The organism is Pyrobaculum neutrophilum V24Sta (assembly GCF_000019805.1).
Lineage (GTDB): Archaea > Thermoproteota > Thermoprotei > Thermoproteales > Thermoproteaceae > Pyrobaculum > Pyrobaculum neutrophilum.
Map to the genome: position 1 here is coordinate 443,424 of NC_010525.1, position 438,277 is coordinate 881,700.

Genomic DNA, 438,277 nt, shown 5'->3' on the forward strand with positions numbered 1-438,277 from the left:
TAGATTTTCGCCTGCGCCAGCAGGCGCCGCTTGTCTTCTTCGGCTACGTTGCGCCGCCATTCCACCTCGTGGCGCATTCTCTTTATCTCCGCCGCCAACCTATCTCTCAGGGGACCGTCGCCGATTATCAGAACCCGTAACTTTTCGCCTACCGCATTTAGTACCTCTATCAACACGTCTAGCCCCTTGTATGGAACTAATCTCGCTACGTAGGCGAGGTCGTACGTCTTATTGTGTGACCTGTAAACTAGATAATGGTCTAAGTTTAACCCTACTGGTATAATTGCCGTATTTCTATTGTATCTAAATACTTGGTTTGCAACAATCTTTGTTGCTGTTATTACTAGGGGCGCTCGCTTTATAATCGCCTTTTCTCCCCACATCACCATCCTGCCTAGGATCCGGCCATAGTAGTCTTTCCACTTGTCCCCCCAGAATTCCCAGTACGTCAGTATTATTTTTTCTCGTGGAAGGAGGTAGGCCGGGAGGTAAGGCACTGTTACGTCTATTTTGTCGCATCTCAGATTTTTTGCCTTTTTTGCCGCGGCGTATGAGAATTTTACTGTGTTTATAATGTCGCGTCTTCCTTCTCTGTCGTATAGGGGTGGCGGGGGGCCTACTGTGGCGGTGGGGATGTCTGTAGGCCCCCAGTCGTAGGTTATGTAAGTCACTTTGTAGCCCATCTTCGACAGTTCCTTGGCAAATAGGTAGTGTCTAAGTTCTGCGCCTCCGTATGTGTATGGCCATAGGTTAGTGTGTATATAGCATATATGCATTGTTGCATCTTCAGATGGTTGCCGGTCCTCGGCTATGGAGTTGTGCATATCTTGCGCGTGCTTAGTCGCATTATCCTGGTTATTCTGTATTCCATGCGTTTGAGGTATAGTGCTAGGAGGGCTATTAGGATTGTGTTTATGCCGGCGGCTGTGAGGGCTGTGGCGGCTAGGGCTTTCACGTATGTTTTAACGCCAGTGAGGTACATGGCGGCTGAGTAGGCGCCTAGGGCAAGCCCCGGCGCTGTGAGGACTGCATCGTCTAGTTTTAGTTCTTTGATCTCTTTTTCTAGCTCCTGTAGGCTTCCGTCGGTGCTTCCGTTGTCTATGAGTACTAGTTTTAGGCTTTTTAGGTCGCTTAGTCTGTCGAGGGTTTTTAGGAGGAGTTTTTCGATTGGGAGTATGTGGTTTGAGTTGTAGTTGACTACTATAGCTAGGATGTCGTATTTACTTCCTGACATGCGTGGCGAGGGTTGCTGCTATCATTTGTGTAGCTATGACTGGCAGGGTTAGGGCTAGTGTTGTGTAGATTAGTCTCATGTATCTGGTTACGTTGAAGAGGTTTATTGCGTGTATTAGGAGTGCTGTGCTTGCGGTGTAGAGTGCTACTGCGGCGAGTATTGTTATTTTGGGGCTTTTTGTTATTGTGGTCCATATGATCGCCCATGCTAGGTTTAGTCCTTGTATGAGCATGTTTGCTTTACTTGATTTTTCGTGGTAGATCACCTTGCTCGTGACCTCTGTGGTTCTTAGACGTCTCAGGGCGTTGTTTATCTCTATTTCTACTCCGTAGGCTGGGTCGAATTCTCTGTCTAGGAGCTCGAGAGCTTTTCTGGTGAATGCTCTGTATCCGTTGAATGGGTCTCCCATTGGCTTTATGAGTATTGCGTGCAATAAGGCTAGGGCTTTGTAGCCTATTTTTCTTATGGTTGGCATCTTTGTATTGGTGAATCGGTTGGCTACGACGTGATCTGCCTGGCCTTGGATTAGCGGCTGTAGCATCCTGGGTATGTCGTGCGGGTTGTGTTGGCCGTCTGCGTCGATTAAGATGGCGTATTGAGCGTCGGCTTTGAGGGCGGCTTTTATTAGTGTTGCTACGGCGGCTCCCTTGCCCATGTTTCTGGGGTGTCTAATCACGAGGGCGCCGGCTTCCTGAGCCTCCCGTGCTGTATTGTCCTTTGAGCCGTCGTCTACAACTATTACTAGGTCTACGTATCTCTTTGTAGCTGTAACTACCTGTCCTATCCGGCCCTCTTCGTTGTAGGCAGGTATGAGGGCTACGGTTTTTGCTTTTGGTATGGGCGGCATCTCCGGCGGGATGTAGCTTGTCCTCGTCGATGTGTATACCGCAATTGCCGCGGACAGGAGCATGTTTGAAGCCACATAAGCTAGGAAGGCGCTTGCGGCTGTCAACGTGTCTATTATCCTTGACTCGTTAAACTTGTCAATTGTGATAAGTATCAACGCCATTGTCACAACCAACAAAACCAACCCCGGAGACGCAAGATAGACAAGGGGATACTTTCTAACCGACATAAGAAGGGGTCTCAGAAATATTAACCTAACTCACTCACCAACTCCGCCGCCGCCCTTCTCACCGTTTCGAGGCTGTTCAGCCTGGGTCTCCAGCCGGTGAGCTCCACTATCTTTTTGATGGAGAGGAGCATGTACTTCACATCCCCCGGCCAGCCCCTCCCGTCTGGGGTCGCCGGCCTCAGCTTGATCTGTGGGGAGAGGCCCATGGCCTCAGCCACGGCCCTCGCGATGTCTAAGACAGAGGCCACGTCGAAGTTGCCCACGTTTAGCGCTAGGTACGGCTCCCCCACCTCCTCGAACTTTCTCCAGGCTCTCAGCGTTGCCTCCACAGCCTCTTCGACGTGTAGGTAGCTTTTCTTCTGTGTGCCGTCTCCTAGAACCTCCAGCTCCTCTGGCTTCTTCCTCAGCTTCATGAGGAAGTCGTAAAGCGCCCCGTGTCTCAGCCTCGGCCCCACCACGTTGGCGTACCTCAGCGCCAGGCACCTAACGCCGTAAAGCCTGGCGTATGTGGCACACATCACCTCGCCAGCCGCCTTAGCCGTGCCGTAGACCGAAACCGGCTCCAGCGGGTAATCCTCCGGAGTCGGCATAACCCTAGCGTCTCCATACACCGTCGAAGAAGAGGCAAACACGACCATCCTAACGCCAGAGACGCGGGCCCACTCCAACACATTAAACGTAGCCACCACATTCTCCTCAAAATGGACACGGGGCTCCGTAGTGGAAACCCTAACCTCGGGGTTCGCGGCGAAGTGGAAGACGGCGTCCGCCCTCAGCCCAACGCCCCAGCCAGGCTCCTTCAGATCCCGCCTTATGAACTCGGCGCGGGGATTCACGTTCTCCCACCTGCCGGAGGAGAGGTTGTCCACTACGACGACCTCGTACCCCTCCTCCACAAGCCGATCCACCAGGTGGCTACCGATGAAGCCGGCTCCGCCGGTTACCAACACTCTCATGGCCACATTGGCGTGATCTTCGGCCTCCACCTCCCGGGGGTGTTCAATATCTGTAGGCCTAGCGCGAGTGCCGTTTCCTCGTCTAGCTCGACCCCCCTCTGCCTGGCCGCGGCTCTCCCCAGGGCTATTGCCTTTTGGCGGAGGGGGGTCACGAGGTTCATGACCTCGTTTATGGCCTTCTGGAGGGCGGCGAGGAGGGTCTGCGACTTTATCCTCCCGCCCCTCCTCAGGTAGTGGATGGTGGCGTCTATCAGCGCCCTGGCGGTGGGGCTTACAAAACGCCAGACGCCTAGGCGCAGCGCTCTTGCCCTCAGCGCGACGAGCCTCAGCCCCACCGCCAGCGGCATGTCGTATTGAAGGTGGGGGGTTTTTAAGTTTAACAGTGTCTGTTTTCCTGTTTGAGGTAGTAGTTGAGCTGGTCTCTTGCTATGTCTCTCAGCGTCTTGGTCGTGCGGAAGCCGAGGTCCTGTATCTTCCTGGTGTCTGCCAACAAGATGGGGACTTCGGCGGGTCTGAAGCGGGCTTGGTCGAACTCGACTGTTATCCTGCCCCTGTCTGTCTCCACTGCGATGCCTTTGTCCTGCGGCTCGTATTCGAGCTGCTCGTCTAGCATGAGCCTGTCTACCTTGGTTTTCCAGAATCGGATTCCGAAGGCCGGCGATTCGTCGGGCTGGGTGGGGTCGTCCACCTTCTTGCCGCCTGCCAGCGCCTCTATCCTTCTGACCTTCCAGCCGGCCTCCTCTAGGGCGATTAGGATGTACGTGAGCACGGAGTTTGTCCTCATGGAGCCTTGGTTGTAGACCTCGCCGGGGGTTCCCCTCTCCGCCAGTAGCATGTAGCCGGCGACGATGTCCTCTACGTGGGACCAGTCTCTGAAGGCGTTGACGTTGCCTATCTTTATCCTGTCTGTCTCGCCCATCTTGAGCTTCATGACTTGGCACGCCACCTGGGCTGTGACGAACATTATGCCCCTCCCCGCCCCCTCGTGGTTGAAGGCTCTGCTGACGATTGTCCTCAGGCCGTATACGGCGTGGTATGTCCTCATGAGGTAGTCGCCGTGTACCTTGGAGGCGGCGTAGGGGGACATGGGCCTGAGGGGGTTGGTCTCGGCTATGGGGAGCTCTGGTATCTTGGCGGGGGGCGGGTAGACGGCGCCGTACTTCTCCAGGGCTCTCTTGTACTGCCTCTCGCTGGATATGACGAGGCCGTACTCCTCGCTGGATCCCGCGAACACTATGACGGGGTTTGTCTTGTCTCTCATCCTGACGGCCTCTAGGAGGTTCGCCGTGCCTATGGTGTTTATCTCAAGGGTCTCCAGTGGGTGTGTGAAGGAGCGGGGTACGAAGGACTGGGCGGCGAGGTGGAATATGACGTCTGGCTGTGCTCTGTCTATGGCCATGGCGAGGCTTGTGATGTCTCTCAGGTCCCCCTCTATCAGCTTGACGCCGCCTGCGACTCCTCTGTCGACGAGGTTTTTGGGGAGTGTGCCGTCCGCCCTCCTCTTGACTAGGCCGTAGACTTCGGCGCCTGCGTCTATCAGGGCTTTTGCTAGGTAGGAGCCTGCGAAGCCCCCGACTCCCGTGATCAGCACCCTCTTTCCCTGCCAGGTCATGGCCCGCCTCCCGGCCCGGTTTTTAACATTTTTTCTACCTCCTCTAGGTCTTTGTGTGTGTCTATGGAGCGCCAGAAGGCGTCTTTGTAGACTACGGCTCTGAGCCTGCCCTGTTGGGCCAGCTTGGGGAAGAGGGTCTCCTCTATGTTGCCTCTGTCGGGGAGGTCCCTTAGCGCCTCCTTCCTGATGGCGTAGACGCCGGCGTTGATGTAGTGCTCCAGCACGGGCTTCTCTCTGAAGGCCATCACGCGGCCTTCGCCGTCTACCTCCACTACGCCGTAGGGGCTTCTGAGGGGGACGAGGGCTATGGCGGCGTCTGCCTTTTCTAGGGCGGCGGCCAGCGGCCTTGTGTCTATGTCTGTGATTATGTCGCCGTTTAGCGCGATGAACACGTCGTCGGATATATACGGAGCGGCGTTTTTTATGGCGCCTCCGGTGCCGAGGGGCTCCTCCTCGACGCTGTAGAAGAGGCGGACGCCGTATTTCCGCCCGTCGCCCAGCGCCTCGAAGATCTTGTGGCGTAGGTACCCCACGGCGAGGACTATGTCTGTGACGCCCTGCCTCTTCAGCCACTCGATCTGCCACACGAGGATGGGCTTCCCGGCCACGGGCACGAGGGGCTTGGGCACCTCGTTGGTGAGGGGGGCGAGCCTCCTGCCGAACCCGCCCGCCAGAATCACAGCCCTCATGTCGTTAAAAACTCTCCGGTTTTTATCTATTCCTCCGGCACAAGCCCCGGCTCAGAACACCGCGAGTGCCCCTCGGCGCTTCCCCATGGGCGCGCTGGCATGTCGCCTCCTTTGTTGACGGTGATAGACCCGCTGGTGGTCTCCACACCCGGCCCGCGGTGGGGGGCCGCTGAGTGTGCATGTTTCTGCGGCTGGGGGGTTCTGGGGGTTTCGGCGGTGGTCTTGGGGGTCCTCTGCCTAATCGACCGGCGTGGCGCCTCGTCAGCCAGGCCAAAAGCGCCAAACAGACCGCCGATAAGTCTATGGCAATGTGAATCAACGCCAGCGCTATGCTGATCACTAGCGTAATATCGACATTGACGCTTATGTTAATAATATAGGAGCATTGTGCTGTTGTGTCTTGTGCTGTAGGTATCAGACCAAACATATTTGATCTCTTAGTTTAAAAACCTGGAGCTCGCCGTTCTTTTGAGCTGTCCTGGCGGGTCGGGAGCTGGTGGTAGGTCGGCCAAAGTGGACTCCTCCCGCCGATTCTTCGCTGGGAGAAATCGATGGAGAAAAACGGCGAATTTCTCCATCGTTTTCTCCCGGCATTCAATTGTTCTGTGGGATATCTATGTTGAATTTGGGTGGCTTGTCGGGTCATTTCGCCTTTGGCTTCCGCTGTTGTGGATTTCTGGGGGTTGGCCGTTGGGGGTGCGTTCTGGTCGTTGAGGCGCTTTTGCAACTGTGTGAGCGTGTGTCTATTATGGTGGCCGTGGTCAAGGGGCTGTTGAGCCCCGCGGGCTGGGGCGCAGGGAAATAGAAAGCTTTCTATTGTTCTGTATCAGAGACTCTGGTACAGGATAGTAGAAAGCTGTTTGACGTTGGGAGTTTGTCGTTTGTGTGGGGCTGTTTGCGTTTGGGCGTCGCTAGACGTGGTGGCGAGTACAGTCTCCCGGCGCCGGGTGGCGGTTGCGGGTGGGCGGCCTTGGGCTTTGGATTTTCCGTGTGTGTGTGGCTTGTGTTGTGGGGGCCTGGGGTTAAGCGTGTTGGCGGGGGCAGTTTCTTGGCGGTCATTGAGAAAAATTCCGTATTTCTGGCGCAGGCGGAAGGCTTAAATGCGTGTCTATCTACAGCTGTGAGGGGCGGTGTCTCATGAGGGGCTGTGCCCCGATCGTGTCTGGAGAAGGGCCGCGTGCCGTTCGGTCTCATGCCCGATGACCCCGCGTCCGAGACGGCCGGGCTGTCAGTGAAGGCGCGGGCGAGGAGGAAGTCCCTAGGCGCGATTAATCAAGTTGCCAACAGTGGCCGCCTAAGGACAAGCGGTTAGGCTTATTTATTTTTGCAAAATATGGACACATGGGAGGGCACGAGGTTGCTGTTGGGGGCCTTGGGCTTGTGGAGAAGATGGTGCTCTATGTGGTTCACAGGTTGGGCGGGGCGTCGCTTGAGGAGATAAACGCCGCTGTGGCCTATGCCGTGTTGGTTGACGGCGGGGAGTTTAGGCCGGTGGAGGACAGGGCTCTGCTCAAGAGCCTCGTCATCACCGGCGCCGGCTGGATCATAAGGGGGGTCAAAAAGAGACTGCGCTTGCTGTCGTCCCTCGGCCTGGTGGCGCTGGAGGGGAGATACGTGAGGCCCCGCGCCGCTGTGGAGGGGCTTGAGGCAGACCTGGCCGGCGTGCTTGACCGGCTGAACGGGGCGCTTGAGGTGCTGAGGGCCGGCGGGGTTGGGCGGCTCGTGGAGGCGCTGGACGAGCTGACCGGCACCGCCATCGCTAAGTATTCCTTTGTCGGCTGGAGTGCCGCCAGGTACATGAAGGCGCTTAGGGTGCTCGACGAAATCGCGAAGGAGTATGGAGATAGGTTTGCGTCGGTGCCGACCAGCCACGAGTTCGAGAAGCTGAGGCGCAGGATCAAGGAGCCCTCCATCTCCTAGGCGTGCCTCTGCCGCATCCGGTGGTGAGGGGAGTTAGACCCTTGACTCGGCCGCAAAAGGGCTGTTGAATGTAGATAATTATCTGTTTGATACAGCCGGGTGGCGTGGATGAGGGGGGGCGTAGCGTGCCGGCCCGTCTGGCGGTGGGGGCCGCCGGGGGGTGCTCGGTGGGGGCGCCTTTGTGGGGGGTGCGGCGGCCGTCGAGGCGTGTCAGATGTGGGGGAAGCTGTCGGGGGCCGCCGGCTTTCATGAGTCTCTGTCCTGACCGGCTTGTTCTACTATGTCAAGTAGCTCCCGTGGGGTTATGGGCTTGATCTCCTGCGCTACTTTTTCTGCGGCGTGTAGCAGGCGCGTGTCTGCTGTCACCAGGAATATGTGATGTGCACCGTGGGTTGCCAAGGCAGCGATTGCCAGTACTTCTTTGTCATCGTCGTCCATTAGGCTGTCTATCCTGCCCCAGAGCTGTGGGTGGCTTTGTTTGATGCGTTCCGCGGCTGTTCGTGCGATTACACACAATTTATCTTTACCCCTTCCAGCGGCTTCTGTTTGCAGTGCCACGCTTTGGTGTCGGCCGCCTGTAGTAGTTCTTTTGCCGCTCTTTTTATGGAGGATTGTAGTTTCGGCAACGGCTCGTGTAGTGTTCTTCCAAGGACAGTGTAGGCTGTCTTTATGTACTTTTTTGACATGTGCCACACCACGTCGAGGTGTGGAAGAGTGTCTCCGAGTTTCCGTATTGCGTTTTTCTTCAGGCTTGTCGCCGCAGGGTGTGAGCGCAGAGTGGTCTAGCACCAAGTGTTTAGTACAGCACCGAGACTACTCGTTCGACGTCTGGTAGCTCCTCTATTGTCCCGTCTTCGTAGATGCGCAGCTCTCTGACTCTCGTCCATGGGTTTTCGGCGCTTCTCTCAAAGTAGTACACTGCCACGTGTTGCGTCTCGAGGCTTTTGTCCTCTACGGCCTTGAGGAGGGCTTTTATGGTGATGTCGCTGTGTGTGGTCATCACAACTGTTAGCTTCTTCTCCACCGCTCTGGCCGCGATGTGTTTAACTAGGTTTATGGTGGTGATGGGGTTCTTGTGTATCTCGGGCTCTTCGATGACTAGGAGGCTGTCCTCGCGTGCCGCGTCGACGAACTGTTCGATTATGGCGGAGTCTGCGAAGCCGTCTGGCGCCAGGTCGAGGGGTAGCTGGAGCTTCGTGATGAAGGGATCCACGTAGCTGTAGGCGATGAGGCTGAGCAGGGGCATCACCTCCTCGACTAAGGTGCCTATGCCCATCTCGCGGCGCCTTACGAAGCCTCTGCCAAGGTAGAGCTTTGTCAAGTCTTCGAGGAAGAAGTACAGCGGCGGCATTACGGGGATTGTCTTCAAGGTCTCGAAGAGGCTTGACGCGAGCGCGAGAAACGGCCGACCGGGTGTTTGCTCACAGCTTCTCGTATCTTGGGGATCAGCTGCGACATCCTCGAGAAGCTGAGCCTCTGCGAGGGTAGTAGATAGTGGTCTCTCCACGGCTTGGCGTTTGGCGCCGCCGCGTTGTCTGGGCTCTGCGCCTCGAAGCGCGCTCCACCGGCCTCGACCGGGTAGAATCTCCTCGCTCCGTCGCTTCTAACAACGCCGTCTAAGCTAACGCCGTATAGCTGGGCCAGAACCTTGTTGACGCCTCTCCACTCCGGCTCTGAGACCTTTGCCAGGAAGTAAGCTGCGTAGGCTAGGCTGGACTTCCCGGTGGAGTTCCCCCCGATGAAAACCGTCACCGGCCTCAGGGAGACTCTGGCCTCCTCTATACAGCGCCAGTTTTTGACGTACAGCTCCACATCCATGAATATGCCTTAAATCTATATCTCTATATGGGCTCGCCGCCGTCTGCGCTCCGCCCGTCGACGTGGCGCTGTCGGCGAGGTGGGTGTAGCAGGCGCCGGAGGCGGCGCCTTAAACAAGCCGCCGCTGGTTGCTGGGCGTAGGCTTGTAGATCTGCGGAGGGCCTATTGCGTCGGCAACCCCGGCCCTAGCGTTGGGCTGTGGCGGGGCGTGCGCGTGGGAGGCGGGTGGGGGGTGGGGAGGCCGCCTTGGGGGGCTTTGGGTTTAGGTTTAAAAACGATTGTGTGGTGTCGGTTGTGGCCTTGATCGTTGAAAGCCCTGTGAGGAGGGGCTATGTGATGAGGGGCGGCCTTTCGCAGATGTTTCTGGAGGTTGACAGTAAGTACCTCAGCGAGCAGTATAGCATTGGGTTGTTTGTCGAGGCGTGGGCTGAGGGCGAGGTTTTGGGCGTTAGGAGGGTTGGCGGCGTTCTCTCGGCTGAGGAGGAGGGGGCCTTTAGGGAGCACGTCGTTGGGAGGAGGGTTAGGCTTTACGTAATTCCTGGCGTTTTCTCTGGCGTAGACCAGCTGTATTTCGACGAGAGCTCGTGGTCTATCTTTCGGGACGCTGGGGTTTTTCCCGACGAATATCAGGTCGTGGTTAGGCTGGAGAAAGTGGTTGTGAAACCTGACGGCGCGGTGAGGGAGCTGGCTCTGTACCCCTATAGGGATGTAGTTGCTAAGCGGTGAACGCCGTTCTTCAGGAGGTTGAGAGGAGGCTGGCGCTTGTGGAGAAGTATTATGAAAACTACCGGAGTTATCTGGCGCGTGGAGCCTACAGTAAGGCGTCGGAGCACCTGTGGGGCATAGCGAATAACTTGGCTTCGTTGTTGTCTCTGCTGAAGGGGGGTAGGCCGATCACTAGACACAGCGACTTGAGGCGTTTTCTAGACGTCTTAGTCCGCGAGCTGGCGGCTAGAGAGGGGGGCGGGGAGGTTGTTGAGGCGTTTAAAGAGGGCGTCTTGGCGCTGGAGATCCTCCACGCCAACTTTTTCCACGACTTTCTAGAGGAGCGCCAGTTTGAGGAGCTTAGGATAAAGGCCGAGCGGTTGCTCAAAATTCTCGAGGAGGAGCTCTACAGACTTCTCCAAGCGCAGTTCGGCGGCAGCGGAGGGACGCGCTGACGCCTGGCGGAGTCCGCCGCAGCCGGCCGGAGTGCAGGCGGGCGTCGTAACGGGGCTAAAGATAATCGTTCGTTTTTAGCGTGGCTCTACGGCAGAGTGGAATAGGGCCGCGGCGGTTGTTTACAAGCCGCGTCCCCACGCCGACCTGGCCGTCTAGTTTGTCTCGGGGCGGCCGCCGCAGGTGCGCTTTTTAAGCTTCCCCGTGGTGGGGGGAAGCGCCCGGTTTGCCCGGTTGGCGTTTCTGGGTGTGGGGGCCGTCGGAGGGCTGGTGCTGGCGTCTGCTAGGCCGCTGTGAGCTTGTCTAGTTGCTCTACTATGTTTTTCAGCGCCTGCCTCAGCGCGGTTTCGTCTGCGTTTTTGAGTAGGCGCTTTACGGCTTTGTAGAGTTTTCTTATCCCAGGTCTGCGGTTGAGGAGGGCGAGGTAGAGCAGTAGCTTCTGTTTGTTGTCCAGCGCCCCGTGGGCCTCCTCCAGCCTAGCCGCGGCCTGTGTAAGGTCTGGGTGGACAAGTTCGACAAGCTTGAGTAGGTCGTCTTCTATCTGGCCGGTGGCTGTGTCTTCTCGGCCTCCCTGCTCTATCACGTGGATTGGCAACCCGAGCGGGGGTATGACAGTAGTGCCGCCGCTCTCGGCGGGGGTATAGCCCAGCGATTGCAACATGTCCTTAATGGCCTGTGCGGGCCTCTCGTCTCTGTCGGCGGCGATTACAATATGTATAGCGGTGTCTCTGAGCGCCTCGGCTAGTTCGCGTCTCTTGAGTAGGAGCTTTAGCGTTTCTTTGATGTTTTCTACGCCGCTGCAGTTGCACATCGCCACATACACCTGCCTCACCTTCAGGCATTTCCTCCTGCCTAGAGGTTCAAGCAGGTCTCTAAGCTTCTCTGGGGTCTCGGCGCAGTTTGCCTCCTGTGCCTTGTATACCCTCTTCAGTAGGGTGTAGTAGAGGATCTCCTCCGTCTGTCCCTCTAGCAGAAGCACTACGGCTCTCATTTTCTTAGGTCCCACCCCAATTTCTCCAGCGCCCTCCATGCCTCGTCGAGCGTGTACTCTTCGGCGTGGAGTGCCCCGCGGTCCAGGGCGAGTCTGAATACCTTTAGGTTTTTAAGCCCCATCCCCCTGGCCTCCTCTGTTATCATCTTGATGAGCTCTAGGCTGTGTGTTGTGACGAAAATCTGGTTGCCGCGGTCGATGTGGGATCTCAAGATGGCGTTTGCGACGATCTTCATGAGGCTGGGGTGGGTGTGGAGCTCAGGCTCTTCCAACATCACGGCGGCTCCGCTTGGCGTTAAGGCTTGGATCAGGAGCATGAGCGCGTATCTTACGCCGTCGCCTACGGCGTAGAAGGGCACCGAGATGTTTTCGAAGACCAGGTGGAGCACCCACCTGCCGCGGACGTAGAGCGGCATGACGTCGCTGAGGTCCTTGTACTGGGAGCGCAACGCTTTGACCACCGACTCCTTGGCCGCCGCGCCCGCTTTGGCCACCATCCTGGAGTAGGCCTCCTCGGGCGAGCCATATTGATAGACGCTGTTCCAGTCGACAAATACCGCCTCATAAATCGGCCTAGACCATTCTTTAAGGAAGATGTAGTGAAGCTTGCCGTCTTCGTCCATATAGAGTTGTGCCGCCTTTACTCCTCCTACGGTCTCCAGGTCAAGAGCTAAGAGTTCTTCCACGTTTAACCCTCTTTCTCTAAGCACCGGGATTGTATCCGCGCTAGGCATGCCTGGCTTGATTTTGAGCTCTGTCTTCTTTCCCTCTTTTAGCGTTGCAGATATGTGTATCTCTTTCTGCCCGTGGTAAAACAGCGCCTCTGCCGAGGCCAGGCCGAACCAGCCGCGCCTCCTCACGACGTAGGCCAGTCCATCATCTGGCTTGAGAGCTATGTAGAGCGCCTCTAAAATCGAGGATTTTCCAGTGCCGTTTCTGCCAACGAAGATGTTGACCGCGGCGAAGTCTTTTATGCTGCCCTCCCTAACGCCGCGGAAGTTCTTCACCTCCAGCTCTCTCACAACGCCAAAGGCGGACTCGCCCATGATGTTATATGGCCCGGCCTTTATTAACTTTGGGCCATTGACGGCACAAGCCCGCCCGCCTCTGTGGAGCAACATGTGACGCCGCGGCGGGGGCCTGGGCCCGCTCTATGTCTCTCCTCTGGCCATGGTTTTGTGCGTGTGGCGGTGCGGCGGGTTGACCGGCGGCTGAGGCGCTGGTGTCTATGTGGCGCGTCTACCACTCCTCTCCGACGGCCTCCACAGCGTCTATGGGCTCCTGTGTGATTAGGAGTAGGCCCATTTTCGCCAGCGCCTCTCCAGGTGTGTGCCGAGCTCCTCGGGGGTTACGTCTATCTGGCCTGTCCAGTCGACGAATATGGGGATGTTTATTCCGCATACCCTCAGCCGGTCTGATATATCCAGCCAGCTTTTCAGAGCCTCTCGTGCGCTGTGCTCTAGGACTACGGCGATGTACATGCCTATTCTGCGTCGGAAATGCCTCTAATGCTACGGACGGGGATTCTCATGGCCGTTAACACGCGCCTTACTACCTCTACTACGGTGACTTCTGAGGCCGTCGGCGTCTCTGTCTTTGCTTCACAGCTAGACGGCGCTAGAGACGGTGGGGATGTGGTGGGTACACACGCCGCTGTATGCGTCGGCGCCGGTTGCACAGCGGATTGCACTAGGGCGCTGTATATCATCTAGCCGGCTTGTCCCAGCTTTTGTGGGTTTTTGCGCCTCTCCCCCTCTTCTCTACGTGACCCCCTCCCCGCCCTGAAGGGCGGGGCTATCGGCTGTAAAGGCTTAGCTATGTGCGGCTTGAACAGCCGCAGAGACTGGAGACCGGCCCTCCCGACGGTCTCAACCTGCACTGTTAAGACTAGCCTTTGACATATAAACATGTTCATGGAGAGATTCGGCGTGTTGAAGCTGTATGCGGGTTGCCGTTATTTGATTTCTGGCTCTATGAGGTTTAGGATTTGGCTGAGGTCTGGCCTTTTTTTGAGGCTGTCTAGTTTGAGCCCTGCCGTGTGGTAGAGGTCGTGGATGCATGTCCAGTAGTCGCCTTCGTGGGTGAGCTCATGCCTGTGTTTCCACGCTAGGTACATGGCGAGGTAGGCCTTTGCTCTGCTGTCTGTCTCCTGTAGGGCCAGCTGGCGTTCTGCGTCGGTGGGGTTGATGCTTTTGAGGAGCTCGCTGTAGACCAACTCGTCTATGTTCTTCTCGTCTTATAGATGTTGAAGGGGCCTCCGCAGTTGGTGCCTCTTGCGTCTCCGTCGAGGAGGATGTGTATCTCGGCGTCGCCGGCCTCCTCGTGTAGCTCCTGGGCGAGCTGGCATATTCTGTCCTTGCCTCCGCCCTCACATACTAGTGTTGCATCCTCTTGTAGTGTAGCATCTTGTTTTTCTTATGTTTTGACATCTGTGTTTTCTGTTTTATGCCGAGGATGCCTATGTGTTTTAGGCCGCTTCTGTCTTGCACTATTGGGTCACAGGCAGTTGCCTCTGGGGTCTTGTTCTAGCTTTTCTATCCTGTGTAGTGCCTCGTCGCCGGGGTACGTCCTCACGAGGCCTCTCTTGCTTATCTCCACTATGTTTGCCTCTTTGCTGGCGTGTGTTAGTATTATGTTTATGGCTTCTAGGCTTTGGGTTGTGACGATCCACTGGGTGGTTCCGGCCTCTGTCATTAGGGTGGCCACCCTGTCTACGAGCCAGGGGTGGAGGTGGTTTTCTGTCGTAGAGGACTATGTCGCGGGTTGCGGCGAGGGTTAGGAGGAGGACGGCGGCGTAGCCGCTGCCTAGGTATTGGATTGGTAGATCTCTGTCTTTGACGCTTATGTAGAGCTGGGACCTGTTCAGCTCGTCGTGTTTTATGGTGATGGTTTTGAAGCCCTCCTCGCCGTATAGCCTCTGGAGGAGCTCTACCGCCTTTGCCAGATTGCTTATCTTCATTAGGTTGTATACGAAGTTCTGGGCGATTGGGTTGGGGGTGGCGAATGCCACGAATCTTGCGGGTCTCTCCGGCGGAGGGCGCTGGGGGTTGGGGTTTATGGAGGTGTTGTACTGTATCGCCGCCCCCCACGGCGTTGGTATCTGCATGACCGATATCGCCACTTCTAGGGCGGGTCCTTCGCCGTCTTCGATTCTGCCTCCGTAGCCCCCGGGGTAGGCGAGGGGGGTGCCTCTATAGCGCGTGCCGTCTATGGAGATTTCGAACCCGTCTCTCAGCAGGCCGTAGAGCCAGAAGTCGTCCATTCTCATGGTTGAGGCTAGGGCGGCAAGGGCGTACATCTCGCCTCTGTCTGCGCGCGTGAGGAGGGCCGCGGCTACCGCCTCCAGGAGGGTGGTCTTGTAGGCGCCGTTGCAACCCGTTATTATGTTGATGCGGGCCGCCTCGAAGGCCCCCTTTCTGAACGTCAGCCCTCTGAGGCTTCTCACCTCTACCTCCTTTATCACGTAGAGGCGTGGAAGCCCGTTTTTAAGGTTGTTAGGGGGCTAGACCTCGGCCAGCTCGTTGGGTGGGATGAACCTTCTGTACCACCTCTGGAACTGCTGGGGGGTCGTCACGTGCACCTCCACCGGCGCTTCCGTCCTTCTGTAGACCTCCGTCATGATGTCGTATTTCCTCTCGACGGCGTTGGTCACGACGAGGATGTCTATGTCGCTGGCTGCGGTGTAGTCGCCTCTGACGGCCGACCCGAAGACGTACACCCTCGCCTCTGGGTCGTACCACCTGGCCACCTCCTTCACCAGCTCCGCCACCGCCCTGTAGTTTCTTAAGTAGCTTAGGGGATCCCCCACGGCTGTGCCGGAGGTCTGGCTTAAAAATGTGGCGCGCAGAGCTGAACGCCACCGGCGGCTGTCGAGGCGGGAAGGGGGCGTGGATAAGGTAGCTTCACCATTTTTGCGTAGGCCGAACACTCTTGCGTGTATTCGGCAGTGAGGGGCGGCGTATCCTAGTGGGTCTTGAGGGGGCCGCGCGCCGTTGCCCCCACGCTCTGTCAACCAGCGCCCAAGGCAGTTGTGCCGGCGAAGGGGAGGCCCAGGCACCGCCTCGGCGGTGGACAGCGGCGGAAGCCCAGGGGCAGACGGTTGGCTTTGTCAGCCTTCGACTTTCTAAACACCCTACAAACCTCGCCAGGTCCTTGACAACACAAACAACAAGTCTCGCCCTTTAGGGCAGGGAGCACGGTCGTCTCAGCCTCTTCGTATATTACGGGCAGATATCGGGAGGCTATGTAGGCCTCCTCGAGCCTTGCTACGTAGTGAAGGTAGGCGATGTTGTTTACCAGCTCCAGCGCTTGGGGCTCCACCTCGCCGAGCTCCCTAATGAGCCTCCTCAGCGAGTGCGTCCTTGGGTAGCCGCCCTTCTTCAGCAGGAGCTTGTACTTGAGGATGAGCTGGCAGTACTGCTCTAGGCTGAAGGCGGGGCGTATTCGCCCTCCTCGATCAGTCTCTGGGCGTTTTTCAAAAAGGCGTGCTTCTGAGGAGCTCCGCCTCCTCGAAGGACATGTGGGAGGAGTTTTTATGTAAAAAAGTCTCGTCGACTGTGTGGCCGTCCCGGGCTGTATAAGAGGGTTGTGGGCTGTGGACTGCCGCGCGACGGCTAGGTCTGCCTAGTCTTCAGCAGCTCCATTAAGAGGCGCTGTATCTCCAGCAGGGTCTTCTGCACGTCGTCTAAGCGGGCGCTTGGGGCGTCAATCCTCCTAGACAGCTCAGCCGCCACCGCGTCAATCCGCTTGTTTGTCTCATCAATTCTCTTGTTTGTCTCGTCGATTCTCTTGTTGGTTTCGTCGATTCTTCTGCTTAGGCTCTCCGCCACCGTGTCTATACGCTTGTTTGTTTCGTCGATTCTCTTGTTCATTTCCTCCATCCTCTGCTCCAGCCGCGCTATTTCGCCTCTTATCCCTCCCAGCTCGTTTACGATGGTGCCGAGGTATAGGAGGGAGATGTCCTTCGTGGTGAGCTTTTTGCCTTCCTTGAGCTTCTCCACTACCTTGTCCACAGCTATCCTGAGAGCCTCCTGAGCAACAGGCGCCATGGAGTCCATAGTACACCCCCCACGGCCACATATAAACATAACGCAGAGGAGGCCGGCGAAGAGGAGGAAGAGACGGGAGGCCGCCTTTATAAGCCGCTGTAGGACCGGGCTGAGGCGGCTCCTGCGGCGGCCGGGGACTATGGGCGCTGGGGGACGCGCCGCGGCTAGCATATTTCGGCTTTTGCGTCGATGAACCTGCTGTACCACTCTGCGTATTGTCTTGGCGTTGCGTAGTGGAATTCGAAGGGGGCCGCGTAGTCGCCTATGGCTTCTCTGAGGGCTGTGTTTATCTTGGCTCTCTCCGTAGGGTCTTGGGGAGCCTTCTCGCTGATGATTAAGATGTCTATGTCGCTGTCTGGCGTCCAGTCGCCTCTTACGACGCTGCCGAACACCACGACTCGGGCGTCGCCTAGGTGTCTGCGCGCCTCTCTACATATCTCCGCGGCGTAGGTCCTCCAGTTCTCTAGGTACTTCCTCCTCCGCATGGCCGCCTCTAGCCACGGGGGCCGGCGGGGCTCCTCTAGCCGCATGCCCTCTTCACCAGCTCTTTCGCAACTTCTAGAAGTCCCTCGGCGACGTCTCTGGCGTATCTGCGCGGTAGATACCGGGCGCCTATGTAGGCGTCTTCCATCACCTCGAAGGCGTATCTGTGCTCCACGTAGAGGTCCCACAGATCCGGCCTCACCTCTCTAGCCTCTTCAAAGAGCCTCCTCAGCGAGTGCGTATGTGGGAAGTAGCCCGCCTCCCTCGCCAGCACGTACTTGAGCGCCAGCTGTACCGCCTGCTCGCAGTGGAAGGCGGCGATGTCCACCCTTCCGGCTCTAAGGTCATCTTCGGCGGCTTCTAAAAAGGCGAAGGCCCTCTCTCTGAGAATCTCCACCTCCTCTCTACCCACGCCTCAGCCGGGAGTCGGCTATTTATAACTACAGTAGCCTTGGACGGCGCGCGGCCCGCACGCGCCTCCTCTGCGCAACGGGCGGCATCGCAGCGCTTAACGGCTCGGAGCCCGGGCCCTCGGGAAGCGCCGGCCGCGGCCAGTCCGCGGGGGTTTTGTGCAAGGCCTCCCCCGGCCGCCGGCGGCCGTTTGGCTTAACGTCTCTGGGGCCGGCGGAGGCGTGGAGATTTGGGGGGCCGCGGTTGGGTGCCTTAGGCGAGCTGTCTCTTCACCTCGCCCAGCGCCTTTTCCAGCTCCTCTGTCCACTTGGCTCTTGTCTTTATGGCGTCGACAAGCCCGACCAGCTCGCGTATCAACGTGACGACGTCTCTCGCCGCCTCCTCCCTAGAAGAGTACTTGGAGTACTCGCCGGCGGGGTCCGGCCCGTGGTGCTGGTAGTCGTGGAGGTGAAGCGCTCTGTCTGTCCAGAGAGAAAGACCCACGTGGCCTACCTCCTCCAGCATCTGCGAAAGCCCCTTCATCCTCCCCGTCGGCACCCCGGGCACAGCCCTCGACACAAGCCAGCGCCTCTCCTCTTCGCTCTTGGCGGCGGCCTTTAGCTTCTCGAGCTCAAGCCTTAGGAGGGCTGCCATGTACGCCCTCCACGCCTGGAAGGCCTTCCCCGCCGCATTTCTCACGAGGCCGCGTTGTAGGAAGTCAAGGGCTAGCTTGGCCTCGACGAGAGCCTCAAGAAGACGCGCCGCGACGTACCCCTCCTCCGTGGGCCTAGGAAGGGGTCTCTCCAAAAACTTCGGCTGACACCGTTTAAAATTACGAGTGTTTTTATAACTTCGTCGATTTCTAGCTTCTGGTTCGGGTTCCGTCTAAGCGGCGCCGGCTGGGCTTTGGGCGCGCTTCCGTGGCCGCGGGGGGACGGCCACCCGCGCTACCGGGCGCGGGCCGAGGCAACGCCTCTGTGGTGCCGCTTGGCTGTTGGGGGCTCAGCCGTAGGTCTTTACGCCTGTCTCCGCCAGTGCTCTGTCTACCTCGGCGGGGTTTCTGTCCCACCTCTCTACCTCTACGTCGATCCCCCATATGCCGTGGTCGTCGGCGTATATGACGAAGGTGCCGCGGCCTACGAGGACTCGCCGCGGCTCGCCGGTCCTAAGCCTCAGCCCCAGCGCCTCCGCCCGCCTGTCGTGCCACACGTCTGCTACACAGGCGGGGGTCTGTCCGCCTGCGGGCTCCGTGGGGGGCGGCGGGGCGTTCGTCACGGTGGTGTAGACCCTCGGCTCGGGCGTGGCCACGGGGGACATGCCTATGGCTACTTGAATTTTTATAAATCTATCCGACTGGCTGTTGCTACTGAGGGCGGCCGGGGGTTCCAGTGGTTGATCTTCACGTTCTCATTATGGTTTTAGTGCCTTGATTATTGTGTATATCCCCACTGCGGCTAGGACTGCGGCGTAGGCTATTGCGATTTTTTCGCGGGGGGTTTTGGCAGCTACTGCCACGCCTGCTGCTCCTCCTGCCACTCCTCCCGCGAGGTATGCTAGGGAGATGAGGGGGTCTAGGTAGCCGCTTGTGGCGTATTCGGCGGCGGTGGTTAAGCCGAAGGCGGCGACCGCGGCTAGGGAGGTGCCGACTGCCCTCTTGACGTCTAGGCCTGCCCACATGAGTGCCGGCGCCACTAGGAAGCCTCCGCCGATTCCGAGGAAGCCGGAGAGGAAGCCGACGGCCGCGCCTCCCGCCCCGGCCTTAGCGAGGTTTAGCTGCCGGCCTCCGGCGGCTCTGCGTTTTAGGACCCAGATGGAGAGGGCTACCATGGCGGCGCCGAGGGCGGCGAGGAGGACCTCGCCGCGGGTGGCTTTGCCGAGCCACGCGCCTGCCCAGGCCGCTGGGACGCCGGCGGCGGAGAAGACGGCGGCTCCCCTCGGCGATACGTTGCCTCTGCGCCAGTGCATGAGGAAGTTGGCTAGGGCGTTGGCGCCCACAGCAAGCGCCGTGGAGCCGACGGCGAGGTGGACGGCTGTGTTGAGGTCGGTCAACGTGGCCAGCCCCGCGAAGTAGAGGAGGAGGGGTATGGCCAGGATGGAGCCGCCGCCCCCGATGACCCCCAGGACGAAGCCCACTGCCGCCCCCGAGATCGCTGAGGCGGCGTATAGCCAGGCCGGCCACATGGGGGGCGCCTCCTCCCCTACATAAATATTTTTAATGGCGGCCTCGGCCTCGGCCATGTTCCGCGGGTTGTCGGCCACCGCCAGGTCGATGGGGCTGGGCGCCGTGTTTAGGGAGGCGGCCCGGAGGGCCTTGGGCGTGTCCTACACGTGGCGTGGGGTTAGGGTGGACTCCACTGCTCTATTTCGTCTGCTGAGGCGGCTGGCCTCGGCTGGCCACGTGGTGTGGGGGGAGGGGGGCTATGTCTACGTGCGGCCTAGGTGGACGAGGTACGTCCTGAGGGTGCCGCGGGGGGACGCCGGCCTGCTGACGGTCCTCCTCGAGGATCTGGAGGGGATGTACCGGGCGTCGGCGAGGCGTGTGCTCGACGTGGGGGCCTACATCGGCGAGACGGCCCTCCTCTTCGCAGAGAGGGGGGCCGAGAGGGTCTACGCCTACGAGCCCGTGCCCAAGTTCTTCTCTGTCCTCAGAGACGTGGTGGAGTACAACGGCCTCGGGGGCGTCGTCGAGATGTACAACCTGGGCGTGGGAGGGGGCGGGCGCATACGCGTGGGGCTGGAGGGGCCTGGCACGGGGCTCCGCGAGGGGGATCTGGAGATCGCCACCATGCCCTGGGGGGAGGTGCTGAGGCGGCACGGCGTCGACCTGGCTAAGGTGGACTGCGAGGGCTGCGAGTGGTGGCTCATGGCCCAGCCCTGTGAGGTGCTGAGGTCCGTCCCCCAGTGGCTTGTGGAGATCCACGGCCCGGCGGCGCCCCTCATCGAGAAGTTCTCGGGTTGCGGGTTTTCTGGGGTGAAGGTGGCGGATTTGGCTTATTTGATTTCTCTCTACCGCCTCTCCCTATGAGGGGGCGGCGCCGTACATCTTCCTGAGGCTTCTCTCGGCGAGTCTGCGGCGGCCTACTATTGGGGCTATGGCTATCCCCGCTATTGTCCGCCAGCTCACTGGGTGGGCTTTTGTGGCTTTTGCAACGATTAGCCTCGCCAGGAGTTTGGCCGTCGATACTTTGTACGCTTTGTCGCATTTATAGAGGGCGTTGTATATGTAGACGTATTTGGCGTGGTCTACGTAGTTCCTGAGGACGGCCTTCCTCACGTTTTTGTCCTTTACCGCGTGGAGGAGGGTTTCGGCGTCTATCGCGTCTTTGTTTCGGGTGCAGACCACCTTTGGGAGGTCGCCTACGCCCTGCATGTGGGAGGCGCCTCCTCCGACGCGGTAGTAGGTGAGCTTGTTGGGTATGTGTAGCGCCGTGCCGTAGGCGGCTGCCAGCGCCAGTAGGGAGAAGTCGAGCATGATCTCCAGCCTGCTGAGCACGTGGATTACCTCCTGTAGCAGGTCTCTGTGGGCGGCCCAGGAGGAGAGGTTGTGGTGTAGGAGGGGGTACCTCTCCACCAGCGTGAAGATGTTTTCTCTCCCTACCTCCACCTCGGCGGGCGGCTGCCCCGCGGCGTAGCTCCTCGCGGCTGGGTGCTGATCCGCCGGGTTTCCCCCCTCGTCTATGTAGTGTTGCATGTGGTGGAGGGCGGCCGGCCTCCTCCTCGTGAAGATCCTCTCCACCGTCTGTAGCTTCTCTGGGTGGAAGAGGTCGTCGTCTTCTAGGAAGGCGACGACGTCTCCCTCGGCCGCCTTGATCCCCGCCGCTACGGCCTCGCCCAGCTTGTCCGTCTTTGTCTCAAGCGCGTAGACGGGGTAGCCCCTTAGCTTGTCGACGTCGTCGGCCACTACAACAACGGCGTCTGGCCTTCTGGTCTGCCTTAGGGCGGACTCAACCGCTTGGGGAAGGTAGCTGTAGCGCCTGTATGCCCTGACGACAACGGCGATCTTTATCTTCACGCCCATCGGGAGCGGGCGGCTTTTAGGCTTTACTGAGCCCGTCAACTTTTTAATGGGGGTCGGCAGTCGCCTGCGTGGGCTGGCCGCGGGTGTCTATCCTCTGGCTTAACTACAACAGCGGCAGATTCTTGGACGTCGTTCTCGACTCTCTCAGGGGGGTGGCGGAGCTCGACTACCCGGACTACGAGCTGGTTGTCGTGGACAACGGCTCCACCGACGGGAGCAACAGGGCGGTTAGGGAGTTCGTAGAGAGGTGGAGGGGGAGGGGCGGCAGGGCTAAGTTCATCCAGCTGGATAGGAACCTGGGCTTTACGGGCGGCAACAACGTCGCCTTTAGGGCGAGGGACAGGGAGAGCAAATACGTCGTTCTGCTGAACAACGACGCGGTTCCCGAGCCCGGGAGCTTGAGGACCCTGGTCGAGTACCTGGAGAGGGACGGGAGGCTGGGGGCGTGTCAGGGGGTGGTGGTGAAGTACGGCGACCCCTCCGTGGTAGACACCGCGGGTGATTTCCTCGACGAGTTGCTCCGCCCCATGGCTCTTTTCGAGGGGAGGAGGGGGCAGCCCCTCTCCAGGCCCATCTACATCACCTACCCCGACGGCTCCTACTCTATCTACCGGGTGGAGGCCGTGAGGAGGGCGGTGGGTGGAGAGAGGCTTTTTGACGACTGGGCTTTTGCCTATTTTGACGACAACGTGCTTGGGCTTAGGCTCTGGAACGCCGGCTACAGGGTCATCTCCGTCCCCGTGGTGGCCGGGAGACACAGGAGGAGCGCCACCTTCGGCTGGGCTAGCCCCTTCCAGCTGTACCACGCCTTCAAGGGGAAGATAGCCCTCCTCAGAATCACCAACCTCCGGCGTAGGCGGCTGGTGTGGGCGTTCTACGCCAAGGTGTTGGCTAGGCACACGCTGGTGCCTCAGTACGCCAGGCTGGCGTGGAAGGCCTACATAGACGGGTGGCGCCTGGGCGGCAGACTGGCAAAGGCCGGCGCGGTGCTTGACATCTACAAGGCCCCTGTGGTGAAGCTCGACGCTGGCGACATCTACATGGCGCTGTTTAGGCGGGCGAGCCTCCTCCGCGTGTTGGGGGAGGAGAGGCTTCTAAGGCTTATTAGAGGTGGCGTGTTGACCTACGTGGGTTGACCACCGCCAACACTTTTAAGGCCGGCCCCTGGGGTTGCCGTGGTGGTGGTCGCCATGATTACGAAGAATTCTCTGAGCCGGCTTGGGGACCGGCTTGGCGTTGTGCTGGAGTCCACTCTGCAGATCCCCTATAGGACCTTCGTGTTGGTGGACGATTCGACGGATGACACGGCGAAGTACGTGGAGGGGAGGTTGGGGGGCCTGAGGGAGGTGGTGGTGTTGAGGAGCCGGGCGGCCAGGCCCACTAGAGCCACGGCGCGTCAAGCCGCGGTGGACTACTTCCTCCAATATACCAGCGACGAGTGGCTTATGTTTATAGACGACGACGTTGTCCTACGCAGCGGGTGGTGGGAGGAGGCGCAGAGGTATATGGCGGAGCCTAGGGTTGGGCTCATATGGGGCGTCGATTTTACGACGTATTGGGGGAGCAGGCTCGCCTACCTGAGGGCTAGGGGGGTGGACGTTGTGGAGTACGCAATTAAGAGGTTCAACGTGAGGGGGGGTCTACACGACACGTTGCTGAGGCGCGGGGCTATAGAGGGTCTTAGGCTACCTCCGTGGCTGAACGTGTACGAAGACGCGTGGGTGAAGAAGTACGTGGAGTGTAGGGGGTTCGAGGCGAGGGTTGTAAGAACGGGGGCCGATCATCTAAGGGCCGAGGGGGGTTCTGGGTACAGCGCCAAGGATTTCCTCTTGGCGTCGTATGTCGACGGGATACTGAGGCTGGAGGGGGTGACGTATCTATCTCTTCTGAAGTCCCTCCTGGGTCTCCCCGCCTATCTCTACTACGGCTGGAGGAGCGGCTACGGCGGGCTGGAGCAGTGGAGGGCCCGCGTTGTATATAAATACAACGCGCTGAGGGCGCGTAGGAGGTGTAGATGGGAGACATGCCGGCTTCTGCTAGACCCTGACCTACATGAGGAGCTGGCGCGTTGCCTCCCCCGGGAGGTCACGGCTTGAAGACTGTGAGGATGGAGTAGTAGAGGGAGGTGACGAGGTATCTGGCGGCGGGCGGCGCGTAGCCTGTGGATTTGAAGAGCCGCCAGAGGGCTTTGGCTCTGAGCTCGCCGTAGAGCTTCGGAGATGTGGAAGCCGGGTCGCTTCTGTGTCTATCGTGCTTCGCCGCCACTACGAAGGGGACCTCCCGGATGCCGGCTTTGTCGTAGACTATGCCTAGGGTCGTCTCGTCTGCTAGGGGGGCGGCGTAGAGGGGGTCCATGGCCTCTATGGTCTTGAGGACCGGCTCCACGTCTAGGTTGAGCCTTTCCCTGTATCTAATGGCTTGTTTTGGGCCGGCGAACACCTGCATGGTCCTCGCCCAGAGGGCTCTTACCCTCCAGTAGCAGACCTCCAGCTGGCCTCTCTTTTCGCACCGGACGCGGGGGCCGCCCCAGGGCCCCTCGGCGATGTGGTAGAAGGGGAGGTCGAGGGCCTTGTCCAGCTGGTGGAAGTTGGGGATGTAGACGTCTGAGTCCACTATTAGGCCGTCTCCGCCTCTCCTCTGGATGTAGTCCACTAGGCGGAGTAGGCACGACGTTCTGTTTCTCCAGTTTCCGAGGATGAGGTGTGGGCTGTAGCGCGAGGTGTACATCTCGACGATGGGCATCTGCCTCTCGGTGTGGTAGTAGTCCACGCATATCGCCACCTCGTCCGGCTTTATCTCTCGGTGGTTTCTGTCAAATATCTCCAGCTCGTGTATCCTGAAGAGGGGGAGGTATGTGGCCAGTATCATATGTACCTCCGGAGGGCGCTGGCGAAGTTCTGGAAGACCAGCTCCCGGGCCCTCTCCTGGGGGGCGTAGCTGGCCTTCTGGGTGAGGAGCTTCGCCAGCGCCTCTACGGCCTCTTCGGCGGTTGTGTAGCCTAGGCCGTATCTGCCCTCCATGACGAGGTCTGTCCAGGCGCCTCCGGACCTGTGGACCGCCGGCGTGAGGCCTCGGGCCATGGCCTCCGCCACCGCTATGCCCCAGTGTTCGTTTATGGTGGCGTGGAGGAAGGCCCTGGCCTTGTCCATGGCGTCGTTTATGACGCGGCGGGGGGCGTTGGCTATTAGGTAGATGTGGGCGTGGGCGTCTAGCGTCTCTGCCGTCTTTAGGCCGGCGTCCTCCGCCATCTTCCTCACCCTGTCTCTGTAGGCCTGTAGGGTGGGGGTGGCGGCGCCGCCGAAGATTATGATCTTGGCGCCGGGGACCTCCTTCAACAGCCTGGGCGCGACCTCTGTGACGACCCAGTGGTAGCGCTTCTCCTGGGAGAAGCGGCCTAGCATCACGACGGTGGGCTCCCTCTCCTCGAAGGGCCTCGGCTTCTCGACCACCTCTACGTTTGGGGGCAGGGGCGGGTTGAGGACCTGGGGCTCCTGGCCGTACACCATCTTGGCCACCTGGGCGGTCCAGCGGGAGTTGACCAACACGGCGTCGGCGTAGTGGAAGGGGTTTTCTCTGGCGTATCTCTTGAGCCCCCAGACGAAGGCCCTCCAGTAGAGGCTCATGGGGAATCTGCCGTACCGCTCCATGATGTAGGGGTCCTCCCCGTAGGCGAGGCCGGTCCCCCTGTACCTTGGGTCCACCACAACCTCGAAGGGGAAGTGGATGTACTCCACTAGCCTGAACCTCCTCCCCCTGGCGAGGGGCTTGTAGGCGACTTCGTCGATGAAGAGGAGCTCCGGCTTGTACCTCTCGGCGGCTTTCTTGGCGGGGAGCCAGACGTAGAGCCTGCTCCAGAGGCCGAAGGCCCTGGGGGCTATGGGGAGGGTTTCGACGGGGTACCTAGATATGTCTATGCCGTACCACTCGACGTATCTCCGGGGGTCGAATTTGAAGGTGCCGGCTAGGGCCGGCCTGTAGCCCGCCTCCTCCAGCGCCTTGGCGGCGGCGGCGCAGACGAGCTGGCCCCCTCCTGGGGTGCCCCAGTAGTGGTGGGCGACGACGGCGTAGCGCTCCATGGCGTAGCTCACCGGCTGGCATATATCTTTTAATAGGGGGGCGCCCCGCCGCATGTGTCGTCTAGGCTTCTGGCCGTCGGCTCGGGGGTCTTTTCCCTAGTTGCGTCGCTGGTCTTCATGGTGGCCGTCACCCGGCGTCTGCCCGAGGGGGAGCTGGCACAGTTGGCTAGGTTCAACGCGGCCTTCGCCATAGCCTCGGCGGCGCTTGGCTATATAACGACGTGGTACCCCCGGATTCTGGCTAGAGATAGGGGGGCCCTCCCGGACCTCCTGGGGCTGGGCCTGATCTTCTCCGCGGCCGCGGCGTCGGCGGCGGCCCTCTACCTGGCTCTGTCGGGGGTGTGGGACCCCGCCCTCTACCTCTTCCTCTTCGTCCTCACCGCTCTGGCGGGCCTCCCCACGGGGGCCTACCTCTCGGTGTACCGGCAGACCCTTCTGGCGTCGCTGAGCTATCTCTCGCAGGCGGCGAAGGTCGTGGGGGCTTTCGTGGTTAGGCTCTTCCCAACCGCCGACACAGCGCTGGCGGTGAACGTCTTTATGTCGCTCCCCACGGCGGCCGCCTCGCTGAGGAGGCCGAGGCTTAGGCGGGCGGCGGAGCTTTTGAGGGAGGCGGCGCGGGGGGCGTCCTACCAGACGCTGGCCCTCGCGGCGGCCTACGCGGGGGGTCTCTACGTCTACGTCTACGGGGCGGTGGGGGGAGACAGGCTCCTGTCGTATAGCTACGTCCTCTTCCAGGCGAGCAAGGCGGTCTACCCCGCGCTGGCTATCGTGCCGCTTATGTACGGCTCCCTCCTCAGGGCGGGGGACAAGGCGAGGAGGGCTCTGCTCGACGGCGCCGCCGTGCTGTACCTCTATCTCGCCGTGGCGGCGGTGATGGCCTCCGCCCCCGACTGGCTGGTGGCCTTTCTGAGGCCTGGGGAGCTCTCGGGCGAGCTTGTGGAGGCCATGCGGGCGAACGCAGTCGCCCTCCTCCTCTCGGGCTTCCACCTCCACCTCAGCAACTTCCTCCTGGGGGTGGAGGAGAAGGCCGTATTCACGGCGCGGGACAAGCCGGGGCTGGCCCTGTTGGGGGATCTGGCCTTGACGCCGGTTGGGCTGGCGCTGGCCTACTACGCCGCCTCGGCCTTTGGGGCGGTGGGGATGGTGGCGGCGTCTGCCGCCACAACGGCGGCGGCCGTGGCGGTGAGGGCGCTTCTGCTGGGCGCGGCGGCGCGTCCGCTGGTGGCGAGGCTTTACCTCCCGGCGCTGGGGACCCTGGCGCTGTTCTACCTACTGCCCATGCCCCGCTGGTATAAATTCGGCGACGCCGCCACGACGCTCCTCTCTTTTATACCCAACGGCCTTCTAATCGCCGCCTTGGCGCTCGCCGTCTTCGCGGCGCTTTCGCCGGCTACACGCGAGGCGCTTGTCCTCCTCTACAGGCGCCTTAGGTAGAGCCCGCTGGGGCCACCGAAAGAGATATGTAAATTGTTGAGGGGCCACCCGTGGCTTTTGAAGAGTTTTCTAGGGCTCTGGGGGGTCAGGCCAGGCTGGCTTTGAGGTGGAGCGCGTGGTATGCGGCGAAGTGGTGGCGGGAGGCGCGGGAGGCCGCGGGGGGGACTTGGCTCGGGCGCATCCTCTATCTCTCCCTGAGGTTGAGGGGCGCCGTGGATGAAAGGGGCGACCCGGCGCCTGTTTATAAGATAAGGGGGATAATGGGGGAGGAGTTGCTTGTGTTTGAAGAAAGGCCTGAATACCCCACCAACCTCTACGCGGCGGAGTTCGTCGATTTTCACAGCTCTTTCGATAGGCTGAACGTGGTAAACGTGGCGCAGAACAACGTCGATGAAAACACGGTGGCTATGCTCCACTCGGCTCTCCAGATCTCAGGCTGGTATAGGCTCGTCAGAAGGGCGTTTGTCAAACTGGTGGGGAGGGGCGGCGTGGTGCTGGAGGCTTTCGTGAAGGAGGGGCACACGGCGCTTTCGCTTCTGGAGGAGGCCGCCCCCCGGCTGTACATAGGCTTTGACTCGAGGCGAGACCACCTGGAGCTCGCCTCCTCCCTCCTCGGGGCTGAGGTAGGAGGGTGTAGAGGGGGCGTATGTCTCTACCCGGCGTACTCCACCTGCGACGTCTTAGACGTGGTTAAGTCGCTCGCGCCGCAGGGGGTAGACGCGGTGTTGCTTTTTGACGCAGTGAGCTGGATGGTTGACCCAGTGAGAGACCTGTCGTGTGTTGGCAAAATGCTGGCGGCCGGCGGGAAGATCTACGTGGCGCAGCACGTGGCCGACACGGCGCCGGGCCTAGCCGTCATCTCCGCTACGGCCGGCGCGAAGCACGTCTTCAACTGGCGGGGGGTGGAGCAGATGCTGAAGACGGCCGGCCTAAGCCTATTGAGGCGGTACGCCAAGGACGCCCCCCTCTACACAGCCGTGTGGGGGCGCGGCGGGCCGCTACTGGAGCGGCTGGAGCCCTGGTAGCCGCCGGGCGGCGGGAAGACGACGAGTGGGACGTCCGCCGGCCCCCCTCCGCCGTGCCGAGCCGTTTTGACGTATCTAGAGGCCCGCCTGTGGGCCTCCTCCACCTCCTCCGGGGCCGGCCTCCTCCAGGGCGTGCCGGGGATGGGGATCAGCGGGTCGATTATCAACACGGCGTCGGGGCCGGCCACCTCGCCTATGTACCTCGCGATCTCCTCCACGTCTTCTACGTCGTTTAGCCCGGGGATCAGCACCGTCTCGAACTTCACGGCGACGCCGGCCTCGACCAGCCTCTTGACGTTGGCCAACACAGGCCCGAGGGGCTTCCCCGTGTACGCGAGGTGGCGCGCCGGGTCGAGGGTCTTCACGCTGACCACCACCTCGCAGGCGGGGCAGCTCCTCAGTACCCCGAGGAGCTCCTCGGAAATGCTGAAGCCGTTGGTCAAAATCCTCACCCGGAGCCCGGCGAGCGTCTTCACCACCTGGGGAAGCTCCGGGTCCACCGTCGGCTCGCCGCCGCCTAGGACGGCCTCCACAGCGCCGCGCTCTCTCAAGCCAGAGACCACCTCCACCAGCTCGCCCAGCGTTAGATGCCGCCTCGTCTTGAGCCCACCGGCGTCGGGAAGGTGGTGGTCCCAGGGCGTAAGTCTCCTAATACACCAGGGGCAGACGTAGTTGCAACCGTCGAACTGGAGATACGCAGACCTCAGCCGCGGGTAGTACGTGATGTGGTAGATCAACGTCATATGCCGGCGGCCACAGCTCGGCGGCTCTCCCCTCTAGACGCCCTTCTCCCCAACCACACAACCCCTAGCCCCAATTGCAAACCCAACACCACATCCCCTAATACGTCCATTTCACCTGCCCGATGTTATGCATCTCAAGAACGGCCGGTGTCGGTCTTCAGCAGCTCCATTAAGAGGCGCTGGATCTCCAGCAGGGTCTTCTGCACGTCGTCTATGCGGGCGCTTAGGGCGTCAATCCGCTTGTTTGTCTCGTCGATTCTCCTGCTTAGGCTGTCTGCCAGCGCGTCAATCCTCTGGTTTGTGGCGTCGATCCTATTGTTTGTCTCGTCGATTCTCCTGTTCATTTCCTCCATCCTCTGTTCTAGGCGCGCTATTTCTCCTCTTATCCCTCCCAGCTTGTTTACTATGGTGCCGAGGTATAGGAGGGAGATGTCTTCTGTGGAGAGCTTCTTGCCCCCTTGAGCTTCTCCACTACCTTGTCCACGGCTGTTCTGAGAGCCTCCTGCGCAACGGCGCCATGGAGTCCATAGCACACCCCCCACGACCACATATAAACATAACGCAGAGGAGGAGGCGGGAGGCCGCCTCTATAGGGTGTCGCCGGGGGTAGAGGCGGTCGTTGATGTTAGACACATAATGTATTTATTTGGCTTGGGTGGGGGTGCTGGGTGAGGGTTTTGTTGGTGTCGCCTGGTGGGCCGGGGAGGTTGGGGGGTGTGGAGTATGTGGTGTATAGCCTAGCTAGGGCTTTGGCTGGGGTTGGCCATCGGGTGGTGGTGTTGGCGGGGGAGCCCGGCGTGGGGGGGCTTAGGGTGTTGGACTTGGGCGGCGTGGAGGTGCACCTCTGGCCGGTGTGGTCGCCTGGGGGGGCCTACCACATTCCTAGGCGTCTGGGGGAGCTTAGGAGGTACGTGGCACGTCTGGCGGCAGAGGCCGACGTTGTCCATGTCCACAGCGTCCACGCGGTCTTTTCCGTGGAGGCCGGCGTGGCGGCGGGTGAGGCGGGGGCTCCCGTGGTGCTGTCTCCGCACTACCACGGGGGCGGCCACACGCCTCTGAGGGAGGCTCTGTGGACCGTCTGGAGGCGGAGGGTTGCTGGGCTTGCGGGGGCCGTGGGGGCTGTGGTGGCGGCCAGCAGGCCCGAGGCGGAGAGGTGGGAGGAGGACTTCGGGGTTGGGGCTGTGGTGGTGCCGCACGGCGTGGGGGACGACGTCTTTTTGTACAGGTGGCGGGGCGCGTCTAGCGACTACGCAGTATACGCGGGCCGTCTGGAGAGGTACAAGAGGGTTGACAAGGCGTATGAGGTGGCGGCGGCGCTGGGGCTTAGGCTGTTGGTTGTAGGGGACGGGCCGCACCTCCGGGCGCTGAGGAGGAGGCTGAGGGGCGCGCTCTTCCTCCCGCCGCAGCCCAGGGAGAGGTATCTCGACCTCCTGTCGGGGGCTAGATATGCCATAAACATGAGCGCTAGGGAGGTCTACTCCATCTTTGTGGCTGAGGCTCTGGCGATGGGCGTGCCGGCCCTCCTCTCTAGGGAGGTGGCCGAGATATATATGCCGGGCGCCTCCGGCGAGGTAAACGAGGTGACCAGGGCCGAGGTGAGGCCGTGGAGCCAGGTGGTTCCAGAGGTGCTGGCGGTCTACCGCGGCATTGAGAAGCCTTGAAAACAACCCCTCTCCAACCCCGGCGATCACCCCGTGGCACTTCGCCCATGGGCCAGCCGGCCTTGGGGATCCGGCCGTCTGTTGCCTCTGCCGAGCCCATCTGCCCGGAGGCGGCCGGGCCACCTCGCTCCGCATCCGCGGGCGCGCTTGGGGGGAGGCCGGCAGAGGGCCCTAGTCGAAGAGCTCGTCGAAGAACTCGAAGAACCTCTTCTTCTTCTCTCTCCTCACCTCGACGTCTTCGTACTCAGAGTAGTCGCCGAGCTCCTTTACGGCGGCTATGAGCTTGTTGAGCTCGCCTCCGTCGAGCCACACCCCGCCGCACTTGGGGCACTGGTCGATCTCGATGCCGTAGACGACCCTGGGCTTGAGCTCAACTCCACAGACCGGGCAGAACTTCATGTAGGTGAGAAAGTATGTAAATAAAAAAGTATCTTATACACACGGCGACTGAGGGGTGGGCATATGGGGCGTGTACTGCCGGGGTTTGTGTGGGTAGTGTTTTGTAGTCTAAGCGGCGTTTACGGCGGCGGCTTTTCTTGTTTTTGCCATATGAGTTCCTTGTTCCATATGTTTCTCAGGGCGGCTGCCATTAGGTATATCTGGCCCGCCGCCCAGGCTCTGTAGGGCTTGTACAGCAACGCGGCGGCGCCTGCGGCGAGGAGGGCCAGGCCGGGGGGTCCGGAGGCGGCGGCTAGGGCGGCGGCGGCTGGGAGGAGCCATGGGTTAAACAGGTGTAGGTAGGCCTCGGCGGCGAGGATTACTCTGTAGGGCGGCGGGGCCTTGGCGACGTTTGGAAGCGCCCGCGCGAAGGCTTGTATCAGGTGTTGCGCCCGCCTTAGGCGCCACGTGGGGTAGCCCCTCTGGGGCACCGCCTCTATGCACCACACGTCCGGCGGCGTGACGGCGCGTCCCCCCGCTGCGGCTATCCTAATGGCGGCGTAGCTGTCGTCTGCGCCGACGTCTTCCGGGAACCCCCCGGCGATGGCCTCCCGTCTAAAGGCGGCGAGTTCGCCGTGGAAGACCGGGGTGGAGTGGACTAGGCTCTCGGCGAGTCTCAGCCTGTTGTACCACGTGCGGTAGGCCTCCTCCGTGGGGCCTCCCCCCGCCGGCCTTTTTAGGCAGGAGACCGCGTCGGCGGCGGCGAGGTAGGCCACGGCCCTCCTCAGCGTGTCTCGGTCTAGCCAGCGGGAGTCGGCGTCGGTGATCACCACCACCTCCTCGTCGGCGAGGTGGGCAAGGGCCGTGTTTAAGGCGTGGGCCTTCCCCCGCCTCTTGGGCTCCCTCAGCACCACGACTCTGACGTCTCTCCTGCCGGCGGCCCACCGCTCCGCCGCCTCGGCTGTGCCGTCGGTGGAGGCCGAGTCGACGACGTATATAGACATCCTATCTCTGGGGTAGCTCTGGCTGTATACGTCCTCGAGCTTAGCCTCTATGTTCCGCGCCTCGTTGTAGGTGGGCACGACCACCGCCACCTTGGGGTATATAGCCGCCGTCTGGAGGGGCTTCTTCGGGGCGGCGCGTAGGTATAGCAGGTAGAGGGCCGGCGCGCCGAAGTGTACAGCCGCCAGAGCAGCCGCAAGCACAAGCACATACAGCTGGGGGAGGGGGTATTTAAGGCCGGCGGATCCGCCTTACAAACATTTCTCTAGAGGCGCCACATTGTCTACACATCCGGAAAAAAACTTTGTATAGTTGGGCATCGAGAAACTTCAACTACGCATAGATTTTGTACTGGGAAACCGCCGATGTAGCTATCTTTTGTTTATATTTCTCCGTCTGAGGTGGGCATATTGTCCTCCATACAGCTCTTTCTTTTGTATTTTTTCCCAGAAAGTGAATTAGTTTAAACTCTTCGTGGGGCTATGCAGGTGGATGTGGCGGCTACGGTCTGGACGGCTCTGGGTGGAATACTTGTTTTTCTAATGATCCCCGCCGTGGGCTTCCTCGAGGCGGGGCTCGTCAGGAGGTCGAACGTAATTAACGCGATGATGAAGGGTCTTCTGGCGGTTATGGTGTTCTTCCCCATATGGTTCGTGGTGTTTCCCTACTACTACGGCGGCGTTTTACAAGACGGGTTCTACCCAACGTCGCAAGACGCGGGCGTCCCAGCCTACGTCTACGGCTTCTTCATGGGGGCGTTCGGGTCGGTGACTCTGGCTATACTCTTCTCCGGCGCTCCCGAGAGGCTTAAATTCGGCGGCTGGCTGGCGTTCGCAGTGTTTTTCTCCGCCGTGCAGTGGCCTCTCGTCACGTCCTGGGTCTGGGCCAACGGCTTTCTGGCGAACTTGGGCAACTACTTCGGCCTCGAGGGGCTGGGCGTTAGAGATTTCGCCGGGGGGACCGTGGTGCACGCCTACGCGGCTCTGGCGGGGGCCGTGGCCACCGCCCTCCTCGGGCCTACGGCGCTGAGGGCGGTTAGGAAAAACGGGGGAGACAGCGTGGTGGCTTATAAGGAGGCTGTTGAGTATAAAAAAGCCGAGCTTCCATATGCCATCGTGGGCACCACCCTTCTCTTCTTCGGGTGGTTCGGCTTCAACGGCGGGTCGACTATCGTGGTCAGCCCCCAGACCGGCTACGCGATAGCGAACACCGCCGTGGCTGGCTCGCTCGGTGGGCTCATCGCGGCGCTTCTGGCGAGGCTGGGGGAGGGCGTGTGGAGCCCGGTTATGGCCATCAGCGGCGTCTTGGCGGGGCTTGTGGCGATTACGCCTCTCGCCGGCTATGTGGAGCTGTGGGCGGCGCTTCTCGTCGGCGCGTTGTCGGGCGCGGTGGCCTTCTACGGGACTAAGCTGGTGGAGAGGTACATACCGGTGGACGACCCCGTCGGCAGTCTGCCGGTGCACGGCTTCAACGGCGTTTTGGGCAGCGCGCTTGTGCCTGTGCTGGCGTCGCCGGACGTGTCGGGCGGGCTCAAGGGGCTGATCTACGGCGGACCGGCGGGGTGGGTGCTTGTGCAGTGGCTTGGGATGGCCATCGCGCTTGTGTTCGTGGTGGCCACCACAGCGGCGTTCTTCTACGCCTTGGTCAAGCTGGGCTTTAGGGTGAAGCCGGAGGAGGAGCTGGTGGGGCTGGACATGGTTGACCACGGGGTGGCGAGGGTATGAAGCTGGTTAGAGCGGTAATTAGGGAGGACAAGCTGGTGGATGTGCTAGATGCGCTTGTGAGGGCCGGATACACCGGCGCGACGGTGTTTAGAGATGTCGGCGGGATGGGCGGCGAAAGCGGCGTGGTGAAGATCAGGGGGAGGACCTACGAGGCGCTTCTGCCTAGGGCGGTGGTGGAGGTGGCCGTGGAGGACGGGGAGGTGGAGAAGGTGGTGAAGACGATCATGGAGGCGGCGAGGACGGGACACGTTGGCGACGGCAGAATCTTCGTGCTGGGGGTGGAGGGGGCATGGCGGATAAGAAGCGGGGAAAAGTTGGGCTGATCACTATCCAAGACGTCGTCGAGGCGGTGGACTACAGCTCGGCGAAGTCCGAAATCACGGCCTTTATCCACGACTACGTGTCGGCCTCGGGGGCCAAGGGCGTTGTCGTCGGCCTCAGCGGTGGGGTCGACTCCTCAACTGCCTTGGCCCTCGCCGTGGAGGCGCTGGGGGCGGATAGGGTGGTTGCGCTTGTCCTCCCCAGCAGATATACGCCTCAGCAAGATGTGGAAGACGCCGTATCTCTAGCGAGGCAACTCGGCGTGAGGCACTTCGTTGTTCAGATCGACCAGATCGCGTCGGCCTACTCCTCCCTGCCCTTCTACGACGAGGGGGATCAGGTGGCTAGGGGGAACCTCATGGCGAGGGTGCGCATGTCTATACTCTACTACTACGCCAACAGGTACGATATGTTGGTGCTCGGGACTGGGGACAAGAGCGAGCTTATGCTCGGCTACTTCACCAAATACGGCGACGGCGGCGTGGACCTCCTCCCCATCGGCGACCTCTACAAGACCCAGGTGAGGCGTATGGCTAAGCACCTGGGCGTGCCGGACCGCATCGCCGAGAAGCCGTCGGCCCCCCGCCTCTGGGCCGGCCACACTGCGGAGGGGGAGCTGGGCATAAGCTACAGGGAGGTAGACCTCGTCCTCTACGCCCACGAGCTAGGCCTCTCCAAAGATGTAATCCCAGACGCCACCGGCGTCTCTAGGCCAAAGGTGGAGAGGGTGCTGGCCCTGGTAGCTGAAAACGCCCACAAGAGGGCGCCGCCCGTGGCTAAGCTCGCCAGGAGCAGGAAATACACTAAGGATTTAAGATAGTTTAACCCAACGTGGAGGTTGTCACCTTGGAGAGCCCCGAGGTAGATCGTCGTCTAGACGCCCTCCTCGACCTCGTGTGTACAACCTGAAGACCCTCCTCGTGGCTAGAGACGGGGTTGTAGTGCTCCCCGAGGCCTACAGGGGGGTTAGGCTTGAGGAGGCGGTGGGGGAGGTGTGCGGCGTCTGTCTCGTCTTGAGGGGGGCTGGGAGGGCCTACGTCTTTTCCTCATTCACTATTAAGATGGGGGTGGGCAACTTGGCCAAGCTTGTGGCTGAGGTCTGCGGCGGGTCTGTTCAACCGCCGCCGTAGTAGCCGCACATTTTGCAGTACCTCTTGTCGTCTAGCTCGGCGCCGCATCTTGGGCAGGGGTTCCTCCGCGCCTTTGGGTAGGTGAGGCCGGCCCTCCTGTAGATGTGGTAGAGGTAGCGGGCTGGGCCGTCGAGGTGGAGGTCCACCTCCGCCCTTCTGCCCAGCTCCTCCAGCGCCTTGTAGAGGGCGCGGAAGCCGGAGCCCACCTCGGCGGGGTCCTTCCGCCTTTGTCCAAGGTCGCCCAGCTCCTGCCTCAGCAGGCATTTGCCGAGGCCGCACTTTGTCTTCTCCTCTATGGGTATAGAGAGGAGGTGTTGGGCCGCCTCTAGGAAGGGTGCTTTAACCTCTACGCCAAGCGCCTTGGCTAGGTCGAAGGAACAGAAGTACCACCGGGAGGGGTCCATATATCTCGCGAGCTCCTCCCTAGGCTTCGCCAGCATGAAGCTGTAGCCTACGCAGATCTCGTCTCCGGCGTCTCCCGTGCAGACGGTCCCCGCACCGAGGTCTCTGGCGAGCTTGAGGGCGATGTATTGGACGGAGCAGTTCACCACCTCCATGGGGTTGAAGAGCTTTATCGCCTTCACCACCTCCTCCACGGCGGCCAGCGCCTCCCACATCGGGACGTACCTAACGACGAGGGGAAGGCCGAGCCTCCTCGCGGCCTCGACGGCGTGTGGGGCGTCCGTGCCGGGGGACTCAGCCAGCTGGACGTTCACCAGGAGGGGTCTGTGCCCGAGTTTGACGTGGGCGAGGGCCACCGCGGTGGAGTCCAGCCCTCCTGAGAAGGCGATGGCGTCGCAGGGCCTCCTCGCCACGGACTCGGCCAGCCTTTCCACAATCATACCAGCCGGGCTATGTAGTAGTCGCCGTGTTTCTCCACGGCGCCGCACTGCACATCCAGCGCGACGGCGCCCACCCTGGTGACCAGGGTGTGGTACTCCCCCCTCTCGCCTATTGGGTCCATGCCGAGTTTTTTGAGGTCGGCGAGGAAGTCGGCGACGTTCTCCCTCCCAACCCGCCTGCAGACTATGGACCTGTCTAGCGCCCCGATGACTATGAACTCCATCTTCTCCGCCTCCTCGTAGAGGATCTGCGCGGGGTCTCTGCCCCACAGGGGCTCCCTCAGCTCGGCGCCTGCCTCCCTGGCGAGTTGCTCCATGTAGCGGAGGTGCTCCTCCACCGCCTGGTCCCCCGCCACCAGGACCCTTGCGCCGAGCCGCCGGAGCAGATCCGCCTTTGTCCTCCGCTCGGCGCCCTTGGGCAGATTCACCACCAGCGTCGGCACCCCGAGCTTCACCGCAAGCTCCACGGTCTTGTGTAGGTTCACGAGGTGGGGAGAGGGGCGTGGGAAGCTGTAGACGGAGATGAAGAACATGTCCACGGGCCACTCCAGCAACGCCGCATAGACGGAGTCTTTACCGCCGGAGAAGAAAGCCACCTTCATAGGCCCGGGATCCCACCGATTTATATTGGTTTCTGCTCCTATATATATTGCCCATGTGGAAAACCTTTTTATATGGAATCGATCAGCTGTTTATGGCAAAGACGTTAATTCAGCAGGCCAGGGAGGGCAGAGCGCCTCCCGAGCTTGAGAGGGTGGCTAAGGCGGAGGACGTAAGCGTGGCTAAGCTCCGGGACCGCCTGGCTCGGGGGCAGGCGGTGGTTTTGACCAACGCCAAGTCGCCGCCTAGGAGGCTCACCGGCGTGGGGAAGGGGCTACACACGAAGGTCAACGTCAACCTGGGGACCTCCTCGGAGGTGGTGGACCTCGGGGCGGAGCTGAAGAAGGTGGAGGTGGCGAATAGGTGGGGCGACACGTTGATGGATCTAAGCGTCGGCGGCGATCTAGACGCGGTGAGGAGGGCCGTGTTGAGCAAGGCGGAGATCCCCGTGGGCACCGTCCCCATATACCAAGCCTTTATCGAGGCCTTCGAGAAGAGGGGCGGCGGGGCTTACATGACGGAGGACCACCTGTTTGAGGTGGTGGAGAGGCAGTTGAAAGACGGCGTGTCGTTTATGACGATACACGCCGCGGTCACGAGGGACCTGGCCTTGAAGGTGCTGAAGAGCGATAGGGTGATCCCCGTCGTGTCGCGCGGCGGCGACATGGTCATCGGCTGGATGCTCTACAACGAGTCCGAGAACCCCTACCTCAAGAACTGGGACTACCTCCTGGAGCTCTTCGCCGAGTACGACGCCACCATCTCCATAGGCGACGCCCTGAGGCCGGGCGCCATCGCAGACGCCCACGACGAGTTCCAGATAGCCGAGCTCGTCGAGGCGGCTAGGCTGGCCAAGAGGGCTATCAAGGCGGGGGTCCAGGTGATGCTTGAGGGGCCGGGGCACGTGCCGCTGAACGAGATCGTCTGGTCTATAAAGCTGGAGAAGAAGCTCACGGGGGGCGTCCCCTACTACGTCCTGGGGCCTCTGCCGACTGACGTGGCCGCGCCCTACGACCACATCGCCTCTGCGGTGGGCGCCGCCCTCGCCGCCGCCGCGGGGGCCGACCTTCTGTGCTACATCACGCCGGCGGAGCACCTCTCCCTGCCCACCGTCAAGCAGGTGGAGGAGGGGGTGAAGGCCTACAGGGTCGCGGCCCACATAGGAGACATCGTGAAGCTTGGGCCAAAGGCCTCGGGGTGGGATAGGGAGGTGAGCGTGTACAGGGGCAGGCTCGACTGGGCCAACATGATAAACAAGCTCCTCGACCCGGAGGCCGCGTGGGCGGTGTATAGGCAGTTCGGGGAGCCCAAGGTGAAGGGCTGCACCATGTGCGGCAAGTACTGCCCCATGATGTGGGTGAAGGAGCAAGCGAGGAAAACCTCTTGACATACATCTATACAATTTCTTTCCACCTCCGCCTCTTTCCCCCGTTAGCAGGCGGAAAAATTTATCATAGTAAAGCTGATAAAGGGAGGTGGGGAGGCCGCCGTGGATTACGCGGCGGAGGTGAGGAGGCTTAAGTCGGAGAAGAACGCAGTGGTGCTGGCCCACAACTATCAGCGGCCGGAGGTCCAAGATGTGGCGGACTTCGTCGGCGATTCCCTAAACCTCTCCCTAGCGGCTAGGGAGACAGGGGCCTCCCTCGTGGTTTTCGCGGGGGTCTACTTCATGGCTGAGACGGCGGCTATATTGAACCCGAACAAGAGGGTGCTTATCCCTGATCCAAACGCCGGCTGTAGCCTGGCCGACGCCGTCGACGTGGAGGCGGTTAGGAGGTGGAGGGAGAGGCACCCGGGCGGGGTGGTGGTGGCCTACATAAACACGAGGGCTGAGGTGAAGGCTCTGGCCGACTACGTCTGCACCTCGGCCAACTGTCTAAAGGTCGTCGAGGCGATCCCCCGGGACAAGCCCCTGTTGTTTCTGCCGGATAAATACCTCGGGATGTACATCGCGGCGAAGACGGGGCGCCCGATGGACATCTGGGACGGGGCGTGCCACGTGCACGAGAGGCTGACGGCGCCTCAGATACTTACCAAGGTGAAGCTCTATAGAGACGCGGAGGTGTTGATCCACCCGGAGTGCGGATGCGGCACCGCCTGCCTCGTGGAGCTGCCTAGGCTGGGGGTGGAGCCGAGGTTTCTCTCCACCGAGGGGATGGTGAAGTACGTGAGGCAGTCTCCGGCGAGGCGGTTCATAGTCGCCACGGAGACGGGCATCATTTACAGGATGGCGAAGGAGGCGCCTGGGAAGGAGTTCATCCCGGCGTCTGAGGAGGCGGTCTGCGAATACATGAAGCTCACCACCATAGAGAAGGTGTATAGGTCCCTCCGGGACGAGGTCTACAGGGTGGCGGTGCCCGAGGAGGTGGCGAAGAGGGCGAGGGCGGCGATAGAGAGGATGTTCCAGTTCGCATGATCGAGGCTAGGCTCTTCGCGTATCAGCTTTTGGAGGAGCTGAGGCGGGACCTTCCCTTTGTGGACTTCGCCGCCGCGGCGGCGCCGAGGCGGGAGGTGGAGGCGTGTGTCACAGCTAAGCAGGGCGGCGTGGCAGCCGGCCTTGAGGAGGCCGTGGAGTTTCTAAAGCTCCTGGGCTTCCGGGTGACGCACGCGTTGCCGGACGGCTCCCCCTTCGCCGCCGGCTCTAGGCTTCTCTGCTTCAGGGGGGAGGCGCCCGAGGTGTTGAAGGTGGAGAGGACCCTGCTCAACCTCGTGGCCCACGCCTCCGGCGTGGCTACATACACAAGGCGATTGGTGGAGAGGGCGAGGGCCGCCAACCCAAGGGTGGTGGTGGCGGCGACGAGGAAGACCCTGCCGTTTCTCCGGTATATAGAGAAGAAGGCCGTTTGGCTAGGCGGCGGGGACCCCCACAGGTACTCCCTAAGCGACGCCGTGATGTTTAAGGACAACCACAGGGCGCTGGCTCCGCTGGAGGCGCTTATGTCGGCTAGGCGGCCCTTCATCCAGAGGGTGGAGGTGGAGGTCTCCTCGGCGGAGGAGGCGGTTAAGGCGGCGGAGCTGGGCGCCGAAGTCGTCATGTTGGACAACGTCTCCCCCGATGAGGCGAGGAGAGCCCACGAGGAGCTGGCGAGGAGGGGCCTGAGGGGGCGGGTGGTGTTGGAGGTCTCCGGGGGGATAAACGAGGAGAACATCGCCTTGTACGCCCCCTACGTAGACGTGATCTCGGTGGGTAGGCTGACGCACAGCGCCCCGGCGGTGGACATATCGCTGGAGCTCGTCAACGCCAGGACCCCGGTGGGGCTTATCGGGGTGGGGAGGCTTGGGGGCGCCATATTGGAGATGGCCAGGGGCGACGAGGAGATCGAGATCGCCGCCGTATACGACGTGGATGGGGAGAGGTGTGTGAGAGCGGCCGGCGATAGGTGTGTATCTACGGTGGACGAGCTTATCGCCAGGAGCGAGTTCGTGGTGGAGGCGGCGAGCGCCGAGGCTCTGCTCCACTACGCCTGCAAGATCCTGTCGGCCGGGAGGCACCTGGTGGCGGCCTCCGTAGGCGCCGCGTTGAAGTTGCCGAGGTGCGGGCCGGGCGTGTTGTTTATCCCAAGCGGCGCCGTGGGCGGGTTAGACGTCGTGGCCGCGGCTGGGGGGCGGGTGACGCATAGAGTACATAAACACGGCCTTGGGGCGGACCGGGGGCCAGCCGGCGAGATGTTTGAAAAGTACCCCCGGAACCTGAACTCCTCGGTTGCCCTATCTCTCGCCGCTGGGTCGGAGGCCTACGTGGAGATAGACGGCGAGGCTCCCCCAGGCGTAAATATACACGAGATCGCGGTGGAGCATAGATGGGGGAGGGCCTACGTTAGGCTGGAGAACAAGGCCGAGGGCCCCACCAGCGCCCTCGCCGCGGCCTCCATCTACACAACGCTGAAAAGCGCTGTGAGGCTACTCAAGGGCCGGGGGGCCGTGGTGGTGGGGACCTTCAAGGTGCTTTAGGCCATCATCCTGTATATATCTCCTAGGTCGTAGGCCGCCGCCCCCTCTCTCTTCCTGAAGCTCCTGGCTACCACCACGGGTACTACGCGGCCGGGTAGGCCCAGCTCCTCGACCTTCTCCCTGAGCTCCTGGGCCACCTCCGCCGCGTCTACCCCGTCTCTCCACCTCGCCTCCACGGCCACCACGACGCCGTCGCCGACGCCGAGGAGGTCAATCTCCCTCGCCTCCCCCCTCTTGGTCCACCACTGGGGGCCCAGCTTCGTCACCCTAGGCAGGCGGCCGGCGGCGATCTCCCTAACTACGACCTCCCTGGCGATTTCTTCAAAGGTCCTGCCGAGGTACTGGCTGTACTCCCTCCGTATGTCCTCCGCGCCGTAGAGGCCCTGCTCTATTAGCCAGAGGTTCGGCCCTATGAAGCGGTGCCAGAAGCGGAGGAAGCCGTCGGCCAGCTCGTATCTATACCTCCCCCTGCCCAGCACGGGCTTCACCTTTCTCACTATGCCCACGATCTCCAGGTTGCGGAGATACGGCGTTATGTCCGTGGATCTAAGCCCTGCGTGGTCTCTTATCTCCCCAAGGGTGTTTTTCCCCGCCGCGATCGCCTCAAGTATCTGCCTGTAGGTGGAGACGTCTTCGAACTCGTAGCGGAGGAGGAAGTCCCCCTCGTCTAGGAGGAAGGTCCTCTCCCTCAGCTCCCGCCCCAGGAAGTCCCAGAAGGGCTCCCTCACCTTCACCATGTAGTACGGTATCCCGCCGGCGAAGCCGTGGATCTCCACCAGCTCATGAGGCGGCCTGTCGGGGAAGAACTGCCTGTATTTGAGGAAGGGTATGGGGTCCACCCTCAGCGACGCCGTCCTCCGCCCGTAGAGGGGGCTCTTGTAGGAGAGGACTTTTGACGTCATGGTGGAGATGGAGGAGCCGGCCAGCACGAGCTTTAGGTTTGAGTGGGCGAGGACTTCGTCCACCACCGCCTGTAGGGTCGACAGGATGGACCTGTCCTCCTCTATTAGGTTTGGGAATTCGTCTATGATGACGACGTCGACTCTATCTCTCAGGTATGTGAAGACGGCCTCCCAGTCGTCGGCGGTCGTCAACACGCCGGGGTCGACCCGCGCCGCCGCTTGTTTAAACCTCCGCAGGTTGCCCCTCCCCACCGCGAGGTAGTAGACCCTCCGCATGTCCTCAGTGGCCTTTAGGACGAGGGAAGTCTTCCCTATCCGCCTCCTGCCGTATACCACAACTAGTCTGAAGCCCTCTCCCCGGAGGGCCCTCCTGAGCTTTTCCAGCTCCTCCTCCCTGTCTAAAAATATAACCACAGTTATATAATCAAGGTTATATTTAAAACATAACTCTGCGCCGTGGGGCCGGTCTTGAGGATCCTGGCGGCGGCGTTTCTCTGGTCCACGATAGGGGTCGCCGCTTCGCTGGGGAGGGAGTACCTCTGGATAGCCTTCTTCAGGTCGCTCACCGCGTCTCTGGCGGCTCTCGCGGCGGAGGCTAGGCCCGGGAGGGGGGCGCTTCTGCCGGGCCTCCTCCTCGGCGGCCTCTTCACGGTTTATCCGGCGGCGGCTATATACGCGGGGATTGGAAACGCCGCGTACCTCCTCTACACGGCCCCCCTCTGGACAGCCCTAGCCCTCGCCCTGTGGGGGGAAAGGCCGTCTAGACGCGACGGCGTGGGGGTCGCCCTCGTCTTCGCGGCCGTGGCGCTTATGGCCTCCTCGGGCGGGATCTCGGGGGTCGGCTTCGCCGCCGGCTTAGCCTCGGGCCTCTTCTACGGCTTGTACATCGCCGCCGCCAGGAGGCTCGCGGCGGGCGGCCGCGCGGTGGACGCGTCGCTTGGGGCTATGCCCTATACGCTGGCCGTCACCGCACCGGCCCTTCTGCTGAAGCCCAGCCCCCCCACCCTGGAGGCCGCCGCCGCTGGGGTGTACCTCGGCGTGTTTGGGACCGTGTTGCCCTACAGGCTCTTCGCGTCGGCTGTCTCCAGGGTGGGGGGCGCCAAGGCCTCTGTCTTGGCCTCCCTAGAGCCGGTGCTCGCCGCCCTCTGGGGGGCCTTGTTTTTCGGCCAGAGGCCCACAGCCCCGGAGGCCGCCGCCTACGTCTTAATCACGGCGGCCGCCGTGGCGGCGGCGCGTAAGTGATAAATATGGGCCGGTGGGTTGCCACGTGATCAAGGTGGCCCATTCTCCAGACGCGGACGACGCCTACATGTTCTACGGGATCGCGTCGGGGGCTGTTAAGATGCCGGCGCCCCACGTGGAGTTTCTGGCCGATATAGAGACTTTGAACAGGCTGGCGGTGGAGGAGCTACTCGACGTATCCGCAGTCAGCGTACACGCCTACGCATACGTCTGCGGTAGGTACTACGTGATGAGGGTGGGCGCCTCCATGGGGGAGGGGTACGGCCCCGTGGTGGTGGCCAGGCCGGAGGCGGATAGGCCGAGGCACGTGGCAGTGCCCGGGCGCTACACCACCGCCGCCCTCCTCCTCAAGCTGGCCATGCCGGGGGTGAAGGCCGTGGAGGTGCCCTTCGATAGAGTGCTGGAGGCGGTGGCGGCGGGCGTCGTGGACGCGGGGGTGCTTATCCACGAGGGGCAGATCACCTATGGGAGATACGGCTTGAGGAAGCTGCTGGACCTAGGCGAGTGGTGGCTGAGGGAGACGGGGCTCCCCACGCCGCTTGGGATAGACGTGGTTAGGAAGGAGTTGGGGAGGGGGCTCGCCGAGGCCCTTGCAGAGGCCCTCCGCAGCTCCATCAGATACGCCGATGAGCACAGGGAGGAGGCCCTTAGATATGCCCAGAGGTTCTCAAGGGGGCTCAGCCTGGAGGACACCGCCCGCTTTGTCGACATGTACGTCAACGCCTACACGAGGGACCTAGGCTCCAGGGGGGAGAAGGCCATCGAGGAGCTCCTGGCCCGGGCTTCGGAGGGGGGGCTGGCGCCCGCGTGCAGGCCTGAGTACGTGTGAAGGCCACAACTTTATTTAGCCTTAGTAGGTGCCCATGTGCTTTTCGACTTAGCTAAGGCCGAGGTGGAGAAGGCGGCGGCCGCCCGCCACAGGAGGCTCTTCGTACTGGTGGGCACTGACGACCGGCGTTTGGCCGAGGCGGCGGCGGAGGTGCTCAGGGGGTTTGAGGCGGCGGGGGGCGGCGGCTCTGGGCTCTACATGTTTCAGCCGGAGTTCGCCGACGCCAACAAGCGTATGAACTACTTCAGAGACGCCATGGAGGGGTCCTCGCTGGAGGTGGACTTCAGGCCGTATAAAGACACGCCGAAGATCCTGGGGACAACCCAAGACTTCGCCGTCTTGGACCTCGTCAACGACCTTAAGCCAAACGACGTGGGGCGCCTCGGCGGCGTCGTCAAAGGCGGCGGCGTCTACGTCTTCCTCGTGCCGCCGCTGGAGACGTGGAAGAGGCACATAACCAAGTTCCAATCCACGTTGCTCGTCCCGCAGTTTACCCCCAACGACGTGAGGCAGAGGCTGAAGGAGAGGTTCTGGAGGACACTCCACGGCCACAGAGGCGTGGTGATCTACGACGTAGATAGGGGGGCGCTCCTCAAGGCCTCTGGGGTGGAGGAGGTGGAGAGGTACGAGCCTAAGAAGCCGGAGCCGCCGGAGAAGGCGGTTCTGCCGCTGAAGATATACCGCCTGGCGGCTACCCAAGACCAGGTCGAGGTGCTGAAGCTCTTCGAGGCGCTGTACGAGAGGCCGAGGCGTAAGCAGGCCGTGGTGGTTATCGCGGACCGGGGGAGGGGGAAGAGCGCGGCGCTGGGCCTGGGGCTAGCCGGCGTAGGCCACAAGCTTAGGAAGGCCAAATCCCGCGTCCAGATCGTCGTCAGCGCCATGGAGTACACAAACCTGGAGACCCTCCTCGAGTTCGCGGTGAGGGGGCTCGAGGCGCTGGGCTACAAGCCGGGCGTGGAGAAGGAGGGGGGAGAGATCAGATCTATCAAGGCCAGGGGGATCTTCATAGACGTCGTCACCCCCTACATGCTGTTGAAGAGGGAGAACGCAGACGTCGTCGCTGTGGACGAGGCGGCCGCCGTCCCGCTCCCGGTGCTCTACGCCGTACATAAGAAGTTCGATAGGGTGGTCTTCGCCACCACGATCCACGGCTACGAGGGGGCGGGCCGCGGCTTCTCTATCCGCTTCCTCAAGTACCTAAGGGAGTCGAAGGACACAGACGTGCACCTCTACGAGATGGAGGAGCCCATAAGATACGGCAGGGGGGACCCGGTGGAGCAGTGGCTTTTCGACGCCTTCCTCCTAAACGCCGAGCCGGCCAAGGCGGAGCCGCAGGATCTCGACTACGTGAGGAGGAGGGAGGTGGTGTACCTAGGGGAGGAGGACATCATGAGGGAGGAGGTGCTTAGGCAGTTCTTCGGCATATACGTGCAGGCCCACTACCGGAACGAGCCCGACGACCTGGGGATGCTCCTAGACGCGCCGCATCACACCGCGCGGGCCCTCGCCCTTCCAAACGGGAAGGTGGTGGTCTCGGTTGAGCTCGCCTTTGAGGGGGCGCTCGACGACCTCTCCATAGACCAAGCGCTTAGAGGCCTTAAGCTCCCGGGCAACATCATCCCAGACCGCTTCCTCAAGTACTGGCGGTTGCCCGAGTTCGCCAAGCTAAGGGGCTGGCGTATCGTGAGGATAGCGACCCACCCAGAGCTACAAGACATGGGCCTCGGCACGCTTATGCTCCAAAAGCTTGAGGAGGAGGCGAGGCGGCGGGGCATGGACTGGATAGGCGTGGGCTTCGGCGTATACGACAGGTTGCTTAAGTTCTGGGTGAGAAACGGCTACGTCCCAATCCACCTCTCCCCCGAGAGGAACCCCTCCTCCGGCGAATACAGCGTACTCCTCGTAAAGCCGTTGAACGATAAGGCGGAGGCCTACGTGAGGTACGCCAACGTGGAGTTTAGGAGGAGGCTGATCCACTCGCTTATGGGGCCCTACGGCGATCTGCTACCCGCCGAGGTGCTCCTCCTGCTGGAGGACTGGGGCTGGGGGATAGAGGGGGCCCCCGTCCTTTCAAAAAACCAGCTGGATAGAGCCATCGCCTACGCCTACGGCCCCATGACCTACGAAAACGTCACAGACGCAGTATATATGCTCGCCACTCAGTACTTCTACAGCCCCAAGGCGAGGAGGCCGGCGCTCCCCGAGCCCGCCCTTAAAATACTCGTCAGCAAGGTGCTACAGGCAAAGCCGTGGAAGGAGGCCGCCGAGGCCGCCGGCGTGAGGAGGGGAGACCTCATGCTCATACTGAGGGAGGTGGCGAAGGTCCTCCTCTTCTACTACTACGGAGGTGAGTTCGAGGTGCCCCTCTTCGTTGTAGGCACAGTCCGGGGCAAAGACTAGCGGCCCTATGCCCCTCTGAGCCTCAGGGCGTTATGGCCCCCTCCCCTGAGGCGGGGTTTCCCAGGGTCTCGGCCGTTGCCCGGGGTTAGTGGGCCGCGTCGGGGCGGGTATCGCGGCGGGGGTGTCCCCCCCTCCGCCGGGGCCATCCTGCGCTTGAGTTTGCCTCCCGCGCGGCGCCCGCCCCTCCCTCTCGTTTATTGCACCGTCTAGCGCCGTCTCTTCGGCGCTTGGTCTAACCTCTGAGCGCTAGATATATGGCGAGGAAGATGGAGAGGGCTCCCGCCGTTTGCCTAAGGCCGATCCTCTCGGCGCCTGTGGCTCTCGCGTAGAGCTGGGTTATCAGGGGTGAGGTGGACACGAGTATTGTGGCTACTGCGAGCCCCGCCGCGCCGACGGCGTAGGCGAATAAGGCCGAGCCCAGGCCTAGGTCTAGGAGGGATGCCGCGGCGAAAAGAGGCGATTTCACCAGGGCGACGCGGCGCCTCGCGGCGAGGTATATCCCGAGGGCGGCGCAAGCCGCGGCGGCTCTGATGTAGGCGATGACGAGGGGGTGCGCCTGGCCCATGGCGGCTAGCTTCACCGCGGCCATCCCGAGGGACCACATTAGCGCTGCGGCTAGGGCCGCCGCTACGCCGAGGGGCTCCAGGCGGGCGGAGCCGCCTTTCGCCAAGAGTGCGGCCCCCACTACGGTGAGGACCGCCGAGGCGGCTAGCCAGTGGGACACCACCTCGCCCAGCAACGTCGCGAGGTACTGGGCGATTACGACGTAGGTGTACGCCAGAGGCGCCGCCGTAGATCCGCCGATTCTCTGTATGGCGTAGAAGTACAGGCTGTCCCCCACCACGAGGGTGATGAGGCCGCTGGCGGCGGCGGCCCACAGCCCCGGCGTGGGGGCGCCCAGCAACAGCACGGGCCACATCAACACTGCGACGTACAGCAGCCTTGAGAAGTTCACCGCGGCCGCCCCCGCTGTCTCCATCTCGCGCTTGTATAGAAATATGACGAGGGCCCAGATAAGCGCCGCCGTGAGGGCGGCCGCCGCGCCTGAGAGGTCCATTACAGCGGTTTAACCGGCGTGGAGGCTCCGCAGGCTAGGCACCTCATCACGTAGATCCTCCCCTCCCTCCGTAGCTCCGTGTCGATGGAGTTGCAGACTGGGCAGACCACGTAGTACCTGATAAACCTCTCGTACACCGCCTCGACGACCTTCGGCGATTTCTCCCCGTGTAGAGTGAACACGTCCCCCTCCACAGTGCCGGGCACCGCCAGCTCCCTCTGGAAGAACTTCGCCATGAAGTATATATCTCTGTTTAGCCTCTTCGCTATCTGGCCAAAGTTCGGTATCACCGTCTTGCGCGGCATGTTCTGAACCTCTATCTTGGGTATCTCAGCCCTCCTCTGGGCCTTGGGCGCCACGAGCTTATACGCCCTGTCTAGCAGGGCGATGTATTCCTCATCCATAGGGGGTAGAAAGGTTGGGCTATTTAAAACTCTAGGCGCCGCCGGGCGGCGTCCCCCTCTCCTGCAGAAGTCTAACCAGCTGCCGGTAAGCCGCCAGCTTCTGGACGTTGTTGGCCCCCTCGTATATCTGGGTGATCTTCACATCTCTATACAGCCGCTCCAGCCCCGTCTCTCTTACGACGCCGGCTCCTCCGAAGACGTCAACGGCGTCGGAGATCACCTCTTCGGCTGCTTCGGTGGCGTAGTATTTGGCGAGCGACGCCACGAAGACGAACTCCCGCCTGCCCTCGTCCGCGAGCTTGGCGGCCATGTATGTCAAGAGCCGGGCCGTCATGATCTTGGCCAACATCTCCACTAGGCTGAACTGGATCGCCTGGAAGCTCGCTATCTTTACGCCGAAGGCCTCCCTCCTGTGGGCGTAGTCGAAGGCTTTCTCGAAGGCGGCCTGGGCCATCCCCACCGCCTGGGCCGCGATGCCGATTCTGGATCTGTTAAAGGCCTCCATGGCGTAGTAGAAGCCCATCCCCTCCCTCCCCACCAAGCTCTCCTCAGGCACCTCCACATCGGTGAGCGAGATCTCGCAGGCGTGGTTCCCGCGGAGGCCCAGCTTGCTGTAGCACTGCTCCACCTTCACGCCGGGCGCGTCCCTCTCCACCACAAACATGGAGAGGCCCACGTGTCTTCTGCCGGCGTCCGGCGGGTCGGAGGTCCTCGCGAGGACGAGGATGTAGTGGGCCACGTCCGAGCTACTTATGAAGGCCTTCCTGCCGTTGATCACCCACCTGCCCCCCACCCGCCGCGCTCTAGTCCTTACGCCGGCTACGTCCGAGCCGCAGCAGGGCTCCGTGGAGGCGAAAGCCGCCAGCTTCTCCCCCCTGGCTATCTGGGGGAGATACCTCCGCCTCTGCTCCTCTGTCCCGTAGAGGAGAATAGGGGCGGAGAAGAGCCTCGCCGAGTTGAAGTACACGCTTAAGCCCGGCGAGGCGCGGGACACCTCCTCAGATAGTATCGCCGCCATCCTGTAGTCGCCGCCTTGGCCGCCGTACTGCTCCGGGATCTCTAGACCGAAGAAGCCCTGCTCCCCCATCTTCCTAAGGAGGTCGAGCGGCGCCTCGTCTCTCTCGTCGATCTCCAGAGCCCTCGGTGCGATCTCCCTCTCCACGAACTCCCTCACAGCCCTCCTAAACAGCTCGTGTTCCTGAGTCAACACCACGGAAAAATCTACGAGGCTTTCGAAGGGAAACACCATGGGGACCTCCTGGTAAGCCATATAAATCGTTTTCGGGGACACGCCGTGAGAATAGGCGTGTTTGAGGTGGGGAGAATCGGAGTCGGCGCTTGGCAGGCCGGGGGAGGGTCTTGGAGGGTGAACTTCGCCGAGCTGAGGAGGGCCTACGAGTACGTGTTAGACAACGGCGTCAGCTTCATCGATACGGCGGAGATATACGGTTGGGGGAGGAGCGAGGAGTTCGTCGGCGAGTTGATCAAGGGGAGGCCCCATGTGGTGGTTGCGACCAAGGTAGCCGGCTTCAACTGGGGGCGCGTCGTCAAAAGCGCCGAGCGGAGCAGGAGACGCCTCGGAAGAATCGATCTGCTCCAGCTCCACTGGCCTCCCCCCATCTACGTCCCGGTGTGCCGCGCGGTGAGGGAGCTGGAGAGGGCGGCCCAGCTCGGCCTAACGGCGGAGATCGGCGTAAGCAACTTCGACGCCGGGATGATGGAGAAGGCCATCTACTGCGCCAAGAGGTACAACCTCGCGTCTGACCAGGTGGTCTACAACCCTCTACAGAGGGCCGCCGAGGCGCTTATAGAGATGGGGAGGAGGGCGGGCTTCGCGGTTATCGCCTGGAGCCCCCTGGCCAAGGGGGCGGCCGTCAAGGAGAAGGTGGGGGCCGACGGGGGGAGGAGGTTCGACCCAGCCGTTAGAAAAGCCGCAACCCCCCAGGGCAGGAGGGTGGTTGAGGCGGTGAGGGGGATAGCCGCGAGGCGAGGGGCGAGCCCAGCCGCGGTGGTTCTCGCCTGGCACGCCGCCAGGGGGTCCTTCCCCATCCCCGGGGTGAAGACGCTGACGCAGGCCAAAGAGGTAGTGGAGGCGCTGAGGCTGGAGCTCTCCGAGGCGGAGGTGGCCGAGATAGACGCGGCGTCTGCGGTTTTCCGCGGCGGCGCCGTCTGGCCGAAGGCTCTGAGGCTTATACCCGGCCCCCTCCAGAGGCTGGCCTTCCGCTTGGTCAAAGTGTAATTTTAATTGTGGACCTTGTTTTAAAAACTCCGCCGTTTGCCACCACATGGGTAAGGTGGCGGTGATCGGCGCGGGGACGATGGGGCACGGGATCGCAGAGCTCTTCGCGATCGCGGGTTACGAAGTGGCGCTTGTGGATGTGGCAGAGGAGTACCTCAAGAGGGCCCTCCAGAACATCGAGTGGTCTCTGAGGAAGCTCGTGGAGAAGGGCCAGGTGAGGGAGGACGTCCAGACGGTCATGTCGAGGATAAAGACCGTCGTCAACGACGTGTGTAAGGCCGTGGAGGGGGCCGAGCTCATGGTGGAGGCGGTGGTGGAGAACCTGGAGATCAAGAGGAAGGTCTTCGCCGAGGCCGACAGATGCGCCCCGCCAGACGCGGTGCTCGCCACGAACACCTCCTCTCTGCCCATCACGGAAATCGCCGAGGCTGTGAAACCCGAGAGGAGGGGGCGGGTGGTGGGGATGCACTTCTTCAACCCACCGCCCCTCATGCCACTTGTGGAAATCGTGAGGGGGGCCCACACCAGCGACGACACCGTTAAAAAAGTCGCCGACTACGCGGCTAAGCTCGGGAAGCAGACCGTGGTGGTAAACAAGGACGTGCCCGGCTTCATCGTAAACAGGATATTCATGAGGGTAAACGAGGCGGCGTGTTGGACGGCGGCGCGCGGCGAAGCCACTATCCAGGAGGTAGACGCGGCGCTTATCTACAAGGCGGGTCTCCCAATGGGGGCCTTCGTCCTAATGGACTACACCGGGCTAGACGTCGTCTGCTTCATAGCCGACTCCATGGCTAAACGCGGCTACAGATCAAGGCCCTGCCCCCTCCTCCAGGAGCTGTGCCAGGGAAAGAAATACGGCGTAAAAACCGGCGAGGGGTTCTACAGGTACCCAGCCCCCGGCAAGTACGAAAAGCCCGCCCTGCCCAAGGAGGCGGCGGAGAGGGTCGACCCGGTGGACCTCCTGGCGCCCGCCATAAACGAGGCGGCTTACCTCCTCCGGGAGGGCATAGCGACGAGGGAGGACATAGACAAGGCTGTGAGGCTTGGCTTAAACTGGCCGAAGGGACCGCTGGAGTACGCGGACGAGGTGGGGATCGACGCCGTCGTAAAAGCCCTCGAGCGGTGGAGGCAGAGGGGCTTCGAGGAGTATGCCCCAGACCCTCTACTCGCAGAGCTAGCCGCCGGGGGGAAGCTGGGCAAGAAGACGGGGGAGGGGTTCTACAAGTACGTCAAGGCTGAGGAGAGGCGGCTCGAGACAATTGTGGTCCGCTTCGAGCCCGGCGTGGCCTGGATTGTGCTAAATAGGCCGGACCGCCTAAACGCCATAAGCCCCAAGATGGTGGAGGAGCTCTGGCGGACTCTCGACGAGATAGAGCAGATGGACTACGACAAGGTAAGGGTGGTCGTGATCACGGGCTCCGGGAGGGCCTTCTCCGCGGGGGCCGACGTGTCCGGTTTCGCCGGCGCGAGCCCAATCGCCATGTTTAAGCTCTCCCGGAGGCTACAGATGCTGGCGGACAGGATCGAGCTCCTCGACCGGCCGGTGATATGCGGCATAAACGGCTACGCGCTGGGCGGCGGGCTGGAGCTCGCCATGGCATGCGACATAAGGATAGCCGCCGAGACCGCGGAGCTGGGGCAACCCGAGGTGAACCTCGGCTTTATACCCGGCGCCGGGGGGACCCAGCGTTTGGCGAGGCTCATAGGCAGAGATAGAGCTAAGGAGCTCATCATGACCGGCGAGAGGATACCTGCGAGGGAGGCGGAGAGGCTGGGGCTTGTAAACAGGGTGGTGCCCCCGGATAGGCTGGAGCAGGAGCTAAGGGCGGTGGCCAACAAGCTGGCCGAGAAGCCGCCTCTGGCGTTGGCGATGGCCAAATACGCGGTGAACTTCGGCGTAGAGATCCCTCTGTGGGCCGCCGAGGTGCTTGAGGCGGCGGAGTTCGGGCTACTCTTCAGCACGAAAGACGTGGCCGAGGGGGTAGCCGCCTTCCTACAGAAGAGGAAGCCGCAGTTTAGAGGACACTGATTTTTATACACCTCCTTTTAGACGCATCCGTGGAGGACTTCGTCGCTCTCCTAAAGACCCTATCCGAGGCGAGAGGCCCCTCCGGCTTCGAGGACGAGGTGAGGGAGATCGTGATAAAGGAGATGGAGCCGTACGTAGACGAGGTGTTGGTGGACAGGTGGGGGAACGTAATAGGGGTCAAGAGGGGGGCCTCCGAGGTCCGGGCCATGGTGGCGGCCCACATGGACGAGATCGGGCTGGTTGTAGACCACGTCGAGAAGGAGGGCTTTCTAAGGTTTAGGCCGATCGGCGGCTGGAACGAGGTGACGCTGCTCGGCCAGCGGGTGTGGGTGAGGACTCAAGATGGGAGGTGGGTCAGGGGGGTCGTAGGCGTTACGCCGCCGCATGTGACCCCCTCCGGCCACGAGAGGGAGGCCCCGGAGATGAAAGACCTCTACATAGACGTGGGGGCTAGAAGCAGGGAGGAGGCCGAGAAGATGGGCATCTCCGTCGGCTCCGTGGCCGTCCTCGAGAGGGAGCTGGCCGTCTTAAACGGGAGGGTTGCGACGGGCAAGGCCTTCGACGACAGGGTGGGCCTCGCCGTTATGTTGTACACCCTGCGGCAACTTGGCGACCTCCCCGTGACCCTATACGCCGTCGCCACGGTGCAGGAGGAGGTGGGCCTCCGGGGGGCCCAGATAGCGGCGGATCGGATAGCCCCCCACTACGCGGTGGCCCTAGACACCACCATAGCCGCCGACGTGCCGGGTGTAGGCGAGAGGCTACACGTGACTAAGCTGGGCGCGGGGCCCGCCATAAAGGTAATCGACGGCGGCCGCGGCGGCCTCTTCATAGCGCACCCCGGGCTGAGGGACCACATCGTGAAAATCGCCAGGGAGGCCGGCATCCCCCACCAGCTTGAGGTGCTATACGGCGGCACCACAGACGCCATGGCCATAGCCTTTAGGCGGGAGGGCGTGCCCGCCGCCGCCATCTCCATACCCACGCGCTACGTCCACTCGCCGGTGGAGCTGGTGGATCTGTCAGACGCGTTGAACGCGTCGCGGCTACTCAAGCAGGTGCTTGAGAAAACGACGCCGGCGGCGGTGGAGAAGTTCCTGGAGAGGAGGGTGAAGTGAGGGGGAAGAGAGTTGCCGCAATAGCCCTATCTAAGCTGGTACTAATCGCGATCGTAGCAGTAAACATATACTACGGCGCCAAGGTAATCCTCCCCATCGTCGGACTCGGGCTAAGCCAGGAGCAGCTGGACCTACTGAAGTCCGCCATTTTGATAGTCGCGGGGGGACTCGGCGTAAACGTCTTGGGCAACGCCGTAGTTCTATACCTCAGGGATAACCTCAGGGAGAAGGCGTTCGCCGTCGGCAACGTCATAAAGATCGTCGGCATAATAGCCGTAGTGCTATACGCGGTATCGATCTCAAAACTAGGCGCCGAGCTGGCTCTACTGGGCGGCACAGTCACGGGCCTGGTGCTGGGTCTCGCCCTACAGCCCATCCTTGGAAACGTCTTCGCAGGGATTTTGATACTCACCACGAGGTTTGTGGAGGTGGGGGACACGGTGAGGATAGTGACCTCCCAGCTACCATACAAGGTGTCGGATCTGCCGCCCTACAAATACTTCTCGCCAGACTACGTGGTGCCGGGCTTCAAGGGCAAGGTCGCGGAGATAGGGCTTCTCTACTCGACGCTGCTCCTCGACATGGGCCACGAGCTGAAGGTGCCCAACATGGTTCTCCTCAGCTCAGCCGTCGTCGATTACACCCCGCGGTGGACGGAGAAGCAGGTGGTGTACATCAGGGTGGAGCTCCCCATCTCCGTGATAGACCTCGACAGGTTAGAGGAGGAGATTAGGTCTGTGCTCAAGGGCTTCAACGTCGTGGCGGTGGACTACACAGAACAGAGCGACAAGGACCACGTCATAGTGAGAGTTAAGCTCGAGGTTCCACACGGCGAGAACTGGAGGAGGGCTAAGAGCGAGGCCCTCAAGCTCCTCCTCCGCTATAGAAACGAGAGGATCGAGGCGAATCTGCCGCGGTACCTCTGCCTCACCAGGGGCATCCTCTGCGATAGATACGCCCAGGGCAGGCCCTAGCTCCTCCTCGTCTGCCCCGTCAACAGGTAGTAGGCGTGGTTGGCGATGTAGACCGCGTGGTCGGAGGCCCTCTCCAGAAGCCTCAGTATGACCATCTCCACTACTCTACACCTCTCGGAACCCCTCAGCACCTCCATCAAGGCCTCCTCGTAGCTCTTGTCCACCACCTCGTCGTCTAGCCTCTCCACCTCCCCAAGCCTGGAGATGTCCCTAGAGAGGAACATCTCAACGGAGGCGGCCACCATCTCCATCACCACGCCGCCGACCTTCCTCAGCCTCTCCGAGGCGCAGCCGCCCCCCAGCTTCTCAAACACGACAGCTATGTCGTAGGCGTAGCGCGCAACCCTGTAGAGGTCGTAGGAGACGAAAAGCGCCCCCTTTAGGAAACGCAGATCCGTCGCCACGGGGCTGTAGCGGGCCACCGCCTCCATCACCAGGTCGGAGACCTCGTGGTGGATCTCGTGGAGCTTCGAGGCGATCTCCCTCACAGAGCTCGAAGGTGCGTCCCCCCTCAGCGCCATCGACAGAGCCTCCATCGCCAGCTTTGCCCCCTCCCTCAGCCTCTCGGAGATCTCCGCCTCGGCGAGGTCCAAAAGCCTACGCACGCCCCCGCCGCGGGGGGGCTATAAATACTTTACCGGGGGCCGCTAGACGCCTAGGTATATCCGCCGGACGCCGTCGTCTCTGCCGAGCTCCTCAGGCGTGCCGCTCGCCGCGACTCTCCCGCCTTCTATCACGTAGACGTAGTCGCTGATCTCAAACGCCGCCGCCACGTTCTGCTCCACAAGCACCACAGACATCTCATCCCTCAGGCGGGCTATGGTCTGGAACAGTTCGCCGGCCACCTTCGGCGCAAGCCCCGCGCTCGGCTCGTCTATCATGAGGACCCTTGGCCTAGACATCAAGGCGCGGCCTATGGCGAGCATCTGTTGCTCCCCTCCGCTCATCGTACCCGCCTTCTGGCGCCTGCGCTCCCTCAGCCTGGGGAACAGAGAGTAGACCAGCTCCAGGCTGTCGTGCATACTCGCCCTCGCCCTCCTGGAGTAGGCCCCCATTAGAAGGTTCTCCTCCACCGTCATATCGGTAAACAGCCGCCGCCCTTCGGGCACAAGGGCTAGGCCAAGCTCGACCTTCTCATGAGGAGGCGCCTTGGTCACGTCCCTCCCCTCCAGCGCCACCACGCCGCCCCACGGCTTCACCACCCCCATCACAGTCAGCAGAGTTGTGGTTTTGCCAGCCCCGTTGGGGCCGACGATGGAAACCACAGACCTCCTCGGCACCTCCACGCTGACTCCAAACAGCACCTGGAGCTTGCCGTACCCCGAGACCAACTGGGATACGGTCAACGCCATGGCTTCCCCAGATAGACCTCTACAACCACCGGATCGCTAAGCGCCTTCTCAGGGGGGCCGTCCGCAATCACCCTCCCCTGGTGCATCACCACTACCCTGTGGGCGAGCTTGGCCACAGCCCTCAGGCGGTGCTCCACCAGCGATATAGCCGCAACCCCCCTCTCTTCAGCCAGCTTTTTAACCAGGTGCGCAATGGCGTCTATCTCGCCGGGGTTAAGCCCCGCCATAACTTCGTCGAGGAGGAGGAGCTTGGGGTTGGCGGCGAGCGCCCTGGCGAGCTCCAAAAGCCTAAGCTCGTTGAAGGTAAGTCTCCCAGCCAGCGACTCCCTCTTCTCGTAGAGACCCACATATCTGAGAACCTCCTCAGCAACCTCCACGGCCTTCGATCTATCGTGGCCCCCGGCGAATATGGCCCCCACAACTACGTTCTCAAGCACCGTGAGCTCTGGAAACGGCCTAGGCACCTGAAACGCCCTCGCTATGCCCAGCCTAGCCCTCATGTAGGGCGGCATGTTCGTTATATCTCTACCCTCGAAATAGATCTTCCCCCCGTCGGGCTTGTACACCCCGTTGATGAGGTTTAGGAGGGTGGTCTTCCCAGACCCGTTAGGCCCGACGACGGCCAGAAACTCCCCCCTCTCCAGGGCGAGGGTGACGCCGTCTACGGCTCGGAGCCCCCCGAACCGCTTCACCACGTTCTCGATCTTCAGCAGGGTCATGGCAACCACTCCCTAAGCCTAGGCGGCATGTACATCCTCAGCGTGCCCACGATCCCGCGCGGCATCGCAACCACGACTATAAACACGAGAAGCGCCGTCGCCAGCGCTTGGTAGCCGGGGAGAAACGCGCCAACGACGCTCCTAAGGTAGAAGTAGATCAAGCCGCCCACTATAGGCCCCGTGACTGTGCCGGCCCCTCCTAGGAACATCACCGCTAGGCCGTCTAGGATGTACTCCACATAGAACACGTTTTCGGGGAACACCTGCATATTGCCAAGCGGGTAGTAGGCAGCCCCCAGCAGACCCGACAGCGACGCGCTCGTTGTAAACGCAAGTAGCTTGTACCTAGTCGGGTTTATCCCCATGGCCTTAGCGGCGTCCTCATCCTGTCTAACAGCCGCAAGGGCGTACCCGGACTTCCCAGCCTGGATGAGGTAGGTGGCTACCACGGCCAGGAAGCCCGTGGCCACAATGAGGAGGGGCGACCCCACGTTAGCCAGCGTCAGAGCTAGGTCGCGGCCGAAGGCGCTGAACATCTTCGTGCCCAGGATCAAGCCGGCGCCGCCGCCCCAGATGTTAGCCCCAATTATCAAGTGCTTAACCCCCTCGTTGACGCCTATAGTCGCTATGGCGAAGTAGGCCCCCCTCAGCCTCAGCGCGATGGCCCCCACCGCGGCCGCCAGCAGAGCCGCCATCGCCACCCCCAAGGCGAGGCCCACCGGCAACGCCGAAAGGCCCAGCTCCGGCCAGTAGTAGATCGTGACGCCTAGGCCGTAGGCCCCCATGGCTAGAAAAGCCACGTAGCCGAAGTCCACATACCCAGTCAGCCCAACGAAGACGTTCACCGCCTGGCCCAGAGCCATGAAAAACGCCACAGAGGCGATGGTCTTGGCGTATTCCGGGTTTAGAAACGCCGCCGCGGCCAACAAGGCGTATATCCCGAGGGGTAGGTAGGGCTTCATAGCCTAAAGAGGCCGGTGGGCCTGAAGAGGAGGAGCAGGAGCAACGCCACAAACGCCGAGAACAAGGCCATCTGCGAAGGCTCGGCGAAGCCGGCGAGGGAGAAGAGGTAGTAACCCACAGACTCGATGACGCCGAATACCAACCCGGCCACATAGGCCCCCATGACCGAGCCCAAGCCCCCCATCACAGCTACCACGAAGCCTATAAGCGTGTAGGGCCCGCCCATATAGGGGTTTATGCCCACCGGGATGAAGAGGGTCAGCAGAACCCCGCCCATTGTCGTGATCCCTATCCCCAAGGCCGCTGTGATGGCGTACACGCTTTCAACCCTAACGCCGACAAGCTGCGCCCCCAAGGGATCCTGCACCACCGCCCTAACGGCTCTGCCGAAGAAGGTTCTCTGCAACCAGAGATCCAGAGCCACAGCGGTGGCCAACGCCACGAAGGCGCCCATCAGCTTGCCGATCTCCACCTCCAGCCCCCACAGCGAGATTGAGCCTAGGCGCCAGGTGTACCCCACGAAGTCGGGCCCCCAGAGCAACCTCGCCACCTCCGCGAGGGCTGCCCCAAGGGCGAACAGCGCAACCAGCGTATGGAGCTCCCCAGCTTTCTTAAGCGGCTTGATCGCAACTAGGTAGACCAGGTACCCCAGCCCCATCCCCACAGCCGCGGCCACCGCCGCGGTGGCGAGGGGAGGCCACCCCCAGAGCGTAAAGGCGAAAAACGCCATGTAGGCCCCTATCATGATGAAGGAGCCGTGTGCCACGTTCGCCACCCGCAACACGCCGAAGATTAGGCTGAGGCCCAACGTCGTTAAGCCGTAGATAGACCCAATTATGAGGCCGGTGATGAAAAAGGGGGCGATATCCATTACCTACAGAGCTGTCCAGCGGCTTTCTGATCCCACGTCAGAGAGGGGTAGACCAGCTTCCCCTCGGCTACGTCGGCAGGCCAGACGACCAACCTCTGGCCGCCCTGCCACTGGACGACGACCATCGTGTGGGCCACGTTCAAGTTCGTAGCCGGGTCGAGCTTAAACTCGCCGAAGAAGGTCATAAACCTGGAGCCCCTCAACGCGTTGAGCACCTTGTCCGAATCCGCCGAGGCGGCCTTCTGCACCCCATATAGTATGGCCAGTACCCCCTCGGCGGCCCAAGCGGCGTGGTAGCCCGGCTCCACCTCTCTGCCGCCCATCTCCTTAGCCACCTTCTTGAAATACGTTATGAACTCCTCCTTCGTGGGTCCAAACCAGTCCTCGCCTCTCTGCTTGGCGAGCTGCGGGCTGTAGGTGACGCCGGGCTCCCAGTGCGAGGGGCCGACGACGCACTCGGCCTTTGTCCCCAGCGCCTTGTAGAAGTCCGGCACCAGAGGCGCCACAGACAAAGCGATGAGCTTGGCGTCGACCTTCTGCTCGGCCAGTTGCCTAACCACGAGCTGGCCGTCGGCGAAGTGAGAGGCCACTATTATGACGTCTGGCGCCGCCTGCTTAACCTTCAGAATTTGTGGCGTTAGATCCTTGGGAGAGGCGGGGTAGGCCTCGTACAGCACCACCTGGAGACCCAGCTTCTCCGCATAGGCCTTTGCCCCCTCTGCCACCTGTCTGTTAAACTCGCTGTCTCTGTATAAGATGGCCACCCTCTTCGCCGTGGGGTCACGCTTCACCACCATGTCTAACACGGGGACCATGTATTGACTCGCCGGCGCGGCCACGCCAACGACGTACTTAAAGCCCTGCTGGAAGATGCGGTCTGAGGAGGCGCCGACCACAGCCATCAACACGCCGTATTTCTCGGCGATAGACGAGACGCCTAGGGCTAGGTCGGAGCCGTAGGGGCTGAGCAGGAAGTTGACCTTATCCTGCGTCACCAGCGACTCGGTTATGCTCTGGGCCAGCTCCAGCTTAGATTCGCTGTCTCTATACACCAGACGCACCTTCACCTTCTTGCCGCCGCAGTCGACTCCGCCTCTGTCGTTGACCCAGTTCACCACAGCCAGCGCGCCCCAGAGGGAGTATTGCCCCTCGGCTGCGTATCTCCCCGACAGCGGCATCGCTGTGCCGATGGTTATTTCGTCTGGGCATGCGGCGGCGGTTGTCTGCGGCGCCGTGGTAGTTGAGGTGTATTGCGGGGGAGCGACGGCCGGCGGGGGGCTCTTCGGCGCGAAAAGAGCTATTCCCACCAAGAGGGCCGCCGCCACCAACCCGACTACCGCCAAAGCGGTTTTCGAGGCCATGGCCGCGCAAGCGGCATCTTATAAATATAATTTGTCTATTATCGTTAATCTATGAAAATTATAATTATGTTAATACAACCGGCCGGTTACGTACCTCTCGGTTAGCTCGTGCTTCGGGTTCGTGAAGATGTCTCTGGTGGCGCCCCACTCCACGATCTGCCCCCTGTACAAAAAGGCCACGTAGTCGCTGATTCTCGCCGCCTGTTGCGGGAAGTGGGTCACCATGACGATGGCCATGTCCTTCTTCAGCTCTAGAAAGAGCGCCTCTATCTTCGCAGTGTTCTCCGGGTCCAGATTCGCGGTGGGCTCGTCGGCGAGGAGTACCTCGGGCTGGAACGCAAGCGCCCGCGCCATGCAGAGCCTCTGCTGCTGGCCGCCCGAGAGCTTGCCCGCGGGGGCGCCCAGCCTGTCCTTCACCTCGTCCCACAGCTGGGCTTTCTCCAGAGCCCACCTAACCCTCTCCTGGAGCTCCCTCCTGCTCTTCGCCAGCCGGTTGAGCTTAAGGCCCAGGGCCACGTTTTCAAAGATGGAGAGGTTGGGGATGGGGTTGGGGATCTGGAAGACCATCTGGACCCTCCTCCTGAGCTCCACCACGTCCATCTTGAATATGTCCCTCCCGTCTAGATACGCCTCCCCCGCCACTCTAGCCTCGGGGTACAGCTCGATCAGCCGGTTGAACACCCTCAGAAGAGTCGACTTGCCGCTCCCCGACGGGCCCATAAGCGCTGTGATGCTCCTGTCCGGGATAGAGAGGTCGACCCCCGCGATGACCTGCGTCTGGCCGAAGGACACCCTCAGCCCCCTCGCCTCTATCTTCGACATAGCGTCACCTCCAGACCCTAGCCAATATAAATATAACTAGTACTATTGTGAGCAACACCGCGGCCGCCCCATATGCGGACAGTATCTGCACCTCGTAGGGGCTCTGGGCGGCGTACCAGATCCAGAGCGACACCGCGCCGGTGGGGCCTGTGAAGGGGCCGTAGTAGGTGTTTCCAAAGGCCGTGAAGAGGAGCGGCGCCGTCTCCCCCGCCGCCTTCGCCGTGCCGATGAGAGCCGCCGTAAGCACAGCCCTAGACACCACCTTCCTCAGCACGATAAACACGGCGTTGAACTCCCGGCCCCCCACGCCGTAGGCGGCCTCCCGCAGAGGCCTCTCCACGGAGGCGTAGGCGCTCGCCGTGGCGAGGGCCACATAGGGGATCATGACTATGGCCAAGGCGGCCGCCCCCGCGTAGGCGTTGAACCCCTCCAGCGGCCCCAAAAACCAACCCCCGGGCAATTTACTAAGGTATCTATTTAAGTCGTCCACCGCCAGGCTCATGACGGCGTAGACGAAGAGGCCCACCGCCACGGTGGGGAACTCCACGAGGATGTTCACGCCGGCTCTCGTCACCTGGGCGAGGCGCTCCCTCCCCATCTCGCCTATGTACACGCCTAGGGGAAACCCAACGGCGAAGCCGGCGAGGGCCCCAAGAGCCGTCATATACAGCGTCCCCACGAGCATTGGCCCAACCCCGCCCTCCTTGTCGAAGGGGGTAGGCGGGGGGCACAGGAGGAAGGTCCAGAGGCCCCCCAGCTTGGCGATGGCGGCGGCGCCCTTGACGTAGACGTCTACGATAAGCCAGAAGAGGGGAGCCACCGCCAGCGCTGCTAGGGCCACGAAGAGGGCCATCCCCAGCTTGTCCAGAGCCCTCCTCAGCCTCATTGCCACCTCCTGATGAGGTACAGGGCGGCGGCGTTTATCGCTATGCCCAACACCGCCAGCGCAAGCGCCCCGGCGAAGAGCGCCGCCGTCATGTACTTATAGGCGGCGGCGTTGGGGAACTGGAGGGCGATCAGCGAGGAGATGGTGATCCCCCCGTCGAACAGGCCGGCGGGGAGAGAGCCGAGCTTGCCCCCAACCACCATGGCCACCGCCACGGTCTCCCCCATGGCCCGCCCAAGCGCCAGGAAGATGCCCCCCACCACGTAGTTCCTTATGTGCCTAAGCTTGACGAGTACGGTCTCCAGCCTGGTGGCCCCCAGGGAGTAGACGGCCTCCTCGACGGGCCTAGGCACAGCGGCGTAGCCCTCCCTAATCACGGCCGCGGCGTAGGGCGTCACCATGACGGCCAGGAGAACCCCAGCCGTGAGGAGGGAATACTGCGACGGCATAGCGCCGGGCCCAAAGACCGCGTTTACAGCCGACTGGAGGAGAGGCCCCAGGGCGAAGATCCCCCAGAGGCCGTAGAGGACGGTGGGCATAGTCGCCGTGAGGTCCACAAGAGAGGCGAAGAGGGGCCTAAGCCTAGGCGGCAGAACCTCGTTAATCGTCACGGCCACCCCCACCGCCATGGGGAAGGCAAGCGAGATGGCCACGGCCGACGTGACGAGGGTCCCCACCAGGGCGGGCAACACGCCGTACTCCTCCCGCGCCGGGTCCCAAACGGCCGAGGTGAACACGGCGAGGCCCTCCCGCTCCAAGATGGGATATGCGTAGGCGAGAAACATGGCGATGAGGAGGGCCACAGCCACCAGCGCGAAGACTCCGAAGGCCCTAAGCCCCCACCTCATCTTGAGGAAGAGGAGGGCGAAGGCGGCCGCCAGATAGGGGAACACCAACACAGCCAAGACGAAGCCCAGCATAGGCCACACTACTCACACTATTAATGCCTTTCTCCCCTACGGCCTCACCCCTTCCACAGCCCTAAGCCCCACCTCGGCCACCTCCCTGGGGAGGGGGATGTACCCCTCCACCAGGCTCCCCTGCCCCTCCGTGAGAACCCACCTGAAGAAGGCCTTGAGGAGGCGCGTCTTCACACCAGCGCCGCTGTACCCCTCGGCGGAGTAGTCCCTCCACACCACGGCGTAGGTGAAAGTCACCAGGGGGTAGCCCCGCGGCGGGTTGGAAAACTCCACAGAAACGGGGTTCCAGTCGTCGCCGGGGCCAGGCGGGGCGCCGTGTTTCGCCAAATACCTCTCAAGGCCGGCCGACACGGCCTCCGAAACGGACTCGGCAGTGGGGAAGTAGAACCTGCCGTCGTTGTCGTTCCGCACATACGCCACGCCCCCCACCTCGTCGAACCTCCCCCGGTTCTTCACCCAGTAGGCGTACTCCACATAGCCGATGGAGTAGGCGTTCTGCAGTACCGCCTGCGCAACCCCCTCGTTCCCCTTCGCCCCCACCCCCCTCCCCACCGCGTCCACAGGCCACCTCACCACCAGCCCCCACCCCACCGTGCTGTTCCACGGCGGGTAGGCCTTGGAGAGGAAGAGGGTAAACGCCGCAGTTGTCCCAGACCCGTCGCTCCTGTGCACCACCACGATATCTCTACACGGCAGCCTATCCGCAAGCCCCGGGTTGAGCTCCCTAATCCTAACGTCACACCACTGCCTAACAACCCCCATGTAGATCAACGCCAGAACCTCAGCCGTCAGGTTCAGATACCTCCCCGTCACCCCATACGCCACCTCCGGGACGTTGTAGGCAACCACGATAGAGCCCACAGCCACGGGAAACTGGAAAACCCGACCCCCCACGGCGGCGTACCTATCCCGCGGCAGAGGCACGTCAGAGGCGGCGAAGTCAAGCCTCCTCTCCAGAAGCTGCGCAACCCCAGCCCCAGACCCCACAGACTGGTAGTTAACCACCGCCGCCCCCCCGCTCAGCCTATAGAACTCCCTAGACCAGGCAAACATCTGCGGAGCCACAAAAGACGAGCCACCCCCCACCAAAGTCCCCCTAACCCCCAGCGCAACCCCCCCGCCGCCAGACGCCGCCAGACACTTCGGCGGAAAAAACACAGCCCCCACCGCCAGCAACGCCGCCACCGCCCCCACCACCGCCGCCAAAACCACCCTCACGCCGCCCCCAAAACACAGATACAAAAACCTTCAAGAGAAAAACATATAAACAGAGAAAAACAAGAAACCGACGGCCCGTAGCTCAGCGGTCGAGAGCGCCCGGCTGTAGACAGCCCCTGGGGGGACACCCACACAAAACCCCCCAGGCCTATAACGGGCGGTCCCGGGTTCGAATCCCGGCGGGCCGATAGTCCTTTACCCCCCGAGCCAACGTGTCAAAAACAGCGCTCATCACAGGCGCCTCCTAGGTAGAGCACTCGCCGAGGAGCTCGCCGTGAGGAGGTACAGCCTCATAGGTTCAGGAGGGCAGACGCCATGGAGATCCTCGCCCGCGGCGAGATATGGGGTAGAGGCCGTGTATTACGTAAGAGACACCTCCCAGAGGAGATAGACGCCCTGGCGCGCGACGTAAGACAGGGGCTCTACACCCTAGTGAGTGGGGGCAGGTGTCTACGGCCCCCTCCACGAGTTAGACGATAGTTTACCCAGTCTACGACCAGACATATTTCCACAAAAGGCTAAAGACTGGGTAAGAGCCGGGGGAAGTGGGAATTATCTTCTTTTCGCAAGCGCAACCGCCCCAACTATCCCTAGGACAACTCCGACTCCCAACACGACGTAACTGATGGGGTCGACGTACGGCACGTAGACCGTCTGCGCGACAGTCGCCGTGGTCGTGACGTATTGTGTCGCCGTCTTAGTGACTGTGGACGTCTCCGTCTTGGTCACTGTCAACGTCTCTGTCCTAAGTTACCGTGATAGGCCTCGTAACGGTCGTTGTGACAGTCACGGTCTCCGTGACGGTGGCCACGGTGGGCATAGTCGTGGTGGCTGTAGCCAGCGCCCCCTCTATTGAAAGCTTTGTGTCTTGGCACGACGTCAAATTGGCAATCTCATACCCATCTATATACACTTTGTAGACGCCGCAAGTGAGCACTACTTGTGTCGCATTGTCAAATTTGAAGATTCGGCTAGTCGCGACCGACGTAGTATTTAAGACAACTAATTTGACGGGGCGGTCGAAGGCGACAGTGAAGCGCTTGAGCCAGTGCCATTATGGGTGCTCATCCGGCGGGACGTGGAGCGTCCTCTTCACGAGGTCAGGCCTAACGAGCAGAAAAGCCTTCTGTACAGAGGCATACGCCGTATAATAGATGCCGCCGACCTCAAAGGCGCGGTCGCACCAGAGGTAGCCAAATATACGCCCATATCTATCTCTCGGCTCTAGGTCATCTACGTCTAAGTAATCTGTGCCGCCGCAAAAGCCGCTGAGGAAATATCTGGCCTCTGGGCCGCGCGGCTCGTCCCACTCCCAAGCGTCGTAGCCCACAAGCCTAACTCTGCCCACGGACGTTTCCACAGTATCGCCGTCGGTGACTCTAAATACGACAACTTTTTGCACGTCTACGTCCGGCACCTCGACAACGACGACGGTTGCGCTGATCGCCAGAGCCGCAAGCGCCAACAACGCCAACGTGGCTCTCCCTACCATGGAAAAATAGGAGTGAAAAAGCGTCTATTTTTCGCGAGATTTTATCTCCCAAAGGATTGTATTTAGTCTCTCTTGGCTGTATGGGCCAGAGCTGTTGATGTAGGCCTCAACTCTCATTTCTGAGAGCTCGCCTGAGGCGGATTTCACCACAGTCTTTTCGTACAACTCGAAATCTGCTAGACACATCAACGAATTCTCGTATATCGGCCCCTTCTCGCCGTATAGAAGTTCAGCATAGCGCCCCTCTATCTCCACCTCTCTTTCATAAAGCTTGCCTTTTCTACCCGCATATTCACAATCGCCCAACTCCTTCACTGTGGCTTTAAAGCCCGGCACTTCTTTCTTCAAGATCTGTCTAGTAATTGGATGTACCGGGAGCTCGTCTACCCTTGTCTTCTCCACTTGACACTCATCGTTCATACAACTTATCTTGTAGTAGATGCCGTCTTTTACGACCTCGGCCCCGGTGAGTCTAAATTTAAGGAATAGGTACTCTACCTCAAACCTGTAAACCGCATACCCCTCGTCGCCTTTAACGCCGACGATCATCCATCCACTCAACGGGATCTTGTCTTTGCCATATACTGCATAGCCGGAGACCGTGTAGTTAGCTTCATAGGATAAAGAGCCGCCGCGGACGCCGCCGGTGTTGAAAAACAGAATGAACACTACGGCGACCACCGCGCCGACCGCCAGAGCCGACAGTGCTACAACCTTCCTCATGTAGAAATCGTTGTTCAAGATAAAAAACGTTACCACGGCTTCTCCGGGAGCAAGCCTGTACCTCCCCGCCCTGTCTAAGAGTCTACTCTAGGGGGACGCCCCTGTAAGGCTCTGTGAGAGTTGAGACCAACACCTCCGCGTCTGGAGACCCCTAGTCTAGACACTCAGCCAACTAGGCGATCAGCAAGCGTCCTCAGCCGCGCCATCTCCCCAACAGAATCTCGTGGATCTGGAGCTTCCTCGCGTCGATTTCCCAGTCCTGGCAGACGTTGAAAAACCTAAACACCAGATCCCAATCCTCCACGTAGAGGGGGACCCCCCGGAGCGCCTCAAGCACGATGGGACAGGGCGCCTCCTCCCAAATCTCCACAAGGTCGAGGAAGTCCTCATTGACGTCGAGCCAAACCGCTAGATCCCCCAGCAGCTCCGAATACCTCTCCAAGTCAAGCCTCGGGATGGCTATGTCCAGATCCCCCGCCGGCCCCCCAGACGCCGCCGACCCAAACAAAAAGGCAAACTTGACGTAGCGCCCCCACGGAAACGCCTTAAGCCTATCCAGCGACACCCTATAGCACCTCCCCACCAAGATCTCCACAAAAACCGACACTTCCCACCTTATAAACCAACCCGCCGTTAAAACACGGCGGAAAACAGCGATGATCCAACTCTGCCACGTAAACGAACTCAGAGACAATAGAAATCTAGCTTATAAGCCGTCTAGAGATCAGTCCCCCTTCTATGGGCTTTCCATATCGTGTTGGCCGCCTCTTTCGCGGCCAAATCTATCGTGACAGATTGCCGTATGTACGCGGCTAGTTTTTCCCAGTTCGGCTCTATTAGAAAAACGCCGCGAGGACGGAGGCGTCAATCGCGATCACGATCCTCCTTGATGGAGGTCTGGGAAAACCCAGCTGGGACTTCTACGTCGAGGCTCTCCAGCTCCTCGACAACTTTCCCCATATTCTCCTCGGCTTCAAGCTCTCTAATCTTCTCCTCTACAAATTTTCTCAACTCCTCTCCCCAATTCACCTTGTCTTTAATACTTCTCCATCTTCTCTTTCAACTCGCGCCCAACTTTGAAACTCACGGCTTAAGAGGCATACCTATCTATAACCCTTTTGGTCTACCCTCACCGCGCTTCCAACCCCAGACTTTGGTCTGCGCCCTCGAGCCGCCGTCTGCGCTTGGCCGCTACAACGCATCCGCGTCGCTGTAACGCCTGCGCGCTCATGCGGACGAGGTCGTCTAACCGGCGGCTTTGTGGTGGAGGTGCCGCCATAGCCCGCGAAGTCGGCCAAGACGTGCGGCAGGCCACGTCTGTCCTACAGCCGTCTGGCGGAAAGATCGGCGTTTGCCTGTGTTTTTCCCCAGGCGGGAATATGCGAAGCCGTGGAGGAAAGCCGCGTAGAGATCCACAGGGGCAAAACTGTGAGCCACATACGCGCCAACGGCGCCGCATCTACTACCGCTTTATACCGCCTCTGACGAACCACACTCACCTGGCATTGGACTAAGCCCTGACGATGCCAACATGGAAGAGGCTAGACACACCGCCGAGAGGCAAGCGCCATACGCTAAATCACCTGGTCTATACTATTCCGCGGTGATGCCCCCAGCCGCCCTGGAAACTATTTAAAACACCGACACGGGTAGCTGACATGGAGTTTTTGACATACGACGAGAGGAACATCCTCACCATGTTGGTGACTGAGAGCTGGGCCAGCTCCATTGCGAAGAGGCTCGGCGAGCCCCAGCAACCGGCCTGGTACACGCCTAGCAGGCTGAAGGAGGCGGGAGCCGCCGGCGAGCCCATGCACTACGTCAGGCCAGACCACGCCGGGCTTCACTACGCCTCTTTCCAAAGCCCCACAGAGCCGGGCGACGGCGCGTTCGAGACACTAGAGGGGACACACATCTTCGCCATGCCGTTTAGAACTGAGGAGGAATGAGCCCGCTTTCTTTATTTGTTTTATTTCTTTCCCTTGGTTATTCTTCTCCCTTTATTGCTTCGGGCAATCTGATGTTTGCGTGGCGGATCTGCGGTGGACGAGGCGACTTGGTCAGGGGGCACCTCCTCTTCGGCGTTCTCACCCTAGTGGTAAACTATGAATTCGCTCTTATACTTATGTCTATTGGCATCTTCCTAGGGTATTCCATCGGGTATTCCATCCCCTACATCATGGTATATCTCGTTCCGTTGTCTCTCGCGCTTCTGGAGTCGGCAATTTCTATCGCCAGCTGGATATACGCCAGCAAATGTATGGAGAAAGCCAGGCGATACGCCTATATAGCTTTAACCATCGCCAACATACCTGCAGTCTTAATTTACTACATAGCACTCTCCAACTCTATATGAACTACTCGCCGTTTTCTGAAAGAGGCACTGTTAGGTGCTACCGCGCGAGGCACAGCTGTATAACAGTTGCCGTGCCTATAGCGTTGAAACTCGCCAGCGCCGTGTTCTGGACGTCTACGTAGAGGCTGATTAGCAACCAGCTGAAAGAGCTGAACACCAACATCACCTCTACATATGAACTAACCTCAAAAGTTGCCAGTGTTGATAGCCAAGGGCCTTCCGGCGGCGCCGTAGTTACGGTTTTAACACACGGCAGGTTCACGCCGATGTTTCTACTCTCCCGCGTTAGCGCTCCACGAGACAGTTGAAATACTCTCTGTTAACGTCGCATTTCAACACACGCCGGGGATCCCCGCGGTGTTAGCTGGCACAAGCTAACACGCTCTACAAACACAAAAACACCCCCAGACAAATAAAAAACCACAAAAAACACACCCCACAACAACACAACACACAACCCACAAAAACCCAAAAACCAATAATACACAAAAAACACAAAACAACGACAAGGAAAAACATACACAATACAGACAAAACAAACCAAAAAACACAGCAAAAACACTGACACAAAAACAAGAAACTCCAATTACACACCAAGAAAAACTCCTTAGCCGTCGTCTAGTATCTTTTTGGCGGCGCTTGGCCAGTACATTGCCAGCGCAGAGGCGGCGTATTCTATGGCCATGGCCGCCTCCCAGGCGCGTATCTTCCAGCGGGGGGAGTCGCGGCACCGGCTCGCCACGTAGTAGGCCTTTTTGAGGGCGTCGACGAGGGCAGCCACGAGCTGCCTAACGGGGAGGGGCCTTGGGACGAGCCGCCTAACCCTCACAGCCACCCCCAGCAGGTCGTCCACAGAGCCCAGGTAGACAGTGTCACGAGGGCGCCAACTACGCTTCAGATACAGCCGACGGCCCAAAAGCCACAGATAGCCAACGAGAGGGCCAACTCTCACACGGCCGAAATAGAGATACATGCCGATTACAACACCACCCCATTAAAACATTCCAATATATGTCAGTAAAGGATGCAATCGACATTTGGAAAACGCACTTAGGATAACAGGCGAAGAACGGCGCTGGGTTCTTCCTTCGGCTAGGCGTAGTTATGATCGTAAAGGCGAAGAATGGCGCACGCCGTCTCTCAGACAGGAGAATGTGTGAATGTAAAGGGCGGTGGGAAAGCGACCCCCGAGCCAACAAAAAACCACGAAAAAACTTAAAAACCCAAAAGATCCGAAAATACAAGCCCCAGAAATCAAAAGATAGTAGAAACATCATATGATCTAACCATAAGACCGAGAGCCTGCCCAGCAGGCTCCAGAAATCAAAAGATAGTAGAAACAGCGACACAGTCACAGCTGTGGTGCCGCCGTTGCTCACGGAGACCTCCAGAAATCAAAAGATAGTAGAAACCTGTAGCTTCTCCCACTCTGCTGCGAGTATATGTCTTACAGTAGCCAGAAATCAAAAGATAGTAGAAACAATTGCCCGTCCACCTCCTGCACCCTGTCAAGCCACGCGGTGACCAGAAATCAAAAGATAGTAGAAACTGCTGTCCTAGTGGTTGAAGTACAGCGAGGAACAGCTGCGCCACTATCCAGAAATCAAAAGATAGTAGAAACAACGTCGATGCCGACCTTAGCGGCCGCCGTCGCTAGACTTGCCACCAGAAATCAAAAGATAGTAGAAACGTATTTGAACGCCCAGGACGCCTTATACGCTACAATCAACGGCCAGAAATCAAAAGATAGTAGAAACATTGCCTCCTGCAAGATCACGGCCTCGGCCTCCTCGTCTTCGGCTCCAGAAATCAAAAGATAGTAGAAACGAGAGTATGTTGCGCTTGGCGTACTCAAGCGCATACTCGGCGACCAGAAATCAAAAGATAGTAGAAACTCAGACAGAAGCTCAAGGAGCTCCCCGCCGACGACGTATTTCCAGAAATCAAAAGATAGTAGAAACATCTGCCTCAATGAATTCTCTTTCAGTGAGCTCTACGTCGTACATGCCCAGAAATCAAAAGATAGTAGAAACGCATGGCGCCTCTCCCGCGCAGACTTATAAGTCTGCGCTGTGGGCCAGAAATCAAAAGATAGTAGAAACCAATCGATTTTGGACAGCACATTGACAGGTGGCACATTAAGACGGCTTCCAGAAATCAAAAGATAGTAGAAACCAAATACAAAAGCTCAAAGTTGACGAGCAAACAGAGGTAATCAACCAGAAATCAAAAGATAGTAGAAACTTCGTCGACGGTCCGCGCGTCTTCACGCTCTTGGAGCCCGAGCCAGAAATCAAAAGATAGTAGAAACTATAGCATGTTAAAGGGCGCCGTTCCAGAGGAGGTGTACAAAGCCAGAAATCAAAAGATAGTAGAAACCCCTAATGACCTTTTTGGCCTTTTCGGTTACGTTCAAAGAGTAACCCAGAAATCAAAAGATAGTAGAAACTGGCTAGGAAGTCGCATACGCCGTATGCGGCGCTCACTGTGTAGTCCAGAAATCAAAAGATAGTAGAAACTACACCTTCCTCTTCAACGTCGCCCTCGGCCTCATCCCCCTCGCCAGAAATCAAAAGATAGTAGAAACAGCCATAAGCCTGCCAAATGGCGGATAAGAAGCACTGATCCTATTTCCAGAAATCAAAAGATAGTAGAAACGTGCGGTACTTTATATCCGCGGGCGCACAGCTCCCGTGCCCAGAAATCAAAAGATAGTAGAAACTAAAACAGGGGGAGCTACGCCCCCTGCGCTGTTTTAAAACCCAGAAATCAAAAGATAGTAGAAACCTGCTTCGACAGGAGCTCCTCGGCGATTTCGGGCGACACGGGCACCCCAGAAATCAAAAGATAGTAGAAACATTATGCTCTCCTTCACCTCGTTTACAACCGACTTGACTATGGCCAGAAATCAAAAGATAGTAGAAACCTTATGACTTCTCTGTCCGCAACATCGAAGATTCGAGCCTTTCCAGAAATCAAAAGATAGTAGAAACGTACTGAGGCGCCGTGGGCGGCGCCTTGACGGCGATGTGGCCCGCCAGAAATCAAAAGTATAGTAAAAACCTATATCGTAATATTCGAATTGGGCTTTCGTCTCTTTTTCCAGAAATCAAAAGATACATGAAATTGAGGCCTATAGAAGTCGCGATCTACTGCAATGATTATATCGGGGGGCTGTAGATTGGTTGTGGATATTGCGTTGAGGTTATGTTGTTAGCTTGTCCATTAGTTGTATTATAAGTGGAAAGCCTTTTTGATGTTTCAGGGTTTGTTTTTCTGGTCTTTGCAGAGGACGCTTCCGTAGCCTCTCTCTTTGTGTAACCCGACGTTGGTCGCCGCGGTTTTTAGCTTGAGGGCGGTTCCCGGCGGTAGCGCTTGGTATACGGCGCGTCTCCTGCCCTCGGCCATGTTGTAGCCCAGCCCGACGTACGTCGACTTGACCTTGGGGCCCTTTTCGCCGCAGACTCCGTACACTTCCTCGACCTCCTCCAGGCCCTTGGCCCCTCCAACCTCCGCCGTGGGGCCCTCTGAGTAAAACAGCAGGGGGGACAGGAGGACGCCCTCGCTACACTGCTTGGGCCCGCCGGGGTCTTGGTCCACCTCGACTAGGGCCGCTCTGCCCTCTCCGCCGAGTCTAGCCACCGTCTTTATGGGCTTTGCCCTCTCGCAGTCGATGTAGTAGAGGAACGCCACTTCGCCGGGGCTTGCGCCGTTGATGTAGGTGAACAGCGCGTGGTAGAGGTTCTCCACGGCCTTCTCGGGGCCTAGCCTCACGCCGGGCTTCTCGTAGGCCCTCACGCCGCCCTCGGCCCTCGGGCTCTGCCCCTCTCCCTTGGCGCAACTTAGGTACTCGCCCAGCTGCTCCACCCTGTAGAGCCTGCCCTCTGCGTAGAAGTACCGCCTCCCGCCGATCTCGACGAGGGGCCCCCACACCGCCCTGCAACCGAGGATCTGGAGGGCGTCTGTCCCCCCGCCTGCGGCGCCGGCCTCTCTGTATATGTAGGCGAGGGCCCCCAGCGCCGTGCTGGGCGTGGGGAGGTGGGCCACTAGGTCCCCCCCTATGTCCTCTACGCCAGCCACCTGCTTCGCCCCGAGGTGGAGGGGGCCCAGGGGCTTGAACCTAGCCGCCATCATAGCACCCCCTTCAACACGGCGAGTGCGCCGAAGAACTCCCTTATATACCTCGGGGACGCCCCGCGGAGCCATGAGGCTATCTGCGCGGCGGCTCCGCCGTCTTTGGCGTTCCTCCTGAGGACGTGCTCGGCCACTCTGTAGGTGGCGTCTGCGTCGAGGTCCCCGTTAAGCCTCCTCTCGGCGTCGTGGGGGGCGTTTTTGCTGATGGCGTCTTTGAGCATGTAGAGCCACGCGAGCTTCAGTCTGTCCACTGTGGAGACGTCTCTAAGGGGGAGGACGGCGGCGTGCTGGGTCCTCGAGGAGGCCACGGCTACGGAGTCCTTCCTGTGCCTCTCCCACGCGGCGTCTTTTGCGCGTTCTAGGTCCTCGTGGGATTTCCTCAGCTCGATGGACATTATGTCCATCACATGTACGAACCTCACGGCGTAGCTCCTCCCGTAGGCCGCCAGCTGTGGTATGTGGTAGCCGCCGACGCTGTGGAAGCCGCCCCCCCAGAAGTTCTGCCTGGTCTGCGCCACCACGTCCAGCGCCTTTTCCACAGGCGCGAGGGCCACCACGTCGTCGCCTCCTGCGTATATCAACATTCCGGAGGCCCCCTCCACGGCCGCCCAGTCTCTAAGCGACGTCACAACCAGCGATCTGTTTATGGCGACGCGGTAGAGGGGAGTTATGGGCACTGTCTGCTCCGCATCCTCCCCCACGTGGCGCTTAAGGTAGCTCTTCACGGCCTTGAAGTACTCCTCCACGCCGGCCAGCCCCCCGCCGAGCGCCCTCTCGTATTCTTCATACCACCTAGCCGGCAGCCTCCCGTCGAGGAGCTCGCCCATGCTGTCGCCGTCTCCCCTGACGACTGCGTAGAAGAGCCTGGGCCCCAGCGCGGCGCTGTGCGGCCACCCCGCGAGTCCGGCCCCCGCCGCCAACCCGCCGAGGTCCACCTCCGCCTTTTCAAGGGCCTTGATACACTCCTCCCACTCCCTCTTCATGTCCTCGGCGGTTCCCCACACCATCTCCAGGTCGCGCCCCCCGCCCTTCGTTAGATAGTCCGCGACCTTGAGACACGCCCCACTCCTCCCGTCTTTAATCTTCTGGGCCTCCCTCTCCAACGCCTCTCCCACCTTGGCCACCACAGCCACGGCCACGTCCTCCGTGCTTTCAAACCTCTGGAGCTTCTCCTCAGGCAACGGCTCCTCGCCTGGTTGCTTGGAGGGCTTCGCCCTGAGGTATATCAGCCTTTTGGCGAGGCACCTGGGCCCCAGGAACTCCCCGGGGCGTATGACCCTCCTTAGATGCCTCTCGAAGTCTTCGCAGTTGGCCCCCAGCGCGTTTATAAAGGCCTCTAGATCGTCTGGGTTGTAGTCCTCCTTCCCCGTGGGGGTTCTCACCTTCCTAAGCCCAACGACCGCCGGCTCGGAGCCGCAGACTGTACAGACGCGCCACGTCTTCTCGTTGAAAAACACGTGTGTAGAGGCGGCGGGCCCCGGCGTCTTGAAGGCCGGCTTCACCTCGTCGAAGGCGGCGGGGTGGAAGTAGGGCCCGGCCGTGGGCACCCTCCTCCGCTGCCTCTCTAGAGACATCTGAAAGCCTACGGCTGCGTGCGAGTTCCGTAGTAGCTCGTCGAAAAAGGCGATTTTTAGAACGGGGCAGTGGTCGGCGCCGGCGCAGTACTTATCCCTAAGCTCCCGGTAGTACTCCCCTATGTCAATGACTGTGACCCTAAGCGGGAGCCTCACCTCTGCGTAGTCCCCAAGCCTATACAGGGCGTCAAAGCAGCCGCCGCTCGGAATTACGTCTATGTGGCCCCTCAGCAGGTCGCAGACGTGCCCCCTCGCGAGGCCGGTGAGGCAGTCCAGCGCCTTTTTAAACCCCTCCACGACCTCCCTCACCACCTCCTCCTCGCTACTCCACCTGCGGGGGAGCACTAGCTGGATCTTCTCGCCGATGAGGGGCTGCATTATCCACGCCGGCTCTGGGGGCGTGAAGCCGACCTCGCGCATGACGTCTCTGAGATGCTTGTCGAGCTTCTGGGAGCTCCCGCGGATGAAGTAGAAGTAGTACGGGTTGAGCCTCGCGGTTGGCCTCAGCAGTACGTCGGGGCCGTACTTCTCGACGAAAGGCCAGGCGGTCAGCCAGACGGCAATGGAGAGGGCCCAGCTGCCGGCCCAGAAGTCGCCGGCCTTCCTCCCGGCCCCCACGAAGTCCTGGACCCCCGGCACGTCGGCGTTTACGAAGTACCCCGAGGGCTCTCCGCCGTCGGAAAACCAGTTGGCGAGCGTGGCCATGGCGTAGGCCTCGTCGAAGGCGTCGTAGAAGGGCGCCAGGGGGTTGGCCACCCTTGCCGACAGCCCCCTCTTGATCCAAAGCGCCTCGTAGGCGGCGTAGAAGACGTGGTATTTACCGCCGGCGCCCTCGACAACCTCGGCGAGATCCCTCCAGTACGCCCTGACCTCCTCCGCCGGCGGCTTCCTCAGCTCCCTCTTCAGCGTGGGGGAGAAGACGTTGTGTATGTAGCCGTATGGAGCGCCGCCTCTCGGCATGCCGCCCCACACGTACTCCCTAATCCTCTCGACGAGGTCCCCGCCGGCGTCGGCCCCCAGGGCCCTGCGCACCCTCTCGACGAGCTCTCTTACCTGGCCGTCCTCCTCCCAGTGCGGGGGGCTCGACAGCAGGAGAGCCGCCTTTTTTGAAAAGTCCATAAGAGACAAAAAACTAATTAATATAACTTTATTTCTAGTTATGGAAGGGGGTAGAGCCGCAGTGGGCGGGGTCTTGCTTCTACAGGCGGTAACCCCTCTACACGCGGGGGTGGGCAGGTCCGAGGCCGCTCACGTCGATCTGCTGGTGCAGAGGGACGAGTTCGGCCTGCCGGCGATATGGGCGTCGTCTCTCAAAGGCGCGTTGAAGAGCCACGCCAAGATGAAGAAGGACCCCCTTGTCCACTGCGTCTTTGGCAGAGACGCGGTTGGGCAGGCTCCCGAGGGGATCTCCGGCGTAACTCTATTCGACGCGAGGCTCCTCCTCATCCCCGCGAGGAGCCTAAGGGGCGTGTGGATCTACGTAACAACGCCGCATATGCTCCGCGCCTTTATCGTCTACCTGGAGTCTCTTGTCCCCCTCGGCGTAGAGGGCGCGAAGACGCTCCTCGACGTGGCTAAGAAGGCGCTTGACATATCTAGAGACGCGCCTGTCGTCTCTTCGCAGAGCTACCTCTGGGACGGCTCCCTCGTCATAAACGAGCTGGCTATAAAACAGGCGAAGGTAAACGGCGACTTGGCCAAGTTCACAGAGCAGCTGGCGAAACACCTCTCGCTCCCCAAGACGGACCTCGCCGTTGTGGGCGACGACATAGCCAAGACGCTCGTCGACCGCTCCATGTTGATACAGTACAGAGTGAGGCTCACCGAGCGGAAGACTGTGGCAGAGGGCGCCCTCTGGAGCGAGGAGTATCTGCCCCAGTTCTCAGTCCTCCACTCCGCAGTCGTGTGCAGAGCGGCAAAGTGCAGAGAGGGAAACGAAGAAAGGCAGCTCAAGGCGGAGGAGGTGTGTGTAAAGTTCAGAGAGCTTGCGGCGGGCGGCGGGAGGGGCTACGTCTGGGTCGGCGGCAAGGAGACAATCGGCAGGGGGCTGGTGGAGGTGGCGCTGGTATGAGCGAGGAGGTAAAGCTGGCGGTGGAGTGCACCAAGGCCGTGGAGGGCTATAGAGACGACGACGCCAAGAGGCGGTACGCCCAGAGGACTAGGCACTTTCTCTCAGACATAACGACGCTTGGGGTGGCACACGTTGTGGCCATCGCGTCGGCGAGGGCCGGCAAAGACGCCGTCGAGACCGGGCTGAGGGCTCAGACGTGTAGAGAGGCCGTCGAGAGGATATCGCAGATGAAGCTCACAGTCGAGGAGGCCTCCTACGGCCTCTACGGCGCTGTGTTGCTCTACGGCCTCAAGGCCCTGGGCGTCGTCAAAGCCGCCTCCCTCGCAGACGCGCTTCTGGAGCTGGACAGCCCCATGGCGTCCTCCGCGGCGTATCAATACGCCCTGTGGCTTAAGACTCTGGCGGAGGCCTACTTCAAATAATGGAGGCCGCCTTCAGAGTCAGAGTCTCGACGCCGCTGTCCGTCGGCTGGTACGACCCAACGCTCGTCGACCCGGAGAACCCCCTCAGGCCCGCCTCGCTCAAGGGGGTCTGGCGCTGGTGGGCGAGGGCCTTCGTAGGAGGGGTCCTCTACGAGAGGGGGTGTCTAAGGGGGGAGCCCGGCCGCGTGGAGGTGCTCCGGCCGAGCAGGAGGGAGGCCGAGGCGGTGTCGAGGGCGGTCGGCATTACGCTGGGCCTCGGCTACGCCGGGAGCAGAGAGGCGGCCTCGTCGAAGTTTAGAATTACCACACGCGTCGTGAGGGGGCCCCGGGTGGAGAGGGCCAGAGGCGGCCCCATCTACCTCGGCGGGAGGCCCGTGGAGCTCCAGAGGTTCAAGCTCCTCACGCTGGGGAAGCCCCCCAAGACCGTCGAGTACGTCTCAGACGGCGAGTTCGAGATCAAGATATCTGCCGAGGGCATCCCGCGGGAGGTCTTCACAGCCGCCGTGGGCATATTAGCCGTGGCCCTCACGCTGGGGGGCGTGGGGAAGGGGTCGCGGAAGGGCCTCGGCTCTCTTGACGTGGTCTACGCCAGCGAGCCCCGGCACGTCAAACTCGCCGAGCTGGTCAGAGACGTGAAGAGGGCAGTGGAGAGGCTGGTCAGAGACGACTGCGGGGGGAAGCCCAGGGGCCTCCCCCCGATGCCCGTCGTGGCGGACGCGGCGGTGGAGGGCGTGAAGGTGGCGCAGATATATGCGGTGCAGAAGGCCCAGTTCCCAGACCTCCACAACTTCTTCCTAAGGCCCCAGAGGACGCGGGTCCTCCACGGCGACTACCGGGCGGAGGACGACCTCAGGAAGACCCTGTCTGCCTGGGCACTGGGCCTCCCCCGTTCGCAGAGGGGCACCGGCTACGAAAGCGACGTGGAGAGGAGGGCCTCCACCATAATGCTCTCGTACCACGGCAGTGGGCACATCTACGGCGACGGGGCTTTCCTCACGGCGCTCATCTCGGGCGACTGGCCCAGGAGGATAACCTGGAGCTCCGAATACGCAGAGGAGGAGGTTGAGGTAGACGAGAAGAAGATCATAGAAGCGCACGCCGCAGCCCTAGCCGAGTTCCAGGAGTACGTCAAAAAGATAGGCGGCGAAGTCGCGAAGGTATGGCCGTGAAGAGGCCGAAGAAGAGGGAGGAAAGGGAGGTAGACTACGGCAAGTACTTCTCAAGCTGCGCAGGCGACTACAACGTGGTGTCCTGCGTCAACCTGGCGTTTCTAGAGGCTTCTAGAGACCTGGCGAGGCAGAACATCAGGCTCAGGATCCCCGAGTTCTCGCGGTGGGCCGTCTTAACGCTCCACCAGAGGCCGCCGCAGATGTGGGACCAGGTCAAGCGCTACCTCGAGCTGGTCTACGCGGCGGCCAGAGGGGCGTTTCAAAACGTCTTCAAGTTCGAGTTCTCCCTAGAGACCCCGCTCACTATACACACCAGATGGCCCTACCTCCCCCTGGAGATAGGCATAGCGTGGCACCCCATCCTCAACGTGCCCTACATCCCGGCGAGCTCCCTCAAGGGAGCCCTCAGGGCGGCCGCGCCCGAGCCCGTCTGCGACTTCACCAAGGCGGAGCTCTTCGGCACCGCCCAGGAGGAGGGGCTGTTGGTGGTCTTCGACGCGTACCCCACCGGCGGCAAGGCGGTGAGGCCAGACGTGGTGACGCCCCACTACAGAGAGGTGGAGGGCGAGATAGCGGAGACTCAGGCGAGCCCCGTCCCCCTCGTCTTCCCCACCGTCCCCCCGGGCACAAAGTTCCAGTTCATGGTGGGAATTCTGCCGAGAGACGAAAAGAGGGAGGTTGACTATAAGAAGTGCGAGATGGAGTTGTTCGACGCAGTGAAGAAGACGCTGGTGAGGGGACTGGGCGCGAAGACCGCAGTAGGGTACGGCGTCTTCAAAATTTAAAAATCGTTTCTTGACAATTTATGGATATGTTCTTGATAGATTTGCGTAAGGTCATCGCCAAAAACTTCCGAAAGATCGAGGGGGCTGAGGCCTCCTTGCGGCACGGCAAACTCCCCTTGATAGGCCCCCATCGGCGGCGGCAAAAACAACTTCATTTGCGCGCCCCCTATATCAGTTGCCTTATGGAGGGAAATCGGACGGTGGAAATCTACGAAGAAGTAGACCGCGACTACTGTGGGGTGTGCTCATGGTGCTCCTAGTCGTCCTTCCCTGCGGCCGCCTCGCTGAGCTTGAGAGGCTACTCAACTGCGGCTCAGTGAGGGAGGTGGGAGACGTCGCCAGATGCGAGGGGCCCTACAGCATCTATCTGAACTACGTGGAGAGGTGCGACAGAGGCCTCCCAATAGCGGGGACCCCCGCCGGAAGCGCCGGAGAGGGCGAGCTGTGCTACGTCGGCATAGTCCTCACGAAGTACTGGGCAAGCGACTGGGAGTACATGTCGGACAAGGCGGAGAGCGAGGTGGCGCAACACGCGGAGGAGCTCCTGCCCAAGGTCGCCCAGCTGGCGTATATGGCAGTCGCCACGAGGGCCCCCAGCGTGCGCCGGGAGACAGACGACGTGGTCTACAGACACATGCTCTGGGTCTGGGTGAGGAGGGGCTGGGAGGCGTGCGGAAAGGCGTGGAAGATAGCCGCCTTCGCGGCGCTGGACTCCCCCTGGGACCAGGCTTTGGCGTATGAAGACTCCATGCTCCGCGGCGAGGAGAAATACGGCGGCGTATTTATAAAGCTGTAGCCAGTTTTCCCAGTGATTTCGCGCCTTTACATAAGCGGCGTGAGGCAGATAGAGGAGACCTCCCTAGAGCTTAGGGAGAAGGTGCTCCTCGTGGGGCCAAACGGCGGGGGGAAGTCCAGCGTAATATACTCGGCCCTCGCCCTCCTCTACTCCATATCCTCCACCCGCTCTCCTGCTTGGGCGGTGGAGAACAGCTTCGGGGAGTTGCGAAACCTCGTGCGGGGCGATAGGGCTGTGGTGGAGGGTGTCGTGGGCGGCGAGACGCACAAGCTGGTGGTCGACAGGGAGGGGAGGGCTGAGGTTGACGGCGCGCCGGCCCCAGCCGCTCTGCGCCGGATCGAGGTGGGGTACTTCAACACGCACGTGTCCGTGGGGAGGTGGGGGGCCCAGGCGTTTACAGAGGGCGTCGAGGTGAGGGCCGCCGAGGTCGCCGCCTGGGTCGAGGAGCAGCTGAGGCGCCTGGGCATAGCGTCGAGGTTCCACTTCGATTCCTACTACAGCGGCGCCTGGATCCACACAGCCCGCGCCGCCTATGGGGTCAAGAGGGCCCTCGGCATCCTCCTGGCCTCCTACGGCGCAGAGGCTGTGTTTGGAGAGGTGTACGAGGCCGGGCTACACTACGACCTAGGGGCGAAGATCATCGGGAGGGTGCTGGCCCAGCTAGACGCCTTCGTGATGCTGGAGACGCACGTCCCGCTGTACGTCAAAGAGGCGCTGGACAGAGGGTGGCAGGTCCTCTACATGAGGGACGGCAGAGCCTTCGAGATAGCCGACGTGGCGGACCTAAAGGCCATAGACGAAGAGGCGGCGTGGGCATATGCCTACGTTTAAGCTAGACCCAGTCCAGGGACGTTGCACGTCACAGCTCAACTTCCCGTGCGACGGCTACTGCATATGTGCCCCCGACCCCAACAACGCCAAATGCGGCGGCAACCTCCTGTGCGCCACCCCGGGCCAGCTCGACTGGTGTATAGCCCAGGCGGACAGGCCCAAGGTGAAGATAGCGGTTGAGTGCATGTGCGACCTGACGAGCTTCAGAGCCACCCACAAGATCGCGGAGAAGGTCATCAGACAGATAGGTAGCTACGCCTCAATCTGCACTCCAGTGGAGAAGTGGGCCGCATTCCCGCCGGACTGGCCGGAGGAGCTTGAGGAAACGCTGAGGCAGAGCGGGATCAAGATCGTGGACTGCGGCGACGTCCCCTGCGACCTCTGTAGATGCTAGTCGTCCTCCCCTGCGAGAAACTCGCCGAGCTGGCCGCGAGGCTCGGTTGCCCAGAGGCGCCGAAGCACGTCGACGACACGACAAAATGCGGCAGATACGCCCTCTACCTAAACTACGTAGAGGAGAAATGCGCCGGCTGGAGCTCCAAGGCGGCGGGAGAGGCTGGGGAAGGCCGAATGTGCTACGTGGGGATAACCCTATCCGACCTGTGGATAGAGGACTGGGGCTACCGCTCGTACGAAGCCGCCCCCTACGCGGCCGAAGAGGCCGAGAAACTACTGGAAAAAGTAGCAGACATAGCCAACATGGCAGTCGCCACGAGGGCCCCCAGCGTGAGAGCAGACACGGGAGACCTAGTCTATAGGCACATGCTCTGGGTCTGGGTGAGGAGGGGCTGGGAGACGTGTGGAAAGGCGAGAGAGATAGCGGCATACGTAGCCCTAAAGACTCCACAAGACACCTACTGGCTCTACAGCGACAGCATGCTCCACGGCGAGGAGAAATACGGCGGAACGCTTATAAAACTTAGATAGTTGCACAGTATGGGTTCGTCTGAAGTTAAGATATTCGCCATCGCGACCCTGGGCCTAATGAGGAGGTACGATGAGGTCGTATACAAGGTGTACGTCCCGGCAGGCGGCCGGCAGAGTAGAAAGCCGTACTACATCCGCACCTACTTTAGCCCCCTCGCCCTAATTCTGGCGCATGCAATAGAGCACAAAGCAAGCTCGGCCACATTAACAGTGGCGGCCCCCATAACTCTGTACACCGAGTGGGAGAGCCAGATAGAGAAGAGCCAGATAGACTTGGAAGCCGTCGCGAACAGTATACTGAAAAAAGAAATCTTAAGAGAAGAAACCTCAAAAAAGGAAGACACGCAGAAACAATACCTCATAGACGAGGAGGTGAGTAGTGAGTTACAAGAAGCGAAAGAGATCTACAGGATCACAAAACTGGAGTTCCCAGACTCCGCAGGCGGTGGGCGCAGCTCCGACAAACTCCCCTATATATTCACAAGAAAAGCCACCATTCAATACATAGCAGAGAAAAGCGGTGAGGGCTCAAACAAGCTCTCACTAGACTTCTACATGGCGCTACTCCCACTTACGGGAAGCTTCCAGCACGACGAGGAGAAAGTCTGGAAGGGGAAAGTCTGGATATTCAGAGAGAAGTCGGAGGGCGACATAGAGATGTTCGGGAGGTCTTTGGCGTCTTCCTTTACCTACGCCATAAGGGAGTCCCTCAGACGGGTGGAGGGAAAGGGCGGCGCCATAATCCTCGTGGACACAACCCACGGCCTCAACATAGCGGCCGCCCACCTAATGGCCAGCGTAGTGCAGAACTACGGCCTCATAAACTACGAGCTCGAGAGGCGCGGCATAGAGCTCCTCGACATATACTTCTACAACAGCGACCCGTACGACCCAAAAAGAAGAGACAAACTGCAGCTGCTAAGCCACTACTACCAGAAGGTGGTAGGCGCGTCGATCGCGGAAATAGCTCACAGAGCCCCAGAGGTGTGCCAAAGCGAGAAGGGCGGAGGAAGTCCCGGGGGCAGAGAGCCAAGCCAAGAGTTCTGCAACCTGCTCAAAAGGGTTATAACCATGCTCAGGTCAAACCTACTGCTCTGGTCCCTCTACGACATTGAGACACTTAACTACACACCCGACGAGATCAGAATCAGCGAGATCAGAATCGGGTTGAAATATAAGGATAAGGATAAGAAAAAGAGTGAGATCAGCGAGATAAATTACGACATAGAGGGGGCCGTCGACAGCGGCGTGGTGTGGCTGTGGGAAATCCTAAAAGAGGCGGCCCAGAGGGCCATAACAGAGCTAAAGGACAAAGACGTGATGAGCCACATCGAGAGGACAAGAAGAAAGAAGGCGGTGTGCTTCAACGTAGAGAGGCTGGCCAAGGCCGTGAAGGAGTCGACAGACTGGCACTGGAACCTCCTGCGCGAGATAATGGGCCCCACAGCGGAGCTGATACTACAACACGAGCTAGAAGAGTGGGAGAGCTCAAAAAACCTCAAGTACCTCTACCCCAAAGGGCTGGGAGACTGCATAAAATGCGACATCCTCCCCAGAGAGTCCGTCGGAGGCATCACATACCGCATCGCCAAGCCGCAACTTGAGCAGGAGAAGGCGAGGAACATAGTGGCGCACGCCGGCATAACAAAGGTGGTTGAAGACATGTACTTTCTCTTCACAGAACAACAAAACGACTGCAGACTGACGGTGCTATGCATAGCGGAGAAATTCCCAGACAACATCCTGCAAGCCATCATAAAGAGGGGGCAATCCTCCTACGACACCTCTTGACAGCCAACCCAACTAACCGCTTCCCACAGCCCTTCCAGAGCTAATCGTCAGCGAAACCCCCTCCCTAGGAAGGCGACGCCCGCTAAAGACACGCCGGGCGGCAACCGCCGCCAACCGCATAAGCAAGCAGAAGAGAACCCCGCTATAGAGGCCGCAATACACAGAGACGGCAAAGTTGACAATTACAACGCGGTCTGGCGCCGGCAAGCTCTGCAGAAACGCCACTCTGGAGCCAAGGCGGGAGATCTACGCCAATATAGACGGCGCTAGCACCTGCTAACCAAGAGCCTAAAAAACCAAGGCTCTACAAAACGAGCCTTCACCACATCCACACCTCCAAACTCTTCACAACACACTTGTTAGTAAAAGATGTAATATACTCCAGACAAGGGACTAGATAACTAAACGCGAAGAACGGCGTACGCCGGAACTATCGCTCGCCTTCCCCCGCGTCCACACCTCCTTCGGAGAGGGAAACAAGAGGGTGCACGAGTTCAAGACGGGGCTTGCGTACCTGCTCCTCACGAGGGCAGTGGTGGAGGGCGAGGTGCCTGAGGAGTGCGGCAGGGCGGATCCTCTGGCGTTGCTCCCAGTACACGCCGGGGCGACCAGGTTCGCCTACGCGTGGGCTAGGATAGCCGCGTCTACCCATAAATACCTGCGAGACAGGGGGGCTGGCGTGCTGGCGTTTACCACCGCCCTCATTGCGGAGTACGTCGAGTGGTTGGACGAACTCATGCCGGAGCTGAGAGAGGCCGTGAAGCACCTCGACGCGGAGCTCAGCTCGGCCATCTGGCTTCAAGAGGGGGGTGCCGGAAACACGTGCAGGTGGTTCTTTGGGGGCGTACGACGAGGCATGCAAGAGCCTAAGCCGCTACCCCGACGTCGACAGCTGTGAAGACCTCAAGAGGAAGGGGTTTAAGCTAGACGGTTGCCTGGTGCTGGTGGCCACCGAGACGTTCTCCCCGTATCTGTTCGGCGCGATCCCAGCCGACGAGTACCTGGTGGCGTACACCCCCAACTTCTACAGACAGGTGAAGTTCGCCCTAGACATATACAGGGCCTTCGGCGACGGCAAGGCAGTAAGACGCGCCTTAGTCAGCAGAGACAACCCATACATAAGCTACCTATCGCTCAGGAAGGCCCTAGAAGAGAGGGGAGGCCAAGGCCACTGCTACTACATACCAAAGCTCTCCGGGACAGGCGCCACATACCTAGCACTGAAAAAGCTAGAACGCGAAGGCCTACTCAAAAAACCCTAAAACCCCCAAGCCGAGTTAGATATCGATCATGTTTTTACTATCTCTTGATTTCTGGGTGGAGAGATCATCAGGCAAGCCATATATGAGTTAATAGAGTTTCTACTATCTTTTGATTTCTGGAAAGCGTCCAGCGCAATAAGGAATCTTCTGCTAGACATAATATTGTTTCTACTATCTTTTGATTTCTGGGAGCGGGATCCTCATGTTAACGCCGAGTCGGGACGGCGAATAGTTTCTACTATCTTTTGATTTCTGGGCCGCGAGTGCGGCACCGGGCCCACGCTAAGAACTTCGCAAGCGTGTTTCTACTATCTTTTGATTTCTGGATAAGAAGTGCAACAAATGCGCTTTGAAGAGAGACTTTATTCCGTTTCTACTATCTTTTGATTTCTGGGGCTTGTGTTTTTAGATCTTTTGGGTTTTTAAGTTTTTTCGTGGTTTTTTGTTGGTTCGGCGGTCGCTTTCCAGCCCCTCTTTACATTCACACATTCTCCTGTCTGGGTGTAGGCGTACGCCATTCTTCGCCTTTACCATCATACACGCGCCCTAGAGAAGGCGGCCACCCAGCGCCATTCTTCGCGTTTGGCCTTCTAAACCCTTGTCTAAAGTATATTACATCCTTTACTGACATATAGAGTAATGTTTTAATGCTTGTGGGATATCGTAGGCATGTATCTCTACTTTGGCCGTGTGAGAGTTGGCCCTCTCGTTGGCTATCTCTGGCTTTTGGGCCGTCGGCTGTATCTGAGGGTGGGGTGGCGTCCTCGTGATACCGTCTACCTCGGCTCTGTGGACGACCTGCTGGGGGTGGCTGTGAGGGTTAGGCGGCTCGTCCCAAGGCCCCTCCCCGTTAGGCACCTCGTGGCTGCCCTCGTCGACGCCCTCAAAAAGGCCTACTACGTCGCCAGCCGCTACCGCGACTCCCCCCGCTGGAAGATACGCGCCTGGGAGGCGGCAATGGCCATAGAATACGCCGCCTCTGCGCTGGCGATGTACTGGCCAAGCGCCGCCAAGAAGATACTAGACGACGGCTAGGGGGTTGTGTTGGCCGCGTTGAGCTCGGCTTTTTCGACTGCCGGTTCGATGAGTCGCGCGTCGGCTCTGTTTATTTTGGCCCCCGACGCGGCGTATATGCTGTGCCTACCATGAGCTTGTCCCGTCTTGGGGCTGTCACCTGGCGGCGGCCTGCTCTACGTCTCTACGGCCCTTTGACGTCGCCGTATGATCGTGCTTGAAGCCGGCGAGCCTCATCTCGGCCTCGTGTCAGTCGGCTGGAGCGCCGCCGTGTCTGCTGAGGCTTGGCGTCACTAAGTCGGCTCTTCGCCGACTGCGTTTCTCAGCCTCTGTTTGATTCCGGGGCCGGCTTTCGCCTCACTGCGGTGGGTTATCCACCGCGCCTCCTCAGCCGTATCGCCGGGACCTCAGTGCGGTCTGCTAATGGGGGGGGGGGCCAGGCCGGCTTGGGGGCCAACCTTTCCTCAGCTCCACGGCGCCTCCGGCTGCCGGCTTGGTGAAGTGCGGCCTGCCTGGCGTAAGGCGGCTAAGCCTGTGTGCGTCGAACGGCGGGGGTGCGCCGTGTACTGCGTTTTGTTGGGGGTGTGTTCCTAGGGAAGGCGGTTTGTGGCGCCGCTGCAGATTGGCCGGTATTGGCAGTAGGCGCACTTCGGGGTTTTTCTGGGGGGCGGGGGCGGCCCCTCTACTACCTCTGCCGCCTTTATGAGCAGGGCCTCTGCTACCTTGAGCTCCGCTGGGGTTATCTGTAGCCTGGCCAGCCTCTCGCCGTAGGCTATGACGCCGAGGCTTACCGAGTGCCCCTGGGCTTTCACTAGGTAGGCCTCTGCATATAGTTGCCACTTGTGTTCTCTCCGGGGGACTCCCGTCTTTATCTCCACGGGCACCGCCGAGTGCCTCCGCGCCACCATGTCCACAACGCCGTGTGTCCACCCGGCGTCTATATAGACCGGCTTGGGCTCTGCCCCCAGGGCGGCCGCGAGCTTCTTCCTCAGCGCCTGCTCCTCCTGTCTGCCCTTGGCCATGGAGGGAGTCGTGGGGACGCCGTGTCTTTTGGAGAGCCAGAGGTAGCGCGGGCACCACTCCAGCTCCAGCACGTCCCAGGGGGTGGGCCTATATGACGTAGGCTTGGGCATATCTAGGCGGCTTGAGGGGGGCGTAGGGGGGCTTGCCTAGCTCGAGCGCGGCCTCCAGCTGCTCTCTCGACACGGGTATCAAGGCTATGTGCCCCCTTTTTACATATCTAGAGAGGATGTGGAGCAGGTCCTTGGCCCTCCCCCTCTCCAGCCTCCCCACGTAGAAGCTCCTCTGCACTCTGACAAACCCCCACTCCTGTAGCACCGCGGCGGCTTTGGCCCTCTCTCCGTCGTCTTCGATGTCGTAGACGGCCAGCCAGATCATAGCTTATGCGGCGTGTATACCCCCCTGCCCTCTAGGTGGGCCACCGCCAGCCCCACCTGCCTCGCTATGGTGGGCTCGAGCCTCATCTCGAGCCACTTCTCCACCAGCGCCGCCCTGGCCTCCCGCTTCAAGACCCCGCCCTCTAGCCAGTCTGCGGAGGGCTTGGCCTTGAGCACCATGAGGTCTATGTGGGGTCTGAACTCCTCCATTAGGTCCAGCACTAGGGAGGGCCTCCCCGACTTATCCACGTGAAGGTAGCCGGCGTAGGGGTCGAGGCCGTGGATAACTGCCTGTCTCCACACGGCGTAGCGGAGTATCCCATAGCCGTAGTTAAGCGCGAGGTTGAAGGGGTCGGAGGCGTTTGGATCTCTCGTGGGGGTCCCAAAGGCCTTTGAGAGGGCGGCCCAGTACTCAGCCGCGGCGCGCCCCTCGTGGCCGAGGACGCACTGTGGGTCTCCGCACCGGGGGACCGCGGCCGCCGCCTCTGCCACCCTAGACGCAGCCCCCGCGAGCTCTTGGTACAGCTCCCTCCTCCACAAGCCGGCTCTCCTAAGCGCCGCCGCTTGGTTCACGATCTTTCCATACACCACCAGCTTGGCCAGCTCGAGCCCCCTGCCGTTTAGGTAGGCCTCGTACTGAGCCCGCCGGTGTGCAACCGTGCCGTTTGCCTCAGGCGGAAACAGCCTAGCCGCGGGGTTGCCTCTGCCGTCGAAAAACACCACATCTACGAAGCTCCTCGCCAGGGCCCTCACTAGCCTAGACGAGATGGAGACGCCCCCAGTGAGGATCCACAGCCTGTCCACTTGGTGTATGGGGATCCTCTCGGCGGCCCCGCCCCTCCTCCTCACCACCAGGGCCCACCTGCTGTAGCCCAGCGACACCCCGTGCTCCTTAACTACCACCTCCATGGCAGTACCTGTAGAAGACACATCTGTCGTCGCACCTAGGGGAGAGACCCGGGTCGGCCCCCGAGTGTAGAAACTCCATAAGTCTGTCTCTCTCCTCGAGGAACTGCCGCCGCAGCCCCTCGCCGATAGCCACAGGCCTAGCCCTCACCTTCACCCCTCCGTTGAAGGAGATGTATATCAACAGCCCCGCGTCGACGGGGACCTCCTCGTCTGCCTCAACGGCAAGCGCGTAGCCGGCGAGGGCCAAGGCGTGTCTATCGTCCTCAGGCCCCACCTTCACCTCGACGACGACGTTGTGGAAAAGGGCGTCTGCCCTAACCAGGGTGAGCCCCAGCGGCCTTCCGTCGATCACGTATTCAGCCAGCAGAGGCACCGCCCGCGCCGCGAGCATGTAGGGGTCGAAGCTCCCCCGCGCCGCCACCTCGTCTACCCTAGCCGCCACCTGCACCGCCAGAAACCTCGCCAACTCGACCCCCCGCTGATCTGCCTCGTGGCCAACCGCCGCAGCGGCCTCAGCCGCCACCTCCTCAGGCTTAAACGCGGAGATGAGATCCCACCCCCTCAGCCCCTCCTCCACCAGCCTCCTCAGCCTAACGAGACTACGTCTAAACACCTCGTGTATATACCCGCCGAACTTCAGCGAGCCGTTGGCCTCCACCCTCACCTTGGCGACCCTCCGCAGGTACAGGTCACGCCTAGATTCACAAACTCCGCCGACGATTTCAGAAACCGAAAGCCTCACCCCAAGCGGCGGAGGCGCCACAGGAGGCTCCCCCCATCTCCAACCCCTCAACTCCTCCCCAACCTCAACCCTAAGCCCCCTCACAAGTCTAAACTCCCTAAACATACCCACCCCAACATGTATCTTTTAATGCATTCACATATATGTATGTAAAGAGGACGAAAACAGAAATATATGAACATAAAACAGAAACTCAAAATTAGTAAAACGCCGACAGAAGAGACAGAAACGCACACGCGAAGAATGGCGCTGGGTTGCGCCTTCTCTAAGGCGTGTGTATGATGGTAAAGGCGAAGAATGGCGTACGCCTACACCCAGACAGGAGAATGTGTGAATGTAAAGAGGGGCTGGAAAGCGACCGCCGAACCAACAAAAAACCACGAAAAAACTTAAAAACCCAAAAGATCTGAAAATACAAGCCCCAGAAATCAAAAGATAGTAGAAACCGGTTTTCTCACTACACGTCGGCCTTCGCCACTGTCGAGAGCCAGAAATCAAAAGATAGTAGAAACACAGCCCAGGCCGCCCTCACGCCGCTGTGCTTCCGCGCCAGGCCAGAAATCAAAAGATAGTAGAAACATGCCAGTGGGGAGGAGCTCCAGCACCAGGCCGTTGCGCACAGACGCCCAGAAATCAAAAGATAGTAGAAACACAGTATCGGGAATCCCAGCGCCATCGATTGTCTTCACAATCCCAGAAATCAAAAGATAGTAGAAACTGGCTATCGCGTCCATAACCGCACGCCAGTCCTCGTCGCACCAGAAATCAAAAGATAGTAGAAACAATACGTCCTCGGCCTTGCCGGTGTGCATAAGCCGCTCGGCACCAGAAATCAAAAGATAGTAGAAACCGGTGGAGGTTACGCGCCACGCCGTCGTGGTAGTGATGCAGTAGAGCCAGAAATCAAAAGATAGTAGAAACAGAATATTTCTTCTCGACGTAGGCTCTCAGCACGGCGGTCCAGAAATCAAAAGATAGTAGAAACAGTCTTGCACCGCCCAAGAATTCTCCGGTCTCAGCGGACCAGAAATCAAAAGATAGTGAAGACTTTCCATTCTCTTTGTGTTTATGTTTATATTTCTGCTTTTTATTTTGCCTGTGGATATATATTTGGTGGTTATGTGCGGCGTTGGATGTATTTTAGGAGTGTTTTTCCTGCTTCTGTGAGTTTGTCGTTGTTTAGGAGTCCGTGTTTTGTGAATTCTTTTAGGATTTTTTTGTCGTATCGTCCGAGGTCTTCTAGGGGGCCTTCGGCCAGCTCTTCTAGGATTCTTCTTCTGGCGTTTGCGTTGGAGCGTGTGAGTTCGTTGACGTAGAGTATTGGCATTAGGTCTATCTGGACTATCCTCTCGGCGTGTTCTGCCATGGTGTAGACCGCCTCTATTTTGGTGTTCCACAGTCTGACTGCCAGCAACGCGGCGGTGTAGAGGCAGAGGGAGAGGGCCCTCACCCCTCCGCCTATGTCGAGACAGTACTCGCTGCCTCTTTCGCTGAACAGCTCGGCGGCGTCGCCGACGCACTTCCAGAAGTCCTCGGGGTTTAGGGAGGCCTCCTCCAGCGCCGCCCTCCTCGCGTAGAGCCGCACCTCCTCCACGGCGTTTTTTGTCCTGTAGTATCCTGTCCAATGACCAGGACGATTTGTTTGTGATGCTGGCTAACGCGTTTGCGATGCTTGCTAGGGAGCGTGTGGGAGGATGTGTCCGCCGGTGGTGGGGTTTGTCGGGAATCTTCTTTCTTCGCAACGCTCTGGGCGGGCCTGGCCGGCGGCCGTGCCGCCTCACGGCGCCTCCTGCGCTTGTGAAAATTTATTGTATTGTAAGTTATTATAACTGTGGATCAATTTTTTGATCGGGAGAGGGAGCTGGAGTGGCTTGAGGGGCTGTACCGTAGGCCGGGGGCTCAGCTGGTTGTTGTATATGGGAGGCGGAGGATTGGGAAGACTGAGCTTTTGAGGCGGTTTGCGGCTGGGAAGAGGGCGGTGTATTTCTACTGCGAGAGGATGTCTGTGCGGGAGCCTGGCTGAGGGATGCCTTGGCGGCGGGGCTGGGGGCGCCTTATCTGCGGGGGGCGGCTTTTGAGGGGGGCGCTTTTTAGGGCTGTGGAGCCGCTTCTGAGGGGGGAGCGGACGGTGCTGATCTTCGACGAGTTTCCCTACCTGGTTGACGTGGATCCGTCCGTGTTGAGCAGGTTTCAGCGTCTGTGGGACGAGGTTCTTTCTAGGACCGAGGTCTTTCTAGTGCTCTGCGGCTCCAGCGTGTCTGTGATGGAGGGGGAGGTGCTGGGGTACAGGTCGCCTCTGTATGGGAGGAGGACGGCCAGCTGGAAGCTGGGGGAGCTTCCCCTCTCCGCTGTGAAGTTCTTCTACCCGCGGCCGTTTGAGGAGAGGCTCTACGGCGTGGCGGGGGGCGTGCCGATGTATCTCAGGAGGTTCGACGCCTCTCTGCCTTTCTGGGAGAACGTCAGGAGGGAGTTCTTCACCAAGGGGGGCTTCCTCTACGAGGAGGCGGAGTTTCTCCTGCGGCAGGTGCTTAGCCGCGGAACTACTCCCTGGTCTTGAGGGCTATCGCGGACGGGAGGAGGAGGCTGGGGGAGATAGCCAACGAGGCGGGGCTCGACAAGGGGGCTGCCTCCCGGTATCTGGCCGCCCTGGAGCTCCTGGATCTTGTGGGGCACGAGGTTCCTGTGTTGGAGCCGCCCAAGGCGGGGAGGAGGCTCTACTTTATCCGGGATAACTACCTTGCCTTCTGGTTTGCCCACGTCCAGCCGCGTAGGGGGAGCAGGGGGCGGGCGAGGCGGCGCTTGAGGAGGCCAGGGGGCGGTTCCACCTCTACATGTCGCGGGTGTATGAGGAGGTGGCGCGGCGGGTGGTGCAGGCGCTTCACCCGGGCCGGCGGGTGGGGCGGCAGTGGGGGAGGGTGGGCAGGAGGACGTACGAGATCGATATATTGGCCGTGGGGGAGGGGGGCGCCTTCTACGGCGAGGTGAAGTGGTCTGACGGCGTGGACTGCCCCGGCGTCAAGAGGGAGCTGAGGGAGAGGGAGCTGGAGGGGGTCAGGGCAGAGGGGTTCTACGTCTTCGCGTTCGCGAGGAAGGAGGCCGGCTGCTTTGACCTGGGGGATGTGGAGCGCCTCGTGGAGATGTACAGCATCTAGGCCAGCTCCGGCGTTAGATACCATCTTATCCTCCAGGGCGGCCCGGCGAGGCAGAGGGCGGCTGAGTGGCGGAACTCTACGACGTCGGCCCCTAGGAGGGAGGCGGCGAGGCGGGCTAGGTGGGGGAGGTGGCCCACTATCATTGCGTCTTCGGCTATGGCGTTTATACGCTGCGCCCAGGGGGCCGGGTCGTCGTTGGGGTTTAGGCCCTGTGCCTCCTCCAGCCTGGCGGGCTTGAGGGCCTCTGCGAAGATCTCGGCCGTCTGCTTCGCCCTCTTCTTCCCGCTGTGGTATATCGCGGCGATTTTCACGCCGGCTTTCGCCAGCGCCGCGGCCACTCTCCTCGTCTCGTCGGCCCCCTCGGGCGTCAAGCTCCTCTCGGGGTCGACGCTCTCGGGGTAGGCCTTGCCGTGTTGGACTAGGCAGAGGAGGGGCATATCGTCCCCCACTCCCCCTTTTTAATCCCTTTTCGCCGTTTCGCCTGGGGGGCGGATGGTAGACGCAACGGCCATGTACTGCAAGGGCCGTGGGCTGAGGCCCCGCGTCTGTGTAGGCCCGGCGGCGTTTCTCGCGGGCTAGGCGGGGCGTGTCTCAGCTATGTGCGCCTCTATGAGGCATATGTGGTCTAGGGGGGTTGATGTGCAGGCTTTTATCCTTGGGGCGAGGCCGTGTTGGGCTAGTATTTTGGCGGCCTGCTTCACGTCGGTGAGGGTTGAGGCTGTGATGTAGAGCGTACCCCCCGGCTTGAGTACGTGGGTTGCCTGGGCTGTGATTTCTCTTATGGCCTCTAGGCGGCGGCCGGCGCACCAGCTTCTGTCTTTTTCGTCTCTTGGGGAGGTAGGGCGGATTCGCCGTAACTACGTCGTAGGGGGCCGCGGCTAGTAGGGCTTTTCTTGTTGGGCAGATTGCGACTTTGTGAGCCGCTCTGTTTATCTCTGCGTTGACTCTTGCCGTGGCGAGGGCTGGGGGGCTTATGTCGTAGGCGCACACCGTCTCTACCTGGGGGCTTTTGGCTATGGCTATGGCGCCTGAGCCTGTGCCTAAGTCGGATGCTCTGCCTCTGGCGTCTATGTGGCTTATGGCGAGGGCTGTTGATACGGCGTTGAAGACGCCGCGTGGGATGTAGAGCGCCATGTCTCTAAACCTATACACTGCGGCTGGCAATGCGGCGTGTAAAATGCGGAGCTGGCCGCCTCTGCGCGTAGCATATATATCAGCCGCCTCTTGTATTTGTGGCTTGTGGCGAGGCGGAGGTGGTCAACACGCTGAGGGTTAGGCTCGGCTGCTCCGGGGGGCGCCCCATCGACCTGGGGTTTGCGAGGGTGGTGCCCGACTTGGTGTGTGGGGGTGTGCCGGTGGAGGTGGAGTGCCTCTCTACCTTCTACTGTGGGGTGGGGCAGGCCCTGGCGTATCTCTACGGGGTGGGGAGGGCGGCTCTTGTCCTCGTCGCAGACGGCCCGCGGCCTGGCCTTGGGGATTTCCTGAGGTGACTTTCGCAACTCTTGGACGTGTATCTCTACGTGGGGGGCGAGCTTATTCCACTTGGTAGGCGGCGTTGGCCTTTATGAAGTCCATTAGACTTTCGATGTACGCCGTGAACTGGGCCTTTATCGCCTTGTCGTTGCTTCTCAGGGGGTGTCCGCTCTTTTGGTACTCCTCGGCGCCTAGGTCGTTTCTGAGCTTGAAGCCGTAGAAGGGCGTTGGGGTTTTTCCGTAGTAGTGGTCTGCTTTGTCGTTGCGTATTACCGTGATGCCGGGGTACCTCTCGGTGAGGGTTTTGTGGAGGGTTTTCCACTCCCGTTCTATGTCGGCTACGTCGGTTGTCCTTATCTGGTTTAGGAGCACGGCGGCGTACTTCTCCGGCTCTGGGATGGAGAAGTGGCGTTTGAGCATGGCGAATATCCTGTCTAGGAGGAGGACCGTCTTCTCCCTCTCGGGCTGTCCAGGCCTCGTGAGGGCTATGTAGAAGGGGGCGAACATCACGACCATGGGGAAGTGTGAGTAGAGCCAGTTGGGGGAGTCCACGATTATATAGTCGAAGTCCTCCTTTACGGGGGCGACCAGCTCCTCTAGTAGCCACTCCCACCTGGGCGTTCTGAATATCTCCATGGCTAGGTCGTCTAGGTTGCCTCCCGGCAGCACGTAGAAGACGGCGTCTAGCCCCCTCTCTGCTTACCACCTCTATCACCTCGACGGCGTTGGCGATGTATGCGACATCTTCACACCTCCCCCGCCACATGCGCGAAAAAGCCAGGAACATTCTTTCAACTATTTCGATACATCTGCCTGACGGCACCGTCAGGCAGATGAGCCGAGGAAGTGGAAATTGTGAAGAGACCGTGTTAGAGGTGCGGGTGGGTTGGATGGTTTACAGCGGTTATCGCCGCGGTTGGCATCTCGAAGGCGTGGGGCTGCGTATAACGCCGGCGAGACAAGACGGCCCCGCGGCGGAGACCGCCGGCGCTGGCTACGTATGCGGCTGTAAAACTTTTGGCCTGCCCCCGTCTATCCTCCATAACTAGTGGAGAATTCAACCCCACCACGTATACGCACATGTACGCATACAGAACGCTGAGGGTGGAGATCCCCTGGCGTCTCGTCGAGGAGCGGCCGGACGTCCTTGATCTCGTCACGAGGATGCGCCTTGCGGCGGAGGAGTACGTCAGAAGGCTGTTGAAGGAGGTTACGGGGCAGGAGGAGTCCGGACTCACGGCGGAGGAGCTCGACAGACTCCTCACGCCAGACAGGCGGGAGCTGGCTGTCAAGATAATTGAGGAGGTGTTCCCCAAATACGACCTCAAGAAGTATTTTGTAAACCAGGGAAAGGTGTTCTGGCGCGATGTCGTGTTCCACAGGGCGGTTCCGCTTGACGCCCAGCTTAGGATCGAGAACGAGAGAGATGTTGGCAGAGCGGTCTTCGTCGACCTCAGAAGCGAGGTCCTCAAAGTGCGGAGACTAAATGAGACCTTCGTCGTTAGACTGAGACGCAACGACATCGCTTGGATCAGAGAAAGATTAGAAGAGGGCGCCAAATTGAAACTGGCGTTCCTCGGCGTAGAGAGGCGGAGGGGCAGGGAGCCGACTTACGGAAAGCTCTACATAGCGCTCGTCTTTGCCCGCGAGACGGCGCCTGTGGAGCCTAAAGCTGTTGTCGCTGTCGATGTGAACCGTCTCGACCACGGCATAATGGTGGGTCTCCTTGTAGACGGCAAGATCGTAAGGCGGATGAGACTACTAGACGAGGGTGCGGTAAGGGAGCTGAGGAGACTCCACGAGGAGATAAGCCGCCTTGACGAGCGAGCCGCTAGGGAGGCGGACCCCGCCAGAAAGAGACGTCTCGAAGACAGAGCCCGCCACCTCGCATCGAAACGGTTTAGGAAGATGAGAGATGTAGTGATACGAATCGCCGGCGAGATAATTAAGTTGGCGAGAGAGCACCAAGCCGTGATCGTGTTGGACACGATGGAGGACGAGAGTTATCGGGAGCTGAAGGAGGGCGACGGGAGCGGAGTGAGGAAACACTTTCTAGACGGTTTGGGACAACTGAGGAGACGCCTACAGACGCTCGCCGAGTGGTACGGATTGCCTTACCTTGAGGAACGGCTGTATTCGACCATCTGCCCCCGTTGTGGCGCGAAGATGGAGGGGCTGAGCAACAGGCGGATGCATTGCCCCTCATGCGGCTTCTCAGACCACAGAGACAACGTGCCACTGATATGGGCTAAAAAGCGCTACTGGGAGCTACTCCAGAAACAACCCGCTTTTTCGGCGACCATCTTACTTTTAACCTCGTAATTTTCTTCTCCCATGAACCCACCGGCCTTGGGGCACCGGCCGACTGCAGAAGCCGGCGAGCCCGAACGCACGGGCGCGGCCGGGCCCCCGCGCCCGCGGCCGCCCTCTGGGCGTCTCCGCGGGCGAGCCCCGAGCCCCCGGGGAAGGCCGGCGTTGTGAAAGGGGCACATGCATATTGCTATTTTCGGCTATATTTTTAACTTACTCTCTCACCCACCCGGCCTTGGTTCTTTTTAGGCGGCGGCGTAGGCCGCCGCGGCGGCGCGGGCTCTCTCGAGGGCGGCGGGGTCTCCGCAGAGTAGCTTGGCGTCGGCGAGGGCGTCCAGCAGTATGGTGGATCTCTCCAGCGCCTCCTCCAGCCTGTCGAGGGGGGCCCAGACGATCTGCCCCACGGGGGTGTTCTCCACTCTGTACTCCCCCTCGGCGGCCACGGCCAGCATGTCCCAGTCGCTTAGGGGGGTGTGGTCTCCCCTTGCTCTGGAGCCGAAGAGGGCCACGGCGGTTGCCCTTCTGCAGAGCTGTTCGAGTATCTGCCTGAAGCGGGCTTCCCTCTCGGCCTCGACCTCTCTAACCAGTGAGATTATGTCTCTCGGCATATCTCCAGATCGTCTCCACGCACTCCACTGCCCCCTCCGCCTCCCAGTCGTTGACCCTGGCGTCTGGGTACCGCGCCTGGACGTAGTGCTCCTCTGCGCACCGGGGGCGCCCGCGGCCTTCTCCAGTAGCGATAGGAGCTCCGAGGTGGAGTGCGTGATCGGCTTGAAGCCGGTCAGCCTTATCAAGATCCCCTTTAGGAGGAGCTCGGCTGATTGTTGCGAGTAGAAGGCGGCTGAGTCGTACCTCCTCTAGGTCTTGTCTTGCGTATTGTCTGAACCTCTCGGCGCGCTGTATCCACGGCCTCCAGGCCACTGTCTGTGTTGGGTGTGGATTTAAAGGTGGCGGGCCCGATGGGATTCGAACCCACGACCTACGGCTTAGAAGGCTCGGCGGACCGGCGGTCCTCCGCCGCTCTATCCAGGCTGAGCTACGGGCCCTGTCTTTTGTGATTTCTCCGCTTTATAAGCTTTAAGGGGGGTTGCGCCGCCGCCGGTGCACCCCGCTGTGTCCACCGTATATCTTTAAATACTGGCTTTTTCCCCAGGCCTATGGCTGAGAAGGAGAACGAGAAGAGGGAGGAGAACAAGGGGATGAAGGTGATTAAGACCTACGAAACGACGAGGGTAGTGGTCAAGATGGGTATTTTGTGATCCCGTCTGGGCGGTAACTCGACAGTTCTTTTAACCACGCCCAGGTTCTTTCTCCTCGCCTGCGCCTTTGCCGGCGCCTCGGGCGTGGGGTCGCGGGGCCGGAGGGCGCGTGGCCCTCCTCCAGGCCTGGTCGGGGCGCCTCGCCGCTGTAGACACGCGCAGCCGCCTGTGCCGAAACGCAGATTTTTTCAGCGGCTTGGGCCCTCTCAGGTGGTCTCGACGGTGTAGTCTATTTCCTCTCCCGCTATTATCACCTTTATGTGTCTCTTCCTGGTTTTGACTTCGCTTCTGGGCTTGAGGACGGCTGTGTAGCTTCCGTCGGGGTTCTGTCTGTACGACTCGACTGTCCAGTCCTCTCCGGCGCATTCGCTGTACATGGCGGCGAAGTCTTCGAAGTAGTCGACGGTTCCGCAGGTGTAGCACATGTTGCCGTGGAACCTGGCCGTTATGGCTCTCGGCTCGGCCTGTAGGATATCTACGAGGGCCTCGGCGCCGAAGACCGTCCTGAACTTCTCTATGGTTTGTCTTAGGCAGTCCATGGCCTCACTGTGTGACGTGTGGCAGTAGGCACTCGACTAGTTTTCTGCCTTTGTCGGTGATTCTGACGTATGTCTTTATGTCGAGGCGCCTCCTCTCCACGAGGCCTAGCTTCTCCAGCCTTATGGCCGCCGTGTAGAAGGTGGGGCCTAGGTAGCCGTAGTCGAGGGTGTCTATGAAGTCTGCCCACTTTACCCTCTGGTTTACGAAGTAGAGGACGAAGAGGGTGCGGAAGCCGTCGTACCTCACCGCGTGTAGGAACTTGTCCAGTTTTTCGATGACGGCGCGTTCGTCCATGTCCGTGTCTACGCCTCCCTTTTATAGTTACCACCTGTGGGGCTCCGCCTCGCCGGCGGCCGCGATCCTTAGCCTCTCGGCGCCGCCTATTGCCTTTATTATCTCTGCGACGGATCTGGGGACGAGCTCCTCCCACTGGGGGTCGCCCCTCATTAGGAGCTCCCTGACTCTTGTGGAGCTGTACCTCTCCCGCTGGTACATGGGCTGCTGCCTCACCTCGTACCCCGCCTCTCTGAAGAGGAGCGCGACGTATGGGTTTCCGGTGTACACCACCTGGAAGGGGGGCGCGTACGATTTCACCCTCCCCAGCCACTCCAGGTTGTTTTCGACGTTTGGTATGGGGATTGTGCAGACGCGGGATAGGTCCACGCCGGCTTCCCTGAGGGCTTCCCTGAGCATCCATATCCTCTCGCCGGCTGTGAAGGGGTCCTTCGCTATGTAGTTGAACTGGGCTGAGCCGACGGCCACCACCAGCTCGTCTACCTCCTTCAGCACCTCCCGTATGGCGTATACGTGGCCCCAGTGGGGGGGCTGGAATCTGCCGGGGAAGAGGGCCCGCTTCACAGGGTGTACCTCCCTCCGGCGGCCGCGGCGGATCTCCTGTATCTAGCCCAGCGGCTGTAGTACTCCCGTAGCCTCTCGGGGTCCTTGGTGAAGAGCTCCCTGATGTCGTCTATGCCGAGGATTATCATGGCTATCCTGTCTAGCCCCCAGCCCCAGGCCAGCACCCTGCTCTTCCTCACGCCGAGGGGCTCGGTGACCTCGGGCCTAAATATGCCGGCCCCGCCGAACTCCACCCAGCCCAGCTTGGGGTGCTCCGCGTATACCTCCACAGAGGGGGAGGTGAAGGGGAAGTAGGCCGGCCTGAACTTGACCTTGGCCATGCCCAGGGCCTTGGCTATCTGCTCCAGCTGCCCCAGGAGGTGTTTGAAGGTGAGGCCCGGCCCCACCACTATGCCGTCTAGCTGGTGGAACTCCATGCTGTGTTTGGGGTCCAGCTTCTCCGGGCGGAAGACCCTGCCTATTGTAAAGACCTTGTACTCCCCGTCGCCTCTCTCCGCCAGCGCCCTTATGGTGGTGGCGGTGGTCTGGGTCCTGAGGACGGGGTTCAGCGCCTTGTTGGGGTCCCATCTGTAGCGCCACCTCTCCTCGTGGATCTTCCCAACGGCGTCCATGAGCTCGGGGGGCGGCCGCTCCAGGGGGCCCTCCCACCTCACGTAGAAGGTGTCGTGGACCTCCCTGGCGGGGTGGTCCTGCGCTTGAAACAGCGCGTCGAAGTTCCAGAACTCCACCTCCAGTACGGGCCCCCTCGCCTCCTCGAACCCCAGCCCCACCATCACCTCCCTGACGTAGTCCAGGAACTCGTTGAAGAAGTGTGGGACGGGGCCGGGGTGCTCTGGGGGCTCTATGGAGAGGTCGAAGGGCTTTAGGGTGTAGCTCCTCCACCTGCCGCTGGCTATGTCCTCCGCCGTGAGGGCCGTCTTGACCTCCGCGGGCTTGACCGCCTCGGGGGGGACCGCGGCTTTTACATACACCGCCGTCTTCTCCACCTTCTTCACCAGCTTCCTCCGGGCGAACTCCTGGAGCACCTCGGGCGGCGCCTTGTCTATGGAGGCGAGGAGGCGTTGCCTCTCCTCCACCGCGGCCAGCAACCTCCTGTAGGTCTCCTCGTCTAGCTCCAGGCGGCGGCCCCTCGGCCTTACCCCCAGCTTGGCTAGGTTGGCCAGGGCGAGGTCGGCCTCGGGCTGGGCGAGGTCGGCTACGCACAAGCCGCCTTCGCAGCGGGCGGCCTTGAGGAGCTTGTACTCGGGGAGGCCCTCCTCGGCGCGGCGCCTGCCCTCCTCGGTGAGCTCGTAGCTCTCGGCGGTCCGCCTCTCCACCTGGAGCAGGCCCCTGGCCCTGGCCTCCTCCACGTATCTCATGAGGCTCTCCGGCGCTACGCCCATCTCCCTCGCCACCTCCTCCAGCGGCCTCCAGGCCGGGGCTCTCCTGAGGATTTCGTATATCTGTTGCGGGACTAGGGCCACGGGGGTCTGCAAAAGCACGTTATTAACTGTTTCCCGGGGGGCGGGCCGGGGTCTAGCGGCCTCTTATGAAGGCCGCCGGGATGTCCTCCTCCTTCTCCTCCTCCCTTGGCGGCTTTGCCTTGAAGACCTCTCTGTATAGGAGGTCGCGGAGGGCGGCTCTGATGGCCTCGCTACGGTTGGGGAAGATCCCCCTTCTGACGAGGTCGTCGAGCTCCTCGAGCATCTTCTTGGGCACGTGCACCGAGATGAGGGACATCTTGTCCTGGCTCTTGCTCCGCGGCATGGCCTATTTTATCTCCTGCCTTAATAAAGGTCTTCGCCAGGTATTACGGCTGTTATACCTCCGCCGTGGCCTTGGCGGAGGAGAGGGCCTTTATCAACAGGTCGAGGACGTGGTATCTGGGGAGGGTGGAGAGCCTCTTGGCGAGCTTCCTGAGCTTCTCCGCCTCCTCTGGCGTGATCTCCTTTGGCCTCCCCTCGCCGTCGTAGGCCTGCCAGCCTCCCTTCTCGTATATATAGCCCACGTCGTCCATATATACCTCGGCGTAGAGCCCCCTCCTCTTGGCCTCTGCGAAGACCACCACGTTCTTCAGCTCCAGCTCCATGTAGCTGTTTCTGAGGACGAGCCTTAGGAACGGGGCTCTAAGCCTCACGGCCTACCCCACTGCCCTGGTTAAAAATGTATCCATTACGACGCGGCGGGGGGCTGGCCCACCCCCACGGTGTTTCCAACGCCTATCAGCAGGACCGCCTCGCCAGGCTGGACTTGGCTGGTGATGAACTCCAGCACCCGCTTGGTGGTGTACTGCACCGCGTTGTATATCTCGGCGGTCATGGCGGTAAGCGCCTCCGACTGCCGCATCTTTATCAAGAAGGCGTACAGGGGTACGCCGTATTTCGTCGCGTAGGACTCTATGTTGAACTTCTCCACCCCCACCCCGCCCATTGCAACGCCTATGCCCTCAGCCACCTCGCCCGTCTTCTCCCCCTCAAGCCTCAAGGCGGCGTCTACAGTGACGATGTATTTAGGCTTTGCCTTCAGCTCGCCGAAGACGTACTCCACAGCCTCGTCTAGCCTCCCCACGGTGCTGCCGGGCCCCTCGGCCTTTATCACGTAGAGCTTCCTCCCCTCGTATTCGCACTCAGCCACCACCGTGTCTTTCACCGCCTTGTGGTAGACGAGGGAGCCGCAGCGGCTGAGGACGTTGTACGCCACCTGGGGGCCGGCGCTGTCGCCGATGGGGGAGCCTCTTATGAAGGAGGAGACCGCCTCGTTTACCGTCTCCGTCAGCTCCTTAAGCAGGGGGAGCAACATGGTGAGCTGGATGACTAGGTAGAAGGCCTTGTACTTCCTGGCGGTCTTGTAGTAGTGGTCCACCACCTTGTAGATGAGGTTCATGTACCGCAGCGCCTCCACCGCCGTGGCCATGTTCTTCACGGCAACGCCGTCTTCCACCAGCCTCCCGATCTCCCGCTCGTAGGTCTCCACGTAGGTGTTCAGTATGTGTTTATACTTGGGCACTATGCCGCTTGGGTCTAGAGAGGTGGGCTCGATGACTGCGAAGTCCACCATCCTCTTGAGCGTCGCCTCGAGCTCCTGCCTCTGCACCTCCCTCCTCTTGGCCTTCTCCAGCGCCGCCAGGACGTTGGCGGAGGCCGTGTTCAGGAGCTGGCCTAGGTAGGAGAGGAAGCCGCTGACCTGGCTCAGGTACCTCCACATCTGGAGGTCCTGCAACATGAATATCAGGGCGAACCATATGAGCATGGAGATTAGGTACCACATCGAGTCGTAGCCGCCCGTCTGCGTGTACATTACACCGACGTCTGTTTTGACTTAAAAAGGTTTTGACAGACTCAGCGATCGAGGACCAGCTCACACGTCGCAGAGAATCCCCTCATCACGTGCCTCCCCCCGCCCCAGGGTTAAAAACCTACACCTCCACCAGGTCCCCCCGCGGCCTCGGCCCCTCCTCCCCCCTCTTCCTCGCGATGAAGGCCGCTGCGGCTCCCACCGTCGCCGCCGCGGCGGCGATCTTTAGAAAGCTGTGGGGGGTCAAGGTGGGTATCTTGACCTCGGTCTGTAGCTGGACTAGGTAGGCCACGCCGTTTACCTCCACCGCCGCTCTGCTGTCTAGTGGTATCACCCTGGCCACGCCGTCGCGGCCGGCGAACTTCAGCCCGCCCACCGCCACCGTGAAGGCCGGGATGGGGGTGCCCAAGGCGTCCACCACCCTTATGGTGCGGAAGAGGGATGAGGCGTTTACGGCTATCACGGGAGCCGCCCTCCTAACGAACTCGGCCACCTGGGTCCCGTTGTAGAAGAGCTTGACCGTCACGTTCTGCCCCATCTTTGCCACCTCCGGCTGGACCACCGCTGTGAAGCCCGGCGCGTCCAACACCGCCTTGGGCTTCACCAGGTCTGTGTAGGCCTCCACCACGCCGCCTGACGCCTCGGCGGGGTACCTATACACGGACTCCCCCGCCTTTACATATACAGCGTAGGAGGCGCCGGAGACCACACACATCGAGACGGGGGTTCCGTCGTCTGTGGCCACCATATACACAGGCAGATCCTGGCCGTCTGCGGTTTTGGCCTGCGCCCCGCGGAGCCTCCACGTGGTGATGTTCTTGGGGAGGTAGTAGAAGGAGAGGGCGTACTCCTCGCCGGTCTCCAGCTTTACGTATACGCGGAGGGGCCTCTCGGTGGGGTTGACCACGGTGGCTGTGCCTCTGCACTCCCCCACCACGGGTACCGCTATCTGCTCAACAACGATCCGCGGCTTGCCCACCACGGCCCTCTGGCCGGGGGCGAAGTACAGCTGGAAGTCGGGGGTCCACCCTCTAACGCCGTCGACCTTCACCCCCTCTGTGGGGACCTCCACGTAGTAGTCCGGCTTGTCGTCGCTGAGGCTGATGTACGTCACGTTGGCTATGCCGTAGGCGTAGATCTGGGCGCCGCCGTATACCACGTACTCCTCGGCGTATACGCCGAAGGCCGAGGCCGAGTACACCCTGTATACGTACCTCCCCTCCACCTGGGGCGGGGTGAAGGACTTGATCCTAACTATGGCCGTCCCGTTTACCACGTAGGGCACGCCCTGGAGTAGATAGGCCGAGTCCTCGCCTTTGACCGAGACGGGTATGAGGGGGCCGAGGCTCCTCCACCGGTCTACCCTCACCGTTATGTAGTCGCCGCACAGGCGCCCCCTTAGGTATTTGGGGGTGGGGTAGGGGTCGAGGGCGGGCGGGACGAGGGAGCCGCTGCTTGATACGCCGTATACCGACGCTATCCCCCAGGGCGCGAGGGGGTCCACATACGCCGTGAAGTTGGCGCAGCCGCCAAGCGGCGCCGTGTAGATAAACGGCATGGCGGTTATGGGCACTGCGGCGGCCGTGGCGTTGATCAGCAGATACAGGAAGCCGAGCATGGATGTAGGCGGCCCCGCGGATATATAGCTAGTGGGCAAAACCCGGATTTCTGGTGCACAACTCTTAAATACCGCCGTCTTGTGGACGCCGTGAAGTGGACACTCTATGCGATCCTCTACCTCATAGGCGTTTTGACCCTCGGCCTGCTCCTCATGGGGGCGGAGAAGATGGCCGCGGCCGCGCTCGACCTCGTCTTTCTGGTGATCGCGGTGGTCCTCTTCCGGCTGGCGCTTAAGGACGTGTCCGCCGCCTTGGACATAGCCTCGGAGGACAGGGAGAGGGCTGAGTATAGGATGATGCAGGTGATCCTCATCGCGACGTTTCTAATCGCGGCGGGCGTCCTGGGGTACGGCTTCTTGAAGGCCCTATTTCCCTTTATCCCCTAGGCGGCTTCTGCACTCCTCCAGCTGGGCCTTGAGCTGGGCCAACATGGCCTCCCTCAGCAGGAGGCTTCTGTAGAAGGCCAGCGTCTCCCGCTCCTGCTCCAGGAGGCGGCGTTGCCACTCGTTGAGCTTCTGCTCCTCCTCGATCAACCTCTTGGCGAATCTCCCCAGGTTGTCCAGCAGCTCCGTCTCCTTGGCCCTCACCGCCTCCTCAAGACGCTTGAGCTCCTCCTCCTTCTTCGCCACGGCGTTTTCAAAGGTCTTGTACTTCGCCGCCATCTCCTCCAGCTCCTGCCTCTTCCTCTCCAGCGCCGCTTGGACCTCGGCGAGCTCCCTCTCCCTCTGGGCAAGCTCGGCGAGTCTCTTCTCCACCTCGGAGGCTTGGGCCACCAGCGCCTTAGCCCTCTCCTCCTGCTCCGCCAGCTGCCTCTGCCTCACGGCGAGCTCCTGCTCGGCCTTCTTGAGCTCGAACTCCTTGCGCAACAGCTCCTCCCTCAGCCTCCTCAGCTCCTCCTCCTTCTGGGCAAGCTCCTGGCTTCTCGTTGCCAGCAGGGCCAGGGCTTTGCGGGTTTCCTCCAGGGCGTTCTTCGTCGGGTCGGCCAGCTCGGACATCTTCCTCGCGTTTTCCAGCGCCAGGGCGAGCTCCCCCTCCCTCTTCCTCAGCGCCTCCTCCCTCGTCTTCAGCTCCGCCTCTTTGTAGGCGAGTTGCCTTATCTTGGCCTCGTACTCCTGCATCTTCGCGCCGAAGTCCTTCATCATCTCCAGCATGGCTGACGCCACGGTTCTGATCTGCTCGCTCTGGCTCTTGATGGCGTTTAGCTGCTCGGCGAGGCTTTCAACTCTGCCCGCTACGCCGTCCAGCTTTTCGGCCACCGAAATGAACTGGTTCGTCGCGTCTACCACCGCCTTTGCAGACGCCGAGAGCCTCTCCGCCACGGCCGTCAGCTCGGAGGCTCTGTCCGCCGAGGCGTTGAGCTGGGTTATGGCCTTGTTGAGCTGGGCGGCGCCCTCGACCAGGTCCTTGGAGATCCTGCTCAACAGGGAGGCGAGGCCCTCCACCGACTTCTTGAGGTCGAGCGAGTTGGCCTTGACCTCGGCCACCACCTCGTTTCTCACCTCCTCGATGCGGGTGGAGAGGGTGGTGATGTCTGTGGAGAGCTTCGCCAGCACCTCGTCCACCTTCTTTCCCGCGTCTTCACGCCTAAACACAGTGTTAGATATGCCAAGATATATATCTGTTTACTTTAAGATTTTGTTGAGGGCCTCCTGGAGGGCGAGCATCTTCTCGAGCACCGCCGTGCACGCCTCGTCTCTCCTCAGCCGGTCCTCGGCTACGGCGGCTCTTATGAGGCTGGCGTTTTCCACAACGGCGGCCGCCGCGGCGTTGAGCTTCTCCGCCGCCTCCCGGAGGGCGTTTAACGCCACGTCTGCGTCTGTGGAGCGCGCCTGGGGCTCCGCGAGTTTTTTAGACAGCTCCGCCACCTCCCTCCTCAGGTTCGCCACGTCTTGCCTAAGCTGCCTCAGCTCGGCCAGGATCTCAACGGCGTACTCCGGTATGCCGAAGTCCTCGGCCATGCGGCTACCTCCCCCTGGAAATTTATAAGTAACGCCTCTCCCAGCCACATGGGCCTCATCTCGACCAAGGCCAAGGTCTACGCGAGGTACATATCGCCAGACGCCTACATCTACGGCCCAACCGTAGTCGGCAGAGACAGCTTCATAGACGCGGCGGTGATAGGGTACCCCACGCGGCAGAAGATACTCCAGGGTTTCTCCTCGCCGGATGAGGTGAGCGACGGGGCTAGGCTGGGGGAGTCCGTGGTGGTGCGTAGCGGCGTGGTGATATACGAAGACGTGGAGGTGGGCGACGGCGCTGAGTTCGGACACAACGTGCTGGTGAGGGAGTTCACGAAGATCGGGCGCGGAGTCAGGGTGGGCACCCAAGCCGTCATTGAGAGGGAGGTGAAGATAGGGGATAGGGCTTGGATCCAGTCCATGGTGTATATACCAAACGGGACCGTGATCGAGGAAGACGTCTTCATAGGCCCAAACGCCGTGATCACCAACGACAAGTACCCGCCCAGCAGAAGACTAGCCCCCGTGGTGATAAGAAGGGGGGCGGTCATAGGGGCAAACTCGACCATTGTGGCGGGAATCGAGGTGGGGGAGGGGGCGGTGGTGGCGGCAGGCGCGGTGGTGACCAAGGACGTACCCCCGGGAGTCGTAGTGGCGGGGGTCCCAGCCAGAGTGGTCGGAAAAGCCGAGGAATACCTAAGGAAGAGGGCGGTCTACGAGGGCGGTTGAAAAACCGCCGCGATCTTCACACCACCTCGGGGTTGTCCCGCCACGCCCCACCCCCGCGAGTCGGCAAAAACAAAGGGGTTACAGCTGGGCGACCTCCCTCAGAAACTGGGCTAGGTGGGGCGCCTTGGCCTCCAGCTTCTTCACGGCTGTTTCCACGTCGTCGTGGGGGTCTACGCCGTATCTCGCGAGCGTATACGCGTGGACCCCAACACGTGGACCACCGCCACCACGAACGCCGCACACATCCACTTTAAAAAACCCTCCGTAGCGGCGTCTGAAGCAGACACAGCGCCGGAGAGCCGCTTGCTCGTCAGCGCGCCGGACGGCGCGTTGGAGGCGGGCCTCCTCAGGGCTGAATCTACCGGGCCAGACGCGCGTCCGGGGGTAGAGGGCGGAGGGCGTCGTCGGCATGGCGAGCGGGGCGCCAGCTAGGGGCTATGCCACCCCCTTGGCCGCCGACGTCGGGGGCACTTGCGGAGGGCAGGACGCGGTCCGACGCCACGAACTTGCGCCCTGTATGCCGGCGGGTGTCTTCAGCGTAGGTCCTCGGATATTGCCACGAGGAGCTCCACGGCGTGTTTGAGGTCGTCTTTGTGAACCATTTCTACGGGCGAGTGGGAGTACTTGCTGAGTATCCCGATGGCGACCGCTGGTATGCCTGAGACGAAAAACGCGGCTGCGTCTGTCCCCCCTCCGCCTCCGCTTATCTGGATCGGTATACCCCGCCTCTTGGCTATCTCGAGTATCCTCTTCGCCAGCTTGTTGTTGTAGGCGCCGTAGTTGTCGAAGATCCTCAGCACGGGCCCCTGTCCGGGCTTGGCGGAGCCTGTGAAGTTGGGGTGGCAACAGGAGGTCGTGTCTACCACGACGGCGTACTTCCCTTCCAGCCTCTTCGAGAGGGCGCGCGCGCCGAGGAGGCCCAGCTCTTCTTGGACGCTCCATACGTATGTCGCCTGGGCTCCCCTCCGGTAGGCCTCCAGCAAGGCCCAGCACCCCACTCTGTCGTCTAACGCCGTTGCCGATATATACCTGCCCACCTCGGCGTACCGCCTGGAGAAGGCGGCGGGGGTCATGGGGCCGATCCCCATGGACTCCACCTCCGCCCTCCCGGCGGCTCCCACGTCTATATACAGGTCCTGCCAGGAGATCTGGCTCTGTTGTTGCTGGAAGTGGGGGGGCGCGATGCCTATAACCCCCTCCACCTTGAAGCCATCTCCGTATAGGACCACCGAGGAGCCGGGTAGGATCCTGTCGTCAACGCCTCCCACCTTCCTAAACCTCATCCTCCCGTCTTCCTCTATGGACGTCACGAGGAGCCCCACCTCGTCCATGTGCGCCACGAAGGCAACCCTGGACTTGTCCACGGCTAGGAGGTTTCCGAAGTCGTCCGCCTCGGCGTTGGGGACGGCGGAGAGTATCCTACGGCGCACCTCCTCCTCAAAGCCGGAGACCCCCAGGGCGTTGGTCAGCTCCTCTAGGCTCATGCCTATTCTAAAAAGGCCTAATATAATACGTTTTCGTTATATACTCCGGGGTATACAGCTATGTGCCGTACCACATCTGGGCTAGGCCTGGGGAGGTGGCGCCCGTCGTGGTGGGCGTGGGGGACCCGGCTAGGGCTAGGCTGTTTGCCTCCCTGTTGGAGGAGGCGAAGCTCGTGAACGAGAACCGCTACCCCGTCTACACCGGTAGGGCCGGGGGGAGGGCCGTTTCCGTTGTGGCGCACGGCATTGGAGGCCCATCGGCGGCTATCGCCCTGGAGGAGCTCAGGACGCTGGGCATGGAGGTCTTCGTGAGGATCGGGACTGCGGGGTCTTTCGGCGATTTAAAGGTGGGGGATGTCCTAGTCGCGGCAGCCGCCGCGGCTCCACAGGGGGGGCTCCTAAACTCCTACTTCCCGGGGTTCTCCCCGCCGCTCTCGGCGGACCCCAGGCTGACGGTGAGGTTGGCCGAGGCGCTTGGCGCGCCGGTGGGGTACGTGGTGTCGAGCGACGCCTTCTACGCGGAGGATCCGCAGTTTGTTGAGTTCTGGCGGAGGCGGGGGGCCCTCGCCGTGGAGATGGAGTGCGCAACTGCTATGGCGCTTGGGTGGCTCCGCGGCTTTAGGACGGGTTGCGTCTTGGTGGTGTCAAACGTGGTGGGGCGGCACGAGGTGGTCGACCTCCGGGAGAGGTTCGTGGAGGTCTTCCGCCGCGTCGTCGAGGCTGTGGCTTAGTCATCACCCGTCAGCAGCGACGGCCGCCTTCACCACCTCGGAGACGTACTCCACGTAGTCTCTTAAACATTGGCCGCATAGGGCCAGCTCTACCGCCTGGCCGATTCTGATGTACCCCGCGTTGGTGGGGGTAAGCCGGGCTCCGCATAGGTGGCACCGCGGTCTGTAGACGGCGAGGATTACTTTCAGCTCGGTTTCGGGAATTTCGCTGTATGTCCAGGCCCCCATTTTGAAAAAGCGTTTTTTCCTTGTTTTCAAAACTTTCAGTGAACCCTCTCTCAGACCTCTCACGTATATACACAAGACTTTTTAAGATACTGTAGGAGGCGGAGGCCGTGTTCGACGTCGTTAAGTACATGTTGCCTCTGGCCGTGGGCTACGCGGTGGGGAAAGCCGCGCGTGTCCGGCCACCCAGCTGGCTCTTCACGGCGCTTGTGGCCGTTCTCGTCTTCGCCGTATCTGCCAACGCCTCAGGAGCCGTGTTGAGCAACCCCGGCCTCTATCTCGCTGTTTCTCTCGTCTACTCCCTCGCCCTCGTCTTAACCTCGGCCGTGCTCGGCTCGGTCTTTGACAGGCGGAGGGAAGGAAGGGGGGCTGGGAAGCCTCTGGTGTCTCTATACGCCGCCGCCTCGCTCGCGGCGGGCTTCGCCGTAGGCGCCTTCGCCAAGGCGGATTACGCATCCGCCGTGGAGCCCCTCCTCATCGTGTTGCTGTTCGCAGCTGGCGTAGATATGGCAAACGCCGGCGTTAGGCTGGAGAGGGCCGCCTTGCTGGCGCCCGCCGTGGCGCTTGCCGCCTCGGCGCTGGTCGGCGTTTTTTTCAAGGCGGCTCTGGGGATCACGCCCGCGGTGGCCTTCGGCCTGGGTTGGTACACCTTCACGGGGCCCTACCTGGCGAGGGCGGGTGACGCCGCAGGCGGCGCCTACGGCCTTCTGGTTAACTTCTTTAGGGAGCAGCTCACCTACCTCCTGGGGCCCCACCTGGCGAGGAGGTTCGGCAGAGTGGGCGTTTTGGCGGCTGGAGGCGCCACCACTATGGACAACACGCTCCCCCTCTACACAGCTCTATACGGCTCCTCCTTCTCACTATATGCGTTTACAAACGGAGTTATTCTAACCTTTATAGTTCCCCTCCTAGTTCCGGCGGTTCATCAAACGTTTGGTTGAGGTACTTAGAGGGGGCTACACCGCTATTCAGTTAAATATCCGTTATAGTTGTTATAATGCCCAGCGTGAGGGACGTCCTGGGCGTCTCCGCCGTTTCCCTTATGAGATACGGCGTGAGGCCCGAGGACGACGTCTACACGGCCATCAGCCTCCTGGAGAGGCGGGCCCCCCATCTCGCAAAGTTGCTGAAGGCGGTGGCGGGCGTCGGCGGCGCGTCTTAGGCCCTCGCTTGCCCTCCCCACCTCGGGGTGAAGCTGTGTTTTATCCCGAGGGCGTCTAGGACGCGGCCGGCGAAGGTCGTGACCAGCTCGTCTATGTCTCTAGGCCTCGTGTAGAAGCCCGGCGCCGCCGGCATCACTATCGCCCCCGCGAGGGTCGCCAGCTCCATGTTTCTGATGTGTACAAGAGATAGGGGGCTCTCTCTGACGACCAAGACCACCCGCCTCCTCTCCTTCAGCCCCACCTCGGCGGCTCTGGTGATCAAGTTTGTGGTGAAGCCGTTGGCTATGGCGGCCAGGGTCTTGGTGGAGCACGGGACTACAGCCACCGCGTCTATGCCGAAGCTACCTGAAGCGGGCGGGGCCGCCATATCGCCCTCGTCCCAGAAGTGGTGTGCCAGCGATTTGACATACGCCGGGTCGTAGTCCGTCTCCAGCCTTAGGACCCTCTCCGCGGTCTTGGTGATGGAGAGGTGTATCTCGACGCCGGCTCTCCTCAGCAGCTCGAGCACCTTCACTCCATATATCACGCCGGAGGCGCCAGTGATCCCGACGAAGACCTTCATCACACGTAGATATACACCTCGTTGTCGAGGACTACACCGTCGTCCTCCTGCCTTCCGCCGTGGAGCAGGTAGAGCTCCTTCTTCTCCACCTTCACCGCCTTCTTCTCCACGGGGGGCAACGCGGCCGCCGTGTTCAACATCTGCGCCACGTGTCTTAGATAGAGCTCGAAGTCCTGCGGCGCCGGCGGGATCTTGAACACGAGGGCGTGGCTGTATTTAAGCGTCGCCGCCCCCTCCGGCGTGTGCGGGGACGGAACTATCTTTCTCACCGCCAACATCTGGGCGGCGGCGTCCGTAGTGGCGGCTACCTCGAACTCCCTACCCCCCAGAAACACGGCCACAACCCTGGGCCTAGCCCTGTGGTAGAAGGCCGTGATCTCCCTAGCCTCCCAACTCCTAAGCCACAGGAAGTCGAAGTACAGCTCTGCACCGCCGTAGGGGACGCCTCTGAAAGCCCTCTCGTTTACCACGGGCGCCGCCGCGGTGGGAGGAAGCTCCACCTCGCCCCTCCTCCACCGGTAGAGGAGGAGGGTCAGAAGGTTGACGGCTGGCGCGTCCTCCTGGCGGAAGCCGGACAAAGCCAACACGGGCACATCCCCCTTCCCAAAGACGAGGGGGCCGCCACCTAGGTACTGCGCCAGGAGGCTCTTGACGTATTTTACACATGTCGAGTTTGACGCCAGAGCTTGGTTGGGGTGGAGATAGTACATAGGCCTCACGATCTACGCCACTTTAATAGTTATATTCCCCTGCCTGTGTTGAACCATGGGAAGGCGGAGGAGCAAGGTGCCCCTGGAGAGGATAGCCATACGGTTCCCCTCCGAGCTCCTCATGAGGATGGACAAGCTTGTGGAGAGAGGCGTCTTTAAAAACAGGTCTCACCTCGTAAAGGCGGCCATAGAGGAGCTCCTCCGCGACCCCAAGTACCAGGAGGCGTTGAGGGATAAAGACGAGGACTTCCCGGCAATGAGGGGGAGGTAAGCTTTAAAGCCGGCTTCCGGGTTAAAGCGCTGATGACGGCAGGTGTGTGGCGAAGCGGTGAGCGCTGGTGACAAGGCTGATTAAGGCACCTCGATGTTTGCGTGTCTCTTGGCGAGGTCGCTCTCGTTTTTGCCAAGTCTCTTCATCAGCTCCGCAATTACGGCGTCTAGAACCACCATAGAGGTGTCCTCAAACAACGTGCCTAGGGGGGATAGCGGCTCATGTATACCCAGGATCTGCCGCGCGAAGTAGTCGTCCATAGACGCCAGCTTTGTCCTACCTGGGACGTAGAGGACGAGATCCGCCGTCTTCGCCAGAGGCGAGTCGTAGTAGGACGTCACGGCGGCTACCTTAGCCCTCATCTTCTTCGCGGCTTCCGCGGCGGCCACCACCACCTGGGTGGTACCGCTCCCGGAGATCGCGACTAGGAGATCGCCCTCCTCCACCGAGGGGGTTATGGTCTCGCCCAACACGTAGGAGCGGGCGCCGAGGTGCCTCAGCCTCATGGCGAAGGCCCTCCCCACCAAGCCGCTTCTGCCGACGCCGACGACTAGAATTTTCTTGTTCTGGCGGTATATATCTTCTATAGTTTTAACGAAGGCCTCTACTTCCTCAATTTTTAACTTATCTAGCGCATGTATTATAAAATTTGCAATTTCTAGGTATGCCTGTTTGAAGTATGTCACCACGCCTTTCGAAAAACTTCTATTTAAAAATTTATTCCCTATACATCGATCTATCCCCAAAGAACGCCTCGACCTTCCTAGGCTTTAGCTTCGACACTATGTAGTCAAAAGCGGCTTTGGGGTCCGTATGATCGCCGCAGGTATAGACGTCCACCGTCGCAAAGCCGTGCTCCGGCCAAGTGTGGATAGATATGTGGCTCTCCGCCACGACGGCGAACACAGTCAAGCCGCCCTCGGGGCCGAACCTGTACGACCCGATCGAGAGGAGGATGGCGTTTGCCACCTTCGCCGCCTCCTTCACAATGGTGATGAGCGCCGCCTCGTCCTTCAGGATCTGTTGCTCGCAACCGTAGAGGTTGCCGTAGATGTGCCTACCCACTATCTGAGCCCCCACGCCCCCCGCCATGTCATCAGCCCAATTTCGCAGTTTAAAAACTTAACCCCCAAAAACCCTTATACTACTCCGATGTACCTGCATATACCCCACTGGTAGTGTATAGATAAAGAGTTTGAAAAATTTAAAGGGCTAAAAGGGGATGCCTTTGAAGAAGTTACCACTCCTCTTCCTCCTCCCACTCCTCCTCGAACTCTTCCCACAGCTCCTCCTCCTCTTCCCACTCCTCCTCTTCGCGGTAGTACCAAATCGGCATAGAGCCCCCGAAATGCGCAATTTATAAATGTTGATAAAGGCGGCAGAGGTGAGAGAGGCCTACGTGCAGGGCCTTGTGCAGAGGCGCGTGAAGTACCGGATCGACCTAGATAGGGAGATGCCCATCGAGGCGTGGGTTGCCCGGTACGGGAGCGAGGTGGCGAAAACGCTGGAGGAGAGGTGGGGGGCCACCTTCTGCCCCTCCGGCGTTCTGCCCACACTCGGCCTCCTCCTTGTCCACTGGCGCGGGGGGCACCTCCTTGCCGACGTCTCCCTGTGCGCCCCCGTTTCCCACCCCAGCCCTCCGCCCGCCGCGTTGCGCGCCCCAGTGAGGAGAATCGACATATGTGTAGAGCCGGTTGCTCCGCTTGTCCCGCCGGCTGGATATGTAACACTCCATACTCCCGGCGTGAAGATGTTGGGGCGGATCACCCTTAGGAGGAACTACGCGGTGGTGAAACACAGGGGGTTGCTCTTCGTGACGGCGGCTAGCTACAGCCCCGAGGAGAGAGGCGGGGTCGCGTTGAGGCTGGCTTGGTACCTCTGCCACAGCTACGACGTGGGGAAGGCCTTTAGAAAAATAAGGGCGGTGCTCAGGTCTAGGGCGTGGTGAGGTACGCCGCGGTGGTCTGTCCAAGGTGCGCTAGGGCAAGCGCGGCGCGGGCAGACGCCAGGAGGCACCAGTGCCCCTACTGCGGCACTGTGTTTCAGATAGATCAGGCGGCGGTTATAGCGGTGGGCTCCGCCAGAGAGGTGAGGGAGGCCGTGGTGAGGTACAACTCTAACTTTTTAAAGCCGGGTTGGGAGCCGCGGCGATGAGGCTAGACGCCATAGAGGTGGGGGGTAAGGCCTTCCGCTTCTACAGCCTGAGGTCCCTCCGAGGCGAGGGGTACGACGTTGATAGGTTGCCCTACTCCATAAGGGTCCTCGTGGAAAACGTCATGCGGAACCTCGACGGGAGGAGCATAACTGAGGAGCATCTGGAGCGCCTCCTTAGGTGGAGCCCCAAGGCGCCCAGCGGGGAGGTGGCCATAAAGATCTCCCGCGTTGTTATGCAGGACTACACCGGGGTGCCCGCCGTCGTCGACCTCGCCACCATGCGAGATATAGCTGTGAAGATGGGTATGGACCCCAGCGTTGTCAATCCGCGGGTGCCCGTAGACCTAATCATAGACCACTCAGTCCAGGTGGACTTCTGGGGCTCCCGCGAGGCGCTTAGGAAAAACCTCGAGCTTGAGATCCAGAGAAACAGGGAGCGGTACCGCTTCCTCAAGTGGGCGCAGCAGGCCTTCAAAAACCTGAGGGTCTTCCCCCCCGGCACCGGCATAATACACCAGGTTAACCTGGAGCACTTGGCGAAGGTGGTGGTGGCGGATGGGGATCTGGCCTACTTCGAGACGCTGGTCGGCATGGACAGCCACACCACGATGATAAACGGGCTTGGGGTAGTGGGCTGGGGCGTCGGCGGGGTGGAGGCCGAGGCGGCCATGCTGGGGGAGCCCATAACGATCAAGGTGCCGAGGGTAGTCGGCGTGTACCTATACGGCGAGCCTAGGCCCGGCGTAACATCGACCGACATCGTTTTGGCCATCACAGAGACCCTCCGCAAGGTCGACGTGGTTGACGCCTTTGTGGAGTTCTACGGCGAGGGGGTGCGGAGGCTGTCGGTGCCGGACCGCGCCACCGTCGCCAACATGGCGCCGGAGTACGGCTCAACCATGGGCTTGTTCCCCGTCGACGAGAACACGCTCTCATACCTCAGAGCCACGGGGCGACCTGAGGAACACGTGGCGCTGGTTAGGCGGTACTACGAGTCCCAGGGGGTCTTCGGAGGCGTGGAGGGGGCCGAGTACAGCCAGGTGGTTGAGTTTGACCTATCCGCCGTGGATCGCAACGTGGCCGGCCCTACGCTTCCCTGGCAGAGGCGTCCGCTTTCAGAGGTGCCGGCGAGCTTCGCCCTATTTCTACAGGAGAGGAAGAAGAGGACTAGGAAGGCCGTCGAGATAGAGATAGATGGGAGGCGTGTACAGTTTGGAGACGGGGACGTGGTCATCGCGGCGATCACCAGCTGCACAAACACCAGCAACCCCTACCTCCTCGCCGCGGCTGGGCTCGTGGCGAAGAGGGCTGTGGAGCTCGGCATAAGACCTCCGCCGTATGTCAAAACCAGCTTCGCCCCAGGGTCTAGAGCCGCCGCGGAGATGCTGGAGAGAAGCGGCCTCCAGAGGTACCTAGACGAGCTGGGCTTCCACGTCGTAGCCTACGGCTGCACTACGTGTATCGGGAACTCCGGCCCTCTGCCGCCTCCTGTGGCAAAGGCGATAAGGGAGCACGACATAGTCGCCGCCGCCGTTCTATCGGGCAACAGAAACTTCGAAGGTAGGGTCCACCCCGACGTCAAGGCGGCGTACCTAGCCTCGCCTCCCCTAGTGGTGGCCTACGCCCTAGCTGGCACAGTGCTCCGCGATCTAGAGCGGGAGCCGCTGGCGTATACGCCCGAGGGGAGGCCCGTATACCTACGGGACCTCTGGCCTAGGCCGGAGGAGGTGAACCGCGTTGTAGAGGAGGGGATGGACCCCAGCGCATACGTAGAGAAGTACAGCAAGATAGGCGAGCTCGTGCCGGAGTGGAGCGCCCTGGAGGCCCCCTCCGGCTTGCTCTACCGGTGGCGCGCCGACGACACCTACATCCAGCCCTCCCCCCTGTTTGAGGGCGAGGCGGGCGTCTCCGACATCCTCGGCGCTAGAGCCCTGTTGATATTGGGGGACAACATAACCACCGACCATATATCGCCGGCCGGCGGCATATCGGCGGATAACCCAGCCGGCCAGTACCTGCTCTCCCTAGGCGTTAAACCCGCCGAGTTTAACACCTTTGGTGCTCGTAGGGGCAACTGGCAGGTCATGGTCCGCGGCGCCTTTTCCAGCAAAGGCTACCGCAACAAAATCGGTAACCTGGAGGGCGGTCTCACCGTGAAGCAACCTGAGGGCAGAGTGATGAGCGTGTTCGAGGCGGCGGAGGCCTACAGGAAGGAGGGCACCCCCGTGATCGTGATCGCCGGCAAGAACTACGGCGCAGGGTCCAGCAGAGACTGGGCGGCCAAAGGCCCCAAGCTCCTCGGCGTTAAGGCCGTCGTCGCTGAGAGCTTCGAGAGGATACACAGGTCGAACCTCGCCATGGTCGGCATACTCCCGATACAGCTACCGCCGGGCGTCACAGTGGACAGCCTCCGCCTAGACGGCACCGAAACCTTCGACATTTTAGGCATCTCCGACGGCCTAGCGCCTGGAAAGGAAGTCACGCTCAGAATACGCAGAAGGGACGGGAGTGCCGAGGAGGTGAGGGCGAAACTGGCGATATACACATGGGCCGAGGCGGAGTACATAAAACACGGCGGGATACTCCCCTACGTGCTGAAGAGGATCCTCGGCGCAGAGCTTAAAAACCGATAGGCGCCAAAGGCCATGGATAAAACCTTAGCCGCCCTCCTAGCCCCCCTCGTCCTTGGCTACATCGGAATAAACTTCGTGGGGTTGCCCCCCGCCCTTGTAGCTGAAAACCTGACGCTCGCCGCCATATACGCCGCCTTCGCCGCGTTGATGATCCGTAGGCCAGACCGGCTGACCTACACGGCGCTGGCGCTGGTGGCGGCTTTCAACGCCGGCAGAGTCTCACGCACGGTCTGGTCGCCCGTGGAGGGCTTCGGTAGGCTAGCCGAGGAGCACATCCCCCTCCTCCTCTACCTACTGTTGGTGGCCGCCTTTGCGTTTGCGAGATCTGTAAAGAGATGAGGCTCCCCATCTTGATCATAAACTTCAAGGCCTACGCCGAGGCCGCCGGCAGGCGGGCTCTGGAGATAGCAAAGGCCGCGGAGAGAGCCGCCAGAGAGCTGGGGGTAAACATAGCGGTTGCCCCCAACCACCTGGAGCTAGCGCTGGTGGCCCAGTCCGTCGACATCCCGGTATATGCCCAAGGCGCCGATGTCGAGACGCCGGGGGCGCACACGGCGCATGTGGCCGTGGACAACGTTAAAGAGGCTGGGGCGGCGGGCCTCATCTTGAACCACAGCGAGGCCCCCCTCGCCCTCAGCCAGCTGTCTAGGCTAGCGGCTAGGGCAAAAGCCGTGGGTCTAGACCTGGTGATATGTGCCCCGGACCCCGACACGTCCCTCGCCGCGGCCGCCCTAAAGCCGCACGCCGTCGCCGTAGAGCCCCCCGAGCTCATAGGCACGGGGAGGGCGGTCTCTAGGTACAAGCCCGAGGCCGTGGTGCAGACCGTGGAAAAGGTGTCGAGGCACTTCCCAGATGTGGCTGTTATAACGGGCGCCGGCATAGAGTCCGGCGAGGACGTTGCCGCGGCCCTCAAGCTAGGCACCAGAGGCGTACTGCTCGCCAGCGCCGCCGTCAAGGCCAAGGACCACTACCAGAAGATCCTCGAGCTGGCGAAGCCTCTGGCCGATTAAATCGCGGCGGAGCCGCCTGCGGTGTCCGCCGCTCATATGCCCCCGATACGGGGGATTTACAATACACCCAGATTTAAGACTTTTCACACCCCGAGACCCCGTAGAAACGCCCCACGAACTCCTCAAGCGCCCTCTTGAGCTCCCCCAGCAGTGGGAGGAGCTCGGGCGCCGCCTGGGCAAGGAGGAAGGCCCCCGCCAGCGTCCTAATCCCGGCGGAGGCAACCCTGACGCCCCCCCACTCCACAACCACACTTCCGACGGCCATGACCCTGGCCTTGTTTTCGGCGTGCACAACCGCGTCTGGAAAAGGAAATGCGACGTAGCTAAGCGTGAGGGAGTGGCCGGAGTACGGCATATACACCCGCCTTAGGAACCTCCTGACGGAGAAGGGGCCTACCCCGTCTATAGCCCTGCCCCATCTGGCCCCAGCGACGTCTACGAACTCCACGTGGCTCCTAAGCCAGCTAAACAGATCCCTCCCGCCCCTCGCGTATTCAACCCCCAGCGCTCTGCCTACCTCGGAGCCGAGCCAGTCATACAGCTCAAGATAAGGCTTGAGCAGGTCTGAGACCTCTTCCGGGGCCACAGCCCTCTCGTCGTACCCCTCCCTCGTCTTGCCCACAGCCACCACCCGTCCTTCCCTAGCGATGAAGGTGACCTCCTGGAAGTCTCTCCACGGCCCGCAGAGGGGGACTATAAGCTCCACTGGCTTACAGAGAAACATTTTTAAAACCGTTTCTCCACAGCGCCTCATGCCTACTTTTAAGCTGGTGCTCTCTGACCCCATGTCCGGCAAGGCGAGGCAGTTCGAGGTAAAGGACCCGCTCGCGCAACGCTTCATCGGCTTAAAAATAGGCGATGAGCTTGACGGCCAGGTGCTGAAGGAGCTCATAGAGCTCCCAAAAGGCGCGAAGGTCAAGATAACCGGGGGTAGCGGCATCGAGGGGGCCCCCATGCACCCCGGCATCCCGGGCCCAGTGAAGAGGTACGTCCTAGCCGACTCCAGACCCGGCTACCACCCGCCTAAGAGGGGCATGAAAAAGAAGAAGCTCATGAGGGGAAACACGATATCTGACACGATAGTTCAGATAAACGCGGTGGTGGTTTACCCGGAGGGCTACGCCGGCCCTCCCGCCATCCCGCTTGGGGCAAAGGAGCTACAGAAGGAAAAGAAAACCGAGGAGGCCCCAGCCCAGTAGCACTACTTTACTATAGACTTCGCTATTATTAACGTGGTTGTGCTCTTTATCTTAGACATCTTCCTAATCTTTTCGGTAATCAACTTCCTCAGGTTCTCGGCGGTGTCCGTAGAAATCCTCACCACCAGGTCGTAGGGCCCGTAGACTATCATCGCCTCCTTAACCTCTGGGATTTTAACCAACGCCTCCATCACCTCGTCCTCCGCCCCAATTTCGGTGTTGACGAACACAAACGCCTCAACCATGTGAAAAAATAGCCCCTCCTTTATAAATATTGCCGACTGCCGTAGCTGAGGAGTCATAATGAGGTGGTGCCCCGGCCGGGATTTGAACCCGGGTCACGGGCTCGAGAGGCCCGCATCCTTGTCCGGGGTGGAGGCCACCCGACCGGGCTAGACTACCGGGTGGGGTAGCCGGCTGGCTACGGCCCCCGGGTCGCCAGGGCGTGCCTACGTAGTGGCTAGTTTATAAGCTTTTCTTGCTGTATCTTTTGCATCTTGGGCTAAAGATTTTTTAACTCCATGGCAATATCTGTTTTATGGAAGTAGGAGCGTTGGTCCGGAAAAACCCAATAGTTCTCAAACACGACGGGACTATCCTCGAGGCCGTCCAGCTTATGGCGAAGCACAACGTGGGGGTTGTGCCCATAGTTGACGCAGAGGGGAGGCCGCTCGGCGTGATCTCAGAGCGGCACGTGCTTAGGGCGCTTGCCGCCGGGGTGCCTTTGGATAGGCCGGCTCTGGAGGCGGCCAGGAGGGAGCTGGTGACGGTTACGCCCGACGCCAACGTCTACGACGCCCTGCTTGAGATGAGGCGGCGCGGCGTCCGCCATGTGTTGGTGGTCGACCGCGACGGTCGGCTGATCGGCGTGCTATCTATCAGGGACTTCATGAGGGAGGACGTGCTGGCCTACATAGGCTTCCAGGCGTGGCAACCGCCAGACGTGGGAGGCCCAGAGATTATGTCTCTGTAGCGCGCCGGGGTAAAACGTTTTTACCACCTCATCATTACACCTATGGTAGGGGGGAGCGAGTCATGGGAGATCTATCTCCGACGTGATGCGGCACGTGTCGGCGCCTGCCTGCCAGCCGGCTTGTCTTACATCTGTGAGGGGGCCATATGGAGAGAGTGGTGAGGTTTCTAGGGGGCGAGCCCATAGTGGCCACGTACGTATTTGAGGTGGGGGGGATGCGGATAGCGGTTGACCCCGGCCCAGCCTCCACCTTAGGCTCTCTCGAGGTGGACGCAGTATTATGCACACACATCCATCTCGACCACTGCGGGTCGGCGGGGCATCTGGGGAAGCCCGCCTACGTCCACGAAAGGTACGTGAGACATCTCGTGGATCCCGCCAGGCTGTACGAGGCCAGTTTAGCCACGCTGGGGGTCTACGCGGAGGTGTTCGGCCGCCCTCTGCCGGCGCGTGAGGCGGTGGGGGTACCCGACGGCGCAAGGCTGTTCGATGCCGTTGACGTGTTTCACACCCCTGGGCACGCGCCGCACCACGTTATGTACTACTACAGAGATGAGAAGGTGCTTTTCGTGGGAGACGGCGCGGGCGTGTATATACCTGAGCTCGACGTCGTCATACCCACCACGCCGCCGCCGTTTAGGCTTCAGCAGTATCTGGAGTCGCTTAGCAGAGTGAGGGGGCTTGACGTAGATCTCCTCTGTTTTCCGCATTTCGCGTGCACCAGGAGGGTTGAGATACTTGACGTGCATAGGGAGCAGATCGTGGGTTGGGTCGAGGCGCTGAGGGATCTCGTAGGCGGCTCCGTCGACGACGCGGTGAGGGCTGTGGCTAAGGTGGACGAAAACGCGGCTAAGGTACTGCAGACCGGCGGCTTGTATGCCGACTTCTTCTTGAGATACAGCGTCGCTGGCCTTCTCGACTACCTAAGAAGCGCCTCCTCCTCGTAGGCCGACGCGATGGAGAGGAGCACCTCCTCGTCCGCCGCAGCGATCTGGAGACCTACCGGCAGTCCAGAGACGGGAGCGGGGACGGAAATGGCTGGGTGACCCGTTAAGTTGAAGAGCTCTGTGTATGCCAGTAGCTTGGGTCTAACGGCCACGTTTTCCACCTCCTCTATACGGGGGGCCTCGGTGGCGGTAGTCGGCGTTACGACCACGTCGTATTTCTTAAACAGCGAGTTGAAGTAGGCGGTGGCCTCCTCTTTGACGCGGCGGGCTACGATGTAGGCAACTGCGGGGAGGGCGGCGCCGGCGCTCAACAACGTCGCTACGTCGCGGCCCATCTGGCTTCCCATGCTTCTGAGATATCCGTAGTAATTCGCCGCGGCCTCTGAGAGCAAGAGGGCGGCTCTGGCGGCTGAATACCTCGCCGCGTTTAAAAATTCCTCGTCTCTCTCGCCCCCTATCGACTCCAGCGCGGCCACCGCCCTCCAGAAGGCCTTCTCGACGTAGCGCGTCGGCTCCGAGATCCCCAGCAACACGGCGAATCTGAACCTCTTGGGTCTCTGTAGCCCGCGGGGCGCCCACCCCACCGCCGATAGAACGTCCACAAGCTCCTTGACGGTTCTGGCGAGGAAGCCGACGTGGTCTAGGCTCTGGGCTAGCGGGAGGACGCCCTCGGTTGGGATCTTCCCATACGGCGGCTTGTAGCCAACCACGCCGCAGAGCGCGGCGGGGATCCTCACGGAGCCCCCCGTGTCAGTCCCTATCCCGAGGTCCGCAGCGCCTACGGCCACCGCGCCGGCGCTCCCCCCGCTTGAGCCCCCGGTTATGCGGCCAGGGTCGTGGGGGTTCTTGGCCGGTCCAAAGTGTGGATTTACGTTTGTGGCGCCTAGGGCAAGCTCGTGCATGTTTGTCTTTCCCACCACCACAGCCCCCTCGGAGAGAAGCGTTTTCACCACGGGGGCTGTTCTATCCGACATCTTCTTCATGTAGGGGGCGCCGTTTGTCGTAGGCATCCCGGCCACCTCTATGTTGTCCTTCACGGCGAGGGCGACTCCGCACAGTGCGCCGCAACGCCCGGACCTCCGTAGCAACTCCAGCTCGTCTACAGCCCTCTCGTTGATGTACAGGTAGTGGTTCAGATCGGCGCGTCTCTTGGCCTCCTCCAACGCCTTCTCCACCCCCCTCATGTCAGCCCGAGCTCCCTCAGTATCCGCTCCACCTGCCTCCTCACCTCTTCGCTGTCTGGAGCATGTATTTTGAGCGTCCTCAGTATGGCTTCTACGTACTCCATCACTCGGGGCTCTGCCGGCAGGTTGTTGCGTAGAAGAGCTTTTCAGAGATCCAGTTGGCTTGCGAACCCACGTAGTCTACCTTCTTCCTGAGCTCGTAGTCCCTCGGCTCGAGCGCTAGTAGGTCTAGGTAGAGGCTCTCCACAGCATCTTTGAGGCGCCTAGCCGCCTCCACGTTTTTCTTAAGCAGCTCCTCGGTGGCGCTTCTCCCAAGCTCTCCCGCAATGTCGGCTATCCCCATGAGGTAGGTGTAGACGTCTACCCCCAGCTCCTCCTTCGTCGGGAGTCTGCCCTCCTTTATATATAAATACAGCGCGGTCGCCTCGACGTACTCCTGCAGCCCCGTGGTCGCGTTTCCGTAGAACATTGGCCACTCCTGGATCAGCCTCTTCAGCTTCGCCACAACCTCCTCCATTTCCCTAAGCGCTTTCTCAGCCGAGGAGAAGTCCTTCCTTATCGTGGAGTATACAACGGCTTTAGATAGGCGGGCCACCTTGATGGAGGTCTGGATCACCTCGTCCTTCGCCTGCTCATACCTCCTAAGCTCCCCGTGTAGCTCCTCTGCCTTAATCACACCGGATCTCACGCCGCATTATTTAAACTATTCTAAGAGAGCTAAGGCTAGGAGCGGCGAGAGCAGAAGCATCGGTATCGGCAACGCCGGTCCGTACCCCCACCTCTTTACGAAAACCGCCACGGTGAGCCTCAGCCCCAGGTAGATAAGCGCGGCGCCGACCCCCACGGAGAGAAGCGCGGCGAGCCGACTCTGGTGTATAATCCGCGCGGCGATGAAGGTGAGCGCCGCCGCATATACGACGAAGTCCCCCGTGCCCAACGACAGCGACTTCATCCTCACCACGAAGCCGAAGAGGGGCGAGTCGGCTGATGCGCCGCCTCCTTTTGAGCCGGGAGTAGCGGCCTCTCTAGACCTCTTGATGAGTTTGCCCAGCAGGCCCCTGCTGACCATGAAGTAGTCGTATATGGGCAGAGCCGCCAACAGAGCCGCCACGGTTGCCTCTGGCAGTAGCCAGGCGAACATCGCGCCGGCGAGAGAGCTGAGGAACCCCAGAACTACATCGCCTCTCCTCTTCTTGACCATGTACAAAACCGCAACGCCGAAGGGGAAGGACAGCCAGAGGAGCAGGAGAGCCGCCGTGTCGCCTATGAGGCCGCTCCAGTAGTACAACACGGCGTAGAACTGGACAACTCCAACGGATAGGAGGAACCACGTGAGAGATACGAAGAGGCTCATGAGCCTTCTCCTGGAGAAGATGACGTATATCAACACGGTGGCTCCCACGAGGAGGCCGAAGAAGACGGCTAGGTTGTACACCGTGGCCGCGGCGTCCTCCGCTCTCACATAGGGCGTCGAGGCCACGGGCGGAGGCCCCGCCTCTCCGGCTAGGAGAAGCGGCGCTACGGCCAAGAGTGTTGCCGCAACCACAACCGCCACCGCCACCAGCACCTGCCTCTGCTCCACTGATGTATATAAGCATGACGGCGCTACGTAAAAGTTTTTAAACGGGACTCTCGGCGTGGCATGCGGACGGTGGAGAAGCTCGGACCCCTCTCAAAACTCCTGATAGAGATCGGCGTCGACCCCAGGCTACCGATACAGCTACTTGTAGCCAGGCTGTACACGGTGGCGCCTAAGCTGGTCTCCAGACTCGCCGACGCCTCGTAAAGATTTAAACTAAACAGGCAACCACAGGCGGTGATGAGGAACCTGGGTCTGCGGAGTTTGAAGAGGACATAGGCCGCTGAGGCTACTTGAGCAGAGCGGCTATGAGCTTTACGCCGTATCTAGGCCGCTTCGCCGCCGCCGTAAATAGGGTCTTCGCCGTGAGGTTCTCCTCTATGTAGTCCCTCAACACGGCGTCATCCGCGAGCTCGAGCAACGCCTCTCCCCTATTGAGCAACCTCTCGGCGAGCTTCAAAAGCCTCTTCTGGAACTCTATCTGCTCCACTATCTTCTTCACGGCCCGTCTGTAGCTATCCAGGGGGCGTTTTGTGGACAAGGCCTCGGCGAGGGCGATCGCCGAGAGCACCCCTGGGCGGATGCCCTCGCCGGTTAGAGGATACACGAGGCCCGCCGCCTCCCCCACCCTATAACCTCTGCCGTCGTGGAGAACCACCTTGGGGAACGCGGTGAATGGGGCGCCTCTGACATCCAGTATTTGGCCTCCCCCGAGCCACCTCTCGACAAAGGCGTAGAGACGGGGGAGGGGGTTGTCTACGCCTAGGAAGCCGCCGCCCACGTTGTAAACACCGCCGTGGGGAAACGCCCAGTAGAAGCCGACGGCGTCTGGAGGGAATATAAAGTAGGCCGTCTCGTCTTCGAGCCTAGGGCCTTTGACGTATGCCCTAGCTATGTATATCTTGTCGCCTAGGCTCTGGTAGGGACCCCCCGCGTTTACAACCACCTCGGGAGGGTCCTGGACCTGCGGCGCGGCCCTCATGGACTCCACCCACGCCCTCTTGTCGACTATGTACCACCTGGGCTTCGCGTACGCCACCTCCCCCACCTCCCTCTCCCAGTGGTAGAACTTGAACCGCTTGACCTTGTCCACGACATATCTCCCATCTACGAGGGGGGTCTCCACGGGCACCGCCTCGCCGCATGCCTTGAAGTAGCGGGGGCTGAGCTCCACGGCGGCGGCTCTGCCGTAGCTCTTTAAAAAGGCGGAGCCGGAGGGCCCCAGCCCCACCACCTTCGCTACCGGCTTCATCAAGCCGACATGCCGGGCTCAAATGTCCAGTCGTAGTAGCTGGCTATTTCCCTAAGCGCCGAGTCCTCCCTGAGGATATCCCTTATGGACAACACGCCGTAGAGCCGCCCCTCCCTGGTCACCACGACGTGTCTAATGCCGTACCTCCTGAAGGCCTCAGCTGCTTTAGCAACGCTCTCTCTATAGTCCAGGGCAACGACGTTTTTCGTGGCTATCACCTCGCAGGGCTCCTCTAGGCTGACCCCCTGCGCCACGGCTCTAACTATGTCCCGCTCCGACACAACCCCCACCACCCTGTGGGGGTTGCCAGGTTCTACCAACACCACGAGACCCACCCTCCTCTCCGCCATCAGCCTAGCCACCTCTCTGATGGGGGTGGAGGGGTAGGCCTTCACCACGTCCACCTTGGCAAAATCGCCTAACATGTGGATACCCCCATCTGGAGTTAATATACGATTCGGCTATGGGGGGAGGCGCATTATCGCCTTCCTCACCGTCCTCCCGTCGGGGAGCTTAAACAGCGCTATGACCACCCCCGGCTTGCCGGGCGGCTGGAGGACCCAGGCCTTGCTGGGCCTAAGCCAGTACCTCTTCCCGCCGTACTCCACCTCGTACTCCCTGTTTAAGATCTCCTCTGCCATGTACAACGATGCTCCCCCAGCTTATAAACTATCGCCCACCTTTATCACGACGTCGGCCTCGGCGTCGGCCGGCTGGAATATGGAGTCGATGAGCTCGCCCAGGGGGCCCTCCACCCTCGCGATCACCATCTTGTGCACATACCGCCGCGCTCCAAGCAACGGCGCTCCTGAACAAGCAATGCCTACGTCGAAGGGGCCGAACTCCTTGAAGACGTCTTCCGCGGTCCAGCCCCCCTCCAACATCACCAAAGCCACCCTATCTGGCAGGGCGGCGACGCCGTCGACGACGGCTGTGTTTTCGAAGGGGCCTACGGCTACCACATACGGCGCTATGAACAACACATCGCCGTGCCAGCCGCAGGGGTATGTGAACACGAGAGCTCTGGCGGGGGATAGGCGGGCGATCTCCTCCAGTATCAAGGCCCTCTGCCTCTGTAGAAGCACCGTGAGGGCTCTGTAGAGCTTGAGGGTCCTCTCGTCGCGCCACTCCCTCGAGTATACCACGAGCCTCCTCACGTCTTTCCACACACGCGGCTTTTTATAGCCGGCGGCAAAGATTTATAACTAGCCGCGGCGGTTTGGCCATGGCCGTTAGATCGCCCTTTGTCGTCGTCATGGGCCACGTAGACGTGGGCAAGACCCTTCTGCTCGACAAAATAAGGGGCACCTCGGTGGCCTACAGAGAGCCGGGGATGATAACACAGCACATAGGCATGAGCTTCGTCCCGTGGCAGGCGGTGGAGAAGTACGCGGGTCCTCTAGTGGATAGGCTGAAGCTGAGGGGGAAGATCTGGATACCGGGCTTCCTGTTTATTGATACGCCGGGGCACGCCGCCTTCTCAAACCTCCGCAAACGCGGCGGATCTGTCGCAGACCTCGCCATTTTGGTCGTGGACATAACCTCGGGCCTTGAGGACCAGGGGGTGGAGTCGCTTAAGCTCATCCAGAGCCGCGGCGTCCCCTTCGTCATAGCTGCTAACAAGCTGGACAGGGTATACGGGTGGAAGTCCGTGGAGAACAGGCCGTTTCTAACCGCGGTGGAGGACCAAGAGTGGCACGCCATAGCTACCCTCGAGGAATCCATTGGAAAGCTCGTGGAGCAGCTATCCAAGCTGGGGGTCGAGGCAGATAGGTACGACAGAGTGAGAGACTTCGGCAGGCAGGTGCCTATAGTTCCAACAAGCGCCGTAACCGGCGAGGGCATAGCCGACCTCCTGCTGGTGCTGGCGGGGGTAAGCCAGAGGTTCATCCCCAGGGACAAGCTCACCGTTAGGCCAGGCCCCGCACGCGGCGTCGTTATGGAGGTGAAGGAGGAGAGGGGGTTGGGCGTCGTCGCAGATGCCATATTGTACGACGGCGTGTTGAAAAAGGGCGACACTGTCGTCACGGCTGGTATAGACGGGCCGAGGGTAGCCAAGGTGAGGATGTTGGTAATGCCGAAGCCGCTGGAGGAGATGCGGGACCCGGAGGACCGCTATATGGCTGTGGAGGAGGTTAAGGCCGCCGCCGGCGTCCGCATCGTAGCCGACGGCCTAGAGGGCGTCGTGGCGGGCGCCCCCCTGATGGCGGTGAGAGACCCAGGCGAGGTGCAGGAGGCCGTCAAGGTGGTTGGGGAAGAGATCTCGGAGATAAAGATAGAGACCGATAGAGAGGGCGTAATAGTGAGAGCCGACACCTTCGGCACGCTGGAGAGCACCGTGCTATTCCTCAGACAACAGGGGGTGCCCATTAGGAAAGCGGACGTGGGCCCCCCCACGCACAAAGACGTAGTGGAGGCGGTCTTAAGCAGGAGGAAGAACCCGGCGTACGGCGTGATCCTGGCCTTCAACGTCAAAACGCCGCCGGAGGTTGAGAAGGAGGCTATGTCCTCCGGCGTGAAGATAATAAGGGGGGAGATACTCTACCGGATATTCGACGAATACATCAAGTGGTCCCAGGAGGTCAAGACTAAGACGGTGGAGCAGATCCTGTCTCAGATGACTAGGCCTGGGAAGATCCAGATACTGCCGGGGTACGTCTTCAGGAGGAGCAACCCCGCCATAGTGGGGGTGAAGGTGCTGGCCGGCACGATAAAGCCGGGGGTCACCCTCGTGAAAGACGGAAAGGAGGTGGGGCGCGTCATGCAGATCCAGAAGTCGGGCAAGCCCGTGGGGGAAGCCGCCGCCGGAGACGAGGTGGCGGTCTCTATCCAGGGGGATGTGATGGTGGGGAGGCAGATAAAGGAGGGCGACGTCTTGTACGTCTATGTGCCAGACGAGCAGGCCCGCCAGTGGCTATTCCAGTACAAGCAGTACCTAAGGGAGGACGAGCTGAAGGCCCTCGAGGAGTTCCTAAAGGCGGGGAGAAGGAGGTGACGGGGTGGTGCGGGGGGTGGGATTTGAACCCACGCAGGCCTACGCCACAGGGTCTTGAGCCCTGCCCCTTTGGCCTGGCTCGGGCACCCCCGCCACTTCCGCCTTATCTAGAGACTTTTAAGTTTAACTCCCTCAAGCCCGCGCGGATCGGCTCCACTACCTTGTCGTAGCTATCCCTTAAAGCGGATATGTAAAACACGCCCACCGCCTCTACAGCCCGCGCCACCTCCTCGCCTCTGACCAGCGGCCCCGCCAGATCCACCTTATTGCCCACGACCACGGACCTCCTATACGGCTTCACCAGCCGCCCCCTAAGGTGGCTGTTGATCTCCAGCAACGCGTGGAGGGTGTTGACGTCGGTCACATCATACATAAAAACCGCTAGGTCGAAGTAGAAAGGCCAAGCCCTGGCGAGCGCGTCGGCCACCTCCAGGGCCTTGTCCCCCGGGATGTCCACTATACAGAGGGGAATCCCCTCCAGAGACCACCGGTAGATCCCAGGCCTCAACGTGGTTTTAGGCTGTACAGGAACCCCCACAAGCCTGTATATATAGGTGGTCTTGCCGACCCCTCCAACGCCGAGCACAACCGCCAGCAGACATCTCATGTACCTTGGCCACAGCGGCCGCGGGACGCCGCCTCCACCTCCAGAATTGCGTAGTACTGGAGCTCTGTGATTGCGATGGCTGGGTTCACCGCCTCCACTCTTCTTATCGCATCGTCTGCGCCCATGCACCTCTTCGCCGCTAGATACGCCGCTAGAGCGGTGGGCGTCCTCCCCATCCCCCCTACGCAGTGCACCACCACAGGCCCCCTCCTCAGCTCCTCATCTATCAGCTCCACAAGCGCCAGGAGGTCCCTAGGCGGATAGCCGTCGGGAGTAGGCCAGTGGATCCAATCTACGCCTTGCCGGCGGAGTACGTCGCGGAACTCCGGGAGCGACCAGCCGCCGTAGTACTCAATTTCCCAAGCCTCTGCAAGCGTGACGACGGATTTTACACCGAGGGAGATCCACCTCTCTACGTCGCTCCGCCTCGGCATACACGAGCCGCCGAGGTTCTCCACCACCCAGTAGGGACACTCCACTCTCCCCACGGCATTAGATGGCAACTCCTTTATAGGCTATAGCTTGAAAAGTGCGGAAAATGTCCCAAGCCCGGCCGCCTCCCCTATGAGGAGCGCGCCGAGGGCTATCGAGGCTATGCCAACGGCGTATTCAAGCCTTCTGCCCCACGCCGCCCACTTCATGCTCCTAGACGCCCGGCCCGCGCCCCTCTTCAGAGCCCCCACCAGGAGGTGGATAACGACGGCGAGGCCCGCGGCGTAGGCCAAAGTCGAGACGAAAAGCGCTATGTAGTTACCGCTTAGTGCTGAAGCCACGAAGTTCGCCACAACGACGGCTCCGAAAAACGGAGCTATACAGGGGGTCCACACCGCGCCGAGGGAGGCGCCTAGGAGCACGTCGCCGGCTCTGCCCACGGCGCGTTTTGACGCCTTGTAGGCCGACGTCTGGAACCTAGAGGCCCACAAGACGAAGGATCTGTTCAACCTCTCCACCACCAGCACAAGGCCCATGGCAATTAACACGGCTCCTCCCACGAGGTACAGCGCCGTGTTGACCGCCTGCCCCACCCACGAGGCTAGCGCGGTAACCGCGGTGGCTAGAGCCGCAAAGGAGGCGGCCATGCCGGCAAGAACCAGAGGCAGACTCCGCCTAGCTAGATACGTAGTAGCGGCGATCGTAAGCACAGGTAGAACACAAGGCGAGAAGACGCTGGCTGCTCCCGCCGCAAAAGATGCGGCAAGTTGAACCGCGACGTTGGGCGTAGGTTGAGGCGCCTGCTGGGGCGCTTGCTGGGGGGTCTTCTGCGCCGCGCCGTAGGCCATCTTCACGAATTCTAGAAAGGTGGGCACATCGGCGGCCCCGATCATGACAAAGGTCACGTGTAGCTTGCCGTCTTTCACATATCCCATAACCAGCGTGGGGGTTCCCACCACCGGGATCCTCTGGGGGCCCGAGGCCCGCTGTACAGAAAGCGACCTTTCGTAGTAGATGTAGACCTGGCCGTCTGCCACCACGTCGAGGCTCCGGAGTAGGTACTTGGAAAGGTCGATGGAGATAAGCCTAACTCCCTTGAGAGCCGCGGCGACTTGGCCGTTTGGGAAGACTTGGGTCTTCATATATATACAGCCTGGGCAGTCGGGCTGGTGGATAAATATCAAGACGGGGCCCTCCCCCAGGGCGTTGGCGAGGTCCTGCGCAGAGTTGACGTCTATAAACTGGAGCTGTCCTATCTGCAACGCCAACACAAGAGCTGACGCTATCAGCAGAGCCGTCAACGCCCTCATCGTTTATGTGCCCGAACTTCCTATAAAAACATGGAAGTCGAGGTGGTCACCGCCGGGCCCCTTGAGACCAACACATATCTCGTCTGTAGAGGTGACGAGTGTCTAGTGATAGACCCAGCCGAGGCCGCGCCGGTCGTTAAAGCGCTTGGGCGTAGAGGCGTCGCCGCGGTTGTGGCTACCCACCTCCACTTCGACCACGTCTCAGGCGTGGGGGAGCTGGTTAAGCTCTACAACGCGCCGTTTTACGCGCACCCCGCCGACTGGGCCGTGTATAGAGAGTTGAACGAGGTGGCGGTCCGCTGGGGATTCGGCGTGCCTGATATCCCTGAGCCCAAGCCCACGCCGCGGAGGCTCTGGGATCTCGACGTGTTACATACGCCGGGTCACACGCCGGGCTCGATTTCGCTAGTGGCAGAGGGCTTCGTCTTCACAGGCGACACCCTCTTCAGAAGGTCCGTTGGTAGGACAGATCTACCGCTAGGCGACTGGAGAGCGCTCACAGCGTCGGTCTGCGCGCTGTATCAACTGCCCAAACACTACCTGGCGTATCCGGGACACGGCCCCGCCACGACCATAGGCGAGGAGGCCTCAGGCAACCCCTTCATTAGGCACAGCCAATGCAACACGTTGAACAGTACGGCATAGGCCCAGAGGCGCTCCGGAGGCCCGCTCTCCGGCCTCTCAAACGGGGCCCCGCCTTCGCGCCCTACGGCGTTTCTCTCAGAGAAGCCCGCGGTCTACGCCGGTTAACAAATATTAACGCGTGCCGCAACTCTAGTGATGCAGACGGCCGTCAGAGCTAAGCTCCTCCAGTACCCCCCTCCGCCGGTCTTAACTCCTCAGCTGATCACCACGGTGTCTCTGATCTCCACAAGGCTCTACGGCCTCTTCGACCTCGGCGTCTTCCTCGCTAGGCTCGTAGAAGCCGGCGTGCAGAAGTTCGGCGACAGGCTCGACCCCTGCTGGCTCTACGTGGTTCTCCCCAACGGCTATAAACACTTCGCCTACTTCTCAAACGACGTGCCGGAGGCGTCGACGTATGCAACGCTGTACCCCGACCCCTATCTGGGGGCGTTGTTCATAGCTGGGTCGGGCCGTCGTGCGGCCTTTAGACCGCTGGGCAACGACTACCTAGACGGCCTTTTCGAGACGCTGGCGCAGAGCGAGGGGTGGAACATCCACGTGTCTAACTACGTTGAGTACGAGAGCCACCAGAACAAACACGTCGTAGATAAGGAGTGTATCGTAGAGCGGCTAAAGTCCGTTTTGCCGAGGGAAGCCACCTACGAAAAAGACGCGTTGCTGAGCGTCCTCGTCCCCACCATGCCCCAGGCCTTCCTCACCGACCCCCAGCTGATGAAGCTGATCTCGCTGGGGCTGATGGAGTACCGCGAAACCACCATCGTGCCTACCCAACTGTTGGTGTCTCTACTCGGGATGCTGTTTTAAACACACCACTGGCGTGCGGCTATGAAGGCAGTGGTGGTGGGAGGCGGGATAGCCGGCGTATTCACCGCCTACTTCCTCAGGCAGGCTGGATTCGAGGTGGTGGGCGTCGGCGGCGAGGTGGCCTACCCGCTGGTGTCCCTGGTGCTTACTCTCTCGATGCCAAATCGGGAGGACGTGGAGCTGGCGGGGAGAAGCCTCGAAATATATAGGAGGTTTGTACAGCCGCGGGAGATAACCTCCGTGGACATACTCCCCAGGTGGGTAGATCTGTCGCGGCTGGCCACGCCCCACAGGGTGGCGGACTCGGTGGAGGGCATACGCCTGGAGGAGGGGGAGATGGCGGTCATCACGAGGGACTACCTGATACCGGTTAGAAAGGTGGTGAAGATGCTTAGGGAAGAGCTGGGCTTCAGAGACTCGTACGCGTTGCTGAAGGTGGAAGACGGCAGAGCATATGTCGTGGCCGACGGGAGGAGGCTGGAGGGAGATGTCGTGGTGCTGGCGGCGGGGTACAGAAACAGCATACTGGCGAGGGAGGCCGGCATATCCCTGCCCCTTGCCCCCTACGAGTGCTACGCAGTGGTTTACATAGCCAGTAGGAAGATCTGGAGATACAGCGTAGGCGACTACGTCCTCGGTTGGTACGGGAGGCCGCTTGCGCCCCCCCTCTACGCGGCCGGAGACGGCTGCGGCCGCTACGGGCAGGGGCCTCCCCCCAACTACGTCCAGAGGATAACTAACCTGATAAGGCAGAGGGTCGGCAGAGTGGTGCCGCTCTATCTGAAGACCGGCTACTGCGAGGTGGCCCCCCACGGGGGGCCTCTATACGGGAGGCATCCAGAGGTCCAGAACCTCTATGTGATAGGCGGCTTCAACGGCTACGGCGCCATGGTTGGGCCAGCTCTCGCGGAGCGGCTCGCCGACCTCATAGCCGGGCAGGGGAGAGATGATCCCTACCGGCTTGAGAGATACATGGGTACAACAAGCTTTGACCCCTGCGCCGTTTCCGAGCGCCACGACTGGGGCGCCGTCTTGCTACGCAATGCTTAAAAGACAGTCAAAATAGCTACGCCGTGGAGAAAAGCCGAGAGAAGATGGTGTTGATATCCTTCCACGTGCCCCAGTCCTACGTCGACGTTTTAGACGAGCTGGTTAAGATGGGGCTTTATCCAAGCAGAAGCGAGGCCATAAGAGCCGCTCTAAGGGAGCTTCTGAGCAAGTATAAACTAGACGGCTAGATTTATAGACCTCGGCCCCCCACCCCCCGATGTTTGGACTCGCCTTCGCCGTAGCGGCTGCTGTGGCTTTCTCCATCAACGCACCTCTTGCATATGCAGCGACCAGGAGGGGGGCAAGCCCCACCGCCTTAGTTGCGGTGAGAAACGTCGTAGCCGCCGCAGTTCTGGCGCCTTTTGCGGACTTCAAGATTTCACAAGGAGCCCTCCTAGCGGTGGTTCTCTCGTCTATCTTCGGGCCAGGCCTAGGCGACTACTTCTACTTCAAGGCCATGAAAAACAGCGGCGTAGCTACCGCGGTAACAATCGGCTACACCTACATATTTACAGCGCAACTCTTTTCTGCGGCTATAGAGGGGGAGAGGATAAAAGCCGGAGCTCTCCTAGGCTCTGCGCTGGCCTTTGCCGGCGTAGCAACCGCGCTGGGGGGAAGACCCACCGGGAGGGGGGTCCTCTACGGCGTAGCCACGTCGCTGTCGTGGGGGATGGCCTCGGCGCTCCTTGGCGCCGCGGCGAGAGAAGCCACGCCATATACAATTGCCGCGGTTAGAGCAGCCGTCTTGATACCGCCATTTCTGGCACTAGCTAGAGGCATCGGCAGGCCAGGCCTCGTTTACGCGGCTCTGTCGGGTGTTGTGGGGCTGGCGGCGGGCACGCTGGCGTTTGTCAACGCGATAGCCCAGATCGGGGTGGCCCCCACCGTGATAACCACATCCCTCACCCCTCTGCTCTCCCAGGTCTTTGACAGGGCTATAAACAAGTCGCCAATATCGCCAAAATATATAATGGGGGCGCTACTAGTGAGCCTAGGCATAGCCTCGGCCGTGATGATTAACTAGACGGCGGAGGTTTGAAGAGCTGACGACGGGCTGACCGAGAGAGCTACGCCCCTCAGTTACATATAGAGAGACAAGAGGTTAGGAGGCCTTCTTCAGCTCAGCCAGCTTCTTATTTATCTCATCCAACAGCTGCTCCTTTGTCTTGCCCTCGGTCTGTATACCCAACGACTTGGCCATCTCCACTATCTTCTGGTCTATCTCCTCCTTCTTCTCCGTCCTACGCGGCTCCTCCTCTATGCCGGAGGCGGCCTTTCTAAACTCCCTGATGGCCTCCCCCATCCCCCTGGCTAGGGAGGGCAACTTAGAGGGGCCCCAGATCAAGATTATGACAATCGCGATGAGAACTATCAGCCATTCCTGACCTGCTAGTATCAGATACATAGAGACACAGTGAGGACAGCTTTATTAATTTTCTCCCTCCTAGGCGGACGCCTTGTGACTTTAAAGGCTTTTCAGAATCGAGTTGACGAAGTTATCAACAAGGCTAGGGCGGCGTCATGATTTGAAACACCAGAAAGTGGCTAACGAGGTTAACTGTTGTGGCGCCCGTCCTGTGGAGCTACCATCAAAGAATTTAATATCCCATGTGGGGCTGTCTGTGGAATCTAAGCCGCCGCGCGACAAGGAGATGCCTTTGTGGGAGCATCTCGCCGAGCTTGGCAGAAGGTTAAAACGGGTGTTGATAGCCTTCGTCGTCGTTTTTATCGTAATGTGGATGCCTGCCCCCAATCTAAGTGGAGGGAGCTTGCTGAGTGTTGTCACATCCTTCTTCGTCTCCGGCGAGTACAACCCTCTCGCCTATTGGATGTTTATGCAGTCGATTAACCCTCTCTTGGCTGACTTGAACAAGACGGGGAACGTCAAAATCGCCCTAATTGCAGGTGAGGTGTGGAACCCTCTTGCGGCTGTTATGTACGCCTCCCTCTACCTAACAGCGCTTGTCGTATTTCCGTATTTCGTATACCAGATGTGGCTGTATGTACAGCCGGCTCTGTATCCCCACGAGGAGCGGGCTGTTAAGAAGTACCTCTGGGTTGCCCTGCTTCTGTTCTACGCCGGGAACCTATTCGGGATTTTAATCATCTACCCCTCCCTCTTTAGGTTCGTCGTCGGTCTTTCCCACGTCATTAAGGTGGAGCAGATATTCAGCGTGGCCTCAGTGGTGAGCACGTGGATCCAGATAGCCTTCTGGACCGGGTTGATCTTCGAGACGCCTATTGTGATGGCTATACTGTCCGAAATATGTCTTCTAAACCCGTGGACGTTGGCAGAGTACAGGCCGTTGGTCTACGCCGTGGCGTTGATCTTAATCGCCGTGGTCACGCCCGACACGACTCTTATATCTACCTTCCTCACGTTTATACCCTTCGCCATATTGTTCGAGGTTGGGCTAGTGTGGAGCAGGAGGATTGTGAGGAGGTGCCCCGACGTTCAGCCGCGGCGGTAGAGGCCGTAGAGGTAGAGGAACTTGGGGGTTGCGCCCCAGCCGCCGGGGAGCTGCCTCACCAGGCCCCATTTGGCTAGGTACCCCAGCTGCAACGGCGTAAGCAGGTCCAACACATAGCTGTGGCTGAGGACGCTCTGGGCGGCGAGGTCCTCTAAAACGCCTTCTCCCACGCCGAGGATCTCCGCTATCTTCGCCAAGGCGTCTGTGAAGCGTGGTTTTTCGCATTCGGCGTGGGTGGTGGCCTGCGGCCTCCACTCCCTCAGCTCCACTGGGCCCCTCTGCACGGAGACGTCCCCAGCCGCCCTTATGTACCTCTCGCGGAGGTGCGGCGGGACTGAGGAGTGGAAGACCAGGTCGCCGTGTAGGCGTAGGGGCACCGCCACGATCAGTTGGACCTCTGCGCCGAGCTCCGCTGCGTGTTGCGCCACCAAAACGCCGTATCTCTCGAACCCTCCCCGTAGATCTACGGCGATTTTCCCAACTCCGTGGGACATCAACGATAGCGCAGCCGTGACGGGGTCCGGCCTCGGCGCGGCGCAGCTTGCGGCCACGCTACAGTGGGGGAGGGCTTTAGCTATCCAGGCATGCTCAAGGGGGAGCTGGCCGTATAGGAGCACCGGGTCCAGCCGCTCAAGACCCAGGTCGGCTTGGTCCTCCAGCGCCGGACGTATATCTACGCCGTATATGGAGCGGACGGCCTTAGCCACCGCTGTGAACGATATACGGCGGGGAGCCGGCGGGGGGCTTCCGCATGCGGGGGAGATCAGCGCGTCTATTTCCCCGAGCGTGTGAACGCCGGTTGTGTGATCCACGATCTGGATCACGTTTATATAGCCGCGGTTGTTTAAAGCCATGAGCGTAGCCGGGATAAGGTTTGACTATATACACGCGGAGAGGCTCGGCGTGCCGCCCCCGGGCGCTCAGCTACAGATGAACGTCCAGATAATGATAGAGGGCGAGAGGGCTGTGAAAAGGGGGGGAGTAACCGAGATCCCCTTCACAGTGAGCATATCGTCGAGCCCCGGCGTTGTGACCGTGACGATACGGGGGGTGGCCGCCGTTCAAGGCGACGTAGATGTGAAGAACCCCCCGCCCCAGGTGGCGGGGCCCATCATGCAAGCCGCGCTGTTTGAGGCGGCGCTGGTGATGCGGGAGCTCGGCTTCCCGCCGCCTCTCCCGGTGCAGACCCAGACTCAGCAGACGCCGCACTACGCGTGATGAGCCAACCCCGGCACCGAGGCGTGAGGTAGTACTCGAATGCTGAACTTATTTCTCCTCGTGCTACTGTCTAGGGGAGTGTATGCGTTGATGTGGTTCTACATAGCGCCTCTCCTCCCAGCCATGTTGAGGGACTACGGCGTTGATCCAGCCTATGCGGGGCTCCTCCCCGCCGCCTTCGTCGTGGGGGCCGCCTTGATGCAACTACCGGCGAGCTACTTAGGGGCTAGGTACGGCCACAACAAGGTAGCCGGCTTTGGCATGGTGCTGTTCGGCGTCTCTTCCGTGCTCATGGCCCTCGCCCCCAGCTGGGGCTGGGCTCTGGCCTTCAGAGCGCTGGGGGGAGTCGGCGCCGGCCTCTTCTTCTCCACCGCGGGCGCCGTCTTGGTGGCTCTAAGTCCAAGCTCGGTAGGCTCCGCCCTGGGTTGGTACGGCGCCTCCTTTAACCTGGGCGGCTTCGTAGGCTTCTACTGGGGGGCCGTCGCAAGCGTTCTTGGCTGGCGCCCCGCTCTTGCGCTTCCTGGGCTACTCTCAGCGGCGTTGGGCGTGGCACTTGTTAGACACGGCGCTGTTAAAAGCAGACCATCTCTCGAATGGAGGGCGGCGGCCTACGGCTTGGCGTCTTTCCCCTTCTGGGGGGCGGTCTACGCCGCGAACAACCTCGCCGCCACGTGGCTCCACCTCTACCGCGGCGTTGGGGAGTGGGCGGCGGGGGCAGTCTCCTCGGCCTCAATGCTGTCGGGGCTCCTGGGCGGGTTGACGGGCAGGCTCTACGACGCCGGCGGCAGAGGCCGGTCGGCCCTACTTGCGGCGGCTTCTACTGCGTCTATCGCGTTTCTGGCCATGCCCTGGGCTCCGCTGGAGGCGGTTCCGTTGCTCGCCTTCCTCTACGGCTTGTCCTTCTCGACGTATATGACCGGGGTCTATGCGGCGTCGTCTAGGGCTGCGCAGAACCCCGCTTCGGCTCTTGCGGTTATAAACGTCACAAACATGGCGCTTGGGCTCCACGTGAGCTACCTATTCAGCTGGCTTATGGCGCAGTCCCCGGACTACCCGTGGCTTTTCCTCGCCTCTCTCGCCCTGGCCTCGGCCGTTGCCACATACGCCGTGGTGGTAAGGGCTATATAGACTTGACATACTGGACGTATGCTCGTCGTTGTGGCACTTGGCGGCAACGCCTTCAGCAGGCCGGGGGAGCCGGTGAGCCAGGAGGGACACATGAGAAACGTGGCGACTGCGGCGCAGGTAGTGGCGAGGATAGTGAAGGAGGGACACAGGGCGGTGGTTACACACGGCAACGGCCCCCAGGTGGGGTACTTCGCGGAGCTTCAGAAGGGGCGGGAGGCCTTTGGGCTAGATGCTCTAAATGCTGTAACGCAGGGCCTCCTCGGCTACCTCATAGCGCAAGCTATAGACAAGCTCCTGGGCGCCGGCATGACGGCGGCCTTGGTAACCAGGGTGGAGGTGGACTGCCGAGACCCCTCCGCCGCAACGCCGACAAAGCCGATCGGCCCCCTCTACCCAGAGGAGGCCGCTAGGGAGCTGGAGGCTAGGTTCGGGTGGCGGTTCGCCGCAGATCCAAGAGGGGGGTGGCGCCGCGTGGTGCCCTCGCCCACGCCGGTGAAGGTGGTCGAGGTAGACGCCATAAGGAGGCTTGTGGACGCCGGGTTCGTGGTCGTCGCCGCCGGCGGGGGCGGCGTCCCTATCTGCGGCGGGGCTGGAGTTGAGGGGGTGGTGGACAAGGATCTCACCTCTTCCCTCCTCGCCGTTGAGCTGGGCGCCGATTTGTTCATGGTGCTTACTGACGTAGATGGTATATACCTCAACTACAGGAGGCCCGGCCAGAGGCGGCTTGGGGTGGTGGCCGCAGACGAGCTGGAGCGCTACATGTCCGAGGGCCACTTCCCGCCAGGCTCCATGGGGCCTAAGGTGAGGGCCGTGGTGGACTTCGTGAAAAGGACCGGAAAGAGGGCGGCTGTGGGGGCTCTGGAGGAGGGGTACGAGGTGTTTAAAGGCCTTAGGGGGACGCAGGTGGTGCCCTAGAACTCTGCCAGCGGCTTCTCGAACTCCTCGCGCCTCTGTAGATCGCGTATCTTCACGACCCCCCGCTCAAGCTCCCTCCTCCCCATGATGATGAGGTACTTGGTCCCGACCTTCAGGATGTACTCAAACGCGTCTTTTAGGTTCTTCTCGCCGAGCTCTATGGCTACGCTGTGGCCAGCCGCGCGGAGCTTTTTCGCCAACGCAACGGCGTGGGGATATGCGCCGTCGTCGAAGATATATATGTAGTAGTCCAGCGGCTTCTCGACCCGCTCGAGGCCCACCGCCTCCATAAGCCTCTCTACGCCGATTGCGAAGCCAAGAGCTGGCATCTTGACGCCGCTGTAGAGCTCCAGTAGGTCGTCGTAGCGGCCGCCGCCGCCTACCGCCAGGCGGTATTTTCCGACGTAGGCCTCGAAAACCACCCCCGTGTAGTAGTCTAGGCCTCTGACAATCGACATGTCGAACCTCAGCCTATCAACAGGAACAGCGGTTGCGAGGTAGCCCACCAACTTTTGGTAGAACGACCCCAAGCCGGCGTCTAGCCTCAATACGGCGTCTACGGCCTCCTCAAGCGTCATCTCCTCAGAGGCGTCGTATATCCTCTCGGCCTTGTCGATGGGGACGCCGCCGTTTGTCATAATGTCTACGACCTGCTCCCTGGGGAGCTTGTACTTCTTGTCCAACGCCCTGTATATGACGTCTCTGTGTTGCAGAACCCCGAGGCTCTCCAACAACTTGTCCACAGCTCGTCTGTCGTTTATCTTAACCACGTAGTCCCTCGCGCCCGCCGCCTCCAGGGCCTCTATAAACACCTGTATAACCTCAGCGTCTGCCCTGGGGCTCGCCGACCCCACCAGCTCAATGCCAAACTGGTGGAACTCCCTGTATCTGCCGTGTTGAGGCTCGTCGTAGCGGAAGACCTTGGTGAAGTAGTACCACCTGACGGGGCGCGGTAGATCGAGGTTATACGATATGACGCGGGCCACGGGCACCGTCATATCGAACCTCAAGCCGACGTCTCTCCCAGCCTTGTCTTTGAAGTAGTAGATCTCGTTGACCACCTCCTGCCCGGCCTTCTTTGCGAGCACCTCGAAATGTTCAACCACCGGCGTCTCCACGCGCCTGTAGCCGAACGACTCGGCCACCTTTGACAGCCTCTCCTCCATCTCAATTAAGGCGTACAGCTGGGGCGGTAGCCAGTCCCGCATCCCCCGGGGCGGCCGCCTCAGGTGCTCCGGCAGACCGCTCATAGCTCCGCCCTCTCTACGACCTCCTGGACCGCCGTGACGCCCTCCTGCTTGATATAAGCTAGAAGCCTTGGAAAGAGCTTGTTAGACATGCCGATGTGCTCCGGCGGCGTCACCCCCGGCTCCAGCTCCTTTATTACGTAGGTCGTTGCGACCGCCACGCCGCCGGCGGCTATCTGCATCGCGGACCAACCGCCTCTCGGCCTTACCAACACCTCGTACTGAACTCTCCTCGCTCCTTTTGCCCCAACCACCTTCATGTACACGACGTCTGGAACGTTGAACCTAAGCCGCGACAGCAACCTCGCCGTGATTAAGCGCGGGGGCGGCTCCCCAGCCTCGTCTAGGAAGCCGAGCTCCTTGAGGAGGCGTATCTTCTCCACGTGGCCGGGCCACCTTAGCGTTTTTTCGTACATGAGCGAGGCCCTGTCGGCAAGCGTCCTCAGGAGCGTGCGGAGGCCGTCTGTGTAGAAGGCCTCGAGGGGGCCCATGGGCGACTCCACGCGCTCCACTTCCCTAAGAGGATCCACAGTCTCAACTCTCCCACCTCGTATGACGCGCGCCGGCCTAACGTACTCCTCTATGAGGTCGGTGGGGCTCCACGTTATAGAGTAGCCTAGGGGCCCCACCGGCTTCTCCGGGATGCCGCCGACGTATATCCCCAGCTCGTCTAAATACCCCAGCTCTGCGACTAGCCTGCCCGCCAACATGTTGCTTAACCCTGGCGCAACCCCCGCGTCTGGCACATACCGGGCTCCAGACTTGGCCGCCACATCTTGAAGCGTGAAGGGGTCTTCCCCATAGTACGAAACGTCTATGGTATCGATACCCGCCTCCACGGCTCTCCGGGAGGCCTTGTAAGCAACGCCGCCGGGCAACGCGTTAACTACGAGGTCGTACGACCCCAGCGGGATCTCCAACGCGTCTTGTGGAACCGCCGCCGGGCAAGCCTTCGCCTTGTCCACCGCCACGACCTCGTGTCTCGCAGACAGCTTCTCGTAGATGTATCTCCCTATGTTGCCACAGCCCAGCAACAGCACCCTCACGCACTTGGGCTACGCCCTTCTATTTATACTTGAAGACTACTACCTCAGAAAGCGCGTAGTTGGCGGCGAAGCCCAGCGTGACGCCGGCTAGATACGCGACGTAGAGGGGAGCGCCCAGCATGTGGAGCGCCAGCGTCGTTATATAGTTCGTGGCGTTTCCAACCGCCGTGGCCGCGTGGTACCTCAGCCAGCCTGTTAACGCCGGCGTCTTCCTCCCCGCGAAAGTCCAGAGGCGGTTCAGTATGTAGTTTGAGGTGAGGGACGTCTCTATGGCCGCGGCCACTGAGAGGTGGGGCGGCAGTGGTAAGGCGTAGAGGACCGCCCAAGCCACAAAGACGCCGCTTGCCCCCACGGCGGCGAACTTAAGGGGGCGCCACCTGCTCAGCCTAAACAGCTGCCTTAGGAAGTCCAGCACGTGTCTAGTGCCCAGCTTCGACCGGCCGCGCGTCCTTAGGCCGAAGACGTAGGGCACCTCCACGACGCACCTCGGCCTGCACTGGACGAGGACGTCCAGCAAGATCTTGTAGAGGCCGGTGGGCTTTATCTGGGCTAGACACTCTCTGCTGTAGGCGAAGAAGCCGGAAACCGGGTCGTGGACCGCCCTAGCCTCGGGCAGTAGAAGCCTCGCCAGGAAGACGGCGCCTCTAGACACGACACGTCTATGGAGAGGCCAGCCTCTGACCCCGCCGCCTTTCACATACCGCGACGCCACCGCCAGACAGCCCCTCTCGGCGATCTCCGCCAGCTTAGGCACTAGCTCGGGCGGATGCTGGAGGTCCGCGTCCATGACGACAACGACGTCGCCGCCCGCGCGCCTAGCCCCCTCCACCACCGCGGAGGACAGCCCCAGGCGGCCTTCCCTCGTGATGACTACCACTGGGTAGCTGTGTGCCAGGCTTGCCGCTATCTGGGCCGTGCCGTCTGGGCTCCCGTCGTCCACCACGACCACCTCGTAGTTGTTCTGTAGCGCCTTGTGCAACCTCTCCACAAGCTCTCTTATGTTTTCCGCCTCGTTGTACGTTGGAACAACGACAGATATCATAACGCTTTTGGGCCCACCTCCATCTTGCGTGGGTTTTCCAACGCTTTTAAAATGTGCTAACCGCAAAACTTTAATAAACTCTGCCCAGCACCCGTGTGGACTTGAGGAGAGTTTTTGCCGAGAGGGTATCCTTTGTCTACGGCGCAAGCGGCTCCGGGAAGACGGTGCTTGTCTCGAAGGTAGCTTTCGACTTCGCTAAGGAGGGGAGGAGGGTTGTCTGGGTTACCTTCAACGAGGGGAAGGACACCCTGTATGAGACCTGGAAGAGCTTTGGGTGGAGGGCGGAGGACGTGGTGGTGTTTGACTACCCCTTCGTCCCCCAGTACAGGGAGACCCTTTTTAACCAGGTGGTAGATCTGGCCTACAAGGAGAGGGCAGACGTCTTCGTCGTAGACGGGATAGAGGCTATAGTGTTCGACAGAGCCTCCGCAGACGCCTTGACCAAGATAGGGCTTTACAGCGTGATAGGTATCGAGGCCAAGTACAACCCCCTGGCCGACATAGCCGACGTGATAGTAAAAATGGAGGCGAGGTACACGGACCACGGCACCATAAGGCGCATCAAGATCGAGAAGGCGAGGGGGATAGAGGTGCTGAAGCCCATCTACTACCTGGCCATACTCCCCACAGGTCCTGTGGTTCTCACCAACGAGTTCACGCCTACCGCCGAGGTCAGAACCGTGCCCCCGCCTGGCCTCCTGGGTCATCTAGTGAGGGAGATCCCCCTTGGGGCCCAGATCGCCGTATATGGGCCGCATCAGAGGCTCACCGCGGCTGTGGTAGATAGCTTAAACGCCGTGGCGTACGTCCACAAGCCTCACCAGCTCGGGTATTTCAAGAAGGCGAGGCCGCGCCTCGTCTCACTTGCTGAACATAGGAGGCTGGAGCACTACGCCCAGAAGGTTGTCTCCACCTACGTGATTACTCTAGACGCCGAGGAGGTCCCGCGGTGGTTTAGGAAGTTTAGAGAGCCTAGACACGTGTGGATAGACGTGTACACGTCTGTACCCGACCTAACGGGCTACGACTACGTATTTTATGTAGATGTTGAGAAGATCAGAGTAGAGCGCTCCCCCGACCCTGTCACACAACAGGAGATCCGCCTACAGTAGCTCAATACAAAACACGGTGAACCATATATAAGCTTTATCAGCCTGCTGGGTTCCCCGCGCAAACCTAATTCTACGGCGAAAAAGACGCGGTGAACCAGCTTTAGCCCTTAAAACGGGCGCTTATGGGCCAGAACGATGGAATATATAGCCCTCACCCGGGGGCCTGCGCGTGGGCTCTACTACATTGCGGCGGGCGCCCCCCGTTGCGGTCAGATAAGAGTGAGGTTGGCGGAGTTGCCTACAGACGCTGAGCCGCCTTTCAAGGCCAGGCCAATGAAATACGGCGTGGTAGTGGAAAAAACAGACCTCGAGTCGTACCTCCTACAACACATCGATCAACTGATAGAGGGGGAGATACGCGGAGGGGTTTTAGACGGCGTTGTGTGCAACAGGAGGGTAGCGATTAGGGTGCTGGACCCAACAATCTCCGGCCCAGTTCTGGCGGCCATTCCAGTGACTAGGATTGGTAGGTTTCCGCCTAAGGCCGCTCTCACGTTGCTGGCCTACAAGCTACAGCTAGTCTAGGATCTCCTCTTCCCTAAACCAGAACTTTATCTCCCGCTCCGCCTCGGCGGGGCTGTCCGAGGCGTGAACTAGGTTATAGACAACTCTGTCCTCCTCTGCGGCGAGGTCAGGAGAGTCTATCGAGTAGTCGCCTCTTATTGTGCCAGGCGGCGCCGCATGGGGGGAGGTCGGCCCAACGAGCTTCCTCACGACCTCCACAGCTCTATTCCCCTTCAGCACTAGAACAACTATGGGCCCCGACGTCATGTACTTCACGAGTCTTCCCTTTATGAGTCTGCCGGCCTCGGCTGGGTCATCGGTTCCAATCCTCAGCCTTGGGTCGACGCCTATCTCCTGATAGGCCTTAAGGAGCTTAGAGCCCGCCGATCTGTACCAATCCTCGCTGGAGGGGTAGAACCTCTCCATCTGTTCTGGGGTAGCCCTAACCATCTTCATCGCGACGATCTTGAGACCCGCCTTTTCGAACCTCGTAATTATCTCGCCCACGAGGCCTCTAGACACCGCGTCTGGCTTGAGTATAACCAGTGTTTTCTCCACAGGCATGCCCCCCAGCCCTCAACAGGATAAAAAGCTATTAGACAACGAAGAGCCAAGCCGCTACGGGGGCCGCCAGGCCTAGTGCTATGGATAGCGCCGCCGTGTAAGTCGATGTGGCGTTTTCCGCAGGGGGGCCCGGCGTGTCGAGCATTATCTTAACCGCTCTGAAGTAGTACGGCGTCGCCAACACGCTGTTTATAACCACCCAGAGGGCCACTGCAAGCGCCTGGGGAGTGCCGTAGGTCAGCGCCAAGAGGATTAGCAGTAGCTTTGGCCAAAAGCCGAGGAGCGGCGGCGCCCCCAGTAGAGATAGGGCGTTCACAACGTTTAGTAGGCTTTTCCTCGGGGGCGCCACGTCCGCAGTGGGGGACCCCATATGGCCAAATATGCCGGCCTTAGCCAGGCCCGAGGCCAGGGCCTCCAACACGACCACTAGGGCGGCCAGCTGCGCCGTGTCTCTAGCCCCAAAGACCTCGGCGTTTTTCGGCCCCAGCCACCAGACCATGGCCACCGCCGTGAGGGCGTACGACATATGGGCAATAGAGGAGTAGGCCATTAGGCGGCCTATCGTCCTTGCGGTGAGGCCTGCGACGTTGGCGACAAACATGGAGAGGAGCGAGATCGCCAAAAGCATTTCCCCCACCGCGGTAGGGCCTCCAACGCGGTTGAAAACTGAAAGGAGGAGGTAGAGGGCGGCCACCTTGCTGAAGGCGGTCAACGCGGCTAATCCCCGAGGAGAGCCGGTGGCGTAGGCGTCTACCACCCATGCGTGGAATGGGAAGATACCCAGCTCAAACATGAACCCCAGGGTGGCCAAGTAGAGGCCCCAGTCGGTGGGATAGAGGAGTCCGAGGACTATTAATAACTTCCCCACGCCGGAGAAGACTAGGTATTTCACGGCCCCCTCGACGTTTTCCCTCGTCTTCTCCATGGCCAAAAGACCGTAGACAGCCGCGGTTGTTAGAAATAGGCCGAGCAACGCATAGAGGGGAGATGCCGAGCTGTAGTAGGCATACATCGCAAGCGCCGCACCAACAGCAGACATCGCAAGCGCTACGCCCAACGTCCCCCACCGCCAATCTAGGGCCAGGGTTAGCGCCACCGCTACTATGACCAAAGCCGCCGTTGCACCGCCGTAGGCAGACAGGGCGAGAAGCGCCAGAGATATGGCCGCCGCTATGTGCCTACCTCCGCCCCGTAGCGCAAGCGGCGAGAGAAGTATGGCGGCAACCGCTAGATACGTCAGCTCCATCATAGCGCGGCCAGCAGAACCAACGTCAGAAGTATTCCAACTACGGCGTATAGGACGTAGGTGCTTATGTTGCCCGTCGCAAGCCTCCTCAGACCTCCCGAGGCGGCCTTGAACAAGCCTGGCAAAACGACGTGGTAAATCCCGTCAAACAGCGCTTTATCGAACACAACGTAGACGGCCTTCGCGGCGGCTGTGTAGACATATGGGAATACTCCGTCGTAGAGAATGGGCAGGTAGAACCTCCTATATGCAACCTCCCAGAGCGGCCTCAGCGCTTCAGATCTAACGCCGGGCGCCACCACGTAGAGCGCAACGCCAACGACAAAGCCCGCCAATGTGGCAAAGAGGGCGGCAGATAGAGGCGGGAACTTACCAACGGCGGCGAAGTAGCCCCCCAGCGCCGCCGTGGCCGCCGCCAGCGCGGCGTATGGGATCCACATAAGCGCTGGGGCTTCGTGGACCTCCTCGGCCTCTCTGCCATGGAGGAAGGTTAGGCCAAACAGGCGTAGTCCGTAGATAGGCGTGAGGAAGAGCAGTAGGTAGAGCGCCGGCGCCAATGCAACTAGGCCTAGCTCGAATACGTTTTCTAGGGCGAGCTCTTTCGTGACGTAGCCTAGGAGGGGCGGAATTCCAACGAGGCTCAAGGTGGAGAGGGCCATCGCGGCGGCTGTTATCCTCATATGGCGCCCAAGCCTTCCAACTTCGCCTATGAATCTGGTTCCAGCTTCGTGTATAACTGCGCCGAATCCCATGAAGAGGGATGCCTTAGATACGGCGTGTCCTACTATGTGGAGGAAGGCGTAGGTAAGCAGGAGCTCGAGCTCGTGTCCCCCGTGGTGCGCCAGAAGGCCGGCGGCCCCCGCGGCCGCCGCTATGACGCCTAGGTTGGCAGCTGTGGAGCCGGCGAGCACCAGCTTAAACTCTACCGAGGTCAACGCGATGAGTGTAGCCACAAGGGCCGTGGCCACCCCGAGTGCCGTCAGAACCCAGAAGTAGAGGGAGGAGCCGGCCACGTGGAGGAAGATGGGCGTTGTTATAATCAACACGTAGACCCCCGCCTTGACCATGGTGGCGGCGTGTATAAGGGCTGACACGCTGGTGGGTCCCGTCATAGCCGTGAGCAACCACTCGTGGAAGGGGAACTGTGCGCTTTTGGTCAACGGCCCCATGGCGAAGAATATCAGCGGGATAACCCCCAGCGCCTTTAGGCCTTCTGCGGAGAGCAGGCCTGTCAACGAGGCGGTGCCTGTGGCGACGTAGAATATGGCCATGGCCGTGAGGAAGAAGGAGTCGCCTAGGCGGACGGTCAATATGGCGCGGAGGCCCGCCTTGCTCGGCGTCCACCAGTAGGGCACCCCCAGCACCCTCTCCTCTTTTCCAACCCACTTGTCCTGCTCGTCGCGGTACCAGTGGCCTATCAACGCCCAGGAGGCGAGCCCAACCCCCTCCCAGCCCGCCAGGAGGAGCCACAGATTGTCTGCATATACCACTACCAACATCGACGTGGCGAAGAAGCCGAAGAAGAACCAGTACCACCCCGGCCTGTAGTCTCCCTCCATGTATTTGACAGAGTAGAGAGAGATGGCGGCTATGAGCCAGGTCACGAGGAGGCCCATGGGGAGGCTGAAGCCGTCTAGCCTAACCTCTATCCTCGCCCCGACCGCCTCTATCCAGTTCACTCCATATGTGCCATGGGGGGCTGAGAAGAAGAGGTGGGTCGCCAAAAGCGCCGATACGAAGGCGCTTAGAGTCACGATCCACGATTTGAACTTCTCCGAGGAGCTAAACAGCGAAATTACCGACGCAAGCAACGGGATGAAAATCGTAAGTAGCACTACCTCCATAGCCCCAACTCCCTGGCCGTGTTATATATGTTGTCGGCTAGAGCGCTTGAGAAAGGCGGTAGTAGAAAAAGCACTGAGATGAAGGCCACCGCTGTGATCGACGCCAGCGCGATGTCTATGGGTCCTTTCCCCTCGTACCTATGCGGCCCGAAGAACACGAGACGAGTCGTGTTAAAGGCGTAGACGCCGGTTACGACCAACATCAGCGCATAGGGGATGTAGTATACGTAGTTGCTTCTGAAGTAGCTGGCGTAGGCCACCGTCAGGAGGATCTCCGAGATCATGCCGATGGTCAAAACGCCGGCTAGATTTAGGAACCCCACCACGGAGGCCCCCGCCAACTCCGGCCGCCAGCCGTAGAGACCGCCCATCTTCTCCAGGTCACGGGTATGGAGGTGCATTATGAGGTACCCCGCCGTCATGAAGAGGACGGCTTTGCCTAGGCCGTGGCTTAGGTAGAGCAGTGCTACTGCGGTGTAGCCGTACGCATTCTTTAGGGATACCCCGAGGAGCATGTAGCCCATCTGCGACACCGTCGAGTAGGCGAACAGCCTCTTGAGGTCTTTCTGGAGGTACGCCATGAGGCCGCCGTATACGGCGGTGGCCAACGCGTAGTATACAACCCACCTTTCCCACCCAGGAGGCACGAGGTACATGCCCACTGCCGCTATTATGTACCCGCCGACGCCCACTAAGACGGGAGACAGCAAGGCGGATAGGGGAGTCGGCGCCTCAGCGTGGACGTAGGGCAACCACATGTGGACTCCCAGGGCCGCCATCTTTATCAGAGATCCAACTAGTATCAGTAGAAACGCGGCTTGGTCTACCCCTGGGGCTACGCCGCTGAGGAGCGGCACGTAGTAGACCCCTCTCAGGTAGAGGAGGAGGAAGCCTGCGAGCATAAGCAGCGCCCCAACGTGCGACCACACCAGATACATAACAGATATCCTCACCCTGTCTCCATACCCGTAGTACAAGATCTGGAAAAGCGAGGCAACAAGCGCCACCTCTATAAATATATACACGGTTATTAGGTTAGCCGCGGCAAACGCCCCGGCGAGCCCGCCGAGGAAGAACCCGTAGGTTAGGTAGAAGATGGAGGTGTCTCTCCCCAGCTCGTGGCCTCTGTGTTCCATATACGGCGGAGAATACAGCGCCACGAAGACCCCGACAAGCGCCACAGTTAGTAGGAAAACGCCGTTAAACGGCGTGACTTTAAACGACAACAGGTTGAACCCATCCATAGCCCCCTCGGCCACCGTCCCTCCTCCAAAAGCCACGGCAGATGAAATAGCTAAGAGGGGCAATAGAGCGGCGGCTGATATATAGCCCGCTATATACGGTGACCTTTTAGCCGCCACGTAGGCCGCCAGCGACAGCGCCATCGGCAGTAGCAGAGACGCCAGGATCGTCATACCTCCCGCCCGCTCGTTATCGAAGACACATCTGTGTCCTTCGTAAGGCTGTAGTTACGGTATATCAGAGCCGCCAGTATGGCTGCCTCTGACACAGACGCCATAACTAGGAACAAAACGCCGTATAGGGCCGATGCGGGGTCTTTGACGGCTACGGGCGCCAGCGCGGCGAACGCCCCTACTGTGGCCAACTCAAGAGATATCAAGATCCTCACGAGGTTTCTAGTGACCGCTATTCCGTACAAGCCGAGGAGTATCAGGACGAGCCCTACAGCTGTGGCCACCGTCATGACCTCCTGGCGATCTCAACGCCCACTATCAGCGAGAGGGCCGCCACGCTGAATAGTAGAACGGCCACCTCGGCGAGGTTTACGCCCTGAAGAACGCCGACGGCTTCGCGGTGCCCCATCTGGAGGAACAACGCGGCTAAAGCCGTGGCCGCCAGAAGCACGGTAGAAGCCGCGATTCTTCTGGCTCCCCACCTATGGACTCCCCCGTACATCGCCGCTGTGACGATCACCAAGAGCATCACTGCGCCGATGTATATGACGAAGATGAGAAGGGCAGGCGCGAACTGACCGAGGTACGCGTAGTAGGCCCCCACCGCTCCGGCTGATACAGCTAAGGATGACGCCGAATATACATTATCTCGCGAAAAAACAGCTACAATACCGAAGAGGAGAGCCGCCAAGAGAAGCAAGTCGCCTAACATATCGCCGGTTTGGAGTAGCATTTTAAAATATTGTTACTAGTGTATGTGCTACTGAACTCTGACCTTCCTAGGGAGACCCCCGACGTATTTTATAGCTACTTTTACAGCCTTGTAGGGCGAGTGTATCTTCGGCGGTTCCCTCTCCATGTCCGGCGTATAGATCATCTCCTTGTAGTCGTACCAAGCCAGCTCCTTAATGTCCGTGGGGTATAGAGCGTCAGTTGGACATACGTCTATACAGAAGTGGCACATTATACAGCGTCCGTAGTCTATGCCGGGGTAGCGTTTTCCGTTTGGCTCCATATACATCTTAATAGCGTTGGTGGGGCATATACGGGCGCACAACATACACGAAGTGCACTTCTCTGTCCAGAGCCCTATCCAGCCTCTCATCCGCCCATATTCAAGCTTCTCGTATGGGTAGAAGACCGTGATGCGCTCCGGCTTTGCGAAGTTCCTCGCCGCTACGGCGAGCGCGTCCAACGTCGCTTTCACAATATAGCCGAGCTTCCCGCTCATGGTATACCCAGAAGTCTCAGCACTGCTGACCAAGCCACGGCGGCTAGGCCCAGCGCAAACAGGCCCCTCCACCCCAACACAAGCGTATGGTCTAGCCTAAGCACCGGCATCGCGGCTCTCAAGAAGGCGTAGAAGAACATGACAAGCCCGGTCTTGGCCAAAACCCAAGCCGCAAGCAACAGGTGGCCGAACATGTCTTGAGGCCAGGGCCCGGCGCTATACCCAGGTATTGCCCAGCCTCCGAGGAACACAAGCGACGCCAGGAGGGAGTAGGAGAAGGTGGCGTAGTAGGTACCTCCGGCGAAGGAGAGCACTAGGTAGACGCCGCCGTAGTCGCTGTAGGGCCCCGTGGCCACATCGCCTTCGTAGTCCGCTATCTCGAAGGGAAAGCGGGCGGTGGCCATGGCTACCGCTATTATGAAGACTAGGAAGGCCAGGGGGTTGAGCAACGCCCCTACGACAAAGGTCTGCTTCTCTACGATCTGTATGGGGTCTAGCGTCCCGTAGAGTATGGCCATCGCCAGGATGGAGAGGAGGAGGGGGAGCTCGTATGCGGCAACCAGCAACGCCTCGCGGGCCGCTCCCACGTATGCGAACTTGTTGTTAGCGGCCCACCCTATGACGACAACCGCTATGGAGACTAGCAGAAGGATGACAATGGAAAAGAGGAGGCCGTACTGGAGGAGGCTATTGTCCTTTATCAGCTTAAGCGAAGGCGTGAGAGGTAGGAGGAGGGAAGCGCCGAAGGCCAGCGTGGTGAATATGGCTGGGCCCAGTGTAAATAACGTCTTGTGGGCGCCTCTCGGCACTATGGGCTCGCTGGAGAGGAACTTCAGCGCGTCAGCTAGCAACTGCAGATAGCCGCCCAGTTGCGGCGACACGTGGTACGGCCCGACGCGCATCTGCACCCTGGCTGCGGCCTTACGTTCGAACCACACCACGGTGAGCAGTATGCCTCCCGAGGCCGCTAACATCAGTACGAAAAACCAGAGGCGAGGCGAGAGGAGGAGGCCCCCTAGATCCATAGCCCAATCCATGTTCTCCATTTTTAACCTTACCTATCTTGCTCGGGCGGGAAGTAGCCGAAGGATCCGTATATGGCTGGGAGATCCATCAGCCTAGATCCCACGAAGGCCTTCACCATCGCCCGGACGTTTTGCCAAGAGGGGGTGGATATCCTCACCCTATACGGCTTCTCTGTGCCGTCTCCAAAGACGTGGAAGAAGTAGCGGCCGCGCCCCCCCTCGCTCACGCCGAGGCCCTCCGCCTGAGGAAGCGTCGTTGTGAAGAAGGCGCCTAGCTTGATGTGCTCGTTCGCCCTCTCCTTGTGCTTAGGCGGTAGCCTGTGGAGAACGGCGTCCCCTACTAGGGGGCCTTCCCTGGGGACGCGGTCTAGGGCCTGCCTTATTATCTTGACGCTTTCGCGGATCTCGCAGATCCTAACCATCGCCCTAGCCAGGGAGTCCCCCCCGTCTTCAACGCAGACGTTCCACTCCAACTCGTCGTAGACGCCGTATTTGTAGACCCGGCGGGCGTCCCACTCTATCCCGGAGGCCCTAGCCGCCGGCCCCGTCGCCATGAGCCTAGCGGCGTCTTCTCTACTGAGGTACCCCACGTCCTTAAGTCTATAGTACCCCACCGGGTTTTTCACGACAACTCTGACGAACTCGTCCACCTTCTTCTCGAGGTACTCCAGGAAGCCTCTGGTCTGTTCGTAGAAGGCGTCCGGCGGCGCCGTCCTCACGCCCCCGGGCACGACCCAGCTGGGCGTTGTTCTCGACCCCGTTGCCATGGCCCACAGCTGTACCAGGAGCTCCCTTAGCCCAAACCCCCACATAAAGCCTGTGGAGGAGCCGATCATTATGGCGTGTAGCCCCAGGTCGTAGAGGTGTGTAGATATGCGGCTCAGCTCCCCCATTATGACGCGCAGATACTGAGCCCTAGGCGACACGTCCAGCTTGGCCAGCTTCTCGACGGCCATGGAGTATGCCCAGGTGACGTTTATCGCATCTGGCAGAGAAAGCCTCTCGAAGAGGGGTATGTTCTGTATCCAGTGGCGCGTCTCGCCAAGCTTCTCCATAGTTCGGTGGACGTATCCGGGGTCAGGCGTCACGTTTACAACTATGTCTCCGTCTACCTCCACAATAAAGCGGGTGTGCCCCGAGGAGGGGTGTTGCGGACCCCAGAATATGTCTAAAACGCGGCGGCCGCCCCCCAGCCTCTCCTCCCTCAAAACAAGGCCATAGTCCTCCTGCCTAATCATGTAGACCCCAGGTTTTGGAATATTTATCTGTGAATACCTGGAGACCGTGGTGCTTCCGCTCATAGCCGCCATCGCTATATACGACTTTATACATCTACTTACAGAAATTCGGATACGTCCAGGCCGGCTTGCGCCATGTCGCTCCGTGGTGGTCATGGCCACGAGGGGGGTAAAGGGATGGGGTCGGTATCGGGACTTCGTCGACTATGTCGTTGTTGACGATAGGCGCACAGCCGAGGAGGCGGAGGCCGCAGGTCTAAGGGCTCTCCTGAATAAATACGGCGGAAAATCGGGGGCTTTGGCCACAGCCTTGGAGGAGTTGGAGGCAGAACTTTACATCTTCGTAGACGACGACGCCGTGCCTGGCCCCTGGCTGGACCTCTTGAGGAGGTCGTGTGGTAGGTTCGCAACGGCGTATAGATGGGTGCTAGACCGTTTTCAAAACGCCTTTTCGCTGGGGGGGTTCGACTGGATGGTGTGGAAAAAGACGAGGTTTATGTACGGCGGCGCGATGGCCATACCTGGCCATCGGCGGAGGGAGGTCGCCGAGGCGCTTAAGGTATGCCCCGTGGACGACATGGCGGTCACCGCCGTCGCGGAGGACATAGAGGTCCTGCCGTATCTGGTGCCCATGGAGCCCGCCGACGGCGCTTGGGAGTTTTTCATAAGGCAGGCGACTGCGGCTAAAATAGGCAACGCGGCGCTGTGGGCCATGGAGCTGGTCTACTACGGTCTGTGGACGGCGGCGGCTGTATTATTCCCTCCGCTTTTCCTGCTACAAGCGGCGAGAACAGCCTTGAGGTCGCGGAGGGCCTTGGGTAGGGTCGACTGGGTGCAGGTGCTCCTCTCGCCCATAGAGCGCCCTCTGCAGTTCGCCGTATTCCTCGCCACTATCCCACGGAGGTGCTTCCGGTGGAGGGGCCGGATTGTGTGCGGTTGCAGTAGGCAATCCAGGCTGCCGTCTTAACATATTTTTAAATTGACAGTTCGGAGTCGTGTCCGTGGTTTTGGAGAAGAGAGGCGTGGTAAAGCCCGAGGAGGGGGTCAGGGCGCTTCTGGAACACCTCGGTGAGGATGTGACAAGGCCTGGGGTTGTCGATACGCCTAAGAGGTTCGTGAAGGCTCTTGGGGAGCTCACCAGGGGGCTGAGGGAGCCTCCCCCCGAGGTGGTATTTTTCCCTCTTGAGTACGACGCGGAGCCCGGCCCCGTCGTGATTGAGAACATAAGCGCCGTCTCCCTCTGCGAGCACCACCTCCTCCCAATACTCTTGAGCGTTTCTGTGGCGTATATCCCAGGGGATGGGGTGCCGGGGCTGAGCAAGGTGATCAGGTTGGTGAAGTGGGCGGCCGCCAGGCCCATAATGCAGGAGAGGTTTACGGAGTGGCTGGCTGATCTGCTTATGGAGAAGCTGAGGGCTAGAGCCGTAGCCGTTGAGGTCTGCGGCGTGCATATGTGCTCGTTTATCCGCGGCGTACGTGATGAACACCACAACATGGTCACGAGGGCGAAGAGGGGGGACATCGACGTGAAGCTGAGGTGCAGGAGGCCCCCCCTCTGTAGATGAGGATTGTCGTAACTGGGGCAAGCGGGGGGATAGGGGGCACCCTCGTCAGATTGGCTAAAAGCCGCGGCGACTATGTGGTTGGGATCTCCAGGGAGAGGTCAGACGCCGACGTCCACTACAGATGCGATGTGCTTGACGTGGCGTGCCTGAGGGGGGTGGCGGAGGAAGTGGGGAGGGTAGACGGCTTGGCTCTGGCCCACGGCCACGGGGAGGAGGGACTGTGGAAGAGAGATGTCGCGTCGTTGTCGGCCGAGGATCTCCTCGACGTCTTTAGAGTCGACGTCGTGGGGAGCTTCAACGCCGTTAAGGCCTTCCTCCCGGCTCTGGGCCCCTCCGCCTCCGTTGTCCTCGTCGCCTCTACGCCAGGTATAGTCGGCGATAGATACGGCATACCCTACGCCGTGGCTAAGGGAGCCCTCATCGCCTTAGCCAGGAGCTTGGCCAAGGCCCTGGCGCCAATTAGGGTAAACGCGGTGGCCCTCGGCCCAATAGAGACCAGGTGGACCAGCTGGGTTACGCCGGAGGAGCTCGACGAGTTCAGATCTAGAACAGTGCTAAGAAGGCTGGGGCGGCCTGAGGAGGCCGCCGAGGCGATATACTGGCTTCTCTCGCCCGCCTCTAGCTACGTCACCGGCCACGTCCTTGTCGTTGACGGCGGCGAATCCCTATAGCGACGGCCACCAATGCGGCCAGCGCCATCGCTGAAACTACCCCGGCAAAGGCGTAGGACGTTGGGGCCTCCGTCTGCTCTTGTCCCCTCCCCTGCTTCGCCGGAGTTATGGTCAGCTGTACAGTCTCCCCAGGCCTCAGAGTGACTATGTATGTAGAATTTCTGCCTCCCGCCTCCACGTAGACCTTGTATGTGCCGGGGGGTAGCTCAACCCGGCGCGGTATCTGCGCCACCGTCGTGTAGTTCCCAACTATGTACACCTTGTCGACCGGCTGCTGGTAGTTGAAAATGAGGTAGGCGTTTTCAACCTCCACAGTTAGCACCTCTGTTGGGTTAGACGCCGCCACTGTCAAGTTTCTTCTGGCGAAGCCGGCGTCTACCGCCACCGTGTAGATATCATGCGGCAGAATCCACAGCTCCGCCTGACCTTTATACGCCCGCCCGGCGACGTAGATAGTCCAGTCGGTTCTAGTAACGCCGAACGAGTCCACAGCCCGTATCACCAGCCTCGACGCGTTCACCACGATAGTCCGGCCGCAGTAGAGCAACGGGTTGAACTCCGCCCTGTAGAAATCGCCGTTTGGCAGAAGAACGCGGGTCTCAGCTACGCCGAGGTAGGACGCGCCTCTGGGTAGGTATGCTGTGACGTTTGCCGCCCCCGACGCGACTGTTGTGTTGCCCTGCAAAATGGCGATCCTCGTCACCGGGGACAGAGACGCTATTGTGCACCTCTCCACTAGGCCTAGGGCCAACAGATCCGCACCCATGTTCCAGAGGTCTCTTCTAACAACCGTCGCGTTTCTCAGCCTCACTCCGCCCACCTCCGTGAGGTAGATCTCCACGGGGTAATCCACCCCGCCCACGGGGATGGCGCGCTCCAGCTTGTTGTTGGAGAACGGTATCTTCAACTCGCCGTATGTCCCGTTTAGAAACTTCACAATCTTAAGCACCACGTAGCCGCTTGCGTTCACGGGCGAGATGCTGACATGGTCTATGTCGCTAACCGTAACCACGTCGTGTCCGGAGGAGTAGGTCTTCCACGTCAGTAAACCTCCGACGTAGATCTCCACCTCCGCCCCCAAAGGCACGACGGCGACCCCCGAGGCGTTGGTGCTGACGCAACGCCCTTGGAAGCAAACGGTGGCGTTAGGTATGGGGAAGCCTAAGCCGTTGCGCACCTCCACCACAGCCCCCAACGCGACAGCCGTGAGAAGGAGCGCGAAAGCCAACCTCATGGCCTACCCACATCAGCCTTGGTTTTCACGCTGGGGGATTTTCCGCAGGATTTAAAGCTTACCGTCCGGATAGCCCGCAAGCTTCTTGCTGTATTTGCCAAAGGATTTGTCTGGAGTAGTTTCCGTCTTCTATATCTTTCGATACGCCTGCCTTACTGCGTTAGGAGATCTAGAAAAAGTTTTTATATGTACAGATGTTTGGAAGGCGCCGTCTGGGATGCGCTTTTCTACAGCGTTATTCTTAACTAAATAAATACAGAAGCCTATGCCTTTCAATTTAGCGATACATTTAAATATCTCTAATTCACTCGATTAATATGACCGAGGAGGTAAAGCTAACAGACCGGCAGTACCAACTGCTGAACCACCTATTGCAGAGGGCTCAGCCTATGAGGGTGTACACCGTCTACGGCGACCAAGACGAAATAGCGAGAGAGCTCGGCATGACTCGGCAAGCCCTAGCTATACACCTCAAGCGGCTTAAGGAGCTTGGCCTCGTGAGGACTGGCAGGGAGTTCGTGGACATCACCGAGAAGGCCGTTAAGCTTCTGAAGGGCCAATCCAGCGATGTGATAATCCTCGTCAAGATAGAGCCTAAGTATAGGGAGAAGGTCTACGAGGCCACGAAGAAGCTGCCTATCGAGAAGGCCATGAGGCTAGCTGGCGACTACGACTTAGCCGTCATCACGCAGGAGACGGTGCTAGACAAGGTGCTCGACGCCGTGAACAACATGGAGGGCGTGAAGGAGACGAAGACCTTTATCTCCATCGGCGCGATTAAGGAGTAGCTACAGGTTTTCAACCGGAGTGTTTAATATAGCGAAAAACGCCGGCGTTACATATTTCAACTGTTTTAGCCTTGCCACGTCCTGGGGAAGCTCTACATCGCGTGCCACAAGTTTACCCTCCTCGGTGAGCACGTACCTATTGCCGTCTCTCATGACGTAGCCCTTCTTCTCCATTTCGGCGAGGACTCCAAGGATTACGGCGTTGTCTAGGACTTTTTCAAGCGGGGGCAGTAGTCTGGTTCTTGTTGCCATAATATGCCACGTGGATGCGAGAAGCTCAGGCGACGTCTCCCCGAGCGCTTTGATGATGCCGGCAAGCGTGGGCACGAGGCTGTCTATATCTATCTTGTTTGTGAAAACCGCAATCTCGGTAGGCATTACGCCCCTCTCGACGTAGTTCACCACTGTAGTGAGGCGGTGGTCCCCTCTTTCAACGTCGTAAAGCGCGAGGCTTAGGATAAACGCGGCTTCCCCCTGGCGTAGGTACTTGGCTATGTCGTAGCTGTAGAGTCTCATAAACGCCGCTTCGCAGAACTTCCTGTCTTTTTTGCTACACCACTTAGCCGCCATGGCTTTTGCATACAGCTCCTTCAACGCGGGAAGTCTCTTGTGGCTTCTCACGCCGATGGTGTAGAGTAGCCACGCTATCTGGTACTCTATCTTCGTCTTTAGCTCCGCCAAGAGTAGCTCCATCTCCGCCTTCCTGTGAGGTTGAGGCTTTAAGTTTTACGGTTTCGGCTCAACACTTTTAAAGGGAGGTCTCGGCCCACGCGATGAAGTACCTAGTGGGGAGGGACTTCGCCTTTCCCGAGTACACGCCGAGGTTCCCCCCGTTTTACGAGTTCGAGGTTCTCCACATGCGGCTAGATGTGTCAATAGACGTGGCCAACAGATCAGTCGACGGCCTCGTAAAATACAGGCTGAGACCTAGGAAAGACGGCGCTAGAGTTGTGCTAGACGCCGTTGAGATGGACGTGTTAAGCGTAAGCCACGACTTCTACTACGACGGGGAGAAGATAGAGATTAAGCCGCAGTGGAAAGCCGGCGAGGTTGTTGAAGTGGCGGTGAAATACAGAGCTAGGCCTCGGGCTGGGATATACTTCGTCACCCCCCACGGCCAGAGGAGGGGCGTCTACGTGTGGACCCAGGGGGAGAGCGAGTACAACCGCTACTGGGTCCCGTTGCCCGACTCCCCCAACATAAAGTTTCCTTGGACCGTGGCGGTGACGGTGCCTAAGCCCCTCGTCGCTGGGAGCAACGGGCTGTTGGTTGAGGTCAAGGAGGGGGAGGACAGCCGGACCTACGTCTGGGAGATGAGACACCCCATGTCTCCATATCTCTTGGCCATAGCCGCCGGCGACTTCGAGATATATAGCGAGAAGTGCGGCGAGGTTTTGCTGGAGTACTACATCCCGAGGTACGTCGGCGGCGAGTGGCGCCACAGCTTCTACAACACCTGCGAGATAATGCGGTTCTTCTCTGAGTACCTCGGCGTTCCCTACCCCTACGAGCGATATGCCCAGGTGGTGGTGCCGGAGTTCATATACGGAGGGATGGAGAACACGACGTTTACCATACTGACGGACTGGACTATACACGACAAACACGCCCACTGCCCCTACGGCGAGTTCCCCTGCCCCGGCCAGGAGGACTTCTCCTCCGATCCGCTGGTTGCCCACGAGATGGCCCACATGTGGTTTGGCGATTTAGTCACGGCAAAAGACTGGGGGCACATAGCGATAAACGAGTCCTTCGCGACCTTCATAGAGGCGCTGTGGACCGAGAGGTCCAAGGGCCGGGAGGAGTACCTCTACGAGATCTACACAAACTTCAGGACGTATCTGGGCGAGTACTCCCGCCGCTATTCGAGACCCATCGTCACCAACGTCTACAAGATCCCCGACGAGGTGTTCGATAGACATGCCTACGAGAAGGGGTCCGTCGTCCTCCACATGCTGAGGAGCCTCCTCGGCGACGACGACTTTAGGAGGGGGCTGAAGGTGTTTCTAGAGCGGAATAGGTATAGGGCTGTCGATATTGAGGATCTTCGGAAGGCCCTGGAGGAGGCGTCGGGGAGAGATCTGGAGTGGTTCTGGAGGCAGTTCTTCTACGCAGCGGGCCACCCGGTGTTGAAGATCTCGTGGAGCTATTCAGACGGCGTTCTGAGGTTGCAGATCAAGCAGAGCCAGGGAGAGGATAGCTACCCCGTGTACACCATCCCGCTTGAGGTTAAGGTCGTGTATGAAGACGGGAGGAGGGAGGTGAGGGAGCTTCAGCTGGGCGAGAGGGAGGTGGCTTTACAGATCCCGGGGGGCAAGCCCAGGTACGTATGTGTGGACCCCGCCTTCAAGGTCATGAAGGCGCTTGACCTACAGTATCCTCTGGAGTCCGCTATAGCTATGTTAAACGACGAGGATCTCTACTGCAGGTTGCAGGCCGTAGAGGCGCTTAAGAGAAACGGGAGCCCTAAGGCTGTGGAGGCGCTGGCGAAGGCGCTTGGCGATGGGTTCTGGGGGGTGGCTGCTGAGGCCGCGCGGGCTCTGGGCGAGATAGGCACGGGGGAGGCCGTGTATAAGCTCATTGAGGGGTACTGGAGGGCGCGGCACCCCAGGGTTAGGCGCGCCATTGTGGAGGCTCTTGGCAATGCCAGACGGAAGGAGGCCGCCGAGTTCCTCGACAAAGTTCTCCACAGCGCCGAGGAGAGCTACTACGTGAGGGCTGAGGCCGCGCGGGCGCTTGGCAGAATCAGGTGGGAGTACGCCGAACACAGCCTAAGGAAGGCGCTGGAGTACAGTAGCCATCTAGATGTGATAAAGAGGGGGGCGCTGGAGGGGTTGGCCGAGCTCGGCTCTGACGACGCGCTAAGGGTGGTCCTTAGGCATACCGAGTCCGACATGCCGACGTATGTGAGAGCCTCCGCCGTGCAGTCTCTCGCAAAGTTCGGCCCACGTAGGGAGGTTCTCGACGCCGTTAAGGCCGCCCTCCGCGACGAGAACTTCAGGGTGAGATACGCGGCTGTGACCGCGGCTCTTGAGCTCCTGGACCACCGCCTCATACCTGACCTCCAGGAGCGCATGGAGAGAGACGTAGACGGCAGGATTAGGCGCGTAGCCAGGGAGGTGGTCGAGAGGATTAGGAGGGCAATGGAGAGGGGCGCCGAATACCAGAAGCTTAGGGAGGAGGTGGAGAAGCTACGGGAGGAGTACAGGAAGCTGCTCGACCGCGTAGGGAAATCCTATGCCGGTTAAGGTAATCGACCACGTCTACGCACAGTACATCCTCACCCAGCTGAGGAACAGACACACGTCCGGCACAGACTTTAGGAAGGGACTTGTGAGACTTGGGCGGATCGTTGGGTACGAAATCGTGAAGACTTTTCCAACTAGGGAGGTGGAGGTGGAGACTCCCCTCGGCAAAGCCATTGGGATAGACATCGTGGGCCTTGACAGAGTTGTCATTGTACAAATCCTCAGGGCCGCGATGCCCTTCGTAGAGGGGCTACTAAAGGCGTTTCCCCAGGCGAGACTCGGCGTGGTTGCCGCAAGGAGGAGGGAGGAGGGCGGCTCGGTAGACGTGGAGATCTTCTACTCCAAGATCCCCCACATCGACGGGGACTCCGTCTTGGTGGCCGACCCCATGTTGGCGACTGGGATAACGATGAGTAAAGCGATAGAGGAGGTGTACCGCGCCGGGAGGCCGGGGAGGCTGATCGTCGTCTCTGTGATAGCCACACCTGTCGGCATAGAGCGCGTCTTGTCTAAATACCCCGAGGCTGAGGTGTTCGTGGTAGCCATAGACCCCGGCCTCAACGACAAGGCCTTTATCGTGCCCGGTCTGGGAGACGCCGGCGACCGCGCCTTCTTAACCTAGCGCCCGCGCTACCAAGTAGACCCAGTACCCCACGGCTAGGTAGACCAGGTAGGGGAGGCCGTATTTAGCCTTTATCCACTGCCCCTCCACCCTAGCCGCAGTCGGGTCGTATTTTTCCATGTCTTTAACCTCCCCCACGATGTATTTAAGCGGGTTTTTTGCAAACTCCTCGCGGGTTACGCAGATGTGCGTTATCTTCTCAAGCGCCGACATGCGGCAGGGCCTCCTCCTGTTGTTTAGAAAAAGCCAGAGCATCGTGGCCGGTAGCAGCGCGGAGCCGGCCATAACTACCACAAAGGGGGTTGGTAGAAAGAATATGGGCGGCGCAGCGCTGATAAGCGCCAGCGCTATGGAGTCGGCGTATCCAGACCCAAGTGCCCTCATTAGCAGAGCTAGGGAGGCTCCCACGGCGAGTGAGAAGAGGTATAGGGGGTTTCCCCAGTTTAGGTATATCAACGCGGCGGCGGGAGCCGCGGCCGCTAGGAAGATCCGAGGGTCTATCTCCCTCGTCTTGACGTCTTGGAGCGCAGCCAGCGTTATGAAGACGCCTAGGGCCGCCTCCGCTATCATCGCTGAAGTCTTCTCTTTAGTGCGTCTATCCGGGGGGTAGCAAGCGGGTCGACTCCTCTGGACTCAGCCAACTTAATAGACGCGACTCCTACCTCTCTAAGGAAGGCGAGTATCCCCCTTGGGCGCATCTCCACCGTGTACTTCACCCCGCCTACTATCTCCAGCGTTGCCTCTACTCTTTCTCTGTGCTCGGGGGGTATGTGGGGGCTTGTCAACGCCACGACGGGCCTTTCGGCCCCCTCGATCCAGTTGTGGTGAGCCTCGGGGAGGATCTCCACGGATGGCTCTATCTTGCTGTTTTCGTTGAACTCGTTTTTCACGCGGTATGCCACGCCCCTCATGCTCTCAGGCGCCACGACGGTCGGTCTGCTCTGGAAATCCCTCGCCAGGTTTTCCACAAGGGTTTGGTCTACCGGGCCCAGCGAGCTTGGGACGTCGACGTCTACGCCGTAGATGTGCCGTATAACGTGCAAAGCGGCTGTGAACAGCTGAGGTAGCGCCGCGCGAGGCGCCGAGGCTTTAGGCACTATTATCGCGGGCACGCCGGCTTGCGCCAGCCGGCCCCCCGTAGTTATCGCGATGGTCGGCATCCGCCTCTTCTTGGCGTATTCCACGGTGTGGAGGGTCTCTACGGTGTTTCCGGAGTAGGATACGGCGATGAGGAGGCCGTCTCTAGCTCTTAGGAAGTAGTCCTTCACAACCACCACCTCGAAGTCCCAGTTCCATACGAGGGATAGGTCTCTGAGGAGGTCCCCCACAACGCCGGAGCCCCCCATGCCGCTGATGTATAGCCGAGGCGCCGGCTGTATCTCCACCTCTGCCCCGTCCACCGTGTACCTCCTGGGGACATCGACCTCTGTAAGTAGGTAGCGCTCCCAGTTCAAGTAGTCCTCAAGCACGTACAGAGCAGAGGCGACTTTTTTAAAACATGCGGAGGTGATGATGTGCCGCGTTTCAGCGTTGTGGTCAACGGCGTTGAGGTTGTTAGAGAGTGGGGGTGGGACCGCATTTCTAGCGTGAAGGAGGAGCTGAAGAGGTTGGGCTTTAGGTGGGACGGCGCCAGCTGGAGGGGGAGGACCAGAGACCTCGGCGTTTTAGCGAGGCTGAGACAACTGCTTGAGCTAAGCCAAGAAGAGTACGTGTCGATTCTTTCAACAGTCGCCTACGACGTCTCCGGCGGCGCCGTGCTTGTGGTGGGCGCGCTTCCGGAGGAGCTAAAAAGCCATGTGATCTCCAGCGAGGGCGACGTCCATCTGGTGTCTCTCTCTGGGTTCCTCCGTAGGTTTATAGCCGAGGGCAGAGGCGTGGGCCGCGTCTCCACCTTCGAAGAATTTGTGGAAGAGGGCGGCGAGAGGCTTAGGGCCGTACTTAGGGGGGTGCAGACGCTTGGGGACGTAGACGCCGCGTTGAAAAGCGCGAAGGAGCTTGTACTTTCGTCGGATAAACTACGCGAGCTGTTTATCCGACGGAGGAGGTGGTGGACCGCCTCAGTTGGCCTAAACTACGCCAGGGTTAACTTCCTCGCCTCAGGTCTCTTGAAAAAGTTGGGAGAGGTCAAGCTCAGATACAACGTAGTCAACAAAGAGGGCGAGTTGGAGGAGCGGGATATAAAGCTCGTTAAAGTAGCTCGAGAGGGGAGCTCCCACCTGTTGAAGTTCCCCGTCTTCGTTAGAGGTAGAGTTGCCGAAATTCTGGAGGAGTTTGGCTACGCGGTTGAATACGTAGGCGTTGAGCACCCGCGTGTGGCATACAAGAGGTCCTTTTCCCTATATCCCTTCCAACAAGAGGCCGTGGAAAGGTGGGTTTCAAGCGGCATGAGGGGTACCGTGGTCATTCCCACGGGAGGCGGCAAAACCTTTATCGGTCTAGATGCGATGTATAGAGCCGGCGTATCCGCCCTAGTCCTGGTGGTCACGCGGGAGCTCGCTCTGCAGTGGGTTGAGCGTATCAGACGCCACTTAGGCATATCGCCGGGTATGCTTGGAGGCGGCGCTAGAGAGGTGAGGGAGGTCACCGTCGCTATATACAACTCCGCGGTTAAGTACATAGAGGATCTCGTGGGGAGGTTTGGGTTGGTTATTTTCGACGAGGCCCACCACGTCCCAGCCGAGACCTTTAAAGAGGTGGCGCTTGGCCTAGATTCGCCCTATAGGCTCGCCCTCTCGGCGACGCCGGAGAGGGAGGACAAGAACGAACACCTTATCTTTGAGTCGGTGGGACCTATCGTATACAGAGCCTCCTACCGCTCCATGGTGGAGGCCGGCCTCGTCGTGCCTGTGGAGCACTATAGAGTCTATATTAGGCTGTCCGAAGAGGAGGAGGCGGCTTACCGTACTCTGCCGAACGACAACGTCATAGTTCTGAGGAACACGGCCGCGAAAAGCGCCAGGAAGATAGAGGCGGCTTTGCGCATTATAGCTAGGGAGGTCTCCCTTGGGTCTAAGGTGTTGGTGTTTACCCAGTTTATCGACCAGGCCGAGGAGCTCCATAGGAGGATAAGGGAGTTGGGCATTTCTGCCGAGCTTATAACTTCAGAGGAGGGGAACCGGGAGATCTCGCTTAGGCGGTTCAGCTCCGGCGTCAGCAGAGTTGTTGTTACTACGACGGTTCTTGACGAGGGCGTCGACGTGCCAGACGCAGAGGTCGCGGTGGTTGTGAGCGGCACTGGATCGAAGAGGCAGATGATCCAACGCGTCGGCCGCGTGGTCAGAGCCGCCCCCGGCAAAAAAGTTGCTAGGGTCTACGAGCTCGTTGCAAGGGGGACCGTAGAGGAGGCTCTATCGGAGATGCGCCACTTCGACGATGTAATAGAGGAGACCATCTGCAGAAGGGTCACAGAGCAGGACCTAGACGCGATTCTGAGGAAGGTCGCCCCCCTAACTACATGGCTTAGGAGAAGCTAGCCTCTTAACAGCGCAGGCCCTCCCCCGGGAGCTCGGGGCACGTCTGTAAAAACCCAGGAGCAGGGGGCACGTCTTCAACCGCCTGGGGGACAGCCCCCTTTTCTCCTCTACGTAACATACGTCCATGAGCCAAACGCGCAGGCAAAAGGCTTTAGATATGTGTGCACGTCCTTACAGCTGTGAGGGGCGGCGTCTCATGAGGGGCCGCGCCCCGACCGGGCCTGCGCCCAGAGAGGGGCCGCGTGCCGTCTGGCCCCTCGACCCCGCGCCCGAGGTAGCCTGGCTACCCATGACGGCGTGGGCGAGGAGAAACTCCACCCTATAAGGCGGCGAATAGACGGTTAGGCTGTCTGCTCGTATGTCTCGTATTTCTTGACGAGCTCCGGCGAGTCCCGCTCCTCTGGTAGAAGGATTATGAACTCCACGTCTCCCTCGGCATATCTGTAGCTCCTCCAGTACCTGAACTTGAGGTCTTTGGGCAGGTAGAGCATAGCCAGCTTCCTTTCTCCGAAGGCGTGGCGCATTTTACATTCGCAACCCTCTATAGGCTGGTCTGTAACTATGCTGTAGCCTACGCCGCAGTCGCACAACCAGTACTCCCTGTTCTTTACGTGTGTAAATATGAAGGCGTCTACTCTGTCCTGCACCCTTCTATATATGGGCTCGATGACTCCCTCGATGTATAGCACAGGCTCTATCGATAGATGGAGCGGCGCCACGGCTACGTAGCCTGTCGCTAATCTCCAGTAGTACTTTCTGTTTTTCTTCACGGGCTCCACCGCGCCCTCGAAGTAGAGCTTATTGAGCACCTTAAGCACTCTGTGCCTCGGCTGCTTAAGTGCGTTAACTATCTCGGTGGTGGTGACCTCACCTCTCTCGCGCAATAGACGCAACACCTCCTCCTTCAAATCCATATTTTTGCTACTCGTCTGAACATATAAATTTTTAACGCCTAGCTGGGGCAGCCCCTGTAATATCTAGGTTCTATCCTGCTCCCGGCCGTCACCCTTTAAGCTCCTGTTTAGCCTTAGTTGTGGCCGCCGCCCTACAGCGCTCGATTACGTTTCCCCCCATAAGAATACAAAAGTTGGACAGCTACGTTATACATGTCGCTAAAAACGCCGTCTCTCTCAAGGAGCTGAGAGAGGCGGGTCTTGAATTCGGGAGGGGTAGAGGCGACATCACCCGCTTCCTGGAGAGACTTGGGGTCGTGGAGGTGGCCGACGGCGTTGTACGTCTGACCGGCCTAGGGATGCGGCTCGTCTCGCTGAGGGAGCTCATCGGCGTCTCGGTATACTACGCCCTGTTTTATCAAAGAGTGCCCCAGTTCAAGCTTCTTATGGAGGTCTTGAGGGAACGCAGCGCCGTGGAGAGGGAGGAGTTGTACAAGTTGGTGAACGGCAAGCTTTCCGAGTTGTCGCCTACAGCCTGGTTAAACAAGGTGGCTTTTAGGACGTTGTTGCAGTTGGCGGAGGAGCTCGGGGCGGTTGATAGAGACGGCGGAAGCTATCGCTACCTGGGGGATCCCGTGGAGAGGGCCGTCGCTACTTACTACGGGAGACACGGCGTTAAAATCGGCCAGTCCCTCTATGTGCCACCCGATAAGGTGTTGACTAGGGAGTGCGGCAGGGAGAAGCCGCCTCAGGGCCTTTACGAGGTGGATCTCAGGTGTACGGTCTGGAGCTTATATAGCATCTTTGCCACTACATGACATGAAGAAGAGGGAGGAGAGGCGCGGGCCAACCCTCTTCGACTTTGTGGAAAAGAGGGAGGAGCCGGCGCGGAGGAATGTCCAGCAACAGAGAGACGTAGCAGACGAATTCTACAAACTGCTGACGAGCAGAGAGGCGGTTACTAAGGAGGAGGCGTTGCGTTGGGCAAAAGAGAGGGGTATAACAACGGCCGAACTTATTAGAGCCGTGGAGAAGCTCGTGTCGGAGGGCAAGATAAGGAAGCGGCTTGATGAAGAGGGCAATCTTGTCTATACACTTAGTTAACCGTGATATTGTAGGGAATTACTTCGAAGGTCCCGTTGAAGCCCAACTTGAGACAAGTGGCCACCACTAGGGAACCTGTGGAGTTGGCGGCGGCTTTGCACTGGGCGTGGCGCGTAGCTTCAAAGACGTACTTCTCATATGCCAGCGCTGTAGTGAGGGTGCCTATATATATCTCAAGTATTACGCATAGGGCGAAGAGCAACGAGGCGAGGGCGATTTCCAGCGCATTCATGGCCAGAAGACCTCCCTCAGCGTCGCCACTTGGTGGAAGGCTAGTACGGCGATATATAGCGTAGCTACTGCCAGTATTGTGAGCAAGAGGTGGTACAGGAGCCTCATAGCGTAGATATGAAAGTCCTCATGTGTTCTATGTCGATAAACGCGGCTTTTAATACGGCGGCAAGATCGCCGAGTGGAAACAAGGAGGCGAGGGCTAGCAGAAGTGCCGTCACCACCGCCGATACCACTGCGTTGTATAGGGACTCCTCTACCGTTTTCACGTCACTACTCTGGGTTTAAAAGCTAATTATTAAAAACTTAAATTCAGCCGCCATCTCATGTCCCGTGGGGATTTTAAGCTACAGCCTACCTACGTCCCATACGAGGTTGAGAGACGTGTCCTAGAGTACTGGCGGACAAACGGGATATTCCAGAAGTGGAAGAGCTGGCGCGGAGGCCCCATCTTCGCCTTCCTTGAGGGCCCGCCTACCACCAACGGGATGCCGCACGTAGGCCACGTCAGAGGACGGACTTACAAAGATGTGGTGCTTAGGTTCCACAGGCTTCTGGGCTACGACGTCTGGCCGCAGGGTGGTTGGGACATGCAGGGCATGCCGGTTGAGTGGGAGGTGGAGAAGAGGCTTAAGCTAAGGAGCAAGAAGGAGGTTGAGCGATATGGGCTTGAGCAGTTCGCCAAAAAGTGCAACGAGCTTGTGGAGGAGTATCTCACATACTGGAGGGAGTGGGGGACCGAGAGGCTGGGGCTCTGGCTTGACGTAGAAAACGCGTACGAAACCAGGCAGCCTACATACATTGAATACGCTTGGCGCGTGATCAAGAAGGCGTATGAACGCGGTTTGTTGGTAGAGGACTACAGAGTGTTGTGGTTCTGCCCCCGGTGTGAGACCTCGCTCAGCGACCACGAGGTGGCCCTTGGCTACGAGGAGAGGAGAGACCCCTCGATATACGTCAAGTTTAGGGTTGAGGGCCGCGGGGACGAGTACCTCGTCATCTGGACCACGACCCCCTGGACCCTAGTCGACAACGAGGCCGTGGCGGTTCACCCGGAGTACGCCTACGCCAAGGTCGAGGTTGAGAACGGGGAGAAGTGGTGGGTCGCGGAGCAGCTAGCGCCAAGGCTGATGGAGCTGTTTGGGATAAGGAGGTGGCGCATCGTAGAGGTGAAGAGGGGCTCCGAGCTCTTCGGCCTCCGCTACACGCACCCACTTGCTGAAGAGGTGCCGGAGAGGGCGGGGAGGACATACACGGTGGTCACCGCCGATTTTGTGACTCTAGACCAAGGCACGGGACTTGTACACATGGCGCCCGGCCACGGCCCCGAGGACTTCGAAGTCGCGAAGAAGTACGGTCTCAGGGTTACTAACAGCGTGGAGATCAACGGCATATACAACGAAATGGGCGGCAAATACGCTGGGAAGTATGTACACGACGTAGATAAAGAAATCATCGAAGACCTCCGAAAGAAGGGACTCCTAGTCAAGGCGGAGGAGATAAAGCATGAGTACCCCCACTGCTGGAGGTGCGGCACCAAGCTCATACTTAGGGCAGATAGGCAGTGGTTCATCGCTATATCTAAGATCAGGGAGCACATGTACAAAGAACTAAGGGGGGTAAACGTGGTCCCCCAGAAGCTCAGGGATAGATTCGACATCTTTGTCCAAAACGCCCGCGACTGGAACATCTCAAGGAGCAGGGTGTGGGGCACCCCGCTCCCGATATGGCGCTGTAGAAAAGACGGGAGGATCCTCGTCGTGGGGTCTCTGGAGGAGCTGAAGAGGCTGGCTAAGGAGCTCCCGCCAGTAGACGACTTCTGGCTTGTGCACAGGCCCTGGATAGATAGAGTAGTGCTGAAGACCGAGGACTGCGACGAGTGGGTTAGAGAGCCCTATGTGATGGACGTGTGGCTAGACAGCGGAGTTGCTTGGATCGCAGCCGTAGACGGAGAGAGAAACGGAGAACTCTGGTCTAGGCTGTTCCCATACGACTTCGTAACAGAGGGCATAGACCAGACCAGAGGGTGGTTCTATTCGCTACTGGCCTCCGCGATGGTTTACGTCGGAAAGGCCCCATACAAAACCGTATTGATCCAGGGCCTCATCCTAGACAAACACGGCCAGAAGATGTCTAAGAGCAAGGGCAACGTCATATGGGCGAGGGACCTCTTTGAGAAATACGGCGCGGACCCGGTCCGGCTCTACATCCTATCGAAGGCGGCCCCCTGGGAGGACCTTGCCTTTGACCCCGACGAGGTGAAGACCACAATAAGCGATTTAAACATCCTATGGAACGTCGTAAAATTCGCAGACACCTACATGGCGCTAGACGGCTTCACAGCCGAGAAGTACCCACTCGAGAAGTGGCTCAGTAAGGCGCTAGAGGAGGATAGATGGCTGCTCTCCGAATTCAACCAGCTTGTGGAGGCGTTTACACAATACATGAAAAACTACGAGTTCCACAAGGCCGCCAACCTCTGGAGAGAGTTCGTTGTCGAGACGCTCAGCCACCGCTACATAAGACTACTACGTAGGCGCGTCTGGAGCGAAGAACCAAGCGACGACAAATACGCAGCATACGCCGTCTTACACCACGTGCTGAAAAACGTGATAGTACTCGGCTCTATATTTACGCCCTTTGTGGCGGAGTACCTATGGCAGGCCTACGTGAAAAAGTACGAAGGTGGAGCCGCCGAGTCGGTGCACCTCGCGAGCTACCCAACCGCGGGCCCCATCGAGAGAGAGCTGGTGGACGCCTTCCGCGAACTGTTCACGGCTTTTTCAGCCCTAGCCGAAGCCAGAAACAGAGCCGGTATAAAACTCCGCTGGCCGATAAGAGAGGTCTACATAAACGGCGGAAGATATCTCGATAGATACAGGGAGCTTCTGAAATACCTCGGCAACGTGAAAGAGGTGAAGACGGGGAGTTGCCCCAGTGGATATGTAAAAGCCTCTGAAGACGCCGTCGAGGCTTGTATACCCCCCAAGCTTGAGCCAGAGCTTTACTACGAGGCGTTGGCTAGGGAGATCGTCCGCAGGATCCAGGTGATGCGTAAGGAGGCTGGGCTAGAGATAAACGACATGATCAAGGTCGCCGTTGGCACCAAGTCGGAAGACGTCAGAAAGGCTGTGGAGACGCTTAAGGACTACATACAGCGGGAGACCCGTGCAGTGGAGCTGACTATTGGAGAGGAAGTAGACGGCAAGGTGTGGGAGATATCAGGCGAAAAGGTGGCCATAGCGATAAGGAAGGCCTAGCTCAGTTGGGTAGGGGCACGCTCACGTCAATCGCAGTAGAACCACGTCATCACAATTATATTTACACGCTACATTAAAAACCGTGATGACTTCGACCGCTCTGGAACGATGACGAAGGTATGCAGCGCTGATTCTGCACCAAAACACGCAGATCTTTGACAGGTAGGCGGAAATCCTCAGAGACTTTAGGACAACGACGTGAACAAGCGGTTATCCAAGCCACATTAGGAAATCCTCCAGAAACTACCCGCTTTTCCTTCCCTGAATCATCAAACTTTTAACCTGATACCATTCCTCGTACATGAGCGGCGGCTGGCCTCTGGAGCGGCTGATGAGGGCGCTCAGACGGCGAATGCCGACCATTCGGCGCCGCGTCCCCCATATGACACGCCCTCTTCTCACGGCGCGCTGTGGGCAAGCCCCTGGGGGCCCCGGAGAGGGGCCAAGAGGGGGATAGGGGCGTTGTGAAGGTCTATCTTGCCTTGGCCGTGGTGGTTGGCGTCTTCCTCTACTTCGCCTATTCGGTGGCTACTCTGCCCGGGTCTGATGGTCTGCCGGGAGACGGCGGCTATATAAGCGACGAGGTTTGGTACGTCACGTCGGCGAGAAACATCTTGCACGACTTCTTTAAAACTCCGGCGAACTCGCCGTATTACACCACCACGTTGGACTGTCTCACCAACGGGAGCAAGATCGTGAAGGAGTACTCCAACTTAAACGCCGTCACAGTCACGGGCGAGGTTAAATGCTATATAAGGAGGGGGTTCCCATATCCAGACAAGGAGGGGATACTCAGCTACTACAACTTTGAACATCCCCCGCTAGCGAAATACGTGATTGGGCTTATGGAGGCCATCCGCGACGAGCCGCTCTTCTGGAGGATCCCCTCTATGGCGCTTGGGGCGGCCACTCTCGTGCTCGTGTTCCTCTCAGCAAGACGTGTGGCAGGCGAGACGTGGGCGCTCGTGGGCACGGGGCTTATGGTTTTAGACAACACCTTTAGGGCAATGTCGGGCATTGCTATGCTGGACATATACCTCTCGTTTTTCACAGCCCTCCTCGTCTACCTCCACCTCTCCGGGAGACCGCTGGGCGTTGGAGCGGCGCTGGGCCTCGCCGCCTCTGTGAAATACTCCGGCGCCTTCCCCCTCTTCGGGCTCGCCTACATATACGGGAGGAGGAGCCTCTGGAGCTTCGCCGCAGTTTTCCTCATGGCCACCTCGACGTTTATATTAGCGAATATGCCTATAGCGGGCCAGTTGGGGGTCCAGAGGTGGATACATGAGGTCCTCGCGGCGTTATCTTGGCACACAACCTCTAGACCCCCAGGCCCCGTGGCGTCCAACCCCCTAGACTGGCTCTACATGCACAACAGCTTTGCGCTATATATCAACCCCGACATCTACGCGTCAGGTACCCCCGCGTATCTCGTCGCGCTTGTCTACTCCCTCTACAGGAGAGACGACGTATCGCTACTCTACCTATCCACCTACGGCGGCTACTGGCTTGTGTACCTACTCGGCAACCACACCCTCTACAGCTTCTACACAACGCAGTTCTCGCCGCTTGCCCATATACTCGTCGCAGAGCTCTTAGCAGAGGTGGCTAGGAGGGGGCGGGCGTCCTCCGCCGGAGATGCGCAAGGCGTTGCAGCTGTAGAAAACTAGGATTTGCGGCCGTTGATCCTCAGCGGCACTAGGTAGCGGCGTGCCGTCTGCTTGACTCGGACTGGACTCGGCTTAGCCTCTCGTATATGTCAAGAAGCAACGACATAGAACGCAAGTGGTCCACCATCTCAGATGCGGAAAGCTTCTCAAGCTCTCTACCAAGTTGAAGTATTTTGTCGAAGACTATCCTTCTCACCTCCCTAAGCTGTATTACCTCAAGCTTCTCCTGGGCCTCCTCCTCGGTTTTCACCAACACCACCGTCTTTTCGCAGTTGGCGCAGTAGAGCTCCCCAGTTTTCAATCTAACGAGGACCGTGCCGCAGGCTGGGCAGGTGTACGGAGTAAGCGCCGCGCCCGCCCTAACCAATTGCGCTATCTTCTTCACGACATCGCTCCTCTCCACGGCCTCTCGCGGAGGAGAGACATATAAACACTTGCGCCGCAGTAAAACCACCGCTACTTTTCCCAGCCCTAGAGGGTCTCTGCTGTAGGAGCTAGGCAGAGCGAAGGGGGACGCAGCGACGTCTGCAAGGCGCGCCTTATCGGCTTCTCATTTCCCCGCCTGCTAAATGGTTTTATTTTTGTACATTGAACGCCGGATATGGCGCTCCCCTCTAGCCTCAGGTGGCTATGGCGGTTGTAGAGACGCTTCTGCTTGCTCTGGGGGGCGGCGTGGAGCACGCCCTAGGCGTGTATAAACAACTCAGGGAGCTCCAGCTGGAGCTAGAGGTGGGGGGTACGGTGTTGGTAAACGGGGTGTGGGCCGTTGGGAAGGGCACAAACAGCGTTGTTTTTAGGTGTAGGCCTGCGGTTGGCGCGTTGGAGCTGGCGTGTAAGCTGAGGAGGGGGGACTCCTCAAGGGCTTCTCTAGCCTTGGAGGGCCAGTTTCTACATCTGGCAAACACGGCGGGCGTGGGCCCCAAGGTCTATACCTATTCTAGAGATGTTGTGGCGTATCTCTTCGTGAGGGGGGTCCACCTCGATGCGTGGTGGAGCTCCGCGCCTCGGGAGAAGAGGCGGGCATTCGTCGAGGAGCTACTGTGGCAGACCTATAGGCTGGACCTCGCTCGTATATCCCACAACGAGCTTTCTAGGCTGGAGAGGCACGTGTTGGTTGAGGGCGACAGGCCTGTCATCATCGATTTCGAATCGGCAACGTTGGGAGGTGGAAACAACCTAACCCAGGCGGCGAATGGGCTAATGCGCCTAGGCCTTAGACCGCCTGTCGACGCCTTGAGGAGGTACAAGAGGTGCTTGTGTGAGGACGCCTATAGGGAGGTGCTAAGGCTTTTCCTTGACCAGCTTTAGGGAGAGGTCCCAGATCTTGTCGCCGAGGTGGTGGACGTTTAGGAGCACCTTGCCCTTCTGCATCTGCTCCATCTCTGCCCGCGGGTACAGCGCTACCGATATGGCTATAACCCTGCCCTTGCCGTCTGCGACAAGTACAACGTCGCCTTTGTTAAAATCGCCTATAAACTGCTGAATTCCAGGCCGCATGACGTCTGCGCCGTTGACAATACGCGCAACAGCCCCTGGGTCTACAACCGCCCTTGGGTAGTTGGGGAGTAGCCTCCCCCTTTGCGACTTGTGTATTAGGTACAGGGTTGGGACGATGAAAGCCCCCAGCTCCCCCGCCGTCGCCTTTAGGAGGAGGGGTTCCCCGTCGACTAAATACAGCGCGCTGTTTTCCGATATCTGAACAACCTCCACCACGTCGGCGCTCTCTAACACAGGCGCCAGCTGGCTGTATGTCTCCTTGAGCGTCTTGACTTCCTTATTGCTCAGCCGGACGCGCTTCATTGAAAATCCAACCCTCTCCGTTTTAATGTTTTGGCTTTATGTGGCAGTCAGCGCATAAATACGTCGTCATCTATAGGCCTTGCCAGGTTTCGTCACCGTGGTATTACGGCGCTTTAATTTTTTAAATGTTTAACCAACTACCATTTAGTGGAGAAGTTGCTCGAGGCTACCCTCAACATTGTTAGGAACATGGGAGAGGAGCTGTTTATTGACACATCGAGACCTTATGCCTACACCCTTGTCGCTAAGTTCGGTAGCAAGAAGTACATAATGAGGGTAGCCTCAGACGCTGATCAGATACCTACCAGCGCCGTAAGAGACTTGAAGATCCTCAGCGCACATACAGACGCCACCAGCGTCTGCCTTGTCTCTGGAGTGAGGGGGCAGATCCTCCAGAGGGGGGTGGTCTACGTTAAGGATAACGTCGTATTTCTCTCCCTATCTACCTTTACAGACGCTCTGGGAGGGAGACTACCCGCGTTCAAGCTAGGCCGCGGCTCTGTGACAGCGGTAATAAACGGTGAAGAGCTGAGGAGGAGGAGAGAGGGGGCCGGCTTAAGCCTCGGCGCTTTAGCCGCCGAGCTTGGGGTAACGCGGGAGACGGTGTATAGGTATGAAAGAGGCGAAATCGAGGCCCCTCTGAGAGTTGCGCAGAAGCTGATAAGCATGTTCGGGGAAGAGGTGGTTAAGAAGTTCGATGTTGAGGGAAAGCCCAAGATAGAGCCGGAGGAGCTGAAAAGCAGGGAGGAGGGTAGGGGGACCTACAAGCTGTTAGAGAGCCACCCAGACGCTGTAAAAGTCGAGGATGGTGTGGTGTTTATTTCGAGAGACCGCGAGAGGTACAGGAAAACAGTAGAGCTGGCGTACGCTCTAGGCGCGGATGTTGAGACGGCGTGAACCTGGTTCTTAGGCGCGAGGGGGCTGTCCAGTTCTACGCCCCCGATCCGCAGAGGTACGGAAGTATATACTCAGCGCCTGTGTTTTACAACCCCGCGATGGAGAAAAACAGGACCTTGTCTGTGCTCCTCCTGAGGACCTTGGGAGGTGGACTCACCGTATGTGAACCTCTAAGCGGTACAGGCGTAAGGGGAATTAGGTATGCCGTCGAAAGCAAGGCCGTGGCAAGGCTTGTGCTTAACGACATCTCTAGGGACGCCGCAGAGCTGATAAAGAAGAACCTCGAGCTAAATGGGGTAGACGGCGAAGTGTACAACGACGACGCAAACGTCCTGCTACATAGGCTGAAAAACGTGTGCGACGTCGTCGATATAGACCCCTTCGGATCTCCAGCGCCCTATATACACGCGGCTTTTAGAGCGCTTAGAGACGAGGGGCTTCTCTGCGCCACAGCCACAGACACGGCTGTTCTCGTGGGGCGGTATCCCAGGAAGTGTCTACGCCGGTACTGGTCTACGGTTAGGAAAACCCCGTTCTACATCGAGCTCGGGCTACGGAACCTCGTCGGGTTTATCGCTAGGGTCGCCGCCTCTGAGGATTTCTCGATACGCCCCCTCATGTCCTACTGGGAGGGCCACTACTTTAGGACATGTGTCGCAGTTGCAAGAGGGGCCAGAGACGCCGACGACGCCCTACAAAACGTGGGCTACGTGGTGTACCGCAGAGGCATGAGGCAGACAACACAGCTACCCGACGAGAGTTCGTCCGGGCCGCTTTGGCTGGGGCCCCTGGGAGATCCGCTTATCATGCACCAGATGGCTCAACACGGCGTATACAGCGATTTCTTAGGCGTCTTGGAGCAAGAGTACTCCATAGAGGCGCCTTGGCACTACAGGTTGCCTGAGTTCGCGGTAGAGGGCGTCAGCCCTACCTTAGCCGAGGCGCTGGATCTGCTGAGGCGTAGCGGCATATATGCCACGGCGACGCACATGGCCAAAGACGGCTTTAAAGCCGACGCCGGCTACGGCGAGGTAAAGAGAGCCCTATTTTAATAAACGGTTTCCAGTGGTGGACATGGCGAAGATCTTCGCAGTTGCCGGTCTACCAGGCTCAGGCAAGACAACGGTTGCTAAACTAATAGAGAGGAGGGGGTATGCCTACTACAGCCTTGGAGATGTGGTCCGCATGGAGGCGCAGAGGGCGGCCACGGCCCCCGACCGCGCGGCGGTCGTGTTGAGAATCGAGGAGGGAAGGAGGGCAATAGTGCGGCGTCTAGTAGACATCATGAAGAGGGGTACAAACGCCGTTGTAGACGGCGTGAGGGGCATCGAGGAGGTTGAGGCGCTTGAGGAGCACCTAGGCCCCGTGACTTTGATATATGTAGTTGCGTCTAGGGAGACCCGCTTTAGGAGGCTTGCCGGGAGAGGCAGAAGCGACGACCCCTCTACCTACTCTCAATTCCTAATGCGAGACATAAGAGAGCTTAAGTTCGGGCTTGCCGATCTCCTAGCTAGAGCGGATTACATACTGGTAAACGAGGGCAAGGACATAGAGGCACTAGAGGCCGAGGTTGCGCGGCTGTTATGAAGGTGGAGGCCGTTGTGGAGGTTAGATATACGGAAGACAAGGCGAAGGTCTTGAAGGCCTTGGAAAACGTCTTCACCCCAAAGAGGGTTGAGGAGAGAGAAAGCGATTCGGGGATGTTGCTAGTGGCCAGTTGCGAAGGCGCAGGATGTCTAGAGAAGCTAAGAAGCGCGATATGGCGCCAGGGGATCCAAGACGCCGCTAGGAGCGTTTTGTCGAAAGGCGTAGTTGGCGAAGACACGGTCGTCTTCTCCGTGAATAAGCAGGCGGCGTACGTCGGCGTTGTATCCTTCGTCACAGAACCCGGCGAGTCGCCCCTGGGACCCATCACCTTTACTGTGAAAACAAACAACGTGAGGCAGTTCTTGGATTGGCTAGCGCCTAGGACGTATAGAGGCAGGGTGTACTACGAGGCCCCGCCTCCCGACTAAGCCCTTTCGATGTAGATGACCCTATAGAGGCCGCCGTGTAGATACATGGCACAACTTCTGAGAAGAGGCATGTCTATGTAGACAGGCGACGCGAACACTAAGTAGCCGCCTTTTTCCACATGCGACCGCGCCACCTCCAAAAAGACGTTGAGCAACGGCCTTACGTCCATAGCGGACGCCGTGAGGCGGCCATATGGGGGATCGCCCACCACTGCGTCGAACTTCGAAACTGGTGGTAGGAGGACGTCGCTAAGCACCACGTCACCCCGTATGTTCAACTTGGCTATCTTAAGCGCTTTCTCATCCACGTCTCCGCCAACGACGTAGCCCCCCGCCCTCTCCACCTCATACGCTATAGCGCCGGTGCCTACGAAGGGCTCCCATACCCTGTGGCCCGGTTTAACCCTGGCCAGGTTTACCATCAGTCTAGCGGTTATGTGGTCGAGGGTTTTCACGGATCTGCGAATGGCGGGAGCTTCCCTCTTGACCTTGATCCCGTTTACCGACTTTATTAGAGCCCCCCTGGCGAAGATCTCGCAACTTCCGCAGATGAAGGTCGCCGACCCGTCTCTAAGCTCTACAGGTGTACAACCGCCGAGTTCGCCTAGCGCCAGCGCTTCTTCTCTGGCGAGACATGGATATCTACGGCTCAACTCCACTCTACAGATCACCTCCTCGACAGAGCCCTCACCATGTAAACAACGACAACCGCGACGAAGGTAGACGCGGTGAACAAGGCAACCGCTATAAACGTCTCCACGATATCTCTAGGCGGTTTGACCAAAACAGGGAGGAGGAAGTAGAAAAAGGATACCGTTGCAACGCCTGCGATAACCCCCCCATATCTTATCTTGCCCGTCGTGATATACGCCTCTGCGAGATATGAAACGTAGGGCAACGCCGCCGCTAACAAAGCCGCGTAGTCAGGTATCCAAGAGACGTGAAGCACTATCGATACCAAGTATATAACAATGACGAATAGAGATACCAGCGTTATAATAAACGTTATTTCAAACCTCCTTAATACATCCCTCAAAAAGTCGTATATCCCGAACCCGTAGAGAGTTGCGAAAAAAGCTACAAATAGAAATACTGCGTTGATAGCGCCTTTGACCACTTCCAGGTTGAAAAAAGCCCCGAGGAGAGCCATAAATACCAACAGGGCGGGCACCCCTACGGTGTATCGCCTATACTCCGGCTCTCTTACCGCCTTGTTTAGGTAGTACTTAAACAGAGTCACCGTCTCCTCCACGCCCCTCGCCTGTTTAACGACAACCCGTTGGACAGATATCACAGGCCTCTTGCTCTGTATCGCCGGCAGAGCCGCCTCGTCGCTAGGCCCGTCTGATACAAAATATATGGCGTCGGCCTCAAAGGAGGCCAACACCTGCTCCAGCTCCCTAAGCACAACCACATCCGCGACCGCAGGATCCGGCGATCCGCTTACCACCGCCACATTTACGTTTTCAACGCCGTACTCAGACGCCAACCTGTCGTGGATCTTCACGGCTGCAAATATGGCGTTTGCGTCTGAGTCGTCGGGGTTCTGGAGGATGTACCTAATGCCCAACCTCAAAACGTCGTCTCTCCCTAAGACAGGAGTCTCTATGCCCTGGCTTTTCAGATCTCCATCACGATCAACATAGAGGACGAGGACGCGCACTACTCCTCAGGCAGATACCCCGCCTCTATCAATATCTTTATCTCGTCGTGGGTCAACCGCTCGCCGTTGAGTAGCTTGTTGAACAGGTGATCGGCCCTCTCCTTGAGGCTCTGGGTAGCCGCCGCTTTAGCCTGAGCCCTAGCTTTGTTCTTCTCCGCCAGCTCCAGCGCCTTAAGTAAAATGTTGTACTTGTCCAACTCCTCTTGTATAGCCCTTCTCCTCTCCCTAAGCTCCTTGCGCCTTAGGGCAAGCTGGAGAATTGCGGCTTTCACCTCCTCACGTTGCTTCTTCAGCTCCTCTCTCTTCTCTTTAAGCTTGGCCAGCTCCTTATATATCTCCTGCCTACTCGCCTTCAGTTGCGCTAGCTCCTGTTTTACCGTGGTGAGGTCCTGGACAAGTCTCGCAATTTCGTTACGTATAGACTCACGCTTGTTCTTATACTCGTCAGCCTGCTTCTTCAGCTCGGCGATATGGGCCTTCACCTTCTCCATAGAATCGACGAGGTTCAGCTCCTTCTCTATCTGGCTGACGTATTTTATGAACTGGCGCTCCCACTCGGGGTTTGTCGGCGAGGTCTCGAAGAAGTACTCCAGCTGTTCAATGATGCGTTTGAGCTTTTCCTTCTCCAGAGTCTTACCCCCGGCGTACTCGTTGAGCGTCGATAGCAGGTTCCTATAAACCACCAGCTTCTCCCTGTATTTCTGCAACGTGATGTTTATCTGTATAAGCTCGTTACGTAAGCCACGTATCTGGTTTATTATCTGGCTTTTCTTCTCCACAAGGGACCCAATCAGCTCCCTGGTCTTCTGAAGCTGATTTCTCTTTCCCTCTATGAGCGATCTAACCTCCGCAAGCTGTTTACGGATCTCCGCGAGGAGGTTCTTCTTCGCGTTTATCTCGTTAGTGATGTCGTCAATCTGTCTCTGGATCTCGTCCAGACGAGAATTCACCTCACGAATCTTCTCAAGCAACTCTTCCCTACTATACACGCCTCTGGGAAAGCTCTTTTAAATAAATTTTAACACTAAGGCACGCCCCTCCGGGAATCGGCAAATTTTTTAAAAACTTCTCATAACGCAACGATGAGCTACCAACACATTGGAGTTTATATAGCAGGCGACATAATTATGTCGGACAACCCAGGGGAGGCTATTAAAAAGTGGCGTTTAATCTTCGGCTTGACGCAAACCGCCGTTGCCTCACGGCTTAACACCTCGCCCAGCGTAATAAGCGACTATGAGTCGGGTAGGAGGAAGTTCCCCGGATCTAGGTTTGTGAAGAAGTTTGTCCAAGCGTTGATAGACAGCGATCTCGAGCGTGGGGGGCTTGTGCTCAGCCTACTAGAGAGGCAACTACTGAGGGAGAAGTTCTGGGTTGCCGTGCTCGACATGAGGGAGTTCAGCGAGCCTGTTCCCATCTCGACGTTTCTACAAGCCATAGAGGCGGAGGTGTTGGTAAGACCCGCACAGGATTCAGACATCCACGGATACACTGTCGTAGACAGCGTTAAGCTTGCCCTGGAGGTGCCCCCAGTGGAGTACGTCAGGCTCTACGGGAGTACGTCGCAGAGGGCGGCGGTGTTTACAAAGGTTTCCACAGGTAGATCGCCGATGATAGCGATTAAGTCCATGTCCTCTGTGCTAAGCATAAGGCCGTCCATCGTCGTGCTACACGGAATTAAGCCGGAGGCTGTAGACCCGCTCGCCGTAGAGATAGCGAAAAGGAGCTATATACCGCTGGCGGTTACAACAATGCCCATTGAGAAGCTAATTGAAAACCTTAGACAGCTGAAATAGCTACTTCTTTAGTATTCTTGATATTCTCAACAGGTTGCCGAGACCCTTGGTAGCCTCGTGCCTCTTCTTCAGCCGTCTCTCCCTCGCCTTCTTGTGGTACTTGTAGTTGTGCGTCTCTCTGAACTTCGTGGTCATCAAGCCGCGGGATCTCCGCCCAGCTGCTGTGAGCCCTCTGAAGGCGCGGCCTCTCTTTTGCTTCACTACCTCGACTCTGGAGATGGAAGGCGGCTGGGTTCTGCCCTCCAGCAGATCTACAAGCCATTTACGTAGTGCTTCGACGTTCTGCGGCCACGTCGAGTCTCTTCTTTCGTCTACGGGTAGGCCGAGTAGGCGGGCTTGCTCCACGTTTAGCCCTACCGCCTTCAGCTCGCCTAGGGAGAACCCTCTGCCGGTTTTCCACCTGGTAATTCCACCGCTACTTATCTTGGCAGGCGCCTTAACAAGCGGCTTAGGCACCTCAGCCATATGCCGCTACATAGCCCCTCTTTATAAACTTTCCACATGCGGGCGGCTCTAAACTTATTACTGCCTACCAACTTTCCCAAGATGCACAGGGCTTTAGCCACCGTAGCCGTGTTTAAGCTCATCATAGCCCTAGTGATTTTCATAGCTACGGTAAACCTAGACGCGGTCCTGTTGGTGAGCTGTATCCTCATGGCCGTGGCCGCTGCGATAATCAGAAGTGTACAAGAGGGGGAGGTCGCGCTTGTGTTAGTCAGCCTAATTCTCTTGATAGACGCCATTGGGTTTTTCCTCTCTATGGCCTCGGCGGCTGTGCTCCAGATAGTGGCGTATACGTTCCTCCTCGCTTGGGATGTACAGATAATAATGCTTTTCCGCCAGCTGGAGACCTAGGCGACCACCTTCACCACTCTCCGGACTCTATAGAAGTCTAGGTACCCCCACGCCTCGAGGTTTATCACCACCTCGCCTGTCCCCGCCACGATCCTCACCATGTGGTTTTTCACCTCAACTTCAACCGTGCCTCTCGTCTCTATCCTGTAGCTGAAGTTTTGGACAAATATGTACAGCTTCTCTAGATCTATAATGCCGCCGCTTTTGGCAACCGCTGGGAGGGGATACCTTTTGAATATTGCCACGAGTTTGTAGTCGTGGAGAATACGTTGCGTCAATAACATTCCCAGGGCGACCACCGCCAAGATGGAGAGGGAATCCAGCGTCAGATTCATACCTCCCGGGCCAGCCTCTCCAGATCCTCCCTTGACTGCGGAATGACCTTCATCCCTCCGAAAAAAGCCACGTTTACATCGCCGCACCAACGCGGTATTATGTGTATCTCGCTATCCGAGATATATATGTTGAAACCCTCTGGCCTCAGCTCACGCTTCTCCGCCTGTATCACCGAGTCTATCTTTTTCTTTAAAGTGGCTAGCTCTTCAAACCTCATCTCGTATATCGGCTTGGAGAGCTTAACCACTAGGTGCCCCCCGTTGAAAGGCCTGAGGGGGACCTCGACTGAGGAAACCGGATCCACTTGGCATAGAAAAACCCGTGATTAAAACTATTTGACTGGGACCTTTATGTTTAAGGCCTTTGCAAGCTCCTTGTACCTGTTTCTCACCGTGACCTCGGTGACTCCAGCGGCCACTGCGAAGTCCTTCTGTGTCCTGTTGTCGCCGTGCATAAGAGAGGCTATATACACGGCAGCGGCCGCTAAACCTGCCGGGTCTTTGCCCGCGGTGATGCCGGCTTTTTTGGCCTTCTGCAATATGTCTATGGCCGTCTTCACCACCTCCCCGCTTAGTTTAAGCTGCTCTGCTATCCTGGAGATGTAGAGCGTGGGATCGCTTATTGGCACTTTTACGTTGAGCTCGCGTAGGAGTAGGCGGTAGCATCGCGCAACCTCCCTCCTGGAGGCCTTTGTGTACCTCACCAGCTCGTCAAGCGGCCTTGGCATCTTCATCATGCGGCATGCCATGTATAGAGCGGCGGCGGCCATGGCCTCCACGGACCTCCCTCTGACGAGCTCTTTCTCAAGCGCTTGTCTGTATATCTCTAGGGCTTGCTCTATACATGGCCTCGGTATACCCATGGAGCTCCTTAGCCTCTCCAGCTCTTGAGCCGCCTGTATGAAGTTCCTCTCGTAGGAGGTCTGGACGCGAGCCCTCGTCTGCCACTTCCTTAGCCTAATGACCTCCAGCTTGCGTTTTATGTCTAGCTCTTTGCCGGAGACGTCTTTATCTCTCCAGTCTATCACCGTGGTAAGAGCCTCCGAGATAAGCCTAGTTAGAGGGGCGCCGGTGCGGGCCCTCTGGCCTCTCTCCTCTGAGGTGAAGGCCCTCCACTCGGGCCCTAGGTCTAGCAACTGCTCCTGTACCACGGCGCCGCATACGATACAGACCACCTCCCCTCTCTCGTAGTTGTAGATGAACTTGTCGTTTCCACATATGGGACACCGGTATACCTCTCCGGTGTCCGTGACAAGGCTTAAATAGCCCTCGCTATCTCTGTTTATACGTAGCTTAAGGGGTTTCCCAGAGGATGGCGGGTTGGGGGACGTCATGGCGAGTTTATAAGCTTTTTCTACTATATAAATCTTTCGTTTAGCTTAAAAACAACTATACGGCGTGTTTCAGAAGTCTCCTCACCTTCGCAAGAGCCCCGTATATCTGCGCCAGCCCACGCGCCCCCCTCAGCGTTGCGTAGTGAGCCTCGGCTACTATATATGCAAGATCTGGCTTTACATATTCTGGCACATCTAGCCTCAGCACCTCCCTGTGTATCTGCTTTAGTATCTCCAACTCGCCGACTCCTCCATCTACTACAAAGCCGTAGATCTGCGTCATCGCCTTGCTAAAGCTACCTCTCACGGCCTCGTGTAGGGTCTCCCTCAACAACTTAGGCGACACCAAGCCGAGCGCCTTCGCCACAGTCTCCTCGGTGATTTCGCGACTCGTGGCAGCGGCGATCTGGAGAGCGTTGATGGCCTTCCTCATATCTCCCTGCGTGAACTCAAATATCGTCTCCAACGCGTCGTCCGACGCCTTTATACCCTCGTTCTCCGCTATGTATCTAAGTCTTGCGATCACGGCATCTTTCGGGAGCGGGTTGAACCTCACCATCACTACTCTCGACTGTATGGGCTCGATGATCCCGCTTACGTAGTTTGCCAGTAGTATGAATCTTGTGTTTTGTGCGTATATTTCCATTATTCTTCTGAGGGCTTGTTGGGCGTCGCTTGTCATGTTGTCTGCCTCGTCTAGTATGACTAGTTTGAAGGGGGCTTTGATTGGGGCTGTGCGGGCGAATTCCTTCACCCTCTCCCGTATCACGTTTATACCTCTCTCGTCTGAGGCGTTGAGCTCCAGCGTATTCTCACGCCAGTACTCGCCGTAGAGCTCCCTCGCCAAGACAAGAGCCATGGTGGTCTTCCCAGTCCCAGGAGGGCCGTAAAACAAGAGATGCGGCATATTACCACTCCTCACAAACTCCCTAAGCCGACTCTTAACCTCCTCCAAATCCACCACCTCATCAAACGAACGAGGACGATACTTCTCAAACCAAAACAGCTCGCTCATATATAGAACTCCTCCGCCAAGTCGGTTTTTATGTATTGGCCGCCCTTCAGAAGCACGTAGCCCAGGCGGTTGAGGATCTGGAGGAGTTCATAGTCGCGGCTCGGCAACTTTTCCGAGTCTTTGACGGAGATTGGGAGCTTGTCAAGTAGGGCACGTGCCGCTTCCTTTAACACGACCACGTCTCTGTTTGCCCCCTCGTCTCGCAGAACTAGTACAAGCCCCCTTTCCATCGCCTCCCTGAGAGCTTGACGCGATTTCACCTCGGAAACAGGCATGAACTTTTTCTCTCTGAGCACCTCGACGAGTCCTCGCGGAGCTTGGACGGCCCTCCCCCTCTTCAGTTCTCTGACCTCTTCGAGGAGATTTCGTATCAAGATCTCTATTTCATCCAGCCTCTCTAGTATCTTCTTCGTGTCTTCACACTCCACGTATTCTACCCCGCCGTCATTTAAAGCTACGCATGTATCTCCACAACGTCGTTATCCGACAGCGCGTAATCTCGCCCAACTCTCTTAGGTCTCTGCGGAAAGCTCTCCCTCTTCCACACCACGGCGTATTTAAACGTCTGAAGAAGGGAGGAGTGTATCAGCGCCGCCACTTCTCCGACGGTCGCCCCAGCCTTTACTATAATAGGCTTCTCTACGTAGGTTTTTGAATGCACAGGCTTTGTAAACACCCTAATTCTGCCCGTCGCCTTTAGGATATCCTCCAGGAGCCTCCTTCTATCAATTACACAACGCCTTAAATCTGTTATGTGGTAGACGATCCCTCTCTTGGCGAAGTAGCCAGCGAGCTCCTCCGCCGGGTATAGATCAGACATTGTGACTACGGCGATGGTCGGCTTGTACTGTCTCTCAAGGTACAAGGCCTCCTCTACGTCGTCTAGAGTTACGGAGCCTTGTATGTACACAACCGCGTGGTATATGCCGTACTCGTTAAGTAGCCTCTTGACGTCGTTTGAAGTGCCGCCGATTATCTGGCCCGACCCTATGATCTGCACGCCTCCGAGCCCCCTCCTCTCAATTCTTACGTAGTTCTTAGGCGGGTAGAGGTACACCCCCTCGTCTTCAAAAAATCGGAATATCTTCTCGACCGCCTCAAGCGAGGCGTTTGCGCCGACAGTCAGCAGAACCGCGTCCGCGTTTCTGACGGTTGCGAGAGCTATCGTGTTTAAGTCGCTTTGTTGGTCGAGGACTATGCTGGGGGTCTTCACCAGCTGGACGTAGACGCCGTCTTCGATGAACATAGACGGCACCGGCTCCACCGTTGAAAAGGGGAGGTCGTCGGGCCTCATAGGCGTGTTTGTTAGACAGGTGAGTAGCGCCGTTTTGCCGGAGCTGGGGGGTCCAACCACCGCCACCTGTAGATCGCCCTCTTTAGCCACATAGATGCGCGCCCCCCCGCTCCGTATGCTTCGCGCTTTCTCCCGCCGCTCTTGCACTTCCCTCTTCAGCTCCGCCATCCTCCGCCTGATGTGTTTAATGAGCTTCTCCGTCCCCTTGTGTTTTGGCACATACGACAGGAACTCCTCCATCGCTCTGATCTTCTCCTCGGGGGTCTTCGCCTCCATAACCTTCAGCCAAGCCGCCTTAGCCTCGGCAGGAAGGTTAGCGGGCACTCGCCCCTCGGCGTCTCAATTTTTTAGCTTTGCCGCCGTCACTGTATTAAAATAGGCTGAAATGACTTCCCATGGCTGTAAACATCGAAAAGGTCAAAAGCGAGATCTCCAACGTCGTGCCCTTTAGCGGGAAGTATATAGATCCCCCGGAGGGGGAGTACGTAACCTACTTGGGGCCCGGCCAGCTTAAGGTGCCTGAGAAGGTCGTGATTGGATACATTGAGGGAGACGGGATAGGGCCCGAGGTCGCCTACGCCGCCATCAAGGTAGCCAACGCCGCTGTGGAAAAGGCCTACGGAGGGTCTAGAAAGGTCATATGGTACGAGGTCGTGGTTGGGGAGAAGGGCGAGAAGATATTCGGCACCAGGCTACCTAGCCAGAGTGTAGACGTCTTGAAAAAGGTCAGGGTTTTCCTAAAAGCGCCGTTGGAGACCCCCGTGGGGGGAGGCTTCAGGAGCATCAACGTAACGCTACGCCAATTGTTCGACCTCTATGCGAACATACGGCCGGTTAAGTACTTCCCCGGCCTCCCCTCCCCGCTGAAGAAGCCAGAGGTGGACTTGGTGATATTTAGGGAGAACACGGAAGATGTCTACGCCGGCATCGAGTGGCCGTACGACAGCCCAGAGGCGGCAAAGGTGAGGGAGTTCCTCCGGAGGGAATTTGGGATTAACCTGAGGGACGACGCCGGCATAGGCATAAAGCCCATAAGCAAATTCGGGACTCAACGCATCGCAAGGCTTGCTCTCAAGTTCGCGGTGGAGAACAAGAGGAGGGTGGTGACGGTTATGCACAAGGGGAACATACAGAAGTACACGGAGGGCGCCTTCAAGGAGTGGGCCTTTGAAGTCGCCAGGACCGAGTTTAGGCAACATGTCGTGTTCGAGGAGGAGCTTGGCCAATACGGCGGCCAGGTGCCTCCTGGAAAGATACTGGTAAACGACAGAATAGCCGACAACATGCTACAGCAGCTACTGACCAGGACAGGCGAATACGACGTCATACTGGCCCCCAACCTAAACGGCGACTACGTCTCAGACGAGGCCGCAGGCCTCGTGGGAGGCCTCGGCGTGGCTCCAGGCATAGATGTTGGAGACTGGGGGATGATGGCCGAGCCCGTCCACGGCACCGCGCCCAAGTACAGGGGTAAAAACTACGTGAATCCCACCGCCACGATCCTAGCCGTGGAGCTTCTATTTAGATTCATGGGGTGGATAGAGGCCGCCTCCTACATATCGAAGGGCGTAGAGGCTACGTATAGGTCGGGCTACTACACCGCGGACTTGGTAAGACAGATGGACGAGGAGGAGAAGAGACGTGTAAAAGAGGTGTTGGGCACGCAGGAGTTCGCAGACAAAGTTGTGGAGCTGATAAAGGCCCTATAGGTGGCCTAGATACACCACCTCTTTGGTGAAGATATCTTCGATCGGTATTCTCTCTACCTCCTTCGTCTCCCTGTTCTGCAGGTGGACGTATTTACTGTCTACGTCGACGACTACCATATCTCTACCTCTCAACTTCACCGCGTCGCCGGGCTTATACGTGGCTATGCGTATGAGGTAGGTCATGTGGTATATCCTCCTCCCGTCTTTAACGCCGACGGCTTTCGCGGTCTCGACCACGTGGCTTGGGAAGGACCTGTGTATAACATAGGCCAGATGGCGAGCTAGATTGGTAGATGTTGTATATATGTCTAAACCTGTCCTTATATATTTTATATTGCTTATAAAACCAATCTTTTTATCTTTTAGCTTAAAGAGCTCCTGCTCTATTATGCTCAGTATCTTTTTCCTCATGTCGTCGGTTAGCTCGCCTGGCGCTGCCCTGATCTGTAACAGCGCAACCTCACGCCTACTTAACATCTCTCTACAGCTTATACATAGGTCGTAGATAAGCTCCAGCTTGAGCTTGTACGTATAGACACGCGGTTGTATTGATGGATGCGGTGACCCCCTCACGGTTACCTCCAGCTCAACTCCGCCGTCCCCCTCTCTGACGGCTAGATCCTCCACTACGCCGCTAAGGGAGGCCTTCTCGGCCAGAACCTTCGCCATAAGCTCCTTCTCACCGCCTTTCCCAGGTCTTAGCCATCTACCTCTGAGAAACACGGCCCCGCAGTATTTACACCTCAGAACTCTGGCTTCCCTGAGAGTCACCAGAGGATGTCTCTCGAAGTAGCAGTCTTCGCACATCCCCTCGACAAGTCTATCCACTAGACGTCCGCAGTAGGGGCAAGGCACTTTAGCCACAGCCCCAACCAACCCTCTGTATTAATCCTTTACCGCTGAAGACCGTTCAAGCCGGCGCTCCCGTTAGCTGCTTCTTCACCTCCAACGCTATGGCGTAAGCCAGCGGCGGGGGGACGCTTTCGCCCACCTGGTTGTACTGCGCGTCCTTCGAGCCGTAGAAGATGTACCAGTCTGGATAGCCCATAAGCCTTGCCTGCTCGCGTACTGTCAAAAGCCGGTGCTCCTCGGGGTGGACAAAACGCCTAGACCCCATGACGGTTGGAGCTACGTCGTCCCATACAAGCCTTATGTAGTTCTCATAGAAGCCGCCCGCGCCTCTGTACTTCATCAAGGCCTCTCCGGGCTTGAGCTTGGCTATCCGCATCTGCTTCTTGGGGCTTAGAGTTGGGGTTTCGTGGTTCGGCAGAAGTCCGCCGTCTGGAGGCGGCATCTCGCCTATGGCCTCTCTCACTGTGCGTAGACGGAGCTTCGGCGGTTTGATCTCTATGTTTGAGACAAACACCCTTCGTCTCCTGCTAGGCACGCCGTAGTCCTCGGCATGTAGCACGTTGAAGTACACGTCGTATCCCACCCGCTTGAACTCCCTCTCTATGTAGGACCTAAGCGGCTCCTCGGCCAACGCCGCCACGTTTTCCATCACGAACACCTCGGGGCCTAGCTCCCCCACCAGCCTAATGAACTCGAGGGTTAGCTGGCCGGCTGGATCAACGTAAAGCCTGTCGGCCGGGTCCTCCATCCGGTTGGGGTTGGCGGCGGTGAATGGCTCACAAGGAGGACTCCCAATCACCACCCTTGGATTTTTTACAAACTTTGTAACATCTGTATAGCCTATGTTCCGTATGTCCTCCTCCAACACGATGGTGCTCCGGTGGTTGGCGCTGTAGGTACGCGCGGCGTCTCTATCTATCTCGATGGCGACCTTTATCCTAAAGCCGGCTTGGCTGAAGCCCAGTCCGAACCCCCCACCCCCTGCGAACAGATCCACCACCTCGGCGTTATACACGGACATGTGATGAGTAAACTATTTAAATTCACAGCGCCCGCTTTCGTATGGATTTCGCTAAGAGGCTAAAGGTTCGCCTTAGCGATTTGATAAAACTTGAGAGACCTGACGCGTTGAGTTCGCGTTATGGCAAAGCGTTTGAGAAGGCCGTGCTCGCTTTAATAAAGGCCAGAGATTCCGTGGCGGCTATAAGGACGTTTATAGAGAACTACGGCGAGCCTCACAGCGGGGCCATAAGCAAGCTGATGAAGTTGGCCCCTTGGACTAAGAAGATAGTCGAGGCCGAGCCGGCTCCTCCCGTGGTTTTTCAGATCGACGGGGTGACTATCACAGCCCAGGCCGACTTCATAGTTAAGTACGCAGACGGCAGAAAGGAGCTCGTGGAGCTGAAATCCCACATACTAAAGAGAGACGAGTGGAAAACCAAGGCCGAGTGGTCCCTCGCCACGAAGATCATGCGTATGCTGTATAGGAAGGCCGGCTACGACTACCCGCTAAGGCTGATATACTTCGTAGAGCGGGAGGGAGCTGTTACGCCGGAGGAGGAGGTGTTTATCTACCCCAAAGACGAGAAAGACGACGAGACTCTTCTAAATGTCCTCAAGGAGAGAGTTAGGAAGACTGTAGGCAAGTAAACCTCTTCCTCGCCAGCTCGTCTGCCGTTTTAATTATCGACAGCGCCTTCTCCAGGTGTGGGATATATTTGGGCTGTATCACCGCGTTTTCGTCGCCAACCATGTACTCGATGGCGCAGTCTTCGTCGGACCAGGAGAAGATTATAAACACGTAGAGCCCCTCCTGTAGCTGTATCTGGGCCAAGGCCTCGTACTGTCTCCACTCGACCGTGAAAGCCTCTATGTCCTTGTCTATCTGCGCCTCGAGATCTTTAAAGTACTGCTCCACCTTCTGTCTCATGCAGTTCTCTGGAACTCTCTTTAAATAGATTTGATTTCCACACCATGTGCCCATCATCGAGGTTGTAAAAAGCGACCTGGAGAGACTAGTCGGGCTGAGGTTTGAGGAGATAACAAGGCTTCTGGAACACGTAAAGTGCGAAGTGGAGGAAGACGCCGGCGACTCCATAAAGCTTGAGGTTACGCACGATAGGCCGGACCACTTCTCTGCGGAGGGTCTGGCGAGAACTCTAAAGGGGGTGGCCGAGGTGGAGGTGGGACTGCCGCCGATCGAGATAACCACGTCCTCTGTAGAGCTTAAGGCCGACCACATAGAGGAGAGACCCTACATCTCTATGGCGGTTGTACGCGGCGTGAGACTCGACGAAGATGCCATTAAGCAGATCATACAGCTACAGGAGAAGCTACATGAGACCTACGGTAGAGGGAGGCGGAGGTTCGCGATAGGCTTCTACGACGTCTCTAGGATACGGCCGCCTATATACTACCGGAGAGTAAGCCAAGACGATGAATATACGCCGCTGGGCTTTGACAGACCTGTGAAAATAGCCGATATGTACAAAGTCACTGAGCAGGGGCAGAAATATTCAAGTCTCATAGATAGGGAGCGGCCGCCGGCGCTCGTAGATAGCTCTGGGCAGATCATGGTGGTAATCCCCGTTTTAGGGTCAGAGTGTTGCAAGATAACAACCAAGACCCGGGACATCTTGATAGACGTCACGGGGACTGACCTCCGCTCTGTAAACAACGTGATGTCGATACTCATATATGCGCTCTTAGAGCGTAGCGGCGAGAAAAAAGTCGAAGTGGTGAAGGGCGGAAACCCCTACGTCCACAGCTACACCCGCGTAGGCGTAGACCCCGCCCGCGTGGGCGAACTACTCGGCGTAGATCTAGACCTCCAAAGGCTTAAGAGACTCGCCGAGAAGGCCAGACTGGGGTACGAAAACGGCGAGGTCGTAGTACCGCCGTATAGGATAAACGTGTTGTCGTGGGTAGACGTCGCAGAAGATATCGCGCTTATGATAGGCTACAACGCGCTACCCCGCGAGACGGCTAAGGTGTTGACGGGGGGGAGGCGCCACGCGGTGGAGGTTGCGACGCAACAGATCCGCATAGCACTCCTCTCGATGGGATTCGCCGAGGTCAACAACTACGTGTTGACCGACTCCACCGCCTACGACCTATGCACGCCGGCCGCCGTGGCGAACCCCATCTCTGAGCTATACGAGGTGGTTAGATGTTCCATAGTGCCGCAGTTGATCGCCACAGCGGCCACGCTCAAGAGGCGCGAGATCAAGATCTTCGAAGTTGGGGAGGTCGTCAGAGGCGGAAAGACTCTGAGGTCCGTAGCCTCCGTCATTAGCAGAGATGGCGCCACCTTGACAGACGGCCTCTCCGTCGTCAAGGCGCTGTGTAAGCGCCTAGGCCTCAGATGCCAAATGACACACACGTCTCTCAACTGGGCGTTGCCCAACAGAGCCGCCGCCGTCGAAGGAGATGTAAGCGGCTACATAGCCGAGGTGCATCCAGACATCTTGGCAAAACACAACCTCCTTGTCCCAACCGTCGCCTTCGAGCTCTTCTTGAAGGTTTAATACCGGAGATTTTCACATAAACGTGGCAGACGACATAGATGCCCTCCTTAGGAAAAAGGCCCTCGAGCTTGCGAAACACAGGTTGATGGAGTCCGCCCAACCTCAGAAAAGGGAGCTCACCGAGGCGGAGGCGGTTGAAATCGTGAAGAGGATAACAAAGGGGGATAGGGCGAGCGAGATTATAGAAAACGCCCTAGCGCTGTATAGACCACACGTCATTCCGCTTTTTAAGAAGCTGGCTGAGTTACATACCCAAGGCGTGATAAAGGAGCTCGCAGACCACGAGCTCTACCAAATCTTGGCTAGAGCAGGCTTCAGAGTACCTGTGAAGACTGAGGTGAAGATAGTGAGACACGGTAGAGAGTACAAAATAGGAGAGAGCTAGGTGCCTAGGTACAGCCTATAGAGCTCGGCCATCATACCGCTCCAGTTGAAGCTCCTACTTCTGTAGTCCACAAACCTCTTCACGAAATCCCTTTTACCCCTCTTCACGTACCTCATACATCTCCTACACCCAAACCAGAGGAAGACCCCATCCTCCACCAGCTCCAGGGGACCGCCGCAAGATGGGCAGACACTCGCCGTTTCCACCGAAATTAAACCCATACCTCCACGCGGTCCTCTGTTAATATAGCCGGCACACAATTTACACCCCGGGTTTATAACCAAATGACGTAGCTACGTCATGTTTAAGCTCCTGTTGAAGCTCATTGGAGGAGATAGGAAGAAGCTGTTGGAGCAGTTGAAAGAGGATCTCGAGGTTATCTAGACGTCTACAGGAGTTGCAAGGCCTCTCTCCACAAGGCTAGAGGGCTTGAACTTTAGTAGGCTACGCTCGTTGCCTCCGCCGCCGTATACATATTCGACCTCTAGAAGCTGTCTATCTATATACACAGGTATGTTTAACACAGGCGGCACAGCGCCGACGGGGTAGCCTGTAATAGACAGCACCTCTTCTGGCGTAGCTAGGCGACAGCCCAGCTTTTTCAGATCTAGCCTCTTGTCGCCCCGTATCACATAAGCCCTATACCCTCCTCCGCAGTATACCACAAGCGTTTTCACTATCCTGCTCTCGTCGGTTCCGACGGCTTGAGCTGCTTCTCGTACTGTTCTAACCGTGGCGTTTAGCCTAATCACCTCGCCGAATTCCTCAAGACCCATGTCTAGATATCTACGACGTACTGCACCATCCAGTAGTCCCCGATCTGCCGTATCTCCATCATGTGGAAGGTCATGGCTTTCACGATCAAGCCGGTGAATCCGTGTTTTTCCTGGCTGTAGATGTCGCCGTAGAGAACTGCCTTTATCCTATAGCCACCGTCTTTTTCAAGTTTCAGATCTATCTTGCGGCTTATCGCGAACTTCTCGGCGTCGAAGAGGTAGAGCAGTTCGTCTATCCACTTGAAGAGGAGGCCCTCTAGGTCGTCGTACTCCACCTCCACCTCTCTCGAGTGCTTAGGCTCGACTTTGGAGGTGCTGTATGTCACTTCCGCGAGGGCTACGGCGGCGTTTACAAACGCCTCCTCCAGAGTGCACCCATAGGCCTGGATCAACACGTCTGCGGTGTGTTCGCCGTATCTATAGTCGGCGGGCTTACCGCATGTCACGTAGGCTGGCTATACATAGCTTTAAAACCGTTAATACCAAGGCCACGATGAGGCTTCAAGTGGCGTTGGACCTGGTGGACTTAAGGAGGGCTGTGGAGTTGACGAGAGAGCTCTGCAACGCCGGGCTGGAGGTCGTGGAAGCCGGCACCCCCCTCATCAAGCTGTATGGCCTACCCGCCGTCAGCGCTATAAAAGCCGCTTGTCCCAGGGCCGAGGTCGTGGCAGACATAAAGACCGCAGATGTGGGAAGGCTGGAGGCCCAGCTGGCTAGGGAGTTCGGCGCAGACTGGGCCACGGTCCTCGGCGCCACAAACATAGAGACCATCGAGGATTTCGTCAACGGCGGTAGGTCGATGGGGCTTAAAACCGCGGTCGACCTAATCGGAGTTTCGAACCCGCTAGAGAGAGCTAGGGAGATCCTCAGGTCCGTCGCCCCGGACCTCTTCATCTTCCACCTCGGCATAGACGCCCAGAGGCGGACCGGGCTTAGGTTCGAGGAGCTTCTAGCCGCCGCCTCTAGGCTTAGGGAGGAGACAGGCATCTCTGTAGGGGTCGCGGGAGGAATTACGGAGCGCGAAATAGAGATTGTAACTAGGAGCGGCAAGAGAGTTGACGTCATCATAGTCGGAAGAGCGATCACCGGCGATGCGTCTCCTGCTTCAAGATTTATAATTATGAACAATATTTTAAAACAAGTTAGATCGCCATCTTCATGAAAATCGTACTTGTAGCTCTGTCGGGAAGCGGAAAATCGACGATTATGAACCTTGTCAAGCAGAAGTTGGGAGATGTGCAGATAGTTAACTATGGCGACGTGATGCTAGAAATCGCTAAACAGAAATTCGGCATACAGCATAGGGATGAGATGAGGAAGAAGATCCCGATCGCCGAATATAGGAAGATCCAGGAGGAGGCCGCCGAGTATATAGCGTCTCTCCCCGGCGACGTCATAGTAGACACACATGCCTCAATTAAAATTGCGGGCGGGTACTACCCAGGTCTACCCGATAGAGTTATATCTAAGCTCAAGCCAGACGTCATACTTCTCATCGAGTACGACCCGAAGGATATAATAGAACGACGTAAGAAGGATCCCCAGAGGTTTAGAGACCAAGAGACCGAGGAAGAGATAGAGATGCACCAACAAGCCAACAGGTACTACGCCTTTGCCGCAGCCAACGCTGGAGAAAGCGCCGTACACATCCTCAACTTCAGAGGTAAGCCGCAGAGTAGGCCTTTTGAACACGCCGAGATGGCCGCCGAGTATATAGTAAATCTCATACTTAAGGCAAGGCAGCAGAAGCCTTAAATAGGCTTTTTGTCGGGTTGGCCATGCCTACTGCGCTGATATACGTAATTGACATGGCGAAGAGAGATGAATACCCCACGCTTAAGAACTTCATAGCTAAGGCCGGTTACGATGTGAGAACCGCCGTCGGCTCCCGAGACGTCAACGTAAACTACCAGGTAGACTTGGAGACCGCTGGAGATGAGGAGGTTGAGAAACTTGCAGCCGAGTACGACCTACTCGCCTTGGCGGGCGGCTACAAGATGTACTACCACGTGCTGAAGAAGAAGCCTCCGCTGAAGAACTGGGACTTAAACATAAACATAGAAAGGCTAAACGCCCTGGTAACCCGTTTCTCCAAAAACGACCGGTTGGTCGTCGCGCCCCTAGCCGTGCCGGGCTATCTAGCCCAGCTGGGTTTGCTCCGCGGTAAAAACGCCACTGTTTACCCGATTACAGAGCTGATACGCATACTTAGGGAAAACGGGGCCAACTTCGTAAATCAACACGTAGTTAAAGATAGGGGGGTGGTAACCGTTGACGATATCACCACCGTCGGCGAAAAGGAATTCCTAGCCGCTTTCCGTGAAACAGCTTGAGAGCTTCGAGATCCCCCGCACCGTTGTATTCGGGCCAGGGGCTATACTAAAAATACCGGACATAGTATCGGGGCTAAGGGTCGGGAAAGTCCTGATAATATCCGGCAAATCGGCTACACAACAGTACGCGAAAACAGTGGCAAGCCTCCTCTCCGGCTACTCGGCCGAGATATTGAAATATGACGAGGTTGAGCTTGAGAAATCGGGTTTCGACCTCATCATCGGCGTGGGAGGCGGCAGACCGCTGGACATGGCTAAGGTGTACTCCTACGTCCACAAGAGGCCGCTTATTGTCGTGCCGACTTCTGCAAGCCACGACGGCATAGCCTCGCCCTACATCTCCTACATCTTGGCCGAGAAGGTGAAGAGGTATGGGAAGGTGGTGGCCTCCCCTATCGCCATAGTAGCCGATACGTCTATCATATTGAGCGCGCCGCGGCGCCTGCTTAGGGCAGGCGTTGGCGATCTGTTGGGCAAGGTCGTGGCTGTACGAGATTGGCAGCTGGCCCACAGGCTGAAGGGGGAGGAATACAGCGAATATGCCGCATTGCTCTCCCTCAGCAGTTATCGGATTGTCGTTGCAAACGCCGGCAAAATTGGGAACTTCGTACGTGAAGAGGATGTCAGAGCTCTGGTCAAAGCGCTTATAGGATGCGGCGTAGCCATGGGCATCGCGGGCTCCTCAAGACCCTGTAGCGGCTCTGAACACCTCTTCGCACATGCTATAGAGAGAAGGCTGGAGGGCGCCGAGGGGGAGGCAATACACGGCGAGCTCGTCGCGTTGGGCGCCATAGTGATGGCTTACCTCCACGGTATAAACTGGCGCCGTATTAAGAAAGCCGCAGGAGCTGTGGGCTTACCCACCACCTTAAAACAGGCAGGTATAGACCTCGACTTAGCCATAGAGGCGTTGACCACGGCGCACACGTTGCGCCCAGATCGATACACCATCCTCGGAGACGGGCTAAGCGCCAGCGCAGCAAGGAAAGCCCTGGAGGACACAGAGCTTATCTAGAAAGAGATATAAGTACCCGATCTAGTACTGGCGGTGATAGAGAGGTTTCCGGAGCGACCGATGAGCGGGCCGTTGTAGCTGACCATTGCGAACAGTTTGACGACAGTGGCCAAGACCGCCTGCTTAGCGACGCCGACCCCCTCTACTTTACAACTGAAAGCCTCGCCCTTTAGGGCGGGGAGCGCGGTCATATATCCACCTCCTCGCGTGTATGAGAAGACTGCCAAGGTAAGTCACGGGGCAGGCGGAGCATCGCGGCAGGGAGCTACATCGACGTCGGACAAGGCGGGAGTAGGGGCAAGACAGACCTTTTGGCCTCTAACAGCTCTCCTCCCATGAACGACATCTACTTACACCTTGGGGCGTGTAGACGGAGATAAAATCGATGTGACCGCCACGTCCCCCGTATGAGTTGCCCTCCACCCCGGTGTACCCGCGGCGGGTCCTTGAGCCCCCAGAGGGGGCCGGGGAGACGCTCTAGTAGAAGTCTATAGTTCTGACGCCTAGCAACCGCGGCGGTTTTCCCCCTATTGGCAGAAAGTACGGCTCCCTAGATGGTATGCTCGACGCGGCTAACACGCCCCATGACCCTAGGAAGACTACGCCTATGGCCAAACGGTGGCTTGGGAAGTAGAGCCAGCCGCTACCCGAGATCTCTTCCCGTATCTTCACCCTGCCCGGTTCCACCCTCTCGATCCTCACCCGCATCCAGCTCTTTTTCAAACTCTCGACGTATTTCCCCGCCCTCCTACTTGGTATCGACTTTATAAGCGATATATTATATTTATCGTTTTTTAAGACTATATATTTCCTATTTTTATCGAACTTGTTTTTGTATATTTTTATCACAATTTTTATTTTCTCACGGCCCACGGAACTGATAGCCGTCCCCAATTTAAGCTCTTTCGTTAATCGGTACGTACTTAAGGTCGTGCGGACCCACGTAGCACGCCCTTGGCCTAAATATCCTGTTGTTATCCCAGTACTCTAGTATGTGTGCGACCCAACCTACGACTCTTGAGACGGCGAAAAGTGGCGTGTAGTACTCATATGGTATCCCCAGGTAGTAGAGGACTATGCCGGACCAGAAATCGACGTTTGGGTATAGTCTCCTCTGTCTGAAGTATGGCAGGCTGAGGACCTCCTGTTCTATCGCGACCGCGATCGCGAACAGATTATCGCGATCTCCGTACTTGGTCATGTAGTCTCTAGCGAAATCTTTCAATATCCTGGCTCTGGGGTCGTACGCCTTATATACCCTGTGTCCGACGCCCATGAGCTTCGGCCCTCCTGGCTTCGTAGCAGCCTCTACTATGGACTTCGCTCTTGATGGATCGCCGATCTCGAGGTAGGTCCTCACCACTGCTTCGTTCGCTCCGCCATGTAGAGGTCCCTTGAGCGCGGCGACAGCCGCCGCTATGGATGAATACAGATCACTCAGCGTAGACGCGACCACCTGCGCCGCCAGTGTACTAGCGGGGACCTCGTGATCGGCGTGGAGTATGAGGTAGAGATCCAGGCCTCTTACCGCTAGACGCTCCGGCATTTTCCCGAACATGAGATAGAGGAAGTTCGCCGCGTGGGGGAGGTCCTCCCTAGGTCTCACCGGTTCTAGACCGCGCGACAGTCTGTAGTGATACGCCACGATGGTTGCCATTTTCGCCACAAGCTTCTCGGCGATCCTATAAGCGAGCGCCTTTTCCTCGTCTCCATATTTCCCAGTCCTGAGGCTTTCAGAGAGCTTCCTATTGTCGTCATCGAAGGCGCCCTCTGTAGCAATGGCGGCCTCAGCCGCAAACATCGGATGCGCATAGGCCAGGTTTTTCAAAACCTCGACAGTCGCCGGGTTGAGATCCCTATTTTTCGCCAAACGGCTTGTGAACTCGTCTAACTCGCCCCGCGTTGGGAGTTTCCCATAGAGCAGTAGATATGCGACCTCCTCATATGTGGAGTTTCTCGCAAGATCTTCGATCCTGTATCCTCTGTACCACAGGATCCCCCTTTCTCCGTCTATATCGCTTATCGACGTTGTCTTTATTAAAACGTCCTCTAGCCCATGTGCTATTTCTCCACATGGAGAGCTCATCTTTCTCTTAGAGGCTCTTTGCATAGATGTGCTGAAATCAAGCAGAGCTTTATAACAATGGCCTTGTGTGGATTCAGACGCCGGATCCCCCATATGGCTCCCTACGCGTCGTCTATTATAACCGAAAGCCTCGCCCTTTAGGGCGGGGAGGGTGTCATATCTAAAACCACATCTGAGCCGCCGTTTTGGGCAACCGCGTTTGACTTCGAATAGGTCTCTCGTCAGATAGGATGCCGACTGTCACAACTCCACCGGGTTCTAATCATCACGTTATGAAGTTAAACCCCACGGTTAATATAGTTACCCGCTATTGTTTCGCCACAAGCTGGGAGCACCTTAGCGCTATTAGGCCTAGCGCATCTGAGAAAGTATCTCCACATGCTATTACGACGCTACCGCCGTCTTCCACGTAAGGCTTTAGCGTTTCCGCCAGCCTTTTGTCGTACTTCTCCAGTGGATCGTCAAGGGGGGGCAGGGCGAGCTTGCCCTCTCTTGGAACCGCTATTAAGGCGCCGCATGCGCCGAGTCTAACAAGGCTGTCGCGGAGACCTATGACGTCTTTTACCCCCTCCATCGTTATGAAGCCCATGCACCTCCTACCGCAGAGTATCTTTTTCGCGTCGTCTAGCGGCAACATCTTAGTTATCCCACAGAGGGCTAGCGCCTCCCTTAGAAACTCCGAGCCGGCTTCGGTTATTTTAACACCTCCCTTGAGCACGGCCACGTGTCCAAGATCCCTCCCGCCCTCGAGAAGGGTTCTCACCACGCCTTCGCCGATTTTCAGCTCCTCCGCCAGGTTTTTCCTGCCCCGCGGCGTGTTGGAGATGGCTAGTACCGCGAGCATCTGGAGGTATGCGATTTCTCTGCTTTTCACAGGCTTTATAATTCTACAAGCTTAAAAAATTTTTTAAATGGATGCTTCTGGCCTATCTATGTCATCTATAAAGATAGAGGAGGTTAGGCCACATGCCGAGAGGTTCGCCGCCCACAGCCACATCAGAGGGCTGGGGATTAGAAACGGAAAGGTGGAGTTTTCAGCAGATGGCTTCGTCGGTCAGACCGAGGCTAGGGAGGCCGCGTACATAGTCGTTAAGATGATAAAGGAGGGGAAGTTCGCTGGGAAAGGCGTCTTGATAGTGGGTCCTCCTGGCACCGGGAAAACCGCTCTGGCGTTGGGCATAGCCCGCGAGCTAGGCCCCGAGACCCCCTTCGTGGCGCTGTCAGGCGGCGAGATATACTCGCTCGAGGTGAAAAAGTCGGAGTTTCTAATGCGCGCCCTCAGGAGGGCCATCGGGATAAAGATACGGGAGTGGAGGAGGGTTTACGAGGGAGAGGTGAGAAGCGTCGAGTTTAGATACGGCCGGCATCCCTATAACCCCTACCTCCAGAGGGTGCTAGGCGCCACCATTAAGCTGAGGACAAAAGACGATGAAAAAACGCTTCGCGTACCCGCCGAGATCGCCCAACAGCTCATAGAGCTTGGGGTCGAGGAGGGTGACGTGATTATGATAGACGAGGAGACGGGGACTGTGTCTGTAGCTGGCAGGGGTGAGGGGGGCGAGCAGTACGACGTGCCGGCGAGGAGGAGGGTCGAAATACCTAAGGGTCCTGTGTACAAAGAGAAGGAGGTAGTCCGCTTCTTTACCCTACATGAGGTAGATATGTCTCTCGCGAGACAGAGAGGCTTGATCTCGGCCATGATCTTCGGCTTTGCGGAGGAGACCAAGGAGATACCGGACGAGGTAAGAAGGCAGGCTGACGAGATCGTTAAAAAGACCGTGGAGGAGGGCAAGGCAGAGCTGGTCCCAGGGGTCCTGTTTATAGACGATGCCCATCTGCTGGACATAGAGACGTTTGCCTTTCTCACTAGGGCTATGGAGACGGAGTTCGCCCCAATTATCATAATGGCCACAAATAGAGGGTTTGCCAAGGTTAGGGGAACCGACATAGAGGCGCCGCACGGGATACCGCAGGACGTGTTAGACCGGCTTGTGATTATAAAGACCAGGCCGTACACCGCGGAGGAGATTAGAGAAATCGTGAGTATAAAGGCGCGGGAGCAAAACATAGCGCTCGGCGAAGACGCGCTTAAGCTCCTCACGTCTATCGGCGTAGAGCACTCTCTAAGGTACGCGCTACAGTTGCTGGTGCCGGCCTATATTATAGCCAAGGAGAGGGGCAGATCCAGCGTCGCCGCAGAGGACGTAGAGTATGTGAGGGGGCACTTCATTTCCACGAAGGAGTCGGTTGAATACGTCAAGTCCCTAGAGGGGAAGTTCCTAAGATAGCTTATTAGCCAGATACACGTTGTAGACGGCGTATAGGATCAGCACTTGTCCGATGTCGAGATATACTTGGGTGACGCCTTTTACAGATATCGTGTAAAACAGCGGATATATAGCTATGCCGTAGCCGGGAGGCGACGACGTAAACAGCAACGTGAGGTAGTGGAAGACGGCGATTGAGACCGAAAGCGCCGCTAAAGTCCAGCGGACTCTGGCGTTTGAACGGGTGAAAAACGTGGCCACAATCGCCGCGAAGAGGAGAGCCGTGAGCGTTATAGTGACCCTCCAGAAGTATAGCCAGAGGGGGGCGTCCACAACGGCGATCCCGGAGGGGGTAACCACTTTGTTGGGGGGTGGCCTGTAGGCGTCTGAAACCAGGTTTTCAACTGGCAACATAGCTGAGACCGCGGCCACGGCAACTATGGCAAGTATCAGCAACTTCGTCATTTTATCGACTGCAGTATTTTGTACTGCTCCCCCAACACGCCCAAGGCCGCGTTGAACACCAACATCGCTGCGAGAACCCAGGTGACAGCCGTCACCAGCGCCTTGCCGTTTTTCTCCCCCAACTTCCGCTGTGCTACCGCGGCGAGTAGTTGGCCGCCGTCCAGCGGATATATGGGCAAGGCGTTTAACATAGCTAGGCCGTAGTTAACCACTATCATCCAGAAGATCAGCTTGGCGAAGTCCGTGTTGTAGAGCTGGCTCCTCCTAATGGGACCTTCGTCGTAGCCCCACAGGGGGAGACTGCCGGGCCCAAGCCCGAAGAATATTGAGCCTCCCTTCTCCACGAGAGTGATGTTGAACGTCGCAAGTGTGCCGTTTCTCTCCACGTCCACAGATATGACGTCGCCGGGTTTACACCTCTGCTTCATTAGCTGGAGCGCCGATATGAGCTGGCCGCTGGTGTTGACCTCCGCCTCCACGCCGCATCCAACCACCCTCTTTATAACATCTCCCGCCCTCACGCCGCCTTTATACAGGGAGCCTTCTACGTAGAGCCAGTTGACCCTGGGGGGCGTCGTGAAGTTGACGTAATCCACCTCAACGCTGTATCTTCCAAGCCAGCTCCCCGCCACCAAGGTGACCTTATCCCCAGGTCTACACGAGACAGTCTTGTTCACGCCTAGGAGCGGGCCCATGCCGGCAAGCACGTTTACCTTGGTCAAGAAGTCGTCGGGCGTGTACACCCTCTCGCTCATGCCGCATCCATGTATCTCCAGAACCCTATCTCCGGTGTTTACGCCAAGCGCCGAAACGCCGAATACAGCCCCTTGGAGTCCAGCCCACGCGCCCAGGATCCCTAACGCCATCGCCGCCACAGCCAACACCACGTTGGCCGCAACGCCGCTCGCCAGCACTGCTACCTTAGCCTCGGTGCTGGCCTTTTTGAAGCTTTCCTCGTCCGGCTCAACAAACGCCCCGCTGAATACATACAACAGCGAGAAGACGCCCACCGACTTTACAGGAATTCCGTATCTCAACGCGGCGTAGCCGTGCATGAGCTCGTGCAACACAACGGAGACGACGATGGCTACGGCCAAATACGGCAGTTGATCCCAAGGCAGAGTTACGCCGGGGACTATCGGCGTTACTCCCGCCGAATGCGCCGCCGCCTCCTCCACCGGTCTCCCCCCAGCCAGAGATTTAATTGCAGACAGCGTGCCGCCGACCAACATGTAGAGGAATCCTGAAAGGAGCTGCACTTGCCCATCGGGGCGCACCAACGGCATTGCTAAAAACACAGGCATGAGAAAAAGCACAACCACGGCGGCTAGATACGCCCTAAGAGGTATAAAGCTCAGCTTCTCCGTAAACCTAGCCACATACGCCACAAGCCTCTCGCTTTTCCAATAAATCGCGACGAAGTACCTGACGGCCCTTTTGTCTACTAGGTACACCAGCCCCACGAGGAGCACCCAGCTGGCCAGAAACACCAACGCGTTTTCCACGTCGCCTGAGAGATCTGCATATTAATTATTTAGCTCTAGATCTCCACAACAGAGCCGGCGCCGATCTTGAAGACGTTAAACTTCCTCTCCAGCTCTTTTACGAATTGGGGGGCCGTGTGCGTCACCACTAGGCATCTGGCGCCGAGCAACCGGAGCTCCGCCACGACTCTGTGTTGGACATATGGGTTAATGGCCGTGCCTCCTAACCCACCCACGACGCACCTAGCCTTTAGCCCCCTTCTCGACAGCTTGTGGTTGGGTAGGGTGTAGAGGCCGCAGGGGGTGATCAACACGTTGTCGACGTATAACACGCTCTCCCAGCGCTCCCAGAACAAGCTGTATTCAACCCCCCTAACCCTGAGCCTCAGATCCCCGCTTGGCTTGACCACCGGCACATTGAAGAGGTCGAAGCCGCCGGCGTGGTGGCTACTGCCCGGTACGCCGGCGACGCCCAGCAACGGCCTTGATGGATACCTAGACAGAAACGCGGAGGCGGCCTCTCTGCTACAGCTGTCGAACAGCAACACATCGTTTATCAGCAAGCCAAAGCCATGGCTAGGCTCAAGGGAGCCGGGAAAGTCTGAGCAGACCGCCGCGATTTTTACCACGCCTCCACCGTATTATAAGGTTTATAAACTGCGCCACTTCCCAACGCCATGAGGCGCGTTTTAATCAGCGCGGTCTCTATACTGGCGTTTGCCACGATACTCACTTTCTTCCCAAGCGATTATTTCACCGCCGTCCTGCTGTACTTCGTACTGTTCTTCGCGGTATCTATCTTCATAGGCGTAAGGACGTACAGGAGAGGCATAGCGAATGTACAAGAGATCTCTAGGGGCAAGCCGTTGATGGAGATAGACGAGAAGGAGGTCGATAAACTTCTGGAGAAGGACAAGGCGTTGATGGACGAGTACAGGAAGTTCGCAAGGGCGTCCTTCATGCCGCTACTCATACTCCCCGGCTTTATACTGCTGGCCACCTTCCTCTTCCCCACCTTGCCGCACGTGGCCGAGACATCGCTGGGCGCATCAATAGGCCCAACCGCGGCCAGGTTCATAAGCTACGTCGCGATCTTCAGCGTGTTCTCAGCCATATCTATGCTGGCGTTTAAGCCCCCCGTGGTGCCGCGCATCGTGAGAAGTCTCAAGGTCTACGAAGCCGGAGTTGTGATAGACAAAACCCTGGGTTTAAAAGCCCCGCTTGAGGTATCTGAGTACAAGATTAACGAGGAAAGGCGTTTCATAGAGTTCAAGCTAAATAACCAAGTGTTCAGGATATATCACAGAGATGTAAAAGAACTTGATGCTGTTTTATCTAGGCTACTACGCCTAAAACAGTGAGGCCAGAGAGCCGGCGATCTCCTCCTCGCTTGGGCCTTTCTTCTCCTCCTCTTCCTTTTTCTCCTCTGCCTTGGCTGCAGGCGCCGCGGCGGCCGTAGCAGTTGGAGCCGCCGCCGGGGCGGCGGCCACTGGGGCGAAAGCCGCCGACTTTATAGCCTCCTCTATGTTCACCTCCTTAAGCGCCGCCACGAGGGTCTTCACTCTCACCTCGTCTGGCGATATGCCTGCCGCTTGGAGCACCTTCGTGAGATTTTCCTCGTTTATCTCCTGTTTGGCGTAGTGGAGCAACAGGGCGCCGTATATGTACTCCATGGTTGAGAGCGAGAAGGAGACCTTTAAAAATTTTTCAGACCTCCTCGATTTTGACGTTTTTAGCCTTCAGCTCAGACAGAACCTGCTCCGCCTTTTCTGGAGGAAGCTTTATCGTGTAGAGGTAGCCTGAGAGCCTTGCCTTCAGTTTTACGTACTCCGGGTACCGCTTTACTCTCACCTCCTCAGCCTTTTCGCCATACTGTCTCCACAGCTCGAGCAAAAACACCTCCTTAGGCATAGTGGGGGGAATGGGCTATGTATATAAGTTTTAACGATATGGCCGGGGTAACCCGCCAGGCTCATACGCCCCCCTACAGGGGTGTTGCCTAGGGCAGTATTTGGTACATCTACTTATTTAAAGTTATCCGACGTCTCTGTGTCTATACTTGATATGGGGGAGGGTTCTCATGACCTCGAAGGCTAGGTTGGAGAGCTGGTTGAGGAGCTTGGCCACCGCCTGCTCGCCCAGGGCCACGGCCCTCCTCTCCGCCCACCTTATCCACACCCTAGCTTCGTCTACGGCGCTACACTCCGGCGAGGCGCAGGCGATCCAGCTCCTCAGCGGCTCCTCCGGGGCATGCGCATACGCCAACTTAAGCGCGCGTTTGTACAAGGCCGTGGCTGTGTCTAGGTACTCCGCCCTCCCCGTCGCCATGTAGAAGCCGAGCTCCATCAGCGAGAAGGCGGCCAGCCTCATGATGCGGGCCTGCGGCCTCTGGAGGACGTTCGCCGCCTTATGGGCATATGTCGTTGCCGTATCGAGGGCGCCGTACAGCTTAACGACGGGGTCGTCCTTCCTCGCCCTACGCGCCTCCCCCCTCCAATACACAAGGGTATCTCCACCGTCGCCGGGACATGAAAACCACATCAGACAGGGCTTGGCTAACACCACCAGTTTTCCAACTCCTAAATAAATACACAGTGGATAAAAATGTCGGTGATGAGGCCGCTGAGCATTGACGTCGTGAAGCGATTTCAGCCGTCTGACTACTTCTTTTCGGCACGCCAGTCCACCAAGGAGTGGAGGGGCCTCCCTTTGATCTTCATGACGTAGGCTGTGGCAGATAGGGCAGCGGCGACGCCCATGGCTGCCGAGATCACGGCTTGCTTGTAGGGATATGCCACGATGTCACCCGCTGCAAACACGCCGGGGGTCTTAGTCCTACCCTCCCAATCCGCTATTATCTCACCTCTTTCGTTGAGGTCCACAAGATGTTTAACAAAGTCGCTTTTTGTGACGTAGCCCACCTCTACGAAGACGGCAGCCACGGGCAACTCCTGGGTCTCCCCGGTTTTTCTGTTCCGCACGACGATAGACCTCACCTTTGTGTCGCCCTTTATCTCCACCACCTCGCTGTTTGGCATAAAGACGGCCTTCCCCAACCTCCTAGCCTGTTCTATGAACTCGTCGTCGTGTATGGGTTTCTCTGAGGGGTATATCCAGTAGAACTTGTTGGATACCGAGGAGAGTATCGTTACGGGCTCCCTGGCCAGATCGCCCCAACTCACCAGCGCTATGTCTTGCCCCTTGAAGAACGGGGCATCGCAGATGGTGCAGTAGGACACTCCCTTGTTTTTGAACTTAGCCTCGCCGGGTACGCCGAGCTCCTTCGGCGTTTTCCCAAACGCCAGGATGACCGCAAGCGTTTTGTACTCGTCTCCCCCCTCGGTCTTTACGATAAATACGCCCTCGCCCTTTTCCACGGTTTTCACCTCGTCGAAGATTATCTCGGCTCCAAAGGAGCGGGCTTGTTGCTCCACCCTTTTCGCCAGCTCCGGCCCCGAGATCTTTGGTATAGCTGGGTAGTTCTCAATCAACGTGGTCATGTTTAGTTGGCCCCCCAGATCTCTGCTTATCACCAGAGTCCTAAGGCGCTGGCGTGAGGCATATAGGGCTGCTGAAAGCCCCGCTATGCCTGCCCCTATGATTATAACGTCGTAGTCGGCCTCCATAAACGCGCCATCGAGGTGGAGATAAAAAGATTAAGGCGGCAAAGCTTTTAAACTATCTTGATACGCCGCGACAATGTCTTCAAAAGAGCAGGAGGCTCAGAAGGGGAAGCAGGGTTGGATAACCCCCGCCGTTATCCCGCCGGAGGAGTGGGGGACGTTTAGATACAGAGGCAAAACTCTTGAGGAGCTCCTAAACCTCCCAATGGACGAGTTTATCAAGCTGTTGCCGGCGCGCCAGAGGAGGAGCCTCAAGAGAGGGCTAAAGCCGGAGCACAGGAAGTTGCTTGAGAAAATCAGGAAGGCCAAGAGGCTCGCGGCGCAGGGGAAGAAGGTCACCATAAAAACCCACAGTAGAGACATGATAATACTGCCCGAGATGGTCGGCTTAACTATACACGTATACAACGGTATTACCTACATACCGGTCTTCATATCGCCTTGGCACATAGGCCACTACCTAGGCGAGTTCGCCCTCACCACCAAGGTTGTGCAACACGGCGAGCCAGGCCTAAAGGCGACAAGGTCCTCGCTCCACATCGCCGCTAAGTGATGCCATGACGGTCGTGAAGCTACAGTCTAGACCTCGCGCCGGCGACGTCGTAACTCTGCCCAATGGAAAGAAGGTGGAGGTGAGAGACATAGGCTTGCCGTATGTTCAACCTCCGCTGGCCGTATGCGACGACCCCCTCTGTCCTTGGCACGGGCATCTCAAGATTAGGCTGAAGCTGCTTGAGGTCACCGTTGAGAAGGTCAGGATGCACAAAGCCGCCGTGGTGACCCACGAGTGGGTCCACTACATACGTAAGTACAACCGCTACGAGCGTAGAAGGAGAAGGATCAAGGTGAGAGTCCCCGAGTGTATAGAGGTGAAGCCGGGGGACAAGGTGATCATAGCAGAGACGAGGCCGCTCTCTAAAACTATCTCCTGGGTTGTCATAGGCAAGAGGGAGGACCTAATCGCCTGGAAAGCCAAACACGAGACCTTGACCGCCTAGTGCAAAACCGTTTACCGCCTGTCCCTAGGCGTCGCCTAGCGACTTTCTCCTCGCCCATGCCTTCATTAGTAGCCAGGTTATCCCCGGCGTGAGATCATCGGACATGGGGGACAACGGCCAACCTAAGGTTGGGCTACGTCATCAGCTTCTAACCGCCGTTGATGTAGCGCCGGATTGGTTGGCCGAGGGTTGTCGCAATCCAGCTCCTATGCGTTGGCGCGTTTATCGCGGTGTCCGGCGCCTAGAGGTGGTCTTAGAGCGCCTTGCCGCAAGACATGCCCCGTCAAGCCTCGGCGGCACTCCAGATCACAGATAATTACAAAAGCTTTATCTAACGATGATGAAATTCGAGCTTGTCCCTACCGTTCTCGTAGACTCGCGCGAACAAGCTGAGGAGGTAGTACGCCACATAAAGGAGGCCGGTTGCGCCGTTGTAAAAACTAAGCTTGAGGTGGGGGACTACGTGGCTGGCGTCTTTATCTTCGAAAGGAAAAGCGCTTCGGATTTTGTAAATTCTATAATCGACGGCAGGCTTTTCGATCAAGCCGAAAGGCTTAAGAGTGCCGGACTGAGGCCGGTGATAGTTGTGGAGGGTGACCTCTGGGAGGAGCTAAAGTCGAGGAGGGTTTCCCCAAACGCCGTCTTAGGCGCCCAGTTGGCCCTCTACAAGATGGGGCTTGGTCTCATATATACGGAGGATAGGGCGCAGACGGGGGCCCTCCTCTGTCTCGCCGCCAAGAAGGAAGGTGGTGGCAAGGTGAAGGCGCCTGCCGCTAAAAAGGGAAGCGACGTCCGCGCCCTTCAGATCGCGCTTCTGGCCTCTCTGCCCGGCATAGGGCCTAAGCGTGCTGAGGAGCTGTTGAAGAGGTTCGGCACCCCCCTCAACGCCCTCCTTAACTACAGATCGTGGAACATAGACGAGAGACGACATGCCGCGATTAAGAGGATCCTAGAAACTCCGTACTCCTCCGGCTCGCAACTTGACGATTTTCTATAGCGGTTCCCAACGCCACTCTAGACCAGCGTTTCTCTCCTCGAGAGGGCACTCCGGCGGATTCTCAAGCGTCTGCCTAAACTTTTTCGCAAGTTCGGTGGGAACACGTCTCGTGCCTACTACGTCGACTAAGGCAAAAAAGGGCTGGTACCCGAGCCCCCATTCGTAGCCGTGTAGAAAGCTCCACCAGATAGCGGCCACAGGTTTCGCCCTCTTTAAGACATGAGCCATGGCGCAGAGGTAGCTGTATCTCGTCCTCTCGTCTCTTGTTGCTATGCCGAATTCCGTCACTGCAAGAGGCGTAGGGCTCTTCACCTCCAGCAAAGCCGCTGGTCTATAGATAAAACGTAACGCCAGATCTTCGTATCTCCCCACAACGTAATAGTTTAGCGATGTATAATCCATTTCTTTAAACATCTGCATATATTCTATGTGCTGTCTATTTAGGAAAAAGGATACAGCCTTGAAAACTATGTTTCTAGACTCGATTTTCGTGTACGAATGTGTAAAAGATACGGCGACGCCGTAGGATTTCACCACGTCTCTGGCCTCCAGGATGGCCCTCTTGATGTTCTCCAAAGCCCTACGCATGTGCCTAGGCGATAGGAAGCCGTAAGGCGGCAGATCGCCTCTGATATAGGCGAGAAACGTGTACATATTTGGCTCGTTAAAGAGGAGAGCTACGTCTATCAAGCCACCCAGCTCTCTAGCCACGAGCTCGACGTATTGGACAAACCGCCTAGCCACATGCCTCGATTCCCACCCGCCATGTTTCCAAACCCACCTCGGGTTGGTGAAGTGGTGCAGGGAGACCCACGTCTTGAGCCCACGTCTCTTTATGGAGGCTAGGTAGTCTGAAAACAGCCTAATAGACTCCCGGTTGTACTCCCCCTCCCTCGTCTCCACCAACGCCCACTCGACGCCTGTCCTAAACGCGTCAAGGCCTAGCCTCCTGGCGAGGTCGAGGTCCTCCTCGTAGAAGAGCAGGTGGTGGGCTCCCGGTTCGTCGGGGAGGTCGCATCTACAAAAGCCGAAGTGTTGATATGGAGAAACCGCCGCGCCTATCTGCACCTACCGCAGTATTAAGACGGAGGTGTTGGCCGCTAGCGCTACTGCGATAGATGTGCTGTTGTAGAGAAGCGCTGAAGAGCCGTAGTACCCACGCGAGTGTAGGATAACCATGTCGTAGCTGTTTTCAGAAAGCTCTTTCACGATCTCCGAGGCAACGGTTTCGCCTTCGCCGAGTTTCCTCACCTTAAAGCTGTATCTAACCCCCTTCCTAGCCATATGCTCTTCGATAGATCTCTTCAGCTGCTCCACGTCCGCATCGCCAGCGGCTACGTAGACATATACTATCTCGGCGCCGTATCTCTCCCCAAAGTCGGCCGCCACGCTCAAGATCTCCTTCAGCCTGGAGGGATTCATCGGCGAGACTGGGACAAGTATCCGTCTAAACCTATAGGCGAGCTCGTATGACGGCTCATCCACCATTGTGAAATATAGCTAGTGCAGTTTTAAAATTTGGTCCCCTCTACGGCCCCGGCCACAGCTCGCGGAGGCGCCGCGAGGGCGGCCTAGTCCAGGTTAGTCATAGGGGCTGGCTGTATCGATGCCTTGTTCTCCTCGCCTGCGCCCAGAGGCTTCGTTATGAACCAGTCTTAACCCAGCGTGGGGCAATGGTTTTTATGCAGCGCTTTCTGCTACTCCGTGAAGTGGGTTACGCACTACGTCTGGGCGGCGCTTCCGCTGATTTCGGTCTACCGCTGTTCATATCTTCTACTCATTGCGGCGTACGCAATCGCCGCCACTAAGCTCACAGACGTCTTGGCCCACGGCAGAAAGCCCGTCAAAGCGTGGCGGGGTGGCCCCTGGGCCGTGGCAAAAACAGTCCCGTACAGGACGCGTTGGCACGACCCCTGGGCCGTGGCTACGCACTCTCTGACCGCCGCGTCGGTGGCGTGGATCGCCGGCCTCCCATGGGCGTTATGGGCGGCGCTCGGGGCGTTGGGCGGCCTCACCCACGTCTTTCTGGACCGGCTGACGCCGGGGAAGAGGGCGATATCTTGGGTGTACAACGCGCCCGCACTCGTTTTAGGCCTCCTTATGGCTTATTATCTGTGCCTTCCACGCTGACACACTAAACCGGGTCCTCAGGAGGCTTGCGCGTTTCAACGCCTCGCTTGCAAGCGAAAGCCCGCCCTAGGGGTGGTATCGATATTCTGATGGCCGTAGCCCCAGCGTCTATAAACCCAGCGGACGTGCCATGGGGACAGATTCCGCAGCGGGCTAAAAACCGTCGCAAGTCTTTCTGATGTATATGGGCGAAAACGCGTCTTCAGCCGTATCTCTTCCCCTCTGTGGTGAGCTTAAGCGATTTATCGGTTTTTTCTATGGATCTCCACTTAGGCAACGTGCCGAATATGGAGCGTATCGCGTCTATGTTCTCTGGCACCACTATCGACTCCTGGTGGACGCCGTACATGAGGTAGAGCTCGTTTCCGTGGGTGGTTACCGAGTCTCTAAACACGGCCACCTCGGGGAAGTCGCCTCTCGGTCTCCCGAGATCCCTCGCGTATTCGATCACCTGCGCGAGGCTCTGGAAACCCGCCCCAACGTCTGCTAAGAAGATACGCGGCGTTTTAGCGAAAGCCTCTATGACTTGGTCTTTGGGATAGGCTGAATCTAGCTCTATATACGCCATGTGCATGTGCATTATCGTCACAGGTACTGCGACAGCCATAGTCACAATATCGACGTTTCTCAGTATTGTCTGTACGTCGGGGCCGTGGTGGCTAGGCACGGTGGCTGGGTTTGGAACCACGTCGTTGATAGGCCCCTTCTTGTGCTCCTTAGGGTCGGCGCCTCTCCTCGCTATAAATATCCTCGCCTTCTTTATGCCGACGCCGTTGAGGGTTAGCGATGTTAGCACTCTCGTGATTCCTGTGGTGTTGCAACTCACCACTCTGACGTAGCGCTTGCCCCTAGCCTCCTCGTAGTTCGCCAACGCGTTGAAGCTAACCTCTGCCACGTCGGCCTCCTCGCCGCCTTGGAATATGACTGGTTTGTCATACCTCTGGTAGTACTTCTCCTTATTTTCCCGCCCAACGTCCTCAGGCGAGGCGTCGACAACCACGTCGGATGCCTTGATTAGATCCTCTATCGTGCCCGCGGGCTCTATGCCGGCTTTTTTGAACTTCTCAACTCTGTCGGGCAGCGTGTAGACCGGGAAGCCTCGGGAAACTGCGACTTTCGCCTCGTAGTCTGGGCTTACCTTCAACACGCCGGCTATCTTCATGTCGTCTTGTGCAACAACGGCGTCTGCGATTCTTTTGCCTATTGTGCCGTAGCCGACGATGCCTACCCTTATCATAGCCCAAACTTCTTAGCCGATGTTAATAACGCTTTCACAGCAGGCATTTCCTCGCCCCCTATGGTCTGTATAAACGCGCGGCCTCCGGTGGAGACGTGGAACGCCTTGTCTAACACCCCCGCCTTCTCGGCCCCCAGTATCGTGTGGCCGCCGCCTAGTATCAGCCGTTTTTTGGAGGCCGCGCGCATGAGCTCTATCGTGCCTGCGGCGAATCTCTCATCTTCTATATAGCCCATGGGTCCGCTGAATATGACGATCTCGCTGTTTTCGATAAGCTCCTTAAACTGTATCACGGTGGATCGGCCTATGTCCAGCGGCACTTGAGGAAGCGAGTATATATCTACGTCCATTCTGCCGTTTTGATTTACGGCGAAGTCTATCGGCGTATAGATCTGCTTCCCGTACTTGTCCAACAGCGCCCGCGCCTTATCTACATATGGCATATAGCCGCCTTTTTCCACCTCCTGCCTCAGCGCGCTGTTTACAAACCCGTACTTCGCCACTGAGAACACAAATCCGACGAGGCCGCCTACTGCTACGTGCTCCGCGGTGTTGCTCTTCAACAGCTGTTCCACGGCTTTGAGAGTGTCGGAGATCTTCGCTCCGCCTGCTATCAGCAGTACGCCTTTTCCGCGTCTCTCAAAGACCACGCTAAGCGCCCTCAGTTCTCTCTCAAAAACCGGACCCATACACGACGGCAGCACCATTGGGAATCCGACGACGCTCGGCTGCGATCTATGCGCCACCGCGAAGCCGTCGAAAACGAAGTAGTCCCCCAGCGGCGCCAGCTTACGCACTAGATAGGTCTCGGCCTGGGCCTCCGGGACTTTCTCTATAACCTCCTCCGAGAGCAGTCTCACGTTTTCCAGAAGCAGTATCTCTCCCTCCCTCAGCTCTTTGATCTGTCTCCTAGCCTCGGGACCTGCGACGTCGTCTACGAACTTGATCGGTCTCTCGAGGTACTTCTCGATGTACGGCTTGTGGATTTCTAGGGAGGTGAAGTCGTCTTGGCCGGGTCTGCCCTGGTGGGCTAGAACCACGGCTTTCGCCCCCGCCTCAGAGGCCAACTTGAGGGTGGTTGCGTGAGCTCTTATCCTAAAATCGTCAACTATCTTTCCATTTACTATGGGAGAGTTTATATCAACTCTGATAAATAGAGTTTTGCCTTTTCTTAGGCATTTATTGATGTTTGGCAACTGGTCTATAACATCATTAAGTAGCATGTTGGATTGTAAAACCGAGGTTAATAAGTATTACTGATTACACTCGATATATAGATCTATATAACTACCATATCGCCCGTGGCCAAAGGTTATTAAAGGCCGGCCATCTAGATCTATGCGCCTTGACAAATACCGAGAGGCGCTGAAGTTGGTTGCCGCCAAGCTTCAAGAGAGAGATGTAGAGTTCGTACTCGTCGGCAGCGCCGTATTGCCCTTTCTCTACAAGATAGAGTACGACCCAGGCGACATCGACCTATTTATCTTGAACAAGTCCACCGTATTAGACAACGAGCTTTTCGAGGAAATAGCTAGCCAGAACGATTGGGATATGGGGACCTCCGACCACGGCACGATATACTATGAAATAATAGCCAGAGGCGAGGCGGTACGTGTAGATCTGCTGGAGAACATCCTCGACATCTATATCCCACCAGAGCTCCTATCAGACTTAAAACACGTCGACGTCAACGGTCTCAAGATCAAGTCCATAGGCCTAGAGGAGTTGCTTGTGCTTAAGGCAAAGATAGCGACTAGAGAGGCGGAGGAGTTTATTAATGAAGTAGCACGGTTAATACTTGAACGAAACATCAAGATAGATTACGATAAGATCAAAAAATATGCCAATTTATACCCAGAAGATTCTGAAGGTATTTTAAAAAGACTAAGGAGAAACGGTATCTACGTCGAATAGATATAAATAACAGACGTGTTTGAGCCATGCGCGTTTTGTACCTACATACAGAGCGTTTTAGTTGGGAGGTAAAAGAGCCTGCGCTTGATATCAGGGACGAGCCGGTGTCGGGAGGCGCCTCCAACGCCCTCGTGGTGTTTACCACGGTAGAGAGGGGGGACGTCCCCGAGGAGGGATTCCTACGCCAGATCGCCCGCGACATAGTTGAAGTAGCCGAGAAGGTCAAGGCCTCCTCCATCGTTATATACCCCTATGCACATCTCTCAAACGAGTTGGCGAGACCGTACGCCGCGAGAGAAATCGTCAACAAACTGTATGAGGTCGTTAAGTCCGAGTTCCGCGGCGAGGTCTACAAAGCGCCTTTTGGATACTACAAGGCGTTTGAGCTGAAGTGCCTCGGCCACCCCCTTTCGGAGCTGAGCAGGAGCTTCAAGCCCGGCGATTCCAGAGCCGAGAAGAAGGCGGAGGAGAGGAGGGATTTATACATCGTGATTACGCCCTCCGGCGAAGAGCACGACCCAGCTAAGTTCAACTACGACGGCTACGAGGATCTCAAGATCCTCGTCGAGAAGGAGGTGTTCAAGAGGGAGCTCGGCGGCGGTTCTGAGCCGAGGTACCTGGAGTACATGAGGAAGTTCGGCTTCGAGTGGGAGCCTATGTCGGACGTCGGCCACATGCGCTATGCGCCGGAGGCCACCTTGATGATGGAACTTGTGGAGGACTATGCGTACGCGGTCGCCAAATCTCTGGGGATCCCTGTGTTTAAGATAAGGGGGACCAACATGTTTAAGCTGTCGGAGAGAGCCATCGAGTCCCACGCCCGGCTATTCGGCGAACGGCTCTACATCGTTGAGTCGGACACAGACCTCATACTGAGATACGCCGCCTGCTTCCAGCAGTTTGCCATGGTAAAGGACTGGGTCATCAGCTATAGGCAGTTGCCGTTCGGCATGTTGGAGGTGGCCGACTCCTATAGACTTGAGCAACCTGGCGAGACGGTCCTCCTGTTTAGACTAAGGCGGTTCTACATGCCAGATCTCCACATCTTTACGAAGGATCTGGCGGAGGCCATGGAGGTGACCTTTAGACTACACGAGGCGATCTTTAGAGAAATCGGAAAGCTTGGAAGGACCTACGTCTCGCTGTACAACGTGACTGAGGATTTCTACAAGGCGCATAGGCAGTACCTGGTGGAGCTGGCGAGGCGGGAGGGGAAGCCTATACTGGTGAGGGTTCTCCCAGGCCAGAAGTACTACTGGGTTCTAAACGTCGAGTTCCATATAATTGACGAGCTGGGTAGACCCAGAGAAATAGCCACGTTCCAGATCGACGTCGGCAATGCCCAACGCTTCGGCATTAAATACGTTGACGAGAACAACCAGACCAGATATCCAGTGATAATACACACAGCCATCTTGGGAAGCGTTGAGAGGTACCTCTACGCCGTGTTTGACACCTTGGCTAGGGCGGAAAAGGAGGGCAAGGCCCCCCGTCTTCCCACGTGGCTCTCGCCCGTGCAAGTCCGTATTATACCTATCACCAGAGACAACTTGAAGTACGCGGTTGAGGTAGCCGACAAATTCGAGGCCGAGGGCATAAGGGTAGACGTCGACGATAGAGATGAGACGCTCTCTAAGAGGATTAGAGACGCGGAGGTTGCATGGGTACCCTACATATGTGTCGTGGGTTCTAAGGAGGAGGCGGAGGGAGTTGTATCCGTTAGAGAGAGGGGAGGCGGACAGTATAGGGTTAAGCCAGAGGACCTCATTAAGAAGATCAGGGAAGATGTGAGGGGCTACCCTAACAGACCGCTTTATATGCCCCGCTTCCTGAGCCAACGCCCCACGAGGAGCTAGGTCGTTTCCCGCCGTCGCTCTCCGGCAATCGATATATTTTTTCGATCGAAAAGTTTATATAGGGTGACCTACGGCGCGCACGAAATGCAGACGACAACCCAAGTCAAAACCCCGGTGGTGGGCAAACACGTCTACGGCGAGCTGTACGGGGTAGACGAAGAGCTTCTCCGAGACCAGGAAAAGCTCAGGAAGATAGTGATAGAGGCTGCGCATATCGCCAAAATGCACCTCGTCGAGGTTAACTCGTGGAAGTTCAAGGGCGGGGATAAGGAGGGCGTATCCGTAATCGCGCTTGTACTGGAGAGCCACATCGCGATACACACGTGGCCGACATACAACTACGCCACCGTAGATGTGTACACATGCGGCGAACATTCCGACCCCATGGCCGCGTTTAGATACATAGTCTCGCAACTAGCCCCCAAGAGGTTCACGGTCAACTACTCAGACCGCTCATATAGGTAATCTTTCTCTTTTTCGATGTCTAACCTCCTTTTGCTCCTCCTCTGGCAGAGCCCAGACAAGATAGGCAGAGACATCCTAGACAAGGTGGCCTTCGTCGGTACCGCCTATTCCGCAGACGCCGTGAATTTCGTCGTGAAGTCCCTGTATGAAAATCTCAACGGAGTTGACACCGTAATCGTATACGGACCCGACTTAAACGGGGCGGGCGACCTCATAATCCAGGCTCTCCGCGGTGTATGTAACGAGGCCCTGAGAGTACCATGTAAATACGTAGAAAACCTCGGCGTTAGAGTCGTGGATCTGCGCTGGAGTAGCGAGGATCGTCTGAGGAGGGCCGTAGAGGAGCTCTATAAGCCGGCGGCGTCTGAGGTAAGGCCGCGCGTCGAGATCCAGCTAGAGGTTCCAAACAAGAGAATGCCGTATCAAGGGCCGCACATCCTCTACGACAGCGACTTGGAGGCGCTTAGGTATAAAGCCGTCGATTATCTCCTCACCTACGGCCTAGACTCCGGGGACGTGATATACGGGGTGTTGATACTGCAGGTAGGCTCCACGGGGAGCTACCTGACGAGGCCTTGCGACGTTCTACAGGAGTGGCCCTGCGGCCTTGAAAAATCGGCTTTCTTGATAGCTACGCCTGCCTTTGTGCAGAAGAGGGACCTCGAGGCCTTCTACACGGCTAAGCCGGAGATATACAAGAGGGATGTGTACGACCCGCATGGCAATTTCGTAATAGCTGACAGACTGTACCACTACAGCCCTAGGGGTGTTTTGCTGAGACAGCTAGAGCTTGACGAGGCGAACCTACGGAAGGAGGCTCAGAAGTTGTTGCCGGACCACGCCTTTTACCTAGGCCAAGAGTGGGCGGCGTACAAGATCCTAAGAGATAGGTATGTCCAAGACAGGTGGAAGACCGCTGGCGCCGGGGGTGGGATTTGAACCCACGCCCCCTTGACGGGGACGGGATCTCAAGTCCCGGTCAGGCCTGCCGCGCGCAGGTCGCCTTGGGCCGCTCGGCCACCCCGGCGTTTGACTATACCTCCGGGTTTAAATAGCTTGCTTAACGACGTGGTCTATAGGCGGAGATCAGTCTAAGCACCGCGCATACGTCTTGTTCTACACACATCGGCTTGACGGCTTCGTTTGGAGTCTGGAGCACCACGTCGGCGTCGCTGGGGGGATCCGGCCCCACGTGTATCTTGAAACCGATCTTTACGTCGCGGAGACCCTCCACGACTATGTAGTCCGCGGCAACGTCGCCGCAAGACACCTCGCGGGTGTATAGCACGTAGATATCTCCGTTGTAGAACAAGACTCTATCCGCCCCCGCCCTCCTAAGGCGGTGGGTGTCCTTGTGCGGAGGCTCGGGATCGTGGTGGCTGATTTTGACGGCTACTACGGAGTAGCCTCTGCTCTTCAACTCCGAGATAAGCCTCTCGGCCAACACGGTTTTCCCCACGTCCTTCCCCCCGGTGATCTGTATCACGCAGGGGCGCCTCTCCGCCGTGTTCAAGCTCATGAAAGCCTTTTAACCAGATCCTCGAGCTCCCTCAACGCCTTCCTGAAGTTCTCCTGTGCGACATCCGTCGCTATGTAGAGCTTTTTGCCGTCTTTCTCCACCTCCTTCAATACGCCGTCTGCGACCATCCTCTTCAACAATACATAGCCGTAGACTGTGCTGACGCCGAAGCCGAGTTGCCTCAGCTCTTGGATGATCCCGTAGCCGTGTAGAGGCCCCCGCCTGTTGAGTATGCTGACTACGTAGAGCCAGAGGTTCCCCCGCCCTATACACCGCTTGAACCGCAGATAGGCTTTCATCTACTTCGCTTGCCCTCGATGAACTCCACAACCGCTCTATACGCCTCGTCGGGGCTCATGTGGACAGGCGGGTTTTTGAATCCCCACGCGGAGGCGCTTATGAGGGGGCCGCCCACTCCTCTGTCAAGCGCCAACTTGGCCAGTCTCACGGAGTCTGTTACCACCGCCGCGCTGTTCCAGGCGTCGTGGACATCTAGAGTGGCCTCTATCCTTATCGAGAGGCCTCCGAAGATCTCAGCCTCTATGAGGGTGTGGGCAATCTTCCTATCGCCTAGGAATTCGATATAGGCAACAGGCGAAATATATGCGCCGAACTCCTGCCCCCCTGCCATCATCTTCACGGCGGCGGTCTTCGTCTTCTCCTTGTCGCCGCGTCTATACATCAGGTTGACGAAGTCTGGCGTGCCGCCTACGTTTATCTGGTAGGTGTGTTTAATCCTCACGCCTCTGATGGCCAACAGCCTTACCAAGGTCTTGTGAAACACCGTAGCCCCTATCTGGTTCTGGGTGTCGTCGCCCAACAGCGGGAGGTTCCTCTCGGCGAACTTCCTCTGCCACAGCTCGCTGGTGGCAATCGGCGCCGGCATTGCGTTTACGAAAGCAACCCCCGCCCTCAGGGCGGCTTCTGCGTACGCCTCAGCGGCTTTCTTCGCGCCTGTCGGCAGATAGTTCACCAACACCTCTGTATTTGTCGAGTTAAGCTCCTTTACGACGTCATCCACAGTACCCTCTACGATTTTTGGCACTAGGCCTCCCTCCGGCACGCCGTCAAGAGCGGGGCCTGGGCGTACCGTCACCCCCAGCTTCCGCGGCTTAAAAACCACCGTGGCGTTATTAGGCGGCTGAAATATGGCATCTGCGAGGTCGAGCCCCACCTTCCTGGCGTCTATCTCAAAGGCAGATGTAAATACGATGTCGCGGGGGGTGTATTTGCCGATTTCTTTAAAGGCCACTATGGGCTCTAGATCGGGATTCTGTTTATACATCTCTATCCCCTGCACTAGGGCAGATGCACAGTTGCCCACGCCTACGATGCCGACTCTGACGGGCATATCCCTCTTAACAGACCTGTTAATAAACAATTCTGTAAAGACGCTACAACTGGAAGCCTCGCCCTACGAGGCGAGAGGTCGTTAGGTCATCTCCTCTAGGACAACCTCGGCGATATCTTTCACCTCCACGGGGCTTTCCTTAGTTCTTTTCGCGTCTGACAACATGGCGTTGCAGAACGGGCAGAGCGTTACCACAGTCGAGGCGCCCGTGGCCGCCAGTTCCTCAAACCTTATGTGGCTAATCCTCTTCTCCTCAGGCACGTCGTACCAGTAGTTGGCTCCGCCGGCGCCGCAGCAGAAGGTTTTTTCTCCACGTCTTGAGGGCTCTATTAGCTCTCCAAGTTTAACCAAGACTCTCCTCTGCGGCTGAACAACGCCGTTGTGGCGAGCTAGGTAGCATGGGTCGTGGATGGTGTACGCCTTGCCGGCGCTTTTCACCGATATTTTACCTTCTTCCAGGAGTTTCTGGATTATTTCGACGTGGTGGAACACCTCTATTTTAACGCCGAATCTGGGATATTCATTCTTAAATGTGTTATAGCCATGTGGACATATCGTTATAATTTTTTTGACTCCGTATTTCTCAAATATCCGTTTATTGTTAAGCACGATTTCTTGAAATCTGCTTTCCTCCCCCAGCCTTCTTAGAGGGTCGCCGCAACACGTTTCCTCATCGCCGAGAACTGCGACCTTCTCTATAAGGCCGGCTCTCCTCAAGATCTCAACCAAGGACCTAACGATATCCTTGGATCTAGCGTCGAAACTACCCATGCACCCAAGCCAGAGGATGTATTCGGCCTCGGTGTTCTCTCCTACATGCTTAACCCCGAGGTCCCTAAGCCAGTCGTGTCTACCCGTGTTTGGCTGCATCAACGTGTTTCCGTATTGGCCTACCGATACGAGAAGGTCGGCCTTCTTTTGGTCAACCCGCGACTCGAAAACAAGCGCGCGGCGCATATCTACTATATAGTCGATGTGGCGTATGTACACGGGACATTGGTGGACGCAGGCGCCGCAGGTGGTGCATGACCAGACTTCATCCTCTGATATGCCTTCCTGGAAGAGGTCTGAGCCGCCTCTAGCTCTCGCAATTTTTACCACAAATCCCATTGGGCTGAGCGGTCTTTTCGCAACAAATGCGGGGCACACCTCCTCGCAACGGCCGCATCTTGTACACGCGTCAAACATTATGCCGTAGAGCCCTTTCCACTCCTCCCTCCTCCTAACGCCGACCTTAACCTCGCCGCTCTCCAACACTTTCTCCAGCTCAAAGGGCGTGTTGAGCTCGCCTAGGCGTCTCTCCTCTAGGAGGAAGTTCGCATAGGCGATGTACATGTGGCGAAGCGCAACAGGCGAAAACGCCATCGTCAAAAACGCCGCGGCTATGTGTATGAAGTACGATACGACGTAGAGGTCATGTGGGATCTGGGGCAGTAGGTATGTGAGGGGGGACCAAGGCGAGGGTCCCCCTAGGTAGCTCTCGGCTCTATACCTCCTCATCACTACGCCCGTGACGCCGATTACCAAGAACCCAAGCAACGTCAGAATGTACGGCTTGATATCGTCGTGTATGGATCTTCTCGCATAGACCCTAGCTACGCCCGCCACAGACGCGTAAATGAGCAAAACCGCCGCGACGTCCAGTAAAAACCTCATCGCCAAGAAGAGCCTCCCCTCGTACGGCGCGCCGGTATACTGAGACACAGCCACCAATAAGGTACCCACCAGAGAGATTGCCAGGCCTACCACAAGAAGGAGGTGGCCCACGCCGCCCAGCGTCTCATAAGAGAGGAATCTGTAGTGGGGGAGGAACTCCAGCAGAAAACGCGCCGCTCTGCCAGGCTTTCTCACGGTGTGTACGAAAACTCTGGAAAGACCCACCTCTCTATATGTCTTAGACATGCCGTATATCCACGCCACAACAGATAGAAGGGCTAGGAGGTAGACCAGAAGCTGCGTGTACCACGGAAGCCCGAGATACTCGACGTAGCGAGCCGACATGTCACCGGGTAGCCACGTTTCTACATATCACCTCAAAGGGACATCTACCGCATCTAGCCGCGGGGGGTCTATCCGAGCTCAACACCTTTTTTATCTCCATGAGCAACTCCACCGCTCTATCGTCTCTCTCAACTCTCTCGACCTTATTTCTGTACACAAGATATCCATACCCGGCGTTTAGGAGGTAGATATATATCTGCAGTTGCTTCCTGTGCGCCTCCTTCGACGCAAGACCTGTCTTCACCTCCACAGGTATGCTACGCCCCCCCTTCCTAATTACGACGTCGATAACGCCGACGAGATCCCCCACCTCTACCTTATACTCGGTGATCACGTTATCGAAGGCTGAGACCGCCCTTTCATACCTCTCGTGGAGCAACCTCCCGCGGACCAGCGAAATGGCCGAGCTCTTCGTGAAGAGCTTAAGCCCGAGCTTATACTGAACCCACAACAGCCTAGGGCAGTACTCGAAGTCGTTGATTACGGAGGGCGAGATTCTCCTAAAGTCGTACCTGTATGCGTAGACGTCTGGAAGTAGCCTAAAGACCTCCTGCTCCTTTTTCATCTCCTCCAGCGCGCTGTCTGCGTCAATCGAATTCTCCAAATCGTCGCAGTTCACCAAGCTACAGATGGGCCTAGGAAGCAGAAGCTCCATCGCCGACCCTCAGCACCCGGCCGAAGATCCTTGTAGGCCCGTTTCTAAACACGAAGACCCCGCCGTCTATATGCCACGGCCTCGCTAACTCTATCTTGACGATGCCGCTGTCGCCAACCATAAGCTCGCCCTTGTCTATCTCCCTTATATATGCACTAGTCCTAACCGCCTTGTAGTGGAAAACCCCCGAGAAGCCTGCCCTAATAACCGTGGGATGTCGCAACACGAGGACGTCTGCGACGACCTCCCTTGCCGCCCCAAGAGGCTTGCTAGACAGCACCATGCCCTTCTCCACCTTGTCCACCCTGTCTAAGCTGACAGTTATGAAGCTTCCAGCTCCGGCGGACTCCACAGGCGTTCTGTTTATGTGTATGGATTTTATGGTGGCCGAGATCCAATTCCCATCTCCGTAGGGGCCTACCCAAACCCTATCTCCAACTCTGGCCACGCCCCTCTCCACCAGCCCTCCAACGACTACGCCGACCCCCCTAACTAGGTATATATCCGATATATACATTAGGAAGTCTCCTCCGTAGTCCCACTTCCTCCTCCTGGGCAGTATAGAAAGAAAACGCAGGAGAAGATCCAGCCCGTGCCCAGTCACGTTCGATACGAAAAATATCGGGGCTACGCGCCCCGCCGGCATGGCCTTTGCGGCCAGCACCACATCGCCTAGATCTCTAACTACGTAGGGGATCTTGCTCACGCCAGGCATCTTCACAACTTTAACCACATCCTCGAGTGTTCTCTGGAACACCTCCTGAGGCGCGATGTCGACCCTCGTGATGACTATAAACACGGGCACGCCAAGCGCAACCGCTATGCCTAAGTGCTCCTTCGTCATCTTCTGAACGCCTGAGTTGGCCGCCGCGACCAACATCACGTAGTCCGGCTGCGAGCTGAAAAGCCCCCTCAACGCGGTTCTCAGATACCTCTCGTGGCCTCCCACGTCTACTAACAGAACCAATTTGTCCGAGCGTCTATACACCTCGGCCTCGTCCAGCGGGTCGATGAGCTGGTGGTTCACCGCCGAATCCGCCCTAAACCCCAGAAGCCGCATAGACACCGCGGAGGTGCGCCCCGTCAAAACCTCATGCTTGTACCTAGAGGCGTAGGCTCTGGCTGACCCCTTCCCATCGTCAAGCTTCCCCGTGGTCAGAACCCCTACCAGCGTGGATTTCCCAGCGTCTACGTTGCCCAACACGACGACTGTGACCGTCGGAGGCGGCTCCTCCCTTGTAGCAACCCTCAGCAGAACCTCCGCCACCTTCCCCCTTATGCCCTCGGAGATGCGCAGGATATGCAACGACGCTCCCGCCCTCTTCGCCACCTCGCGCAACACGCCCAACGCCTTAACCAACTCATCGTCGGGAAGCCCTAGAGGTCTGCCGTCGTTAGAAACGCCGACTAGGTAGATCGCTTCCCCGCCTCCCTCAGAGAGGCGCCTTTTCAGCTGTCCTGCCAACCTATCTATATCTGTAGACCCGAACGTAAGCTTATACTCTACGTTCCCCTCCTCGCTTTCCGGAGGAAAACCCACTATAATACTCTGCTATTTATTCTTCTTTCTAGATACAGCCTCAGATATTATCTTCAGTGCCTCTTCCCTGCCCTTGAATTCCTTGACCTTAACCCACTTCCCCGGTTCCAGCTCTTTATAATGCTCAAAGAAGTGCTTAATCTGGCTCAACACGCTTTCAGGCAGATCTTTTACGTCTCTTACTCCGGCGAAGCGGGGGTCGACCTTTTCATGCGGCACCGCGATTATCTTCCTGTCGACTCCCTCCTCGTCCTCGGTAATTAGTACCCCAATCGGCCTGGCCCTAATAACTACGCCGGGAAGAAGCGTCTCATGAGTAACCACAAGGCAGTCGAGCGGGTCTCCGTCCTCCTCCAGAGTTTCAGGTATGTAGCCGTAGTTGAATGGGTAGAACATCGCCGTGTACAGAATCCTGTCAACGACAATCGCCCTCATCTCTTCATCGAATTCATACTTGATGTTGCTACCCTTCGGTATTTCTATAAACACGTAGATATCCTCAGGCGGGTTCTTCCCCGCTTTCATGCCGGGGTCTTTCGGCATGATTATAAAGATTTTTTCCCTTTGGAAATCGGTATACGTGTTCTACACGTATACGCAATACTTTAAAGTCTTTGAGATGCATGCGACGTGCCTCTTGAACGTGTTGTTGAATTCAAGATAGCGGGGAACGTAGACACGTTGCCTGAACTCATATACTTCATTGGCAAAGCGAGCGTTGCCATGTTCGAGGACCGCCCTGAGAGACTTCCAAGGCCCCGGGACCCTTCCGTGGCGCAGAGGCTGAAGAGGCTAGAGGAGTTGCTCAACCCACTCCTCCAATACCTCCAGCCACAGCAGGTGAAGTTGCCTCTGGAGACCCTAGAGAGGCAGCTGGAGGATGCGATAAAGAAGCTTGAGGCTCTACATAGAGATGTCTCCTATAACGTACGGCTTGCTGAAGAGTTGAGGACGAAGCTCGCGCTATCTCGCGACGTCGCCCCGATAAAGACTGCGGCGGTGCCTAAGACCGAGACCTTAGACGTATTTGTCGCACTGCCCGGCAGAGCGCTAAAGGAGGCGCTGGAGCTGGCGAGATCGCAGGGCGCAACCGTGGTACAGCAGGGAAACGCCCTCCTCATCGCTGTGGAGCGGAAAAACGTCAAGCAGCTAAAAACAGCGCTGGAGAAGCTTGGGGCTAGGGTATTGACGTTGCAGGAGGTTGCAGATATAGAGCCGCCGAGCGCCATAGAGGAGAAAATAAAGAGGGTAGAGGAAGAGCTCAACTCCACGATAGTAAAACACCAAGATCTCCTAAACTACGCATACACGCTCAGGGAAACGGCGGCCAAGGTCTTAGACGTATACTTTAGATCGGCGGTCGACGAAGGCGCCGAGATGAAACACCTCTTCGAATCGCATGAGCGCGAGATCAAGAAGCTAGAGGAGCAGCTGGCCACCCTGAGAAAAATCGGGAAAGTGCTAGAAGGCCTCCAAGCCTCCAGCTTAAAACTCCCTGAAGGCTACAAGCTGTATGTAGATCCCGAGATGCCCATAGAGGCGCCGCATATGATCCAAGAGATAAACGGGATGAAGGTGGCGCTTGTGAGAGGGGAGGCCCGTGGGGTAGAAATACCGCAGGAATACCTCCAAGACGTTAGAACAGGCATCGAGCTGGTTAAAAAGGCGGAGGAGTCGACCAACGCGGCTCTCCAGAGGATCAAAAGAGAGCTGGAGTCCCTGGAGAAGCTCTACCAAGAGTTTTCGCTATATGGAGACAAGAGGTGGGAGGAACACGCAGACACCGCCTCAGTCACCTTCTACGTCCTTGAGAAAGACGTTGGAAAACTAGACGAGGCCCTGGCCGAGTTCATCAAGCGCAACGTCGGAAAGTTGGATATAGTTAGAAGACTTCGCTACAAGTACCTAAGAGATGTCCCAGTAGAGAGAAGGCCGACCGTCGAGAGATATCCAGCTCCAATAAGGCAGTTTACGAAGATAGTCTACATGTACGGGGTGCCGAGGGCCGACGAGTTAAGCCCTGCCCCCCTCGTAGCGCTCCTATTCCCGGTATTTTTCGGCTGGATGTACGGCGATCTTGGCCACGGCTTCTTGCTGTTTCTCCTGGGGGTGCTTCTAATGACGAAGCTGTACGGGGGGAGACACAGAGACTGGGGGGTGATATGGGCTCTAACTGGGCTGTCGTCGATGTTTTTCGGCGCATTCGTCTACCAAGAGGTCTTCGGGTTTGGCTTAAAGGAGCTTGGCATAAAGATGCCCACGCTCCCGTTGCTACACCTATTCGGGGTACATACGCTGGTGGAGTCGGAGGGGGTGATAGTGGCCATGAGGGCGGCGTTTCTACTCGGCTTCCTACTTGTCCTCCTGGCCTTCCTCTCTAAGGTGGTAAACACCGTGCTACGCGGGGAGCCAGACGTCGCGGTAGGCATCGTGTTACCTCAAGCCTTAATCTTCCTCTCGCTGGGCATGGTGTTCTTCAGCCTCATAAAAGAGGCCTTCCACATGGAGTTCCTAGCCCCCTTGTTGCAGCTCCCCTGGATGTACATCTTCCTAGTCGCCTTCATCTGGAGCGCGGCCGGCATGCTCATACTTAGGGCTAGGTATAAACACCATGAGGAGGCCCCGCCCCTAACCGAGGAGTTCATCATGGGGTTCGTGGAGGGGTCTCTGGCGGCTCTTGCAAACATTCCAAGCTTCTCACGTCTAGTAATACTGATACTTATCCACGGCGTTTTGACAAAGTTAGCTAATGGCGTAGCCATAGCCCTAGGCCCCGCTGGGATACTCTTTGCAGTGTTTGCACACGCCCTAATAGCAGCGGGGGAGGGCCTCTTCTCGACGGTACAATCGCTACGTCTGACCTTCTACGAGATATTCTCCAAGTTCTACGAGGGCAGAGGCCGCCTCTTTACGCCCCTGGCGCTTCCATAATGGAGGTAATTGCGGAGATAACACCGCTTAGAGACAGAGATAAGGTACTCAGAAAGCTGGAGGCCATAAAGCCGTATGTGGAGAAGGTAGATATCCCAGAGTCGCCGGGCGGTAAACCGACAGCTCACTCCCTGGCCGTTGGCGTTTTAGCGAAGCAGCTGGGGCTGGAGCCCATAGTCCACATAAGGCTCCTCGATGTGAACAAGACCGGTTTTAAATCCCTCCTCGGCGGCGCTCACATACTCAACATAAAATACGTCGTGGTTCTACAGGGAGACCCCCCGGCGGAGGGCAAGCCGGTGGGCGAAGTCGCCACGGAAGACGCCGTGGCAGAGGCGAAGAAGATGGGGTTTGTGGCGGGGGCCCTCCTCAGCTTCAAGAGGAACTACCGGGAGCGGATAGCGCAACTAGGCGCAGACTTCTACCTAGCGCTACATCTGACGGACCCAAGGCAACTGGATGGCCTGCCGCCTGCGGTCTATCCCTACATAATGATAAAAACCGGGAACAACGCCGCGCTTCTCGAAAGGCTGAGGCAGACGGCCGTGGATCTCCAACAAGCGCTAAAGTTGGTGGAGGAGCTCGACGGGTTGGTCCCCGGCGTGGTCCTGTCGGCGCCCGGAGACTTCGAAGCACTCCTCGCGGCCCTTAGGGAGGTCAAAAGGCGCCGCAGTTAAAAAGCCTCCTGTCGCGGTAGCCCACTAAATACGTCCCCCTCACCAACAGCCCCAGATCGTAGACGTAGAACCGGCAAAGCCGCTTTGGGACAGCCACCACCCTATTGCCCACAAGTATTAGAAACGTGTTGTAGGTCTCGCCCACGACCACCCCCCTGGCCCGATATGGACAACCGTATGTGGAAACTTCCCTCCCCAGCAGATCTATGCAGCTATGCACTAGGGCGCCTCTCCTCCCTCTCAATGGTGAGGATCCTCGCTATCGCCCTCCTGATCTCCCTAATCCTCCCAGGCTTTTCCACAAAACCCCTAGCCCTCTGCGTCTCAAGTTTCACAAGCTCCGCCCTGAGCTGGTTAAGCAACTCGCGCCTCTCCTCAGGCTTCATCCCACGTATAACCTTTGCGTTAAGCTTCTTCTTCTCAGAAGACATAGGGGGTTGGGAAGAGACGGTTTTTAAAAGTTACTGCTGGCCAGCGGCCTCGGGCTTAGTAGGCGGCTTTATCTTGTATTCGTCGGAGTACTGCAGAGCCGCCGGGGCAATCCTCACCTCGATCCCGTAGATGCCGGGCTTGAGCAACACATGGACGACGGCCCTCCTAACCCTGTTCTTCGCGTCGTATCCTATCTTGTACAGCTTGCCGTACGTGTGTTTCTCAAAACGCGCCCTCTCCGTCGAGAGCTTTCCGCTCACAACGATCTCAAACCCCTTGGCGCCGGCCTCCATAAGCTGTCTCACAGCCACAAACATAACACGCCTAAACCTCACCCCCTTAGCCATGGCGTTGGCGATGCGGTAGGCAACAACCTTGGGGAACATCTCGGGAGCCTCTATCTTAGAGACGTCGATGACGTCAATCTGCGGGTTCTCCACCCCCAGCTTGTTCATCAAGATGTTGCTAATCTCCTTAACAATAGCGCCTTTTTTGCCGATAATCCTAGAAGGCCTCTCGGCATAAATAACTATGCGTGTGCCAAGCGGCGTCTTCAAGATCTCGGAGTCGATATAGCCATACTTGCTCAGCCTATACTCGAGAAACTCCTTGATCATCCACTTCTTCTTGTTCTCCTCCAAGATCTTCTTATAGACAGGCAACCTCCTCTGCACAGCAGACATCGCACCCACTATAGGCACCATATTTAAAGTTTTCCCTAACCCCGGCGGCAAACGCCCGAGACTTGAAGCACACATAGGGTGTTAACCTCCAGGGCCGTTTGAGGTTAGCCGTTTGACCCCAGGCGCGCCGCCCGTGCCCTAATTTTCGCTTGTAAGCTCAGCAAGGGGTGAACCGGTCACCGCTCTCCATAAAGGAATTTCCATCACCGGTTGAAACGATAGCCGCCTTTTATAAGGTTAGCGCTTTACAAGGTTCAGTCTGTAGCGCTTTGGTACAACCTGTTGAGGTAGCTCCGCGGCGATCACCTCGACGTTGACCGTCTGTTCGTCGAATCTGGTGGCTCTGCCGAAGGCCCTCGGCATAATGTTGTGTATCCTGTAGCCCTTGTGGGCCGCGGCGTGGACGATGACAACCCTCTCGACGTCCAACCCTCTGAACCTGGCGTTGTTCTCCAGATTCTCCAACAGATCTAGGAACCTCCTCGCCACCTTCACAGGCCACTTAGCCACAGGCCACCCGCTCCAGGGGGTGGCGTGGTGGGCCTGCTTCTTCTTGAAGGTCCTAATGGGGATAGGCCTCTTCATCTTAACCACGTCCTCAAGCCACGACTTGGCTTGCCTAAGGGTCATGCCCTCTATAAACCTGGCCACCTCAACGCTCTTTTTCCAAGACATCTTCTGCTCCGGCGCGTAGGCCTTGGCGATCTGTTCAGCCGATACCTTCACCCCGTACTTCCTAAACACCAGCTGGACCGCAGCCTCATCGCTGAGGGAATAGTTCTGGTGCCGAGGCACGAGGGCCGCGAAATAGACGTTTATAAACGTTCCCACCACAGTTTTAAAGAGGAGCTGTATAGCCCCTCCGTGTCGCTCTGGCGCCTAATAAGAGGCGAACACGGCGTCCTCGCGGCGCTTGCCTCAGCCTCCTCCTACGCCGTGGCGGGCGGTAGCGACGCCTACAAACTCGCCCTACTAGCCGCCTCAACATTCCTCGCCGAGGCCGGCCTCTTCGCCCACAACGACCTGTCCAACCTAGAGGAAGACAAGATAAACAGGCCCGACGCCCCCTTGGTCACGGGGGCGGTTTCTGTAAACGCCGCGCGGGCGGTGGCCTACGGCTCGCTGGCGGCGGGAGCCGCGTTGGCTCTGCCGCTGGGCCCCGCGCCGCTTGCCATATACGCCGCGGCCGCGGTATTCGGCGTGTTGTACAACGCCAAGCTCAAGCGCGTGCCGGTGGTGGGCAACCTAATAGTGGCCTTCCTCACGTCGATGACTTATCTATACGGCATGGCCGCGGCGGGGGGAACCTCGGCGGCTCTCCTCCTGCTATTCGCCTCGTCTCTCGTGGCTAACGTCGGGAGGGAGTTCGTCAAAACGGCGATGGACTACGAAGGCGACTTGAGGTCGGGGATAAAGACGTTGGCCGTCGCCGCCGGCCCCCACACGGCGGCTAGACTAGGGGCCGCCGTCACCCTAGCCTCCACGGCACTAGGCGCGGTTCTGGCATATACGGCGGTTATGGAGAAGCTCTACGCTCTGGCGGCAGGCGCCGCCGCCACAAGCCTCGCCTTAGTCTACCTATCGCTGGAGGCCGCAAGAGGCCGGTGGAGGAGATACAGAAACGGCACGCTGGCCGCCTTCGGAGTCACGTTGCTCGCCCTAGTGGCGGAGGCCCTATGGCGACTGTTCTCATAGATCTAGACGGCACCTTGATACCTCTAAACGCCTGGCGGCCCGTCTTCGCCGAGCTCTGCGAAGAAATCGCCAGGGAGGCCGGCGTGCGGCCGGAGGATGTGTGGAGGAGAGCAAGGCAGAGAAACCTAGAGCAGATGCGCGCCCTAGACTGGCGGGCCTTCGACTGGCAGAGGATCTTCACAGAGGTGGCTAGAGAGCTGGGGCTAAGCCGGGCGCCAGACGTCGGAGAGGCTCTACAGAGGCACCTACACGCCTTCACCCTCAACGAGGGGGCAGCCGAGGCGCTGGCCAGGCTTAGGGAGATGGGGCACCGGGTCGAGATAGCCACAAACGGCCACGCCGTATATCAGCTCCCAGTTATACGCCGCCTAGGCCTAGACCGGCTGGTAGACGGCGTGAGAACTTCCGACATGTACCAGTGCCCCAAGACGTGCCCTCAGTACTTCGAAAACGCCGACGCGATCGTTGGGGACAACCCCATATTCGACGTGTACTTCCCCAGGAGGTTTGGGCTTATCACGGTCTTCTACGGCGAGTGGGAGAGGAGCTCGGCGGTCCACGGGCAGAGGATGGCCATAGACTTGACGGAGACGGTCCCTCACGCCGTCGTGAAAGCGCTAAGGGAGGTGCCAGACGCGGTGGAGAGGTTGCTCCCCCGCAGATCTACTGCTCGGTCTCTTTAGGCCAGCACCAGACCCCCCTCTCCTTCTGGACAAACCCCCTCTTCCTCAACATTACGCTGTTTAGGTTCTTGCCGTAGTACTTCCTGATCTCGGCGAAGGTTAGACACCTATCAGGCCTCCTCAAGGCCTCCCTCACGACGGCCTCCCACCCGCCCCCGACCTCAGCCCCCCCTATCTGGACGTGGCGAAGCGCCTCTCTAACCGCCCTATCTACCGAGTGGGCGATCCGCCTATCTACGTCCCCCAAGACGCGTCCAAGAGCCTCTTCGACGGCCCGCGCCACCCGGGCATCCCAGTTGGCGGCCGCCATCACCTCCTCCACTATCTCCTTCAACCTAAGCTTACAAGGTTGCTCCAGAAGCTTAACGATGACGTCGTCAAAGGGGGCGTCCGGCCTAGGCAACAGCCGCCTCAGCCGCTCCACCAGGGAGGGATCCCTAATCTCAATATGCATGGCGGAGAGTATGTAAAACTATATAAAGGTTGTGAAAAACTAGTCCTTTACCTCCTTCGCCATCCGTTTAGCAAGCATGTACACCACAGGCGCCAGGAGGATACCCACCGCGATAGCCACCCCCCACGCCACGTTCTGCACCACCTGCGCGGTGGCGGGGAAGTTGGCAAAGATGGCGCCGAGCCCAACCATCAGGAATATCAGATACAGGAGGAACTTGGCATACGGCGCCGCGTTGGCAAACTCCGGGTGATCCTCCACGATATTCCTCACAATAGTGTGGCCAATGAAGATGCCGGCTCCAATAATGACAGTGCCTAAAATAAGCGGATACACCAGAGGCCCGGTGAACAGCATCAAGTCAAGCGCTATAGATACAACAAGCGCGATCAAGCCTATCAGAAGCAGATTCCTCAACATCTCGCCGATCTCCACAAACTGCTTCGGGAAGAGACTCACGAGCAACCTCCCGATGTAATCCGTCAAAAGAGCGACGAGAATTAAGCCGGCCGTAAGCAGGATGATGCCCCCAATGAGCCTCGGGAGATACCGCGCCACCTGAGCCACCAGAGCCCCCGCCTCTCCGCCAATCTTCAGATAGCCGAGGGCAATAACGACGCCGATCACCACCACAAAAGCCGTAATCAACATACCGATGAGGTTAGAAAGGTCGATCCCAGCCGCCCTAAAGGCCTTACCTACATCAGTCCGATCAAACGCCCTCTCCAACCCCGTCTTTTCGATCAACCTATTTACGGCGCTTCCCACAAGAGAGCCCACCGCCCAAGCCACAACAACTATCAGCACCGCAATCACGCCCTGTAGGCCATAGGTGACGAAATCCTGCCAAAGCTGGTCCCAGTTCAACACCAGGTACATAACTAATAAGTAGTTCTACATATTTAAACATGACGCGCAATTAACACTGTTAATGGCGGGGTTGCGGCGGGTTGAGTCCGCAGTGTTAGCTTGGGCAAACTAACACGGCACGAATACACACGGCGCATAGAACCCGCGGAAAACGCAGGTCATGGGCAAACGATAATGCTTGCCTTCAAGATATTTTATAGATATGATATATGTATACGATAGGTTATTTTGGTATTTAATGTAGGGTAACTACTTCTCTTCTATTTTGTCTGGCTTGAAGATTCTCCCAGTTCCATGGTAGAACTTTGTCAATGTTTCGTAGTAGACAAGGCGGAGGGATTGTATGGTTGTTAGGAAGCCTTCGCCTAAGACGACGAGGAGCTGTAGTAGGATAGTGATCGCTATGCCGCCGGGTAGCGACGCGGCTCGTAGCGTGAGGTGTGTAAGAGTGGCGTGTATGACGTGGATGATCTCCAACCGCATGAAGCTGAACAGGTTTGCCGTAGCCCCTATGAAGGTCTCTATAAACGCCAGAGGTAGCTCCCCAAGGACCTCGGAGGGCTTTGCCCTATAGCGGCGTATCGCGTACGTCATAGACGCCGCCAGCCACACAGCCGAGAAGAGGGCTATGTGGGGGGCCGCGTCAATTAGGCCGGCTAGAAGCCACGCCCCCGGCCGCCCCGAGAGGGCGTCTGCGACGTTGAAGAGCTTTAGAAAGGCGGCGCCTATTGAGACATAGAGCGCCAGCAGGCCGGCGTATGGGCCAAGAGCCATGAAGCGCTCCCCCAGGAGGAGCAGATTGAGGATCTTCAGGAGGAAAGCCACTAGAACCACCAGGAAGCCGAATACGGCTGCAGCGGCTAGCCCCTCGGCTATTGGGTGCTCCGCCCTCTCTGCCCCCCAGAGGGGGAGCCCGAAGACCTCGCCGTAGTAAAGCCCGAAGGCTATGGACGACGCGGCGGCGGCGCCCCATATGTAGGCCCAGTCGCGTTTCCCCAGCTTATGGAGGAGCAACGCCACGGCGGCTATCAACAAGCCGTGTCCAACATCGCCGAACATCCAGCCGAAAAACACCGGAAAGAGCAACGCCACGAGGGGTACGGGAGATATCTCCTCTGGCCCCGGCGGGCCCACCATGTACACCAACGTGGTGAAGGCTTGTATCGGCTTAGGCCACCTCTCCGCTCTCGGCGCCTCCGCCGTGTATATGAACTTCGTGGAGACCTCCAGCCTATATGCGAAGGAGGTCGCCGTGTAGAACCTGGCGAGCACCTTGGCGATTGCCTCGTCTACAGCCTTGAGATCCCTCTCTCTTACGTAGAACGCCACCGTCGCCGCGTCCCGTCCCCAGTTGTAGTCCCCGAACGCGGAGAACTTCTCGTACTGGCTACGCAGATAGGCAAGCCTCTCCCTAAGCTTGGCGAGAGCTCTGTCCGCGGACGCCAGCGCGTCCGCGACTAGGCGCCGCGCCAGCTGGGGGTCGAGGAGGTACTCGCGGGGGACAGCCACGCCCCCGTAGTCCTGCCCCTCCACCGTGATGTAGACGTCCAAGTCGCCGATCCTCACCCTCTCGTGCGGGGCCTCCACCCTGTGGATCGGGTTAAGTACCACCTGGTACCCCCTCGGGACCTTCAAGCCGCCGGGCGGTAGCTCAGACAGGAATTTGTATATCATCTCCAGCCTCCTACGCTCCGCCTCCTGCGCCGCCAGCTCTCTCTCAAGCGACGTGAAGTACTGCCCCGTCTCGCGCCCCTCCGAATACGCGCATCTGTTGTACATCTCGGCCGTCCAAGCGGCATGTCGGTACAGTGTCGCAACCGCATCTATGTCCCAGCCGGCGCTTTTGAGGCACTCCATCACCTCCCGTTTGGAGACGGTCTCCACGACCTGGTCTCCGCGTCTATACGCCTGGGTGCACCTCTCCACGGCCCCTAGGGCGTCGCGGAGAAGCTCATGGAGTAGCCTATCCCTCGGCACCTCTACGCCGCCGCGGCCTCCGCCAAGTAGCTCAAGCCAGCCGCCCAGTTGCCTCAGATCTTCCTCTATAGGGAGGGGAGGCGCCGGCGCGAAGACCTGCGGCCGCTCCTCGAAGACAGCGACGCCCAGCCTACCCAGGGCGTATGTGATCTCAAACAAGGCGAGGGGAGGCGCCCCGATCTTGAATAGGGCGATTTTTTCAAAAGGCACACTTAATTACTCAAAATAATGTAATATCTCTTGTGGTCCCGATCAACGCCGTGTGGACTTCTAGGAGGAGGACGCCCGACGGCTACTACGTCGTGGTCCTCGGCCTGTATGCCCAGGAGGTTTTGAGGGTTGTGGGGGCCGAGCGCGCCGGCAGGTTCTACATATACCGGACGAGGTCGTGGGCCGAGGTTCTGAGGATTGTGAGGAGGGCGGAGGCCTTGGGCCTAGACGTGAGGGCTTAGCGCCTCTTCAGCGCCCTCTCTATCAGCTTGGAGGCCTCCCTCTTTGATAGACAGTCGGCCTCTATGCCGAGTCTGCCCAGGAGCGCCCTCTGTCTCTCGGTGGCGAGCCACGCCGCGTATCTCCCTCTCAGCTCTGGGTGCGTCTTTAGGAAGTCGCAGTAGGCCTTCTTGGAGTAGTAGTCGGCTCTGGCGTTGCGCTCCCGCGGGACCCAGCCTATGGAGAACTTCGCGAAGCGCTGGGAGAGCTCCACTGCGCGTTTATACAACGGCTTGAGGTGCTCCGCCTTCACCTGATATACGCCGAGCATCTGCCTAACCACCAGCTGACTGTCTCCGTAGACGTTGACGCAGCTCTCGCCGGCGGCCAGAGCCCACTCGAGCCCCCGGATGAGGCCCATGTACTCGGCGTAGTTGTTGGTGCACCACCTCTCCCCGGCGCAGACCACCCCTCCCTCGCCGTGTATCTCCTCGCCGTTTTTAAATGCGGCGAAGCCGTAGCTACCCACGCCCCCCGGATTCACGGGCTCGCATGCGCCGTCGAAGAAAAGGTCAATGCACATGGTGGGCCCGCCGGGATTTGAACCCGGGACCACCCGCGTTCCCAGGCGAGGAGCCGCGTGAGGCGGGCATCATACCGCTAGACTACGGGCCCTGCACATCATAAAGAACACGTTTTTAAACTTTCGCGGCGCGTTACTGGACGGGGGCTTGCACCTCTACCTCCACCTCGGGAGGGCTCTGCTTGGTGTCCACCTTGGTGTACACCTCCCTGATGGGGGTGCCGAGGGTCTTCCCCTCCTTTAGAGCCCAGAAGAGGAGGGTGGCGTATGCGTTGTCTACCTTCTCGGCGCTTCCCGTGAATTTGGTGGAGGCCACCTTAGACGCCGGCAGAACCTTATCGCCGTTGGGATCCGGCGTGAAGATCTCAAACACCAGCTCCTGCCCCTCCTTGCCGTGGAATATGAAGACGGCGTTTTGCTTTAGGTCTGCGAAGAGCGCCGCCCTGTTGGTAACCCTTTTCACAACGCTGAAGCCCCTCACCTCTTGCACATCCTTGACCTCGATCTTGGCCATGCCACGGCAGAAGGCCCCCTATATTAACTTATTGCTTTTTAATGCGGCGCGAGACAGCAGTGTGTTTATGCAAAACCCGTCCGCCGAAGAGGCGGCCCGCGTGGTGAACTCGGGACGGAGGAGAGGTCTCGCGGCGGTGGTGGGCATCTGCGAGGTGGTATACAGCGGTAGGGCGGCCGCCGCGCTTAAGCCAGGTCGCCGCCTCGTCATAGTGAAGAGAGACGGCACCCTCCTCGTCCACGAGGCCGAGAAGGCCCAACCGAAGATCTGGAACCCGCCCGGCTCTTCGACAGCCGCCTACGTCGAAGGCGGCAGGCTGGTGATAAAGAGCGTGAGGTCCCGGCCCTTCGAGAGCGTCAGGGTGTACTTCTCAACCCTGGATTTCGTGGCGGCGTTTGACGTCGGGGCGTCTGAGCTGGAGCTCGTTGGGAGCGAGAGAGACGTCGTCGAGGCCCTGGTTAAGGCGCCTTGGCTGATTGAGGAGGGCTTGGAGGTTTTGGGGGTAGAGGTGCCCACCGACGTGGGCCACATCGACATCTTGGCTAGGGATAGGGAGGGGAGGTACGTGGTTGTGGAAGTGAAGAGGGACGTGGCTACACACGACGCCGTTTTCCAGCTGGCCAGGTATGTAGAGCTGTATAGAAAAAGAGGCGAGAGGGCAAGAGGGATACTTGTAGCGAGCGACATCACCGCGGCGGCGCTTGAATATCTTAGAAGATATGGCCTAGAATTTGTAAAGGTGCACCCAAGGGAGTTGATGGCTCTAATAGATAAAAAGGTGTCATAACGGCTCCACATACACCTCCTTGTCTCCTACGGAGGTAGCCCACGTTATACGTAGTATGTAATGCGTTAGCCTATAAAACTTTTATGATTTACTAGAAATCCTAGCTCTTTCTTTCTATAGTTAGCAGGATTTTTTGACGGTGCCTTATTGTAATATGTTAAAATTGTGAGGTGGTTTTTAAATACGTATACGTATACGTCCGTGTATAGGGTGTTGGCGAACAAGAGGGAGGGCAGGATCCTGGTGACTGGGAAGGAGAAGGACCTGGAGCTGTTGGCGGAGGGGTGGGACCTCCTCCTGGAGTCCCTAGACTGGGAGGAGGCTTTCGAGTACGCCCTAGAGATAGCGGGCGACGACGTCGTGGAGTGGTACTACGACGAGGCTGTGAAAAAGAAACACCTCGCCGGTCTAGTGGCCTCTTAAAACGTCGAGGATTATTTCGGCGGCTTTGAAAGCCATATCGCGCGGGATAACCAGCGGCGGGGCTATCCTGACCGTGGACAGCCCGGCCCCAATCACCGCGACGCCGCGTTTAAACGCCTTCAGTAGGACGTCCTCCAAGTACTTCGCCGGTTTTTTCCCCTCTAGTAGCTCTATGCCTATCATCAAGCCTAGGCCTCTGACGTCGTGTCTATGGCCCACCTCGTCTCTAAACAGCTTTTTCAACTCCTCGCCGAGGGTCTCCGCGTGGTTTAACAAGCCCTCCTCCTCTATGACCTCCAGCGACGCGAGCGCCGCGGCGGCCGCCACGGGGTTTCCGCCGAAGGTGTTGGCGTGGGCGCCCCGTGGGAGAGACATGACCTCCGCCCTGCCGATTATTGCGCCGAGGGGGAGGCCGGCCGCTATGGCCTTGGCCGTTGCTATGAGGTCCGGCTCAACGCCGAAGTGCTCAACGGCGAACCACCTGCCGGTTCTGCCGAAGCCCGTCTGGACTTCGTCGACGGCGAAGAGAATGCCGTGTTCATACGTCATCTTTCTAAGGCCCTGGACGAAGTTTCTGGGGGGAACCACGTAGCCCCCCTCGCCCTGGACTGGCTCCATCAGAACCAAGGCCACCTCGGAGGGGTCCACAAGCCGCCTGAAGATCCAGTCCTCCAGGAAGGCTAGGGCGTATTCGCCGCACTCCTCGGGGGTTTCTGCCTTGAAGGGGCAGTGGACGGGGTGCGGGAATGGCGCGTGTATGACGTTGGGGACCATGGGCGAGAAGTGCCTCCTGTGCACCGGCTTGGAGGCGGTTAAGCTCATGGAGCCGTAGGTTCTGCCGTGGAAGGCGCCTAGGAAGGCGATGACGTACGGCCTCTGCCCTTTGAAATAGCCACGCGCGATCTTTAGAACCCCCTCTATAGACTCAGTCCCGCTGTTTGTGAAAAAGACCTTCTTCCTCCCGGAGATAGGCGCTATGGCGATCAGCCTCTCCGCCAGCTTAACCGCCACCTCGTAGTAGAAGTCGGTTAGAGAGTAGTGGAGGAAGAGCTCCGCCTGCCTCTTTATAGCCTCTACCACCTTCGGGTGGGCGTGGCCTACGTTGGCCACAGCGATGCCCGCGTTGTAGTCTATGTACAAGTTGCCGTCTACGTCTTCAACAACGGGGCCGTAGCCCCTGGCAACCACCAGGGGGTACCACCGCGAGAACGACTGCATTATCACCTCGCCATCGCGCCTCACGACCTCAAGCGCCCTCGGCCCAGGGGGCTCCACCAAGATCCTCGGCACCGCGTCCGGATCTATAGGCCAGTGCCACTTCGGCATATTTCATTTATAACAACCAACTATTTACAGTTGTGATGAGGGCTGGGTTGTTGAGAGATGAGAAATTAGGAGCCAGCTGAGGTTTTTGCCGGCGCTTCTATAATTCCGCTCCTCTACGCATCAACGGCTTTAATAAAGCGGTTGGGAGTGCGACTACAGCGCGAGTTCTTTCTGTATCTCCTTGAAGTAGTTCTGGTAGCCCACCTCCTCTATCCTCTTTATCACCCCCTCGTCCCCCTCTAGTATTACTCTACCCTCCGCCATGACGTATACCCTGGTGGGCTTGATGAATCTGAGGACTCTTGCGTAGTGCGTCGAGAGGAGCACTCCGCTGCCCGAGGCGCTTAGCTCCATTATGGCTTTGCCCACGGCGGCGATGCCGTCGATGTCGAGGCCGCTGTCTGGCTCATCTAGGACGACTATCTTTGGCTTGAGGAGCAGCGCTTGGAGGACCTCGGCCCTTTTGAACTCGCCTCCGCTGAAGCCGGCTCCGATGCCCCTGCTGAAGACGTCCGGCCTAAGGCCTAGCTCAGCTGCTATCTTCTGGGCCTGCGCCAGCGCCTGTGGGTTGGGGTCTGTCAGCTTTTTGCCCGCCCTTATGTTCAACATCGCTTGGAGCATGAAGGCGAACCTAACCTCTGGGACCGCGACTGGCGACTGGAAGCCCACGAATACCCCCCTCGCGAAGCGGTCCTCCGGAGGCAGATCCCTTATCGACTCGCCGTCTAGCAGGATGTCGCCTCCGAGGACCTCGTACTTGGGGTTGCCGGCTATCGTCTGGAAGAGGGTGGATTTGCCGCTTCCGTTGGGCCCCATGAGGACGGCTACCTCGCCGCTGGATACGGCAAGGTTTACGCCTTTTAGAACCTCTCTTCCGCCTACGGCCACCCTGAGCTCTCTTACCTCAAGCCTAGCCATGTTTTCAACACCGATTGGCAGTTTTAAAGGCGTGTCTAGAAAGTCTTATAACCTACATTCGCGGTTTTTCCCATGCAAGAGCTTGAGTCTCTGCGGTCCACGATAAGCCACGTCGAGTCCGTGGAGGAGTTGCTCGGCGTGGAGAGGCAGTTCAACTACCAGGTGGAGCTGAAGGGCCGCATCACCAGAGATATGATAGAGGAAATTAGCCGCCTCAAGGGGGAGCCGGACTGGATGAGGAGGCTCAGGCTGAGGATGCTTGAGCTGTTTGAGAAACTGCCCACGCCGAGGTGGGTGAGGGCGGTGGAGGAGATAGACCTGGAGGCTCTCGTCCACTACGCGAAACCCCAGACCGAGGCTGTGTCGAGCTGGGACCAAGTGCCCAAGGAGATTAGGGAGTACTACGAGAAGCTTGGCCTCCCCGAGATCGAGGCCAAGGCGCTTCTCGGGCTAGGTGCGCAGTTCGACAGCGAGATAATATACTTCAACCTAAAGAAGAAGTTGCAGGAGCTCGGCGTGGTGATGTTGCCCATGGAGGAGGCCGTCAAAAGGTATCCGGAGCTTGTCCAGAGGTACTTCATGAGGGTGTTCCCCCCCGAGCACAAGTTCGCCGCTTTACACGGCGCTCTCTGGTCGGGAGGGGTCTTCATATACGTGCCCCCAGGCGTGAGGATAGAGCAGCCTCTGGAGACGTTCTTCTTCATCGGACAGTCCATGGAGAGCCAGATGGAGCACTCCATCGTGGTGGCGGACAAGGGGGCCTACGTCCACTGGATCGAGGGCTGCTCGGCGCCCCGCCTCCTGAAGTACTCCTTCCACAACGGCATGGTGGAGGGGTACGCCCACGAGGGGGCTACCCTTAAGATAACCACGGTGCAGAACTGGTCGCGTAACGTGGTAAACTTCAACAACAAGAGGGCTGTGGCGGAGGCCGGCGCCAAGGTGCACTGGGTAGAGGGCTCGATAGGGAGCAAGACCACATACACCTTCCCCTCCACTGTGCTCAAGGGGGAGGGGGCCTCCACGGAGATCGTGGGGATTACCGCGGCGAAGGGGCCGTACTGGAAAGAAAACGGGGCTAAGGTGTGGCATCTGGCGCCCCGCACCAGTAGCAGAGTTGTAAACAAGAGCATCTCCGCCGAGGGGGGCGTCGCCGTGTATAGAGGCGTTGTACACGTCCAGAGGGGGGCGAAATACGCCAGATCCCACGTCCAGTGCGACTCCCTGGTGCTCGACAAGAAGTCGGCCACGCTGACTGTGCCCCACGACCAAGTGTTCGAGGAGACGGCGGTGGTGACGCACGAGGCGACGGCCTCCACGATCTCCGAGGAGAAGATCATGTACCTCCGGGCCAGAGGCTTCACGGAGGACGACGCCAAGGCCTCCATAGTTCTAGGCTTCGTGGGAGACATACTGAAGGACCTACCCTTTGAATACGCGGTTGTGCTGAGCAGAGTAATAGAGCTGGAGTTCGGCCGCCTCTCCAAGGTTGGGTAGATTTTAAATACCGGGCCGCTAAGTAGGTGCATGCACTCCTGTGTTTCAGAGAAGTTCACCCTCTGCAACCCCGAGGTCGATAGGGAGAGGGCGCTGGCGGCTGCCCTCGAGATGGAGAAAACGCTATCTGCATCCCCCTACGACCTAATCGCCGTGGCTATAGCCTTCGGGGCTGATCCCGCAGAGGCGAAGAGGAGGTTCGCCGTCGAGATCTCCGGCTACAGGAGGAAGCCCGTGGCCACCTTCCTCGCGTACTACGGGAAAATCCACGGCTATGAGAAAGTGGAGAGCGAGTTGCTCAAGCTGTATCAAGCCCAGAGAGGCGCCTGTCTCTGCCCAGTGGGACCCATCGCGCCTTTGGAGGACGGCCGCTATATCGTCCAGAGGCCCGGCGGGATATACATATGCGGCGGCGGGGAGTGTAGAGAGGCGGCGCCGGAGCCCATCGCGGTGTATGAACACCCCAGCGGCTGCATGTTCTACACGCCGCCTCTGGTTTTGGCGGATCAGCCCATAACTGCGGTGGCGAACGCCCTGAAGCAGCTCAAGGTGGCGGAGCCGGACGTGGTGGCGAGGTACCTACTCCCAGGCCTCTGCAGAGACCTGTGGGGGGTCTATATACCCTAGCGCGCGATGGAGATAGGCATAATCCGGCCCTACGAGGTGGAGTTCAACCCTGGCGACGTGGCGGATCTAGAGGAGGCGGTGAGAAAGAGGGGGCACACGCCCGTCAGGATATATGTAGACATGTTGGAGGTGCGTATAGAGTCGGCGGGGCTGAGGATCCGGCAGTCCGTGGGGAAGAGCCCTCCCGTGGAGGTGGCGCCGCCGGGGGCCGTCTTGAGGCACCTAGGCATATTCAGAGATTTCGAACAGTTCCTCTACAGGGTGTGGGCCGCCAAGGCGCTAGAGGAGGCGGGCACCTACGTCATGAACCCCGTAGAGCGGTGGGTTGTCGCCGGGGATAAGATGGCCGCCTTGATGAAGCTCGCCAAGGCCGGCCTGCCCGTGCCTCCCACCGTGGTGACGGAGAACATGTTCGTAGGCTACAGAGCGGTGGGTGAGTTCAAGAGGGCTGTGGTTAAACAAATGAGGGGGGCCATGGGCTACGGCGCGTTTCTAGTGGAGGACCCCGACGTGGCATTCCACATATTTTCCATGTTGGCCAACATAAACAAGCCCATATATGTCCAGAGGTTCCTTGAAAAGGGGCCCGGCGACTACAGGGTGGTGGTGGTGGGGGGCCGCGCGGTAGGGGCGGAGTACAGGAGGGCAGATGGTTGGAAGACAAACGTTGCGCAGGGGGCGGCGCCTGAGCCGGCGAAGCTGACGCCTCAGTTGGAGGAGCTCGCCGTCAAAGCCGTGGAGACGCTGGGCCTAGACTACGGGGGGGTAGATATCGCGGAGACGAGGGAGGGCTACTACATACTGGAGGTGAACCCCACCATGAGCTGGCAAGGCTTCAAAGTAGCCACTGGGGTAAACCCGGCAGAACACATAGTAGACCACCTCATCGGAAAGATAAAGAGGTAATCAGTCCGTCGCGAGCCCATCACGGATCATTGCTTTGATACCCATCATCACGTCTACCTCCGACGCCCCCTTATATAAGCTAGACGCCGCTTCCCCTGCGCCTAATCGAGGCGGCAACCGCCTTGGCCCTCCGCTCCGTCCCAGCCGTCTTGACTGTGCGGCATCCGTATAACAACGCTACGATGGCTCTCACGGCGCGGAGCGCCTCCCTAGGCACCCCCACGACTAACACATCGTCGTAGATAGCCACAAGCCGAGGCTTGTGTATAAGGGCTGTGAAGCCGACCAGCTGATACCTCTCGAGCAACTGGAGATAGCACGACACAGGGTCGCCGCTTCTAACCAGGAGGTATCTGTACTTAACCATCTCTCTCGGAGATAAGTTCGGCTAAGATGCCCAGGGAGTTCAGTATCGGCCTCCTCCAGCTGGGGTCGCCGCCTACTTCCACGAGCAACGCGGCGACGTCGAGGGGGGACTTCACGTCGTCTAGCTCCTCCACAGGCGTCGAGAAGACCACCACGTCTGGCTCAAGAACCTCAAGCCACCTCGCGAGCAGAGGCACATCGGCGAGCAGAGGTTTGAGGGGCAGCTCTATATACTTTCCATACCTCGCGGCTGCTCTAACCTGGTCTCTGGTAAGCGGCGTGTGGGGATTTACGCGGATGACTTGTACATCCTCCCTGTATACATAGGCGTTAAATCTGTCGCGGCTCTCCGCCTCAGCCCACCTCACATCCACCCCCCGCACCACCGGGGCCAAAAGGACCGTTTCGACGTCCCTTCTGAGGACAGCCGCCCGCACCCCCACCTCCCAGAGCGCCTTCTCCACCTCCGGCGTGGCGGCGGCTAGATCCCACTCGACGAAACCTCGCCTAACTACAGAGGCCATCCTTTGTCCTAATCTTGAGTCTTACGACGTCGTCGTGTTCCACGGCTTTTACAGCCCCGGCGGCCAGCGCTTGTTTATCTAGGCGGAGGTAGTAGAGTCCCTCCGCCTCGCCCCTAGAGGCGGGCACAGCTCCGCCGAAAGCCGAGCAGAGCTTCTCCAACAAGGCGTCGCAGTCCTCGAGATACGACGTGACTAGGTATATGGGGTTGCCGTGGTGCCCCTCGTATATCTCAACCACCAGCGGCAACTCCCCGAAGAACCGGCGCAACGCGTTGAAGACCTTCTCCAAGCTCTCCGTGGCGTGTACGATAACGCTGATTTCTACATACCGGCAACGCACGTTTGCCCCCGGGGGGGCTTTATTAAAGCATGGCGTTGGAAAAGCTTAAAAAGACGCCATAGAGAGGTGCCGTGGCTCGGTCGGCGTATGGCTATATGGCGATGTGGTATAGGAAAATCGGCAGAGAGGTCCACGAGAGGTTGATGAGGAAGATCCTCATAGAGTGGAGAAGGGCGCCCTCCATTGTGAGAGTCGAGAGGCCGTTTAGGCTTGAGAAGGCGAGAAAGCTGGGCTACAAGGCCAAGCAGGGGGTAGTCGTCGTGAGAGTAAGGCTCATGAGAGGCCCCTTCAACAGGAGGAGGCCGGACTCCGGCAGAAGACCAAAGAGGATGGGCGTCTACGGCATAACCACCTGGAAATCCTGGCGCCAGGTGGCAGAGGAGAGAGCTGCCAGGAGGTACCCCAACCTGGAGGTCCTAAACAGCTACTGGGTAGCCGACGACGGCGTCTACCGCTACTACGAGGTGATACTCGTCGACTGCAACCAGCCCACGGTCAGAGCAGACCCGCTCTACTCCGGCATATGCGGCAGGGAGGTGCCCAGCAGGAGGATAACGCGTAGGCTGAGGGAGAGGCAGAGGAAGCTGATTGAGCATCTAAAGAAGACGCTTCTGCCAAAGCTGAAGGGGGGACAGTAAACTTTTTAAACCATCACGTCAATACAACTGCCGCGACGGGCTACGGAGACCCGCCGCAGGCGGCGCTGTGAGGTAGCCTGACGGCGTCTGGGATCACTCCTTATCGCATCTCTCTGTATAGGTGCCCCACGTAGGCCAGATTCAGGGCGCCTCTCCCCCTGAGCCCCACGTCTAGGAGGAAGGCCAGATCCGCCGATCTTGCTAGGTTGTACATCGCCAAAGCCCAGGCCGCATCCTCCGCCCTCCCCTGCATGTATACATACGTCGGCCGGCCCCCCTCCCCGTACATCCACACCTGGAGCTCGCCCAGGTTTATCTTCGACGCCTTACCCTCGGGCCTGCAGCCAAACGCGGCGTAGAACCGGTCTTTCCCAACGGCGTATTCAAGCTTGATCCTCCTCCTGGGAGCCTCCATCCCCATGATGGCGGCGTAGATATCCACGGCGGCGTATATCCTCTCCAGGGCGCGCATGGGCGTGTAGAGGCAGCCGCCCCAGGCGTCCCTTGCGCTACAGAGGCTGTAGTCGCCCCCCACGTAGGGCCTATACTTCACCGAGACCTCCACAAACTGGCCCGTCTTCTCCACGGGGATATCCACCTCCACGTCTGGCACAGGGAGGGATCTATACAGGGAGAGGGAGGCCGACAGCCACCCGTCCCCCACCACGTACACCACCTCGCCGCCGGCGAGAGCCCTCCTCACCTCATCAAAGCCGAAGACGTCGCAGGAGTCCACCACCGCGTCGTACCTCCCCTCCGGCTCTTGCACAAGCCGAACCGCCAAGACATCCCTTATAAAATCCAGCGTAAACAGCGGCTCAAAAGGCGGGACGTCCAGGAGGGGGTCCGCCGGGTTGGCGGTCAAGAGGTCTACCTCAACCCCGCTCTCCCGGAGGAGATACGCCAGGTAGGCGGAGCCCGCCTCAAGCCCCCTAATCAAAACCCTCTCAGCCATTTACCGCCAGAGCCAGCCAAGGCTTCTCCGGGAGCGGGCCGTGCTTCTCCTCGGCGTCTTTTACGGCGTATAGGCGGCAGTCCTCGCCCTTCGGCACCTTGGTGCAGAAGTCCCTGTGGAGGCTGGGCAGGTCGTCCCACACCAACTTGGCCAGATTCGGCCAGAGCCTCCAGACGTGGGCGTACATCTGCCAGCAGACGTGTCTAATCTCGGCCTGGGCGGCGTAGGCGCACCTCAGGGGGACGAAGTTCAGCAGAAGCTCCCTGGCGTTCATCTGGACGGCGAAGAGGACGGCGGTGGCGTTGGGGAGGACCATCCTGGCGTGCTCCGGCCTCCAGCCCTCCCTAAGCTTCACGTAGTCCTCGTAGGCCCTCTTGAGGAGGTCGGCGGGGAAGCCCCTGGGCACTATGAACCTGATCTCCCTCCGCGCGTAGTCGACGTAGCGTTGTGACTCAGACCAGTAGGAGGCGAGCCTGTGTCTTATGAACTGGGTGTGGCAGGCGCGGGAGCACTCCACGAGGAACTGAGCCCCCATGAACTCGAAGACAGACCAGTGGCCCTGCCTGTAGAAAGCCGAGATGCGCCTCGCCACGACGTCGCCGCCCTGTTTAAGCGCCTCCTCTAGGGGGACGCCCCGGTAGAGCACGTCGGTGAAGGAGGACACCAGCTCCTCCGACCCCCACGACCCAACCAGGGCAACCCTAGGCGTGTGGGACACCAACACCACAGCTCAACAGCCCCATGACTTAAAAACCTAGGCGTCTTTTCCACATATTACAAAGCCCCGCTCGGCGGTTGAAATCGCGGTGTTGTTGAGAGCGGGTGCGTCGCCGTCTGTGGGATGGGCGGCAAAAGCTTTTGTACCGGCTCCATCTTTCGACGTGGTTAACATCACTTTTTTGAACGTGTCTATTCCGAAAAACGTCATCAACGAGACACTCCAGGTGCTAAATAGGACTAGGGAGGGGCCTGTCACGATCTCGAACGCGCCGGAGGTCCCCATGTGGCTTCAACACGCCTTGCTTGCCATATACTTCGCCTTGCTCGCGCTGGCTATCCTGTTGATGATGCACTACATCTACTACGCGAGACACGCCAGGCCAGCCAGCGGCGACCCGCCCGACCCCCCCTCTGACGTCCCCCTCTCCATAATCATACCTGTGAAAAACGAGGCTACGGAGACCGTCGTAAACGCGGTGAGGAGGCTGGCGCAGCTGCGGTGTCCCAACGCGGAGGTGGTCGTCGTATCCGACGACCCCCCCGAGAAGGCGGCTGAGCTGGAGAAGGCGCTGGCGGGGCTCCCCGCCCGGGTGCTGAGGAGGCCGAACCCCACCGGCTACAAGGGCGCCGCCTTGAACTGGGCCGTGGAGCACGCAAGGGGGGAGATCCTCCTCTTCCTAGACGTAGACAGCGTCCCCCCGCCGGACCTCTGCGCCAGGGCCCGCGCCGTGGGCGAGAGGGAGATAGCCTTTCTGGGGTGGGACGGCTACGCCGCGGTTAAGACCCCCATCGCCGCCCTCCAGCTCTTCCTCTACAAGTACCTCCTGTACTACGTCGCGATCCTAGGCCGCTACAACACCGGGCATCCCGTCTTCGCCTTGGGCTCGGGGATCGCCGTGAGGAAGAGGTTTCTGAGGGAGGTAGGCGGCTTCTGCAACTGCACAGCCGACGACTACGACATATCCATGAAGGCGTACCTCAGCGGCGGGCGCGTCGTCTACCTCCCGGGGCCTCCCGTATACGTCGAGGTGCCCGCCGGCTACGGCGCGTTTAAGAGGCAGTACGCCAGGTGGACCTACAACTCCGCCTACCTCCTGGCGCAGTACGCCAGGCAGATCCTCAAGCTGAAGATGCCGCTGGCTCACAGGCTGAGCGTGTTTCTAAACGTGGCGACGCACCCCCTCATGATACTCACGACCTTCGCCACGATGGTCGCCACCGTCGCCATGAGCTACATGGGCATACTCCTGCCCCCCTTCCACATCTTAGCCATGCAGGGGGGCCTTCTGGCGCTGGCGCTGGCGCAGACCTTCTACGTCTACAAGCTGGCGAAGCCCGACGGCCACGGGTTCGCGGAGGTGGCCAGCATGTTGGCCAAGTCGGCGGCCCTCCTCCTCGCCCTCAGCCCCTACCTAACCTTCTACGTCCTGTTGGGCCTCCTCCGGAGGAGGATCAGGTGGTACGTAACCCCCAAGGGCCTCGCCGTGTTGAAGAGCGGAGCCCTAGGGCCCTACGAGGTGGCCACCACGTCGGCTCTCGCGGCGCTTCTAGCGCTGTCTTTCTACACGGCCAACTGGCTCTTTATAACAAACGCCGCAACCCTCCTCCTCGTCTTCCTCTACGTCTACCTACGGGTGGCCGCGGCGGCTAAGCCCTCTTGACGATTGGGTAGGGGATCACGTCTTTGATAGACTCCGCGTTTGTGATAACCATCGCCAGCCTATCTACGCCTATGCCCACCCCCCCTGTGGGAGGCATCCCAAACGACAGCTCTTCGACGAAATCCCAGTCGAGGGGGTGCGCCTCCTCCTTTGGAAACAGCTCCTCCTCTCTCACGAAGTATTCGTACTGACGCACCGGGTCGTTCAACTCCGTATAGGCGTTAGCCACCTCGTGCCCTCCCACGAAGGCCTCGAACCTCTCCACGAGGCCTCTCTTCTCCCTATGGGGTTTACAAAGCGGCGTGGACTCCTCGGGGTAGTCCAGCACAAAGGTGGGCTCCACCAGCTTCTTCTCCACCAGCTTCTCGAAGAGCTTCACCAGGGCGACGCCCCTGTTGTAGACCTTGACCGGGACCTGTAGCTCCCTGAGCTTCTCCCTTATCTGGTCGTCCGTAAGTCTATCCGGGTCGACGCCCCCGTACTCCCTAAGAGCGTCGTGGAGGGTGATCCTGCGCCAGGGCGGGGAGAAGTTTATGGTCTGGTCTCTATACTTCACAACGCCTGTGCCTAAGACGGCGGACACGGCCTCGTACACCACCTCCTCCGTCAGCCTCATCATGTCGTTGTAGTCCGCATAGGCTTGATACGCCTCGAGAGACCAGAACTCGGGGTTGTGAAGCGCGTCGATATCCTCGTTGCGGAACTGAGGCCCCACCTCGAACACCTTGGGAAAACCGGCGATGATGTAGCGCTTTAGGTACAGCTCGGGGGATATACGGAGGTACCACTCCTCATCTATAGCCCAGATCTTCGTCGTGAAGGGGCGCGCGGCGGCGCCGCCGTAGATCGGCTGGAGAACCGGCGTGGGGATCTCTATAAAGCCGCGCTTCCACATGGCCTCCCTCAGCGCCTGTATAAACCTAGCCCTCGCCGCGATCCTCCACCGGAGCTGGAGATCCAAGACCATAGCCACCGAGCGGTATCTCATGTAAAACGGCGAATCCCGGTCCACCTTCCCCCACTCCGGCAGAGGCTGAACCGCCTTAGCCAGGAGGATCAGGGAGGAGGCCTTCACCGCGTAGTCGCCCCGCTGGGTTTTAACTATGGCCCCCTCGACCCCCAAGAAGTCCCCACGCCACACGCCCTCTACCCCCGGGAGCTTGGGGTCAGCCATGACCTGGAACCTCGCCCCGTCCTCGTAGAGGTCTATAAAAACGACGTTGGGGTGCCTCCTCACGTCGGTCACCCTGCCGGCGGTCCTCACCACGAGGCCAACCCAGGGCTCCAGAAGCGCCTGCCTCCTCAGCTCGTTAAGCGCCTTAACGCTGTGTGTAATACGGAAGGAGTGGGGGTAGGGCTCCACGCCGGCCCCCCTCAGCGAATCTATAAGTCTACGCCACTCGCCGACTTTCTCAGCGCTCTGCCTCTCCGCCATCGCGGCAACAAACCCACGTCTATATAAATCAATCCACCACGACGATGCCCCAGCCGCCGAAAGACACGTCCTTGACGACGGGGATCCCAAGGCGTATGCCCAGCCCAGCCGCGCGCCGTAGCGCCCAGCGGGATGGCACATCCACAAACCGCACAACGGCGTTGCCCACCACCTCCACGAGGCGCGACACCGCCACCGCCACTCCGGAGCCCACGGAGGCCCCCTGAAGAGCTATCCTCCAGCGGGAGGGCCCCACCTCCGCCAAGCGCTCCACCGCGGCGCGGCGGGGGTCGCCCCCCACGACTTCGACCCGCCTCAACCTCGGCACCCGGCCAAGCGCCTCTACCACATAGGCCAGGGGGGCCACCTCCAGGCGGGAGGGGTCCCCCCCGTCTACATACACAAAGCGGTTTGAGGCGGCGTACTGCGCGGCGGCGTTGTCCACATAGGCCACCACGTACCTCCCCACCTCGCCCCCCGACACCACCACCCCCAGCGCCCACCGGGAGAAGGGCCCCCGCCCCCTCCGCAGAGCCCACAGAGAGAAGTCGTCTATGAGGAAGGCCTTGACCTTAATGCCCACGTGCCCCCTCGGCACCACGACAGCCGGCTCCTCCACCCTCCTCACCTCGCCCCCCTCCAGTACCAGCCTCCACATCACCGCCCCAGAAGCCTACGCACCACCTCCTCCACGCGCGCCGCCACGCCGGGGTCGGGGGCCACTTCCTCAGGCCACGGCATCCCCCCGTACTCCTCCGGGAGCTTCCTCGTCGCGTCTATCCCAAGCTTAGAGCCGTAGCCGGGGACCGGCGAGCCCGTGTCCAAGACGTCGACGTGCGCCCCCTGCACCACCACCACATCCCGCTGGGGGTCAACCCGCTGCGCTATGGCGAACACCACCTCGTTAAGGTCGTGGACGTCAACGTCGTGATCCACCACGACCACCACCTTGGTCAAAGACAGCATGTGGCCGAGCCCCCAAAGCGCAAACATGACCTTCTTCCCCTGGCCGGGATACCGCTTACGGATAGAGACGATGGCGACGCCTTGGAAAAGGCCGTACATGGGCAAGTTCAGATCCACCACCTCCGGCATGAGGAACTGGAGCACCGGGAGGAAGACCCTCTCAACCGCCTTACCCATGTACGCGTCCTCAAGAGGCGGCCGGCCCACCACCGTGCCGTAGTAGATGGGGTCCTCCCTCCTAAGCAGAGCCTTGGCCTTGAAGACGGGGTAGAGGCCCCCCCGGTCGTACACGCCGTAGTGATCCCCGAAGGGCCCCTCCCTCCTCAGATCTCCAACGTCTACACAGCCCTCCACCACGGCCTCGGCCCGCGCCGGGATGTGGAGATCCGTGGCGACGCCTTTCGTCACCTCCAGCCCGCCCCCCCTGAGCACCCCCGCGAATAGATATTCGTCGAGGGGGTAGGGCGTCGGCATCATGCCGCTGAGGAGAAAGGCGGGGTCCCCCCCGACGACAATCGCCGCGTCTACACAGCCCCGGGTAGAGCCGAAGAGGTCGGCCGCCCTCTTGTGGATCTGGGCGTGGACAACGGCCTCCCTCTCCCCCAGGATCTGAATCCGGTACACCCCCAGGTTGTACACCCCCCGGACGTCCCTCGTGACCAAGACGCCGTATGTAATGTAGCGGCCGGCGTCCCCAGGCCAGCTCTTGAAAGCCGGGATGGAGAGCAGGTTGGGCTCCTCCACCACCTCCCTCACCGGCCCCCCACGCACGACCCTAGGCGCGTAGCGCCCCAGCTCGAAAAGGCCGGCGGCGGCCTTGAACTTATCCAGGAGAGAAAGGGGAGGCGGAGCGGCGAAGGGCTCCACAAGCCGCCTACCCACATCCTCAAGCCGCTCAACGCCGAGCGCCAGCTTAACCCTGTCTAGAGACCCGAAGAGGTTCCCAGCCACCCGCCACCCGGGGAACCCCCTAACCGACTCGAACAAGACGGCGGGCCCCCCGCCGTACATAACCCTCCTCAACACCTCCGGTATCTCGAGCTCGGGGGAAAGGGGGTCGGAAACCCTCCTCAGCCACCCCCTCTCCTCCAGGGCGGACAGAAACTCCCGCAGGTCGGAAAACACAGCCCTGGGGGGGACCCGGCTAAATAACTCTAACGCCGAAGAGGCCGCCGAGCCACTCGCCCAACATGTAGGTCAAGGCGGCGGTCCCCAGCAGAAGACCCACCGTCTGCAGAAACTCGTACTTGAAATCTCTCCCCGTGTATACAGACCCCTGGAAGGTCAACATGAAGCTCAGCAGAACCCCCACGGCGATGGAGGCGGCGAAGGCGTGGTAGACGTCGTGGGTGAGGAAGTAGGGAAGCGACATGAGGGACACAGCCGCAATGTAGCCCACGCCGGTGACCAAGGCCGCCACCGCGGGGGATTTCCCAACCTCGTGGCGCGTCTGGAGGTAGGAGGCAGACGCCATGGAGATGGCGGCCCCTATCCCCACAATAAGGCCGATGACCCCCGCCACGACGGTGCTGTTGGTGGTGCCAAGAGTCCCCGCGTGGGCCCCAGTGATCTCGATCACCGCGTCCGCCAGACCCAACACCAGAGACCCCATGTACTTCACAATAGTCTCGTCGATCTGCTCCACAAGCGCCACCTCGTGCTCCTCCCCATCCCTAATAATGCGGCGGAGAGCCTCTAGATCCTCCCCCCGGACCACCCCCAGGAGGGACTTGTACCGCGCCACCGCCTCCACCTCTCCACGCTCCAGAAGCTTAGCCACGAAGGTAACCCCAAAGACAAACCGCAGGAGAACCATAAACAGGGCGTAGAGCCGCGTCCGCCACACCGGCGGCCTCACGCCGGCGATGCGGCTCCAGAACCTGAAGTGGTCCAGCTCAGCCGCCGCCAAAGCCTCCAGAACCCCCCTCCGCCTCTCGTTTCTCTCCACCCGCGCCAAGGCGCTGTACACTACATATTCCTTATACTCGTCCAGCGCCGCCTCCCGCGCGATTCTGTACAAACTAGAATCTACTTCCATCAAGAAGCGAGTTGCAATGTAGTTTATAAACCTTGGCCCCTCCTCCAGTGGTAGAGGTTCCTCGCAATAGAGAGGAGGGAAAGGCCCACCTCCCGCCTATCCTCCTCCAGCGAAAGCACCGCCTCCATAAACGGCGTACTCCCGTCGATCCCCCGCGACCTGAGATACGCCCAGAGATCCCTAAAGAAGTCGGTCATCTTAAGCGAGTTGAGGTAGGCGTCAAGGGAATCCCTCAATACGGCAATCCGCTTCCTCCCCTGAACCACCGTGAAGACAACCCCGTCCCGCTCCAGAACATAGAGGTGCCACTGCGCCGCCCCATAGGAGATGCCCAAAGCCTTAGCGATCTGGTAGACAGATGCGCTCCCCCGCTCCCTAAGGAGCTCGACGATACGCCTCCTAACCTCAGAAGGCTCCACGAAAGACACAAAACCCCGATATAAAACCTTGAACAACGGCGCGGGAGAGGGCAGAAAAACTTTTAAACACCCAAGTTCAAGAAAGAACGCGCCTTCACAAGTGAAGCCGGGCAAAAGCCCGGCAGACCCTCACCCTAATGTTCCCCGGACGTCCCCCCCTGGAAACCCCAGGCCGGGGCGCCGGGGAGAAACCCCACGCCGCCGCCAAGGAGAAGCCCGGACAAACCCACCCCCCGGGCGGCCTTGCGGCCGTCCGAAACCGGTTGATCCTGCCGGACCCGACCGCTATCGGGGTAGGGCTAAGCCATGCGAGTCGCGCGCCCGGGGGCGCCCGGGAGCGGCGCACGGCTCAGTAACACGTGCCCAACCTACCCTCGGGAGGGGGACACCCCCGGGAAACTGGGGCCAATCCCCCATAGGGGAGGGGCGCTGGAAGGCCCCCTCCCCCAAAGGGATGGCGGCCGATCCGCCGCCATCCGCCCGAGGATGGGGGCACGGCCCATCAGGTAGTTGGCGGGTTAAAGGCCCGCCAAGCCGAAGACGGGTAGGGGCGGTGAGAGCCGCGAGCCCCGAGATCGGCACTGAGACAAGGGCCGAGGCCCTACGGGGTGCAGCAGGCGCGAATACTCCGCAATGCGGGCAACCGCGACGGGGCTACCCCGAGTGCCGGGCGAAGAGCCCGGCTTTTGCCCGGTCTAAAAAGCCGGGAGAATAAGCGGGGGGCAAGTCTGGTGTCAGCCGCCGCGGTAATACCAGCTCCGCGAGTGGTCGGGGTGTTTACTGGGCTTAAAGCGCCCGTAGCCGGCCCGGCAAGTCGCTCCTGAAATCCCAGGGCCCAACCCTGGGGCGGGGGGCGATACTGCCGGGCTAGGGGGCGGGAGAGGCCGCCGGTACTCCGGGGGTAGGGGCGAAATCCGTTAATCCCCGGAGGACCACCAGTGGCGAAAGCGGGCGGCCAGAACGCGCCCGACGGTGAGGGGCGAAAGCCGGGGGAGCAAAGGGGATTAGATACCCCTGTAGTCCCGGCCGTAAACGATGCGGGCTAGCTGTCGGCCGGGCTTAGGGCCCGGCCGGTGGCGAAGGGAAACCGTTAAGCCCGCCGCCTGGGGAGTACGGCCGCAAGGCTGAAACTTAAAGGAATTGGCGGGGGGGCACCACAAGGGGTGAAGCTTGCGGCTTAATTGGAGTCAACGCCGGAAACCTCACCCGGGGCGACAGCAGGATGAAGGCCAGGCTAACGACCTTGCCGGACGAGCTGAGAGGAGGTGCATGGCCGTCGTCAGCTCGTGCCGTGAGGTGTCCGGTTAAGTCCGGCAACGAGCGAGACCCCCACCCCTAGTTGCTACCCCGTCCTACGGGACGGGGGGCACACTAGGGGGACTGCCGGCGTAAGCCGGAGGAAGGAGGGGGCCACGGCAGGTCAGTATAGGGACCATGGGGAAACGCCCAGGTCCCGCTGAAGCCCCGAAAGCCGTGGCCCCAACGGGTAAATTAACCCCATCTACAAAAGACATGGACTGGCGGCTCTACCTATGTGGTCTCATAGCTGCAGATGGCCACCTCGACTGTAGAGGAGAAATCACATTGGCACAGAAGAGGAGAGACTTCATAGATACAATCGCAACGATAATGAAGACAAACGGCATAGATATAGCGAGCATTTTCTACGATAGAAAAGCGGGTGTGTGGAAGCTCAAAACAAGAGACAAAGATTTCTACAGGTACCTAATAAACAACGGGCTAAAGTGCGGAAGAAAAAGCTCGGAGATCAACCCACCCGCCGTTGAACCAACGGCGGGACTCCCATACGTCATAGGCTTCATCGATGGAGACGGGTGGGTTGAACAAATTACAAAAAAGTACAGAAGCCGAACATACACCTATCTGAGAGTAGGCCTAAAGACGAAAAGTAAAGCGCTAAGGGACTGGATCGCAGAGGTGCTCAAGGCCAACGGCATAAGAGCCAACACCGCGGACAAAAAAGACGGATACGAAATCCACATAGATACGATAGAGGCGTGGACAGTAGCCAAAATGTTGCTCAACCCTACCCACCACGAAAGACTAAAACAAATCCGGGACTCCAGACTCTAACTCATCTTTCTCCCAACCCGTTGGGGCACGGCCGGGAGACCCCGGGGCTGCACGCGAGCTGCAATGGCGGGGACAGCGGGATCCGACCCCGAAAGGGGGAGGCAATCCCGTAAACCCCGCCCCAGTAGGGATCGAGGGCTGCAACTCGCCCTCGTGAACGTGGAATCCCTAGTAACCGCGTGTCACCAACGCGCGGTGAATACGTCCCTGCCCCTTGCACACACCGCCCGTCGCACCACCCGAGGGAGCCCTCTGCGAGGCCCCTTGCCGACGAGGTGGGGGGACGAGCAGGGGGCTCCCAAGGGGGGTGAAGTCGTAACAAGGTAGCCGTAGGGGAACCTGCGGCTGGATCACCTCCACCCGGGGGTGGGTAGTCCAAAGGGCTTCTCCTTGGCCCCGCAAGCCGCCGCTCCGCACGGCAAAGCCGTCCGGTGGATGGCTCGGCTCGGGCGCCGAAGAAGGGCGTGGCAAGCTGCGATAAGCCCGGGGGAGCCGCAGGCAGGCTTAGAACCCGGGATCCCCGAATGGGGCTTCCTGCCGGGGCCGAACAGGCCCCGGCGCCCCGTAAGGGGCGGGAACGCGGGGAACGGAAACATCTTAGTACCCGCAGGAGGAGAAGCCAAAAGGGATCCCCTGAGTAGGGGCGACCGAAAGGGGGAGAGCCCAAACCAAATCCCCACGGGACAACCGTGGGGAGATGTGGGGCTTGGGCCTGGGCAACCGCCGGCGGGCGGTAGCCGAAGTGGGCTGGAAAGCCCCGCCGTAGAGGGTGATAGCCCCGTAGGCGAAACCGCCCGTGGCGGAGTCCCGGGATCCCGGAGTACCACGGCTTAGTTTTGCCGTGGGAATACGCCGGCCACTGGCCGGCAAGGCTAAACACGTCCCGAGTCCGATAGCGCACTAGTACCGTGAGGGAAAGCTGAAAAGAACCCCGGAAGGGGGGTGAAAAGAGCCTGAAACCGGGCGGCTACAGTGGGGCGGGCCCGAAAGGACGCCCCTCCCCGAAGGAAACCCCGGTGACGGGGGAGTACGAGGGGAGGGGTCCAGGGTCCGCCCTTACGTCTAGAAACACGGGCCGGGGAGTTCACGGCCGTGGCGAGCCTAAGGGGTTCAACCCCGGAGGCGTAGGGAAACCGACAGCCCGCAGCGGGGAAACCCGCGAGGGGCGGGGTCTGAAAGGGCCCGTAGTCACGGCCGTGAGACCAGAAACCGGGCGATCTAGCCCTGGGCAGGGCGAAGCGGGGCGAAAGCCCCGTGGAGGCCCGAAGGGGTTCTGATGTGCAAATCGTTCCCATGACCTGGGGCTAGGGGCAAAAGACCAATCAAGCCCGGTGATAGCTGGTTCCCCCCGAAGCTGGTCCCAGCCAGGCCTCCCCAGAGGCGGCCGGCGGGGTAGAGTACTGATCGGGGGTGCGGGAGCCGAAAGGCTCCGGCCCCCGGTCAAACTCCGAACCTGCCGGCGCCGTAGAAGGGGGGAGGCGGGGGCGGTGGGGTAAGCCTCCGCTCCGAGACGGGAACAACCGAGACCGGGGTTAAGGCCCCCAAGTGCGGGCTTAGTGTCAATCTCAAAGGGCGTCCCCCGCCCAAGACAGCGGGGCCGTGGGCCTAACAGCAGCCATCGGCTAAGCAACGCGTAACAGCGGACCCGCCGAGGCGGGGGGCCCCGAAGATGTACAGGGACTAAGCCCGCCGCCGAGACCCCGGGCCTCCGGCCGTTGGCCGGAGTGCGGTAGGGGGGCGCGGCCGTGGGGCAGAAGCCGGGCCGTGAGGTCCGGTGGACCCGCGGCCGACGAAGATCCCGGCGGTAGTAGCAGCGAAGAGGGGTGAGAAGCCCCTCCGCCGGAAAGGACCAGGGTTTCCTGGCAACTTCAATAGGCCAGGAGTTAGCCGGTCCTAAGGCGGGGCCTAATAGGCACCCGCCGAAAGGGAAACGGGTTAATATTCCCGTGCCGCGGGGGTAGGTTCTGCGGCAACGCAGGCCCCGTCCCCGACGCCTCGGGATAGGGCGGGCGGGACTGCCGTCCCGCTTAACCGTCGAAGGCCGGGGAGTGCCGTAATGGCGAGAACCGGCCGAAGGCGGGAATAGCCGGGGGTTTCCCCGGTCCGCCCGAATCCTGGGGCCCGTGAAAAGGGGACGGGGAACGAGCCCCCGCGCCCGTACCGAGAACCGACGCAGGTGCTCCTGGGTGAGAAGCCCAAGGCGGCTCGGGTGACCCCGGGCCAGGGAACTCGGCAAATTGGCCCCGTAACTTCGGGAGAAGGGGTGCCTGCGGCCTTAGGGTACACCCCTGGGGCCGCAGGTCGCAGTGACAAGGGGGACCTGACTGTTTAACAAAAACATAGGTCCCCGCGAGCCCGTAAGGGCGGTAAGGGAGCCAAGCTTAAAAATACGGGGGTGGCAATTGTATAGTGGATATATTCCAGTATGTCAAAGCTCTCAGCGCTTTTGATGGCTATGTCGATTACAGAGTCGGCAAAAACTACGAAATCGTAATCGCCGATATGTCTAAGGAATTCCTCGAGGAGATATGCAACGAGCTAAGAAAATACGGCGTGAGTTGCGGAGTCTATGCTTCGCGAAGAGACAGAGCCTTTAGGCTTAGAATATACGGCAAGGAGTCTGTCGATAGAATCTTGAACTCCAGCCTTGCCCCCGAGGTGCTAATAGCGGCTGCAATAGATGCCGAGGGGAATGTGAAGAAATATAGAAATCAGCCTTTTAGAACCAGAATTGTTGTAAAGAGCGACATGGCTAGACGAATTGAAGATGCGCTCACTGCGCTTTCGATAAGATACGTTAAGATCACTAGGAAAGGAGGTAGATACACTGAAATCGTTGTATCTGGTAAGGAGGAGAACCAAAAGCTGTATCGGGTAGTTAAAATACGCCACCCCCAAAAATTACAGGTGGTGGGTCATTATCTTAACCTCTAGGCCGAACAAGCTGGCTCCCTTCCGCCCCGGGAGAGGGTGTGTACGGGGGCTGAATCCTGGCCACTGGCGGTACGTGAACCCCGGTTACAACCGGGCGAAGCGCCGCTGAAGGCCGGGGGTAACTCTGACCCTCTTAAGGTAGCCAAATGCCTTGCCGGGTAAGTTCCGGCGTGCATGAATGGATCAACGAGGTCCCCACTGTCCCGGCCCGGGGCCCGGCGAACCCACCTCCAGGTGCACAGTCCTGGGACCCCCGACGGGGCGAGAAGTCCCTATGGAGCTTCACAGCAGCCTGTCGTTGCGGGGGGGCGGGGGGTGCAGAGCGTAGGTGGGAGCGATGAAACGGGGCCTCCGGGTCCCGTGGATGCGGTCCTGGAACACCACCCACTCTCCGCCCCTCCGCTTACCCGCCGGAAGGCGGGGACAGCGGCAGGCGGGCTGTTCGGCTGGGGCGGCACACCCCTGAAAAGATATCGGGGGTGCCCAAAGCTCGGCTCAGGCGGGTCAGAAATCCGCCGTAGAGTGTAAGGGCAAAAGCCGGGCTGACTGGGCCCTTGAACACAAGGGGCCCAGGCGGGAAACCGGGGCCTAGAGAACGCTCGTGCCCCCACCAGTGGGGGCCGGGCATGACAGAAAAGTTACCCTAGGAATAACCGGCTCGTCGCGGGTGAGAGTCCCCATCGACCCCGCGGTTTGGTACCCAGACGTCGTCTCTTCCCATCCTGGCGGTGCAGCAGCCGCCAAGGGTGGGGCTGCCCGCCCATTAAAGGGGAACGTGAGATGGGTTCAGACCGTCGCGAGACAGGTCGGTCTCTACCTGTCGGGGGCGTTGGCCGCCTGAGGGGAAGGTGCCCTCAGTACGAGAGGAACGGGGCGCCGCGGCCTCTAGTGTACCGGTTGTCCGGCAGGGCACTGCCGGGCAGCCACGCCGTGGGGGATAACCGCTGAAAGCATCTAAGCGGGAAGCCCTCCCCGAGACGAGGCGGCCGTCGCCCTGGGGGGCAACCCCTGGGGCGCGAGGGCTCCCGTAGAAGACGGGGTTGATGGGGGGGCGGTGTAACCCCCGAGGGTTCTCCCGAGGGGGGAGCCGGCCCCTCCCAATCGCCCGAGCGTGCGGGGCGGCGGGCGAAAGGGCCTGGCGGCGGCGTGGGGGTTGCCTCTTCTGGCATTCTTCTTGTCCACTCCTTCTGCGCAGATCTTAACTCTAGAGCTCACCTCTTCTGACCTTCTTGCTGGGTTTTTGGCTTGTTGTTTGTCAGGTAGTGTTTATTGCCGTTTTTCCGTCTGGTATGCGGGTTTTATTGTTGGTGTTGGCTTTGTACAGACCCGTTAACCCGCTGAAACCTCCACTCAGCCCCACAGAAGCCCTCACCAAAACCTCCGAATACCCTAAATCCCACCAACGCTGAAGATCAAAAACCTTCAAGAAATACGCATCACGGTAGTCACCAGTATCACAAGAACAAGACCACTAGTCTCCACATTACCCAACACAACTACACCGTTCTTTACTTTGCCTGTTTTGGGAGGACTGTTCTTGGTGCGGCTCTGGGGAGCCTCCTCCTGTGAAGAACGTGGGTACGCTGTATGAGGATGAGATTTTGTGGGTTACCTACGTGGGGGGTAGGTGGGGGGTAGAGGTTTTGTGGCACCAGGGGGCTTCGGCTATCAGGTTTGTGTGAATGGATCTCTCTTCTCCGTGACTATGGCCTTTGGCGGATCCGCAGAAGGCGTATATGGAACTGCTGAGGAGGTGGCTACTGGAGGAGAGGTGGGGGGATATAAGGGTGCCGGGTTCGACGGGGCGCCCCTCTGGTTTGTCGACGCTACACGAGGGCCTCTGCAGAGCGGGATAGGCGGCTTGGCCGTTTACGTAGCCTCTTTTGCGCTGGTTGGGGCTAACTCGCGCGCCGGGCTTTCCGCCTCCGCGCCTATCTGCCGAGGCGCGCGGCGCCGTAGCTCCGGCGTGGGGGCAGTCCCGTGAGGTGCCTCGACCGGGCCTGTCCCGAGCTCTGCAGAGGGGGGCCGCGCCGCTGTCCCCCATGCCCGATGACCCCACGCCCGAGGCATCCTGGATGCCGATGAGGGCGCAGGCGAGGAGGAAGTCCCTAGGCGCGAGTCAAGAATCGTCAGTAAATTTTTATCTCGCATCTCCCTTGTTGTCGTGTTGAGGAGGGGGGATGTCTGTCCCCGGTGTGGGAGGGCTATTAGCTACTTCCACTACTGGCGTAAGGGGTCTCGGGTTTATGTCTCGGCGGTTCACTACCTAGGCAGGTCTGGGGGGAAGAAGATTATCGAGAAGTGCTACCTGGGGAGCTACTCCGCGGAGGAGGCGGAGCGCCTCTTCGGCGTGCCGCGCGGCTGAGACCGACTCCATGCCCCGCGTCTGTTTGGTTGGGGTGGGAAAGACCGGGTTTCCACGGGGGCTACCGCTATTTTCCGTAACCTGCTACTGTGGTTATCAGGGCGTCGCCGTGTTGCAACACGTCGGGTGTCTAACATCGTGTTGGTTGTTATGCCGATGGATGGGAAGTGCTGTTGGTAGTTTGGAGTAGATACGGGGGGCTGTAGGGCGTCGTCGTCTGAGGCTTGTACCAGCGGGGTAGAGGCGGGGACTTATGTCGATAGGTCCGCTTTTGTAGAGTTTGTATGACGTCGGTTCAGGTTGTCTGTTGCCCCTTTGGTAGCTCCAGCCTACTGAGTTGGCGAGGGTCGGCGATGGGGGGTGGTCGTATGTTGGGGTGGAATCGTTTTGGTCTTCCATTGGGGGGTGGGCGTCGCCGAGTTTCGCCGTAATGAGGCGTAGCGGTTGTGCATATGTTCTAGCGTTTTCTTGTGGCGGCGTAGAGGAGGTATCCGAAGGCTAGCCACAGGGCGAGGAACCATAGGTATGGTAGTTTTTCGATGGCTGTGAACGCTATTCCTGTGGCTGTGAGGGCTGTGGCGGCGATTGAGGTGGTGGGGAACCCGCGTATGCGTGGCGATCTGAAGGCGCTGTGTAGGATGCCGCGTTTTGTGACGAGTCCTAGGGAGAGGGCTATCATTAGGTAGTTTATTAGGGACCCCACGGCGTAGATGTCTACCAGTAGCTCTATCTCCCCGGGGAGGAGGAAGAGTATGGAGACTACGTAGGTGAAGGTGAGTCCGACGTAGGGGGTTCTGAATCTCCTGTGTAATTTCGCGAAGTGTGGGGGTAGGAGCTTTTCGTCCGCCAGTATGTAGATTAGGCGGGCGAAGGCCACGTATCCGGTGAGGGCGGCCATCAACATTATCATGACTATGACCGCGAAGACTGGGGTCTCCATCGGGGGGGCGACCTTTTGGGCTAGCTGTAGCATGACTAGCGCTGGGTCTTTTATCTCGGCGGGCGTTAGGGCGGACATTATCGCGGACGAGAGCAGGAGGCCGTATGTGGTGCCGACGGCCGCCGCAATGGCGGCCGCTCTGGGTATCTGTATGAGGGGGGCCGTGGCCTCGCCGGCTAGTTGCCCGATCGCGTCTATGCCAGTGTAGCCTCTGGAGGCGAGGGAGAAGGCGTAGAGGAGGTTCTGCGGCTCTACGCCGCGCCAGCTGAAGTAGGGGGGCGGCGCGCCGAATTTCGTGAAGACGGCGGCGAGTAGGGCTGTCATCACCGCGGCCTCTGCGGTAAATACGGCCAGGCCGACCCGCGACGACTCTTTTATCCCCACCAGGGCGAGGATGTAGAGCGCGGTGGAGAGGGCTATGGCAAGGGCCTGCGGAGGTATGGCCAAGCCGCTGTAGGCCAGTATGTACTTGGAGGCGTCTAGGGTTCCGTAGCCGACCATGATTATCTGGTCTATCGCGAGTAGCCAGACCGCGGTGAAGGCGCCCAGGTTGCCCAACCCGATTTTCACATGTAGATAGGAGCCGCCCGTCTCCGGGAACCTCGACCCCATCTCTCCGTAGGCCAGCGCAACCGCTATCAACAGGGCGGCGCTGTACAACATGACGAAAAGCCCGTACTGACCAGCCGCGAGGAGGATGAAGCCCGCCATTAGGTAGAAGGTGGACTGTGAGTCGTGGTGGACTAGGGCGTAGATATCCCAAGTGCCCAACCTCCTCCTCAGCCATTCGCGGAAGGCCACCTGGCCCGTCGTACCTCGGCCCTATTTAAGCATATCCGCAGGTCAACACGCCGTCTTCCAGCCCGCAGACTGGGGGCGGCGCCTCCTTGCGGTACAACCGAAAGCCTCAGGGCCGAGGGCGCGGCTATCTCCCCAGCGGCTTATCTCTTCTTATGAGACCTGCCCTGAGTAGGTGGTCGGCGAGTGCTACCGCCGTGATGGCCTCCAGCGCCACGAGGGCTTTGGGGACTATGGACACGTCGTATCTCCCCTTGAACTCTATCGTCGTAGGCTCCATCTTGGCTAGGTCCACCGTCTGCTGCGGCTTTCTGACGGAGGGGGTGGGCTTGAACCAGGCTCTGAAGTATATGGGGGTTCCCACGGTTATTCCGCCGAGGACGCCGCCGATTTTGTTGGTGGCGAGGGTTGGCCTGCCGTTGGCGACTGTTATGGGGTCGTTGGCCTCGCTTCCCCACATCTTCGCCAGCGCTCTGCCCATGCCCCAGTCGAGCGCTATGGCGCCTGGTATGGAGAAGGCGGCGGCGGCTATGTCGGCTTTTATCTTGCCGAAGTGGGGCTCCCCCAGGCCGGGCGGCACCCCCACGGCCCAGACCTCCACCCCCCCGCCTATGCTGTCTCCCCTCATGGCGGCCTCCCGGATCTTTTCCAGCATTTTGTCTAGGGCTTGTTGATCCACCACGGGGAGGGGCCGCCCCCAGCTTTTTTTGACGTCTTCGTAGGTGTAGCTGGCGTTTATCTCGACGCCGCCTAGCTCGACTATGTGGCCGGCCACCTCGGCGCCGGCTAGGGCGAGCATCTTCTTGGCGACTGCCCCCGCCGCCACCACAGCCGCGGTTGTTCTACCGGAGGCTCTGCCTCCCCCCCTGTGGTCGTAGTGTCTGCCGTATTTGAGGTAGTAGGCGAAGTCGGCGTGGCCCGGCCTGGGCTTCATCCAGAGCTCCTCGTAGTAGCTGGAGATGACGCGTCTGTTCCATATCACGACGGCTATGGGGGTGCCCTGGGTGTAGCCCTCCTTCACGCCGGATAGTATCTCCACCTCCTCCGGCTCGCACCTCGGGTTGAGGACTGGTATGTGGCAGAACATCCTCCTCTCCAGCTCCCTCTTGATGTCCTCCTCCGTCAGTTCCAGCCCAGCCGGCACGCCGTCTATCACCACGCCTATGGCCTTGCCGTGGGATTCGCCGAAGGTGGTTATCCGGAGCTCTCTTCCGAAGGTGTTCATATCCCTAGGAACTCGAGGACGGCCCTCTTCATAACTGTTCTGTCCGGCTCTACTCCGAGCCAGATCTTCTCGGCTTGAGCCCCCTGCTCCACCAGTAGGTCTACCCCGTCTACCACCTTTATCCCTAGCCTCTGGGCCTCCTCCACCATCTTTGTCCTGGGGGTTGGGATGTAGGCGAAGTCCACGTAGAGAGAGGCGCCGCTGAGGTCTGCCACCATGGCGTCGTAGACGGGGGTCGCGTTTACGACCACGTCCGCCTTGACGGGGCTCCTCACGGCTTTTACCTCCCTCTTGAACTTCTCGGCGAACTCCCTGGCTAGGGCCTCGGCCCTCTCGTAGGTCCTGTTGGCTATGTAGACGGCCCTGGCCTCGGCCTTGATCGCGGCGAAGAGGGCGGCCCTCGCGGCGCCCCCTGCGCCCACTATCAACACGTCTGCCCCCCTCATGTGGGAGCCCGCCAGCTGGTAGACCGCCGAGGCGTCTGTGTTGTAGCCGACGAGGAGGTTCCTCTCCACAAGCACAGTGTTCACAGCGCCTATGGCTCTGGCGTCTGCCGCAACGCCGTCGAGGTGCTTCACCACCTCCTCCTTGTGGGGGATAGTGACGTTGAAGCCTCTTAGGTTCAGCCTGGCGAGCTTGAGGAAGCAGGGTAGCTCCTCCCTCGGCACGTCGACGGCTATATACACGGCGTTGACCCCGAGGGCTTTGAAAGAGGCGTTGTGCATGGCGGGGCTCGCCGACTTCCCCCTCACGTGTGTGCCTATCACCGCGAAGTACATGGCGCCTGTATTAACTATTTAAATAAGTGTTTTCCCATCCATATGCGTCCCCCAGCTGACGGTTGGGGTAGTGGGCGCCGGCAAGTTGGGTAGCCAGCTGGCGCTGCGCCTAAGGGGAGACGGGGTGAGGGTAATCGCGTCGGTAAAAACGGAGAGGTCTAGGCAGAGGCTCTCTGCCCTTGGCCTAGAGGCGTATACTGACAACAGGCCCGTGGTGGAGGGCAGCGACCTCCTCCTCCTCGCCGTGAAGCCGGCTAATCTCCCGGAGCTTGACTTCCATGTGGATAAGCCGCTCGTCTCCTTCGTGGCTGGCGCGTCGACGGAGGCCCTGAGGAGGCTCTCCTCCCGGCCCTACAGGGCTATGACCAACGTTGGTCTTACGGCCATCGCCGTGGCTGGCCCCTACGACGAGGAGGTAAACTCCGTGCTCTCCCGGATAGCGCCCACCTTCTGGGTGGAGGAGCGCCTCATAGACCCCCTCACCGTGTTGCTGGGCTCGGGGCCGGCCATCGTGGCTGAGCTCGCGCTTGCCCTCGTGAGAGCCGGCGTAAACATCGGCATCCCCTGGGACCTCTCCAGGGAGGTGGTCCTATCTCTCATGGCCTCCCTCCCCCACCTCGACGAGAGGTTCACCCTGGAGAAGCTGGCGCAGTACGTGGCGACCCCCGGCGGCACTACGATAAAGGCGTTGCTCGAGCTTTACCCAGCCGAGGCTCAGCTGGGCAGAGCCGTGGAGGAGGCCTACAGGAGGATCCTAGAGATGAGGAGGTAGTCTATAACCTCCCTTGTGGTTTTCGTGAGATCCATCTCCAGCGCCTTTTCCACTGGCACGAAGGCGGCGTCCTCTGCGTCGTCTGAAGCCTTGGGCTGCGCGCCGTCGGCTACCTCGACTAGATACACCAGGATGACGAAGTGGTACTTGACGCGTCCTCCCTCCCGCTCGATGTACTCCACGGGCTTTAGGAAGCGCTTCACCACGCCCTCTAGACCAGTCTCCTCCTTGAGCTCCCGGAGGACGGCCTCCTCGAGCTTCTCCCCCAACTCCACGTGTCCCCCCGGGAGGCTCCACTTGCCGGCGCTGGGCGGGTACTTCCTCTTTATCAGGAGGATCTCGCCGCCTCTAACCGCGGCCGCGGCCACCGCTACGACGGGGCGCTCCACAGCCGGCGGCGCCTGCGTCTTTATAAATGTGGCCTCGCTTGGCCAAATCTTTATAAGGGATTCTCTACACCTCAGCCATGTTTGACAAGCTTAAGCCTATGACTATTGGCCAGGAGAGGGCTGTGAACGTGCTGAAGGACCCCGACAACGAGCTTATAGGCCTCTTCGGCCCCACCGGCACCGGCAAATCTCTTCTGAGCATCGCCTACGGGATCTGGGCGGTGGAGAGCGGGAAGGCGAAGAGGTTCATAATCGCTAGGCCGATCGTAGACGTGGCGACCGGCGAGGTGCTTACGCCGGAGAGGCTAGGCGAGATGTACTACCGAATAGCTGCCGCGTACCTTGAGGACATACTGGGGCCCTACGCCGAGAGGGAATACATAGAGAGGCTTCTGAAGGAGGAGCGGGTTATCGTAACCGACGTGTCCTACCTCAGGGGGAGGACCTTCGACGACAGCGTGATATTTCTAGACGATGCGCAGAACGTGCGCCCCGAGAGCGCCGCCGAGATGTTGATAAGGCTGGGGAGGGGTAGCAGACTTATCGTGGCGGGGGACCCCATCTTCCAAAGGCCCTCCGACGTGGAGAAAGACGGAGCGACCCTCCTGAGGGAGGCTCTGTTGGGGGAGGAGAAGGCCGAGGTGGTGGATCTGGGGGTTAAAGACATCGTGAGGCCGGGCGCGAGGAGGGGGATAAAGCTCGCCCTCGAGCTTAGGATGAGGAAGAGGCAGCTGTCCGAGGTGGAGAGGTACATATACGAGACCGCGAGGATTTTTGCCCCCGACGCCGACATAATAACCGCCGTGGAGTTCAGGACGGATAAGGACTCGCTGGGGATAAGGGGGGAGAACGTCCCAGACGCAATAGTCGTGGTCAAGGAGGGCCAGCTGGGGAGGGTGGTGGGGAAAGGCGGCGAGCGCGTCAAGACCATAGAGGGGGAGGTGGGGGCGCGGCTACGTCTGCTCGAGATGTCCCTCGACTTCAAGCAGTGGGTGAGGGCCGTCCACCCGGTGGGGTGGATCTCGAAGCACATAGTAGACGCCGACTTCGCGGGGCCGGAGCTCATGGTGCAGGTGAGAAAAAGCGAGTTCGGCGCCTTCATAGGCCAGAGGGGCGCCTATATAAGGCTAATAGACAGGGTTTTCAGGAAGTTGCTCGGCATAGGCGTTAGGGCGGTGGAGGCGGAGGAGTAGATGCGGGGGTACCTCCTGGGGAAGTTCGGAGAGCCCCCCGCCCTTGTGGAGCTGGAGAAGCCGAGGGCTGCCCCCGGCAGAGTTGTCGTGAAGGTGGCGGCGGCCGGCGTCTGCTACAGGGACTTCCTCACGTGGCGCGGCCTCCAGAGGGCTAGGTTGCCGGTGGTTCCAGGCCACGAATTCGCCGGCGTGGTGGAGGAGGTGGGGGAGGGCGTGGCGGAGTTTAAGCCGGGGGACGCCGTGGCCGGCATGATGTATGAGTACTGCGGCGTCTGTGAAAACTGCAGATCCGGTAGGGAGTACCTCTGCCGAAGTAGGAGGATATACGGCGAGGACCTCCACGGCGCCTTCGCCGAGTACATATCGGTGGACAGGAAATCCCTTGTGAAAATACCGCCGGGGGTGCCCCTGGAGGCTGCCTCCTTCGCCGCCTGCGTCCTCTCCACAGTCGTGAGGGGCGTTAGAAAAATCGGCGTGGCGCCAGGCATGCGGGTGCTGGTGACCGGGGCGGGCGGCGGCGTGGGGATCCACGCGGTTCAGATAGCCAAGGCCTACGGGGCGAAGGTCATAGCCGTGACGAGCCCCAGCAAGGCGGAGGCCGTGGGCAAATACGCCGACTACGTAATCTCCGAGAAGGCCTTCTCAGAAGAGGTGAAGAAGCTAGGGGGCGCAGACGGCGCGGTGGAAGCCGTCGGGGGGCCTACCCTGGAGCAGACCGTGAGATCCCTCAACTGGGGCGCCCGCGTGGCCTTGATTGGGAACGTCGACCCCCAGCCGGCGCCCCTCCCACTGGGCCTCCTCATACTGAAGGAGGTGGAGATACTGCCAGTGATCCAGGGAGGTAGGAGGGACCTAGAGGAGGCGTTGAGGCTCCTCGCCTCCGGCGCCGTAAAGCCGGTGTACACGGTACACAGCTTCTCGGAGCTACCCAAGCTCATCGCCGAGACCCCAAACGCCACACACATAGGCAGGAGGGTGGTCAAGATCGACATCTAGCGCCTCTCCGCCTCAGCCAGGTATACACGACGACGCCCACGAGCAGAGCCACGGCAACCGCCGTATCTAACCACATGCCAGCCAGCGAAGCTTGAGCTATTAAATAAATCCCCGGCTTCTGGCGGGAGGCCTCAGCGCTTATCTAATCGGCGCCAGGTCGCATTAGCCTGTGCCGAGCTCGCCTGGCCGGGAGTTGGCGACGGTCGCCGGGATGTTGGGAAGCCCGCCGTTTACGGGGGTCATAGTGATGAACCGCGGCGGCTCTCCAGCTCCTCCAACAGCTCCCTCACGGCCCTTCTAACGCTGTCGGCGCTGGAGAGCCTCGGCCTCCACCCGGCGAGCTTTGATATCTTCTCAACGGAGAGATACGAGCTTCTGCAGTCAGAAGACGCCCCACCGGCCTTTATAACCGGCGCCACACCCATCACCTCGGCAACCAACCCAGCTACATCCAACACCGTTAGAGAATCTACATTCCCGACGTTTAGCGCTAGGTACGGCTCCCCCACCTCCTCGAACTTTCTCCAGGCTCTCAGCGTTGCCTCCACAGCCTCTTCGACGTGTAGGTAGCTTTTCCTCTGTGTGCCGTCTCCCAGAACCTCCAGCTCCTCTGGCTTCTTCCTCAGCTTCATGAGGAAGTCGTAAAGCGCCCCGTGTCTCAGCCTCGGCCCCACCACGTTGGCATACCTCAGCGCCAGGCACCTAACGCCGTAAAGCCTGGCGTATGTGGCGCACATCACCTCGCCAGCCGCCTTAGCCGCGCCGTAGACCGAAACCGGCTCCAGCGGGTAATCCTCCGGAGTCGGCATAACCCTGGCGTCTCCATACACCGTCGAAGAAGAGGCAAACACGACCGTCTTAACGCCAGAGACGCGAGCCCACTCCAACACATTAAACGTAGCCACCACATTCTCCTCAAAATGGACGCGGGGCTCCGCCCTAACCTCGGGGTTGGCGGCGAAGTGGAAGACGACGTCTGCGGAGACGCCGACGGCCCAGTCCGGGTCTTTGAGGTCTGCCACGTGGAGCCACGCCTGTGGATTCACGTTCTCCCTCCTTCCGGTGGAGAGGTTGTCCACTACGATGACCTCATAGCCCTCCTCCACAAGCCGATCCACCAGGTGGCTGCCGATGAAGCCGGCTCCGCCGGTTACCAACACCTTCACGTCTGTCTGTTGTACGTGTTTTATATGTGGCCTTCTCGTGAAAAACCTCGCCCTTTGGGCGGGGTCACCCTTTGAAGTAGAGGACGGCCGAGGGCCAGGACTTGGCTACTGGCGTGAGGTCGTCTACGCATCCGCCCACTATCTTCGCCGCGGCTAGGGCCATGAGGCCTATCCTGTGGTCCCCGTGTGTCTGGAAGGCGACTTCCCGCCTGGTGGGAGGCCCCCTTATGTATATGGCGCCTTTGTCGTAGCGCGCCTCTACGCCGAGGCGCCTCAGAACGTCGAGGACTGTGGCAACTCTGTCGCTTTCTTTGTACCGGAGGTGCTCCACCCCCCTGATGACGCTCTCCGCTTCAACCGTGGCGGCCGCCAGAGCCACCGGCATGACGAGGTCTGGGTTTCTTCCGAGGTCCACATCTACGCCTTTTGTGAAGGCGCCGCTGGCTTTGACGACGCCGTTGTCTACGGTTACATCGGCGCCCATCTGCCTAAAAACGTCGATTGCCCACCTGTCCACCTCGGCGAGCGTCCCTAGAAGCTCGACGCGGCCTCCCGTGGCGACGCCGGCTACCACGAGAAAAGCCGCTAGGCTGAAGTCGCTGGGGACGTCGACGGCTCCGGGGCTCCTCAGCGGGCCTTCCACCTCTATAGCCTCCCCCAGCTCCACGCGGGCGCCGAACTTCCTCAAGACCTCGGCGGTGGCCTCCACAAAGCTCCAGGACTTCCTCTCGCCCACCGGCCGGACGACGCCTCTTCCCACATGGGCGGCGAGGTACATAAGCCCAGAGATGTACTGCGAGGACACGTCCGCGCGGATTTCGACGTCTAGCTCCCCCAGGCGTCTCCCCTCCACGACGATGGCGCCTGCCGTCTTCTCCACCGTGGTCAACCGCCTCAAGGCCTCCACGAGCTCGTCTATCGGCCTCCCCCTCAGTGTGCCTCCGTAGTACACGGAGGTCACCCCGGGCACCCCTGCGTATACCGCCACCGCCGTCCGTAGCGTGAAGCCGCTCTCCATGACGTTAAAAGACCTGTAGAAGTCCGGCTCCCTCCCGGAGGCCTTGACCACGCCGCCTTCGCAGTACAGCCTAGCCAGGGGCTGGACGGCTCTAAACATGGCGGTGAAGTCGTCGCTCCACTCCACCCCCCTGATGACCGTTTCGCCCTCGGCTAGGGCAGAGGCGAGGAGGAGCCTCTGGGAGTAGGGCTTGGAGGGCGGGGCGGCGAACCTCCCCTCCAGCCTACCCGCCCTGACGCAGAACATACCTGACGGCCTTCTCCACCTCCTCCACAGCTATCTTCTCCAGGATCCACCTCCCCGGCCTAACGACCAGGGGGATGTAGATGTGGCCGCCGCGTCTCTTCTTGTCGAACTTCACGAGGGCCGCCGCCTCCGCCAGCTGTTGCTCAGTCGCCTTCACGCTTGTGGGCAAGCCGAGGGAGCTGAGGACCTCAGCCGCCTCGGCCACGTGGCTCTCCCGGAGGTAGCCCAGCTCGCTGGAGAGGCGGAGCTCCGCAACCATCCCCACGGCCACCGCCTCCCCATGTAGAAGCCCTAGCACCCTCTCCACGGCGTGACCCACCGTGTGGCCCACGTTGAGAACCTGCCTAACGCCCCTCTCCTCGAACTCGTCCACCTCCACAACACCCGCCTTGAGCTGGAGGGAGCGGTACACCGCGTACTCCAGAGCCCCCCCGTCTCTGGCCAGGAGGGCCTTGGCGTTTTCCCTCACCCAGCTGTAGAAATCCCCGTCTAGCGCCAGGCCGTACTTCACCACCTCGGCGAAGGCCGAGCGGTAGACCCTCTCGGGGAGGGTCCCAAGCCAAGACAGATCGCAGAGTATAGCCGCCGGCTGGTAGAACACTCCGATTAGGTTCTTGACGGGGCCCCAGTCGACGGCGCCTTTGCCGCCCAGCGCTGCGTCTACCATGGCAAGGAGGGTGGTCGGTATGTGGACGAGGCGGATGCCCCTCATGTAGGTCCCCGCGGCGAAGGTCGCCAGATCCAGGAGAGCCCCCCCGCCGACCGCCACCAACGTGGTGGATCTATCCGCCCCCACCTCCTTCAAAAAGCCGTAGACCTTGGTCAAAACCTCAAGGCTTTTGACCTCCTCGCCTCCCCTAAGCGCGAGGGTGGGGGCGCCGGGTATGGGGGGCCTAAGCCCCTCCTCCGCCAAAACCACGGGACGCTCGACGTAGTCGCCGTACTGCAGACCGCTCCCCACCACCACCTCGGTGACCCCCCTGCTGTGTCTGTAGAAAAACCTCCTCATCTCAGCCGCACAAGCTCCTCCGCCCTCGCCGCTATGTTTTCGGGGGTGAGGCCGTAGTACTGATACAGCTCCTGGGGGTTCTTCGCGGTTCTCCCATACGACTTAAGACCCATAATCGCCATCTTCGCGGGCTTGGTCTGGGATAGGTGCTCGGCGACGGCTGAGCCGAAGCCTCCGTGCACCATGTGCTCCTCAACCGTCAAAACCGCGCCGGTGGCCGACGCGTATTTCTCAACGGCGGCGTAGTCCAAGGGCTTCACGGTGGGGAAGTGGACGACGGCGGCGGAGATCCCTCTGTCTTTCAGTAGCTGGGCGGCCTCCACCGCGAAGGGCAGCGTGATCCCTGTGGTGAATATGGCCACGTCGCCGCCCTCCACAGCCACGTAGGCCCTCCCCACCTCGAACCGGTCGTACATGCCGCATGTGGTGGGTATGTGGAAATCTCTCCCAACCCTGACGTAGACGGGGCCCTTCACGGCGGCTGACGCGGTGACAGCCCTGTAGACCTCGCAGGAGTCTGCGGGAACCAACACGGTGAAGTTGGGGAGAACTCTGAAGATGGCGATGTCCTCCAGCATTTGGTGGGAGGAGCCGTCGTAGGCGTCGGCGAATCCAGCGTGGGTGCCCACCAGCCTCACGGGGAGGTTCATCCGATCTACAGAGTTGCGGGCCTGCTCCCAAGCCCTCGCCATAAAGGCGGCGAAGGTGAGGGCGTAGGGCATGAAGCCCGCCAGGGCGAGCCCCGCCGCAATTCCGACTAGGGCCTGCTCGGCGATGCCCACGTTGAAAAACCGCTCTGGGTACCTCTCCGCGAAGAACCTAGCCCGCGTGGTCTCGCCGGTGTCCGCCACAAGGACCACCACGTCTTTTCTCAGATCCCCCAGATCTGCCAACGCCCGGCCCAGCGCCTCCCTCGGCGTCAGCCCCTCGAGGTCTAGCATATGTTCCCCGCGTATTTGAGGGCGTCGTCTCTCGAAAGCCTCTGCTTAGCTGTGTCCTCTATCGGCGGAACCCCCCTCCCCCTGACGGTCTTGGCTATTATGACGGGGGGCTTCGCGCTCCTCTCGGCCTTCTCAAGCGCCTCGATTATCTGCCCAACGTCGTGTCCGTCGACCTCAAACACCTCGAAGCCGAGGGATCTAAACCTAGCGGCTAGATCCCCCTTGCGTAGCACCTCCTCGCTGTGTCCATCCAGCTGAACGCCGTTTAGATCCACTATCGTCACCAGGTTGTTCAAGCCGTAGTGCGCCGCCACGGCGAAGGACTCCCAGCTCTGGCCCTCGTCAAGCTCGCCGTCTCCGGTTACGAGGTACACCCTGCCCGGCTCACCCCTCAGCCGGAGGCCCAAGGCGAGGCCCACGGCTATGCTTATGCCCTGCCCAAGCGAGCCGGAGTTCGGCACGTCCACGAAGGGGGTGTCCACCTCTGGGTGGTTCTGGAGGCGGCTACCGAGGCTACCCGTCTCCCTGAGCTCATCTATGCTCAAATACCCCATCGCCGCCGCCAGCGCATATATCGCATGTACCGCGTGGCCCTTAGAAAGCACGAAGTAGTTCCTATCCCGCGTGCCGTTAGCCACGTTGAACTTCACCCGACCTGTCCCATACAGCGCAGCCGCTATCTCCACGACGGAGAGAGATGAGCCGAGGTGCATCCCCGGGTCGTAGCCGGCCATCAACACGATGTATCTCCTAGCTTTACAGATAAGGCCGTTTAGTTCGGGGCGGCTCCTCTCCACCCCGACAGCAAATACCCCTGTGACATAACATGAAGCGAAAGCCGCGATATTTAAACCTTTACAGCCGCCGGGGAGGCGTCGATATGCGTGGAACGTTATATATAGCTGGTTTATTGACCCTATGGAGCACCTCTTGAGAAACGTGGAGGAGGTGGTGACTAAGGAGGAGTTCTTGAACTTGCGAGGCGGCGTGGCGTACCTCGGGTTCGAGCCTCTGTGGCCTATACACGTGGGTTGGCTCGTCTGGGCCCACAAGCTGGCGGAGCTGAGGGAGGCCGGGTTCGACGTCGTTGTGCTCGTCGCCACGTGGCACGCCTGGATAAACGACAAGGGGTCTCTGGAGGAGCTCCGTAGCCACGGCGAAAAGGTAAAGGCGGTGTTGGACAAAATCGGCAAGTTCAAGTACGTATATGGAGACGAGATCGCGAAGGACCCCCGCTACTGGGAGCTTGTGGTGAAGACGGCCAAGGAGACCTCGCTGGCGCGGGTGAGGAGGGCCACCCCGGTCATGGGGAGGCGCACGGAGGAGGTGGAGCTCGACTTCTCGAAGCTCCTCTACCCGATAATGCAGGTGGCCGACATATTCTACCTGGGCGTAGACGTGGCCGTGGGGGGCATGGACCAGAGGCGGGCCCACATGCTGGCGCGCGACGTCGCCGAGAGGCTCGGCTTCAAGAAGCCCGTCGCTATACACACACCGATTATAACCTCGCTCTCCGGCACCGGCAGGATGGAGGGCACCCACAGAGAGCTAGACGAGGTGTACGCCATGTACAAGATGAGCAAGTCGAAGCCCCAAAGCGCCATACTGGTCACAGACGCCGAGGAGGAGGTCAGAAGGAAGATCTGGGCGGCCTACTGCCCCCCCAGAGAGACGAAGTTCAACCCGGTGTTTGAAATAGCGGCGTACCTCCTCATACCCTACGGCGGACCGCTGGAGGTAGGCGGACGGCGCTACGAAGACGCCGAGGCGCTGGGGAAGGACTACAGAGAGGGGGCTGTATCTCCACAGGCGTTGAAAGAGGCGGTGGCGGCGGCGCTGGCGGCTATGCTCACGAGGTTGGGGGCCCCCAGAAGCTAGCCCCACCCACGAACTCGCCTCCAACCCCCTTTGGGGTTCCGCGTCGAGCGCTCCTGGCCGGCGCCGTAGCGGACCCCTCAAATTAATATCCCGGGTCTATAGGTCTGCCATGCTGTATATAGTTGGGGGTCCTCAACAGGGAAAGTCCCTAAAGGAGGAGATCGAGGCTAGGGGAGTGCCGGCGTGGTATGTAGAGCTGTGGGGGCACTATATAGTGGCTACGCCGCCGAACGCCAAGCTCCAGGATCTGAAAACCCCCGTCAAAGCAGCCATAGAGCTTAGGACAGACGGCCAACTGGTCTCCAGGGAGTGGAAGAGGGACCCCACGCCTGTCTACATCGGAGGTAGGGAGGTGAGGGAGGGGAAGATCTTCATAATAGCCGGCCCCTGCTCGGTGGAGACCGAGGACCAGATCATGAAGACTGCGAGGTTTGTAAAAGAGGCTGGGGCGGACGCGTTGAGGGGCGGCGCCTTCAAGCCGAGGACAAGCCCCTACACATTCCAAGGCCTAGGGGAGGAGGGGCTGAAGCTGTTGGCCAAGGCCAGGGAGGAGACGGGCCTCCCCGCCGTCACGGAGCTTATGGACCCGGAGGACATGCCGCTGGTGGTTAAATACGCAGACGCGATACAGGTGGGGGCTAGGAACATGCAGAACTTCACCCTTCTTAAGAAGCTCGGCCGGGCGGGCAAGCCGGTGCTCCTCAAGAGAGGCTTTGGAAACACCATAGAGGAGTGGCTGCTGGCGGCTGAGTACGTGGCTCTCCACGGCAACGGCGGCATTATCCTAGTGGAGAGGGGCATCAGAACCTTCGACAAAACCCTTAGGTTTACGCTCGACGTAGGCGCGATAGCCTACGCCAAACAACACACCCACCTGCCAGTGATAGGCGACCCCAGCCACCCGGCTGGAGACAGGAGATATGTCATACCGCTGGCCCTCGCCATATTAGCGGCTGGGGCAGACGGCCTAATCGTGGAGGTGCACCCCGACCCCGATAGGGCGTGGAGCGACGCAAAACAACAGCTCACCTTCGACCAGTTCAGAGAGCTTGTACAAAAGGCTAGAGAAGTGGCGAGGGCTCTAGGCAAGAGCTAAGGCTCTCCAGCTCTCCTGGGCTGTCCACGTCGATCAATACCCCTGGGTCGTCCACTGGGATATATTTCGTCGAGACGGCGTTTATTAAAGCGCGGAGGCCCACATCGCCGGTAAGACCCATCGCGAGCGGGTAGACGTCTCTACAAGACGCCACGGGATTCCCTCTGCGGCCGCCGTACGTAGGCACGGCCAAGCCGGCGCCGCATCCCCCGGCTATTTTGAGGTGCGTCTCCGGCCTCACGCAGGGCATATCGCCGAGGGCCCACAAGATGCAGGGTCTGTCGTAAAGCGCAGCGAGAGCCGACTTCACGCTCGTAGATAGGCCAAACCGCCACCAGGGGTTATACACAACGCCGTCGACGCCGCCGGCCGCCTCAGCGACCTCCCTCCTGTTTACCACGATGTATATCTCAAGGCCTGCTCTCCTGAGCGACTCGGCGGCCCACCACACAAGAGGCCGCCCGCGCCATATGTGGAGAAGCTTGTCGCCTCCGAAGCGCGTGGAGCTGCCCGCCGCGAGCAACGCCGCTACGCACCTCTGCGGCTCAAGCCGTAGATGCCGACGATAGCTATCGCCTTTTAACTCCACGGGTTAGACACGTCAGGTGGGAAAAATAGCTTACGGCGTTTATCGTCAACGTTGCTTCAGAGCATAGATGAGAAAGGCGACTATGGCGTTTACGGCTATGCTCTCCACGAGGCCGAAGATCTTCAACAGCGGTAGCGGCTCAACGCCTACAAATGAAAAGATCCAGTCTGATGTAAGCCAGAAGAGGATTGGCCCAACCACCGGAAGGAAGCCCAAGACAAGCGCCAACGTGTATACAGCCCAGCCTAAGAAGGCGCCGGCGTAAAGCGCTATGCCAACGGAGCCCGTCTTCATATAAACGCCGCCGACTGCCACCATTACAGAAACAGCCATAGATGTGCAGGCAAGCCCAGCCCCTATCGAGCTCTTTCCCACATCATATTCATCGATTAAACACACTTGTAGGGCTGTCCATCGACGCCCGTATTAAAGAGAGGCCATCTACGAGGCGCCCGGTCTCCCCCGGGGAGGGCTTAATTCAGATCTCCATCGGTGGAATGACCACCACGCTCCCCGCCCTCTAGGGCGGGGCTTTCTGTTGTAAGGGCTTCCCTTACCTCAACATCCTCCAGATGTCCTCGGGCGACACGGGGGTCTTAGATATCCTAACCCCAGGCTTGACCCTGCGTATGGCGTCTTCCACAGCCGCCACCACAGCCGGCGTGGAAGCGATCGTGGCGGCTTCCCCTATGCCTTTTGTCCCTGTGGGGTGTTTAGAGGGGTGGGGCTCCTCGGCGAAGTGCACCTCGAAACGGGGCGCCTCGGCGGCTGTGGGCACGTGGTAGAACGCCAGATTCGACGTGACGAGGTTTCCATCGCCGTCGTAGACGACCTCCTCGTATAGGGCTTGGGCGATGCCCTGGAGAGCGCCGCCCATTACCTGCCCCGCGGCTAGGAGCGGGTTGACGACGACGCCGACGTCGTCGTACGACCTGTAGAGGATGGGCTTCACGAAGCCGGTCTCGGGGTCGAGCTCCACCACGGCGACGTGGACGCCGAAGGGGAAGGTGGGCTCCGCGTGGTAGATAGACTCCACGGTCAGCTGAGCCTCGGCCTTCCCTCTGTAGACGGCCTTAACCACATCGCCGATGGAGATCTCCCTGCCGCCGCAGCGGAACTTGCCGCCGCCGTACTCCGGCCTGCAGCCCAGTAGCTTCTCCGCCGCCTTGGCCAGCTCGGCCTTCAGCTTCCTAGCCGCCTGGATAGCGGCGGAGCCGCCCGCTGTAATCGAGCGGCTGCCCATCGTTCCGATCCCATCGCCTATGTACGCGGTGTCTCCCCAGTACACCTTCACAGCCTCCGGAGACACCTCAAGCTCGTCGGCTACCACCTGGGCGAGGGCGGTGGCGAGGCCTTGGCCGTGCGGCGTCAACGCGGTGTAGAGCGTAAAACTGCCGTCTTCCTCGGCCCTCAAGATCGCCGTCTCGTAGCCGAAGGTGGTGATTTCGACATATACCGACAGCCCAACCCCCAGCAACCTGCCCCTCCGCGCCTCCTCCTCAGCCCACTTCCTGAGCTGGTGGTAGCCCAGCCTCTCCAGCCCCCTCTCGAAGGTGGCCGGGTAATCCCCTGTGTCGTAGGTGATGCCGAAGACGTTTGTGTAGGGGAGCTGCCGGACTAGGTTCCTCCTCCTGATCTCCACCCTGTCTATCCCCAGCTCGTCCGCGACGTGGTCAACTATACGCTCGATAAAGAGGGTGGCCTCCGGCCTCCCGGCCCCCCTGTAGGCGCTGAGCGGCGTCTTGTTCGTCAGAACCGCCACGGCCTTCACTCTGCCGTGCCGTATGTCGTAGGGACCCGGGAGCATCCTGGCGGCGGTGTCCGCCAAGCCCTCCCCCCAGTAGTAGGCCCCGGCGTCTTCGTACACAACCCCCTCCACCGCCAGTATCCGCCCGTCCCGCCTCGCCCCCGCTCTATATTCGAGGACGAGCCCCCGGCCGTGTGTGGTAGCTCTAAAGTCCTCCGTCCTCGTGGCCACCCACTTCACAGGCGCTCTGAGGACGTAGGCAGCCCTCGCCACCCACAGCTCCTCCGGATACACAAGGAGCTTAGACCCGAAGGCCCCCCCGACGTGGGGCTGTATCACCCTGACCTTAGCCAGAGGCAAGCCGAGGGCTTTGGCCACCTCCTTCCTAATGTCGAAGGGCACCTGGGTGGAGCTCCACACCGTGAGGGTCTCCCCGTCGTATGAGGCAACGACCCCCCGCGTCTCCATGGCAGAGGGCACGAGCCGCTGTATCGAGAACCTCCCCTCCACAACCACGTCGGCCTCGCGGAAGGCCCTCTCCACATCGCCGCCGGTGTACACCCTCTCATACACCACGTTGGATCCAAGGCTCTCGTCTACAAGCGGCGCGCCTGGCTTCAACGCCTCGTACACGTCCACCACGGCAGGCAGAGGCTCGTAGTCAACCGACGCCTTCTCCAACGCGTCGTAGAGAACGTAGCGGTCTCGCGCCACCACCATCGCCACGGCCTCCCCCTGATACCTCACCTTCCCCCCAGGCGCGAAGTCAAAGCCGCCGCCGGGGCCGAAGACAGCCACAACGCCGGGATGTCCAGCTACGTCCGACAAATCCACCTTCAAAACCCTCGCGTGGGCATAGGGAGACCTGACAAAACCCGCATACAACATGCCAGGAAGATCGACGTCGTCCACATACCGCGCCTTCCCCCTAAGAATCACGTCGTCTTCAAACCTGGGAAGCGGCTTGCCAACAAACCCCACACGCGCATCTAACGCCCCAGTTATAAACGTTAATAAAGCGGATGTGCACAGCCACGTGGATATCTTCGTCGGCCGTGTCCGGGAGCTTGGGTGGTTTAGGGAGGTTATGGGGGTGCAACATACCTACCCCTTCCTCCTCTACGGCCCTCTCGGCTGCGGCAAGACGACGCTGGCGCAGAAGGTCGCGGAGAAGGCGGAGGAGCTCTTCGGCGATGCGCTGGTTCTCTACGTAAACACTAGGGCTGAGAGGTGGGACGACGCCCTCGTCACAAACGCCGTTGACATACTGGGCGAGGTGGCGAAGGCTCTGGCGGCCCAGTTCGCCGGCAGGCCGGCGGGGGAGGTCGCGGCCAAGTTCACCACAACCGCAATACTAGAGATACTGAAGCGCCTCTCCCTGCGCAACGTGGAGAAGGTGCTCCTCGTAGTGGACGAGTTCCACCACGCCTATGGGGACGACCCAGTCGGCTGGGTCAAATACTTCATGGACAGGATGGAACACCCAACGCTTAGGGTAAAAGAGCTGAAAAACAAGATATACAACGTCGTCCTCATAACGTCTGAGTATGCCGCCGTTGAGAGGATACTTCCGAGGGGCTACGCCGATCCGTATATGGTTTGGAATCTGGCGCGGGAGGAGTTTAGAGAGCTCTACGACGCCCTCAACCCGCCTATAGATTTCGAGACGCTCTGGCGGACATGCGGAGGAAACCCAAGATGCGCAGGCGACTTGAAGAGGGTGGGCTGGGACGTGGAGAGGTATGAGGAGGAGTTGATAGAAAGAGAAAATATAAATAAAATGGTGAAAGAGGCGGCCAAGCTCGGCGTTGTTGAATTGCTCAAGCGGGCGGTGGAAGACCCGGACGTCCTCGACCAGCCGGGGGCCGAGAGGCTGGAAAGGCTACTCTACAGGTACAACAAGGTGTTGGAAATAAAGAGGACAATCGCCGGTGGGAAGCCGCCGAGGGATCCCGCGCTCGGCGTCGGCGAACGCTACGCCTGGCACTGGCCGGCGCTTAAAGACGCGGTGGCAAAAGCGCTTTAGGAGTTTGCCACCTCTTTTACGGCCTCTACTATGTTTTGGTAGCCTGTGCATCTACAGAGCACCCCCGCGAGACCCTCCGCTATCTCTTCAGCGGTTTTGGCGCCCCTCTTGACGAGGTAATAGGCTGTGAGAAGCATGCCGGAGGTGCAGAAGCCGCATTGCGCTGCGTGTTTCCTCTTAAACGCCTCTCTGAGCCTCTCCATGACCTCGTCGCTGTACTCGGCCGTGTATATCTCCGCTCCGTCTGCCTGCACGGCCAGCACGTTGCAGCTCTTGACCGGCCTCCCGTTCATCAACACTGTGCACGCGCCGCATGTGGCCGTGTCGCACCCCACGCGTACAGACCTGTAGCCGAGGTCTCTAAGGACGTGCACAAGCAGAGCCCTCGGCTCCACATCAACCTCATGCCAAACGCCGTTTACCCTCAGCCTCACCCTCATAGCCTCTCCAAAGCCCTTCTCACGGCCACGCTTAGGAGAGCCCTCCTATATTCCGCAGAGGCGCGGAAGTCCGACGGGGGGTCGGCCTCCTTAGCCGCCGCCTCGCCCGCCGCCGCGATGACGTCTCTGCCCAGGGGCGACCCCGCCAGGAGCGCCTCCACCTTCCTAAGCCTCACCGGCCTATCCCCAGCGCCTAGGGCCGCCACGCGGGCCCACACCACATGGCCCTCCTCCACCTCGGCGACGACCGCGGCCGCCGCCAGGGCGAAGTCGTTGTGCCGCCTGGAGAACTTGACGTAAGACCCCCTCTGGGGGCACCTAAATCTGACCCCCGCCACCAGCTCCCCCCTCTCCAGCGCGGTGGAGTAAGGCCCCCGGATGAAGCCGTCGGCGTCGATCTCTCTAACGCCGCCGGGCCCCACCACCTTAACCACCGCGCCGAGCGCCAGTAGCGCGGCGGGCCAATCGCCCAGCGGGTCGGCGTGGGCGAGGGAGCCCCCCACCGTGCCCAGGGATCTCACCTGGGGGTCGCCTATCCGCGACGCCACCTGCCGCAGAAAGGGACATGGAGAATCCTCAAGCTCGAAGTGCCGCGTCAGAGCCCCCACCTCCACCACGTCTCCATATCTGACGTAGCGGAGCTCCGGGATCCCACCTATGTCAACCAAGAGGCCGTAGCGAACGAGGCGCAACTTAAGCAGAGGGATCAAGCTCTGGCCTCCCGCAAGAGGCGCCGAGTCCTCCCTCCGCGAGAGGACCTCTACGGCCTCGGAGAGAGAGCCAGCCCGCAGGTACTCGAAAGCAGGCGGGTACATGGCCGAAGAGTAGGTCCCCGTTTTTAAATAAAGACAGCCCCGGCGCCCACGCCCCGAGACGCCGGCCGCCCCTCCAGCTATGTAATATCGACGGTCTTAGGGCGGGAGCGCGGCGTAGTGGGTTGCCCAGTGGGCTGAACAGCTCCACGCTGAGGGTCCCCGGCGAACGTCTACGCGGTTCAGCTGTAGAGGTCTTTCAGCGCCTCCAGCGCCCTGTAGAAGGCTTCGTATGCCGCGTTGGGGTCCAGCAGGGCCTTTGGCAAATCGCCGCGGCTGAGGGCCTTTATGAACTCCTCCAGGGGGGCCTCCTCGGCGTATCTAGGCGCGTTCGGGTCGCGCAGGAGGGAGAAGGCGTAGGCGGCTAGATATCTAAAGGAGGTGCCGCCGTATTTGAACACCTCCTCGCCCGCCTCTGCGTAGATCCTCGCCAGGGCTAGACCCACCGCGTAGCTAAGCGCGATTGTGCGCGAGACGTAGTAGTCGTGTCTGGCGAGATCCCCCCACTCCGCCGCGGCCCCCAGCTCGGACCAGAAGTGGAAGGCCTCCAGAGCCCCCGGCCTACCCGGCACCTCCATCACGAGAACCCTCTGCCCCCTTATGGAAGGAGCCCCAGGGCCAAAAAGCGGGTGGACAGACGCAACCTTCGCGTCCAGCGGAAATACGCCATACGCCTCCACCACCCCCCTCTTAAACGTGGCTATGTCCATAACCAGCCTGCCAGAGGCCAAGGGCGCCACCTCCCTAAGCACGTCCCCAGCCGCCCAAAAAGGCACAGCCACAATGACGACCTCGGCCCACCTAACCAGCTCCCCAAGCGTAGACACGTCAGACCTAGACCTATCCACGTCGTACACCAGCGTCTCGTGGAGAGCCGAGAGCTCCCGCCTAAGCCAAACCCCCATGGCCCCACCCCCCACAATCCCCACCTTCATAAACCGCTACTAACGGCGGCTTTTTAACACACGGCGCAACGTTGAATATTTAAGCTCTGGCGTGTGTGGCGCTTATGGTGAGGAGGAGGAACTATAGGCCTCTGGCGGCGGTTGCGGTGTTGGCTGTGGCTGCGCTTGTGGCTGCCACTGTTACGTTTACCAACGTCACCTACTGGCTTATCAACGCCACTAAGCCGCCTGCCATGAAGTACCCCGGCGCGGACACCGCCGTGGCCGGCGGCCAGTACGTCAAAGTCAGCTACTACTACGACAGCCAACGCGGCGTAAACATCACGAGGATCTCCATCATAGGCTTCACAGGAGACCCCACCAACTACACCTCCGTCGTGAAGGTGTGCAACTACTACGGCACCACCCCCATAACAGCCTATCTGGTGTGGGTAGGCCAGGTGGGCACCACCGGCTATGAGGGGTACATAAAGGCCTTCCTAGTCAAAGGCCCAGACGGCAAAGGCGTAGGCTTCGTAGGCACAACCACATACACCCAGGCAGGCCCCTACACCATCAACCCAGGCGCCTGCATCGACATAGGAGCCTACGTCGCAATAGACCCAGCAATACCCCTAAGCCTAGCCAACGGCCAGACAATACTCGGCACATACCAAGTAAACATACAAATGAGCCCACAGTAAACCCCCCTTTTCCCCAACCGCTCACTCCAAATCCCCCCTTTTCTCCCGTCTCAAGCCTTTTTCTGCTGTCATATTGAATCGAATTGGGTGTCGGGGTTGGAGGGCGTTGCAGGAGGCGGGTTTTGTATGTCGCAACGTTAAATATAAATGCAGTAGAGTTTTTGGGGGTCATGAGTAGCGGGAGAAGGCTGGTGGTGTTGGCTGTGTTGTTGGGCGCAGCGGCGCTGTTTGCTACAGTGTCTATTCTGAACGTTACATATTGGTATGTAAACACCACGGCGCCTCCGGTTATTAAGTACGTGGGCAACGACACCTATGTGATGAACGGCACCTTTGTAAAGGCCAACTGGTACTACGACCCGAACACCGGCCTCAACATCACTAGGGTGTACGTCACGGGCGTGCCTGGCGACATTGTAAATATCACAAACGCGTTGAGGGTGTGCAACAGGTACAACGTGCCTGTGAAGATCAGGTTAGCCAGCGTCTCTATGTTGCAGGACTACTACCCCAACAACGTCTACATTAGGTACATGGCCGTTAAGTTAGTCAGCCCCACCAACTCCACCGACAACCAGGCGGTGATTGTGAACGAAGCCGTTGTCGACCCCTCGACGGGCTATGTAACTCTGCAGCCAGGCCAGTGCGCCATCTTAGGCGTTGACCTCACCATCGACGCCAACGCTCCATACTACCAGACCCTCGCCGCCTACCAGATAAACATCGAGAAGGTGCCCCAGTGATGAGCCGCGAGGCGGCGGCTAGAACACTCCTCTTTTTCCTCCCCACGCTCGTCTTCATAATCGCCTTGACGGCCCCCGGGGGCGACTACGCCTTTAGGACGGGCCCCCTGGGGGAGGTCCAGCCGGGCTCCCTCCCCTACTATGTTGCAGTGGAGAACAAGACCCTGTATCTATACAGCTCCCCCTACGCGCCGTGGCTCTACCCCGGCGCTCTGGAGCTCAAGCTCTTCTACCCGACTAAGGTGGCGGTGTTTTCCACGTGCGGCGCTGTGGCCGCTGGGGAGCTGGGCGGGCAGCCCGGCGCCTACCCAGTAGACGTGGCTGTGCCCCCGGCGTTTCAGGGGGACTGCTGGGTCAACTTCACACACCCCTCCGGATGGCGTCAGGCGGTGCTCCTCCGGGTTAGGCTGGTGGACTGGTATCCCGGGGCCTCCGAGAGGGCCGTGGTGGAGCTAAACGGCTCCGGCTGGCAGTTTCTGCAGGTGGGGCAGGACGGTATGTTGTACATATGGGAGAGGCCGGTGGTTAGGCTGCCGGTGGCCGGCTGCGTCTCTGTGTACAACAGGTCGGTGCTCCTCACGGAGATCCTCCGCTATGTGGAGGCGGCGCCTAACGTTGTCCCGCCGGTCTACGTACCGTCTGAGGCCGGGGCCGCTAGATACGGCGCGTTTATACACCTTGAGGGGCCGGCGAAGCTCTACATATACGGCGCCCCCTGCCTCAGCCACAAGCCCTTAAACGCGACGCCGCCGCCTCCCCTGCGCGGGCGGCTGGGGGTCGTGCTCCCAACGCCGACGGGCCCGGTCTTCGACCAAGCGGAGGTTAACAACACGGCGGTTTTCAAGACGGGGCTTAGGGTTGTGAACTACAGCGTGGCGCCCGCCAGGGTGTACAAGCTCTACCTCTATACATACAGCACGCCGGTGGGCATGTGGGGCGCCGTGTTGAGGTACAACTTCGCCCTAACCGCATACCTCACCACCGAGATCTCCCTACTCTGGCCAGAGGGGGCGCGGTCTGTGGAGAAGAGGGGCGACGTCTGGGCGATACACACAGGCGGCGCGACCTACTGGGTCTACAGCAGAGCGCCGCCTCGCACAATCTGCGAGCCGCCCTGCGGAGTGCCGGCTGGCTGGGCGGACCCCATCTACGTCGTGGTGGATCCCACAGGCCGCTGGGGCGGCTGGCCAAGCGTTTTGTCGGTCAAGAGGGAGGTTCTGCAGCCGTGGAGACCGTAAAACATTTTTGGGGGGACCCCCGCAGACCTATGAATTGGGTTGCCCTCCTCGTCGGCGTGGCGGCCGGCATGGCCGTGGCCTTCGGCAGGGTATACGCCGAGAGGGCGGTGGCTAGGCACTTCGGCCTGGTGCCTCAGTTGCTTTTCAAACATAGAGACGTGCTTGTGCCCTTCTTGGTGTTGGCCACCGCCGCCAACATATACGCCGTGTGGATCACCGTGGCGTACGGCGGTATCTCCGCCTGGAGGCTCTCGGCCCTCGTCGGCATGGGGCTTCTAGTCGCGGCGCAGATGATGCAGCTCCACATTGCTCTACGCCCCAGTAGGCATGACCTGCAGCTGGCGTTGCTGTCGTGTGCGCCGTATGTATACCTCTTCGCACTTTATATAGCAGCCCTGGCCACGGGGAGGTACAGCCTCTGGCTGTTTTAGCATGAACTTCGCAGAGACGATGCTGATCTCGGCGGCGGGGGGCGCCATAGCGGCGCTGGCCCCCCTGGTGTACATCATGTACTACGGCAGGCCCACCACCTTCACCGTGTGGACCGGCGCCGTCGTGTCCTTCATAGGCGGCTTCATCTTCACGCTCCTCGCCGCCCAGTGGCCCCTCTTCTACGCCAGATTTACATACCTACTAGCCCTCGCCCTCCTCCTCACCTCCATAGCCTACACCTACTGGGGGATGTACAGGAGGAGGTGGTTCGCGTACCTCTTCGCCGCGGCGGCGTGGATATACATAATACTGCTGGCGCTGGTGGCTAAGGCCCTCGGCCTAGGCGACCCCTTCATCGCCTAACAACGTTAAATATAAATTGTGGGACGGTACGGTGGATGTGAACATCACAGTGTTCCTCGTCCTTGCGCCGCTCGCCGCCTGGATGTACCCAGTGTACGTGCCGCCTAACTCCACCGCCTATATACACGCGGATCTGCCCCCAGCGCTCTGCAACGTGACCGGCACACTCCAGATAGACAAGCCCACGACTGTGGCCTGCGTAAACACGGCGCTACAGCCGGCCCCCCTCAGGGGGAGCCTCTCCGTCGAGTACCCCACACCGCCGCCGCAGCCTCCGCCCCCAGCGCCCGAGGCGCCTATAGTGGCCGTAGCCGCCGGGGCCGCGGCGGCCGCCGGATTAAGCCACCTGGCGAGCAACAGGAGGGAGTTGCTGGCCGCCCCCGTGGTGGCCATAGCCGCGAGGGTGAAGAGGGCCGTCGCGGAGGACCCGGCGCGGAGGGAGATACTAAACGTCGTGGAGAAGATGGGCGCCGCCACCCTCTCCCAGATAGCAAAGGCCACGGGAAGGGGCTGGGGGGCTGTGCAGTGGCACCTCTACGTCCTCGAGCGGGAGGGGAGGGTTAGGTCTGTGAGGATCGGGCCCTTCACCTACTACTACGTCAACCCGAGAGCCGCCGCGGAGGTCATCCTATCCTCGGTCGACCCGGAGACCCTCTCGCCCGAGGATAGAGAAAAGCTTGATCTAATGGCCTCCTCGCTATGAGGTATGCCGCCCTCCTGGCTCTGCTGGGCGCCTTGGCGGCTTTGGCAGTCCTCTCCTTTTTAAACGTGGTGCAGACCGCCGTAAACGCCTCTCTTGCACCGGTCGCCAAGGGGCTAAACGGCTCGGTCTACCCCCTGGCGAAGGCTTGGTACAGCTACGCCGGCTTCTACAACGTGACGTACTACTACATGAGGTTTGTCCCTGGGTGGCCCGAGCTGTACACCGTAGGCCTATTCGCGCCGAGGCAGACCGGCTGGCAGAGCTGGCTGGAGGCCGTGGGGAGGTCGGGCACTGGGCAGTACGCCATAGCCCTAGGCGGCCAGGTGCAGATAACCCAGAGCCAGAACTCGGGCCCCCCCGTGGCCATAAGCCAAAACACGCCTCTCCAGTGGCAGACCCTCGCCACCCAGCGCTACTCGGTCCTAGCCCGCGCCTGGTTCAGACAAGGGGGAATAACCGCCGTCCAGCTGGTCAACTTCACAGCAGAGCCGATGTCTAAGCTCTACAGCCAGACCTTCTCATGCGGCACTACGACGTATGTGGAGCAGTTTAACTACTGTACAACGCAGACCTTCTCCTACAGCGACAGCTTCAGCTACACGACCCTGCCCCCCTACATCACCAAATACCTAAACTACGACCCCACAACCGTCACGGTACCTCCCGTCTCAATAGACACGACAAACAGCCCCACAACCCCCCCAAGCCTCAAGACGCAGGTGGACGCAAAACGGACTGGCGCGGGTGTAGTAGCCGCTGTGTACAACACGGCGGCGAGGTGGGGCTTGATACAGTCCTACGGCACCACAGTCGCCGTAAGCCTAAGGTACCAGAGGGATACCGTAGTCGCAACTGATACACAAAATAACGTTGCATACATATCTATAGCGGTGGATAGAGACGGCGATGGGAGACCAGATGTGGAGCTTATATACTACTACTACGATATAGCCGTCAGATATTCTGGTGCAATCTATTCGGTGTTTGTAAACCCGGGGGCCTACCTCGCCAGTGTGTCGTCTACCGGCGGTTTAACATATGCGGCTGGCGTGTCGAATGGCACTACTTACTACTTCTACCGCGTGGGCTCCATGTCGTCTGGCCAAACCTACAGATTTAGTAGAACGCTGGCTGTCAGCGGCTACATAGTGGCCGTAGCCTTCGTCGTAGTTGACGCCGCTTACTACGCCGATGGCTCCCCCGCCGGCGATTTCTGGGTGTGGTGGGACGACTTTGGGATAAGCGGGACGGGGACTGTCTGTAGCCTGCCGGGCAACGTCGCCGTGTACACCAGAGGCTACAACTACACCCAGGTGTATATAGCCCCCGGCGTGGGGAACCCAGCGCCTTCTCTAGTTACTGAGGTGGACGCCTACGGCGCCTCCGGCAACCCCCAGACGGATTGGGGAGCCGCCATCGCGGTCTACAGGCTGGCTCAGCCCGTCCCAGCCCTCGGCACCTCAGTCTCCGTCTGGGGGCTCTACCAGAAGGATGCCAACGACCTCTCTAACAACGTGGCGTATGTCTCCATCGGCGTCGACGCCAACGGAGATGGCCAGGTGGATAAGGAATACATCCTCTACAGAAGCGACACGGGAGGAGGCCCCGGCGCCATAGTGTCGGCCTTCTTCAAAGACGCAAGTGGAAACCCAGTCTACGTATGTACAGTAGACACCACCGGCGCCTGCGCCACCACAGACCCCCGTTTCGTCGTCGTAAACCTCGGCGCTATGACAAGCGGCAACAGCTACACCTGGAGCTACACCCTAAACGACCAAGGCGCGGTGGTGGCCATAGCCCTAGCCGTCACAGACGGCAGCTACTACGGCGAAGGATACAGCGGCGACGTCTGGGTGTACTGGGATAACCTGCAGCTTCAATACAGCGCGTGTCCTCTCCCCGCCGGCTGGAGCGTCTCGGGCGCCTACGCCTGGCAGTCGTATAGCTACCTCCTGGCCTCTGGGAGCGTTGCTGTATACATGGGGCTCGTCGCCGGTGGGCTTACCTACGTGTCTAACTTCACGGGGGTTGGGGCCTACGCGGTTTTTGACTCCTCTCTCACGCCGATTTTCGGCGTCTCCATAAGCGGTAGTAGCTTCTCAGCCCTCTGCGGCTCCTCTGCCGTCTCGCTCGGCTCTCTGCCGTCGGCTGCGTGGGTCGAGCTTAGGCCTCTCTCGGGGCTAGGCGACATAATCGTGAGAGACCAGTACGGAAACATCCTAGCTAGATACGGTTGCCCCTACACCGCGGCGCCGCAGTACATAGGGTACAAAACCACAAACACCCTCAAAATATACAACATAACAGCGCTGGGCTAACATGGGAGCAGAAAAGACGCCGCAGGTCCAGGAGATGAGGCAACAAGCCGAGGAGGTCGAGGAGAGGAGGCGGGGCGCCGTGTTGATCATACTAGGCCTGGCGGCCCTCCTGGGGGCCTTCTGGGGCGGCCTGACGTTTCTGCCCGCCGCGGCGGGTGGGGGCGCGGGCGTCGGCGGCGTTGGGCCCGAGGCTGTGGGGGTGGGCAACGTGGTGTTGGTTGGGTTCAACGGGACTCAGAGGTTTGTGCTTTGGGCTCCTCCTGGGTCCGTGGTGGTTTGGGATGTGGCTTTCTGCAACGTGGCAGATGGCGACGTGGTGGCCTCTGTGAAGCTTGTCGATCTGCCTCGGGAGTTTAGGCGTTTTAGGTTCTATGTGAACGGGAGTTGGTTTGGGTGGGATGGGGTTAATATGACTGGGTGGAGCGGCGTCTTCCGCCGGGGCTTGTGTCTGCCGGGGAGGCTGGAGGTTCTGGTGGATGGCCGGGCGGCGCCCGGCGGGGTTTACGCGGCTAGGGCTCAAGTCGAGGCGAGGCCGCTAGGCGACTAGTTGTACCGCCTTGCACATCTGCACCACCAGCTCGAAGATCTGTTTAAAGTCGCCCGCCCTCTTCAAGACCTGGGCCTCTCTGATGTCGTCGTAGATGGGGAGACCGGCGGACTTCTTTATCTTCCCCATGTCGCGGCACACCTCCAGCCTCCTCTTGAGAAGGTGCATGAGGGCGCCGTCTATCCAGTCCAGCGCCTCCCTCAGCGCCGGCAGACCCTCACCCCCGGGGGCGGCCCCCATGCCCAGGAGCGCGGCGTAGTAGGCGTCTAGGGATATCTGGCCAGGCGCCGTCGCCTCGCCCAGCGATACGTACATGATGGGGCTCCCCAGGGCCGCCGCCGCCAGCCTGGTGTAGGCCCCGGCCGGCCCCATGGCGAAGGCCACCGTCGGCTTCTCCACGGCGCCGATTAGGGAGAGAACGGCGAGGCCGTCCCGGGGCTCTCTGGCGTAGGTGACTATCTTCACCACGTCGCCCAAGGCCGCCGCCTCCCGGGCCCAGGAGAGGAGGGTTTCATACGGGGGGGTCCCGCCGAAGTCGTGTCTGCTGGCTATAAGCTTAGTCCTCCCCCTGGCGGCCGCCACCTGCCCAGCCGCCGGCGCGGCGGCCTCCACGTCTACGAAGTGGGGCGTCAGCTCCAGGAGCTTTAGGTAGAGGGCCGCCCTCTCCTCCTCGGTGCCCCGCCAGGCGCCCCCCTCCTCCCTCCTCCTAACTGTTAATATGACTGTCCTCCTCGCGACCGCCTCCTCCAACGCGGGCTTCGCCTCGGCGAGGGAGCTCTCCAGATAGTCGAGCCTTAGCTCGAGGCAGGGGGCGGGGGAGTCCAGAGCTCTATATACGTCCGCCGGCTTTCTAACCGGTACCGCGCCGCATATCAATACCCCATGTCTCGCGCTATAGACGGCCTTTAAAATATTTAGCCGTCCGCCAGCAGACGCCGCACTGGATGCACTGGGGCAAGCCGGAGAACTCCTCTGGGTCGAAGACCACCCTCCTGGCCAGCGGGCCGAGGGCGGCTCTGAGCTGTGTGCGGATGGCCCGGGGGTCGCCCCTGGGCGCGTGTTGGACGTGGTTTAGGAGAAGGAGGAGCACAGCCCCGGTGTTTTCCAGTATGTAGCGGATGGGGCCCAGGTCCTCTCCCGGCGTATATACATAGGTTATGAGGCCCCTCCTAAGCTCGCGCCACGTCTCAACGGCCTTCACGTAGTTGTGGGGGTCCGCGCTTATGTGTATGACCAGGTTCTCCGGCGTTTCAACGCGCCTTACTAGGTCCAGGGATTTGGTGTAGGTGTAGAAGATCTTGTCGGGCCGCCTCCCCGCCGCCTCTGCCCACTTCTCTAGGTAGGCCCTGCTGTAGAAGTCGCCGCTTACGTGTAGTCTAACGACGGGATGCGGGACCTCCGCCAGGTAGCTCAGCACAACGTCTACGAAGTCGTCTCTCTGCGAAAGCAGGTAGGAGGCGGCCTCCCGCACGTGGGCGCGCCAGTTGGACACCTCGTATATGGCGTAGCACCACCTGAGGCAGAAGGGCGTGTGGCCGGGGCACGTCGCCACCGGCGGCAGAGAGAAAAACGGCATCTCCCCCAGCTTCCTATTGCCTATGGTGAAGGGGCCGGCCCACCACTCCCCACGCCCACAAGCGCCGGCTCGTAGGGCGTTTTCTCTAAACAGCGGAGGTCGCCGCGGCACTTTGCCCAGGCCTCAGCCAGATCTGCCGCGAGCTCGCTTTCCACAAGCCGCTGGGCCCCCTCCACGCGCCACAGCCTCATATTTAATAAACGTGGCTATTGTTATGGATTTTTCGCTTGTTCTAAGGCGCATAGGCGAGGCGGCGCCGAGGCATAGGTTGGACATTGGGGATCCGGATCTGCCGCCGCCGCCCGAGCTGGTGGAGGCCCTTAGGGGAGGCGGGGACTTTAGATACGGGCCCTCGGAGGGCCTGCCGGAGTTTAGGGAGGCTGTCGCCGAGGTGTTCAAGGCGGACCCCGGAGAGGTCGTGGCGGTGGCCGGGGGTAGGCACGGCCTTGCCGCCTTGATGTGGATCTTTAGGAAGAGGCGCCTCTTGACCACATCCCCCTTCTACCCCGGCTACTTCGACATCGCTGGGGTCTTCGGGCTGGAGCTCGGCCTTGTGGAGGGGGGCGACGGGTGGATCCCCAACTTCGCCGAGCGGGGCGTCTACGTGGTGAACTACCCCAACAACCCCACGGGGGCCGTCCTGCCGAGGGGGAAGGTGAGGGAGCTTGTGGACGTCGCGGAGTTCGTGATCAGCGACGAGATCTATAGAGATATCGTGTTTACCGAGTTCGTGTCTCCGGCTGAGCTCTCCCCCTCCTCGGTGGCGGTGGTGTACAGCTTCTCCAAGGTCTTCTCCGTGCCTGGGCTGAGGGTTGGCGCCGTCATCGCGCCGAGGGATATCGCCAGGGAGGTGGCGAGGTTCAACAGAGCTACGGTGAACGTGGCCCCCACCCCGGCCCAGAGGGCTGTGGCGTCTGTAGTACACTTGTTGCCGCGGCGTAGCAGGGAGATCTCCCAGGCCTACCTGAGGAGGGTGGAGCTGGCGTCTGCCGAGCTGAGGCTGAGGTTCACGAGGCCGGGCGGCGCCTTCTACCTCTTCCCCTGGGTGGGCGACGACGTCAAATGTTTTGAGTCGGCTCTGGAGGCGGGGGTGTCCATCCTGCCCGGCTCCCTGTACGGCAGGGGGGGCTACGTGAGGATCGCGCTTGTGGAGCCTGAGGAGAGGCTTAGGGAGGCCTTCTCCGCCATAAACAAGGCGTGTGGAGGCGGATGATGGGTTGCGCCGTGGGTTGCGCCTACGGCGGGGGGACCGTGATAAACGCAATCGCCACGGGGCACGGGGCCGCCTTCCCCATCTCGCTGAGGGTGGCCGCCAGGGTCTGCGCCTCGGACAGGTTCGAGGTCTCCACATACGCCGATGTGGACATCTCGCCGGTGAGGCGGATCGTGGAGAGGATCGCGGAGAGGTTCGGCCTCGGGCCCCTCTCGGTGGAGATCTCAGGCGATCTCCCCACCGCGGGCGGGCTGAAGTCCAGTAGCGCGGCTGTAAACGCCGTTATCATCGCCGCGGCGAAGCTGGCCGGCGCCCGGCTTGACCTCTTTGACGTCGCGCGCCTCAACGCCGAGCTCAGCAGGTGGGCTGGGATAAGCGTCACCGGGGCCTTTGACGACGCCGTGGCCAGCGCCACCGGGCGTAGCTACCTCACGGACAACTACAAGATGCTCGTGATTAGGGATCTGGACGTGTCGGGGAGAGCCGTGGTGTTGATCCCGCCGTATGAGAAGAGGAGGCACAAGCTCGACGAGATGAGGGCGCTCGCTCCGGTTGTGAGAACCGCGGTGGCCTACGCCGGGTTGGGAATGTGGAGGGAGGCGATGTTGATAAACGCCGTGGCCTACGGCTACGCCCTGGGCTACCCCCCGGAGCCGACGCTGGAGGCTTTAAAGCTGGGCGCGGTGGGCGGCGTGTCGGGGACCGGCCCCTCCCACGTCTTTATCTCGGATGAGCCGGAGAGGCTGGCCGACGCCCTGGCGAAGTTCGGAAAAGTCTACGTCGTTGACATCCCCAACTCCCCCTGCCAGACCTAGCTCGTCTTTGACGCAACCTCTGCCGTCAGCTTCGCCGCTAGGGCCTCAAGCTGTTTTCTAACCTCTGTGATCTTCCTCCTCGCCTCCTCGCCCTGCGCCAGGTGTTCAAGCTCCTTGGAGAGGACGATCCCCACGTGCAGGTAGTGGTCTAGGCGAAGTATCGCGGCTAGGTCGACGTCTCGGTAGACCTTAGGGCTGATCTCGCGCTCCCAACACTCCCAGTGTACAGCCCCCTTGCTGTAGAAGGTGAAGAGCTGGCCCTCCACGATCTCGTCGCCGCAGATGGCGCACCTCCACCGCTTGCGCATGTGGGATTCGCGATAGCGATATTTAAACGTCGGCTTGCCGAAGCCGCTAAAGTTTATAAACGGCCTCTATGTCGCGCGCATGGGTTTGAAGATTAATAGGCCGCGCCGCGGCTCGATGGGGGTATATCCGAGGAAGCGCGCGGCGGATATTGTGCCTAGGGTGCGGACTTGGCCGGAGGTGAACCTCGGCAAGCCGGCTCTGCTGGGCTTTGCCGCGTATAAAGCCGGCATGTTGCACGCGGTGGTGGTGGAGGATAGGCCGACGAGCCCCTTGTACGGCAAGGAGGTGGTTAGGCCGGTTACTGTGTTAGACGCGCCGCCTCTCTTCATATGGGGCTTTAGGCTCTACACCCTGGACCCCACCAACGGCTACAGGAGATCCATCGCCGAGGTGTGGGCGCCCGAGCTCCCGGCGTACATCAGACGGGTTTTGACGCTCCCCGAGAAGGCGGATGTGGATAAGCAGATGAAGAAGGTGGAGGAGTTTAAAGACGTGGCGGTGGACGTGAGGGCGTTGGTGGCCACGCAGCCCCACCTCTCTGGCATCGGCAAGAAGACGCCGGAGCTTCTGGAGATACCCATCGGCGGAGTCCCCAGCGTGGACGAGAGGATAAAGTTCGCCGTTTCTCTCCTGGGCAAAACCGTGTCGCCTAAGGAGGTCTTCACGGCGGGGCAGCTCGTCGACGTAATCGCAGTCACAAAGGGCAAGGGCTACCAGGGCGTCATCAAGAGGTTCGGCGTCACCATACTCCCCCGCTGGCATAAACACAGGAAGGGCCACAGGAGGACGGGAACCATTGGGCCGCAGGCCCCCGCCCTCATGTTTACGCAGCCGAGGCCCGGCCAGATGGGCTTCCACCAGCGTACCGAGTACAACAAGAGGGTTGTAAAAATCGGGGACAACGGCGCTGAGATCACGCCCAAGTCCGGCTTCCTCCACTACGGAGTGATCAGGGGGCCCTACATACTTATACAAGGCACAGTGCCGGGCGCTAAGAAGAGGCTGGTGGTGCTGAGACACCCGGCCAGGCCGCCGAAGAAGGCGCCGCCAGCGGCGGAGCCTCAGGTGGTGTGGCTAAGCTCTCAAAGTATATAAATAGGGCCGTGTGGGCGCCGTGATGATGGATCTGCTGAAGTTTAAACAGCTGGATCTAAGCCCCTACATACAGCCGGGCGAGAAACCGCCTGAGAAGCTGAAGGTGTATGGACCAGACGGGGCGTACATCGCCGATATAGATCCGCCGCTCCACTTCATGGAGCCGGTGAGGCCTGACCTAATCCGGAGGGCCTACCTAAGCGCTCTCTCCGCGAGGTTTCAGCCCAAGGGCGTTTACGAAGGCGCCGGGAGAGAACACAGCTGTGAGTCCTTCGGCGTAGGCCTCGGCATCGCCAGAATCCCGAGGTACAAGGGCTCGCTGTGGCCGCGGGGTTGCTTCGCGCCCAATACGCGTGGCGGGAGGAGGGCCCACCCGCCGAAGGTGGAGAAGAAGCTACACGAGGAGATAAACAGGAAGGAAAAGAACCTCGCGATTAGATCGGCGATTGCGGCCACGGCATATAGGTCCTGGGTGGCGGCTAGGGGGCACGTGGTGGATAAAATCCCCGCACTTCCGCTCGTCGTTGTGGGCGACGCGGAGAAGGTGGGGCGCGCCAAGGAGGCTAGGAAGTTGCTGGAGGCGCTGGGGTTGTGGCCCGACGTGGAGAGAGCCGCCGCGGGCGTCAAGATAAGGTCCGGCAAGGGGAAGAGGAGGGGTAGGCGGTATAAGGAGCCCAAGAGCGTGCTCGTGGTGGTGTCCAGCGCCGACGTCCCCCTGGCGGCGGCGGTTAGAAACTTCCCGGGGGTAGACGTCGTGCCTGTCGACGGGTTGAACATGCTGGTCCTGGCGCCGGGCGGCGCGCCTGGCAGGCTAACCCTCTGGACTGTGCCAGCTGTAGAGAAGTTGCGTGGGCTGTACCTATGATCAAGCGGTTTGTGGTTACGGAGAAGGCGCTTCGTCTCGCCGAGAGGGAGAACAAGCTGACTGTAGTGGTGGATAGGTCGGCCACCAAGAAGCAGATCGCCGACGAGATCCAGAGGCTCTACAACGTCAAGGTGGAGAAGGTGAACACGGTGATCACGGCAGCTGGCGAAAAGAAGGCGTATGTCAAGCTGGAGCGGGAATACAACGCGATCGACCTCCTGAGCAAGCTGGGCGTCCTCTAGTCAGTTCGTGGGTTCGTCTTCACTTCTCCGAACTAAAGACCTGCATCACCCCCGCCCTCCCCGTTTCGGAGGTTTATAAACCTAGCTTTCTGAGCAACCTCAGCCAGGTGGCTATGGACTCTCCCCCCGCCACGAACTTGTTCTTTATGAGCCAGTACTGGGTGGCTAACCCCCTCTGGACGAGGTAGGCGGCGAACATGTTGACGAGCACCTTACCCTGGCCCCTCCTTATTAAGCCCTTCGCGTACTCCTCCGGGTAGTCCCTAGCCACCGGGTTGCCCCTCTCGGCGGCCTCCCTCACCCTAAGGGCTATGAGCCTCGTCCCCACCTCCCTAACCCACCGCTCGAACTTGTCCACCTCGCCGCGGTACGCCTTGGCGATGTCGGAGTTCTCGAACTGGGCCCAGTACCGCCTGAGCTCCCTCATTAGGGGCTCCATGTGTGTTACAACGCGTAGCTTTATAAGAGTTAGGCCATGTAGTGGCCCACGGCGATTTTCCTCCTAACCTCCGTGGAGCAGACGGGGCAGTAGAGCGCCGGGCCCCGCCTCTTGAGGACGGAGCCGCATTTTGGACACCGGGAAAGCACCGAGCCGTAGGTGGGGCCCCGTATAGACACCACCAGGGGGGGCCCGTAGGTTGAGACGACCCTCGCCCTTATGTAGTCCCCGACGCCTAGATCGCCGTCGGAGAAGAAATACGGGAGGACCCCCGTGTAGAGGTACTTCAGGTCGCGGATCTCTCTGTCCCTCTCCACGGCGAAACAGCGGAGCTGATAGGCCCGCCTCCCCTTGCCGGTCACTTGGCAGTACACCACAGAGCCCTGTTGAGGCATGGGCGGGTCCCTCAGAGGTTTCACAGTTGCCACGTGGCTCCTCTCGTCGTATGCGGCCATGCCTAGGACGTAGGCGTGGAGCTTGTAGTCAACGCTGTAGGCCCCCCACTTCGCCTCGTACTCCTCCGCATACGCCACCTCCTCCCCAGGCGTCACAAGCCTCCTCTTCACGTGGCCGCGTAGGCAGAGGTTTAAAAACGTGTCTAGGAGCTACGCGGTCGCGGCGGGGCAACAGTTTTTAGCTGGACTCTCCCCCCGGCCGTGTATCTCACGCTCTCGTTTAAGTTCCACAGCAGGGAGGAGGTGGAGAGGTTCCTCTCGTTTCTAGAGCGCCATCTGAAGACGACCTACCTAGTGGACACGCGGCTCACCCACGTGTATGTCCAGTTAGAGGGCGAGGGGAGGGAGCTTGAGGAGGCCGCCTCGTTGGTGAAGAGCCTGGCGGCTTTGGCCAGGGGCGGCCGAGGGAGGGCCAAGGTCCCGCTTCTCGTCGTGTTCAAAGACGCGGAGCTGGCCAGGCCTGTGCCTCCCGACGCGCTGGCCGACGCGCTGACTCTCGCGGGGGCCCCCTCCGAGGTCAGAGGCGGCTTTTTAGACACGGCGGCTAGCTACGAGGAGGTGCTCAAGACGGCCGAGGCCCTCTCGAGGCTCTACCAAGAGGCCGAGGGGTACCCGCTGACGCCCCAAGCCAAGAAGATCGCAGTGGTCTACGCCTACGTGAGCGGGAAGCCGCTGGGGCAGGCGCTAGAGGATCTGCAATCTGCCGGCCTTCTAAACAGAGGTGCGGTGTTGAGCTTGAGGGGGCCGCCCGACGAGGCGAGAAGGCGCCTCCGGGAGCTGCTGAGGAGGGCCTAGGGCGAAGGTTTAAAAGCTGGGTCGAAGGTGGCCACATGCTCCAGATGGAGGTGGTAACCCTCACCGACAAGTACCTAGAGCTTAAGGTGAAGGGCGAGACCTACACCCTCTTCTCGCCCCTCGTCGAGTATCTATCCAGCGATCCAGACGTGGAATACATCCAGTTCGACGTAGACCACCCCCTGCAGGAAAACGCCCACTTCAAGCTCAAGGTGAGGAGGGGGACCCCGCTTGAGGCGGTGGAGAGGGCTGTAAAAGCGGTGCTGGCAGATATCGAGGAGCTGGAGAGGGGGTTCTTTTCGTGATTCTCGTACTGGCGGAGTCGGCCATCGAGCTTGTGCCGAGGGAGATCTGGAGCCACCCCGCCGTGGCCTCCGACGCCAGGCGGAGGGGGAAGAGACCCGGCGAGATTCTCCTAGATAGAGCCCGCCACCACCCCGCCATGGCAGGCCTTGAGGACGGCGCAAGGCGGGGGCGCCCCGACATCGTACACCAGGTTCTGCTCGTGTTTCAATACAGCTTGTTAAACAGGAGGGGTCTGGGGAGGGTGTATATACACACCAGGGGCGACTACATAATACAAGTGAAGCCCCAGACCCGGATCCCCAAGAACTACAACAACTTCGTCTCTCTGATGGAGCAGCTCTACGCCTTAGGCAGAGCGCCGCCACACGGCGACTCCCTCATGGAGCTACATAGGGGCAGCCTCGCCGGTCTCCTGGAACAGCTGGGGGGCCGCTGGGTTGTGCTACACGAGAGGGGGGCCAGGAGGCGGTTCGCGGAGCTGGGCGCCGCCTTGTTGAACTCCGTGGTGGTCGTGGGCGGCTTTCCACATGGGGATTTCTCAAACCGCTGGGTTTTGGAAAAAGCCGAGGCGGTATATAGCGTTGGGGACGAGCCGCTTGACGCGGCCCAGGCCGTGTGTAGAGCCGTCGCCGCGGCGGAGGCATCGGCCGGGCTGATATGAGGTTCCAGGTCTACCTCAAACGGCGGGGGAAGTGGCGTAGCTACCTCAACGCGGTGGAGCGCGTAGGCGCCCCCTACGTCCTGGAGGTAGGCCACCTAGACACCTCAAGGTCGCCCCTCGCGGCGGCGCTGGAGCTAGAGGAGGCGGCGCCGGAGGCCCTCGTACTGCCGTGGATAGGCGTCGCGGAGCTGGAGTGGTACATACTCCTCGCAGACGCCCTCGGCGTTAGAAGGCTCGTGCTCCCCCCGCCCCCGACTCTGCAGGAGATCGAGGCCTACTACAGAGCCGCCGTAGAGTACGGCATAGAGGTAAACTGGATCTACGGCGTGCCCCCCATGGCCAGGATAAAAGACGTCGAGGCGGTTGCCCGGGCGCTGAGGCCAACAGCGGCGAGGATAGTGTACGACCCTGTCAAGGCGAGGGGGACCAAGGAGATATACACAACCGTGGTGGCCCTAAGCGGCTACATCAGGGAGATATATCTCTCAAACAGAAGGGGGGAGAGGGGGCCCCGGCTCCCGCCCTTCGACCCAATAGGCAGAATAAACTACGTAGAGCTACTCCAGGCTCTACAGCTGATACAGTGGGAGGGGAGAGCCACGATTAGGCAGTCGCCTCAGTTCGTAAACGAGCTGGAGCTCCAGCTCAGGCTGGGCTCCGAGGTGTTGGAGACGGCGAAAAACGCCGGCGTTTCTAAGAAAGTACAGAGGCGGATCTCGGCAGTAATAGACGAGCTTGTATCACAGTAAAAAATATAAACAACAATGATTTTTACTTTCATGGGAGGCAAAGCACTAATAATTGCGGTATTGGCGCTGGTCATATTTACACAAGCAACTAGGGTGGTTATAGGGTATGAGGACCCCTCGTCGTTGACAGATCTACAGGCGTTGAACAAAACAGGGGATATAAAGATGCTCAAACACATAAAAGAGATCAGGGCGGTCGTGGTAAACGTACCTGATCACAAGGTGGGGGTGCTTAAAGATAAGCTAAAGGGCGTAAGGTACGTTGAGGAGGACAAGATAGCTTGGGCAACAGGCTTTGCTGACTACGCAGATGTGCAGTGGAATATCAAGATGGTCAATGCCCCCCTTGTGTGGGATACGTACTTTGTGACAATACGTGACGCCGCGTTTGGCTACGGCGTAACTGTCGCCGTGTTAGACACCGGCATAGACTACGCGCACCCCGAGCTATACGGGAAGGTCGTTTATTGTATAAACACGGTGGGGATCAGTTTGTACAAAGGCACAAAGCTAAAGAACTGTGCAGATAGAAACGGCCACGGGACACATGTAGCTGGCATAATCGCCGCCTCGCTGGATAACGTAGGAGTGGCTGGCGTTGCGCCGAAGGTAAGGCTGATAGCTATGACCCCCTCCCCGCCCTAGAGGGCGGGGGCCGCACTGTGGGGGTCTCGGCCGTTGCCCCTCTTCGGGGTTAATCCGTTCGACGTGGGGTAGTACGCCTCTATCTTTTTCGGCGCCGGCGTTTTAAAGCCCAGGTTTGCGGCGATGTTTCTCGCGGCGTTTATATCGGCGTTCAGAGCGACGTTGAACCTCTTGCAGACGTAGAGGCCGCGGTGGACTCTGCCGTTTTCATGTATTTCGCCGCAGATGGAGCACGTCTTAGACGTGCTGTGTTCGTCGGCGGCGTACAGCTTTATCCCGTACTCCGCCAATACTTCTGTTAATCTCTGTACAAGTTTTTTGTAGCCCCAGACGTTAACCACATACTCGTTCTGCTGATCGTGGGCTATATCCTCGGGGTAGCCGACATAGACCTCAGAGACTCCCGATTCCCAGAGCACCTCGGCGAGCCCCCTCACGGCGGTGTTGCGGTAGTGCCTCAGCCTCTCCCTCATCCTCCAGAGAGCCCTCAGATATCTCCTATGCCAGCTCTGCCATGGGAGCCCTAGGTTCCTCCTCACGTCTCTCACGCCCTGGTAAAGGGCCTTCTGCCTCTTCCACCAGAAGTACTCCGCCTTCAGCGGAGTCCCCTTGATGAGGATAGCCCTATCGCTACCTTCAATCACCGCGGCGAAGAGGTTGTTTATGCCGATGTCGATAAAAGCTTTCTTATCGCCCTTGGGTTGCTTTATCTGTATTCTGTCGTACGTCCCCCTCACATATCCCTTGGGGTTTCCGGCTGGGGGCTGTGCGCCGACCTCTACGGTGAGGTAGGCGAACCATCTGCCGCGCTCGTATACGATCTCCAGTCTGCCCTGCTTCCCGCTCCACTTTATCCTCCCGGCGTATCTTACGCGCATGCCGAAGTCCTTGAGGACGATGTAGCCCTCTCCGCCGTTTACCGGCTCTACATAGTACCGGTCGCTCCTCACGACGAGGCGCTTAACCCTCCTCCCAAGGAGTCTGTCCTTCCAGTAGCCGGGAGGAGAGACCTTCTTCACATGCGGCGGTAGCTCGCCGGCGTTCAGCTTGGCCAGGAGGGCGAAGAAGCCCAGCCACGCCTCGTTGTTTTTGTTGAGGATCTGCTGGAGGGCGGCCGGCGCAAGAATACGCCTATACCTGTTGTATATCTCGTTATACGTGCCCCTTAGGTCTACGCCCTGCTTTGCGAAGAACTGCCGCCTCCTTAGGTAGTTCACCTCGTTCCAGGCCTTGGCCGCTGTATTCGCCAGGCGGTGTAGTTTCCTCTCCTGCGGAGTCGTGGGGAGAAGGCGCAGGCGGACCGTCCGCGTGGGGGGCATTTGGGCGGGGTGTCCCCCCGCCGGGGCCATCTTGCGCTTGAGTTCGCCCCCCGCGCGGCGTCCGCCCCTCCCTCTCCTTTCCTCGGCCCTCTTCACCAGCTCAGCCATGAAAAATATGGCTTAAATTCACCCCGCCCTGAAGAGCGGGGCTTTCGGTTGTAACTGGCGTCGTGGCGTTGATACAGGCGGTTAGGGCGGCGTACGGCCTTAGGCCTCTGACGCCGGGCGAGGTGTACCAAGTGTTGACCTCCACCGCCAGGGACATAGGCCCGCCCGGCTTCGACGTCTACAGCGGCTACGGGCTTGTCGACGCGTATGCGGCTGTCGCCGCCGCGTTGAAGATCCAGTAACCATAAATCTTTTTATATAGACTCGGGGCGTCCTCCATGCCAACGTGGACTGAGTATATATTCCAGAGGAAGTTGGGGCGTGCGCCGTCTCCTGGCGACGTGGTGGAGGTTGTGCCAGACCTCGTGGGGTTCCACGATCTGACGGGGTACCACGTGTTGGAGGTGCTGGAGAGCATGGGCAAGGTGGAGGTTTTTGACAAGGGGAGGGTGGTGGTGGCGTTTGACCACCTGTCTCCTCCGCCGACGCAGAGAGCCGCCGAGATTATGGTCTACATAAGGAAGCACGTCAAAGCGCTGGGTCTTCCCAACTTCTACGACGTGGGAGGCGGCATCCTTCACCAGATAATCCTGGAGAAGTACGCGATGCCTGAGTACGTGATATTCGCCGCGGATTCGCACACAAACACGGCGGGGGCGGTGGGGGCCTTCGCCCACGGCATGGGGGCCACCGACATAGCGGCCGCCTTGAAGCTCGGCAGAACTTGGGTGGTGGTGCCGGCGCCGTTTAGGGTAGACGTGAGGGGGGAGTTTCCGCCGGGGGTCATGGGGAAGGACGTGGCCCTCCACCTCCTTAAGCAGTTCGGGGCGGAGGGCTTCAACGGCTACTCGGTGGAGGTCTTCGTCGAAAGGCCCAAGGCCTTCCCGATGGACGACAGAGCCACCGTTGCCAACATGTCTACCGAGATGGGGGCGGACGCCCTGATGTTTATCCCAGACGAAGTGACGGCCGACTATCTACAGCGCGAGAGAGGGGTCTCCTACAAGCCGCCGAGTTTAGAGCCGGGCAGATACGTGGATAGGTACGAGGTGGAGCTCCAGAGGTTGGAGCCGCTGGTCGCGGCGCCCTACAGCGTCGACAACGTAAAAGCGGCGAGGGAGGTCGAGGGGGTCGAGGTAGACCAGGTATTCATAGGGTCGTGCACCAACGGGAGGCTGAGCGACTTTGAGGTAGCCGCCAGAGTTCTAAAGAGGGGCAGGGCGAAGGCCAGGTGTATCGCGATACCCGCGAGCTACGCCGTGTTTAGACGCGCCATGGAGCTCGGCTACATAGACGTGTTGACGAAGGCCGGTTGCGTTGTAACCTACGGCACATGTGGGCCGTGTCTAGGGGGCCACTTCGGCGTGGCGGGGCCGGGCGAGGTGGTTGTGACCACGAGCAACCGCAACTTCAAGGGCAGGGTGGGGCACCCGGACTCCAAGGTCTACCTGGCCAACCCTGCCACGGCCGCCGCCGCCGCTCTCGAGGGCAAGATAGTGGACCCCCGCCCCTACCTAGCCCCTTAGGAGGTAGGCGAAAACGGCCTTGGCGGTGTGCATCCTATTTTCGGCTTGATCCCACACGGCCGACTGAGGGCCGTCGATTACGTCGTCTGTCACCTCCTCCCCCCGGTGGGCTGGGAGGCAGTGGAGGAAGACCGCCCTCGGGCCCGCCAGCTCCATCACCGTTCTGTTTACCTGATACGGTTTGAGGAGCCGTCTCCTCTCCTCCGCCTCTTTTTCAAAGCCCATGGAGACCCAGACGTCTGTATAGACGCCGTCTACCCCCGCCACCTCTTCGATGGACTCGGCGAAGTAGATGCGGCCGCCGGTCGTAGACAGATCTTGGGAGAGCTCGTCTATTATCTTGGTGTTCCACAGCGGCCGCGGCCCGATCAGCCTAACCTCCCAGCCGAGCTTGGCGCCGATTACCGCCAGGCTGGTCGCCACGTTGTTTGAGACATCTCCCACGAAGGCGATTTTCAGACCCCGGAGTCTACCCGCCCTCTCCCAGAGGGTTAGGGCGTCCGCCAGCGCTTGAAGCGGGTGGTGTTTGTCGGAAAGGGCGTTTATCACAGGTATGGAGCTGTACCTCGCCATCTCCTCAAGGGTCTCATGCCTGTACACCCTCGCCGCCACCGCGGCGGCGTACCTAGAGACGACTCTCATGGTGTCCGCGACCGTCTCCCCCCGCCCCAGCTGTAGCTCGTTCGGCGTGACGTAGACCGCCTGCATCCCCAGCTGAGCCGCCGCGGCGGCAAGCGAAAGCCTGGTCCTGGTGCTTGGCTTCTCGAAGTAGAGAAGCACTATCCTGCCGGCGAAGGTTTGGACGTAGCCGCCGCCCCCGTAGTTCTGCGTCTTGAAGTCCCGGGAAAGCAGGAGCATCTGCTCCACCTCGTGCGGTCTATACTCAAGCAACGTGAGCAGATGTCTCATACGGCAGGTTTTACACCACGTTATAAAGTTTCGCCGGGTGGGAGACGTCCCTAAAAGGAGGGCACCGGCGAGTGCGTCGCGACTACGGCCTTATTGTGACAGAGGCGCGTTGGTGGGCAACTCCTTGAGCACTAGGCTCGTGAGGGTGGAGTGGACTCCCTTCACCTCTCTTATGCTTTCGATTACTTGGTTTAGCTCCTCCGTGTTTTCGGCCACCACCTTCACGATTATGTCGTAGTCTCCCGTGACCTCCGCCACAGACACGACGTTTTTTATCGCTGCGACTCTACGGGCTACGGAGGTTGTGTAGACGTTGTTGGCTACCTTAAGCCACACGTAGGCCTCGATGTGCCTATTTACCCTCGCCCTATATGCCGTGTTGGTGATCTTCTCCAGTATCTCCAGAAGGTCGTCGTCTCTGAGCCTCCTCGCGTTTATACGCTTTACCTCCTCCACAAGCTTATCCACCACCTCGGGCGGCACCGAGATGCCCATGCGCTCGAGTCTGTACTGTATGGCCCTCCTCCCGCTGTATTTATCCAGAGAGAAGTCCCGGGTTCTGCCGACCACCTCCGGCGGTATGGGCTCATACGTCTCCGGGTTGGCGATTACGCCGGCTTGGTGGACACCTGCCTTGTGCGTGAAGACGTTTTCGCCGACTATGGGGAAAGTCGGCATGATGGTTATGCCGCTGGCCGCCTCCACCATGGCGGTTATCTCGGGGAGCTTCTCAAGTTTGATCAACTTCACGCCCTTGTGGTAGTAGTAGGCGGCTGCGAAGGCCTGTAGCGGGGTGATCCCAGCCCTCTCCCCAAGGCCGTTTACGGTGGTGTGAACCACGTCGGCCCCTCCTTCTACAGCCGCCAAGCTGTTGGCCACGGCCATCCCGAAGTCGTTGTGGGCGTGGATGTCCAGCTTCACCCCCGGCACAGCCGCCTTTATCTTCGCGAAGACCTCCCTGGCGCGATCCGGCGTGAAGACGCCGACGGTATCCGCTATGCTCACCCGGTCGGCGCCTGCTTGGTAGGCGGTCTTGACAACCTCGACTAGGTAGTCGAGGTCGGCCCGCGAGGCGTCTTCGGCTGTGAACCTCACGGACACACCGTGGGATTTCACCAGCGACACCATCTCCGCGATTATCTGGAGGGCCTCCTCCCTGGACTTCTTGTGCTTGTACTTGAGATGTATATCACTAACGCCGTAGAACACGGCGACGCGGTCCGGCTCAAGAGAGGCGGCCGTCTCCAGGTCCTGCTTTACGGCTCTGCTGTGTACCACGATGTCGCTCTTAATCTCGCCCTGCTTCTTAAGGCCGACGATCTTCTTAATCGCGGACTTTATATCGGGGGCGACGTTGGGATCCCCAACCTCCACCATGCCGACGCCGATGTCGGACAGAGCCTTCGCGATTCTAACACGCCACTCCTCGGAGAACACGACGCCGGGCGTCTGCTCGCCTTCTCTAAGGGTTGAGTCGAGGATTATCGGGTGGCCTCTTTCCCCGAACGCATGCCTCCCGCAACAGACCCGTATATAAGCTTTTAGGCGACGTGGAGACAAAGCTTATTTCTCCACATCTCCACACAGCCGTGCGCCTCTTCTGGTGCGAAGAGCTGAATCTTCCGGTGCTGGACCCCAGGGCGGCCGCGGATAGATGCGGGAGCTTCACGCCTGTATACATCACGGAGCCGGCGGACCCAAGGCCGGCTTTCCCGCAGGATATCGAATCGATAAGGCGGGCTGTCGCGTATGAGCTGGGGGACGAGGGGCTTGGGGCTGCGCTGATACCGAGTGACGAGGTTGTGTTGTTGAACAAGATCCCCGGCTACGCAGATCAGGCAGACGAGGTCGTGGTGAGGGGGAGGGTGGTGGGGCATAGGTTCTACGACGTCTTAGAGCGCCGGTGGAGGTTCAGGCCGCTGTACGAGGCGGTCTCCACGATCTTGAAGGAGAGGCGGGGCTACTGGGCCGTAGTGGATATGTCCGAGCTACCGGAGGGCTACGACATACATCCGGAGAGGGTGGTGGAGGGCAACCTCCCCACGGAGAAGTATAGACACGTGGCTATTTCCACAAGAGACGGCAGAGTGCACGGGGTCGCCAAGCTGTTTCGGGGCCGCCGGCTACATGTGGTGAAGTCGTGGAGGGCCCGCCCCCCGTTGCCGCCCGGCAGACCGTCCAGCTTAAGAGAGGCCGCTGAGCTAAACAGGGTACATATAGAAAGGCTGGCGGAGGAGGCCGTCCGCTTCGTCCGAGAGGTGGCTGAGAGGTACGGGAAGCCCGTGGTGGTGTCTTACTCAGGCGGCAAAGACAGCCTAGTGGCTCTTGACGTAGTGGCGAAAAGCGGCGTGAAGTTCAGCGTGTTTTTCAACGACACGGGGCTGGAGCCGCCGGAGACCTATGAAAACATAAAGAAGATCGAGGAGCGCTACGGCGTAGAGGTGGTCGTGGGGTCCGCCGGCGATAGGTTCTGGAAGGCTATAAAGCTCTTCGGGCCGCCGGCCAGGGACTACAGGTGGTGTTGTAAGGTCATAAAGCTGGGCCCCACCACGGAGGCCCTCAAGAGCCGGTTTCCCCAGGGCTACGTCAGCATCGTGGGCCAGAGAGGCGCCGAGTCGTTCCAGAGAGCTAAAACGCCTAGGGTATCGCGGAGCAAGTGGGTGGCCGGCTCCATAGTGGCGGCGCCTCTGCAGAGCTGGACAGCGCTTGAGGTGTGGCTCTACATCGTCCTCAACGGCCTCCCCTACAACCGCGCCTACGAGCGCGGCTTCGACAGACTCGGTTGCGTCGTGTGTCCAGCCAACGAGCTGGCGGAGCTGGACATGGTGGCCTCCAGCTACCCTGAGATATACAGCAGGATGGAGGTGGAGCTCAAGAGCCGCTTCTCCGACGAGGAGGTGAAGATGGGCTTGTGGAGGTGGCGCGGCAAGATACCCGGGGACATGGCCAGATGGGTCAAGAGGGAGAGGGGGGCCGAGCTACCAGTTAGGGTGAAAAAGACCGAAGGCGGCGTGGCGGTGGAGATGGACGCCGAGCCCGACCCACACACCCTGCCGGAGCTTCTGAAGATGCTGGACAAGGCCGCCGGCAGGAAGAGCCCAGTGAAGGTGGAGGGGGGAGGAGGCCTCTGGAGGATCTCGGCACAGGACCCCCGGCTTGCGCTGGACGCCGCCGCCCTCGTGGTGCGGGCCGCCATATGCGGCGACTGCGACCTATGCGTCCACTGGTGCCCCACGGGGGCGCTGAGGAGGACAGGCCCGGGGAGGAGGTTCGAGGTAGACGAGAAGAGGTGCGTCGGGTGCCTCCTCTGTAGCTCCGCGTGCCCCGCCGCCCAGTACCTAGTTTACAGGGCATGAAGCCCCGCCTCTACATATACGCGCCGTCCCACATAAGGCCCGTGGATGTGCCCGAGTTCGCCGCCGTCTGGGAAACGGCCGAGGTGGAGATAGAGGAGTTCCTAGACAGGTCAAGGGGCCAGTGTAGAGCAGACGAGGCCGTTAAGAAGCTGGCGCAGAGGGGCCAGAAACCCGCGGTGTACGTCCTAGACTGCGACGGCTACTACCCCGGCTTCAACTACGTGTTTGGGCTAGCGGCTCCTGAGCTGAAGACGGCCGTGGTCTTCACGGCGAGGTTGCGCCCAGCCCTCTTCGAGAGCAGGCTGGCTAAGGAAATAACCCACGAGGCCGGCCACCTCTACGGTCTCGGCCACTGCGTCAACCCCCGTTGCGTCATGTACTTCAACAGCATATACGACACCGACGCGAAGGGGGTGCACTTCTGCGAGACCTGCAGGAGAAAACTCCGGGGCTAGGGAGGCGCTATCTGCCGGCCACCTCTACGCCCAGCCGCTGAGCTATCTTGCCGTCTAGAGACCTCAGCAGATCTCTGTTGCCGACTAGGGTGTGGAAGTAGTTCGTAACTCCGTTTGCCCCCATGAGGAGCCTCAGCTCCTTTGTCAACGCCGTGATCACGTTTTCGAACTTCACCATCCTAGACCTCAGGTCGAGGTTTCGCACCCTCTGGTGGACGTGCTCAAATATGCCGAGGGGGCACACCAGGTCGGCCCCTAGAGCGGCCAGCTTGTATATATCCCCGCCGTTGTACAGCCTCCCCACCGCAACTATGTAGGTCCTGTCTCTCGTCCCCCGCCTCCTCAGCTGGAGATCCAGCCGAGCCACGGCCTCCTCCAGCAACCCGCCGCCTTTTGTCTCATCTATCACCACGACGCCGCCGTCCACCTCCGCGGCCTCTTGAGGCGCCACCACCGTAGCGCCCTCGTTTATACATCTGAAGCCGCGGCAGTCCCCGCCGTATATAGGCGCGCCGAGGGCCGCGGCTGCGTAGACAGCGGCCTCGTCTATAGCTGGGACAACCACAGGCGTGTAGTACCTCTCGCCGCCTATCCACACGTCCACCTCCAGCTCCTCCCTGTAGGGATCCACCGACGGGTGGGTCACCTGCGCCGCCTCTATGCGGAGGAGGTCCAGAGGCCTCCTGGCGGGGCTTGTGTACCCCGGCACCACGCCCCCCATCCCTATTATCGGCGGCCTCCCCTCCTCGTAGTACTCCCTCTGCACCACCGCCCTCGCCGTCCCGTCCAGCCAAGCCACGTCCCCCGGCTGGGCTAGGTCAAGGCCGAGGGTCTCGGCCACCTTCTCGTCTACGTTGTAGACCTCCAGGAGGTCCCTCCTACCCACCAGCTCCCTGAGGCTCGACATGCCGAGGGCGTAGAGGATGGCCTTGAGGCCTTTCCCAACCGCGGTGAGGTAGTTGGCGAGGAGCCGGCTCCCCCACTCGACGTCTAGGACTTTCCCAGAGCCTATCATGTTTGTCAAAGCCGTGGGGCAGCCGCCGGTGTGGCACGCGTGGCACAGTATACACCCCATGGCCATCAACGCCGCCGTTCCCATGTTGGCCATGTCTGCCCCCATGGCCACTATCTTCGCGACGTCCATCGGGCTGTACAACATGCCGCCGGCTATCATGATCAGCCCCCCGCGAGTCCCATCTCTCCTAAGCCACATGTCTACCACGGGCACGGCGTAGTCTATCGGTATGCCCAAGTGATCCCTCGCCACGATGGGCGTCGCCCCGGTCCCCGCCCCCGCCCCGTCTATGATTATGCCCTCCGCGGTGGATCTCCCAACCCCCACCGCCACGAAGTGTATCTTGTTGACGGCGGCCACCTTCACGAGGACGGGCTTCCCCGTGAGATCCCTAAGGGCTTTAACCCTCTGGGCCAGATCCTCGATGGAGTATATGTCGTGGTGCGGCGCTGGGGAAAGCGCCTCGCTCCCAACCGGTATCTTCCTAAGCTGGGCGATGATGTCGACCACCTTCCTCCCGGGCAGATGGCCGCCGATGCCGGGCTTGGCGCCCTGGCCGATCTTGATGTTCACCGCAAGCCCCGCCCTCAGCAGGGCCATGTCCATGCCAAAGCGGGCGGAGGCCCACTGCACCACGATATTGCGGTACTTCGCGATCTCCGGGTGGAGGCCTCCCTCCCCTATGCCGGCCACGGCCCCCACCTCGGTAACCGCCTTCGCGATAGCTATGTTGGGGTTCCCGCTCAACGCGCCGAAGGACATATCGCCGACGTAGATAGGTATCTCGAGGCGGGTTCCGAAGAAGTCGATGCCCGTATCTACGTCGAGTTTATCCGCCTTCGTCAAAGCCTCCTTGAGGTCCGACGGCCTTAGGTCCTTGAAGACGGCTCTGTCGAGGATTCTTCCAACCTTAGCCGGCGTGACCCCCTCCAAGGCCGGCTGCCCCGTCTCGGCCATCCGCCTAATCAGCCTAATTTTCTCCTCTTCCCAGAACTCGGGGACTAGGTGCTTCGCCGGCTCTATATATGTCCGCACCACTATATGTTGCACTCCGGCACTCTATTTTCCGAATATAAATTTACTCCCCCCGCGCGCGGCGGGCTACTCCTTCTGGAGCTCGGCCACTTTCACAACTGTGAAGACCTCCCTCTCGATCTTAACGTCCTCGTTAAACAGGGCGTTGAAACGCTGGACGTAGGGCCTCAAGGCGTTTACCTCCTCCTCTGTGAGCTCCCGAACCTCGACGCTGTGGTACATCGAGAATATCCTCCGGAAATGCGGATCCTCAGACGCCCTTTTCACATCTATGTCGACGCCGGCGGCCTTCAAAGCCTTGATGTAGCGCTCAAGCCTCTCGTGGTCTACTCCACCCCCGATCTTGTCCCTCTCAACCTCGCCTCTTATGTATATGGCGCCGCCGACCATCCCCGCCCCGATCCGACGCCCCACCTCCTCCTGCCAGGTGTGGCGGAGGACGAGTATCACGCCGCCGCCCATGTATTCGCCGAGGTAATCCCCGGCGGACCCCCCGATGACCAACACGCCGCCTCTATGCTGGATCCCCGCTCTGTTGTTGGCGTTGCCGTATATGTAGATCTCGCCGCCCCGCTTCGCCTGCCCCACCGCGTCGCCTACGCTTCCATATACGGCGATCAACCCGCCGTTCATGGCGTCGCCTAGATCCTCCTGAGCGTCGCCGTATATGTAGAACTCCCCGCCGCTCATGACGTTTGCGGAGGCGTTGCCTACCACCCCCCACACCCGAAGAACTCCCCCCTCCATGCCGTTGCCCAGATACCTATGCCCCACCACGTTGACCACGTCCACCCTGCCGCGGGTCTGGAGCAGTCTCCTCACCTCCGGTGCTAGGTCGAGGACGCCGTATGCAGAGGCGTCTAAGACATCCGGCGGAGGCAGCGGGATCTCCGGATACACGGCCCTCTTCTTGAACCCCCCCCAGACCTCTCCCCCAGATGCTATTATGTACTCCCCGCCTCTCAACGCCCAGATCTCCACGCCGTTGCCGGCCACCGCCCTTATGGCGGCGGCCTCGCTGGCTACGTAGAGCCTATCGCCCGAGAGCCCCGCGTAGAGGGGGCGGAAGTGCTGGGTGTCCACGAAGGCGCCGAAGACGGGCTTAGGGCCTCCGATTATGAAGGCCACGGCGTAGGGACCGTCGAGCCTAGCGCCTCTGACCTCTCTCCCATACATCAGCTCCTCGACGGCCTTCTCCGGTCCGTACCTCTTCGTCAGCTCCCAGAGAAGATACGCTATGGCCTCGCTGTCGTTGCCGGTGAAGCCCCCGTAGCCGAAGCCGAACTTGAGCAGGTTTATGTTTGAGCCATAGGAGCTGAGATCTCCGTTGTGTACAATGGCCACGTCGCCGACTGAGAAGGGGTGGCTGTAGTAGGGGAAGCCCCCGGGGCTGTTCGTGGGGTACCTAGTGTGGCCTATCCAAATGGGCGAGCTCTTCCCGCCGACTCCGTAAAGCTCGTCGAGGGCCTCTGGCCAGCCGATCACCTTGTACACATCCAGCCACCTGCTCCTCATGTACACCACGCCGTCTGCGGCTACGTCTCCGTATTTCACAACGTCGTAGAGGCCGCTGGGTAGTTTATAGACCTCTGAGGCGTCGCTTGGGGGAGTGGAGGTGAAAAACTTCGTGCGGACCTGGGGTGAGGGGCTGAGGAGGGCGACCCCAGAGCCGTGTTTAGTGCCTCGCTCCCTCATGGCCGTAAGCGCCTTAATCGCCACTTTCCCCGGTATATATTCGCCGGCGAAGCTATATACCCCAAAAATGCCGCACATGTGACTCTCTATAGATCGTATTAATAAGCGTTTCCGGCGCCCTATCTACCCGCCGTCTTTAGGAAGTTAACCAGCCCGCCCGCCTTCAGAATAGCCAGTGGGAGACCCCTCAGAGGCTTCCCCTCCAGCCTCTCCCCCGTCGTCAGATTCAGTAGGTACCCTCCCTCGATGTCCACCTCAAGCTCGTCGCCCTCCCTCACCCTCTTCGTCACGTCGGGGACCTGCAGGACTGGGAGACCCACGTTAATCGCGTTTCTGAAAAATATCCGTGCGAAGCTCTCCGCCACCACGGCGAGGACGCCGGCGCCTTTTAAGGCAATCGCCGCCTGCTCCCTTGACGACCCCATTCCGAAGGCGCGGCCTGCCACCAACACCGCCCCCTTGGCCTTCTTTGGGAACTCCGGGTCAAGGGGCTCCATGGCGTGTTGGCCGAGCACAGCCGGGTCGGTGTATACTAGGTATTTAGCTGGAATTATCACGTCTGTATCTATCTTATCCCCGTACACTATCGCCTTTCCCCTGACCTTCACGGAGAGCAGCCGATCTTTGGCATATATATACGTTGAGTGAAAAGCTTAAATAGAGGGGGTAAAAAGCGGCCTATGGTATCGGGGCTCGGGTGGTGAAGATCTTCGACACCACGTTGAGAGATGGGGAGCAGATGGCGGGGGTCGCCCTAGCCCCCGAGGAGAAGTTGCAGATCGCCCTGGCCCTAGACGAAATAGGGGTGGACATAATAGAGGCCGGCTTCGCCGCCGTCTCAAACGAGGAGCGTACCGCCATTAAGAACATCGCGAAGGAGACGTCGAGGGCGTCTATAGCCAGCCTCGCCAGGTTGAACAAATCGGATGTAGACGCGGCGGCTTCGGCAGACGTCGACATGATACATGTTTTCATCGCCACCTCCGACATACACCTTAAGTACAAGTTGGGCATCACCAGAGACGAGGCGTTGCAGAAGATTGGGGAGGTCGTCTCCTATGCGAAGTCCTACGGCGTGAGAGTGCTGTTCAGCGCCGAGGACGCCACGAGGAGCGACCTTGACTTCCTAGTCAAGGCCTATAGAACAGCCGTGGACGCCGGCGCAGACGAGATAAACGTCCCCGACACAGTCGGCGTTATGACGCCCAGCAGGATGGCCTACCTAATCCGCTACATTAGGGAGAGGATCCCGCCGGTCCCCATACACGTCCACTGCCACGACGACTTCGGGATGGCCGTCGCCAACACGATATCGGCTATAGAAAACGGGGCAGAGGTGGCGCAGGTGGTGGTCAACGGCTTCGGCGAAAGGGCTGGAAACGCGGCGCTGGAGGAGGTCGTGGCGGCGGCGCACTACCTACTCGGCATGAAAACCAACATAAAGATGGAGAAGCTGTACGAGCTCTCCCAGCTGGTGTCTAAGCTCTTCGGCATACCGGTCCCGCCCAATAAGGCGGTCGTCGGCGAAAACGCCTTCAGCCACGAAGCAGGGATACATGTACACGGCGTGTTAAACAACCCATTCACCTACGAGCCCATGAGACCCGAAGACGTGGGCAACAGACGGAGGATAGTCCTGGGCAAGCACTCGGGCCGGCACGCGGTGGAGTGGGCGCTGAAGAACATAGGCGTGCAGCCGACAGAGGACCTCATAAGCCACGTCTTAAACGCGGTGAAGGAGATCTCCATAAAAAAGGTAAAAATAGATGAAAACGTACTAAGGGAAATAGTCGCGGACTGGCAGAGGAGGAGGTAGCATTTCGCGGCATAAACGTCGCTATTTTAAACCGCCCCGCAGTTGGCCCCAGCGTCGCTGGATGTGGGTTTATTGCTTATAAAGGGGGGTAGTTAGACCGCTATGCCGTATAAGGTGTTGGTTATCCCGGGCGACGGGATTGGTCCCGAGGTGGTCGAGGCGGCTCTCTACGTAATTAACGCGGCGGCGGCGAAATACGGCGTAGATCTTGAGGTTAAGACGGCGGAGGCTGGGGACGCCGCGCTTAGGAAATACGGCGTTGCCATGCCACCGGAGACTCTAAAGCTCGCCGACGCGTCCGACGTGATCTTCAAAGGGCCGATTGGGGAGTCTGCATACGACGTCACGTCGCTTATAAGGATGAGGTACGTCCTCTACGCGAACATACGCCCTGTGAAAAACCTCCCCGGGGTCCCGGCCGTTAGAGACATAGACTGCGTGTTTGTCAGGGAAAACGTGGAGGATGTGTACGTGGGGGCTGAGTACAAGGTGGGGGATGTGGCGATTGCTCTGAAGGTCATCACCGGCGTTGGGACGAGGCGGGTGGCCAGGGTGGCGAGGCGCTACGCCGAGATGAGGAAGCGCAAGGTAACCGTGGTCCACAAGGCCAACGTCCTCAGGGTGGTGGACGCCTTCTTTAGAGACGTGGCGCTGGAGGAGCTCAAGGGTCTCGAGGTTGACCAAATGTACGTAGACGCGGCTGCTATGGAGCTCGTGAGAAACCCGCTCCGCTTCGACGTAGTGCTCACCACCAACCAGTACGGGGATATCTTGACGGATCTAGCGGCTCAAGTCGCCGGGGGGCTCGGCCTAGCCCCCAGCGGCAACCTCGGCGATGGCAAAGCCATGTTTGAGCCTGTACACGGCGCCGCCTTCGACATAGCCGGCAGAGGCATAGCCAACCCCATCGCCACGATCCTCTCCGCGGCGATGATGTTTGAGTGGCTGGGGAGGAGCGACGCCGCGCAGGCAATTAGGTCGGCTGTGGAGAGGAGCATACTGCAGGGGGTTAAAACGCCAGATATCGGGGGCAACAGCAAGACAGCGGAGGTGGGGAGGTACATAGCCTCTATTTTATGACTTGGTGAATCAGGTCTGTGAGCAACTCGGCGCATCTCACGCAGATCTCCCCTTCTTGACCCCCGTAGTACTGGCGCTCTAGGGCGGAGGCGCACGACTCTGCGCCGGGGGGCAAGATCTCCACGGCGGATTTGAGCATAGAGCCGATCGTCTTCACCACGGGGCCGGGGCTGTAGGGATCTAGACCCAAGACCCCGCTGAGCAGAGTGGACACCGCTTGGTAGGAGTGGTAGCACGCGGCTTGGCTATCGCCGTCTTCCAAGGCCTCGAGGGCCAGCGCCATGTGTGAAATGTGGCGGCGGTACCACTCCAGGTGTATCCCCAGGATCCGCTCCATCACCTAAAGGCCTCCACCGCCGCCTCCAGCGCTTTTCCAACGTCGACGGAGACGCCGAGGTCCCTCAGGCTTGCGCCGACGGCGGCCAGCGCCGTGGTCACGTAGTCGAGAGATGCCTGCACGCCCATGTGGCCGATCCTCGCCAGCTGGCCCTCCAGCGGGCCCCAGCTCCCAGCTATCAACACGCCGTATTTCTCCCACGCAACTCTACGTAGCTCGGCGGGTGGGACCGGCGGTTTAAAAGCCGTCGCAGTTGGGCAGTTACACTCGGCGCACGCCGGATACAGCTCAAGCCCCATGGCGGCTAGCCCTCTACGAACGGCCTCCCTCGCCGCCCTATGCCTCTGGAAGACAGACGGCAAGCCCTCCTCGTGTATCCTCCTGAGGCTCTCCCTCAGGGCGTAGACCAGCACATCCGGCATGGTGTATGGGAAGCCCCCTCTGCCGAGCCACTCCTCCCACACCTCGTAGCTCATGTAGTAGCTCCCCCTCCCCACCTCCCTCGACCTGTCGAGAGCCGCTCTGCTGACCGCCATTATCGTGAGGCCTGGGGGCGCGTTGAGCGCCTTCTGCGACCCCCCTATCATCACGCCGACCCCCCAACCGTCGAACTCGAGCCTATCGGCCCCGATTGAGGAAACCGCGTCCACTATGAGGAGGGCCCCGCGGCTTGAGACAATTTTGGCGACCTCCTCCAAGCCGTTGTAGACTGCGGAGGGGGTGTCGCAGTGTACAAGCGTAACCACCTCCACGTCCTTCTCCCTCTCTAGTGCTCTCTCCACCGCGGCGGGGTCGGCGGCCCGCCTCCAGTCTAGCCCCATGGCCACCGGCCGGCCTCCGTACATCTTCACAAGCTCCGCGAAGCCGGAGCCGTACACCCCGTTGTCGACCACCAGAACCTTCGTGCCGGGCTTAACGGCGTTGGCGACAGCCGCCTCCAGCCCCAACATGGCCTCGCCGGCCCATATGTAGAGGGCGCCCCGCTCCGTGCCAATCAAGCGCTTAAGCATGTCCACGGCATCTTGGTACAGCTGGAAGAACTGGGGGTCCAGGTCGGGGTTTGTGGTCTCTTTGGCTAAAGCCTCTCGGACCCACTGGGGGAGGGCCGTGGGGCCGGGCGTTAGAACCCTCCTCTCTCCATATCTCCTATACACGCCTCCTACGGTCAGCTAGTATAAAAAAGATAAGTGCCAGAGCCAGCATCCCAACGCCTAGAAATGCAAGGAAGACGCTTCTGGGGTCCACCTCCCTGACGTACTCAGTGACGGTGTAGACCTGAGTCACGGTGGCGGTTTCTCTAGCCGTCACCGTCGCAGTCGCCGTGGAGGTATACGCAGTGGTGTATGTAACAGTCACGGGAGTCGTGACCGTGGCCGTCACAGTGGCTGTATGGGTCACTGTGGCGACGGGGGTGTAGTTCCCCTCGGCTCTTATACGCCAGGGCGTGCTTACGCCGTAGTAGTAGAGCTTGACGACGTAGTCGTCGCAGGGGTTTAAGCCCCTTATAGACAGCGCTCTAGCCGCGGTGAAGTTGGCCGTTTGGAAGTAGACGGCGAGGGTCCCCATCGCCGTGCTCCTCAGCGTAACAACGACGAGTGGGGGGTAGGCCGAGGTAGTCCTATTTAGGACGCGTAGATCTGGCGCCGCGGAGCAGGTGTAGTTCCCCGGCTTCACCCCCCACACCTCGATTCTATCCACCTCCCTGCCCCCCTCGTACAAGGCCAGCGCCACAGCTGAGGCGCCGTAGGGCACAGAACATATGTTGTACGCCTCCACGCCCCTCCCCACGTCGCACGGCCCCCTCCACCCCCCGTCGTACCAATACAGCTTGATATCCGCAGGCGGCCCCCACACGTGGGCGTACACGTCTAGGTAGAGCCACTGGGGCGCCATGCATAGGCACTGCCTAAGAGATATGGAGGCTCTGTCGATGTAGCCCGCGGTGGCGAGGAGAGCCGCAAGGAGGAGCAGCGCTGTTGTGCGCATCGGAAGGCCGTTGGCTAGTTTTTAAAAACTTGTAGAGCCTCCTCGATCTGGTCCTCTAGAAACCACTCCAGGACGTAGTCCAGCTTGTTGGCTATATAGAGGGCTTTCCTGTAGGCCTTCTCCCACGTCGCGTATTTCGTCACGAGGACCCACCCCTCGCCGGCTACTCTGAGCTTTGTCACGAGGACCCTCTCCTCCTTGGGGTTTATGTAGACGCGGAACATGTACGTATACGTCTACGTCTTTATAACCCCCAGGTAATACAGCTTACAACTATCCCCTAAGTATGTCAAAACTTTCTGTTAACTCCTACCGCGCCTTCTCTACGCCGGACGCCTCATACAGAGCCTCCGCAAGAGCCTCGTAAGCCGGGATAAACCGCGATAGATCCTTAGCCACGTGGGCCGCCATGGAGAACAAGCCAAGCTCTAGATAGCGCAGAAGCTCCCGCCTCAGCGGGTCCAAGCCCCCGCCCATCAGCCACTTGACCAGAGGCGGCTCCTCCCAACTGACCACGTTGTCCTCGGCGTATATGCGGCGTTTCACCACGGCGGCGCTTGCCTCTAGATCGGCGGGCTTGTTCACATTTATAAACCACGCCGGATCCACCCCGTGTCTCTCCATGGATAAAAACGCCGTTTCGCCAACCCTAAAGAGGTCGTCTATACGTCCTCTCCCAAACCGCGCCAGGAGGTCTAAGATGGGCCTCGCCGCCTTGGCCTCCGCCTTGAAAACAGCCGACTCCACCCTGCCGCTGGGGTAGACCCACACCGCAAGGGGGGACCTCGCCGCGAGTAGCCCCTCAAACGCCGCTGGCTTTAGAAAAGGCGTATCGCAGGGCGCAAACAGGAGAGGTCCCTCGTATCTATAGACCGCCGAGTCCACGGCGGCCAAAGGGCCGGAGAACCTGGGGCTGTCCTCAACCACCTCCTCCCCGGGGTACAGCGCCGCGTTGCGCCCCGCGGCGATCGCCACCCGCCCAGCCACTGGCCTACCCGCCTCGATTACGTAGTCGATGAGGCGGCGGCCCCCGTATACGTAGGTGCACTTATCCCTCCCGAATCTGCTCGAGAGGCCCCCCGCCAGCACCACCAACACGGCGCCGCCCATCACCACTCTAGGACGTACTCGAACCTGTCGGCGTACCACCGCGCGGCTCTGAAGGCGATGGCCGCGTTTTTAAACCTAGCCACTGGCTCCCACCCCTCCTCCACGAGGTCTAGATCCTCCTCAGAAACCGCGATGTAGACCCTCCCGGGCTTGACGAAGACCGTGGGCATGGCCGCGAGAGGCAGCATCTATATATCCCAAACAGGTAATTTAGCCAAAGGACATTCTAACTGGATACACGTACTCCGACTCCACCTCGGCCCGCCCCACCGCCCCCCTAAGAAGCCGCTCAACGTCCTCACGGGTCGCGTTTGGGGCCGCGATCAAGACGCCGCGGCCGGTCCTGGGGTAGTACTCCGCGGCCACGGCCAAGCCGCTCTGGAGAAGCCTCCTGGCCACCTCCCTCTCGTCTAGGTTAGGCGCGGCCTTGAAGACGAAGTGGGGGAGGACGACCTCGTACCCGAGGTCTAGAACCCTCCTCACAACCTCGGCCTCAGGCGTGGAGTCCTCCGCCTCGATTGTTAAAACATCGCCGTCTTTATACACGTTGTATACGCCGCCCAGCGAGACGAGGAAGTCGGAGAGGAGCTCCTCGTCTCCGTAGCTGGCGTGTGTGATCCTAAGAGAGATGCGTTTCACGGGGGAAAAACGCGTTTTTTCCTTAAATCTCCAGCTGGTCGAGGAACCTCAGCCTCTTGGGTATGGGCGGGTGGGTCGAGAAGACCTCCTCAAACGCCGAGTAGCCGGCCCTCTTTATGGCCTCCACGTCGCTTTTTGTGACAGTGACGAAGGGGTTGGCCACGGCGTTTACAAGGGCGTATATAAACAGCGCTCTGAACTTGTCGCTCTGGACAGCCTCCCGCACCTCCGGGTTGGCGAAGTAGTACTTGTGGATCTTAGCCAGGGCGAACTGCATAGCCTCCTTCCCCGCCGCCTTCGCCCCAGCGGTGTCGGCGTAGTACTCCCTCAGCCTGCTGAAGGCGAGCACGAGAAGCTGTACGAGGAAGGACACCACCACGGCCAGAATCCCCACGGCGGCGAGCGCGGCCGGGCTACTGTTTCTGTTGTTTGAAGACATTGCCGCTTGGACCGACGCCACGCCGAGGTAGTACAGTATCGAGGGCAGAACGCCGAATAGCAACATGAGCGCGTTGTCCCTGTGGAGGTGGTGGCCGATCTCGTGGCCGATGACGGCCTCTAGCTCCCTCCTGTCTGTCAAGGCCAGCATTCCGCTGGTCACCGCCACGTATCTCCCGGTGAGGAAGTTGCCGTAGGCGAAGGCGTTGGGCGGGCCGTCGACCACCACGGCCTTTAGCTTGAAGGGCGCCCCAAGCCTGGCCGCCACCCCGTCTACAATCTGCTGAAGCCGCTCGTCTGGCCGAGCCCCGTATGTGGCGTTTATCAGAAACGGCGAGGCGAGGTACGTCAGCACGTTCATCAACACCACGAAGAATATCATGCCGAGGAGGAAGCCCCAGCCGTAGCCTCTGAGGGCTGGAAGCGCCGTGGTGGCTATTAGGTATATCACAAACGCCGTCGTTAAAACTATGAGGACGCCGGTCAGCGCCATGGCGCCGTATAGGGTGAAGCGCCCTGAGACGGATGCGGCGAGCTTGGGGGCCACCGTCGCCGCCACTACAATCATGAGTATGTACCCCAGGACGTATAGGCCCATCGCTACCGGGTCAAACAGGGGGAACATGTCACGCCTTTGCATAGCCGTATAAAAGCTTTTCCCGGTTTCAGCCGGTACGTGAACTCCTCACCCGTCAGACACGGGGACTTTCGTCACAAATCTAGGGGGATAGCAATATATATACATGAGGAGCGTGGGGCATGGCCTGCGTAGATGTGGAAACGGCAGAGAAGGTTGCGAGGAGGAAGGCCCTCGGGGCCCTCGCCTCGCTGAGGAGATCCATAAAGGTGTTTAAGGTTAGGGTGGGGGACGACTGGCTGTTCGGCTTTGTAAAAACCAGGTTTAAAGGGGAGGGCTTCCAGATAGCCGTCAAGCTCGTGTACGTGGACTGCAGAGGCTCCCCCCTGGAGAGGTTGCCGTCTGACCTAGAGGAGAAGGTGAGGAGGTACGTCGAGGAGGGCGTGGCCTCCCTCCTGGAGAGGGAGCTGTCCAACGTGGCGAGATGAGGGTAATCTTCCACAACCTCGTCACGCTGGAGGAGGCTTCGTCTGCACTGCTCAAGTTCGCCAAGCCTCTTGGCTCTGAGGAGGTGGACATAGCTGAGGCCTACGGCCGCGTCCTCTCAAGAGATGTGGTGGCGCAGGTGGACGTGCCCCCCTTCGATAGATCCACCGTGGATGGCTATGCGGTGGTGGCCGAGTCCACCTACGGCGCCTCGGAGCTCACGCCGGTCGAGCTCAAGGTGGTGGGCCGGGTGGAGGCGGGCGGTTGGCCCAACGTCGAGGTGAGGCAGGGCGAGGCCGTCGAGGTGGCCACCGGCGCCCCGCTCCCCCGGGGCGCAAACGCGGTGGTTATGGTGGAGTATACGCAGGAGAGAGACGGCGTTGTGAAGATCTTCCGATCCGTCGCGCCGGGGGAGAACGTCATGTCCGCCGGGTCGGATATATCTGCGGGGGAGGTGGCCCTGAGGAGGTGCACCAGACTAACCGCCAGGGAGATCGGCGTATTGGCCGCCCTCGGGGTAAAGACGGTCCAGGTTTTGAGGAGACCCCGGGTGGCCATCATCTCGACTGGCAACGAGCTGGCGCCGCCGGGCGCTCCGCTGGGGGTTGGGAAGCTCTACGACGTCAACAGCTATGCGCTCGCGGCGTCTGTGGCGGAGGCCGGGGGCGTGCCGGAGCTCGTGGGAATTGTGAGAGACGACGCTGGGGAGTACAGAAGGGCCTTGGAGGCCGCCCTCTCTTCGTCAGACGTCGTGTTGATAAGCGGCGGGACATCGGCTGGGGTAGCCGATTTGACGTACAGGGTCCTAGGGGAGATGGGGGAGGTGCTGTTCCACGGCATAATGGTTAAGCCGGGGAAGCCCACCCTGGCCGCCGCGGTGGGCGGAAAGATCGTAGTCGGCCTCCCGGGCTACCCCTCCTCCGCCTTGATGATATTCCACACGGTGGTGAGGCCCTTCCTACTGAAGCTACAGTGCCTAGAGCCCGACCCCCCTGCCGCCGTGAAAGCCTCCTTGGCTGTTGGAGTCGAGGGGGCGAAGGGGCGGCGTGCCCTCTACCCCGTCGTGCTAGTGGGGAGGGGAGGGAGCTACAGGGCGTATCCCCTATACGCAGAGTCCGGCGCTATATCTGTGTTGGCGAGGGCGGACGGATACGTCGTGGTGCCGGAGAACGTGGAGTTCTTGGCCGAGGGGGAGGAGGTGGAGGTGAGGCTTTTCGAGAAATATAGGCCGGCGGAGTTCTACTTCATCGGCAGCCACGACCCCCATCTCGACGCGGCGCTGGCTAGGCGCAACATAAAGGCCGTCTACGTCGGGTCGATGGGGGGTCTCATGGCGGTTAAACGCGGCGAGGCCGATATGGCAGGGGTGCACGTGTTCGACCCGGGGAGCGGGCTCTACAACACGCCGTTTGTGGAAAAGCTCGATATAAGAGACGTCGCTGTGGTGGGGCTTTACGAGCGGGAGCAGGGGCTGATGGTGCAGAGGGGGAACCCCAAGGGCGTGAGGGGGGTTGAGGACCTCCTCAGGCCCGACGTCGTGTTCGTAAACAGGCCTAGGGGCACGGGGACCAGAGCGCTTTTGGACATGCTCCTGGGGGAGGCGGCGAGGAGGCTCGGGCTTACCCTTGAGGAGGCGGCGGCGAAGATAAGGGGCTACACCCACGAGGTTAAAACCCACACGGCCGTGGCGGCCGCGGTAGCCCAGGGGAGAGCCGACGTTGGAGTCGGCGTGAGGTACGCGGCTGAGCTGTACGGCCTTGAGTTCATACCGCTGGGCTGGGAGCAGTACGACTTGGTGGTGAAGAGGGGGGCTTTGGAGAAGGCGCTTGAGATCGCGGCTGAGCTGCTCAGCGATCTGCCGCGGGGGTACAGGAGGTACGAGTGGTCGGGGAGGGTTAAGCTTCTTCGATAGGCCCCAGGAGGGCCACCTCCACCTCCTCACCCTCGTCGTAGCCCTCCCGGCTCTCCGGCACGATCAACAGCCCGTTGCCCCTCGTCAAGGTGGAGAGCACGCCGCTCCCCGTGACGGCTAGAGGCTCTGCGTACAGCCTCCCGCCCCGCTTGTACACCCTCACGCGGACGTAGCTCCTGACGTTTATAGGCGTCGTCACCCTCCTGGTTAAGACGGCTTTGGCCACGGGCAGAGGCTCCTCCCTCCCACCCACCATCTTCAGCACGGCGGGTTTGACGAAGACCTCGAAACCCACCACAGACGCCACGGGGAAGCCGGACAGCATCACCACCGCCTTGCCGCCCACCACCGCGGCGCTGTTGGGCCTTCCGGGCCTCGCCGCTATGCCGTGGACAAAAGCCTCTGGCTTAAGCCGGGAGACGGCTTTTACGACGTAGTCGGGCTCGCCCACCGACACCCCGCCCGTCGTTATAACTAGGTCGAAGCGGCGTAGAGCCTCCGCGACGGCTCTATATATCGCCTCCTCGTCGTCGGGCACAACGCCGAGGTAGTGAACTTCGACGCCGAGCTCCCTCAACATGGCCGCGACTACGTGGCGCGTGCTGTTTACCACCTTCCCCGGCGGAGGCGGCGCCTCCTCCAGCTCCACCAGCTCGTTGCCGGTGGATATCAACGCGGCGGTGAGCCTATAGACGTATACGGCCTTCACCCCCACGGAGGCCAAGACGCCTACGTCCCAAGGCTTAATCCTCCTCCCCCGCCTAACTACCACCTCGCCGGCGGCTACGTCCTCCCCCCTCCTAGAGACGTAGTAGAACTGAGGCACGGCCTTGTAAACCTCCAGCTGTCCGCCGCGCGCCGCCGCCTCCTCATACGGCACAACCGCGTCTGCGCCCCGGGGGAGCGGGGCGCCGGTGGCGACTTCGACGGCCTCGCCTGGGCCGACCTCGCCGCCGTAGGGGGCGCCCGGCAACGCCTTCCCGACGATTCTAAGGAGGGCCGGGTTCGTCCGGGAGGCCCCGACTGTGTCGGCGGATCTTACGGCGTAGCCGTCGAAAGCCGCTCTGTCGAAGGGGGGAACGTCGACGGGAGATACCACGTCTCTAGAGGCGTAGCGCCCTACGGCCTGCGGCGTAGGCACCGCCTCCTCGCCAGGCGTGTGGGTCAAGGCGGCTAGGAAGATCCTCTGCGCCTCCGCGATGGGGGTCAGGGTTTTGAAGCCTCTCACGTATGCCGCGGGCCTCTGCATTTAAATAAGTTGCAGGGTTGTGACGTGGATCCGCAGGTGTTGGAGGCTAGGTACCACAGGGCTGTGTTTAGGGGGTCCGAGGAAACCCTAGCTAGAGACTTCATGCTGAGGTACGGCGCATCCTGGAGAGATATGTGGAAGGCCTCGGAGGGGGCGTCCGAGGCCGACGTGGAGGCGGCTGAGAAAAACGCGGATCTCCTGGCGAAGCTTGTGGAGTCAAGGATAGACGACGTAGAAACCGCAACTATATACGCCGCATATGGACGCAACCTCTCCCTAGAGAAGGAGCTGGAGCTGGGGCTCGAGCTCCTAGGCCGGCCGGGTAGCCTGGAGAGGCTTTTGAGGTGGGGCCTAGTGATACACTTCGACGACGAAGTCGCGGCGGCTCCGCCGTATTTAGCCAAGCTCCTGATAGCTCTAGCCTCGCGGGCCCCCCACGCCGGGCTGAACCTCGTCGAGGAGATGGAGGTGGGAGATGGAGCAGCTATGGCGTTTCTAGAGGGGCTACTAACCGGCGAATTCGACGAAGAGCTCCACCGCCTCTTCTACGGGGATCCGCCGGCCGAGCTGAGGGTGGGCAGATTGGCCATGTATAAAAGCGGCGTTGGGCTGGTGGTGAACCCAGCCGCCTCCCAAGACGAGCTTCTGGAGGCCCTCCTCCAGATCAAGGAGCGGAGGGCCGAGACCCTCGCCAGAGCCCTCTCCCTACACGGCGAGTATGAGTTCAGCAGGGAACACAGGTGCGGGCTTCAGTACCTATCGGTAGACGGCACCGCTGAGAAAAGCGGCGTCGTCGCCGTATGCCCCTGGCTTTCATACGCCAGGAGGCTCTGGAGGATGCACAACCTCGTGGTGGTGGTGGAGGGGAGGAGGCCGGCGGAGCCGCCTAGGGTGAGGACGGGGGTTGTCTTCGTGAAGGGCGGAGAGGCCGAGGTGGTCAAACCAACCCCCCCGCCCAAGTTTCTGGAATACGTCGTAGATGTTTTATACAGCGTGGGGTTCTCGGTGTCTGAGGTGGAGCTATAGGGTTAGATAGGTCCCGTTTTCCAGCTCTCTACCGGGCAGATCCACGTGGCGCATAAGCGTCGAGGAGACCACCGCCCTTGCGCCCCCCGCCTCCAGAAGATAGAGGGCGTAGTACTCCCTAGGCCCTCTGTAGTATGTATATACGTGGCCCCTGAGGCTTGGAAACTCCAGCACGGCCACGTTGAGAGCTGTCTTCACGTAGCGCAGGGCCTCCTCGAAGGCTTTGGCGGGTGTGCTCCACCTCTTGGCTAGGAAGAGGGCGAGGATGTGGCTGTCCGTGTAGCGCGTGGGGTCTACGCCCACCTCCCCCGCCATAGCCCACTTGTCCACAGAGCCGTTGTGTGCGACGAAAAGCGCCTCGCCGCCGTCGGCGTATACGAGGTACGGGTGGGCGTGTGCGGCGCCCCTCGGCTCGTTGGGGGAGGCGGCTCTGGCGTGCGCCAGCACTGCGTCGCGGAGGGGCACCTCGGTGGGGTCCTCCCAAGCCGGCTTAGCGGATTTGTAGAGGAGGAAGTCGGTGGGGGAGGCCGCCACGAAGCCCCAGCCGTCGCCGTGTTGCCTATCGCCTTGTTTGTACGGGTCGTGTTTAGCGGCTAGCTTAAGAGCCCTGGAAAGATCTATGGGCCCCTTCGAGATGTAGAACCTACACACTAGGCGCGGGGAGGCGCCGACTTGGTGTGGGACTTAGCCACGATTAGGGTTGTCGTCGACCTAATCCCCTCTATCTTCCTCACCCTCTCTCTCACGATGCTCCTCACCTTGTCTATGTCGGGGGCGTCGATCTTTACCACAATGTCGTAGGGGCCGTAGACGAAGTAAACTGCCTTCACCTCGGGTATAGAGGCCAGCTCCTCCATAACCCTATCCTCAGACCCTATATCTACGTTTAGAAACACGATCGCTTCCATAATCTCTAATTGCGCCTAGTTATTAAAGTTATCTGCTCTTGGACTCCAGGTACCTCCTCACCAGAACCGCAGTGGAGAGGTCAACGCGGTGTTTCTCGGTCAAGCCCGTGTCTGTGTCCGTGAACTCCACCACGTATTCTCCCCCCTCCCCCTCACCCCTGTATACCTTTATGAGGGTGTTGGGCTTACACATAGCCGTCAGGGAGGTGGCGTTTTTCTCAACCACGGAGCAGTCGACGTATTTAAACACCTTGGTCTCGACGGGGGTTCTGCTTATGGGGCCTATGGGGGTTTCCTCGTAGTAGTACATCTTGCGTCTTCTGCTCACGTGCCAACACTTAGACCCGTATAAAAATCTTGGCCTAGGGGGTCGAGGGAGGCATCACGCGTTTACGCCAGTCGTCCACGATCTCTAGCACAATAAGCGTCTCGGTGCGCTGGATGTCTGGGTTGGAGGCGAGGTACGCCACGAGGAAGGTGGAGAGCTGCTTTATGTCCCTCGCCCAGACCTTAAACAGAAGGTCGTACGGCCCGGTTATTATGTAGGCCTCTTCCACAAAGGGCATCCCCCTCTCCCCCGTGCACTCCGCCAAGATCTTCTCGGCCACCTCCTGTTGGAGGGGCTTGGATTCCCTAGCCGCGACGCCCCTCCTAACGCTCACTAGGACGAAGGCGAGGAGCTTGTACCCTATCGCGAAGGGGTTCACCACGGCTTTGTAGCCGATTATAACGCCATCGTTCTCAAGCCTTTTAACCCGCGCGGCGATGGTGGTCTTGGGCTTCCCCAACTCCTCGCTCAGCTCATGAAGCGTCTTTTTGGCGTCCTCCTGGAGGAGAACCAGCAGTCTCCTGTCTGTCTCATCCACGTCCCAGAACTATGTTGTATTTATAAACCGTCCATCTGACCGGCTCCGCCCGCCACTGGCGTGGGAGAGCGCAGGGGGCGGAAAATTTATATTGAGCCACGTGTTGGCCTCTTCAATGGCGGAGAAGCAGAAAGCGGTTGCTAAACAGGAGAAGGTCGCCATTTCCAAGAGGGATCCGTGGGCTTTGAAGAAGTGGTACACAGTGTACGCCCCGTCTTACCTCGGCGGTGTAGCTCTGGCGGAGGTGCCCGCCGCCGAGGCGCAGAAGCTCCTCTTGAGAACCATCGAGGTTTCTCTCTACGATATAACCAAGGACATCTCCCACCTCCCCATAAAGCTGAGGTTCCAGATCCATAGGGTGGACGGCCTCAAGGCCGCTACCAGGTTCAAGGGGCTGGAGCTGACGAGGGACTACGTGAGGTCGCTTGTGAGGAAGGGCACAAGCAAGGTTTCCGCCATAGTGGATGTGAAGACGAAAGACGGGTGGGTCATGAGGATCTCCATCTTGGCTGTGACTGCGCATAGGATAGGGACCGCCCAGAAGTCCGCCATTAGGAAGAGGGTTGCCGAGGCGTTATCTAGGAAGGCTTCCGACTCCGACGTAGGCCAGTTCCTGAAGGAGGTGCTGGAGGGCTCGCTGGCGGCTGAGCTGTTTGTTGCCGGGAAGAAGATAGCGCCTCTTAGGAAGGTGGAGGTGGCTAAGATAAAGGTGTTGAGGTACCCGCCCGAGGAGGAGCAGACCGCCGTGCGGGAGGTGGCGGCTGAGGAGGTAGCCGCGTCTTAACGGCCTTTCGCGTTCTGTATATACCTATACACAGTGCTGTGTTTCTTCCCCTCGATCAGCATCTCCACGGCTCTCTTGGCTATCTCCACGTCCTCTAGCTTCCCCAAGATTGCCACGTAGCTGTCGCCCACCACCATGTGCACCTCTGCCAGGTTCTCGATTGTGCGCCTCGCGCGGCCCTCCTCCCCTATTATCCTCCCCTTTATCCGTCTCAGGTGGTTTGGCTTATCTGTGTACTCCTTCAAGTCCACGACCGCTAGGGCGTAGTCGTCGTTTTCGAGGAGCAGGGCCTGCTCGGGGGTGAAGCCGAGCGCCACGGCCTTGGCCATCTCCCTAAGCTTCAACACGGCGTCTACCGTGGCGCCGGGGCCCGGCTGTATCTTGATGTAGAGGCCCCGCTCGTCCACCTCCACCCGCGCCCCCCACCTCCCGTCGGCGAGTCTGGCGAACTCCCTAGCGGCCTTCACCCTCTTCTCCTCGACGGGCTGCAGTATCTCCCCCCTGAGGTACTCCGAAGCCACGTCTCCGTTGGGCAACGGATTTAAATTCGTTGGCATGCCTAGACGTGGGCCGTTTTAGGACCGAGAAAGACAGCGACTACTACAAGGTGGTAGACGACGCCATAAACGCCTACACGTGGGCCGCAATTGTGAAGCTCCAGGAGAGGGGGGTCGTGGGGGAGGTGTTAGGCCCAGTGGGGCAGGGCAAGGAGGCTAAGATAATCCTCGCCAGGAGGGGGGACGCCTACGCCGTGCTGAAGGTCTTCTACCCCGTCCCGGTTAGATTCGTAAAAAGCAGATACGGCTACATACTGGGGGACCCGAGGTTCAGAGGCCTTAAGATTAGCGACCAGCTCCACCTGGTGGAGACGTGGTGTAGGAAGGAGTTCGGAAACCTCGCCCGCGCCCACGCGGCCGGCGTACGCGCCCCCAAGCCCTACGGCTTCTACCGCAACGTGCTGGCGATGGAGTTCATCGGCGTGGGCAAAACCCCGGCGCCGCAGCTGGTGGAGGTCGGCCTCGACGGACTCGACGACCCGGACCACGTGCTTTCCGAGGTGCTGAAAAGCCTAGAGAGGACCTACGTGGTGGCCGGCCTTGTCCACGGCGACTTAAGCCCCTTCAATATCCTCTACGACGGGAGAGATCCCTGGATCATCGACTGGGGCTCCGCCGTGAGGCGAGGCCACCCCAAGGAGCTGGAGTACCTCAGACGCGACGTGGAGAGGGTGGTGGAGTTCTTCGGGGGGCCGGCCCCGCCGGAGGAGCTCTTCAAAAGGCTTGTGGAGAGGGGCGCGTGGAGGGGGCCCCTCGACTTCGACGGGGAGGGCTGGCTGCTCATAGGCGGCAGGAGGCTCCTAGATTAAAGCCCCTCTGGAAGGCCTCTCTGTTCCGCCCGTCTAAGCCGGGGGGCTGGGGGAGGCCCAGCAACCTCGCCAGTATGCCCAACATAACGGCGTTTTCATACACGGGCGACCCCAGCTCCAAGGCCACGTCGAAGCACGGCACCACGCAGCTTCTCGCCCCCGACCGCTTGATGGCCTCCACGACCTCCTCCACGTTGAACCACCTGCCGGGGGGTTGGATAACCCTCCTGTTGACGACGAGGAGGCCGCCCTCCTTAAGATAACGGTAGGCCCTAAGCGCCTCCAGAGCCTCCAACGCCACCACGTAGTCCGCGCCGCCCTCCTCCACGACCGCGGCGTACACCTCGCCGAATCTAAGGTGCACCTCCACAGATCCTCCGCGCTGGCTTACGCCGTGGATCTCGGCGATTCTCACGTCGTATCCCGCAGAAAGCGCCGCCTCGCCCACCCACCGCGCCAGGGTGACCACGCCCTGTCCCCCCACGCCGACGAACACTACGCTTGTCGCCATATCTCAAGCCACCTCTCCCTCTCGCCCTTGATCGCCCCGGTGGGGCAGACCTCGGCGCACATGCCGCAGCCCGTGCAGAGGGCTGGGTCGATGTACGCCTTTCTGTCACCCCGCGGGGCTATTGCGCTACATCTCAACAAGCCGTAGCACAGGGAGCATCCAACGCACTTATCCACGTCAACCCAGTACTTCGGCACCTCGACGCCTGCCGCCCTGGCCCGCCTCAAGGCCACGAGGGTGCAGGGCCTTTTAGAGACCACGACTGCGGGCCTGCCCTGTTTCACCACCTCAACCGCCCTTTTAACCGCCTCCACGGACTCCTTTATACGCGCCGGGTCGATCACGAAGGTGGGGATCCCCAGCGCCTCTGTCAGCTTCTCCACGGGCGTTACGCGGCTCGGGCTCGGCTGACCCCCCGTCATGGCCGTGTATGAGTTGTCCATAACCACAACCAGGATCGGCACAGAAGAGGAGATCAGGTTCACGAGCTGCGGTAGCGACGAGTGGAAGAAGGTCGAGTCGCCGACGGTCGCCACCACGAAGCGTCTGCTCGCCACGGCGATGCCCAGGCCTAGGCCAAGGGACGAGCCCATGTGGGTGATGACGTCTTGTTGCTCCATGTTTACGCCTAGCGAGTAGCAACCTATGTCGCCTGACCAGACCGGGTTTAGGCCTGCGGTGGCTATCTTCAACACGTAGAACGTCCCCATGTGTGGGCAGCCGGGGCAGAGGGCTGGCGGCCTCGGCGGAGGCTCCATGGGGGGTCTCGGCGGAGTCGGCGGTTTGTACGCGATCCCCAGCGCTTTCGCCAAGCCGGCGGCTACCCTCCCAACGTCCAACTCGCCGTACCGTGGGAAGAAGCCGTCCAGCTTCCCGGCCGTCCTCACCCCCAAAGCCCTCAGTTGCATCTCCACCACGGGGTCCCCCTCCTCAACCACAACGGCGGATTGCCCCACTAGATCCGCCACCTTGGGCGGAACAGGCACCGACATGCCCAACTTCACCACCTTCGCCTCAGTCCTCAGCCTCCTCAAGGCCTCTTTTACATAGGTATAGGCGACCCCGGCGGCGACCACCACGACGTCGCCCTCGCCCTCCGTCCACACGTAGCCGGCGGCCGTCTCCTCCACCCTCCTCCACTTCTCCACCAGCTCGGCCCTCCTCCTCCTGGCGTTTGCCGGCACGAGGCAGAGCCTCTCTGGGTCACGCCTAAAGCTCCCCCACCTCGGGGGGGCGGGGGGCTCCACCTCCACTGGGGCTCTCACGTGGCTCACCCTAGTGACGCTGCGGAGGAGCACCGGGTGTCTAAGCCTCTCGCTCAACGAAAGGCCCTCCTTAGCCATGGTGTAGGCCTCCGCCGGGTCAGACGGCTCCAGCACGGGTATGTAGCTCTGGAGGCCGTACCATCTGCTGTCTTGCTCGTTTTGCGACGAGTGCATCCAGGGGTCGTCGGCGACGGCTATGAGGAGGCCCCCCTCCACGCCTGTGTAGGCAGAGCTGTGGAGGGGGTCGGCGGCTACGTTGAGGCCTACGTGTTTCATGGAGACCAGGGAGCGTGCCCCGGCCACCGCCGCGCCGTAGGCCAGCTCGAAGGCGGTTTTCTCGTTGGTCGCCCACGTGACGAAGCGGTCTTTAAACCGCTCCAGCGTCTCCAGTATCTCCGTAGCCGGCGTCCCCGGATAAGACGCGGCCACGGCCACGCCGGCGGCCAAAACGCCGTAGGCGATAGCCTCGTTTCCAAGAAGAAGGCTTTTCACGTATCTTTACTCTCAAGAGCTATATATAGTTCGTAGCACAACGCTTAAATAGTAGAGGTAGAGAAGATGGGAATGCGGTTCTGCCCGAGAGACGGAACCCTGTTGGTTCCGCAGAAGAAAGACGGCGCCACTGTGTTGAAGTGCCCCAAGTGCGGGTACGAGGTTAAGCTGTCGGAGAAGGCCAAGGAGGCCTACCGGCAGAGGTCAGAGGTCGCCGACGAGAAAAAGAGGGGGGTGATGGTGGCTGAGGAGAAGAAGATGGAGTACGACCAGGAGGAGATGGAGGAGCTGAGGCGCCAGCTCCTCGAGAATCTACAGGAGTCCGAGAGAGAGGCGGAGTAGGCCTCAGCCTGGTTTAGGACACGTCACCGCTCCTCAGCCGTCTCTCATCACTCGGCACTTTCATACAAAGATTTTAAAATAGGTGGGTTGTGTAGACGATGGTCAAGTACCTAAAGGCGGAGCTCGTCAGCATCCTGGAGACGGTCGACTCCCACGGCCAGCTCGTCGGCATTATGCTCATAGGGGCTGAGGAGTGGGGCGACAAGGCCGTCCCCATAATCATAGGAAGCGCCGAGACCCTCTCCATCAAGAAGGGGCTTGGGGAGGTGGACTTCCCCCGCCCCCTAAGCCACGACCTCTTCGTTGAGATAATCGAGGCGCTTGGGGCCGCCGTCGAGAAGATCACGATAGACGCCTTGGTCTCGAATACATACACAGCCACCGTCTACATAAAGGACAGAGACGGGAAGCTACACACCTTCGACGCGAGGCCCAGCGACGCCGTGGCGCTGGCCGTGAGAGTAAACGCCCCCATATACATAGCCGAGAGCTTGGGCAAATACGCCGAGGACCTCAGGAAGTACCTCCCGCCCCCCAGCGGAAAAATCACCGAGGAATAGAGCGCTCTATCAGCTGAAGCGCCCTCACCACCTCGTCCAGGGTGTTCTTAAGCGTTAACACGTCCTCCGGCTTCTCCACCACATAAGCCACCTCCACCGTCCACCGCCCCCCCGCGCAGAGGTGCCTAATCTCCATCCCCCTGGGCAGATCCACGTCGTCTGGCCTAAGCGCGTCTGCGTATCTACAGTCCAGGGGGGTCTCCAGCCTACACAAAACCCTTTTCATAGATCTTGAGGAAATCCGCGTATTTATCCCTCTCCACATACGCCACGAGGTGGGTTGGGAAGCGGAGGACCTGCCCCACCTCCCCGAGAAGTTCGGCCGCCTTCGCCAGCCTATCCCGCTCGCCCCTGGGAGGCACGAGGGCGACCACGTGCCCCCGGCCCGCGTCGTACCTAAGCGCGGCCCAGCCAGACAGCCGTAGGTAGTACGAGAGATAGGGGGGTATCTTCAAGACGTAGAAGGGGTTCTGCATCGGCACGACGCCCTCCCGCCCCCTCTTAACCACGCCGTAGAAGGCGTCGGCTAGGTTCTGCACGTACAGCTCCACGTCTCTGCCCACGAACCCCGCCAGATCCGCCTCCACCCTAGCGGCGAAGTCGGCGGGGGCGAAGGCGGGCGAGTAGAGCCTAAGGGCCTTGTCCAAGACGGCCGTGTGGAAGCCCTCGCTGTGTACAACGCCCAGCGCCCAGTCCAGAAGAGCCAGAGCCTCGTCTGGGCCCATCGCCGAGGCCAGCTTGGAGTCCTCAGCCGGCTTGCCGGTTACGCCGGGCACTATGGGCAACGTCGATAGGGAGAGGGCCCTTCTCGCCGGGAGCTTCTCCAAGAAGGGGAACGCCACTGCAAGCCTCTCGTCCCCCTTGAGGATCTCCCTCGGGGGAGGGCAGCCGTATTCGCAGTAGTCCACAGACCACGAGTAGTGCCCCGCGTAGAGGGACCGGTGTATCTGCTCCTCCAGGGGGGAGAGGGACTGGATCAACACGGAGGCGAGGTGGCTCATCGACGTAAACCCTGCGTCGAAGCGCCTGTCGTCCACCCCCACCCCCCACTCGGTTATGTACATCCCCTCGCATCTAAAGCCGACGCAGACGCCGGCTTGGGGAGGCCAGTCCACCACCGACACCTGGGCTGTCTCCCCCAACGCGGCGGCTAGGGCGTAGGCGGCTAGGTAGGCATCCACCGACCTCCTGGCGTATATCACCAGGGGGTTCTGTTTAAGGTATTCCAGAAACCTATCGACGTTGTCAATTATGAAGTTTTTCAGATCCACGTGAAAAGCGCTGTGGAGGTTTTAAAGCTAGGTGGCTAGGTGGGAGAGGGCCTCTGGGTTATATACGAAGTCCGGCGGCAGCTTCCCCACCCTCTTGTAGTACTTCACAAGCCTATGTATCTTGGACTCAACCAGTTGCAGACCCCTCCGCGAGGACATGTCCTTGGGATGCTCCTCGAGGTGCTTCCTTATCCTCAGCGCCCTCCTTATCAAGTTGAGCAGATCCTCGGGTAGCTCCTGCCTAACCCCGTGCTCAGCAAGAATCCTAGTCAGCTTCTTCCCAGTTATGGGCTTAACCAGCGGGATGCCGTATTGATCCCTCAGTATTAGGCCTATTTGAGAGGGCCGGAAGCCGCGGCGGGCGAGCTCCACCGCCAGCTGCTCAACCTCGTCGGGGGTGTACTGTATCCACGTGGGCACAGTCGGGTGTGCCGGCCTCACCGACCTCGAGCGACCTCTTTTGCTCCTAGACCTATGTGGCACGTCGCCAAGTTTTTAACAGTTTAAAAAAGTTTAGCCGATGGCCAGCGGAGACGCTCCCCCTTGGCTGTGGGACCTACCGCTTATAAATTTATATAGTACTGACGTCGTTGGCTTTATGTACGACGTGCCCTTCGTGGCGACTCCCGAGGTGGTGGTGAGGAGGATGCTCCAGCTGGCCAGGGTCCAGCCGGGCGAGGTCCTCTACGACCTGGGCTCCGGAGACGGCAGAATTGTGATCATAGCCGCTAAGGAATTCGGCGCGAGGGCCTTCGGCGTTGAGATCAGGAAGGACCTCTACGAGCAGTCCACGGCGCGCATCAAAGACCTAGGGCTTTCAGACAGAGCCTCCATCATAAACGGGAGCTTCTACGAGGTGCCGCTCGCAGACGCCGACGTGGTGACCATGTACCTACTGACAAGCGTCAACGAGCGCCTAAGGCCGAAGCTGGAGAGGGAGCTGAGGCCGGCGGCTAGGGTAGTTACACACGACTTCGAGGTCCCCGGCTGGCGGCCCGCGGTGGTGGAGGAGGTGTATGAAGACTGGCGGAGCCACAAGCTGTACCTCTACAGGATACCCGGAAAGGAGATCCCCCTGCCCGGCAAGAGCAAGCCGGTCGAGGACAGGTGGCTTAGGCAGGTGGCGGAGCTTATAGACGGCAACACGTCGCTTGAGGAGATAGCCCAGAAGCTGGGGGTAACCATCAGGAGGGTTCGGGAGGCGGTGGAGGAGCTGAGGAAGATAGGCGCCGTCGACGAGGTGAAGGTCGTTAAATGAGGGAGGTTGTCGAGCTGTTCAGGAGGATCGGGGGTTTCCAAGCACTCCACGTCGCCGAGGCCTACGACGTTTTGAAGGAGGCGGTGGAGAGGGCGGACCTCCGCTTCCTCTCCTTCACGGGGAACCTCCTCGCCACAGGCCTGCGGGAGATAATAGCGGAGGCGCTGGGGAGGAGGCTTTTCAACGTGGTAGTCACCACCGCGGGGGCGCTCGACCACGACATAGCGAAGGCCATGGGGGCCGTCTACGCCCCCGCCTCCTTCGACCTCGACGACGTGGATCTCGCCAGACGCGGCCTCCACAGGCTAGGCAACGTGGTGATTAAGAAGGAGGAGTACGGCCCCCTGGTGGAGAAGTTCGTCCTCAGGTTCTGCGAGAGGATCGGCGGGAGAGCCCTCGGCACCTATGAGCTTGCGGAGGAGCTGGGCAGAGAGATGCCGGAGAGCTCCGTCCTCGGCGCCGCCGCGAGGGCCGGGGTAAAGGTCTTCGTGCCGGGGATTGTAGACGGCGCCGTGGGGACGGCCCTCCTCACATGTAACGACCTCGCCAGGGCGAAAAGGGGCGGCCTCAGAGTCCAGATCGACCCGCTGAGGGACGAAGAGGCGCTGAGAGAGCTGGTATACGGCAGCAGGAAGCTCGCGGCTTTGATCGCGGGAGGGGGCATCAGCAAACACCACGTCATCTGGTGGGCCCAGTTCAGAGGCGGGCTAGACTACGTGGTCTACATCACAACCGCCGTCGAATACGACGGCTCTCTAAGCGGCGCGAGGCCCAGGGAGGCGGTGAGCTGGGGCAAGGTGAAGCCCGAGGCGAAGTCCGTATACATCTACGCAGACGCGACGCTGGTTCTCCCCATCCTCCTAAAGGCGCTGTAGTATGTTGGCGGAGGCGGCGCCTGCCCTAGTCGCCTTTACAGCCGGCGTGTTGTTTGGGCGGTGGTGGATCCCCTTCCAGCGCGGGAGGGGCATAACCTCCCGGGATATATACAAGGGCGTAGACGGCGTGCCGCGGGCCGGCGGGCTTATCGCGATGGTGGCGGCCGCGGCGGGCTACGCAGTTGCGGCGGCTCAGACGCGCGAGGCCGCCCTCCTGCTGGTGGCGGCGGCCGTGGTGGGGCTGCTGGGGCTTCTAGACGACCTCAGAGGCGTAAGCGAATACGTGAGAGTCCTCGTGCCGGTCCTCCTTGCCTTGGTGGTGGCGAGGGCCCTGGAGGGGGGGTTGAGGTTCACCATCCCGCTCATCGGCTTGTTCTACGGCGCCACCGGCTGGCTAGCCGCCTTAGCTATACCGGTGGTGACAAACGCCTTCAACATGCTCGACCCCGTCAACGGCTTTCTCCCCGCGGCCAACATGGCGATAGGCGCGGCGCTGGCCGCGGTAGCCCTAGTGAGGGGGCAGGCCGACGCGGCTTATCTCCTGGCGGTGCATGTGGCCGCCTCGGCCGCGCTGTATATATACAACAGATACCCGGCCAGGGCCTTCAACGGAAACGTGGGGAGCTACTTCCTGGGGGCAAACATATCGACTATAGCCGTCTTGTACGACCTAGTGGCCTACCTCATCCTGGCGGCCACCCCCTTCGTGGTAAACGGCGCTCTCATAGTCTTCTCCTCGGGGGGGATAAAAGGCCGCGAGAAGATACAGAGGCCGACCTCGCTGTCCAACGGCGTCGTTAAACAAGACTGCTCCTCGCCGATACTGTCGCTGGTGAGGCTCGTGGTGGCGGATAGGCCGATGGGGGAGTACGAGATATTCAAGGCGCTTGTCTACCTCGTGCTGTTCACCTCCGCGGCGACGGCGGCGCTGGCCGCGGCGCTCAAGGCGTTGCAGATGCCGATATGAGGAAGGCCCTAAGCCTAGTGGCGGCGTCCTACGCCGTCCTACTCCTCCTATTTGCCACAGGCGCCGCCTCCCTACCCATCCTGAGGATCAGGTTGGCCGGGGGCTTCACGGTCGGCGACGTGGTTATAATCCTCGCCGTTTTACTATACGGGATGTTTATATATATCTACGGGCAAGTCTTAATACGTGGCAGTTGCAGAGGCGGACGTAGAAACGATTAGGTGCATACTGGGGCTCTCCAGGTGGGACCTCTGCCTAAGGCTGAAGAACCTCCGTAGAGACCTCGAAGAGCTTGAGGCTAGGCTGGAGAGGCTGGCCGAGTCGCTATGAGGCGCTACTCGGTGGCCGTCCTCGGGGTAGGCGGCGTGGGCAAAACCACCTACGTCTTTAGGCTACTTGGGCTATCGCTGAAGCCGAGGGCCACGCTGAGGCCCGGCATATACCGCCTCTACCTCAGCGACAAGGAGGTGGACTTCATAGATGTGCCGGGGCAGGTGGCGGCAGACGTCGCTAGAAACTTCTCCAGGACGTGGTCCTTCTACGTGGACCTGATGATATACATGTACGACGTCACAGATCAAGCGTCGCTCTACGCCATCGCGGAGCTACACAGCGCGTTGCTGGACAGAGGCATAAACCCATACAGGAAGGTGGTGCTCGTGGGCAACAAGAGGGACCTCGCGGAGGAGGTGGGGGTCTTCATAGAGGGGGACGAGATAGCGGCGGCCGTAGGCGCGGCCAAGATATACTACATATCAGCCGTGCGCGACCCCGTAGAAGTTTTATATAGGCCGCTGGAGGAAAATATATGATCCCGCGCGACGACATCATCGCGGGGGTCGCCTCCACCCCCCTCCTATCCCTCCTCTCCGAGCTTGAGGAGGTCAAGCCCTCCCAGCGGATTAGGCCCCTCTTCGACTTTTTAGCGGAGGTGGGGCTGATGCAGAGGAAGGGGGATAAATACAGGAGGGCCTCCCTCCCAAGCCGCGGAGAGCTAAGCCCCCTGGCCGAGGCCGTCTCCACGCTCTTCCAGAACCTGGTCTTCCCCTACGTGGCGGCTGGGAGGCGGGCGGGCAGGCTCAGCCCAGAGCTACAGAGGGCGCTCTACGTCTACACCTCGGCCTTCCAAGCACTTAGGGTAACCGTGGCCCAGGAGCTGATGTCCTACGGCGGCTTAACCCTAGTGGCGGGGTGGTTCCCCTGCGGCTTCTCCTCAGAGCTGATGTCTATAGCGGGGAGAGACCTAGTCATAGTGGAGGAGAGAGAGGACGTGGTCGCCCTGGAGGTAGACAGGCTGAGCCTCCTACCCATAGCCTCGGGGCCCCTGGGCCAGGAGCTGGCCCCCGCAAGCTTCTACGCCTTCGAGACCCTCCCCCTAGCCGGCCTGGGGGAGGTGGCGGAGAAATACGGCGTCTTCGACGCCGCCGTCGTCTGCCACAGAGGCGCGGACCTGGCCCTGCTACAGAAGATAGCCCGGGAGGTGTACTACATCGTCATCCGGGACAGGCAGCTCTCCTACCTCGCCACAGCCATCGTGGAGGCCCTGGGGCTCGCCGGCAACAGGGAGGAGCCGCCGAGGAGAGCCCAGAGGGAGGAGGTGGGGCCCTTCGACGTCTACATACTAAGGGGCGCAGGCCCCACCTGACAGAATTAGGTCTACCGCCTCCTTGAACCCAAGGCCGCTCGGCCCCCTGACCACCGCCCGAGCCGCCCTCTTCGCCGCCTCTGTGGCGTTGCCGACGGCTATCCCCCACGCCGTCGCCAACATGCCGGCGTCCACATCGCTGTCTCCCACGGCCGCTACCCAGCCGCAGCTCACCCCAAGCCTCTCGCACAGCCACCTCACGGCGGCGCCCTTGTCGGCCCCCGCCGGCCTCACGTGGATGGCGTACCCGCTGGAGTCTACGACGTAGCCGGGCCTCACCGCCGCCTTAACCCTCTCTACGGCGTTTTCAACAAGCGGGACGTAGGCGAGGTCGAACCTCCTGCACTTGTTCTGGTGGCTCGGCGCCACAGCCCCCGTGGCCAGCACCGCCCTATCCACCTCCGACATATCTCCAGAACAGAGCTCGTGCGTCTCCCCATCTATGTGGACCAGGCAGCCGTTTTCAGCAATCACGTCTCTAACGCCGAGGTACCTAGCCACCGTCAGGGCGAAGTCCAGGCCGTTGGCCGTCGCCAATACCACACGTATACCCGCGTCTCTAGCCCTCCTCAGGGCGAGAAGCGCCTCCACAGAAAGCTCATAGGTGTTTCTACTAAGCGTCAGCGTCCCGTCTAGATCCACCACGAGGACTTTGCAACCCACGGCCTAGGGCCTCGGAATTAGGTGCGACACCAGAGGCACGGCGTCGTCCAAAGGCTCTCCACAGTCCGCCCGCCTCCCCTTCGCTAAACACCTGGCGAGCTTGGGGTCCCCCAGCACCCGCAGCGCGTTCGGCCCAGGGAGGCGGTCAGACGGCCTCCACCTCTCCTCCACCTCCGCGTTTACATAGCCGTTAACCACCTCCCACACCCCCGCCGGGTAGGCAAAGGCGTACAGCGGCGACAGATCACACCTATCCGACCAGCAGTTGACCATGGCGAGGTGGGGAACCGCCTCCACGAGTCCATAGGCCTCGTACATCTGAACAAGCTGGATCTCGTAAGCCCTATCGCCAGCCCTAATAATGAACTTAGGAGGCATAAGGGTGTCCTTGGCAAGGGTAACATAGTTAATCACCGCCCTCACCTTCCCCTCCGACACCAGAGGAAGCTTAGCCCTAGGCACCGGGATAGGCGGCCACACAGCCAAGGCAGGCCCCGGCTTGATGACCGCCCACCCCTCCCGGGTGACAATCCTACTCCACCCCACTGGCCCAGCTGCGGAGGAGGATTTAAAGATTGAGGCGCCGCCGCCGGGATTTGAACCCGGGACTTCCGCCTGAGACCCAGCCTACGGGTTAACAGCTTCGGCGGACCCTTTCAACTCCTCCGCCGCTCTGAACCGAGCTGAGCTACGGCGGCGGTATAGAGAAAACTAACACCTTAAAAATTTTTGTCCCACATACACAACGGCCTACGACACGATATCCTTATCTTGTCAACTCCTTCAGCCTTTCCCTCGCCTCATAGTCTCTGGCCCTCTCTATGATGTGCCTCAGTAGGGCGGCCGCCTCCTCCCTCGCCCTTGGGTCATCGGCGTGTTTTGCTATATGGGCCAGCCTCTGGGATTTACCTAGAGTAGAGATCTCACGAAAAGTTTATATATTCACCCCTTATAAAGAATGATGATTGGAAAGGTGATGCTACCCCACGCCCGCGGAGAGCTAACCGCCATTGGCGTAAAGGCCTGGCCGGCAGAAGTATGTCCGTGATCGAATTGCCAAGATCCATCGTGGACAGGCTGTTCATGGCGTATGGGGCCAACCAGTACTTGGGCATAGAGGCCATGGGTCTCCCAATACCCCCGGTAACCAGCAGATACCCTATCCTCCGGATAGGCGTAGAGCAACAAACAAAGGTATTCAAAGACCTTCGACCCAAAAATCCCCTCCAAGTAGATATATACAGAGGTACTAGTGTAAGAATATCCGGATATCCGATACCTGAGTTAAGTATTGATTCAAGAAATAATATGTACAGAGGACCAGTTACAGACCTCGGAGCAGAAAGCGGGGTAGAAAGCGGGATTTCATTTATCCGGTTACGGCTGATAAGCCGTGCCACCTACGAGGATGTCCGTGAGATAATGGGTGAGCGGCACGAGCTCAAGCTTATCCACTATCCTCTGTCGGACGGCGACCTGTACCTCTTCACACGGGCAGATGACGCGGTTACTCTCCTGTCTCTCTTTGACAACCAGGGGGCTGGGGATCTTCTGAGGGAGTGGACGCCGGAGCTGGCGCCCGTGTGGGACAGGCTGGAGGAGCTGGCAAGGGAGACCAGAGTGGAGTACTCGGAGGAGGACATGAAGTTCTTCGAAGCGGCGGGGATCAGGATAGGAAGGGGACCCGGGTTCAGGTTTGGGCCCGTCATAACGCCCAAGGGGAGGATCTCTATACCAGATAATATAATTAACGCGCTATACGAAAGGCTAAACGAAGAGAGGTTGAACCACAACGTATCCGCTGGACTTAGGTGGTGGTTAGGATGTGTAGCCGACTTGGGTTGCATAGGATTCGCTACAACGTCTCAGGTTATACATGGATGCAGGATGAGAGGTCTGAGACTCGGGGAAGAGTGGATCAATTGGCTGAGTGAGGCGTTGAGGGAAAGGAATTTGTATCTGAGCTTGTCTCTGCCTGGCTCGTACTGTCAGTGCGTGCTGATGGAGATCAATGACTTGAATAACGTCCCTAGTAATCTCACAGAGGCGGTTGAGTTCGCCGATGAGCACTACCGGCCTGGGGAGAGGAGGGGCAGGTGTGTATGCGTTGACAACTCGTGTAGGGAAACTGAACCCGACCTTAGGAGGCTGGAGGAGCTTCTCGACGTTTATCTAAGGCGCCTCCACCGCGCCATATGGAGGGGTCTGGCCGTTGTGGAGAGGGGGGTTAGGGCGTGGGAGGAGTCCAGCATGCTCAAGGCGACAACCGAGGAGCTCAAGAAGATCGTCGATGAGATATACGACAACCTCCAGTTCAGATAGCGTGGTGTGTGTCTACAGGCGACGCCGTGTGAGAAGCGGCGTTGGTGGCTGTTGGGTCGTGCGGGGTGTTCTGCGTTGGGGGCGCAAGCCATCCTCGTGAATTTTAGGTGAGTGGGCGTCTCGGCGGCCCACCCCTAGGTAAAGACAGCTTAAAAAATTTTCTAGTCGGCGAGGAGGGCTTTTGCGTATTCGGCGAGGGAGTTCCTAACGCCGGGGTCTTCCACCTGTAGCGCTATGGCCAGCACCAGCTGGGCTAGGATGGGTTTCCTATCCTCTGGGGGGAGGGCGTTTAGGAGGTTGGCGGCGGCTGTGGATATGAAGCCGATGGCCTCGTCAACCTTGAGCTCCACGTCTGACAGCAGCTCTATGACCCGGTCCTCGGTCTTGTAGAGCGTGTAGACCGTGGTTAACATGAGGAAGTCGGGTTCGGAGAGCTGTAGCCTCTCGGCCCACTCCTCCACCTTCGTGGGGTCCTCGGCCATATACGCCACGAACTTCTCCAGCTCGCTACGTGGGATTTGGAACATCTTCTCCGCGTCGTTGAGGAACTTCTCGACCCAGCTCACGTCCAACTGTTACACTATTTATATAGGGTGTAGATGAAAATGGTGTTTTCCCGCTCGGGCGTTGGGTGGATCTACGAGGGGTTCTTCGGCGTTGACGTGGCTGAGGACGCGGGGGTTGACGTGGTTCTCGTGACGCACCACCACCCCCGGCACGTGGCGGGGGCGCGTAGGGCGAAGATGGTGGTTATGAACCCGATTGAGTACAGCATGGCCTCGGACCCCGCCAGGGCGGCTAGATACGCCAGGGTTGTGATGAGGCGGGCTGGGGCGCCGTCTGTGGAGAACCCGGAGGTGCAGGCTGGGCCCTTCAGAGGGGCTGTGTACAGGTTTACGGCGGGTTGGGTCGACCTAGGCGATATATCCGTGAGGGTGATCCCCTGCGGCTCACACACCTGGGGCCACACGTGTTTCGGGGTGGAGAAGGCCGTCTTCGTAGGCGATCTAGACAGCTGGATAGTCAGCGTAGATACATTCATCCGGGTGGTGGCCTCCCTCCGGGGCCTACGGGGCTACACGGCGTATACGGGCGGCGGCGAGAGGAAGCCTCTGGAGGAGTTTCTGGAGGAGCTGGAGAGGTCCTTCAAGAGGCTCCTCGGGAGGTACCTCGAGTGCGTGGGGGAGAAGACGCCGTATGGCATAGCCCTCTGCGCGAGAGGCGGGGGGGACCCCCTCCGGCTGTCGGAGGAGGGGCTCGCCTTCGTTAAATATCTGGCGGAGAACGGCCACGTGAAGATCGTAAACACGGCGCCCTACGTGGTGAAGCCGGCGTAGCGGAGGGCCTCCGCGGCGTCGCACCGGAAGAGGTGCCCCGGGGCGCCGGGGTCGTCTGTGGAGCCGAAGCGCGCCACCGCCGTGCACCCCCCGGCCAGCCTCCTGGCGAGCTCAGCCTCGGCGAGGGGGGTGACGACGGCGTACAGCGCGTCGCACTGTAGATAGTCGACGTGCCACCTCCTGGCGGCGGGTCGGGACAGATGTCTAACCACCCGCCTTAGGCAGGAGACGCCGCAGGACCCCACGTATGCGTAGACGCCCTCCTCAAGCTTGAACCTCGCCGCGCCTGTGTCCACCTCCTGGCTTGGACATTTAAAAAAGACTAGGTAGCTGAGGCGGGGGGCAGTGGGGAGCCGATGGCTGGCGCGAGACATGGCGTTATACACGGCGGGTGCCGAGCCCCCTCCTCACCTCCTCCACCAGGGCTGGGAGGACCTCGCCCGCCTTCCCCCTTATGAAGACGTCGGCGATGGCGGTCAACGCCGACTTCTCCACGTTTACCTCCACGACCGCCGCGCCCCGCCTCTTGGCGATCTGGGGGATGGCGGCCGCGGGGTAGACCGCCCCCGACGTCCCCACCACCAACACCACGTCTGCGCTGGAGGCCAGCTGGACTGCCTCTTCCCAGGCTTCCCGGGGGAGAGGCTCGCCGAACCAGACCACGTCTGGCCTCAGGAGCCCCCTGCATCTGGGGCACCTCGGAGGCGTCTCCTCGACGGGCTTCTCCAGCTTATACACGGCGCCGCACTGGACGCACCTGGCTCTCCAGAGGGAGCCGTGTAGCTCCACCACCCTCCTGCTACCTGCCCTCTGGTGTAGGCCGTCTACGTTCTGGGTGATGACGGCCTTCACTAGGCCGGCCTCCTCCAGCTGGGCGATGGCGTAGTGCGCCGGGTTGGGCCTTGCGTTGTAGGCCAGCGTCTGCCTCCACCTGTACCACTCCCAGACCAGCTTGGGGTCTCTGGCGAAGGCCTCCGGCGTCGCGAGATCCTCCGCTCTGTACCTCTCCCAGAGTCCCCCTGCTCCTCTGAAGGTGGGGATTCCGCTTTCGGCGGAGACCCCAGCCCCTGTGAAGACGACGCAGAAGCGGGCTCTCAAGAGCGCCTCCGCCGCCTTGGGGAGGGGGGCATCCATAAAAAGCCGTGTTCATCCGTATATAAGTGATGAGCCAGGCGAGCCGGAGACGTGACGCGGCACGACCTCCTCTGATGAGCAACCTTTATATATAGCGTCCGGCGGTATGCGGCATGGTGAGGAAGGCTCTGGCGTTGATCCTCCTAGCCGCCCTGGCGCTGGCCGCGTGGCAGACCTACACGGTGAAGGTGGCCTCGGCGGAGATAAACGCGCTGGCCGTTGGGCCCTCCGGAGGCGCCGTCTTGCCCATCAAGATCACCCTCATCACGCCGGGGGACGGGAGGGCGTACGTGGCAGGGGTCCCAGAGGCTGGCCAGGGCTTCGGCCCCTCGGCGCAGATTGCGCTCTACGTCGCGTCTAGGTACTCGGGCAAGCCCTACACGAACTACACCGCCCTGCTGAGGGTGTTGGCCAGCGACGCCCAGGTGGGAGGCCCCTCGGCCAGCGGCTACATAACAGTGGCCATGTACGCCCTCATGAACGGCCTGGAGCTTAGAAACGACACAGCGATGACGGGTATAATACTGCCCGACGGGCTTATAGGGCCGGTGGGCGGGGTCTCCCAGAAGGTGTCGGCGGCCGCGGAGAGGGGGATAAAGACCGTGTTGGTCCCCATTGGCGAGAAGCCGAGCGCCGTGCGCGGCGTTAAGGTGGTGGAGGTGGGCACGGTGGAAGACGCCATCTACTACCTCACTGGGCATAGGGTCGAGACGCCGCGGCCTTCGGCGGTGGACGACACGGCGTTTAGGGAAATATCGCGGGACCTCTTCAACGCCGTCTACAGCTACTACAACGCGACGGTGGGGAGGGGGTACGTAGACGAGGCCTTGATCGATAGGCTGAAGAGCCGGGGCGACTACTACGCCGCCGCCTCGTTGATATACCAGGGGATCGTGAGGTACTACAGCGACCAAGCCTCCTCGTCTAGGAGAGCCGCCAGGGAGCTCTACGACAAGGCCCTCCAGCTGGCGAAGGAGGCCGAGGCGGAGCTCTCCAAGATCCCCACGACCGTCAACAACCTAGACCTCGTGGTGGCGGCCTACACCAGGGTATACGAGGTCTATCTCCAGGCCAACTCCACCTCGGCCAACCCAGGCGCTATGTACGCCCGGGCCGTCACCCTCAAGCCTTGGGTCGACGAGGCGAGGAGGATGGCCTACGGCCCCGCCGTAAACGAGAGCAAGCTGGCGGAGATCGCGAGGATGTACCTAGACTACGCCAAGGCCATGTACGCCTATCTGGAGACCACCTCTGACGTTCCCCTAGGCGATTACTCCACAGCAGTGCAGCTGGCGGAGGACCTCTACGGGAGAGGTCTCTACCTGGCCTCCATTGCCAACTCCATAGAGATAATCGCAGAGTCCGCCGCATCTCTAATGTCGGCTGCCCCCGAGAAGTACCTGGAGGTGGCCAGGGAGAGGGCTCTCACCAACATGGCCCGCGCCGCCCAGTGCGGCTACACGAACACGTTGCCGCTGAGCTATCTACAGTTCGGCGACTACTACAGCCAGCAGCCCGACGGCGTCAAGTACGCGTTGATGTACTACATCACAGCCTCCGTCTACTCGACGGCGATGGGCGACGCGGCTTGCTTCGCGAAAAGCGGCGTGGTCTACCAAAAGCCAAGCTTCGCCCCGCCTGAGCCGGCGGCGCCGGCGGCTCATACCGCCGCCGTTGCTAGGCAGGAGGGGGGAAAAAGCCTGTGGTTGCCGCTTGTCCTCGCACTACTGGCGGCCCTCGCCCTGGTCTACAGCGCTAGACGGTAACTATCTCGGGCCGGGTCCTCTTTTTCCTGCCTCCCTGCCTCCTCCGGGGGAGGAGCGTCAACGTGAAGAAGGCCACGGGCACAAGGTACTCCCAGTAGGGGGCGTACATGTACACAGCCGCCACCAACCTCTCCGCCGCGTCGCCGTTTACCAATACGGCGGGCACCGCCAACAGCACCAGGCCGGCCACGGCTAAGCCCGTCAGAGCTCTGTCGCGTACCCTCCTCAGGGCGAGGGCCGCCACCACGGCCACGACTGTGAGCGCCACAAGGCCAAACATAGGCGCCGCCTACGAAACCGGTTTTATCCCTATCAGTTAATATAGGGCCTGTGCTTATATAGGAGCCCGGCGTGGTCCCCGGCGAGCCCCCCGGCGGGGGGCTCGGGGGTATTGTTTAAATATGTGGATAATCGCTACGTCGTGTGGTTCATACCGCTGAGCAGGGGAGAGGCTGTGGAGGCGATAAGGAGGGCCTACGGGGTGGCGCAGGAGCACGCGAGGAAGATCGGAGGTAGGCTCGAGCCCATACAGCCGAAGCACATATACGGCCAGGAGGCGGACAAGTTCGGCTACACCCTCCAGATCGGGAGGATAGCCGTCAACATGCCCCCGGCCTCTGTGCTGGTGGTGTGGGGGTTCTACAACGCCGACGAGTACCTCGACTTCGTCAGGTTTATACAAGACGGCAGAGTCTACGAGTGGTTCGTGGAGCCCATCGCCTACTACCCGGAGCGGGTTGGGGTGTGGCTGGAGGAGCCCCTCATATTCCGCGGCTCCGTATACATAGACGTCCACACCACGTCGTCTGAGGAGAGGGATAGGACCTACGGCTGGCCCCTGGGCTACTACATTGCGCCTGTCCAGCCGCCGCAGGAGGTTAAGCCGCCGCGGCGGCCCAGGAGAGGGGGCCAGGGCGGACGCGGGTGATACCGGCTGTAACCTACGTGCGCGTCTCCACGGAGGAGCAGGACCCCGAGAACCAGCGGGTCTTCCTGGAGAGGTGGGCCGCCGAGCGGGGCCTCTACATACTTAGGCACTACGTAGACGTGGGGGTGTCCGGCGCCACGGAGCCTTGGGAGAGGCCGGCCTTTAGGCAGATGGCGGCCGAGGTGGAGAAGCTGGACCCGAGGCCCAAGGTCCTCCTCGTCTACGAGATCTCTAGGCTCGTCCGCTCCTTCCAGGAGCTCTTCGCCTTGTTGGACGTGGTGGAGAACAAGATGGGGTTGGTGGTGGTGTCGGCGTCGGAGAGGGAGCAGGCGCTCCAGAACTTAGACGGGGTCTACCGCCAGTTCCTAAGGGCCGTGCTGGCCTTCGTAGCCACCATGGAGAGGGAGTTCATCAGGCAGAGGACGAAGACGGCGTTGGAGAGGGCGAGGGCGAGGGGGAGGATCTGGAACGTGGCGGAGAGGAGGGGGGACATCGCCAAGGCCGTTGTGGATATGTACACCTCGGGCGCCTCCCTTAGGGAGACCGCCAGGGCCTTCGGCCTCTCCCTATACGAGGTACGCCGTATACTGTCCGAGGCCGGGGTGTACCGCCCAACCGCCTACAGCTGCCCCAGGTGCTTCTCTAGGCTTAAGGTCGTGGAGCGCACCGCAAAGGTGGCGGGCGGGAGATACACCGTGACCGAGAGGCTCTACTGCCCAAACTGCGGCTACGAAGAGGTGAGGGAGGCCTAGCCGGCGGCAAAATTTATTTCCATGGACATGTGTTCCCCCGGTGACGAGTTGAACCCACGCGGCACATGTGGCGAGAGCCTGCCCAGCAGTGGCGGGCGCTGACCTCTCCGCCCGGCGTGGTGTTTTTATACCCGTCGCCCCCGGTGGCTATGCTCGTGGAGGTGGGCGGCGTCAAGGTGCGTTTTGTCTCCTGGGCCGAGGGGATAGCGCTCAGCGAGGCTTTGGCGAAGAAGGTGGAGGAGTCGGGCTACAAGCCGGAGGTGATTGTGGCCATCTCCCGCGGGGGGCTTGTGCCGGCCCGCGTGATAAGCGACGTGTTGGGGGTAGACGACATAGTCACAGTCGGCGTTAAGTACTGGGGGCTCGCCCAGAGACGCGCCGAGAGGCCCCTGTTGTACCATGGCATTGAGCCGGGGGTCGTGAGGGGGAGGAGGACGCTGGTGGTGGACGAGGTGGCCGACACGGGGCACACCCTCGCCGTGGTGAAGAGCTTGCTGGACCTAATAGGCGCCGCCGAGGTTAAAACAGCCGTCGTCCACCTCAAGACAACGAGCAGGTTCGTGCCCGACTACTACGCCGAGAGGATCGAGGAGTGGGTCTGGATATCCTACCCCTGGAGCCGCTACGAGGACCTCAGGGAGTTTAGGAAGAGGGGCTACGACGTCTGGAGGTACATGGAGCGGATCTGTTAAACTTTTATAGAGGTGGGGCGGGGGACACGGTGAAGTCGCTTCACCTCGCTGAGCGGTGACGACTCCTTTAAGAACGGATGGACTTTTAAACTCGGGTCTTCCATTTAGGGTGCCCAAGCTCATAGTTATTACGGGCGGCGTGATGTCGGGCGTTGGAAAAGGCGTCGTGGTGGCGAGCATAGGGAGGATATTGAGGGCCCGCGGCGTTTCTGTAAACGCTGTCAAGATAGACCCCTACATAAACGTAGACGCGGGGACCATGAACCCCTACGCCCACGGCGAGGTGTTTGTCACATACGACGGCGGCGAGACGGATCTAGACCTCGGCCACTACGAGAGGTTCCTCGACGTCGAGCTGTCGAAGAGGAACAACATAACGTCGGGCCAGATATACCTCTCCGTCATCGAGAAGGAGAGGAGGGGCGAGTACCTCGGGCAGACGGTGCAGCTGATCCCCCACGTGACAGACGAGATCAAGAGGAGGATCGTGGAGGCGGCTGGGGGATACGACGTAACCCTCGTGGAGATCGGGGGGACCGTAGGCGACTACGAGCAGTTGCCCTTCCTCGAGGCGGCGAGGCAGCTGAGGCTTGAGCTGGGCCACGACGTGTTGTTTATACACGTGGCGCTGGTGCCCCTCCTCAAAACCACGGGGGAGTTTAAGACGAAGCCGCTTCAACACAGCGTTGCGGAGCTCAGGAGATACGGCATTCAGCCAGACGCCGTAGTTGTCAGATCTGAAAAGCCCATAGACGCAGGCTCTGTGAAGAAGATCGCGCTGTTTACCAACGTCCCCCAGTCGGCCATCTTCAACTCGTACGACGTAGACACCATCTACAGGGTCCCCCTTCTGCTTGAGGAGCAGGGCATGGGGGACTTCCTAGTCCACCGGCTCGGCCTAGCGCCTAGGCCCCCGGCGCACGAGGACTGGAGGGAGTACGTGGCCAAGCTCACGTCGCCGAGGAGGAAGGTGGCTGTGGGGATGTGTGGGAAATACGTCGAGCTCCCGGACGCCTACCTCAGCATAATTGAGGCGCTGAAGCACGCGGGCGCCGCCTTAGACACAAGGCCGGAGCTGGTCTGGATAAACTCGGTGGAGGTTGAGAAGAACCCAGACGTGTTGTACAAGCTCGGCGTAGACGCGATGGTGGTGTTGCCCGGCTTCGGCAAAAGGGGGACAGAGGGCATGATAGAGTGCGTGAGATACGCCAGGGTGGAGAAGATACCCTTCCTCGGCATCTGCTTCGGAATGCAGCTCGCCGTGGTGGAGTTCGCCCGCAACGTCCTCGGCCTTAAGGGCGCCAACTCCACCGAGCTCGACCCCGACACGCCGCATCCGGTGGTGCACCTGGCCCCGGAGCAGAGGGAGGTGGACGTGCTAGGCGGTAGCATGATCCTGGGAGATAGAGAGGTGGACATAGTGCAGGGCACCCTGGCGGCCTCCCTCTACGGCGCCCCCCACACCGTCGAGAGACACAGGCATAGGTACGAGGTGAACCTATCCTACCTCCCCAAGCTCGCCGATGCGGGCCTGAGGGTGTCCGGGTGGAGGAGGGACGTGAAGAGGGTGGAGATAATAGAGCTGCCGGGACACCCCTACTTCATAGCCACCCAGTTCCACCCCGAGTTCAAATCGAGGCCCACAAAGCCGCGGCCCGTCTTCCTAGGCCTGCTGAAGGCCGCCCTCAGGAGCTGACCCTCCAGAGCTCTATCCTCCTGGCGTAGCTGTAGGCGTAGTAGGCGGCCGCCATAGCGATAAGGCCCCCCGCCAATGAGATGTATATCACCGTGTAGACGTCGGCCCCGCCCCAAACTGCGAGGGCCAGCGGGACGGCGGCCACCGGCTCGAGCGCCACCAGCATTAGGACGTAGCCGAGGTACTGCATGGCCAGGGGGGCCTTGGCGGGGCCCGACTCAGGGTTCCCCGCCTCGTACCTCATCAGCTTCATAGGCGTGGGCCTCCTCGGGGCGATGAGCTTGGCGATATATATCGTCTCGACCATCAACGCGAACAGGACGAGGAAGGCCAGCGCCACCGCCTCGGCGTCGCCCATGGCGCAATTAAAGATATACGTATATAACAGTTACCCCCCGTGTTGATACCGGCTGTGGTCGCGGCTTTGGCTTACGGCCTAGCGCCTGTTGTATACAGGCCCGCGTTGGAGTGCACAGGCAGGATGAAGGCGCTGTCGTTCTTCTCCCTCTTCTCCATGGCCGCCGGCCTCCTCCTCCCAATGGGCCAGCTCTCCGCGGCCGGCCTGCTCTACGCCGCGTCTGCAGCCCTCCTCGGGGGCCTTGTCGGGTCTTGGCTCTACATAACCTCTGTGAAAACAGGGGGTCCCTCCGTCGGGAACGTCAGCAGCTCCCTCTACATAGTGCTGTTGCCCGTCTCAGCTGGGAGGCTCCACATCCTCCCGGCGGCCGGCCTCGCCCTACTCGGCATCGCCGTCGCCAGCTGGGGCGGAAAAGGCCATAGGCTCGGCGCCGTCTACGGCGTGGCCGCCGCCTTCGTCTGGACCGCGTCGCTTCAGCTATACGCGAGGGCTGTGGAGCTTATGGGCCCAGGCCTCGCCCTTGTCGTCAGAAGCGCCGTGGTTGCCGCGGCCGGCCTTCTCCTGGGGGCGGGGGAGAGCCACTGCAGAATAGGCAGGCTGGCCGCCGGCGGCTTCCTGGACAGCTTCGTCGGGTTCGGCTCCTACACCATGGCTATATCTAAGGGGGACTACGTCGCCGCGACGGTGGTGGTCTCCACCTACCCCCTGGTGACCTCTCTGGCCGAGAGGCCCTTCAAGGCGCGGAGAGCTCTGGGGGCGGCCATAGCCTTTGCCGGCGTCTATATGGCTTTAAACACGTCCCAGCTCTCCTCCGTATGAAGATAGTGGTCACCAACGACGACGGCCCTCACACGCCCTATCTACAGCCGCTTGTGGAGGCGCTGACATCGGCCGGCCACGCCGTGGTCGTCGTCGTGCCTGAGAGGCCGCGGTCAGCCGCCGGGCTGGCCAGGACGTACCACAAGCCGCTTAGGGTAAGGAGGCTCGGCAACTACTACGTCGTTAACGGCTACCCCGCAGACGCGGTGTTTCTTGCGCTTAGGCTGGTGGCGCCGGACGCCGATCTGGTGCTTTCAGGAGTCAACGTGGGGGAGAACATCGGGGTGGAGGCGACGTATGGAAGCGGGACCGTGGGGGCGGCGATACAGGGAGGGGTTCTGGGGGCGAGATCCATTGCCATCTCCATGGAGGCCGGCGGGGACCTCGGGCTTATGACCAAGGTCGCGGTGGAGGCCGTGGAGGCCTCCAGCCACATCCCAAGGGGGGTCCTCGCCGTGAGCCTCAACATCCCCGGCGAGTGGAGCGGCGGCGTCTACTGCGCGCGGAGGCTCGCCCGCGCCGTGTACCGGGAGAGGCTGTACGAGGGGGTTGACCCACGGGGCGAGAGGTTCTACTGGCGCTGGGGCCCCCGCGCCGAGGTTTTTGAGCCGGAGACAGACGCCTACTTCTTCTACGGCGAACGCGGCGTGACGATAGTCGGCGTGACGGAGACCGGCCTTGTCCAGCTGGACGCCTTCGGGAGAAAACTCGGCGCTGGACTTGGCGCAAAACACATATACTGCTGATCCACAGGCGGCATGGACGTCGTAAAGACCATGAGGTACAAGTTCGTGAGATACTGCGTAAACAGAGCCTACGCCTCCATGGACCTAAGCGGCGTCCCCGCAGAGGTGTTAAACGTCTTCGACGACGTCGTCAACCAGATAAGAGATCTGGAGAGGTACTTCACGTCGGTGGACGCCATAGCGCGGGCCCTAAGGGCCGACCTCCCGGAGAGGCTTAAGACGCTGAAGGAGAGAGACCCCAAGCTGGCCCAGACCTTCATGAAGAAGGTCGTCGAAAACTGCCAAGAGCTGGAGGAGGTAGCCGACTCGAAGATCATGGAGTATCTACAGGAGATCTTAAAAAGCTTATAAACCGGGTGAGGATTGTAGTCAACGCCCCTCCAGGCTACGGAAAATCACGACGCATCGCGGCGGTTGCCGCAGGCAGGAGAAAAGCCCTTGTCTTTGTGAAAAGCCACCTGGAGGGCCTCCAGATGGCGAAATACGTCGAGGAGTCCGGAGGCCGAGCCGGCCTCCTCTTCGGGCGCAGATCTCTATGCCCCCTAGGCGCCGAAAATGCCTACCAGTGCCTGAGGCTTAGAGAACAGGGCGTGTGTAAGGCACGCTCCGGCAGGGTCGAGAAGCTCATCTTCGACGTGGAGAGGCTCTACAAGATGGGGGTCTGCCCCTACGAGGCTGTACACGTGGCGGGCAGGAGGGCCAACGTCGTGGTGCTTCCGCTGGCCTACCTCTCAAAGGTCTCCAACCTGGCGGCTGTGGCGGATCTGCTAGAGGAGGCCGACCTAGTGGCTTTGGACGAGGCCCACAACCTCCTCGCCGTAATCCCAGTGAGAGACGAGGAGCTCTACTCCAGGCGCTACTGCCTACCGGGGCGGGACGCCCCCATGTGTCTCGCCCTCCCCCTGGTGGGGGAGGTGGTGAGGCGGGCTCGAGGCCTCATCGCGGCGAGCGCCTCTATACTGCGCCGGTTCTCCTCCCCCTTTACGCAGCACCTCTCGGCGCAGTTCGTGGAGGTTCGCCGCCTCCCCGGAGAGGAAAACCTGGAGGTGGATTTCAAGCCTCTGGAGTTCCGCTACAGGACGAGGATGAGGGATGCCTACGTGGAGGCGGTGGCGAAGGAGGTAAGGCGTCTATACGAGACGTACGGGAGGGTGGCTGTGTTTCTGCCGAATAAGGAGCTCGCGTCGTACTATATGAGGAGGCTGGGCGACGTACCCGCCTCCGACAAGCCGCTGGGCGACATAGACCACGTCATAGTGACGTACTACGGTAGCCCCGTCTCGGAGGGGGTCAACCTAGACGTTAAAGCGGGGGTTCTGGTGGGCTTCCCCATCCCGAACATAAAATCCAGGGAGCTCTGGCTTATGGTGGAGGCGCTCAACCGCCTGGGCTACGACGGCTACCGCTACGCCGTGTTGTTCACAGCCGTAAACCACGTGATCCAGGCGGCTGGGAGGGTGATGAGGAACCTCCAGCGCGAGCGGAAATATATACTCCTCATGGACGACCGCTTCACAGAATACAAACACCTACTGCCCAGCTACATCTCCAAGGCCTTGTGACGCCGCCCCTTCGAGGTCTGCACATAAAGGCCTGTTTATACGTGGGGGAGGCGCCTCCTGTGGAGAAGATCGTGAGGCTTCTAGGCCTTGAGATCAAAGAGCTATCTCCTTGCGATATTTATATAAACTATTTCATGAAATATATAGCAGAGTTGGAGAGGCGGATTTCACATCTCAGGGAGAAAATTGACTATCTTGAGAGAACGTGCTCTAAAAATGTAAAAGAAACAAATAAATAGGTGGTCTTTTTTTAAATATATGGCCGACATTCGAACCCTCTCGCGTGCTTACAACGACAAGACTGACTCCATCCGCATCAAGCTCATTACGCTTAGGTTCCTAAGAGACCAGGTGCAGAACGCCCGCGGCAACCTAATAACCTTCAGGCCCTCGAAGGTGGCCCAGGACCTCCACCTCTACGGCCGCCAAGACCTCAGAGCCAAGACAGTCTTAATCAGGGCTTTTCTAGACGACCTAGTCCAGAGGGGCTACATCACCATAATAAAGAGAAGCGCCAGGGGAAAGGTGTACGGCCTGTACAAGAACAACAAGTTCTGGGACATCTTAAGCGCCTACGAGCCGGACAAAATCCTTGAGCTTCTAGAGTCGGAGAAGATTCCGTAGCCAAACCTACGCGCCGGCTTTATATTTCAGACGGCGTACAGAGAGGTGGGTCTAGACCTGTTGGACTTTCTACGTAGGAGATACAGGGGCGACGCCTACAAGGCAGCTCTTGTGGGCACCTACGTAGGGGGGAGGTATGTCGACCCGCCGCCTCTCCAGGCCAACGCCTACCTCCTCATGGTGCCGCTGGCCTTGTCGCTGGTGCCGCTCCTCCTCTCGAAGAACGCGGCGCTCCAGTGGGCGGCGGGGGTGGCCATAATAGTTGGGGCCTACCTAGCCCTCTACCTCTACCTGAGGAGGAGCTGCTTTATCCCAGACGAGGTGAGGGTGGTGAGGACGAACTACGGAGACGTGGACTACCTGAGGAGGAACAAGCTAGCAATTCTGGAGGACCCCTCCGCCCTGCCTGGAGACTACGAGGTCTACCACGCCCCGGCGGGGGTCTGCGTGGCTAGAGATAGGAGGGCAAACGCCTTCACGTTGGACGGCCCCGGAGGGCCCGTCATATTCTTCACCACCGGCCTATACGCTAGGCTAGAGCCCGAGGAGCTACAGGCGGTTCTGGAACACGAGCGGGGCCACATACGGTATAGACACACCCACAAGCTCCTCGCCTTCCTCATCGCCGAGTACACCCTCAGAGTGCCGCTGGTCCACCTGGTGTATACGAAATACACGGTGGCGTTGCTCGCCGCGCATATGGTGGGCGCGGCGCTCCTCTTCACAGCCCTCCTCCACGCCTTTGAGTTCGAGGCGGATAGATACGCCGCGGCGAAACACAGAGAGCGCCTCGCCTCCGCGCTGGTTAAGCTGGACTGGAACGGGATCGTGGACTCCGTGGCGAACCCCATCGCCGCTAGGCTGTCGTTGCTGGCCCGCTCCCACCCCCTCACCATCGACAGGCTGAAGAGGCTCAATGCGCTTCCTCACTAGCCTAGCCAGGGCAGTAGAACAGCTGGAGAGGGTCGCCCAGAAGTACGACGACGAGGAGCTTAGGGCCCTAGCCGCAGACCTCTACAAGCAGCTTACCGTGGTGGTGAACCTCCTGGAGAAGATATACCTCATATACACCGAGCTGGATATGTTGGTGAAGACCGACCTCAAGCTGGAGCCTGGTCTATACATAGACGCCCCCCAGCAGCCGGAGAAACTCGCCGACTTCATAGAAAGAGCCCGCAGGGAGGGGCACGACCCGAATAAGGCGGTGGCGTATCTACTCGGCGCGGGGGTTGCGCAGCTGGAGGTGAGAGACGGAGAGCTGTATATTAGGAGGAAGTAGGGCTCTCAGCGCTATTAACCACGATCACACATCACCCAGCCTGGTCTCGTCACCTCGGCAGGAGGCCAGCAGCTCTATATATTTCTTTAGCACCCCGCCCACGTCGACGTCTGTCCTAAACCTCCTTCTGAACTCCCCCCCTACCACGGCCGCGCGACCTCCGCTCAACGTGATCTCCACGGTGGAGGTAGGCGATACGTAGGGTCTGTACCTCACCGCCTCCTCCACCACCTCGAGGGGGCCCGTGTAGGTGTAGTACCTAGACTTGAGGGCCCTCCCCACCCTATCCATCAACTTGGCGAGTAGCCAAGCCGCCCTCTTTAAATCCCCATCTTCAAACCTGCACTCGACGCCCCGCGCCACGGCCGCTATGTAGGCCGTCTTGGCGTAGAGGTGCACCGCGAGAGCTCTATCGCCCAGGGTAACAGTAACAGCTCTTACCCCAGGGCTCGCCGTTATAGACAGGAGGATGTTAGACAAGCTCAAGGGGCGTAATGGCGTCTGGGCATCTGTACTGTAGCTTCCTCGCGCAGACGTCGCAGAAGACGTAGTTCATCTTCTTGCAGACGTACCTATCCTCGAAGGCGTACAGCCTTCTGCCGCATCTAGAGCACCTCCCCACCACCAACGTCTTCGGCGGGTAGACCATGGCGGCGAAAGTTTAAACTAGGTTTTAAAACTTTCGCATGCTTATCGGGGTGGTGCACCTACTCCCCGCAGACGAACCCGCCTACCTAGACCACGCGGTAAGAAACGCGAGAAGGCTGGAGGAGGCCGGGGTAGACGCCGTGATAGTGGAGAACTTCTACGACGCCCCCTTTAAGCCGGAGGCGGATTTCAAGACGGCGGTGGCCGTCGCCATCGCGGCGAGGGAGGTGGCGCGCGCCCTATCTATCCCCATAGGCGTCAACCTGCTCAGGAACGCCTGCCGCAAGGCGGCCGTCATCGCGAAATACGCGGGGGGCCGCTTCATCCGATGCAACGCCTACACCGACGTGGTGCTCTCCGAATCCGGCATACTCCTGCCGCAGGCCCCCTACTTGAGAGGGGTTAAGGTGCTCGCGGACGTCCACGTCAAACACGGGCTGACGCTCTACCCCCCAACGCTGGCGGAGGCGGTGGAGACGGCCTCCACAAGGGCGAGGCCCGACGCCATAGTTATAACGGGCAGAAAAACCGGGGAGCCGCCCGACCCGGTGGAGATAGCCACCGCCAGAGCCTACACGGACCTCCCCGTGTTGGCCGGAAGCGGGATATGCTTCAACACCCTACACCTCCTGAAGATAGTGGACGGCGCCATCGTCGGGACGTGTTTCAAGGAGGGGAGGGAGGTGGACTTCGACAAAGCCTCTAGGCTTGTCCGCGAGGCTAAAGCCGCGTTGAGCCCCAGGAGGCGGCTATCCCTGGTGTCCTAGCCGCCCTACGGCAGAATTTCGCCGTCTTTCACGTCTTGTTCAACCTCCCTGTTGGGCCCCACGGCGGCTCCCCGCCCCACGTACACCTCGTCTTTTACATATACGCCGTCTGCCACCACCGCCTCCACCAGGCGCGTCCACCGGCCCAACACCGCCCCCTCCCCCACGATCGACCGGTGTATGTAGGCCCCCGCCTCGGCCACAACGCCGTCCATCAACACGCTTTCCCTCACCCTTACGTGGGGCCCCAGCTTCGCCCCCGCGCCCACCACAGCGTAGGGCCCGAGGACGCTGCCGGCGCCCACCGTGGCGCCCTCGCCGATGTAGACAGGCGGGATTATCTTCGCCCCCGGCACCTCGGGGCTACAGACATCGCAGCGGTCCAACGCGGCGAAGTTGGCCTTCAGGTAGTCGGCATGTGTTCCGATGTCGAACCAAAGCCCTCTGTGGACGTAGCCGTAGATGTCGAACTTCTCCATCAGCCTCGGGATTATGTGCTTGGCGATCTTGACCTCCCCCGAGTTGAGCTCGGGGAACTCCCTGACGGCCTCCGGCTCGAAGATGTAGAAGCCGGCGTTGGCCAAGTTGCTCCCCACCGGCTCCCTGGGCTTTTCCACGAACCTCCTGATGCGGCCCCCCTCGTCTAAAACGGCGATGCCGAACCTGCCCACCTCCTCCTGCGGCACCTCGATGAGGGCTATGGTGACCGCCGCACCGGCTCTCCTGTGGAACTCCCACAGCCTCTTCACCGAAAGGTCTGTGAAGACGTCGCCGTTGGCCACCACTATGGGCCCCCTCACGCCCAGGCTCCTAACCGCGTTTATAACGGCGCCGCCGTCGCCCAACGGCCTATCCTCCTCCACAACCCTCACCCTCTGGCCCCACCTGGCGTTTATGTGGCTTCTGATGACGTAGGAAAGGTACCTCGCCGACACCACGGGCTCCGCTACCTCGGCCACCTTCTCGATCACCCAGTCTAAGACGGGCTTGCCTAAGATGGGGAAGAGGGGCTTGGGCTTGGTGTAGCTGAGGGGCCTCAGCCTCGTGGCGAAGCCCCCCGCCAGTATGATCCCGCACTCTGCCATGGAGCACCTACAGCAGCTTTATAAATTCGTAGGCCACGACCTCCGCCTCGCCCACGTCCACCTCCCTCCTCTCCACCACGTTCCCGCCCTCCCCAGCGATGAAGAAAGCCCTTCTGCTCCTCGGCGAGGAGGCGTTTAGGTAGAACTTGGCAACGACGTATCTGTTCCCCCTGCTTACAAACACCTCGTAGGGCATAAGCCCCAGCCTACATGTGCAGTTTAGGCTCAGCTCCCCAGCCCTCTGGAGAACCCCAGCCGTGGCCCAGATCCTCTTGGCGAGCTCCACGTCGGACGGCACGGCGTTTATGTGGAGCAGGGAGCCTGCTCTGGAGGCGCCCACCACCACGGTGGCGCCCGACGCCGATAGGTAGACCGGCTTGTTCCAAACCTGCTCCCAAGCGCCGAACTCCCTGGCCTTGACGTTGCTCACCGCCACCGCCCTCTGGGGCAACGGCCTAAGGCCGCCGTAGTCGAGGACGTAGGCCGGCCTCCTCAGAGCCACCGCCTTCACTATGGTGGTGGCGAAGGAGGTGAAGGCCACGTGCCCAGCGAGGAAATCGCCGTCTGCCCTCGGCTCAACCGAGTCCACATCTACGCCGACGTGCTCCTCCACCCTTCTACCGCTCTCCACCTCAAGATACACCGCCCTCCCCGAGGACACCCCCACCACCACTGTACAAGGCGTGTTGAAGCTGGCCACGTCTAAAAACACAGGGTATTAATTTACATGTTCAGAGCCGCCACGGCCGCGGCGGTGCACGCCAACGCCGTCGTGAAGGCTACGCGGCGTCGAGAGACACATGTCGGCGGCGTCGGCCTTGCAACAGTCGCGCGCTGTCTGCCGGAGTCACACGCCGCTGTGGACGCCGCTCGCGTCGTTAGACCGCGGGCAAACCGCCTTCAACCCACATCCCCAAGAAGAGACGTCTACGGCATCCACGCTCCCTACGTTGGCCACGGCGTCGACGTAAGGCAAGCGCGTCGAGGTGTCTGAAGGCGGCAGACGCCTACTCAGCTAATCCCCCTAGGCGCAGGGCCGAGAGAACGCGTTGGCGGACCTCCTGTTAATTTACACGTTGCCTTGATATATTTGGATGCGGCTTCCTCCGTGGATATGAGGGTGGTGGCGAGGCTGGTGGCATCCAAGATAGGCGAGGAGCCCACCGACCTAGATAAGGTGTTGGAGTCGCTTGGCGTAGATCTGCCCTGGATAGACAAGATAATGCTGGTGCAGAACATGGAGGGCGTGGAGGCCGTATACCACGCCGTTTCGGGGAAGATCCTGGTGAGGAGGGTAAACGCCGCTAGGGCGTAATCTATATTTACCGCGGATATAGGCCGTGGATTTCAATGTCGTATACGCGCCGTGGAGGCTGAGGTATATACAGAACGTGGGAAAGGGCGAGTGCTTCCTCTGCAAGGCTGCTGGAGAAAGGGAGAGAGACGACGAAAACCTCGTGCCCGCCAGGGGGAAGCACGTCTTCGCCATATTGAACAAGTTCCCCTACACCTGGGGCCACGTCATGGTGTCCCCCTACAGACACGTGTCGCAGTTTGAGGAGCTGACCGCCGAGGAGTGGGCCGAGATGGTGGACATGGCCAGGAGGCTAATGGAGGCGCTTAAGAAGACCGTCGGGGCCGGGAGGTTCATAGTGGGGCTTAACATCGGCCGAGCCGCGGGGGCGGGTCTAGAGGGCCACCTCCACCTCCACATAATCCCAGATAGGGAGGTGGAGCCGGGCGTCGATCTACCCCAGGCGCTTGTGAAGCTCACTAGGGAGCTACGGGAGGCCCTATGATCAAGCGGATCTGCCTCGAGAGCTTCCGCGCCGTCGACAAGAGATGCGTAGAGCTGGGGCGCTACACGCTGCTCTACGGCCCCCCCAACTCGGGAAAGACCACGTTTATCGAGGCGGCGGCTTTGTTGATCCAGAGCAGGGGGGAGCAGTGGCTGGCGCTGGAGGGCCCGCTTCTGATTATCCACGAGCCCGAGGACATCCACCGCGGCGGCGACTTGGAGAAGCCCTTCGCGGTGGAGCTCGCGGTGGAGCTGGAGGGGGGCGAGGTGGTCTACGGCTATAGGTACTCAACCGCGGCCAACTACGTGGAGCAGTGGGTGGGGAGAGGCGGCGTGCTCCTCGCCAAGATGGCGAAGAGGGGGGAGAGGGGCGTCCTCCTCCACCCCGTCGAGGCGGAGCTCTGCACGGCGCCCTACGCCGTGATGAACGAAGACGTGTTGATCACGTGCAGCGCGGTGGAGGACGAGCGCCTCCGCGCGGCCGAGAGAGCTCTGCTGGACCTCAGGATCGGGCTTAAGGACAAGTTCTACCTCATCAGCGGAAGGAGGCTGGCCGCGTGGAAGTACACCTACGAGACACACGTCGACCTAATGCCGGCCACCAGCGTGGGGCCCGAGGGCCAGTTCACCCCCCACCACCTCTCCCGAATCTTAACCCAGTCCTCCTACGAGAGAGCTAGGGAGGAGCTCTACAGATACCTCCACGTGGCCGACGTGGAGGACGTACGCGTTGGGCTTGTGAAAAGCGGTAGGATAGCGATGTATGTGAAAAGGGGCGGCCTGTGGACAAACGTCTACAACGCCGGGAGCTACACCAAGGCGGTGCTCCCCATACTCCTCCAGCTTATCCTGGCAAACGAGGGGTCGTCCCTCTTCGTAGACGACGCCGATTTAGCCGTGCCTAGAGATAAGGCGGAGCTCCTCCTCGCCTCGGCCCTCGAGATCGCGGAGAGGAGGAGGCTCCAGCTCGTCGCGGCCGCCAGAGACTCCGCCTTCGCCGAGGCCGCCAGGCGGCTTGGGGTAGAGACGGCGGCTTTATGAAGCTGGTGTTGGACACGTCGGCGCTTATCTACATAGTCGAGCGGAGGGTAGACGTAGGCCAGCTCCTGGAACACGAGGTGTACATACCCACCGCCGTTAGGGAGGAGCTGGCTCTTCTCGCGGCGAGGAATAGAAAGGCTAGAGCCGCGCTGGAGCTGCTCCCCCTCCTAAGGCCGAAGATCGTGGAGAGGGGGGGCCCCGCCGACAGAGCCGTCCTCGACGCGGCGAAGGAGCTAGGCGCGGTGTTGGTGACAGGCGATAGGGCGTTGGCGGAGAGGGCGAGGGGGGAGGGGGTCCCCGTGGCTAAGTTCCACAAGGGCCAGTTGGCCGTTGTCTAAAAGTATATAAACGGCTGTATGCCATAGGCCGTGCCCTTTAGAGTGGTGGAGGCCGAGGACTACGTCAGGATACCCCCCGCCGACTTCGGCAAGCCTCTGGAGGACATAGCTTTGCAGCAGCTGAAGGCGAGGTACGAGGGGAGGGTCCTTAGGGAGGTGGGCTACGTCGTTGCGGTGCTCACGGCGAAGGTCAGCAGAGAGGGGAAGATAGTGTTCGGCGACGGGGGGACCTACCACAAGGCCCTCTTCACTATGCTGGCCTACATGCCCCTAGACGGCGAGATAGTGGAGGGGGTGGTGGAAAACGTCAGAGAGATGGGCATGTTGGTGAGGATCGGGCCGGTGCTCGGCTTCATAAACAAGATACACGTCATGGACGAGCCGAATATACTCTTCGACGCGAGCACCAAGAGCTACATCGGGGAGAGGACCAAGAGGAGGGTGGGGGTGGGGGACGTGGTGAGGGCCCGCATCACCGGCGTCAGCTTCACAACGCCGAGGGAGGGGACCGACCTCCTACTCCGCGTCACATTGACAATGCGTATGCCGGGCCTCGGCAAGCTCGAGTGGGTTAAGGAGAAGAAGCCGGCGGCGAAGAAGGCATGAGCGCCAGGAGGAGAACCCTCCCGGGGTACAAGGCCTGTAGGCAGTGCAAGCTGGTGGTCCCCGAAGACGCGAAGCAGTGCCCCAACTGCGGCTCCGAGGAGTTCGTGGGCAGATGGAGGGGCATGATAGCGGTGATAGAGCCCGCCAAGTCCTGCATAGCCAAGAGGCTCGGCATCGAGAAGCCGGGCATCTACGCCTTGGAGCTGGTGGAGGAGTAGCAACGCAGCGCCCTCTCCGCTATCGAGAAGACGTACCTCCTGTAGAGCTCCAGCTCCTTAAGCAGCAGGTCGAAGTCCACGGGCTCGGCGGGTAGATCCTCGCCGAGTATCTCCCTAGCCACAGCCCTCAGAGAACCCCTGCTGATTCTGTCGTATATCTCCAGGAGCCGCCTCAGCCTAGATTCGAAGACGTAGAAGCTGTTCAACATCTCGACGGCCTCCCGCTGAGAGATGCAGCAACCCCCCTCGAAGGCCTTCACCAACGTCTCGACGGCCTCCGCGGCGGTCGCCCCTACGGCCCTCCGGAATGATCTGCTCCCGAGCTTCTCCCTGAGGATGTCCACAGCCTCGCCCAACTCCACGGGGGACGAAACGCCACCCCATTAAAAAGATATAAATCTACAACAGAGTTGGGGGGTGCTGTCGGCGAAGATACTGCAGAGCTCGGGCTTCCACAGGAAGCAGTGCCCCCTCTGTAAATCCTACTTCTGGACGAGGAGGGCTGACCAGATCTACTGCGGAGATCAGCCCTGCGTCCCATACGGCTTCATTGGAAACCCGCCCGCCAGGGCCTCCGTCGAGTCTCTGGCCGATCTACGGGAGAGGTTCCTGAGGTTCTTCGAGAGAAACAGCCACGTGAGGATAAGGCGGTACCCCGTGGTGGCGAGGTGGCGCGACGACGTATACCTCGTGGGAGCCTCCATCTACGACTTCCAGCCCTGGGTCACCAGCGGTGCCGTCCCCCCGCCCGCCAACCCCCTCGCCATCTCCCAGCCCTCGATAAGGCTAACCGACGTGGATAAGGTGGGCCGTAGCGGGCGCCATCTGACGGGCTTCGAGATGATGGCGCACCACGCCTTCAACTACCCCGACAAATACGTCTACTGGATAGACGAGACCACCCAGTACGCCTACGAGTTCTTCACCAGGGAGCTGGGGATACCCCCCGACGAGATAACCTTCAAGGAGTCGATGTGGGAGGGGGGAGGCAACGCGGGGGAGTGCTTCGAGGTGTTGATCAGGGGGCTGGAGGTGGCCACCCTGGTCTTCATGCACTACGAGGTTAAAGACGGGCGCTACGTCGAGCTCCCCCTCAAGATCGTAGACACGGGCTACGGCCTCGAGAGGATCTACTGGCTACTGAAGGGCACGCCCACGGTCTACGACGCCGTCTTCGGCCCCTACTTGGCGAAGGCGCGGCAGAGGCTGGGCGTCCCCGAGCCGCCTGCGGAGGTGATGGGCAAGGCGTCGGTGTACTTCGGCCAGATGGACCCAGAGGTCATAGGCCTAGAGAAGGCCTACGACATCATCGCGGAGAAGATAGGCGTAGACCCCAAGTGGCTTAGGGAGGTGGTGAGGCCGCAGGAGGCGCTCTACGTCCTGGCGGACCACAGCCGGACCGTCTCCTGGATGATCGCAGACGGGGTTATCCCCTCCAACACAGGCGCCGGCTATCTGGCGAGGTTGCTGATACGGCGTATACTCAAAAACCTAAGGCTGGCGGGCGTAGACGCGCCCCTCGTGGAGCTCTTCGACATGCACCTGGCGGAGCTCAAGAGGGAGTACCCAGAGGTGTGGGAGGCCAGAGGCCTAATCCTGGAGCTCGTGGATATGGAGGAGAGGAGGTACAGGGAGGTCCTCAAGTCCGCCCCCGCGGCTGTGAAGAAGGCCCTGGAGGAGGCCAGGCGCCGCGGCCGCGCCGGGCTGGACGCAGACGACCTCGTCGCGCTTTACGACAGCCAGGGCATACCGCCTGAGGTGGCGGCCGAGGTGGCCAAGTCGCTGGGGACCGAGGTGAAGGTGCCCGACGACTTCTACGCCAAGCTCGCGGCGAGGCACGTCAAGAGGGAGAAGAAGCCGGAGTCCTCGCCGGTGGAGATGGGCAAGGTGGCCGACCTCCCCAGGACGCGGGAGCTCTTCTACGAGGACTCCTACATGAGGAGCTTCAAAGCCAGGGTGCTCCGTGTCATAGACGGGAGATACGTGGTTCTGGACCAGACGGCGTTTTACCCAGAAGGCGGCGGCCAACCGGCCGACAGAGGCGTCTTGAAGTTCCAAGGCGGCGAGGCCAAGGTAGTCGACGTGCAGAGGGTGGGCCACGTCGTTGTACACGTGGTGGAGGGGCAGCCGCCCCCCGAGGGGGCCGAGGTAGTCGGCGAGGTGGACTGGGAGAGGCGGTACAGCTTGATGAAGATGCATACGGGGACGCACGTCTTGATACAGAGCATTAGGAGGGTCCTCGGCTCCCACATATGGCAGGCGGGGGCGCAGAAGGACATACCCTCAAGCCGCATAGACGTGACCCACCACAGGTTGCCCACGGCTGAGGAGGTGGCGCGCATCGAGGAGCTCGCCAACAGGGCGGTGCAGGCGGACCTCCCCGTCTACGCCAAGATAATGCCGAGGAACGAGGCCGAGGCGAAATACGGCTTTGTCCTCTACCAAGGCGGCGTTGTGCCGGCGAGGGAGATCAGGGTGTTGCAGATAGGCCCCGACGAACAGCCGTACGACGTCCAGGCCTGCGGAGGGACGCACCTGAGGTCCACGGGGGAGATCGGCCTAATCAAGATACAGAAGGTGGAGCGCATCGCAGACGGCGTTGTGCGGTTCGTGTTTACGACGGGCATGCACGCCCTGGCCTACGTCCAGGAGCTGGAGAGGAGGGCCGCGGAGGCCGCCTCCATAGCCGGCGGTTCCCGGGACGAGCTGGTGGAGGCCGTGAGGAGGCTAGCCCAGAGGGCCGAGGAGGCGGACAGGAGGGCGAGGCGCTACGCCGAGCTCTACGCCGCGGCTCTGGCGGAAAACCTAAAGGCCGAGCAGGTGGGGCGGCACAGGTTGGCTGTGGTGGAGCTAGACGACGAGGAGCTGGCCAGGAAGATAGCGCTGGCGGCCACCAGCCGCGACAGAGACCTAGTCTTGGTCTTCGTCGGCGGGGGGCGCGCCACGGTGTACACAGGCGGCGTGGACGTAGCCCCCATCGTCAAAGCGCTGAGGGAGGTGGGCTTCCGGGGAGGCGGCTCCAAGACCTTCGCCCAGGGGCAGTACAAAGGCGACATACAGACTTTAAAGGAGGCCATAAGGAGGGCTTTGGCATGATACCCACAAACCCCCGGGAGCTGGAGAAGTTGCTGAAGCGGATGGGGATAAAGGTGGAGGAGGTAGACGTTGCGTATGTGGAGCTTAGGCTGAAAAACGGCGAGGTGGTCAGGATAAACAACCCCACGGTTGCTCTGATGAAGATGCCCAACAAGGTGTTGCTCTACCAGATACAGACCTCGGAGGCGGCGGTGGAGCGGGTCCAGCAACAACAGCAGCAGCCCCAGCAGGGCGGCTACCAGCCCAGCGAAGACGACATAGCCCTGGTGATGGAGCAGACCGGGGCGACCCGGGAGGAGGCCGTAAACGCGCTGGTGGAGGCGAAGGGCGATCTGGTGCAGGCCGCGATGAAGATCCTCTCGAAGAAACGGGGAGGGTAAGTTTATATTACACACCCATCTATGTGGCATGCCGGTTAGACCAGCGCGTTGCTACAAAAGGATAAAGGGGCCGCCCTACACGAGGGAGGAGTACATCCACGGAGCGCCCATGATCCAGATACCGAAATTCGACATGGGGACCACAAGCGCCGCCGCCAGGGCGGCCTTCCCCCTCGTGGCTAAGCTGGTGGTCCAGGAGAGGGGGCAGATCAGGATGCAGGCCCTCGAGGCCGCTAGACAGATGGCGTATAAATACCTCTCGAAGTACGTCGGCGACGCCAACTACTACCTCAGGCTAGAGGCGGTTCCCCACCACGTGCTGAGGGAAAACAGGATGTTGGCCATGGCCGGCGCGGACCGTCTACAGGAGGGGATGAGGCTCGCCTTCGGCTCCCCCGCGGGCAGAGCCGCGAGGGTCGAGGCCGGGCAGGTGATCTTCTACGCCGAGTTTAAACCCGAGCACGTAGCCCACATGAAGGAGGCGCTTAGGCGCGCGTCTACCAAGCTGCCGCTTCCAACACGTATAGTCATTGAGGCAAAGGGCGATGGAGGCGGTAAAGCAGCTACACAGGGATAGGATAGAGGCCGCGCTACATCTGCTCGAGCGGGTTCTCTCCGGCGCCGTCACATCCCGCTCGGCCCTAGTGGCTGAGCTACAGGAGCTGTACAGCCGGAGGGGGCTGGAGCCCTTCCGGGGCCTCTCCAGGGAGGGGGTGTACGACAAGGAGGTGGCCACGGTCTACCTGGTGGGGGTCTACGGAGCTGGCGTTATCGCGCCGGGGGACTTCGACAACGTGTTCTACATAGAGAACAAGTCGATGGAGGCGGTGGAGCTCATCAGATCCATAGCCGAGGTGGTGGCGCCGGAGCAGAGGGACGCCTTGAGGGGCAAGACGGAGGAGATCAAGGGCAAGTCCGTGGAGGACAGGGTGTTTAGGGTGCTCCGCCTCGTCTTCACCGGCGCCGTGTTGGGCTACTACCCCGAGATGTTCCTCGTGAAGGCCCTCAGGACCTACGAGGCGGTGTACCCCGAGCTCTCGGAGCGGTTGGTCAACTACGCGGCGTTCTACAGCGCGTACAAGATTGCGGAGGACATAGCGGCGGGCAGGATAAGGACCCCCGAGGACCTCAAGATACAGAAGTACAGCTACTGCCTGAAGCTGGGGTTCCAGAAGTGCAAGCCCTCGGACAAGCTAATCGCCGAGGTGGCCTCAGCCATCTACAGGGTAAACAAGTCGGTCTTAGCCAAGCTCTTCGCAAAAGGCGCTCTGCCGAAGCTGGAGTAGAGGTTTTTCACCGGCACCTCTCCACGAACTTCAACACCGCCGAGGCCACCCTCCCCTGTAGCTCCTCCCCCTGCGGGCTGTGGCCCATGCCGGGCACCTCCACCACCTCAAGCGGGAAGTTGAACTTGTCCGAGAGGCCCGCCAGGATATCCACGTGGGTCCTCGGCACCACCCGGTCCTCCGTCCCTCTTATGTAGAGGACGGGGGGCATCCCCGGGCCTATAAACCGCGAGGGCGAGGTCTGGTCCAGCTTGCTCCCCAGCGAGGCCAGCTCGTTGGCAAGCCTCCTCAGGTACGCGTCGCCGGACTGGAGCATGTACTGCATCTGTAGCCTCCTGTCCACCGGCGCGGCGACGGCCACGACGCATTTAACCGCCCCGGGGTTCCTCGCCGCCAGCAACAAAGCCACGGTCCCCCCCATGCTGTGTCCAGCCGCCACAGCCGCCGGCAGCTCCCTAAGTCCCGCCTCGTAGCCGTCCTCCACCTCCCTCACGTGGGGGGTCACCACGTCGAAGCCCGCGTCTGCCAGAGGGCGGGTGAGCCACTGTATATTCGACGGGGAGCTCCTATACCCGTGGAACGCCAAGGCCTTAGACATGGCGGATACGGTCTACGGCCTTAAAAATGTTTACTTTCGGCCGACCCACCCCCCGGCGCTCCTTAAGCGGTGCGGATATTGCCCAGCTCCGCAGAGGCGCCGTGTACATCATAGGGCCTCGCCCCTCCGCAGACGCCGAGCGCGTCGACCTAGTGCCCTACGTCAAAGAGGGCCTCTTCTACAGGGAAGCTCCCCTGCCCGTGTGGAGGATCGAGGGACGCGCCGCCGCGGCTAAGCTGGCGGCTAGAGGCTACAGGCTCTCCCAGTCCTACATTCCGCCCTCGGTCCGGCCCTACCTAGAGGGCCGCAGAAGCCCCCGGCTGGGCGGCAGAGTCGCCTCCTTCTACCTAGACCGAGGCGTCGTCCACTGGCGGATGGGCGGCGAGGCGTGGAAGGGGGGATGTCCACAGGCCGACTACGTGGCGTCTTGGGGCCAGCCGCCCCCCTGTCCAGGCCTCTGGGTGGACTTGAGACGTATCTACCGCCGGCACCTCTGGCTGGAGGCGGCCGAGAGGATGGGGGACGCCTGGCTTCTAAAGGCGGCGCGGAGGAGGCCGGAGGACGCCGCCGATGCTGTGCACGCCCTCGCCGCCGAGGCGGTGGCCTTCCTCGAGGCCCTCGCCGCGGCCACGGGGATAGGGGTAGACGCCATATTGGACGTTCTGGAGCGCAACTCGGTGGCCGCCGTGGCGGAGGCCGTGTTCCACTGGGAGGCGGAGAGGCGGGGGTACGTGCTGGAGGACTCGCGTAGGCTGTTCGACATGCCCTACTTCGACATGGCGCGCGGCGGGAAGCCCGGGGTGTACAGGGGGGTGGCCGAGTTCGACTTCAGATCCCTCTTCCCATCGCTGGCCGTTAAACTCGGCGTAGATCCCACCACGGCGAGGCCCTGCGCCGGGGGGTACTGCTTCGACGGAGGGCCTATAGCCGACGTGATAAAACGCTGGCTGGAGGCGAGGCTGAGGACCGGGGACAAGCGCCTGTCGGAGGCCCTCAAGTGGCTTATGAACGCCGGCATAGGGGCGTGGGGCAAGGCGGGGTGGGGGATAGTCTGCGAGGTCTGCCTCCTAGCCGTCAGAGGCGCCGCGGCATCTCTCTTCGACGAGGCTTGGAGGAGGCTCAAGCCCATCTACGGCGATACCGACTCCATCTACGTGGAGAGTAGCAGGGCGGGGGACGTGGCCCAGTGGGCCTCCGCCCTCGACGGGCTGACCCTGGAGCTACGGGGGGTTTGGGACGTCTTTATCCTGGCCCCCGCCAGAGGCGGGGGCGCGGCGGAGAAGAACTACATCAAGGCGGGGGGCGGCGTCTTCGAGGCGAAGGGAGGCCTCCTCAGGCCCCACGACCTGCCCCTAGCGGTGAGGCTGAGGTACCGGGAGGTGGTGGAGGCCGCCCTGGCGGGGAGGGACCCCGCCGACGCCGCGGCCGAGATCCTCAGAGCTGCGCCGCCTGAGCAGCTCTTCGTATATAGGGCCGTCGAGGTGCGGAGGCTCGCCGGCCTTAAGCGGCGCGGCGCCCTACACACAGCCGCGCTGTATCTCGCCAGGAGGTGCGGCGGGTGCGAGGTGGTCGACGTCTTCTACGTGCCAGACGGCGACCTCGTCTACGTCCCCTGGGCCGCCGTAGATAGGCGCCTCGCGGCGAGGCCTGCGGACGAGCGGGAGGTGAGGGCGGCCGCGGTTAGCTACATCCGCAGGCTCTGGAAGCTCAAGGCGTTGCGGCTCGCCTCGGGGGGCCAGATGAAAATAGTTATATAGCGACGCGTCGGATTCCACATGCGTCTCGAGGTCAAAATAAGCGGCCTCCCCAGAGACAAGAGGAACATACTGGTGATGGCGTGCCCCGAGCCCTCCCTCGCCGGCGTAGTCGCCGTGGAGTACCTAATCGATGCGTTGGCCATGGAGGAGATCGGGGCTATCAGGATAACCGAGATGCCTCCCGTCATCGCCGTAGTAAACGGGGCGGCTAAACTGCCCTACCGCATCTTCTACTCCCGGCAGACAGGCGTCGTCGCCATACGTCAACACGTGCCGATCCCCCCGCAGATATACGCGGAGTTTATACACAAGGTCCTCGACTGGGCCGAGGAGAACAAGGTCAAGCTGGCCGTGTGTCTCTCCGCCATGCCCGCCGCCGGCGAGAGGGAGAACGACGTCGTCTACTACGTGACCGAGGAGAGCCTAGTGGAGAAGTTTAGGCAGTACGGCTTCGAGCCGATAAAGGAGGCCACGGTCACAGGGCTGGAGGGGGCCTACCTAGACGCCGTGTTGGGCCGCGGCATAGACGGGGCTTTGCTCATCGCCGAGTCCAGGCTCCTCACGGCCATCAAGCGGCTTGTAGACAGCGGAAAGATCTCGACCCACCGCGACGTCGTCCTCATACTCAACGACCTGGTCGGCCGCGTTGGACCAGACGTGGGGGCGGCCCTCAAGCTCATAAACGCCGTTGCCAAGCTCGCGGAGACCCAGATAGACACGGCCAAGCTCCAGGAACACGCCTCGAAATACGCCTTCCTGGTGGAGAAGAACATAGAGGCCATGTTTAAGCCCGTGGAGGCGGCCGCCAGAGCGCCGGGGAAGGAGATCCCCCTGGTCTTCTAGGAGAAAATTTATTAAGCCGCCGGAGCACACCCACCAATGCCGAGCTGGAAGGAGCTGGTTTTGACAAAGGGCCACCCCATGCAGAGGATCTACATAGAGAAGGTGGTGGTGAACATAGGCGTCGGCACCGGCGGCGAGAAGCTCGAAAAGGCGGCCGACCTCCTCAAGGAGCTCACCGGCGCTGAGCCGTCGAAGAGGAGGGCTAAACGCTCCATAAAAGACTTCGGCATTAGGAAGGGCGAGCCCATCGGCGTAGCTGTAACCCTGAGGAGAGACAAAGCCGTGGAGTTCCTCACCAAGGCCCTCCAGGCAGTAAACAACAGGGTGAAGAGGACGAGCTTCGACGAGAGGGGCAACGTGTGCTTCGGCATAAAGGAGCACATCCTACTGCCCGGCGTGAAGTACGACCCAGCCGTGGGCATCTGGGGGATGGACGTCTGCGTAAAGCTCGCCAAGCCCGGCCTAAGAGTCCAGCTGAGGAGACGCAGGAGGAGCAAGGTGGGGAAGCGGCAGCTCGTCACAAGGGAGGAGGCGATCGAGTTCTTCCAGAAGATCCTCGGCGTACAAGTCGACTAGCCGCACGCGGCGGCCGGAGCAGTCCCCCCTCCCCACAGCGGCGGCCCCCGCGCTGTTGCCCGTGGCCGCGTGGGGAAACGCATATAAATGGGGGCCCCGGACCGCCGGATGCTCCTAGGCGTAATGTCCGACAGCCACGACAACGTGTGGGCCATAAGGAGGGCGGCCGAGGAGCTGAAGAGGAGGGGGGTGGGGCTGGTCCTCCACGCCGGCGACTGGGTTGCGCCCTTCTCCGCCCGCGCGCTGAGGGAGGCCCTGGGGGAGGGGATCAGGGTGGTGGGGGTTTGGGGAAACAACGAGGGGGAGAGGCCCTACTTCCTAGAGATGGCGAGGAAATACGGCGTTGAGATCGCCGGCGAGGCGGCGGAGCTGGAGGCCGGGGGGAGGAGGATAGCCCTGTACCACGGCACATCCCCGGTTCTGCTGAGGGCCCTGGTTGAGTCGGGGCTGTACGACCTGGTGGTCTACGGCCACACCCACCAAGCCGCCATAGAGAGGCGCGGCAGGACGCTGGTGGTAAACCCCGGCGAGGTCTGCGGCTGCCTCACCGGCCGCTCCACGGCGGCCGTGGTGGATCTAGCCAAGCTGGAGGCGGAGCTGCTCTTCCTAACGTGACCTGGACAGCCGACGAGCTGGCCGCCTTCATCGCCAAGGTGCTACACGAGGTTACAAAAAACGGACTCACGCTGGACTACGCCTTCCAGAAGGTGAAGCGGGGGTGGCGGAGGCTAGACAGCTTCAAGGTCTTCTACGACGCCTCCTTCGACGCGGTTAGGCACTACTTCCTCCTCCGCCACCTGGCCTCGGCGCTTCTGGGCTCCACAAGCGCGAAGGCCGTGGCGCGGACGTGGTTCGTGTACCGCGCAGACAAGCTCCTCTACAACAGAGACCTCGTGGAGAGATACAGGAGGCGGGTCCTAAAGAGGGCCAGGGCGAGGCCCGAGGAGGCGCTGGCCTCCCTAGAGGCCCTCAGGGGCGACCTCCCCCGCTACCTGTCGGTGAAATACAGCTACCACCCGGCGATAGTGAAGACTCTACTTGCCAACCTCCCCCCGGAGGAGGTCGAGAGGATACTAGACGCCGGAAACAACACCTGGATCTGGCTCAGGGTAAACACCCTAAAGACAGACGTGGACAAGGCGCTGAAGATGCTGGAGCGGGAGGCCGAGGTGGAGCCCCACCCCAGGATACCCTTCGCCCTCCTCCTCAAGAAGGCCAAGAGGCCCGTCCAGTACCTCACCGCCGTGAGGACCTTCGCCGCGGTCCCCCAGGACCTGGCCTCGATATACGCCGTGCTCTCCCTCGACCCCGCCCCCGGCGAAAAGATACTGGACCTAGCCGCCGCCCCCGGCATGAAGACCAGCCTGATAGTCCAGCTGGCGGAGGGCCGAGCCAAGGTGGTGGCGGCCGACTTCTCCGCAAAGAGGGTGGCCAGGATGAAACACCTCCTCAAGGCCCTGGGCGCCGGCGACGCCGTAGAGGTCGTACGGGCGGACTCCAGAAGGCTAAAGACGAGGAGGTTCGACAAAGCCCTCCTAGACGCGCCCTGCACCTCAAGCGGCGCCTTCACCAAGGAGCCTGCCGTCAAGATATACCCCAGGGTAGAGGAGGCCCCTAGATACGGCACACTCCAGAGAGAGCTCCTAGCCAACGCCCTCTCCTTGGCCGAACAGGTGGTATACGCCGTATGTAGCATAATGCCCCAAGAAGGCGAAGAGGTCGTGGCCAGCGCCCCAGCAAAAGCCGAAAAACCACACCCAGACCTCGCCCCAGCCTACAGAGGCGGCCCAGGAGGAAGAACCTTCCCCCACATACACAAAAGCGAAGCCTTCTACATAGCTCTGGTGCAAAAAAATTTATAAACTGTTTTTTTTGCTTTATATGAGGAAGGTCTGGCTCATCGGCGTTCTCGCCGCGGCGTTGGTAGCCACGTTTGTCATATCGTCGACGGTGGGAGATCCGCCCGGCGTGCACATTAGGCTTAAGCTGTACGACGGAGGTAAGCCCGCCGACTACCTTCTCCAGAGGGGCGACGTGTCGGTGGTGGCTCTGGTGTACGGGATCGACCCGCCCAGCCGCAACGAGTCTAGGGTGGTGTTTTTCAATGGCACCGCAAGAGGCGGCTCCATCTACATACCGGCGGCTAAGCTTAGGGAGTGGGCGAGGCGCTGGGCCGAGTGGAGGAGAGGCGACGTGAAGGACTTCAGAACCGCCCTCTTCATCACGGTAGCCGTTGTCAACAAGACCTCCCACAAGCCGATCTACCTGGTGATAGACAACATCGACATAAGTCCAGCTGACGTAGAGATGGTAAACATATACACGATACATATGGAGAGGGGGGTGCGCAACGCGGTTAAGGTGGAGAAAACGCAGAAACCTCCCCCCTTGATACCTACAGGTACAGTAGCGGCGTATGTGGCAACTCCGGAGCCCACCCTTGAGTATATTTCCGAGGTGTTAATCTACAGAGTCGCTACTGAAGACTTGGCAAAGCTGTATCCATCCACTTACTTCAAAACAGCGGATGGTAAGCTCTATATGAAGATACCCGCCGTTGTTGCATATAACAAATATACCTACAGCGGCACGATCGCGATATCGTTTCGCGCCGTTAGGACAGATGTACAATTCGGCATCTACCCAACGTTTGGATTTGGGGATAACCTCGCAGAGAAGTTGAAGAGCAACATCCTGCCAAGCGTAACAATATGGAAGGGTAGCGTATTTAGTTGGGGAGACAGAGCTGTATATAGTGCCAGTCTCGTTTTAGGTCCAGAGAGAAGGGGGTGGATATGGCTTTGGGGGAGAGTGGTCTCTGAGGGCTATCAAGTGTACTATTGTGCCGCCATTATGGGGTGTGAATATCTCGGCGATAAGATAACAAACTACGTCTCGGAGGTGCGGACGTACTATCTAGGGTCATCTAAGTACATCGATGGCGGCTTTGAATATAGTTATCCCTCCGAGATCATGTCGAGGTTTTTCGACGGAAATACGCTGGCTCTTGTTGGCACCACAAGCGGGGCTCTCGTGGATACTTTCTTATCTCCGGGCGAGACGGCAGAGTTCGCAGACATATTTAAGACATTTGACACATGTGGGGCAGATTTTGAAGTAGGGTTGCCAGTCGGCGCTATACTATCAGATGCCGCATGCGGGGCTATCACCCGCGGCGCGGCTAGCACAGCTTGCCGCGTGCTATTAAGCGGCTTCGACGTCTCGTTAAGCGCCAGCGGGCCATCCATCTATATAGACGGCTGGGTAACAAACCACGGAGACCACCCGGACGTCTCCAATGATTATAACGTCCGCGAATATGTGTACATAGCCACAAGCAAGTTCAAGTACAGCTCTGGGTTGTGTCAGTATGAGGTTCCAGCCGGTCTGTATATCGAAACCCACTAGCCTTTTTTGAGCCTTTCTACGGCCGGCGGGGCGGTTCCTCTTCTCCTGGCGAGGGGGATGTCTCCGTATTTCCCCAGGTCCATCACCACCACTCTGCCGTAGAGGCCGCCTAGGTCGTAGACGTCTCCCGGCTTCGCGCCGGGGATTGGGACAAGCCTAACTCCAAGCGCCTTGTCTAGGGCTACCGCCGCGGCCATGACGTCTGCTATCAGGGCCGCCACGGCGTCTGGCGGCGCGTCGCCGGGTATGCCTGCCATGTCTATGCCGGTGTTGCAGACGGCGAGGGTGGACTTGAGGGTGTCGAAGGTGAGGGCTCCCTCTCTGGCGGCTTCGGCCATGACGGCGTCTTCGCTCACTGGGATAAAGGCCCCGCTGAGGCCGCCTATGGTGGAGGTGGCCATGGCGCCGCCCTTCTTGACGGCGTCTACGAAGAGGGCGAGGGCGAAGAGGGTCCCAGGCGCGCCCACCCTGGGGAGGCCCACCGCCTCCAGTATGGCGGCTACGGAGTCTCCCACCTTGGGGGAGGGGGCCACGCTGAGGTCTACAGAGCCGAAGGGGACCCCCAGCTCTTTGGCCACCTCCCGCCCCACGAGCTCGCCGAGGCGCGTGATCTTGAAGGCGGCTCTCTTGATGGCGTCGTGTAGCGTTCTCACGTCGGCGTTGGGCATGTTCCGCACCACCGCCTCTATTACGCCGGGGCCGCTCACAGCTATGTTCACCACTGCGTCTGGGAGGCCGAGGCCGTGGTAGGCGCCGGGCATGAAGGGGACGTCCTCGGGCATGTTGGCGGTTGCGGCGAACCGCGCCGCGGCGTGGGGCTCCATCTTGAGGACCGCCTCGGCGGCGGCTCTAACCGCGTCCATGTTCACCCCGGTGGCGGTGGAGGCCACGTTGAGGAAGCCGGCCAGCCTCCTCGTGGAGTTCAGCGCCTCGGAGAGGGCCTCCATTAGGGCGGCGTCTCCCCTAGAGACGCCTGCGTGTACAAAGGCCGAGAAGCCCCCCACCATGTCTACGCCGTGTTTCTCCGCCAGGCCGTCTAGGTGCTTCGCGATCTCCACGGCCGCCTCCGCCTTCCCGATGGGCTCCAGCATTATGGAGACGGGCGACACGGCGAGCCGCACCGTGACGATCCTCACGCCGAGTCTAGAGGCCACCCGCTCCACCGCGGGCCTAAGCCTCTTGAGGAGGGGCTCCAGCGCCTCCTCCAGCGCCGCCAGGGTATCCCCCACCGTGGGCCGTATAGCCGGTAGCGTGTTTACGCTGAGCGTGACGGCGCGGATGTCCAGCTCGCGGAATAGGAGCATCTCGAGGACCTCGCCGATCTCCGAAGGGTCGAACCTCATATCCTCTGCATGTACCTAAACACGTCGATGTGGTAAACCCCCACCATCACCCCCAGCCTCCTCCCCTCCTCCTCGAGCTCCCTCCTGAGCTGGGCTATGTCGACGTCTGCCTTAGACATATCCACCACCATCACCATGGAGAAGATGTCTCTCACCACCGTCTGGGAGATGTCCACTATGTTGACGTTGTGGCGCGCCAGAACACCGGCGATCCCCGCCACGATGCCCACCCTGTCTGCGCCCAGCACCGAGACGACGGCTAGCTCCATGGGCGGGCCCGGGGGCGGACTTATAAACATGTCCGCCCGCACCGCCGTGTACTGCGTACGTCGAGGCCGCCGGCTTTAAGGGAATCTATAACGCCAGCCGCGGGGTTTTACTGCATCTTTGCCGCAGCACGCGGGGGCCGCCAGTACTGTGTACAAGATATTGACAAGTATGGGCTCCATCAGCGCCTTATGGACTACAAAGAGCCTAGGTACCACCCGGCGGTGGTGGAGTTCGAGAAAATGGTGGCGGACAGGGAGAGGTACAAGAAGACCGTCGAGGAGTGGCTTCGATATTCCTGGCGGTGGGCTCAGACGGATAAGTACAAGCTGGTCTTCAAGGTGCAGGCGGCTATCGTTAAGGCGATTAGGGAGTACCTAGACGGGAGGGGCTTCGTGGAGGTTCTCCCCCCCATCGTGGGCCCTGTGACAGACCCCGGCATCCGCGGCGCCAAGCAGGCGTCCATCGACTTCTACGGACATGAGTACAAGGTCATGTCCTCTGCGATCCTCTACAAGCAGTACATGGCCGCCTCCTTGGGCAAGATATACTTCGTGAGCCCCAACCTGAGGCTCGAGCCTCCCGACAGCCTCTACACGGGCCGCCACCTGGTGGAGTTCTTCCAGGTGGACATAGAGATGTACGGCGCGGACTACGGACAGGCCATGGAGGTGGCGGAGGGCCTCGTGACCCACGTGGTGAAGAGGGTTAGGGAGGAGTACGGCAGACAGCTCGAGGACGTCCTGGGCAGGAGCCTGCCCGAGTTCAAGCCGCCCTTCAAGCGGTACCCCCACAGCGAAGCGATCAAGATAGTCAACTCCTACGGCTGTAGAAACGACCCCAGGTCGGAGCTGACGTGGGAGTGCGAGAAGCTCATGTCTGGCCTACACGCCCAGCCCTTCTTCGTCTACGACTACCCCAGGGGGAGCAGGGGGTTCTACGACCGGGAGGATCCGCAGAGGCCGGGGGTGTTGAGGGACTTCGACATGTTGTACCCCGAGGGCTTCGGAGAGGCCATCAGCGGCGCCGAGAGGGAGTACGAGCCGGAGCGCGTCATGGCGAGGATCAGGGAGGGCGGGGAGGACCCCAGGAAGTACGAGTGGTTCCTCCAGATGCTCAAGGAGCTCTACCCGCTGAAGACGGCGGGCTTCGGAATAGGCGTCGAGAGGCTGACTAGGTACATATGCGGCCTTAGAGCCCTCTGGGAGGCGAGGCCGTACCCCAAGGTAGCCGGCATAGCCCCAACCCCCTAATTTTAAAAAACCTGGAGGTTCACTATGACATGAAGATAGCGGTTTTGGTAAAGATCGCCCTAGACGCCGGCCAGCTCAGGGCTAGAGACGGCGTGTCCGTCGAGGAGACCCCCCTGAAGATAAGCGACGTCGATAGAAACGCCGTGGAGGAGGCCGTCAAGCTCAAGGGACAGGGGGGCTCCGCCTACGGGGTTTCCGTGTTGAAGTGGGGGCCTCTCCCCAGGAGGATACAGGAGGCGGAGAACCTCCTGAGGGAGGCCCTCGCCATGGGTCTCGACGAGGCGTACCTGGTGGCAGACGAGCGGCTTCTCACGCCGAGCCACCTCGCCACGGCGAAGGCCATCGCCGCTGTTGTGAAGAGGGTGGGGGCGGACCTCGTCCTCGCGGGGGAGGCCTCGGTGGACAACTACACAGGTCAGATCCCGGCGAGAGTTGCGGCCGAGCTCCGATGGCCCCTCGTCTCCTACGCCAGAGAGATCAAGGTGGAGGGGGGGAGGCTACTGGCCAAGAGGGATCTCGAAGATAGGCTGGAGGTGGTGGAGGCCCCCCTCCCGGCCGTGGTTTCTGTGACGAGGGAGATAAACCAGCCTAGGATCCCCACCCTCCTCGCCATCAAAGCCGCCATGAAGAAGCCCCTCCACAAGCTGTCCCTGGGGGACTTGGGGGTGGAGACAGCCCCGAAGGCCTCCGCCGTCTACAAGCCCCTGGCGGCCCAGAGGAAGAGGATCATCATCAGGGAGGGCACGCCGGCGGAGAAGGCCGATAAGCTCCTGCAGTACCTACGCCAGGAGGGGCTGATATGAGGAGCCTAGTTGTGTTCCCAAGCAGGGAGCTCCTCTACGCCGCCTCTCTCCTGAGCGGCGAGGTGGCGGCCCTAGCCTTCAGCCAAGCCGAGGCTGAAGCCGCGGTGGGGAGGGCGCATAGGGTGTACATAGCCGAGGTGGACCCCGCGGCCCCCGAGGCAGTAGCCGAGGCTGTGTTGAAGGCCGTGGAGGGGCGGGACGTGGTGCTTCTCCCGGCTACGAAAAACGCGAGGGCGGTGGGGGGCATCGTGGCGCAGAGGATAGGCGCCGAGTTTATAACCGACGTCACTTCCCTATCTGTGGAAGGCGGCGTTGTTAAAGCCGAGAGGCCGGCCTTCGGCAACAAGGCGGTGGCCACCATAGAGGCGGGGACGCCTGTTGTTCTCTCCATATCGCCGGGGAGGTTCGCCGGGGAGGCCCCCCAGGTCCAGAGCGCCGTGGAGAAGCTGGCGGTCCAGGCGGCGCCCGCGGTGAAGGTGGTGTCTGTGCAGGAGAAGCCCAGGGGGTCGCTTAGGCTGGAGGAGGCGGAGGTGATCGTGGCCGTGGGGAGGGGCTTCAAGAGGAGGGAGGACCTCCAGCTGGCGTTTCAGCTGGCGGAGGCGCTGGGGGGTAAGGTGGGCTGTTCTCGCCCCATTGCGGCCGACCTCAAGTGGCTTCCCGAGGAGCACTGGGTGGGGCTCTCGGGGAAGAAGGTCAAGCCGAAGCTCTACATCGCCGTGGGGATCTCCGGCCAGCCTCAACACATCGCCGGCATGATAAACAGCAGGGTGGTTGTCGCCATAAACACAGACCCGTCGGCCCCCATATTTCAATACGCGGACTACGGCGTGGTGGAGGACCTCTACAAGATCCTGCCTCTCCTCGTCGAGAGGCTTAAAAAGCGCTAGATAACCACCTGCACCTTTACCTCCTCCTCCCTGGCGCCGCCGCCGTCTACCACCACCAGGTCTATCCCGCCTCCCGAGACGGGGTCTCTCTCTATCGCCGCCTTCACCGCCTGCACAGCCAGCTTCTTAGCTTCCTCCACGGTCATGTCGGGGCGGTAGGAGGCGTCTAGGAGCGACACCGCCAGCTTCGCCCCTGTGCCCAAGGCGGCGTAGTTGTCCTCGATTAAGCTACCGAGGGGGTCCATGACGATGAGGTGGGGGCCCTCCTCGTCTACGCCGCCCACGAGCACCTCGGCGTAGAAGGGCATGAAGCGCCTGCTGAACATCACCACAGACAGTAGCTTGGCCATCGCCTTGACAGTGGGCTTCTTTTTCACCTCCAGCTCGTAGGACCTGGCGTTGAGCTTCAGTATCTTGGCCAAGGCCTGCATGTCGGCTATTATGCCCGCCGAGGCTATAGCCAGCTTGTCGTTTACGATAAACACCTTCTTGCCGGCGGTGCTCAAGGTGTAGAAGCCGTAGGAGACCCTCTTCTCAGCCGCCAGCACCACGCCGTCTTTCGCCCTAATCCCCACCGCGGTGGCGCCCACCTGAAACTCCTCGCCCATGGCGGAGCCATACTTCGCCTATATAAACGTTATAAACGGGGGCGCACCCGCCCCCGTGGCGGTTAGGATAGACGGCTCCTATGGAGAGGGAGGCGGCCAGATCCTGAGGACCTCCATCGCCCTCTCCGCGCTGTTGGGCAAGCCAGTGGAGATAGTCAACATAAGGGCCAAGAGGGCGAACCCCGGCCTACAGCCGCAACACCTCACCGGCGTATCCGCCGCCGCTCTTTTGACAGACGCCGAGGTCGAGGGCGCCGCCAAGGGCTCCACGAGGCTGTTCTTCAAGCCCAAGGCCCTGAAGTGCGGCACGTTCAACATAGACATAGGGACGGCCGGCAGCATCTCCCTCGTGGTGCAGACGCTAGCCCCCATCCTCCTATACGCCCCCTGCCCCACCAAGCTGGTCATCACCGGGGGGACAGACGTGGCGTGGGCCCCGCCCATAGACTACATGAGGTTCGTCTTCGCCAGATATCTAACCCGCTTCGGGGCGAGGATAGCCATAGAGCTGGTGAAGAGGGGCCACTACCCCAGGGGCGGGGGGAAGGCCGTGGTGCAGGCCGAGCCGGCGGGTAGGTTGCGGGCGGTGGACTCGGTGGAGTTCGGCAGACCGGCGAAGATAGCCGGCGTCTCCCACGCCGTTAACCTCCCGCCGCATGTGGCCGAGAGACAGGCCAGGGCCGCGAGGGAGGCTCTGGCGAAGTTGGGCTACGCCGCCGAGGTGGAGGTGGAGGCTAGAAACGACGGGCTGGGGCCCGGCAGCGGCGTGGTGCTCTGGGCTGAGTCAGACGTGGGAAACGTGGTGGGGGGAGACGCCCTGGGGGAGAGGGGGAAGCCGGCAGAGGAGGTGGGCAGGGAGGCGGCGGAGAAGCTCGCCGCCGTGTTGAAGGCCGGCGCCTCCCTGGACCCCCACATGGCCGACATGGTCGTCCTCTACATGGCGCTGGCCCAGGGGAGGAGCAGGCTCTCCACCACCGAAGCCACCATGCATCTGCAGACCAACATCTACATAGTGGAGCAGTTCCTCCCCGTCAAGTTCAAGCTGGAGAGGGCCGGCCCTAGATACATCATCGAGGTGGAGGGGGTGGGCTACCCCTAGCTCCTCCTGGCCGCCCTCAGCCTCTCGAGGGCCGCCGGGACGTAGAACTTCGCGAGGACGTAGTTCACCACCTCCCCCGTCCCTCTGCAGTCGAGGGTGGAGACCTCGCCGATTGGCGAAAAGAGGTCCCTCGCCCGCTCCAGTTCGGCGGGGCTCGCTATGTCCACCTTGTTCACCACGGCCACAAGCGGCGCCTGGAAGCTCGCCGAGATCTCCCGGTAGAGGTTAAGTTGCATCTCCAGGGGGAAGCCGCTGTGCGGCGTGGGGTCCACGAGGAAGACTATAGCCCCGGCCAGGTGCCTAAGCGCCAAGACGGCCTGCCGCTCGATGGCGTTGCGCTCGCTCAAGGGCCTATCCAGGAGGCCGGGGGTGTCCACCACCTGCACCACGTCGCCCCTAATACGGATGTGGCCCACGTGTATCTGCTTCGTGGTGAAGGGGTAGTCCGCCACCTCCGGCCTCGCGGAGGAGACGCAACGGACGAAGCTGCTCTTCCCAACGTTGGGCGCCCCCGCCACCACGATGGTGAAGAGGTTCGGGTCGACGGCGGGTAGTCTCCGGAGGAACGCCACCACCTCCCGCAGCTTGTCCAGCTCAGGCCGCAGATCGTTGAGGAGATCCACCACCCTGCCGCGGTACATCCTACGGGCGGCGTGGATAGCCCCCTTGTCCGGCGCGGTTCTAACAGCCGCGATGGCCTCCTTCGCTATAGCCCTCACGGCCAGGTGGGCATTCCCCACCTTCGCCACGGCGTGTTTATAGCTCTGCGCCCCGAAGACCACGTCCATGAGGTCTCTGTAGAAGGGGTGAAGCCTGTCGAGGAAGGGCATGGCAAGCGCCGTCCTCCTCAACACAGAGGCGACGGCGCGGCCAGACGAAACGATCCTCTTGATCTCCAGCCTCTTCTGCTTCACAAAGGCGGGCTCCGCCACAGACCCCCTCGCCTCCTCTCTCTCATACGCCGCTAGAAACATGGAGATGAGCTCGTCGGCGGTGTAGACGTAGGGGAGCTTCGACTTATCCACGACCTCCACGGAGGGGGCGGCCCACACGTATAAAAACGTATATAGACTTGGGATGTGCCGTATGCCGCCCAAGCCATTTTCTCCGCGCCCACGCCTCCGCCGGCGCCCAAGGCGCCTCCGGCACGAGGCCGCGGCCCTAGGCCACCCGGGGCGCCTCGCGCCCCTGTGGCGCACGTATGAAGCCTACGCCGAACGGCGACGGCGTGGGTAATTACCTGAGTCCAACATCCCTAAAACCCGCCGTGGTTCTGGATTCTCAGCCGCCTAGACGGCCGCCGCTCCTTTGTGCCAATGGGGCACGAAGTATAAAACTTTACTGGAGATAACGGGGTATGGAACGGCCCCTCATAGCGCTTCTCACAGACTTCGGAAGAGACTACTTCGTGGCGGCGATGAAGGGGGTTATACTCTCCATAAACCCCCGTGCCCAGATCGTGGACATAACCCACGACGTCCCCCCACAAGACGTCCAGACGGGGGCCTTCGTCCTCAAGGCGGTCTACCGCTGGTTCCCAAGAGGCACCATCTTCGTAGCGGTTGTCGACCCAGGCGTGGGGACGGAGAGGGCGCCGCTTCTCCTCAAGACCAGGGGGTACCTCTTCGTCGGCCCAGACAACGGCCTGCTGGCCCCCGCCGCTGAGGAAGACGGCGTGTTGGAGGCCTACAGAATAGGCGTTGGGCTCCCCCAGCTCTCCAAGACCTTCCACGGCCGCGACGTCTTCGCCCCAGCCGCCGCCTACCTCTCCCTGGGGGTGGAGCCGCGCCTCCTGGGGACGCCTGTGGCGCAGTGGAGGAGGCTGGAGATCCCCGAGGCCAGGGTAGAAGACGGCGTTGTATACGGCAGGGTGGTGTACGTGGACAGATTCGGCAACGTCTACACCTCGGCCAGGTCCCTCCCCGGCGCCGCCTACGGAGACGTGCTGTGTGTAGAAACGCCGAGAGGAGTCTTGAGGGCTAGATACGTGGAGACCTACGGCAGAGCCGCCCCCGGCGACGCCGTGTTGCTCATAAACAGCGAGGGCTACCTGGAGCTCGCCGTGGTTATGGGCAACGCCGCCTCGGCCTACGGCCTGAAGACCGGGGACGAGGTTAAAATACGGAGGTGTTGACACAGGCGGCGTGATGAGCTAGCGCCGCCGCACAGAGCTGTGAAGAGGGGATCAAAACTGAAAAGCCCCCTCCCAGCACGGCGGTTTCCCGGGCCCTCTCGGAGCCCAGTACTCCCGTCCGCGGCGCCGGCCTTAACTTCCGGGTTCTGAAGAGTCCGGGTGTAGCACCGGCGCCTGTGGCCGGGTTAGGGGCAGGTGGGAGATATTCAGACATTTATAAGCTTTTCTCTCCCCCAAAGCTTATATAGGGATCGGCAGCAGATTCCGGGGGTAGAGCGGCCCGGTTGGGCCACGATGAAGGCTCCGCGTACGCCAGTGGCTAAGGCGCGTTCTCCACCTTCACGCTGGTTATGTACTCCACGGCGATTTCGTAGTTCCACGCCGTGGAGGGGGCGCCCCGTTGCACCGAAAACTTAGCCGTGGCCGCCAGGTAGCCGCCGCAGTATATAGAAACTATGTAGTCCGTGGCGGGGGCTTGGTACAGTCTGACAGAGCCGTCGGAGGCCGTGGAGGCGAAGACGTTTACCCACCTACCTCCGCTCGCCGCGTCTACCACCCTCGCGTAGCAGCCGGCGGCCGGCCGCCCCCCGGCCTCTCTAACCACCACGGTGACTGGGTAGACCCACGTCCTTATCTTGCCGCCCCCCGGCGCCCCCAGCTCGTATACGTCTCTGGCAACGGAGCTGTCGTATATCCAGATCACGCGGCCGGAGGCGGCTTCAGACGGCGTAGCGATCCCCCACGCCACCCGGAGGACGTAGCCGGGCCGCCACGGGAGCCCGTACAGAGCCTCTCCTCCGAAGACGTAGGTAAGCCCAACGAGGGAACCCCCCTCGTCGAAAACCGCCGCGGTGCCGTAGACAAGCGGCCTGTCGTTCCAGTCTCTTATGCCTAGCGCCGCGGCGGCCGCCGCCAACAGGGCAAGCGCCAGGAGAGGCCTCACGAGGCACACGGCCCGCCTTTTTAAATCTATTTCCACGTATCGACATGCGGATCTTGCTCTTCGGCGGCTTGGGCTTCATAGGGGCGAACCTAGCCGAGGCGCTGTCGGAGCACGAGCTGTACGTAGCCCACAGGCCCGGGTCGCCCCAGGCCAAGCCCCGCCTAGCCCGCTTCGTGGCCCGCTACGCCACCCTCCTGGAGTATAGGGACCCAGCGACGGCTCTGGAGAGGGCTAGCCCCCACGTCGTGATAAACCTCGTGGGGGAGTACTTCGGCGGGCCCCAAGAGCTGTGGCGGGCAAACGCCGAGTTCCCCCGCCTCCTCTGCGACGCCGCGAGGAGGGCGGGTTGGCGCGGCAAGGTGGTCCACTTCTCCGCCGCCACCGTCAGAGGGCCCGTGGGGGCGGTAATAGAGGAGGAGGAGCCCCACCTACACGGCGTGGCCCCGGACAACGACTTCGACAGGTCGAAGGCGGCCGGCGAGGAGGCCGTCGCCCGTTGCTTCGACGACTGGGTGATCATCCGCCCCGTCTTGGTATACGGCAGGTTCAACACCCACCCCGAGTGGCTGACCCTCACCCGGCTAGTTGAAAGGGGCTTCGCCCCCATGCTGAAGGCGAGGGTGTCCGCGATATCCGCCAGAGAGCTCGCCAAGGTCGTGAAGGCGTCTCTGGCCTTGACCCGGCAACACCTCTTCGCCACCGAGTGCCACCCCCGGCCCCTCTCGGACTTCGTAAAAGCCATAGCTAAGGCCCTGGGGAAGCGCCCGCTACCCATCCCCGTCCCCGTAGCCCTACTGCGCCTGGCGGCGCCCCCGGACCTCAGAAGACACCTTCCCTACCTAGACAAGGCCTTCAGTTGCGGAAAAATGAGGCGTCTACTCGGCATAGAGCCCAGACCCGACTTCGAGGCCGAGGTGAAGGAGATGGTAGAAAGCATCAAAACTTAAAACGAAGTTGGTAGTACATGTCATGGAACATCGCGTGGTCTTCATATTCAGGAAGTGTCCGCCCAGCCACCTCCTCAAGCTTAGGTGGTGGGGATACGACGTCGCCTCTCTGGAGGCGTGCCCAGACGTGGAGACGGTCTCCGACCTGGGGCGGTACATAAGGGGTAGGTTCGTGATTGTCGTGGGAGATAGGGAGCTCGCCGAGGAGTTGGGGGTGGCCTACGCCGCTGTGGAGGAGGTGGAGAGGTTCCTCGCCTGGCTCTCAAGGGAGCTCCCGCCGGCCTTTAAGCCGTATCTTCAGTAGCGCCCAAGCGGCCGACGCGTAGGCCGAACCTTTTTATAGAGGTGGGGCGTAGGAGGCGTGAGTTTTGAGAAAAACCTCCTGGAGAGGATCGCCTCCTATATACCGGGCTACGTGGGGTATAAGGAGAAGGAGGTGAGGAGGGAGACAGACGCCCTTGTTAGACGGCACGTCGCGTCTATACTGTCCGCCGCCGCGGCGCAGCTGACGCTGAGCCCCACGGAGGCTAGGGCCGTGGCGGCGAACCCAGAGGCGAGGTTCCTCTGGGACTCCGTGAAGGCGGCTCTCGACAAAGTGGCCCAGAAGATAGACAAGGCGCAACACGGCTACTCCGGCTTCTTCGACCTGGCCAAGGTGGACGAGTCCGTCCTCGAGGAGGTCTACAGACACGACCTAGCTCTCGTGGAGACGGCGAAGAGGGTGGCCGAGGCCGCCTCCTCCCTAAAGGCTCTGAGGCCGCTCTCCCAGGAGTGGCTCGACGCGCTTAGGCAGATCCTCGCCCAGCTCCAGAGCCTCGACTCGGCGGTGGACGAGCGCAGTAGGATACTCGACGCCATAAAGACGCCGCCGCAGCCCCAGTGGGAGTCCGGCGGGAGGAAGAGGGGGCTCCTCGATAGACTTCTCGGCAGGGGCTAAGTATATATACAAGCGCGCCGGACGGGGCGATGCCGCAGGTCATACAGTGGGTCAGCCCCAAGGAGGGGGAGATCATCTGGAGGTACCCCGTGGACAGGATCGAGTGGGGGGCCCAGCTCATCGTCGAGGAGTGGCAGGCGGCTGTCTTCATGCGGGACGGCAAGGTCTACGACGTGTTTAGGGCCGGGAGACACACCTTGACCACCCTCAACCTGCCCCTCCTCACCCAAGCCCTGAGTAGGATCGCCGGCTTCGACAAATCGCCTTTTGTGGCCGTCGTCATATACGTCTCGCTGAAGCAACACCAGCTCCCCTTCGGCGGGCGGGGGCAGACGGCGGAGCTCGCCCCCATACAGTTCTACGGCTCCGCGTGGTTCCGCGTCGCCGACCCGGCCCTCTTTGTGACCCAGGTGGTGGGGGGCCAGAACATATACACCACGGAGGACCTCCAGAGGTTCCTCAGAGGCTACTTCAACGAGCTTCTAATGGCCGAGCTCTCCCGCCAGTCCATATTCACCATATACGGCAACCTCGACCAGGTAAGCTTCATCGCTAAAAACGCCATAGACCCCCACTTCAGGAGGCTGGGCCTGGAGCTGGTAGACGTCAGGTTCGAAGGCCTAGACGTGACCGACCAGGTGTGGAGAGACCGCCTCTTCTTCATCAGAGCCACCGGGGTTAACCCCGCCGAGTATCTGAGGATGGAGACCGTGCAGAAGGCCGCGGCGGAGTTGGGCAAAAGCCCCGGGGCGGCCGCCGGGACGGGCATAGTCCTCATACCGCCCCTCCTCTGGCCTCAGCAACAAGCCGCGCCGCCGCCCCAGCCGGCGCAGCCCGCCGCTCAGCAGGGCGTGGTCTGCCCCCAGTGTGGATACGTCAACCCGCCGGGGGCTAAATACTGCATAAACTGCGGCTATATGCTGGGCAAGAGGTGCCCCCAGTGCGGCTTCGTGAACCCGCCCGACGCCAAGTTCTGCATGAACTGCGGAGCCAAGCTATGACCCCGGGCGAGAGGGCAGCCGCCCTCGCGGCCCTCGCCCTCGGCCTCTACCTAATAGCGGCGTCGCTCGGCGCCGCCCCCCTTTCGTTAAACGCGGCTGTGGGCATCCCCCTGGCCGTCTTCGGCGCCGCCTACGCAGCGCTTGGGGGAACTAGGGAGGCTCTGCTGTGGGGCGGCGTGTTGACCATAGCGGGCGTCTCGACAGCGGCGGGAGGCGCGGCGCCTCCCCTGCTGGTGGCCGGCGTCGCCCTGGTCTTCGTCTCACTCTTCGCCCTGCTGGCGGGCAGAAGATGACCCTCTACCTCGCCATCGGCGGCGGGGGAGACGTGGTGATGGCGGCGGCGCTTGCCGGCGACAACCCCGTCGGCCAGATACCCTGGGAGAGATACGTGGTTGACCCCACGCCGGGCCCGGTACCCCCCGAGGCGCTGAGAGGCGTGGAGGAGCTGGGCGGCGGGCTCTACCTGGCCACGGCCGGTAGCTACGTGGAGAGGGGTGGGAGAAGGTTCAAGACACAGGGCATGTGCGCCGCCGAGGTCCTGGGGAAGCCCATATACATCGTGGACCCCTACAGAAGGCCGTCGGAGCTTGCTAAAGCCCTGGCGCGGTTCGGCGGGGTGGTGGGGGTAGACGTGGGCGGGGACGTGCTGGGAATCGGCTGCGAGGAGTCGCTGGGGAGCCCGCTGGCCGACGCCTACGGCCTCGCCGTGTTGGCCAAGCTGGCAGAGGGCGGGGCCTACGCGGAGTTGCTCGTCATGTCTCCCGGCGCAGACGGCGAGTTAGACAGGCGGTACATAATGGAGAGGGCGGCCGAGGTGGCCAAGATGGGCGGCCTCCTCGGGGTGACCGGCATATCGAGGGGGCAGGCCGAGGTGCTCGCCGGGCTCGTGGAGCGGTGCGTCACGGAGGCCTCCGCCGTGGCTCTAAAGGCGCTCCGGGGGGAACACGGCCCGGCGCCGCTGAGAGGCGGCTTGAGGAGGGTGGAGGTGGACATCTGCGCCGCCGTGGGGCTCCGGCTTGAGCCGAGGGTCCTCCTCAAGCTGAACAAGGCCGCCTGGACGATATACGAGAGGGACCTCCCCATAGACAAGGCGGCGGACGTCCTCCTGGAGGAGGGCATCCCCACGGAGCTACACCTCGAGAGACTTCTGGCGGCCGGCTATGACCCCAGGAGGGCCGTGGAGGAGCTGAGGAGGCGGAAGAGGTGCCTGCCGGCGGCTAGGCCTTAGCCGGCGCGGCGGCCTTGGCCTCCGCCAGCACACGCCTGTATCTCTCCCCGTCAAACGGGCCGGCGGAGACGGCGGCGGATTCCACAGACACCGCCACAGTTAGGCGTTGCCCGTAGACTGTCACGTTTAGATAGGCCGTCCCCACGCTCTTGAGCGCCACGCCGTTGACCTCGCACCTCCTCACGGTGTATGTCCCAGTGCCGTTGCCCCCCAAGTCGCCCAACAGCTGGGCCACCTGCCCCTGGGTGAGGCGGCCGCTCTCCTCCACCTCTACGCCGGTGTACCCCAACGCGGAGCACGGCCCCAGCGACCTGGCGGAGGCCACCTCCCCCCTCAGGAGGTAGAGAGAGGAGCTGTTCGCCGGCTTCATCTCGCCTTGGCACTGCCCCCCTGCGCAGGTCACGACGTAGGCAGTGCGGCCCTCCGTGGCGGCCTTGTACTCAACCCTCAGGGGCCCCCGCGGCGGGACGGAGACGTAAAAAACGCCGAAGCTGTAGTTCCCAAGCGGGCCCGCCCCCTCCACAGACCACCCCCTCATCGACACAGACACGCCGCCGATAGACACCGTCACCGACACGGTGTAGTTCACCTCGTAGTTCCCCCCTCCGAAGGGCAACCGCGGCGTTGTGGCAGAGGCCCCGGCCGCCGCCGTCGTGGAGACGCCGGCTTCCGCGGCAGGCCCGCCTCCGCCGGGGGCGAGGCTCCGCGCGGCGCTCTGCGCGGTGTATAGGAAGTAGAGCGCCGCCCCCACTATTAGGACGGCCAACACCAGATACGCGACCTTGCCCATGGAGCTACCCCAGGCCCAATATATAAGGGTTGCCGCCCGATGCGCCGGCGCTACAGCCTCGCGCCCCCCTCGTACCTCCCCCTCCTCGCGGCGGCGAAGGCCGTAAGCCTAAGCAGAGCCCCGAGGCCCGCCAACCCCCCGCCCGCGGCCCCGCTGGAGGGCGGTAGCCCCAGCGCGAAGGCTGCCAGCGCGCCTACCGCCGCCGCCCCCAAAGCCGCGGCTACCCCCAGCGCGAGACCCTCCGCCCTCCCCCTCCTGGAGAGGGGGTACTCCAGCCTGAGGAGGGAGCCATCCGCGCCGTCTACCAAAGCGCCGTAGCTCCTACCCCCGTACTGGTAGGTCAAGGCCCAGAAGGGGTAGTACACGATCCCCTCGAAGCTCCACTCAACCTGCACCCTCGTCTTAAACACAGAGGCGTAGGTCCTCGCCTCCTCCACCACCTCCTCCAGGGATCTAAAAGCCGCCTCGGGCTCTAGATCTGGCTGGTGGAAGACGCCCACCCTCTCGAGGGACGGCTTGAAGGGGGTCCTCCACCTGGCTGGGAAGGAGTAGCCGCTGGGCAGCTCAAAAGGCGGCTTCGACATGGCGAGGGCTGCTGCGTAGGTCTCCAGCTCCGGGAGAGGCTCAAAGACGACGTGGTAGAGGTAGAGGGGGAGGAAGTGGAGCTCGGCCCCCGTCGGCGAAGCCGCGGGGAGATCCTCCGGCGCCCCCACGGGCCGGAAGCCCAGCGCGGTGCGGAAGGCCGCGGTTTTGTCCACAGACGGCTTGAAGATGTAGACCCTCTCGTAGGTCCTCCCCTCGCTCACCACCGTCCCGCAGTAGGGGCAGACGTAGAACCTCCTCCCCGGGGGGGCCTCGTACCTTGCCCCGCAGTAGGGGCACTGTACAATCATTTCTCCACCCTGCGGCTCCTGAGGAGGCCCCCAGCCGCCATGTAGGAGAGGGCGCCGCCCGCCGCCACCACGGCGGCTCCCACATAGGGGTCAACCCCCAGCGCCGCGTAGCCGAGCCCCCCGGCGAGGCCGCCTGCGGCGGCCGCCGCCAGCAGGCTCGCCGCCTTGTGCTCGGCGAAGACGGGCTCCTCAGCCAGCACAACCTCGCCGTCCCAACCCGCTATGTAGTAGCGGAAGCTGGAGCCGCGGTAGAAATACGGCATAACCCACAGCGGGAGGTAGGTCAGGGGGGAGGCCGCAAGCCTCTCCACCTCGTAGTCCACCGTCTTATCCCTTACGCGGGCCGCCGCCGTGAACACGCCGACGGCCGCCCTGGCCCTCTCCTCGGCGTCTCGGTCGACGGCGGCGAGGAGCCGGGGGATGAGGGCTCTAACCGCCTTGGCCTTAGCCCGCTCCGCCGTAAACTCGCCGGCCATGAAGGCAGAGGCCTGGCCCCCCGAGGCGACCTCTGCGAGGGGCCTGGGCTCAGGCCCAGTCTTGAAGAAGTGGCTTGTAAGTCTGTCTATGGAGAGGCCCCAGGCGGCCCTCCTCGCCAAGACGGCCACCACGTCTGCAAGAGCCACCCTGCCCCCAACCCTCACCACCCTAGTGACGGTCTCAGCCCGCGGCTGCCCCCTCACATACACCGTCTTGGTGTAGGTCACCACCACGGTCGCTTGATAAACCGCGGATAGCCTGGCGTCTACGAGGTAGAAGGGGAGGTAGTAGAGATCCGGGCTCGCGAAGTTGATCTCTGAGATCCTCCACCTGAGGCTGAGGTCGCGCCGCGTCCTCTCGACGGCCCTCTTCACCACCTCGGAGGCCGGGAGGGTGGGGACGGCCAGGACGTCCCGGGGCTCCCCGGCGAGGAAGTTGGCCCTCCCGCAGTATCTACACACCACGACGACTGAGTCGGGGGTTACGTCTAGGGGGGCCCCGCAGTAGCTACACCTCACGCCGTAGCCCAGACGCAACTTAATAAATGTACAACGCCGCGCCTCCGTGGAGATGTTCAAGTGGATTAGGGAGAGGCCCGCGGAGTACGACCTCGCCAGCAGCGGCGTGGCGAAGATAGAGGTCGAGCCGGCGGACGAGCCCCCCGTGGGGGAGATCCTCACGTCGCTCTACAGGATATCCCCCCGGGAGCTCGCCCTCACGGCGGGCGCCCAGGAGGGTCTCTTCCTCGCCTTCCACGCGGTGAGGCCGAAGGCCGTGGTCACGGTGGCCCCCGAGTACGAGCCGATATGGAGGCTACCCGGCGCCATGGGGGTGAGGCACGTGGAGGTTAGAGACGTCTGGGAGGCCCCCCTCGGGCCGGAGACAGCACTCGTCTTCTCAAACCCCAACAACCCCACGGGGAGGTTCCTTGGCCGGGGGGAGCTCCGGGAGCTCGCCGACGAGGCCAGGAGGCGGGGCGCCGTCCTCATAGTGGACATCATATTCTCCGACTTCGTCACAGACGACCTCGGAGGCCTCCCTCTGGAGAACGCCGTCTACGTCCACAGCACGGACAAGTTCTACACAAGCGACTACAGACTCGGCTGGGCCTTCGGCGACTCCCGCATCGTGGAGAAGATACGCGCCCTCAAGGACTTGGCAAACCCGGGCCCCCGCGACCTGGAGAAGAGAGCCGCGGCGGCGCTCCTGTCCAGGAGGGAGGAGGTCAAGAGGAGGAACCTCGCCGTGATAGACAAAAACGCGGCGGCGCTGCTCTCCGCGTTTCCAAACGCCATCTACAACCCCCACATGCCCATAGCCCTAGTGGAGGTGGGATGCGACGACGTCGCCTTCGCCGAGGGGCTCCTAAAACGGGGGGTCAAGGTCATGCCCGGGACCTTCATGAAGGCACCCCGCGCGGTGAGAGTGGGGCTCGGCGTAGAGCCCCCACCCCGCTTCACCCAGGCGCTGGGGATCCTAGGCGAAGCCGCTGGCAACTGCCGCACATAGCCCGCACGCGGCGCCACGCCGGCGGCCCGCCGGAGCTGGCCAAACGAGGGCCCCTCGGCGCCCCTCTGGGGCCGAGGCGGCCCCCAGACGCGCCGCCTGCCGACAGCACAGATTAAAAACCTGGAGGGGGCAACTCCGTGCGCGACATCAGGCGGTGCCCCGTGTGTGGAGCCTACGTAGAGGTGGAAGTCCACTGCGGGGCGCCGACGGCGGCTGTCTTAGACGGCGCCACACGCCTCAAGATCTCTAAACTCCTATCCCTCGCCCTACGCCACAGCCCCCGCGTCCTGGGCATAGAGCTGGACGGGGAGGGCTGGGCGGACCTGAACGCGCTGGCGGAGGGCATGCGGAGAGCCGGACTCCCCGCGAGCCCACAGGTGCTGAAGGCCGTGGCCCAACTAGACGACAAAGGCCGCTTCGAGATCAGAGGCGGCCGGGTGAGGGCGCGCTACGGCCACACCATAAAGGTACACATCAGATACGAGGTCGACTCAGACACGCCGCTCCTCTACCACGGAACCGCAATACACGTCCTGCCCTCCATCCTAAGCCAGGGCATCCTCCCCATGAGGAGGCTCTACGTCCACCTGGCCGTGGACGTGGAGACGGCTTGTCTCAACGCGAGAAGAAGACAAAACCCGGCGGTGGTGGAGGTCGACGCAGACTGCGTCCGGAAGAGCGGCAACCCCATCTACAAAGCCGCAGAAAAAATAAGGCTCACCCCCCACGTGCCACCCACCTGCGTGAGGAGGTGGACCACATGCTAACTAAGAACCTCCCACGAGCCGCCGGTTCTCCTTGGAAAAAGGAGAAGGAGTTGAAAAAGGCGTTTTGTTTATCTGCCTTTCCAGCCTCCGCTACCCTGTCCGCTTCCAGAGCCTCCGCCGGATCCTTGACCGCCGCTCCAGCCTCCGCTACCCGACCAGCTCCCCTGCCCGCTTCCGCCGCCACTGCCCTGTCCACCCATGCCGCCGCTCCAGCTTACCTGACCGCCGCCTCCGCCGGCACCGCTTCCTCTCCCTTCGCCGGAGGCGCCTCCGCCGGCAGCGCCCTTCGCCCGCGACATAATGTCATCTATTACCTTGTACCGCTCGGACCACTTGTGGGCCGCGATTGCCCTGACCGCGTCTCCCCTCATTTCGGGGGGTAGCGTCTTCAGTACTGTGAGTAGTGAGATGGTTTCGTTGATTAGATGGGCGCGGAGGGCCACGACTTGCGCCAGCTGGGCTAGCTTCAGCTTTTCGAAGTGCTCCTGTAGCTCCCTCGCCCTAGCCAGGACCCGCTCCAGGTGGTCGATGGCCTCTTCCAGGCCTCTATCTGTGAGGTTAACTCTTCCGGCCACGTATGCCGTGGCGTTGCCGTACATATATACCTCGCGGAGTAGCCTCAGCCTTTCGATGTTTCTATCCACCGCCTCCACGGCGGCGCGGGAGGCGTTTACCCGGCCCAGCAACGCCCTAACCCGCATCAGAGCCCTGAGGCCCCCCTCCGTGGCGTTTTCTATGTCGGCGGAGGCGTTTATGTTCGCATAGACCCGATCCACGGTTCTGTTCAAGTGCTTGCCCAGCTCCTTAATCGCGGCTAGCCTGATCTCCCTAATCTGTTGAAACACCGCCTTGGGGTCCGACACATTTAGCATCTTCAGCTCCCCCACGCCGATCATGGGAAGCGGCTGCGCAGTAGGCGCCGTAACTACATAAGTCTTGTTCAACTGGGCGAGCAGGGCGTCGCACTGCGGTAGCGTGAAGTTCGCCCCGGTGGTATTTATATATAGCTCTATAGCTTTACATTTCAACCATAGGTGGAAGTCCGCGGTTGCGTTTACCGAGGCCGCCTGGGCCAGGGCGGCCAGCGCCGCCAGCGCTATTACCGGGATAACCTTCCTTTCCATGGCCCACCTGGAATAGGGGGGATAAATAGTCCCGCCGCGGAACCACGTGCGGAACGTTAAAATAGACAGGCGGAACAGCCGCCGTGTTGGTGATATTGAACCTCACCGCGCCCCCGGTCCTCATACTCCTGCTCCCAGCCGCCATGTTTGGAAACTACACGCTTCCCGCTCCTCCCGCCTCCGACGTGGCGGCCTTTTCGCCAAGCGGCGCCGTCCTGCCCACCTGGGTAGTCGGCGGCAACCTGTACATACTCCAGGGCGGAGACCCCGCCGTAGCTATATACGTCCCCAGGTTTGAAAACTCCAGCGGTGTGTATAAAGTAAGCCTAGGCGGAGGCGACGTCGTAATCCAAGCGCCCCCCGGGGTAATGATACAAGACATAAACCCGCTACCTAGGCAGACGAAGCTGAACAAGACAGGCCTATACCTCTACCTCACAGGCCCCGCCACAGTCACATACTACTTCTTCAAGGTAGAGATAAAGCCGCCTCCGACCCAGCCCCCCGCCACGACGCAAACTGCGCCGAAGGCCACGGCGCCTCCCACAGCCACTCCGACGGCTACGCCGACAGCCACCCCGGCCACCACGTCCGCGCCTCAGCCGACCCCCACGGCTACTCCCACGCCGCCTTCTGGAGCCGGGGCGCAGACTCAATGGCTAGTCGGCGCGGCCGTCGCGGCTGTGGCGGCTGTGGCGGTTGCGGCGTATCTGTTGGCTAGGAGGAGGGGCGGCGGCGGGGGCGACTGCGGCGATCTACACGAGACGGATGTAGCCATCCTCAGGGAGCTTGAGAAGAGGGGCGGTTCCGCGGACAGGGGCGAGCTCCAGGAGGCCCTCGGCCTTCCGAAGACCACCCTCCACAGGCACCTCCACAAGCTCTCCAAATACGGCTTCGTGAGGCTGGTGCAGGTGGGAGGGTCCCAGAGGGTCGAGCTGGTTAGGGGCTGTAGGTGATGGATTTTTCCCCGGTGGGAGAGGAGTCCCTCGGGGTTAGGTCGATGTGTTTCTACGTCGAGACCCGCGACGTTAGGATACTCTTCGACGCGGGGGTGTCCCTAGCGCCGAGGCGCTTCGGGCTGCCGCCGCACCCCCGGGAGCTGGAGAGGGCCCGGGCTGTGAGGGCGGAGATACTGCGGCTTGCGGAGGCCGCAGACGTGGTCACAGTCAGCCACTACCACCGAGACCACTTCACCCCCTGGTACCCCAGCGTCTACATGGCCACAGACGGCGAGATGTACAAGAGGGTGTACGGGGGGAAGAGGGTCCTCCTGAAGAGCCCCCAGGACCTGAACTGGTCCCAGAGGAGGAGGCACTACGGCCTATCCAAGGCCCTACGGGAGGCGGGGGCGGAGGCGGTTTACGCAGACGGAGGCGAGTGGGCCTTCGGGGGGACGAGGGTCGCCGCCTCCCCGCCCCTCTGGCACGGCCCCGCCGGGTCGAAGACGGGGCGCGTCCTCGGCTTCGCCGTCAGCGATGGGGAGGAGAGGCTCGTGTTTCTCCCAGACGTGGAGGGGCCTCTGGAGCCGGAGCCCATCGCCTTCGCCAGGGGGGCGAGGCCCACCGTGGTCGTCGTCGGGGGACCGCCCACCTACCTCGGCTGGGATCTCGAGAAGGCGGTTAAAAACCTGGCGGAGCTCGTGGAGCTGAGGCCCCACACCCTAGTCCTCGCCCACCACCTCCTCCGGGACGTTCAGTGGAGGGAGAAGGTGGCGCCCCTTTTTGAGCTGGCCGAGAGGAGGGGGGTGGTGGTGGCCACCTACGCCAGCCTCGCCGGGAGGCCCGAGGAGCTTCTGGAGGCCAGGAGGAGGGAGCTCTACGCCGAGGAGCCCGCCGCGGTTGCGGAGGCGGGGGAGGGTGAAGAGGAGGACTAGAGTGGGGCGCGGCGGAGGTTGCCGCCGCGGCCTGAAAGGGATTCCGCGGTCTCACATCCCCCGGCGGGGGGCATATAAACCCGTGGAGAAGTTAATTCTAGAGGATCTGTGACTGGCGAGGGCGAGTCCGACCGGTGGCGACGCCGGTTGTACGCGTTAGCTCTTCCAAAACCGACGTAATGCTTAAATATGCCAAAGTTTTCGCATGGCATGTCGCTGTTGTTGCTTTTTAAAGGCGATGTGCCGCAGCATTGGAGGAGCCTAAAGGCGGATGGTCTAGAGGTTAGGGGGCTTGGGGAGGGGTTGCCGCCTCTTGAGGGGAGGTTCGTGGTGGTTGTGGGGGATAGGGAGCTCGCGGAGAGGCTGGGGGTTGCGTATATGGACGAGGCGGAGGCGGAGGACTTCTACAGGTTCCTCATCCAGAGGCTTTCCTCCTCCTCCTGAGGTAGAGGTATCCGACTGCGGCCGCGGCGGCTAGAGCCGCGGTTGCGATGTAGGCGGCCGGCGGCGTTGTCTGCCGCTGTGCGCCGGCTTGAGGGGTCCGCCCGGTGGCGTTGGCCACCGCCACGGTGACGGTGTAGGGGGCCGTGTAGAGGTTGCCGTACTGGTCGGTGTAGCTGACCAGAAGCTGTATTTCGTAGCGGCCGGGGGCCGTGGCGTTGAAGCTGAGGGGTATGGTGGCGGTCTGTTGCGGGTCTAGCTGGCCGGCGAAGTAGATAGGCGCCGTCACCGGCTTGATGCCGCGCGGCGGCTTAGCCTCGACCTGGAGGTTGGTCACCGGGGTGAAGCCTCTGTTGACCACGGTCACAGATATGTAGAAGGTCCTCTTGGCCTCCACCTCCTGGGGGACGACAGCTATGTTGGTGACGTTGACGGCCGGGGTCTGGAGGACCTGGAGGTAGAAGGTGCCCTGGGCCGCGCCGGCGGTCCCCAGCTCTGTGGTGTACACGATGCCGTAGGTGAAGGCCGCCGCTCCTACGTAGGTGGCCGGCGCTATGAAGGAGATGGGCAACTGTACGCTCTCCAGGGGGGCGAGCCTCCCGATCTGGAAGGTGTATGTCGGAGCCAGGACGGCCGACGTCGCCGGCGATATCGTCACCACGGCCTTCTCCACGGCCACGTCTCCGCTGTTGATGACCGTCACGACCACCGTCCTGTTGCCGCCGGATTTGACGAGGGAGGGGCTCGGAACGACGGTAAATATGGAGGATGAGGAGACGGGGAGGCTCACGGTGTACTGATCCACGCCCTGGCTGTGGTATATCGTGACGGCGATGGCGACGGGTTGGCTGGAGAGGGGCGTCACCACTAGGCCGGCCGCCGCCTTGTCCACCCCGCCGAAGGTGTAGGGCATGGGCTTATCCACGGCGGCGTTGGACACGGAGACGGTGGCGTTGAAGGGCCCCGGCGCCGAGACGAGGAGAGTTAGGTTGTTGGCCACGCCCGCGATTAGGCGGGTCGGCCTCACGTCTAGCCTAGAGGCGCCGCCCGCCGCCTGTTGCACGGCGGCTGAGGCCGAGACCTGCTCGGTTTTCGATACGCCTGCGATCTGGTACGTCACCTGCGCCGTGAAGGTGACCACGGGGGAGACGGGGTAGACGTCCAGCGACGCCGAGCCGCGGCCGCCCCTTATCGGGATAGACACGCTTGACTGAGGCGTCACAGCCCCCGACGCCGCCACCACCGCCGTCCCGTCGGCCGGGACGGGCAGAACCACGGTCAGGTTGACGCGGTTGTACCTACTGGCGTAGAGGGCGGCAGAGCTTACGTAGAGGAGGGGCGGCGGGGGCGGCGCGGTGGCCAGCGGCACGGCGTAGGACAGGAGCACGGGGTTCCCCAGCCAGTCCCTTGTCTGTATCGTCGCCTGTAGAAGGGCGCTGGGGCTGTCGGCCACCACGACCACCGGCACAGCCGCCCCCCTCCCGCCTACGACCACGGGGCCGGACGGCGAAACCACCCTGGCCCCCTGCCCCTGGAGCGTTAAGATGCCGGTTAGGGCGTAGGGGCTGGAGACCGTTAGGTTGATCCGGCTTGGGAGGCCCAAGTACGCCACCCCCGCGGCCGTCACGTTGGCCGTAGGGTAGGGCGGTATGTACACCTCGGCGTACTCAACCCTGTCTATCCCCGAGGCAAGGCCCGAGCCGGTTGCCCTATATGTGGCGCGTATCTCCACGTTTACGGGACACGTCACGTTGAGCGCGGAAACCGACGCCTTGAGCGCCACGGACACCACCCCCGGCCCCGCCGACGGGAGCGATGCCGACTCGAGGGGGACGAGGTAGGGGCACCTCGGCGTTAGAGAGACTGAGACGTCTACGTACTGCGCCGAGAGGTAGAAGGAGACGCTCAACACGCCCACGTCGCCGGGGAACTTCGGTAGTTGCGTCCACTTGGCGCCGAGCCAGAGGTAGTCCACAGCGGGGCCCGCCGCCGTCTGGCCCTGGGCGATGAGGGCCAGGGCGGCGGCCAGGAGGATCCTCTTGTCCATAGCCGTGGGGGATACCCCCTATATATACAAAGCTCACGGACTGGTGAGTTAACTTTATTACCTACACTGCTGTGGTGGAAGTGCTTCTGGAGATCCTTAGGCTGTCTTGGCAGGCCCTCTGGGAGAGGAAGGGGAGGACGGTGGGGGCCATCGTCGGCGTCGTCATCGCCTTCTCGGCGCTGAGCTACGCGCTGCTCCTCGGCCAGACCTTTAAGGACTACACCACGCGCTACTTCACCTCCAACTTCCAGACCAACGTGGCGTACGTCACAGGGGCGCTGTTTACAGACGCAGACGTCGGCACGCTGTCGACCATCGAGGGCGTGGAGGCGGCTATCCCCATAGCCAGCGCCAGAGGCGTCGTCAGGATCTCGGGCCAGGCCACGCCTATCCCGGTCACTGTATATGGGGTCGACCCTGCCCTCCTGCGGCTCCTCCTGCCGCCCACCGCCCTCTACGAGGGGGAGATGGTCGTCGGGTCGAGCTTGGTGCTGGCTGGGTACTACGTGGCCTTCGACAGATCCACGGGGGAGCAGAGGATCTCCGTCGGGTCGCCCCTCTCCCTATCCATAGGCAAGAGGTCGATAAACGCCATCGCCTCGGGGATACTCGCCACGGGGGCCCTGGGCTACATAGACACGGCGAGGGGGGTGGTGATGGACATCTCGGCCTTCCGCCAGGCCACCGGCGTGACGACGTACAGCGTTGTGGTGCTCGTCCTCAGAGACCCCTCCCTCGTGGAGCAGGTGGCAAACGACGTGAGAGCCGCCTTCCCCAACGTAGACGTGATATCCCCCCAGGCGGTGCTCCAGACTATAAACAGCTTCTTGACCTCCTTCCAGCTCTTCCTAGGCCTAATAGCGGGCGTGAGCACCGTCATCACAGCCCTCTGGCTCTACGACACCATGTCCATAAGCGTGGTCCAGAAGACCAAGGAGATCGGAGTTCTCAGGGCCCTCGGCTACAAGAGGAGACACGTTCTGGCCATGTTCCTCGGGGAGGCCGCCATAGTCGCCCTCATCGGCGTCGCCATCGGAGCCGCTCTGCTGCTCCCCCTCTCGCAGATGGGGCTGCCCTTCGGCGGCCAGAGCACATCAGCCGCGGCGCCCCGCACGGCCCCCCACCCCACCTTCAACATCTCACACATCGAGGTTGACCCGGCGATCGTCGCCGCCACAGCCGCCCTGGTGGTGGGCATCAACCTCCTGGGGGCCTTCCTCCCCGCCTACAGAGCCAGCAGGATAAACATCGTGGCGGCCCTCCGCTACGAGTAATGCTCTTCCTAGCCGACCTAGCCGCCGCCGCCCTGGCGCTGTATGTCGGCTTCGAGGTCTACAGGGCGTGGAGGTCGCTACGCGACCGGAGGCTCAGCCTGTACTCCCTCGGCATGGCCCTACTCGCCGCCGCCCTCGTGCTGGAGGCCCTCCTGGACATATACCTCGGCCTTTCGAGGGGGCCGGCTAGACACGTGGCTAGGGAGGCCGCCCTCCTGAGGGCCGGCGTCGACGTCCTCCTGCTGGCCGCCTTGGCGTCAATAGCCGCCGCCGTGACCCCAGCCATCTTCTACTCAGCGGCCCTCCTGCTGGGCCCCCTAGACGCCGCCCTCGCCATATACATCGCGGCTGTGATGTTTGTAAAAGCGGCTGAGCGGAGGACGCCGCCGTTTACCCCCCTGGCCTTCGTCGCACTAGCCGCATCCATCGTCCTGCCGCCGCCGGCGGCCCCGCCCCTCAGGCTACTAACCGCCCTCTTCCTCGCGCTGGGGGTATGGCTCGGAAGAGGCGCACAAGGCTTGAGATAATCGCCGACATACTGGCCGTGCTCTCCACGGGCTGCAGACCGCCTACGCGGCTGGCCACCGAGGCCAACCTGGCCTACGACCGGATGGCGAAGATCATGGAGAGCCTAGTCGAGAAGGGCCTCGTAAGAGAAGACGCGGGGGTGTACTGCATCACCCAGGAGGGGCACAGGCTGTTGGAGGCCTACCGTCAGTGGAGAAACTTCCTGGACGCAGTAGGTATCTAGACGTAGGAAAAGATTTTACGAAGCCATCCAGCTCCTCCTCGGTATGGCTCCCCTTTGCGGCTCCCGGTCTCCCCGGGGGAGCACGGGGCCCGCCCGTGGAGACGCCTAGAGTGGTGGTCGTTGAGATGGAGGAAAAAACGGGTTGTTTTGTCCGGAGTAGTTCTGGCGATGTCTAAGACGTCTGGATGCTTCTCTACCAACCGCCACGGTTTTTTCATCAGCGTTCTGTATGATTGGCCCATGTGCGTATGTGGCATGGGAAAGAAAACTAGCTAAAGAGACTCTCTTTCTACTCCCTTGACACACTTGCCTCACGTCGTCGCTGTCAGGCAGTGGCGAATGATCCTGGTCAAGACTGCAACGTATGTCTTTGCCGCGTTGGTTGCTCTATTCAAAAACGAAAGCGGTAGCCACTACCTCGTCTTCATAGACCCAGAGGGGTTAGATATCCACTTCTCCACCATCCAGACCATAGTAGAGGCCACAGGCGGCCAATGCGACCTCCTCATCCTCTTCAACACCTCGTCCATAAACAGAACCATCGGAGGCGAGAGAGAGGACTCCCTCACCAAATTCTTCGGAGGAGAGGAGTGGAGGGGACGCAACGCAGAGGAGCTCCTCGACTTATACAAGGAGAAGCTCAAGCGTCTCTACAGCGACATCCGCGACGCCAAGCCCTATGTAGAAAGCATAGAAATAGATGACCCAGACATCGGGTGGCGCTACGACATGATCCTCCTCACCCGGGAAGGCGATTACACAGACGTCTGGAAAGACCTCAAAGACAGAATAGAAAAACACCGCCCCCAAGACGTAGAAATCGCAAAAAAGACACTAGACGGCCTCCAGACCAGACTCGACAACTGGGCAGGCCCACTACTCCACTACCTAGACACTACGTGACAACTACCTGGAGGAGCCAACAGCGCGACAGGCCATGCCCGTCGTAGAGGTGCTTCCCGTCGCCGCTCTCGCCGCTCTGCTTCCTCGCAATATACGTCTCGTAGTCCATTACGTCCACCACGACGGCGGCCTGGTGCTCTCTCGCCAGCTTTACGATTTCGCTTGCGGTCTGCTCCACAATGCTCCTTATCTTTCTATAACGCTTGGATTTGAGACGGCGCGCTCTACTCTCGAGAAAACTCCTTCTGGCGGGATCCTCCTCACCTGCGGCTCGCCTTTCAAGGTCGCCTATCCTCTCGTGGAGCCTCCTCAACTTTTTAACCGCGCGTCCGTCGGGAAGCCTCATCCGCCTTACGATCTTGCCGTCTACCAGGTGACCCACCATTGTGCCGTGGTCAAGGCGGTTCACGTCGACGGCGATAATTGCTTTGGGCTCCACAGGCGCCACCTCTCTGGCGAAGACAAGGGCGACATATAGCTTACCATAAGTCAGCTCCTTCTTGCCCCTCCGCCTTTCTATGCCTAGGAACGCCAGTTTGAGTTTGGCGCCTTCTTGTAGTCTCTCTCTTATCCAAGCGACGTTGCTCTTCTTTGACTCGACGGCGAAAGGCGATATGCCCAACTTGCGCGCTCTGACTACGCCGCTCTTTAGATCGACGAAGACCGCTCTGCTCATGTCCTTCTCGTCTGACGTCCTAAGTTGGGCGTTTAACGGAACCGACCTGTGGAACACTACATCGCGCCAAAACACTTTGGCTTGATCTGCGAAATACTTCCTAAGACCGTACTTGGGGAACGCCTCCTCGATAATCCGGCGCGCCAGCTCCCTCTTGTCCGGCGTGAGGAGTCTGTCCAGCTCCTCCGCCGTGAGCCTTCATCTTGCCCCGTGATTTCCCTTAACAGTCTTTTGACGTATTCCTCTGCGGCTAAGTGCATTCTTGACACAAGGTCAAGGACGTCTGGGCGTTCCTCGACGAGACGCCATGGGATTCTGATCTTCAGTGTTCGGTAGGCTCGGTCCATATGCGTAAAGGGTGTGGGGAAGAAAAACTAAAGAGTCTCTCTTTCAACTCCAACGTTTCATCTGTCCGTCGGCGCCGACGGGAGGTGTGTGGAGGAGTTGAAATTGGCGTCTGGCGAACATGCCCCGGGCTGTCTGTAAAGCCGGCGGACACGCCCAGGCGCGGCTAGGCCACGCCTGCAACACAGCCGTAGATCAAAGCTGTAAAACTTAAAAAAGGGGATTTCTGGCCTTCATGAGGCTGAGCGTTGGCCATGTCGGCGGTCGCCGCGTCTGTCTTCGGCCAGGTGAACTACTTCATGAACTCCAGGCCGGCGGCGTTCTCACTATTCGACACGCCGCCGGACTTGCAACATAGATACGAACTTATACCCTATGTTACAGGGTTCTGTTAGAAAAAGATATTTTCTAGTGCCTATTATTCTAATTTTATTATTCTATTATATTGGTGATCTTGATATGCTCATGTTTCTGCTTCACACAGCCGTTTTCCTAGCGCTGTATTATGCAGTTCTAGCATACTGCGGACCTAACGGCACTCAGTCAGTATACATGGCTTACGGTTTTGGGAGTGTTTTTGGTGGTCGCGATATCTTCGGTGTATTGTCCATGTCTATATTTTACCTTCTCTCGCTTGGCGAAATCTACTTTTTCAGGCGCGATCTCTGTAGAGCCGCGCGTGAGGTGTAACGCCGTTGCCGCGGGGCTCAACGGAGGCGGCTCCAACGCGGCCTCTTCACAACGGCTCTCCTGACCCACCTGCCTAACAACGACGCCGTCAGGCAGGTGAACCAAGGGGGCAGAAAGGATGCTTCTGTCTTTTCCCCCTCCGCGCCACGTGTGGACATGGGCCAAACCCAATACCTCACGGTAGGACGGTTCATTAAACTGACTGAGACTCTGCGGGAGGAGGGGCTTTCAGATGACTCGCCGACTACGTTTGAGTCTCTGTCTATAGTTGGCGCGGGCGGCGTGTATACGTACTACGACGAACGCTGTGGGGAAAGTAAAGAGAGTTAAATAACCCCCCCCCTTTTCCCACTCTCGCGCTGTTGGAGGCCTACTGCCAGTGGAGAAACTTCCTGGACGCAGTCGGCATCTAGACGTAGGAAAAAAGGAATTTTACGAAGCCATCCAGCTCCTCCTGGGTAAAACAGGCATAGCCGCGTTTGGCCGCCTCCTCGCAGTCGCCGTATATGACCACCACCGCGGACCCCTCCGGTGGGATCCTATCCGAGACCCTGAAGCCGAACCTCTTCAGAGCCTCCACGTAGCGCCTCGGAATTTTGCCGACAAAAACCACGTCCACAATCTACATAAAACACTAGTACTAAAGCTTTACTGTATTTTTTATTTTACGTTTTCTCGATATGTAGAATATAGTTGCCGCAAGCGCCAGCGCAACTGCGGCGGCTACGGCGTAGGGCGCCGGCGTGGGCCTCCGGGGCGGGTTGAGGAGGGACTCCAGCTCGGCCTCCGCCCTCCGGTACCTCTCCCTAGCCGCCTCCCTCCACGCCTGGATCAGCTTATCTCTGTAGGCGGGGTCCCTGGCTACCCTGTCGTTTATCGCCGCTGCCACCTGGTAGGTGAAGGAGGTGGCCTCCCCCGTGGCCGGGTCTGTGTAGTTGAGGGGCGCCGCGATGAGGCGCCACAGCCTCTCGAACTGTTGTCTAGATATCTTGCCCTCGTGGTAGGCCTCCACTGTCTTGCCCCAGACGGAGGCGAGCTGGTCCTGGAGGTCCACCAGGGTGGCCTCGTAGTAGTAGATGAAGGAGTGGTAGTACGACGCGCTTTTCTCGGGCGGCACGGCGAGCACCCTGGAGGCCATGAGCTTCTCCAGGTGGCGCTTCAGCAGGGCGGCCTTCGTCCTGTTCACGTCTGGGGAGTCCAGGAGGGCTAGGTTTCCGGGGAGGATGTACCTATCCACAAGCCTCTTCTCCACCTCCGAGAGGAAGACCCTGGTTAGGACGGCCGCCGCAGTGGCGTTTGCGCCGCGGGGGACCGCGATGGGGTCGAAAAGCACGTCTGTGCCGTCTCTAGGAATGCAGTAGTCGAGCCCCGCGAGGAATACGTAATAATCAACCATGGGGCCGAACAGGGCCTCGCCTCTCCTCACGGCGTCTCTCACGGCGCCGCTGGAGTCGACGAACCTCGCGTGGGCGGCCATAGCCGTGAGGAGCCTCCAGCCCTCGTCCCAGCCGTAGATCTCGGTCACCAGTTGCATCATCGCGGCTGTGGAGGTGGACTTGGTGGGGCGCGCCAGCGCCACCGGCCTCGACCCGGTCTTGATGAAGTACAGGGTTAAGTTCGGCGAGGCGAGGTCCGCCCAGCTACACGCGGGCTCGACGCCGGCCTTGGCGAGAGCCTCGCCGCTGTAGCCGATGACGTACCCAAGCAGGGCGTAGACGACGTAGTACACCCTGCCGTCGGGCCCAACCCTCTTGAGGGGGACGCCCCCAGCCCTCTCGGGCATCTCCCTCAGCTCCGGGACGTCGGGCATAGGCGCTAGGTAGCCCTCCCGCAGCAGGGACTCGTAGAGGAGGGGCGCCCCGGCCCAGAGGAAGTCCACCCCTCCCCTATCTATGAGCCCCCGCCACTGGGTCGGGTCGGCGGGTATCACCCGGACGTCTGGCAGATGCCGCTGGAGAATGGGAAGGGCGGCGTCGATGGAGGCCTGGTCAGCCCTCGTCAAAACGGTTGCGGCGTGGGCCAGGGCGACGGCCGCGATGAGGAGGAGGAGCGCCCTCATGGCGACGTTTCTAATTTCAAAATTTAAATACAGACCTTTGAGTTGCGCCATGCCTCTCCCGAGGACGTTTATAACATCGGTGGTGGGCTCCTGGCCCAGGCCCACCTGGCTGATAGAGGCCTTCGAGAGGTTCGAGAAGGGCCAGATGGACCAGCAGACCTTCAACCAGTACCTCGACGACGCCGCCAAGCTGGCCATAAAGGACCAGGAGGAGGCGGGCCTAGACGTGATCACAGACGGGGAGCAGCGGAGGACCTCCTTCGTGGCCTTCGTCGGCCAGAAGATAAGGGGGTTCAAGATCGTGAGGGTGGAGGAGCTACACCCCAACGCCAAGGAGATAATGAAGAAGTACAAGGCACCCCTCACCCTCTGGAGGCCCGTCATCGCTGGCTACATAGAAGACAGCGTACTCGCCGTGGACGAGGTGCAGTACGCCAAGAAGGTCACCCAGAAGCCTCTCAAGGTCACTCTCCCCTCCCCCTACCTCATAATGTGGGAGGCGTGGCACGCCAAGATCTCCGCCCCCTACTACCCCAGGCCGGAGGACGCCGCGGAGGCCTACGTCAAAGTGCTGAGGAACGAGATAGCACGGCTTATAGACGCCGGCGTGGCCTTCATACAGCTGGACGAGCCCATGCTCGGCGACTTAGTCGAGGCGGAGCAGAACAAGCCGGATAGGTACAAGCAGGTGGCCTCCGAGCTCTACGGCCAGAGGTACAGAGGCCTAAAAGACGAGATACAGCTGGCGGTCGACCTCGTCAACGAGACAGTAAAGGGCTACACCACCTCCGTGAGGATAGGCATGCACCTAGACCGCTGGCCCACCGAGGAGTCCCCAATAGTGGGCTACGAACGCCTGGCCCCCCAGGTCTTCGACGTGAAGGTGAAGCAGTACGTGGTCGAGTACAAACACCCGAGGATGGGCAACCCCGAGGAGTTCGCCAAGATACTCCCCTCGGACAAGGAGATAGGGCTGGGCTCCATCGACGTCCGGGACCCCAAGAGGGTGGAGACCGTCGACGAGGTGGTGGCCCACGTGGAGAAGGTGGCCAAATACGTCGACCCCACCAGGATATGGCTAAACCCAGACTGCGGCTTCGCCCCCGGCATGTACCGCGCCTTCCCGCGCGCCGTCGCCATAGAAAAGCTAAAGGTGATGGTGAAAGCCGCCCAGATCCTACGCCAGCGCTACTGGTGGGCCTAAAAACGCCCTCCCAACTCCCACCGACCGCGCCTCCAACGAGCTCACTGACCCGCCGCCCATCCCCCGGCGCTCCCGTCAGCGCCGCCACCACAACACCGCCCAACGGCGCCGGGGGGACAAGCGCCTTCTAGGGAGACCCCGCCTTGTCCACCGCCGTGCCGCGGGGCGGTAGCCGCGACGCCGTTTAGGTTTTTATGTCTGGTTTGTTGAGGCGGCGTGTTGGCCCCGCTTTGGAGGTCGTTTTTCCGGTTTCTGGCGGAGAGGGGGGTGGACTCCCTTTGTCTCCCGCCGCATTTTAGGTGCTGGGGGGATGTGCCCCAGTGCGTGGCCGTGGGGGTGCTCGTGGGGAGATACGCCGTGTGTAGGGGGGAGAGGCGGGGCGGGCGGCTGGGGATGTGGGAGGGGGTGGAGGTCTTGGGGGGCCGCGGCGCGGGGGTCTGCCGTTGGGTTTTGGCGAGGCGGTGCGCGGGGGGGCGGCTGGAGGTCGATTTCTCGCCGCCGGAGAGGCCTCGGATCGTGGTCGACCTCTCGCTGTGGGGGGAACACACGCCGGGGGAGAAGCACGAGCTGGTGGAGCAGATCCTCGCCACGTTGGGCGCCGTACGCAGGGTGCTCTGGGACGGCAACCTCTGGGTGACGAACGCCCCCGGGGAGTTCCTGGAGCTGCTCGGCCTACACGCCAGGGGGCTTGTCCACCGGATGAACATCTCGGGCGGCCCCCCGCCTCTGGAGAAGCCGGTGGTTCTCGACCCCGAGGGGGACTGCCTCTTCACGGAGGAGGCGGCGCGGTCCCACTGGGAGTTCATCATCGGTGGGATCGTGGACAAGGAGAGGACGGCCAAGTCGGGCACCAGGAGGCTGGCGGAGCTACTCGGCGTGGAGAAGAGGTGCAGGATAGAGCTGAGGGGGTCCCTCGTGGGGGTGCCGGACAGGATAAACAAGATAGCCGAGATCGTGCTTTCGGCCCTAGCCGGCGTCCCCCTTGAAGAGGCCATCCTCAGGGCCCAGGCCAAGAGAGACAGGGTCTACAGGCTCATGTGGGAGATCCAGAGGAGGGCCCTCCGGCTCCCAGACGGCAGGCTGGCGATCACCAGAGACGCCCTGGCGGAGGCCAACTGGCTGGGGGCGCCCCCCGGCGAGGTGGAGCTGGCCCTCAGGAAGACCCACGCTGTGGTTCTAGGGTAGAACCTCCCTGAGGACCCCCGCGGCGTTTCGCCACATGACCGCCTCCTCACGTCTGAAGCCGGCCTCTGTCAGCGCCTCAGCCAGGCGGAAGATCTTATCCACCGGCTCCAAGCCCCTGGGCGTTATAGATATGCCGAGGTAGTCCGTGCCTATGGCTAAAACCTCCACGCCGAATTTATCCTGTACCTCGCGTGTTTCGCCAGATCTCTAGGGGTGGGGTCGCCGGATGTCGTAGACGGTATGAAGGCGAGGCCTATCACTCCGCCCACGTCGCGTAGCTTTTTGAGCACCCCGTCTCCGGCGTTTCTCCTGTGGCTGTGCACAGCGGCGGCGTGGGCGCGGCTCACCACCACCGGCCTCCTCGCCGCCTCTGGGACATCCAAGGAGGTCCTCTCCCCGGCGTGCGCCAGATCCACCAAAGGGCGGGGGCTGAGGGAGGTGTGAAAATAGTGGGCTGTCCTGTAGACTATAAAAGTCACTCCTCTAGCTCCTCGACGATGTTGCGCAGCTCGTCTAAGGCCTCCTCCGCCAGTCTGCAGTCGCCCTCGTCCACGGCGGACTCCAGGAGGTCCACCACGTCTCTCAGCCTCTTCGCCAGCTCCTTGGACATGCCCCGGCCTCCGTCCCCCCTTATTTACTTTCCCCTCGCGTTGCCCCAAGCCTCCACGTGTAGCCTCGGCGTGACGCGGAGCCTGTGTTCAACCGCGGCGTCCCAAATCCGGCGGAGGACCTCGGCGTGTTGCTCCGGCGTCTCCGCAAGCGGCATCAGGAAGACCCTATCGCGGGGTATGCCGTGTCTCTCAACGTAGCGGGCCGCCTCCTCCACGTCCTCCACGCCCCCCACCACGAACTTGAACCAGGCCTTGGGGCTCCTCGGGTAGTGGGGGTGCAGGGGGGCCTCCACCCCGGCGTTGGAGAGCTTAGGCGACACGTCGTAGAAGTCGACGCACGCGTCCAGCTGGGGGGTGGGGGGATAGACGCCGCTGGTCTCCACCTCCACTGTGCCCAGCCGCCGGAGGGGGCAGGCCAGCTCGTGGAGGTTGCGCCAGATCAGCGGCTCCCCGCCGGTGATAACCACGTGGCCCAGCGGGCCGTGCGCCGCCGCCCTCCTTACGACCTCCTCCGCGTCTAGCTCCTCGCCGCCTAGGGGGTCCCAGCTGTACTTCGTGTCGCAGTAGCGGCACCGTATTGGGCAACCCGCCAGCCTGATGAAGACGGCGGGTCTGCCGAGGTTCACCCCCTCGCCCTGGAGGGAGGCGAAGATCTCCAGCACCCTGAGCTTCACGGCGCCGCCCTCTCAAGCCTCATCTCGCCGAGGAGCTTCAGCACCTCGTCTATGTACCGCTCCGCCGAGGCCCTATCTATCGCCCTCTCGGCGTATATGTGGCGTAGCACCTCCTCGTATCTCCCAAACCGCTCGTTCAACCTCCTCCACGCCACCCCCCTCAGCCTCTCCGCAAGCCCCGGGTCCACGGGGAGCCTCCCCTCGGCCATTAGGCAGGCTATTATGGGGTACCCCACGTACCCCCTATACACAGTGCCGTTGTCGTCGCTCCTGGCCCTCCCCCCGGCCACCTCCACGCGGTATACCCTATCCCCCTCGGACGACACCACCTCGCACCTCCCCGGCCCCAGCACCTTGACTCTCCCATCCGCCACAGCCCCCAGGGCCTCGAGCACCTTTATCCTAGGCGGAGGCCTAAGCCTCACATCGCCCTCTCCGCCACCAGTTTTTCAATGTTTTCCACGTACCTCCTCGCCTGCTCCGGCAGATACCGGTGGATGTCCGTCGTCACGAACCCCCTCACGAGGATAGACACGGCCTCCTCGTAGGTGAAGCCCTTTGCCATGAGGTAGTTGATCTCCTCCTCGGCAAGCCTGCCGATGGAGGCCTCGTGGGTAAGCGCCGCGTCTCTGTGATACGCCGCCAACTGCGGAACAGTCACAGCCCTCGCGCCGTCTGAGAGAAGCAGGCCGCTACACTCCACGTGGCCCCTAGACGGCTTGTAGGCCTCCACCAGCGCCCGCATGACGACGCTGGAGCTGTCCGCCGCCAGAGCCCTCGTGGTCAGCTCAGCCGCGGCCCCGTCGCCCTCCAGCACAGCTGTGGTGCCCACGTCGATCTTCGCCCTCCCAAGCCCCAGGAGGACCGAGGTGGCGTGGGCCCTCGCCCCGTCCTTCAACACGATCCTCGGGCTTGTCTGGAGGGAATCCACCTCCTGGAGGTTGGCGTAGTACTCCACGTACTCCCCGCCCTCCTCCACCAGCACCCCCGTGCGCGGCCTCACGTGGGCCGCCCTAGCCCAGCTGTGCACCATGATGAAGCGGAGCTTAGCCCCCCTCAACACGTAGAACTCCGACACCGCGGCGTGGAGCCCCACGGCCTCCGGCGCAATAACGCAGCCCGTGTAGACCACCGCCTCCGCCCCCTCCTCCACCACAACCACGTTGTGCGGAGCCTGGAGGCCGCCGCGGACGATGGAGAGACACGCCAGCACCGGCTCCCTCACCTTAGCCCCGGCCTTAACCCTAACCACATACCCCCCGACTCCCCTGAGCGCCGCCACGGCCGTGTATTTGTCCAAGTCGGGGGGCACGAGGCGCCAGAGGTACTCCCTGGCGAGGTCCGGGTGGGCGTCGGCGAACTCCTCCACCCTATACACCTCCACCCCCGGGAGGCGGCTCAGGTACCTAAAGTAGGCGTTGTCCCCCTGTATATAGTAGGCGGGCGCCCCCGCGGACACGCCCACCCTCCCCGCCGCCTCCGCCACAGCCCCCTCCCCAGCCGGCCCGCCCCCGTCGCCGAACTGCGCCACGTCCACGTCAGGACCATAAGGGGCGGGGCGGCCAAGCGCCGCCTTAGCCCTCTCCCTAACCTCCTCAAGCCACCCCCGCGAAGCCATGGGCAAGCACCTCCTCCGCCAGCTCCCGCCCCCCGCACCTCCTCAGCCCCCCGCCGTAGAGGACGCAGACCTTGTCCGGGGGCAGGTGCCTAGCTATGTGGGCCCCGTGGGTAACCACGACGAGCGCCGCCTCCTCCGCCAGCTTCCTCAACGCGCGCGCCACCACCTGGAGGCTGTCCACGTCTACGCCGCTGTCGGGCTCGTCCACAAGCGCCGCCTTCGGCCTACGGGCCAACACCGTGGCCAGCTCCACCCTCTTCCCCTCGCCGCCGGACAGCCTCCCCACCTCCCGCTCCAGGAGGTGCTCCACCTCCACAGCCCTAGCCACCTCCCGGACGTCGCACCCCCACTTCCTACATATGTTGCCCAGGAGGGCCCCCACCCTCACCCCCTGTAGCCGCGGCGGGGTCTGGAAGGCCAGGGCGAGGCCCCTAGCCGCCCTCTCGTGGGGCCTAAGCCTGGACAGATCCTCGCAGTCTAGGAGGACCCTCCCCTCCGGCGCTTCGTAGCCCGGGATCCCCATCAACGCCTTGAGGAGGCTGGACTTCCCCACGCCGTTGGGGCCGAGGATGTACACGGCCTCCCCCCTCGCCGCGGAGAAAGAAACGCCGCGTAGCAGCTCCCTCCCCCCAACCCACACGGAGAGGCCCTCCACCACAAGCACGTGGGGAAAAAGAGTGCGGCGTTTTATATATCTCGGTGCAGAATTTACACCTTCTGAAGCACCTCGGCGATCTTCCTAATCCGCTCCCTGTGGGGCGCAACCCTCTCGGGCTCCGTGGCGGCCACGTCGGCTAGATAGAGGGCCCAGCTCTCCAGCTCCTCCACCACCTCCTCCACGCTCCTCGGCCCGCCCAGCCTCGGCCCCCTAGCCCAGGGGATCAGCTTGGCGGCCCGCCGCCCCGCCTCAGTCAGCTCGTACCGCCCGTCCTCCCTCCGCCTCGCCAGCCCCTCCGCCTCCAGTTGCCTCAGCAGGGGGTAGACCGAGCCGGGCGAGGGCCTCCAGAACCCCCACGTCACCTCCTCCACAGCCCTAATCAGCTCAGCCCCGTTCATAGGCCGGTCGGACAGCAACCACAGCGCCACCTCCCTCAGCCCCTTCCTAGATATGAACGCCCACGGGGGAGGCCCCATGTATCCACGAAACAGCCGCCTTTATAAGCTTTTTCGGATTCGATATCGAATCCGATAGTCAACGGATTTATACCCCCCGCCCCCCGCCGCCGTGAGGCTCCTCACCTTCAGAAGAGGAGAGGTCAGGAAGGTCGGCCTCCTAAGAGGCGGAAGGGTGCTGGACCTCCCCGAGGCCTACAAGGCCACCTTCGGCACCGAGGAGGCCCCCGACTTCCTCTACGACATGAGGCGCCTCATCGCCCTCGGCGACCCCGCCCTCGACGTCGTGAGGAGGCTGGAGAGGGAGGCCAAGGGCCCCCTCTACCAACCCGCCGAGGTGAGGTGGGAGCCCCCCGTCCCAAACCCCGAGAAGATACTCTGCGTAGCCGTCAACTACAGGGCACACGGCGCCGAGACCGGCCTGGAGCCCCCCGACAAGCCCTACTTCTTCCCCAAGTTCCCAAACGCGCTGGTGGGCCACGAGGGCTACGTGCTGAAGCACAGGGTGGTGCAGAAGCTGGACTGGGAGGTGGAGCTGGTGGTGGTGATGGGGCGCCCCGGCAAATACGTGGATCCCGAGAGGGCCCTCGACCACGTCTTCGGCTACACCGTCGGGCTCGACATGTCCATGCGCGACTGGCAGAACCCAGACGAGAAGACGGCCAGGCAGTACGGCAAGAACTGGATATGGGGCAAGACCATGGACACGGCGGCGCCCGTGGGCCCCCACATCGTGACGAAGGACGAGGTGCCGGACCCCAACAAGCTGGCGCTGAGGCTTTGGGTAAACGGCCAGCTGGAGCAGGAGGGCAACACCTCCCACCTCATCTTCAACGTCCAGCAGCTGATACACTGGGCCTCCCAGGGCATAACCCTACGCCCCGGCGACCTCATCTTCACCGGCACGCCCCCCGGCGTGGGGTGGGCCAAGGGGAGGTACCTCAAGGGAGGCGACGTGGTGGAGGCCGAGGTGGAGTCCATAGGCCTGCTGAGGGTCTACATCGCGGAGGAGTAGCTACAGCACCACCAACCTCCTCAGCACCTCCGCCCTATCCACCCTAACCCCCCCGAACCTAGAACCCAACACGAAGACCCTGCCCCCCACCTCAAGCCCCGACAGATCCAGCCGCCCCCCCGACGACTCCACCACAGCCACGTCCCCCTCCACCCGACCCCCCGACAGGTCCACGTCCCCCCTCACCCGCGAGAGAGACACGGCGTACGCCCGCGCCCCCGCCGCCACATCACCCCTAAAGCCGTCCACCGCCACCTCACCAGCGGCAGAGGCGCCGGAGAGGTCCAAGGCCCCAGACGAGTCCACAACGACGACGTGCCCCCCGACCCGCGCCCCCCTAGCCGAGATGCGGCCCTCGACGGAGGCGGCGAAGAAGCTGTAGGCCACGCCGCCCGAGAAGTAGACGCCCCCCGCCGCCTGGTCGATATATATGTGCCGGAAGCGGGCCCCCTCCAGGTATATATCACCCCTCACGCTGTACACGAAGAGGTCAACCCCCCGCGCCCCCCTCAGATCCACATCCCCAACCACGAACTCCACCACAAGAGGCCCGTAGATCCTAGCCCCCCTAAGCCTAGGCGCCACCTCCACAGCCTCGCCCCCAGGCAGGCTACACCCCTCGCAGTCAGCCGTAAAGACAAGCTGCCGGCGGCACGCCGGATCCCTCACACACCCCGGGTCGTGATACGGACAGAGGCCTCCCTCCCCAGCCGGCCGGCCACAGAAGCACCTCACCCCCGCCCCCCGGAGGCTGAGTTAAAAGCTTGACCCCAGCCGGGGCAGCCCTCTGGAGAAGAGGCGCATGTGGACAAGCGTGCTCCGGCGGCCGCGCCCGAGGGGCCCGGCGGGTCTGCCGGCGGCTCCGGCTGGGCTGAAGCGCTGACCTTTAAAACCCCCGGCCGCCCGCCATACGTGGCGGTCTTCCTCATGTCTATCAAGCCCCAGCTCGGCCGGCAGATCCTCGCCGGCCAGAGGAGGTGCGAGCTGAGGAGGCTCGCGGGGCCTCTGGTGCAGCCCGGAGACGCGGTCTACCTCTACTTCACCAAGCCCGCCGCCGCCGTGGCAGGCCGCTTCACGGCGGGCCTAGTCTTCATAGCCCCACCCCGTAGCCTCCCCCGCCTCCTCCAGCAGCTGGGGGACTGCGGCGTCGGCGAAGAGGACACGAGGCGCGTCCAGGGCGCCCGCTACGCCGTGTTGATAGAGGCGAGGAGCCCAGCCCCCTGCGCCGCCCCCGTCCCCCCAGCCGCCGCCGGGCTGAGGCCGCCCCCCAGCTACAGGAGGCTGGACCCCCGCTCCGCCGCCCGCCTAGAGGCCCTCTGCAGAGGCGAAAAGATATAAGGACCCCCGCCGGCGGGGGCATGAGGTACCCCGCCGCCAGGCCCCGCCGCCTAAGGACAAGCAAAATCGTTAGAGACGCGGTGGCGGAGACAGCCCTGGACCCCGGCGACTTCATCTACCCCATCTTCGTCAAGGAGGGCCCCGGCCCCGAGGCCATACCCACCATGCCCGGCCAACACCGGTGGCCCGTCGGCGAGGAGCTCGTCAAACACGTGGAGGAGGCCCTCGCCCTGGGAGTCAACAAGTTCATCCTATTCGGCGTGGTGCCCGAGGAGCAGAAAGACCCCCACGGCTCCAGGGGCTACGACCCGGAGGGCCCCGTCCCCAAGGCCCTCCGCCTCCTAAAGGAGACCTTCGGCGACAAGGCGCTCCTCTTCGCAGACGTCTGCCTCTGCGAATACACAGACCACGGACACTGCGGCGTGGTAGAGACCGCCGGCGGCAGGTGGCACGTCGACAACGACAAGACCATAAAGCTCTACGCCAAGGAGGCCCTCGTGTACGCAGACGCCGGCGCCGACTTCGTCGCCCCAAGCGGCATGATGGACGGCCAGGTGGCCGAGATCAGAAAAGCCCTAGACGCCCACGGCTTCCACCACGTGGGCATCATGGCATACAGCGCCAAATACGCCTCAGCCTTCTACGGCCCCTTCCGCACAGCCGCCGCCTCAGCCCCCAAATTCGGCGACAGGAGGACATACCAGATGGACCCCAGAAACGCCCACGAAGCCCTCAAAGAAGTCGCCATGGACCTGGAGGAGGGCGCAGACATAGTCATGGTAAAGCCAGCCCTCGCATACCTAGACGTAATCCGCCTAGTAAAACAGCACTACCCCTGGGCCCCCCTAGCCGCCTACAACGTCTCCGGAGAATACGCCATGGTAAAAGCCGCCGCAGCCGCCGGATACATAGACGAGAAGGTCACCACGCTGGAGATCCTAACCGCAATAAAAAGGGCAGGCGCAGACTTAATCCTCACCTACCACGCCCCAGAAGCCGCAAAATGGCTAAAAGACGGCACCCCCTTCTAGTCCCCACCTAAGCCGCGGCCACCCCCCGCTCCACAAGCCCGAGCGGCACCCCGCGCAGACCCCGAAGCCCACAGGCCGGAGGCCAATGGGGCACAAACCACGCCGGGCCACCGCCGCGGCATGCCGACGCCGCCACCCGCGGGCCGCCCCGACGCGCCCAACGGCCGCTACCCCACAAAGCCGAAAGACAAATAAGGACGTGGAGCAGATCAGCCGCGAGCCTTGGCGAGGTTGGAGTAGGCACCATCAAGCTCACCGACGGCGCAGTTATTAAGCTAAAGAACCTGATACTAAACGTGAAGGAGATCGGCTTCTCCCCCTTCGGCGGTGTAAACTTCGACGTGAGCGTCGTGGGCGGCATATACATTGAGGACTTGCCTGAGGAGCTGAAGAAGGCCGTGGCCGACAAGCCCTTACTCCCACCCACGCTTCCAACAGACGGTTGGGAGCTGGTTGACATAGCGGAGCAGGAGCCCGCGGTGGCCGAAACCACGGTTGAGACGTCGAGAGGAAAATTCGACGTCAGGGTCGTCGCCGAGGTGGTCATGGTTTCACGAAACATAAATTATAAAACTCCACGCAACGAGCCAGTCTACTGGGCGTACTGGGTCAGCAAAGTCTCGTGGACACAACCCAGGCGCGGGTGACCACCATGGCGGCAAACCAGGCGATTTACATCAGAGGAGACGGAAACACGCCCCACAACGAGCCGCGGAAAAAAATCTCCACCCCCCTGGGCATGGACCCTGGACCAATACTTGTGGCAATACGGAAGACGTTAAAAATCATCAACGAAAACAAGGAGGTAGAATTAGTCGACGTCGACATAGCTAAAGAGATCGACGGAAATTGGGAAACAACGGTAATAAAATACGCAATGAGGGGCGACGCCGACGCGCTCCTCAAGGTATGGGACCAACTATCAAAGACAATCCACGGCGAACTCAAAAAGCTAGGGATCGACAAGGACGTATTCGTAGTCGTGGAGCCACATGAATGACATCCCCCGGGACTTCCTAGAAATAGCCAACGCCATCGCCACCTGCACATTAAAAGAGCTAGACCGATGTTTCCTCGAAACCAACGAGGGACTCATGAGGACCGGCATCAGCAGAGCATTCCGCGTTTCTACTAGCCAGGCGGGCACTTAACCTAGACCACCACAAGAGCAGCGACGTCCACCAACACGGACAAAGAAACCAAAGACCACTCGGCCAACCCCCTTCCACACACCCGGCAACACCCCGGTCCCCCAGAAACGCCATCACAAGCCCCCACCCAGAACACCACAAAGCCAACCACCACACCCCAACCAACACAACCCCCTAGCCGTCGTCTAGTATCTTTTTGGCGGCGCTTGGCCAGTACATCGCCAGCGCAGAGGCGGCGTATTCTATGGCCATTGCCGCCTCCCAGGCGCGTATCTTCCAGCGGGGGGAGTCGCGGTAGCGGCTGGCGACGTAGTAGGCCTTTTTGAGGGCGTCGACGAGGGCAGCCACGAGGTGCCTAACGGGGAGGGGCCTTGGGACGAGCCACCTAACCCTCACAGCCACCCCCAGCAGGTCGTCCACAGAGCCGAGGTAGACGGTATCACGAGGACGCCACCCCACCCTCAGATACAGCCGACGGCCCAAAAGCCAGAGATAGCCAACGAGAGGGCCAACTCTCACACGGCCAAAGTAGAGATACATGCCTACGATATCCCACAAGCATTAAAACATTACTCTATATGTCAGTAAAGGATGTAATATACTTTAGACAAGGGTTTAGAAGGCCAAACGCGAAGAATGGCGCTGGGTGGCCGCCTTCTCTAGGGCGCGTGTATGATGGTAAAGGCGAAGAATGGCGTACGCCGGAGCTCAGACAGAGGAATATATGAATGTAAAGGGCGGTGGAAAAGCGACCCCCGAACCAACAAAAAACCACGAAAAAACTTAAAAACCCAAAAGATCTGAAAATACAAGCCCCAGAAATCAAAAGATAGTAGAAACTGAACGGCGTGACTGTTGCTGTGTCGCCACTCCACTCAAACATCCAGAAATCAAAAGATAGTAGAAACAAAGTCGAGACGCAAGGTGGGGGGTTGGTATGAGGTGCTACGCCAGAAATCAAAAGATAGTAGAAACTGGACGGTCTCACTACATGGATTTACTGAGCGCCAGACGTCCAGAAATCAAAAGATAGTAGAAACGTGATAAATGTGTTTAACGCATCTGTTTCACATTCCGCATCCAGAAATCAAAAGATAGTAGAAACGAATATACTTGATCTGTGTCCTTGTGATCTTCTCGTCGAAGTCAGAAATCAAAAGATAGTAGAAACGCTCCGCACTGTATACACACGACGCCGTCGGCGACGGTCACGAGCGCCAGAAATCAAAAGATAGTAGAAACCATCTGCATGACCATATACCTCATCAGCCCCTGCATCATGGTTCCAGAAATCAAAAGATAGTAGAAACGTTACGTGGTGGTATGGCAGGAGTGTTAAGATTATGGTGGCGCCCCAGAAATCAAAAGATAGTAGAAACATGCTCGGCATACAATCGCTGGCCCCCTCCCCGCCCTAAAGGGCGCTAGAAATCAAAAGATAGTAGAAACATGAACAAGGAAGTCGATGTCGAGGTGGTGCCTGAGGAACCCAGCCAGAAATCAAAAGATAGTAGAAACCCTAGAACACCAAAAGGCGCAGGCCATGAGCCCCAACACTATGCCAGAAATCAAAAGATAGTAGAAACAGCTTCTTCCTACGCTCCTCTGCGCTACCCTCAGAAGTCACCAGAAATCAAAAGATAGTAGAAACGCGTAGTTTATGTGGATGAGACATATACGTCAGCTACATGTCCACCAGAAATCAAAAGATAGTAGAAACTCTACATCTGTCCAGAACCTGTATGCCTCGTTGGCAACATATCCAGAAATCAAAAGATAGTAGAAACCCACCTCCAGTTGCCACCTCAACCACGGCACTGCCTATCTTCCGCCCAGAAATCAAAAGATAGTAGAAACACGGTACCAGACGCAGATATGCCGCTCTGAGATGGCGATATGTTGCCCAGAAATCAAAAGATAGTAGAAACGAAGCCGGCGTCGGGGGCCGCGTCGCCCGGCCCGCGCCAGAAATCAAAAGATAGTAGAAACAGCCAACTGGCCCTTGACACGGCCCCCGGGCCGGGGGTTGACAACCAGAAATCAAAAGATAGTAGAAACTTCGAAGTTGCATCCGCTCGACCCCTCCCTCTCCTTCCGCCCTCCAGAAATCAAAAGATAGTAGAAACCCTCTACAGAGACATCACATGTCAATAAACCCGCGCCTGCCCAGAAATCAAAAGATAGTAGAAACGCCCCCGCTGTAGCTGAAACATACTTTGACGCGTTGCTTTCCCCAGAAATCAAAAGATAGTAGAAACATTATGTCTGAAACTGGTCTTGCCGTTGGCGTGCTCCAGAAATCAAAAGATAGTAGAAACCAGGAGAGAAGCCGCAGATGGCATAACAAATTCGCCATAATCCCAGAAATCAAAAGATAGTAGAAACGAACGAGAAAGGCGCCGCGGGGGCGGCGTGGTTGGACGAGCTAGTCCCAGAAATCAAAAGATAGTAGAAACATATGGAGTATCCAGAAATGAAGCCGCAAGCCATTTCAGTTCTCCAGAAATCAAAAGATAGTAGAAACCCACTTGCCATATCGTTGTAGCCGAGCCGCACCGCGTACGGAGACCCAGAAATCAAAAGATAGTAGAAACGCTAGTCGGCGTGCCGGTGGCGATTATGACCCTCGCCATGCCGCCCCAGAAATCAAAAGATAGTAGAAACCGCTGTCTCTACCTCTCTCGTGCGCATGGTCATCGGCAACGTCCAGAAATCAAAAGATAGTAGAAACCCGTATTGCGTATGAGGTGCGCTTCAAGGAGTTTTTCCCTAAACGCCCGGAAATCTAAAGTGTGGGCTTGTTGGTGTGGTGGGGGTTGGCGGGTTGATGTTTTTATGTGCCAGTGGTTTTTTCTGGTATGGATTCTCGGTTGGTGGATGTGTTGATGGAGGTTCAGTACGATTTTCCTCTGGTGGAGCGGCCTTTTGCTGTGGTGGGTGAGAGGGTTGGGCTTGGGGAGGGGGAGGTGGTTGAGGTTCTGCGGGGGGCTGTGAGGGCTGGGGTGCTTAAGAGGATTGGGGCGATTTTGAACTACAGGGCGAGGGGGATGGAGGCGGCTTTGGTGGGGATGGCTGTGCCGGAGGACGTCGTCGAGGTGGTGGCGGCGGAGGTGAATAGGGACCCGTACGTGAGCCACAACTTCCAGCGGGATTTCAAGCCTTACAACCTGTGGTTTGTGACTAAGGCGCGTAGTAGGGAGGAGCTGGAGGGGAAGGTGGCGGCTGTGGCTGGGAAGTTCGGCCTGGACTACGTGATCCTCTACTCGCTTAGGTCCTACAAGGTGGATGTGAGGTTCGACCTGAGGAGGGGGGTGTCGTGGACGAAGGGCGAGGTCATGCCGGAGTCTCCTCCCTCCGTGGAGTCGCTTGGGGTGCCGCAGGCCTTCTTCTCCAGGGTGAAGTCTCTGCCGCTGGTGCCCGAGCCGTTTAGGGAGGCGGCCGAGGCGCTGGGCACCTCCGTGGGGGAGGCGCTGGCGAAGATCAGGGAGCTGATCAAGCTGGGGGTGCTCCGGGACCTCCACGGCACCCTGGACGGGGAGGCGGTTGGGTTTAGGGAGAACGCCATGGTGGTGGTTAGGGAGCCGGTCTGCGAGGCGGCGGCTAGGCTCAACATCACCACCCACGTGGTCCTTAGGAACACGGTGCCGGGGAAGTGGCGGTACCCCTGCTACTTCATGGTCCACGGCGTGTCTAGGCAGGTCCTCGAGGACTACATCAGAGACGCCGTCCGCAGGCTGGGGGTGTCGGAGTACCGGGTTCTATACAGCGTGAGGGACTTCCTGGGGGGGCGGGAGATGGGGAGGAGGGTGGAGCGGGTGGCGGACTAGGGGCAGACCACCTGCCCCGCGTCTCCCCGGGGGCGGCTGCCGGGGCCCAGCCTCAGGCCGGCGGCGAAGCGGGAGGCCTCGCCGCAGGCCTCCGGCCTGCAGACGAAGTCGAAGTCCTCCTCCCAGAGCCTCACGAAGTGCAGGCCGTGCCTCTCGGCGGCGGCCCGCGTCGTCACGGTGTAGTCCGCCTCGCCGGCGGCCACCCTGGCGGCGGCCTCGTCGTGGGTCTGGGCCACGTCGCCGTAGCCGGGGGCCTCCCGGGGGGAGACGCCCAGCTGGCGGAGTAGGCGGTCTATGTGCGCCCTGGTGCCGGCGCCCGGGGGCCTGTTCACCAGCCTCATGTTCGCCAGCTGCGTGAGGTCGGCGATGGGGCGCCTCGCGGCCACCCCCACCTCCCTCCTGAAGCCTCTGACTAGGCAGAGGTGGGGAGCGTAGGCGGCGACGGCCTGGAGGTTGTCGCCCAGGTGGACCCCGCCGAAGTGGGCCAGCCCCCCGGCCACCATGAGGAGGCCCTGTAGCGACCCGACGAAGTAGGCCTCGCCGCCGCGGAGGGCCTCCTCCACCGCTGGGTCGTGGCTGCCGGCGTATATTAGGGGGGAGAGGCCCAGCACGATGCCCCTCCTGGCCGCCTCGGCCATGTACAGCCGCAGGGCCCTCCGCCCCGCCTCGGTGAGCCTCGTCCCGCCTCTCCTGGAGGCCTCCACCAGCCTCGCCCCCATGGCCCTCTCGGCGCGCGCCACCAGGTTCCAGAGGGTGGTGTAGGGCATCCCCAGCGCCTGGGCGGCCCTCTTCATGGAGGCGGTCATGTCTATGGCGAGGAGGGCCTTGAAGACCTCGGCCCCCAGCTCCGCCCCCCCTACCACGGCCTTGAGCTCGGCCACGAAGCGCACAACAGTTATAAAGCCCGGATTTATAGTTTCTTATGTCCAAAATTGGATATCTGATAATTGTAGTGGCGTTGGCGGTTGCGGTTGCGCTCTTCATCGCAAGCCAGCGGCCGCAGACCGCCGCGCCGCAGCAGACGGCGCCTAGGCAACACGCCGTCCTCTACATGGCCACCACCACCAGCGTCAAGGACACGGGCCTCCTCGACGTCTTGATCCCGGACTTCGAGAGGTGGGCGGCGGAGAGGGGGTACGACGTGGAGGTTAGGTACTCAGCCGTCGGCACGGGGCAGGCCCTCCTCATGGCGGCTAGGGGGGACGTGGACGTGGTGCTTGTGCACGCCCCCGACCTCGAGAGGAGGTATCTGGAGAACGGCACCCTCAAGTGCCGAGACGTCATAGCCTACAACTTCTTCATCGTGGTTGGGCCCAGGGGGGACCCGGCCGGCGCCAGGGGGACCTCCGCGGCGGAGGCCTTCAGGAGGATAGCGGAGGCCAAGGCCCCCTTCGTGTCGAGGGGCGACAGGTCGGGCACCCACATCAAGGAGCTGTCCCTCTGGCGCGAGGCCATAGGGAGGGAGCCCGACCCCAAGGTGGACACGTGGTACATCTCGGCGGGGGCCGGCATGGGGCAGACCCTGCTGTTGGCCAACGAGAAGAGGGCCTACGCCCTAACCGACGTGGGGACGTGGCTGAGGTACAGAGATAGGCTGGATCAGCTGGAGGTGGTGGTTCCGGCGGCGCCCGACTTGATAAACATATACAGCTTCGAGATCGTCAAGCCCTCCCCCGCCGCCAAGCTCATGGCCCAGTACATGCTGACGAGGGGCCAGGAGGTCATCGGCAACCTGACCGTGGCGGGTCAGCCCCTCTTCACCCCCATCTCCAGGGCCGACCCTAGGGCCATGGAGTGGATAAAGCCGGCCGTCTTCGGCCCCAGCTGTGTCGGCTGAGCTGGCGGGCATAGTGCTCAACTCGGTCTACGTCTCCGCCGTCCCAGCCCTAGTCTCAGCCGCCGTGGGCACCCCAGCCGCCCTGTGGCTACACACGAGGGGCGGCCGCCTGGCGGAGGCCCTCAAGGCGCTCTTCAACGGCCTCGTGGGGATCCCCACGGTCCTCCTCGGCCTGCTCCTCTACCTCCTCCTGGCCAGGTCGGGGCCTCTGGGGGGCCTCGGCATCCTCTACACCCTGGAGGCGGTGGTGGTGGGCCACACCCTCCTGGTCCTCCCCCTGTACCTCTCCTACGCCATGACCGCCCTCGACGGCGTTGACCCCAGGGTGAGGGAGCTCGCCGAGATGTTCGGCCTCGGGAGAGCAGCCCTCCTGAAGATCTACGTCAGGGAGGCGGCGGGGGGCCTGGCGGCGGCCGCCGCGGCGGCCTACGGCAGAGCGCTAGGGGAGCTGGGGATAGCCCTCATGCTGGGCGGCGACATTAGATACAGGACGAGGGTCCTCACCACGGCGGTGGCCCACGAGACCATGCTCGGAAACTGGGACGCGGCCATACAGCTGGGCGCCGTCCTCCTAGCCATGGCGGTGGCGGTGAGCGCCGCCGTGACGGCGCTGGGCTTCAGATACAGGGGATGATAAGGGCCGTCCGGCTGGGGAAGAGATACGGCGGCTCGTGGGTCTTTCGGGGAGTTGACCTGGAGCTCCCAGACGCCGGCATGGCCGCCGTCGTCGGTCCAAACGGCTCAGGCAAAACCACCCTCCTGAAGACCCTCGCCGGCCTCCTGAAGCCCGACGAGGGCGAGGTGTACATAGACGGGGCCCCCCTCGCCGAGGCACTACGGCGCATGAGAAGGGCGGTGCTCTACGCCCACCAGGAGCCCCTCGTCCTCGCGGGCACAGTAGAGGACAACCTCATCTGCCACGACGGCGACGTCCTGGACGCGCTGGGCCTAACCCCCCACCTCCACAGAAAAGCGAGACACCTCTCCGGCGGCTACAAGAAGCTCCTCACCATCGCCAGAGTCCTCACATGCCGCCCCAAAGCCGCCCTACTAGACGAGCCCACAGCCTACCTAGACGCAGACAAGAGAAAAACCCTCATGGACTACCTACGGCAGTACTCAAACAAAGCCCTCGTCCTCCTGACAACACACTACCCAGGAGACATCCCACCAGACACCCCCCACTACGAACTCAGAGACGGCGCCATAAAAACCACCAAACCTACATACCCTATATAGACAGCGGCGTTTATAAATCGTCGTGCAGCAACCCCTTTTTTTTTGTAAAATCGTTCTACTCCTCCGTCGCTGTGTGTTTGTCAAGCGGAGATCCAGTTTAAAAAACGGCGGGCAGAACAACGGCGGACGGCGCCGCCGACCTCCAGCCACACGCTTTCAACTGCGGGACGCACGGGGTCAGCTCTAGAAAAACAAGCAACCCAGAAAGAGCAGTCTCAAGAACACCCCGAAATCAACACAAAACCCCACAGAGAAAAACTTAAAAACCAACAAAAACCAAAACCCAGAAGACCCAGAATCTCAAGTTGAGGATTGAAAGCGATCAGCTTGACGATCGTGGAGTGTATTACCGACTTCTGCTCCTCGGGAATCTCAAGTTGAGGATTGAAAGCGTAGTGGTAATCTCTAATCTCTCTAATGATGTCCTCATTCTCCAGAATCTCAAGTTGAGGATTGAAAGCTTCATGACCGCATTAAATATATCGGGGTCTTGCATTGCTACGAATCTCAAGTTGAGGATTGAAAGCCTCGAGGAAGGCGTGGGGATCCCTGGCCAGCAGCTCAGCCGAATCTCAAGTTGAGGATTGAAAGTTTAACCGCAGAAACTTGTCGATAACTGAAAAAACGGGGTTGGAATCTCAAGTTGAGGATTGAAAGTTGTACTCTTATAGAAACGTATTGTGGCCACCTTACGGCGGAGTGGAATCTCAAGTTGAGGATTGAAAGCAGTCTCCGCGGATGCTTGTGCATCGTTCGGCGCCGACAACTCAGAATCTCAAGTTGAGGATTGAAAGATCTTCACAGCGTAGTACACCTGCGTGTGGCTGAGGGAGAGGAATCTCAAGTTGAGGATTGAAAGCGTCTAGGACGAGGGGCACTATCATTATGCGCCTGTCCGAATCTCAAGTTGAGGATTGAAAGCTCAGCTTGTAGACGTTCTCCATGTATTCATCGATATAGTACAGAATCTCAAGTTGAGGATTGAAAGCTCCACCAACGTCCTTATCTCTTTTAGGCATATTTCCATGTATTGGGAATCTCAAAAAGAGGATTGAAAGCAAATACATGTAATACGTTGCAGTATTCTTATACAGCCTACTCTTTACGAATCTCAAAAAGAGGATTGAAAGAATTGCCCCACGACTTGGGGGAGAGAAACGGCGGCGTGGGGGTGAATCTCAAAGAGAGGATTGAAAGAGGAGAGCGGCGTCGACGACGTCCGCCCTTCCGGGGAACTTGGGAGAATCTCAAAAAGAGGATTGAAAGATAACATCCATAAGGTTTATTGGTCGTGCGAATGGCACCTCTTCATTGGGCAGAGAATCTCAAAGAGAGGATTGAAAGTCCACCACAGAGCCCGTAATTGTATACCACCGCGAATACCTGAATCTCAAAGAGAGGATTGAAAGATCTGTATATGCGCCAACCTGTCAATAAGCGGGTCTGCGTTTTGAATCTCGAAGAGAGGATTGAAAGTGCACCGGAATGCACCGGAAAACCTACACTGTGCCCCTGAGAATCTTAAGTTGAGGATTGAAAGCCTCGCGGGATTTTAAGGGGGGTTGGTTGTTTAGGTGGGTTTTGTGGTTTTGAGGTGGTTGTGTATGAGGTCGGCTAGTAGTTCGGCGCATTTTATGCAGGTTTGTGCGTCGTTGGAGAAGGCTTCGCGTTCTAGGCATTGGGCGCATTTTTCTGCGTCTGGTGGGGGGTTTCCGCCGAAGATTTCTCTGACTAGGGCTGGGAGGCGTTTTATGCTTTCCGCCTGGCCGTAGGGGTGGTACCCCAGGGCGCCTTTGGCCAGCGCCTCGGCTGAGACGTATGCGTTGTAGCAGGCGGCCGTGGCGTCTCCCTCCTCTAGGGCGGCTAGGGCCTGGTGGAGGTGTCTGAAGTGCCTCTCCAGCCACTTGGGGTGCATGTGCCTCACCCGTCAGTGGTTTATGTCTTTTTCATGGCTTGTGCGACGAGTCTGGCCGCTCTCCTGCCGACCTCGGTGGGGTCCTCTCCGTAGACCTTTACCAGGTGTTTCCGGCCGCCTTGGGCGTATCCGGCTGTGAACTCTATTCCGGCTGGGGTCTGCCTTGCTATGCCTCCGACGGCTACGTGGCAGCCGGCGCCTACCTCGGCGAGGAAGGCCCTCTCGGCCGCCGCCTCCGCCGCGGCTTTCCTGTCGCTGGCTCTCCTCAGCAGGTCGGTTAGCCAGGTGTCCTCCTCTCTGGCTACGGCCGCCACTATGCCCTGGCCGGGGGGCGGGGGGAGGTCCTCCACGGCTAGGGGGACCGCGGGGATTGGGGGGGCTCCGCCGTAGAGCCTCTGTAGGCCGGCGGCGGCCATGACGGCGGCGTCGTACTGGCCGGAGAGGATCTTGGCGACTCTCGTGTCTACGTTTCCCCGGAGGGGCTTGATCTCCAGGTCGGGCCTGGCCGCCTTTAGGAACTCGGCTCTCCTCACGCTGGAGGTGCCCACGACTGCGCCTCTGGGGAGCGTCTCGAGGGTGTAGCCGCGGGGGCTCACCAGGGCGTCGTTGGGCGGGGCTCTTCTGGAGTAGCCCGCCAGGGCGAGGCCTGGGGTGAGGTCGGAGGGTAGGTCCTTTAGGCTGTGGACGGCCATGTCCGCCTCGCCTCTCAAGACGGCGAGGTTGACCTCCTTCTCGAAGACGCCCTTGACCCCTATCTGGAAGAGGGGCTTGTCCTGTATCAAGTCGCCGGTGGTCTTCACCACCACGATTTCGAAGCGGATGTCGGGCTCCACGGCCTTTATCTGGGCGAGGAGCTCCTCGGTCTGGATTAGGCTGAGCTTGGAGCCCCTGGTGGCGACGCGGATCTTCATCTGAGGAGGTGGGGGATGGGGCAGAGCGGGTCGTCGCCGTACATGTCGCCGGTTAGGTAGTAGGCCCTGGCTCTGTCGCCGCCTTTGCAGTACTGCTTGAATCGGCAGGCGGAGCACCTGGGCCCCCTCAGGTACCTGTCGGTGTTTATAAACGGCTCCAGCTTGTCGGGGGTGAGGATCTCCCGGAGGGGCTTCTCCCTGACGTTTCCCAGCTTGTAGAAGTCTATGAACTGGCAGGGGTAGACGTCGCCGTTTGGGTATATGGATATTATCTTCCTCCCGCAGCCGCCCGTGGACTCCACGAACTTTAGATGTCTCTCGTCCCCCCCGCCCACCGTCTGGGCGATGTATATGCCGTCGTAGGGGGCTAGGGTGGTCTCTATCTCCAGCCTCCCGGCGTACTGCCTGGCCTTGGAGATGAGGGTCTCTATGAACTCCCTGTACTGCTGGGGGGTGTACCACCAGTCGGGGGGGAGCTTCTGGGCTCTGCCGGCGGCGGAGAGGTGGTAGAAGGTTATCCTCTTGACGCCCAGCGACGCGGCGAAGTCCACGTAGGCCCCCGCCTCCCGTATGTTCTTGGCGGTTACGGTGAAGCGGAGCCCCACGTCGAGGCCGGCGGCGGTGGCGTTTTTTATCCCGGCGAGCGCGGCGGCGAAGCTGCCCGGGACCCCCCTGAACTGGTCGTGGAAGGCGGGGTCTATGGAGTCTAGGCTGACTCCCACGTAGACCACCCCCACCTCCCTCAGCCTCCTGGCGACCTCGGGGGTGATCAAGGTCCCGTTTGTGGAGAGGACGAGCTTGATCCCCGCGTCTCTGGCCCTCTCGGCGATTTCGAAGAAGTCCCGCCGGACGAGGGGCTCGCCCCCGGTGAAGAGGATGAGGGGTACCCCCACCTCGGCCATCTGGTCGACGAGGGCTAGGGCCTCGGCGGTGGTGAGCTCGCGGGGGTCCTCGGCCCCGGCGTCTATGTAGCAGTGTAGGCACTTCAGGTTGCACCTCCTGGTTATGTTCCAGCTGACGATGGGCCTGAGGGGGGCCGAGAAGTCGCTTGGCTTGTCGACGCCGAATCTGCCCTTGACCTTGAAGGAGGTGGTCCCCACGCCGGCCACCATCACGCTGATGGGGATCACGGCATATGCGGCGCACCCCTTTATATCATTTCTCAACAGCGGAAGGAGTCATCAGCCCTCAGCCTTTAAAAACTGGCCGCATCTATAAAGGTGTTTAGGGCCAGGATCAGGGGGATATACGCCACGGCGCTGACGAAGCTGGCGCTGGACTGGGGCTTCAAGGTCGTGCAGCCCACCCCGCAGATAGCGGAGAGGTTCGGCCTGCGGCCCGACCCCTCCCCGCCGGACGTCACAGTGAAGGACCACGAGTCTAAAACCGGCGTGGTGGCCATCGGCGACTGCCCCGCCGTGGACCACCTCCTGGAGAGGCTTAGGGAGTACGCCGACCCCGTCGTGGCGAAGGCCTCGGCGGGTCTCCACGACGTGTTTGTGGGGCGGGTCGTGGGGGAGGGGCTGGTGGAGGGGCCCGGGGGCCTCATGGAGGTGCCCGGCAGGTACGTCCTGCAGCCGGGGGCCGCCTCGGTGTTCACGGTGGTTAAGCCCCCCGTCGGCCCCCTGAGGGGGGTGGCGGTGCCGGAGATCGTGGTGGATGGGAAGCTCCTGGAGCTCAACACCACGGGGAGGGTGGCCTACAGCAGACACATAGGCGAGGAGGAGAGGCTTAGGCTGAGGATACTGGCCGAGACGAGGCTGAAGGCCTACGCCTCCATAGGCCTACGCTTCAAGTCCTCGGCTAAATACGCGGGGGAGGAGGAGCTGGCCAGGGAGGCCGAGGAGCTCTACAGGGAGCTCCTGAGGCTGTCGCAGGGCGGGCCCCCAGGTGCTCTCCTGAGGAGGGGGAGGTGCCTCGCCGTGGTGCTCTTTGACAAACGCGCCAAGTTTAAGCTCGACGAGGCCCGGGCGGCCGTCGTGCCGACCGTGAGAGGCCACCACGCCTTGAGGGGGCAGGGCCTGGGGAGGTGCCTAGACCTCCTCGACCACGTGGGGGCCGACGTCTACGAGAGGGCGGCGGCCTTCCTCGCCAGGGGGAGGGTCGCCATATACCACGTCAAGCCCTGGGGCGAGGTGGTGAAGATGCGGGGGGAGGTGGTCAAGGCCCTGGAGGACGTCCTCGTGGTGAAGAGGACGCTGAAGCCCGGCGGCGTCCTCGACGGGATCGGCGCCAGGATCGAGCCGGGGACCTACGCCCTCACCTGCGTGCCCAGGTCCGGGGGGTACGTGGTGCACAGCTACTACAGCGCCTCCGGCGTCTACCTAGGCACCTACGTGAACGCCAACACCGAGCCCGAGTGGGGCCGCCGCGTTGTATACATCGACCTCCTGGTGGACAAGGCCTACGGCCCCGACGGCGTGGAGAGGGTGCTGGACGAGGAGGAGCTCCAGCGCTACGCCCACATGCTCCCGGAGAGGCTGCGGAGGCCGGAGGCCCCCGGCGGAAAAATATGCACCCCCGAGGGGCTCACCTCAGCTCCTCCTCGGTCCTCCTCCGCTTGACTGCCTGGTCGAAGACTATCCAGTTCCTGTACCACTGCTCGTTTGCCTTCTTGAGCTCGGCCAGTATCATCCTCGTCAGCTCTTGAGCCGTCACGTTCTCCCTCTCCATCACGGCGCACTCCACCTTCCTCGCTATCTTCCTAGCCACGTCCACCGGCGCGCCGGCCTTCAAAACGCTGACGACGATCTTCTCGGGGATGAACTCCTCCGTCCTCCCGTCTCTCTTCACCACCTTCACCATGTATCTCCCGGGGAGGGGTTATAAATCCTTCAGAGCCCCCTCCGCCGTCGACGCCACCTTCACCTCCGCCCTCAAGCCCTCCTCCGCGTAGGCCCGCTCCACGGCGGCTCTCACGGCGCCGCTGTCTCTATCCTCCACGAGGGCGATCATGGAGGGGCCCGCCCCAGATATGGCCACAGCCAGCGCCCCCGCCTCCAGGGCGTACCGCCTAACTCTGGCGTAGGCGGGCACGTGGGGGGCCCTAGCGGGCTCCACCACCTCGTCGCTCATCCCCAGCGCCACCAGCCTGGGGTCGGACCTGGCGAAGCCCGCCACCAGCGCGGAGACCCTAGCCAGCTGCGCCACGTAGGTCCTGAAGGGCACCTCCCTGGGGAGGACGCTCCTCATGACCTTGGTCTTCTCCGGCATCGGCGGGACGTCCGGCACCCCCACCACGAAGGTCAGCCTGGGGCTGAACTTCACCAACTCCAGAGGCTTAACCGACGCGATCACCACCGCCCCGCCCAGCGCCGCCGCCGCCACGTTGTCGAAGTGGGGGCTACCCGCCGCCGCGGCCTCCCCCAGGCCCGCCGCCTCCACCACCGCCGCCGGGTCGACCCTGAGGCCCGCCTCCCTTATGAAGGCCGCCAGGGCCGCCACCGCCGACGCGCCGCTGCTCCCCAGCCCCCTGGCGATGGGGATACGGTTGTCCACCTCGGCCTCCACCCCCCAGCACCTGCCCAGCCTCTCGAAGAGGTGCTGGAAGGCCCTCCTCACCGTGTTGTCCCCCCCGGGGTCGAACCCCCGGAACTTTATATCAACGCCGCATCCAGACGTCAGTTTTACATACGCCTCGGCGAAGTAGGCGTCGTGCGCCACCGCAACTACGTCGAAGCCCGAGCCCAGGTTGGCGCTGGTGGAGGGGGCCCTCATACCAATGCCACAGCTCTAACCGGCGCGCCGCTGCCGCCGGCCACCTTCAGAGGCAGAGCCACGAACTGGCCCGTCTTCCCCACCACCGCGCCGAGGTTGGCCAAGTTCTCGAAGATCAGCACCTCCCTCGCCAGGAGGATCCTGTGCACCTCGAAGGGCGGGTGGTCGGGGCTGGGGGCGTCTGTCCCAACGCCGTAGACCCCAAGCTTGGCCAGGTGCTCGGCGAGCTCCGGCGAGATGTCTGGGTGGTCGAGCCACCTCTCAACGCCGGCGTGGTAGCCCGTCCTAAACAGGACGAACCAGCCCGGCCCCAGCTCCACGCCCCTCGGCAGAGCCCGCTCGAACTCCCTAAGCCCCACCTCCCCCCTCGGCGGGAGGCCCGAGAAGTCCAGCGCCACGAATCTGCCGAAGAAGCGGCCGGCCTCTATCTGGTCCACAGTCCTGCCGCCGGGGACGAAGTGCGCCGGCGCGTCCACGTGGGTCCCCACGTGCTCGGGCATAAAAAGCACGTTGCTGTAGTAGCCGTGGACGTCGTATCTGCTCCACTGGAGAACCGCCGGCGCCGGCGAGCCGGGGTAGACGGGCGTCGCCGGTCCAACCTCCATGGTCAAGTCGACGTACATGGCACAACGGCGGCGCGCCTATATAAGCTTGGCGCCCCCGGCCCAGCAAAACAAATTTCTATAGAAATATCTCACTTGTAATACAGGAGAACTGTTAAATTTTTGAAAACCCGTAGGTACAACCCACGGCGGTTGGCCGCCCCGGGGGACCCACCCCCGGAGGCCCACCCTCCGGGGTTTGGGCGGCCGGCGGCGCTGGACGGGCCTCCCCGCCCGGCGTTGCCGGCCTACTCGGCGCCGACGGCCCGCCGCCGTGGGTCCCTCCTCTTTGTCAGATAGAGCAGCGCCAGCCCTGCCCCAAGCCACAGGGCGAGCGCCCATAGGTATCTGTACTTCTCCAGAACAGTCAGCCCTATGCCCAGCGGGAGGAGGACGAGAGCGGCGGCGGCGGACAGAGGCACGCCTGCCACCTTGGGCGTTCTAAAGGCGCTGTATAGGTCGCCGCTTCTCGACAGCTTGGCGAGGGCCGCGGCGACGAGGAGGTAGTTGAGGAGGGACCCCACGGCGTATATGGCTAGGATGATCTCTATCTCCCCGGGGGCTATCAGGAGCAGCGATATCGTGTACACCAGGAGGAGGGAGACATGCGGAGTTCTGAACCTCCTGTGTAGCCTGCCGAGGATGCCGGGGAGGTGGCCCTCCTCCGCCATCATGTAGACAAGCCTGGAGAAGGACACGTAGCCCGCCAGAGCGGCTGTGATCATCACTAGGAATAGGTTGAGGGCGACGGCGTACGCCAGCGCCGGGTTCACCTTAGCCGCGAGATACAGCGGCGCCACCGCCGGGTCCGCCAGCTCCTCCGGCCGTAGCGCCGACATCAGCGCCGCCGTGAGCCCCAGGCCGAAGAAGGCGCCCACCGCCACGACCAGCGCCGTGGCCTTCGGCACCTGGACCAGGGGCTCCCTGGCCTCGCCGGCCAGCTGCCCAATGGCGTCTACGCCGGTGAAGCCGCGGGAGAGGAGGGAGAGGGCAAACAGGAGGCTCGCCCCCTCGACGCCGGCCCAGCCGAAGTGGGGCGGCGGGGCTGGGTGGGTCGCCAGGGCCCAGATTATCAACGCCGGCATCACGGCTAGGTCGACCGCGGCCACCGCCTTGGCGAAGTTGGCGGACTCCCTTATCCCCACCACCGTCAGGGCGAAGAGCGCCGTGGTGAAGGCGGCGGCCAGAGCCGCCTCATGTATCCCAAGACCAAGCGTTTTGTTTATGGTCTTGGCGGCGTCTATCGTGCCGTATGCCACCATCACTATCTGGTCGAAGGCTATGAGCCACGCAGATATGTACGCCAGCGTGGGGCCGAAGGCCGATTTGATGTAGAGGTAGGAGCCGCCCGTCTCGGGAAACCTGGACCCCATTTCGCCGTATGTCACCGCTATAGCCGCCATCAGCAACACGCCGTATATAGCCCCAAAGAAGGCGTACTCCCCCGCGTATAGGGCGATGAAGCCGAGCAGGAAGTAGTAGGTGCTCTGGGAGTCGGAGTGCACCAGGGCGTACATGTCAAAGACCCCCAGCCTCCGCCTCAGCCAGCTCCTCGCCAGCGCCACGGCGCACGCTACGCGGTGGTTTATATACATCTTTATAAACCCGCCCCCGGGCCCGCACATGTTCGAGCTGACCTACATCGTCCTCAACGCCGTGGGAGGCATCTACCTTTTCATCCTCGCCCTCGGCGCAGCGAGGCGGCCGGGGGGCCGCCGCGCCGAGCCCGTGGACAACTACCTCGTCGTTGTGGTGACCGTGGGCGACGGGAGGGTTCTGCCGGCCCTCCGGGAGACCGTGGCCCAGCTGGAGAGGCTGGGGCTGAGGTACGTCGTGGTCTCGTCCAAGCCGGTGGGCGTGAGGAACGTCCTCGTCGTGCCGCGGGAGGAGGACGGCACCAAGTACAGGGCTATCAGGTGGTTCGTCCTCAACTACGCCAGGCCCGACACCTGGTACATCTTCCTAGACGACGACTCCTACCCCCTCGACAGGGAGTTCCTCAGAGACATCGCCTACTACGGCGCCAGGGGGTACGTCGCCGGCAACGGCGTCATCGTGCCCAGGCCCGGCCGCTCCAGGCTGGCCTACGCCCTGGACTGGGTTAGGCACTTCGACGACCTCACCCGCTACCGCTTCGCCCTAGAGGTGCTGAGGAGGCCCATCTTCGGCATGCACGGCGAGCTCCTCATCGTGAGGGGGGACGTCCTCAGGGAGATATGGCCCGCCATGGGCGACACGGTGACGGAGGACTTCCGCTTCGCCATGGAGCTCCTCAGGCGGCGCTACAAGACCTTCCAGACCAGGACAAGGGTCTCCATCAAAAGCCCCAACTCCCTGCTGGACTTCGCCAGGCAGAGGGCCAGGTGGGCCTCAGCCCTCGGCGAAGCCGTGAGATACAGAAACCCAATCCCCCCAGCCTCAGCCGCCGTCGCCGCCCTCCTCGCCGCCGCCGGCCCCCTAACCGCCCTCTACGGCCCCACCCTCGCCACAGCCGTCGCCGCCCTCTACGCCGCCGTATACATATACGGGAGCCTAAGGGCGAGGAGGTACATAGTAGACGTCCTCCTCGCCTCAACCCTCGAACTCCTAGCCATGGCCGCCGGAGTCATCCACAGACAGAGGCGCTTCTACGTCATAGACAAGACCTAGCCACCGCCCACCACCACCCCCCGAGCCACCAACAACGGCCACAGGAAGGATATAGGGGCCGCCGCCGGGATTTGAACCCGGGTCAGCGGGACCACAACCCGCCATCCTAACCGCTAGACTACGGCGGCTTGTCTCACCAACAGCGGGTGTATATAAGCTTTAGCGCCCGGCGGCCTGGTTTTCCGGCTGGAGGAGCCTCCTCACGAGGGGCTCGGCGGGGTCGGTGGGGCTGTTCTCCACGCACCTCCTCAGTCGGCCCTCCTCCATGACGCATATGACGTCGCCTATGTAGGCGGCTTCGTAGGGGTCGTGGGTTACGTAGAGGACGGGCTTGCCCAGCCTCCTCACGGCGTCGTCCACAAGCCGCTTGTTGAACCAGTCCAGGTGGGAGGTGGGCTCGTCCATGAGGAAGCCGCAGGCCCCCGCCAGGAGGCCCGCCGCGATGTTGACAAGCTGCTTCTGGCCGGTGGAGAGGCCCCTCCTGTCCAGAAGGTCCCTTATGCCCAGGAGGGCGGCCACCTCCTCCACCTCCCGCTCCCCCCGGCCCCACCTCGCCGCCACCCACCTCAGGAACCTCCTGGGGCCGCCGGGGGGGTCCACCGGCGTGGACTGTATATATACCAGCCCCCTCTCCTCCGGCGGGAGGCGCGACACCTCTCTCCCACACGCCTCCACCGACCCCTCCGCCGGTATGGCTCCGGCTATCGCGTCCAGTAGCGTCGTCTTCCCGCTGCCGTTTCTCCCGAGCACCACCGTGACGGAGTTGACGGAGAGGCGCTCCACCTCCAGCTGGAACCTCCCCCTCCTGGCCCTAAGCCCCCTCACCTCGACAGCCATAGCCTCAGTAGGTATGCCGTGGAGACCCCCAGAGCCGCGACGGCCATGGAGGCCGCCACCGTCGCGCCCAGCCCCTCCTGGAGGAAGGCCTGGTATATGTAGATGGACATGGTGGGCGGGTAGGAGGCGAAGATGAGGAGCACCCCAAGCTCCCCGAAGCCCCGGAGGAAGGACAGCAGGAAAGCGGCCGCGGCCGCCCTCCTCAGCGAGAGGAGGAGAGCCGCCAGAAGCCTAAGCCCCCCAAGCCCCAGCGACCTGAAGTAGAGCTCCGCCCTCACGTCCTTAAGCGCTCCGTCGAAAACCGCGTAGGACACCGGCAGAGCCATGACGAACATCGCCAGGAGGACCCCCGCCGCCTTGTTCACAAAAAAGCCGTAGAGCCACTCCGGCAGGAGGGGGTTCCTAAAGGCCGCCAGGAGGAGAACCCCCACTGCCGTAGGCGGCACGACGGCAGGCGCGTAGAGGATCTGCGCCACAGCCGCCCGCCAGCCCCCACGCCCCCAGACGGCCACAGCCAGCCCCGGGAGCAGACCGAGACCGGCCGCCGCGCCGCTAAACAGAGCAGTGAGGAGAAACACCTCCGCGAACCCCGGCGGAGGCGCCCCCAGGTAGGCAACCGGCAGTATAAATAGTAGAAGCGCCACAAACACGACGGCGGCCAATGCCAGAGCCACAAAAGACAACACAGCCAGGGATTTAGGCTTTACCTACACAAAAAATAAATAATGGAAAACTACATAAACTAGTTCAAATAAAAGACAAAAACAAACAATATATACATAAACAAAGTAATAAGACAAAAAATAAAAAGAAGACCATTTATATAGTACAAAAACATAAAACTTTAAAAAATTTAAACTTGATATTTCGTATGTAAGTTATCTAGATAAGCCACGGCTTTCATACAAACATGCGGTGGGTGGTCCTAATCGGGGTTGTAGCTCTAATTGTAACAATAGCATTCTTGTTGCAGATCCAACAGCCACCACAGAAGACACAAGAGACGGCGGCTACAACGGCGACTCCTCCTCTGAAGTCTCCGGAGACGGCGGCACCCGGTGCTACGGCGACTAAGGCGTGCTCGGGCTCGCCTCTGGGCTATATCCCTCCCGCTCTCGTCAAGGTGATTAAAGACGCGGCGGCGGCTGCGGGGCTTGGCACAGAGGGGATACAGTCTATGGGGTGTGTAGAAGGCGTCAGGAGGATACAGGGCGGAGCTAAGCCGGACATATTTGCATGCGTAGACATAGAGCTGAGGCCAGACGCCGAGAGGGCGGGGGCCCTCCAGACCTACTCGCTGGGGAGGTTCAAGCTGGCCCTCGTCTGCAGAAGCCCCACGGCTCTTGAGGAGCTGGCCTCCGCCAAGACGGTCTTCGCAGACCCCAACAAGGCCCCCATCGGCTATAGGGAGCTCGCCGCCGCGTGGATGCTGTCTCGGGACCTCGGCGTCAACCTCACGGCGAAGTACACCGCCCTGGGGGTGAGGTTTGTATACAACGGCACCCTCTACATCTACATACCCAGCTCCCTCCCCAACACCGAGGCGGTAGACGTGGCCCCCAACCTGGACGGCTCCTGGGCTAAGTTCGAGGCGGGGGCGGGCCGTTGCATGTTCGCCTACGTCCCCTTCCTCCTCGGCAAAGGCCTCCAGCTTAGGCCCGCCGGCGGCGGCACCAGCTACTGGGAGCCGTACACGGCCGAGGCGGGTGGGAGGACCTACTACGTGTACGTCTTCAAGCCGCCCTACGACTTTGTGGAGGATCCGCCCATCAAAGCCGTGGCCGTCCTCCTCGGCCCGCCGGCCAAAACCATCAGGGTGGGCCACTTCGAGGCCTTCGTGGCCTCCTACACGGAGCTGGGCAACTGCGTCGTAGAGTCGCTGAAGAAGATGGATTTGTCGAAGTACGGGTTTATAACCACGGCCCGGGCTACGGCCGGCGTGTCTAAGTCAGCTGTTGTGGAGGTAGTGGATGTGCTTGGGCGGCGGGTGTCTGTGAAGGCGCCTGTGTCTAGAGTTGTGGCTTTGGGGCCGGGGGCGCTTAGGCTCGTGGTATATCTCAACGCCACAGACAAACTAGCCGGGATAGAAGAGATAGAGAAGAGGCCACCCCAAGGCAGAGACTACGGCTACATCCTCTGGACAAAAAACCTCACCTCGCTTCCAGTGGTTGGGCGGGGTGGGCCTGGTAGCCCTGTTGACTACGAGAGGATACTATCTGTGAGACCGGACGTGATTATCATGTCGCCTTTTGTGGCCGACGCCCCCGACAAGATCCAGGAGAAAACTGGCATACCCGTGGTGGTTGTGTCGGCTTTTATCGACAGCGGCGAGGGCTGGGTCAACTTCACTAGTTTGTACAAGTCTCTTAGGACCGTCGGCGTTTTGTTGGGTAGAGAGGAGAGGGCTGAGGAGCTGGTTAGATACATGGAGGATTTGATCAAGGATCTCAAGAGGCGCACCGCCAACATAACCCAAAGGCCGAAGGTGTACGTAGGCGCAATCTCCGCCAGAGGCGGCCAGCCCTTTGAAGCGACTCAGTCGTACTTCCCGCCGCTGGTCTTGCTGAACACGCCGGGCGTCGCAGATAAATACGGAATAAAAGGGGTTGCTAAGATCGACTGGGAGGCGCTTCTGAAGGAGCAACCAGACGTAATCTTCATCGACTTGGGGAACTATATGTTTGTAGCGCAGGACTTTAACAAGAGCCGGGATAAGTACTGCTCTCTTAAGGCCTTTAGAGAGGGGAGGGTATACGGCATTTTGATGTACAACTGGTATGGAACCAACATCGCTACGCTTTTTGCTGATGCCTACTTTATGGGTAAGGTGCTTTATCCGGAGGCGTTTAGGGATGTGGATCCTGTGGCTAAGGCTGACGAGATCTATAGGGAGTTCCTCGGCGCGCCCCTCTACACGGCAGTAGCCAAGGATTTCAAAGGAGGATTTAGACAGCTGACGGAGTTCAAATGCGGGTCCTAAGCCCACTAGTTTTTCTGGCATGAAGAGCCGGCTGGAGGCTTGGCTTTTGGAGGATCTGGGGAGCTACGACTTGACTACTGAGGTTCTAGGCATCGGGGGTCTGAGGGGGGTTGCCCAGCTCTTCGCCAGGGAGGAGGCGGTGGTGGCTGGGTCTGAGGAGGCGGCTGAGGTGTACAAGCTGGCGGGTTGCGGGGAGGTGGAGGTGGTTAAGAGGAGCGGCCAGCTGGCGCGGAGGGGCGACGTCGTGTTGCGGGCGGTGGGGGAGGCCCGGTGTCTACACGCCGCCTGGAGGACGGCGCAGGAGGTCGTTGCTTGGGCCTCGGGGGTCGCCACGAAGACGAGGAGGCTGGTGGAGCTGGCGCGGCGGGTCAACCCAAGGGTCGTGGTGGCGGCTACGCGGAAGACGCCGCCCGGCCTAAGGGCCCTGTATCACAAGGCGGTGCTGGCGGGAGGGGGTATGGTCCACAGGTGTTGCCTCTCCGACGGCGTACTCGTCTTTAGAAACCACCTGGTCTTCCTGGGGGAGGGGGCTCTGCAGAAGGCCGCAAAGGCGGTTGCGGTTAGGCCAGCCGGCGTGGAGGTGTCCACCGTCGAGGAGGCCGTTGAGGCGGCGAAGGCGGGTTTTAGCTATATCCAGCTGGAGCGGATGACCCCGGAGGAGGTGGCGGAGGCGGCGGCGAGGGTCAGGGCGGTGAACCCCCGCGTGGTGGTGGGGGCGTCGGGGGGCATAGACGAGCACAACATCGCATCTTATGCCCCACATGTGGACGTGGTGGTTACCTCTGCCCCGTACCGCGCGCCGCCTATAGACCTGGGGACTGAGATGGCACCTTTATAAAGGGCCGCGCCGCGCCCCACGTGATTACACACGCCGCCGCCCACGTGGTGGAGCGGTTCGTGGGGAGGTTGAGCAGATCGCCAGCAGACCCCCGGAGACACGCCGCCGCGTTGAGGAGGTTCGAAGGCCGGTTTGGGCTATATATCCACATCCCCTTCTGCAGATCCCTCTGTAGGTTCTGTAGCTTCGTTAGATACCCATACGACCCCGCCCTCTACAGGAGGTACAAGGCGGCCTTGGAGAAGGAGCTGCAGTTCCTGGCGGAGGCGGCCGAGGGGGCCAAGGTCGACGTCTTATACGTGGGCGGGGGCACCCCCACCGTCGACGTCTACGCCCTGGCCGAGATCCTTGAAGTGGCGAAGAGCCACTTCGGCAGGTTGGACATAAGCGTTGAGGCCAACCCCGCCGACGTCACAGACGAGTCCATCTCCGTGCTCAAGGAGGCGGGCGTGGAGAGGCTGAGCATCGGCCTACAGAGCCTCTACGACGCCAAACTCGCCGAGCTCGGCCGCAGGTCCCACACGGCGGCGCAGGGGGCACAAGCTGCGAGGCTCGCCGCGGGGAGGTTCCCCACCGTAAACATAGACATGATCTGGGGCACGCGGCTGGACACCCCCGCCACCTTGAGGAGAGAGGCCGCGCTGGCTCTATCCCTCGGCGTCGGCCAAGTCACCTTCTACCCCCTCATGCCGGCCCCCGGCCTCAGAAAAACGCTGAGACAGAGGAGGGAGGGGCCCTGGCACCCCCAGGAGGAGGCCCTCTACGGCGCCGTCCTAGAGACAGCCTCAGAGCGGGGCTACCCCCCCCCGCCACCCCCTGGTGCTTCAGCCGAACCGCCGGCTTGATAGACGAATACGTGGTCGACCACGACGTCTACCTAGCCGCCGGGGCAAGCGCAATAGGCAGAAGCAACTGGTACATCTACGTCAACAGCTTCGACCCAGCTAAATACGTGGACTACGTCGAACGCCACGGCCACGGAGCCGCCAGAGCCATGTACATAGCCCCCTGGGAAGACGCCCTGTACTACGCCTCCACAGCGCTGTTCGGCCTCAGGTGGTGCCCCAGGGAGGTGGAGAGGCGCTACGGCCCACTCGGCCAACTCATAAACGCCTCGGTGGCCCCCTACGCGAGGCTACACGGCCAGAGGAGAGGCCCCTGCTACAGGATCACAAGCCCCAAAGCCCTGTACGAAATACACAAAATGCAGAGAGGAATATACATGGGCCTCAACGCCCTGAGGGAGTGGGGTATGAAAACCCGCGCCTAGGGCCGATCTACGTAGCCGCGGTCTCGACGCCGAGACCTGGAGGCGGTACGAGGAGGCCTATGGGAGAGCTCTGGGGGACGTGGGGGAGGACGTGGCGGTCTTCGTGGTGCTCACAGGCGGGGCCGAGCCGGAGATCATGGAGAAGGCCCCTACAACGTCCTGGTGGCGTGGCCCCACTACAACTCCCTGCCCTCGGCCCTGGAGGCTTCGGCGGCGCTCCGGGAGCGGGGCCGCTTTGCATACGTGGTAGCTCTGGAGGACCTGCCGGACGAGCCCCCAGTGGAGAGGATAATGAAGGCGGTGAGGGCCGCCCACCTCCTCAAGAACCCCCTAGGCTCGCCCTAGTGGGGAGGCCCAACCCCTGGCTGGCGGCCTCCCACTTCGCCGGGAAGCCCGACGTGGTGATAGACGAGGAGGAGGTCTACAGGGAGAGCCTGGCGCTGGAGGCGAGGGAGGAGGCGGAGCGCCTCGCCGGGGGGCCCCACGGCGCCGAGGCCCTCGAGAGGCCGGCCGCCTACGCCAAAGCCCTCCTCCGGAGGGCCGCCGGCGTGGACGGCCTCACCCTGGGCTGCTGGTGCTTCGACTTCGCCGCCGTGGAGAAGAGGGGCTGGACCCCCTGCGTATCCCTCGCCCTCCTCAACGACTGGGGGCTAACGGCGGTGTGCGAGGGGGACATGAGAGCGCTGTACTCAGCCGCAGTCCTCAGCAAGATCTCCGGCAGACCCGCCTGGGCCGCCAACGTCAACTACGCAGGCCGCGGCCTCCTGATCCTCACCCACGACGGCCTGCCCCCCTCCATGGCCAGGAGGTACAGGATAAGGCCGCGCCTAGCCACCGGCGCACCAGCCGCCATAGAGGCGGAGGTGGAGCCCGGCAGACCCATAACCCTCCTCAGGGTGTCGGGAGACCTAAGGAGAGCCCTCCTCCTAAGAGGCACCACCGCCCAGGCCCCCCGCCTCGAGGCCTGCGCCGCCCAAATCGCCGTGGAGACCCCACAGGCGGAGGCCGTCCTGGCGGCGGGGCTCGGAAACCACCTCGCCTTCGTCCTAGACGACGTCTACCACGAGACAAAGGCCTACCTACAGCACCTCGGCGTGCAGGTGGCCCCCTAGCCCCCGAGCGGCCTCTACGCCAAAGGCTCTCGGCAGGTGATACAAAGCGTTTCTCTCCCAGTGACGCATCCCGCGCTGGGTAATCCCCATCCGAACGCCTAGAAGGCACCCGTGTGTCTACAATAGGCTCCCATACCCCCCTCATAAAATCTGCGAGACGGCTTTCGTTCGGCGGCCAGCTGTGGCCGCCTCCTCAGCTCCGTAAAGCCCTCCCCCGTCACATCAAATCTCAAACAAAATAGCCGTGTACCCAGCAGGTAGTTCCAGGATTTGGGCACGGCCACCACCCCCACTGCTCAAGCGACACTATATAGCCGTCCCCAGCCAACACGCCGCCGAGGCGCCTTACAACCGCGTCTCTATACAAGTGGCGGTTAAGACAATATGAAACTCCCGCCCCGCTCTCAACGCCTGGCAAATGCCGTAGCCGCAGTCGTAGACTGTTAAACCTGGTTGGCGATGTGCTACCCCCGTCCAAATGTAGAGCCTTTCCCGGCTTCTCGTTGGTAGGGGCCCGTAGCCTTGCCAGCTATGAATCTGGCGCCGCGGCGCATGGAGGAGCGGGTGTAGATAGACGTTCGATATCTCCTCGGAACTAAAGGTTCTCCTAACGGCGTGTAGAGACGCGGTGCCTATTACTAAGGCGCACTTCTGTAGAAACACGCCGGGGCAGATCTGGACTTAGTCAATGTAACTATAGGTATTTGTCTAGGGCTTCTGTTCAACACCTGTGGTAGTTTTTCAACGCGTGTTGGGTAATATTTTTCACGGGTCGAGAAAAAGCGACACATGAAGTCGACAATAACAATAGCGGCGCTGGCGATAGTGCTGGCGGTCGCGTTCGCAATATGGCAGGAAACAGCCACGATATCAGTAAACGCACAGACAGGATACCTAGACGCCGATTTCCAGAACGTTCAAGTGGACAGATCCCCCTACGTGACGGCAGAGGCAAAGACCGCCGGCTCTGACGCTGGCAACGACGGGCCGCCCTCCCTAACTGTGACAGTTACAAATGCATACCCCGGCGCGTCTGTCACAGTGTCCTTTGATGTGTACAACGACGGCACCATCCCGCTGAGGTTCAGGTGGACAGCGTGTACAATAAGCGGCGACACCGGCTATCTAAAAGTCTCCGGCATGCCAACTTCAGACACGACATTAGACCTCGGCGCTACACAAAAGGTGACGCTAACAATTACAGCGGCCGATAACGTGGAGGAGCAAAAGACATACTCACTTACGATCCAGTGTCCCTACCAGCAGGCGGTGCCCGTAGCAAGTGGACCATCCCAGTGAAACTACCTTTTTTTCCTCCACCGTCTTGGGACTCACGTTCTTTCCCCTCTCTTCAACCAGATCAGGTGGTTCTTTTTCCCGCTGTGGCGTCGGGCCGGGGACGTGAGCTAGGCACAGGAGGCGGATCCCCGCCGTGGAGTCCCAACGTCCTACACCCAGGTACGGGTCCGAAAACAGGTTGTGGTTTTGGAAACGGCTGTTGGCTCATGTTTATACCTTAGCCCATTACAAAATTTTCTATGAAGACTTTGTTTGTATTGGCGCCACTAATGGCTCTATTGGTGGCGTACTCGCTCTGGGGCGAAGCCGCCGCTGTTAGAGCTCCGGTGTCGACGGGCTACATAGATATGGACTTTGTCGATGTCAAGATAACCCACCCCGCCACTGTCCCAGTGGGGGCCGGCCCCACCGTGGTTGAGCTAAACTACATGAAGATTACAGTCGACGTAGGGGGGTCCGCCCCGGGCAACGACGGCCCACCAGTCCTCTATATAGATGTGAAAAACATGTACCCAGGGGCTAAAGTCACCGTGAATGGATACCTCAGAAACGACGGGACTATCCCAGTACGCGTTGAAAAATGCAACTTCAGATCGATAGGCGGCGCGTTCGCGTTCAAGGATGTAGACCTAGATTTCGATATCCAAGTCGACGTTGATGCCTTTAAAGGAGGCAACGCACCTCCGTTTACGCTAATGCCGGGCCAGAGTGCCTATGTGGTGGTCTACATAAGGGCGCGGAACGATGCTAGAGAGAGCGTCTCCGTGTCTGCCCAATTCACCTGCGACTATAGGCAGGCACCCTAGCCGTGGTTAAGTTGGTTTTCCTGTTGGTCTTGGCCGTTTTTACCTGGGCTTGGAGTGTTACAGTTATTTCCTACAGGGATTTTGAGGTATACAACGGCTCTCTTCTTTTGGCGGATGGGAAGGCGTATACCGCGGCTACGCTGGTGGTCCCGGGCGGCTGGCCTCTGAGGGTTGTCTCCGGCAACTTCTCGCTTCCTCTAGACGTCGTCAGCGATGTGGTGGTGGTTTTGGGGTCGCCGTCGGGTGGGTGCGACGTCTACCACTTCTACAGCATTGCCCAAGACGCGACGGCCGTCTTGGCGGTATGTAGCGAGAGAGTTGAGGCCGTGGTGTCGGCGGATGGGGGGAGGAGAGCGGTGGTTTTCCAGACTGGGGTCAACTACATAGTTCTGCCAGGGCGTAGCTCCATCCGGGTGGAGTCTTCCACAGCCCCCGTGAGGATCAGGGAGAGGGAGATCTACACAGCGCATCTCCCCGCGGTGGCCGGCGGGTCTTCGCTCTCGGGAGGACCTCCGGCTGTCTACAACACGTCGCTTCTATACGGCAGGATCTACAACCTCGCCGGCGAGCTAGCTGCGTTGAGAGAGAGCTGCAGTAGAGATTTGACGGCGCTTAGGAAGCGGGTTGACGAACTGAGCGGGGAGGTCAACGCGCTTAAGGCCGAGAGAGATAGGCTTCTCGTGGTGGGGCCCAACGCCGTTGCTCTATACGCCGCCGTGGGGGCCGGAGTGGCGGCGGGGACGGCGGGGGTGTACCTCGCGGCGAAGAGACGTGGACGGTAGACACCTCTGGCTCGCCGTCCCGCTCCTCTCCCTCGCGCCCGCGTTTGTCAAGGTGGAGCTCTGGACCCTCGCGCCCGTCTGGGGCCTCTTGGCGCTCTACTTCTCCAGATACGTCTGGGGCGGGGGGCTGGCTTCTGGGCTGGCGCCGGCGGCCGCCTATATGGCCGTGTGGGCCGGGCTAGGCCTGGTCTTCGGGTTTGAGGCCAACCGGTATGGAGGTAGCCCCACGGCGACTCTGCTAAACGGCGTCTACTTCGGGCTGGCGGCATTGGCAAGGGAGTTCGCCAGGTACGCGGCTCTCTCTCTGAGAGCCGAGGAGCTATACCTGCTCGGGCCTCCGAAGAGGCTCCTTTGGTCCCGGGGAGATCTGTGGACTGGCTTGGTCTCCACCGCTTTAGCCGTAGACGCCAGCTGGCTGTCGCCGTCGCCCCAGTGGGTAGGGCTCTCCCTAGTCCCCAGCCTGTCCATCTCCCACGCCTGTTCCCTCCTCCAGAGGAGGTACGGGCCCTTCGCCTCGCTCCCACTGGCGACAGTCTGGGGGGCTCTGCCCTACGTGTCGCCGGCTGTCCCCAAATCGCCTTGGGTCCTCTACGGCCTAGTCCACCTTCTCCTACTGCTTGGGGTGATGGCCGAGGATGCGCCTAGGAGGGACCTCATCCCGGCGGTTGGGGCGGTGGCACTCGCGGCGTTTTTAGTAGGGGCCTTTGGGGTAAGGCCTTTTGTCGTGGCCACAGGTAGCATGTCCCCCCTGTATCAGCCCGGCGATGTGGTTTTCGTGGTGCCCATCCGACACGCGGAGGTGGGGGACGTGGTTCTCTACAGAGCAGACTTCGGCTACGTGCTTCACAGGGTAATAGACGTGAGGGAGGTGGGCGGGAGGACCTACTACATCACCAAGGGAGACGCCAACCCCACACCAGACGCGAGGCCTGTGCCGCAGGAGGCCGTTCTCGGTAAGGCGGTTTTCAAGGTGCCCTACGTGGGGACGCCGGCTCTGTGGGCCAGGGATCCATCCAGCTGGCCGCTTCTTGCCGTTCTGCTGGCGGCGGCCGCCGGCCTGGAACACCTCTTGAAGACCCTCCTCAAGAGGAGCTAGCGGCAGCTACCTATGCCTTTTGTAAAGGTCAACGTGCCGTTGTCTGTGAACACGTAGGTCTGCCACTTACCCTCGCCGGGGGACAGGCGGACCCTCGCCTTGCCCTCCACCGGCCCGTGAGGTTCAAGACAGAGCGGAACCGTGGCGCGGCTTTCGATATATACATCAACCTTTGCCTTCTTACAACCGTATATAGTTACTGTGACTTTGTCGCCAGCAACCTCCACCGTTCCTTTACATTTTTTATCTAACTCGGCTTGTGCGATGTAGAAGCTCCAGCTCCCCGTCTTCGCGGTTGCCCTAAGCTCTGCCTGTTGATAGTAGTGCGCAACCACCAGAGAAAAGGCGAGGATGTACAAGAGGAGCAACAACAGCCGCATCAGTTTATCTCCAGCTCCTTAAGCCAGCTGTGCTGGCTACTTAACACAACTATCGTCACCTGGGCGCCGGCTTTATGGATCTCCACAATCCCCTTCTGTTTAAGCTCATCTAGGTACTTGTAGAGACTCTTCGGCGTCACCCCAACGCGTCTCGCAAGCTCCCGCAACGTGTAGCCGTACCCCCTGCGCAGCTCCATAATAATCCTCCACTTCACATCGTCGCCGTAAATCCGCGCCATGAAGTTTATAAGGGCGCTACATTGATCCCGCTCCATAGATACTTATGACAACTGATTTAAAAATTTAGCCCAACACCTGTTGGCAATCCAAAGGGAAAAATAGAACTATGTAATTGACCACATTGCGGTGTACCCCGGCACTTGCACTGAAATAGATATATGAAGGGCTATTCAAGCACCAAACCGCTTCGCACAACAGGAGAACCCCAGGCGCAGACGCCGCCAAGCAGGGTAGCTACACAGCCGCCGAAACTGCCAATACGGCGATACGCACCGGGCCTCTACCACGCGCCCCGCGGATATCCCGCGGCGGGGCTTCTCCAAGGTCCCTTATCTGCAGGCGCCTACGGCTTCGCAGAGGACCTCGGCATCTCCAGCCAGGAGTACGCCGCTGGCGATCTCCTCGGCGAGCCTGGTGCCCGCCATCTTTCTGAGCTCCTCCACCGTGTAGACCCGGGGCTCTAGGTCGATGGGGAACGACGGGTCGAGGAAGTCCGGTATCCTGTCCATAGGCCTCCTCCCGTCTTCTCTCACCACTATCACCACGTCGGCGTCTGAAAACGCCGTGTAGTCCCCCCTCGCCAGAGAGCCGATAAGAACCACCGCCAGGGCCCCCCGCTCCACAGCCCACCTAGCGTACCGGGAAAGCTCCCTAAACACCCTCTCCACATCTAGTCTGAAGAGCCTCACCGACATATCTCACAATCCTCTCAGCGGCGTTGACGGCGCCCTCAGCGTCCCCCCTGGTGAAGTAGTCCATCGGAGCTCCCTCGGGGTGCGCGTTGGGGTATCTAGACGGTATGTAGAACTTGTCAAGCCCCTTCGCCTCATCGACGAGGTCGCCGGGCGGCTTGACGTGCGCCGGGAGGCCGGCCAGAAGCCTAGAGACGGAGTGGCCCCACGCCTCCACCCCCAGACATTGGTAGAGGGCCTTAACCGCCTTCTCCGCGGCTTGATGCGCGGCGAAACACGCCCACTCGTAGTCTCCAAACTCCAGAGACCTCCTGGCGTGCTCCAGGTCGCGGAGGGCCTGCCTAAACCAGTCACGCGCCCTAGACACCACACAGCTATGTGCACACCGCTATTAAAAACCTCATCGCTGTGTACAAACATCGACGAGATGCCTCCGAGTCCTCAAACAGACGGAAAGCTACTGCAACTCCTCAACGCCCTCCACCCCAGCTCCCTTCACGCGGAGCGCTTTATCCTCCCACCTCGACCAAGCCCCATCCAGAAGAGCCACTTCCCCAGCTCCACAACTCCTTAGAATTTGTAGACGTCAACCTAAACCGATGGTCGCGGTGTCAGAGGCGGCGGCCTCCGGAGCCGTCGGCGGAATGGATCTCGCCCCTAAAGGCTTATAAGGGGGGCGGCGGATTGGACGTGGCTGAGAACTTGATCGCGGCTGTTCTAGGCAAGGCCGCCGAGGAGGCCCTAGAGACCGCTGTGCAGGCCTATCTGCAGAAGAAGATCTCGAGGAAGGACTTCCAGACGGCCCTCCTCCTTGTCATCGTCAAGATGATGGGCGATATGAACAAAAAGCTGGACATCGCAAACAAAAGGCTGGATGATGTGAATAGAAAGTTGGATGACATCAAGATGGACGTCGCCGCTATAAAAGAGAACATGGCCCGGGCCAGAGAAGAGCTGCTGAGAGTCAGGGAGAACATAGCAAGTGTAGGCATCCGAATATAGGTCTCGCCGGATCGGCCGATTGTATGCGAAACACTCCACGGCAAACACCGCAGTCAACACAAAAGGCGGCTAGACATGGGCGAGGACGTTCATCCAGCAATCTCCCACCTCCCAGTCGCTGGGCAGTCGTTGATGTAGCCTTGCTTCTCTTTTTTGTTGTGTAGGAGGTAATGATCAGTTTAACGACCCTGCAGTCCGGAGGTAGGGACTGGCCTTGTATGACCCCCTCCCTGCCCTAAAGGGCGAGGCTTGTAGTTTGCGTTGTCAAATCAGAGAGGAGACACCGGCTCAGAAGTTGCTGAGAGGGCGACGTCGGTAGACCCACGTAGAGCCTGTCCCCCTTCTCTGAATGCCAAGACGCCCTAGACTGCCGCCCCGTCGCGGCGGTGGAGCGGAGGAGGCCCTGGAAACTCCCCTCGGAGCCAAAGAGCGGCTAGCCGGGCATGCCGGCGGTGGGATAAGCACACCCCCCGCCCGGCGCGGCCGGGAGGCGCCCCCTCAGCCTGACGCCGAAGGGCCGTTGTGGAGTTGGAGAGGCGTGGATTTGTTTTTGAATTTCGGCTCGCCCAGCTAGACGTGGGTCTCGACCTGAAAAGGGAGCTCCTGAGGCTATTGAGGGAAGACGAGGAGTTTAGATACGCGGTGGTGGGGTTGCTGGGCATCGCGGACCTGAGGACGTCCCTGGACAGCCTAATCAAGGCCGTGGGCGAGCTGAGAGACGTCGTGGCTAAACACAGCGAGGAGATCGACAAGCTGAGGAGCGCAGTCGAAGAGCTGAGGAAGGCCGTGGAGGCGTTGACTGAGGACGTCAAGAGGCACAGCGAGGCCATACACGCCATGCAGAACAGCATCGAGAGGCTGACGTCGTCAGTGACGGCGCTTGGCTACCGCCATGGGCTGTTCACCGAGGAGGCCTTTAGGGAGTCCATCAGGTACCTGCTTGGCGACCTGCTCAAGATCTACCAAATCAAACGCTGGACTTACTACGACAGCGAGGGCTTCGTGTTCGGCCGCCCCTCGGTCATCGACGTCGACGTTCTCATCAGAGACGGCGAGCACATCCTCGTCGGGTACAAGGCCGGCATCGACCGCGGAGACGTGGCCGAGCTATACAGAGAGGGCCTCCTCTACGAGAGAGTTAACAAGGTGAGGCCCAGGCTCCTCATCGTAGGCCCGGCGATTAGGAAGAGGGCCCTCGAGCTGGCCAGAGAGCTGGGCGTCGAGGTAAGAGCCCCCGAGGTGGTGTAGCACCCACAAGGCGGCCCCCAGCCGCGGCCCGCCGACGCGTCGACGCGTAAAACCCACCGCATGCCCACCGGGCCAACGCGGCGGAGGAGCCGCCGCCAACTGGGCCCCCCACGGCCAGGGGCGGCGCCAGCCGCCACGTCGAGCCGGCGGCGGCGGAGGGTGGGGGGACCGCCCTCTGCACTGGCGGCCCGTCGCAAGGCCAGGCCGGCCAAGCTGACGCAGGAGAACCCAGCCCGCTGGGGCACACGCAGGCGACGGGGCCCGCGGCGGAGGCGTTGAGTCGCTCCGCGGCGGCTTTTGCTAAAAGCGGCTGGGGGCCCACCGCGGCGGCCTGGAGCGCCGGGGAACAGTTAAAAGGCGGTGGGCGAAGGGTGGCGTGCGGCGGCACATGGCGGCTCTAGGCCTAGAGAGGTTCTTGAGGAGCTTGGCCACGGGCTATCTGGCGGTCGTCGTGCCCCTCCATCTGAAGAGCTTGACGGGGAGCGCCTTTGCGGCGGGGGCGGCCGTCGCGGTGGCAGGCTTCATCTCTCTGGGCTCCTCTGTGCTCTACGCCGCGTTGGGCGACGTGGTGGGCCACGCCAGGGGTCTCGCCATAAGCGAGACCGCCTTCGCCGCCGCGCTCCTCGTGTTGGGCGCCGCGAAAAACCCCTGGGCTATCGCCGTAGCTCTGGGACTCGGCGGCTTGGGCATGTTGGGCCCCGGCGCCGCCAGGGGTAGCTTCGCGCCCCTCGTCATGGCGCTGGTGAGGAGGAACGCCCGCGGCGCCCTCGAGAGGACGAGGGATCTGGGCGCCATAAACTTCCTCTCCACCTCAGGCGGGATCGCCGGCTCGCTCCTCGCGGGGTTGCTGAACCTGCGGGAGGCCGTGGCGTTTTTCGCCGGCTCAGTCTCGGCGGCCGCCCTCCTCGTGCTACTCCTGCTGGGGCGCGGCGAGGCCCTGCGGCGCGTAAACCCCCTCGCTGGAGTCGCCAGGAGGGCCGACACCGTCCGGGTCTACTCCCTCAGCCAGCTCCTGGCGGGAGTAGGTGTGGGCCTCTCCAACCCCCCTACTCTCCCCGTGGATAAACGTCTACCTGGGGGTGGGCAGGGCCGCCATCGGCGCCATCTTCGCCGCGGGCAACCTAGCCTTCTCCACCGCCTCGCTCCTCGCCCACGCCCTCGTCAGAAGGCTCGGGATGGTCAAGGCCTCGGCCGTGAGCAGATTCGCCTCAGGCGCCCTGCTGGCCGCCCTCCCCCTGGCCCCCAACGGAGCCACATTCATCGCCCTCTACATGCTCTACAACGCCATGGTCGGCATAGGCGGAACGGCGCGCTCCTCCTACATCTCGGGCGCAGCGGCGGAGGGGAGCGAGGCCACCACCCCCGCGGTGGCCAACATACCCATGAGGATAAC

At 60.4% G+C, this 438,277-nt stretch carries 511 protein-coding genes, 8 tRNA genes, 3 rRNA genes, 5 pseudogenes and 4 CRISPR repeat arrays (2 of these 531 only partly in view); of the genes and pseudogenes, 246 read left to right on the plus strand and 281 right to left on the minus strand.

Going from position 1 to position 438,277, the window contains the following annotated elements:
- The 7 genes in view from TNEU_RS02415 to TNEU_RS02445 are tightly spaced (at most 29 nt apart) and all read right to left on the minus strand, a layout consistent with a single transcriptional unit that may run on beyond the window.
- Positions 1-824, minus strand: partial view of a glycosyltransferase family 4 protein gene (locus tag TNEU_RS02415; RefSeq protein ID WP_148682286.1) — the 5' portion only. The gene continues 262 nt to the left of window position 1, outside the view; 824 of the gene's 1,086 nt are visible here — the first part of the coding sequence; its start codon is at positions 822-824; its stop codon lies off the left edge, out of view.
- Complete coding sequence (locus TNEU_RS02420) at positions 809-1,234, minus strand: glycosyltransferase family protein (protein WP_012349854.1); 426 nt, start codon at positions 1,232-1,234, stop codon at positions 809-811. The genes TNEU_RS02415 and TNEU_RS02420 overlap by 16 nt, the downstream gene beginning before the upstream one ends.
- Positions 1,221-2,309, minus strand: coding sequence for a glycosyltransferase family 2 protein (locus tag TNEU_RS02425; protein WP_012349855.1), 1,089 nt, complete (start codon positions 2,307-2,309; stop codon positions 1,221-1,223). The genes TNEU_RS02420 and TNEU_RS02425 overlap by 14 nt, the downstream gene beginning before the upstream one ends.
- Before the next feature lie 20 nt (positions 2,310-2,329).
- Positions 2,330-3,265: an NAD-dependent epimerase/dehydratase family protein gene (locus TNEU_RS02430; RefSeq protein ID WP_012349856.1), complete on the minus strand. Its 936-nt coding sequence runs from the start codon at positions 3,263-3,265 to the stop codon at positions 2,330-2,332.
- Positions 3,262-3,612, minus strand: coding sequence for a hypothetical protein (locus TNEU_RS02435; RefSeq protein WP_012349857.1), 351 nt, complete (start codon positions 3,610-3,612; stop codon positions 3,262-3,264). Before TNEU_RS02435 ends, TNEU_RS02430 begins: the two co-directional genes overlap by 4 nt.
- A gap of 29 nt (positions 3,613-3,641) precedes the next feature.
- Positions 3,642-4,877 carry a GDP-mannose 4,6-dehydratase gene (locus tag TNEU_RS02440; RefSeq protein WP_012349858.1) on the minus strand — a complete coding sequence of 412 codons (1,236 nt, stop codon included), beginning with the start codon at positions 4,875-4,877 and terminating at the stop codon, positions 3,642-3,644.
- Positions 4,874-5,566, minus strand: coding sequence for a nucleotidyltransferase family protein (locus TNEU_RS02445; RefSeq protein ID WP_012349859.1), 693 nt, complete (start codon positions 5,564-5,566; stop codon positions 4,874-4,876). Before TNEU_RS02445 ends, TNEU_RS02440 begins: the two co-directional genes overlap by 4 nt.
- A gap of 1,341 nt (positions 5,567-6,907) precedes the next feature.
- Between TNEU_RS02445 and TNEU_RS02450 the strand changes: the two genes are divergently transcribed.
- Positions 6,908-7,486 (plus strand): hypothetical protein, encoded by a 579-nt coding sequence (locus TNEU_RS02450; protein WP_012349860.1) that lies wholly within the window; start codon positions 6,908-6,910, stop codon positions 7,484-7,486.
- A 246-nt stretch (positions 7,487-7,732) separates the two neighbouring features.
- On the opposite strand, the gene TNEU_RS02455 is transcribed toward TNEU_RS02450, so the two are convergent.
- The 3 genes from TNEU_RS02455 to TNEU_RS02465 all read right to left on the minus strand — a co-directional run bounded on the left by TNEU_RS02455 (position 7,733) and on the right by TNEU_RS02465 (position 9,304).
- Complete coding sequence (locus TNEU_RS02455; RefSeq protein WP_148682287.1) at positions 7,733-7,924, minus strand: hypothetical protein; 192 nt, start codon at positions 7,922-7,924, stop codon at positions 7,733-7,735.
- A 358-nt stretch (positions 7,925-8,282) separates the two neighbouring features.
- Entirely contained in the window at positions 8,283-8,855 is a 573-nt protein-coding gene (locus tag TNEU_RS02460) for a hypothetical protein (RefSeq protein WP_148682288.1), read from the minus strand.
- Positions 8,852-9,304 (minus strand): AAA family ATPase, encoded by a 453-nt coding sequence (locus TNEU_RS02465; protein ID WP_148682289.1) that lies wholly within the window; start codon positions 9,302-9,304, stop codon positions 8,852-8,854. Before TNEU_RS02465 ends, TNEU_RS02460 begins: the two co-directional genes overlap by 4 nt.
- Before the next feature lie 294 nt (positions 9,305-9,598).
- Between TNEU_RS02465 and TNEU_RS02470 the strand changes: the two genes are divergently transcribed.
- Both TNEU_RS02470 and TNEU_RS02475 read left to right on the plus strand, forming a co-directional pair.
- Positions 9,599-10,030, plus strand: coding sequence for a hypothetical protein (locus TNEU_RS02470; protein WP_187146732.1), 432 nt, complete (start codon positions 9,599-9,601; stop codon positions 10,028-10,030).
- On the plus strand, positions 10,027-10,464 hold the full coding sequence (locus TNEU_RS02475; protein WP_012349862.1) for a PaREP1 family protein: 438 nt from the start codon (positions 10,027-10,029) through the stop codon (positions 10,462-10,464). The genes TNEU_RS02470 and TNEU_RS02475 overlap by 4 nt, the downstream gene beginning before the upstream one ends.
- 281 nt (positions 10,465-10,745) lie before the next feature.
- Here TNEU_RS02475 and TNEU_RS02480 read toward each other — a convergent pair whose 3' ends face one another.
- From TNEU_RS02480 to TNEU_RS02490, 3 genes are all read right to left on the minus strand, one after another.
- The gene (locus TNEU_RS02480) at positions 10,746-11,468 is read right to left on the minus strand and encodes a DUF3226 domain-containing protein (RefSeq protein ID WP_187146733.1); all 723 of its coding nucleotides are present in this window, start codon (positions 11,466-11,468) and stop codon (positions 10,746-10,748) included.
- On the minus strand, positions 11,450-12,499 hold the full coding sequence (locus TNEU_RS02485) for an AAA family ATPase (protein WP_012349864.1): 1,050 nt from the start codon (positions 12,497-12,499) through the stop codon (positions 11,450-11,452). The genes TNEU_RS02480 and TNEU_RS02485 overlap by 19 nt, the downstream gene beginning before the upstream one ends.
- Positions 12,500-12,742: 243 nt before the next feature.
- Positions 12,743-12,934: a hypothetical protein gene (locus tag TNEU_RS02490; protein WP_012349865.1), complete on the minus strand. Its 192-nt coding sequence runs from the start codon at positions 12,932-12,934 to the stop codon at positions 12,743-12,745.
- 84 nt (positions 12,935-13,018) lie between these two features.
- Between TNEU_RS02490 and TNEU_RS10190 the strand changes: the two genes are divergently transcribed.
- The gene (locus TNEU_RS10190) at positions 13,019-13,165 is read left to right on the plus strand and encodes a hypothetical protein (RefSeq protein ID WP_187146734.1); all 147 of its coding nucleotides are present in this window, start codon (positions 13,019-13,021) and stop codon (positions 13,163-13,165) included.
- Here TNEU_RS10190 and TNEU_RS10195 read toward each other — a convergent pair.
- The 11 genes from TNEU_RS10195 to TNEU_RS02540 form a co-directional block, all read right to left on the minus strand.
- Positions 13,162-13,332 carry a hypothetical protein gene (locus TNEU_RS10195; protein ID WP_187146735.1) on the minus strand — a complete coding sequence of 57 codons (171 nt, stop codon included), beginning with the start codon at positions 13,330-13,332 and terminating at the stop codon, positions 13,162-13,164. The genes TNEU_RS10190 and TNEU_RS10195 overlap by 4 nt on opposite strands.
- A 75-nt stretch (positions 13,333-13,407) precedes the next feature.
- Positions 13,408-13,668, minus strand: coding sequence for a hypothetical protein (locus TNEU_RS02495; protein ID WP_012349866.1), 261 nt, complete (start codon positions 13,666-13,668; stop codon positions 13,408-13,410).
- Positions 13,669-13,941: 273 nt separating this feature from the next.
- Positions 13,942-14,916, minus strand: a complete 975-nt coding sequence (locus tag TNEU_RS02500; RefSeq protein WP_148682292.1) for a hypothetical protein — start codon at positions 14,914-14,916, stop codon at positions 13,942-13,944.
- A 39-nt stretch (positions 14,917-14,955) separates the two neighbouring features.
- Entirely contained in the window at positions 14,956-15,261 is a 306-nt protein-coding gene (locus TNEU_RS02505; RefSeq protein ID WP_148682293.1) for a nucleotidyltransferase domain-containing protein, read from the minus strand.
- 200 nt (positions 15,262-15,461) lie between these two features.
- Positions 15,462-16,031 carry a HEPN domain-containing protein gene (locus TNEU_RS10365; protein WP_222702402.1) on the minus strand — a complete coding sequence of 190 codons (570 nt, stop codon included), beginning with the start codon at positions 16,029-16,031 and terminating at the stop codon, positions 15,462-15,464.
- 35 nt (positions 16,032-16,066) lie between these two features.
- Entirely contained in the window at positions 16,067-16,540 is a 474-nt protein-coding gene (locus TNEU_RS02515) for a coiled-coil domain-containing protein (protein ID WP_425357492.1), read from the minus strand.
- Positions 16,541-16,665: 125 nt separating this feature from the next.
- Entirely contained in the window at positions 16,666-17,031 is a 366-nt protein-coding gene (locus TNEU_RS02520; protein WP_012349869.1) for a nucleotidyltransferase domain-containing protein, read from the minus strand.
- Positions 17,022-17,396 carry a HEPN domain-containing protein gene (locus TNEU_RS02525; protein ID WP_012349870.1) on the minus strand — a complete coding sequence of 125 codons (375 nt, stop codon included), beginning with the start codon at positions 17,394-17,396 and terminating at the stop codon, positions 17,022-17,024. Before TNEU_RS02525 ends, TNEU_RS02520 begins: the two co-directional genes overlap by 10 nt.
- A 251-nt stretch (positions 17,397-17,647) precedes the next feature.
- The gene (locus TNEU_RS02530; protein WP_012349871.1) at positions 17,648-18,181 is read right to left on the minus strand and encodes a PaREP1 family protein; all 534 of its coding nucleotides are present in this window, start codon (positions 18,179-18,181) and stop codon (positions 17,648-17,650) included.
- Between the two features lie 195 nt (positions 18,182-18,376).
- Positions 18,377-18,691, minus strand: a complete 315-nt coding sequence (locus tag TNEU_RS02535) for a hypothetical protein (RefSeq protein ID WP_012349872.1) — start codon at positions 18,689-18,691, stop codon at positions 18,377-18,379.
- Positions 18,692-18,784: 93 nt separating this feature from the next.
- The gene (locus TNEU_RS02540; protein WP_012349873.1) at positions 18,785-19,555 is read right to left on the minus strand and encodes a sulfite exporter TauE/SafE family protein; all 771 of its coding nucleotides are present in this window, start codon (positions 19,553-19,555) and stop codon (positions 18,785-18,787) included.
- A 55-nt stretch (positions 19,556-19,610) separates the two neighbouring features.
- On the opposite strand from TNEU_RS02540, the gene TNEU_RS02545 reads away from it, so the two are divergent.
- Complete coding sequence (locus TNEU_RS02545) at positions 19,611-20,399, plus strand: FkbM family methyltransferase (protein WP_012349874.1); 789 nt, start codon at positions 19,611-19,613, stop codon at positions 20,397-20,399.
- On the opposite strand, the gene TNEU_RS02550 is transcribed toward TNEU_RS02545, so the two are convergent.
- Positions 20,394-21,386, minus strand: coding sequence for a glycosyltransferase family 2 protein (locus TNEU_RS02550; RefSeq protein ID WP_187146736.1), 993 nt, complete (start codon positions 21,384-21,386; stop codon positions 20,394-20,396). The two genes, TNEU_RS02545 and TNEU_RS02550, sit on opposite strands and share 6 nt — an antisense overlap.
- Positions 21,387-21,460: 74 nt before the next feature.
- On the opposite strand from TNEU_RS02550, the gene TNEU_RS02555 reads away from it, so the two are divergent.
- Both TNEU_RS02555 and TNEU_RS02560 read left to right on the plus strand, forming a co-directional pair.
- Positions 21,461-22,528: a glycosyltransferase gene (locus TNEU_RS02555; protein WP_012349876.1), complete on the plus strand. Its 1,068-nt coding sequence runs from the start codon at positions 21,461-21,463 to the stop codon at positions 22,526-22,528.
- A gap of 39 nt (positions 22,529-22,567) precedes the next feature.
- The gene (locus TNEU_RS02560; protein WP_012349877.1) at positions 22,568-23,488 is read left to right on the plus strand and encodes a glycosyltransferase family 2 protein; all 921 of its coding nucleotides are present in this window, start codon (positions 22,568-22,570) and stop codon (positions 23,486-23,488) included.
- On the opposite strand, the gene TNEU_RS02565 is transcribed toward TNEU_RS02560, so the two are convergent.
- The gene (locus TNEU_RS02565) at positions 23,478-24,260 is read right to left on the minus strand and encodes a hypothetical protein (protein WP_012349878.1); all 783 of its coding nucleotides are present in this window, start codon (positions 24,258-24,260) and stop codon (positions 23,478-23,480) included. The genes TNEU_RS02560 and TNEU_RS02565 overlap by 11 nt on opposite strands.
- Entirely contained in the window at positions 24,257-25,468 is a 1,212-nt protein-coding gene (locus tag TNEU_RS02570; RefSeq protein ID WP_148682295.1) for a glycosyltransferase, read from the minus strand. The genes TNEU_RS02565 and TNEU_RS02570 overlap by 4 nt, the downstream gene beginning before the upstream one ends.
- Positions 25,469-25,522: 54 nt before the next feature.
- Between TNEU_RS02570 and TNEU_RS02575 the strand changes: the two genes are divergently transcribed.
- Complete coding sequence (locus TNEU_RS02575) at positions 25,523-26,902, plus strand: hypothetical protein (protein ID WP_012349880.1); 1,380 nt, start codon at positions 25,523-25,525, stop codon at positions 26,900-26,902.
- 50 nt (positions 26,903-26,952) lie between these two features.
- Entirely contained in the window at positions 26,953-27,927 is a 975-nt protein-coding gene (locus TNEU_RS02580; protein WP_012349881.1) for a hypothetical protein, read from the plus strand.
- On the opposite strand, the gene TNEU_RS02585 is transcribed toward TNEU_RS02580, so the two are convergent.
- Both TNEU_RS02585 and TNEU_RS02590 read right to left on the minus strand, forming a co-directional pair.
- Positions 27,870-28,670 carry a radical SAM protein gene (locus TNEU_RS02585; RefSeq protein ID WP_012349882.1) on the minus strand — a complete coding sequence of 267 codons (801 nt, stop codon included), beginning with the start codon at positions 28,668-28,670 and terminating at the stop codon, positions 27,870-27,872. The genes TNEU_RS02580 and TNEU_RS02585 overlap by 58 nt on opposite strands.
- A gap of 134 nt (positions 28,671-28,804) precedes the next feature.
- Positions 28,805-29,212, minus strand: a complete 408-nt coding sequence (locus tag TNEU_RS02590) for a hypothetical protein (RefSeq protein ID WP_245521977.1) — start codon at positions 29,210-29,212, stop codon at positions 28,805-28,807.
- A gap of 126 nt (positions 29,213-29,338) precedes the next feature.
- On the opposite strand from TNEU_RS02590, the gene TNEU_RS02595 reads away from it, so the two are divergent.
- A complete protein-coding gene (locus TNEU_RS02595) occupies positions 29,339-30,331 on the plus strand; it encodes a glycosyltransferase (RefSeq protein ID WP_012349884.1) in 993 nt (330 codons plus the stop codon).
- A gap of 171 nt (positions 30,332-30,502) precedes the next feature.
- Here the strand turns inward: TNEU_RS02595 and TNEU_RS02600 are convergent, their stop codons facing one another.
- Together TNEU_RS02600 and TNEU_RS02605 are read right to left on the minus strand one after the other, a co-directional pair.
- On the minus strand, positions 30,503-30,730 hold the full coding sequence (locus TNEU_RS02600) for a TFIIB-type zinc ribbon-containing protein (protein WP_012349885.1): 228 nt from the start codon (positions 30,728-30,730) through the stop codon (positions 30,503-30,505).
- Positions 30,731-30,849: 119 nt separating this feature from the next.
- Positions 30,850-31,920 carry a glycosyltransferase gene (locus TNEU_RS02605; RefSeq protein WP_012349886.1) on the minus strand — a complete coding sequence of 357 codons (1,071 nt, stop codon included), beginning with the start codon at positions 31,918-31,920 and terminating at the stop codon, positions 30,850-30,852.
- Positions 31,921-32,193: 273 nt separating this feature from the next.
- Between TNEU_RS02605 and TNEU_RS02610 the strand changes: the two genes are divergently transcribed.
- From TNEU_RS02610 to TNEU_RS02625, 4 genes are all read left to right on the plus strand, one after another.
- Positions 32,194-33,435, plus strand: coding sequence for an ammonium transporter (locus TNEU_RS02610; RefSeq protein WP_012349887.1), 1,242 nt, complete (start codon positions 32,194-32,196; stop codon positions 33,433-33,435).
- Complete coding sequence (locus TNEU_RS02615) at positions 33,432-33,758, plus strand: P-II family nitrogen regulator (protein WP_012349888.1); 327 nt, start codon at positions 33,432-33,434, stop codon at positions 33,756-33,758. The genes TNEU_RS02610 and TNEU_RS02615 overlap by 4 nt, the downstream gene beginning before the upstream one ends.
- Positions 33,725-34,576: an NAD+ synthase gene (locus TNEU_RS02620; protein ID WP_187146737.1), complete on the plus strand. Its 852-nt coding sequence runs from the start codon at positions 33,725-33,727 to the stop codon at positions 34,574-34,576. The genes TNEU_RS02615 and TNEU_RS02620 overlap by 34 nt, the downstream gene beginning before the upstream one ends.
- Before the next feature lie 76 nt (positions 34,577-34,652).
- Positions 34,653-34,886, plus strand: a complete 234-nt coding sequence (locus TNEU_RS02625) for a hypothetical protein (RefSeq protein ID WP_012349890.1) — start codon at positions 34,653-34,655, stop codon at positions 34,884-34,886.
- Here the strand turns inward: TNEU_RS02625 and TNEU_RS02630 are convergent.
- Both TNEU_RS02630 and TNEU_RS02635 read right to left on the minus strand, forming a co-directional pair.
- Positions 34,871-35,728, minus strand: a complete 858-nt coding sequence (locus tag TNEU_RS02630) for an asparagine synthase C-terminal domain-containing protein (RefSeq protein ID WP_012349891.1) — start codon at positions 35,726-35,728, stop codon at positions 34,871-34,873. The two genes, TNEU_RS02625 and TNEU_RS02630, sit on opposite strands and share 16 nt — an antisense overlap.
- On the minus strand, positions 35,725-36,330 hold the full coding sequence (locus tag TNEU_RS02635) for a TTX_0299 family putative ATP pyrophosphatase (RefSeq protein WP_012349892.1): 606 nt from the start codon (positions 36,328-36,330) through the stop codon (positions 35,725-35,727). The genes TNEU_RS02630 and TNEU_RS02635 overlap by 4 nt, the downstream gene beginning before the upstream one ends.
- A 92-nt stretch (positions 36,331-36,422) precedes the next feature.
- On the opposite strand from TNEU_RS02635, the gene thiC reads away from it, so the two are divergent.
- From thiC to nadC, 3 genes are all read left to right on the plus strand, one after another.
- Positions 36,423-37,715: a phosphomethylpyrimidine synthase ThiC gene (gene thiC / locus TNEU_RS02640; protein WP_148682296.1), complete on the plus strand. Its 1,293-nt coding sequence runs from the start codon at positions 36,423-36,425 to the stop codon at positions 37,713-37,715.
- A gap of 102 nt (positions 37,716-37,817) precedes the next feature.
- The gene (nadA, locus tag TNEU_RS02645) at positions 37,818-38,744 is read left to right on the plus strand and encodes a quinolinate synthase NadA (protein WP_012349894.1); all 927 of its coding nucleotides are present in this window, start codon (positions 37,818-37,820) and stop codon (positions 38,742-38,744) included.
- Complete coding sequence (gene nadC / locus TNEU_RS02650; protein ID WP_012349895.1) at positions 38,741-40,279, plus strand: carboxylating nicotinate-nucleotide diphosphorylase; 1,539 nt, start codon at positions 38,741-38,743, stop codon at positions 40,277-40,279. Before nadA ends, nadC begins: the two co-directional genes overlap by 4 nt.
- Here the strand turns inward: nadC and TNEU_RS02655 are convergent.
- Entirely contained in the window at positions 40,276-41,595 is a 1,320-nt protein-coding gene (locus tag TNEU_RS02655) for an ATP-binding protein (RefSeq protein ID WP_012349896.1), read from the minus strand. The two genes, nadC and TNEU_RS02655, sit on opposite strands and share 4 nt — an antisense overlap.
- Positions 41,596-41,637: 42 nt before the next feature.
- Between TNEU_RS02655 and TNEU_RS02660 the strand changes: the two genes are divergently transcribed.
- The 3 genes from TNEU_RS02660 to TNEU_RS02670 are packed head-to-tail and all read left to right on the plus strand — an operon-like array spanning position 41,638 to position 45,652.
- Positions 41,638-42,423, plus strand: a complete 786-nt coding sequence (locus tag TNEU_RS02660; protein WP_012349897.1) for a DMT family transporter — start codon at positions 41,638-41,640, stop codon at positions 42,421-42,423.
- A gap of 25 nt (positions 42,424-42,448) precedes the next feature.
- Positions 42,449-43,252, plus strand: coding sequence for a menaquinone biosynthesis family protein (locus TNEU_RS02665; RefSeq protein ID WP_012349898.1), 804 nt, complete (start codon positions 42,449-42,451; stop codon positions 43,250-43,252).
- 36 nt (positions 43,253-43,288) lie between these two features.
- Positions 43,289-45,652 (plus strand): tRNA(Met) cytidine acetyltransferase TmcA, encoded by a 2,364-nt coding sequence (locus TNEU_RS02670; protein ID WP_012349899.1) that lies wholly within the window; start codon positions 43,289-43,291, stop codon positions 45,650-45,652.
- A 232-nt stretch (positions 45,653-45,884) separates the two neighbouring features.
- Here TNEU_RS02670 and TNEU_RS02675 read toward each other — a convergent pair whose 3' ends face one another.
- The 3 genes from TNEU_RS02675 to TNEU_RS02685 are packed head-to-tail and all read right to left on the minus strand — an operon-like array spanning position 45,885 to position 48,362.
- Positions 45,885-46,709, minus strand: coding sequence for a DMT family transporter (locus TNEU_RS02675; RefSeq protein ID WP_012349900.1), 825 nt, complete (start codon positions 46,707-46,709; stop codon positions 45,885-45,887).
- Positions 46,709-47,113 (minus strand): translation initiation factor IF-2 subunit beta, encoded by a 405-nt coding sequence (locus TNEU_RS02680; protein WP_012349901.1) that lies wholly within the window; start codon positions 47,111-47,113, stop codon positions 46,709-46,711. Before TNEU_RS02680 ends, TNEU_RS02675 begins: the two co-directional genes overlap by 1 nt.
- Positions 47,114-47,144: 31 nt before the next feature.
- Positions 47,145-48,362 carry an acyl-CoA dehydrogenase family protein gene (locus TNEU_RS02685; RefSeq protein ID WP_012349902.1) on the minus strand — a complete coding sequence of 406 codons (1,218 nt, stop codon included), beginning with the start codon at positions 48,360-48,362 and terminating at the stop codon, positions 47,145-47,147.
- Between the two features lie 45 nt (positions 48,363-48,407).
- On the opposite strand from TNEU_RS02685, the gene TNEU_RS02690 reads away from it, so the two are divergent.
- From TNEU_RS02690 to TNEU_RS02705, 4 genes are read left to right on the plus strand one after another with little or no spacing between them, the layout of a single operon-like run.
- Entirely contained in the window at positions 48,408-49,352 is a 945-nt protein-coding gene (locus tag TNEU_RS02690; RefSeq protein ID WP_012349903.1) for an aldo/keto reductase, read from the plus strand.
- Positions 49,353-49,398: 46 nt separating this feature from the next.
- Entirely contained in the window at positions 49,399-51,384 is a 1,986-nt protein-coding gene (locus TNEU_RS02695) for a 3-hydroxyacyl-CoA dehydrogenase/enoyl-CoA hydratase family protein (protein ID WP_012349904.1), read from the plus strand.
- A gap of 29 nt (positions 51,385-51,413) precedes the next feature.
- Entirely contained in the window at positions 51,414-52,502 is a 1,089-nt protein-coding gene (locus TNEU_RS02700; protein WP_012349905.1) for a M42 family metallopeptidase, read from the plus strand.
- Positions 52,499-53,476, plus strand: coding sequence for a mechanosensitive ion channel family protein (locus TNEU_RS02705; protein ID WP_012349906.1), 978 nt, complete (start codon positions 52,499-52,501; stop codon positions 53,474-53,476). Before TNEU_RS02700 ends, TNEU_RS02705 begins: the two co-directional genes overlap by 4 nt.
- Here TNEU_RS02705 and TNEU_RS02710 read toward each other — a convergent pair.
- The 10 genes from TNEU_RS02710 to pstS form a co-directional block, all read right to left on the minus strand.
- A complete protein-coding gene (locus tag TNEU_RS02710; protein WP_012349907.1) occupies positions 53,473-54,081 on the minus strand; it encodes a phosphate signaling complex PhoU family protein in 609 nt (202 codons plus the stop codon). The two genes, TNEU_RS02705 and TNEU_RS02710, sit on opposite strands and share 4 nt — an antisense overlap.
- A 42-nt stretch (positions 54,082-54,123) precedes the next feature.
- A complete protein-coding gene (locus TNEU_RS02715) occupies positions 54,124-54,828 on the minus strand; it encodes an ABC transporter ATP-binding protein (RefSeq protein ID WP_012349908.1) in 705 nt (234 codons plus the stop codon).
- Positions 54,819-55,547 (minus strand): ABC transporter ATP-binding protein, encoded by a 729-nt coding sequence (locus TNEU_RS02720; RefSeq protein ID WP_012349909.1) that lies wholly within the window; start codon positions 55,545-55,547, stop codon positions 54,819-54,821. The genes TNEU_RS02715 and TNEU_RS02720 overlap by 10 nt, the downstream gene beginning before the upstream one ends.
- Positions 55,544-56,509 carry a branched-chain amino acid ABC transporter permease gene (locus TNEU_RS02725; protein WP_012349910.1) on the minus strand — a complete coding sequence of 322 codons (966 nt, stop codon included), beginning with the start codon at positions 56,507-56,509 and terminating at the stop codon, positions 55,544-55,546. Before TNEU_RS02725 ends, TNEU_RS02720 begins: the two co-directional genes overlap by 4 nt.
- Complete coding sequence (locus tag TNEU_RS02730) at positions 56,506-57,381, minus strand: branched-chain amino acid ABC transporter permease (RefSeq protein WP_012349911.1); 876 nt, start codon at positions 57,379-57,381, stop codon at positions 56,506-56,508. The genes TNEU_RS02725 and TNEU_RS02730 overlap by 4 nt, the downstream gene beginning before the upstream one ends.
- Complete coding sequence (locus TNEU_RS02735; RefSeq protein WP_012349912.1) at positions 57,381-58,742, minus strand: amino acid ABC transporter substrate-binding protein; 1,362 nt, start codon at positions 58,740-58,742, stop codon at positions 57,381-57,383. Before TNEU_RS02735 ends, TNEU_RS02730 begins: the two co-directional genes overlap by 1 nt.
- 69 nt (positions 58,743-58,811) lie before the next feature.
- Positions 58,812-59,564 carry an ATP-binding cassette domain-containing protein gene (locus TNEU_RS02740; RefSeq protein WP_012349913.1) on the minus strand — a complete coding sequence of 251 codons (753 nt, stop codon included), beginning with the start codon at positions 59,562-59,564 and terminating at the stop codon, positions 58,812-58,814.
- Positions 59,565-59,568: 4 nt separating this feature from the next.
- Complete coding sequence (locus TNEU_RS02745) at positions 59,569-60,450, minus strand: PstA family ABC transporter permease (protein ID WP_012349914.1); 882 nt, start codon at positions 60,448-60,450, stop codon at positions 59,569-59,571.
- A complete protein-coding gene (pstC, locus tag TNEU_RS02750; RefSeq protein ID WP_012349915.1) occupies positions 60,447-61,370 on the minus strand; it encodes a phosphate ABC transporter permease subunit PstC in 924 nt (307 codons plus the stop codon). The genes TNEU_RS02745 and pstC overlap by 4 nt, the downstream gene beginning before the upstream one ends.
- 36 nt (positions 61,371-61,406) lie before the next feature.
- On the minus strand, positions 61,407-62,588 hold the full coding sequence (gene pstS / locus TNEU_RS02755) for a phosphate ABC transporter substrate-binding protein PstS (protein ID WP_012349916.1): 1,182 nt from the start codon (positions 62,586-62,588) through the stop codon (positions 61,407-61,409).
- 71 nt (positions 62,589-62,659) lie between these two features.
- Between pstS and TNEU_RS02760 the strand changes: the two genes are divergently transcribed.
- Positions 62,660-62,776: transfer RNA gene (locus TNEU_RS02760), tRNA-Tyr, on the plus strand.
- Between the two features lie 364 nt (positions 62,777-63,140).
- On the opposite strand, the gene TNEU_RS02765 is transcribed toward TNEU_RS02760, so the two are convergent.
- The 6 genes from TNEU_RS02765 to vapB all read right to left on the minus strand — a co-directional run bounded on the left by TNEU_RS02765 (position 63,141) and on the right by vapB (position 65,832).
- Positions 63,141-63,317, minus strand: coding sequence for a hypothetical protein (locus TNEU_RS02765; protein ID WP_187146738.1), 177 nt, complete (start codon positions 63,315-63,317; stop codon positions 63,141-63,143).
- 16 nt (positions 63,318-63,333) lie between these two features.
- Positions 63,334-63,471 carry a hypothetical protein gene (locus tag TNEU_RS10200; protein WP_187146739.1) on the minus strand — a complete coding sequence of 46 codons (138 nt, stop codon included), beginning with the start codon at positions 63,469-63,471 and terminating at the stop codon, positions 63,334-63,336.
- Between the two features lie 171 nt (positions 63,472-63,642).
- A complete protein-coding gene (locus tag TNEU_RS02770; RefSeq protein WP_148682297.1) occupies positions 63,643-64,080 on the minus strand; it encodes a thermonuclease family protein in 438 nt (145 codons plus the stop codon).
- Between the two features lie 24 nt (positions 64,081-64,104).
- On the minus strand, positions 64,105-64,803 hold the full coding sequence (locus tag TNEU_RS02775) for a hypothetical protein (RefSeq protein WP_148682298.1): 699 nt from the start codon (positions 64,801-64,803) through the stop codon (positions 64,105-64,107).
- Positions 64,804-64,996: 193 nt separating this feature from the next.
- The gene (locus tag TNEU_RS02780) at positions 64,997-65,398 is read right to left on the minus strand and encodes a nucleotidyltransferase domain-containing protein (protein ID WP_148682299.1); all 402 of its coding nucleotides are present in this window, start codon (positions 65,396-65,398) and stop codon (positions 64,997-64,999) included.
- A gap of 269 nt (positions 65,399-65,667) precedes the next feature.
- On the minus strand, positions 65,668-65,832 hold the full coding sequence (gene vapB / locus TNEU_RS02785) for a type II toxin-antitoxin system VapB family antitoxin (protein ID WP_012349919.1): 165 nt from the start codon (positions 65,830-65,832) through the stop codon (positions 65,668-65,670).
- Positions 65,833-66,461: 629 nt separating this feature from the next.
- Between vapB and TNEU_RS02790 the strand changes: the two genes are divergently transcribed.
- Both TNEU_RS02790 and TNEU_RS02795 read left to right on the plus strand, forming a co-directional pair.
- Positions 66,462-66,752, plus strand: a complete 291-nt coding sequence (locus TNEU_RS02790; protein WP_012349920.1) for a hypothetical protein — start codon at positions 66,462-66,464, stop codon at positions 66,750-66,752.
- Positions 66,753-66,823: 71 nt separating this feature from the next.
- The gene (locus TNEU_RS02795; protein ID WP_245521978.1) at positions 66,824-67,159 is read left to right on the plus strand and encodes a hypothetical protein; all 336 of its coding nucleotides are present in this window, start codon (positions 66,824-66,826) and stop codon (positions 67,157-67,159) included.
- Positions 67,160-67,196: 37 nt separating this feature from the next.
- On the opposite strand, the gene TNEU_RS10475 is transcribed toward TNEU_RS02795, so the two are convergent.
- From TNEU_RS10475 to cas10, 4 genes are all read right to left on the minus strand, one after another.
- The gene (locus TNEU_RS10475; protein WP_281011710.1) at positions 67,197-67,322 is read right to left on the minus strand and encodes a hypothetical protein; all 126 of its coding nucleotides are present in this window, start codon (positions 67,320-67,322) and stop codon (positions 67,197-67,199) included.
- Positions 67,323-67,766: 444 nt separating this feature from the next.
- The gene (locus TNEU_RS02805) at positions 67,767-68,132 is read right to left on the minus strand and encodes a hypothetical protein (protein ID WP_012349922.1); all 366 of its coding nucleotides are present in this window, start codon (positions 68,130-68,132) and stop codon (positions 67,767-67,769) included.
- A gap of 274 nt (positions 68,133-68,406) precedes the next feature.
- Positions 68,407-70,152: a CRISPR direct-repeat array (repeat unit 25 nt; unit sequence CCAGAAATCAAAAGATAGTAGAAAC).
- 268 nt (positions 70,153-70,420) lie between these two features.
- Positions 70,421-71,293: a hypothetical protein gene (locus tag TNEU_RS02810; RefSeq protein WP_148682301.1), complete on the minus strand. Its 873-nt coding sequence runs from the start codon at positions 71,291-71,293 to the stop codon at positions 70,421-70,423.
- Positions 71,290-73,986 carry a type III-B CRISPR-associated protein Cas10/Cmr2 gene (gene cas10 / locus TNEU_RS02815; RefSeq protein ID WP_012349925.1) on the minus strand — a complete coding sequence of 899 codons (2,697 nt, stop codon included), beginning with the start codon at positions 73,984-73,986 and terminating at the stop codon, positions 71,290-71,292. The genes TNEU_RS02810 and cas10 overlap by 4 nt, the downstream gene beginning before the upstream one ends.
- A 40-nt stretch (positions 73,987-74,026) precedes the next feature.
- Between cas10 and cmr4 the strand changes: the two genes are divergently transcribed.
- The 12 genes from cmr4 to TNEU_RS02875 all read left to right on the plus strand — a co-directional run bounded on the left by cmr4 (position 74,027) and on the right by TNEU_RS02875 (position 83,956).
- Positions 74,027-74,938, plus strand: coding sequence for a type III-B CRISPR module RAMP protein Cmr4 (gene cmr4 / locus TNEU_RS02820; RefSeq protein ID WP_148682302.1), 912 nt, complete (start codon positions 74,027-74,029; stop codon positions 74,936-74,938).
- Positions 74,935-75,360, plus strand: a complete 426-nt coding sequence (cmr5, locus tag TNEU_RS02825) for a type III-B CRISPR module-associated protein Cmr5 (protein WP_012349927.1) — start codon at positions 74,935-74,937, stop codon at positions 75,358-75,360. Before cmr4 ends, cmr5 begins: the two co-directional genes overlap by 4 nt.
- On the plus strand, positions 75,360-76,529 hold the full coding sequence (locus TNEU_RS02830; RefSeq protein ID WP_012349928.1) for an RAMP superfamily CRISPR-associated protein: 1,170 nt from the start codon (positions 75,360-75,362) through the stop codon (positions 76,527-76,529). The genes cmr5 and TNEU_RS02830 overlap by 1 nt, the downstream gene beginning before the upstream one ends.
- The gene (gene cmr6, locus TNEU_RS02835) at positions 76,520-77,314 is read left to right on the plus strand and encodes a type III-B CRISPR module RAMP protein Cmr6 (RefSeq protein ID WP_245521979.1); all 795 of its coding nucleotides are present in this window, start codon (positions 76,520-76,522) and stop codon (positions 77,312-77,314) included. The genes TNEU_RS02830 and cmr6 overlap by 10 nt, the downstream gene beginning before the upstream one ends.
- Before the next feature lie 247 nt (positions 77,315-77,561).
- Entirely contained in the window at positions 77,562-78,110 is a 549-nt protein-coding gene (locus TNEU_RS02840) for a hypothetical protein (protein WP_012349930.1), read from the plus strand.
- Positions 78,111-78,122: 12 nt separating this feature from the next.
- Entirely contained in the window at positions 78,123-78,941 is an 819-nt protein-coding gene (locus tag TNEU_RS02845; RefSeq protein ID WP_012349931.1) for an AAA family ATPase, read from the plus strand.
- Entirely contained in the window at positions 78,928-79,335 is a 408-nt protein-coding gene (locus TNEU_RS02850; RefSeq protein WP_012349932.1) for a hypothetical protein, read from the plus strand. The genes TNEU_RS02845 and TNEU_RS02850 overlap by 14 nt, the downstream gene beginning before the upstream one ends.
- Positions 79,329-79,868, plus strand: coding sequence for a hypothetical protein (locus TNEU_RS02855; RefSeq protein WP_012349933.1), 540 nt, complete (start codon positions 79,329-79,331; stop codon positions 79,866-79,868). Before TNEU_RS02850 ends, TNEU_RS02855 begins: the two co-directional genes overlap by 7 nt.
- A 9-nt stretch (positions 79,869-79,877) precedes the next feature.
- The gene (locus tag TNEU_RS02860) at positions 79,878-81,659 is read left to right on the plus strand and encodes a hypothetical protein (protein ID WP_012349934.1); all 1,782 of its coding nucleotides are present in this window, start codon (positions 79,878-79,880) and stop codon (positions 81,657-81,659) included.
- A 484-nt stretch (positions 81,660-82,143) separates the two neighbouring features.
- Complete coding sequence (locus TNEU_RS02865) at positions 82,144-82,557, plus strand: Vpr/Vpx protein (RefSeq protein WP_012349935.1); 414 nt, start codon at positions 82,144-82,146, stop codon at positions 82,555-82,557.
- A complete protein-coding gene (locus TNEU_RS02870) occupies positions 82,496-82,921 on the plus strand; it encodes a hypothetical protein (RefSeq protein ID WP_148682303.1) in 426 nt (141 codons plus the stop codon). The genes TNEU_RS02865 and TNEU_RS02870 overlap by 62 nt, the downstream gene beginning before the upstream one ends.
- A gap of 30 nt (positions 82,922-82,951) precedes the next feature.
- Positions 82,952-83,315: direct repeats of the CRISPR family, unit length 25 nt; unit sequence GTTTCTACTATCTTTTGATTTCTGG.
- 275 nt (positions 83,316-83,590) lie between these two features.
- On the plus strand, positions 83,591-83,956 hold the full coding sequence (locus TNEU_RS02875) for a hypothetical protein (RefSeq protein ID WP_012349937.1): 366 nt from the start codon (positions 83,591-83,593) through the stop codon (positions 83,954-83,956).
- A 569-nt stretch (positions 83,957-84,525) separates the two neighbouring features.
- Here the strand turns inward: TNEU_RS02875 and cas4 (TNEU_RS02880) are convergent.
- The 5 genes and pseudogenes from cas4 (TNEU_RS02880) to TNEU_RS02900 form a co-directional block, all read right to left on the minus strand.
- Complete coding sequence (gene cas4 / locus TNEU_RS02880) at positions 84,526-85,068, minus strand: CRISPR-associated protein Cas4 (RefSeq protein ID WP_012349938.1); 543 nt, start codon at positions 85,066-85,068, stop codon at positions 84,526-84,528.
- A complete protein-coding gene (gene cas2, locus TNEU_RS02885) occupies positions 85,046-85,333 on the minus strand; it encodes a CRISPR-associated endonuclease Cas2 (RefSeq protein ID WP_012349939.1) in 288 nt (95 codons plus the stop codon). The genes cas4 (TNEU_RS02880) and cas2 overlap by 23 nt, the downstream gene beginning before the upstream one ends.
- Positions 85,330-86,241, minus strand: coding sequence for a CRISPR-associated endonuclease Cas1 (gene cas1, locus TNEU_RS02890; protein ID WP_012349940.1), 912 nt, complete (start codon positions 86,239-86,241; stop codon positions 85,330-85,332). Before cas1 ends, cas2 begins: the two co-directional genes overlap by 4 nt.
- Positions 86,225-87,088 carry a type I-A CRISPR-associated protein Cas4/Csa1 gene (cas4a, locus tag TNEU_RS02895; RefSeq protein WP_012349941.1) on the minus strand — a complete coding sequence of 288 codons (864 nt, stop codon included), beginning with the start codon at positions 87,086-87,088 and terminating at the stop codon, positions 86,225-86,227. Before cas4a ends, cas1 begins: the two co-directional genes overlap by 17 nt.
- 316 nt (positions 87,089-87,404) lie before the next feature.
- A CRISPR array of direct repeats spans positions 87,405-88,031; the repeat unit is 25 nt; unit sequence CCAGAAATCAAAAGATAGTAGAAAC.
- A gap of 69 nt (positions 88,032-88,100) precedes the next feature.
- Positions 88,101-88,580, minus strand: a pseudogene (locus TNEU_RS02900) (hypothetical protein); the annotation flags it as partial.
- Positions 88,581-88,814: 234 nt separating this feature from the next.
- Between TNEU_RS02900 and TNEU_RS02905 the strand changes: the two are divergent.
- From TNEU_RS02905 to TNEU_RS10395, 4 genes and pseudogenes are all read left to right on the plus strand, one after another.
- The gene (locus TNEU_RS02905) at positions 88,815-89,006 is read left to right on the plus strand and encodes an ATP-binding protein (RefSeq protein ID WP_187146740.1); all 192 of its coding nucleotides are present in this window, start codon (positions 88,815-88,817) and stop codon (positions 89,004-89,006) included.
- A gap of 75 nt (positions 89,007-89,081) precedes the next feature.
- Complete coding sequence (locus TNEU_RS02910) at positions 89,082-89,540, plus strand: AAA family ATPase (RefSeq protein WP_187146741.1); 459 nt, start codon at positions 89,082-89,084, stop codon at positions 89,538-89,540.
- A pseudogene (locus TNEU_RS10545) lies at positions 89,537-89,596 on the plus strand (hypothetical protein); the annotation flags it as partial. The gene TNEU_RS02910 and the pseudogene TNEU_RS10545, both read left to right, overlap by 4 nt.
- A 173-nt stretch (positions 89,597-89,769) precedes the next feature.
- A pseudogene (locus tag TNEU_RS10395) lies at positions 89,770-90,135 on the plus strand (DUF234 domain-containing protein); the annotation flags it as partial.
- Here TNEU_RS10395 and sixA read toward each other — a convergent pair.
- On the minus strand, positions 90,132-90,572 hold the full coding sequence (gene sixA, locus TNEU_RS02925) for a phosphohistidine phosphatase SixA (RefSeq protein ID WP_012349943.1): 441 nt from the start codon (positions 90,570-90,572) through the stop codon (positions 90,132-90,134). The pseudogene TNEU_RS10395 and the gene sixA overlap by 4 nt on opposite strands.
- Positions 90,573-90,726: 154 nt before the next feature.
- On the minus strand, positions 90,727-91,206 hold the full coding sequence (locus tag TNEU_RS02930) for a 50S ribosomal protein L11 methyltransferase (protein WP_245521992.1): 480 nt from the start codon (positions 91,204-91,206) through the stop codon (positions 90,727-90,729).
- Between the two features lie 161 nt (positions 91,207-91,367).
- On the opposite strand from TNEU_RS02930, the gene TNEU_RS02935 reads away from it, so the two are divergent.
- The gene (locus tag TNEU_RS02935; protein ID WP_012349944.1) at positions 91,368-91,625 is read left to right on the plus strand and encodes a hypothetical protein; all 258 of its coding nucleotides are present in this window, start codon (positions 91,368-91,370) and stop codon (positions 91,623-91,625) included.
- 43 nt (positions 91,626-91,668) lie between these two features.
- Here TNEU_RS02935 and TNEU_RS02940 read toward each other — a convergent pair whose 3' ends face one another.
- Positions 91,669-92,277, minus strand: coding sequence for a ParA family protein (locus TNEU_RS02940; RefSeq protein WP_012349945.1), 609 nt, complete (start codon positions 92,275-92,277; stop codon positions 91,669-91,671).
- A gap of 411 nt (positions 92,278-92,688) precedes the next feature.
- Between TNEU_RS02940 and TNEU_RS02945 the strand changes: the two genes are divergently transcribed.
- Positions 92,689-93,930, plus strand: coding sequence for a zinc ribbon domain-containing protein (locus TNEU_RS02945; RefSeq protein ID WP_012349946.1), 1,242 nt, complete (start codon positions 92,689-92,691; stop codon positions 93,928-93,930).
- Positions 93,931-94,163: 233 nt separating this feature from the next.
- On the opposite strand, the gene TNEU_RS02950 is transcribed toward TNEU_RS02945, so the two are convergent.
- The 11 genes from TNEU_RS02950 to TNEU_RS03000 form a co-directional block, all read right to left on the minus strand.
- The gene (locus TNEU_RS02950) at positions 94,164-94,526 is read right to left on the minus strand and encodes a nucleotidyltransferase domain-containing protein (RefSeq protein WP_012349947.1); all 363 of its coding nucleotides are present in this window, start codon (positions 94,524-94,526) and stop codon (positions 94,164-94,166) included.
- Positions 94,498-94,659, minus strand: a complete 162-nt coding sequence (locus tag TNEU_RS10510; RefSeq protein WP_342606874.1) for a HEPN domain-containing protein — start codon at positions 94,657-94,659, stop codon at positions 94,498-94,500. Before TNEU_RS10510 ends, TNEU_RS02950 begins: the two co-directional genes overlap by 29 nt.
- A 207-nt stretch (positions 94,660-94,866) precedes the next feature.
- Positions 94,867-94,964: transfer RNA gene (locus tag TNEU_RS02960), tRNA-Arg, on the minus strand.
- Between the two features lie 419 nt (positions 94,965-95,383).
- Positions 95,384-95,716, minus strand: coding sequence for a hypothetical protein (locus tag TNEU_RS02965; protein ID WP_012349948.1), 333 nt, complete (start codon positions 95,714-95,716; stop codon positions 95,384-95,386).
- A gap of 4 nt (positions 95,717-95,720) precedes the next feature.
- Complete coding sequence (locus tag TNEU_RS02970; protein ID WP_012349949.1) at positions 95,721-96,011, minus strand: helix-turn-helix domain-containing protein; 291 nt, start codon at positions 96,009-96,011, stop codon at positions 95,721-95,723.
- A gap of 27 nt (positions 96,012-96,038) precedes the next feature.
- Positions 96,039-96,575 (minus strand): nicotinamide-nucleotide adenylyltransferase, encoded by a 537-nt coding sequence (locus TNEU_RS02975; protein ID WP_012349950.1) that lies wholly within the window; start codon positions 96,573-96,575, stop codon positions 96,039-96,041.
- Complete coding sequence (gene pheS, locus TNEU_RS02980) at positions 96,572-98,038, minus strand: phenylalanine--tRNA ligase subunit alpha (protein WP_148682308.1); 1,467 nt, start codon at positions 98,036-98,038, stop codon at positions 96,572-96,574. The genes TNEU_RS02975 and pheS overlap by 4 nt, the downstream gene beginning before the upstream one ends.
- 52 nt (positions 98,039-98,090) lie before the next feature.
- Positions 98,091-98,321 carry a ribbon-helix-helix domain-containing protein gene (locus tag TNEU_RS02985; protein WP_012349952.1) on the minus strand — a complete coding sequence of 77 codons (231 nt, stop codon included), beginning with the start codon at positions 98,319-98,321 and terminating at the stop codon, positions 98,091-98,093.
- 52 nt (positions 98,322-98,373) lie between these two features.
- Positions 98,374-98,691: a hypothetical protein gene (locus tag TNEU_RS02990; RefSeq protein WP_012349953.1), complete on the minus strand. Its 318-nt coding sequence runs from the start codon at positions 98,689-98,691 to the stop codon at positions 98,374-98,376.
- 35 nt (positions 98,692-98,726) lie between these two features.
- Positions 98,727-99,851 carry a DUF1512 domain-containing protein gene (locus TNEU_RS02995; protein WP_012349954.1) on the minus strand — a complete coding sequence of 375 codons (1,125 nt, stop codon included), beginning with the start codon at positions 99,849-99,851 and terminating at the stop codon, positions 98,727-98,729.
- Positions 99,852-99,969: 118 nt separating this feature from the next.
- The gene (locus TNEU_RS03000; protein WP_012349955.1) at positions 99,970-101,466 is read right to left on the minus strand and encodes a hypothetical protein; all 1,497 of its coding nucleotides are present in this window, start codon (positions 101,464-101,466) and stop codon (positions 99,970-99,972) included.
- A gap of 90 nt (positions 101,467-101,556) precedes the next feature.
- On the opposite strand from TNEU_RS03000, the gene TNEU_RS03005 reads away from it, so the two are divergent.
- Positions 101,557-101,853: a hypothetical protein gene (locus TNEU_RS03005; RefSeq protein ID WP_148682309.1), complete on the plus strand. Its 297-nt coding sequence runs from the start codon at positions 101,557-101,559 to the stop codon at positions 101,851-101,853.
- Here the strand turns inward: TNEU_RS03005 and TNEU_RS03010 are convergent.
- Together TNEU_RS03010 and TNEU_RS03015 are read right to left on the minus strand one after the other, a co-directional pair.
- Entirely contained in the window at positions 101,833-103,059 is a 1,227-nt protein-coding gene (locus TNEU_RS03010) for a coiled-coil domain-containing protein (protein WP_012349957.1), read from the minus strand. The genes TNEU_RS03005 and TNEU_RS03010 overlap by 21 nt on opposite strands.
- A gap of 30 nt (positions 103,060-103,089) precedes the next feature.
- Positions 103,090-103,425, minus strand: a complete 336-nt coding sequence (locus TNEU_RS03015) for a hypothetical protein (protein WP_012349958.1) — start codon at positions 103,423-103,425, stop codon at positions 103,090-103,092.
- Between the two features lie 48 nt (positions 103,426-103,473).
- On the opposite strand from TNEU_RS03015, the gene TNEU_RS03020 reads away from it, so the two are divergent.
- Positions 103,474-104,154 (plus strand): DapH/DapD/GlmU-related protein, encoded by a 681-nt coding sequence (locus tag TNEU_RS03020; RefSeq protein ID WP_012349959.1) that lies wholly within the window; start codon positions 103,474-103,476, stop codon positions 104,152-104,154.
- Between the two features lie 78 nt (positions 104,155-104,232).
- On the opposite strand, the gene TNEU_RS10215 is transcribed toward TNEU_RS03020, so the two are convergent.
- Entirely contained in the window at positions 104,233-104,397 is a 165-nt protein-coding gene (locus TNEU_RS10215) for a hypothetical protein (RefSeq protein ID WP_187146764.1), read from the minus strand.
- 290 nt (positions 104,398-104,687) lie between these two features.
- On the minus strand, positions 104,688-105,638 hold the full coding sequence (locus TNEU_RS03025) for a M42 family metallopeptidase (protein ID WP_012349961.1): 951 nt from the start codon (positions 105,636-105,638) through the stop codon (positions 104,688-104,690).
- Positions 105,639-105,700: 62 nt separating this feature from the next.
- Between TNEU_RS03025 and TNEU_RS03030 the strand changes: the two genes are divergently transcribed.
- Positions 105,701-106,369, plus strand: coding sequence for a phosphorylase family protein (locus TNEU_RS03030; RefSeq protein WP_012349962.1), 669 nt, complete (start codon positions 105,701-105,703; stop codon positions 106,367-106,369).
- A gap of 3 nt (positions 106,370-106,372) precedes the next feature.
- Here TNEU_RS03030 and TNEU_RS03035 read toward each other — a convergent pair whose 3' ends face one another.
- A complete protein-coding gene (locus tag TNEU_RS03035; RefSeq protein WP_012349963.1) occupies positions 106,373-106,597 on the minus strand; it encodes a hypothetical protein in 225 nt (74 codons plus the stop codon).
- A gap of 107 nt (positions 106,598-106,704) precedes the next feature.
- Here TNEU_RS03035 and TNEU_RS03040 point away from each other — a divergent pair, with 107 nt between their 5' ends.
- Both TNEU_RS03040 and TNEU_RS10220 read left to right on the plus strand, forming a co-directional pair.
- Complete coding sequence (locus TNEU_RS03040; protein WP_012349964.1) at positions 106,705-107,535, plus strand: LysO family transporter; 831 nt, start codon at positions 106,705-106,707, stop codon at positions 107,533-107,535.
- Positions 107,536-107,591: 56 nt separating this feature from the next.
- Entirely contained in the window at positions 107,592-107,756 is a 165-nt protein-coding gene (locus TNEU_RS10220) for a hypothetical protein (RefSeq protein ID WP_012349965.1), read from the plus strand.
- Here TNEU_RS10220 and TNEU_RS03045 read toward each other — a convergent pair.
- Complete coding sequence (locus tag TNEU_RS03045) at positions 107,753-108,319, minus strand: UbiX family flavin prenyltransferase (RefSeq protein ID WP_148682311.1); 567 nt, start codon at positions 108,317-108,319, stop codon at positions 107,753-107,755. The two genes, TNEU_RS10220 and TNEU_RS03045, sit on opposite strands and share 4 nt — an antisense overlap.
- Positions 108,319-109,029, minus strand: coding sequence for a hypothetical protein (locus TNEU_RS03050; RefSeq protein ID WP_012349967.1), 711 nt, complete (start codon positions 109,027-109,029; stop codon positions 108,319-108,321). The genes TNEU_RS03045 and TNEU_RS03050 overlap by 1 nt, the downstream gene beginning before the upstream one ends.
- 55 nt (positions 109,030-109,084) lie before the next feature.
- Here TNEU_RS03050 and TNEU_RS03055 point away from each other — a divergent pair, with 55 nt between their 5' ends.
- On the plus strand, positions 109,085-109,300 hold the full coding sequence (locus tag TNEU_RS03055; protein WP_012349968.1) for a ribbon-helix-helix domain-containing protein: 216 nt from the start codon (positions 109,085-109,087) through the stop codon (positions 109,298-109,300).
- Between the two features lie 80 nt (positions 109,301-109,380).
- Here the strand turns inward: TNEU_RS03055 and hxlB are convergent, their stop codons facing one another.
- On the minus strand, positions 109,381-109,989 hold the full coding sequence (gene hxlB / locus TNEU_RS03060) for a 6-phospho-3-hexuloisomerase (protein WP_012349969.1): 609 nt from the start codon (positions 109,987-109,989) through the stop codon (positions 109,381-109,383).
- Between the two features lie 28 nt (positions 109,990-110,017).
- The gene (speD, locus tag TNEU_RS03065; protein ID WP_012349970.1) at positions 110,018-110,392 is read right to left on the minus strand and encodes an adenosylmethionine decarboxylase; all 375 of its coding nucleotides are present in this window, start codon (positions 110,390-110,392) and stop codon (positions 110,018-110,020) included.
- A gap of 292 nt (positions 110,393-110,684) precedes the next feature.
- Here speD (TNEU_RS03065) and TNEU_RS03070 point away from each other — a divergent pair, with 292 nt between their 5' ends.
- From TNEU_RS03070 to tpiA, 5 genes are read left to right on the plus strand one after another with little or no spacing between them, the layout of a single operon-like run.
- Positions 110,685-111,248, plus strand: a complete 564-nt coding sequence (locus tag TNEU_RS03070; protein ID WP_245521980.1) for a hypothetical protein — start codon at positions 110,685-110,687, stop codon at positions 111,246-111,248.
- The gene (locus tag TNEU_RS03075; protein WP_012349972.1) at positions 111,245-111,454 is read left to right on the plus strand and encodes a hypothetical protein; all 210 of its coding nucleotides are present in this window, start codon (positions 111,245-111,247) and stop codon (positions 111,452-111,454) included. Before TNEU_RS03070 ends, TNEU_RS03075 begins: the two co-directional genes overlap by 4 nt.
- Entirely contained in the window at positions 111,451-114,087 is a 2,637-nt protein-coding gene (gene acnA / locus TNEU_RS03080; RefSeq protein ID WP_012349973.1) for an aconitate hydratase AcnA, read from the plus strand. The genes TNEU_RS03075 and acnA overlap by 4 nt, the downstream gene beginning before the upstream one ends.
- 12 nt (positions 114,088-114,099) lie before the next feature.
- Positions 114,100-114,426, plus strand: a complete 327-nt coding sequence (locus TNEU_RS03085) for a hypothetical protein (RefSeq protein WP_012349974.1) — start codon at positions 114,100-114,102, stop codon at positions 114,424-114,426.
- Positions 114,423-115,097, plus strand: coding sequence for a triose-phosphate isomerase (gene tpiA, locus TNEU_RS03090; protein WP_012349975.1), 675 nt, complete (start codon positions 114,423-114,425; stop codon positions 115,095-115,097). Before TNEU_RS03085 ends, tpiA begins: the two co-directional genes overlap by 4 nt.
- A gap of 73 nt (positions 115,098-115,170) precedes the next feature.
- On the opposite strand, the gene TNEU_RS03095 is transcribed toward tpiA, so the two are convergent.
- Complete coding sequence (locus tag TNEU_RS03095) at positions 115,171-115,803, minus strand: hypothetical protein (protein ID WP_148682312.1); 633 nt, start codon at positions 115,801-115,803, stop codon at positions 115,171-115,173.
- A gap of 46 nt (positions 115,804-115,849) precedes the next feature.
- Between TNEU_RS03095 and TNEU_RS03100 the strand changes: the two genes are divergently transcribed.
- Entirely contained in the window at positions 115,850-116,296 is a 447-nt protein-coding gene (locus TNEU_RS03100; protein ID WP_012349977.1) for a 30S ribosomal protein S6e, read from the plus strand.
- Positions 116,297-116,298: 2 nt separating this feature from the next.
- Here TNEU_RS03100 and TNEU_RS03105 read toward each other — a convergent pair whose 3' ends face one another.
- On the minus strand, positions 116,299-116,541 hold the full coding sequence (locus TNEU_RS03105) for an Lrp/AsnC family transcriptional regulator (protein ID WP_148682313.1): 243 nt from the start codon (positions 116,539-116,541) through the stop codon (positions 116,299-116,301).
- 64 nt (positions 116,542-116,605) lie between these two features.
- Positions 116,606-116,724: transfer RNA gene (locus TNEU_RS03110), tRNA-Glu, on the minus strand.
- 110 nt (positions 116,725-116,834) lie between these two features.
- On the opposite strand from TNEU_RS03110, the gene TNEU_RS03115 reads away from it, so the two are divergent.
- Positions 116,835-117,269: a CBS domain-containing protein gene (locus tag TNEU_RS03115; protein WP_012349979.1), complete on the plus strand. Its 435-nt coding sequence runs from the start codon at positions 116,835-116,837 to the stop codon at positions 117,267-117,269.
- A gap of 146 nt (positions 117,270-117,415) precedes the next feature.
- Entirely contained in the window at positions 117,416-118,216 is an 801-nt protein-coding gene (locus tag TNEU_RS03120; RefSeq protein WP_012349980.1) for an MBL fold metallo-hydrolase, read from the plus strand.
- Here the strand turns inward: TNEU_RS03120 and TNEU_RS03125 are convergent.
- The 3 genes from TNEU_RS03125 to TNEU_RS03135 all read right to left on the minus strand — a co-directional run bounded on the left by TNEU_RS03125 (position 118,189) and on the right by TNEU_RS03135 (position 120,982).
- A complete protein-coding gene (locus tag TNEU_RS03125; protein WP_012349981.1) occupies positions 118,189-119,400 on the minus strand; it encodes an amidase in 1,212 nt (403 codons plus the stop codon). The two genes, TNEU_RS03120 and TNEU_RS03125, sit on opposite strands and share 28 nt — an antisense overlap.
- A gap of 103 nt (positions 119,401-119,503) precedes the next feature.
- On the minus strand, positions 119,504-120,076 hold the full coding sequence (locus TNEU_RS03130) for a translin family protein (protein ID WP_012349983.1): 573 nt from the start codon (positions 120,074-120,076) through the stop codon (positions 119,504-119,506).
- Positions 120,077-120,103: 27 nt separating this feature from the next.
- Positions 120,104-120,982, minus strand: coding sequence for a hypothetical protein (locus TNEU_RS03135; RefSeq protein WP_012349984.1), 879 nt, complete (start codon positions 120,980-120,982; stop codon positions 120,104-120,106).
- Positions 120,983-121,042: 60 nt separating this feature from the next.
- Here TNEU_RS03135 and TNEU_RS10225 point away from each other — a divergent pair, with 60 nt between their 5' ends.
- Complete coding sequence (locus TNEU_RS10225; RefSeq protein ID WP_012349985.1) at positions 121,043-121,186, plus strand: hypothetical protein; 144 nt, start codon at positions 121,043-121,045, stop codon at positions 121,184-121,186.
- 82 nt (positions 121,187-121,268) lie between these two features.
- On the opposite strand, the gene TNEU_RS03140 is transcribed toward TNEU_RS10225, so the two are convergent.
- Genes TNEU_RS03140 through TNEU_RS03155 form a run of 4 tightly spaced genes read right to left on the minus strand, consistent with a single transcriptional unit; the run spans position 121,269 to position 123,388 of the window.
- Positions 121,269-122,231 (minus strand): geranylgeranyl reductase family protein, encoded by a 963-nt coding sequence (locus tag TNEU_RS03140; RefSeq protein WP_012349986.1) that lies wholly within the window; start codon positions 122,229-122,231, stop codon positions 121,269-121,271.
- A complete protein-coding gene (locus TNEU_RS03145; RefSeq protein ID WP_012349987.1) occupies positions 122,231-122,656 on the minus strand; it encodes a CBS domain-containing protein in 426 nt (141 codons plus the stop codon). The genes TNEU_RS03140 and TNEU_RS03145 overlap by 1 nt, the downstream gene beginning before the upstream one ends.
- A 36-nt stretch (positions 122,657-122,692) precedes the next feature.
- Positions 122,693-122,872 carry a chromatin protein Cren7 gene (locus TNEU_RS03150; protein WP_012349988.1) on the minus strand — a complete coding sequence of 60 codons (180 nt, stop codon included), beginning with the start codon at positions 122,870-122,872 and terminating at the stop codon, positions 122,693-122,695.
- Between the two features lie 21 nt (positions 122,873-122,893).
- Positions 122,894-123,388 carry a hypothetical protein gene (locus TNEU_RS03155; protein ID WP_148682314.1) on the minus strand — a complete coding sequence of 165 codons (495 nt, stop codon included), beginning with the start codon at positions 123,386-123,388 and terminating at the stop codon, positions 122,894-122,896.
- 68 nt (positions 123,389-123,456) lie between these two features.
- On the opposite strand from TNEU_RS03155, the gene infB reads away from it, so the two are divergent.
- Positions 123,457-125,226: a translation initiation factor IF-2 gene (infB, locus tag TNEU_RS03160; protein WP_012349990.1), complete on the plus strand. Its 1,770-nt coding sequence runs from the start codon at positions 123,457-123,459 to the stop codon at positions 125,224-125,226.
- 5 nt (positions 125,227-125,231) lie between these two features.
- Here the strand turns inward: infB and TNEU_RS03165 are convergent.
- The 4 genes from TNEU_RS03165 to TNEU_RS03180 form a co-directional block, all read right to left on the minus strand.
- Positions 125,232-125,319, minus strand: a tRNA-Leu gene (locus tag TNEU_RS03165).
- Positions 125,320-125,329: 10 nt separating this feature from the next.
- Positions 125,330-125,833 carry a Rab family GTPase gene (locus TNEU_RS03170; RefSeq protein WP_012349991.1) on the minus strand — a complete coding sequence of 168 codons (504 nt, stop codon included), beginning with the start codon at positions 125,831-125,833 and terminating at the stop codon, positions 125,330-125,332.
- Positions 125,830-126,321, minus strand: a complete 492-nt coding sequence (locus tag TNEU_RS03175) for a protein-tyrosine phosphatase family protein (protein ID WP_012349992.1) — start codon at positions 126,319-126,321, stop codon at positions 125,830-125,832. Before TNEU_RS03175 ends, TNEU_RS03170 begins: the two co-directional genes overlap by 4 nt.
- A 27-nt stretch (positions 126,322-126,348) precedes the next feature.
- Positions 126,349-127,575, minus strand: coding sequence for a cytochrome c biogenesis protein (locus TNEU_RS03180; protein ID WP_012349993.1), 1,227 nt, complete (start codon positions 127,573-127,575; stop codon positions 126,349-126,351).
- A gap of 30 nt (positions 127,576-127,605) precedes the next feature.
- Here TNEU_RS03180 and TNEU_RS03185 point away from each other — a divergent pair, with 30 nt between their 5' ends.
- From TNEU_RS03185 to TNEU_RS03205, 5 genes are all read left to right on the plus strand, one after another.
- Positions 127,606-128,220: an MBL fold metallo-hydrolase gene (locus TNEU_RS03185; protein WP_012349994.1), complete on the plus strand. Its 615-nt coding sequence runs from the start codon at positions 127,606-127,608 to the stop codon at positions 128,218-128,220.
- A gap of 135 nt (positions 128,221-128,355) precedes the next feature.
- Positions 128,356-129,024 (plus strand): hypothetical protein, encoded by a 669-nt coding sequence (locus TNEU_RS03190; RefSeq protein WP_012349995.1) that lies wholly within the window; start codon positions 128,356-128,358, stop codon positions 129,022-129,024.
- A 21-nt stretch (positions 129,025-129,045) separates the two neighbouring features.
- Positions 129,046-130,074, plus strand: a complete 1,029-nt coding sequence (locus TNEU_RS03195; protein ID WP_012349996.1) for an NAD(P)/FAD-dependent oxidoreductase — start codon at positions 129,046-129,048, stop codon at positions 130,072-130,074.
- A 23-nt stretch (positions 130,075-130,097) separates the two neighbouring features.
- A complete protein-coding gene (locus TNEU_RS03200; protein WP_012349997.1) occupies positions 130,098-130,262 on the plus strand; it encodes a ribbon-helix-helix domain-containing protein in 165 nt (54 codons plus the stop codon).
- 29 nt (positions 130,263-130,291) lie between these two features.
- Positions 130,292-131,098, plus strand: a complete 807-nt coding sequence (locus TNEU_RS03205; protein ID WP_012349998.1) for a DMT family transporter — start codon at positions 130,292-130,294, stop codon at positions 131,096-131,098.
- Positions 131,099-131,176: 78 nt separating this feature from the next.
- On the opposite strand, the gene TNEU_RS03210 is transcribed toward TNEU_RS03205, so the two are convergent.
- Positions 131,177-131,479, minus strand: coding sequence for a Sec-independent protein translocase subunit TatA/TatB (locus tag TNEU_RS03210; protein WP_012349999.1), 303 nt, complete (start codon positions 131,477-131,479; stop codon positions 131,177-131,179).
- A gap of 217 nt (positions 131,480-131,696) precedes the next feature.
- Here TNEU_RS03210 and tatC point away from each other — a divergent pair, with 217 nt between their 5' ends.
- Entirely contained in the window at positions 131,697-132,545 is an 849-nt protein-coding gene (tatC, locus tag TNEU_RS03215; protein WP_012350000.1) for a Sec-independent protein translocase TatC, read from the plus strand.
- On the opposite strand, the gene TNEU_RS03220 is transcribed toward tatC, so the two are convergent.
- Positions 132,530-133,369, minus strand: a complete 840-nt coding sequence (locus TNEU_RS03220; protein ID WP_012350001.1) for a hypothetical protein — start codon at positions 133,367-133,369, stop codon at positions 132,530-132,532. The two genes, tatC and TNEU_RS03220, sit on opposite strands and share 16 nt — an antisense overlap.
- 28 nt (positions 133,370-133,397) lie before the next feature.
- Here TNEU_RS03220 and TNEU_RS03225 point away from each other — a divergent pair, with 28 nt between their 5' ends.
- From TNEU_RS03225 to TNEU_RS03235, 3 genes are read left to right on the plus strand one after another with little or no spacing between them, the layout of a single operon-like run.
- A complete protein-coding gene (locus TNEU_RS03225; protein ID WP_012350002.1) occupies positions 133,398-133,763 on the plus strand; it encodes a hypothetical protein in 366 nt (121 codons plus the stop codon).
- 39 nt (positions 133,764-133,802) lie between these two features.
- Positions 133,803-134,891, plus strand: a complete 1,089-nt coding sequence (locus TNEU_RS03230) for an MFS transporter (protein ID WP_012350003.1) — start codon at positions 133,803-133,805, stop codon at positions 134,889-134,891.
- A gap of 18 nt (positions 134,892-134,909) precedes the next feature.
- The gene (locus TNEU_RS03235; protein ID WP_012350004.1) at positions 134,910-135,806 is read left to right on the plus strand and encodes an amino acid kinase family protein; all 897 of its coding nucleotides are present in this window, start codon (positions 134,910-134,912) and stop codon (positions 135,804-135,806) included.
- Here TNEU_RS03235 and hisS read toward each other — a convergent pair.
- The 3 genes from hisS to TNEU_RS03250 are packed head-to-tail and all read right to left on the minus strand — an operon-like array spanning position 135,803 to position 139,141.
- Entirely contained in the window at positions 135,803-137,056 is a 1,254-nt protein-coding gene (gene hisS, locus TNEU_RS03240; RefSeq protein WP_012350005.1) for a histidine--tRNA ligase, read from the minus strand. The genes TNEU_RS03235 and hisS overlap by 4 nt on opposite strands.
- A complete protein-coding gene (locus tag TNEU_RS03245) occupies positions 137,053-138,099 on the minus strand; it encodes a saccharopine dehydrogenase family protein (RefSeq protein ID WP_012350006.1) in 1,047 nt (348 codons plus the stop codon). Before TNEU_RS03245 ends, hisS begins: the two co-directional genes overlap by 4 nt.
- Positions 138,100-138,118: 19 nt before the next feature.
- Positions 138,119-139,141, minus strand: a complete 1,023-nt coding sequence (locus TNEU_RS03250) for a glycosyltransferase (protein WP_012350007.1) — start codon at positions 139,139-139,141, stop codon at positions 138,119-138,121.
- Positions 139,142-139,236: 95 nt separating this feature from the next.
- Between TNEU_RS03250 and TNEU_RS03255 the strand changes: the two genes are divergently transcribed.
- Entirely contained in the window at positions 139,237-140,253 is a 1,017-nt protein-coding gene (locus TNEU_RS03255) for an RAD55 family ATPase (RefSeq protein ID WP_012350008.1), read from the plus strand.
- A 135-nt stretch (positions 140,254-140,388) separates the two neighbouring features.
- Positions 140,389-140,778 carry a hypothetical protein gene (locus TNEU_RS03260; protein ID WP_012350009.1) on the plus strand — a complete coding sequence of 130 codons (390 nt, stop codon included), beginning with the start codon at positions 140,389-140,391 and terminating at the stop codon, positions 140,776-140,778.
- Here TNEU_RS03260 and TNEU_RS03265 read toward each other — a convergent pair.
- From TNEU_RS03265 to TNEU_RS03305, 9 genes are read right to left on the minus strand one after another with little or no spacing between them, the layout of a single operon-like run.
- Positions 140,770-141,321, minus strand: a complete 552-nt coding sequence (locus TNEU_RS03265; RefSeq protein WP_012350010.1) for a nucleoside-diphosphate kinase — start codon at positions 141,319-141,321, stop codon at positions 140,770-140,772. The two genes, TNEU_RS03260 and TNEU_RS03265, sit on opposite strands and share 9 nt — an antisense overlap.
- 31 nt (positions 141,322-141,352) lie before the next feature.
- The gene (locus TNEU_RS03270; protein ID WP_012350011.1) at positions 141,353-142,570 is read right to left on the minus strand and encodes a proton-conducting transporter transmembrane domain-containing protein; all 1,218 of its coding nucleotides are present in this window, start codon (positions 142,568-142,570) and stop codon (positions 141,353-141,355) included.
- Positions 142,567-144,411 carry an NADH-quinone oxidoreductase subunit 5 family protein gene (locus TNEU_RS03275; protein WP_148682316.1) on the minus strand — a complete coding sequence of 615 codons (1,845 nt, stop codon included), beginning with the start codon at positions 144,409-144,411 and terminating at the stop codon, positions 142,567-142,569. Before TNEU_RS03275 ends, TNEU_RS03270 begins: the two co-directional genes overlap by 4 nt.
- Positions 144,402-145,826 (minus strand): complex I subunit 5 family protein, encoded by a 1,425-nt coding sequence (locus tag TNEU_RS03280; RefSeq protein WP_012350013.1) that lies wholly within the window; start codon positions 145,824-145,826, stop codon positions 144,402-144,404. Before TNEU_RS03280 ends, TNEU_RS03275 begins: the two co-directional genes overlap by 10 nt.
- Positions 145,823-146,116, minus strand: a complete 294-nt coding sequence (locus tag TNEU_RS03285; RefSeq protein ID WP_148682317.1) for an NADH-quinone oxidoreductase subunit K — start codon at positions 146,114-146,116, stop codon at positions 145,823-145,825. The genes TNEU_RS03280 and TNEU_RS03285 overlap by 4 nt, the downstream gene beginning before the upstream one ends.
- Positions 146,113-146,538: a hypothetical protein gene (locus tag TNEU_RS03290; RefSeq protein ID WP_148682318.1), complete on the minus strand. Its 426-nt coding sequence runs from the start codon at positions 146,536-146,538 to the stop codon at positions 146,113-146,115. Before TNEU_RS03290 ends, TNEU_RS03285 begins: the two co-directional genes overlap by 4 nt.
- Before the next feature lie 48 nt (positions 146,539-146,586).
- Positions 146,587-147,057 (minus strand): NADH-quinone oxidoreductase subunit NuoI, encoded by a 471-nt coding sequence (gene nuoI / locus TNEU_RS03295; protein ID WP_012350016.1) that lies wholly within the window; start codon positions 147,055-147,057, stop codon positions 146,587-146,589.
- On the minus strand, positions 147,054-148,082 hold the full coding sequence (gene nuoH / locus TNEU_RS03300) for an NADH-quinone oxidoreductase subunit NuoH (RefSeq protein ID WP_148682319.1): 1,029 nt from the start codon (positions 148,080-148,082) through the stop codon (positions 147,054-147,056). Before nuoH ends, nuoI begins: the two co-directional genes overlap by 4 nt.
- Before the next feature lie 29 nt (positions 148,083-148,111).
- The gene (locus TNEU_RS03305; protein WP_012350018.1) at positions 148,112-149,320 is read right to left on the minus strand and encodes an NADH-quinone oxidoreductase subunit D; all 1,209 of its coding nucleotides are present in this window, start codon (positions 149,318-149,320) and stop codon (positions 148,112-148,114) included.
- Between the two features lie 49 nt (positions 149,321-149,369).
- Between TNEU_RS03305 and TNEU_RS03310 the strand changes: the two genes are divergently transcribed.
- Genes TNEU_RS03310 through TNEU_RS03320 form a run of 3 tightly spaced genes read left to right on the plus strand, consistent with a single transcriptional unit; the run spans position 149,370 to position 151,556 of the window.
- On the plus strand, positions 149,370-150,287 hold the full coding sequence (locus TNEU_RS03310) for a glycosyltransferase family protein (protein WP_012350019.1): 918 nt from the start codon (positions 149,370-149,372) through the stop codon (positions 150,285-150,287).
- A gap of 34 nt (positions 150,288-150,321) precedes the next feature.
- Complete coding sequence (gene folE / locus TNEU_RS03315) at positions 150,322-150,885, plus strand: GTP cyclohydrolase I (RefSeq protein ID WP_012350020.1); 564 nt, start codon at positions 150,322-150,324, stop codon at positions 150,883-150,885.
- Positions 150,882-151,556, plus strand: coding sequence for an SDR family NAD(P)-dependent oxidoreductase (locus tag TNEU_RS03320; RefSeq protein WP_012350021.1), 675 nt, complete (start codon positions 150,882-150,884; stop codon positions 151,554-151,556). Before folE ends, TNEU_RS03320 begins: the two co-directional genes overlap by 4 nt.
- Here TNEU_RS03320 and TNEU_RS03325 read toward each other — a convergent pair.
- Positions 151,513-152,790 carry a hypothetical protein gene (locus TNEU_RS03325; protein ID WP_012350022.1) on the minus strand — a complete coding sequence of 426 codons (1,278 nt, stop codon included), beginning with the start codon at positions 152,788-152,790 and terminating at the stop codon, positions 151,513-151,515. The genes TNEU_RS03320 and TNEU_RS03325 overlap by 44 nt on opposite strands.
- A gap of 317 nt (positions 152,791-153,107) precedes the next feature.
- Here TNEU_RS03325 and TNEU_RS03330 point away from each other — a divergent pair, with 317 nt between their 5' ends.
- The gene (locus TNEU_RS03330; RefSeq protein WP_012350023.1) at positions 153,108-153,578 is read left to right on the plus strand and encodes an Lrp/AsnC family transcriptional regulator; all 471 of its coding nucleotides are present in this window, start codon (positions 153,108-153,110) and stop codon (positions 153,576-153,578) included.
- Here TNEU_RS03330 and TNEU_RS03335 read toward each other — a convergent pair whose 3' ends face one another.
- Positions 153,579-154,271, minus strand: coding sequence for a hypothetical protein (locus tag TNEU_RS03335; protein WP_012350024.1), 693 nt, complete (start codon positions 154,269-154,271; stop codon positions 153,579-153,581).
- 80 nt (positions 154,272-154,351) lie between these two features.
- Between TNEU_RS03335 and TNEU_RS03340 the strand changes: the two genes are divergently transcribed.
- Both TNEU_RS03340 and upp read left to right on the plus strand, forming a co-directional pair.
- A complete protein-coding gene (locus tag TNEU_RS03340; protein WP_012350025.1) occupies positions 154,352-156,826 on the plus strand; it encodes a M1 family metallopeptidase in 2,475 nt (824 codons plus the stop codon).
- The gene (gene upp / locus TNEU_RS03345; RefSeq protein ID WP_012350026.1) at positions 156,816-157,448 is read left to right on the plus strand and encodes a uracil phosphoribosyltransferase; all 633 of its coding nucleotides are present in this window, start codon (positions 156,816-156,818) and stop codon (positions 157,446-157,448) included. Before TNEU_RS03340 ends, upp begins: the two co-directional genes overlap by 11 nt.
- On the opposite strand, the gene TNEU_RS03350 is transcribed toward upp, so the two are convergent.
- Positions 157,440-158,018: a peptidase A24 gene (locus tag TNEU_RS03350; RefSeq protein WP_012350027.1), complete on the minus strand. Its 579-nt coding sequence runs from the start codon at positions 158,016-158,018 to the stop codon at positions 157,440-157,442. The genes upp and TNEU_RS03350 overlap by 9 nt on opposite strands.
- Positions 158,015-158,917 (minus strand): bifunctional phosphoglucose/phosphomannose isomerase, encoded by a 903-nt coding sequence (locus tag TNEU_RS03355; protein ID WP_012350028.1) that lies wholly within the window; start codon positions 158,915-158,917, stop codon positions 158,015-158,017. The genes TNEU_RS03350 and TNEU_RS03355 overlap by 4 nt, the downstream gene beginning before the upstream one ends.
- Before the next feature lie 45 nt (positions 158,918-158,962).
- On the opposite strand from TNEU_RS03355, the gene TNEU_RS03360 reads away from it, so the two are divergent.
- The gene (locus tag TNEU_RS03360; protein WP_012350029.1) at positions 158,963-160,921 is read left to right on the plus strand and encodes a DEAD/DEAH box helicase; all 1,959 of its coding nucleotides are present in this window, start codon (positions 158,963-158,965) and stop codon (positions 160,919-160,921) included.
- Between the two features lie 341 nt (positions 160,922-161,262).
- Here TNEU_RS03360 and TNEU_RS03365 read toward each other — a convergent pair whose 3' ends face one another.
- On the minus strand, positions 161,263-161,835 hold the full coding sequence (locus TNEU_RS03365; RefSeq protein ID WP_012350030.1) for a helix-turn-helix domain-containing protein: 573 nt from the start codon (positions 161,833-161,835) through the stop codon (positions 161,263-161,265).
- A gap of 173 nt (positions 161,836-162,008) precedes the next feature.
- Here TNEU_RS03365 and TNEU_RS03370 point away from each other — a divergent pair, with 173 nt between their 5' ends.
- Both TNEU_RS03370 and TNEU_RS03375 read left to right on the plus strand, forming a co-directional pair.
- Entirely contained in the window at positions 162,009-162,632 is a 624-nt protein-coding gene (locus TNEU_RS03370; protein ID WP_245521981.1) for a hypothetical protein, read from the plus strand.
- Between the two features lies 1 nt (position 162,633).
- Positions 162,634-162,918 carry a hypothetical protein gene (locus TNEU_RS03375; protein ID WP_012350032.1) on the plus strand — a complete coding sequence of 95 codons (285 nt, stop codon included), beginning with the start codon at positions 162,634-162,636 and terminating at the stop codon, positions 162,916-162,918.
- Here the strand turns inward: TNEU_RS03375 and TNEU_RS03380 are convergent.
- Positions 162,911-163,150 carry a hypothetical protein gene (locus tag TNEU_RS03380; RefSeq protein WP_012350033.1) on the minus strand — a complete coding sequence of 80 codons (240 nt, stop codon included), beginning with the start codon at positions 163,148-163,150 and terminating at the stop codon, positions 162,911-162,913. The two genes, TNEU_RS03375 and TNEU_RS03380, sit on opposite strands and share 8 nt — an antisense overlap.
- Positions 163,151-163,253: 103 nt before the next feature.
- On the minus strand, positions 163,254-163,418 hold the full coding sequence (locus TNEU_RS10230; protein ID WP_012350035.1) for a hypothetical protein: 165 nt from the start codon (positions 163,416-163,418) through the stop codon (positions 163,254-163,256).
- Between the two features lie 57 nt (positions 163,419-163,475).
- On the opposite strand from TNEU_RS10230, the gene ileS reads away from it, so the two are divergent.
- Together ileS and TNEU_RS03390 are read left to right on the plus strand one after the other, a co-directional pair.
- Entirely contained in the window at positions 163,476-166,409 is a 2,934-nt protein-coding gene (ileS, locus tag TNEU_RS03385; RefSeq protein ID WP_012350036.1) for an isoleucine--tRNA ligase, read from the plus strand.
- A 410-nt stretch (positions 166,410-166,819) separates the two neighbouring features.
- Positions 166,820-168,076, plus strand: a complete 1,257-nt coding sequence (locus tag TNEU_RS03390) for a glycosyltransferase family 39 protein (RefSeq protein ID WP_012350037.1) — start codon at positions 166,820-166,822, stop codon at positions 168,074-168,076.
- A 28-nt stretch (positions 168,077-168,104) separates the two neighbouring features.
- Here the strand turns inward: TNEU_RS03390 and TNEU_RS03395 are convergent, their stop codons facing one another.
- On the minus strand, positions 168,105-168,479 hold the full coding sequence (locus TNEU_RS03395) for an Sjogren's syndrome/scleroderma autoantigen 1 family protein (protein WP_012350038.1): 375 nt from the start codon (positions 168,477-168,479) through the stop codon (positions 168,105-168,107).
- Positions 168,480-168,706: 227 nt separating this feature from the next.
- Between TNEU_RS03395 and TNEU_RS03400 the strand changes: the two genes are divergently transcribed.
- Complete coding sequence (locus TNEU_RS03400; RefSeq protein WP_012350039.1) at positions 168,707-169,384, plus strand: serine/threonine protein kinase; 678 nt, start codon at positions 168,707-168,709, stop codon at positions 169,382-169,384.
- On the opposite strand, the gene TNEU_RS03405 is transcribed toward TNEU_RS03400, so the two are convergent.
- On the minus strand, positions 169,358-169,876 hold the full coding sequence (locus TNEU_RS03405; RefSeq protein ID WP_012350040.1) for an RNA-binding protein: 519 nt from the start codon (positions 169,874-169,876) through the stop codon (positions 169,358-169,360). The genes TNEU_RS03400 and TNEU_RS03405 overlap by 27 nt on opposite strands.
- Positions 169,877-170,023: 147 nt before the next feature.
- On the opposite strand from TNEU_RS03405, the gene TNEU_RS03410 reads away from it, so the two are divergent.
- Genes TNEU_RS03410 through TNEU_RS03425 form a run of 4 tightly spaced genes read left to right on the plus strand, consistent with a single transcriptional unit; the run spans position 170,024 to position 172,788 of the window.
- Entirely contained in the window at positions 170,024-170,773 is a 750-nt protein-coding gene (locus TNEU_RS03410) for a helix-turn-helix domain-containing protein (RefSeq protein WP_012350041.1), read from the plus strand.
- Positions 170,770-171,825 carry a tRNA (guanine(26)-N(2))-dimethyltransferase gene (locus TNEU_RS03415; RefSeq protein ID WP_012350042.1) on the plus strand — a complete coding sequence of 352 codons (1,056 nt, stop codon included), beginning with the start codon at positions 170,770-170,772 and terminating at the stop codon, positions 171,823-171,825. The genes TNEU_RS03410 and TNEU_RS03415 overlap by 4 nt, the downstream gene beginning before the upstream one ends.
- Positions 171,826-171,847: 22 nt before the next feature.
- Positions 171,848-172,360 (plus strand): AAA family ATPase, encoded by a 513-nt coding sequence (locus TNEU_RS03420; RefSeq protein WP_012350043.1) that lies wholly within the window; start codon positions 171,848-171,850, stop codon positions 172,358-172,360.
- Positions 172,357-172,788: an RNA-binding domain-containing protein gene (locus tag TNEU_RS03425; protein ID WP_012350044.1), complete on the plus strand. Its 432-nt coding sequence runs from the start codon at positions 172,357-172,359 to the stop codon at positions 172,786-172,788. The genes TNEU_RS03420 and TNEU_RS03425 overlap by 4 nt, the downstream gene beginning before the upstream one ends.
- Here TNEU_RS03425 and TNEU_RS03430 read toward each other — a convergent pair.
- Genes TNEU_RS03430 through TNEU_RS03440 form a run of 3 tightly spaced genes read right to left on the minus strand, consistent with a single transcriptional unit; the run spans position 172,785 to position 175,440 of the window.
- A complete protein-coding gene (locus TNEU_RS03430) occupies positions 172,785-173,459 on the minus strand; it encodes a TRM11 family SAM-dependent methyltransferase (protein ID WP_012350045.1) in 675 nt (224 codons plus the stop codon). The genes TNEU_RS03425 and TNEU_RS03430 overlap by 4 nt on opposite strands.
- Positions 173,456-174,451, minus strand: a complete 996-nt coding sequence (locus TNEU_RS03435) for a DUF373 family protein (RefSeq protein ID WP_012350046.1) — start codon at positions 174,449-174,451, stop codon at positions 173,456-173,458. The genes TNEU_RS03430 and TNEU_RS03435 overlap by 4 nt, the downstream gene beginning before the upstream one ends.
- Complete coding sequence (locus TNEU_RS03440; RefSeq protein ID WP_012350047.1) at positions 174,451-175,440, minus strand: coiled-coil protein; 990 nt, start codon at positions 175,438-175,440, stop codon at positions 174,451-174,453. Before TNEU_RS03440 ends, TNEU_RS03435 begins: the two co-directional genes overlap by 1 nt.
- Before the next feature lie 93 nt (positions 175,441-175,533).
- Here TNEU_RS03440 and TNEU_RS03445 point away from each other — a divergent pair, with 93 nt between their 5' ends.
- Positions 175,534-176,247: a helix-turn-helix domain-containing protein gene (locus TNEU_RS03445; RefSeq protein WP_012350048.1), complete on the plus strand. Its 714-nt coding sequence runs from the start codon at positions 175,534-175,536 to the stop codon at positions 176,245-176,247.
- On the opposite strand, the gene TNEU_RS03450 is transcribed toward TNEU_RS03445, so the two are convergent.
- Positions 176,248-176,712, minus strand: coding sequence for a ribosomal protein L13e (locus TNEU_RS03450; RefSeq protein ID WP_012350049.1), 465 nt, complete (start codon positions 176,710-176,712; stop codon positions 176,248-176,250).
- Positions 176,713-176,793: 81 nt separating this feature from the next.
- Here TNEU_RS03450 and TNEU_RS03455 point away from each other — a divergent pair, with 81 nt between their 5' ends.
- Entirely contained in the window at positions 176,794-177,102 is a 309-nt protein-coding gene (locus TNEU_RS03455) for a hypothetical protein (RefSeq protein ID WP_148682320.1), read from the plus strand.
- On the opposite strand, the gene TNEU_RS03460 is transcribed toward TNEU_RS03455, so the two are convergent.
- Genes TNEU_RS03460 through TNEU_RS03485 form a run of 6 tightly spaced genes read right to left on the minus strand, consistent with a single transcriptional unit; the run spans position 177,099 to position 181,404 of the window.
- Positions 177,099-177,437: a hypothetical protein gene (locus TNEU_RS03460; protein WP_012350051.1), complete on the minus strand. Its 339-nt coding sequence runs from the start codon at positions 177,435-177,437 to the stop codon at positions 177,099-177,101. The two genes, TNEU_RS03455 and TNEU_RS03460, sit on opposite strands and share 4 nt — an antisense overlap.
- Positions 177,434-177,742 carry an HIT family protein gene (locus tag TNEU_RS03465; RefSeq protein WP_012350052.1) on the minus strand — a complete coding sequence of 103 codons (309 nt, stop codon included), beginning with the start codon at positions 177,740-177,742 and terminating at the stop codon, positions 177,434-177,436. Before TNEU_RS03465 ends, TNEU_RS03460 begins: the two co-directional genes overlap by 4 nt.
- A 27-nt stretch (positions 177,743-177,769) precedes the next feature.
- A complete protein-coding gene (locus TNEU_RS03470) occupies positions 177,770-178,771 on the minus strand; it encodes a transcription initiation factor IIB (protein ID WP_012350053.1) in 1,002 nt (333 codons plus the stop codon).
- A gap of 55 nt (positions 178,772-178,826) precedes the next feature.
- The gene (locus TNEU_RS03475) at positions 178,827-179,786 is read right to left on the minus strand and encodes a replication factor C small subunit (RefSeq protein WP_012350054.1); all 960 of its coding nucleotides are present in this window, start codon (positions 179,784-179,786) and stop codon (positions 178,827-178,829) included.
- On the minus strand, positions 179,783-180,214 hold the full coding sequence (locus tag TNEU_RS03480) for a hypothetical protein (protein ID WP_012350055.1): 432 nt from the start codon (positions 180,212-180,214) through the stop codon (positions 179,783-179,785). The genes TNEU_RS03475 and TNEU_RS03480 overlap by 4 nt, the downstream gene beginning before the upstream one ends.
- A 26-nt stretch (positions 180,215-180,240) precedes the next feature.
- Positions 180,241-181,404 carry a TGS domain-containing protein gene (locus TNEU_RS03485; RefSeq protein WP_012350056.1) on the minus strand — a complete coding sequence of 388 codons (1,164 nt, stop codon included), beginning with the start codon at positions 181,402-181,404 and terminating at the stop codon, positions 180,241-180,243.
- A 71-nt stretch (positions 181,405-181,475) separates the two neighbouring features.
- On the opposite strand from TNEU_RS03485, the gene TNEU_RS03490 reads away from it, so the two are divergent.
- Positions 181,476-182,789 carry an NADP-dependent isocitrate dehydrogenase gene (locus TNEU_RS03490; protein WP_012350057.1) on the plus strand — a complete coding sequence of 438 codons (1,314 nt, stop codon included), beginning with the start codon at positions 181,476-181,478 and terminating at the stop codon, positions 182,787-182,789.
- On the opposite strand, the gene TNEU_RS03495 is transcribed toward TNEU_RS03490, so the two are convergent.
- A complete protein-coding gene (locus TNEU_RS03495; RefSeq protein WP_012350058.1) occupies positions 182,784-183,653 on the minus strand; it encodes an NMD3-related protein in 870 nt (289 codons plus the stop codon). The genes TNEU_RS03490 and TNEU_RS03495 overlap by 6 nt on opposite strands.
- A 46-nt stretch (positions 183,654-183,699) precedes the next feature.
- The gene (locus tag TNEU_RS03500) at positions 183,700-184,656 is read right to left on the minus strand and encodes a DNA cytosine methyltransferase (protein ID WP_148682321.1); all 957 of its coding nucleotides are present in this window, start codon (positions 184,654-184,656) and stop codon (positions 183,700-183,702) included.
- Positions 184,657-184,703: 47 nt separating this feature from the next.
- On the opposite strand from TNEU_RS03500, the gene TNEU_RS03505 reads away from it, so the two are divergent.
- The gene (locus TNEU_RS03505; protein ID WP_012350060.1) at positions 184,704-185,291 is read left to right on the plus strand and encodes a hypothetical protein; all 588 of its coding nucleotides are present in this window, start codon (positions 184,704-184,706) and stop codon (positions 185,289-185,291) included.
- Here TNEU_RS03505 and TNEU_RS03510 read toward each other — a convergent pair.
- Complete coding sequence (locus tag TNEU_RS03510) at positions 185,269-185,571, minus strand: hypothetical protein (protein WP_012350061.1); 303 nt, start codon at positions 185,569-185,571, stop codon at positions 185,269-185,271. The genes TNEU_RS03505 and TNEU_RS03510 overlap by 23 nt on opposite strands.
- A gap of 46 nt (positions 185,572-185,617) precedes the next feature.
- Here TNEU_RS03510 and pheT point away from each other — a divergent pair, with 46 nt between their 5' ends.
- Together pheT and TNEU_RS03520 are read left to right on the plus strand one after the other, a co-directional pair.
- Positions 185,618-187,168: a phenylalanine--tRNA ligase subunit beta gene (pheT, locus tag TNEU_RS03515; protein ID WP_012350062.1), complete on the plus strand. Its 1,551-nt coding sequence runs from the start codon at positions 185,618-185,620 to the stop codon at positions 187,166-187,168.
- Between the two features lie 22 nt (positions 187,169-187,190).
- The gene (locus TNEU_RS03520) at positions 187,191-187,553 is read left to right on the plus strand and encodes a hypothetical protein (protein WP_012350063.1); all 363 of its coding nucleotides are present in this window, start codon (positions 187,191-187,193) and stop codon (positions 187,551-187,553) included.
- On the opposite strand, the gene TNEU_RS03525 is transcribed toward TNEU_RS03520, so the two are convergent.
- From TNEU_RS03525 to TNEU_RS03535, 3 genes are all read right to left on the minus strand, one after another.
- Entirely contained in the window at positions 187,550-187,774 is a 225-nt protein-coding gene (locus TNEU_RS03525; protein WP_012350064.1) for an NAD-dependent DNA ligase LigA, read from the minus strand. The two genes, TNEU_RS03520 and TNEU_RS03525, sit on opposite strands and share 4 nt — an antisense overlap.
- Before the next feature lie 159 nt (positions 187,775-187,933).
- Entirely contained in the window at positions 187,934-188,329 is a 396-nt protein-coding gene (locus TNEU_RS03530) for an aminoacyl-tRNA deacylase (RefSeq protein ID WP_012350065.1), read from the minus strand.
- A gap of 2 nt (positions 188,330-188,331) precedes the next feature.
- Positions 188,332-188,775 carry an archease gene (locus TNEU_RS03535; protein WP_012350066.1) on the minus strand — a complete coding sequence of 148 codons (444 nt, stop codon included), beginning with the start codon at positions 188,773-188,775 and terminating at the stop codon, positions 188,332-188,334.
- A gap of 47 nt (positions 188,776-188,822) precedes the next feature.
- Here TNEU_RS03535 and TNEU_RS03540 point away from each other — a divergent pair, with 47 nt between their 5' ends.
- The 4 genes from TNEU_RS03540 to TNEU_RS03555 are packed head-to-tail and all read left to right on the plus strand — an operon-like array spanning position 188,823 to position 191,677.
- Positions 188,823-189,491 (plus strand): orotidine 5'-phosphate decarboxylase / HUMPS family protein, encoded by a 669-nt coding sequence (locus TNEU_RS03540; RefSeq protein WP_012350067.1) that lies wholly within the window; start codon positions 188,823-188,825, stop codon positions 189,489-189,491.
- Complete coding sequence (locus tag TNEU_RS03545; RefSeq protein ID WP_012350068.1) at positions 189,488-190,084, plus strand: adenylate kinase; 597 nt, start codon at positions 189,488-189,490, stop codon at positions 190,082-190,084. The genes TNEU_RS03540 and TNEU_RS03545 overlap by 4 nt, the downstream gene beginning before the upstream one ends.
- Before the next feature lie 23 nt (positions 190,085-190,107).
- Positions 190,108-190,662, plus strand: coding sequence for a DJ-1/PfpI family protein (locus tag TNEU_RS03550; protein ID WP_012350069.1), 555 nt, complete (start codon positions 190,108-190,110; stop codon positions 190,660-190,662).
- On the plus strand, positions 190,649-191,677 hold the full coding sequence (locus TNEU_RS03555; RefSeq protein ID WP_012350070.1) for a sn-glycerol-1-phosphate dehydrogenase: 1,029 nt from the start codon (positions 190,649-190,651) through the stop codon (positions 191,675-191,677). Before TNEU_RS03550 ends, TNEU_RS03555 begins: the two co-directional genes overlap by 14 nt.
- 477 nt (positions 191,678-192,154) lie before the next feature.
- On the opposite strand, the gene TNEU_RS03560 is transcribed toward TNEU_RS03555, so the two are convergent.
- The 3 genes from TNEU_RS03560 to TNEU_RS03570 all read right to left on the minus strand — a co-directional run bounded on the left by TNEU_RS03560 (position 192,155) and on the right by TNEU_RS03570 (position 194,637).
- A complete protein-coding gene (locus tag TNEU_RS03560; protein ID WP_148682322.1) occupies positions 192,155-192,526 on the minus strand; it encodes a hypothetical protein in 372 nt (123 codons plus the stop codon).
- A gap of 46 nt (positions 192,527-192,572) precedes the next feature.
- Positions 192,573-193,787: a citrate synthase/methylcitrate synthase gene (locus TNEU_RS03565; protein WP_012350072.1), complete on the minus strand. Its 1,215-nt coding sequence runs from the start codon at positions 193,785-193,787 to the stop codon at positions 192,573-192,575.
- Between the two features lie 283 nt (positions 193,788-194,070).
- The gene (locus TNEU_RS03570) at positions 194,071-194,637 is read right to left on the minus strand and encodes a DUF4443 domain-containing protein (protein WP_012350073.1); all 567 of its coding nucleotides are present in this window, start codon (positions 194,635-194,637) and stop codon (positions 194,071-194,073) included.
- 58 nt (positions 194,638-194,695) lie between these two features.
- Between TNEU_RS03570 and TNEU_RS03575 the strand changes: the two genes are divergently transcribed.
- Entirely contained in the window at positions 194,696-196,051 is a 1,356-nt protein-coding gene (locus TNEU_RS03575) for a RuvB-like helicase (RefSeq protein ID WP_012350074.1), read from the plus strand.
- Here TNEU_RS03575 and TNEU_RS03580 read toward each other — a convergent pair.
- Genes TNEU_RS03580 through TNEU_RS03590 form a run of 3 tightly spaced genes read right to left on the minus strand, consistent with a single transcriptional unit; the run spans position 196,043 to position 198,608 of the window.
- Positions 196,043-196,495: a hypothetical protein gene (locus tag TNEU_RS03580; RefSeq protein WP_012350075.1), complete on the minus strand. Its 453-nt coding sequence runs from the start codon at positions 196,493-196,495 to the stop codon at positions 196,043-196,045. The genes TNEU_RS03575 and TNEU_RS03580 overlap by 9 nt on opposite strands.
- Complete coding sequence (locus tag TNEU_RS03585; RefSeq protein ID WP_148682323.1) at positions 196,492-198,000, minus strand: site-2 protease family protein; 1,509 nt, start codon at positions 197,998-198,000, stop codon at positions 196,492-196,494. Before TNEU_RS03585 ends, TNEU_RS03580 begins: the two co-directional genes overlap by 4 nt.
- A gap of 35 nt (positions 198,001-198,035) precedes the next feature.
- On the minus strand, positions 198,036-198,608 hold the full coding sequence (locus tag TNEU_RS03590; RefSeq protein WP_012350077.1) for a hypothetical protein: 573 nt from the start codon (positions 198,606-198,608) through the stop codon (positions 198,036-198,038).
- Positions 198,609-198,656: 48 nt separating this feature from the next.
- On the opposite strand from TNEU_RS03590, the gene TNEU_RS03595 reads away from it, so the two are divergent.
- Positions 198,657-199,340, plus strand: coding sequence for a DUF2208 family protein (locus TNEU_RS03595; RefSeq protein WP_012350078.1), 684 nt, complete (start codon positions 198,657-198,659; stop codon positions 199,338-199,340).
- Here TNEU_RS03595 and rpl12p read toward each other — a convergent pair.
- The 4 genes from rpl12p to TNEU_RS03615 form a co-directional block, all read right to left on the minus strand.
- On the minus strand, positions 199,329-199,652 hold the full coding sequence (rpl12p, locus tag TNEU_RS03600; protein WP_012350079.1) for a 50S ribosomal protein P1: 324 nt from the start codon (positions 199,650-199,652) through the stop codon (positions 199,329-199,331). The two genes, TNEU_RS03595 and rpl12p, sit on opposite strands and share 12 nt — an antisense overlap.
- A gap of 34 nt (positions 199,653-199,686) precedes the next feature.
- Positions 199,687-199,890, minus strand: coding sequence for a 50S ribosomal protein L38e (locus TNEU_RS03605; protein WP_012350080.1), 204 nt, complete (start codon positions 199,888-199,890; stop codon positions 199,687-199,689).
- A 123-nt stretch (positions 199,891-200,013) separates the two neighbouring features.
- Positions 200,014-200,541 (minus strand): ATP:cob(I)alamin adenosyltransferase, encoded by a 528-nt coding sequence (locus tag TNEU_RS03610; protein ID WP_148682482.1) that lies wholly within the window; start codon positions 200,539-200,541, stop codon positions 200,014-200,016.
- A gap of 98 nt (positions 200,542-200,639) precedes the next feature.
- Positions 200,640-201,605 carry an NAD(P)/FAD-dependent oxidoreductase gene (locus tag TNEU_RS03615; RefSeq protein ID WP_012350082.1) on the minus strand — a complete coding sequence of 322 codons (966 nt, stop codon included), beginning with the start codon at positions 201,603-201,605 and terminating at the stop codon, positions 200,640-200,642.
- Between the two features lie 73 nt (positions 201,606-201,678).
- Between TNEU_RS03615 and TNEU_RS03620 the strand changes: the two genes are divergently transcribed.
- From TNEU_RS03620 to TNEU_RS03630, 3 genes are all read left to right on the plus strand, one after another.
- Positions 201,679-202,155: a 30S ribosomal protein S19 gene (locus TNEU_RS03620; RefSeq protein WP_012350083.1), complete on the plus strand. Its 477-nt coding sequence runs from the start codon at positions 201,679-201,681 to the stop codon at positions 202,153-202,155.
- 4 nt (positions 202,156-202,159) lie between these two features.
- A complete protein-coding gene (locus TNEU_RS03625) occupies positions 202,160-202,600 on the plus strand; it encodes a 30S ribosomal protein S17 (protein WP_012350084.1) in 441 nt (146 codons plus the stop codon).
- A gap of 337 nt (positions 202,601-202,937) precedes the next feature.
- Entirely contained in the window at positions 202,938-203,597 is a 660-nt protein-coding gene (locus TNEU_RS03630; protein ID WP_012350085.1) for an ERCC4 domain-containing protein, read from the plus strand.
- Here the strand turns inward: TNEU_RS03630 and TNEU_RS03635 are convergent.
- A complete protein-coding gene (locus TNEU_RS03635) occupies positions 203,592-204,665 on the minus strand; it encodes a family 1 glycosylhydrolase (RefSeq protein WP_012350086.1) in 1,074 nt (357 codons plus the stop codon). The genes TNEU_RS03630 and TNEU_RS03635 overlap by 6 nt on opposite strands.
- Positions 204,666-205,085: a universal stress protein gene (locus tag TNEU_RS03640; RefSeq protein ID WP_012350087.1), complete on the minus strand. Its 420-nt coding sequence runs from the start codon at positions 205,083-205,085 to the stop codon at positions 204,666-204,668.
- Positions 205,086-205,301: 216 nt separating this feature from the next.
- Between TNEU_RS03640 and TNEU_RS03645 the strand changes: the two genes are divergently transcribed.
- Positions 205,302-205,727: a hypothetical protein gene (locus TNEU_RS03645; RefSeq protein WP_012350088.1), complete on the plus strand. Its 426-nt coding sequence runs from the start codon at positions 205,302-205,304 to the stop codon at positions 205,725-205,727.
- Positions 205,728-205,929: 202 nt separating this feature from the next.
- Here the strand turns inward: TNEU_RS03645 and TNEU_RS03650 are convergent, their stop codons facing one another.
- Together TNEU_RS03650 and TNEU_RS03655 are read right to left on the minus strand one after the other, a co-directional pair.
- Entirely contained in the window at positions 205,930-206,964 is a 1,035-nt protein-coding gene (locus TNEU_RS03650; protein WP_012350089.1) for a type II glyceraldehyde-3-phosphate dehydrogenase, read from the minus strand.
- Positions 206,961-208,187 (minus strand): phosphoglycerate kinase, encoded by a 1,227-nt coding sequence (locus tag TNEU_RS03655; protein WP_012350090.1) that lies wholly within the window; start codon positions 208,185-208,187, stop codon positions 206,961-206,963. The genes TNEU_RS03650 and TNEU_RS03655 overlap by 4 nt, the downstream gene beginning before the upstream one ends.
- 115 nt (positions 208,188-208,302) lie before the next feature.
- On the opposite strand from TNEU_RS03655, the gene TNEU_RS03660 reads away from it, so the two are divergent.
- The 4 genes from TNEU_RS03660 (at position 208,303) to TNEU_RS03675 (ending at position 212,138) form a co-directional block, all read left to right on the plus strand.
- Positions 208,303-208,878, plus strand: a complete 576-nt coding sequence (locus TNEU_RS03660) for a nucleotidyltransferase (protein WP_012350091.1) — start codon at positions 208,303-208,305, stop codon at positions 208,876-208,878.
- Between the two features lie 26 nt (positions 208,879-208,904).
- Positions 208,905-210,734: a threonine--tRNA ligase gene (locus TNEU_RS03665; RefSeq protein ID WP_012350092.1), complete on the plus strand. Its 1,830-nt coding sequence runs from the start codon at positions 208,905-208,907 to the stop codon at positions 210,732-210,734.
- A gap of 84 nt (positions 210,735-210,818) precedes the next feature.
- A complete protein-coding gene (gene speD / locus TNEU_RS03670; RefSeq protein WP_148682483.1) occupies positions 210,819-211,199 on the plus strand; it encodes an adenosylmethionine decarboxylase in 381 nt (126 codons plus the stop codon).
- Between the two features lie 15 nt (positions 211,200-211,214).
- Positions 211,215-212,138, plus strand: coding sequence for a hypothetical protein (locus TNEU_RS03675; RefSeq protein ID WP_012350094.1), 924 nt, complete (start codon positions 211,215-211,217; stop codon positions 212,136-212,138).
- Here TNEU_RS03675 and TNEU_RS03680 read toward each other — a convergent pair.
- The 8 genes from TNEU_RS03680 to ppa form a co-directional block, all read right to left on the minus strand.
- Positions 212,117-212,226: transfer RNA gene (locus TNEU_RS03680), tRNA-Ser, on the minus strand. The two genes, TNEU_RS03675 and TNEU_RS03680, sit on opposite strands and share 22 nt — an antisense overlap.
- 33 nt (positions 212,227-212,259) lie before the next feature.
- Positions 212,260-212,718: a molybdopterin-guanine dinucleotide biosynthesis protein B gene (locus TNEU_RS03685; protein WP_012350095.1), complete on the minus strand. Its 459-nt coding sequence runs from the start codon at positions 212,716-212,718 to the stop codon at positions 212,260-212,262.
- Entirely contained in the window at positions 212,715-213,017 is a 303-nt protein-coding gene (locus TNEU_RS03690) for a PadR family transcriptional regulator (protein ID WP_012350096.1), read from the minus strand. The genes TNEU_RS03685 and TNEU_RS03690 overlap by 4 nt, the downstream gene beginning before the upstream one ends.
- Positions 213,014-214,069, minus strand: coding sequence for an inositol-3-phosphate synthase (locus TNEU_RS03695; RefSeq protein ID WP_012350097.1), 1,056 nt, complete (start codon positions 214,067-214,069; stop codon positions 213,014-213,016). The genes TNEU_RS03690 and TNEU_RS03695 overlap by 4 nt, the downstream gene beginning before the upstream one ends.
- An 81-nt stretch (positions 214,070-214,150) precedes the next feature.
- Positions 214,151-216,070 (minus strand): (Fe-S)-binding protein, encoded by a 1,920-nt coding sequence (locus tag TNEU_RS03700; protein ID WP_012350098.1) that lies wholly within the window; start codon positions 216,068-216,070, stop codon positions 214,151-214,153.
- A 1-nt stretch (position 216,071) separates the two neighbouring features.
- The gene (gene cas4 / locus TNEU_RS03705) at positions 216,072-216,725 is read right to left on the minus strand and encodes a CRISPR-associated protein Cas4 (RefSeq protein ID WP_012350099.1); all 654 of its coding nucleotides are present in this window, start codon (positions 216,723-216,725) and stop codon (positions 216,072-216,074) included.
- Positions 216,706-218,265 carry a GTP-binding protein gene (locus TNEU_RS03710; protein WP_012350100.1) on the minus strand — a complete coding sequence of 520 codons (1,560 nt, stop codon included), beginning with the start codon at positions 218,263-218,265 and terminating at the stop codon, positions 216,706-216,708. The genes cas4 (TNEU_RS03705) and TNEU_RS03710 overlap by 20 nt, the downstream gene beginning before the upstream one ends.
- Before the next feature lie 12 nt (positions 218,266-218,277).
- Positions 218,278-218,790, minus strand: coding sequence for an inorganic diphosphatase (gene ppa / locus TNEU_RS03715; protein ID WP_148682325.1), 513 nt, complete (start codon positions 218,788-218,790; stop codon positions 218,278-218,280).
- A gap of 105 nt (positions 218,791-218,895) precedes the next feature.
- Here ppa and TNEU_RS03720 point away from each other — a divergent pair, with 105 nt between their 5' ends.
- Both TNEU_RS03720 and TNEU_RS03725 read left to right on the plus strand, forming a co-directional pair.
- Entirely contained in the window at positions 218,896-221,196 is a 2,301-nt protein-coding gene (locus TNEU_RS03720; RefSeq protein WP_012350102.1) for a V-type ATPase 116kDa subunit family protein, read from the plus strand.
- The gene (locus TNEU_RS03725) at positions 221,196-221,873 is read left to right on the plus strand and encodes a methylenetetrahydrofolate reductase (RefSeq protein ID WP_012350103.1); all 678 of its coding nucleotides are present in this window, start codon (positions 221,196-221,198) and stop codon (positions 221,871-221,873) included. The genes TNEU_RS03720 and TNEU_RS03725 overlap by 1 nt, the downstream gene beginning before the upstream one ends.
- Here TNEU_RS03725 and TNEU_RS03730 read toward each other — a convergent pair.
- The 4 genes from TNEU_RS03730 to TNEU_RS03745 form a co-directional block, all read right to left on the minus strand.
- On the minus strand, positions 221,854-222,093 hold the full coding sequence (locus tag TNEU_RS03730; RefSeq protein ID WP_012350104.1) for a ribonuclease P protein subunit: 240 nt from the start codon (positions 222,091-222,093) through the stop codon (positions 221,854-221,856). The two genes, TNEU_RS03725 and TNEU_RS03730, sit on opposite strands and share 20 nt — an antisense overlap.
- Positions 222,086-222,304: a 50S ribosomal protein L29 gene (gene rpmC / locus TNEU_RS03735; RefSeq protein ID WP_148682326.1), complete on the minus strand. Its 219-nt coding sequence runs from the start codon at positions 222,302-222,304 to the stop codon at positions 222,086-222,088. Before rpmC ends, TNEU_RS03730 begins: the two co-directional genes overlap by 8 nt.
- 30 nt (positions 222,305-222,334) lie before the next feature.
- Entirely contained in the window at positions 222,335-222,988 is a 654-nt protein-coding gene (locus TNEU_RS03740) for a 30S ribosomal protein S3 (RefSeq protein ID WP_148682327.1), read from the minus strand.
- A gap of 237 nt (positions 222,989-223,225) precedes the next feature.
- Entirely contained in the window at positions 223,226-223,783 is a 558-nt protein-coding gene (locus tag TNEU_RS03745) for a 50S ribosomal protein L22 (RefSeq protein ID WP_012350107.1), read from the minus strand.
- Between the two features lie 69 nt (positions 223,784-223,852).
- On the opposite strand from TNEU_RS03745, the gene TNEU_RS03750 reads away from it, so the two are divergent.
- Together TNEU_RS03750 and TNEU_RS03755 are read left to right on the plus strand one after the other, a co-directional pair.
- Positions 223,853-224,683: a UbiA family prenyltransferase gene (locus TNEU_RS03750; protein WP_012350108.1), complete on the plus strand. Its 831-nt coding sequence runs from the start codon at positions 223,853-223,855 to the stop codon at positions 224,681-224,683.
- Entirely contained in the window at positions 224,665-225,366 is a 702-nt protein-coding gene (locus TNEU_RS03755) for an HAD family hydrolase (RefSeq protein WP_012350109.1), read from the plus strand. The genes TNEU_RS03750 and TNEU_RS03755 overlap by 19 nt, the downstream gene beginning before the upstream one ends.
- Here TNEU_RS03755 and TNEU_RS03760 read toward each other — a convergent pair.
- The 3 genes from TNEU_RS03760 to TNEU_RS03770 form a co-directional block, all read right to left on the minus strand.
- Positions 225,347-225,820 (minus strand): hypothetical protein, encoded by a 474-nt coding sequence (locus TNEU_RS03760; protein ID WP_012350110.1) that lies wholly within the window; start codon positions 225,818-225,820, stop codon positions 225,347-225,349. The genes TNEU_RS03755 and TNEU_RS03760 overlap by 20 nt on opposite strands.
- Before the next feature lie 39 nt (positions 225,821-225,859).
- A complete protein-coding gene (locus TNEU_RS03765) occupies positions 225,860-226,699 on the minus strand; it encodes a mechanosensitive ion channel family protein (RefSeq protein WP_012350111.1) in 840 nt (279 codons plus the stop codon).
- A 240-nt stretch (positions 226,700-226,939) separates the two neighbouring features.
- On the minus strand, positions 226,940-228,877 hold the full coding sequence (locus tag TNEU_RS03770) for a V-type ATPase 116kDa subunit family protein (protein WP_012350112.1): 1,938 nt from the start codon (positions 228,875-228,877) through the stop codon (positions 226,940-226,942).
- Positions 228,878-228,909: 32 nt separating this feature from the next.
- On the opposite strand from TNEU_RS03770, the gene TNEU_RS03775 reads away from it, so the two are divergent.
- Positions 228,910-229,119 (plus strand): hypothetical protein, encoded by a 210-nt coding sequence (locus TNEU_RS03775; RefSeq protein WP_012350113.1) that lies wholly within the window; start codon positions 228,910-228,912, stop codon positions 229,117-229,119.
- Here TNEU_RS03775 and rnhA read toward each other — a convergent pair.
- The 3 genes from rnhA to TNEU_RS03790 all read right to left on the minus strand — a co-directional run bounded on the left by rnhA (position 229,116) and on the right by TNEU_RS03790 (position 230,193).
- Positions 229,116-229,679: a ribonuclease HI gene (rnhA, locus tag TNEU_RS03780; protein WP_012350114.1), complete on the minus strand. Its 564-nt coding sequence runs from the start codon at positions 229,677-229,679 to the stop codon at positions 229,116-229,118. The genes TNEU_RS03775 and rnhA overlap by 4 nt on opposite strands.
- Positions 229,679-229,771: transfer RNA gene (locus TNEU_RS03785), tRNA-Val, on the minus strand. Before TNEU_RS03785 ends, rnhA begins: the two co-directional genes overlap by 1 nt.
- A gap of 41 nt (positions 229,772-229,812) precedes the next feature.
- A complete protein-coding gene (locus TNEU_RS03790) occupies positions 229,813-230,193 on the minus strand; it encodes a GyrI-like domain-containing protein (protein WP_012350115.1) in 381 nt (126 codons plus the stop codon).
- 67 nt (positions 230,194-230,260) lie between these two features.
- On the opposite strand from TNEU_RS03790, the gene nucS reads away from it, so the two are divergent.
- Positions 230,261-230,980, plus strand: a complete 720-nt coding sequence (nucS, locus tag TNEU_RS03795; RefSeq protein ID WP_425357490.1) for an endonuclease NucS — start codon at positions 230,261-230,263, stop codon at positions 230,978-230,980.
- A 201-nt stretch (positions 230,981-231,181) separates the two neighbouring features.
- On the plus strand, positions 231,182-231,403 hold the full coding sequence (locus TNEU_RS03800; protein WP_012350117.1) for a hypothetical protein: 222 nt from the start codon (positions 231,182-231,184) through the stop codon (positions 231,401-231,403).
- On the opposite strand, the gene TNEU_RS03805 is transcribed toward TNEU_RS03800, so the two are convergent.
- Both TNEU_RS03805 and sufC read right to left on the minus strand, forming a co-directional pair.
- A complete protein-coding gene (locus tag TNEU_RS03805; RefSeq protein WP_012350118.1) occupies positions 231,389-232,729 on the minus strand; it encodes an acetyl ornithine aminotransferase family protein in 1,341 nt (446 codons plus the stop codon). The two genes, TNEU_RS03800 and TNEU_RS03805, sit on opposite strands and share 15 nt — an antisense overlap.
- Positions 232,730-232,882: 153 nt before the next feature.
- A complete protein-coding gene (gene sufC / locus TNEU_RS03810) occupies positions 232,883-233,647 on the minus strand; it encodes a Fe-S cluster assembly ATPase SufC (protein ID WP_012350119.1) in 765 nt (254 codons plus the stop codon).
- A 72-nt stretch (positions 233,648-233,719) separates the two neighbouring features.
- Between sufC and sufB the strand changes: the two genes are divergently transcribed.
- The 3 genes from sufB to TNEU_RS03825 are packed head-to-tail and all read left to right on the plus strand — an operon-like array spanning position 233,720 to position 236,677.
- Positions 233,720-235,144: a Fe-S cluster assembly protein SufB gene (sufB, locus tag TNEU_RS03815; protein WP_012350120.1), complete on the plus strand. Its 1,425-nt coding sequence runs from the start codon at positions 233,720-233,722 to the stop codon at positions 235,142-235,144.
- Positions 235,145-235,174: 30 nt separating this feature from the next.
- Positions 235,175-235,771, plus strand: coding sequence for a hypothetical protein (locus tag TNEU_RS03820; protein WP_012350121.1), 597 nt, complete (start codon positions 235,175-235,177; stop codon positions 235,769-235,771).
- Between the two features lie 6 nt (positions 235,772-235,777).
- Positions 235,778-236,677 (plus strand): ATP-grasp domain-containing protein, encoded by a 900-nt coding sequence (locus tag TNEU_RS03825; protein WP_012350122.1) that lies wholly within the window; start codon positions 235,778-235,780, stop codon positions 236,675-236,677.
- A gap of 79 nt (positions 236,678-236,756) precedes the next feature.
- Here the strand turns inward: TNEU_RS03825 and TNEU_RS03830 are convergent, their stop codons facing one another.
- From TNEU_RS03830 to TNEU_RS03840, 3 genes are read right to left on the minus strand one after another with little or no spacing between them, the layout of a single operon-like run.
- Positions 236,757-237,044 carry a hypothetical protein gene (locus TNEU_RS03830; RefSeq protein ID WP_012350123.1) on the minus strand — a complete coding sequence of 96 codons (288 nt, stop codon included), beginning with the start codon at positions 237,042-237,044 and terminating at the stop codon, positions 236,757-236,759.
- The gene (locus tag TNEU_RS03835) at positions 237,037-237,567 is read right to left on the minus strand and encodes a hypothetical protein (RefSeq protein WP_012350124.1); all 531 of its coding nucleotides are present in this window, start codon (positions 237,565-237,567) and stop codon (positions 237,037-237,039) included. The genes TNEU_RS03830 and TNEU_RS03835 overlap by 8 nt, the downstream gene beginning before the upstream one ends.
- Complete coding sequence (locus TNEU_RS03840) at positions 237,551-237,907, minus strand: RNA-binding domain-containing protein (protein ID WP_012350125.1); 357 nt, start codon at positions 237,905-237,907, stop codon at positions 237,551-237,553. Before TNEU_RS03840 ends, TNEU_RS03835 begins: the two co-directional genes overlap by 17 nt.
- Positions 237,908-237,978: 71 nt before the next feature.
- Between TNEU_RS03840 and TNEU_RS03845 the strand changes: the two genes are divergently transcribed.
- Positions 237,979-238,545 (plus strand): 50S ribosomal protein L15e, encoded by a 567-nt coding sequence (locus TNEU_RS03845; protein ID WP_012350126.1) that lies wholly within the window; start codon positions 237,979-237,981, stop codon positions 238,543-238,545.
- Positions 238,546-238,645: 100 nt separating this feature from the next.
- On the opposite strand, the gene TNEU_RS03850 is transcribed toward TNEU_RS03845, so the two are convergent.
- The gene (locus tag TNEU_RS03850) at positions 238,646-239,500 is read right to left on the minus strand and encodes a hypothetical protein (protein ID WP_012350127.1); all 855 of its coding nucleotides are present in this window, start codon (positions 239,498-239,500) and stop codon (positions 238,646-238,648) included.
- Positions 239,493-240,227, minus strand: coding sequence for an FAD-dependent thymidylate synthase (locus TNEU_RS03855; protein WP_012350128.1), 735 nt, complete (start codon positions 240,225-240,227; stop codon positions 239,493-239,495). Before TNEU_RS03855 ends, TNEU_RS03850 begins: the two co-directional genes overlap by 8 nt.
- Before the next feature lie 154 nt (positions 240,228-240,381).
- On the opposite strand from TNEU_RS03855, the gene TNEU_RS03860 reads away from it, so the two are divergent.
- Positions 240,382-241,881: a glycosyltransferase family 2 protein gene (locus TNEU_RS03860; RefSeq protein ID WP_012350129.1), complete on the plus strand. Its 1,500-nt coding sequence runs from the start codon at positions 240,382-240,384 to the stop codon at positions 241,879-241,881.
- On the opposite strand, the gene TNEU_RS03865 is transcribed toward TNEU_RS03860, so the two are convergent.
- The 5 genes from TNEU_RS03865 to TNEU_RS03885 are packed head-to-tail and all read right to left on the minus strand — an operon-like array spanning position 241,868 to position 246,739.
- Positions 241,868-243,316 (minus strand): lysine--tRNA ligase, encoded by a 1,449-nt coding sequence (locus TNEU_RS03865; protein WP_012350130.1) that lies wholly within the window; start codon positions 243,314-243,316, stop codon positions 241,868-241,870. The genes TNEU_RS03860 and TNEU_RS03865 overlap by 14 nt on opposite strands.
- Positions 243,317-243,344: 28 nt before the next feature.
- Positions 243,345-243,974, minus strand: coding sequence for a hypothetical protein (locus TNEU_RS03870; protein WP_012350131.1), 630 nt, complete (start codon positions 243,972-243,974; stop codon positions 243,345-243,347).
- On the minus strand, positions 243,974-245,407 hold the full coding sequence (locus tag TNEU_RS03875; protein ID WP_012350132.1) for a UbiD family decarboxylase: 1,434 nt from the start codon (positions 245,405-245,407) through the stop codon (positions 243,974-243,976). The genes TNEU_RS03870 and TNEU_RS03875 overlap by 1 nt, the downstream gene beginning before the upstream one ends.
- Positions 245,408-245,426: 19 nt before the next feature.
- Positions 245,427-246,320 carry a VIT1/CCC1 transporter family protein gene (locus TNEU_RS03880; protein ID WP_012350133.1) on the minus strand — a complete coding sequence of 298 codons (894 nt, stop codon included), beginning with the start codon at positions 246,318-246,320 and terminating at the stop codon, positions 245,427-245,429.
- Positions 246,321-246,343: 23 nt separating this feature from the next.
- Complete coding sequence (locus TNEU_RS03885; protein ID WP_148682328.1) at positions 246,344-246,739, minus strand: winged helix-turn-helix domain-containing protein; 396 nt, start codon at positions 246,737-246,739, stop codon at positions 246,344-246,346.
- A gap of 256 nt (positions 246,740-246,995) precedes the next feature.
- On the opposite strand from TNEU_RS03885, the gene TNEU_RS03890 reads away from it, so the two are divergent.
- The 3 genes from TNEU_RS03890 to TNEU_RS03900 all read left to right on the plus strand — a co-directional run bounded on the left by TNEU_RS03890 (position 246,996) and on the right by TNEU_RS03900 (position 254,132).
- Positions 246,996-249,192 (plus strand): 16S ribosomal RNA (locus tag TNEU_RS03890).
- A gap of 48 nt (positions 249,193-249,240) precedes the next feature.
- Positions 249,241-252,888 (plus strand): 23S ribosomal RNA (locus tag TNEU_RS03895).
- Positions 252,889-253,931: 1,043 nt separating this feature from the next.
- Positions 253,932-254,132: a hypothetical protein gene (locus TNEU_RS03900; protein WP_012350137.1), complete on the plus strand. Its 201-nt coding sequence runs from the start codon at positions 253,932-253,934 to the stop codon at positions 254,130-254,132.
- 457 nt (positions 254,133-254,589) lie between these two features.
- On the opposite strand, the gene TNEU_RS03905 is transcribed toward TNEU_RS03900, so the two are convergent.
- The 3 genes from TNEU_RS03905 to aroE form a co-directional block, all read right to left on the minus strand.
- Positions 254,590-255,873, minus strand: a complete 1,284-nt coding sequence (locus TNEU_RS03905; RefSeq protein ID WP_012350138.1) for an APC family permease — start codon at positions 255,871-255,873, stop codon at positions 254,590-254,592.
- Positions 255,874-255,997: 124 nt separating this feature from the next.
- Positions 255,998-257,095 (minus strand): chorismate synthase, encoded by a 1,098-nt coding sequence (gene aroC / locus TNEU_RS03910; protein WP_012350139.1) that lies wholly within the window; start codon positions 257,093-257,095, stop codon positions 255,998-256,000.
- Complete coding sequence (aroE, locus tag TNEU_RS03915) at positions 257,092-257,874, minus strand: shikimate dehydrogenase (RefSeq protein ID WP_012350140.1); 783 nt, start codon at positions 257,872-257,874, stop codon at positions 257,092-257,094. The genes aroC and aroE overlap by 4 nt, the downstream gene beginning before the upstream one ends.
- Before the next feature lie 55 nt (positions 257,875-257,929).
- Between aroE and TNEU_RS03920 the strand changes: the two genes are divergently transcribed.
- Positions 257,930-258,646 (plus strand): pyrroline-5-carboxylate reductase family protein, encoded by a 717-nt coding sequence (locus tag TNEU_RS03920; protein ID WP_148682329.1) that lies wholly within the window; start codon positions 257,930-257,932, stop codon positions 258,644-258,646.
- Here the strand turns inward: TNEU_RS03920 and TNEU_RS03925 are convergent.
- Positions 258,616-259,035 carry an NUDIX hydrolase gene (locus tag TNEU_RS03925; protein ID WP_012350142.1) on the minus strand — a complete coding sequence of 140 codons (420 nt, stop codon included), beginning with the start codon at positions 259,033-259,035 and terminating at the stop codon, positions 258,616-258,618. The genes TNEU_RS03920 and TNEU_RS03925 overlap by 31 nt on opposite strands.
- Positions 259,036-259,112: 77 nt before the next feature.
- Between TNEU_RS03925 and TNEU_RS03930 the strand changes: the two genes are divergently transcribed.
- A complete protein-coding gene (locus tag TNEU_RS03930; RefSeq protein ID WP_012350143.1) occupies positions 259,113-260,228 on the plus strand; it encodes a PhoH family protein in 1,116 nt (371 codons plus the stop codon).
- Positions 260,229-261,224, plus strand: a complete 996-nt coding sequence (locus TNEU_RS03935) for an alcohol dehydrogenase catalytic domain-containing protein (protein ID WP_012350144.1) — start codon at positions 260,229-260,231, stop codon at positions 261,222-261,224.
- A 239-nt stretch (positions 261,225-261,463) separates the two neighbouring features.
- On the opposite strand, the gene TNEU_RS03940 is transcribed toward TNEU_RS03935, so the two are convergent.
- The 5 genes from TNEU_RS03940 to TNEU_RS03960 form a co-directional block, all read right to left on the minus strand.
- Positions 261,464-262,390, minus strand: coding sequence for an NAD-dependent epimerase/dehydratase family protein (locus TNEU_RS03940; RefSeq protein WP_012350145.1), 927 nt, complete (start codon positions 262,388-262,390; stop codon positions 261,464-261,466).
- Between the two features lie 64 nt (positions 262,391-262,454).
- Complete coding sequence (locus tag TNEU_RS03945; RefSeq protein ID WP_012350146.1) at positions 262,455-263,654, minus strand: 3-phosphoshikimate 1-carboxyvinyltransferase; 1,200 nt, start codon at positions 263,652-263,654, stop codon at positions 262,455-262,457.
- Positions 263,632-264,663, minus strand: a complete 1,032-nt coding sequence (locus TNEU_RS03950) for a 3-dehydroquinate synthase (RefSeq protein WP_012350147.1) — start codon at positions 264,661-264,663, stop codon at positions 263,632-263,634. Before TNEU_RS03950 ends, TNEU_RS03945 begins: the two co-directional genes overlap by 23 nt.
- On the minus strand, positions 264,660-265,604 hold the full coding sequence (locus tag TNEU_RS03955; RefSeq protein ID WP_012350148.1) for a transketolase family protein: 945 nt from the start codon (positions 265,602-265,604) through the stop codon (positions 264,660-264,662). The genes TNEU_RS03950 and TNEU_RS03955 overlap by 4 nt, the downstream gene beginning before the upstream one ends.
- Positions 265,598-266,401 (minus strand): transketolase, encoded by an 804-nt coding sequence (locus TNEU_RS03960; RefSeq protein ID WP_012350149.1) that lies wholly within the window; start codon positions 266,399-266,401, stop codon positions 265,598-265,600. The genes TNEU_RS03955 and TNEU_RS03960 overlap by 7 nt, the downstream gene beginning before the upstream one ends.
- A 121-nt stretch (positions 266,402-266,522) precedes the next feature.
- On the opposite strand from TNEU_RS03960, the gene TNEU_RS03965 reads away from it, so the two are divergent.
- Together TNEU_RS03965 and aroF are read left to right on the plus strand one after the other, a co-directional pair.
- A complete protein-coding gene (locus tag TNEU_RS03965) occupies positions 266,523-267,482 on the plus strand; it encodes a tyrosine--tRNA ligase (protein WP_012350150.1) in 960 nt (319 codons plus the stop codon).
- Positions 267,483-267,591: 109 nt separating this feature from the next.
- Positions 267,592-268,578: a 3-deoxy-7-phosphoheptulonate synthase gene (gene aroF, locus TNEU_RS03970; protein ID WP_012350151.1), complete on the plus strand. Its 987-nt coding sequence runs from the start codon at positions 267,592-267,594 to the stop codon at positions 268,576-268,578.
- On the opposite strand, the gene TNEU_RS03975 is transcribed toward aroF, so the two are convergent.
- The 3 genes from TNEU_RS03975 to cutA all read right to left on the minus strand — a co-directional run bounded on the left by TNEU_RS03975 (position 268,544) and on the right by cutA (position 271,895).
- Entirely contained in the window at positions 268,544-269,167 is a 624-nt protein-coding gene (locus TNEU_RS03975; protein WP_012350152.1) for a nucleotidyltransferase family protein, read from the minus strand. The genes aroF and TNEU_RS03975 overlap by 35 nt on opposite strands.
- Before the next feature lie 45 nt (positions 269,168-269,212).
- Entirely contained in the window at positions 269,213-269,500 is a 288-nt protein-coding gene (locus TNEU_RS03980; RefSeq protein WP_012350153.1) for a hypothetical protein, read from the minus strand.
- A gap of 220 nt (positions 269,501-269,720) precedes the next feature.
- The gene (gene cutA, locus TNEU_RS03985) at positions 269,721-271,895 is read right to left on the minus strand and encodes a glyceraldehyde dehydrogenase subunit alpha (protein ID WP_012350154.1); all 2,175 of its coding nucleotides are present in this window, start codon (positions 271,893-271,895) and stop codon (positions 269,721-269,723) included.
- Positions 271,896-271,950: 55 nt separating this feature from the next.
- Between cutA and TNEU_RS03990 the strand changes: the two genes are divergently transcribed.
- A complete protein-coding gene (locus tag TNEU_RS03990) occupies positions 271,951-272,940 on the plus strand; it encodes an ATP-binding protein (RefSeq protein WP_148682330.1) in 990 nt (329 codons plus the stop codon).
- On the opposite strand, the gene TNEU_RS03995 is transcribed toward TNEU_RS03990, so the two are convergent.
- The 3 genes from TNEU_RS03995 to TNEU_RS04005 form a co-directional block, all read right to left on the minus strand.
- Complete coding sequence (locus TNEU_RS03995) at positions 272,937-273,380, minus strand: (2Fe-2S)-binding protein (protein ID WP_012350156.1); 444 nt, start codon at positions 273,378-273,380, stop codon at positions 272,937-272,939. The genes TNEU_RS03990 and TNEU_RS03995 overlap by 4 nt on opposite strands.
- Positions 273,377-274,195, minus strand: coding sequence for an FAD binding domain-containing protein (locus tag TNEU_RS04000; protein WP_012350157.1), 819 nt, complete (start codon positions 274,193-274,195; stop codon positions 273,377-273,379). The genes TNEU_RS03995 and TNEU_RS04000 overlap by 4 nt, the downstream gene beginning before the upstream one ends.
- A 179-nt stretch (positions 274,196-274,374) precedes the next feature.
- Positions 274,375-275,127, minus strand: coding sequence for a prephenate dehydrogenase (locus TNEU_RS04005; protein ID WP_012350158.1), 753 nt, complete (start codon positions 275,125-275,127; stop codon positions 274,375-274,377).
- A 74-nt stretch (positions 275,128-275,201) separates the two neighbouring features.
- On the opposite strand from TNEU_RS04005, the gene TNEU_RS04010 reads away from it, so the two are divergent.
- From TNEU_RS04010 to TNEU_RS04045, 8 genes are all read left to right on the plus strand, one after another.
- Positions 275,202-275,780, plus strand: a complete 579-nt coding sequence (locus tag TNEU_RS04010; RefSeq protein WP_148682331.1) for a hypothetical protein — start codon at positions 275,202-275,204, stop codon at positions 275,778-275,780.
- Between the two features lie 170 nt (positions 275,781-275,950).
- Complete coding sequence (locus TNEU_RS04015) at positions 275,951-276,523, plus strand: hypothetical protein (protein WP_012350160.1); 573 nt, start codon at positions 275,951-275,953, stop codon at positions 276,521-276,523.
- A complete protein-coding gene (locus tag TNEU_RS04020; RefSeq protein WP_012350161.1) occupies positions 276,523-277,761 on the plus strand; it encodes a hypothetical protein in 1,239 nt (412 codons plus the stop codon). The genes TNEU_RS04015 and TNEU_RS04020 overlap by 1 nt, the downstream gene beginning before the upstream one ends.
- A gap of 29 nt (positions 277,762-277,790) precedes the next feature.
- Entirely contained in the window at positions 277,791-278,192 is a 402-nt protein-coding gene (locus tag TNEU_RS04025; protein ID WP_012350162.1) for a hypothetical protein, read from the plus strand.
- Between the two features lies 1 nt (position 278,193).
- Positions 278,194-278,556 carry a hypothetical protein gene (locus tag TNEU_RS04030; protein ID WP_012350163.1) on the plus strand — a complete coding sequence of 121 codons (363 nt, stop codon included), beginning with the start codon at positions 278,194-278,196 and terminating at the stop codon, positions 278,554-278,556.
- A gap of 37 nt (positions 278,557-278,593) precedes the next feature.
- On the plus strand, positions 278,594-279,259 hold the full coding sequence (locus TNEU_RS04035; protein ID WP_148682485.1) for an ArsR/SmtB family transcription factor: 666 nt from the start codon (positions 278,594-278,596) through the stop codon (positions 279,257-279,259).
- A complete protein-coding gene (locus TNEU_RS04040; protein ID WP_012350165.1) occupies positions 279,256-281,577 on the plus strand; it encodes a hypothetical protein in 2,322 nt (773 codons plus the stop codon). The genes TNEU_RS04035 and TNEU_RS04040 overlap by 4 nt, the downstream gene beginning before the upstream one ends.
- A 1-nt stretch (position 281,578) precedes the next feature.
- Entirely contained in the window at positions 281,579-282,124 is a 546-nt protein-coding gene (locus TNEU_RS04045) for a hypothetical protein (RefSeq protein WP_012350166.1), read from the plus strand.
- Here the strand turns inward: TNEU_RS04045 and TNEU_RS04050 are convergent.
- Genes TNEU_RS04050 through TNEU_RS10405 form a run of 3 tightly spaced genes read right to left on the minus strand, consistent with a single transcriptional unit; the run spans position 282,113 to position 283,891 of the window.
- The gene (locus TNEU_RS04050; protein WP_012350167.1) at positions 282,113-283,000 is read right to left on the minus strand and encodes a chorismate mutase; all 888 of its coding nucleotides are present in this window, start codon (positions 282,998-283,000) and stop codon (positions 282,113-282,115) included. The two genes, TNEU_RS04045 and TNEU_RS04050, sit on opposite strands and share 12 nt — an antisense overlap.
- 16 nt (positions 283,001-283,016) lie before the next feature.
- On the minus strand, positions 283,017-283,700 hold the full coding sequence (locus TNEU_RS04055; protein WP_245521982.1) for a GP88 family protein: 684 nt from the start codon (positions 283,698-283,700) through the stop codon (positions 283,017-283,019).
- A 20-nt stretch (positions 283,701-283,720) separates the two neighbouring features.
- Complete coding sequence (locus TNEU_RS10405) at positions 283,721-283,891, minus strand: hypothetical protein (protein ID WP_245521983.1); 171 nt, start codon at positions 283,889-283,891, stop codon at positions 283,721-283,723.
- Between the two features lie 23 nt (positions 283,892-283,914).
- On the opposite strand from TNEU_RS10405, the gene TNEU_RS04060 reads away from it, so the two are divergent.
- Positions 283,915-284,913: a pyridoxal phosphate-dependent aminotransferase gene (locus TNEU_RS04060; protein ID WP_012350168.1), complete on the plus strand. Its 999-nt coding sequence runs from the start codon at positions 283,915-283,917 to the stop codon at positions 284,911-284,913.
- Positions 284,913-285,728, plus strand: a complete 816-nt coding sequence (locus TNEU_RS04065) for a shikimate kinase (protein ID WP_012350169.1) — start codon at positions 284,913-284,915, stop codon at positions 285,726-285,728. Before TNEU_RS04060 ends, TNEU_RS04065 begins: the two co-directional genes overlap by 1 nt.
- Here the strand turns inward: TNEU_RS04065 and TNEU_RS04070 are convergent.
- Positions 285,725-286,036: a DUF2175 domain-containing protein gene (locus TNEU_RS04070; RefSeq protein WP_012350170.1), complete on the minus strand. Its 312-nt coding sequence runs from the start codon at positions 286,034-286,036 to the stop codon at positions 285,725-285,727. The genes TNEU_RS04065 and TNEU_RS04070 overlap by 4 nt on opposite strands.
- A 79-nt stretch (positions 286,037-286,115) precedes the next feature.
- Between TNEU_RS04070 and TNEU_RS04075 the strand changes: the two genes are divergently transcribed.
- From TNEU_RS04075 to TNEU_RS04085, 3 genes are read left to right on the plus strand one after another with little or no spacing between them, the layout of a single operon-like run.
- On the plus strand, positions 286,116-287,132 hold the full coding sequence (locus TNEU_RS04075; RefSeq protein ID WP_012350171.1) for a 50S ribosomal protein L3: 1,017 nt from the start codon (positions 286,116-286,118) through the stop codon (positions 287,130-287,132).
- 22 nt (positions 287,133-287,154) lie between these two features.
- The gene (gene rpl4p, locus TNEU_RS04080) at positions 287,155-287,997 is read left to right on the plus strand and encodes a 50S ribosomal protein L4 (RefSeq protein ID WP_148682332.1); all 843 of its coding nucleotides are present in this window, start codon (positions 287,155-287,157) and stop codon (positions 287,995-287,997) included.
- Complete coding sequence (locus TNEU_RS04085) at positions 287,994-288,239, plus strand: 50S ribosomal protein L23 (protein ID WP_012350173.1); 246 nt, start codon at positions 287,994-287,996, stop codon at positions 288,237-288,239. Before rpl4p ends, TNEU_RS04085 begins: the two co-directional genes overlap by 4 nt.
- Before the next feature lie 73 nt (positions 288,240-288,312).
- Here the strand turns inward: TNEU_RS04085 and TNEU_RS04090 are convergent, their stop codons facing one another.
- Together TNEU_RS04090 and TNEU_RS04095 are read right to left on the minus strand one after the other, a co-directional pair.
- Positions 288,313-288,678, minus strand: coding sequence for a hypothetical protein (locus TNEU_RS04090; RefSeq protein WP_148682333.1), 366 nt, complete (start codon positions 288,676-288,678; stop codon positions 288,313-288,315).
- Positions 288,679-288,707: 29 nt separating this feature from the next.
- The gene (locus TNEU_RS04095; RefSeq protein ID WP_012350175.1) at positions 288,708-289,244 is read right to left on the minus strand and encodes an exosome complex RNA-binding protein Csl4; all 537 of its coding nucleotides are present in this window, start codon (positions 289,242-289,244) and stop codon (positions 288,708-288,710) included.
- Positions 289,245-289,334: 90 nt separating this feature from the next.
- Here TNEU_RS04095 and TNEU_RS04100 point away from each other — a divergent pair, with 90 nt between their 5' ends.
- The 5 genes from TNEU_RS04100 to TNEU_RS04120 are packed head-to-tail and all read left to right on the plus strand — an operon-like array spanning position 289,335 to position 292,289.
- Positions 289,335-289,928 carry a DUF2067 family protein gene (locus TNEU_RS04100; protein ID WP_012350176.1) on the plus strand — a complete coding sequence of 198 codons (594 nt, stop codon included), beginning with the start codon at positions 289,335-289,337 and terminating at the stop codon, positions 289,926-289,928.
- 35 nt (positions 289,929-289,963) lie between these two features.
- Positions 289,964-290,233 carry a DNA-directed RNA polymerase subunit L gene (locus tag TNEU_RS04105; protein ID WP_012350177.1) on the plus strand — a complete coding sequence of 90 codons (270 nt, stop codon included), beginning with the start codon at positions 289,964-289,966 and terminating at the stop codon, positions 290,231-290,233.
- On the plus strand, positions 290,230-290,895 hold the full coding sequence (locus TNEU_RS04110; RefSeq protein WP_012350178.1) for a ribosome biogenesis protein: 666 nt from the start codon (positions 290,230-290,232) through the stop codon (positions 290,893-290,895). The genes TNEU_RS04105 and TNEU_RS04110 overlap by 4 nt, the downstream gene beginning before the upstream one ends.
- On the plus strand, positions 290,892-291,644 hold the full coding sequence (locus tag TNEU_RS04115; RefSeq protein ID WP_012350179.1) for an apurinic/apyrimidinic endonuclease family protein: 753 nt from the start codon (positions 290,892-290,894) through the stop codon (positions 291,642-291,644). The genes TNEU_RS04110 and TNEU_RS04115 overlap by 4 nt, the downstream gene beginning before the upstream one ends.
- Before the next feature lie 30 nt (positions 291,645-291,674).
- Positions 291,675-292,289 carry a S8 family serine peptidase gene (locus tag TNEU_RS04120; protein ID WP_245521984.1) on the plus strand — a complete coding sequence of 205 codons (615 nt, stop codon included), beginning with the start codon at positions 291,675-291,677 and terminating at the stop codon, positions 292,287-292,289.
- On the opposite strand, the gene TNEU_RS04125 is transcribed toward TNEU_RS04120, so the two are convergent.
- Complete coding sequence (locus tag TNEU_RS04125) at positions 292,286-293,716, minus strand: RNA-guided endonuclease InsQ/TnpB family protein (RefSeq protein ID WP_245521985.1); 1,431 nt, start codon at positions 293,714-293,716, stop codon at positions 292,286-292,288. The genes TNEU_RS04120 and TNEU_RS04125 overlap by 4 nt on opposite strands.
- Positions 293,717-293,778: 62 nt before the next feature.
- Here TNEU_RS04125 and TNEU_RS04130 point away from each other — a divergent pair, with 62 nt between their 5' ends.
- Together TNEU_RS04130 and TNEU_RS04135 are read left to right on the plus strand one after the other, a co-directional pair.
- Complete coding sequence (locus TNEU_RS04130) at positions 293,779-293,958, plus strand: hypothetical protein (protein ID WP_245522003.1); 180 nt, start codon at positions 293,779-293,781, stop codon at positions 293,956-293,958.
- A gap of 36 nt (positions 293,959-293,994) precedes the next feature.
- Positions 293,995-295,242 carry a 3-isopropylmalate dehydratase large subunit gene (locus tag TNEU_RS04135; RefSeq protein WP_012350181.1) on the plus strand — a complete coding sequence of 416 codons (1,248 nt, stop codon included), beginning with the start codon at positions 293,995-293,997 and terminating at the stop codon, positions 295,240-295,242.
- Here the strand turns inward: TNEU_RS04135 and argF are convergent.
- Both argF and lysS read right to left on the minus strand, forming a co-directional pair.
- Positions 295,231-296,151 carry an ornithine carbamoyltransferase gene (gene argF / locus TNEU_RS04140; protein ID WP_012350182.1) on the minus strand — a complete coding sequence of 307 codons (921 nt, stop codon included), beginning with the start codon at positions 296,149-296,151 and terminating at the stop codon, positions 295,231-295,233. The two genes, TNEU_RS04135 and argF, sit on opposite strands and share 12 nt — an antisense overlap.
- Before the next feature lie 90 nt (positions 296,152-296,241).
- Positions 296,242-297,636, minus strand: a complete 1,395-nt coding sequence (gene lysS, locus TNEU_RS04145) for a homocitrate synthase (protein WP_148682486.1) — start codon at positions 297,634-297,636, stop codon at positions 296,242-296,244.
- A 104-nt stretch (positions 297,637-297,740) separates the two neighbouring features.
- Between lysS and TNEU_RS04150 the strand changes: the two genes are divergently transcribed.
- Positions 297,741-299,507: a phosphoadenosine phosphosulfate reductase domain-containing protein gene (locus tag TNEU_RS04150; protein WP_012350184.1), complete on the plus strand. Its 1,767-nt coding sequence runs from the start codon at positions 297,741-297,743 to the stop codon at positions 299,505-299,507.
- Positions 299,504-299,962: an archaemetzincin family Zn-dependent metalloprotease gene (locus TNEU_RS04155; protein WP_012350185.1), complete on the plus strand. Its 459-nt coding sequence runs from the start codon at positions 299,504-299,506 to the stop codon at positions 299,960-299,962. Before TNEU_RS04150 ends, TNEU_RS04155 begins: the two co-directional genes overlap by 4 nt.
- Before the next feature lie 7 nt (positions 299,963-299,969).
- On the opposite strand, the gene TNEU_RS04160 is transcribed toward TNEU_RS04155, so the two are convergent.
- From TNEU_RS04160 to TNEU_RS04170, 3 genes are read right to left on the minus strand one after another with little or no spacing between them, the layout of a single operon-like run.
- A complete protein-coding gene (locus tag TNEU_RS04160) occupies positions 299,970-302,027 on the minus strand; it encodes a glutamate synthase-related protein (RefSeq protein WP_148682335.1) in 2,058 nt (685 codons plus the stop codon).
- 51 nt (positions 302,028-302,078) lie between these two features.
- On the minus strand, positions 302,079-303,785 hold the full coding sequence (locus tag TNEU_RS04165; RefSeq protein ID WP_012350187.1) for a GltB/FmdC/FwdC-like GXGXG domain-containing protein: 1,707 nt from the start codon (positions 303,783-303,785) through the stop codon (positions 302,079-302,081).
- 41 nt (positions 303,786-303,826) lie between these two features.
- A complete protein-coding gene (locus tag TNEU_RS04170) occupies positions 303,827-304,315 on the minus strand; it encodes a 3-isopropylmalate dehydratase small subunit (protein ID WP_012350188.1) in 489 nt (162 codons plus the stop codon).
- An 89-nt stretch (positions 304,316-304,404) separates the two neighbouring features.
- Here TNEU_RS04170 and TNEU_RS04175 point away from each other — a divergent pair, with 89 nt between their 5' ends.
- A complete protein-coding gene (locus TNEU_RS04175; RefSeq protein ID WP_012350189.1) occupies positions 304,405-305,523 on the plus strand; it encodes a homocitrate synthase family protein in 1,119 nt (372 codons plus the stop codon).
- Positions 305,524-305,625: 102 nt separating this feature from the next.
- Positions 305,626-306,603: an isocitrate/isopropylmalate dehydrogenase family protein gene (locus tag TNEU_RS04180; protein WP_012350190.1), complete on the plus strand. Its 978-nt coding sequence runs from the start codon at positions 305,626-305,628 to the stop codon at positions 306,601-306,603.
- Here TNEU_RS04180 and TNEU_RS04185 read toward each other — a convergent pair.
- The 8 genes from TNEU_RS04185 to TNEU_RS04215 all read right to left on the minus strand — a co-directional run bounded on the left by TNEU_RS04185 (position 306,593) and on the right by TNEU_RS04215 (position 311,738).
- The gene (locus TNEU_RS04185; RefSeq protein ID WP_012350191.1) at positions 306,593-306,940 is read right to left on the minus strand and encodes a HEPN domain-containing protein; all 348 of its coding nucleotides are present in this window, start codon (positions 306,938-306,940) and stop codon (positions 306,593-306,595) included. The two genes, TNEU_RS04180 and TNEU_RS04185, sit on opposite strands and share 11 nt — an antisense overlap.
- Positions 306,940-308,094, minus strand: a complete 1,155-nt coding sequence (locus TNEU_RS04190; RefSeq protein WP_012350192.1) for a pyridoxal-phosphate-dependent aminotransferase family protein — start codon at positions 308,092-308,094, stop codon at positions 306,940-306,942. Before TNEU_RS04190 ends, TNEU_RS04185 begins: the two co-directional genes overlap by 1 nt.
- Positions 308,087-308,926, minus strand: coding sequence for a hypothetical protein (locus tag TNEU_RS04195; RefSeq protein ID WP_012350193.1), 840 nt, complete (start codon positions 308,924-308,926; stop codon positions 308,087-308,089). Before TNEU_RS04195 ends, TNEU_RS04190 begins: the two co-directional genes overlap by 8 nt.
- A gap of 14 nt (positions 308,927-308,940) precedes the next feature.
- On the minus strand, positions 308,941-309,150 hold the full coding sequence (locus tag TNEU_RS04200; RefSeq protein WP_012350194.1) for a hypothetical protein: 210 nt from the start codon (positions 309,148-309,150) through the stop codon (positions 308,941-308,943).
- Between the two features lie 85 nt (positions 309,151-309,235).
- Positions 309,236-310,036 carry a molybdenum cofactor guanylyltransferase gene (gene mobA, locus TNEU_RS04205; protein WP_012350195.1) on the minus strand — a complete coding sequence of 267 codons (801 nt, stop codon included), beginning with the start codon at positions 310,034-310,036 and terminating at the stop codon, positions 309,236-309,238.
- On the minus strand, positions 310,036-310,206 hold the full coding sequence (locus TNEU_RS10235; RefSeq protein WP_187146744.1) for a hypothetical protein: 171 nt from the start codon (positions 310,204-310,206) through the stop codon (positions 310,036-310,038). Before TNEU_RS10235 ends, mobA begins: the two co-directional genes overlap by 1 nt.
- 40 nt (positions 310,207-310,246) lie before the next feature.
- Entirely contained in the window at positions 310,247-310,675 is a 429-nt protein-coding gene (locus TNEU_RS04210; protein WP_012350197.1) for a hypothetical protein, read from the minus strand.
- 22 nt (positions 310,676-310,697) lie between these two features.
- The gene (locus TNEU_RS04215; protein WP_148682336.1) at positions 310,698-311,738 is read right to left on the minus strand and encodes a zinc metalloprotease HtpX; all 1,041 of its coding nucleotides are present in this window, start codon (positions 311,736-311,738) and stop codon (positions 310,698-310,700) included.
- Positions 311,739-311,872: 134 nt separating this feature from the next.
- Between TNEU_RS04215 and TNEU_RS04220 the strand changes: the two genes are divergently transcribed.
- Positions 311,873-312,178: a hypothetical protein gene (locus tag TNEU_RS04220; protein WP_012350199.1), complete on the plus strand. Its 306-nt coding sequence runs from the start codon at positions 311,873-311,875 to the stop codon at positions 312,176-312,178.
- The gene (locus TNEU_RS04225; RefSeq protein ID WP_012350200.1) at positions 312,175-314,088 is read left to right on the plus strand and encodes a molybdopterin biosynthesis protein; all 1,914 of its coding nucleotides are present in this window, start codon (positions 312,175-312,177) and stop codon (positions 314,086-314,088) included. The genes TNEU_RS04220 and TNEU_RS04225 overlap by 4 nt, the downstream gene beginning before the upstream one ends.
- Here the strand turns inward: TNEU_RS04225 and TNEU_RS04230 are convergent.
- Positions 314,072-315,316 (minus strand): molybdopterin molybdotransferase MoeA, encoded by a 1,245-nt coding sequence (locus TNEU_RS04230; RefSeq protein WP_148682337.1) that lies wholly within the window; start codon positions 315,314-315,316, stop codon positions 314,072-314,074. The two genes, TNEU_RS04225 and TNEU_RS04230, sit on opposite strands and share 17 nt — an antisense overlap.
- A 45-nt stretch (positions 315,317-315,361) precedes the next feature.
- Between TNEU_RS04230 and TNEU_RS04235 the strand changes: the two genes are divergently transcribed.
- Positions 315,362-316,363, plus strand: a complete 1,002-nt coding sequence (locus tag TNEU_RS04235; protein WP_012350202.1) for a hypothetical protein — start codon at positions 315,362-315,364, stop codon at positions 316,361-316,363.
- Here TNEU_RS04235 and TNEU_RS04240 read toward each other — a convergent pair.
- From TNEU_RS04240 to TNEU_RS04255, 4 genes are read right to left on the minus strand one after another with little or no spacing between them, the layout of a single operon-like run.
- Positions 316,358-317,014, minus strand: a complete 657-nt coding sequence (locus tag TNEU_RS04240; RefSeq protein WP_012350203.1) for a class II glutamine amidotransferase — start codon at positions 317,012-317,014, stop codon at positions 316,358-316,360. The two genes, TNEU_RS04235 and TNEU_RS04240, sit on opposite strands and share 6 nt — an antisense overlap.
- Positions 317,014-317,271: an Lrp/AsnC family transcriptional regulator gene (locus TNEU_RS04245; RefSeq protein WP_012350204.1), complete on the minus strand. Its 258-nt coding sequence runs from the start codon at positions 317,269-317,271 to the stop codon at positions 317,014-317,016. The genes TNEU_RS04240 and TNEU_RS04245 overlap by 1 nt, the downstream gene beginning before the upstream one ends.
- Positions 317,272-317,299: 28 nt before the next feature.
- A complete protein-coding gene (locus TNEU_RS04250; RefSeq protein WP_012350205.1) occupies positions 317,300-317,599 on the minus strand; it encodes a hypothetical protein in 300 nt (99 codons plus the stop codon).
- A gap of 34 nt (positions 317,600-317,633) precedes the next feature.
- On the minus strand, positions 317,634-318,137 hold the full coding sequence (locus TNEU_RS04255) for an Lrp/AsnC family transcriptional regulator (protein ID WP_012350206.1): 504 nt from the start codon (positions 318,135-318,137) through the stop codon (positions 317,634-317,636).
- Between the two features lie 115 nt (positions 318,138-318,252).
- Here TNEU_RS04255 and TNEU_RS04260 point away from each other — a divergent pair, with 115 nt between their 5' ends.
- A complete protein-coding gene (locus TNEU_RS04260) occupies positions 318,253-318,921 on the plus strand; it encodes a 30S ribosomal protein S3ae (RefSeq protein ID WP_012350207.1) in 669 nt (222 codons plus the stop codon).
- On the opposite strand, the gene TNEU_RS04265 is transcribed toward TNEU_RS04260, so the two are convergent.
- Positions 318,918-319,442 carry a KH domain-containing protein gene (locus TNEU_RS04265; protein WP_148682338.1) on the minus strand — a complete coding sequence of 175 codons (525 nt, stop codon included), beginning with the start codon at positions 319,440-319,442 and terminating at the stop codon, positions 318,918-318,920. The two genes, TNEU_RS04260 and TNEU_RS04265, sit on opposite strands and share 4 nt — an antisense overlap.
- A gap of 44 nt (positions 319,443-319,486) precedes the next feature.
- Between TNEU_RS04265 and TNEU_RS04270 the strand changes: the two genes are divergently transcribed.
- The gene (locus tag TNEU_RS04270; RefSeq protein WP_012350209.1) at positions 319,487-320,287 is read left to right on the plus strand and encodes a serine protein kinase RIO; all 801 of its coding nucleotides are present in this window, start codon (positions 319,487-319,489) and stop codon (positions 320,285-320,287) included.
- Here TNEU_RS04270 and TNEU_RS04275 read toward each other — a convergent pair.
- Both TNEU_RS04275 and TNEU_RS04280 read right to left on the minus strand, forming a co-directional pair.
- Positions 320,259-320,798 carry an indolepyruvate oxidoreductase subunit beta gene (locus TNEU_RS04275; protein WP_012350210.1) on the minus strand — a complete coding sequence of 180 codons (540 nt, stop codon included), beginning with the start codon at positions 320,796-320,798 and terminating at the stop codon, positions 320,259-320,261. The two genes, TNEU_RS04270 and TNEU_RS04275, sit on opposite strands and share 29 nt — an antisense overlap.
- The gene (locus tag TNEU_RS04280; RefSeq protein WP_012350211.1) at positions 320,783-322,555 is read right to left on the minus strand and encodes a thiamine pyrophosphate-dependent enzyme; all 1,773 of its coding nucleotides are present in this window, start codon (positions 322,553-322,555) and stop codon (positions 320,783-320,785) included. Before TNEU_RS04280 ends, TNEU_RS04275 begins: the two co-directional genes overlap by 16 nt.
- Positions 322,556-322,627: 72 nt before the next feature.
- On the opposite strand from TNEU_RS04280, the gene TNEU_RS04285 reads away from it, so the two are divergent.
- Both TNEU_RS04285 and TNEU_RS04290 read left to right on the plus strand, forming a co-directional pair.
- Positions 322,628-322,897, plus strand: a complete 270-nt coding sequence (locus tag TNEU_RS04285) for a DNA-directed RNA polymerase (RefSeq protein ID WP_148682339.1) — start codon at positions 322,628-322,630, stop codon at positions 322,895-322,897.
- 98 nt (positions 322,898-322,995) lie between these two features.
- On the plus strand, positions 322,996-323,457 hold the full coding sequence (locus TNEU_RS04290) for a bifunctional nuclease family protein (RefSeq protein ID WP_012350213.1): 462 nt from the start codon (positions 322,996-322,998) through the stop codon (positions 323,455-323,457).
- Here TNEU_RS04290 and TNEU_RS04295 read toward each other — a convergent pair.
- From TNEU_RS04295 to TNEU_RS04305, 3 genes are read right to left on the minus strand one after another with little or no spacing between them, the layout of a single operon-like run.
- Complete coding sequence (locus tag TNEU_RS04295) at positions 323,444-323,683, minus strand: KEOPS complex subunit Pcc1 (RefSeq protein ID WP_012350214.1); 240 nt, start codon at positions 323,681-323,683, stop codon at positions 323,444-323,446. The two genes, TNEU_RS04290 and TNEU_RS04295, sit on opposite strands and share 14 nt — an antisense overlap.
- Positions 323,664-324,728 carry a hypothetical protein gene (locus tag TNEU_RS04300; RefSeq protein WP_012350215.1) on the minus strand — a complete coding sequence of 355 codons (1,065 nt, stop codon included), beginning with the start codon at positions 324,726-324,728 and terminating at the stop codon, positions 323,664-323,666. Before TNEU_RS04300 ends, TNEU_RS04295 begins: the two co-directional genes overlap by 20 nt.
- A gap of 27 nt (positions 324,729-324,755) precedes the next feature.
- The gene (locus TNEU_RS04305) at positions 324,756-325,211 is read right to left on the minus strand and encodes a 30S ribosomal protein S15 (protein ID WP_012350216.1); all 456 of its coding nucleotides are present in this window, start codon (positions 325,209-325,211) and stop codon (positions 324,756-324,758) included.
- Positions 325,212-325,326: 115 nt separating this feature from the next.
- Between TNEU_RS04305 and TNEU_RS04310 the strand changes: the two genes are divergently transcribed.
- From TNEU_RS04310 to TNEU_RS04335, 7 genes are read left to right on the plus strand one after another with little or no spacing between them, the layout of a single operon-like run.
- Entirely contained in the window at positions 325,327-325,986 is a 660-nt protein-coding gene (locus TNEU_RS04310) for a class I SAM-dependent methyltransferase (protein WP_012350217.1), read from the plus strand.
- Positions 325,983-326,861 (plus strand): deoxyhypusine synthase, encoded by an 879-nt coding sequence (locus tag TNEU_RS04315; protein ID WP_012350218.1) that lies wholly within the window; start codon positions 325,983-325,985, stop codon positions 326,859-326,861. The genes TNEU_RS04310 and TNEU_RS04315 overlap by 4 nt, the downstream gene beginning before the upstream one ends.
- Before the next feature lies 1 nt (position 326,862).
- The gene (locus TNEU_RS04320; protein WP_012350219.1) at positions 326,863-327,828 is read left to right on the plus strand and encodes an MraY family glycosyltransferase; all 966 of its coding nucleotides are present in this window, start codon (positions 326,863-326,865) and stop codon (positions 327,826-327,828) included.
- Positions 327,825-328,049 (plus strand): hypothetical protein, encoded by a 225-nt coding sequence (locus TNEU_RS04325; RefSeq protein WP_012350220.1) that lies wholly within the window; start codon positions 327,825-327,827, stop codon positions 328,047-328,049. The genes TNEU_RS04320 and TNEU_RS04325 overlap by 4 nt, the downstream gene beginning before the upstream one ends.
- On the plus strand, positions 328,015-328,158 hold the full coding sequence (locus tag TNEU_RS10240; protein ID WP_187146745.1) for a hypothetical protein: 144 nt from the start codon (positions 328,015-328,017) through the stop codon (positions 328,156-328,158). Before TNEU_RS04325 ends, TNEU_RS10240 begins: the two co-directional genes overlap by 35 nt.
- A complete protein-coding gene (locus TNEU_RS04330; protein ID WP_012350221.1) occupies positions 328,155-328,640 on the plus strand; it encodes a Rab family GTPase in 486 nt (161 codons plus the stop codon). The genes TNEU_RS10240 and TNEU_RS04330 overlap by 4 nt, the downstream gene beginning before the upstream one ends.
- The gene (locus tag TNEU_RS04335; protein WP_012350222.1) at positions 328,637-329,473 is read left to right on the plus strand and encodes a hypothetical protein; all 837 of its coding nucleotides are present in this window, start codon (positions 328,637-328,639) and stop codon (positions 329,471-329,473) included. Before TNEU_RS04330 ends, TNEU_RS04335 begins: the two co-directional genes overlap by 4 nt.
- Here TNEU_RS04335 and TNEU_RS04340 read toward each other — a convergent pair.
- The 3 genes from TNEU_RS04340 to TNEU_RS04350 all read right to left on the minus strand — a co-directional run bounded on the left by TNEU_RS04340 (position 329,450) and on the right by TNEU_RS04350 (position 330,834).
- On the minus strand, positions 329,450-330,136 hold the full coding sequence (locus tag TNEU_RS04340) for a phosphoglycolate phosphatase (protein WP_012350223.1): 687 nt from the start codon (positions 330,134-330,136) through the stop codon (positions 329,450-329,452). The two genes, TNEU_RS04335 and TNEU_RS04340, sit on opposite strands and share 24 nt — an antisense overlap.
- Before the next feature lie 3 nt (positions 330,137-330,139).
- A complete protein-coding gene (locus tag TNEU_RS04345) occupies positions 330,140-330,682 on the minus strand; it encodes a hypothetical protein (RefSeq protein WP_012350224.1) in 543 nt (180 codons plus the stop codon).
- 35 nt (positions 330,683-330,717) lie between these two features.
- Positions 330,718-330,834: transfer RNA gene (locus TNEU_RS04350), tRNA-Asn, on the minus strand.
- Between the two features lie 340 nt (positions 330,835-331,174).
- On the opposite strand from TNEU_RS04350, the gene TNEU_RS04355 reads away from it, so the two are divergent.
- Positions 331,175-332,458: a hypothetical protein gene (locus tag TNEU_RS04355; RefSeq protein WP_245521986.1), complete on the plus strand. Its 1,284-nt coding sequence runs from the start codon at positions 331,175-331,177 to the stop codon at positions 332,456-332,458.
- Between the two features lie 161 nt (positions 332,459-332,619).
- Here TNEU_RS04355 and TNEU_RS04360 read toward each other — a convergent pair whose 3' ends face one another.
- Complete coding sequence (locus tag TNEU_RS04360; RefSeq protein WP_012350226.1) at positions 332,620-333,024, minus strand: hypothetical protein; 405 nt, start codon at positions 333,022-333,024, stop codon at positions 332,620-332,622.
- Positions 333,025-333,066: 42 nt separating this feature from the next.
- Between TNEU_RS04360 and TNEU_RS04365 the strand changes: the two genes are divergently transcribed.
- Positions 333,067-333,795 (plus strand): MBL fold metallo-hydrolase, encoded by a 729-nt coding sequence (locus TNEU_RS04365; protein ID WP_148682341.1) that lies wholly within the window; start codon positions 333,067-333,069, stop codon positions 333,793-333,795.
- Here the strand turns inward: TNEU_RS04365 and TNEU_RS04370 are convergent.
- Both TNEU_RS04370 and cobB read right to left on the minus strand, forming a co-directional pair.
- Positions 333,774-334,169 carry a GIY-YIG nuclease family protein gene (locus tag TNEU_RS04370; protein WP_012350228.1) on the minus strand — a complete coding sequence of 132 codons (396 nt, stop codon included), beginning with the start codon at positions 334,167-334,169 and terminating at the stop codon, positions 333,774-333,776. The two genes, TNEU_RS04365 and TNEU_RS04370, sit on opposite strands and share 22 nt — an antisense overlap.
- Positions 334,170-334,173: 4 nt before the next feature.
- The gene (gene cobB, locus TNEU_RS04375) at positions 334,174-334,929 is read right to left on the minus strand and encodes an NAD-dependent protein deacetylase (protein WP_012350229.1); all 756 of its coding nucleotides are present in this window, start codon (positions 334,927-334,929) and stop codon (positions 334,174-334,176) included.
- 113 nt (positions 334,930-335,042) lie between these two features.
- On the opposite strand from cobB, the gene TNEU_RS04380 reads away from it, so the two are divergent.
- Complete coding sequence (locus TNEU_RS04380) at positions 335,043-336,695, plus strand: S16 family serine protease (RefSeq protein WP_012350230.1); 1,653 nt, start codon at positions 335,043-335,045, stop codon at positions 336,693-336,695.
- On the opposite strand, the gene TNEU_RS04385 is transcribed toward TNEU_RS04380, so the two are convergent.
- Entirely contained in the window at positions 336,685-336,975 is a 291-nt protein-coding gene (locus tag TNEU_RS04385) for a hypothetical protein (RefSeq protein WP_012350231.1), read from the minus strand. The two genes, TNEU_RS04380 and TNEU_RS04385, sit on opposite strands and share 11 nt — an antisense overlap.
- A gap of 123 nt (positions 336,976-337,098) precedes the next feature.
- On the opposite strand from TNEU_RS04385, the gene TNEU_RS04390 reads away from it, so the two are divergent.
- From TNEU_RS04390 to TNEU_RS04405, 4 genes are all read left to right on the plus strand, one after another.
- Positions 337,099-337,623, plus strand: coding sequence for a hypothetical protein (locus TNEU_RS04390; protein WP_012350232.1), 525 nt, complete (start codon positions 337,099-337,101; stop codon positions 337,621-337,623).
- The gene (locus TNEU_RS04395; RefSeq protein ID WP_012350233.1) at positions 337,620-338,375 is read left to right on the plus strand and encodes a recombinase family protein; all 756 of its coding nucleotides are present in this window, start codon (positions 337,620-337,622) and stop codon (positions 338,373-338,375) included. Before TNEU_RS04390 ends, TNEU_RS04395 begins: the two co-directional genes overlap by 4 nt.
- A gap of 149 nt (positions 338,376-338,524) precedes the next feature.
- Positions 338,525-339,067: a phosphoribosyltransferase gene (locus tag TNEU_RS04400; RefSeq protein WP_148682342.1), complete on the plus strand. Its 543-nt coding sequence runs from the start codon at positions 338,525-338,527 to the stop codon at positions 339,065-339,067.
- Positions 339,068-339,176: 109 nt separating this feature from the next.
- Positions 339,177-340,763: a CTP synthase gene (locus TNEU_RS04405; protein ID WP_012350235.1), complete on the plus strand. Its 1,587-nt coding sequence runs from the start codon at positions 339,177-339,179 to the stop codon at positions 340,761-340,763.
- Here TNEU_RS04405 and TNEU_RS04410 read toward each other — a convergent pair.
- Positions 340,753-341,121, minus strand: coding sequence for an NADH dehydrogenase subunit 3 (locus TNEU_RS04410; RefSeq protein ID WP_012350236.1), 369 nt, complete (start codon positions 341,119-341,121; stop codon positions 340,753-340,755). The two genes, TNEU_RS04405 and TNEU_RS04410, sit on opposite strands and share 11 nt — an antisense overlap.
- 39 nt (positions 341,122-341,160) lie before the next feature.
- Between TNEU_RS04410 and TNEU_RS04415 the strand changes: the two genes are divergently transcribed.
- From TNEU_RS04415 to TNEU_RS04450, 8 genes are read left to right on the plus strand one after another with little or no spacing between them, the layout of a single operon-like run.
- On the plus strand, positions 341,161-341,940 hold the full coding sequence (locus tag TNEU_RS04415) for an EamA family transporter (protein WP_012350237.1): 780 nt from the start codon (positions 341,161-341,163) through the stop codon (positions 341,938-341,940).
- Complete coding sequence (surE, locus tag TNEU_RS04420; RefSeq protein WP_012350238.1) at positions 341,937-342,686, plus strand: 5'/3'-nucleotidase SurE; 750 nt, start codon at positions 341,937-341,939, stop codon at positions 342,684-342,686. The genes TNEU_RS04415 and surE overlap by 4 nt, the downstream gene beginning before the upstream one ends.
- Before the next feature lie 12 nt (positions 342,687-342,698).
- Entirely contained in the window at positions 342,699-343,037 is a 339-nt protein-coding gene (locus TNEU_RS04425; protein WP_012350239.1) for a hypothetical protein, read from the plus strand.
- A 5-nt stretch (positions 343,038-343,042) separates the two neighbouring features.
- Positions 343,043-344,248 carry a helicase C-terminal domain-containing protein gene (locus TNEU_RS04430; protein WP_012350240.1) on the plus strand — a complete coding sequence of 402 codons (1,206 nt, stop codon included), beginning with the start codon at positions 343,043-343,045 and terminating at the stop codon, positions 344,246-344,248.
- Positions 344,249-344,307: 59 nt separating this feature from the next.
- Positions 344,308-344,487, plus strand: a complete 180-nt coding sequence (locus TNEU_RS04435; protein ID WP_148682343.1) for a hypothetical protein — start codon at positions 344,308-344,310, stop codon at positions 344,485-344,487.
- Positions 344,488-344,506: 19 nt separating this feature from the next.
- Entirely contained in the window at positions 344,507-344,872 is a 366-nt protein-coding gene (locus TNEU_RS04440) for a hypothetical protein (protein WP_012350241.1), read from the plus strand.
- 45 nt (positions 344,873-344,917) lie between these two features.
- Entirely contained in the window at positions 344,918-345,805 is an 888-nt protein-coding gene (locus tag TNEU_RS04445) for a M48 family metallopeptidase (RefSeq protein WP_012350242.1), read from the plus strand.
- Positions 345,789-346,151: a hypothetical protein gene (locus TNEU_RS04450; RefSeq protein WP_012350243.1), complete on the plus strand. Its 363-nt coding sequence runs from the start codon at positions 345,789-345,791 to the stop codon at positions 346,149-346,151. The genes TNEU_RS04445 and TNEU_RS04450 overlap by 17 nt, the downstream gene beginning before the upstream one ends.
- Before the next feature lie 24 nt (positions 346,152-346,175).
- Here TNEU_RS04450 and TNEU_RS04455 read toward each other — a convergent pair whose 3' ends face one another.
- Positions 346,176-346,631 carry a hypothetical protein gene (locus TNEU_RS04455; protein WP_148682344.1) on the minus strand — a complete coding sequence of 152 codons (456 nt, stop codon included), beginning with the start codon at positions 346,629-346,631 and terminating at the stop codon, positions 346,176-346,178.
- Positions 346,624-346,800, minus strand: a complete 177-nt coding sequence (locus tag TNEU_RS10245; RefSeq protein ID WP_012350245.1) for a hypothetical protein — start codon at positions 346,798-346,800, stop codon at positions 346,624-346,626. The genes TNEU_RS04455 and TNEU_RS10245 overlap by 8 nt, the downstream gene beginning before the upstream one ends.
- Before the next feature lie 37 nt (positions 346,801-346,837).
- Between TNEU_RS10245 and TNEU_RS04460 the strand changes: the two genes are divergently transcribed.
- Entirely contained in the window at positions 346,838-347,566 is a 729-nt protein-coding gene (locus TNEU_RS04460; protein WP_012350246.1) for a BtpA/SgcQ family protein, read from the plus strand.
- A gap of 5 nt (positions 347,567-347,571) precedes the next feature.
- Here TNEU_RS04460 and TNEU_RS04465 read toward each other — a convergent pair whose 3' ends face one another.
- Both TNEU_RS04465 and TNEU_RS04470 read right to left on the minus strand, forming a co-directional pair.
- Positions 347,572-348,651, minus strand: coding sequence for a nucleotidyltransferase family protein (locus tag TNEU_RS04465; protein ID WP_012350247.1), 1,080 nt, complete (start codon positions 348,649-348,651; stop codon positions 347,572-347,574).
- Between the two features lie 7 nt (positions 348,652-348,658).
- Positions 348,659-349,351 carry a hypothetical protein gene (locus TNEU_RS04470; protein WP_148682345.1) on the minus strand — a complete coding sequence of 231 codons (693 nt, stop codon included), beginning with the start codon at positions 349,349-349,351 and terminating at the stop codon, positions 348,659-348,661.
- Between the two features lie 414 nt (positions 349,352-349,765).
- Between TNEU_RS04470 and TNEU_RS04475 the strand changes: the two genes are divergently transcribed.
- From TNEU_RS04475 to spt4, 6 genes are read left to right on the plus strand one after another with little or no spacing between them, the layout of a single operon-like run.
- Positions 349,766-349,966 (plus strand): hypothetical protein, encoded by a 201-nt coding sequence (locus TNEU_RS04475; protein ID WP_012350250.1) that lies wholly within the window; start codon positions 349,766-349,768, stop codon positions 349,964-349,966.
- Positions 349,967-349,991: 25 nt separating this feature from the next.
- Positions 349,992-350,450, plus strand: coding sequence for an HIT family protein (locus tag TNEU_RS04480; protein ID WP_012350251.1), 459 nt, complete (start codon positions 349,992-349,994; stop codon positions 350,448-350,450).
- On the plus strand, positions 350,447-351,490 hold the full coding sequence (locus TNEU_RS04485) for an ATP-binding protein (RefSeq protein ID WP_012350252.1): 1,044 nt from the start codon (positions 350,447-350,449) through the stop codon (positions 351,488-351,490). Before TNEU_RS04480 ends, TNEU_RS04485 begins: the two co-directional genes overlap by 4 nt.
- On the plus strand, positions 351,487-351,828 hold the full coding sequence (locus tag TNEU_RS04490) for a PIN domain-containing protein (RefSeq protein WP_012350253.1): 342 nt from the start codon (positions 351,487-351,489) through the stop codon (positions 351,826-351,828). The genes TNEU_RS04485 and TNEU_RS04490 overlap by 4 nt, the downstream gene beginning before the upstream one ends.
- Positions 351,829-351,858: 30 nt before the next feature.
- The gene (locus TNEU_RS04495; RefSeq protein ID WP_012350254.1) at positions 351,859-352,434 is read left to right on the plus strand and encodes a DNA-directed RNA polymerase; all 576 of its coding nucleotides are present in this window, start codon (positions 351,859-351,861) and stop codon (positions 352,432-352,434) included.
- On the plus strand, positions 352,431-352,652 hold the full coding sequence (spt4, locus tag TNEU_RS04500) for a transcription elongation factor subunit Spt4 (protein WP_012350255.1): 222 nt from the start codon (positions 352,431-352,433) through the stop codon (positions 352,650-352,652). The genes TNEU_RS04495 and spt4 overlap by 4 nt, the downstream gene beginning before the upstream one ends.
- Here the strand turns inward: spt4 and TNEU_RS04505 are convergent.
- Positions 352,625-353,014, minus strand: a complete 390-nt coding sequence (locus TNEU_RS04505; protein WP_012350256.1) for a hypothetical protein — start codon at positions 353,012-353,014, stop codon at positions 352,625-352,627. The genes spt4 and TNEU_RS04505 overlap by 28 nt on opposite strands.
- Positions 353,015-353,069: 55 nt before the next feature.
- On the opposite strand from TNEU_RS04505, the gene alaS reads away from it, so the two are divergent.
- Genes alaS through TNEU_RS04525 form a run of 4 tightly spaced genes read left to right on the plus strand, consistent with a single transcriptional unit; the run spans position 353,070 to position 357,414 of the window.
- Positions 353,070-355,748 carry an alanine--tRNA ligase gene (gene alaS / locus TNEU_RS04510; RefSeq protein ID WP_012350257.1) on the plus strand — a complete coding sequence of 893 codons (2,679 nt, stop codon included), beginning with the start codon at positions 353,070-353,072 and terminating at the stop codon, positions 355,746-355,748.
- Entirely contained in the window at positions 355,745-356,128 is a 384-nt protein-coding gene (locus tag TNEU_RS04515; protein ID WP_012350258.1) for a nascent polypeptide-associated complex protein, read from the plus strand. Before alaS ends, TNEU_RS04515 begins: the two co-directional genes overlap by 4 nt.
- 28 nt (positions 356,129-356,156) lie before the next feature.
- Positions 356,157-356,705, plus strand: coding sequence for a 50S ribosomal protein L16 (locus TNEU_RS04520; RefSeq protein ID WP_012350259.1), 549 nt, complete (start codon positions 356,157-356,159; stop codon positions 356,703-356,705).
- Positions 356,674-357,414: a DUF2192 domain-containing protein gene (locus TNEU_RS04525; RefSeq protein WP_012350260.1), complete on the plus strand. Its 741-nt coding sequence runs from the start codon at positions 356,674-356,676 to the stop codon at positions 357,412-357,414. The genes TNEU_RS04520 and TNEU_RS04525 overlap by 32 nt, the downstream gene beginning before the upstream one ends.
- Positions 357,415-357,421: 7 nt before the next feature.
- Here the strand turns inward: TNEU_RS04525 and TNEU_RS04530 are convergent, their stop codons facing one another.
- Positions 357,422-358,012 (minus strand): alpha/beta hydrolase, encoded by a 591-nt coding sequence (locus tag TNEU_RS04530; RefSeq protein ID WP_012350261.1) that lies wholly within the window; start codon positions 358,010-358,012, stop codon positions 357,422-357,424.
- 101 nt (positions 358,013-358,113) lie between these two features.
- Here TNEU_RS04530 and TNEU_RS04535 point away from each other — a divergent pair, with 101 nt between their 5' ends.
- The 6 genes from TNEU_RS04535 (at position 358,114) to TNEU_RS04560 (ending at position 364,596) form a co-directional block, all read left to right on the plus strand.
- A complete protein-coding gene (locus TNEU_RS04535; protein ID WP_148682347.1) occupies positions 358,114-359,769 on the plus strand; it encodes a DNA-directed DNA polymerase in 1,656 nt (551 codons plus the stop codon).
- Positions 359,770-359,787: 18 nt separating this feature from the next.
- On the plus strand, positions 359,788-360,612 hold the full coding sequence (locus tag TNEU_RS04540; RefSeq protein WP_012350263.1) for a proteasome assembly chaperone family protein: 825 nt from the start codon (positions 359,788-359,790) through the stop codon (positions 360,610-360,612).
- 36 nt (positions 360,613-360,648) lie between these two features.
- Positions 360,649-361,188 carry a 50S ribosomal protein L5 gene (locus TNEU_RS04545; RefSeq protein WP_012350264.1) on the plus strand — a complete coding sequence of 180 codons (540 nt, stop codon included), beginning with the start codon at positions 360,649-360,651 and terminating at the stop codon, positions 361,186-361,188.
- 108 nt (positions 361,189-361,296) lie between these two features.
- Positions 361,297-361,803 carry a metallophosphoesterase gene (locus TNEU_RS04550; RefSeq protein WP_148682348.1) on the plus strand — a complete coding sequence of 169 codons (507 nt, stop codon included), beginning with the start codon at positions 361,297-361,299 and terminating at the stop codon, positions 361,801-361,803.
- Positions 361,800-363,050, plus strand: a complete 1,251-nt coding sequence (locus tag TNEU_RS04555) for an RsmB/NOP family class I SAM-dependent RNA methyltransferase (RefSeq protein ID WP_012350266.1) — start codon at positions 361,800-361,802, stop codon at positions 363,048-363,050. The genes TNEU_RS04550 and TNEU_RS04555 overlap by 4 nt, the downstream gene beginning before the upstream one ends.
- A gap of 19 nt (positions 363,051-363,069) precedes the next feature.
- Entirely contained in the window at positions 363,070-364,596 is a 1,527-nt protein-coding gene (locus tag TNEU_RS04560) for a hypothetical protein (protein WP_012350267.1), read from the plus strand.
- Here TNEU_RS04560 and TNEU_RS04565 read toward each other — a convergent pair.
- Together TNEU_RS04565 and TNEU_RS04570 are read right to left on the minus strand one after the other, a co-directional pair.
- A complete protein-coding gene (locus TNEU_RS04565) occupies positions 364,593-365,939 on the minus strand; it encodes a PFL family protein (RefSeq protein WP_012350268.1) in 1,347 nt (448 codons plus the stop codon). The two genes, TNEU_RS04560 and TNEU_RS04565, sit on opposite strands and share 4 nt — an antisense overlap.
- A complete protein-coding gene (locus TNEU_RS04570) occupies positions 365,936-366,208 on the minus strand; it encodes an ACT domain-containing protein (RefSeq protein ID WP_012350269.1) in 273 nt (90 codons plus the stop codon). Before TNEU_RS04570 ends, TNEU_RS04565 begins: the two co-directional genes overlap by 4 nt.
- 189 nt (positions 366,209-366,397) lie before the next feature.
- Between TNEU_RS04570 and TNEU_RS04575 the strand changes: the two genes are divergently transcribed.
- Genes TNEU_RS04575 through TNEU_RS04585 form a run of 3 tightly spaced genes read left to right on the plus strand, consistent with a single transcriptional unit; the run spans position 366,398 to position 369,149 of the window.
- Positions 366,398-367,459 (plus strand): asparagine synthetase A, encoded by a 1,062-nt coding sequence (locus tag TNEU_RS04575; protein WP_012350270.1) that lies wholly within the window; start codon positions 366,398-366,400, stop codon positions 367,457-367,459.
- Between the two features lie 29 nt (positions 367,460-367,488).
- Positions 367,489-368,262: an electron transfer flavoprotein subunit beta/FixA family protein gene (locus TNEU_RS04580; protein WP_012350271.1), complete on the plus strand. Its 774-nt coding sequence runs from the start codon at positions 367,489-367,491 to the stop codon at positions 368,260-368,262.
- Positions 368,259-369,149, plus strand: a complete 891-nt coding sequence (locus tag TNEU_RS04585) for an electron transfer flavoprotein subunit alpha/FixB family protein (protein WP_012350272.1) — start codon at positions 368,259-368,261, stop codon at positions 369,147-369,149. Before TNEU_RS04580 ends, TNEU_RS04585 begins: the two co-directional genes overlap by 4 nt.
- Here TNEU_RS04585 and psmB read toward each other — a convergent pair.
- Entirely contained in the window at positions 369,146-369,757 is a 612-nt protein-coding gene (psmB, locus tag TNEU_RS04590) for an archaeal proteasome endopeptidase complex subunit beta (RefSeq protein ID WP_012350273.1), read from the minus strand. The genes TNEU_RS04585 and psmB overlap by 4 nt on opposite strands.
- A gap of 55 nt (positions 369,758-369,812) precedes the next feature.
- Between psmB and rtcA the strand changes: the two genes are divergently transcribed.
- Entirely contained in the window at positions 369,813-370,856 is a 1,044-nt protein-coding gene (rtcA, locus tag TNEU_RS04595; protein WP_012350274.1) for an RNA 3'-terminal phosphate cyclase, read from the plus strand.
- Here rtcA and TNEU_RS04600 read toward each other — a convergent pair.
- The gene (locus TNEU_RS04600; protein WP_148682349.1) at positions 370,853-371,890 is read right to left on the minus strand and encodes an NOG1 family protein; all 1,038 of its coding nucleotides are present in this window, start codon (positions 371,888-371,890) and stop codon (positions 370,853-370,855) included. The genes rtcA and TNEU_RS04600 overlap by 4 nt on opposite strands.
- Before the next feature lie 323 nt (positions 371,891-372,213).
- Between TNEU_RS04600 and TNEU_RS04605 the strand changes: the two genes are divergently transcribed.
- A complete protein-coding gene (locus tag TNEU_RS04605) occupies positions 372,214-372,990 on the plus strand; it encodes an SAM hydrolase/SAM-dependent halogenase family protein (protein ID WP_012350276.1) in 777 nt (258 codons plus the stop codon).
- Positions 372,991-373,057: 67 nt separating this feature from the next.
- Here TNEU_RS04605 and rrf read toward each other — a convergent pair.
- Both rrf and TNEU_RS04615 read right to left on the minus strand, forming a co-directional pair.
- Positions 373,058-373,178: ribosomal RNA gene (gene rrf / locus TNEU_RS04610) — 5S ribosomal RNA — on the minus strand.
- Positions 373,179-373,309: 131 nt separating this feature from the next.
- Complete coding sequence (locus TNEU_RS04615) at positions 373,310-373,942, minus strand: hypothetical protein (RefSeq protein ID WP_012350277.1); 633 nt, start codon at positions 373,940-373,942, stop codon at positions 373,310-373,312.
- Between the two features lie 35 nt (positions 373,943-373,977).
- Between TNEU_RS04615 and TNEU_RS04620 the strand changes: the two genes are divergently transcribed.
- Genes TNEU_RS04620 through TNEU_RS04645 form a run of 6 tightly spaced genes read left to right on the plus strand, consistent with a single transcriptional unit; the run spans position 373,978 to position 378,046 of the window.
- Complete coding sequence (locus TNEU_RS04620) at positions 373,978-374,880, plus strand: NAD-dependent epimerase/dehydratase family protein (protein ID WP_012350278.1); 903 nt, start codon at positions 373,978-373,980, stop codon at positions 374,878-374,880.
- 22 nt (positions 374,881-374,902) lie between these two features.
- Positions 374,903-375,184 carry a hypothetical protein gene (locus tag TNEU_RS04625; RefSeq protein ID WP_012350279.1) on the plus strand — a complete coding sequence of 94 codons (282 nt, stop codon included), beginning with the start codon at positions 374,903-374,905 and terminating at the stop codon, positions 375,182-375,184.
- A gap of 57 nt (positions 375,185-375,241) precedes the next feature.
- The gene (locus TNEU_RS04630) at positions 375,242-375,817 is read left to right on the plus strand and encodes a hypothetical protein (protein WP_012350280.1); all 576 of its coding nucleotides are present in this window, start codon (positions 375,242-375,244) and stop codon (positions 375,815-375,817) included.
- A gap of 29 nt (positions 375,818-375,846) precedes the next feature.
- On the plus strand, positions 375,847-376,818 hold the full coding sequence (locus TNEU_RS04635) for an SPFH domain-containing protein (RefSeq protein ID WP_012350281.1): 972 nt from the start codon (positions 375,847-375,849) through the stop codon (positions 376,816-376,818).
- Entirely contained in the window at positions 376,815-377,111 is a 297-nt protein-coding gene (locus TNEU_RS04640) for a hypothetical protein (protein WP_012350282.1), read from the plus strand. The genes TNEU_RS04635 and TNEU_RS04640 overlap by 4 nt, the downstream gene beginning before the upstream one ends.
- A complete protein-coding gene (locus TNEU_RS04645) occupies positions 377,108-378,046 on the plus strand; it encodes a DUF1152 domain-containing protein (RefSeq protein ID WP_012350283.1) in 939 nt (312 codons plus the stop codon). The genes TNEU_RS04640 and TNEU_RS04645 overlap by 4 nt, the downstream gene beginning before the upstream one ends.
- On the opposite strand, the gene TNEU_RS04650 is transcribed toward TNEU_RS04645, so the two are convergent.
- The 3 genes from TNEU_RS04650 to TNEU_RS04660 are packed head-to-tail and all read right to left on the minus strand — an operon-like array spanning position 378,036 to position 380,724.
- A complete protein-coding gene (locus TNEU_RS04650; protein WP_012350284.1) occupies positions 378,036-378,836 on the minus strand; it encodes a hypothetical protein in 801 nt (266 codons plus the stop codon). The genes TNEU_RS04645 and TNEU_RS04650 overlap by 11 nt on opposite strands.
- Positions 378,837-378,886: 50 nt before the next feature.
- Entirely contained in the window at positions 378,887-379,729 is an 843-nt protein-coding gene (locus TNEU_RS04655; protein WP_012350285.1) for a TFIIB-type zinc ribbon-containing protein, read from the minus strand.
- Positions 379,726-380,724 (minus strand): zinc ribbon domain-containing protein, encoded by a 999-nt coding sequence (locus TNEU_RS04660; RefSeq protein ID WP_012350286.1) that lies wholly within the window; start codon positions 380,722-380,724, stop codon positions 379,726-379,728. The genes TNEU_RS04655 and TNEU_RS04660 overlap by 4 nt, the downstream gene beginning before the upstream one ends.
- Before the next feature lie 52 nt (positions 380,725-380,776).
- Here TNEU_RS04660 and TNEU_RS04665 point away from each other — a divergent pair, with 52 nt between their 5' ends.
- Both TNEU_RS04665 and TNEU_RS04670 read left to right on the plus strand, forming a co-directional pair.
- On the plus strand, positions 380,777-381,715 hold the full coding sequence (locus TNEU_RS04665) for a pyridoxal phosphate-dependent aminotransferase (RefSeq protein WP_012350287.1): 939 nt from the start codon (positions 380,777-380,779) through the stop codon (positions 381,713-381,715).
- A 137-nt stretch (positions 381,716-381,852) separates the two neighbouring features.
- On the plus strand, positions 381,853-382,482 hold the full coding sequence (locus tag TNEU_RS04670; protein WP_012350288.1) for an RNA 2'-phosphotransferase: 630 nt from the start codon (positions 381,853-381,855) through the stop codon (positions 382,480-382,482).
- Positions 382,483-382,550: 68 nt separating this feature from the next.
- Here the strand turns inward: TNEU_RS04670 and TNEU_RS04675 are convergent, their stop codons facing one another.
- On the minus strand, positions 382,551-383,606 hold the full coding sequence (locus TNEU_RS04675; RefSeq protein ID WP_012350289.1) for a hypothetical protein: 1,056 nt from the start codon (positions 383,604-383,606) through the stop codon (positions 382,551-382,553).
- 83 nt (positions 383,607-383,689) lie between these two features.
- Between TNEU_RS04675 and TNEU_RS04680 the strand changes: the two genes are divergently transcribed.
- The 3 genes from TNEU_RS04680 (at position 383,690) to TNEU_RS04690 (ending at position 385,923) form a co-directional block, all read left to right on the plus strand.
- Positions 383,690-384,562 carry a helix-turn-helix transcriptional regulator gene (locus TNEU_RS04680; protein WP_012350290.1) on the plus strand — a complete coding sequence of 291 codons (873 nt, stop codon included), beginning with the start codon at positions 383,690-383,692 and terminating at the stop codon, positions 384,560-384,562.
- Positions 384,562-385,479, plus strand: coding sequence for an MBL fold metallo-hydrolase (locus tag TNEU_RS04685; RefSeq protein ID WP_012350291.1), 918 nt, complete (start codon positions 384,562-384,564; stop codon positions 385,477-385,479). Before TNEU_RS04680 ends, TNEU_RS04685 begins: the two co-directional genes overlap by 1 nt.
- A gap of 210 nt (positions 385,480-385,689) precedes the next feature.
- On the plus strand, positions 385,690-385,923 hold the full coding sequence (locus TNEU_RS04690; RefSeq protein WP_012350292.1) for a hypothetical protein: 234 nt from the start codon (positions 385,690-385,692) through the stop codon (positions 385,921-385,923).
- On the opposite strand, the gene TNEU_RS04695 is transcribed toward TNEU_RS04690, so the two are convergent.
- Complete coding sequence (locus TNEU_RS04695) at positions 385,895-387,967, minus strand: COG1361 family protein (RefSeq protein ID WP_012350293.1); 2,073 nt, start codon at positions 387,965-387,967, stop codon at positions 385,895-385,897. The genes TNEU_RS04690 and TNEU_RS04695 overlap by 29 nt on opposite strands.
- Before the next feature lie 80 nt (positions 387,968-388,047).
- Between TNEU_RS04695 and TNEU_RS04700 the strand changes: the two genes are divergently transcribed.
- The 4 genes from TNEU_RS04700 (at position 388,048) to TNEU_RS04715 (ending at position 390,895) form a co-directional block, all read left to right on the plus strand.
- Positions 388,048-389,241 (plus strand): ABC transporter permease, encoded by a 1,194-nt coding sequence (locus tag TNEU_RS04700; protein WP_148682351.1) that lies wholly within the window; start codon positions 388,048-388,050, stop codon positions 389,239-389,241.
- Positions 389,241-389,768: a hypothetical protein gene (locus TNEU_RS04705; protein ID WP_012350295.1), complete on the plus strand. Its 528-nt coding sequence runs from the start codon at positions 389,241-389,243 to the stop codon at positions 389,766-389,768. The genes TNEU_RS04700 and TNEU_RS04705 overlap by 1 nt, the downstream gene beginning before the upstream one ends.
- Entirely contained in the window at positions 389,735-389,992 is a 258-nt protein-coding gene (gene sso10a / locus TNEU_RS04710; protein ID WP_012350296.1) for an Sso10a family chromatin protein, read from the plus strand. Before TNEU_RS04705 ends, sso10a begins: the two co-directional genes overlap by 34 nt.
- 339 nt (positions 389,993-390,331) lie before the next feature.
- Positions 390,332-390,895, plus strand: coding sequence for a hypothetical protein (locus TNEU_RS04715; RefSeq protein WP_012350297.1), 564 nt, complete (start codon positions 390,332-390,334; stop codon positions 390,893-390,895).
- Positions 390,896-390,917: 22 nt separating this feature from the next.
- On the opposite strand, the pseudogene TNEU_RS04720 reads toward TNEU_RS04715, so the two are convergent.
- Positions 390,918-391,918, minus strand: a pseudogene (locus tag TNEU_RS04720) (zinc ribbon domain-containing protein); the annotation flags it as partial.
- Positions 391,919-392,170: 252 nt separating this feature from the next.
- Between TNEU_RS04720 and TNEU_RS10250 the strand changes: the two are divergent.
- Positions 392,171-392,311, plus strand: a complete 141-nt coding sequence (locus TNEU_RS10250; RefSeq protein WP_187146746.1) for a hypothetical protein — start codon at positions 392,171-392,173, stop codon at positions 392,309-392,311.
- Positions 392,312-393,015: 704 nt separating this feature from the next.
- Here TNEU_RS10250 and TNEU_RS04725 read toward each other — a convergent pair.
- Both TNEU_RS04725 and TNEU_RS04730 read right to left on the minus strand, forming a co-directional pair.
- Entirely contained in the window at positions 393,016-393,225 is a 210-nt protein-coding gene (locus TNEU_RS04725; protein WP_012350299.1) for a hypothetical protein, read from the minus strand.
- Between the two features lie 21 nt (positions 393,226-393,246).
- Positions 393,247-394,665, minus strand: coding sequence for an ABC transporter substrate-binding protein (locus TNEU_RS04730; RefSeq protein WP_012350300.1), 1,419 nt, complete (start codon positions 394,663-394,665; stop codon positions 393,247-393,249).
- Between the two features lie 49 nt (positions 394,666-394,714).
- Here TNEU_RS04730 and TNEU_RS04735 point away from each other — a divergent pair, with 49 nt between their 5' ends.
- Together TNEU_RS04735 and trm10 are read left to right on the plus strand one after the other, a co-directional pair.
- Positions 394,715-395,869, plus strand: coding sequence for a cobalamin-independent methionine synthase II family protein (locus tag TNEU_RS04735; protein ID WP_012350301.1), 1,155 nt, complete (start codon positions 394,715-394,717; stop codon positions 395,867-395,869).
- A gap of 219 nt (positions 395,870-396,088) precedes the next feature.
- Positions 396,089-397,054 (plus strand): tRNA (adenine(9)-N1)-methyltransferase Trm10, encoded by a 966-nt coding sequence (gene trm10 / locus TNEU_RS04740; RefSeq protein ID WP_148682491.1) that lies wholly within the window; start codon positions 396,089-396,091, stop codon positions 397,052-397,054.
- Here the strand turns inward: trm10 and TNEU_RS10415 are convergent.
- The 7 genes and pseudogenes from TNEU_RS10415 to TNEU_RS04770 form a co-directional block, all read right to left on the minus strand.
- Positions 397,046-397,533: pseudogene (locus TNEU_RS10415) on the minus strand (membrane dipeptidase). The gene trm10 and the pseudogene TNEU_RS10415 overlap by 9 nt on opposite strands.
- A complete protein-coding gene (locus tag TNEU_RS10480; RefSeq protein ID WP_012350303.1) occupies positions 397,530-397,664 on the minus strand; it encodes a hypothetical protein in 135 nt (44 codons plus the stop codon). Before TNEU_RS10480 ends, TNEU_RS10415 begins: the two are co-directional and overlap by 4 nt.
- 24 nt (positions 397,665-397,688) lie before the next feature.
- Complete coding sequence (locus TNEU_RS04750; RefSeq protein ID WP_012350304.1) at positions 397,689-398,339, minus strand: 7-carboxy-7-deazaguanine synthase QueE; 651 nt, start codon at positions 398,337-398,339, stop codon at positions 397,689-397,691.
- On the minus strand, positions 398,336-398,764 hold the full coding sequence (locus TNEU_RS04755) for a hypothetical protein (protein WP_012350305.1): 429 nt from the start codon (positions 398,762-398,764) through the stop codon (positions 398,336-398,338). Before TNEU_RS04755 ends, TNEU_RS04750 begins: the two co-directional genes overlap by 4 nt.
- Positions 398,761-399,957, minus strand: coding sequence for a SufD family Fe-S cluster assembly protein (locus TNEU_RS04760; RefSeq protein WP_012350306.1), 1,197 nt, complete (start codon positions 399,955-399,957; stop codon positions 398,761-398,763). Before TNEU_RS04760 ends, TNEU_RS04755 begins: the two co-directional genes overlap by 4 nt.
- Complete coding sequence (locus tag TNEU_RS04765) at positions 399,935-400,621, minus strand: ATP-binding cassette domain-containing protein (RefSeq protein WP_012350307.1); 687 nt, start codon at positions 400,619-400,621, stop codon at positions 399,935-399,937. Before TNEU_RS04765 ends, TNEU_RS04760 begins: the two co-directional genes overlap by 23 nt.
- 44 nt (positions 400,622-400,665) lie before the next feature.
- Positions 400,666-401,091 (minus strand): PadR family transcriptional regulator, encoded by a 426-nt coding sequence (locus tag TNEU_RS04770; protein ID WP_012350308.1) that lies wholly within the window; start codon positions 401,089-401,091, stop codon positions 400,666-400,668.
- 91 nt (positions 401,092-401,182) lie between these two features.
- On the opposite strand from TNEU_RS04770, the gene TNEU_RS04775 reads away from it, so the two are divergent.
- On the plus strand, positions 401,183-402,085 hold the full coding sequence (locus tag TNEU_RS04775; protein ID WP_012350309.1) for a fumarylacetoacetate hydrolase family protein: 903 nt from the start codon (positions 401,183-401,185) through the stop codon (positions 402,083-402,085).
- Here the strand turns inward: TNEU_RS04775 and TNEU_RS04780 are convergent, their stop codons facing one another.
- The gene (locus tag TNEU_RS04780) at positions 402,086-402,820 is read right to left on the minus strand and encodes a DUF4097 family beta strand repeat-containing protein (protein ID WP_012350310.1); all 735 of its coding nucleotides are present in this window, start codon (positions 402,818-402,820) and stop codon (positions 402,086-402,088) included.
- Between the two features lie 69 nt (positions 402,821-402,889).
- On the opposite strand from TNEU_RS04780, the gene TNEU_RS04785 reads away from it, so the two are divergent.
- The 4 genes from TNEU_RS04785 to TNEU_RS04800 all read left to right on the plus strand — a co-directional run bounded on the left by TNEU_RS04785 (position 402,890) and on the right by TNEU_RS04800 (position 405,454).
- Positions 402,890-403,423 (plus strand): hypothetical protein, encoded by a 534-nt coding sequence (locus TNEU_RS04785; protein WP_245521989.1) that lies wholly within the window; start codon positions 402,890-402,892, stop codon positions 403,421-403,423.
- A gap of 20 nt (positions 403,424-403,443) precedes the next feature.
- Positions 403,444-404,454 carry a porphobilinogen synthase gene (hemB, locus tag TNEU_RS04790; protein WP_012350312.1) on the plus strand — a complete coding sequence of 337 codons (1,011 nt, stop codon included), beginning with the start codon at positions 403,444-403,446 and terminating at the stop codon, positions 404,452-404,454.
- Positions 404,455-404,750: 296 nt separating this feature from the next.
- Positions 404,751-405,101: a hypothetical protein gene (locus tag TNEU_RS04795; protein ID WP_012350313.1), complete on the plus strand. Its 351-nt coding sequence runs from the start codon at positions 404,751-404,753 to the stop codon at positions 405,099-405,101.
- The gene (locus TNEU_RS04800; protein ID WP_148682353.1) at positions 405,077-405,454 is read left to right on the plus strand and encodes a hypothetical protein; all 378 of its coding nucleotides are present in this window, start codon (positions 405,077-405,079) and stop codon (positions 405,452-405,454) included. Before TNEU_RS04795 ends, TNEU_RS04800 begins: the two co-directional genes overlap by 25 nt.
- A 325-nt stretch (positions 405,455-405,779) precedes the next feature.
- On the opposite strand, the gene TNEU_RS04805 is transcribed toward TNEU_RS04800, so the two are convergent.
- Positions 405,780-406,145 (minus strand): hypothetical protein, encoded by a 366-nt coding sequence (locus TNEU_RS04805; protein ID WP_012350316.1) that lies wholly within the window; start codon positions 406,143-406,145, stop codon positions 405,780-405,782.
- Between the two features lie 275 nt (positions 406,146-406,420).
- Positions 406,421-408,336: direct repeats of the CRISPR family, unit length 25 nt; unit sequence CCAGAAATCAAAAGATAGTAGAAAC.
- Between the two features lie 127 nt (positions 408,337-408,463).
- Between TNEU_RS04805 and TNEU_RS04810 the strand changes: the two genes are divergently transcribed.
- On the plus strand, positions 408,464-409,432 hold the full coding sequence (locus TNEU_RS04810) for an Lrp/AsnC family transcriptional regulator (protein ID WP_012350317.1): 969 nt from the start codon (positions 408,464-408,466) through the stop codon (positions 409,430-409,432).
- Here TNEU_RS04810 and TNEU_RS04815 read toward each other — a convergent pair.
- Positions 409,429-410,322 (minus strand): substrate-binding domain-containing protein, encoded by an 894-nt coding sequence (locus TNEU_RS04815; RefSeq protein WP_012350318.1) that lies wholly within the window; start codon positions 410,320-410,322, stop codon positions 409,429-409,431. The genes TNEU_RS04810 and TNEU_RS04815 overlap by 4 nt on opposite strands.
- 32 nt (positions 410,323-410,354) lie before the next feature.
- On the opposite strand from TNEU_RS04815, the gene TNEU_RS04820 reads away from it, so the two are divergent.
- The 3 genes from TNEU_RS04820 to TNEU_RS04830 are packed head-to-tail and all read left to right on the plus strand — an operon-like array spanning position 410,355 to position 412,508.
- Positions 410,355-411,269: an ABC transporter substrate-binding protein gene (locus TNEU_RS04820; protein WP_012350319.1), complete on the plus strand. Its 915-nt coding sequence runs from the start codon at positions 410,355-410,357 to the stop codon at positions 411,267-411,269.
- Entirely contained in the window at positions 411,259-411,903 is a 645-nt protein-coding gene (locus tag TNEU_RS04825; RefSeq protein ID WP_012350320.1) for an ABC transporter permease, read from the plus strand. Before TNEU_RS04820 ends, TNEU_RS04825 begins: the two co-directional genes overlap by 11 nt.
- Positions 411,900-412,508, plus strand: a complete 609-nt coding sequence (locus tag TNEU_RS04830) for an ABC transporter ATP-binding protein (RefSeq protein WP_012350321.1) — start codon at positions 411,900-411,902, stop codon at positions 412,506-412,508. The genes TNEU_RS04825 and TNEU_RS04830 overlap by 4 nt, the downstream gene beginning before the upstream one ends.
- A 1,570-nt stretch (positions 412,509-414,078) precedes the next feature.
- On the opposite strand, the gene TNEU_RS04835 is transcribed toward TNEU_RS04830, so the two are convergent.
- From TNEU_RS04835 to TNEU_RS04845, 3 genes are read right to left on the minus strand one after another with little or no spacing between them, the layout of a single operon-like run.
- The gene (locus TNEU_RS04835; RefSeq protein WP_012350322.1) at positions 414,079-414,423 is read right to left on the minus strand and encodes a HEPN domain-containing protein; all 345 of its coding nucleotides are present in this window, start codon (positions 414,421-414,423) and stop codon (positions 414,079-414,081) included.
- Between the two features lie 20 nt (positions 414,424-414,443).
- The gene (gene hemC / locus TNEU_RS04840) at positions 414,444-415,334 is read right to left on the minus strand and encodes a hydroxymethylbilane synthase (RefSeq protein WP_012350323.1); all 891 of its coding nucleotides are present in this window, start codon (positions 415,332-415,334) and stop codon (positions 414,444-414,446) included.
- A complete protein-coding gene (locus TNEU_RS04845; protein WP_012350324.1) occupies positions 415,331-416,464 on the minus strand; it encodes a radical SAM/SPASM domain-containing protein in 1,134 nt (377 codons plus the stop codon). Before TNEU_RS04845 ends, hemC begins: the two co-directional genes overlap by 4 nt.
- A 90-nt stretch (positions 416,465-416,554) precedes the next feature.
- On the opposite strand from TNEU_RS04845, the gene TNEU_RS04850 reads away from it, so the two are divergent.
- Positions 416,555-417,898 (plus strand): ribonuclease FAU-1 family protein, encoded by a 1,344-nt coding sequence (locus TNEU_RS04850; protein ID WP_012350325.1) that lies wholly within the window; start codon positions 416,555-416,557, stop codon positions 417,896-417,898.
- On the opposite strand, the gene TNEU_RS04855 is transcribed toward TNEU_RS04850, so the two are convergent.
- The 4 genes from TNEU_RS04855 to TNEU_RS04870 all read right to left on the minus strand — a co-directional run bounded on the left by TNEU_RS04855 (position 417,864) and on the right by TNEU_RS04870 (position 421,218).
- Positions 417,864-418,139 (minus strand): ATP cone domain-containing protein, encoded by a 276-nt coding sequence (locus tag TNEU_RS04855; RefSeq protein WP_012350326.1) that lies wholly within the window; start codon positions 418,137-418,139, stop codon positions 417,864-417,866. The genes TNEU_RS04850 and TNEU_RS04855 overlap by 35 nt on opposite strands.
- An 18-nt stretch (positions 418,140-418,157) precedes the next feature.
- Complete coding sequence (locus TNEU_RS04860) at positions 418,158-419,051, minus strand: homoserine kinase (protein WP_012350327.1); 894 nt, start codon at positions 419,049-419,051, stop codon at positions 418,158-418,160.
- The gene (locus TNEU_RS04865) at positions 419,048-419,674 is read right to left on the minus strand and encodes a cyclase family protein (RefSeq protein ID WP_012350328.1); all 627 of its coding nucleotides are present in this window, start codon (positions 419,672-419,674) and stop codon (positions 419,048-419,050) included. The genes TNEU_RS04860 and TNEU_RS04865 overlap by 4 nt, the downstream gene beginning before the upstream one ends.
- A gap of 227 nt (positions 419,675-419,901) precedes the next feature.
- A complete protein-coding gene (locus TNEU_RS04870) occupies positions 419,902-421,218 on the minus strand; it encodes an APC family permease (protein WP_012350329.1) in 1,317 nt (438 codons plus the stop codon).
- Between the two features lie 58 nt (positions 421,219-421,276).
- On the opposite strand from TNEU_RS04870, the gene TNEU_RS04875 reads away from it, so the two are divergent.
- A complete protein-coding gene (locus TNEU_RS04875; RefSeq protein WP_012350330.1) occupies positions 421,277-422,302 on the plus strand; it encodes a glycosyltransferase family 2 protein in 1,026 nt (341 codons plus the stop codon).
- A gap of 56 nt (positions 422,303-422,358) precedes the next feature.
- On the opposite strand, the gene TNEU_RS04880 is transcribed toward TNEU_RS04875, so the two are convergent.
- From TNEU_RS04880 to TNEU_RS04890, 3 genes are all read right to left on the minus strand, one after another.
- A tRNA-His gene (locus TNEU_RS04880) sits at positions 422,359-422,430 on the minus strand.
- A 31-nt stretch (positions 422,431-422,461) separates the two neighbouring features.
- Positions 422,462-423,139 (minus strand): ATP-binding cassette domain-containing protein, encoded by a 678-nt coding sequence (locus tag TNEU_RS04885; protein ID WP_012350331.1) that lies wholly within the window; start codon positions 423,137-423,139, stop codon positions 422,462-422,464.
- Entirely contained in the window at positions 423,124-423,825 is a 702-nt protein-coding gene (locus tag TNEU_RS04890) for an ABC transporter permease family protein (protein WP_012350332.1), read from the minus strand. The genes TNEU_RS04885 and TNEU_RS04890 overlap by 16 nt, the downstream gene beginning before the upstream one ends.
- A gap of 224 nt (positions 423,826-424,049) precedes the next feature.
- Here TNEU_RS04890 and TNEU_RS04895 point away from each other — a divergent pair, with 224 nt between their 5' ends.
- From TNEU_RS04895 to TNEU_RS04940, 10 genes are all read left to right on the plus strand, one after another.
- The gene (locus TNEU_RS04895) at positions 424,050-426,119 is read left to right on the plus strand and encodes an ABC transporter substrate-binding protein (protein ID WP_012350333.1); all 2,070 of its coding nucleotides are present in this window, start codon (positions 424,050-424,052) and stop codon (positions 426,117-426,119) included.
- Positions 426,120-426,138: 19 nt separating this feature from the next.
- Positions 426,139-426,957 (plus strand): ModD protein, encoded by an 819-nt coding sequence (gene modD / locus TNEU_RS04900; protein WP_012350334.1) that lies wholly within the window; start codon positions 426,139-426,141, stop codon positions 426,955-426,957.
- Between the two features lie 20 nt (positions 426,958-426,977).
- Complete coding sequence (locus TNEU_RS04905) at positions 426,978-427,802, plus strand: radical SAM protein (protein ID WP_187146747.1); 825 nt, start codon at positions 426,978-426,980, stop codon at positions 427,800-427,802.
- Positions 427,799-428,227, plus strand: coding sequence for a hypothetical protein (locus tag TNEU_RS04910; RefSeq protein WP_148682355.1), 429 nt, complete (start codon positions 427,799-427,801; stop codon positions 428,225-428,227). Before TNEU_RS04905 ends, TNEU_RS04910 begins: the two co-directional genes overlap by 4 nt.
- Positions 428,228-428,389: 162 nt before the next feature.
- On the plus strand, positions 428,390-428,572 hold the full coding sequence (locus TNEU_RS04915) for a hypothetical protein (protein WP_148682356.1): 183 nt from the start codon (positions 428,390-428,392) through the stop codon (positions 428,570-428,572).
- Positions 428,572-429,339 carry a hypothetical protein gene (locus tag TNEU_RS04920; RefSeq protein WP_148682357.1) on the plus strand — a complete coding sequence of 256 codons (768 nt, stop codon included), beginning with the start codon at positions 428,572-428,574 and terminating at the stop codon, positions 429,337-429,339. Before TNEU_RS04915 ends, TNEU_RS04920 begins: the two co-directional genes overlap by 1 nt.
- A gap of 789 nt (positions 429,340-430,128) precedes the next feature.
- A complete protein-coding gene (locus TNEU_RS04925) occupies positions 430,129-430,638 on the plus strand; it encodes a hypothetical protein (protein WP_012350335.1) in 510 nt (169 codons plus the stop codon).
- Positions 430,639-430,907: 269 nt separating this feature from the next.
- Positions 430,908-431,444, plus strand: a complete 537-nt coding sequence (locus TNEU_RS04930) for a hypothetical protein (protein WP_148682358.1) — start codon at positions 430,908-430,910, stop codon at positions 431,442-431,444.
- A gap of 2 nt (positions 431,445-431,446) precedes the next feature.
- Positions 431,447-432,226 carry a hypothetical protein gene (locus TNEU_RS04935; RefSeq protein ID WP_012350337.1) on the plus strand — a complete coding sequence of 260 codons (780 nt, stop codon included), beginning with the start codon at positions 431,447-431,449 and terminating at the stop codon, positions 432,224-432,226.
- A complete protein-coding gene (locus TNEU_RS04940) occupies positions 432,216-433,322 on the plus strand; it encodes a signal peptidase I (protein ID WP_012350338.1) in 1,107 nt (368 codons plus the stop codon). The genes TNEU_RS04935 and TNEU_RS04940 overlap by 11 nt, the downstream gene beginning before the upstream one ends.
- On the opposite strand, the gene TNEU_RS04945 is transcribed toward TNEU_RS04940, so the two are convergent.
- The 4 genes from TNEU_RS04945 to TNEU_RS04960 form a co-directional block, all read right to left on the minus strand.
- Entirely contained in the window at positions 433,319-433,702 is a 384-nt protein-coding gene (locus TNEU_RS04945) for a hypothetical protein (RefSeq protein ID WP_012350339.1), read from the minus strand. The two genes, TNEU_RS04940 and TNEU_RS04945, sit on opposite strands and share 4 nt — an antisense overlap.
- The gene (locus TNEU_RS04950) at positions 433,702-433,977 is read right to left on the minus strand and encodes a winged helix-turn-helix domain-containing protein (protein WP_012350340.1); all 276 of its coding nucleotides are present in this window, start codon (positions 433,975-433,977) and stop codon (positions 433,702-433,704) included. The genes TNEU_RS04945 and TNEU_RS04950 overlap by 1 nt, the downstream gene beginning before the upstream one ends.
- A 294-nt stretch (positions 433,978-434,271) precedes the next feature.
- Positions 434,272-434,637, minus strand: a complete 366-nt coding sequence (locus tag TNEU_RS04955) for a nucleotidyltransferase domain-containing protein (RefSeq protein WP_148682359.1) — start codon at positions 434,635-434,637, stop codon at positions 434,272-434,274.
- The gene (locus tag TNEU_RS04960; protein WP_012350342.1) at positions 434,594-435,004 is read right to left on the minus strand and encodes a HEPN domain-containing protein; all 411 of its coding nucleotides are present in this window, start codon (positions 435,002-435,004) and stop codon (positions 434,594-434,596) included. Before TNEU_RS04960 ends, TNEU_RS04955 begins: the two co-directional genes overlap by 44 nt.
- A 320-nt stretch (positions 435,005-435,324) precedes the next feature.
- Here TNEU_RS04960 and TNEU_RS04965 point away from each other — a divergent pair, with 320 nt between their 5' ends.
- Both TNEU_RS04965 and TNEU_RS04970 read left to right on the plus strand, forming a co-directional pair.
- Complete coding sequence (locus tag TNEU_RS04965; protein WP_012350343.1) at positions 435,325-435,636, plus strand: hypothetical protein; 312 nt, start codon at positions 435,325-435,327, stop codon at positions 435,634-435,636.
- A 576-nt stretch (positions 435,637-436,212) separates the two neighbouring features.
- On the plus strand, positions 436,213-436,884 hold the full coding sequence (locus TNEU_RS04970) for a PD-(D/E)XK nuclease family protein (protein WP_148682361.1): 672 nt from the start codon (positions 436,213-436,215) through the stop codon (positions 436,882-436,884).
- Between the two features lie 546 nt (positions 436,885-437,430).
- On the opposite strand, the gene TNEU_RS10420 is transcribed toward TNEU_RS04970, so the two are convergent.
- Entirely contained in the window at positions 437,431-437,868 is a 438-nt protein-coding gene (locus tag TNEU_RS10420; RefSeq protein ID WP_245521990.1) for a hypothetical protein, read from the minus strand.
- Between the two features lie 41 nt (positions 437,869-437,909).
- Here TNEU_RS10420 and TNEU_RS10425 point away from each other — a divergent pair, with 41 nt between their 5' ends.
- A protein-coding gene (locus tag TNEU_RS10425) for a hypothetical protein (protein ID WP_245521991.1) crosses the window boundary here: on the plus strand, positions 437,910-438,277 show its 5' portion. 133 nt of this gene lie beyond the right edge of the window; only the first 368 of its 501 coding nucleotides appear in the window; the start codon lies at positions 437,910-437,912; its stop codon lies off the right edge, out of view.

Bases quoted from the DNA above. Each gene is read 5' to 3' on its own strand.
- TNEU_RS02420 (WP_012349854.1), bottom strand. From the start codon at position 1,234: ATGTCAGGAAGTAAATACGACATCCTAGCTATAGTAGTCAACTACAAC.
- TNEU_RS02425 (WP_012349855.1), bottom strand. From the start codon at position 2,309: ATGTCGGTTAGAAAGTATCCCCTTGTCTATCTTGCGTCTCCGGGGTTG.
- TNEU_RS02430 (WP_012349856.1), bottom strand. From the start codon at position 3,265: ATGAGAGTGTTGGTAACCGGCGGAGCCGGCTTCATCGGTAGCCACCTG.
- TNEU_RS02435 (WP_012349857.1), bottom strand. From the start codon at position 3,612: ATGCCGCTGGCGGTGGGGCTGAGGCTCGTCGCGCTGAGGGCAAGAGCG.
- TNEU_RS02440 (WP_012349858.1), bottom strand. From the start codon at position 4,877: ATGACCTGGCAGGGAAAGAGGGTGCTGATCACGGGAGTCGGGGGCTTC.
- TNEU_RS02445 (WP_012349859.1), bottom strand. From the start codon at position 5,566: ATGAGGGCTGTGATTCTGGCGGGCGGGTTCGGCAGGAGGCTCGCCCCC.
- TNEU_RS02450 (WP_012349860.1), top strand. From the start codon at position 6,908: ATGGGAGGGCACGAGGTTGCTGTTGGGGGCCTTGGGCTTGTGGAGAAG.
- TNEU_RS02455 (WP_148682287.1), bottom strand. From the start codon at position 7,924: ATGGACGACGATGACAAAGAAGTACTGGCAATCGCTGCCTTGGCAACC.
- TNEU_RS02465 (WP_148682289.1), bottom strand. From the start codon at position 9,304: ATGGATGTGGAGCTGTACGTCAAAAACTGGCGCTGTATAGAGGAGGCC.
- TNEU_RS02485 (WP_012349864.1), bottom strand. From the start codon at position 12,499: ATGGGCGAGTCCGCCTTTGGCGTTGTGAGAGAGCTGGAGGTGAAGAAC.
- TNEU_RS02490 (WP_012349865.1), bottom strand. From the start codon at position 12,934: ATGTACATCGCCGTAGTCCTAGAGCACAGCGCACGAGAGGCTCTGAAA.
- TNEU_RS02515 (WP_425357492.1), bottom strand. From the start codon at position 16,540: ATGTTTATATGTGGCCGTGGGGGGTGTACTATGGACTCCATGGCGCCT.
- TNEU_RS02520 (WP_012349869.1), bottom strand. From the start codon at position 17,031: ATGCGGCTAGAGGAGCCCCGCCGGCCCCCGTGGCTAGAGGCGGCCATG.
- TNEU_RS02535 (WP_012349872.1), bottom strand. From the start codon at position 18,691: ATGTCCCCCGTGGCCACGCCCGAGCCGAGGGTCTACACCACCGTGACG.
- TNEU_RS02540 (WP_012349873.1), bottom strand. From the start codon at position 19,555: ATGTGGCCGGCCTGGCTATACGCCGCCTCAGCGATCTCGGGGGCGGCA.
- TNEU_RS02545 (WP_012349874.1), top strand. From the start codon at position 19,611: ATGTTCCGCGGGTTGTCGGCCACCGCCAGGTCGATGGGGCTGGGCGCC.
- TNEU_RS02565 (WP_012349878.1), bottom strand. From the start codon at position 24,260: ATGATACTGGCCACATACCTCCCCCTCTTCAGGATACACGAGCTGGAG.
- TNEU_RS02570 (WP_148682295.1), bottom strand. From the start codon at position 25,468: ATGGAGCGCTACGCCGTCGTCGCCCACCACTACTGGGGCACCCCAGGA.
- TNEU_RS02585 (WP_012349882.1), bottom strand. From the start codon at position 28,670: ATGACGTTGATCTACCACATCACGTACTACCCGCGGCTGAGGTCTGCG.
- TNEU_RS02600 (WP_012349885.1), bottom strand. From the start codon at position 30,730: ATGAAGTTCTGCCCGGTCTGTGGAGTTGAGCTCAAGCCCAGGGTCGTC.
- TNEU_RS02610 (WP_012349887.1), top strand. From the start codon at position 32,194: ATGCAGGTGGATGTGGCGGCTACGGTCTGGACGGCTCTGGGTGGAATA.
- TNEU_RS02615 (WP_012349888.1), top strand. From the start codon at position 33,432: ATGAAGCTGGTTAGAGCGGTAATTAGGGAGGACAAGCTGGTGGATGTG.
- TNEU_RS02620 (WP_187146737.1), top strand. From the start codon at position 33,725: ATGGCGGATAAGAAGCGGGGAAAAGTTGGGCTGATCACTATCCAAGAC.
- TNEU_RS02630 (WP_012349891.1), bottom strand. From the start codon at position 35,728: ATGATTGTGGAAAGGCTGGCCGAGTCCGTGGCGAGGAGGCCCTGCGAC.
- TNEU_RS02635 (WP_012349892.1), bottom strand. From the start codon at position 36,330: ATGAAGGTGGCTTTCTTCTCCGGCGGTAAAGACTCCGTCTATGCGGCG.
- thiC (WP_148682296.1), top strand. From the start codon at position 36,423: ATGGCAAAGACGTTAATTCAGCAGGCCAGGGAGGGCAGAGCGCCTCCC.
- nadC (WP_012349895.1), top strand. From the start codon at position 38,741: ATGATCGAGGCTAGGCTCTTCGCGTATCAGCTTTTGGAGGAGCTGAGG.
- TNEU_RS02675 (WP_012349900.1), bottom strand. From the start codon at position 46,709: ATGGACCTCTCAGGCGCGGCGGCCGCCCTCACGGCGGCGCTTATCTGG.
- TNEU_RS02680 (WP_012349901.1), bottom strand. From the start codon at position 47,113: ATGGATGAGGAATACATCGCCCTGCTAGACAGGGCGTATAAGCTCGTG.
- TNEU_RS02685 (WP_012349902.1), bottom strand. From the start codon at position 48,362: ATGGTGTTTCCCTTCGAAAGCCTCGTAGATTTTTCCGTGGTGTTGACT.
- TNEU_RS02695 (WP_012349904.1), top strand. From the start codon at position 49,399: ATGGGTAAGGTGGCGGTGATCGGCGCGGGGACGATGGGGCACGGGATC.
- TNEU_RS02715 (WP_012349908.1), bottom strand. From the start codon at position 54,828: ATGGCGTTGACCGTATCCCAGTTGGTCTCGGGGTACGGCAAGCTCCAG.
- TNEU_RS02720 (WP_012349909.1), bottom strand. From the start codon at position 55,547: ATGACCCTGCTGAAGATCGAGAACGTGGTGAAGCGGTTCGGGGGGCTC.
- TNEU_RS02725 (WP_012349910.1), bottom strand. From the start codon at position 56,509: ATGAAGCCCTACCTACCCCTCGGGATATACGCCTTGTTGGCCGCGGCG.
- TNEU_RS02730 (WP_012349911.1), bottom strand. From the start codon at position 57,381: ATGGATATCGCCCCCTTTTTCATCACCGGCCTCATAATTGGGTCTATC.
- TNEU_RS02735 (WP_012349912.1), bottom strand. From the start codon at position 58,742: ATGGCCTCGAAAACCGCTTTGGCGGTAGTCGGGTTGGTGGCGGCGGCC.
- TNEU_RS02740 (WP_012349913.1), bottom strand. From the start codon at position 59,564: ATGTCGAAGATAGAGGCGAGGGGGCTGAGGGTGTCCTTCGGCCAGACG.
- TNEU_RS02745 (WP_012349914.1), bottom strand. From the start codon at position 60,450: ATGAGGCTGAGGAGGGCTCTGGACAAGCTGGGGATGGCCCTCTTCGTG.
- pstC (WP_012349915.1), bottom strand. From the start codon at position 61,370: ATGCTGGGCTTCGTCTTGGCTGTGTTGGTGTTCCCCTATCTGGCGGCC.
- TNEU_RS02770 (WP_148682297.1), bottom strand. From the start codon at position 64,080: ATGGTAGGGAGAGCCACGTTGGCGTTGTTGGCGCTTGCGGCTCTGGCG.
- TNEU_RS02775 (WP_148682298.1), bottom strand. From the start codon at position 64,803: ATGAGGAAGGTTGTAGCACTGTCGGCTCTGGCGGTCGGCGCGGTGGTC.
- TNEU_RS02790 (WP_012349920.1), top strand. From the start codon at position 66,462: ATGGAGTTTTTGACATACGACGAGAGGAACATCCTCACCATGTTGGTG.
- TNEU_RS02795 (WP_245521978.1), top strand. From the start codon at position 66,824: ATGTTTGCGTGGCGGATCTGCGGTGGACGAGGCGACTTGGTCAGGGGG.
- TNEU_RS10475 (WP_281011710.1), bottom strand. From the start codon at position 67,322: ATGTTGGTGTTCAGCTCTTTCAGCTGGTTGCTAATCAGCCTCTACGTA.
- TNEU_RS02805 (WP_012349922.1), bottom strand. From the start codon at position 68,132: ATGTATCTCTATTTCGGCCGTGTGAGAGTTGGCCCTCTCGTTGGCTAT.
- TNEU_RS02810 (WP_148682301.1), bottom strand. From the start codon at position 71,293: ATGATGGCGGCTAGGTTCAAGCCCCTGGGCCCCCTCCACCTCGGGGCG.
- cas10 (WP_012349925.1), bottom strand. From the start codon at position 73,986: ATGGACTTTTCAAAAAAGGCGGCTCTCCTGCTGTCGAGCCCCCCGCAC.
- cmr4 (WP_148682302.1), top strand. From the start codon at position 74,027: ATGGAAGGGGGTAGAGCCGCAGTGGGCGGGGTCTTGCTTCTACAGGCG.
- cmr5 (WP_012349927.1), top strand. From the start codon at position 74,935: ATGAGCGAGGAGGTAAAGCTGGCGGTGGAGTGCACCAAGGCCGTGGAG.
- TNEU_RS02830 (WP_012349928.1), top strand. From the start codon at position 75,360: ATGGAGGCCGCCTTCAGAGTCAGAGTCTCGACGCCGCTGTCCGTCGGC.
- cmr6 (WP_245521979.1), top strand. From the start codon at position 76,520: ATGGCCGTGAAGAGGCCGAAGAAGAGGGAGGAAAGGGAGGTAGACTAC.
- TNEU_RS02840 (WP_012349930.1), top strand. From the start codon at position 77,562: ATGGTGCTCCTAGTCGTCCTTCCCTGCGGCCGCCTCGCTGAGCTTGAG.
- TNEU_RS02850 (WP_012349932.1), top strand. From the start codon at position 78,928: ATGCCTACGTTTAAGCTAGACCCAGTCCAGGGACGTTGCACGTCACAG.
- TNEU_RS02855 (WP_012349933.1), top strand. From the start codon at position 79,329: ATGCTAGTCGTCCTCCCCTGCGAGAAACTCGCCGAGCTGGCCGCGAGG.
- TNEU_RS02860 (WP_012349934.1), top strand. From the start codon at position 79,878: ATGGGTTCGTCTGAAGTTAAGATATTCGCCATCGCGACCCTGGGCCTA.
- TNEU_RS02875 (WP_012349937.1), top strand. From the start codon at position 83,591: ATGTATCTCTACTTTGGCCGTGTGAGAGTTGGCCCTCTCGTTGGCTAT.
- cas4 (WP_012349938.1), bottom strand. From the start codon at position 85,068: ATGCCCAAGCCTACGTCATATAGGCCCACCCCCTGGGACGTGCTGGAG.
- cas2 (WP_012349939.1), bottom strand. From the start codon at position 85,333: ATGATCTGGCTGGCCGTCTACGACATCGAAGACGACGGAGAGAGGGCC.
- cas1 (WP_012349940.1), bottom strand. From the start codon at position 86,241: ATGGAGGTGGTAGTTAAGGAGCACGGGGTGTCGCTGGGCTACAGCAGG.
- cas4a (WP_012349941.1), bottom strand. From the start codon at position 87,088: ATGTTTAGGGAGTTTAGACTTGTGAGGGGGCTTAGGGTTGAGGTTGGG.
- sixA (WP_012349943.1), bottom strand. From the start codon at position 90,572: ATGCCCCTCCTCTGCCTAGTCCAACACGGCAAGGCCTACCCCGAGAGC.
- TNEU_RS02945 (WP_012349946.1), top strand. From the start codon at position 92,689: ATGTACGCATACAGAACGCTGAGGGTGGAGATCCCCTGGCGTCTCGTC.
- TNEU_RS02950 (WP_012349947.1), bottom strand. From the start codon at position 94,526: ATGCCGAGAGACATAATCTCACTGGTTAGAGAGGTCGAGGCCGAGAGG.
- TNEU_RS02965 (WP_012349948.1), bottom strand. From the start codon at position 95,716: ATGGACTGCCTAAGACAAACCATAGAGAAGTTCAGGACGGTCTTCGGC.
- TNEU_RS02970 (WP_012349949.1), bottom strand. From the start codon at position 96,011: ATGGACGAACGCGCCGTCATCGAAAAACTGGACAAGTTCCTACACGCG.
- TNEU_RS02985 (WP_012349952.1), bottom strand. From the start codon at position 98,321: ATGCCGCGGAGCAAGAGCCAGGACAAGATGTCCCTCATCTCGGTGCAC.
- TNEU_RS02995 (WP_012349954.1), bottom strand. From the start codon at position 99,851: ATGTACACGCAGACGGGCGGCTACGACTCGATGTGGTACCTAATCTCC.
- TNEU_RS03000 (WP_012349955.1), bottom strand. From the start codon at position 101,466: ATGCTCGGCTTCCTGTATCTGCTGATCAACGCCACGGCCGCCGCAGTG.
- TNEU_RS03015 (WP_012349958.1), bottom strand. From the start codon at position 103,425: ATGGCCGAGGACTTCGGCATACCGGAGTACGCCGTTGAGATCCTGGCC.
- TNEU_RS03020 (WP_012349959.1), top strand. From the start codon at position 103,474: ATGGGCCTCATCTCGACCAAGGCCAAGGTCTACGCGAGGTACATATCG.
- TNEU_RS03025 (WP_012349961.1), bottom strand. From the start codon at position 105,638: ATGAGCCTAGAGGAGCTGACCAACGCCCTGGGGGTCTCCGGCTTTGAG.
- TNEU_RS03035 (WP_012349963.1), bottom strand. From the start codon at position 106,597: ATGGGGGCCTGGACATACAGCGAAATTCCCGAAACCGAGCTGAAAGTA.
- TNEU_RS10220 (WP_012349965.1), top strand. From the start codon at position 107,592: ATGCCCAGCGTGAGGGACGTCCTGGGCGTCTCCGCCGTTTCCCTTATG.
- TNEU_RS03045 (WP_148682311.1), bottom strand. From the start codon at position 108,319: ATGAAGGTCTTCGTCGGGATCACTGGCGCCTCCGGCGTGATATATGGA.
- TNEU_RS03050 (WP_012349967.1), bottom strand. From the start codon at position 109,029: ATGTACTATCTCCACCCCAACCAAGCTCTGGCGTCAAACTCGACATGT.
- TNEU_RS03055 (WP_012349968.1), top strand. From the start codon at position 109,085: ATGGGAAGGCGGAGGAGCAAGGTGCCCCTGGAGAGGATAGCCATACGG.
- speD (WP_012349970.1), bottom strand. From the start codon at position 110,392: ATGGCGGGGGGCGTGGGGGCTCAGATAGTGGGTAGGCACATCTACGGC.
- acnA (WP_012349973.1), top strand. From the start codon at position 111,451: ATGAGGCTAGACGCCATAGAGGTGGGGGGTAAGGCCTTCCGCTTCTAC.
- TNEU_RS03085 (WP_012349974.1), top strand. From the start codon at position 114,100: ATGGATAAAACCTTAGCCGCCCTCCTAGCCCCCCTCGTCCTTGGCTAC.
- tpiA (WP_012349975.1), top strand. From the start codon at position 114,423: ATGAGGCTCCCCATCTTGATCATAAACTTCAAGGCCTACGCCGAGGCC.
- TNEU_RS03100 (WP_012349977.1), top strand. From the start codon at position 115,850: ATGCCTACTTTTAAGCTGGTGCTCTCTGACCCCATGTCCGGCAAGGCG.
- TNEU_RS03105 (WP_148682313.1), bottom strand. From the start codon at position 116,541: ATGGTTGAGGCGTTTGTGTTCGTCAACACCGAAATTGGGGCGGAGGAC.
- TNEU_RS03115 (WP_012349979.1), top strand. From the start codon at position 116,835: ATGGAAGTAGGAGCGTTGGTCCGGAAAAACCCAATAGTTCTCAAACAC.
- TNEU_RS03120 (WP_012349980.1), top strand. From the start codon at position 117,416: ATGGAGAGAGTGGTGAGGTTTCTAGGGGGCGAGCCCATAGTGGCCACG.
- TNEU_RS03125 (WP_012349981.1), bottom strand. From the start codon at position 119,400: ATGAGGGGGGTGGAGAAGGCGTTGGAGGAGGCCAAGAGACGCGCCGAT.
- TNEU_RS10225 (WP_012349985.1), top strand. From the start codon at position 121,043: ATGCGGACGGTGGAGAAGCTCGGACCCCTCTCAAAACTCCTGATAGAG.
- TNEU_RS03140 (WP_012349986.1), bottom strand. From the start codon at position 122,231: ATGAAGCCGGTAGCGAAGGTGGTGGGGCTGGGGCCCTCCGGCTCCGCC.
- TNEU_RS03145 (WP_012349987.1), bottom strand. From the start codon at position 122,656: ATGTTAGGCGATTTTGCCAAGGTGGACGTGGTGAAGGCCTACCCCTCC.
- TNEU_RS03150 (WP_012349988.1), bottom strand. From the start codon at position 122,872: ATGGCAGAGGAGATCTTAAACAGGGAGTACGAGGTGGAGTACGGCGGG.
- infB (WP_012349990.1), top strand. From the start codon at position 123,457: ATGGCCGTTAGATCGCCCTTTGTCGTCGTCATGGGCCACGTAGACGTG.
- TNEU_RS03170 (WP_012349991.1), bottom strand. From the start codon at position 125,833: ATGAGATGTCTGCTGGCGGTTGTGCTCGGCGTTGGAGGGGTCGGCAAG.
- TNEU_RS03180 (WP_012349993.1), bottom strand. From the start codon at position 127,575: ATGAGGGCGTTGACGGCTCTGCTGATAGCGTCAGCTCTTGTGTTGGCG.
- TNEU_RS03185 (WP_012349994.1), top strand. From the start codon at position 127,606: ATGGAAGTCGAGGTGGTCACCGCCGGGCCCCTTGAGACCAACACATAT.
- TNEU_RS03190 (WP_012349995.1), top strand. From the start codon at position 128,356: ATGCAGACGGCCGTCAGAGCTAAGCTCCTCCAGTACCCCCCTCCGCCG.
- TNEU_RS03195 (WP_012349996.1), top strand. From the start codon at position 129,046: ATGAAGGCAGTGGTGGTGGGAGGCGGGATAGCCGGCGTATTCACCGCC.
- TNEU_RS03205 (WP_012349998.1), top strand. From the start codon at position 130,292: ATGTTTGGACTCGCCTTCGCCGTAGCGGCTGCTGTGGCTTTCTCCATC.
- TNEU_RS03210 (WP_012349999.1), bottom strand. From the start codon at position 131,479: ATGTATCTGATACTAGCAGGTCAGGAATGGCTGATAGTTCTCATCGCG.
- TNEU_RS03225 (WP_012350002.1), top strand. From the start codon at position 133,398: ATGAGCGTAGCCGGGATAAGGTTTGACTATATACACGCGGAGAGGCTC.
- TNEU_RS03230 (WP_012350003.1), top strand. From the start codon at position 133,803: ATGCTGAACTTATTTCTCCTCGTGCTACTGTCTAGGGGAGTGTATGCG.
- TNEU_RS03235 (WP_012350004.1), top strand. From the start codon at position 134,910: ATGCTCGTCGTTGTGGCACTTGGCGGCAACGCCTTCAGCAGGCCGGGG.
- hisS (WP_012350005.1), bottom strand. From the start codon at position 137,056: ATGAGCGGTCTGCCGGAGCACCTGAGGCGGCCGCCCCGGGGGATGCGG.
- TNEU_RS03250 (WP_012350007.1), bottom strand. From the start codon at position 139,141: ATGATATCTGTCGTTGTTCCAACGTACAACGAGGCGGAAAACATAAGA.
- TNEU_RS03260 (WP_012350009.1), top strand. From the start codon at position 140,389: ATGGAATATATAGCCCTCACCCGGGGGCCTGCGCGTGGGCTCTACTAC.
- TNEU_RS03265 (WP_012350010.1), bottom strand. From the start codon at position 141,321: ATGCCTGTGGAGAAAACACTGGTTATACTCAAGCCAGACGCGGTGTCT.
- TNEU_RS03270 (WP_012350011.1), bottom strand. From the start codon at position 142,570: ATGATGGAGCTGACGTATCTAGCGGTTGCCGCCATACTTCTCTCGCCG.
- TNEU_RS03275 (WP_148682316.1), bottom strand. From the start codon at position 144,411: ATGGAGGTAGTGCTACTTACGATTTTCATCCCGTTGCTTGCGTCGGTA.
- TNEU_RS03280 (WP_012350013.1), bottom strand. From the start codon at position 145,826: ATGACGATCCTGGCGTCTCTGCTACTGCCGATGGCGCTGTCGCTGGCG.
- TNEU_RS03285 (WP_148682317.1), bottom strand. From the start codon at position 146,116: ATGACGGTGGCCACAGCTGTAGGGCTCGTCCTGATACTCCTCGGCTTG.
- TNEU_RS03290 (WP_148682318.1), bottom strand. From the start codon at position 146,538: ATGTTAGGCGACTTGCTTCTCTTGGCGGCTCTCCTCTTCGGTATTGTA.
- nuoI (WP_012350016.1), bottom strand. From the start codon at position 147,057: ATGAGCGGGAAGCTCGGCTATATTGTGAAAGCGACGTTGGACGCGCTC.
- nuoH (WP_148682319.1), bottom strand. From the start codon at position 148,082: ATGGATCTAGGGGGCCTCCTCCTCTCGCCTCGCCTCTGGTTTTTCGTA.
- TNEU_RS03305 (WP_012350018.1), bottom strand. From the start codon at position 149,320: ATGATTAGGCAGGAGGACTATGGCCTTGTTTTGAGGGAGGAGAGGCTG.
- TNEU_RS03320 (WP_012350021.1), top strand. From the start codon at position 150,882: ATGAGGATTGTCGTAACTGGGGCAAGCGGGGGGATAGGGGGCACCCTC.
- TNEU_RS03325 (WP_012350022.1), bottom strand. From the start codon at position 152,790: ATGAGGTTGGCTTTCGCGCTCCTTCTCACGGCTGTCGCGTTGGGGGCT.
- TNEU_RS03330 (WP_012350023.1), top strand. From the start codon at position 153,108: ATGACCGAGGAGGTAAAGCTAACAGACCGGCAGTACCAACTGCTGAAC.
- TNEU_RS03335 (WP_012350024.1), bottom strand. From the start codon at position 154,271: ATGGAGCTACTCTTGGCGGAGCTAAAGACGAAGATAGAGTACCAGATA.
- TNEU_RS03340 (WP_012350025.1), top strand. From the start codon at position 154,352: ATGAAGTACCTAGTGGGGAGGGACTTCGCCTTTCCCGAGTACACGCCG.
- upp (WP_012350026.1), top strand. From the start codon at position 156,816: ATGCCGGTTAAGGTAATCGACCACGTCTACGCACAGTACATCCTCACC.
- TNEU_RS03350 (WP_012350027.1), bottom strand. From the start codon at position 158,018: ATGATAGCGGAGGCGGCCCTAGGCGTCTTCATAACGCTGGCTGCGCTC.
- TNEU_RS03365 (WP_012350030.1), bottom strand. From the start codon at position 161,835: ATGGATTTGAAGGAGGAGGTGTTGCGTCTATTGCGCGAGAGAGGTGAG.
- TNEU_RS03375 (WP_012350032.1), top strand. From the start codon at position 162,634: ATGAAGAAGAGGGAGGAGAGGCGCGGGCCAACCCTCTTCGACTTTGTG.
- TNEU_RS03380 (WP_012350033.1), bottom strand. From the start codon at position 163,150: ATGAATGCGCTGGAAATCGCCCTCGCCTCGTTGCTCTTCGCCCTATGC.
- ileS (WP_012350036.1), top strand. From the start codon at position 163,476: ATGTCCCGTGGGGATTTTAAGCTACAGCCTACCTACGTCCCATACGAG.
- TNEU_RS03400 (WP_012350039.1), top strand. From the start codon at position 168,707: ATGGCGGTTGTAGAGACGCTTCTGCTTGCTCTGGGGGGCGGCGTGGAG.
- TNEU_RS03405 (WP_012350040.1), bottom strand. From the start codon at position 169,876: ATGAAGCGCGTCCGGCTGAGCAATAAGGAAGTCAAGACGCTCAAGGAG.
- TNEU_RS03420 (WP_012350043.1), top strand. From the start codon at position 171,848: ATGGCGAAGATCTTCGCAGTTGCCGGTCTACCAGGCTCAGGCAAGACA.
- TNEU_RS03425 (WP_012350044.1), top strand. From the start codon at position 172,357: ATGAAGGTGGAGGCCGTTGTGGAGGTTAGATATACGGAAGACAAGGCG.
- TNEU_RS03445 (WP_012350048.1), top strand. From the start codon at position 175,534: ATGAGCTACCAACACATTGGAGTTTATATAGCAGGCGACATAATTATG.
- TNEU_RS03450 (WP_012350049.1), bottom strand. From the start codon at position 176,712: ATGGCTGAGGTGCCTAAGCCGCTTGTTAAGGCGCCTGCCAAGATAAGT.
- TNEU_RS03455 (WP_148682320.1), top strand. From the start codon at position 176,794: ATGCACAGGGCTTTAGCCACCGTAGCCGTGTTTAAGCTCATCATAGCC.
- TNEU_RS03460 (WP_012350051.1), bottom strand. From the start codon at position 177,437: ATGAATCTGACGCTGGATTCCCTCTCCATCTTGGCGGTGGTCGCCCTG.
- TNEU_RS03470 (WP_012350053.1), bottom strand. From the start codon at position 178,771: ATGACGTCCCCCAACCCGCCATCCTCTGGGAAACCCCTTAAGCTACGT.
- TNEU_RS03475 (WP_012350054.1), bottom strand. From the start codon at position 179,786: ATGAGCGAGCTGTTTTGGTTTGAGAAGTATCGTCCTCGTTCGTTTGAT.
- TNEU_RS03490 (WP_012350057.1), top strand. From the start codon at position 181,476: ATGGCTGTAAACATCGAAAAGGTCAAAAGCGAGATCTCCAACGTCGTG.
- TNEU_RS03505 (WP_012350060.1), top strand. From the start codon at position 184,704: ATGGATTTCGCTAAGAGGCTAAAGGTTCGCCTTAGCGATTTGATAAAA.
- TNEU_RS03510 (WP_012350061.1), bottom strand. From the start codon at position 185,571: ATGAGACAGAAGGTGGAGCAGTACTTTAAAGATCTCGAGGCGCAGATA.
- TNEU_RS03525 (WP_012350064.1), bottom strand. From the start codon at position 187,774: ATGGGTTTAATTTCGGTGGAAACGGCGAGTGTCTGCCCATCTTGCGGC.
- TNEU_RS03530 (WP_012350065.1), bottom strand. From the start codon at position 188,329: ATGGGTCTTGAGGAATTCGGCGAGGTGATTAGGCTAAACGCCACGGTT.
- TNEU_RS03540 (WP_012350067.1), top strand. From the start codon at position 188,823: ATGAGGCTTCAAGTGGCGTTGGACCTGGTGGACTTAAGGAGGGCTGTG.
- TNEU_RS03545 (WP_012350068.1), top strand. From the start codon at position 189,488: ATGAAAATCGTACTTGTAGCTCTGTCGGGAAGCGGAAAATCGACGATT.
- TNEU_RS03550 (WP_012350069.1), top strand. From the start codon at position 190,108: ATGCCTACTGCGCTGATATACGTAATTGACATGGCGAAGAGAGATGAA.
- TNEU_RS03565 (WP_012350072.1), bottom strand. From the start codon at position 193,787: ATGCAAAGAGCCTCTAAGAGAAAGATGAGCTCTCCATGTGGAGAAATA.
- TNEU_RS03575 (WP_012350074.1), top strand. From the start codon at position 194,696: ATGTCATCTATAAAGATAGAGGAGGTTAGGCCACATGCCGAGAGGTTC.
- TNEU_RS03580 (WP_012350075.1), bottom strand. From the start codon at position 196,495: ATGACGAAGTTGCTGATACTTGCCATAGTTGCCGTGGCCGCGGTCTCA.
- TNEU_RS03595 (WP_012350078.1), top strand. From the start codon at position 198,657: ATGAGGCGCGTTTTAATCAGCGCGGTCTCTATACTGGCGTTTGCCACG.
- rpl12p (WP_012350079.1), bottom strand. From the start codon at position 199,652: ATGGAGTACATATACGGCGCCCTGTTGCTCCACTACGCCAAACAGGAG.
- TNEU_RS03605 (WP_012350080.1), bottom strand. From the start codon at position 199,890: ATGCCTAAGGAGGTGTTTTTGCTCGAGCTGTGGAGACAGTATGGCGAA.
- TNEU_RS03615 (WP_012350082.1), bottom strand. From the start codon at position 201,605: ATGGAGGCCGACTACGACGTTATAATCATAGGGGCAGGCATAGCGGGG.
- TNEU_RS03620 (WP_012350083.1), top strand. From the start codon at position 201,679: ATGTCTTCAAAAGAGCAGGAGGCTCAGAAGGGGAAGCAGGGTTGGATA.
- TNEU_RS03625 (WP_012350084.1), top strand. From the start codon at position 202,160: ATGACGGTCGTGAAGCTACAGTCTAGACCTCGCGCCGGCGACGTCGTA.
- TNEU_RS03630 (WP_012350085.1), top strand. From the start codon at position 202,938: ATGATGAAATTCGAGCTTGTCCCTACCGTTCTCGTAGACTCGCGCGAA.
- TNEU_RS03640 (WP_012350087.1), bottom strand. From the start codon at position 205,085: ATGGTGGATGAGCCGTCATACGAGCTCGCCTATAGGTTTAGACGGATA.
- TNEU_RS03650 (WP_012350089.1), bottom strand. From the start codon at position 206,964: ATGATAAGGGTAGGCATCGTCGGCTACGGCACAATAGGCAAAAGAATC.
- TNEU_RS03655 (WP_012350090.1), bottom strand. From the start codon at position 208,187: ATGCTACTTAATGATGTTATAGACCAGTTGCCAAACATCAATAAATGC.
- TNEU_RS03660 (WP_012350091.1), top strand. From the start codon at position 208,303: ATGCGCCTTGACAAATACCGAGAGGCGCTGAAGTTGGTTGCCGCCAAG.
- TNEU_RS03665 (WP_012350092.1), top strand. From the start codon at position 208,905: ATGCGCGTTTTGTACCTACATACAGAGCGTTTTAGTTGGGAGGTAAAA.
- speD (WP_148682483.1), top strand. From the start codon at position 210,819: ATGCAGACGACAACCCAAGTCAAAACCCCGGTGGTGGGCAAACACGTC.
- TNEU_RS03675 (WP_012350094.1), top strand. From the start codon at position 211,215: ATGTCTAACCTCCTTTTGCTCCTCCTCTGGCAGAGCCCAGACAAGATA.
- TNEU_RS03685 (WP_012350095.1), bottom strand. From the start codon at position 212,718: ATGAGCTTGAACACGGCGGAGAGGCGCCCCTGCGTGATACAGATCACC.
- TNEU_RS03690 (WP_012350096.1), bottom strand. From the start codon at position 213,017: ATGAAAGCCTATCTGCGGTTCAAGCGGTGTATAGGGCGGGGGAACCTC.
- TNEU_RS03695 (WP_012350097.1), bottom strand. From the start codon at position 214,069: ATGCCCGTCAGAGTCGGCATCGTAGGCGTGGGCAACTGTGCATCTGCC.
- TNEU_RS03700 (WP_012350098.1), bottom strand. From the start codon at position 216,070: ATGTCGGCTCGCTACGTCGAGTATCTCGGGCTTCCGTGGTACACGCAG.
- cas4 (WP_012350099.1), bottom strand. From the start codon at position 216,725: ATGGAGCTTCTGCTTCCTAGGCCCATCTGTAGCTTGGTGAACTGCGAC.
- ppa (WP_148682325.1), bottom strand. From the start codon at position 218,790: ATGAAAGCGGGGAAGAACCCGCCTGAGGATATCTACGTGTTTATAGAA.
- TNEU_RS03725 (WP_012350103.1), top strand. From the start codon at position 221,196: ATGGAGGTAATTGCGGAGATAACACCGCTTAGAGACAGAGATAAGGTA.
- rpmC (WP_148682326.1), bottom strand. From the start codon at position 222,304: ATGTCTTCTGAGAAGAAGAAGCTTAACGCAAAGGTTATACGTGGGATG.
- TNEU_RS03740 (WP_148682327.1), bottom strand. From the start codon at position 222,988: ATGTCTGCTGTGCAGAGGAGGTTGCCTGTCTATAAGAAGATCTTGGAG.
- TNEU_RS03755 (WP_012350109.1), top strand. From the start codon at position 224,665: ATGGCGACTGTTCTCATAGATCTAGACGGCACCTTGATACCTCTAAAC.
- TNEU_RS03760 (WP_012350110.1), bottom strand. From the start codon at position 225,820: ATGCATATTGAGATTAGGGATCCCTCCCTGGTGGAGCGGCTGAGGCGG.
- TNEU_RS03765 (WP_012350111.1), bottom strand. From the start codon at position 226,699: ATGTACCTGGTGTTGAACTGGGACCAGCTTTGGCAGGATTTCGTCACC.
- rnhA (WP_012350114.1), bottom strand. From the start codon at position 229,679: ATGTGCATTGACCTTTTCTTCGACGGCGCATGCGAGCCCGTGAATCCG.
- TNEU_RS03790 (WP_012350115.1), bottom strand. From the start codon at position 230,193: ATGGCCAAGATCGAGGTCAAGGATGTGCAAGAGGTGAGGGGCTTCAGC.
- nucS (WP_425357490.1), top strand. From the start codon at position 230,261: ATGCAAAACCCGTCCGCCGAAGAGGCGGCCCGCGTGGTGAACTCGGGA.
- TNEU_RS03805 (WP_012350118.1), bottom strand. From the start codon at position 232,729: ATGCCGAAGTGGCACTGGCCTATAGATCCGGACGCGGTGCCGAGGATC.
- sufC (WP_012350119.1), bottom strand. From the start codon at position 233,647: ATGGCTAGGCTTGAGGTAAGAGAGCTCAGGGTGGCCGTAGGCGGAAGA.
- sufB (WP_012350120.1), top strand. From the start codon at position 233,720: ATGCAAGAGCTTGAGTCTCTGCGGTCCACGATAAGCCACGTCGAGTCC.
- TNEU_RS03820 (WP_012350121.1), top strand. From the start codon at position 235,175: ATGCACTCCTGTGTTTCAGAGAAGTTCACCCTCTGCAACCCCGAGGTC.
- TNEU_RS03825 (WP_012350122.1), top strand. From the start codon at position 235,778: ATGGAGATAGGCATAATCCGGCCCTACGAGGTGGAGTTCAACCCTGGC.
- TNEU_RS03830 (WP_012350123.1), bottom strand. From the start codon at position 237,044: ATGGTTAAGTACAGATACCTCCTGGTTAGAAGCGGCGACCCTGTGTCG.
- TNEU_RS03835 (WP_012350124.1), bottom strand. From the start codon at position 237,567: ATGGCCTCTGTAGTTAGGCGAGGTTTCGTCGAGTGGGATCTAGCCGCC.
- TNEU_RS03850 (WP_012350127.1), bottom strand. From the start codon at position 239,500: ATGGCTGAGAGGGTTTTGATTAGGGGGCTTGAGGCGGGCTCCGCCTAC.
- TNEU_RS03865 (WP_012350130.1), bottom strand. From the start codon at position 243,316: ATGGCGGAGAGGCAGAGCGCTGAGAAAGTCGGCGAGTGGCGTAGACTT.
- TNEU_RS03870 (WP_012350131.1), bottom strand. From the start codon at position 243,974: ATGTGGAGGCTGGTACTGGAGGGGGGCGAGGTGAGGAGGGTGGAGGAG.
- TNEU_RS03880 (WP_012350133.1), bottom strand. From the start codon at position 246,320: ATGGAAGTAGATTCTAGTTTGTACAGAATCGCGCGGGAGGCGGCGCTG.
- aroC (WP_012350139.1), bottom strand. From the start codon at position 257,095: ATGAACACCTTCGGAAGAGAGCTCCGGATAACCACCTTCGGCGAATCC.
- aroE (WP_012350140.1), bottom strand. From the start codon at position 257,874: ATGTACTTCGCGGTGATAGGCACACACGTGAGGGGGAAGTCGGCGAGC.
- TNEU_RS03930 (WP_012350143.1), top strand. From the start codon at position 259,113: ATGTTTGACAAGCTTAAGCCTATGACTATTGGCCAGGAGAGGGCTGTG.
- TNEU_RS03935 (WP_012350144.1), top strand. From the start codon at position 260,229: ATGCGGGGGTACCTCCTGGGGAAGTTCGGAGAGCCCCCCGCCCTTGTG.
- TNEU_RS03945 (WP_012350146.1), bottom strand. From the start codon at position 263,654: ATGTTCTGCGTCAGGGCGGGTAGGCTGGAGGGGAGGTTCGCCGCCCCG.
- TNEU_RS03950 (WP_012350147.1), bottom strand. From the start codon at position 264,663: ATGAGGAGGTTTTTCTACAGACACAGCAGGGGGGTCACCGAGGTGGTG.
- TNEU_RS03955 (WP_012350148.1), bottom strand. From the start codon at position 265,604: ATGCTAGACCTCGAGGGGCTGACGCCGAGGGAGGCGCTGGGCCGGGCG.
- TNEU_RS03965 (WP_012350150.1), top strand. From the start codon at position 266,523: ATGGAGCACCTCTTGAGAAACGTGGAGGAGGTGGTGACTAAGGAGGAG.
- aroF (WP_012350151.1), top strand. From the start codon at position 267,592: ATGCTGTATATAGTTGGGGGTCCTCAACAGGGAAAGTCCCTAAAGGAG.
- TNEU_RS03980 (WP_012350153.1), bottom strand. From the start codon at position 269,500: ATGGCTGTTTCTGTAATGGTGGCAGTCGGCGGCGTTTATATGAAGACG.
- TNEU_RS03995 (WP_012350156.1), bottom strand. From the start codon at position 273,380: ATGAGGGTGAGGCTGAGGGTAAACGGCGTTTGGCATGAGGTTGATGTG.
- TNEU_RS04000 (WP_012350157.1), bottom strand. From the start codon at position 274,195: ATGTACCCGCCTGCTTTCGAGTACCTGCGGGCTGGCTCTCTCTCCGAG.
- TNEU_RS04005 (WP_012350158.1), bottom strand. From the start codon at position 275,127: ATGAAGGTGGGGATTGTGGGGGGTGGGGCCATGGGGGTTTGGCTTAGG.
- TNEU_RS04010 (WP_148682331.1), top strand. From the start codon at position 275,202: ATGGTGAGGAGGAGGAACTATAGGCCTCTGGCGGCGGTTGCGGTGTTG.
- TNEU_RS04015 (WP_012350160.1), top strand. From the start codon at position 275,951: ATGAGTAGCGGGAGAAGGCTGGTGGTGTTGGCTGTGTTGTTGGGCGCA.
- TNEU_RS04020 (WP_012350161.1), top strand. From the start codon at position 276,523: ATGAGCCGCGAGGCGGCGGCTAGAACACTCCTCTTTTTCCTCCCCACG.
- TNEU_RS04025 (WP_012350162.1), top strand. From the start codon at position 277,791: ATGAATTGGGTTGCCCTCCTCGTCGGCGTGGCGGCCGGCATGGCCGTG.
- TNEU_RS04030 (WP_012350163.1), top strand. From the start codon at position 278,194: ATGAACTTCGCAGAGACGATGCTGATCTCGGCGGCGGGGGGCGCCATA.
- TNEU_RS04040 (WP_012350165.1), top strand. From the start codon at position 279,256: ATGAGGTATGCCGCCCTCCTGGCTCTGCTGGGCGCCTTGGCGGCTTTG.
- TNEU_RS04045 (WP_012350166.1), top strand. From the start codon at position 281,579: ATGGGAGCAGAAAAGACGCCGCAGGTCCAGGAGATGAGGCAACAAGCC.
- TNEU_RS04055 (WP_245521982.1), bottom strand. From the start codon at position 283,700: ATGCCGTTTTTCTCTCTGCCGCCGGTGGCGACGTGCCCCGGCCACACG.
- TNEU_RS10405 (WP_245521983.1), bottom strand. From the start codon at position 283,891: ATGAGGCTGTGGCGCGTGGAGGGGGCCCAGCGGCTTGTGGAAAGCGAG.
- TNEU_RS04060 (WP_012350168.1), top strand. From the start codon at position 283,915: ATGGATTTTTCGCTTGTTCTAAGGCGCATAGGCGAGGCGGCGCCGAGG.
- TNEU_RS04065 (WP_012350169.1), top strand. From the start codon at position 284,913: ATGGGTTGCGCCGTGGGTTGCGCCTACGGCGGGGGGACCGTGATAAAC.
- TNEU_RS04070 (WP_012350170.1), bottom strand. From the start codon at position 286,036: ATGCGCAAGCGGTGGAGGTGCGCCATCTGCGGCGACGAGATCGTGGAG.
- TNEU_RS04075 (WP_012350171.1), top strand. From the start codon at position 286,116: ATGGGTTTGAAGATTAATAGGCCGCGCCGCGGCTCGATGGGGGTATAT.
- rpl4p (WP_148682332.1), top strand. From the start codon at position 287,155: ATGATGGATCTGCTGAAGTTTAAACAGCTGGATCTAAGCCCCTACATA.
- TNEU_RS04085 (WP_012350173.1), top strand. From the start codon at position 287,994: ATGATCAAGCGGTTTGTGGTTACGGAGAAGGCGCTTCGTCTCGCCGAG.
- TNEU_RS04090 (WP_148682333.1), bottom strand. From the start codon at position 288,678: ATGGAGCCCCTAATGAGGGAGCTCAGGCGGTACTGGGCCCAGTTCGAG.
- TNEU_RS04105 (WP_012350177.1), top strand. From the start codon at position 289,964: ATGCTCCAGATGGAGGTGGTAACCCTCACCGACAAGTACCTAGAGCTT.
- TNEU_RS04115 (WP_012350179.1), top strand. From the start codon at position 290,892: ATGAGGTTCCAGGTCTACCTCAAACGGCGGGGGAAGTGGCGTAGCTAC.
- TNEU_RS04120 (WP_245521984.1), top strand. From the start codon at position 291,675: ATGGGAGGCAAAGCACTAATAATTGCGGTATTGGCGCTGGTCATATTT.
- TNEU_RS04125 (WP_245521985.1), bottom strand. From the start codon at position 293,716: ATGGCTGAGCTGGTGAAGAGGGCCGAGGAAAGGAGAGGGAGGGGCGGA.
- TNEU_RS04135 (WP_012350181.1), top strand. From the start codon at position 293,995: ATGCCAACGTGGACTGAGTATATATTCCAGAGGAAGTTGGGGCGTGCG.
- argF (WP_012350182.1), bottom strand. From the start codon at position 296,151: ATGAGACATCTGCTCACGTTGCTTGAGTATAGACCGCACGAGGTGGAG.
- TNEU_RS04155 (WP_012350185.1), top strand. From the start codon at position 299,504: ATGAAGCCCCGCCTCTACATATACGCGCCGTCCCACATAAGGCCCGTG.
- TNEU_RS04165 (WP_012350187.1), bottom strand. From the start codon at position 303,785: ATGTGCGGCATTTTTGGGGTATATAGCTTCGCCGGCGAATATATACCG.
- TNEU_RS04180 (WP_012350190.1), top strand. From the start codon at position 305,626: ATGCCGTATAAGGTGTTGGTTATCCCGGGCGACGGGATTGGTCCCGAG.
- TNEU_RS04185 (WP_012350191.1), bottom strand. From the start codon at position 306,940: ATGGAGCGGATCCTGGGGATACACCTGGAGTGGTACCGCCGCCACATT.
- TNEU_RS04195 (WP_012350193.1), bottom strand. From the start codon at position 308,926: ATGCGCACAACAGCGCTGCTCCTCCTTGCGGCTCTCCTCGCCACCGCG.
- TNEU_RS04200 (WP_012350194.1), bottom strand. From the start codon at position 309,150: ATGTTCCGCGTCTACATAAACCCCAAGGAGGAGAGGGTCCTCGTGACA.
- mobA (WP_012350195.1), bottom strand. From the start codon at position 310,036: ATGGGCGGCGCCGTGTTGGTGGTGCTGGCGGGGGGCCTCTCGAGCAGA.
- TNEU_RS10235 (WP_187146744.1), bottom strand. From the start codon at position 310,206: ATGCCCACGGTCTTCGTCAAGCCCGGGAGGGTCTACATCGCGGTTTCT.
- TNEU_RS04215 (WP_148682336.1), bottom strand. From the start codon at position 311,738: ATGTTCCCCCTGTTTGACCCGGTAGCGATGGGCCTATACGTCCTGGGG.
- TNEU_RS04220 (WP_012350199.1), top strand. From the start codon at position 311,873: ATGGCCTGCGTAGATGTGGAAACGGCAGAGAAGGTTGCGAGGAGGAAG.
- TNEU_RS04225 (WP_012350200.1), top strand. From the start codon at position 312,175: ATGAGGGTAATCTTCCACAACCTCGTCACGCTGGAGGAGGCTTCGTCT.
- TNEU_RS04245 (WP_012350204.1), bottom strand. From the start codon at position 317,271: ATGGAAGCGATCGTGTTTCTAAACGTAGATATAGGGTCTGAGGATAGG.
- TNEU_RS04260 (WP_012350207.1), top strand. From the start codon at position 318,253: ATGGCGGAGAAGCAGAAAGCGGTTGCTAAACAGGAGAAGGTCGCCATT.
- TNEU_RS04275 (WP_012350210.1), bottom strand. From the start codon at position 320,798: ATGGCGACAAGCGTAGTGTTCGTCGGCGTGGGGGGACAGGGCGTGGTC.
- TNEU_RS04285 (WP_148682339.1), top strand. From the start codon at position 322,628: ATGCGGTTCTGCCCGAGAGACGGAACCCTGTTGGTTCCGCAGAAGAAA.
- TNEU_RS04290 (WP_012350213.1), top strand. From the start codon at position 322,996: ATGGTCAAGTACCTAAAGGCGGAGCTCGTCAGCATCCTGGAGACGGTC.
- TNEU_RS04295 (WP_012350214.1), bottom strand. From the start codon at position 323,683: ATGAAAAGGGTTTTGTGTAGGCTGGAGACCCCCCTGGACTGTAGATAC.
- TNEU_RS04310 (WP_012350217.1), top strand. From the start codon at position 325,327: ATGTACGACGTGCCCTTCGTGGCGACTCCCGAGGTGGTGGTGAGGAGG.
- TNEU_RS04315 (WP_012350218.1), top strand. From the start codon at position 325,983: ATGAGGGAGGTTGTCGAGCTGTTCAGGAGGATCGGGGGTTTCCAAGCA.
- TNEU_RS04320 (WP_012350219.1), top strand. From the start codon at position 326,863: ATGTTGGCGGAGGCGGCGCCTGCCCTAGTCGCCTTTACAGCCGGCGTG.
- TNEU_RS04325 (WP_012350220.1), top strand. From the start codon at position 327,825: ATGAGGAAGGCCCTAAGCCTAGTGGCGGCGTCCTACGCCGTCCTACTC.
- TNEU_RS04330 (WP_012350221.1), top strand. From the start codon at position 328,155: ATGAGGCGCTACTCGGTGGCCGTCCTCGGGGTAGGCGGCGTGGGCAAA.
- TNEU_RS04335 (WP_012350222.1), top strand. From the start codon at position 328,637: ATGATCCCGCGCGACGACATCATCGCGGGGGTCGCCTCCACCCCCCTC.
- TNEU_RS04355 (WP_245521986.1), top strand. From the start codon at position 331,175: ATGTCCGTGATCGAATTGCCAAGATCCATCGTGGACAGGCTGTTCATG.
- TNEU_RS04370 (WP_012350228.1), bottom strand. From the start codon at position 334,169: ATGTCTCGCGCCAGCCATCGGCTCCCCACTGCCCCCCGCCTCAGCTAC.
- cobB (WP_012350229.1), bottom strand. From the start codon at position 334,929: ATGGATGCCCCCCTCCCCAAGGCGGCGGAGGCGCTCTTGAGAGCCCGC.
- TNEU_RS04380 (WP_012350230.1), top strand. From the start codon at position 335,043: ATGGTGAGGAAGGCTCTGGCGTTGATCCTCCTAGCCGCCCTGGCGCTG.
- TNEU_RS04385 (WP_012350231.1), bottom strand. From the start codon at position 336,975: ATGTTTGGCCTTGTGGCGCTCACAGTCGTGGCCGTGGTGGCGGCCCTC.
- TNEU_RS04400 (WP_148682342.1), top strand. From the start codon at position 338,525: ATGCTCGTGGAGGTGGGCGGCGTCAAGGTGCGTTTTGTCTCCTGGGCC.
- TNEU_RS04410 (WP_012350236.1), bottom strand. From the start codon at position 341,121: ATGGGCGACGCCGAGGCGGTGGCGCTGGCCTTCCTCGTCCTGTTCGCG.
- surE (WP_012350238.1), top strand. From the start codon at position 341,937: ATGAAGATAGTGGTCACCAACGACGACGGCCCTCACACGCCCTATCTA.
- TNEU_RS04425 (WP_012350239.1), top strand. From the start codon at position 342,699: ATGGACGTCGTAAAGACCATGAGGTACAAGTTCGTGAGATACTGCGTA.
- TNEU_RS04440 (WP_012350241.1), top strand. From the start codon at position 344,507: ATGGCCGACATTCGAACCCTCTCGCGTGCTTACAACGACAAGACTGAC.
- TNEU_RS04450 (WP_012350243.1), top strand. From the start codon at position 345,789: ATGCGCTTCCTCACTAGCCTAGCCAGGGCAGTAGAACAGCTGGAGAGG.
- TNEU_RS10245 (WP_012350245.1), bottom strand. From the start codon at position 346,800: ATGGTCTACCCGCCGAAGACGTTGGTGGTGGGGAGGTGCTCTAGATGC.
- TNEU_RS04460 (WP_012350246.1), top strand. From the start codon at position 346,838: ATGCTTATCGGGGTGGTGCACCTACTCCCCGCAGACGAACCCGCCTAC.
- TNEU_RS04465 (WP_012350247.1), bottom strand. From the start codon at position 348,651: ATGGCAGAGTGCGGGATCATACTGGCGGGGGGCTTCGCCACGAGGCTG.
- TNEU_RS04475 (WP_012350250.1), top strand. From the start codon at position 349,766: ATGAGGGTGGTGGCGAGGCTGGTGGCATCCAAGATAGGCGAGGAGCCC.
- TNEU_RS04485 (WP_012350252.1), top strand. From the start codon at position 350,447: ATGATCAAGCGGATCTGCCTCGAGAGCTTCCGCGCCGTCGACAAGAGA.
- TNEU_RS04490 (WP_012350253.1), top strand. From the start codon at position 351,487: ATGAAGCTGGTGTTGGACACGTCGGCGCTTATCTACATAGTCGAGCGG.
- spt4 (WP_012350255.1), top strand. From the start codon at position 352,431: ATGAGCGCCAGGAGGAGAACCCTCCCGGGGTACAAGGCCTGTAGGCAG.
- TNEU_RS04515 (WP_012350258.1), top strand. From the start codon at position 355,745: ATGATACCCACAAACCCCCGGGAGCTGGAGAAGTTGCTGAAGCGGATG.
- TNEU_RS04520 (WP_012350259.1), top strand. From the start codon at position 356,157: ATGCCGGTTAGACCAGCGCGTTGCTACAAAAGGATAAAGGGGCCGCCC.
- TNEU_RS04525 (WP_012350260.1), top strand. From the start codon at position 356,674: ATGGAGGCGGTAAAGCAGCTACACAGGGATAGGATAGAGGCCGCGCTA.
- TNEU_RS04530 (WP_012350261.1), bottom strand. From the start codon at position 358,012: ATGTCTAAGGCCTTGGCGTTCCACGGGTATAGGAGCTCCCCGTCGAAT.
- TNEU_RS04540 (WP_012350263.1), top strand. From the start codon at position 359,788: ATGCGTCTCGAGGTCAAAATAAGCGGCCTCCCCAGAGACAAGAGGAAC.
- TNEU_RS04545 (WP_012350264.1), top strand. From the start codon at position 360,649: ATGCCGAGCTGGAAGGAGCTGGTTTTGACAAAGGGCCACCCCATGCAG.
- TNEU_RS04550 (WP_148682348.1), top strand. From the start codon at position 361,297: ATGCTCCTAGGCGTAATGTCCGACAGCCACGACAACGTGTGGGCCATA.
- TNEU_RS04560 (WP_012350267.1), top strand. From the start codon at position 363,070: ATGAGGAAGGTCTGGCTCATCGGCGTTCTCGCCGCGGCGTTGGTAGCC.
- TNEU_RS04565 (WP_012350268.1), bottom strand. From the start codon at position 365,939: ATGAGGTTCGACCCTTCGGAGATCGGCGAGGTCCTCGAGATGCTCCTA.
- TNEU_RS04570 (WP_012350269.1), bottom strand. From the start codon at position 366,208: ATGGAGCTAGCCGTCGTCTCGGTGCTGGGCGCAGACAGGGTGGGCATC.
- TNEU_RS04575 (WP_012350270.1), top strand. From the start codon at position 366,398: ATGGACTACAAAGAGCCTAGGTACCACCCGGCGGTGGTGGAGTTCGAG.
- TNEU_RS04580 (WP_012350271.1), top strand. From the start codon at position 367,489: ATGAAGATAGCGGTTTTGGTAAAGATCGCCCTAGACGCCGGCCAGCTC.
- TNEU_RS04585 (WP_012350272.1), top strand. From the start codon at position 368,259: ATGAGGAGCCTAGTTGTGTTCCCAAGCAGGGAGCTCCTCTACGCCGCC.
- psmB (WP_012350273.1), bottom strand. From the start codon at position 369,757: ATGGGCGAGGAGTTTCAGGTGGGCGCCACCGCGGTGGGGATTAGGGCG.
- TNEU_RS04605 (WP_012350276.1), top strand. From the start codon at position 372,214: ATGGAACGGCCCCTCATAGCGCTTCTCACAGACTTCGGAAGAGACTAC.
- TNEU_RS04620 (WP_012350278.1), top strand. From the start codon at position 373,978: ATGCGGATCTTGCTCTTCGGCGGCTTGGGCTTCATAGGGGCGAACCTA.
- TNEU_RS04625 (WP_012350279.1), top strand. From the start codon at position 374,903: ATGGAACATCGCGTGGTCTTCATATTCAGGAAGTGTCCGCCCAGCCAC.
- TNEU_RS04635 (WP_012350281.1), top strand. From the start codon at position 375,847: ATGCCGCAGGTCATACAGTGGGTCAGCCCCAAGGAGGGGGAGATCATC.
- TNEU_RS04640 (WP_012350282.1), top strand. From the start codon at position 376,815: ATGACCCCGGGCGAGAGGGCAGCCGCCCTCGCGGCCCTCGCCCTCGGC.
- TNEU_RS04645 (WP_012350283.1), top strand. From the start codon at position 377,108: ATGACCCTCTACCTCGCCATCGGCGGCGGGGGAGACGTGGTGATGGCG.
- TNEU_RS04650 (WP_012350284.1), bottom strand. From the start codon at position 378,836: ATGGGCAAGGTCGCGTATCTGGTGTTGGCCGTCCTAATAGTGGGGGCG.
- TNEU_RS04655 (WP_012350285.1), bottom strand. From the start codon at position 379,729: ATGATTGTACAGTGCCCCTACTGCGGGGCAAGGTACGAGGCCCCCCCG.
- TNEU_RS04665 (WP_012350287.1), top strand. From the start codon at position 380,777: ATGTTCAAGTGGATTAGGGAGAGGCCCGCGGAGTACGACCTCGCCAGC.
- TNEU_RS04675 (WP_012350289.1), bottom strand. From the start codon at position 383,606: ATGGAAAGGAAGGTTATCCCGGTAATAGCGCTGGCGGCGCTGGCCGCC.
- TNEU_RS04685 (WP_012350291.1), top strand. From the start codon at position 384,562: ATGGATTTTTCCCCGGTGGGAGAGGAGTCCCTCGGGGTTAGGTCGATG.
- TNEU_RS04690 (WP_012350292.1), top strand. From the start codon at position 385,690: ATGTCGCTGTTGTTGCTTTTTAAAGGCGATGTGCCGCAGCATTGGAGG.
- TNEU_RS04695 (WP_012350293.1), bottom strand. From the start codon at position 387,967: ATGGACAAGAGGATCCTCCTGGCCGCCGCCCTGGCCCTCATCGCCCAG.
- TNEU_RS04705 (WP_012350295.1), top strand. From the start codon at position 389,241: ATGCTCTTCCTAGCCGACCTAGCCGCCGCCGCCCTGGCGCTGTATGTC.
- sso10a (WP_012350296.1), top strand. From the start codon at position 389,735: ATGGCTCGGAAGAGGCGCACAAGGCTTGAGATAATCGCCGACATACTG.
- TNEU_RS04715 (WP_012350297.1), top strand. From the start codon at position 390,332: ATGATCCTGGTCAAGACTGCAACGTATGTCTTTGCCGCGTTGGTTGCT.
- TNEU_RS10250 (WP_187146746.1), top strand. From the start codon at position 392,171: ATGTCGGCGGTCGCCGCGTCTGTCTTCGGCCAGGTGAACTACTTCATG.
- TNEU_RS04730 (WP_012350300.1), bottom strand. From the start codon at position 394,665: ATGAGGGCGCTCCTCCTCCTCATCGCGGCCGTCGCCCTGGCCCACGCC.
- TNEU_RS04735 (WP_012350301.1), top strand. From the start codon at position 394,715: ATGCCTCTCCCGAGGACGTTTATAACATCGGTGGTGGGCTCCTGGCCC.
- TNEU_RS10480 (WP_012350303.1), bottom strand. From the start codon at position 397,664: ATGTCCAAGGAGCTGGCGAAGAGGCTGAGAGACGTGGTGGACCTCCTG.
- TNEU_RS04760 (WP_012350306.1), bottom strand. From the start codon at position 399,957: ATGGCTTCGCGGGGGTGGCTTGAGGAGGTTAGGGAGAGGGCTAAGGCG.
- TNEU_RS04770 (WP_012350308.1), bottom strand. From the start codon at position 401,091: ATGGGGCCTCCCCCGTGGGCGTTCATATCTAGGAAGGGGCTGAGGGAG.
- hemB (WP_012350312.1), top strand. From the start codon at position 403,444: ATGAGGTACCCCGCCGCCAGGCCCCGCCGCCTAAGGACAAGCAAAATC.
- TNEU_RS04805 (WP_012350316.1), bottom strand. From the start codon at position 406,145: ATGTATCTCTACTTTGGCCGTGTGAGAGTTGGCCCTCTCGTTGGCTAT.
- TNEU_RS04810 (WP_012350317.1), top strand. From the start codon at position 408,464: ATGGATTCTCGGTTGGTGGATGTGTTGATGGAGGTTCAGTACGATTTT.
- TNEU_RS04820 (WP_012350319.1), top strand. From the start codon at position 410,355: ATGTCCAAAATTGGATATCTGATAATTGTAGTGGCGTTGGCGGTTGCG.
- TNEU_RS04830 (WP_012350321.1), top strand. From the start codon at position 411,900: ATGATAAGGGCCGTCCGGCTGGGGAAGAGATACGGCGGCTCGTGGGTC.
- TNEU_RS04835 (WP_012350322.1), bottom strand. From the start codon at position 414,423: ATGCACCCCAAGTGGCTGGAGAGGCACTTCAGACACCTCCACCAGGCC.
- hemC (WP_012350323.1), bottom strand. From the start codon at position 415,334: ATGAAGATCCGCGTCGCCACCAGGGGCTCCAAGCTCAGCCTAATCCAG.
- TNEU_RS04855 (WP_012350326.1), bottom strand. From the start codon at position 418,139: ATGGTGAAGGTGGTGAAGAGAGACGGGAGGACGGAGGAGTTCATCCCC.
- TNEU_RS04860 (WP_012350327.1), bottom strand. From the start codon at position 419,051: ATGAGGGCCCCCTCCACCAGCGCCAACCTGGGCTCGGGCTTCGACGTA.
- TNEU_RS04865 (WP_012350328.1), bottom strand. From the start codon at position 419,674: ATGTACGTCGACTTGACCATGGAGGTTGGACCGGCGACGCCCGTCTAC.
- TNEU_RS04875 (WP_012350330.1), top strand. From the start codon at position 421,277: ATGTTCGAGCTGACCTACATCGTCCTCAACGCCGTGGGAGGCATCTAC.
- TNEU_RS04885 (WP_012350331.1), bottom strand. From the start codon at position 423,139: ATGGCTGTCGAGGTGAGGGGGCTTAGGGCCAGGAGGGGGAGGTTCCAG.
- TNEU_RS04895 (WP_012350333.1), top strand. From the start codon at position 424,050: ATGCGGTGGGTGGTCCTAATCGGGGTTGTAGCTCTAATTGTAACAATA.
- modD (WP_012350334.1), top strand. From the start codon at position 426,139: ATGAAGAGCCGGCTGGAGGCTTGGCTTTTGGAGGATCTGGGGAGCTAC.
- TNEU_RS04925 (WP_012350335.1), top strand. From the start codon at position 430,129: ATGAAGTCGACAATAACAATAGCGGCGCTGGCGATAGTGCTGGCGGTC.
- TNEU_RS04930 (WP_148682358.1), top strand. From the start codon at position 430,908: ATGGCTCTATTGGTGGCGTACTCGCTCTGGGGCGAAGCCGCCGCTGTT.
- TNEU_RS04945 (WP_012350339.1), bottom strand. From the start codon at position 433,702: ATGCGGCTGTTGTTGCTCCTCTTGTACATCCTCGCCTTTTCTCTGGTG.
- TNEU_RS04950 (WP_012350340.1), bottom strand. From the start codon at position 433,977: ATGGAGCGGGATCAATGTAGCGCCCTTATAAACTTCATGGCGCGGATT.
- TNEU_RS04955 (WP_148682359.1), bottom strand. From the start codon at position 434,637: ATGTCGGTGAGGCTCTTCAGACTAGATGTGGAGAGGGTGTTTAGGGAG.